This window comes from Salipaludibacillus keqinensis (genome assembly GCF_003226325.1).
Lineage (GTDB): Bacteria > Bacillota > Bacilli > Bacillales > Salisediminibacteriaceae > Salipaludibacillus > Salipaludibacillus keqinensis.
This window is the reverse complement of record NZ_PDOD01000003.1, coordinates 57,672-519,044: the sequence shown is the minus strand read 5'-3', so window position 1 is coordinate 519,044 and position 461,373 is coordinate 57,672. Positions and strand designations below refer to the sequence as shown.

At 40.6% G+C, this 461,373-nt stretch carries 370 protein-coding genes, 4 pseudogenes and 3 riboswitches (2 of these 377 running past the window's edge); of the genes and pseudogenes, 98 read left to right on the top strand and 276 right to left on the bottom strand.

Annotation, left to right across the window (positions count from 1 at the left end):
• Positions 1–492, bottom strand: partial view of a UDP-glucose dehydrogenase family protein gene (locus tag CR194_RS14545; RefSeq protein WP_110610401.1) — the beginning only. The gene continues 798 nt to the left of window position 1, outside the view; only the first 492 of its 1,290 coding nucleotides appear in the window; it begins with the start codon at positions 490–492; its stop codon lies off the left edge, out of view.
• Positions 493–885: 393 nt separating this feature from the next.
• On the bottom strand, positions 886–1,944 hold the full coding sequence (locus tag CR194_RS14540) for a tetratricopeptide repeat protein (protein WP_158282284.1): 1,059 nt from the start codon (positions 1,942–1,944) through the stop codon (positions 886–888).
• 229 nt (positions 1,945–2,173) lie between these two features.
• Between CR194_RS14540 and CR194_RS14535 the strand changes: the two genes are divergently transcribed.
• Together CR194_RS14535 and CR194_RS14530 are read left to right on the top strand one after the other, a co-directional pair.
• Positions 2,174–2,731 carry a methyltransferase family protein gene (locus tag CR194_RS14535; RefSeq protein ID WP_158282283.1) on the top strand — a complete coding sequence of 186 codons (558 nt, stop codon included), beginning with the start codon at positions 2,174–2,176 and terminating at the stop codon, positions 2,729–2,731.
• 85 nt (positions 2,732–2,816) lie between these two features.
• Positions 2,817–4,334, top strand: a complete 1,518-nt coding sequence (locus tag CR194_RS14530) for a phytoene desaturase family protein (protein WP_110610398.1) — start codon at positions 2,817–2,819, stop codon at positions 4,332–4,334.
• A gap of 213 nt (positions 4,335–4,547) precedes the next feature.
• On the opposite strand, the gene hisIE is transcribed toward CR194_RS14530, so the two are convergent.
• From hisIE to secA, 29 genes are all read right to left on the bottom strand, one after another.
• Entirely contained in the window at positions 4,548–5,198 is a 651-nt protein-coding gene (gene hisIE, locus CR194_RS14525; RefSeq protein ID WP_110610397.1) for a bifunctional phosphoribosyl-AMP cyclohydrolase/phosphoribosyl-ATP diphosphatase HisIE, read from the bottom strand.
• Positions 5,195–5,953 (bottom strand): imidazole glycerol phosphate synthase subunit HisF, encoded by a 759-nt coding sequence (hisF, locus tag CR194_RS14520; protein ID WP_110610396.1) that lies wholly within the window; start codon positions 5,951–5,953, stop codon positions 5,195–5,197. The genes hisIE and hisF overlap by 4 nt, the downstream gene beginning before the upstream one ends.
• A complete protein-coding gene (hisA, locus tag CR194_RS14515) occupies positions 5,953–6,690 on the bottom strand; it encodes a 1-(5-phosphoribosyl)-5-[(5-phosphoribosylamino)methylideneamino]imidazole-4-carboxamide isomerase (protein WP_110610395.1) in 738 nt (245 codons plus the stop codon). The genes hisF and hisA overlap by 1 nt, the downstream gene beginning before the upstream one ends.
• The gene (gene hisH / locus CR194_RS14510) at positions 6,683–7,309 is read right to left on the bottom strand and encodes an imidazole glycerol phosphate synthase subunit HisH (RefSeq protein WP_110610394.1); all 627 of its coding nucleotides are present in this window, start codon (positions 7,307–7,309) and stop codon (positions 6,683–6,685) included. Before hisH ends, hisA begins: the two co-directional genes overlap by 8 nt.
• Positions 7,306–7,899: an imidazoleglycerol-phosphate dehydratase HisB gene (gene hisB, locus CR194_RS14505; protein ID WP_110610393.1), complete on the bottom strand. Its 594-nt coding sequence runs from the start codon at positions 7,897–7,899 to the stop codon at positions 7,306–7,308. Before hisB ends, hisH begins: the two co-directional genes overlap by 4 nt.
• Positions 7,892–9,169, bottom strand: a complete 1,278-nt coding sequence (gene hisD / locus CR194_RS14500; RefSeq protein ID WP_110610392.1) for a histidinol dehydrogenase — start codon at positions 9,167–9,169, stop codon at positions 7,892–7,894. The genes hisB and hisD overlap by 8 nt, the downstream gene beginning before the upstream one ends.
• Positions 9,166–9,816: an ATP phosphoribosyltransferase gene (gene hisG / locus CR194_RS14495; RefSeq protein WP_110610391.1), complete on the bottom strand. Its 651-nt coding sequence runs from the start codon at positions 9,814–9,816 to the stop codon at positions 9,166–9,168. Before hisG ends, hisD begins: the two co-directional genes overlap by 4 nt.
• Complete coding sequence (locus CR194_RS14490; RefSeq protein WP_199228180.1) at positions 9,813–11,003, bottom strand: ATP phosphoribosyltransferase regulatory subunit; 1,191 nt, start codon at positions 11,001–11,003, stop codon at positions 9,813–9,815. The genes hisG and CR194_RS14490 overlap by 4 nt, the downstream gene beginning before the upstream one ends.
• 361 nt (positions 11,004–11,364) lie before the next feature.
• The gene (locus CR194_RS14485; protein WP_110610390.1) at positions 11,365–11,877 is read right to left on the bottom strand and encodes an acyltransferase; all 513 of its coding nucleotides are present in this window, start codon (positions 11,875–11,877) and stop codon (positions 11,365–11,367) included.
• A 15-nt stretch (positions 11,878–11,892) separates the two neighbouring features.
• Positions 11,893–12,567 (bottom strand): pyrophosphatase PpaX, encoded by a 675-nt coding sequence (ppaX, locus tag CR194_RS14480; RefSeq protein ID WP_110610389.1) that lies wholly within the window; start codon positions 12,565–12,567, stop codon positions 11,893–11,895.
• A gap of 35 nt (positions 12,568–12,602) precedes the next feature.
• Positions 12,603–13,577, bottom strand: coding sequence for a nucleoside recognition domain-containing protein (locus CR194_RS14475; RefSeq protein WP_110610388.1), 975 nt, complete (start codon positions 13,575–13,577; stop codon positions 12,603–12,605).
• 19 nt (positions 13,578–13,596) lie between these two features.
• The gene (gene lgt, locus CR194_RS14470) at positions 13,597–14,469 is read right to left on the bottom strand and encodes a prolipoprotein diacylglyceryl transferase (RefSeq protein ID WP_146035962.1); all 873 of its coding nucleotides are present in this window, start codon (positions 14,467–14,469) and stop codon (positions 13,597–13,599) included.
• 185 nt (positions 14,470–14,654) lie between these two features.
• Positions 14,655–15,593, bottom strand: a complete 939-nt coding sequence (gene hprK, locus CR194_RS14465; protein ID WP_110610387.1) for an HPr(Ser) kinase/phosphatase — start codon at positions 15,591–15,593, stop codon at positions 14,655–14,657.
• Positions 15,594–15,799: 206 nt separating this feature from the next.
• Positions 15,800–16,156 (bottom strand): phage holin family protein, encoded by a 357-nt coding sequence (locus CR194_RS14460; protein ID WP_110610386.1) that lies wholly within the window; start codon positions 16,154–16,156, stop codon positions 15,800–15,802.
• Complete coding sequence (locus CR194_RS14455; protein ID WP_110610385.1) at positions 16,156–16,353, bottom strand: PspC domain-containing protein; 198 nt, start codon at positions 16,351–16,353, stop codon at positions 16,156–16,158. Before CR194_RS14455 ends, CR194_RS14460 begins: the two co-directional genes overlap by 1 nt.
• A gap of 23 nt (positions 16,354–16,376) precedes the next feature.
• Positions 16,377–17,543 carry a DUF4097 family beta strand repeat-containing protein gene (locus CR194_RS14450; protein ID WP_110610384.1) on the bottom strand — a complete coding sequence of 389 codons (1,167 nt, stop codon included), beginning with the start codon at positions 17,541–17,543 and terminating at the stop codon, positions 16,377–16,379.
• A 208-nt stretch (positions 17,544–17,751) separates the two neighbouring features.
• Positions 17,752–18,747 carry a nuclease-related domain-containing protein gene (locus CR194_RS14445; protein ID WP_110610383.1) on the bottom strand — a complete coding sequence of 332 codons (996 nt, stop codon included), beginning with the start codon at positions 18,745–18,747 and terminating at the stop codon, positions 17,752–17,754.
• A 43-nt stretch (positions 18,748–18,790) separates the two neighbouring features.
• Entirely contained in the window at positions 18,791–18,925 is a 135-nt protein-coding gene (locus CR194_RS20745) for a hypothetical protein (RefSeq protein WP_269845722.1), read from the bottom strand.
• 91 nt (positions 18,926–19,016) lie between these two features.
• The gene (uvrA, locus tag CR194_RS14440) at positions 19,017–21,896 is read right to left on the bottom strand and encodes an excinuclease ABC subunit UvrA (protein ID WP_110610382.1); all 2,880 of its coding nucleotides are present in this window, start codon (positions 21,894–21,896) and stop codon (positions 19,017–19,019) included.
• Positions 21,897–21,904: 8 nt separating this feature from the next.
• On the bottom strand, positions 21,905–23,896 hold the full coding sequence (uvrB, locus tag CR194_RS14435) for an excinuclease ABC subunit UvrB (RefSeq protein WP_110610520.1): 1,992 nt from the start codon (positions 23,894–23,896) through the stop codon (positions 21,905–21,907).
• Positions 23,897–24,280: 384 nt separating this feature from the next.
• Complete coding sequence (locus CR194_RS14430) at positions 24,281–25,867, bottom strand: PDZ domain-containing protein (protein WP_110610381.1); 1,587 nt, start codon at positions 25,865–25,867, stop codon at positions 24,281–24,283.
• Positions 25,868–26,037: 170 nt separating this feature from the next.
• Positions 26,038–27,531, bottom strand: coding sequence for a S41 family peptidase (locus tag CR194_RS14425; RefSeq protein WP_110610519.1), 1,494 nt, complete (start codon positions 27,529–27,531; stop codon positions 26,038–26,040).
• Between the two features lie 488 nt (positions 27,532–28,019).
• Positions 28,020–29,537, bottom strand: a complete 1,518-nt coding sequence (locus CR194_RS14420; protein ID WP_110610380.1) for a murein hydrolase activator EnvC family protein — start codon at positions 29,535–29,537, stop codon at positions 28,020–28,022.
• 77 nt (positions 29,538–29,614) lie between these two features.
• Positions 29,615–30,508, bottom strand: a complete 894-nt coding sequence (gene ftsX, locus CR194_RS14415) for a permease-like cell division protein FtsX (RefSeq protein ID WP_110610379.1) — start codon at positions 30,506–30,508, stop codon at positions 29,615–29,617.
• Positions 30,498–31,184 (bottom strand): cell division ATP-binding protein FtsE, encoded by a 687-nt coding sequence (ftsE, locus tag CR194_RS14410; protein ID WP_110610378.1) that lies wholly within the window; start codon positions 31,182–31,184, stop codon positions 30,498–30,500. The genes ftsX and ftsE overlap by 11 nt, the downstream gene beginning before the upstream one ends.
• A 301-nt stretch (positions 31,185–31,485) precedes the next feature.
• Positions 31,486–31,839 (bottom strand): c-type cytochrome, encoded by a 354-nt coding sequence (locus tag CR194_RS14405; protein WP_110610377.1) that lies wholly within the window; start codon positions 31,837–31,839, stop codon positions 31,486–31,488.
• A gap of 70 nt (positions 31,840–31,909) precedes the next feature.
• Complete coding sequence (locus CR194_RS14400; RefSeq protein ID WP_110610376.1) at positions 31,910–32,806, bottom strand: YitT family protein; 897 nt, start codon at positions 32,804–32,806, stop codon at positions 31,910–31,912.
• Positions 32,807–33,053: 247 nt separating this feature from the next.
• Positions 33,054–34,155 (bottom strand): peptide chain release factor 2 gene (gene prfB, locus CR194_RS14395; RefSeq protein WP_110610375.1). Its coding sequence is split into 2 segments (ribosomal slippage): positions 33,054–34,082 and positions 34,084–34,155, totalling 1,101 coding nucleotides; the frame shifts between segments, so codons are not numbered across the junction.
• A 184-nt stretch (positions 34,156–34,339) separates the two neighbouring features.
• A complete protein-coding gene (gene secA / locus CR194_RS14390) occupies positions 34,340–36,862 on the bottom strand; it encodes a preprotein translocase subunit SecA (protein WP_110610374.1) in 2,523 nt (840 codons plus the stop codon).
• Positions 36,863–37,237: 375 nt separating this feature from the next.
• Here secA and glcT point away from each other — a divergent pair, with 375 nt between their 5' ends.
• The gene (gene glcT / locus CR194_RS14385; RefSeq protein ID WP_110610518.1) at positions 37,238–38,077 is read left to right on the top strand and encodes a glucose PTS transporter transcription antiterminator GlcT; all 840 of its coding nucleotides are present in this window, start codon (positions 37,238–37,240) and stop codon (positions 38,075–38,077) included.
• A 219-nt stretch (positions 38,078–38,296) separates the two neighbouring features.
• Entirely contained in the window at positions 38,297–40,327 is a 2,031-nt protein-coding gene (gene ptsG / locus CR194_RS14380; RefSeq protein WP_110610373.1) for a glucose-specific PTS transporter subunit IIBC, read from the top strand.
• Positions 40,328–40,642: 315 nt separating this feature from the next.
• On the opposite strand, the gene hpf is transcribed toward ptsG, so the two are convergent.
• The gene (gene hpf / locus CR194_RS14375; RefSeq protein WP_110610372.1) at positions 40,643–41,194 is read right to left on the bottom strand and encodes a ribosome hibernation-promoting factor, HPF/YfiA family; all 552 of its coding nucleotides are present in this window, start codon (positions 41,192–41,194) and stop codon (positions 40,643–40,645) included.
• Between the two features lie 432 nt (positions 41,195–41,626).
• Complete coding sequence (cspD, locus tag CR194_RS14370) at positions 41,627–41,824, bottom strand: cold-shock protein CspD (RefSeq protein WP_146035965.1); 198 nt, start codon at positions 41,822–41,824, stop codon at positions 41,627–41,629.
• Positions 41,825–42,521: 697 nt separating this feature from the next.
• Between cspD and CR194_RS14365 the strand changes: the two genes are divergently transcribed.
• Both CR194_RS14365 and CR194_RS14360 read left to right on the top strand, forming a co-directional pair.
• Positions 42,522–43,037, top strand: a complete 516-nt coding sequence (locus CR194_RS14365) for a single-stranded DNA-binding protein (RefSeq protein WP_110610370.1) — start codon at positions 42,522–42,524, stop codon at positions 43,035–43,037.
• A gap of 78 nt (positions 43,038–43,115) precedes the next feature.
• A complete protein-coding gene (locus CR194_RS14360) occupies positions 43,116–43,364 on the top strand; it encodes a hypothetical protein (protein WP_110610369.1) in 249 nt (82 codons plus the stop codon).
• 120 nt (positions 43,365–43,484) lie between these two features.
• Here the strand turns inward: CR194_RS14360 and manA are convergent, their stop codons facing one another.
• Complete coding sequence (manA, locus tag CR194_RS14355) at positions 43,485–44,489, bottom strand: mannose-6-phosphate isomerase, class I (RefSeq protein WP_233254377.1); 1,005 nt, start codon at positions 44,487–44,489, stop codon at positions 43,485–43,487.
• A gap of 231 nt (positions 44,490–44,720) precedes the next feature.
• Between manA and CR194_RS14350 the strand changes: the two genes are divergently transcribed.
• A complete protein-coding gene (locus CR194_RS14350; protein WP_110610367.1) occupies positions 44,721–46,493 on the top strand; it encodes an alpha-glycosidase in 1,773 nt (590 codons plus the stop codon).
• Positions 46,494–46,631: 138 nt separating this feature from the next.
• On the opposite strand, the gene CR194_RS14345 is transcribed toward CR194_RS14350, so the two are convergent.
• The 7 genes and pseudogenes from CR194_RS14345 to CR194_RS14315 form a co-directional block, all read right to left on the bottom strand.
• Positions 46,632–47,600 carry an alpha/beta fold hydrolase gene (locus tag CR194_RS14345; protein ID WP_110610366.1) on the bottom strand — a complete coding sequence of 323 codons (969 nt, stop codon included), beginning with the start codon at positions 47,598–47,600 and terminating at the stop codon, positions 46,632–46,634.
• Positions 47,601–47,618: 18 nt separating this feature from the next.
• On the bottom strand, positions 47,619–47,963 hold the full coding sequence (locus tag CR194_RS14340; protein ID WP_110610365.1) for a hypothetical protein: 345 nt from the start codon (positions 47,961–47,963) through the stop codon (positions 47,619–47,621).
• 586 nt (positions 47,964–48,549) lie between these two features.
• Positions 48,550–48,939: pseudogene (fliS, locus tag CR194_RS20600) on the bottom strand (flagellar export chaperone FliS); the annotation flags it as partial.
• Between the two features lie 156 nt (positions 48,940–49,095).
• Positions 49,096–49,485 (bottom strand): flagellar protein FlaG, encoded by a 390-nt coding sequence (locus CR194_RS14330; RefSeq protein WP_110610363.1) that lies wholly within the window; start codon positions 49,483–49,485, stop codon positions 49,096–49,098.
• Between the two features lie 124 nt (positions 49,486–49,609).
• A complete protein-coding gene (locus CR194_RS14325) occupies positions 49,610–49,963 on the bottom strand; it encodes a flagellar protein (RefSeq protein WP_110610362.1) in 354 nt (117 codons plus the stop codon).
• A 62-nt stretch (positions 49,964–50,025) separates the two neighbouring features.
• Entirely contained in the window at positions 50,026–51,819 is a 1,794-nt protein-coding gene (fliD, locus tag CR194_RS14320) for a flagellar filament capping protein FliD (protein ID WP_110610361.1), read from the bottom strand.
• Positions 51,820–52,094: 275 nt separating this feature from the next.
• A complete protein-coding gene (locus CR194_RS14315; RefSeq protein ID WP_110610360.1) occupies positions 52,095–53,666 on the bottom strand; it encodes a flagellar hook-associated protein 2 in 1,572 nt (523 codons plus the stop codon).
• A 580-nt stretch (positions 53,667–54,246) separates the two neighbouring features.
• On the opposite strand from CR194_RS14315, the gene yyaC reads away from it, so the two are divergent.
• Positions 54,247–54,897: a spore protease YyaC gene (gene yyaC, locus CR194_RS14310; RefSeq protein WP_199228179.1), complete on the top strand. Its 651-nt coding sequence runs from the start codon at positions 54,247–54,249 to the stop codon at positions 54,895–54,897.
• A gap of 48 nt (positions 54,898–54,945) precedes the next feature.
• On the opposite strand, the gene CR194_RS14305 is transcribed toward yyaC, so the two are convergent.
• The 12 genes from CR194_RS14305 to CR194_RS20315 all read right to left on the bottom strand — a co-directional run bounded on the left by CR194_RS14305 (position 54,946) and on the right by CR194_RS20315 (position 69,812).
• A complete protein-coding gene (locus CR194_RS14305; RefSeq protein ID WP_233254384.1) occupies positions 54,946–55,518 on the bottom strand; it encodes a YusW family protein in 573 nt (190 codons plus the stop codon).
• Between the two features lie 596 nt (positions 55,519–56,114).
• Positions 56,115–58,217 (bottom strand): beta-N-acetylhexosaminidase, encoded by a 2,103-nt coding sequence (nagZ, locus tag CR194_RS14295; RefSeq protein WP_110610356.1) that lies wholly within the window; start codon positions 58,215–58,217, stop codon positions 56,115–56,117.
• Between the two features lie 38 nt (positions 58,218–58,255).
• On the bottom strand, positions 58,256–59,614 hold the full coding sequence (locus tag CR194_RS14290; protein WP_110610355.1) for a serine hydrolase domain-containing protein: 1,359 nt from the start codon (positions 59,612–59,614) through the stop codon (positions 58,256–58,258).
• A 117-nt stretch (positions 59,615–59,731) separates the two neighbouring features.
• On the bottom strand, positions 59,732–61,051 hold the full coding sequence (locus tag CR194_RS14285) for an exo-beta-N-acetylmuramidase NamZ family protein (RefSeq protein ID WP_110610517.1): 1,320 nt from the start codon (positions 61,049–61,051) through the stop codon (positions 59,732–59,734).
• A 322-nt stretch (positions 61,052–61,373) separates the two neighbouring features.
• Positions 61,374–62,210, bottom strand: a complete 837-nt coding sequence (locus CR194_RS14280; RefSeq protein WP_110610354.1) for a MurR/RpiR family transcriptional regulator — start codon at positions 62,208–62,210, stop codon at positions 61,374–61,376.
• Positions 62,211–62,276: 66 nt separating this feature from the next.
• Complete coding sequence (locus CR194_RS14275) at positions 62,277–63,122, bottom strand: carbohydrate ABC transporter permease (RefSeq protein ID WP_233254376.1); 846 nt, start codon at positions 63,120–63,122, stop codon at positions 62,277–62,279.
• Positions 63,123–63,178: 56 nt separating this feature from the next.
• Entirely contained in the window at positions 63,179–64,072 is an 894-nt protein-coding gene (locus CR194_RS14270; RefSeq protein ID WP_110610353.1) for a carbohydrate ABC transporter permease, read from the bottom strand.
• Positions 64,073–64,270: 198 nt separating this feature from the next.
• Positions 64,271–65,674 carry an ABC transporter substrate-binding protein gene (locus tag CR194_RS14265; RefSeq protein ID WP_233254375.1) on the bottom strand — a complete coding sequence of 468 codons (1,404 nt, stop codon included), beginning with the start codon at positions 65,672–65,674 and terminating at the stop codon, positions 64,271–64,273.
• Between the two features lie 73 nt (positions 65,675–65,747).
• Entirely contained in the window at positions 65,748–66,662 is a 915-nt protein-coding gene (gene murQ, locus CR194_RS14260) for an N-acetylmuramic acid 6-phosphate etherase (RefSeq protein ID WP_199228178.1), read from the bottom strand.
• Between the two features lie 10 nt (positions 66,663–66,672).
• Positions 66,673–67,647, bottom strand: a complete 975-nt coding sequence (locus tag CR194_RS14255) for an N-acetylglucosamine kinase (RefSeq protein ID WP_110610352.1) — start codon at positions 67,645–67,647, stop codon at positions 66,673–66,675.
• A gap of 547 nt (positions 67,648–68,194) precedes the next feature.
• Entirely contained in the window at positions 68,195–69,412 is a 1,218-nt protein-coding gene (locus tag CR194_RS14250; RefSeq protein ID WP_110610351.1) for an NRAMP family divalent metal transporter, read from the bottom strand.
• Between the two features lie 259 nt (positions 69,413–69,671).
• Entirely contained in the window at positions 69,672–69,812 is a 141-nt protein-coding gene (locus CR194_RS20315; protein ID WP_158282282.1) for a hypothetical protein, read from the bottom strand.
• Positions 69,813–69,928: 116 nt separating this feature from the next.
• Here CR194_RS20315 and CR194_RS14245 point away from each other — a divergent pair, with 116 nt between their 5' ends.
• Positions 69,929–71,299 (top strand): YjiH family protein, encoded by a 1,371-nt coding sequence (locus CR194_RS14245; RefSeq protein WP_110610350.1) that lies wholly within the window; start codon positions 69,929–69,931, stop codon positions 71,297–71,299.
• A gap of 120 nt (positions 71,300–71,419) precedes the next feature.
• Here the strand turns inward: CR194_RS14245 and CR194_RS14240 are convergent, their stop codons facing one another.
• The 4 genes from CR194_RS14240 to CR194_RS14225 form a co-directional block, all read right to left on the bottom strand.
• The gene (locus tag CR194_RS14240; protein WP_110610349.1) at positions 71,420–71,620 is read right to left on the bottom strand and encodes a YjfB family protein; all 201 of its coding nucleotides are present in this window, start codon (positions 71,618–71,620) and stop codon (positions 71,420–71,422) included.
• A 164-nt stretch (positions 71,621–71,784) separates the two neighbouring features.
• On the bottom strand, positions 71,785–72,492 hold the full coding sequence (locus CR194_RS14235) for a hypothetical protein (protein ID WP_110610348.1): 708 nt from the start codon (positions 72,490–72,492) through the stop codon (positions 71,785–71,787).
• Between the two features lie 983 nt (positions 72,493–73,475).
• The gene (locus CR194_RS14230) at positions 73,476–76,856 is read right to left on the bottom strand and encodes a peptidoglycan-binding protein (RefSeq protein ID WP_233254374.1); all 3,381 of its coding nucleotides are present in this window, start codon (positions 76,854–76,856) and stop codon (positions 73,476–73,478) included.
• 469 nt (positions 76,857–77,325) lie between these two features.
• On the bottom strand, positions 77,326–78,339 hold the full coding sequence (locus CR194_RS14225; RefSeq protein WP_110610346.1) for a LacI family DNA-binding transcriptional regulator: 1,014 nt from the start codon (positions 78,337–78,339) through the stop codon (positions 77,326–77,328).
• A 599-nt stretch (positions 78,340–78,938) separates the two neighbouring features.
• On the opposite strand from CR194_RS14225, the gene CR194_RS20595 reads away from it, so the two are divergent.
• Entirely contained in the window at positions 78,939–79,079 is a 141-nt protein-coding gene (locus CR194_RS20595) for a hypothetical protein (RefSeq protein ID WP_233254373.1), read from the top strand.
• 711 nt (positions 79,080–79,790) lie between these two features.
• On the opposite strand, the gene CR194_RS14220 is transcribed toward CR194_RS20595, so the two are convergent.
• Positions 79,791–81,809, bottom strand: a complete 2,019-nt coding sequence (locus CR194_RS14220) for an alpha/beta fold hydrolase (RefSeq protein WP_110610345.1) — start codon at positions 81,807–81,809, stop codon at positions 79,791–79,793.
• Positions 81,810–82,456: 647 nt separating this feature from the next.
• Here CR194_RS14220 and CR194_RS14215 point away from each other — a divergent pair.
• Entirely contained in the window at positions 82,457–82,741 is a 285-nt protein-coding gene (locus CR194_RS14215) for a hypothetical protein (RefSeq protein ID WP_110610344.1), read from the top strand.
• Between the two features lie 200 nt (positions 82,742–82,941).
• Here the strand turns inward: CR194_RS14215 and tenA are convergent, their stop codons facing one another.
• Positions 82,942–83,640, bottom strand: a complete 699-nt coding sequence (gene tenA / locus CR194_RS14210; protein WP_110610343.1) for a thiaminase II — start codon at positions 83,638–83,640, stop codon at positions 82,942–82,944.
• A 104-nt stretch (positions 83,641–83,744) separates the two neighbouring features.
• A riboswitch (TPP riboswitch) is annotated at positions 83,745–83,847 on the bottom strand.
• Between the two features lie 238 nt (positions 83,848–84,085).
• On the opposite strand from tenA, the gene CR194_RS14205 reads away from it, so the two are divergent.
• On the top strand, positions 84,086–85,015 hold the full coding sequence (locus CR194_RS14205) for a bile acid:sodium symporter family protein (protein WP_110610342.1): 930 nt from the start codon (positions 84,086–84,088) through the stop codon (positions 85,013–85,015).
• A gap of 488 nt (positions 85,016–85,503) precedes the next feature.
• The gene (locus CR194_RS14200) at positions 85,504–87,624 is read left to right on the top strand and encodes an SNF2-related protein (RefSeq protein WP_110610341.1); all 2,121 of its coding nucleotides are present in this window, start codon (positions 85,504–85,506) and stop codon (positions 87,622–87,624) included.
• A 966-nt stretch (positions 87,625–88,590) separates the two neighbouring features.
• On the opposite strand, the gene CR194_RS14195 is transcribed toward CR194_RS14200, so the two are convergent.
• The 18 genes from CR194_RS14195 to CR194_RS14115 all read right to left on the bottom strand — a co-directional run bounded on the left by CR194_RS14195 (position 88,591) and on the right by CR194_RS14115 (position 103,947).
• Positions 88,591–88,794 carry a hypothetical protein gene (locus tag CR194_RS14195; RefSeq protein WP_110610340.1) on the bottom strand — a complete coding sequence of 68 codons (204 nt, stop codon included), beginning with the start codon at positions 88,792–88,794 and terminating at the stop codon, positions 88,591–88,593.
• A 121-nt stretch (positions 88,795–88,915) separates the two neighbouring features.
• Positions 88,916–89,068, bottom strand: coding sequence for a hypothetical protein (locus CR194_RS20310; protein WP_158282280.1), 153 nt, complete (start codon positions 89,066–89,068; stop codon positions 88,916–88,918).
• A 449-nt stretch (positions 89,069–89,517) separates the two neighbouring features.
• Positions 89,518–90,336 carry a flagellin N-terminal helical domain-containing protein gene (locus CR194_RS14190; protein WP_110610339.1) on the bottom strand — a complete coding sequence of 273 codons (819 nt, stop codon included), beginning with the start codon at positions 90,334–90,336 and terminating at the stop codon, positions 89,518–89,520.
• 309 nt (positions 90,337–90,645) lie between these two features.
• On the bottom strand, positions 90,646–91,326 hold the full coding sequence (locus CR194_RS14185; protein ID WP_110610338.1) for a LuxR C-terminal-related transcriptional regulator: 681 nt from the start codon (positions 91,324–91,326) through the stop codon (positions 90,646–90,648).
• A gap of 314 nt (positions 91,327–91,640) precedes the next feature.
• On the bottom strand, positions 91,641–92,345 hold the full coding sequence (locus CR194_RS14180; protein ID WP_110610337.1) for a helix-turn-helix transcriptional regulator: 705 nt from the start codon (positions 92,343–92,345) through the stop codon (positions 91,641–91,643).
• Positions 92,346–92,565: 220 nt separating this feature from the next.
• Positions 92,566–92,796, bottom strand: coding sequence for a carbon storage regulator CsrA (csrA, locus tag CR194_RS14175; RefSeq protein ID WP_110610336.1), 231 nt, complete (start codon positions 92,794–92,796; stop codon positions 92,566–92,568).
• A 3-nt stretch (positions 92,797–92,799) separates the two neighbouring features.
• Positions 92,800–93,252: a flagellar assembly protein FliW gene (gene fliW, locus CR194_RS14170; RefSeq protein WP_110610335.1), complete on the bottom strand. Its 453-nt coding sequence runs from the start codon at positions 93,250–93,252 to the stop codon at positions 92,800–92,802.
• A gap of 119 nt (positions 93,253–93,371) precedes the next feature.
• Entirely contained in the window at positions 93,372–93,950 is a 579-nt protein-coding gene (locus CR194_RS14165) for a DUF6470 family protein (protein WP_110610334.1), read from the bottom strand.
• Between the two features lie 28 nt (positions 93,951–93,978).
• Complete coding sequence (gene flgL / locus CR194_RS14160) at positions 93,979–94,857, bottom strand: flagellar hook-associated protein FlgL (RefSeq protein ID WP_110610333.1); 879 nt, start codon at positions 94,855–94,857, stop codon at positions 93,979–93,981.
• A 46-nt stretch (positions 94,858–94,903) separates the two neighbouring features.
• The gene (gene flgK, locus CR194_RS14155; RefSeq protein WP_110610332.1) at positions 94,904–96,496 is read right to left on the bottom strand and encodes a flagellar hook-associated protein FlgK; all 1,593 of its coding nucleotides are present in this window, start codon (positions 96,494–96,496) and stop codon (positions 94,904–94,906) included.
• 80 nt (positions 96,497–96,576) lie between these two features.
• On the bottom strand, positions 96,577–97,074 hold the full coding sequence (locus CR194_RS14150; protein WP_110610331.1) for a flagellar protein FlgN: 498 nt from the start codon (positions 97,072–97,074) through the stop codon (positions 96,577–96,579).
• A gap of 19 nt (positions 97,075–97,093) precedes the next feature.
• Positions 97,094–97,351, bottom strand: a complete 258-nt coding sequence (gene flgM / locus CR194_RS14145) for a flagellar biosynthesis anti-sigma factor FlgM (protein WP_110610330.1) — start codon at positions 97,349–97,351, stop codon at positions 97,094–97,096.
• A gap of 557 nt (positions 97,352–97,908) precedes the next feature.
• Positions 97,909–98,340: a TIGR03826 family flagellar region protein gene (locus CR194_RS14140; RefSeq protein WP_110610329.1), complete on the bottom strand. Its 432-nt coding sequence runs from the start codon at positions 98,338–98,340 to the stop codon at positions 97,909–97,911.
• A gap of 66 nt (positions 98,341–98,406) precedes the next feature.
• A complete protein-coding gene (locus CR194_RS14135; protein WP_110610328.1) occupies positions 98,407–99,210 on the bottom strand; it encodes a ComF family protein in 804 nt (267 codons plus the stop codon).
• Positions 99,207–100,757, bottom strand: a complete 1,551-nt coding sequence (locus CR194_RS14130; RefSeq protein WP_110610327.1) for a DEAD/DEAH box helicase — start codon at positions 100,755–100,757, stop codon at positions 99,207–99,209. Before CR194_RS14130 ends, CR194_RS14135 begins: the two co-directional genes overlap by 4 nt.
• Before the next feature lie 141 nt (positions 100,758–100,898).
• On the bottom strand, positions 100,899–101,753 hold the full coding sequence (locus CR194_RS14125) for a DegV family protein (RefSeq protein WP_110610326.1): 855 nt from the start codon (positions 101,751–101,753) through the stop codon (positions 100,899–100,901).
• Between the two features lie 206 nt (positions 101,754–101,959).
• Positions 101,960–102,652: a response regulator gene (locus tag CR194_RS14120; protein ID WP_110610325.1), complete on the bottom strand. Its 693-nt coding sequence runs from the start codon at positions 102,650–102,652 to the stop codon at positions 101,960–101,962.
• A 152-nt stretch (positions 102,653–102,804) separates the two neighbouring features.
• A complete protein-coding gene (locus CR194_RS14115; protein WP_110610324.1) occupies positions 102,805–103,947 on the bottom strand; it encodes a sensor histidine kinase in 1,143 nt (380 codons plus the stop codon).
• 623 nt (positions 103,948–104,570) lie between these two features.
• Here CR194_RS14115 and CR194_RS14110 point away from each other — a divergent pair.
• Entirely contained in the window at positions 104,571–105,218 is a 648-nt protein-coding gene (locus CR194_RS14110) for a YigZ family protein (protein ID WP_110610323.1), read from the top strand.
• A 46-nt stretch (positions 105,219–105,264) separates the two neighbouring features.
• On the opposite strand, the gene CR194_RS14105 is transcribed toward CR194_RS14110, so the two are convergent.
• The 17 genes from CR194_RS14105 to CR194_RS14025 form a co-directional block, all read right to left on the bottom strand.
• Positions 105,265–105,690: a ComEA family DNA-binding protein gene (locus CR194_RS14105; protein ID WP_158282279.1), complete on the bottom strand. Its 426-nt coding sequence runs from the start codon at positions 105,688–105,690 to the stop codon at positions 105,265–105,267.
• 78 nt (positions 105,691–105,768) lie between these two features.
• Positions 105,769–107,157 carry a diguanylate cyclase gene (locus tag CR194_RS14100; RefSeq protein WP_110610321.1) on the bottom strand — a complete coding sequence of 463 codons (1,389 nt, stop codon included), beginning with the start codon at positions 107,155–107,157 and terminating at the stop codon, positions 105,769–105,771.
• A gap of 127 nt (positions 107,158–107,284) precedes the next feature.
• On the bottom strand, positions 107,285–108,181 hold the full coding sequence (locus CR194_RS14095; RefSeq protein ID WP_110610320.1) for an AEC family transporter: 897 nt from the start codon (positions 108,179–108,181) through the stop codon (positions 107,285–107,287).
• A gap of 352 nt (positions 108,182–108,533) precedes the next feature.
• Positions 108,534–110,108, bottom strand: coding sequence for a flotillin family protein (locus CR194_RS14090; protein ID WP_110610319.1), 1,575 nt, complete (start codon positions 110,106–110,108; stop codon positions 108,534–108,536).
• 92 nt (positions 110,109–110,200) lie between these two features.
• The gene (locus tag CR194_RS14085; protein WP_146035960.1) at positions 110,201–110,743 is read right to left on the bottom strand and encodes a hypothetical protein; all 543 of its coding nucleotides are present in this window, start codon (positions 110,741–110,743) and stop codon (positions 110,201–110,203) included.
• Positions 110,744–111,343: a PspA/IM30 family protein gene (locus tag CR194_RS14080; RefSeq protein WP_110610317.1), complete on the bottom strand. Its 600-nt coding sequence runs from the start codon at positions 111,341–111,343 to the stop codon at positions 110,744–110,746. It abuts the gene before it with no gap.
• A 157-nt stretch (positions 111,344–111,500) separates the two neighbouring features.
• Positions 111,501–112,634, bottom strand: a complete 1,134-nt coding sequence (locus tag CR194_RS14075) for a bifunctional cystathionine gamma-lyase/homocysteine desulfhydrase (RefSeq protein ID WP_110610316.1) — start codon at positions 112,632–112,634, stop codon at positions 111,501–111,503.
• Positions 112,635–113,561 carry a PLP-dependent cysteine synthase family protein gene (locus tag CR194_RS14070; RefSeq protein WP_110610315.1) on the bottom strand — a complete coding sequence of 309 codons (927 nt, stop codon included), beginning with the start codon at positions 113,559–113,561 and terminating at the stop codon, positions 112,635–112,637.
• 140 nt (positions 113,562–113,701) lie between these two features.
• Complete coding sequence (locus CR194_RS14065) at positions 113,702–114,340, bottom strand: class I SAM-dependent DNA methyltransferase (protein WP_110610314.1); 639 nt, start codon at positions 114,338–114,340, stop codon at positions 113,702–113,704.
• Between the two features lie 183 nt (positions 114,341–114,523).
• Positions 114,524–115,852 (bottom strand): hydroxysqualene dehydroxylase, encoded by a 1,329-nt coding sequence (locus CR194_RS14060; RefSeq protein WP_158282278.1) that lies wholly within the window; start codon positions 115,850–115,852, stop codon positions 114,524–114,526.
• A 280-nt stretch (positions 115,853–116,132) separates the two neighbouring features.
• Positions 116,133–118,142 carry a beta-galactosidase gene (locus CR194_RS14055; RefSeq protein WP_110610312.1) on the bottom strand — a complete coding sequence of 670 codons (2,010 nt, stop codon included), beginning with the start codon at positions 118,140–118,142 and terminating at the stop codon, positions 116,133–116,135.
• Between the two features lie 208 nt (positions 118,143–118,350).
• Positions 118,351–119,178 (bottom strand): histidinol-phosphatase HisJ family protein, encoded by an 828-nt coding sequence (locus CR194_RS14050; protein ID WP_110610311.1) that lies wholly within the window; start codon positions 119,176–119,178, stop codon positions 118,351–118,353.
• Positions 119,179–119,190: 12 nt separating this feature from the next.
• A complete protein-coding gene (locus tag CR194_RS14045) occupies positions 119,191–119,691 on the bottom strand; it encodes an MgtC/SapB family protein (protein WP_110610310.1) in 501 nt (166 codons plus the stop codon).
• 27 nt (positions 119,692–119,718) lie between these two features.
• A complete protein-coding gene (gene phnE / locus CR194_RS14040) occupies positions 119,719–120,528 on the bottom strand; it encodes a phosphonate ABC transporter, permease protein PhnE (RefSeq protein ID WP_110610309.1) in 810 nt (269 codons plus the stop codon).
• Entirely contained in the window at positions 120,525–121,379 is an 855-nt protein-coding gene (gene phnE, locus CR194_RS14035) for a phosphonate ABC transporter, permease protein PhnE (RefSeq protein WP_110610308.1), read from the bottom strand. Before phnE (CR194_RS14035) ends, phnE (CR194_RS14040) begins: the two co-directional genes overlap by 4 nt.
• A complete protein-coding gene (phnC, locus tag CR194_RS14030; RefSeq protein ID WP_110610307.1) occupies positions 121,376–122,143 on the bottom strand; it encodes a phosphonate ABC transporter ATP-binding protein in 768 nt (255 codons plus the stop codon). Before phnC ends, phnE (CR194_RS14035) begins: the two co-directional genes overlap by 4 nt.
• A gap of 27 nt (positions 122,144–122,170) precedes the next feature.
• Positions 122,171–123,169, bottom strand: a complete 999-nt coding sequence (locus CR194_RS14025) for a phosphate/phosphite/phosphonate ABC transporter substrate-binding protein (RefSeq protein ID WP_110610306.1) — start codon at positions 123,167–123,169, stop codon at positions 122,171–122,173.
• A gap of 200 nt (positions 123,170–123,369) precedes the next feature.
• Here CR194_RS14025 and CR194_RS14020 point away from each other — a divergent pair, with 200 nt between their 5' ends.
• Both CR194_RS14020 and CR194_RS14015 read left to right on the top strand, forming a co-directional pair.
• The gene (locus CR194_RS14020; protein WP_158282277.1) at positions 123,370–124,137 is read left to right on the top strand and encodes a GntR family transcriptional regulator; all 768 of its coding nucleotides are present in this window, start codon (positions 123,370–123,372) and stop codon (positions 124,135–124,137) included.
• Positions 124,138–124,291: 154 nt separating this feature from the next.
• Positions 124,292–125,302 (top strand): LacI family DNA-binding transcriptional regulator, encoded by a 1,011-nt coding sequence (locus CR194_RS14015; protein ID WP_110610304.1) that lies wholly within the window; start codon positions 124,292–124,294, stop codon positions 125,300–125,302.
• Between the two features lie 201 nt (positions 125,303–125,503).
• Here the strand turns inward: CR194_RS14015 and CR194_RS14010 are convergent, their stop codons facing one another.
• From CR194_RS14010 to CR194_RS13990, 5 genes are all read right to left on the bottom strand, one after another.
• Entirely contained in the window at positions 125,504–125,758 is a 255-nt protein-coding gene (locus CR194_RS14010) for a SemiSWEET transporter (RefSeq protein WP_110610303.1), read from the bottom strand.
• A 61-nt stretch (positions 125,759–125,819) separates the two neighbouring features.
• Positions 125,820–128,051: an alpha-galactosidase gene (locus CR194_RS14005; RefSeq protein ID WP_110610302.1), complete on the bottom strand. Its 2,232-nt coding sequence runs from the start codon at positions 128,049–128,051 to the stop codon at positions 125,820–125,822.
• Between the two features lie 45 nt (positions 128,052–128,096).
• The gene (locus CR194_RS14000) at positions 128,097–128,918 is read right to left on the bottom strand and encodes a carbohydrate ABC transporter permease (RefSeq protein ID WP_110610301.1); all 822 of its coding nucleotides are present in this window, start codon (positions 128,916–128,918) and stop codon (positions 128,097–128,099) included.
• A complete protein-coding gene (locus tag CR194_RS13995) occupies positions 128,918–129,847 on the bottom strand; it encodes a carbohydrate ABC transporter permease (protein ID WP_110610300.1) in 930 nt (309 codons plus the stop codon). Before CR194_RS13995 ends, CR194_RS14000 begins: the two co-directional genes overlap by 1 nt.
• 89 nt (positions 129,848–129,936) lie before the next feature.
• Positions 129,937–131,235: an ABC transporter substrate-binding protein gene (locus tag CR194_RS13990; RefSeq protein WP_110610299.1), complete on the bottom strand. Its 1,299-nt coding sequence runs from the start codon at positions 131,233–131,235 to the stop codon at positions 129,937–129,939.
• Between the two features lie 346 nt (positions 131,236–131,581).
• Between CR194_RS13990 and CR194_RS13985 the strand changes: the two genes are divergently transcribed.
• A complete protein-coding gene (locus CR194_RS13985) occupies positions 131,582–132,652 on the top strand; it encodes a LacI family DNA-binding transcriptional regulator (RefSeq protein ID WP_110610298.1) in 1,071 nt (356 codons plus the stop codon).
• 100 nt (positions 132,653–132,752) lie between these two features.
• Complete coding sequence (gene melA / locus CR194_RS13980; RefSeq protein WP_110610513.1) at positions 132,753–134,054, top strand: alpha-glucosidase/alpha-galactosidase; 1,302 nt, start codon at positions 132,753–132,755, stop codon at positions 134,052–134,054.
• Between the two features lie 223 nt (positions 134,055–134,277).
• On the opposite strand, the gene CR194_RS13975 is transcribed toward melA, so the two are convergent.
• The 12 genes from CR194_RS13975 to CR194_RS13920 form a co-directional block, all read right to left on the bottom strand.
• Positions 134,278–134,502 (bottom strand): methyl-accepting chemotaxis protein, encoded by a 225-nt coding sequence (locus tag CR194_RS13975; protein WP_146035959.1) that lies wholly within the window; start codon positions 134,500–134,502, stop codon positions 134,278–134,280.
• 91 nt (positions 134,503–134,593) lie between these two features.
• Entirely contained in the window at positions 134,594–135,490 is an 897-nt protein-coding gene (locus CR194_RS13970; protein WP_233254382.1) for an ROK family protein, read from the bottom strand.
• A gap of 9 nt (positions 135,491–135,499) precedes the next feature.
• The gene (locus tag CR194_RS13965) at positions 135,500–137,014 is read right to left on the bottom strand and encodes a DUF4127 family protein (protein WP_110610295.1); all 1,515 of its coding nucleotides are present in this window, start codon (positions 137,012–137,014) and stop codon (positions 135,500–135,502) included.
• Positions 137,015–137,105: 91 nt separating this feature from the next.
• Positions 137,106–139,721 (bottom strand): glycoside hydrolase family 38 N-terminal domain-containing protein, encoded by a 2,616-nt coding sequence (locus CR194_RS13960; RefSeq protein ID WP_110610294.1) that lies wholly within the window; start codon positions 139,719–139,721, stop codon positions 137,106–137,108.
• Positions 139,718–141,088, bottom strand: a complete 1,371-nt coding sequence (locus tag CR194_RS13955; RefSeq protein ID WP_110610293.1) for an FAD-dependent oxidoreductase — start codon at positions 141,086–141,088, stop codon at positions 139,718–139,720. Before CR194_RS13955 ends, CR194_RS13960 begins: the two co-directional genes overlap by 4 nt.
• Complete coding sequence (locus CR194_RS13950; protein WP_233254372.1) at positions 141,085–142,017, bottom strand: carbohydrate ABC transporter permease; 933 nt, start codon at positions 142,015–142,017, stop codon at positions 141,085–141,087. Before CR194_RS13950 ends, CR194_RS13955 begins: the two co-directional genes overlap by 4 nt.
• Positions 142,018–142,035: 18 nt before the next feature.
• Entirely contained in the window at positions 142,036–142,899 is an 864-nt protein-coding gene (locus tag CR194_RS13945) for a carbohydrate ABC transporter permease (protein WP_110610292.1), read from the bottom strand.
• 3 nt (positions 142,900–142,902) lie between these two features.
• Entirely contained in the window at positions 142,903–143,811 is a 909-nt protein-coding gene (locus CR194_RS13940; RefSeq protein ID WP_110610291.1) for an ROK family protein, read from the bottom strand.
• A gap of 15 nt (positions 143,812–143,826) precedes the next feature.
• On the bottom strand, positions 143,827–144,678 hold the full coding sequence (locus CR194_RS13935) for a MurR/RpiR family transcriptional regulator (protein ID WP_110610290.1): 852 nt from the start codon (positions 144,676–144,678) through the stop codon (positions 143,827–143,829).
• On the bottom strand, positions 144,675–145,382 hold the full coding sequence (locus CR194_RS13930) for an N-acetylmannosamine-6-phosphate 2-epimerase (protein WP_110610289.1): 708 nt from the start codon (positions 145,380–145,382) through the stop codon (positions 144,675–144,677). Before CR194_RS13930 ends, CR194_RS13935 begins: the two co-directional genes overlap by 4 nt.
• A gap of 69 nt (positions 145,383–145,451) precedes the next feature.
• Positions 145,452–146,804 carry an ABC transporter substrate-binding protein gene (locus CR194_RS13925; protein ID WP_158282276.1) on the bottom strand — a complete coding sequence of 451 codons (1,353 nt, stop codon included), beginning with the start codon at positions 146,802–146,804 and terminating at the stop codon, positions 145,452–145,454.
• A gap of 340 nt (positions 146,805–147,144) precedes the next feature.
• On the bottom strand, positions 147,145–149,472 hold the full coding sequence (locus CR194_RS13920) for a glycoside hydrolase family 10 protein (RefSeq protein ID WP_158282275.1): 2,328 nt from the start codon (positions 149,470–149,472) through the stop codon (positions 147,145–147,147).
• Between the two features lie 435 nt (positions 149,473–149,907).
• On the opposite strand from CR194_RS13920, the gene rpsN reads away from it, so the two are divergent.
• A complete protein-coding gene (rpsN, locus tag CR194_RS13915; protein ID WP_110610286.1) occupies positions 149,908–150,177 on the top strand; it encodes a 30S ribosomal protein S14 in 270 nt (89 codons plus the stop codon).
• A 143-nt stretch (positions 150,178–150,320) separates the two neighbouring features.
• On the opposite strand, the gene dcd is transcribed toward rpsN, so the two are convergent.
• From dcd to CR194_RS13900, 3 genes are all read right to left on the bottom strand, one after another.
• On the bottom strand, positions 150,321–150,875 hold the full coding sequence (gene dcd, locus CR194_RS13910) for a dCTP deaminase (RefSeq protein WP_110610285.1): 555 nt from the start codon (positions 150,873–150,875) through the stop codon (positions 150,321–150,323).
• A gap of 323 nt (positions 150,876–151,198) precedes the next feature.
• Positions 151,199–151,453, bottom strand: coding sequence for a hypothetical protein (locus CR194_RS13905; RefSeq protein ID WP_110610284.1), 255 nt, complete (start codon positions 151,451–151,453; stop codon positions 151,199–151,201).
• Between the two features lie 269 nt (positions 151,454–151,722).
• A complete protein-coding gene (locus CR194_RS13900) occupies positions 151,723–152,859 on the bottom strand; it encodes a M20 family metallopeptidase (protein WP_110610283.1) in 1,137 nt (378 codons plus the stop codon).
• 356 nt (positions 152,860–153,215) lie between these two features.
• On the opposite strand from CR194_RS13900, the gene CR194_RS13895 reads away from it, so the two are divergent.
• From CR194_RS13895 to CR194_RS13870, 6 genes are all read left to right on the top strand, one after another.
• Positions 153,216–154,874 carry an ABC transporter substrate-binding protein gene (locus CR194_RS13895; protein ID WP_110610282.1) on the top strand — a complete coding sequence of 553 codons (1,659 nt, stop codon included), beginning with the start codon at positions 153,216–153,218 and terminating at the stop codon, positions 154,872–154,874.
• 229 nt (positions 154,875–155,103) lie between these two features.
• Positions 155,104–156,018 (top strand): ABC transporter permease, encoded by a 915-nt coding sequence (locus CR194_RS13890; protein ID WP_110610281.1) that lies wholly within the window; start codon positions 155,104–155,106, stop codon positions 156,016–156,018.
• A gap of 79 nt (positions 156,019–156,097) precedes the next feature.
• Positions 156,098–156,976 carry an ABC transporter permease gene (locus tag CR194_RS13885; protein WP_110610511.1) on the top strand — a complete coding sequence of 293 codons (879 nt, stop codon included), beginning with the start codon at positions 156,098–156,100 and terminating at the stop codon, positions 156,974–156,976.
• 12 nt (positions 156,977–156,988) lie between these two features.
• Entirely contained in the window at positions 156,989–158,011 is a 1,023-nt protein-coding gene (locus CR194_RS13880) for an ABC transporter ATP-binding protein (protein ID WP_110610280.1), read from the top strand.
• Positions 157,974–159,026, top strand: coding sequence for an ABC transporter ATP-binding protein (locus tag CR194_RS13875; RefSeq protein ID WP_110610279.1), 1,053 nt, complete (start codon positions 157,974–157,976; stop codon positions 159,024–159,026). Before CR194_RS13880 ends, CR194_RS13875 begins: the two co-directional genes overlap by 38 nt.
• A 28-nt stretch (positions 159,027–159,054) precedes the next feature.
• Positions 159,055–159,603 (top strand): cupin domain-containing protein, encoded by a 549-nt coding sequence (locus CR194_RS13870; RefSeq protein WP_110610278.1) that lies wholly within the window; start codon positions 159,055–159,057, stop codon positions 159,601–159,603.
• 328 nt (positions 159,604–159,931) lie between these two features.
• Here CR194_RS13870 and CR194_RS13865 read toward each other — a convergent pair whose 3' ends face one another.
• The gene (locus CR194_RS13865) at positions 159,932–161,974 is read right to left on the bottom strand and encodes a penicillin-binding transpeptidase domain-containing protein (RefSeq protein WP_110610277.1); all 2,043 of its coding nucleotides are present in this window, start codon (positions 161,972–161,974) and stop codon (positions 159,932–159,934) included.
• A gap of 165 nt (positions 161,975–162,139) precedes the next feature.
• Here CR194_RS13865 and CR194_RS13860 point away from each other — a divergent pair, with 165 nt between their 5' ends.
• The gene (locus CR194_RS13860; RefSeq protein ID WP_110610276.1) at positions 162,140–162,415 is read left to right on the top strand and encodes a hypothetical protein; all 276 of its coding nucleotides are present in this window, start codon (positions 162,140–162,142) and stop codon (positions 162,413–162,415) included.
• A gap of 137 nt (positions 162,416–162,552) precedes the next feature.
• Here the strand turns inward: CR194_RS13860 and CR194_RS13855 are convergent, their stop codons facing one another.
• Both CR194_RS13855 and CR194_RS13850 read right to left on the bottom strand, forming a co-directional pair.
• Positions 162,553–163,422 carry an SGNH/GDSL hydrolase family protein gene (locus tag CR194_RS13855; protein ID WP_110610275.1) on the bottom strand — a complete coding sequence of 290 codons (870 nt, stop codon included), beginning with the start codon at positions 163,420–163,422 and terminating at the stop codon, positions 162,553–162,555.
• A gap of 182 nt (positions 163,423–163,604) precedes the next feature.
• Positions 163,605–164,342 (bottom strand): sulfite exporter TauE/SafE family protein, encoded by a 738-nt coding sequence (locus tag CR194_RS13850; RefSeq protein WP_110610274.1) that lies wholly within the window; start codon positions 164,340–164,342, stop codon positions 163,605–163,607.
• A 563-nt stretch (positions 164,343–164,905) separates the two neighbouring features.
• Between CR194_RS13850 and CR194_RS13845 the strand changes: the two genes are divergently transcribed.
• Positions 164,906–166,831 carry a bifunctional metallophosphatase/5'-nucleotidase gene (locus CR194_RS13845; RefSeq protein WP_110610273.1) on the top strand — a complete coding sequence of 642 codons (1,926 nt, stop codon included), beginning with the start codon at positions 164,906–164,908 and terminating at the stop codon, positions 166,829–166,831.
• A gap of 66 nt (positions 166,832–166,897) precedes the next feature.
• On the opposite strand, the gene CR194_RS20115 is transcribed toward CR194_RS13845, so the two are convergent.
• From CR194_RS20115 to ppc, 8 genes are all read right to left on the bottom strand, one after another.
• Positions 166,898–167,080 carry a hypothetical protein gene (locus CR194_RS20115; RefSeq protein ID WP_146035956.1) on the bottom strand — a complete coding sequence of 61 codons (183 nt, stop codon included), beginning with the start codon at positions 167,078–167,080 and terminating at the stop codon, positions 166,898–166,900.
• Positions 167,081–167,222: 142 nt separating this feature from the next.
• Complete coding sequence (locus tag CR194_RS13840; RefSeq protein ID WP_110610272.1) at positions 167,223–172,352, bottom strand: 5'-nucleotidase C-terminal domain-containing protein; 5,130 nt, start codon at positions 172,350–172,352, stop codon at positions 167,223–167,225.
• A gap of 1,315 nt (positions 172,353–173,667) precedes the next feature.
• Entirely contained in the window at positions 173,668–175,479 is a 1,812-nt protein-coding gene (locus CR194_RS13835) for a sensor histidine kinase (RefSeq protein WP_233254371.1), read from the bottom strand.
• Between the two features lie 26 nt (positions 175,480–175,505).
• Positions 175,506–176,507 carry a BMP family ABC transporter substrate-binding protein gene (locus CR194_RS13830; RefSeq protein ID WP_158282274.1) on the bottom strand — a complete coding sequence of 334 codons (1,002 nt, stop codon included), beginning with the start codon at positions 176,505–176,507 and terminating at the stop codon, positions 175,506–175,508.
• Between the two features lie 475 nt (positions 176,508–176,982).
• Positions 176,983–178,467: a sodium/proline symporter PutP gene (gene putP / locus CR194_RS13825; protein ID WP_110610270.1), complete on the bottom strand. Its 1,485-nt coding sequence runs from the start codon at positions 178,465–178,467 to the stop codon at positions 176,983–176,985.
• Between the two features lie 367 nt (positions 178,468–178,834).
• Entirely contained in the window at positions 178,835–179,716 is an 882-nt protein-coding gene (locus tag CR194_RS13820) for a helix-turn-helix domain-containing protein (RefSeq protein ID WP_110610269.1), read from the bottom strand.
• Between the two features lie 311 nt (positions 179,717–180,027).
• Positions 180,028–180,489 carry a hypothetical protein gene (locus tag CR194_RS13815; RefSeq protein ID WP_110610268.1) on the bottom strand — a complete coding sequence of 154 codons (462 nt, stop codon included), beginning with the start codon at positions 180,487–180,489 and terminating at the stop codon, positions 180,028–180,030.
• Positions 180,490–180,758: 269 nt separating this feature from the next.
• The gene (ppc, locus tag CR194_RS13810; RefSeq protein ID WP_110610267.1) at positions 180,759–183,515 is read right to left on the bottom strand and encodes a phosphoenolpyruvate carboxylase; all 2,757 of its coding nucleotides are present in this window, start codon (positions 183,513–183,515) and stop codon (positions 180,759–180,761) included.
• 754 nt (positions 183,516–184,269) lie between these two features.
• On the opposite strand from ppc, the gene CR194_RS13805 reads away from it, so the two are divergent.
• The 3 genes and pseudogenes from CR194_RS13805 to CR194_RS13795 all read left to right on the top strand — a co-directional run bounded on the left by CR194_RS13805 (position 184,270) and on the right by CR194_RS13795 (position 186,585).
• The gene (locus CR194_RS13805) at positions 184,270–184,755 is read left to right on the top strand and encodes a hypothetical protein (RefSeq protein ID WP_110610266.1); all 486 of its coding nucleotides are present in this window, start codon (positions 184,270–184,272) and stop codon (positions 184,753–184,755) included.
• A gap of 52 nt (positions 184,756–184,807) precedes the next feature.
• Positions 184,808–184,966: pseudogene (locus tag CR194_RS20740) on the top strand (EAL domain-containing protein); the annotation flags it as partial.
• Positions 184,967–185,127: 161 nt separating this feature from the next.
• Positions 185,128–186,585 (top strand): aldehyde dehydrogenase family protein, encoded by a 1,458-nt coding sequence (locus CR194_RS13795; RefSeq protein ID WP_110610264.1) that lies wholly within the window; start codon positions 185,128–185,130, stop codon positions 186,583–186,585.
• A gap of 133 nt (positions 186,586–186,718) precedes the next feature.
• On the opposite strand, the gene CR194_RS13790 is transcribed toward CR194_RS13795, so the two are convergent.
• The gene (locus CR194_RS13790) at positions 186,719–187,765 is read right to left on the bottom strand and encodes a M42 family metallopeptidase (RefSeq protein ID WP_110610263.1); all 1,047 of its coding nucleotides are present in this window, start codon (positions 187,763–187,765) and stop codon (positions 186,719–186,721) included.
• A 204-nt stretch (positions 187,766–187,969) separates the two neighbouring features.
• Between CR194_RS13790 and CR194_RS13785 the strand changes: the two genes are divergently transcribed.
• Complete coding sequence (locus tag CR194_RS13785; RefSeq protein ID WP_110610262.1) at positions 187,970–189,340, top strand: C40 family peptidase; 1,371 nt, start codon at positions 187,970–187,972, stop codon at positions 189,338–189,340.
• 61 nt (positions 189,341–189,401) lie between these two features.
• Here the strand turns inward: CR194_RS13785 and CR194_RS13780 are convergent, their stop codons facing one another.
• On the bottom strand, positions 189,402–190,016 hold the full coding sequence (locus CR194_RS13780; protein WP_110610261.1) for a PH domain-containing protein: 615 nt from the start codon (positions 190,014–190,016) through the stop codon (positions 189,402–189,404).
• A gap of 240 nt (positions 190,017–190,256) precedes the next feature.
• Here CR194_RS13780 and CR194_RS13775 point away from each other — a divergent pair, with 240 nt between their 5' ends.
• The 5 genes from CR194_RS13775 (at position 190,257) to CR194_RS13760 (ending at position 194,769) form a co-directional block, all read left to right on the top strand.
• Complete coding sequence (locus tag CR194_RS13775) at positions 190,257–191,186, top strand: HD domain-containing phosphohydrolase (RefSeq protein ID WP_233254370.1); 930 nt, start codon at positions 190,257–190,259, stop codon at positions 191,184–191,186.
• Positions 191,187–191,205: 19 nt separating this feature from the next.
• Entirely contained in the window at positions 191,206–191,361 is a 156-nt protein-coding gene (locus tag CR194_RS20305; RefSeq protein WP_158282273.1) for a hypothetical protein, read from the top strand.
• Between the two features lie 145 nt (positions 191,362–191,506).
• Positions 191,507–191,992 carry a large conductance mechanosensitive channel protein MscL gene (mscL, locus tag CR194_RS13770; protein ID WP_110610260.1) on the top strand — a complete coding sequence of 162 codons (486 nt, stop codon included), beginning with the start codon at positions 191,507–191,509 and terminating at the stop codon, positions 191,990–191,992.
• Between the two features lie 222 nt (positions 191,993–192,214).
• Positions 192,215–194,098 (top strand): molecular chaperone HtpG, encoded by a 1,884-nt coding sequence (htpG, locus tag CR194_RS13765; RefSeq protein WP_110610259.1) that lies wholly within the window; start codon positions 192,215–192,217, stop codon positions 194,096–194,098.
• A gap of 233 nt (positions 194,099–194,331) precedes the next feature.
• On the top strand, positions 194,332–194,769 hold the full coding sequence (locus CR194_RS13760; RefSeq protein ID WP_269845721.1) for an EAL domain-containing protein: 438 nt from the start codon (positions 194,332–194,334) through the stop codon (positions 194,767–194,769).
• 64 nt (positions 194,770–194,833) lie between these two features.
• Here CR194_RS13760 and CR194_RS13755 read toward each other — a convergent pair whose 3' ends face one another.
• The 4 genes from CR194_RS13755 to CR194_RS13740 all read right to left on the bottom strand — a co-directional run bounded on the left by CR194_RS13755 (position 194,834) and on the right by CR194_RS13740 (position 197,792).
• Positions 194,834–195,379, bottom strand: coding sequence for a hypothetical protein (locus CR194_RS13755; RefSeq protein ID WP_110610257.1), 546 nt, complete (start codon positions 195,377–195,379; stop codon positions 194,834–194,836).
• Positions 195,379–195,744, bottom strand: coding sequence for a hypothetical protein (locus tag CR194_RS13750; protein WP_110610256.1), 366 nt, complete (start codon positions 195,742–195,744; stop codon positions 195,379–195,381). Before CR194_RS13750 ends, CR194_RS13755 begins: the two co-directional genes overlap by 1 nt.
• 352 nt (positions 195,745–196,096) lie before the next feature.
• Positions 196,097–196,954: a trypsin-like peptidase domain-containing protein gene (locus tag CR194_RS13745; protein ID WP_110610255.1), complete on the bottom strand. Its 858-nt coding sequence runs from the start codon at positions 196,952–196,954 to the stop codon at positions 196,097–196,099.
• A 163-nt stretch (positions 196,955–197,117) separates the two neighbouring features.
• Positions 197,118–197,792 (bottom strand): GGDEF domain-containing protein, encoded by a 675-nt coding sequence (locus CR194_RS13740; RefSeq protein WP_110610254.1) that lies wholly within the window; start codon positions 197,790–197,792, stop codon positions 197,118–197,120.
• A 404-nt stretch (positions 197,793–198,196) separates the two neighbouring features.
• On the opposite strand from CR194_RS13740, the gene CR194_RS13735 reads away from it, so the two are divergent.
• Entirely contained in the window at positions 198,197–198,706 is a 510-nt protein-coding gene (locus CR194_RS13735; RefSeq protein ID WP_110610253.1) for a flagellar basal body-associated FliL family protein, read from the top strand.
• Between the two features lie 57 nt (positions 198,707–198,763).
• On the opposite strand, the gene CR194_RS13730 is transcribed toward CR194_RS13735, so the two are convergent.
• Both CR194_RS13730 and CR194_RS20735 read right to left on the bottom strand, forming a co-directional pair.
• Positions 198,764–199,795, bottom strand: a complete 1,032-nt coding sequence (locus CR194_RS13730; protein ID WP_110610252.1) for an LLM class flavin-dependent oxidoreductase — start codon at positions 199,793–199,795, stop codon at positions 198,764–198,766.
• A 237-nt stretch (positions 199,796–200,032) separates the two neighbouring features.
• A pseudogene (locus tag CR194_RS20735) lies at positions 200,033–200,113 on the bottom strand (SEC-C metal-binding domain-containing protein); the annotation flags it as partial.
• Between the two features lie 2,725 nt (positions 200,114–202,838).
• Here CR194_RS20735 and CR194_RS13720 point away from each other — a divergent pair.
• Positions 202,839–204,044: a M20 metallopeptidase family protein gene (locus CR194_RS13720; RefSeq protein WP_110610251.1), complete on the top strand. Its 1,206-nt coding sequence runs from the start codon at positions 202,839–202,841 to the stop codon at positions 204,042–204,044.
• Between the two features lie 130 nt (positions 204,045–204,174).
• Here the strand turns inward: CR194_RS13720 and CR194_RS13715 are convergent, their stop codons facing one another.
• Positions 204,175–205,047: a S1C family serine protease gene (locus CR194_RS13715; protein ID WP_158282272.1), complete on the bottom strand. Its 873-nt coding sequence runs from the start codon at positions 205,045–205,047 to the stop codon at positions 204,175–204,177.
• A gap of 267 nt (positions 205,048–205,314) precedes the next feature.
• Between CR194_RS13715 and CR194_RS13710 the strand changes: the two genes are divergently transcribed.
• Complete coding sequence (locus CR194_RS13710; protein ID WP_110610249.1) at positions 205,315–205,644, top strand: DUF2628 domain-containing protein; 330 nt, start codon at positions 205,315–205,317, stop codon at positions 205,642–205,644.
• 42 nt (positions 205,645–205,686) lie between these two features.
• Here the strand turns inward: CR194_RS13710 and CR194_RS13705 are convergent, their stop codons facing one another.
• From CR194_RS13705 to bglX, 14 genes are all read right to left on the bottom strand, one after another.
• The gene (locus CR194_RS13705) at positions 205,687–207,354 is read right to left on the bottom strand and encodes a CocE/NonD family hydrolase (protein ID WP_233254368.1); all 1,668 of its coding nucleotides are present in this window, start codon (positions 207,352–207,354) and stop codon (positions 205,687–205,689) included.
• Positions 207,355–207,611: 257 nt separating this feature from the next.
• Positions 207,612–208,637 carry an AbrB family transcriptional regulator gene (locus CR194_RS13700; RefSeq protein WP_158282271.1) on the bottom strand — a complete coding sequence of 342 codons (1,026 nt, stop codon included), beginning with the start codon at positions 208,635–208,637 and terminating at the stop codon, positions 207,612–207,614.
• Between the two features lie 67 nt (positions 208,638–208,704).
• On the bottom strand, positions 208,705–210,198 hold the full coding sequence (locus CR194_RS13695; RefSeq protein ID WP_110610247.1) for a tripartite tricarboxylate transporter permease: 1,494 nt from the start codon (positions 210,196–210,198) through the stop codon (positions 208,705–208,707).
• A 17-nt stretch (positions 210,199–210,215) separates the two neighbouring features.
• Positions 210,216–210,743 carry a tripartite tricarboxylate transporter TctB family protein gene (locus CR194_RS13690; protein ID WP_158282270.1) on the bottom strand — a complete coding sequence of 176 codons (528 nt, stop codon included), beginning with the start codon at positions 210,741–210,743 and terminating at the stop codon, positions 210,216–210,218.
• Between the two features lie 85 nt (positions 210,744–210,828).
• Entirely contained in the window at positions 210,829–211,917 is a 1,089-nt protein-coding gene (locus CR194_RS13685) for a tripartite tricarboxylate transporter substrate binding protein (RefSeq protein ID WP_110610245.1), read from the bottom strand.
• 184 nt (positions 211,918–212,101) lie between these two features.
• Positions 212,102–212,809 (bottom strand): response regulator, encoded by a 708-nt coding sequence (locus tag CR194_RS13680; RefSeq protein ID WP_110610244.1) that lies wholly within the window; start codon positions 212,807–212,809, stop codon positions 212,102–212,104.
• Positions 212,809–214,479 carry an ATP-binding protein gene (locus tag CR194_RS13675; protein WP_233254367.1) on the bottom strand — a complete coding sequence of 557 codons (1,671 nt, stop codon included), beginning with the start codon at positions 214,477–214,479 and terminating at the stop codon, positions 212,809–212,811. Before CR194_RS13675 ends, CR194_RS13680 begins: the two co-directional genes overlap by 1 nt.
• Before the next feature lie 207 nt (positions 214,480–214,686).
• Positions 214,687–215,514: a carbohydrate ABC transporter permease gene (locus CR194_RS13670; protein ID WP_110610242.1), complete on the bottom strand. Its 828-nt coding sequence runs from the start codon at positions 215,512–215,514 to the stop codon at positions 214,687–214,689.
• A 42-nt stretch (positions 215,515–215,556) separates the two neighbouring features.
• The gene (locus CR194_RS13665) at positions 215,557–216,456 is read right to left on the bottom strand and encodes a carbohydrate ABC transporter permease (RefSeq protein WP_233254366.1); all 900 of its coding nucleotides are present in this window, start codon (positions 216,454–216,456) and stop codon (positions 215,557–215,559) included.
• Positions 216,457–216,565: 109 nt separating this feature from the next.
• Positions 216,566–217,798, bottom strand: a complete 1,233-nt coding sequence (locus CR194_RS13660) for a sugar ABC transporter substrate-binding protein (protein WP_110610241.1) — start codon at positions 217,796–217,798, stop codon at positions 216,566–216,568.
• A gap of 441 nt (positions 217,799–218,239) precedes the next feature.
• Positions 218,240–219,235 carry a LacI family DNA-binding transcriptional regulator gene (locus CR194_RS13655; RefSeq protein WP_110610240.1) on the bottom strand — a complete coding sequence of 332 codons (996 nt, stop codon included), beginning with the start codon at positions 219,233–219,235 and terminating at the stop codon, positions 218,240–218,242.
• Positions 219,236–219,383: 148 nt separating this feature from the next.
• Positions 219,384–222,731, bottom strand: a complete 3,348-nt coding sequence (locus tag CR194_RS13650; RefSeq protein ID WP_110610239.1) for a GH36-type glycosyl hydrolase domain-containing protein — start codon at positions 222,729–222,731, stop codon at positions 219,384–219,386.
• Between the two features lie 90 nt (positions 222,732–222,821).
• Positions 222,822–224,189, bottom strand: coding sequence for a glucoamylase family protein (locus CR194_RS13645; protein ID WP_233254365.1), 1,368 nt, complete (start codon positions 224,187–224,189; stop codon positions 222,822–222,824).
• A gap of 95 nt (positions 224,190–224,284) precedes the next feature.
• A complete protein-coding gene (gene bglX / locus CR194_RS13640; RefSeq protein WP_110610238.1) occupies positions 224,285–226,453 on the bottom strand; it encodes a beta-glucosidase BglX in 2,169 nt (722 codons plus the stop codon).
• 465 nt (positions 226,454–226,918) lie between these two features.
• Here bglX and CR194_RS13635 point away from each other — a divergent pair, with 465 nt between their 5' ends.
• Complete coding sequence (locus CR194_RS13635; protein ID WP_110610237.1) at positions 226,919–227,428, top strand: VanZ family protein; 510 nt, start codon at positions 226,919–226,921, stop codon at positions 227,426–227,428.
• A gap of 48 nt (positions 227,429–227,476) precedes the next feature.
• Here the strand turns inward: CR194_RS13635 and CR194_RS13630 are convergent, their stop codons facing one another.
• Positions 227,477–228,088, bottom strand: a complete 612-nt coding sequence (locus CR194_RS13630) for an STAS domain-containing protein (RefSeq protein ID WP_110610236.1) — start codon at positions 228,086–228,088, stop codon at positions 227,477–227,479.
• Positions 228,089–228,118: 30 nt separating this feature from the next.
• Positions 228,119–228,322, bottom strand: coding sequence for a hypothetical protein (locus CR194_RS13625; RefSeq protein ID WP_110610235.1), 204 nt, complete (start codon positions 228,320–228,322; stop codon positions 228,119–228,121).
• Positions 228,323–228,518: 196 nt separating this feature from the next.
• Between CR194_RS13625 and CR194_RS13620 the strand changes: the two genes are divergently transcribed.
• The 3 genes from CR194_RS13620 to CR194_RS13610 all read left to right on the top strand — a co-directional run bounded on the left by CR194_RS13620 (position 228,519) and on the right by CR194_RS13610 (position 230,390).
• Positions 228,519–228,836 (top strand): rhodanese-like domain-containing protein, encoded by a 318-nt coding sequence (locus CR194_RS13620; protein ID WP_110610505.1) that lies wholly within the window; start codon positions 228,519–228,521, stop codon positions 228,834–228,836.
• A gap of 206 nt (positions 228,837–229,042) precedes the next feature.
• The gene (locus CR194_RS13615) at positions 229,043–229,897 is read left to right on the top strand and encodes a dimethylarginine dimethylaminohydrolase family protein (protein ID WP_199228177.1); all 855 of its coding nucleotides are present in this window, start codon (positions 229,043–229,045) and stop codon (positions 229,895–229,897) included.
• A 298-nt stretch (positions 229,898–230,195) separates the two neighbouring features.
• Complete coding sequence (locus CR194_RS13610; RefSeq protein ID WP_110610234.1) at positions 230,196–230,390, top strand: hypothetical protein; 195 nt, start codon at positions 230,196–230,198, stop codon at positions 230,388–230,390.
• Positions 230,391–230,629: 239 nt separating this feature from the next.
• Here the strand turns inward: CR194_RS13610 and CR194_RS13605 are convergent, their stop codons facing one another.
• The 4 genes from CR194_RS13605 to CR194_RS13590 all read right to left on the bottom strand — a co-directional run bounded on the left by CR194_RS13605 (position 230,630) and on the right by CR194_RS13590 (position 235,800).
• Positions 230,630–232,837 (bottom strand): TRAP transporter permease, encoded by a 2,208-nt coding sequence (locus tag CR194_RS13605; protein ID WP_110610233.1) that lies wholly within the window; start codon positions 232,835–232,837, stop codon positions 230,630–230,632.
• 35 nt (positions 232,838–232,872) lie between these two features.
• Entirely contained in the window at positions 232,873–233,379 is a 507-nt protein-coding gene (locus CR194_RS13600) for a DUF1850 domain-containing protein (protein ID WP_110610232.1), read from the bottom strand.
• 89 nt (positions 233,380–233,468) lie between these two features.
• A complete protein-coding gene (locus CR194_RS13595) occupies positions 233,469–234,503 on the bottom strand; it encodes a TAXI family TRAP transporter solute-binding subunit (protein ID WP_110610231.1) in 1,035 nt (344 codons plus the stop codon).
• Between the two features lie 241 nt (positions 234,504–234,744).
• On the bottom strand, positions 234,745–235,800 hold the full coding sequence (locus CR194_RS13590) for an NAD(P)H-dependent amine dehydrogenase family protein (protein ID WP_110610230.1): 1,056 nt from the start codon (positions 235,798–235,800) through the stop codon (positions 234,745–234,747).
• A 244-nt stretch (positions 235,801–236,044) separates the two neighbouring features.
• Between CR194_RS13590 and CR194_RS13585 the strand changes: the two genes are divergently transcribed.
• The gene (locus CR194_RS13585; RefSeq protein WP_110610229.1) at positions 236,045–236,983 is read left to right on the top strand and encodes a LysR family transcriptional regulator; all 939 of its coding nucleotides are present in this window, start codon (positions 236,045–236,047) and stop codon (positions 236,981–236,983) included.
• 187 nt (positions 236,984–237,170) lie between these two features.
• Here CR194_RS13585 and ggt read toward each other — a convergent pair whose 3' ends face one another.
• The 3 genes from ggt to CR194_RS20900 all read right to left on the bottom strand — a co-directional run bounded on the left by ggt (position 237,171) and on the right by CR194_RS20900 (position 239,857).
• A complete protein-coding gene (gene ggt / locus CR194_RS13580; RefSeq protein ID WP_110610228.1) occupies positions 237,171–238,964 on the bottom strand; it encodes a gamma-glutamyltransferase in 1,794 nt (597 codons plus the stop codon).
• A gap of 454 nt (positions 238,965–239,418) precedes the next feature.
• Entirely contained in the window at positions 239,419–239,601 is a 183-nt protein-coding gene (locus CR194_RS13575) for a helix-turn-helix domain-containing protein (RefSeq protein WP_110610227.1), read from the bottom strand.
• A gap of 37 nt (positions 239,602–239,638) precedes the next feature.
• Positions 239,639–239,857, bottom strand: coding sequence for a pentapeptide repeat-containing protein (locus CR194_RS20900; protein ID WP_110610503.1), 219 nt, complete (start codon positions 239,855–239,857; stop codon positions 239,639–239,641).
• Between the two features lie 80 nt (positions 239,858–239,937).
• Between CR194_RS20900 and CR194_RS13565 the strand changes: the two genes are divergently transcribed.
• Positions 239,938–240,498: a transposase gene (locus tag CR194_RS13565; protein WP_158282269.1), complete on the top strand. Its 561-nt coding sequence runs from the start codon at positions 239,938–239,940 to the stop codon at positions 240,496–240,498.
• A 173-nt stretch (positions 240,499–240,671) separates the two neighbouring features.
• Here CR194_RS13565 and CR194_RS20585 read toward each other — a convergent pair whose 3' ends face one another.
• The gene (locus CR194_RS20585) at positions 240,672–245,888 is read right to left on the bottom strand and encodes a peptidoglycan-binding protein (protein ID WP_233254364.1); all 5,217 of its coding nucleotides are present in this window, start codon (positions 245,886–245,888) and stop codon (positions 240,672–240,674) included.
• 233 nt (positions 245,889–246,121) lie between these two features.
• The gene (locus tag CR194_RS13535; protein ID WP_110610225.1) at positions 246,122–247,123 is read right to left on the bottom strand and encodes a LacI family DNA-binding transcriptional regulator; all 1,002 of its coding nucleotides are present in this window, start codon (positions 247,121–247,123) and stop codon (positions 246,122–246,124) included.
• A 624-nt stretch (positions 247,124–247,747) separates the two neighbouring features.
• On the opposite strand from CR194_RS13535, the gene CR194_RS13530 reads away from it, so the two are divergent.
• Positions 247,748–249,319, top strand: a complete 1,572-nt coding sequence (locus CR194_RS13530) for an esterase/lipase family protein (RefSeq protein WP_110610224.1) — start codon at positions 247,748–247,750, stop codon at positions 249,317–249,319.
• 682 nt (positions 249,320–250,001) lie between these two features.
• Here CR194_RS13530 and CR194_RS20300 read toward each other — a convergent pair.
• The 4 genes from CR194_RS20300 to CR194_RS13515 all read right to left on the bottom strand — a co-directional run bounded on the left by CR194_RS20300 (position 250,002) and on the right by CR194_RS13515 (position 253,265).
• Positions 250,002–250,145, bottom strand: coding sequence for a hypothetical protein (locus CR194_RS20300; protein ID WP_158282268.1), 144 nt, complete (start codon positions 250,143–250,145; stop codon positions 250,002–250,004).
• Between the two features lie 247 nt (positions 250,146–250,392).
• Entirely contained in the window at positions 250,393–251,625 is a 1,233-nt protein-coding gene (locus CR194_RS13525; protein WP_110610223.1) for an ATP-binding protein, read from the bottom strand.
• A 29-nt stretch (positions 251,626–251,654) separates the two neighbouring features.
• Positions 251,655–252,203 carry a VanZ family protein gene (locus tag CR194_RS13520; RefSeq protein WP_233254363.1) on the bottom strand — a complete coding sequence of 183 codons (549 nt, stop codon included), beginning with the start codon at positions 252,201–252,203 and terminating at the stop codon, positions 251,655–251,657.
• Positions 252,204–252,431: 228 nt separating this feature from the next.
• Positions 252,432–253,265, bottom strand: coding sequence for an N-formylglutamate amidohydrolase (locus CR194_RS13515; protein ID WP_233254362.1), 834 nt, complete (start codon positions 253,263–253,265; stop codon positions 252,432–252,434).
• 419 nt (positions 253,266–253,684) lie between these two features.
• Here CR194_RS13515 and CR194_RS13510 point away from each other — a divergent pair, with 419 nt between their 5' ends.
• From CR194_RS13510 to CR194_RS13500, 3 genes are all read left to right on the top strand, one after another.
• Complete coding sequence (locus CR194_RS13510; RefSeq protein WP_110610220.1) at positions 253,685–255,517, top strand: TcaA 3rd/4th domain-containing protein; 1,833 nt, start codon at positions 253,685–253,687, stop codon at positions 255,515–255,517.
• Positions 255,518–255,538: 21 nt separating this feature from the next.
• A complete protein-coding gene (locus tag CR194_RS13505) occupies positions 255,539–256,321 on the top strand; it encodes a zinc ribbon domain-containing protein (RefSeq protein WP_158282267.1) in 783 nt (260 codons plus the stop codon).
• 339 nt (positions 256,322–256,660) lie between these two features.
• Positions 256,661–257,449 (top strand): PAS domain S-box protein, encoded by a 789-nt coding sequence (locus CR194_RS13500; protein WP_110610218.1) that lies wholly within the window; start codon positions 256,661–256,663, stop codon positions 257,447–257,449.
• Between the two features lie 912 nt (positions 257,450–258,361).
• Here the strand turns inward: CR194_RS13500 and CR194_RS13495 are convergent.
• Entirely contained in the window at positions 258,362–258,994 is a 633-nt protein-coding gene (locus CR194_RS13495; protein WP_110610217.1) for a hypothetical protein, read from the bottom strand.
• 384 nt (positions 258,995–259,378) lie between these two features.
• Between CR194_RS13495 and CR194_RS13490 the strand changes: the two genes are divergently transcribed.
• Positions 259,379–259,870: a hypothetical protein gene (locus CR194_RS13490; protein ID WP_110610216.1), complete on the top strand. Its 492-nt coding sequence runs from the start codon at positions 259,379–259,381 to the stop codon at positions 259,868–259,870.
• A gap of 196 nt (positions 259,871–260,066) precedes the next feature.
• Here the strand turns inward: CR194_RS13490 and CR194_RS13485 are convergent, their stop codons facing one another.
• The 6 genes from CR194_RS13485 to CR194_RS13460 form a co-directional block, all read right to left on the bottom strand.
• Positions 260,067–262,757, bottom strand: a complete 2,691-nt coding sequence (locus tag CR194_RS13485; RefSeq protein WP_158282266.1) for a glycoside hydrolase family 2 protein — start codon at positions 262,755–262,757, stop codon at positions 260,067–260,069.
• A gap of 17 nt (positions 262,758–262,774) precedes the next feature.
• Positions 262,775–263,599, bottom strand: coding sequence for a carbohydrate ABC transporter permease (locus CR194_RS13480; RefSeq protein WP_110610214.1), 825 nt, complete (start codon positions 263,597–263,599; stop codon positions 262,775–262,777).
• A gap of 13 nt (positions 263,600–263,612) precedes the next feature.
• Positions 263,613–264,545, bottom strand: a complete 933-nt coding sequence (locus CR194_RS13475) for a carbohydrate ABC transporter permease (RefSeq protein ID WP_233254361.1) — start codon at positions 264,543–264,545, stop codon at positions 263,613–263,615.
• Between the two features lie 63 nt (positions 264,546–264,608).
• The gene (locus CR194_RS13470; protein ID WP_110610213.1) at positions 264,609–265,886 is read right to left on the bottom strand and encodes an ABC transporter substrate-binding protein; all 1,278 of its coding nucleotides are present in this window, start codon (positions 265,884–265,886) and stop codon (positions 264,609–264,611) included.
• Positions 265,887–266,028: 142 nt separating this feature from the next.
• Complete coding sequence (locus tag CR194_RS13465; RefSeq protein ID WP_110610212.1) at positions 266,029–266,958, bottom strand: ArsR/SmtB family transcription factor; 930 nt, start codon at positions 266,956–266,958, stop codon at positions 266,029–266,031.
• A 278-nt stretch (positions 266,959–267,236) separates the two neighbouring features.
• The gene (locus tag CR194_RS13460; protein WP_110610211.1) at positions 267,237–267,977 is read right to left on the bottom strand and encodes an HI0074 family nucleotidyltransferase substrate-binding subunit; all 741 of its coding nucleotides are present in this window, start codon (positions 267,975–267,977) and stop codon (positions 267,237–267,239) included.
• Between the two features lie 339 nt (positions 267,978–268,316).
• Here CR194_RS13460 and CR194_RS13455 point away from each other — a divergent pair, with 339 nt between their 5' ends.
• The gene (locus CR194_RS13455) at positions 268,317–268,871 is read left to right on the top strand and encodes a phosphatase PAP2 family protein (RefSeq protein WP_110610210.1); all 555 of its coding nucleotides are present in this window, start codon (positions 268,317–268,319) and stop codon (positions 268,869–268,871) included.
• A gap of 460 nt (positions 268,872–269,331) precedes the next feature.
• Here CR194_RS13455 and CR194_RS13450 read toward each other — a convergent pair whose 3' ends face one another.
• A complete protein-coding gene (locus CR194_RS13450) occupies positions 269,332–270,051 on the bottom strand; it encodes an HAD family hydrolase (protein WP_269845720.1) in 720 nt (239 codons plus the stop codon).
• A 638-nt stretch (positions 270,052–270,689) separates the two neighbouring features.
• Between CR194_RS13450 and CR194_RS13445 the strand changes: the two genes are divergently transcribed.
• From CR194_RS13445 to CR194_RS13415, 7 genes are all read left to right on the top strand, one after another.
• Complete coding sequence (locus tag CR194_RS13445; protein WP_110610209.1) at positions 270,690–272,603, top strand: BglG family transcription antiterminator; 1,914 nt, start codon at positions 270,690–270,692, stop codon at positions 272,601–272,603.
• Complete coding sequence (locus CR194_RS13440) at positions 272,591–273,037, top strand: PTS sugar transporter subunit IIA (protein ID WP_110610208.1); 447 nt, start codon at positions 272,591–272,593, stop codon at positions 273,035–273,037. The genes CR194_RS13445 and CR194_RS13440 overlap by 13 nt, the downstream gene beginning before the upstream one ends.
• A gap of 40 nt (positions 273,038–273,077) precedes the next feature.
• Positions 273,078–273,356 (top strand): PTS sugar transporter subunit IIB, encoded by a 279-nt coding sequence (locus CR194_RS13435; protein WP_110610207.1) that lies wholly within the window; start codon positions 273,078–273,080, stop codon positions 273,354–273,356.
• Between the two features lie 18 nt (positions 273,357–273,374).
• Positions 273,375–274,640, top strand: a complete 1,266-nt coding sequence (locus CR194_RS13430) for a PTS ascorbate transporter subunit IIC (protein ID WP_110610206.1) — start codon at positions 273,375–273,377, stop codon at positions 274,638–274,640.
• 65 nt (positions 274,641–274,705) lie between these two features.
• The gene (locus CR194_RS13425; protein WP_110610205.1) at positions 274,706–275,539 is read left to right on the top strand and encodes a transketolase; all 834 of its coding nucleotides are present in this window, start codon (positions 274,706–274,708) and stop codon (positions 275,537–275,539) included.
• Positions 275,536–276,483: a transketolase family protein gene (locus CR194_RS13420; protein ID WP_110610204.1), complete on the top strand. Its 948-nt coding sequence runs from the start codon at positions 275,536–275,538 to the stop codon at positions 276,481–276,483. Before CR194_RS13425 ends, CR194_RS13420 begins: the two co-directional genes overlap by 4 nt.
• A 2-nt stretch (positions 276,484–276,485) precedes the next feature.
• Positions 276,486–277,325: a Cof-type HAD-IIB family hydrolase gene (locus CR194_RS13415; protein ID WP_158282265.1), complete on the top strand. Its 840-nt coding sequence runs from the start codon at positions 276,486–276,488 to the stop codon at positions 277,323–277,325.
• 155 nt (positions 277,326–277,480) lie between these two features.
• Here the strand turns inward: CR194_RS13415 and CR194_RS13410 are convergent, their stop codons facing one another.
• On the bottom strand, positions 277,481–277,855 hold the full coding sequence (locus CR194_RS13410) for a hypothetical protein (protein WP_110610202.1): 375 nt from the start codon (positions 277,853–277,855) through the stop codon (positions 277,481–277,483).
• 215 nt (positions 277,856–278,070) lie between these two features.
• Here CR194_RS13410 and CR194_RS13405 point away from each other — a divergent pair, with 215 nt between their 5' ends.
• The 6 genes from CR194_RS13405 (at position 278,071) to CR194_RS13380 (ending at position 286,102) form a co-directional block, all read left to right on the top strand.
• On the top strand, positions 278,071–280,140 hold the full coding sequence (locus CR194_RS13405) for a transporter substrate-binding domain-containing protein (protein ID WP_233254360.1): 2,070 nt from the start codon (positions 278,071–278,073) through the stop codon (positions 280,138–280,140).
• A gap of 22 nt (positions 280,141–280,162) precedes the next feature.
• Complete coding sequence (locus tag CR194_RS13400) at positions 280,163–281,524, top strand: sigma-54-dependent transcriptional regulator (RefSeq protein ID WP_110610200.1); 1,362 nt, start codon at positions 280,163–280,165, stop codon at positions 281,522–281,524.
• Positions 281,525–281,686: 162 nt separating this feature from the next.
• Positions 281,687–282,727, top strand: coding sequence for a TAXI family TRAP transporter solute-binding subunit (locus tag CR194_RS13395; protein ID WP_110610199.1), 1,041 nt, complete (start codon positions 281,687–281,689; stop codon positions 282,725–282,727).
• 46 nt (positions 282,728–282,773) lie between these two features.
• Positions 282,774–283,238 carry a DUF1850 domain-containing protein gene (locus CR194_RS13390; protein WP_110610198.1) on the top strand — a complete coding sequence of 155 codons (465 nt, stop codon included), beginning with the start codon at positions 282,774–282,776 and terminating at the stop codon, positions 283,236–283,238.
• A 5-nt stretch (positions 283,239–283,243) separates the two neighbouring features.
• Positions 283,244–285,199 (top strand): TRAP transporter permease, encoded by a 1,956-nt coding sequence (locus CR194_RS13385; protein ID WP_110610197.1) that lies wholly within the window; start codon positions 283,244–283,246, stop codon positions 285,197–285,199.
• Between the two features lie 117 nt (positions 285,200–285,316).
• Positions 285,317–286,102 (top strand): SDR family oxidoreductase, encoded by a 786-nt coding sequence (locus tag CR194_RS13380; RefSeq protein WP_110610196.1) that lies wholly within the window; start codon positions 285,317–285,319, stop codon positions 286,100–286,102.
• A 197-nt stretch (positions 286,103–286,299) separates the two neighbouring features.
• Here the strand turns inward: CR194_RS13380 and CR194_RS13375 are convergent, their stop codons facing one another.
• The gene (locus CR194_RS13375) at positions 286,300–288,147 is read right to left on the bottom strand and encodes a bifunctional metallophosphatase/5'-nucleotidase (RefSeq protein ID WP_158282264.1); all 1,848 of its coding nucleotides are present in this window, start codon (positions 288,145–288,147) and stop codon (positions 286,300–286,302) included.
• Between the two features lie 626 nt (positions 288,148–288,773).
• On the opposite strand from CR194_RS13375, the gene CR194_RS13370 reads away from it, so the two are divergent.
• Positions 288,774–290,009, top strand: a complete 1,236-nt coding sequence (locus CR194_RS13370; protein ID WP_158282263.1) for a M14 family zinc carboxypeptidase — start codon at positions 288,774–288,776, stop codon at positions 290,007–290,009.
• A 169-nt stretch (positions 290,010–290,178) separates the two neighbouring features.
• Here CR194_RS13370 and CR194_RS20730 read toward each other — a convergent pair whose 3' ends face one another.
• Positions 290,179–290,307, bottom strand: a complete 129-nt coding sequence (locus tag CR194_RS20730) for a hypothetical protein (RefSeq protein WP_269845719.1) — start codon at positions 290,305–290,307, stop codon at positions 290,179–290,181.
• Between the two features lie 299 nt (positions 290,308–290,606).
• Between CR194_RS20730 and CR194_RS13365 the strand changes: the two genes are divergently transcribed.
• Complete coding sequence (locus tag CR194_RS13365; RefSeq protein ID WP_110610193.1) at positions 290,607–292,022, top strand: sodium/glutamate symporter; 1,416 nt, start codon at positions 290,607–290,609, stop codon at positions 292,020–292,022.
• A gap of 211 nt (positions 292,023–292,233) precedes the next feature.
• Positions 292,234–292,941 (top strand): YqjF family protein, encoded by a 708-nt coding sequence (locus tag CR194_RS13360; protein WP_110610192.1) that lies wholly within the window; start codon positions 292,234–292,236, stop codon positions 292,939–292,941.
• Positions 292,942–293,035: 94 nt separating this feature from the next.
• Here CR194_RS13360 and CR194_RS13355 read toward each other — a convergent pair whose 3' ends face one another.
• Positions 293,036–293,965 (bottom strand): Nmad3 family putative nucleotide modification protein, encoded by a 930-nt coding sequence (locus tag CR194_RS13355; protein ID WP_110610191.1) that lies wholly within the window; start codon positions 293,963–293,965, stop codon positions 293,036–293,038.
• 333 nt (positions 293,966–294,298) lie between these two features.
• On the opposite strand from CR194_RS13355, the gene CR194_RS13350 reads away from it, so the two are divergent.
• Together CR194_RS13350 and CR194_RS20895 are read left to right on the top strand one after the other, a co-directional pair.
• On the top strand, positions 294,299–294,865 hold the full coding sequence (locus tag CR194_RS13350; RefSeq protein WP_110610190.1) for an alpha/beta fold hydrolase: 567 nt from the start codon (positions 294,299–294,301) through the stop codon (positions 294,863–294,865).
• A complete protein-coding gene (locus tag CR194_RS20895; RefSeq protein WP_408640760.1) occupies positions 294,832–294,984 on the top strand; it encodes a hypothetical protein in 153 nt (50 codons plus the stop codon). Before CR194_RS13350 ends, CR194_RS20895 begins: the two co-directional genes overlap by 34 nt.
• On the opposite strand, the gene CR194_RS13340 is transcribed toward CR194_RS20895, so the two are convergent.
• A complete protein-coding gene (locus CR194_RS13340; RefSeq protein WP_110610188.1) occupies positions 294,933–295,895 on the bottom strand; it encodes an ornithine cyclodeaminase family protein in 963 nt (320 codons plus the stop codon). The genes CR194_RS20895 and CR194_RS13340 overlap by 52 nt on opposite strands.
• A 400-nt stretch (positions 295,896–296,295) precedes the next feature.
• Here CR194_RS13340 and CR194_RS13335 point away from each other — a divergent pair, with 400 nt between their 5' ends.
• From CR194_RS13335 to CR194_RS13325, 3 genes are all read left to right on the top strand, one after another.
• Positions 296,296–297,819 (top strand): sodium/proline symporter, encoded by a 1,524-nt coding sequence (locus CR194_RS13335; RefSeq protein ID WP_110610187.1) that lies wholly within the window; start codon positions 296,296–296,298, stop codon positions 297,817–297,819.
• A gap of 503 nt (positions 297,820–298,322) precedes the next feature.
• The gene (locus CR194_RS13330) at positions 298,323–299,585 is read left to right on the top strand and encodes a cytochrome P450 (RefSeq protein ID WP_233254359.1); all 1,263 of its coding nucleotides are present in this window, start codon (positions 298,323–298,325) and stop codon (positions 299,583–299,585) included.
• A gap of 495 nt (positions 299,586–300,080) precedes the next feature.
• The gene (locus tag CR194_RS13325; protein ID WP_110610186.1) at positions 300,081–301,148 is read left to right on the top strand and encodes an alpha/beta hydrolase; all 1,068 of its coding nucleotides are present in this window, start codon (positions 300,081–300,083) and stop codon (positions 301,146–301,148) included.
• A gap of 218 nt (positions 301,149–301,366) precedes the next feature.
• Here CR194_RS13325 and CR194_RS13320 read toward each other — a convergent pair whose 3' ends face one another.
• From CR194_RS13320 to CR194_RS13295, 6 genes are all read right to left on the bottom strand, one after another.
• Positions 301,367–301,552 carry a hypothetical protein gene (locus CR194_RS13320; protein ID WP_332888671.1) on the bottom strand — a complete coding sequence of 62 codons (186 nt, stop codon included), beginning with the start codon at positions 301,550–301,552 and terminating at the stop codon, positions 301,367–301,369.
• 226 nt (positions 301,553–301,778) lie between these two features.
• Positions 301,779–302,129: a KGG domain-containing protein gene (locus CR194_RS13315; RefSeq protein WP_110610185.1), complete on the bottom strand. Its 351-nt coding sequence runs from the start codon at positions 302,127–302,129 to the stop codon at positions 301,779–301,781.
• Positions 302,130–302,798: 669 nt separating this feature from the next.
• Positions 302,799–303,512, bottom strand: coding sequence for a YqjF family protein (locus CR194_RS13310; RefSeq protein ID WP_110610184.1), 714 nt, complete (start codon positions 303,510–303,512; stop codon positions 302,799–302,801).
• A gap of 409 nt (positions 303,513–303,921) precedes the next feature.
• Positions 303,922–305,010, bottom strand: coding sequence for a class III poly(R)-hydroxyalkanoic acid synthase subunit PhaC (gene phaC / locus CR194_RS13305; protein WP_110610183.1), 1,089 nt, complete (start codon positions 305,008–305,010; stop codon positions 303,922–303,924).
• Between the two features lie 36 nt (positions 305,011–305,046).
• The gene (gene fabG / locus CR194_RS13300; protein ID WP_110610498.1) at positions 305,047–305,796 is read right to left on the bottom strand and encodes a 3-oxoacyl-[acyl-carrier-protein] reductase; all 750 of its coding nucleotides are present in this window, start codon (positions 305,794–305,796) and stop codon (positions 305,047–305,049) included.
• 102 nt (positions 305,797–305,898) lie between these two features.
• A complete protein-coding gene (locus CR194_RS13295) occupies positions 305,899–306,390 on the bottom strand; it encodes a poly(R)-hydroxyalkanoic acid synthase subunit PhaE (protein WP_158282262.1) in 492 nt (163 codons plus the stop codon).
• Positions 306,391–306,639: 249 nt separating this feature from the next.
• Here CR194_RS13295 and phaQ point away from each other — a divergent pair, with 249 nt between their 5' ends.
• The 3 genes from phaQ to fabG (CR194_RS13280) all read left to right on the top strand — a co-directional run bounded on the left by phaQ (position 306,640) and on the right by fabG (CR194_RS13280) (position 308,844).
• On the top strand, positions 306,640–307,053 hold the full coding sequence (gene phaQ, locus CR194_RS13290; protein WP_110610181.1) for a poly-beta-hydroxybutyrate-responsive repressor: 414 nt from the start codon (positions 306,640–306,642) through the stop codon (positions 307,051–307,053).
• A gap of 116 nt (positions 307,054–307,169) precedes the next feature.
• Positions 307,170–307,688: a hypothetical protein gene (locus tag CR194_RS13285; protein ID WP_110610180.1), complete on the top strand. Its 519-nt coding sequence runs from the start codon at positions 307,170–307,172 to the stop codon at positions 307,686–307,688.
• A 415-nt stretch (positions 307,689–308,103) separates the two neighbouring features.
• Positions 308,104–308,844 (top strand): 3-oxoacyl-[acyl-carrier-protein] reductase, encoded by a 741-nt coding sequence (gene fabG, locus CR194_RS13280; protein WP_110610179.1) that lies wholly within the window; start codon positions 308,104–308,106, stop codon positions 308,842–308,844.
• A gap of 106 nt (positions 308,845–308,950) precedes the next feature.
• Here the strand turns inward: fabG (CR194_RS13280) and CR194_RS13275 are convergent, their stop codons facing one another.
• Both CR194_RS13275 and CR194_RS13270 read right to left on the bottom strand, forming a co-directional pair.
• Positions 308,951–309,637 (bottom strand): DUF4956 domain-containing protein, encoded by a 687-nt coding sequence (locus tag CR194_RS13275; RefSeq protein ID WP_110610178.1) that lies wholly within the window; start codon positions 309,635–309,637, stop codon positions 308,951–308,953.
• Between the two features lie 28 nt (positions 309,638–309,665).
• Positions 309,666–310,403 (bottom strand): polyphosphate polymerase domain-containing protein, encoded by a 738-nt coding sequence (locus tag CR194_RS13270; protein ID WP_110610497.1) that lies wholly within the window; start codon positions 310,401–310,403, stop codon positions 309,666–309,668.
• A 231-nt stretch (positions 310,404–310,634) separates the two neighbouring features.
• Here CR194_RS13270 and CR194_RS13265 point away from each other — a divergent pair, with 231 nt between their 5' ends.
• From CR194_RS13265 to CR194_RS13250, 4 genes are all read left to right on the top strand, one after another.
• Positions 310,635–313,097, top strand: a complete 2,463-nt coding sequence (locus CR194_RS13265) for a CotH kinase family protein (protein WP_110610177.1) — start codon at positions 310,635–310,637, stop codon at positions 313,095–313,097.
• A 491-nt stretch (positions 313,098–313,588) separates the two neighbouring features.
• A complete protein-coding gene (locus CR194_RS13260; protein WP_110610176.1) occupies positions 313,589–314,857 on the top strand; it encodes an ABC transporter substrate-binding protein in 1,269 nt (422 codons plus the stop codon).
• Between the two features lie 121 nt (positions 314,858–314,978).
• Positions 314,979–315,854, top strand: coding sequence for a carbohydrate ABC transporter permease (locus CR194_RS13255; protein ID WP_110610175.1), 876 nt, complete (start codon positions 314,979–314,981; stop codon positions 315,852–315,854).
• A gap of 12 nt (positions 315,855–315,866) precedes the next feature.
• Positions 315,867–316,676 (top strand): carbohydrate ABC transporter permease, encoded by an 810-nt coding sequence (locus CR194_RS13250; RefSeq protein ID WP_110610174.1) that lies wholly within the window; start codon positions 315,867–315,869, stop codon positions 316,674–316,676.
• Positions 316,677–317,020: 344 nt separating this feature from the next.
• Here CR194_RS13250 and CR194_RS13245 read toward each other — a convergent pair whose 3' ends face one another.
• The 16 genes from CR194_RS13245 to CR194_RS13170 all read right to left on the bottom strand — a co-directional run bounded on the left by CR194_RS13245 (position 317,021) and on the right by CR194_RS13170 (position 335,250).
• Positions 317,021–317,935, bottom strand: coding sequence for an AEC family transporter (locus CR194_RS13245; RefSeq protein ID WP_110610173.1), 915 nt, complete (start codon positions 317,933–317,935; stop codon positions 317,021–317,023).
• 94 nt (positions 317,936–318,029) lie between these two features.
• Complete coding sequence (locus CR194_RS13240; protein WP_332888670.1) at positions 318,030–319,457, bottom strand: aldehyde dehydrogenase family protein; 1,428 nt, start codon at positions 319,455–319,457, stop codon at positions 318,030–318,032.
• Positions 319,458–319,496: 39 nt separating this feature from the next.
• On the bottom strand, positions 319,497–320,360 hold the full coding sequence (locus CR194_RS13235) for a class II fructose-bisphosphate aldolase (protein WP_110610172.1): 864 nt from the start codon (positions 320,358–320,360) through the stop codon (positions 319,497–319,499).
• A 14-nt stretch (positions 320,361–320,374) separates the two neighbouring features.
• Entirely contained in the window at positions 320,375–321,112 is a 738-nt protein-coding gene (locus tag CR194_RS13230) for a GntR family transcriptional regulator (protein ID WP_110610171.1), read from the bottom strand.
• A complete protein-coding gene (locus tag CR194_RS13225) occupies positions 321,078–322,259 on the bottom strand; it encodes a diphosphate--fructose-6-phosphate 1-phosphotransferase (protein WP_110610170.1) in 1,182 nt (393 codons plus the stop codon). The genes CR194_RS13230 and CR194_RS13225 overlap by 35 nt, the downstream gene beginning before the upstream one ends.
• A gap of 13 nt (positions 322,260–322,272) precedes the next feature.
• A complete protein-coding gene (gene sftI / locus CR194_RS13220) occupies positions 322,273–323,610 on the bottom strand; it encodes a sulfoquinovose isomerase (RefSeq protein WP_110610169.1) in 1,338 nt (445 codons plus the stop codon).
• Between the two features lie 23 nt (positions 323,611–323,633).
• Positions 323,634–325,664, bottom strand: coding sequence for an alpha-glucosidase (locus CR194_RS13215; RefSeq protein WP_110610168.1), 2,031 nt, complete (start codon positions 325,662–325,664; stop codon positions 323,634–323,636).
• Positions 325,665–325,684: 20 nt separating this feature from the next.
• The gene (locus tag CR194_RS13210; protein ID WP_110610167.1) at positions 325,685–326,359 is read right to left on the bottom strand and encodes a DUF4867 family protein; all 675 of its coding nucleotides are present in this window, start codon (positions 326,357–326,359) and stop codon (positions 325,685–325,687) included.
• Between the two features lie 43 nt (positions 326,360–326,402).
• On the bottom strand, positions 326,403–326,663 hold the full coding sequence (locus CR194_RS13205; RefSeq protein ID WP_110610166.1) for a hypothetical protein: 261 nt from the start codon (positions 326,661–326,663) through the stop codon (positions 326,403–326,405).
• A gap of 45 nt (positions 326,664–326,708) precedes the next feature.
• Positions 326,709–327,848, bottom strand: coding sequence for a hypothetical protein (locus tag CR194_RS13200; protein WP_146035954.1), 1,140 nt, complete (start codon positions 327,846–327,848; stop codon positions 326,709–326,711).
• A gap of 84 nt (positions 327,849–327,932) precedes the next feature.
• Positions 327,933–328,520 (bottom strand): glycerol-3-phosphate responsive antiterminator, encoded by a 588-nt coding sequence (locus tag CR194_RS13195; RefSeq protein ID WP_110610164.1) that lies wholly within the window; start codon positions 328,518–328,520, stop codon positions 327,933–327,935.
• 28 nt (positions 328,521–328,548) lie between these two features.
• Entirely contained in the window at positions 328,549–329,337 is a 789-nt protein-coding gene (locus tag CR194_RS13190; RefSeq protein ID WP_110610163.1) for an HAD-IIA family hydrolase, read from the bottom strand.
• Positions 329,337–331,079, bottom strand: a complete 1,743-nt coding sequence (locus CR194_RS13185) for an ABC transporter permease (RefSeq protein ID WP_110610162.1) — start codon at positions 331,077–331,079, stop codon at positions 329,337–329,339. The genes CR194_RS13190 and CR194_RS13185 overlap by 1 nt, the downstream gene beginning before the upstream one ends.
• Complete coding sequence (locus CR194_RS13180; protein WP_110610161.1) at positions 331,076–332,206, bottom strand: ABC transporter ATP-binding protein; 1,131 nt, start codon at positions 332,204–332,206, stop codon at positions 331,076–331,078. Before CR194_RS13180 ends, CR194_RS13185 begins: the two co-directional genes overlap by 4 nt.
• 32 nt (positions 332,207–332,238) lie before the next feature.
• Complete coding sequence (locus CR194_RS13175) at positions 332,239–333,261, bottom strand: extracellular solute-binding protein (protein WP_110610160.1); 1,023 nt, start codon at positions 333,259–333,261, stop codon at positions 332,239–332,241.
• A gap of 1,173 nt (positions 333,262–334,434) precedes the next feature.
• Positions 334,435–335,250: an N-formylglutamate amidohydrolase gene (locus CR194_RS13170; RefSeq protein WP_110610159.1), complete on the bottom strand. Its 816-nt coding sequence runs from the start codon at positions 335,248–335,250 to the stop codon at positions 334,435–334,437.
• 545 nt (positions 335,251–335,795) lie between these two features.
• Between CR194_RS13170 and CR194_RS13165 the strand changes: the two genes are divergently transcribed.
• Genes CR194_RS13165 through rbsB form a run of 6 tightly spaced genes read left to right on the top strand, consistent with a single transcriptional unit; the run spans position 335,796 to position 341,457 of the window.
• A complete protein-coding gene (locus CR194_RS13165) occupies positions 335,796–336,779 on the top strand; it encodes a LacI family DNA-binding transcriptional regulator (protein ID WP_110610158.1) in 984 nt (327 codons plus the stop codon).
• Positions 336,776–337,672 carry a ribokinase gene (rbsK, locus tag CR194_RS13160; RefSeq protein ID WP_110610157.1) on the top strand — a complete coding sequence of 299 codons (897 nt, stop codon included), beginning with the start codon at positions 336,776–336,778 and terminating at the stop codon, positions 337,670–337,672. Before CR194_RS13165 ends, rbsK begins: the two co-directional genes overlap by 4 nt.
• Positions 337,650–338,039 (top strand): D-ribose pyranase, encoded by a 390-nt coding sequence (gene rbsD / locus CR194_RS13155; RefSeq protein ID WP_110610156.1) that lies wholly within the window; start codon positions 337,650–337,652, stop codon positions 338,037–338,039. The genes rbsK and rbsD overlap by 23 nt, the downstream gene beginning before the upstream one ends.
• A gap of 14 nt (positions 338,040–338,053) precedes the next feature.
• Positions 338,054–339,550, top strand: coding sequence for a sugar ABC transporter ATP-binding protein (locus CR194_RS13150; protein ID WP_110610155.1), 1,497 nt, complete (start codon positions 338,054–338,056; stop codon positions 339,548–339,550).
• Complete coding sequence (locus CR194_RS13145) at positions 339,537–340,481, top strand: ABC transporter permease subunit (RefSeq protein ID WP_110610154.1); 945 nt, start codon at positions 339,537–339,539, stop codon at positions 340,479–340,481. Before CR194_RS13150 ends, CR194_RS13145 begins: the two co-directional genes overlap by 14 nt.
• Positions 340,482–340,494: 13 nt before the next feature.
• Positions 340,495–341,457, top strand: a complete 963-nt coding sequence (gene rbsB, locus CR194_RS13140; protein WP_110610153.1) for a ribose ABC transporter substrate-binding protein RbsB — start codon at positions 340,495–340,497, stop codon at positions 341,455–341,457.
• A gap of 229 nt (positions 341,458–341,686) precedes the next feature.
• On the opposite strand, the gene CR194_RS13135 is transcribed toward rbsB, so the two are convergent.
• Positions 341,687–342,280 carry a hypothetical protein gene (locus CR194_RS13135; RefSeq protein WP_110610152.1) on the bottom strand — a complete coding sequence of 198 codons (594 nt, stop codon included), beginning with the start codon at positions 342,278–342,280 and terminating at the stop codon, positions 341,687–341,689.
• A gap of 547 nt (positions 342,281–342,827) precedes the next feature.
• On the opposite strand from CR194_RS13135, the gene CR194_RS20890 reads away from it, so the two are divergent.
• A complete protein-coding gene (locus CR194_RS20890; protein ID WP_408640762.1) occupies positions 342,828–342,947 on the top strand; it encodes a hypothetical protein in 120 nt (39 codons plus the stop codon).
• Between the two features lie 322 nt (positions 342,948–343,269).
• Positions 343,270–344,949, top strand: a complete 1,680-nt coding sequence (locus CR194_RS13125; protein WP_110610150.1) for an alginate lyase family protein — start codon at positions 343,270–343,272, stop codon at positions 344,947–344,949.
• A 349-nt stretch (positions 344,950–345,298) separates the two neighbouring features.
• Here CR194_RS13125 and wecB read toward each other — a convergent pair whose 3' ends face one another.
• The 10 genes from wecB to CR194_RS13070 form a co-directional block, all read right to left on the bottom strand.
• Entirely contained in the window at positions 345,299–346,441 is a 1,143-nt protein-coding gene (gene wecB, locus CR194_RS13120) for a non-hydrolyzing UDP-N-acetylglucosamine 2-epimerase (protein ID WP_110610149.1), read from the bottom strand.
• 299 nt (positions 346,442–346,740) lie between these two features.
• Positions 346,741–348,366 carry an ATP-binding cassette domain-containing protein gene (locus CR194_RS13115; protein ID WP_110610148.1) on the bottom strand — a complete coding sequence of 542 codons (1,626 nt, stop codon included), beginning with the start codon at positions 348,364–348,366 and terminating at the stop codon, positions 346,741–346,743.
• 15 nt (positions 348,367–348,381) lie between these two features.
• A complete protein-coding gene (locus tag CR194_RS13110; RefSeq protein ID WP_110610147.1) occupies positions 348,382–349,185 on the bottom strand; it encodes an ABC transporter permease in 804 nt (267 codons plus the stop codon).
• Positions 349,182–350,459, bottom strand: coding sequence for a nucleotide sugar dehydrogenase (locus CR194_RS13105; RefSeq protein ID WP_110610146.1), 1,278 nt, complete (start codon positions 350,457–350,459; stop codon positions 349,182–349,184). The genes CR194_RS13110 and CR194_RS13105 overlap by 4 nt, the downstream gene beginning before the upstream one ends.
• A gap of 99 nt (positions 350,460–350,558) precedes the next feature.
• On the bottom strand, positions 350,559–353,669 hold the full coding sequence (locus CR194_RS13100; protein ID WP_110610145.1) for a CgeB family protein: 3,111 nt from the start codon (positions 353,667–353,669) through the stop codon (positions 350,559–350,561).
• Positions 353,670–355,607: a methyltransferase domain-containing protein gene (locus tag CR194_RS13095; protein ID WP_158282261.1), complete on the bottom strand. Its 1,938-nt coding sequence runs from the start codon at positions 355,605–355,607 to the stop codon at positions 353,670–353,672. It lies immediately after the preceding gene.
• A 12-nt stretch (positions 355,608–355,619) separates the two neighbouring features.
• Positions 355,620–356,942, bottom strand: coding sequence for a glycosyltransferase (locus CR194_RS13090; protein WP_110610143.1), 1,323 nt, complete (start codon positions 356,940–356,942; stop codon positions 355,620–355,622).
• Positions 356,939–358,201 carry a glycosyltransferase family 4 protein gene (locus CR194_RS13085; protein ID WP_110610142.1) on the bottom strand — a complete coding sequence of 421 codons (1,263 nt, stop codon included), beginning with the start codon at positions 358,199–358,201 and terminating at the stop codon, positions 356,939–356,941. The genes CR194_RS13090 and CR194_RS13085 overlap by 4 nt, the downstream gene beginning before the upstream one ends.
• An 806-nt stretch (positions 358,202–359,007) precedes the next feature.
• Positions 359,008–359,568, bottom strand: coding sequence for a sugar transferase (locus CR194_RS13080; protein WP_110610141.1), 561 nt, complete (start codon positions 359,566–359,568; stop codon positions 359,008–359,010).
• Between the two features lie 723 nt (positions 359,569–360,291).
• A riboswitch (cyclic di-GMP riboswitch) is annotated at positions 360,292–360,376 on the bottom strand.
• 389 nt (positions 360,377–360,765) lie between these two features.
• On the bottom strand, positions 360,766–361,044 hold the full coding sequence (locus tag CR194_RS13070) for a hypothetical protein (protein ID WP_110610139.1): 279 nt from the start codon (positions 361,042–361,044) through the stop codon (positions 360,766–360,768).
• A 767-nt stretch (positions 361,045–361,811) separates the two neighbouring features.
• Between CR194_RS13070 and CR194_RS13065 the strand changes: the two genes are divergently transcribed.
• Both CR194_RS13065 and CR194_RS20885 read left to right on the top strand, forming a co-directional pair.
• Complete coding sequence (locus CR194_RS13065; RefSeq protein WP_110610138.1) at positions 361,812–362,264, top strand: hypothetical protein; 453 nt, start codon at positions 361,812–361,814, stop codon at positions 362,262–362,264.
• Positions 362,265–363,043: 779 nt separating this feature from the next.
• Positions 363,044–363,106 (top strand): annotated as a pseudogene (locus CR194_RS20885) (competence protein ComK); the annotation flags it as partial.
• 104 nt (positions 363,107–363,210) lie between these two features.
• On the opposite strand, the gene CR194_RS13055 reads toward CR194_RS20885, so the two are convergent.
• The 16 genes from CR194_RS13055 to CR194_RS12980 form a co-directional block, all read right to left on the bottom strand.
• Entirely contained in the window at positions 363,211–363,420 is a 210-nt protein-coding gene (locus tag CR194_RS13055) for a GDP-mannose 4,6-dehydratase (protein ID WP_233254358.1), read from the bottom strand.
• Positions 363,421–363,580: 160 nt separating this feature from the next.
• On the bottom strand, positions 363,581–365,356 hold the full coding sequence (locus CR194_RS13050) for an asparagine synthetase B family protein (protein WP_110610136.1): 1,776 nt from the start codon (positions 365,354–365,356) through the stop codon (positions 363,581–363,583).
• The gene (locus CR194_RS13045; RefSeq protein WP_110610135.1) at positions 365,349–366,491 is read right to left on the bottom strand and encodes a CapA family protein; all 1,143 of its coding nucleotides are present in this window, start codon (positions 366,489–366,491) and stop codon (positions 365,349–365,351) included. Before CR194_RS13045 ends, CR194_RS13050 begins: the two co-directional genes overlap by 8 nt.
• A 5-nt stretch (positions 366,492–366,496) precedes the next feature.
• On the bottom strand, positions 366,497–367,789 hold the full coding sequence (locus CR194_RS13040) for a lipopolysaccharide biosynthesis protein (RefSeq protein ID WP_110610134.1): 1,293 nt from the start codon (positions 367,787–367,789) through the stop codon (positions 366,497–366,499).
• An 869-nt stretch (positions 367,790–368,658) separates the two neighbouring features.
• Entirely contained in the window at positions 368,659–369,819 is a 1,161-nt protein-coding gene (locus tag CR194_RS13035; RefSeq protein WP_110610133.1) for a hypothetical protein, read from the bottom strand.
• Between the two features lie 15 nt (positions 369,820–369,834).
• On the bottom strand, positions 369,835–370,707 hold the full coding sequence (locus CR194_RS13030; protein ID WP_110610132.1) for a glycosyltransferase family 2 protein: 873 nt from the start codon (positions 370,705–370,707) through the stop codon (positions 369,835–369,837).
• A 16-nt stretch (positions 370,708–370,723) separates the two neighbouring features.
• Positions 370,724–371,746: an SDR family oxidoreductase gene (locus CR194_RS13025; RefSeq protein ID WP_110610131.1), complete on the bottom strand. Its 1,023-nt coding sequence runs from the start codon at positions 371,744–371,746 to the stop codon at positions 370,724–370,726.
• 1 nt (position 371,747) lies between these two features.
• The gene (locus tag CR194_RS13020; protein WP_110610130.1) at positions 371,748–373,127 is read right to left on the bottom strand and encodes a nucleotide sugar dehydrogenase; all 1,380 of its coding nucleotides are present in this window, start codon (positions 373,125–373,127) and stop codon (positions 371,748–371,750) included.
• 110 nt (positions 373,128–373,237) lie between these two features.
• Positions 373,238–374,386, bottom strand: coding sequence for a glycosyltransferase family 4 protein (locus CR194_RS13015; protein ID WP_110610129.1), 1,149 nt, complete (start codon positions 374,384–374,386; stop codon positions 373,238–373,240).
• Positions 374,364–375,005 carry an acetyltransferase gene (locus CR194_RS13010; RefSeq protein WP_110610128.1) on the bottom strand — a complete coding sequence of 214 codons (642 nt, stop codon included), beginning with the start codon at positions 375,003–375,005 and terminating at the stop codon, positions 374,364–374,366. Before CR194_RS13010 ends, CR194_RS13015 begins: the two co-directional genes overlap by 23 nt.
• A 15-nt stretch (positions 375,006–375,020) precedes the next feature.
• Entirely contained in the window at positions 375,021–375,644 is a 624-nt protein-coding gene (locus CR194_RS13005) for a sugar transferase (protein WP_110610127.1), read from the bottom strand.
• Positions 375,645–375,648: 4 nt separating this feature from the next.
• On the bottom strand, positions 375,649–376,758 hold the full coding sequence (locus tag CR194_RS13000) for a DegT/DnrJ/EryC1/StrS family aminotransferase (RefSeq protein ID WP_110610126.1): 1,110 nt from the start codon (positions 376,756–376,758) through the stop codon (positions 375,649–375,651).
• Positions 376,759–376,948: 190 nt separating this feature from the next.
• Entirely contained in the window at positions 376,949–378,769 is a 1,821-nt protein-coding gene (locus tag CR194_RS12995; protein ID WP_110610125.1) for a nucleoside-diphosphate sugar epimerase/dehydratase, read from the bottom strand.
• 799 nt (positions 378,770–379,568) lie between these two features.
• Positions 379,569–380,333, bottom strand: a complete 765-nt coding sequence (locus CR194_RS12990) for a tyrosine-protein phosphatase (RefSeq protein WP_110610124.1) — start codon at positions 380,331–380,333, stop codon at positions 379,569–379,571.
• 41 nt (positions 380,334–380,374) lie between these two features.
• A complete protein-coding gene (locus CR194_RS12985; RefSeq protein WP_110610123.1) occupies positions 380,375–381,079 on the bottom strand; it encodes a CpsD/CapB family tyrosine-protein kinase in 705 nt (234 codons plus the stop codon).
• Positions 381,069–381,815, bottom strand: a complete 747-nt coding sequence (locus CR194_RS12980; RefSeq protein ID WP_110610122.1) for a YveK family protein — start codon at positions 381,813–381,815, stop codon at positions 381,069–381,071. The genes CR194_RS12985 and CR194_RS12980 overlap by 11 nt, the downstream gene beginning before the upstream one ends.
• 361 nt (positions 381,816–382,176) lie before the next feature.
• Between CR194_RS12980 and CR194_RS12975 the strand changes: the two genes are divergently transcribed.
• Positions 382,177–383,130, top strand: a complete 954-nt coding sequence (locus CR194_RS12975) for an LCP family glycopolymer transferase (protein WP_110610121.1) — start codon at positions 382,177–382,179, stop codon at positions 383,128–383,130.
• Between the two features lie 265 nt (positions 383,131–383,395).
• Here the strand turns inward: CR194_RS12975 and CR194_RS12970 are convergent, their stop codons facing one another.
• Positions 383,396–383,938, bottom strand: a complete 543-nt coding sequence (locus CR194_RS12970; RefSeq protein ID WP_110610120.1) for a ribonuclease H-like YkuK family protein — start codon at positions 383,936–383,938, stop codon at positions 383,396–383,398.
• Between the two features lie 307 nt (positions 383,939–384,245).
• Positions 384,246–385,406, bottom strand: a complete 1,161-nt coding sequence (locus tag CR194_RS12965) for an LCP family glycopolymer transferase (RefSeq protein ID WP_110610119.1) — start codon at positions 385,404–385,406, stop codon at positions 384,246–384,248.
• A 419-nt stretch (positions 385,407–385,825) separates the two neighbouring features.
• Between CR194_RS12965 and galU the strand changes: the two genes are divergently transcribed.
• The 3 genes from galU (at position 385,826) to CR194_RS12950 (ending at position 388,689) form a co-directional block, all read left to right on the top strand.
• Positions 385,826–386,722 (top strand): UTP--glucose-1-phosphate uridylyltransferase GalU, encoded by an 897-nt coding sequence (galU, locus tag CR194_RS12960; RefSeq protein WP_110610118.1) that lies wholly within the window; start codon positions 385,826–385,828, stop codon positions 386,720–386,722.
• Between the two features lie 10 nt (positions 386,723–386,732).
• Entirely contained in the window at positions 386,733–388,064 is a 1,332-nt protein-coding gene (locus CR194_RS12955; RefSeq protein WP_110610117.1) for a UDP-glucose dehydrogenase family protein, read from the top strand.
• 229 nt (positions 388,065–388,293) lie between these two features.
• Positions 388,294–388,689 (top strand): hypothetical protein, encoded by a 396-nt coding sequence (locus tag CR194_RS12950; RefSeq protein ID WP_110610116.1) that lies wholly within the window; start codon positions 388,294–388,296, stop codon positions 388,687–388,689.
• 74 nt (positions 388,690–388,763) lie between these two features.
• Here CR194_RS12950 and CR194_RS20295 read toward each other — a convergent pair whose 3' ends face one another.
• The 3 genes from CR194_RS20295 to CR194_RS12940 form a co-directional block, all read right to left on the bottom strand.
• Positions 388,764–388,934 (bottom strand): hypothetical protein, encoded by a 171-nt coding sequence (locus tag CR194_RS20295; RefSeq protein ID WP_158282260.1) that lies wholly within the window; start codon positions 388,932–388,934, stop codon positions 388,764–388,766.
• Between the two features lie 325 nt (positions 388,935–389,259).
• Positions 389,260–390,594 (bottom strand): TrkH family potassium uptake protein, encoded by a 1,335-nt coding sequence (locus CR194_RS12945; protein ID WP_110610115.1) that lies wholly within the window; start codon positions 390,592–390,594, stop codon positions 389,260–389,262.
• Between the two features lies 1 nt (position 390,595).
• The gene (locus CR194_RS12940; RefSeq protein WP_110610114.1) at positions 390,596–391,267 is read right to left on the bottom strand and encodes a potassium channel family protein; all 672 of its coding nucleotides are present in this window, start codon (positions 391,265–391,267) and stop codon (positions 390,596–390,598) included.
• A gap of 55 nt (positions 391,268–391,322) precedes the next feature.
• A riboswitch (cyclic di-AMP (ydaO/yuaA leader) is annotated at positions 391,323–391,476 on the bottom strand.
• Positions 391,477–391,831: 355 nt separating this feature from the next.
• Here CR194_RS12940 and CR194_RS12935 point away from each other — a divergent pair.
• On the top strand, positions 391,832–392,809 hold the full coding sequence (locus tag CR194_RS12935) for a zinc-binding dehydrogenase (protein WP_110610113.1): 978 nt from the start codon (positions 391,832–391,834) through the stop codon (positions 392,807–392,809).
• Positions 392,810–393,157: 348 nt separating this feature from the next.
• On the opposite strand, the gene CR194_RS12930 is transcribed toward CR194_RS12935, so the two are convergent.
• From CR194_RS12930 to CR194_RS12910, 4 genes are all read right to left on the bottom strand, one after another.
• Positions 393,158–396,331, bottom strand: coding sequence for a bifunctional cytochrome P450/NADPH--P450 reductase (locus CR194_RS12930; RefSeq protein WP_110610112.1), 3,174 nt, complete (start codon positions 396,329–396,331; stop codon positions 393,158–393,160).
• 48 nt (positions 396,332–396,379) lie between these two features.
• Positions 396,380–396,946 carry a TetR/AcrR family transcriptional regulator gene (locus tag CR194_RS12925; protein WP_110610111.1) on the bottom strand — a complete coding sequence of 189 codons (567 nt, stop codon included), beginning with the start codon at positions 396,944–396,946 and terminating at the stop codon, positions 396,380–396,382.
• A 401-nt stretch (positions 396,947–397,347) separates the two neighbouring features.
• Positions 397,348–397,599 carry a hypothetical protein gene (locus CR194_RS12915; protein ID WP_110610109.1) on the bottom strand — a complete coding sequence of 84 codons (252 nt, stop codon included), beginning with the start codon at positions 397,597–397,599 and terminating at the stop codon, positions 397,348–397,350.
• A gap of 454 nt (positions 397,600–398,053) precedes the next feature.
• A complete protein-coding gene (locus tag CR194_RS12910) occupies positions 398,054–399,814 on the bottom strand; it encodes an N-acetylmuramoyl-L-alanine amidase (protein ID WP_110610108.1) in 1,761 nt (586 codons plus the stop codon).
• 497 nt (positions 399,815–400,311) lie between these two features.
• On the opposite strand from CR194_RS12910, the gene CR194_RS12905 reads away from it, so the two are divergent.
• On the top strand, positions 400,312–401,304 hold the full coding sequence (locus tag CR194_RS12905) for an LCP family glycopolymer transferase (protein ID WP_233254357.1): 993 nt from the start codon (positions 400,312–400,314) through the stop codon (positions 401,302–401,304).
• Positions 401,305–401,514: 210 nt separating this feature from the next.
• Here the strand turns inward: CR194_RS12905 and CR194_RS12895 are convergent, their stop codons facing one another.
• The 5 genes from CR194_RS12895 to CR194_RS12875 all read right to left on the bottom strand — a co-directional run bounded on the left by CR194_RS12895 (position 401,515) and on the right by CR194_RS12875 (position 416,450).
• Positions 401,515–402,459 carry an NAD-dependent epimerase/dehydratase family protein gene (locus CR194_RS12895; protein WP_110610105.1) on the bottom strand — a complete coding sequence of 315 codons (945 nt, stop codon included), beginning with the start codon at positions 402,457–402,459 and terminating at the stop codon, positions 401,515–401,517.
• Between the two features lie 61 nt (positions 402,460–402,520).
• Positions 402,521–403,942, bottom strand: coding sequence for a sugar transferase (locus CR194_RS12890; protein WP_110610104.1), 1,422 nt, complete (start codon positions 403,940–403,942; stop codon positions 402,521–402,523).
• Between the two features lie 340 nt (positions 403,943–404,282).
• Positions 404,283–407,939, bottom strand: coding sequence for a peptidoglycan-binding protein (locus CR194_RS12885; RefSeq protein ID WP_110610103.1), 3,657 nt, complete (start codon positions 407,937–407,939; stop codon positions 404,283–404,285).
• A 700-nt stretch (positions 407,940–408,639) separates the two neighbouring features.
• On the bottom strand, positions 408,640–412,290 hold the full coding sequence (locus CR194_RS12880; RefSeq protein WP_158282259.1) for a peptidoglycan-binding protein: 3,651 nt from the start codon (positions 412,288–412,290) through the stop codon (positions 408,640–408,642).
• 134 nt (positions 412,291–412,424) lie between these two features.
• Positions 412,425–416,450 (bottom strand): peptidoglycan-binding protein, encoded by a 4,026-nt coding sequence (locus CR194_RS12875; RefSeq protein WP_158282258.1) that lies wholly within the window; start codon positions 416,448–416,450, stop codon positions 412,425–412,427.
• A gap of 237 nt (positions 416,451–416,687) precedes the next feature.
• Between CR194_RS12875 and CR194_RS12870 the strand changes: the two genes are divergently transcribed.
• Entirely contained in the window at positions 416,688–418,379 is a 1,692-nt protein-coding gene (locus CR194_RS12870) for a glycoside hydrolase family protein (RefSeq protein ID WP_233254356.1), read from the top strand.
• Between the two features lie 75 nt (positions 418,380–418,454).
• On the opposite strand, the gene CR194_RS12865 is transcribed toward CR194_RS12870, so the two are convergent.
• From CR194_RS12865 to CR194_RS12820, 10 genes are all read right to left on the bottom strand, one after another.
• Positions 418,455–420,653 (bottom strand): CapA family protein, encoded by a 2,199-nt coding sequence (locus CR194_RS12865; RefSeq protein WP_110610099.1) that lies wholly within the window; start codon positions 420,651–420,653, stop codon positions 418,455–418,457.
• A gap of 502 nt (positions 420,654–421,155) precedes the next feature.
• Positions 421,156–422,739 carry an acylphosphatase gene (locus tag CR194_RS12860; protein WP_110610098.1) on the bottom strand — a complete coding sequence of 528 codons (1,584 nt, stop codon included), beginning with the start codon at positions 422,737–422,739 and terminating at the stop codon, positions 421,156–421,158.
• A gap of 101 nt (positions 422,740–422,840) precedes the next feature.
• Entirely contained in the window at positions 422,841–424,439 is a 1,599-nt protein-coding gene (locus CR194_RS12855) for an ATP-grasp domain-containing protein (RefSeq protein ID WP_110610097.1), read from the bottom strand.
• Positions 424,440–424,472: 33 nt separating this feature from the next.
• Positions 424,473–426,089, bottom strand: coding sequence for an ATP-grasp domain-containing protein (locus tag CR194_RS12850; protein ID WP_110610096.1), 1,617 nt, complete (start codon positions 426,087–426,089; stop codon positions 424,473–424,475).
• 27 nt (positions 426,090–426,116) lie between these two features.
• Positions 426,117–427,532, bottom strand: a complete 1,416-nt coding sequence (locus CR194_RS12845) for an ATP-grasp fold amidoligase family protein (RefSeq protein WP_110610095.1) — start codon at positions 427,530–427,532, stop codon at positions 426,117–426,119.
• A 19-nt stretch (positions 427,533–427,551) separates the two neighbouring features.
• Entirely contained in the window at positions 427,552–429,465 is a 1,914-nt protein-coding gene (locus CR194_RS12840; protein WP_110610094.1) for a glycosyltransferase family 2 protein, read from the bottom strand.
• Between the two features lie 62 nt (positions 429,466–429,527).
• Entirely contained in the window at positions 429,528–431,096 is a 1,569-nt protein-coding gene (locus tag CR194_RS12835; protein WP_110610093.1) for an ABC transporter ATP-binding protein, read from the bottom strand.
• Positions 431,097–431,111: 15 nt separating this feature from the next.
• On the bottom strand, positions 431,112–431,888 hold the full coding sequence (locus CR194_RS12830) for an ABC transporter permease (protein WP_110610494.1): 777 nt from the start codon (positions 431,886–431,888) through the stop codon (positions 431,112–431,114).
• 145 nt (positions 431,889–432,033) lie between these two features.
• On the bottom strand, positions 432,034–432,807 hold the full coding sequence (locus CR194_RS12825; protein ID WP_110610092.1) for a glycosyltransferase family 2 protein: 774 nt from the start codon (positions 432,805–432,807) through the stop codon (positions 432,034–432,036).
• 35 nt (positions 432,808–432,842) lie between these two features.
• Positions 432,843–433,967 (bottom strand): glycosyltransferase family protein, encoded by a 1,125-nt coding sequence (locus CR194_RS12820; protein ID WP_110610091.1) that lies wholly within the window; start codon positions 433,965–433,967, stop codon positions 432,843–432,845.
• Positions 433,968–434,347: 380 nt separating this feature from the next.
• Between CR194_RS12820 and CR194_RS12815 the strand changes: the two genes are divergently transcribed.
• On the top strand, positions 434,348–438,511 hold the full coding sequence (locus tag CR194_RS12815) for a peptidoglycan-binding protein (protein ID WP_158282257.1): 4,164 nt from the start codon (positions 434,348–434,350) through the stop codon (positions 438,509–438,511).
• A 329-nt stretch (positions 438,512–438,840) separates the two neighbouring features.
• A complete protein-coding gene (locus tag CR194_RS12810) occupies positions 438,841–439,812 on the top strand; it encodes a C40 family peptidase (RefSeq protein WP_110610089.1) in 972 nt (323 codons plus the stop codon).
• 247 nt (positions 439,813–440,059) lie between these two features.
• Here the strand turns inward: CR194_RS12810 and CR194_RS12805 are convergent, their stop codons facing one another.
• The 25 genes from CR194_RS12805 to murA all read right to left on the bottom strand — a co-directional run.
• Positions 440,060–440,449 (bottom strand): (2Fe-2S) ferredoxin domain-containing protein, encoded by a 390-nt coding sequence (locus CR194_RS12805; protein ID WP_110610088.1) that lies wholly within the window; start codon positions 440,447–440,449, stop codon positions 440,060–440,062.
• Between the two features lie 184 nt (positions 440,450–440,633).
• Positions 440,634–441,053 carry a Fe-S cluster assembly sulfur transfer protein SufU gene (sufU, locus tag CR194_RS12800; RefSeq protein WP_110610087.1) on the bottom strand — a complete coding sequence of 140 codons (420 nt, stop codon included), beginning with the start codon at positions 441,051–441,053 and terminating at the stop codon, positions 440,634–440,636.
• Positions 441,054–441,324: 271 nt separating this feature from the next.
• Complete coding sequence (locus tag CR194_RS12795; protein WP_110610086.1) at positions 441,325–442,974, bottom strand: C40 family peptidase; 1,650 nt, start codon at positions 442,972–442,974, stop codon at positions 441,325–441,327.
• Positions 442,975–443,435: 461 nt separating this feature from the next.
• The gene (locus CR194_RS12790) at positions 443,436–444,455 is read right to left on the bottom strand and encodes a hypothetical protein (protein ID WP_110610085.1); all 1,020 of its coding nucleotides are present in this window, start codon (positions 444,453–444,455) and stop codon (positions 443,436–443,438) included.
• Positions 444,452–446,644, bottom strand: a complete 2,193-nt coding sequence (locus CR194_RS20575) for a gamma-glutamyltransferase (RefSeq protein WP_110610084.1) — start codon at positions 446,642–446,644, stop codon at positions 444,452–444,454. The genes CR194_RS12790 and CR194_RS20575 overlap by 4 nt, the downstream gene beginning before the upstream one ends.
• Positions 446,645–446,650: 6 nt before the next feature.
• Positions 446,651–447,802, bottom strand: a complete 1,152-nt coding sequence (locus tag CR194_RS12780) for a CapA family protein (RefSeq protein ID WP_110610083.1) — start codon at positions 447,800–447,802, stop codon at positions 446,651–446,653.
• Between the two features lie 61 nt (positions 447,803–447,863).
• Complete coding sequence (gene pgsC, locus CR194_RS12775; RefSeq protein WP_110610082.1) at positions 447,864–448,316, bottom strand: poly-gamma-glutamate biosynthesis protein PgsC; 453 nt, start codon at positions 448,314–448,316, stop codon at positions 447,864–447,866.
• 45 nt (positions 448,317–448,361) lie between these two features.
• Complete coding sequence (gene pgsB, locus CR194_RS12770; RefSeq protein WP_110610081.1) at positions 448,362–449,543, bottom strand: poly-gamma-glutamate synthase PgsB; 1,182 nt, start codon at positions 449,541–449,543, stop codon at positions 448,362–448,364.
• Positions 449,544–449,793: 250 nt separating this feature from the next.
• On the bottom strand, positions 449,794–450,126 hold the full coding sequence (locus CR194_RS12765; RefSeq protein WP_110610080.1) for a hypothetical protein: 333 nt from the start codon (positions 450,124–450,126) through the stop codon (positions 449,794–449,796).
• A 390-nt stretch (positions 450,127–450,516) separates the two neighbouring features.
• Complete coding sequence (locus CR194_RS12755; RefSeq protein ID WP_146035951.1) at positions 450,517–450,699, bottom strand: hypothetical protein; 183 nt, start codon at positions 450,697–450,699, stop codon at positions 450,517–450,519.
• Between the two features lie 61 nt (positions 450,700–450,760).
• The gene (locus CR194_RS12750) at positions 450,761–451,564 is read right to left on the bottom strand and encodes a sugar-transfer associated ATP-grasp domain-containing protein (RefSeq protein ID WP_269845723.1); all 804 of its coding nucleotides are present in this window, start codon (positions 451,562–451,564) and stop codon (positions 450,761–450,763) included.
• Between the two features lie 11 nt (positions 451,565–451,575).
• Complete coding sequence (locus CR194_RS12745; RefSeq protein WP_110610076.1) at positions 451,576–451,821, bottom strand: hypothetical protein; 246 nt, start codon at positions 451,819–451,821, stop codon at positions 451,576–451,578.
• Between the two features lie 201 nt (positions 451,822–452,022).
• Positions 452,023–452,178, bottom strand: coding sequence for a hypothetical protein (locus CR194_RS20420; protein ID WP_199228174.1), 156 nt, complete (start codon positions 452,176–452,178; stop codon positions 452,023–452,025).
• 73 nt (positions 452,179–452,251) lie between these two features.
• Entirely contained in the window at positions 452,252–452,455 is a 204-nt protein-coding gene (locus CR194_RS12740) for a hypothetical protein (protein WP_110610075.1), read from the bottom strand.
• Positions 452,456–452,510: 55 nt separating this feature from the next.
• Positions 452,511–452,771 (bottom strand): DNA primase, encoded by a 261-nt coding sequence (locus CR194_RS12735; RefSeq protein WP_110610074.1) that lies wholly within the window; start codon positions 452,769–452,771, stop codon positions 452,511–452,513.
• Positions 452,772–452,864: 93 nt separating this feature from the next.
• Positions 452,865–453,266 (bottom strand): hypothetical protein, encoded by a 402-nt coding sequence (locus CR194_RS12730; protein WP_110610073.1) that lies wholly within the window; start codon positions 453,264–453,266, stop codon positions 452,865–452,867.
• A gap of 466 nt (positions 453,267–453,732) precedes the next feature.
• Positions 453,733–454,167: a 3-hydroxyacyl-ACP dehydratase FabZ gene (gene fabZ / locus CR194_RS12725; protein ID WP_110610072.1), complete on the bottom strand. Its 435-nt coding sequence runs from the start codon at positions 454,165–454,167 to the stop codon at positions 453,733–453,735.
• 136 nt (positions 454,168–454,303) lie between these two features.
• Entirely contained in the window at positions 454,304–454,882 is a 579-nt protein-coding gene (locus CR194_RS20570; protein ID WP_233254355.1) for a DNA-directed RNA polymerase subunit beta, read from the bottom strand.
• 108 nt (positions 454,883–454,990) lie between these two features.
• Positions 454,991–455,821, bottom strand: coding sequence for a flagellar hook-basal body protein (locus tag CR194_RS12715; protein WP_110610071.1), 831 nt, complete (start codon positions 455,819–455,821; stop codon positions 454,991–454,993).
• Between the two features lie 39 nt (positions 455,822–455,860).
• Complete coding sequence (locus CR194_RS12710; protein ID WP_110610070.1) at positions 455,861–456,688, bottom strand: flagellar hook-basal body protein; 828 nt, start codon at positions 456,686–456,688, stop codon at positions 455,861–455,863.
• A 113-nt stretch (positions 456,689–456,801) separates the two neighbouring features.
• Complete coding sequence (gene mreB / locus CR194_RS12705; RefSeq protein ID WP_110610069.1) at positions 456,802–457,806, bottom strand: rod shape-determining protein; 1,005 nt, start codon at positions 457,804–457,806, stop codon at positions 456,802–456,804.
• 327 nt (positions 457,807–458,133) lie between these two features.
• Complete coding sequence (gene spoIIID / locus CR194_RS12700; protein WP_110610068.1) at positions 458,134–458,415, bottom strand: sporulation transcriptional regulator SpoIIID; 282 nt, start codon at positions 458,413–458,415, stop codon at positions 458,134–458,136.
• A 401-nt stretch (positions 458,416–458,816) separates the two neighbouring features.
• Positions 458,817–459,668: a M23 family metallopeptidase gene (locus CR194_RS12695; protein ID WP_110610067.1), complete on the bottom strand. Its 852-nt coding sequence runs from the start codon at positions 459,666–459,668 to the stop codon at positions 458,817–458,819.
• Between the two features lie 124 nt (positions 459,669–459,792).
• A complete protein-coding gene (gene spoIID / locus CR194_RS12690; protein ID WP_110610066.1) occupies positions 459,793–460,863 on the bottom strand; it encodes a stage II sporulation protein D in 1,071 nt (356 codons plus the stop codon).
• Positions 460,864–461,133: 270 nt separating this feature from the next.
• Positions 461,134–461,373, bottom strand: the 3' portion of a protein-coding gene (gene murA, locus CR194_RS12685; protein WP_110610492.1) for a UDP-N-acetylglucosamine 1-carboxyvinyltransferase. The gene runs 1,092 nt beyond the window's last position; the window shows 240 of its 1,332 coding nt (coding positions 1,093–1,332); its start codon lies beyond the right edge, outside the window; it ends in the stop codon at positions 461,134–461,136.

Here is a 461,373-nt window from a genome sequence, read left to right as displayed (position 1 = left end):
GGGGTTGAGAGCATCGTCTAACGCACTGCCTTCCCTTAAAAACTCTGGATTCATCACAGTTTTAACTAATGGTTTTTTATCCCCATTCTGATTGATCCATTCATGAACCTTTTCTGTCGTACCGATTGGAACAGTACTTTTCACAATAACAACCTTCTCAGAATTCCTATATTTTCTAATTAACTTTGCAGCCTCTTTTACATAAATCAGGTCCGCACTACCGTCATCAAGGGAAGGGGTACCAACAGTAATAAAAATAAGATCGTTCTCCTCTACCGCTTCCTTTGCATTCGTTGTGAAAAAGATCCTTTTATTGAGTTCAGTCGCCAACATTTCTTGCAAACCAGGTTCATAAAAATACACTTCGCCCTTGTTTAATGTATCGATCTTTTCTTTGTTTATATCCAATCCGGTAACGGTATGTCCTTTATTTGCTAATACAAGGCCCATCGTAGTTCCTACATAACCCATACCTATAAATAAAACATTCATTAAAATGATCACCCCACCTTCAATCAATCTGCTTATACTATATGACTCTATTAATGATTGGAAACGGCGGATAACTGTGTTGTTCTAGTTAATATTCATTAGAATGAAGAGTGAATTGAGAAATATTGATTTATATCGATTTATTTGTCCCCTATTAAAAAAGGCGTGTTCCTCCTCAAGAATAGGGGGAACACGCCTTTTTTATTTTCAAGTCATAAGCAAGGGGATATACATAAGAAAAAAGGACCTAACTCGAGAAGATTCGCTCAAGTCAGATCTCTTTAATTTCTACTAGATAAAAGGATAATCCATACAGATAAAAAGTTTTCCACATCGCACCACTCATCGGGCGGGGACAAACATTTTCTAAATCAACACTCTTTACTCATAAATCTATCGATAAAGAAACTGTTTCATGTCTGCTGAAGGGCGAGAGTCTTCCTCTAGTTCTTTCAGGCAATCACTCGCTAATTCTTTTTTATCAGGATCCTCTCTTTTAACCTTTTTCCAGCATTCTTTAGCTACTCCGCTATGTCCGCAGTGCCAAGCAAGGACTGCTTTCTGATGATAAAGTTGTGGCAATTTCGGGAAAGAAGGCCGTTTTAACAGTTTATCGTACCAAGCGAAAGCTGTACGGTATTCTCCTAGAAAGGACAAGCTCCGTGCTAGAAAATAACTGTTCCAATCATTCATTGGTCTTACATCCACTAAATTCTCAATCCATACAGAGGCTTGAGGATCCTTCGTATGATGAAGGAGAACTGTCATTTGACATTGAGCCAAAAAGTTAGGCTCATCTTTTAATAGCAGGTCTCGCAAAATAGCGCCCGCTTCATCAGATTGACCCTGATACATCAAAGCTTCCGCTAAATAAACATACACATTCCAACGTTCAGGATCTTCTGCAATGAGTTTCCTAGCTTCCTGTTCAGCTTCTGGGTAATCCCCGCTGTTCAACAAACTAATGATATGAAAATTGATTTTCTTATCAGTTGTTGCACTATTTAACTCGTCTTCAAAAGAGGCTTCTTGGTCCACCTGATTACTTACCATAGATAGAAGAGACTCTGCATCCTCGGCAAATTCTCCTTCTTCATCCATCTCTAAATATTGTTCTATATATCTTTTAGCTGCTTCTAATTCACCAAGATGAGCCATGTTATTAGCCATAAAGAAATAACATTCACTCATAGATGGGTCCACTTCATCTTTTATTTTATTGAGCCACTCATTCGACGCTTCATAGTTTCCTTCTTCAGACAGCACAATCGCCAACTGACACATAAATACAGGTTCGTCAGGTTCAAGTCGAATGGCTCTTTCGAAGTATGACGTGGCACGATCCACTTGCTTATCTTGATATGCTTCGATTCCTTTTTTATAGAAATAGCCGCCATCCTGCATAAATGGAATGACTTGGCCTTTTTTTTCTGATGTTCTTAAATTTGGCATCAATATATGCCTCCATTTCATTCACTTGATAACAAATAATTGATCTTAGCAGGTCAAAACAGTTTACACATAGAAGCAGTATAACACGCTTGGATTTCGTGAACAATGGATCGTCTAAACAAACAGGGGGTAATTCTCCTAATCATTCCACTTTTAACGGTTATCCATCCTATTTATAGGGTATAGGGAATATACCGAATTATGAATTCTGATGGACGGAGGTCAGAGAGTGGCTATTATCGATATTCTATTTATCATCATCACCATTGTTTGGCTGGGAGAATTCGTGTTTTTCAAAAACCGTCGCGTTAAAGACAAAAAATCCACGGATACATCAACATTTCCTGGAATCTTGCTTTCTGTTCTGGCCGTCATCACAGCGTCCGTCTTTTCAAGGGAACTAGCCTTTCTTACTTTCAATTCCCAATTGCTTTTATGGACAGGCATCATCTTCTACGCTGTCGGTGTCATTCTTCGTTATTGGGGAATGCTGAAATTAGGAAAGCAATTTACTAGAGACGTAAATGTGACGGGAGACGACGAAATTATCGGAACTGGTCCTTTTCGAGTGCTGAGGCATCCCCTTTACACAGGTTTATTAAGTGCCCTAGTAGGAATTAGTTTTTATACAGGAAGCATGATTGGGCTATTTCTTACATTTTTCCTTTTTATGCCTTTCCTACTAAAACGAATACGTCTTGAAGAAGAAATGCTTGTAGCTTCTTTTGGAAAAGATTATGAAAAGTGGGCAGAAACTCGTAATAAGCTCATTCCATTTATTTATTAATCATTCCCCTTATTTTAAATCATTACGTTTGGGGCAGTGATTGTCACAATAAAAGTTTTATAAATGCAAAGTGGAGGTGCAGTGTATGTTAGAGAAAAAGAAAGCTGTTGTCATTGGAGCCGGTTTAGGGGGTCTGTCTGCTGCTATTCGTTTGGCTGGAGACGGCTATGATGTGACTGTGTTGGAAAAGAACGAAAGAATCGGTGGGAAGTTAAATATCAGGTCTGGAAAAGGATATTCTTTTGATACAGGGCCATCCATCTTAACGATGCCTTGGGTCCTTGAACAGTTATTCGAAAGTGTTCATCGAAAATTAGATGACTACGTTCAAATAGAACGGATCGAACCACAATGGCGAACTTTTTTTGAAGATGGCACTTCGATGGATGTCTTGTCTGATATTCCGGATATGCTAGCTGAAATGAAAAAAGTTAAACCTAATCCCGATGCGTCGTTGATGAAGTTTCTCTCCTATTCGCAAGAAATGTATGAAGTATGTATGAAAAGCTTTTATAAATCGAGCATTTCAGGATTAAAAGAATTACGAACTCAGCATAACTTAAAAGAACTTCTGTCGATGGATCCTTTCCATACCGTAGCTGAAGGTACTAAAAAACACTTTAACAACAAGCATTTAGAACAATTATTTAACTTTTTTGTCATGTATGTAGGATCCAACCCCTACCAAGCCCCAGCCATTTTAAATCAGTTAGTTTATGTTCAACTTGGACTTGGTATTTTCTATGTTAAAGGCGGTATGTATAACATCGCTAAAGGGATGCAAGAAGTTCTCGATGAATTGAGAGCGGAGGTCTTAACAGATACCCCAGTCTCCCATGTAGTCATTGAAGAGGGCAAAGCAAAAGGTGTCGTCACTGAAAATGGTGATGTGTATGAGGCGGATGTGGTTGTCTCTAACTTAGAAGCGATCCCAGCTTATAAAGCGCTAGTTCCACAAAACTCAAAAACCAAAAAAGAAGTAAAGCAGTTATCTAAAACGTATGAGCCAACCGTGTCAGGACTTGTTCTTTTGCTTGGTGTAAATAAACAATTCAAGGACTTGAAACATCACAACTTCTTTTTCTCAGAAGATCCTGAACGCGAATTCAAACAAATTTATGATAAAGGAATTCCAGCAGACGATCCGACTGTATATATCGGGGTCTCTTCTAAATCAGATCCAGGCCAGGCTCCCGAAGGAAAAGAAAATTTATTCGTTCTCACTCATGTCCCACCTAAAACTGCCATGAAAAAAGATGGAGATTGGGATGCTTACCGAGACGTCGTGTTGAATAAATTAGAACGTATGGGCATGGAGGGATTGCGTGATTCGATCGAATTCGAATATGTGTTCACACCAGACACAATCGAAGATCTATACGGATCGAACGGTGGTTCTATTTACGGGATTGCAGCTAATAAAAGCACGAACGGTGGCTTTAAAATTCCTGCCCAAAGCTCATTGTATGAGAATCTCTATTTCACAGGAGGCTCTACTCACCCAGGCGGAGGTGTTCCGATGGTTACTTTATCCGGCCAGTTAACCGCGGATTTAATTAAAAAGCATGATGAAGAAGCAGAGTTGCAAGCGAAGAATGGATAAAATAAGGTGAAATTAAGAGGTTGTCCCAAAAGCAATATTTTTGGTGACAATCTCTTTTTATTATATTTGCTTATGAGTCATTTTTTCCTCATGATTCCTCTCGTTTTCGTCCTGATCTGTTGGGTCACGCTGCTTATATTTAAAAGACTTCACAAAAAGAGCTGCCTTTAGGTCGATTGTTTATCGACTTATTAGACAGCCCCTAATAAAGATTTACCCTTTTTTCCCTGCATGGCGATCGGCTAACCGATTTAGCACGTCATCCAATGACAGACTTTGTTCACGTAACAGCACGAGCCAGTGGTAAAGTAAATCTGCACTTTCCCACGTTAATTCTTCTTTGTCACGGTTTTTAGCAGCGATAATCACTTCAGACGCTTCTTCGCCTACTTTTTTCAAGATCTTATCGACCCCTTCTTCAAATAAGTAAGTCGTATAAGCTCCTTCAGGTCGCTCCGCTTCCCGAGTCGCAATAACTTGTTCCAGTTCTTCAATGATCGCGAATCGATTGTCGTTTCTCGCTCCATCAGAAGAAGCACCTTGTTTTGCCCATAATGTATCAGAAAAACAGCTGTAATCCCCTTTATGACAAGCGGGACCTTGTGGATCCACCAATACGACGAGAGCATCCTGATCACAGTCAAAACGGATCTCCGTTACTTTCTGGGTATTGCCTGAGGTAGCTCCTTTATGCCAAAGTTCTTGGCGGGAACGACTGTAGAACCAAGTTTCTTCCGATTCGATCGTTTTCGTTAATGATTCTTCATTCATGTAAGCAAGGGTTAATACTTGCTTTGATTGTTGATCCTGCACGATTGCTGGAATTAATCCTCGCTCGTCGAAGGATAGTTGATTGATATTCATCTGATTTCCAGCCCCTTTTCTTTTAAATACGTTTTCACTTCTGCAACGGAAGTTTCACGATAGTGAAAGATCGATGCAGCGAGGGCAGCATCGGCTTTTCCTTCCGTAAACACCTCATGAAAATGCTCTTGATTACCAGCACCTCCTGAAGCAATCACAGGTACAGAGACCGCTTCACTAATTGTTTTGGTTAAAGATATAGCAAAACCTGCTTTTTCTCCGTCTTCATCCATGCTAGTAAGAAGGATTTCACCTGCTCCTTGTTTGACGATTTCCTTCGCCCATGCCACCACTTCCCAATCCGTTGCCTTTCTTCCACCATGAGTATAAACACGCCAAGAATCAAGGGTATCATCCCATTTCGCGTCAATGGCTACAACAATGCATTGAGATCCGAAGAAATCCGCTCCTTCGCGGATGAGTTGTGGGCGGTTGACAGCTGCCGTGTTTAAAGACACTTTGTCTGCACCGGCGCGCAGGATTCGTTTCATGTCTTCTAACGTATTAATTCCTCCACCAACAGTAAAGGGAATCGCTAACGTCCCCGCCACTTCTTCAACCACATCGACCATGGTTTCCCGACCTTCATGAGAAGCCGAAATATCCAGAAACACTAATTCATCGGCACCTTGTTGATCATAAAACGTTGATAATTCTACTGGATCACCGGCATCACGTAAATTCACAAATTGAACGCCTTTCACAACGCGCCCTTCCTTTACATCGAGACAAGGAACGATCCGTTTAGTCAGCATCAGCTCTGCACCTCCCGTATCGCTTCTTCTAGTCGAATCTTCTCTGTATAAATGGCTTTGCCTATGATCGCTCCTGAAATTCCTGAATCTCTGCGCGTTTCAAGTTCCAACACATCATCCATAGAACTGACCCCACCTGATGCAATCACTTTCTTACCTGTCGCTTCAGCTAAGCTGGCAATTGCCTGGACATTCGGTCCCTGCATCATGCCATCGCGGGAAATATCAGTCATGATAAACGTTTCAGCTCCGTGCTCTGCAAGCTCTTTTCCTAGTTCTTCTGATTTTACTTTGGATGTATTTAACCAGCCATGTGTAGCCACATATCCGTCTCGAGCATCGATGCCAATTGCCACTCGTTCGCCACCATATTGCTTAAGCATATCTTTCACGAATTCAGGATCTGATATCGCGGAACTGCCTAAGATAACTCGATCAACGCCTCCGTCTAAATACGTTTTTACATCTTGGCGTGTTCGGATCCCCCCGCCAATTTGTACGTGAGCTTTTAACTCTTTAGCAGCTCTTAATACTACTTCATGATTGACTGGTTCACCTTTTTTTGCTCCATCTAAATCCACCATGTGGATCCATTTAGCACCTTTTTTTTCAAAGCTCGAAGCCATTTCAAAGGGTGAGTCTCCGTATACCGTCTCCTGGTTATAATCTCCTTGCAAAAGACGAACACATTTCCCTCCGCGAATATCTATAGCTGGGTATATGGTAAATTCACTCATGGTTCGACTCCCCTTCTTGATTTAAATAATTTTTTAAAATACTCATCCCTACAGTGCTGCTCTTCTCCGGATGAAATTGCGTGGCCCATACGGATCCTTGTGCGACAACAGCCGGGACTCGTTCTCCTCCGTAATCAGCGGTTGCTACGAGCACTTCTGGTGTTTTTTCCTTTACAAAATAAGAATGAACAAAGTAAACATGGCCTTCTGGCACATCGTTCAAAACAGGATGAGTCGGTTTCTCAAACACCAGTCGGTTCCACCCCATATGTGGGACTTTATAGTCGCCTTTCTTAAAGCGGCACACCTTACCTGGAAGTAACTCTAAACCCTTTGTTTGTCCATTCTCTTCGCTTTCATCAAATAAAAGTTGCATACCTAGGCAAATTCCTAACAACGGTTTGCCATCTTCTGCCCACTGTTTAATAAATGTATCAAGCCCACGAGAGGCCAATTCTTCCATTCCATCTTTGAATGAGCCCACTCCTGGAAGGATCAGCATCGACGCTTCAGACAGTTCTTCTGGTTTTTCCGATAAAAAGGGCGTATGTCCTAAACGCTCCAGCGCTTTTGTTACGCTATGAAGGTTACCCATTCCGTAGTCAATAATGCCTATCATGACAAGCTTCCTTTCGTAGAAGGAATTCCATCTACTCGAGGATCTACTTGCGTCGCTTCATCAAGGGCCCGACCTAATGCTTTGAAGATCGCTTCTATAATGTGGTGAGCATTCGTTCCGTAATGAACAATCACGTGTAAATTCATACGCGCTTCAAGGGCAAGCTTCCACAGAAATTCTTCTACTAATTCTGTATCGAACGTGCCTACTTTCCCTTGCGGAATCTCTCCCTTTAACTCAAAGTGAGGACGATTGCTTAAGTCGATCACCACTTGAGCCAACGCATCATCCATTGGCACGAGTGCACTTCCGTAGCGGCGAATCCCTCTCTTATCGCCGAGGGCCTCTTTCAGTGCTTCACCTAACACGATTCCCATATCCTCTGTCGTATGGTGATCATCAATCTCCGTATCGCCTTTTCCTGTTAACGTTAAGTCGAATAATCCGTGACGAGTAAATAAATCCAGCATATGCGTCATGAACGGGACGTCCGTTGTTAAATCCGCTTTTCCCTGTCCATCAATATTAAATAGTAAGTCGATATTCGTTTCATTTGTTTTCCTCGTTTTTGCCGCTTGTCGCTTATCCATTGTCAGCCTCCAATCGTTTTTCCACAGCTCGTGCATGAGCTTCTAAATCTTCAAGTCGTGCAAAGGCAGCAATTTTCTTGCCGTTTGCCTCGAGAGCTTGCTTACTGTATGAGATAATGCTGGATTTTTTCGTGAAATCTTCTACATTTAATGGACTGGAAAAACGAGCCGTTCCATTCGTTGGCAACACATGATTCGGGCCTGCGAAATAGTCACCTACCGGTTCTGAACTGTATTCACCTAAAAATATAGCCCCGGCATGGCGGATTTTCGGGAGCACGTCCCAAGGGTGAGCCGCATGAATCTCCAAATGCTCGGCAGCCAATTCGTTTATAGCATCGATTGCTTCTTCAAAGGATTCGGCCAAGTAAATTGCTCCGAAATCGTTTATCGATGCTTCCGCAATCTCTTTTTTTGGTAGAGTTTGCAGCTGCTCTGTCACTTCACGAGAAACAGCCTCCGCTAATGTCCGGTCGTCTGTAACGAGAACGGCCGACGACATAGGGTCGTGTTCCGCTTGAGAAAGCATATCGGCAGCGATATAGCTTGGATTACCCGTTTCATCCGCGAGGACCGCTACTTCACTTGGTCCGGCAATCATATCAATATCCACTGTACCGAAAACGAGTTGCTTCGCTAATGCAACAAAAATATTCCCAGGTCCTACAATCTTATCTACTGGTTTCATCGTCTCGGTTCCATAGGCAAGAGCTCCAATCGCTTGTGCTCCTCCAATCTTGTGAATTTCTTCCACCCCAAGTTCGTGAGCGGTTACGAGGACGATGTCTGACAGCTTCCCATCTTGTTGTGGAGGTGAAGTCATGACAATTCGTTTCACCCCTGCCACTTGTGCAGGGATGACGTTCATGAGAATCGATGAAGGATATGCTGCCCGACCTCCCGGAACATAGACACCGGCCGCATCAAGAGTAGTCACTTTTTGACCGAGAATTGTTCCATCTTCCTTTGTGGTCATCCATGTTTGTTGCACTTGCCGCTGGTGAAAATCTTGTATGTTCTCGATCGCTTCGCGAATAATCGCTAGCATATCCTCTGTTACGCTGGCATAGGCAGCTTCCAGTTCTGCCTCTGTGACGAGCGTATCTTGAAGATCGACGTGATCGAACTGCTTCGTATATTGGCGAACAGCTTCGTCTCCATTTGACCTAACTGACTGTAAAATTTCTGAAACTGCTTGACGTTGATCTGCCGTGCCTTGATCGATTGTTCGCTTTAATGAGAGATCCTTCGTTACAGGTATGATGTTCATTGGTTATTCTCTCCTTTAGCAATCACTTCAGCTAACCGATCCACCATGTCATCAATTTGAGCAGATTTCGTTCGATAGCTTACGGGATTGACGATAAATCTAGAAGTGATCGGCATCATGGTCTCTAATTCTACCAGCCCGTTTTCTCTAAGAGTCTGCCCTGTAGAAACAATATCTACAATTCGATCAGCAAGCCCTATAATTGGTGCTAACTCAATCGATCCGTTCAGTTTAATGATCTCCACTTGCTCCCCTTGCTGACGGAAATATTCACTCGTTAAGTTTGGATACTTCGAGGCAATTTTCGGCGCCACTTCTGATTTTGGGTTATATGACGGCAGTGAAGCTACAGCCATATAGCACGCACTAATTTTCAAATCAAGGACTTCATAAATGTCACGTTTTTCTTCGATCATTACATCTTTTCCTGCAACCCCAACGTCTGCCACACCATGCTCAACATAAGTGGGAACATCCATTGGTTTCGCCAAGATAAATCTCATACCTGCTTCAGGTACTTCAATAATCAGCTTTCTTGACTCTTCAAATTCAGGTGGAAGAGGATAGTCTGCTTTTTTTAATAATTCAACCGCTTCTTCAAAAATTCGGCCTTTAGGCATGGCAACAGTAATTAAATCTTTACTCATTGAGATGCACCTCCATTTCCGTTGGTGCCAACATAATAAATGACATCCTGAAACTGTGCAGAATAAGCATCAACATTTTGTACTCCTGTTAACTCTTGCATGACCACAGACTGGCCCGTACCGCGAAGTTCTTTTGCTTTTTCCATGGCTTCTTTCCGACGGTCATGACTGAAGATCAAGCACGTATCTTTTAACAAGGCATCTTTTTCTTTGCCTATCGCTTCTGTTAATCGGTCTAACCTCAGACCAAATCCGGTAGCCGGTTCATGATGGTCAAATTGATCCAACAGTTGGTCATATCGTCCGCCGCTACCAACGGGATAGCCTAATCCTTCGCTATATGCTTCAAAGACTGTCCCAGTGTAATAACTCATGTGCATCACTAAATTTAAATCAATCATCATTTGATCGGCCAGTTCATAGGTGTCTAATACGGAAATCAACTGTTCTAGCTGATCTAACGCGGCTTGTCCTTCTTTACTTTCCACAAGCTGACGGGCTTTTTCAATGACTTCTGGACCACCTTTTAATCGAAGCAGATCGTAAAGTCGTCTCTTATCAATGGACGATAGAGGGAGTTGTTCTACTTCTTTTCGGAATCCAACATAGTTTTTCTCGTATAAGTAACGACGAAAATGATCGGTTCGAGCATCATTTCCAAGCACTTCTTTAAGTAGAGCATTTACAAAGCCAATGTGACCAATGGCAATTTGATAGGATTGAACTCCTGATCTTTCAAGAGAAGCCATCATTAAAGAGATCACTTCAGCATCAGCACTATTCGACTGATCTCCAATCAATTCTACCCCCACTTGTTCAAATTCAGCCGGCCTTCCTCCTTCACGCTGTTGTGCTCTGAACACAGGCGCATCATATGTTAACCTCAAAGGTCGGTCTTCTTTATTTAACGTAGAGGCAGCAATTCTTGCAATAGGTGCCGTCATGTCCGGTCTAAGTACGAGCGTATTGCCTTGCTGGTCTAACAATTTAAATAACTGCTGGTCAAGAATAGCCGAGGCTGTACCTACCGTTTCATAAAATTCTAACGTCGGTGTTTCAATCGGTTCATAGCCCCATTGAGATACTTCTGTTGAGATCGCTTGTTTCACTTGTCTTTTCAATTGATATAACTCTGGCAATGTGTCTCTCATACCGAGCGGTTTTTCAAACATAAATAATTTTGTCATGACATGAACCCCTTTCCTTTTCTCTCTATTTCTTTCCCTGATCCTTATAAGATCAGTCAGTTTCTTCTTAATTTTAGCTACTGCTTGGTAAAGGTCGTCGTTCTACGTCCTTAGATGAGAACGATGGCCACAGTTTAATTGAGTCATTTTATATTGCGCCGTTAAGGCTACTATCGCCTTTGCTTTAGTCCGCTAATATGATAGAGCAATAAAGATCTTAAGTAGTAGTCTACAAGGGAATGTATAGAGAGTCAACTATAAATATCTATAAAGACAGCTCTTTCAATGGATATGAATAAAACGCTAGCCATGGCTAACGTTTTATTAGAAATCTTGTCATCATTTGATTTTCTGACACTTCTCAAGTCTTATTTTCTTGATCCATTTGCTCTTTTGTGCGAATGAGTTGCATCGGATTTCCTCCAACGAACGAACCTTCAGGAACATCTTTATGTACTAGCGTTCCAGCCGATACAATTGCCCCATTTCCGATGGTTACGCCAGGAAGGATCGTCGTATTTGCGCCGACCATCACCTCGTCACCGATGTGAACCTCCCCGAGGCGATATTCTTTGATCAAATATTCATGAGCTAAAATCGTTGTGTTATATCCAATGACGGAGTTTTTACCGATGGATATTTTTTCAGGAAACATGACATCCATCATGACCATTAGTGCGACCGCCGCTTCATCGCCTACTTTCATTCGTAAAAAAGTCCGGTATAACCAATTTTTCATCCCTAAAAAAGGGGTGTAGCGAGCAAGCTGAATGACGACAAAATTCTTCACCACTTTGAAAAAAGGGACCGTCTTATATACTTGCCACAAGGAATTCGCTTCTTCAACCGGGTAACGATCTGTGTTTCGCCCCATTCGACGCACCTGCCTCTAGCTGAAAGATTTGTGATCTATGTTGTGCTTTACACCTAAATAATCCAATAAATCTGTCATATTCTCCAACATCACATCCGGCTCATAAGAAGCAAGGTGCTCTCTGCCTTTAATGCTCCAAGAAACTCCAGCCGTTTTCGTCCCAGCGTTTTTCCCGCCAAGAATATCGTGCTCACTATCACCGACCATGACGGCTCGATCTGCTGACGACCCAAGTTTTTCTAATGCCTTATCAAGTGGCTGAGGGTCAGGCTTGTACTTGGTCACTTCATCCAAGGAAATCACAACAGTGAAGAAATGATCTAGTCCCATCAATTCCAAACCTTTCACAGCTGTTTCTCTTCTCTTTGTCGTCACTATCGCCATGTGATAACCTTCTTCGGCCAATATTTCCAACGTTTCTCTCACACCATCGTATTTTGTAACCAACTCATCATGTTGTGCATGATTAAATGTCCGATACGTTGTCGTCATGTCTTCTACTTTTGCAGGATCAAGTTTTTCAAATGTTTCTGACAACGGCGGTCCAATAAAAGAGACCACATCTTCCTTTTTATATTCCCCAGGATAATACGTTTCCATCGTGTGTAAAAACGACGCCACTATCAAATCAATCGTGTTAATTAACGTTCCATCTAAATCAAACAAAATTGTATCTATTTTTTTCGTCATGTATTTAAACCTCCGTTAGTGCTTTTCTTATGAAATTAAGATCGTTGGGAATAAGAAGCTTCGTGCGTTTCCTCTGCTTCGTAATCTTGGTTCTGTTTTTTCTCTAGCCGGTTCCAAACAATGGCCACGGCAATCGTCAGTAAAATCGCTACTCCTAATCGAACAAGCAACAAGGGCCACAAAGGAATGCCTAATGGGGCAAATATGAGCGTATCTTCGACGACAGCATGACACGCTACTAGGAAAATGAATACTAAATAAAGGTCTTTCTTACTAACCCCATCTTCTTTAACTGCTTGAATCATTACGCCCGCTCCATATGCCAGACCAAAGGTTAACCCTGCCGCCAGAGTCGTTGATGTGTTAGGGTGTATCCCTAACATTCTCGTGAATGGAGTCATCCATCGGGAGAAAATGGGCAGCCACTTTAAATCTTTCATGACCTGAATAAAGATCATAATCGGAATCACAATCGCCGCTAACTGGAGAATACCAATTACAGCGCTCTCCACTCCATAGAGAGCGATGGCACCATACCCTTCAATATTCTCCGTTCCCCCTGAAGGAACAAAGCCATAGCTAGCTTTCTCGGTACCACCTTGCCAGACCAAATTTATGACCCAAGCAGAAATAAGAGCCAAACCGATCCTTACGAGAAGGACGATCGAGATACTTAATCCTACTTGTTTAGCTACTGCTGACTCTACAAATAAATTATGGGAAAAAGAAAGCATAACAGCTAGAATGAATACCTCTTTAACCGTTAAATCCATGGTCAGCATGGCCCCGATCGCCGCGTATAAGTTTAATACATTGCCCAAGACTAGCGGGATAGCAGATTCTCCGCTTAATCCGATGAACCCCATTAAAGGTGATAACACTCTCGTCAGCCACTCCATGACCACGGTCTGGCTAAGCATCGTGACAATCAATGTTATCGGGAAAATAATTCTTCCTAGTTTCCACGTTGTTAGGAGACCGGTTTTCAAACCTTGTTTTAACGTATTCATTGTCCAGTCTCCTTCCTAGCTATTTTTTCTTTTTATTTCCATGTGATTTCTTTTTTCCTGATTTTTTCGGTGGTGTATCGTCGTCAAGGTACCGCTTGTTCGCTAATCCTTTTTTCCGTCGGTATACAATCAAGATAATCCCGCCAATAACGGTGATAATCGAAACTACTTGTGCTGTTTTTAGCACGCCAAAAATTAATAAGTAATCTGTTCGAATTCCTTCTATAAAGAACCTGCCTACAGAATACCAAATCGCGTACGTAATAAACAATTCGCCGCGACGAAGGTTGACACGTCGCAAGTATAATAGTAATGCGACTCCAAGAAGATTCCAAATCGATTCGTAGAGAAAAGTTGGCTGATGATACGCCCCGTTAATATACATTTGATCAATAATAAAATTGGGTAACATCATGTTTTCCAAAAAGCTCCGTGATACCTCGCCACCGTAAACTTCCTGATTCATGAAGTTCCCCCAGCGGCCAATCGCCTGACCTAATAAAATACTAGGTGCGGCTACGTCAGCAATCTTCCAAAAAGAAAAGCCTTTAATTTTCGCAAAAATAAGCCCCGTTACCACTGCACCAATCAGTCCGCCATGAATTGCTAAACCACCTTCCCAAATGGCAAAGATACGTGACGGATCACCAGCAAAGTCCTCCCAACGGAAGATTACATAGTATAACCTTGCTCCGATAATTGCTGCCGGTAAAGCAAACATGAGTAGATCAGCTAGCATATCTTCAGGGAATCCTCGTTTTTTCGCTTCGTGATTCGCAAGCAAGTAGCCTAAGAAAGCCCCTAACCCAATTAAAATTCCATACCAGTAAACCGATATGGGACCAATCTCAAACGCAATGGGGTTCAATGGTTCAATCGTTCCTATAATCATATGTACACCTCGTTTTGTCTTTAGTTGCGCTGCTCTAAAGCATTACTCCTTCATCACTTAGAACCTCACACCTTTAATTTTTCAAAATTTGTTGAATAAATAGAAGGGACAGCAAGTAGCTATCCCTTCATAATGTATCATAATTATGAAGATTTAATGAAAAGTTTGCCTACTTTCACAAGATGTTAAAAGTCGTCTCTGTCTCCATCTTCAATCACAGTATTTAATCGTTCTGAGAATTGTTCAGCAGCATTGATTCCCATTCGCTTTAGCCGGAAGTTCATTGCTGCCACTTCTATAATTACTGCTAAGTTACGTCCTGGACGAACCGGCAAGGTGATTTTAGGTAAATCTGTATCAAAAATTTTGATCGTCTCTTCATCTAAGCCAAGACGGTCGTACTGCTTTTTTTGGTCCCAAGTCTCTAAGTCAATTGAAAGGCCGATCCGTTTGTAGTTACGAACAGCCCCTGCTCCAAATAAGGTCATCACATTAATAATCCCTAATCCGCGGATTTCAAGTAGATGTTTAATTAATTCAGGTGCTCTCCCCACAAGAATGCCGTCGTGTTCTTGACGGATCTCAACCGAATCATCTGCAACTAACCGGTGACCACGTCGAACAAGGTCAAGGGCCGTTTCACTTTTACCGACGCCGCTTGAACCAGTAATCATGACACCGATTCCGTAAATGTCGATAAGCACACCGTGAATCGCTGTCATTGGAGCAAGACGGCTTTCTAAAAAGGTCGTCAACTGACTACTCAGTCTTGTCGTTGTCATTTGAGCGGAAAGAATCGGTACGCCAGTTTTGTTAGCCGCTTCAATCAAATTTTCAGGTGCTTCCATTCCTCTTGAAAGAATGATCGCTGGGGTATCGTATGTACATAGTCTTACCATCCGGTCATGTTTTTCATCTTCTGTTAGTTCTTCGTAGAAAGACATTTCTGTTTTCCCCAACAATTGAATTCTTTTTGCTGGATAATAAGTAAAGTACCCTGCCATTTCCATTCCTGGGCGGGAAATATCACTTGTGGGAATCGGTCGAAACGTTACAGATTCTTCATCATTTATGAGTTGAAGACTAAACTCCTCCATTAAATCTTTCGCTGTTACTTCTGACATTAATTTTGACCTCCTTTGGATGTCTTTGCATCCTAATCGTACCTATAAACCATTAGCTTTATTTTAGCATATTCCATCAGTATTCGTTATTTTTTTGTGAAAATACGGTGTCTAGGCAAACGAAAAAACTCTGAAAACCATCCTCGGACAGTTTTCAGAGTCAGCAAATTCTTGTCGCTTATTAAACATAGGTGTTGAACCGTCTCCTATCGCTTTGTAATAGGGTCAACGATGAACGAGTGGATCAGTGCACTTAAGATAGCAAAGATAATCGCAGCGAGAATCGCTAAACCAAACCCGTCGATGACGAAACTACTTCCCATAATCGCTGCAGTGAGAAGTAATGTGACGGCATTAATGACGAACATAAACAATCCTAATGTAATCACAGTCACCGGAAGAGTAAGTACGACGAGAATCGGCTTTACAATCAAGTTCACAATTGACAAAATAAAGCTGGCCAATAAAGCCGTTCCAAATCCCGCGATTTCAAACCCTTGAAAGAAGCTTGCAATGATCAGCAGTACGACTGCATGAACAATTAGTTGTATGAGCCAGCCCATTATCTTTGCACTTCCGCTTCACTAGGAATCACAAATATTCCAATAATATATGCGAGGATAATTGCTGCGTTAAATGGGATAATCAGAATCAGCATCACGATTCTAACTATTGTGGGGTCAATGTTGAAATACCTGCCTAATCCCCCACATACACCTGCTAATTTTCTGTCACCTGTTGTTCGATATAATTTGTTCATCCTATCCACTCTCCTTTACAACATCATGTGCTAGTTTTTACTGCGATTGTTCCTGTTGTCGCTTCTGCTTCTAAATAAAAATGAGCTTCTTCTTGTTTGTTCGCTAAAAATGACATTTTCTTGCTTGCGAAATCTTTTTTCTCATCGATGATCGTCAATTTTGGTAAATCGCACTGAATTCCTCCAACCGTTGTTTTCAATTCACCTTCCGTTTTCACGTTATCTGGAACACGCACATTTACGCTGCCTGTAGTGGTTTTCATATAGGCGCGAGCATTCGCTTGCTTTACTAATGTGTAGTGAATCGTTCCATTTAACGTTTCCACATCTAAATCACCTTTAGATGATTGAACAGATACGGTCCCGTTCACTGTCTTCACATCTGTCTGAGTAGACGCGAGATGCGAAACGGAAATCGTGCCATTGACCGTTTCAAGCTGAACATGATCTGCACTGATAGTTTGGAAATCAACGCGACCATTGACGGTTTTTGCTTCCATCGTCTTTACGGTCACATTTTCCCCAGTTACTTTCCCGTTAAACGCGTACAACTTAATTTTCTCTAAATATTGTTTCGGTACGTAAACGACAGTATTTACTTTCATAGACTTTTTCTTGGCTTCCATCCGTACTTTTTCGTTAGAACAAGAGAAGTGTACGTCATCTAAAAATACCCGTCTAGCTTCATCTGTATCTCGAACTTTGTAAACCTTCACCTGGCATTTAATCCGAATATCGTCTTCGTCCCACGGAAGAAACGTGACGCTGCCATTTTCCACGTGAATATCCACATCTTTCACAACGGCGCCTTTATGTTGGAAAATGTGCTCCACTTCCACGGAAGAACCGAAATTGAAATCCAAATCAAACTCTTTAATTTTATGGACAGCCTCTTCGACAAACTCAGAAAATCTTGAAGCGAATGTGGTCATTTTCTCTTCCGCTCGCCGGTACCCTCCGCCATCCCAATTGACGTTCCGAGAAAGATAGTGATCTGTTTCTTTACGCTTGGTCTGCTCCTGATCGTCGAATGATTCATTCCCATGAGGTCCTCTTTTCTCTTGATTCGGTTTCTTGTTCGAGGGTTCGTCTTTGTCATCTCTCAACGCATTCAAAAGTTGCAAGCCCTCTTCTGCTGAAATTTTTCCATCCTCGATCATCTTCAGAATCATTTTTCTCTCTTCATGCATCTTGCATTCCTCCTTTTAATTACTATAGGTTACGATTAAACAGCCCGGTTGGTTGCATCACATTGCTTCGAATAAGTGCAGTTCGTTCGTATAGCTCGGCAGTTACTTCGTATAAATCTTCAGTTCGTTCGTATAGATCGGGAGTTACTGCGTATAACAAATTTCGACAGTGACTTTTGCTTTGTATATATCAATTATAATCTATTTTTCACTTCATCACTTCCTTTTTCAAGACTTCACTTGAATATAAATCAAAGACTGTAGCATTCGTGCGTCCTGACTTTGATACCTTTAGCTCCCTCAGGATTCTCCACACGATTGAAGACTTATTTATGTTTAAGAACTTTTGCAATTCGATGCTAGTAGCATACCTCCCAAACATAAGGATAAAAGCTGCTAAAGATTTCACGTGGGCATCCCTGTCTTGTTTCCCGCACTTGGTACACTTCCAAGTTCGTTTGATTCTACTCATGGGAGCATAATTACACGCCGTACAAAATACACCTGAAGAGATTTCCTCACTTGTTAGACCTAGTTTATGAATAGACGGATAGAAAAACTCTTCTTCGATATGACTATTTTTTAATAATAATGCTGTATTTTCGAGTTGATTTAAGGAGAAGCGGTCTGTTGAGGTGGGATGGAGTTCGTTCCATAATCGCACATTTTCCAAGAGTTGATTACTTCTAATCGCTTTAGGGGAGAGGAGGTGTGCGTTGTCGATCTGTAATTTGGAATAAGAGAAGACGACTACATGCTGGGTGGGAGGTAAGGTTAGTTTGCGTATTCTAGCCCATTCACCTAACTGCCAAGTCTGGTGCTTCACTTGTTGAATCGGGTCATCGAAAACAACGTTTGACTCGCCATTTATTTTCAAGAGTTCTCCTCGAATTTGAACTTCGATGATTCCGGTCCAATGTTTTACTTCTACAATCAACGTATACGCTTGAAAAATAATCAGGGTGTCGATTGAAAAATGATTTCCAGTGCCATTTTCAAGCTTCAATCCGTGTAAAATAAAGCATTCATCGTGGGGCAAAAAGCTTAAATAATATTCAAGGGATTGTTCTCCTACATATCCCCAGCACCGTCTCTTATATTCTTGAGTCAACTGGTTCCATTTAGGGTGGTCGGGAGAAATTATAGGTAAAACAGCGGATAAAACGAGGTTTTTTACAGGAGTCGTTCGTGGCTTGATCAACATTACGGGAGACCACTTCCTTTTTTATTTAATCTCCTTTTCTATTCTACAAAAATTCTAAAATACCTCTTTTTATTTCGTGGTCAGCTAGTGCGTATAGAATCTTCATTGCGTTATATAGAATGCCAGTTAGGTCGTATAAGTCGGCGATTGCATCATAATAAATGACAACTTGCGACACATAACAATTTACGACAACGTCCTCTGCACCAGACCTTCAACGCATGATAAAAAGAGCGACAAGTAGAACTTGTCGCTCTTTACAAATTATTCTATGAAACTGAGCCAGCGCCTTCTTTTTGTTTCATCCGTTCATTCATTCTTTCCCGTTCTCGTTCCAATACTGGTTTTAGGTATTGGCCTGTGTAGGAACCGTTGACTTTGGCCACCTGTTCTGGTGTTCCTTTGGCCACTAGACGTCCACCTTTGTCACCGCCTTCAGGTCCCAAATCAATCACATAATCCATCGTTTTGATGACATCAAGATTGTGTTCAATGACCAGAACGGTGTCACCGTTCTCCACAAGACGCTGCAACACCTTCAGTAGTCGGTCAATGTCATGAACGTGCAGTCCTGTTGTCGGTTCGTCAAGAATATACATTGTTTTTCCTGTGGACCGTCTGTGTAATTGAGAGGCAAGCTTCACTCGTTGAGCTTCTCCACCGGACAGGGTAGTGGCTGGTTGTCCCAATTTCATGTAGCCCAGTCCCACATCGTGCAATGTTTGAACTTTCCGTTTGATCCTAGGGATATTTTCGAAAAATGACACCCCTTCTTCCACGGTCATGGCCAACACATCAGAGATGTTTTTCCCTTTATATTTCACTTCTAATGTTTCTCTGTTATATCTTTTCCCGTCACACTCTTCACATGGCACGTAGACGTCTGGAAGGAAGTGCATCTCAATTTTAATGATGCCGTCTCCTCGACAAGCTTCACAGCGGCCACCTTTCACGTTGAAACTGAATCGACCCTTCTTATATCCACGAACTTTTGCTTCATTCGTCATGGCAAACACATCTCGAATATCATCAAATACGCCAGTGTAAGTAGCCGGATTGGATCGAGGCGTTCGGCCAATAGGCGATTGGTCAATATCCACTACTTTTTCCAGCTGTTCGATCCCTTCAACTTTTTTCACTTTCCCTGGTTTCGCTTTAGAAGTCGTTAACTTTTGAGCTAAGGACTTATAAAGAATGTCGTTAATCAGTGTGCTTTTCCCTGAGCCTGAGACACCTGTCACAGCCAGCAGCAAACCTAATGGAATATCTACATTGGTCTTTTGCAAGTTGTTTTCTTCGGCCCCACGAATGGTCAGCTTTCGGCCGTCTGGTTTCCGTCGTTCAGCAGGAAGAGGAATGAATTTAGCTCCAGATAAATATTGCCCTGTAAGGGAATTGGGATCATTCTTTACTTCTTCCGGTGTCCCGGTAGAACAAATCTCGCCTCCGTGAACTCCCGCACCTGGACCAACGTCAATTAAATGATCGGCAGCAAGCATCGTATCTTCATCATGTTCCACAACAATGAGAGTGTTTCCTAAATCTCTCATTCGCTCTAGCGTTCGGATAAGTCGATGATTATCTCGTTGATGCAAGCCTATGGACGGCTCATCCAAAATATAGAGCACCCCCATCAACGAGGAACCGATTTGGGTGGCAAGACGAATTCGTTGAGCCTCTCCTCCAGATAACGTTCCAGCTGAACGGGACAATGTTAAATATTCTAAGCCTACATTAATTAGAAAGCCTAGACGCTCGTTGATTTCCCGTAAAATCATCCGCGCAATGGTCATCTCTTTATCTGTCAGCGTCAATTCTTCAAAGAAGACTTTTGCTTCTTTTATGGAAAGGTCGGTGATTTCTCCTATATGGCGTTCTGAAATTTTAACGGCTAATGCTTCTTGAGTGAGCCGGTTTCCTTTACATGTAGGACAAGGTTTTTGAGCCATATATCCTTCCATTTGCTCGCGAATATAGTCTGAGCCTGTCTCATGGTATCTCCTGGAAATATTTTTCATCACGCCTTCAAAGTAAATCTCTTTTTCGCGAACACGCCCGAATTCATTTTCGTATCTGAAATAAATTCTTTCATTTCCGCTACCATACAATATTTTATCTAGTTGATGCTTTGGCAGTTTTTCCACGGGCACATCCATATCAATCCCAAAATGATCACACACGCTTTCTAATAAGGAAGGATAATATTGAGAGCTCGTCGGTTTCCATGGAGCGATGGCATGATCTCGCAATGAGAGGGACTCATCTGGAATCACAAGTTCAAGATCCACTTCAAGCTTATGACCCAAACCATCACAAGATGAGCAGGCACCAAAGGGACTATTAAAGGAAAACATCCGAGGTTCTAATTCACCAATAGAAAAACCACAGTAAGGACAAGCATGCTTTTGACTAAACAGCAAGTCTTCTTCACCAATGACATCCACCATCACACGGCCATCAGCGAGGTTTAACGCGGTTTCCATAGAATCAGCCAAGCGAGATTCTATATCGTTTTTAATAATGATCCGATCAATCACTACTTCAATGCTGTGTTTTTTGTTTTTCTCTAGATGAATGTCTTCAGATGCTTCAAGCATTTCACCATCAACTCTTACACGAACGTATCCTTGTTTCTTGATATCTTCAAGCACTTTTGCATGAGTGCCTTTCCGACCAGATACAAGGGGGGCAAGAATTTGCATTTTTGTTCGTTCGGGATATTCCATCATTCGATCGACCATTTGCTGAACCGTCTGCGAGCTAATCTCAATCCCGTGATTCGGACAGATCGGCCGACCGACACGAGCATATAGGAGACGAAGATAATCGTATATTTCAGTCACCGTTCCAACCGTCGAACGGGGGTTTTTACTAGTTGTTTTCTGATCGATGGAAATAGCCGGAGATAAGCCTTCAATGGCATCCACATCCGGCTTATCCATTTGGCCTAAAAATTGTCTAGCGTATGCAGACAATGATTCTACATAGCGCCGCTGTCCTTCAGCGTAAATGGTGTCAAAGGCAATGGATGATTTACCAGAACCGGAAAGCCCCGTCATGACGACAAGTTTATTTCTTGGAATCGTGACGTCAATATCTTTTAAGTTATGGGAACGCGCTCCCTTTACAACGATGTTATCTAAAGCCATTCGTTCGTTCACCCTTCCGATTTCAATTCTAAAACGATATCCCGTAGTTCAGCGGCACGTTCGAAATCAAGTTCTTTCGCTGCTTCTTTCATTTCTTTTTCCATACGTTCAATCACTTGCTCTCGGTCTTTCTTGCTTAATTTCTGAGAAGGAGCTTTCGTAAATGCTTCATATGCTTCTTCTTCCTCAGCTGCATAAGTCGCTTGAATCAACTCTGGTATCGCTTTTTGGATCGTTTGCGGCGTAATGCCGTGTTTATCATTGTATTCTTTTTGGATTGTTCGCCGACGTTTCGTTTCTTCTATCGCAACTGACATGGAATTGGTCATGCGATCGGCATACATAATGACGTGGCCATTTGCATTTCGCGCTGCCCGTCCCATTGTTTGAATAAGAGGGCGCTCAGCTCGAAGGAAGCCTTCTTTATCGGCATCTAGGATGGTCACAAGAGACACTTCAGGGATATCCAATCCTTCTCTCAACAAGTTAATTCCAACTAAAACGTCAAATTGACCTTGACGAAGTTCTCGAAGAATTTGGATCCGCTCTAACGTTTTTATATCAGAGTGAAGATATTTAACTTGGATGCCCACTTCTTTCAAGTAATCAGTTAAATCCTCGGACATTTTCTTCGTTAACGTTGTCACTAGCACTCGTTCATTTCGCTCTTTGCGAATGCGAATTTCCTCGATCATATCATCAATCTGACCCTCGATCGGTCGAATATCAATCGATGGATCGAGTAGACCTGTAGGGCGAATAATTTGCTCGACCATTTCCGGGCAGTGTTCAAGTTCATAAGGTCCTGGTGTTGCTGAAACGAAAATCGTTTGCTTGATATGTTTTTCAAATTCGTCGAATGTCAATGGACGGTTATCTTTTGCAGAAGGAAGACGGAATCCGTGATCAACGAGAACGCCTTTTCGTGCTTGGTCTCCGTTATACATCCCTCGAACTTGTGGCAATGTGACGTGGGATTCGTCGACGACAATAAGAAAGTCATCCGGAAAGAAATCTAGTAACGTATAGGGAGTGGCTCCTGGCTCACGAAAGGTTAAGTGACGAGAGTAGTTCTCAATCCCTGAACAATATCCCATTTCCTGCATCATCTCAATATCATACCTAGTCCGTTGCTCTAAGCGTTGGGCCTCCAGCAACTTTCCTTTATCATTCATTTCTTTTAAAGTCTCTTCTAATTCTTTTTCAATGTTTACGATCGCTTTCTTTAATTTCTCTTCACGAGTAACGAAGTGAGAAGCTGGGAAAATAGCAACGTGATCTCTTTCACCGAGCACTTCACCCGTTAAAGCATCCACTTCCGTGATCCGATCAATTTCATCTCCAAAAAACTCGACACGAAGACAGTGTTCGTCTTTTGAAGCGGGGAAAATTTCAACAACATCGCCTCTTACACGAAACGTCCCCCGGGTAAAATTAATGTCATTACGCTCGTACTGAACATCTACTAACTGACGAAGAAGTCCATTTCGTTCTCGTTCCATCCCTTTTCTTAAGGAGATAACAAGATCGCGATAATCCTCAGGAGAACCGAGACCGTAGATACAAGAGACACTTGCAACAATAATGACGTCTTCTCTCTCAAATAAAGCACTCGTAGCCGAATGACGCAACTTATCAATCTCATCATTAATACTGGCATCTTTTTCAATATACGTGTCTGATTGGGGGATATAGGCCTCTGGCTGATAGTAGTCATAATAACTAACAAAATACTCCACACGATTATTCGGGAAGAATTCCTTAAACTCACTGTAAAGCTGCCCTGCTAACGTTTTATTGTGGGCTATAACCAATGTCGGTTTTTTCACTTCTGTAATGACATTAGAAACTGTAAAGGTTTTCCCTGTCCCAGTGGCACCTAATAAAGTTTGATACTTTTCACCATTATTCACACCTTCAATTAGTTTCTCAATTGCTTTTGGTTGATCTCCTGCCGGTTGATACTTTGAATGTAAATCAAATATGTGCGTTTCTTCCATTGCCACATTTATTCCTCCTCTGAAAACCATCCACTATCTTTCATTTATTGTTTTACACACTTATTGGTTAATGAATAGATTACTCTTGAGCAGTATAGACGTTCATTGCTGTCTCTAATCTTCGTACTCAACTCATTAGATTGCAAGGAAATAGCTCTAATAACTATACCTATACCCATTCTTCACATTTGTTTATCATTATACCATAAAACAAGCAAAAAACGAACATACATTCTCGTATCCTGACAAACCTGAGATTGTTCCTTATCATTCTATCCTAGATCATTTCCTGCAGTTTGTGAGTTCTCGTTCTCTCTAAAAAATCTCCATTTATAGCTTTTATAAATTCAAAAACACACCTGCGGCTGCAGGTGTGAACTTTGTTCATTCGTTTTCTTTTTTTCCTTGTGAATTTTCTTCTGAGTTTGGAGTCCATCTATTTCTGTCTATTTTCGTCTGACGAAACTCGTCATAGAAACTTGCCAATCCGGCGGCTTGTCCGTATGGTGATCCTGACTGATGCGCTTCTTTTTCCTGTTGGGCGTCCTCTACCCTGTCTGTTTCAAGTGTCGTTTCTTTGAATTCATCAGTTGATGAATCCTCTGTAGCAGCCAATTCTTTTTCAGGCTCCATGTCTTCATCGTAGCTGTCAGATTCTTCAGCACCATCGTCTAAAGAAGTCGTTTCTTCATGGAGCACTACGATCTCTCCGTCATCATGTTCTGGCGCTCCCTCATCCAACTCTGCCCGGTCTTGATGAATGACGACAGAGGAGCGGAGAGCACGGTAGGAAAGATTTCCAACTTCATCGTCCGGAACGAATAAACAGCCAATCTGATAGTGGTCCCCTTGAAAAATAGTCGATTGGGTAAAACGAAGCTCTCCGTCAAGATCAGTCACTTCCAGTTTACAGTATGCTGAGTTTTGCTGTAAGGCATTATAAAACTCTCGTTGAGAATTGACTTCACGGCCATTCGCCTTTACGATAATTTCTCCCACTTCAAGTTCCATCTTATTAGCAGTCGAATGCGGGAGGATGCCAAGGATTTTCAATCCTTTCTCCCTACCAGTGAAAAGACTGGTTCTACGTTGATCTGCAGACGTGAACAAGAAGTAAACTAATTCTCTCCCTAAAAGAATGACTGCCGCTACGAAGAAAGCAACAATTGGATAAAAATATGCTATAACCGCTAGTGTGATCACAGCAATATTTACTAGCAATAACCTTTTCCCGATTTTCTTCACACCATCCATCGGATACTCGCTATGAATTCTTGCTTGAAAACCGAGTAAGAATGGAAAAAGGGCCAATCCGAAAGTTTCACCACTGGATAGTTCAAACAATGGCCACCATTGATTTCCCGACCACTCTCCCATTGGAAATAGGAGAAAGACAGGGAGAAACCATAAACGAGACGCCTTATGTTCCCCAACCATCTTTCCTCGTTTACTCTTCACAATTGCAGGAGAAGATTGTTTCCATCCATCTGCTAAAACTAACAAGGATTCCGCAATAAATAATATTGTTAATAGCCAAGCTAGGTTAACCAAGTTCATTTGCTGCAGGTCACTTAGCCACCCGTTCAACCAAGAAAATTCTGTTCCACCTGCCGGTAAGAAAGGAGCAACAATCAGAGCGATAGAACCTGCTACGGTTATACTTAACCATCTAGCATGACGCAAGGGCAATAACAAAAGCCAAACAGCTGTGAGTAAAGCCATCATTCCTACTGGTAATTCTATTCCTAAAAGAACCGTTCCAATGGAAATTGACAAACCTACGATAATTGCGATGGATAAAGGCGATGTTACTTGTTGAATCACATCGTATACCCGCGTATGAAAATCTTTACGTTCTCTTTGCACTCTCTGAAAACCGAGCCAAAAAATTGCCAAAATGAATATATATGTAAGAGGGTGTAAAAAGAACCTACCTAATGCTCTAAAAATCTCAAATCCAATGACATCCAAACCTATTCCTCCTTAACCCGTGACTCATTAAAAATCGTTTCTCTTCCTTTCATTGTAAATGAAATATGAGAAAAGAAAAGCGATTTTTTTACAAATTAGTCAATTTACGATAGTGAACGAAAAAACTGATGTGCAATCGACTCCAGTTGCACATCAGTTTCTTCACTCATTTATTCACCTGTCAATAACTCAATGGCCTTTTTGAATTGGTTATCTGAGTCACGGTCCTGTACGGATTCAATGACTCGTTGTTGCAGAAGATCGGCCGTTTCTTCATTTATTTCTCCAGTTACTTCTAAATCCTCACGCTCTTGAAAAGCTGTTACTGCTTCTTCAGTTTGACGGTCAAAGTAACCGTCTGTTCGTCCTGGATCTTCTCCAATCCCTTTAAGCATGATCTGTGCATTTTTTACATGGTCACTGGACATATCAAACGATAACGGATCTTCTATATTCAAAGGTGATGCATAAAAATAATCAGGTTGATCCACTTCGATAGTCGGCTCAACACCTTCTTTATTAATATCATTTCCTGCGGAAGTTAACCATCTAAATAAAGTTAATTTAATTTGGCTTCCATCTTCCATTGGTATTGTTTGCTGAACGGTCCCTTTACCAAAGGTACTTTTCCCAACAACGTCATGACCTCCAGCTTCTTTCAAGGCTGCTGCTAAAATCTCCGAAGCTGAAGCACTACCTTCATCAATTAGCGTGATGATTGGGTACTCTTTTTCATCTTCTAAATTTGAGATATGCCGAGTTCTTTCGCCGTCTCGACCTTCGATTTGAACAATCGGTTCTCCACCAGGAATGATTAAATTCCCTATATCTTCAACACTCTGCAAAAATCCACCTGGATTTCCTCGGACATCAATAACTAATCCATCGATTCCTTCACTTTCCAACTTCATTAACTCTTCTTCAAAAAGTTCTGCAGTGTTTTCGGAAAATGAGCGAAGTTCGATCACCCCAATTGACTTTCCATCTTCTTCTACGATATCACTATAAACGGTTATTAAAGGAATTTCGTCTCTAACTACATCTATTTCTATTGGATCATTCACGCCCGGTCGTTCGATCGTTAGAGTAACAGTTGTCCCTTTCTCCCCACGGATTTGCAGAACAGCTTCATTTAATGACAAGCCTTCAATATCTTCACCGTCAATTTCAATGATTTGATCATTCGGTCTTAATCCAGCTTCTTCAGCGGGAGAATCTCTAAAAGGTGCAACAATGGTGACCTTGCCATTTGTCATGCTGACTTCAGCACCGATTCCTTCAAAAGATGAATCTAAAGATTCCATGAATTCTTCTGCCGTACTTGCGTCCATATAGACAGAATAAGGATCATCAAGTGTTTCTAGCATTCCTGAAATTGCCCCTTCAAGCAGCTCAGATTCGTCTACTTCATTCACATAACGGTCTGAAATCACTTGAAAAGCTTGCTCTATTTTTTCCATGCGGTCTTCATCTGTTTCAATACTACCCGAAACTTCTTCGACCTCGTTTTCATTACTTTCTATCATTTCTTTTACTTGCGATTCTTCTAATACCACCGATGAATTATCCCCATCGACAGCTGCCATCACGGCATACATTCCTCCAGCCCCTAACAGAAGGGATAAAACGATCACTAAAGGAAACAGTATTCTCATATTCTTCATCTTTCCACCCCATTCTGTTCCTTTATCTGCATTCCGAAGCATGCAATAATAAATTAGCGGTTCTCATGATATTTATCCCTATCATAACAGAGATAAGGAATGATTTAAAAGTATTCACATTAGAATTTAGCGGGAGGCGACTCGTCAAAGTTTCCTGACACCAATCAAAGGAAAGAGAATACTCGAAATTTCATTTGAATGCGCTGTTTAACTTATATTATATATAATCTTGACCAAATTATAACTAGCATACAGGAAATCTTGTTTCAATTTTTGGGATCAATTTTGATGAAACATTATAAAGGTAATCCTTGAGGAAACTGCCAAATAAATTCCCCCTTTTAGTCCTATTCCTTCGGGAGCGATGACCTTTCTTCTCATATGATGTAAAAACAAGCTAACCTACTGTTCTATTTTCAGACAGATAAAAAAAGAGGTCCAGCTTAGGATTTAACTGGACACTCTTCTTTATTCATGTATGACAACTATTAAGGTAAATAAGGTGAAGGATTTACAGCTGAAGATCGACCTGCATATCCGCCAGGGTGAACTTCAAAATGAAGATGAACTCCGGTTGATACACCCGTGGTACCCATCGTGGCAATCGTTTCACCTCTACTTACTCTATCTCCCGCCGAGACATCCATAGATGCTAAATGAGCATAGAGTGTAGAATATGTTTTTCCGTCTACTACATGAGTAATCAATATCGTATTTCCAAAGCCGTTCATCCATCCAGCCGAAGCAACTGTTCCTGACTCAGCAGCATAAATCCCTAGGCCGTTGCCACTCCCAAAATCGATTCCCACGTGGGGGCGAGTTGTTCCATAGACAGGATGAACTCGATTCCTATCGAAACCTGAAGTGACTCTTCCGTCAGATGGTCGATGGAATGTCGCTGATCCACCACCACTTGAGGCCTGACTAGAACTAGCATTTGATGAGGAACTTGATTCATTTGAGGATGAACTGTTCCCTGAAGAGGAAGAATTGTTTGATGAGTTGGATTGATTTGCTTCTTCTTCAGCTTCCTCAGCTTCTGCTTCCTGCTGTGCTTGACGCTCTGCTTCTTCCTCAGCTTCTTGCTGCGCTTGCCGTTCAGCCTCTTCTTCAGCCTCTTGCTCCGCTTGACGTTCAGCTTCTTCTTGTGCCTTCCGCTCAGCTTCACGCTGACGACGCTCTTCTTCTTCACGTTTTTTTCTTTCTTCTTCTAACCTTCGTTGTTCCTCTTCCCACGCAGCTAACTCTTGTTTTGCTGCTTCTTCTTGTGCTTGCAATAAGGACTGCTCTTCATCGATAGACATGAGGTTTTCCTCAAGAACATATCCTCTTCCTTGAAGTTCTTCCACTAACTCATCTTTTTGATCAAGTTGTTCTGCTAATTTTGCTTGAAGAGTCTCTAACTCTTGCAGTTGATCTTCTAAACTTGCTAACTCATTTTCAAGAGATTGCGTCGCATTTTCTAAAGCTTCCATATCTTCAATGTGATCTTCAAGAATGCTTCGGTCTTGATCTGCAATCGAATGCAATGCTGAAACTCTCTCAAGTAAATCACCAAAGCTCTGGGCACCCAAAATAACATCGATGTAATTAACAGATCCACCGCTTTGATACATAGATTTGACCCGCTCTTTTAATAGCTCGTCCCGTTCAGCAATTCGTTCTTCTAGCTCTTCTATATCTTCGCGTAATTGTTCAATACGGCTTGTCGTCTCTTCGATTTCAGTTTCTTTTTCATTAACTTGTTGGTTAGTGTCAGCCATATCTTCGTCTAACTGACGAATCTCAGCTTCAACCTCACTGATTTCACGTTCAATTTCTTCTAATTCTTCTTCCGTTTTATCAGCTTCTTCTTCTTTTTTCTGCTGCTCTTCCTGATAAGAATCTATTTGTTCTTCTAATTCTTCGCCTTCATTGGCAGAGACATGAGAAGTGTTAAAAAATTCTATGAAAGTGGTAGAAATCAAAAGTAAAGCTAAAAACATGAAGGTTACTCTTTGAGCCATCTAGACCCTCCTCTTTTCGACAAATACTATGATATTCCCTGGGAAATAGCTAATGAGAAATGAAAAGGAAAAGCTACTTAGACTTTCAAGAATTTCCTGACACTCATCACGCTTCCCCAAACTCCGACAATTGCTCCGATTCCTAGTAGTAATATGGCTGTTTGAATGATTAAAGGATAGGTAGGTAAAAACTCAAAGAAATCCAATCCAGTGTTTTCGCCAATCGTCTCATAAAAACGGTGATACCCATATGCCAGCACACTGACTGGAATAATAGCTCCGAATGTTCCTAGTAACAGCCCTTCAATGAAAAATGGCCAGCGAATAAAGGAGTTTGTCGCTCCTACTAGCTTCATAATTTGAATTTCTGTTCTTCTAGCATGTATTGTCAACTTAATTGTATTAGCAATTAGAAAGATCGCTGTGAACAATAATCCGGCAATAAGAACAATCCCTACAATTCTCACAAAATCAGTGGCTGAGAAAAGTTGGTCGAAAATATCTCTTCCGTATTCGACTCCTTCGACATGATCCAGTTCTTCAATTTCCACAGCAATCAGCTCTGTTTCCTGTGGATCATCTGCACGAACGACAAATGTGTCATTCAATGGATTCTCATCTCGAAGACTCTCGAAATAATCTCCTTGTTCTCCTAAACTATCAATAAATGCTTCAAGTCCCTCGTCTTTCGGTATGTAATCAACAGATTGAATATCCGGAAGATCTTGTAGGTCATTTCTTAAATCATCCTGCTCTTCTTCTGAAGCGGTTAGATCAACGAACACTCTAATCTCAACATCATCTTCAAGGGAATTTGCAAAATGGTTTAAGTTCATAATCAATAAGAGGAATGCGCCAACAACTAACAAAGTAACGGTGACAGCACTAACAGAAGCAAACGTCATCCATCCATTTCGGACAATGTTCTTGCTTCCTTCTTTCATGTGTCGCCCCATCGTTCTAGCTTTCATAACTGTATGTCCCCCTTATTTCATCTCGGGAGATTCGTCCGCCTTCAATGGCAATAAGGCGCTTTCTCATACTGTCTACAATGTCACGGTTATGAGTGGCCATGACAATCGTTGTTCCACGATCATTGATTTCCTCGAGAATATGCATAATTTCCCAAGAAGTTTCTGGATCAAGATTTCCTGTAGGTTCATCAGCAATCAAAACAGCTGGATTGTTAACAATCGCTCTGGCAATAGCCACACGTTGTTGTTCTCCTCCGGATAGTTCATGAGGCAGGAATCTTGCTTTGTTCTTCAAACGTACAATATCCAATACATTCATGACTCTCTTCCGAATGTTTGCTTTACTTTCTTCAATGACTTCCATAGCAAATGCGACATTCTCGAAAACAGATAAACTAGGTAAAAGTTTGAAATCTTGGAAGACAACACCGATCTTCCTTCGTAAAAACGGAATATGTTTTTCTTTTGTGGACGATAAACTTTTTCCATCAATTGAAATCTCACCACGGGTAGGTTTTTCTTCACGATACATCATCTTTATGAACGTGGACTTCCCAGCTCCACTTGGACCTACCACATAAACGAATTCTCCCTTTTTAATGTAAATGGAAATGCCGTTAACAGCCATGACACCATTTGGATAAGTCTTCCAGACATCCTGCATTTGAATCAACCCTATCACTTCCTCACTTATAGTCTATCTAGGTGTTTTGACATGATTATAGGCCACAAATCATTTAAATGTAGCCTCAAAATAAATAACAAATATATAAAAGCGTATGATTTTTTCCATTTTATTCAAAAAAACCACAACTAAGTTTAGTAACCAGAACACCCTTCCCCACTTAAACATTATATCATCAATAATCGACAAGAAAAGTTAAAGTTTTTTACAGTTTGATTTCAATTGATTGCAGTGACATAACAAAAAAAGAGCCTCTAAGCAGTGCTTAGAAACTCTTGATTATTTCCAATTATTGTTCTGTAATCCAAGCTGCAACGTCCTCTGCATCTTGACCAGTCGCTAGATCTGCCGGCATTCCTCCAGGACCTTCCTCAATAGCCGCAAGAATTTCATCATGCGAGTATCCTTCTAGAGCTGGTCCTGATGCTCCCTCAAGATCTCCACCGTGACAGGATGCACAATTACCAACGTAAATATCTTCGCCGTTTGCGAGATCATATGTATCATCGCCCGCAGCATTGTTTGTCTCTTCTGCATTGTTCCCGTTGTTTTCCGGAGCTGGCTCTTCATTGTTGCCATCATTCCCTCCGCATGCACCGAGAACTAATACAGCCCCCAACATTAAACCTAGAAATTTCTTCATTTTTTCCCCTCCTCAAACTGAAATTGTTTGGTAAGATTTTCATATCTCCCTGTATTACATTATAACCTATTTATTTCTTTTTGAAACCCTCACCTAAAACTTCAGACGCGTTGCTCACTATGACAAAAGCCGACGGGTCAATTGTTTGAACAATTCGCTTCAGTCTCGTCACTTCATTCCTACCGACGACACACATGAGCACAGGTCTTTCGTGGTTCGTGTAGCCCCCGTACCCTGATAATTTCGTTACGCCTCGATCCACTTTCGTTAAAAGTCCTTGCTTTACTTCTTCATCATATTGGGAAATAATAATCACCATTTTTGAGTAACCAAAACCTACTTGGACCAAATCGATGGTTTTACCTGTTGTAAATAAACCAATTAAAGCGTATAAAGCATATTCAAAACCGAAAACAGCCGCAGAGGAAGCCACGACTAATCCATCCATAATAAATACACAGACACCTAAAGATAACCCTGTGTACTTATTAATAATTTGTGCTGCTAAATCTGTCCCACCAGTTGAGGAATAAGATCTGAAAACGATCCCTAATCCAAGCCCTACACCAATCCCCCCAAATATTGCAGCAAGGAGAGGATCAAACGTAGCTGGTTCCAAGTCTCTCGTTAGAAAGACTATAAATGGAAGAAACAACGTTCCTGCTAACGTTTTCGATCCGTAAAGAACACTTCCTGATATACTTCCTCCTAACAACAGGACGCCAGCTACAAATAGCGGTATATTTAATGCCCACTGAGTGTAGGCTGGTTCCATGGCCGAAATACTGTAAACAATGGTTGAGATCCCAGCGACTCCTCCCGATGCAATTTGATTGGGCAGAAGGAAAATATTAAACGAGATCGCAACGAGTGCTGACCCAAAAAATACATGGGCGAATTCAAATAAGGTTCGCTGTACTGGAGTTAGTGGTTCTAGGTCTCTTTTGCGTTGAATTTTTTTCATCATCATCATTATCACCTGAATTTCTGCTAAGTATGTAAGAAGTATTTGTGTCTGATCTTCCTTATAAATCCTTTCGTAGTATATCACCGCTCATTCCCACTGTAAACGCACTCAGAGTAACGCTTTACTATGGTTTTGATGCACTACATTAACGTGATGTATTATTAAAATGAATAAGGAAAAAGGAGCAGTCACCAGACCGCTCCCTTCACCCTCTATATTGATTTACTGTCCCGAATTTTAACGATCATTAATCAATTTGAGATCGTAAATAAGCATCAATGAATGGAGCTAATTCTCCATCCATGACCGCCTGAGTATTTCCTGTTTCCATGTCTGTGCGATGATCCTTTACCATGTTGTAGGGATGGAACACATAAGACCTAATCTGACTTCCCCAGCCAATTTCCGCTTGTTCGCCACGGACTTCTAAAGCTTCTTGACGCTGTCGATCCATTTCTTGTTGGAACAACTTCGCTTTCAACATTTTCATGGCTTTTTCTCGGTTCTTGATTTGGGAACGTTCTGATTGACAACTTACAACGGTATTCGTTGGCAAATGCGTCATCCGAACGGCTGAATCCGTCGTGTTGACATGCTGTCCTCCTGCTCCACTCGAACGAAAAGTATCAATTCGGAGTTCATCTGGTGAAACCGTAATCTCTACTGCATCATCCAACTCAGGCATAACATCACACGAAGCGAAGGAAGTATGACGGCGACCAGACGAGTCAAACGGTGAAATGCGTACAAGACGGTGAACGCCTTTTTCTGCTTTTAAATATCCATAAGCATTATGTCCTTGGATAAACAAGGTAACACTTTTCACTCCAGCTTCGTCTCCCGGCAAATAATCCGTCGTTTCAACCTTGAAATTCTTAGATTCTGCCCAACGAGTATACATTCTTAGTAACATGGCCGCCCAGTCTTGTGACTCTGTTCCTCCCGCTCCCGGATGCAATTCCAAGATGGCATTGTTTTGATCATAAGGCTCACTTAATAACAGCTGCAATTCAAAGTCATTTAGCTTGTTTACAAGGTCTTTTATTCCAGAGTTTAATTCTTTCACTAAGTCAGCATCGTTTTCTTCTTTGACTAATTCATAAGAAACTTCCAAGTCTTCTAGCGAAGCTTCTAACTGTCGATACGTATCAGCCATAGCTTTTAAACCATTGTTTTCGGAGATGACTTTTTGTGCTTGTTCTTGATTTTCCCAAAAGGATGGATCAGACATTTCATCTTCTAATTCAGCAATCCGAGTCTCTTTTTCTTCTAAGTCAAAGAGACCCCCTGAAGTCCGCTAATTTTTTAGCCATATTTGTAAGTTCATGATTCATTTCTGACATTTCCATGACAATTCACCTCTTCGTTGATTTGGGCTACCTTAAAATAAAACGTTGAATATTTCGTTATGACATCTACTAGTTATGGGGGAGATGCCTTCTTTTTCTCTGCATATGAAAGACTTCGTTTTCCCTTCAGCTATAAAAAGGGGAAAGGTGCTTCTATTAAAAGCACCTTCCTTAAGCATTCCTTTTATTCTACGCCATGACACTGCTTATATTTCTTACCCGATCCGCAAGGACATGGATCGTTTCTACCGATCGTTTCACCTTTACGGAACGGTGTTTTCACCTTTTTTTCTTGGCTTGTGTCGTTTGCACTTCGGTGCACAGCTTTGCCTTCAGCCACTTGTTTCCGTTCTAAATTAGACTGAATCTGCGCTTTCATGATGTAACGTGACACTTCCTCTTCAATACTAGCAATCATCTCTTCAAACATTTCAAAGCCTTCAAATTTGTATTCACGTAATGGATCGTTTTGACCATACGCTCTCAAGTGGATTCCTTGTCTTAACTGATCCATCTGATCGATATGACTTGTCCATTTCGTGTCTACTGTCCGAAGCAAGATGACTCGTTCGAATTCCCTCATCGTTTCTGAAGTGAAGTTTTCTTCGCGCTGATTATACTCAGCTTCCACTTTCTCAGTAATTAACTCGGTCATTTCTTCAGGTTCAAGTCCGTTAAGTTCACTTAACGTTAATTCTTGCTCATTAAGCACCGTTGCGTTCACGTAATCAACGATCCCTTGAAGATTCCAGTCTTCAGGCACGTCCTCCGCTGGTGTATATAACGCGACGTTTCTTTCCACAGTTGATTCAAGCATCTTCTCTACAACAGGACGAAGATTTTCGGATTCAAGGACTTCCATTCGCTGTTCATAGATGACGTCACGTTGTTCTCTCATCACATCGTCATATTGGAGAAGTTGTTTACGAGCATCAAAGTTATTTCCTTCGACTCGCTTTTGTGCTTGTTCGACTGCACGAGAAACTAACTTACTTTCAATTGGCTGGTCTTCTTCCATACCCATTCTCTCCATCATTTTACTCATGTTTTCTGAGCCAAAACGACGCATCAGCGTATCTTCTAATGATAAATAAAACCGGGATCGGCCTGGGTCCCCTTGACGACCTGAACGACCTCTTAGCTGGTTATCAATCCGGCGACTTTCATGTCGTTCCGTTCCGAGTACAAACAAACCGCCTAAATCTTGTACTCCTTGTCCTAATTTAATATCTGTACCGCGACCTGCCATGTTTGTGGCAATTGTGACAGCTTTAGGTTGGCCGGCGTTCTCAATGATTTCAGCCTCACGTTCGTGGTTTTTAGCATTTAACACGTTGTGAGGAATTTTTTTCCGCTTTAACTTCGTGGCAATCAGTTCAGAAGTATCCACACTAACAGTTCCTACTAGAACAGGTTGCCCTTTTTTATAAAGTTCTTCGATCTCTTCCACGATGGCTTTATACTTTCCGTCCATCGTTTTATAAACTAGATCAGCTTTGTCATCACGGACAATCGGCTCGTTTGTCGGGACGGAGTAAACATTCATATTATAAATGTTTCGGAATTCTTCTTCCTCCGTTTTCGCTGTCCCGGTCATTCCTGCAAGCTTTTCATACATACGGAAGTAGTTCTGGAATGTAATAGAAGCAAGAGTCATGCTTTCTCGCTTGATTTCCAAGCCTTCTTTCGCTTCAATGGCTTGATGAAGACCGTCACTGTAGCGTCTACCTTTCATGAGTCGTCCCGTAAACTGATCGACAATGGCTACTTCTCCATCATCTACAACGTAATCCTCGTCACGAATCATGACTTTATGAGCTTTTAAAGCCTGGTTAATATTATGGTTAAGTTGTACGTGTTCAGAATCAAATAAGTTATCTATATTAAATGTGCGCTCTGCTTTACTTACTCCATCATCTGTTAATTGGACATTCTTAGCTTTTTCGTCATACGTGTAATCTTCCTCATCGTTTAACATACGTACAAAAGAATTGGCGGCAGAGTATAGATCCGTTGTCCTTTGAGCAGAACCAGAAATAATTAACGGCGTTCTTGCTTCATCAATTAGGATAGAGTCTACCTCATCGACAATGGCATAATGCAATGGTCGTTGAACCATTTGATCTTTATACGTCACCATGTTGTCACGCAAATAATCAAAGCCTAATTCATTATTCGTACAATATGTCACATCTGCTAAATAGGCTTCGCGCTTGGATTCTTTTGACATTCCGCTTAAATTCAACCCTACAGTCAAGCCTAAAAATGTATAGAGTTTCCCCATTTCTTCCGCGTCACGCTTAGCAAGGTATTCGTTGACCGTTACGACATGAACACCTTTTCCAGTCAAGGCGTTTAAATAAACTGCAAGGGTGGCTACTAATGTTTTACCTTCCCCCGTTTTCATTTCAGAAATATCTCCGCGGTGGAGAACAACCCCACCAAGTAGCTGAACTCGGTAATGAGTCATTCCAAGTGAACGGGTTGCCCCTTCACGCACAACAGCAAAAGCTTCCGGTAAAAGGTCTTCAAGTTTCTCTCCGTCCTGATAACGCTGTTTGAACTCTTCTGTCTTTTGTCGGAGACCATCATCACTAAGTTTTTTTATCTCTTCTCCTTGTGCTTCAATTTCATCAATCGTTTTCGTTAATTTTTTTAGGTGCCTTGCATCCGTATCTCCAATGACTTTTCTTAATAAACCTAACATCGGACATTGCTCCCTTATCGTTTTTTCTATTAACACTTGAACGTTCACATGCGTTTATCGTATCGCCCAGTGCTAGCACCAGCGATCATTCATTCGGATCTTTAATTCGAAGTGTGTGGATAGTTAGAAAGAGATCGAAGACATATCCTTCTGATTTTTCAGCACACTAACTTCACGCTACCCTTCATTTTATCAGTTTGCAAGTCGGCTTACAAGCAGAGGCGGGACAGACATTCCTCTCTGGCAGTAACACTGTCAAGATTTGACGTTTTCATGTTCTTGTTGAACTACTTTTTTTACTTGATATAATAGTTTTACTAAAGGCAGTCTGATATGATTGATGCAACAGTGACTAAGGAGTTCGGAGTGGATGCTATGCTTTCCGTAACAAAAATATTAAATAATAATGTGATTATCGCGGCCCACCCTGACTATGGAGAGGTTGTGCTCATTGGAAAAGGACTTGGCTTCGGGAAGCAGCCCGGACAAGAAGTCGCCGGCGAGCGTGCGGAGAAGTTTTTTGTTTTAAAAGATTCTCAGGAACAAGCACAATATATGAGTTTATTGGAATATGTAGATGAAGAATTTATTGGTGTTATGAATGAGTTTATCGAAAAACTCGAGACACGGTTTGGTACCAAACTTAACGAACATATCCATGTTGGTTTAACAGACCACCTCTATTTCGCTGTGAAACGAATCCGACAAGGGCATGGTATTGTTAATCCATTTCTTCAAGAGACAGAACTAGCCTATCCACAAGAATACGCTGCCGCTACGGAACTCTCTGAATGGTTAAACGAGAAACTCAGCATTAGAATCCCAGAAGGGGAAATCGGATTTATTACATTACATATTCACAGTGCTATCACAAACCGAAATTTAGCTGAAATCAACAGACATACTCAGCTCGTCAGTGAGCTCGTGGGAATTATTGAAAATTATTTAAAGACGAAAATTAATCGGCAAGATATGAACTATTTGCGTCTCGTTCGCCACCTTCACCATGCCATTGAACGAATCCAAACGGAATCTTACACGGAGAATCAAGACAGTCTAAAAAAAGTATTGCAGGCTGAATATCCGTTATGCTATACTTTGTCGTGGAAGCTGATGAAAATTATGCAACAGCGATTAAAAAAGACAGTACCTGATGCAGAAGCCGTTTATTTGACATTGCATTTACAGAGACTGGACAACTTGAAAAATAAATAGAACTTGGAAATTCGTCTTACGACTCTTTTTCCGTGTTACTGGTTATGCAGGCATGAGTGAAAAAGGAACGTAGTGAAAACCTAAGGTAAAGTATACCTTTATCTTGGTTTAACTGCATTCTTTTTCATTCATGCCTTTTTTGTTGTCATTTTTTCGTTGTTAGCTTCGTTTTCATCTACGCAATTATTATCTTATTAAAAAATGTAGGAGGAATGAAACATGTTTAACAATGCTTTTGGAACACTGCAAAAAGTCGGTCGTTCTCTCATGTTGCCCGTCGCACTGTTACCTGCTGCCGGGATCTTGTTAGCCTTCGGGGATGCTATGCAAAACCCGGATATGATTGAAAGAATGCCGTTTTTAGATTCAGCATTTTTTGCATTAACAGCGGAAATGATGCAATCTGCTGGTGATGTCGTTTTCGGTAACCTGGCGCTATTATTCGCCGTTGGTGTAGCGATCGGTTTAGCAAAAGGTGACGGCGTCGCCGGACTTGCTGCGATTATTGGTTACTTAATTATGAATATGACAATGAGTGTCATCAGTGGTGTCCAACCTGAAATGGTTGCAGACAACCCGGAGTTTGCCAATGTTCTTGGAATTCCAACCTTACAAACAGGCGTTTTCGGAGGGATTATCGCAGGTCTGCTCGGGGCCTATATGTATAATAAATATTACAATATAGAATTGCCGTCTTATTTAGGTTTCTTTGCCGGAAAACGTTTCGTGCCGATTATAACAGCAGCCTCTGCTATCCTTATCGGTGTCATTATGAACTTCTTATGGCCGTTTGCACAAGACGGTTTAAATACGTTTTCTTACTTCATGACTGAATCAAATCGTACATTAGCCACATTTATTTTTGGTGTCATTGAACGTGCTTTAATCCCATTCGGTTTACATCACATTTTCTATTCTCCGTTCTGGTTTGAATTCGGAACTTACACGAACGCTGCCGGTGATGTGATTCGCGGGGATCAGCAAATATTCTTTAACCAAATTCGTGATGGTGCAGAAGTGACAGCAGGCGCATTCATGACAGGGAAATTCCCATTCATGATGTTCGGTTTACCAGCTGCAGCTCTTGCTATTTACCACTGTGCACGTCCTGACCAGAAGAAAATCGTTGCTGGTATCATGGGTTCTGCAGCATTAACTTCTTTCTTAACAGGGATCACAGAACCTATTGAGTTCAGTTTCTTGTTTGTTGCGCCATTGTTGTTCGCAGTCCACACGATTTTTGCCGGATTGTCATTCATGACGATGCACTTGTTAGACGTTCAAATCGGGATGACCTTCTCCGGTGGTGTCATTGACTTCTTCTTATACGGTATCTTACCTGGACGAACAGAATGGTGGCTCGTCATTCCAGTCGGTCTCGTCTTTGCTGTGATTTATTACTTCGGTTTCCGTTTTGCGATTAAGAAGTTCAACCTTATGACTCCAGGTCGAGAAGAACCAAATGCCGATGATGAAAAACAAGGAACGAAAACAACTGGAAACACTGAATTACCATTTGAAGTTTTAAAAGCATTTGGCGGAAAAGAAAACTTAACGTATTTAGACGCTTGTATTACGCGTCTACGTATCAGTGTTGAAGATGTTTCTAAAGTAGATAAAGATCGTTTAAAGAAGCTTGGTGCGTCCGGTGTCATGCAAATTGACAAAAATGTTCAAGCAATTTTTGGACCACGTTCTGAAACGATCAAGGGACAAATGGAAGATATCATCAAAGGCAACACGCCAATTCCTGAAGAAGAAGGAGCTAGTGAAGCACCTGCGAAAGTGAAGAGTAATGTGGCAGTTTCCATGCCTCTAAAAGGTGAAATCAAGCCTCTTTCTGAAGTTCCAGATAACATGTTTGCTGAAAAAATGATGGGTGACGGGTTCGCTATCGAGCCTTCTGATGGAAAAGTAGTTTCCCCTGTGGACGGAAAAATTGTCAATTTATTTGCAACGAAACACGCGATTGGCATTGAAGCCGCAGATGGAACAGAAATCTTAATTCACGTGGGGATTGATACAGTGAACTTGAAAGGCGAAGGATTCGAAGCACACGTAGAACAAGGTGATGATGTAACGATTGGCCAGCCACTCTTAACATTCGATCTTGAAGGAATTCGTAAAAAAGCTCCTTCAGTCATAACACCTATTATTTTCACTAACTTAAGTGAAGGTCAATCTGTGAAGATTGAAAAAGATGGAAAGACTGATATCGGCGAAACTGATCGTATTCGCATTGTTGGATAATTAGAATTTAGTAGGGCCTCTCATCTATAGAGAAACAAGCCGGACATTGAGTCCGGCTTGTTTTTTTTCGGGCTACAACTTCTCTCAAACAGGATATAAGATCATTCAAACAGAACACAGCAGGTCTCAAGCTGGATACAGATCGGTCTACGGACTACAGAACCTCTACATTACTCTGCATTTTTTATCAACTTGTAGATATCCATTTTTTTTACTGTCTAGTCATCTACGACTCAAAATCTACAGTATCGCTAAACAAAAAATAGGTGGCCCCAATGTAATCATTGAGACCACCCGTTTTTATATTTACTCGGCTTATTCCGGTTCGATTAAGCCGTATCGTCCATCTTTACGTTTATAAACAACATTTGTAAATCCACTTACGGAGTTTGAGAATACGAAGAAGTTATGTCCTAGCATATCCATTTGAAGGACCGCTTCTTCGGCGTCCATCGGCTTCAAATCGAAGCGCTTTGTTCGAACGATATCAATCTCGTCATCCTCTGGAATTTCTTCTTGTGACACAGGTTCTAATTCATTTTTAAACATATACTTTAAGCTGTCATCTCCGCGGAATTTGCGGTTTACTTTTGTTTTATGCTTTCGAATTTGTCTTTCGAGTTTCTCAATTACAAGATCAATCGCCGCATACATGTCAGTATGTTTTTCCTCTGCACGTAATAAAAGCTTTGGCATCGGAATCGTTATCTCTACTTTTTGATCGGTGTTTAAGACACTCATCTTCACATGTACATCTGAAGATGGGATGGTGTCAAAATACTTTTCAAGTTTACCTACCTTTTTTTCTACATAATCTCTTAATGATGGAGTAATTTCTAGGTTTTCGCCACGAATATTAAAATTCATAAGCAAATTCCTCCTTTCGGTTATGTATGTAATATTCCACATACCCCTTTTATATTCCTGCTTAAACGTAAATAAACTTTGTAAATTTTTATCGAAATGAGTCGCCTGTCCATAAATCGTTCATAATCTTTACAAAAAATCCCCCTCACTCTGGGACAACAATTAAAATTTGCAAAGACGAGTAGAAGTTGGGTGAAGAATAAAACCTTTCACTTTTTTTAAAAAACATTGGTCTATGAGGATAGAACGAACATTTTTAAAGAAAAGCTCTCAACTCTTCACATGACAGGAAAATCCCGCTTTCCAAATGGAAAACGGGATGGCTATTCGCTTATTGTTCCCTAAATGCTATAAGTGACTATCCGTTTTCATGACCTTGATTCGTCAGCCATGAAACTGGTTTTTAAAATAATTGAAACTCAGGGATGCGAATTATACTTTTACGACGTTAGACGCTTGAGGTCCACGCGCACCTTCTACGATTTCAAATTCAACTTCTTGACCTTCGTCAAGTGACTTGAAACCTTCTTGTTCGATCGCTGAGAAGTGAACAAACACATCATCTCCATCTTCTCGCTCAATAAAACCAAAACCTTTTTCTGCATTAAACCATTTTACTTTTCCTTGCATATTCATAACACGATCCCTTCGTTGAAAATGTGTAGGTATATCCTACATTTTTAATATAACAAGGGAGAAACCATCCGTCAAATCATTTTTAACTGATTATTTCGACAAATTATGATATGTTGTTACGATGCTATTGATAGCGCTTTATTGAATTTCACCTTTAAACAACCGTTGTTCACATACTTGTAACAACTCTTCATCTCTTTTAGGTATATAGAACTATTGTTGCTTGTGACATTATTCATTAAAATACGACTATAGATTACAAAAAAAGTAAACTATAGAACGAGAAAAGTTCTCCATGGAGAACTCTATTCCCCAATTATTATCTAGTACGCTGGTCAAATTTCCATGCTACTCGATTTAATAATATACAACTGACCACATTCAACTTTCATTGGACTACGGTCAAAGCGTTTAACGTTTCTCTTGTCTACCAAGAGTAATCATCGAACTTATCTTCCAGAATACATCAACTACCCTTCAACATCAGCTGTGGATAAGAACTGCCAAAACGTTGAACAAAACAATCAATTTAAAGAGGGAGAACCTTAAAAATGATTTTTTACCTCGCAAGATTCCCTCTCTCCAATCAAGTGACTATATCGCAAAGGAGGAAAGACACGTAGACTTGTACCTTCCACTTTATTCAAGCCTCTAATCATACCACTAATTTTCTAAGGGAGAGAACCTCATTATGCTTAATCAATTTACCTTAATTGGCCGAATGGCTAAAAGTCCTTTGTTACAAACAACTCGTGAGGGAGTCTCATATACTCGCTTCACGTTAGCTGTGCGGAGACCATTTAAAAATCCATCGGGAACCTATGATACCGACTTCATTCAATTAGTCTCCTGGAACAAGCTTGCTGAAACTGTAGCTGATTATTGTACAAAAGGGTCATTAATTTCAGTCAGCGGGCGGCTTCAAATGAGATCTATTGAATTTGATAATCAAAAACGACTGACCATTCCAGATGTCATTGCCGAAAATGTCACCTTTCTAGCCATGAAAAAAATGAGTGAACAAGAACAACAAGTTCACATTCCGCCTAAGCCAAAAGAAGAACACCCCCCTTCGCAATCAGTTCAAACTCACGGAGACTCTCATCCTACTGAAAACTTACAGCAAAAAGTGCCATCAGCATCCTCCTCATCTTCCAATATCCAACCGCAGTCACCAGTTCTAGCTGAAACCATTCCCTCTCCATAAGTACTTCATAAAAAAAGAACAAGAGGAGATTACCTTTCGAAGAGCGCATATATTCATCAGAAAGGAGGTTATTATTAATTGAAAGAACTTGATTTGTTGAAGATTATGATGCATAAACTAGCTACCATTGAATCAAAAATGATCAAACACGATGACCTAGAAGAAATGAATGAGCAATTATACGAACAAGAGGAATCGCTCAAAAACATCCAGAACAACTTGAAGGATTTAAAACTTAACATGGAAATTAAACACATCGAAAACATGAATTCAGATGATGTGCTATTAAGATCCATATTAGATAAGTATTCGTTGCAATATAAATGAACCGGATTTGAAAAGAACGCACGCTATCCGCATAGTTTTTTTCTAAAACTACGCGATCAAAGTTTCAATTTAAAAAGGAGATTGCCCTCATAGGCAACCTCCTTTCTTTTAAAATCGCTACTATTGGTGATGTTTCGTCGTTTCTGAGACGACAAACGTGACATCTCCACTTACTTGGTAGTTTTTAAGCGTAGCAGGGACAATAAAGTGATCTCCTTTCTTTACTAAATGCATAGCGTCCTCCGTTTGAACCTGTCCTTCTCCATCAATGACACTTATAAGTTGATAAGAATTATTCGTACGGAGTAACGTACCCGCTGCTTTGTGGATCACCCATTTATAAACGGTGAAATAATCTTCTTTGATTAGACGTTCTACTTTCAATCCTTCTTCTTCCCACGTTTCACGGTTTAGAGGAGAATCTTGATGAGGGACCATTGAACACGCGATGGAGTCTTCTATATGAAGTTCTCGTAATTGACCATCTTGACCTGGACGATCGTAATCATAGAACCGATAAGTAATATCCGAACTTTGTTGAATTTCAAGAATTAACACGCCCCCGCCAATGGCATGAACCGTGCCACTTGGAACATAAACAAAATCGCCAGGCTCTACGGGAACATTTTTGAATAAACCGTCCCACTCTTGATCATTGACTAACTGTTTTAGTTCCTCTCTTGAATTCGCATGATGCCCAAGAACAAGTTCAGCACCTGGCTCACGATCAAGAATATACCAGCATTCTGTTTTTCCAAAAGCATACCCTTCGTGCTCTTTCGCATAGTGATCGTCCGGATGAACTTGAACAGATAGGTCGTCCTTTGCATCTATAATCTTAATTAGCAAAGGAAATTCCTCTCCTGATTCATGATCAAATAGTTCGCGATGCTGCTCCCAAAGTTGTCGAACCGTCTTCCCTCGCAAAGCCCCATTGGTGACTTGATTTGTGCCGTTTTCGTGCCCTGAAATACCCCAACATTCTCCCGTTTGTTCACTAGGAATCGAATAACCAAATTGGGATTTTAATTTATTTCCACCCCATACTTTCTCTTTTAATACGGGCTCTAGTAAAAGAATATCGTTCATCATGCTTGTCCCCTTCATCGTGGTAATTTTAATCATTTAATTCACGCATGTCGAATGGACACGCTTTCACGTAAATGGTATACTAATGACTAGCATTAACCTATTTTTTTATATCGTTAGCGCAAACGTTTGCACTTATTTTCCCTTATCATTTAGACTAGTCAACTATGCACTCTATTCTAGCGGTGTTTCCAGACAGATTCAATACTGTTTCACAAGCTTGACATCATAAATAACTGGGATGTCCATCCCCAAGGAGGAAGAGTCATGTTATTAGAAGCGATTTACCATCAACCAAAATCACAGTACGCCTATGCTTATGATAATGAAACCTTGCATATCCGCGTGCGTACGAAACGGAATGATATGGACCAAGTGTCCGTTGTTTGGGGAGATAAGTACGATTTCGTTCCCGAAAAAATTACCACGACGAAAATGGAAGTCTTTGCTAAGGACACGATGTTTGACTATTACCAGGTCGCAATTAAACCACCTTTCCGACGATTTGCGTATGCTTTTAAGTTTGAAAAAGATGATCGCACCGTGTTTTGGAACGAGGTTGGTTTCAATGAAGACAATTTGAGTTCGTCCGGCGTTGGCATGCTTTGGTCTCCTTCTGGAATGTTTGAATATCCATTCCTCAACAACGTTGACGTAAACTCTCCTCCTGAATGGGTCAAAAATGCGGTGTTTTATCAGATCTTCCCTGAGCGTTTTGCTAATGGAGATCCATCACTAAATCCTAAGAATGTCCAAGCTTGGACACACGATGCTGTGCCAACTCGCGACAACTTCTTTGGTGGTGACTTACAGGGAGTAATCGATAACCTTGATTATTTGAAAGAACTTGGAATTACGTGTATTTATTTCACTCCTTTTTTCGAAGCATTCTCAAACCATAAGTATGACACGATTGATTATTTGAAAGTAGATCCTCAATTTGGAGATAACGATACAGCGAAGAAATTAGTGAAAGAAGCGCACAAAAAAGGAATAAGAATCATGCTCGATGCAGTGTTCAACCACTCTGGTTACTTCTTCCCACCGTTCCAAGATGTGTTGAAAAACGGAGAGAAGTCCCGATTCAAAGACTGGTTCCACATTAAAGATTTCCCAGTTATAACCGATCCACTGAATTATGATACATTCGCATTCGTGCCTGAAATGCCAAAACTTGACACTGAACACCCTGAAGTGAAGGCCTATTTACTTGAAGTCGCTCGTTATTGGGTAGAAGATGTTGGTGTCGACGGCTGGCGTTTAGATGTAGCTAACGAAGTTGACCATCAATTCTGGCGTGATTTCAGAGCTACAGTGAAAAAAGCGAATCCAGATGCTTATATCCTAGGAGAAATTTGGCATAATTCCATGGCTTGGCTCGGTGGCGATCAATTTGACGCAGTCATGAATTATCCAGTGACAAACAGCATTATTGATTTCTTCGTTAAAGATGAGATCGATGCTGAATCCTTTATGGGACGCCTCGATGCGATAGAAATTTCCTATCCGAAGCAAGCGAACGAAGTGGCATTCAACTTGTTGGATTCCCATGATACTCCTCGGTTATTAACGATTGCTGATGGAAACAAACAACGGATGAAACTAGCGGCACTGTTCCAATTGACTTATACTGGAGCGCCTTGTATCTATTACGGAGATGAGATCGGCATGGACGGTGGCGGTGATCCAGGCTGCAGAAAACCGATGATCTGGGAAGAGGAGCACCAAGATCAAGAAATGTTCCATTTCTACAAAACATTGATCCAGCTTCGAAAAGATCACTCAGCTCTTCAAGATGGGACATTCCGCTTCTTGTCAGCTGAAAAGGACAACAAATACGTTGCCTTTGAGCGAACCGGTGATCATGAACGCTTTATCATCATCATGAATAGCAGTGAGTCCAAACTAAAAGTTGAGTTGGCTGATATTTCTCAAGGAACATTCCGAGATGTCCTTAACAATGGTCGATACGAAGTGAAAAATCGTAAAATTTCAGCAGAACTAGAGCCTTTGAGTTCAGTGATTTTAAAAGAAATGTAGACGTCTGTGAACGTATACTTTTTTCACCGTTAAGCCATACTGGAAACACAACAACTAGAATCCGCTAAATTTAACCAGTGGTCCCCTACCTGCCTTTCCCCTTTGTGCAGGTAGGGGATTTTTTTCAGCGTCAACTGTTCAATCTTTGTCTTCTAAGAAATACTGCAAAATGATGTCGTGTAATCCTGGTAAGTTTTCGTGGCCGAAATCAGGATAAAGTTCCAACTTTTTCAGAGAGTGGATCTTGTTGAACGCCGCAAACTGCGTGGAAGGTGGGCAAATTTCATCCATTAAGCCTGTGGCCATCAATGTTTCTGCCTGAATTCGGTCAGATAAATGCTGAATATCGATGTAACCTAGTTTTTCAAACACGGCTTCGTGACGTTTGTGCTGCGGATCAAACCGTCTGAAGTACCGCCTGATATCTTGATAAGCGTCTATAGCTAAGTCCATTTGCCAAACACGCTGATAGTCTGACAGAAATGGATAAACGGCCGCAATTTTTTTCATACGAGGCTCTAGGGCGGCGCAAGCAAGAGTAAGACCTCCACCTTGCGACCATCCTGTGGCAACGACCTCATTCTCGTCTATGTCTGGGAGTTCCATAACAATGCCAGCAAGCTGAGCCGTATCGAGGAACACGTTCCGATAAAACAATTCGTGCTTATCATCAGCTAATCCTCGAGTAATATGACCTTGCAACGTGTTCCCTTTCACTCCCCCTACATCTTCAGAATCCCCGCCTTGGCCGCGAACATCCATGGCAAATACGGCGTAGCCAAGAGCTGCATAGTGAAGCTTGCTGCTCCAGTCTCCTGAGTCCATGCTGTACCCGTGAAATTGCAAAATAGCAGGCAGTTTTACGTTCGCTTCTGTTTTAGGCTTCACATATTTAACGTGAATCCTCGCACCCTTTACTCCAGTAAAATACATATCGAAGCATTCGGCAAAGGGAACTTGAAAATCACTCTTAGCTAGCTCCACTTCAGCATGTGTTGCTTTCATTTCAACGAGTGCCTGCTCCCAATATTCATCAAAATCAGCAGGTTTCGGGTTCGTTCCTTGATATTTTTTTAATTCGGATAATGGTTTATCAATGGCCGGCATGTCCCAGTCGCTCCTTCTCTAATGGGTGATTAGGTACTTGTCTATAATTGCTTTCCACTTTTGCTTTCGCGGCAAAAGCGTTTCGTGAATAAAGCGCATCCTCTGCTGTTCATCTGGAAAAACCTCGTCGACATTCACTGCCCAACGAACAGCCTCTTGAAATTTTGTTAAATGATTCATTGCATCACGATCATGATGCATAATCGATTGGATCGTTAAGTTCTCCTCATTATAGGGAATCAACCCTAACATGACACTTTTCAGCAGTCTATCACCAATATCGTGATCGTCTTTAATATAACACTCGCTAACATATTGGATCGCACTTTCCACTTCTGTCAGTAAATCCTGATAGTTTTTCAAAAACGTTTGTTGTGCTTCTGTTAATTCAGTTGAAATAACACTCCACCTCCAAAGGATTAATTGATGTTTTCTATTTTAACAGAATGTAGACTGGGACGGGAGTTTCACTCATATAGCGGGTCTTAGTTCGTCATTTAGTAGTGGAGTGGCTTCCTATAGCGCGTGTCTCGTGCTATAGCGCGTGGATCCTTTCTTATAGCGCAGGCGTCGCCTCGCATAGCGCGCAAGTTCCTTCCTATAGCGCCCGAATGCACTCACATAGCGCACCCCCTGCATTTAACAAATTCTTGACAAAATCCGCACACTCTCCCCTCCATAAAAAAAGCGATCAGCGACTTTTTTCAGTCACTGATCGCTCTTATTATTTTCTAAACGTCGTATGGGCAACGCCCGCCGCTGCGGCAGCTTGCTTCGCTTTCGCATACGGGTTGTTCCCCACTGGTGCTTTCGCATATGGATTAGCAGATTTAGATGCCGCGCTCACAATAGTCGGTCGCTCTGATTCAGTAGAAGCAGGCTTTTCCACTGCTTTTTTCTCAGGCGTGATTCGTCCCACGGCTTGCCCATGAGTTGAGCCGACACTCTTTCCTGACCCATGACGCTGTTGACGGTCTAATTTGATGACTTCTTTCCAAGTGTCACGGAATTCAACAACGAAACGCTCCGCCTCTTTCAGTGCTTCTAGATCGCTTCCTGTATTTGCGTCTACCAATTTAGACATGATGAAATCATACATCTGCATCATGTTTTGACTCACAGCCACATCGGTGTTTAGGGTCACCATCAGCTCACGAATAATGTTCTGCGCTTTAATTAAATTTGTATTTTTTTCTTCTATGTTATTGTCTGTGATTGCCTTTTCGGCTCGCTTGATAAACTTCAAGCAACCATCATAAAGCATTAGCGTCAGCTCACCCGCCGACTTCGTTTCAACCGAAGACTGTTTATACGTCGCATACGGATTATTTACTGCCATGCCATCGACACCCCTTCATTTCTATACTACTCTCTACATTAAGTCAGACAGACCTAGTCGTTTTGTCATGGTCATCTATATTTATTATCGGTCAGGCGCCACCCATTTTTAACAGAAAATAAAAAAAGACTCGAGAAATTTCGAGTCTTCCTTGCCTTACACCTTCTCGTCAATAATAATCCCAGCAAACTCAAGCATCGACGAAATCATATCGAGAAATTCCTTCGGGGGAATCTCTTTCACAACCTCTTCCGTCTGCTGATCAATTACCTTGATCATCGTCCGGTTCAATACCTCATGCTGCTCGAACTGAAGAGACGTGGAACGAAACGGACTCAAATCATTCATCGCTTCCATCGCTGAATCCAAGTCCGCCTGTGACCATTCTTTCCCCTGTATCCGGGACTCATGTTCCGCCAGCCTTGACGACGTGTCCACACTTCCCTGTGCCTCACTACTTTGACGACCTTGCGTCGGGCCTCGCTCCGACTTCACTTGCTGATGCAAATCATTTACTGAAATCGAGCCCATTGATCTCACTTCCATGTGTATCAACTCCTACTCTTGGCCTATCTCTTTCGTTATATCGGCAAGCTTTATGAGTTTTTATAGCTTTTATTGAAAAATCACGGATAATGAATCGAAATGAAAGATCTCTTCCTCACACTGCCTATTTTTTCGAATCAAAAAACACTCCATCGGCGGTCGGTCCATCATAGGGATTCTCGTACTTCTTCCCTGTTGATTTTCGTTTCTTTAATTGGTTAATATCCATACGGATCTCACCTTGAACTGCCTGCATTCGCTCATTCACCCGCTCATTCATCTCAATCAGTTCGTTGGCTAACTTCGTCTCTTCTTCTCCTTCAGGCCTTTTCAATTGATTCAGTAAAGCTTGACGCTTACCTAAATAAGAATCAATCGTTTCAATATAAGCTTCTCTTCCCTCGTCTTTTGGCAACGGCTCGGCTAAATGGTCGTGCAGTTGTTTCGTTAGCTGGTGCAAGTCGTGTAATACCGACATGGTTTGCCTCCAATCTTATGTAAAAAGCAAAGCTAATGGCTTTGCTTTCAAGTTCTGTTTATTTACATGCCGCCATACATTTGGGCAAACAGTGATTCTGCTTGAGCGTTTGCTTGAGCGACAGCCTTTTCCATGGCGTTAAATTGAGACCAGTAACGTTGTTCTACTTGTTGCATCCGGCGCTCAAAATTGGAAATTCGATCTTCTAAGTTGTTCATTTGTCTACCTAATGTAAATTGGTGATTCAAATTCCTGCCGCGAAGACCACCTGCTGTTTGAGAAATTTGATTAATGAGTCCGTCAGCACTTGCTCGCACTCGTCGCGCCAAACCTTTATCAGCATTCGTCGGACCATCGGCAGCAAACAATTGGAATACTGCTTCGGCATCCGTCTCAATCGCTTTTCGCAATTTATCCTCATTGATCTCAAGCTTCCCACCATCACGGAAATTATTCGTTGTGGTGATACCAATTTGCGCGATTTGATTAAATGCAGACTCCAAGCCTGTATTTACTGGGGTATACATATCCGATCGGAACGTATTAAATCCACCTTGAAGAGTCCGGTCATTTCGAAGCAAACCGCTCATCGCTTTTTCTTCCCACCGCTCAATCTCCCGGTCCGTCATGGCATCCTTTTGATCGTCGGTTAATGGGCGATAATCGCGGTAAAATTCCTGACTCGTCTTCTCATTGGTCATCTCAACAAGTTCATTATACTCATCCACAAAACTCTTGATCGTATCCATGATTTTATCTACGTCCGTCGAGGCACCAATCGTTACCGAATTCGCCCCCTTTTCGAAGGTTTGCTGCAATGTCATGGAGACACCGTTCATTGTGAACGTATTTGATTGACGATGTGTCTCAAGACCGTTCACAGTGAAAACTGCGTTTGTTCCTGCTTTTTCCTCATTATTATCTAATTTCAAACCTTTAGAGAAGAAATCTCCAGAAAAAGTGATTTCATTCCCGCCAACTTCTGGGTTGAAGTTTCCTGTTTGTGTTCTGCTAATCGCCACCTTGTCAGAAAACTCATCGTAAAACACATTGATGCCAGAGGCTGATTTGTTCATTTCAGTCATGACCTGAGCGAGTGTCTGGTCCCCTGTAAATGTAAAGGATTCCGTCACTGCTTCACCCTTTGCATTATAGGTTGTGATTTCCGAAGAGGTAAATAAATCGTCTCCTTCGCCTTCTGTAAACGCCGTCACTTCTACCTTGGCTTTTGCTGCTATTTCTTTCCCAAAGATGAGTTGATTGTTAGAACGATCAACCATGACTTGCGTAGCGGTAAGCTCCCCGTCGAATCCTTCTTCCACGATTTGGTAGGACACGCCATTCACTTTGACCACGACCGTGTTCGGATTTCCAAGCTCTGTGTTCAAATCGATGTTTGTATGTTTCTGGTCTACCGTGATGACTTGTCGATTAACGATCCCTTGTTGCCAAAAGCTATCTGCAAAAGGTTGATCCTTCATTTTTTTCGTCGGATCGATTTTATCTCCGTCAGAAATCGCTTCTGAACTAGCATTCGTTGCCGCCGTAGCCAATGACTTTACTTCACTGACCGTAAATGTACCAGTTCCCGCGCTAGCTGTGGCCGTCGCTTTCACCAACTGTTCGTTTGAGCTTGAAGCTGATTTAGCCGTCATATTCGATCGCCGCAAAATCGTATCAAAAATATTCGTTCGAAACTGATCCAGCTTCAAATTGATCTCCCGATACTGATCCATTTTCCATTCCATTTGCTGCTGATCTTGTTTCATACGGTCCATTGGCATCCGCTCAGCTCGCATTAAATCCGTCACCATCTGATTAATATCCATACCTGTGGCAAAGCCTGAAAGACGCATCTCAACCACTCCTCATCTATTATTCTGTTGTCTATTCAGTTTTATTTATGTGCTTGACTTAAGATAGTTTTCATCTAATAGATATATCGGTCAATGGAGAAGGATTGTTTATGGTTATTTGTAATCATCTGAAAGTAGTACATCTATTGCTTATCCCTTTTTAATAGTGGTTTGTACTCCATCGACATGGATGCAGCAATTGTTTTTCTGAATTGGATAAAAAAAAGAACTAACCAAAGCTAACACTTTGATCAGTTCCTTCATAAATTAATACTTTACATTTGTTGCCCCATGCCACCCATTTGAGACATCATTTGTTCTGCTTGGGCATTGGCTTGAGCCATGGCTTGTTCCATCGCTGTGAATTGAGCCCAATGACGTTCTTCCACTTGTTGCATTCGGCGCTCGAAGTTAGAAATACGATCTTCTGCTTGGTCAATTTCGCGACCAATCGTAAATTGTTGATTCGATGCCATTTCAGATCGTCCCGCACGGTTTGAAATAAGATCAATACTTCCGCTTAAAGAATCTCGAATCCGTCTTGCGATCCCTTTATCTTCCGTTTCTTCACCATCTGAGGCGAACATTTGATACACCGCTTCGGGATCTTGTTCAATGGCTGAACGTAACTGAGCTTCATCTACTTCTAGCCGTCCACGATCTTGATAATTGCTCGTCGTTGTTATACCGATTTCAGTTACTTGAGAGAAGCTTTGATTGGGGTCATCTGGATTCACCGGTGTGTAGAAATCTTGACGCATTTGATTCAAGGCTCCCGTCAGCATGCGATCGTTACGAACCAAGCCACTATGAGCTCGTTCCTCCCACATTTCCACTTCGCTCTCTGACATTTCTCGACGCTGCTCATCGGTCAACGGCGCATAGTCACGATAATATTCTTGAGAAACTTTCCCATCGACCATCTCGATTAATTCATTATATTCATCTACAAAATCCATCACTGTATCGAAAATCTCATCAGTATTGTTTGCTACATTTAACGTGACCGGATCAGTGAATTCGTTATTGAGTGAAATGTTTACACCATTGATTTCAAAGTCATTACTCTGACGTTCCATATCTAAACCGTTGAATTGAAATGTTGCATTCTGAGCACCTGCTTCAGAACCTTGGTTTAACTGGAGAGTACCCGTTAAGAATCCACTGCCAACTAATTCTCCGTCTTCATTTGCCGTACCAAATACGATTTCTTGACCGTCTTCGTTAGGGTTAAAAACACCGGTTTCAGTTCTGGAAATAGACACTTGCTGACTGTTATTATCATAGAATGTTTGCACACCTAATTCAGAAGTGTTGATTGCACCTAGAATATCATTTAAACTATCCGATTGATCAAATGAAAATTCCACCTCAACTGGGTCACCGCTTTCATCAAATGTTGTCATTCCAAATTCAATTTCACCTTCTTCATTTAACGTAAAGTCACCCTCTAACCCATTCCGTTGCTCGTATAAACTTTGACTGGGATCAAACTCATCGTCGGTCGATATCCTATCATCACTGAAATTATACGCCGACTGAGCCCGCTCCACATTTGAGATGGTATAAGTACCATTGGCCGCTCCTGCACCAGCGGTTCCACTGACGGCTGCTTCATTTGAACTAGTTACCTGCTTTGAATCCATGCTGGAACGACGCATGACACCATCGAAGGTGTTATTACGAAATTGCATGAATTCGCGATTCACTTCGCGGTAATCAGCCATTTTTAAAATTAATTCTTGTTGATCTTGCTGCATTTTTTGAAGTGGCTGCCGTTCGGCTTTCATTAAGTCCCCAACCATTTGATTAATATCCATTCCGGAAGCAAAGCCTGAAAGTCTCATCGAATCACCCTTTTTTAGGTGGTGTCAGGCACCACCTGGTTATTGTAAAAATATAAAAAAAACAGAAAAAAACGTGAGAATCTCTCACTCTTTTTTCTGTTTTCAGTCACTCCGATTCATTCTTATTAGTCATATCGGATTGTTGAAAGGATTGTTTAGTTTTTTCGATGAATTTCTTCATAAAGTCTATTGAATCGTTTTCTTTAATGAATAGTGAAGATCATTCACTTCCATTTTTAACTGATTCATCTTCAGTTGTATCTGCGTTCGTTGGTATGTTAGATTCTCATCCGTTGCTTACTCCGCGATAAATTTCATATATCTCAGCCTATCTTCTATTTGTTGATGAAGGTCCTTTTCATACTTAATCCTCTCAAGTTCAGTTTTCAAAAACGTTCGACGTTCATCAGACATAGGCACAGCTCCTTCGTGTAATCTTAAGAATTCTTTCTTCTACCATATTATATTCTCTCTTCATCATGACTAGAGATCTGAATCAATGAAAAAATTCTTTTCAACCACCCTTATATGCGTTATAATGAACAAAATACGTTCTATTTAACGAATGGAGGTATCGGTAATGGACTTAAAAGGCCCCTCGTCAGATCAAGTGCAAGCTCGATTTTCACTCAGTTCTCCTTTTGTAGCGAATAAAATGGTGAACGAACTCATGCGTCTGTTACCTGATCCTCGCGTGCCAATTGTAGTCGTTTGTATTGGAACCGATCGCTCTACAGGCGACTCCCTCGGACCTTTGACAGGAACTTTACTGAAAGAAAGAAGACCGGGTCATTTACATGTGTACGGAACGCTTGAAGAACCGGTTCATGGGAAAAACCTTGAACAATATTTAGCTCTCATTCACGTTAATCATCCCGATGCCTTTATCGTTGCTGTTGATGCCTGTCTCGGTCGTGCCACATCTATCGGCAATATTGTGATCGGCGAAGGACCTTTGAAGCCCGGGGCAGCCATGAACAAAGACCTCCCAGCTACAGGGAACATCCACATTGCCGGCATTGTGAATGTGGGCGGGATGATGGAATTTTTAGTTTTGCAAAATACACGCTTGCATCTCGTGTTTAGCATGGCTCGAAAGCTTAGCGAGACGCTGAAAAGAGTGGATCGAGAAGTCATGAGAAGGAAAGAAGAAGCACCAGTTTACTCGGACACCGTAATTTTCCCGAAGGCATTTAACGAAAAAAAAAGCAGAGAAAATATAAGAAACTAAAAAAAGATCAGAGGAGCGTGGTGCTTCTCTGATCTTGACTTGATTATATTATTCATCTTCCGCTTCTAATTCACCATCATCAAAAAATTCAAGTTCTACTTCTAGTTCATCGTAGTCTTCTTCTAAATCAAACGCATCAATCACAGCAGAAAATACTTCTTCTTCGCTGCTATCAGCCGTTAAATCAAGTTGCGTGAGCTTGCCTTCCAGCTCATCCAACGCTTCTTGACCTTCCATTTCTGTGTCGGCACCGGCACGGGAATCTTCAATCTCCGCTTCAGGGTTACCATCGTTATATTCATATTCCACTTCATATTCACCATCAGCATATTCAACGTCTAGTTCAAACTCATGAAAGTTTAAATCTTCATACCACGCAGAAGCGTCATTATCTTCAGCGTTAGTTTCTTCGTTTGTGTTCATGTTATTTTCGTTGTTATTTCCTTCATTAGTGTTCATGTTGTTGTCGTTTGAATTGTTATCTGTGTTAGTAATATTCTCTGCAGCGTTATCCGCCTCGCCGATCGTATCGTTTGGAGCCTCATTGTTATCGTCCGTACCACAAGCAGCTAGGCCAATAGCTAACACCGCTGTACCTATAGATAATCCGTATTTTTTCATGTTCAATCCATTCCTTCCTCTGTTAAATCAGTTTGCTCGGTGACTCTACCCACGGGGGAGTTCTTATTAAACATGAAATTTCCATATGTTTTTATATTCATTCTGCCATTGTTCAAATCGTTTACAACGCATCGACATAATCTTTAAGCTAAAAGTTATCAACTCCTTTTTCCTAGCGTTACTCTCTTTTCTACCGATAAAACCCTTTATCGACCTCTTTTCACTCTCAATCCTTTCACTTCTACCGATAAACCAACTTATCGGCTCCTTTTTCCTTATGCTGCTCTCTTTGCTACCGATAAAACCTTTTATCAACCTCTTTTCAACTGCAACCCTCCCACTTCTACCGATAAATCAACTTATCGACTCCTTCCCCCCACTACTCAAAAGAAAAAGAGCAACCTGCAGAGGCTGCTCTTAAACTTCAATCTATTAAATTCTCTATTTATTCACTGCTGCTGTTTTTTCTAATCCGCTTTCTAGTCGTTCAGACAAGAAATCGACTAAATGCACGGCCCTTACGCTGTCTTCCAATCCTTCTCGCTTAATTCAAAACAGCCAAGATTTGTAGTGACGATCGTATGAGCTCTCATTCCTTATTCATAACTTTTCCCAGTACCGTACGGATATAAGACCCCTTCATCATAGTTAGGAATCGTCACTGGTAGTTGTCCTGTAGGGTTATTTTCGCCAAAAATTGTATCTGCCGTAGCTTTGAAACTAGAATCTCTAAACCCGTACTGTGCTATATAGGCATCGACATCTTGGTAACCAATAATGTCGTATGGGTTTCGGATTCCTACTCCAACCACATTCTCTTTCATCCCGAGAATCTGATTAAAGACTTGCATATTTGCATTTCCTGGTGAGCTGCCTGCTACATTGAATGTATAGGAGCCGATAATAACCTGATCAGCATTTTCTATTAGAGTTTGTTGCTCAGACGTCAATTGACTTTGACCGCTTAGAGAGAGGGTCGTAACATGATCATGATGCTGCTCGATGGCACTTGCTAATCCTCCTAAGAAGGAAGTACCCACCACAACTATTTCATCACTATCATCTAATTCAAGAGGTAATACATCTTCGTTTTTCACAAGCGTAATGGATTTCTCAGCTACTTCTTTTTCAACAGCTCGATGAGCATCAGATCCGATTGTTTCAAGAGCTTCTTGTACCTGCTCTTCGCGATCTGTTGGTTCGTATGTCTTGAAGATCCCTCTTTCTACTTTCAACGTGAGAATTCGCTTCACCGATTGATCGATTTCCTCTTGGGCTATTTCGCCTGTCTCCACGGCATCAAGCACACCTGAGACGACTTGTTCTAGACCCACTGGCATAAGAATAATATCTGCCCCTGCATTAATTGCTCGAATCGCTGCATCTACAGAGCCAAAGTGATCCGTGATCGCATTCATATTCATCGCATCTGTCATTACAACGCCATCATAGCCCATTTCATCCCTCATTAAGTCTGTTAATACTTTACGGGATAATGTAGCCGGGATGGAAATTTCAGTTCCATCTTTTTGTGAAATCGCCTTGCTTCCATCAATTTGTGGGAAGGTTACGTGGGCTGTCATAATCGCGTCAATCCCGTGATCCATCGCTTGTTGAAAAGGGTATAATTCTACTTCTAGTAATCTCTCTTTGTCATGAGGCACTTCTGGTAATCCTAAGTGAGAATCCACGGCCGTATCCCCGTGTCCAGGAAAGTGTTTCGCCGTTGCCGCTACACCGTTCTGCTGTAACCCCTCAATATAACTGACACCCATGTCTGCTACTAATTCAGGATCTTCCCCAAATGAACGTACACCAATCACCGGGTTGTCAAAGTTATTATTGACGTCCACAACTGGAGCCAAGTTGGTGTTTATGCCTAGTGCGGATAATTCTGCACCAATCACATCCCCTACTTGAGTCGCCAATTCTTGCGAGCGTGTGGCACCTAAGGCCATGTTCCCAGGCATATGAGTTCCAGTCTGGAGTCTTGTTACGATTCCTCCTTCTTGGTCAATCGTTAACAATAACCCAAACTTTTCTGCTGCTTCTTGATAATCACTTACTAAATGGCTGGTCTGTTCCGTTCCCACAACATTTTCTGCAAATAAAATGACCCCACCTAGATGATATTCTTCCACTAACTGCTCAATTTCAGGAAGCATTTCTGTTACGTTTTGCCCATTGAAGTTTCGGAAGTCAGGCATCATCATTTGCCCTACTTTTTCTTCAATCGTTAATGATTCCATGGCACGATCAATAATCTGATAGCGATCGCCTGTTTCTTTCAAGACTTCGAAACTATTTGGCGGGCTTCCTTGTCCACTTTTTTGGGAAGAATCTGGTTTCACGTGTAGACCAATTCGATCACTGAAACTACCGTCTGATAGAGTGATAAAGGTTCTTCCTCTTTGACCTGTGAATTCCACATGTCCATCCTCATCGACAGTAGCTACATTGCGGTTCGATGATTCCCAACTTAAATCTTCGGTCACTTCTGTGTAATGGCCCTCAGGTTGTAAGTAAAGTGCCTGCAAATCCAATGTTTGATCTGACACTTCAGGATCTACCTCAGGTACGTTCTGGTAGATAATCAAATCCTCAGGGTCACTTTCACTTGCCGCCCCCGTTGGCTGTACTCCTACTGCCACTTGAGAAATCATTAATACAGCTACAAGCAAGATCATTTTAAATTTCATCACATTCCATCCCCTCTCTTAAAACTCCATTGAATTACTTAGCGCAAACCATTTTTGCTCGGATGTTGGTCGATTGCATCCACCACTTGTTGAACGACCTGCTCTCGCCATGGATTAATTGAACCGGCTTCTCTCGTTGGATGCACCCTGTTTGTCAAAAAGATCACGATCGTTTCCCGGTCTGGATCAATCACAAACGACGTACCTGTGAAGCCTGTATGACCAGCAGTAAATGGAGACGACATCGCTCCCATAAACCAACTTCGATCCAGGTGCCAGCCAAGCCCTTGAGCAAGGTGGGATTCATCGGTAATTTGGTTCGTTAACATTTCAGTAACCGTCTCGTCTTTTAAAATTTGAGCTTGTCCATACGTACCACCGTTTAAGATCGCTTGTGAAAATATAGCCATATCTTCCGCTGTACTAAAAATACCAGCATGACCGGCTACCCCATTTAGCGAGAAGGCATTCTCGTCATGAACAGATCCCCATACCATGCCTCTATCTAAATATGGTTGTGGTTCTGTAGCGGCAATACGGGTTTGCAAGCTCGCATCGGGATTGAACATCGTATCCTTCATGCCCAGCGGCTGGGTGATCTGTTCAGCAATATAGTTATCTAGTGTTGTGTCAGCGACCTTTTCTATCACCTTTCCTAAAAGGATCATGTTAAGATCACTATAAACATAGACAGTTCCTGGCTCATTTACCGGATCCGTTTCGTAAATGGCTTGTAGTCGTTCTTCTAATGTCGGATAAGTATAAATGGGAATCCACGCTGGCAATCCAGATGTATGAGTCAACAACTGGCGAATCGTCATTTCGTTACTCTCATCTACTTCCGATAAGTAACTAGCCACTTGTTCATCTAAATCTATCAATCCTTTTTCTACTAACTGCAAACTAGCAACAGACGTGAAAATCTTTGTGATCGAGGCCATATCGTAAATCGTATCGGTCTCGGTGGCAATTTGCTCTTGTTCAGAGAGCAATGCGCTATCTTCGTCGTATTTCAACGCATGCCCATACGCCTCATGTTTAACGATCGTCCCATCTTTGACTACTAGGGCCACCGCACCGGGGTATTTCTCTTCCTCTATTCCTGATTCAATGACATCATCCATTTGATCGATATAAGAGGGTAACATTTGCACCGATTGAGGATTCCCTTCTCTTAATAGGCTGTTTGGTTTGCCAGCTCTTTCCCAAGCTTTCGCCCACTGGGGAGGATTAGCTTGTGTAGGGAGAAACCCTGGGGCTCTTTCTTCCATCAGTTCTTCCTCAATAGAAGGTTGAACGGTCTCATTTGCAAAAGTGAGATGAGGAGAGAATGAGAGGGAAACGAGAAGCATCACACATATAGACAACCAAGAAATTCTTCTTATTTGTAAATACATAAATTCCTCCTTTTTGAATGAAAAGGTACCTCCATCGTGGTTTTAAAAGTATGATCTTTTTCAAAAACATGGAGGCACCCGTAAGTACGAGATGTCTATTCGATTTGTCGTTGTTGCTTAATTATTTCCGGGAGGATTATTCCCTCTTCCCGGATGGTCTTTACTACCAGGAGATCTGCCTTTATTGTGCTCATCATATAAGAGATAGTCCTCTCTTAACTCTTTGAATTCATCTAGCTCAGCTTGCCATCCTTGTACGATCTCTTCTACTGGCGTACCCGCTAGAACCTGCTGACGAATGTCACCATCTCCGATCAAGTTATCAAAGAAAGCAGTCATAACAAAGTCATCTGGATATAACTCTTGTAAAGTCGATACGAGATGCAAGCCTGTTTCTACAGGTTGAAATGCATCGTAGTCATCAATGTGAATTTGCACACCATTACTAAGCCGGCCCGCATGTTTAGAAAATGCTGGAGTGAAGGAGTTCGCACGGAACGTGACGCCAGGCAAATCTAGATCATTTAATGTGGCGGCCAACTCCGTTGAATCAATAAATGGAGCACCAATCATCTCAAATGGTTTCGTCGTTCCTCTTCCCTCTGATACATTGGTTCCTTCGATCAAGGCTGCACCAGGATAAACGAATGCGGTATCTAATGTTGGCATGTTTGGAGATTGAAGAACCCAATGAAGTGGCGTATCATCATAATTCATCCAACGCTCCCAGCCGTCCATCTCCACCACTGTCAACTCTGCGTCAATGTCATATTCTTCATTGAAAAAGTAGGCCAGTTCTCCTACCGTCATCCCGTGTCGTAATGGAATCGGGTACAAGCCGACAAACGAAGAGAAGTCCGGATCTAGGACGGGTCCTTCTACTTTATCTCCTCCGATAGGATTCGGACGGTCAAGGACGACCACGGGAATATCATTTTCTTCGGCAGCTTCCATGACATAAGCCATCGTGTAAATATATGTGTAGAATCGGGTTCCTACATCTTGAATATCAAACAAGAGAACTTCTACGTCTTCCAACATGTCGGGTGTCGGTTTTCTTGTTTGTCCATACAAACTATATACGGGAAGTTCTGTGCGGTCATCGATATAAAACTCAACATATTGTCCAGCCTGAGCATCCCCGCGAACACCGTGTTCAGGGCCATACAAAGCTGTCAACTCTACTTCCGGATGATCAAAAAGGAGATCAACGATACTATTTAATTCCTGATCTACCCCTGTTGGATTTGTCACAAGACCTACATTCTTTCCACTTACTAAATCTAGTTGATCGTCTAATAATCTATCAATCCCAAGTGAAAAATCGTCACCTTGATTACCCTTTCCATTGTTTCCACCGGACTGACCGGCAAAAGCCGTTGAAAAGACAGACATTATTAAAACCAACGCAAGGATCACGGAAAACTTTTTCTTCATATTCATGTATACCTCCTTTGAATTTTCAGCGCATCATTCACAATAAAACCACCACGAATAAGCAACCTATCGACGACTTGCTAACACCACCCCGTTTCAATTATTTTTAAAATTATTAAAATTTTATTTCAGTTACAACATACCATCAGAATAACTAGTTGTATAGTCCAATAACGATAAATAGTCTGAACATACTAAAAAATGAAAAATTTACCGTTTCTCTGGACGGATAAAATGGGAATAAAAGGGATTTGATGGAGGGTCTACACTCCAGCGATCATGGTTGGTGAATAGCTCATTAAAAAAAGAAAAGACCCGGTTTTCACCGAGTCTTGAGAAATTCCATCGCTTTTGTTATTTCTTTTAGGTAATCAGAGGCTGTGTCGTATTGATCCGTTACAACACTGACGAACAAGATATCAATCATATATAACTGGGCCAGTCTCGAAGAAGTTGCTCCGCTACGAAAGGGGGCTGGCACTTCACGTGAGGCAGAAATGTACAATTTTATATCGGCATTCACAGCGACAGAAGTATTTCCATAACGAGTTAAACTAATGGTTGTGGCCCCCTTCTGTTTAGCAAGCTCCATCATTTTAATCGTTTCATACGTTTCTCCTGAGAAGGAAATTCCAAATACGACATCATTCTTATCGACATTTGCAATGCACATGGTCGCGTTATGTATATCCGTAAATGATGACACGGCCTTGTTCATACGCAAGAATTTTTGGTGCGCATCTTTAGCGATAATTCCAGAGGCTCCCACACCGAAGAAATGAATTTTATCCGCCTTTTGCAAAGCTTCTACCGCTGCAGCCAAGGAATCAAAATTAACCAGTTCTTCAGTTTCTTTGATTGCCTGTAAACTGTTATTGGTTACTTTCTCCACAATCGACTGTTGAGACTCTCCTGGTTCAATATTACTATACTGAATATTCGTCGATTTTTGTAAATCACCTGAAATCCTCAGTTTTAAATCTTGAAACCCTTTCATGCCAAGGGATTTGCACAAACGGATCACCGCTGCACTACTTGTTGAGCTTAATTCCCCCAATTTTGACGCTGTGCAATGAATCGCTTCATGAGGTTGAGCTAAAATATATTCGGCAATTTTTTTCTCAGAAGGAGGCAACTTATTCTTTATTTCATTTAGCATAATAAGTCCCCCTGAGAGAGAATTATTTGATCCTCTCAATGAACTCACCCTCTCGCTCACAATTTTTTAGCCTTTAATAGCACCTTCTGTCATGCCTTTTGAGATACGACGCTGGAAAATCGCATACAGGATAATAACAGGGATGATCGCTATAGTCAAACTTGCAAATAACGTGCCCCACGCATTCGTATACTCCGCTTCTCTACTTATAAAATCAACCGCTAAACCTAGCGTATAATTTTCTCTTGATTGTAGAAAAATCAAGGCCATGAAATACTCGTTCCAAAACTGGATCGCATTCATGATCGTTACAGTTATTATACCTGACATCGCAAGGGGAGTGATAATTTTCAGCAGGATGCCATAGGGAGACATGCCATCTATGGCTGCCGACTCCTCTAGTTCTTTCGGTATAGAGCTCAAAAACGTCGTCAAAACAAAAATACTAAACGGCAATTGAGAGACGGCATAAACAATCGTCAATCCAAAAATATTGTCGAGAAGGTTAAATCTCATCAATAGAAAAAATAAGGGAATCCAACCTAAAACCATTGGGATCATCATAGCCGATATATATAAGTTAAAAATGAGAGTACTTCCGCGAAATTTCAGCCTTTCTAACGCATAAGAAGTAGGGATCGCAAGGACTAATGTTAATAATGCCCCTAAGACTGTGACGATTAAACTATTAAATACACCGACATCAATATTATAATTCTGCCATGAATCGATAAAATTTTGGAAACTAAATGAGGCAGGCAAGCCCCAAGGATTTGAATAAATTTCAGCATTCGATTTAAATGAGCCTAAGATCATCCATGTGATCGGGTACAATACAGCAAGCGACCATAAGATGAGCGGCAACCTTATCAAGATACGCGATGTAATATGACTCTTATTTCGTTGTTCCACTGTATCCCTCCTTTTTAAAAAAAATCCCTTACTTCAGTAAAAATTGTTTATCAAAACTAATATTGTACTTTTTCTCTTCGTAAGAGTAATTGCAGCAAGAAGACGGTAAGGAGTGATAGGACTAAAATCATAACCCCAATCGTTGCCCCGTAGCCGAAGTTATATTGCACAAAGGCTTGCTGATACAAATAGGAGCCCATGACATGAGTCGAGTTGTTCGGCCCGCCTCCTGTCATGATCTGAACAATAATGAAAGACCCATTCAAAGTCGTAATAACGATATAGAGGATGGAAACTTTTATTTGTGGCCAGATCAACGGCAAAGTCACCTTCCAAAATTGCTGCCATTCGTTCGCTCCATCAAGTTCAGCTGCTTCGTAATAGCTTTTAGAAATGGTACCGATTCCCCCCATTAGCATGAGCATAAATAGCCCAATCCCAGCCCACACCGACGGTAGAACTAGCGACGGTAACGCCCACGTTTCACTACCGAGCCAAGGACGAGTCCAGCTTTCTAACCCTATAAATTCCAACGCAGAGTTTACGAGACCTAAACTAGGATTGTAAATAAACGTCCATAGAATCCCAATAACGACTACGGACATAATGTTCGGGAAGAAAAAGATGATTCGATAAAAAGGCGCTTCTTTAATCTTTAATTGCATAATGGCTACCGCAAAGAACGTGGCTAACACCATGATCCCAACGACTTTCGTCGCTACTAAAAAATAGTCATGCATGATCGTTCTCGGAATAATAGAATCATTAAATAATCTGACATAGTTTCCAAACCCGATAAATTCCATGTTGGCAGCGGAACCAGACCATCTGAAAAACGAATAATACAACCCGCTAAACATCGGATAGAGCGTGAAAATCGCAAATAAAATAAAGGTTGGAACTAAGCAAAAGGCTAAAAATAAGTATTTTTGTTTCTTCGTTTGTACCAAGTTCAATCACTCCTTTCTTATGTATCTCGTCTTGTTGTCTTCTATTCTATTTAACAATTTAAAGTAATATAGTATAAGGCCGTGAAAAAGTATGTAGAAATAAACTCTCATATGAAACAAGGTAGAAAAAATGGAATGCAAAGACGTTACTTTGCCTTTACATTCCATCTAATTTTTATCCTATGATCCTTAGCTTACTTACTCACCACGATAATCCGCTGTGGCTGCTTCAGCATCTTCAATGAACTCTTCTACCGTCTTATCCCCTAACATTAATGAGATAAGTGAATTTCCAAGGGGTGTTTCTAAATCGGCGCTCATTGGGTGTGGTCTGTGATAAATTTGTACTTGGTCAGGGTCGTTGATCATTTCATTCGCTTCTATCAAGTATGGTGGCACGTTCTCATTTTCTGATAAATCTACACCTTGCAAGTTCATAATCGCCCCTGTGTGTTCAGAGAAAGCTGTTGCATATTCTTGCGTAAAGACGAATTCTACAAAAGCCTTCGCTGCGTCTGGATTACTTGCATTCTCAGCAATAGCTAGAGGACGTAAATCTGGAACAATGGCAAACGGCTCACCAGCATCTTGCATTGGAGAAGGAGTAAACCCAAACTCAAATCCGTCAGGAACATCATTGGCCATTTCATTTGGTAACCAGAAACCTACTGGGATAAACGCATTGTCGCCAAGTAAGAAATTCATTTGGGATTGCGTATGGTTGTATGCACCGAAACCATCATCAATGTAGCCCGCTTCTTGCATCTCGGCTACTTTTTCCATCGTCGCAACAACTTCATCTCTTTCCCAAACGCCTTCTTCGCCTGTCACGATATCATGCAGTAGCTCATCTCCTCCAGCTGCTCCAAAGGCTGGTGTTAGGACACCTCTTAGGAAGTAATAAGGATGTTGTCCCGTTGTCACGAAAGGAGAAATGCCTTCGTTGTCTTGAATTTCGCCCATCGTACTCATGTAACTATCGAAATCAGTTGGAACCTCATACCCTTCTTCTTCAAAAGACGCTTTGTCATACCACGTACCCCAAGTGTCAAACACGAGTGGAATACTGTAGATTTCGCCACCGTAACTAGCTGGTTCAACAATAAGATTGTCTAGAAGAGGCGATCCATCTTCTGTTTCCACATCACTGATCCAGTCAGTTAAATTCATCAGTTGGCCGTCGTCTACCATCTGCGTTTCACTTGAACCTGCACCATCAATGTACACAACATCAGGTGGATCATCTGAAACCCAACGAGATCTCATTTCATCATTAATATTTGGACCAGCGTGTTCAATAATGGTCACGTCCGGATATTGCTCCTGGAAGTCACCAATGACTTCTTTCCACCATGAATCACCATATCCGCCAACGAAATATTGAATTTCAAGCTCCCCTGAAATGTCGCCTTCGCCATTCTCATTTGCGGCATTATCATTCGCATTATTGTTCGAATTGTTATTGTTATCAACACTGTTTTGATTGTTTCCATTGGCGTCTCCGTTAGTCCCATTAACTTCTTCGTTATCTCCTTGACAAGCGGTCATCAAACCGACGATAAGTAGAGCACTCAAACCTGATCCCTTAATTAAATTCTTCAAGAAATAATCCCCCTTTGTGTAGTGTTTTATATGAAACGCAACGAAGGCTTTCCTTCATGCGGTTTCACTAAAGTCAGTTTGGCATCTTAGCCAGTTGGATCGCTTTTCCAACGTACCCATCACTGTTCAATATCGCTTCTTTCGCTATTTGCAACGGCACCTTTGCTTCAATCATCACAATCGCTGGCTTCACTTCTTTGCCTGCTAACATCAACGCTTTTTCAGCCTCTTCGTATGTTACGTTCGTAATTTCCATGATGATGCTTTTCGCCCGCTCCATTAATTTATGGTTACTAGCATGAACATCTACCATTAAATTCTCATGAACCTTCCCCAGTTTGACCATAACCGTCGTGCTGATCATATTAAGAACCATCTTGTGAGCTGTGGCTGCTTTCATCCTTGTTGATCCCGTTAAAACTTCCGGATCGACAATTACTTCAATATTGCACTGAGCATATTCACTAATTTCTGATCGCTCGTTACAAGATAACGAAACCGTGTACGCACCAACCTCTGCAGCATGTTTCACTGCACCAATGGGATAGGGCGTTCGTCCACTGGCAGTAATCCCGACGACTACATCGTTTTTTGTTAGCTCTTTCGCTTTTAAATCTATAGCCCCCTGGATTTCGTTATCCTCAGCTCCTTCCGCAGAATTGGTGTAAGCGCCATTCCCACCAGCCATAACCGTCTGCACCATGTCAGGAGGGGTCATGAACGTCGGCGGGCATTCGGAAGCATCAATCACCCCTAATCTCCCACTCGTTCCTGCCCCAACATAGAATAATCGTCCACCTTTTTGAATCGCGTCATAGACTTGGTCAATTGCCTGCTCAATATTTGGCAGCACCTTTTCTACAGCATAGGCCACTTTTTTGTCTTCATTATTAATCGTTTGCAAAATTTCCTTCGTCGTCATTTGGCTTAAATTCATGCTGTTTACATTTCTACTCTCTGTCGTTAACTTCGATAGTTCTTTTTCCATAATCAACACCTTACTTTTTTAGACGTTTTGTCACACTTTCCTTTGCAATCATTGCAGCCCCGTAAACGGGAGAACGATTTGCCATTTGAACAATGCCAAGTTTTTTTTCATGGATCATTCTTGTAAAATGTTCCTCTACCTTTTTCGAGTAAGTAAAGATAGAACCTGTCGTCATGACCGGCGTATGTTCATTAAATCGTTTGGACTTCTTATGTAAACTTTCTACGTGTTCCAATAAATCCTCAGCGGCTTCTTGTAAAATTTCAGCAGCAACAACATCACCTTGACTAGCTGCTTTGATCACCTGCTTCGCTAATCTAGCAATCTCACTTTTCTCTGGTTGTCTGCCATACATGTAGCTAATCAATTCTTTCGGATGTTCCAAAGCTAATTCATCTAAAATCAGCTTACTCAAGATCGTATCCTGCCCTCTCAAATCGAATGATTTCGTTATTTGGTTGAGTGCTTTCAGACCGATTTGATATCCGCTTCCTTCGTCACCTAAAATATGTCCCCAGCCGCCACTTCTATAAATGTCTTCTCCATTGGCAAGGCCTATGGCATTGGAACCCGTCCCTGAAATAACTAATATTCCGTCTGTAGCATCTGGCGGAATCGCTCCCCGTAGCGCGATGTAAGAATCAGAGTGGATCGTAAATAAAGAATCTTCTGAAAAATCAAGCTTTAAAAAAATTCGCTGCAACACTTTTTCAACTTGTTGTTCTTCTTCCGGACGCCCAACTCCAGCTAAACCGCAACTGACTCCTATGATCTCACTCGGTTTGATCGCGAACGTCTCCATCCCATGGACAATGAGTTGTTGAAGCCTCGTTTTCATCACATCAAATCCAACAACATGAGGATTTGACGCCTCTCCAATGACAATCAAAGCCTCTGATTCGTTGTTTGGTAAACCCTCAATCAAAGGAGAAAATAGACAAGCCGTTTTCGTTCCCCCACCGTCAATGCCAATTACATATTCCATTTGCTACCTCCATTGGAGTTAATATGGGTTTATTATAAAACTGGTGAATTATTTTGTCAATATAAATTATTATTTTTGTAATAATATTTCAGGGAGGGTGTAGGGGGGTGGAAAGCACTCTTCATTAAAGCATTGATAAGCAAGAAAAAGGCAGCCATTTCGGCTGCCTTTTTAGTGTATATTTTGTTTACTAAAGTTGTGCTGCGCAGGTGTTACTGTAGCACCTACCTAGCATCACCCGTCATGATCCTCTCATTTATCGACCTCTTTTCATTTTCCACGCTCTCTCTTCTACCGATAAATCAACTTATCGGCTCTTTTTACCGTGAGCTACTTCCTTTTTTACCAATAAAACCTTCTAGCGACCTCTTTTCAGATACTAATCAACTGCTAGCTACCTTAAAGAAAAAAAGCAACCTATACAGGCTGCTCTCTAAACTTAATTGGACTTCTTTTTGGGCTATTTCGCCTGTCTTTACGACATCAAGACCACCTAAGACCACTTCTGGCCTCGAACCACAAGAACCGTCCCCGCGGTTACCCGCGGTTAAAACAACTGTGGAATGGAGATGAATAATGTTCGGACGCCTAACACGGCTGTGAGGATGACGACGATGCCACCGAATGCCGTTAGCCATACCGGGTGCTTGTAATTGCCGATAATTTTTTTGTTATGAGCTGCGAGCAAGACGGAACCTAATGTTAGTGGCAAGATTAATCCGTTAAACGCTCCAGCTAAGACTAACAATGCTACGGGCTGACCTACAATCGCAAACACCATGGTAGAGAAAACGATGAAGCCCACGACCCAGTAGTTTTGATTGTTTTTAATGGACTTGTGAAACGACGTAAGGAATGTCACTGAGGTATAAGCGGCACCAATGACGGAAGTAATTCCCGCTGCCCATAAAACAAGGCCGAACATCCGAAAGCCTACTTCTCCAGCGGCGATCTGGAAAACAGATGCTGTTGGGTTGTCTGGATCCAGAGCGAAACCTGCTGCTACAACACCGAGAATGGCTAAGAATAAAATACATCGCATAATTGAAGCGACAACAATGCCTGAAATGGCCGTATTCGTTACGTATCTTAAATTTTCCTGACCTTTAATGCCTGCATCAAGTAACCTGTGTCCACCTGCGAACGTTATGTATCCTCCGACGGTTCCACCAACAATTGTAATGATAGCTAGAATGTCTAATTCAAGCGGTGCCACTGTTCTAAGAGCCGCTTCCGCATAAGGCGGACTGCTGACAAACATAACATAAGCCGTTAAGAGAATCATCATGGCACCTAAATAACGAACGACTTTATCCATCGCCACATTTGCTTGCTTAGATAAGAAAATTCCTATACAAATAACCCCTGTCATAATCGCTCCGACCGTTGGACTGAAGCCTAACAGAGCATTCACTCCAAGACCGCCCCCAGCTACGTTTCCTATATTAAAAGCAAGTCCACCAAGAACGACGAAAAATGAAACGACATAGCCTAAACCGGGAACCACCGCGTTGGCAATATCTTGACCTTTCTTTTCAGAGACGGCGATGATACGCCATATATTTACTTGTGCACCCACATCTAAAATGATCGACGCTAAAATAACGAAGGCAAAACTAGCCAATAATTGTTCCGTAAAAACAGCCGTCTGTGTTAAGAAGCCTGGTCCTACAGCAGATGTTGCCATAAGGAAAGCTGCACCAAGTAATGCATTCAACCGCTCTTTTGGTGTCATAGCTGCTTTATTCAATGAATTCTTTTCCATCCTTCTCACCCTTTCAAAATTTAGTTTTCAGTCTTGTGCAATGTCTTCATATAATTGAGTACTTCCAAGTGATGCCAGCAAAAAACAAAGCCTTCACTTCTGAGCCGAAAATTAGAACGAGTCGGCAGCTGTTACAGAATAATGTCGAAATATGTAGAAGGCCGTTCTTTATTTTATCATACTCGATAAGATCAATTCATTTGTTTCATCCATTTAACATAATGTTTATTGAAATAAAATTTCACATAGTTTCTCCAGATTAGCTATTTTCTTTTTTGAACGTTTTAGTGAAAGTAATCTCTTCTATAAAAACACTTCCAGATATAGTAATGAAATTGGGCGGCGATTGAATATTTCTATTTAATAAGGCCGCCACAACAGCTGCCTTATTCATCTTCATTAAACCAAGCGACTGCGAACCGTAAGAACCCTCCTCTATGGTGTTGATTTTTATGCATTAGTTTGGTATATTTATAAACATTGTTCTTATCATTATTTATTTGGAGGTTCTTTTTCATGACTAACCAGACTCAATCACATAAAACATCAGAGACTCATTCTTCATCTATCATGAGATTTATACTGCCATCTTTATTTGGAATTCTATTGTTTCTTGTTCCTGTTCCATTCAATGGTAGTGTGACGATTGGGGTCGGGATTTTAGCAGAAACGATTCAAACAACGTTCGATGATTCAATTCCTGCATTTATGACTGGAATGATCCTTTTATCAGCCGTCGGAGCATTCATTGCGCGCACGCTCAAGCCTACGTGGATTACAAACTACGAGTCAATGAGAAACCTTTTCGATATATCCATCGGATGGTTGATCGTGCGAGTCATTGGTTCCGTTTTCGCCATTATGGTCCTGTTCGAAATCGGACCAGAAATGATTGTGGCCCCGTTTACTGGAGGTACAGTGTTATTTGAATTGATTCCCGTATTAATGGCGTGGTTCTTGTTCGCTGCTTTATTGATGCCGTTCTTGCTTTCGTTCGGATTAATGGATTTCATTGGTACACTTTTGCGTAAGTTTATGCAGCCGGTATTCAAGTTGCCGGGGCGTTCAGCCATTGATGCAACGGCGTCTTGGATGGGAGCGGGACCTGTTGGGGTGTTAATCACCACTCAGCAGTTCGAACAAGGCTATTATACGAAGCGTGAATCATCGATCATTGCAACGAACTTTTCGATTGCTTCGATTGCTTTTAGTCTCGTTATCATTGGTTTCATTGGCCTTGAAGCGTATTTCGTACCCTTTTATCTAACTGTAACGCTTGCTGTCTTTGTGGCAGCGGTAATCATGCCACGTATTCCGCCGCTGTCACGTAAGAAAGACGAATATCATGAACCAGTAGGAAAACAGATCGTGGAAGCAGCTCCGAAAAATGAATCGACGCTATCCTTTGGCTTGAAAGTGGCTGTTGAAAAAGCGAATAGTGTCAAAAGTATCGGAAGTGTCTGTCAAAAAGGAGTCATCAATGTGTTTGACATGTGGCTCGGTCTAATTCCGATCGTTATGACGCTAGGAACAATTGCGTTAATCTTGGCAGAATTCACTCAAATCTTTGTGTGGCTATCCATGCCCATAGTGCCAGTCTTGCAACTACTTCAACTCCCAGAGGCTGAGGCGGCAGCTCCCGCTATGATCGTCGGCTTCGCTGATATGTTCTTACCAGCTGTGATCGGCAGTGGGATTGAAAGTGAACTGACGCGATTTGTCATCGCCGGAGTCTCTATCAGCCAGCTCGTATACATGTCTGAAATTGGTGTATTAATTTTGCGCTCTAAGATTCCGCTCAGTTTCGGGGAGTTAGCAGTCATCTTCATTCAGCGCACAATTATCACACTCCCAATTATTGCTGGGGTTGCTCATCTCATTTTTTAATTTGATCCTTGTTTAACTGATATTATTTCGAAAATCAGGTAGTCTCTATTCAAGTTTGAAACTGAATACAACGCAAAAGCAAAAAAAAGACAGCCGCAGTGGCTGTCTTTTCTTTGTGTTCTACACACTCACGTCTACACTCCCACCGAGATGGGGCTGTAACGCATGCTCTGTTCTTTTCAATTCTGCAGAGTCCATCAACTTTTCTAACGCTTGCCCTTGATGACTAGCTTGATCCATTGATTTCTGCATCATCGCAATGGACGCCTGCTGATTCACTCCTGCTTGACTGATCGCCATCGAAAGTGAAGGAATTTCCATCGTATCAACTCCTTTTAAGTCTGACGTAAGAACATAAGCACCCACCATCCCACGCTTCACAAAGCGTAAAACGATGTATCAATCATATCGGCATAACTTAGATTAAATTTAGTAGAGCTTTTTTGCCCTGTGCCATCCATCTTACCCAAGCATAAAAACATAGCTTATTTACGAAATAAAGAGATTAACCTCTCCAATGAAAATTTAGGCTTTTTTATCGTTGCTTCCAGCTGTCTGTTAAATTGATTTTGTGCACGCCATTCTTTCTGCTGCTCTTCTCGCATATTTTGAAGTTCCTGTTGTAATAATTCGCTTTTTTGTTTTTCTTGCTGAATCAAGTTTTCATAATGATTCCTTTGTTCTTCAGCTATTTTTTCAATTTTCGTATGAGTTCTTTGCGCAGAATTTCCAATGGTCGAACTTATCACATGATGATCCTGTTGGAGTCGTCCAACCGTCGTTTTAAGCTGAGTCATATTCTCCGTCAATTGAGCATTCATTTCACGTGTTGCGGCAAGCTCTCTCGTTAGAAACATTAAGATCTCTTTTACTTGATTGGGATCTTGTGGCAGATTGTCATATGTATCGGGTATCGCTACGTCTGTGTTTTGGGGCTGTGCTAGTCTTTCTGTTTGTTCTGCTACCCTATCTTTCGCCGTATCGTCTAAAGACTTATTCGTATCGCGTAACGATATAAGCGCTTCAATGTCAGATTGAACAAAGATCCGCCGGTCGCCATCTTTAAAAAACTCATAACCATTCCGTTCTAAAATTTGTCCGTATTTCCGAACCGTAGGCGTTGCAATCCCCGCTTGTTCAGCCACTTCTTTCGTCGAAAAAGATCGTTCACTTTGTTGTATATCGTGTCGCATGTCCGGCCTCTTTTCTCTATTTAATGTGATTTCTATTCATATCGCCGGGCGATACGAACCATTTATTTTCCTTAATTATTAGTCTATCATATGTGTCGCATATCGCAATCTCTGTTTCACTATAATTTACGAGTTTCATTGTTCCAAACCATTATATCGTCCGGCGATACGTCGTAAGATTAGTTCGTATCGCCGGACGATATGAAAGTTTACGTAGCGATTTGGTTATGATAGAACGTTCATCAATCTAATAATTCTATCCTTTAATTTGGATAGGAAATCAATCGCCACTCTTAGAATCTAAAAAAACTATTTACTATAATTAATTAATCACCTGTATCGCTTCTCTCTAATCATTTAGATAAGAGATAATACTTTAGTTTTCTCGGCGGTTCAGTGACTCAGTAGCGAAGCAATGATGATTATAAATATTTCCTCGGAAATAAGTGAAACAAGTCATATTATATCGCCTAGCGATTTAGTGTGGAAGATCGTGCGATATAAGTGTTTTCCAGGCGCGCGAACACTACGACGTATCACTAAACATCTATAATTATCTCTTCTATTATTTTAATTTTTCCCTTCCTAAACTAGAAAGTAACTATTTCCCTTTGACCATTGAACAAGTAATAATAAGAAACGGTTAATTAAATTTATAAGCAGGTAAAAATCTTCAAATGATTCCACTACCAAATGTCATCTGTATCGCCTAGCGCTACGCGATATGCTTTTATCTGAAATTCGCTTACCTCTGTCTCCTATTCATGTGTTTTTCATATATGATTTGAATCACTTATTACTCATCATCAACTTCTATTTGAGTTGAGATAGATATAAGGCGCACGTTAGCATATCGCATCCATATCGTAATACTCCACTCTTCTTTGACCGTAGGAACCGTCCCAGCGGTCAGTCATCCCCTCGTCAAAAGAAGGAAAACCCCAAGTGAATTAAGCACTTGGGGTTCATCATTTTGTTATTTTTTAAGACAACTCTTCAATTTTTGCTAATGTAACAGGATCTGCAATTCCATTAACTGCAAGGTCATGAGCTTCTTGGAATTGTTTTACTACTCCAGATGTTACTGGACCATAGTTTTCTGATGGATTGGATGGGAAGTTCCCAAAGCCAAGTTCCGTTAGGTGCAGCTTCAACTCTCTGATTTCAGGAGCTGAGTTTCCATCTGTATAGACAGATGTGAATAGCTCATTCATGAAATCTAACGTTTGTTGATCTGCAACGGCTGTGTGATCAAGACCGTAGTATTCTTGGAAGCTTAAGACTACCGCTGATGTGACAGATCCGAACAGTTCAGATGGGTCTGCAGGGAAGTTTCCAAAACCAAGCAGACTCAAATGTTGCTTCATCAATTTCACTGCTTTGCCTGTGTCCCCATTTTCATAAGGGATTTCCATAGCTAGTTCAGCGATTTTTGCAAGCGTGACAGGGTCTGCGATGCCATTAACAGCTAAGTCGTGTGCACTTTGGAAGTCTGAGACGACTCTCATTGTGACAGGACCGTAATTCTGAGACGGGTTAACAGGGAAGTTTCCGAAACCAAGAGAAGTCAAATCAACTTTTAACTGTCTGATCTCTGGAGCTGTGTTACCGTCAGTGTAAACGGATGTTAAGATGTCTCTGATTAAGTTAAGTGTTTGTTGGTTTGCCTCACCAGTGACTTCAAGACCATAATACCTTTGGAATTGAGACACGACACTTGCAGTGATAAGACCATAGTTTTCTGATGGTTCCGCAGGGAAGTTTCCAAAACCAAGTTTTGTTAAATCTTGCTTCAACCACTTGATTTCCTCACCAGAATCACCATCTTTGAACGAAAGTTCTCCCACAAGTTCACTAATTTTTGCTAGTGTAACAGGATCTGCAATCCCATTTACTACTAGGTTATTAGCCTCTTGGAAGTCAGCTACAACGCCCATTGTTACTGAACCGTAGTTCTCTGATGGATTCGTTGGGAAGTTTCCGAAACCAAGTAAAGTTAAGTCTAATTTAAGCTGTTTGATTTCTGGAGCAGATTGACCATCTGTGAAAACAGAGTTCAAAATGCTATCCAGTAAATCTAGTGTTTCTTGATCTGCTTCGCCTGTTACTTCAAGGCCATAGTAATCTTGGAAGTCAGACACCACACCACTTGTCACTGAATCGTAGTTCTCTGACGGATTCGTTGGGAAGTTTCCGAAACCAAGTGCAGTTAATTTCTGCTTCATTTCACGAATTTCTTCACCAGTGTCTCCATCTTTATAAGGGACTTCTAAGTCTTCTTCAGGTGTTTCTTCGTCACCATCACCTGGCTCTTCTCCACCATCGCCGTCTCCTGGATCTTCGCCATCGCCTGGATCTGTCGGCTCTCCTGGCTCTTCGTGATCGGCATTTTCATCTTTATAGACACGAACGTAATCAACCTGCATTGACACTGGTAAATCTTCTACGTCCGGTTCTCTTCCGCCATCGAACCATCCACCTAACGCAAGGTTCATGATCACATAAAAGTCTTGATCAAAAGGAGCGTAAGGATTTTCTCTGTCCGCTGCTGAGAACCATTCTTCCTTTGATACTTTGAAGAAGAACTCTCCATTCACATACCAGCTGAGCATATCTTCTTCCCAAATTAAAGTGTAATCATGGTAATCCGTATCAATGCCTACTCCCTCTTCAAAGGTTTGTTCAGCCGCAAGATACGTATTTCCAGGCCATTCACCGCCAAAGTGAATGGCACCACTTGTCTCGTTAGGAACTCGCCCTCGTGCTTCCATGACATCAATTTCACCTGAAGATGCCCATCCTCCATACACGTCATCATTTGGCATCATCCAAAGTGCAGGCCATGCAGCAGTAACTGCAGGAAGCTTCGCACTGAAATCGATTCGTCCATATTTAAATGTGAATTTATCTTGTGTTGTGATTTTCCCTGAAGAATATGGCGCTACACGATCTGGATCCTGTGGAAAGGACGCCGGTTCTTCAAATGCTACTATATTTAATTTGCCGTCTTCTACAAAAACATTCTCTTCACTATCTGTATAGTGTTGAAGTTCGTTATTTCCCCAACCCCATGTACCTGGGTCGTCATCTAAGTAATAACCAGTGTCATAGTTCCACTTGCTTTCATCTAATTCCGTTCCTTCAAATTCATCATTCCAGACTAAGTCCCATCCTTCAATTGTTGCATCTTCAGATGTACCAATCTGGATATCATCTAACGCCACTTCGTCTGGACGATAAGCATCTGGGTTACCTGTAAATTGATACTCTACATAATTGTCTCCAATGTCCCCGTCTTTTTCACCATCTAATGGGTATCCGATACGGAGCTCCATATCTTCTTGAATAGGTTGGAACCAAAGTCCAAAGATGTAGTCAGTCCAATATCCCCACTGGTTCGCAGACGACATTCTATTGTATCCATTAGCCGCATAACTGAATCCTGTCGCAGAGGAATCTAAAATATTGACCCACTCACCATCGACCTTCACTTCATAAACGAAGTTATCAACTTCACTTAATGTAGCGTAACTACCATCAATCCGAGGGATAGGAATACCAATTGCACCGTTGTCATCCGCTTCAAACGTTGATCTGCCATCAAAGTTTGTAATCGTATGAGAATTTCTTACTGGTAGAGTAACGGTTAACGTATAGTCCACAAAAACGTCAGGATTTGTCTTTGAAGCGACTCTAACTTGCGTCGTTTCTTCTACCGGATCAAACCAATATCCACCTGGACCTTCCCACCAGTTTCCAAAGTTATTATCGTAGATCCATCCGCTATCCGCATTATTATCAATAGAGACCCACTCATCATCTTGGTTCACGAAAAGTGCAACGTCATCTTGTACGTCTCTAAAAGTAGCACCGTTATTAAAGCGTGGAAATTCAAATCCAGTACCACCAGAGGGCGATACATCAAATGAAGTTGGACCAGCAGGAGCCATTGACGTAATGACTTGAGTGTCTGCCGGAATGACGTTAAACGTATACTCCACAAAAACGTCAGGATTTGTTTTTGATGCGATTCTTAGCTGCATTGTTTCTTCTACAGGATTAAACCAGTATCCACCTGGACCTTCCCACCAGTTTCCAAAGTTGTCATCGTAGACCCATCCACTGGCAGCATTGTTAACAATGGAAATCCACTCACCATCTTGTTGCACCAAAAGATCAATGTCATGCTCTACGTCCTCGAACGAAGCACCATTATTAAAATTTGGAAATTCAAAGCCGAGTCCTCCGTCAAGCCCAGCATCAATCGTAGTAGCTCCTACCGGCTGGATTGAAGTGATCGTTTGTGAGTCAGCAGCCTCAACTTGTTTACTGAAATCCACTGCACTAAATATTACCAGATTCATCATTAAAACTAGACACAGCATGGTTATTTTATTTACTTTTAATTTGGACAATATGAACTCATCTCCTGACTGTATTTTTCTAAGGTTAAACCTTCAGGAAGATTTAATCTTAGAATTCTGAAAAAACTTCCCATTAAAAGACCTTTCTCCCCCTCCTTTTGAAAAAATCACTTTCCAATCCAAGTACTAATCCTGTTTCGAAGGTGGAGATTCCACCTCATTTCCCCCCCAGATATGTAATCAAATGACTACTAACACATATCTTTTCTTACCATTTCGTGTTTGCGCTTTCATTAAAGGGTAGAACGTATTACTAAAATTTCAAATGTCTCTCCTAATGATTTTGTCCTACGTGGGACATTTATATATACAACTATAAAAGCATTCATTACAAAAAACAACATGTTTCTACAATAATGAATGCTTTCTATGATATTCAATGAAGTTCAGGTGGCGATTTTTACCTCCATCAAGGCGCTGCACAGGAATGACGTTCAATAAGCGATGCTTTAAAAAATTGTTCCTTTGCCGGTACTCCGTGATCAACCTGACTAACTAATTGCTCCACTAAATAATCAGCCATTTCCACTCTTGGAAGATGCATCGTAGTTAGGGAGGGGTTCGTGTATTCAGTCAGCCTAATATTATCGAAACCGATTAACGAAACTTGCTTCGGAACGGAAATACCATGTTCAGCTAATGCCTTTAGAGCACCGATGGCAATCAGATCATTTGAACAAACAACCGCTGTCGGGAGGGTTCCGTTTCCAATCCAATTTAAAATAGCTTCATAGCCTGACTTCTCGACAAAGCTTCCTTTATAAACAGGTCCTTCCTCAAGTTTTGCCTGTTGAAGAGCCTCTCTGTAACCGTGGAGTCGTTCAACTGCAGCTCGGTTTGTGTCTTCGCCAGTAATGATACCGATTCGCTGATGGCCCAACTGTATCAAATACTCTGTCGCGTCAAGGGCAGACTCTTTATTTAACAGCATTGGGACAGGGAGGTCCTGCTGGTTTGGAGAAAGGTTATTCTGATCAAAAACACCAACTAAAAAGTCAGCTTCTCTAATTTCATCCACAATTTTTTGTACATTTGACCAGCTGATAATCATCCCTGCATCAATGCTTTTCTCCCTGTACAGCTTTAAAATAGATGAATTGTCATCAACGGTTGAAGTTGTTACAAGCATATTATAGCCCCGATCCCTAGATGAGCTGATCATCTGACTGATCACCGTACTGTAAAAGAGATCATCTGCATAAATATTTTCTTTTTCAGGATCTTGAATAATAAATAAACCAAGTGTCTGCGTTTTTCTTTTTGTTAAGCGCCTTGCAGAGACATTAGGGTGATAGTTATACTCAGTCATAATACTATGGATGCGTTCACGTGTTTCTTTTTTTACCTGGGGAGAATCATTTAATACCCGCTGAACCGTTTTCCTCGAAACACCTGCGAGTTTTGCAATATCATAAGTGTCCATCTTTTCCTCCTGAATCATGCTTATACAGTTTATTATAGCTGATCAAAAAAAACCTGAAATCAGCAGATAGGTCTTCATTACTACAATATAGCTCCTATCTGGAGATAAGATGGAAGGTTTAAAGCCTAGTCATCACGACCTTAATAAACTAGAAGAACCGTTTCCAAATATCTCACACCACAAAAAATGTAACATTTTACCTTTTCAAGTATACATTATGTAACGTTTGCTTGCTAGAGGGTAGACAAAGTAAAAAATAACATTCCCTGCTACTTCAATACTCGCAACAGAACAACAGCTAAATATCCAAACGGAATGGCTGGAACAAGTACCAAATAAGTATGTATAATATACCCACTGTTCTCCTAAAAAAGCGGCTGGCCAAGGGATTCAAACCTTTATATTTAGAAGAAGCCGCCTAGTCCGCTGGAAATACCTCATCAGGTGCTGCTAAAATGACCAATCCTAATTCACCAGCACGCATATAATTACCTCCACATATCCCATTTCACATCTGTAAAGATATCTATACCTTTTAGTAGAGGTTTTATAACTTAGTTTTTGACGCGTATTGGAATGACCGTGAAAAGGAGGGTCTCTTGGACTGTGTCATAGGAATGATCTTCAAGGGATGTTACTACTCTCTTGAAGTGATACATTTGATCGATGATGTCGTTGGTGGATTTGCATCGATCGAGAATTCAGTAGGTCCTGTTTCTGCGGTCTCGATTGATAAGTAGTTAGTAGAAGCGCACAGCGGCAAGATTCGGGAAAGTTTAGAAATTGATTTCATTTAGATGCTTCTGAACATGTGTTAATCCTTCTAATACAGTCTCTCACAGCTGTAAACTCTGCTTTATGACATTAAGATGCTTCTCCATTTGATCACTATTTTCTATGTATCTTGCTTTATATATTATGTAATCACTTTAATACTCCACCGCACCAAGGGTCAGGAACTTTCATTCAATCTCCCCCAACCTTCATTGTTCACTTAATACTTACTAAAAGCTCCTTTTCACACAGTCACCTGTCCTTTTCGTATCTCGTATCCCTCGCTCTGGTTCTTCAATAGTTTGTGCTGATTATGCAAAATGCTCCTTTCGAAGCGATTGGAATGAAGGTGCATTACCAGAGATTACTACAGAAATTACTTTAGAGAATACATACAGATAATTTAAGAACTCCGCCTCTTCTTTTCCTTCAAGAAAATTCTCCAAATGATTTTTCGAAAATCTCTCCCCCTTTTTTTCCTATCAGGTGTACTTATTCATCGAGAAAAGAAAATGAATAGAAAGTGTGAATAAGAATGGAATAATTATTACACTCAAGCACAGCGTCGAAATCAATTGTTTTTCGACCGTAAGAACCGTCCCTCCGGTCACATCAAAATTAAAAGACCCCAGCCTTAGCTGGAGCCTAGTAACTCACCTTTTTAAATGGATCTCACATTATAAAATTGAGTATAGTGCTGTGTTAGCTAACATGATCATCGTCATTAAAATGGAATTTAAGAACGCTGCTAAAAATACATTTCCCGTTAGCTTAAAGAAATATCTGTTGAATATCGCTGCAATGAATAATACTGGTACCAATCCAATCATCACGATCGATGATAAAGATTCTCCTGGGTAACCTGCCACCCCTGTCACAAACAACAAACCATAGTGATATGCAAGATAGAAAAACAAACCACCAATAAACATAAATATCGCCATCAAGTAACCCTTGATCCCATCAAATCTCTCGGAAGCTGTATTCATATTCACCGATAGACCTACCACGAAATAATAAACAAAGAAAAGTGGCGAGTATTTCAATAATGCTATTAGGTGATGAATTTCAAAAGTTTTAACAGCAAAAGTCCAAAGACGGAAATCAGTTTTGAATATTATATCGATTAAATACAACACCGCATATCCAATAGATATTGCCATGACAGCGATTACAAATGCTGCTAATATCGATTTAACATTAACTTTTATACCGTAGTTATTGATTGAACCGCCCTTTGGCAATTTAGATACAAAATGATTTACGACCATGACCATTAATGTAATTAGCGCAACATTTATTGCCCAATATACTATCGGATTGCCTGTTGGTGCCCCTAATAATTCATTAACATCTATTAATGGACTCTGATTTTGGAGAACGAAGAATTGAATGAAACTTAATATAAACAAGAACAACGATGCATTCCTTAAATTTTTATTCATACTTCTTAACACTGAATAAATTAGTGAAATGAGAGTCACTGCCATAAGGATGATATTTACTTGTGTGATTATTCTCATCCCGGTTTCATCTGCGCTATAAAAAGATGTGAATAGCAATGCAGGGAAAAAGGCCCCAAAGAGAACTAAAATAAGATTTGCAACTTTTTCACCATCTGTTTTTGGAGTGGGTAATGCTTTTGGTTGCTCCACTATGACATTGGACAAAAATGGCACCCTCGTTAGGAGTTTTATTACAGGGACAAACAACATAAAGAAACCGATTAACGCAACAAAGGAAAACCATTCTTTATACATCCATGATTGTCCAGATTCTCCTATGGTAACTAAGTCACCGTATTCCGAAAATGCTTCATCGTAAAAGTCTATTACATGTTCAGTCGTTGCCATTGAAAAGTGATTCCAAGGGTGAATTTCTTCTGGTTGATAAATGGTTCTACTCCCACCATCAACTTCATAAAATTCTCCAGCCGTTGGGCTTTCAGGATTCCCGAGAAAAACTTGGGCCTCTTCAGTTGATATATAATCTTTTTTAACTACCGACTGACCTGCTGCAGCTGCTTCAGGATTGAAGAAAAATTCATCATAAATTCCCGCTATCTTTCCTGCTGTTCTAGGTCCATATGAATTTGCGATATCATCTAATTCATATTCCAATGCATAGATCCATTGGTAATCAGACCCCATCGTTAGATAACTATCAATCTTTCTAAATCCACTTTCTTCATAAAACATTTCATCCATGATGACTGCATGTGTAGAGGAGAATCCTCCCATTGAATGACCGGATACAGCTATCAAACCATTACCCTCTTCATCTTTTAAAACATAATCCTGTTCATACATGAAATTAACAGCATCATAAATTGAGTTGGGCCAAAAAGAAAAGAATGGTATTGGTTTCTCCATCGTTCCAATGGAATGACCATGATCGTATTGATCTAAAGCTAAAACTACATACCCTCTTTTAGACATTTCAATGGCTTGCGGCGCCTGCATTTCACCCGAGTTTAAATATCCATGTGTGGTTACAATGGTTGGTCTTGGATTATCATCTGAACCATCCGGTTTATACAGTAATCCCGATAATGTACCCCTTTCCGTCTCAAAATCTACTCTTGAGACATCTACATCCCCACCTGAACTGTTCGATTGATAAGCAATAAAGCTCCCTACAAATATCAGAAACAATGAAACAACTAGTAAAATGACTGTTTTATTTTGTTTTATCACAGCTCTTCCCCCTTATTCACTTTTTTTTATCTATAAAAAAACGCACACTAGTATATTTGATAGATATTCCACTCAATAGCGGATATACCTCTCAAACAACCAGTGCGCGTCTCCGAATCTCAGCACCCATCAAATATTAACTTAAAATTAACAGTAGCATTTTATGGAAACGCTGTCAATTTTAAATTATAAAGGATAAATTTTCTTAATTATTCCAATATCATTTTCATTAGCCTTTTTATGCTCAATTCACAACTACTCTTAATCAACTTTGCAAACATTCTCCGGTTCTTTTCGAACACCGAGTCCGTCCCTCTGGTCTATCACCTGTTTGTTCCCACTATTCAAAATGTCCCCTTGGATCCGTTTGGAATGAAGGAGCAATACCAGAGATTACTACAGAAATTACTTCAGAGAATACATACAGAGAATTTAAGAAACCCGCCTCTTATTTTCCTCCAAGGAAATTCACTAATTGACTTTTCAAAACACCTCCCCCTTATTTACCTTTCAAGTGTACTTATTCTTCGAGAGGTGAAAATGAAAAGAGCTTGGAGAGAGTAAGTGTATAAAAACGGATAGATACACACCTAAATTAAGACCTTCCAGCATATTCTTAGTACATGATTATTTATGGAGGGGACGCTATGGCTGTAGACAGAATTAGAAGAGTATTTTCTGAACGAGAAATGGAAAGTGTCACAGATGATTATGTCACAATGGGTTACGAAGTTCTTGCTCGAGGCGAAACATCGATTAAATTGAGGGAAAATGCAGGATTTGGCTCAGCAGGTGGGCACATCCTCATCTTCCTCTTGTCAATTTGGTGGACATTTGGTTTGGGCAACTTGCTCTATGCTTTATACAAACGATACAGTGGGGAAAAAATAGTTATCAAACTGCAAAATGAAATGGAGGCTAATCAAAAGTAAGATAGAATGTAATAAATATATTTTTATCGCCCATCTGCTCCTGCAAGTGAGCGTTTATGTATTCAATGAAGACTTTACAAGTTATCCTGATTAAAATTGAGGAAGGGACAAAGCGCAGCAACAAAGTCCATAGTAGTTTTCTTACTCACATTTAGAGCTGTCTCAATTAGCTTTATGAGACAGCTCCACTATATATTATTTTATTTAATAACCAACGAAGAATGTTGTGTGTCTACATACCATTTTTCCTGTTCATATGCCATGGTCCAGAACTGATGCTCCAACTGGGAGCTGATTAGAAAGTATTCCATCATGTTTTCTCGTTCTTGTTTTCCCGCATTCTCTGCGCATGCGTCGATCTTATCCATGAAATTCCTTGTAATTTCCGATACTTCGTCATTTGCGTAAAAAGTAATCCAGTCATAAAAAGGATGATCTGGCCCCGGAGAGAATTCCTGCATTAACCGCCGACCAATTTCCCAGTATGACCATGGACACGGAGCAAGTGCAGTCAAAGTTTCTCCAAGCGTTCCGTTTGCTGCTACCTCTAGCATATGTCGCGTGTAATGATGGGCCGATGGGGCAAGAGGTGCCTTCTGAAGGTCGTTATATTTCACTCCTGCTACTTCACAGAAATTATTGTGTGGGTGCACTTCCTCATTCAGAACAAAACCAATCTGCTGCTGAAAAAACGTCATATCCTCCCGCGACTGGCACTTTGAAATCGCCATTCCATAAATCCGGCAGAACGTGGTTAAGTATTCATAGTCTTGTTTCACATAATGAATCAGCGCTTCTTTCGGTACATTTCCTTCCCCAATTCCTCTGACAAATGAGTGATTAAAAATCGCCTCATAAATCGGATCTGCTTCCTGCCGCAATTTTTCTGAAAATCTCATCATATCTTCCTCCTTCAATAGAATAGGAAGAACATCCACTCACTGAAACAGAAAAAAGCTTCTCTGTCTCAGGAGAAAGAGAAGCTTACGTCCACGTATCATAAAGGACATAGCCGCCACTTTCCTACGCTGGTACTGACCAGATCAGGTTCAAAGGGTCCAAGCATCACGCTTCGTCTCAGCCATCCGGCTCCCCTAGTGGATATTCTATGATTCTACCTTACAGCAACCACTTGTAAATTTCAACCAAAAATGAATCTTCTTTCCTACCCCCCCGATATAACCTTTTACGAACCCTCCCAATTGCTAATTAATTCCGTAGAAATTCTATTTGACAAATTTTCTGACATTTTTATTGCTTTTCTATTGAAAAGCGTTAAAGCACAAGTTACAATGGCGAAATACATTTAATAATCAGAAAAGTTGCAAAGGAGTATGTTTAAAAATGCAGTTGTTGGGAAAAGTCAGTCAGTTATTTAGTAAGTATTTTGCACTTATTGTCATTATCGTATCGGTTATCGCGTTTCTTACACCAAATACGTTCGCATGGATCGGTGCCTACATTACCATATTATTGGGAGTGGTCATGTTTGGTATGGGAACGACCATGAAATTGTCAGATTTTAAAGTGGTGGCCCAAAAACCTGCACCTGTGTTGATTGGGCTACTTGCACAATTTCTTATCATGCCTTTAGTCGCTTTTGTTATAGCCTATGCGTTAAACTTGCCACCGGAGCTGGCTGCGGGTCTTGTTCTCGTTGGTGCATGCCCGGGAGGAACAGCGTCAAACGTCATGGTTTACTTATCTCGAGGCGACGTGCCGGTGTCAGTAGCTATGACCTCTGTGTCTACAATGCTGGCCCCGCTTTTGACTCCACTTATTGTGCTGCTCCTCGCAGGTCAGTGGCTTCCTGTAGGAGTCGGTGATATGTTTATGTCTATTTTAGAAATGATTATTATTCCGATCGCTTTAGGGATTTTAGTTCGGAAACTATTACCGGGCACTGTAGAAAAAAGTCAAGTTGCCCTCCCGCTCGTTTCAGTCATAGCGATCATGCTCATCGTGACAGCAGTTGTCGCAGCTAATACTGAAAATATCGTCACATCAGGTGTCGCAGTATTTGCAGCAGTTGTTTTGCACAACGGAATGGGGCTCGCGCTAGGGTACTTAGCAGCAAAATGGGCGCAACTGGATGAAACAAAACGTCGAGCGATCTCAATTGAAGTAGGTATGCAGAATTCCGGACTCGGTGCCGCATTGGCAACTGCTCACTTTAGCCCACTCGCAGCGCTTCCCAGTGCCTTATTTTCAGTATGGCATAATATTTCAGGGCCGTTACTTGTGTCATTTTGGAACCGGAAGTCGAAGTCATAAAAATTATGCTGAAGTTAGAAAGATATGTTATCGGAGGATGAACAAGGCTTCATCCTCCTTTTAAAAGTATAGATACCTGTTTAGCAAAGGACAATTCTTTCAAAACAAAAGCAACCACTTGGCTACTCTATCTCGTGCTATTCCACATTCACTTCATCTACTCTTATCCCCGCAACCAAACACGATACTTTAGTGAATTGAATATCTTTTCAATTCCTCTAAAGAAAGAGACTCTAGCATATTTACTAGACTCTCTACGTTGTTCATAAATATTAACCAAGCAATTGTAGTACTGATTATAGTTGTTGATTGGCTTACACTAGCTCAATGTCTTTTGAATCATTGTTTAGACTATTTGTTCACCATATTCTTTCATAGGGGCTAGGCACTTCAATTAGCGTTTATAAAATTATATGCGAGTAAAAGTTTACGCTTACATGTAATTCTGAGATAATTGAATTTACATATATTAACTGAGGTGGAGTAGAGTGATCAAGAACAAAAAAGATATTAATCATCTAGATAAGGAAATACAAACAATAAATAGCAGATTCAATGGTTTTTCAGAAGAGTTTTATGATACCTTCGTTGAGTTATCATGGAAAGAATTAAAACATGAGTATGTAAATGAGAAGCTGCAAAAACTCCCTATAGACACAATAACTTCTCTTGCTAATAAGCTAAATTTATATGGGCTATACAATCAAGATATGAAAACTCTTGCTGATGTTAGCCATTTATCTATAGATGATTTATTAAGAATTCCTGGTATCGGTGAGAAAAGTGCTGAGGCGATTTATTATTCCACAAAGCAAATTGAAGAGTCTATTTACAAAAATTCATACCCTAAAATCAACCTAGAGAATTTATCAGATGAAGAACTACGCTTACTAAAAAGTATTTATATAAAGCAATATGTCTTAGATCATGTTGACGAGGCCAAGAAAGACTTCCTCGCATTTCAAAAATTAATAGATAAAGATCTTCAAATTGCAAAAATGAAACTTCCTTACATCTTTTCAATTTTTCAATCTAAAGAAAAAAGAGAAAAGATCAGTTTTGCCATAAATCAAATAAATGTGAAGTTCGATAGAGATAAACTCAATGAATTTAAAGAGACGATTAATTATCTAGATTCATACACCCCCAAAGATGAAGAAGTGATTAATGACTTTTTAGTTAATAATGCTACCTACTATGCTCTATTAGAAAAAATTGATGGTCCATTTAATCAGAATGATGTTTACGGATTAACGGCTGAAATTGTAGAAAAAGTGAATTCTTTTGAACTGAACACAGACGGATTAAACGTAACATTAAGAAATTATCAAGAGTTCGGAGCAAAATATGGATTAACCTATAAACGAACTTTATTAGGAGATGAGATGGGATTAGGTAAAACCATTCAAGCGATTGCCATCATAAATCATCTTCATCACGAGGAGAAAAAATATGCCATAGTTGTATGCCCATTAAGTGTCTTAGCAAACTGGAAACGGGAAATCCAAAAATTTTCGAACTTGAAAATCTTTATTTTTCACGGAAAGCAACGTGAGGATTTTTACAATCTATGGATGAAAAATGGTGGTATTATGATTACCACGTATGAACATACAAAATTTTTACAGGCTCTAGTGAGTGAAAAGCTAGATATTCTTATAGTTGATGAAGCCCATTATATTAAAAATCCCGACGCTAGACGTTCCAAAAATGTTTATCGGTTAGCAGAAATTGCTTCATACGACTTATTTATGTCGGGGACACCTCTTGAAAATAGACTAGGCGAACTGAGTCAACTAATTGAGGTGTTACAACCTGAAATCACGAACGAGATTTTTGAAAATATGCAACTACTTGAGCCTCAGCGTTTTAAAGAGGTGATTGGGCCCGTATATTTGAGACGAAATCGTTCAGATGTTCTTAAAGAGTTACCGGAGCTGAATATCATTCCCGTCTGGACTGAATTTGGTGAAAGTGAATTAACTAACTATATTGAAGCGGTAAAGTCCGAGGCCATTCACGATATGCGTAGGGCCGGATGGTCTGGTAAATCACCTAAAGATTCACCGAAATTGAAAATGCTAATGGATCTATGTGATCAAGCGAAAGAGAGCGGTCACAAAATTTTAATTTTTTCATTCTACAAATCCATTTTACAGAAAGTATATTCCCATCTAAAAGATCGAGCATTTGAACCAATTACCGGTAGTCTTTCTAATAACAGGCGTCAAGAGATTATTGACGAATTCACTAAAGCAACAGAAGGTAGTGTGTTAATTAATCAAATTGAAGCTGGCGGTGTCGGGCTTAATATTCAAGCGGCAAGCATTATCATTATTTGTGAACCTCAGTGGAAACCTTCAACAGAAGAACAAGCGATTAGTCGCGCTTATCGAATGGGGCAGGCTAAAAACGTAACCGTTTATCGATTGTTAACAGAGGATAGTATCGATGGGCGTATTTTAGAATTACTTAATCAAAAATCTGATCTATTTAATTTATATGCCAGAGACTCTGGAGTCGGAGATTTATCACAAAATATCCATGAGTCAAAATTAGCAGCTCAAGCAATCCAAAAGGAACAGGAACGATTACAAATCACAAGTTAAACAAATCTCATGTTATAGTCTTTAATGGTTGTTTCACGAAAAGTCTCATTTCAGGAAATTTTAATTGTAGATCTTTAGACAATGCTTTAGCTTTATTAGCTTAAAGCGCTTCTCCCCTATACTCATTTATTTTTGCGTAAATATCGACCTTATATTTATTTCATTTTATTTAACTTCGCACATATTCAACGATGGAGGTACACACTAAATTTCTATCATTACTTGTCCCGAGCAATACACAAGAAACATTGGAATTATTTAAGTCCAATTTATGAATATGAGCTTATATCAGCGTATGTATTAATATTGCTGTTTAATTAGAAGAATAGTGATAGGTTTCTTGAATAAAGAAGATAAATTCTTCCTTAAATCTAATCAGAATTAAATTAATTGTATTTCACTTGAGTTTAGAACTTAGATATAATTAATACAAAGAAAAGGGGGAACAAGGATGACTAAACTTATGGAAGTTCACGTAACTAAAAGAATCTAATATCTATGTATTAGAATTGTTTCACTTAAAATATTCATTAAACTACCCAATACTTTGTGACGAATTTTTAACTTTAGAAGAAATTATAAATAGGATAAATGGATATTTTAATGGAATAAGTAATTAAAATTGAAGTTGAAGATATTTGAGGATTGAAGTCAATACTATCCCGAGCTTCTATTTACTCCTTGCAAGCCCTCTAACTTTTTCCATCATTGAAACAAAAGCCTGTTTTATAATTCTGCTTGACTAATCGGCATCAACAGTGATGCAATATCCATCTCTTAACTCCTATCAATTAAAGGTGTTAAGAGATGAGATATAGTCCGACAACCTTTCCATTTCAAATCTCATTTTATTTACGTTTGAAATGAGTGTAAACTGAAGGATCTCTTGGAAAGTGCCGTAGGAATGACTTTTAAGGGATGTTATCAATCTCTCTAAACTTTCACGTACATTATTAGTATATACTTTTACTGATTCTGTAGCGTCCATGTCCTCAAAAACAGGACCGACTGAATTCTCAATCGATGCCACCCCCCTTCTACATAAGGCATCAACTGCATTGCATCAGGGTACTTTGTTTCATTAAGTTGCTTCTGTACATGTGTTAATACTTCTAATACCGTCACTGACAGTTTCAAACTCTGCTTCATGACATCAAGATGCTTCTTCATATGATTACTGCATTCTATGTATGCATCAAAACTGTGTACTTGAATGCTTTCGATATAATATTACAAAAATTAGGTAGTGATCACCAGGCACCTCAACTCTAAATAAAAATTTAAATTAGAATTACTCATCTCTGAATAATTTCTGAAATGGCTTAATGAAATAATCACAAGCTTTATTTGTACATTTGTATAATCCAGCAATAATTGCTGTTTGCTTTACTAGTTCCGCTTTTTGACCACACTTGATACATTTAGTAAACCCAGGTATCCCCATCAACTCACCCCCTTTTTCTATTATGAAAAGAAAGAGACTCTAGCATAATAACTAGAGCCTCTAAGTTGTTCGTAAATATTAACCAAGTAGTTGTAGAACTGCTTGTGGTTGTTGGTTGGCTTGCACTGCCTCAATGTCTTTCGAATCATTGGTTAGACTATATCTTCACCCTATTCATTCATAGGGGCTGGGCACTTCGAACAGCGTTTGCTGTCCTACGGATTTCATCACCATAGCTTTTGCTTTAGGTGGTCTATCCTAGTCGTTGAACCTTCTCCACTCTTTCGAGAAAGGAGCTTGGCTGCTGATTATCCATGTATCCTTGTCATTTTCAAACCATGACGTTTGTCGTTTCCAACTCCGCTGTGGTTGACAAAGCTTTAGGAAGTTCCAGCAATTCACCCAGTGGTCCTCTTACTCGTTACCAAGTAAGACGCCCTGTTAAATCATTATCCTAGTAGTTGTAAAACTGACTGAGGAGCCTGATTTGCCTGAGCTAGCATAGACTGAGAAGCTTGAGAAAGGATGTTTGCACGAGTCATTTCCATCATTTCCGAAGCCATATCAACGTCACGGATACGAGATTCCGCAGCAGAAAGATTCTCAGAAGCGTTATCTAAGTTAGAGATTGTGTGCTCAAGACGATTTTGCCAAGCACCCATTTCAGACCTTTCAGCAGAGACAGCTTTAATAGCATCATCAAGTGAAGCTATCGCCGTATCAGCACCTTCTTGATCACTGATATCTAAATCGGCAATATTTAATCCCTCTGCTCCTGTTGACATGTCATTAAAAGCTATAGTTAATGTTTGTCCATCATTTGCACCAATATGAATTTCTTTATCTTCAAAAGTTCCATCTAATAGAGATTGAGTATTAAACTCAGTATTAGCGGAAATACGATCAATTTCAGAAACAAGTTGAGCTACTTCTTTCTGAAGTTCTTCACGGTCATCATTAGTGTTAGTATCATTTGCAGACTGCACTGAAAGTTCACGCATACGTTGAAGGATACTATGAGTTTCGTCCAATGCACCCTCTGCAGTTTGAATTAAAGAAATACCATCTTGTGCGTTACGGCTAGCTTGGTCTAAACCGTTGATCTGTGCACGCATTTTTTCGGAGATTGCTAAACCAGCTGCATCGTCTCCAGCACGGTTAATACGCATACCTGAAGATAGCTTTTCCATTGAAGACTGCATTGCATTTTGGTTGATTCCCATTTGACGGTGTGTGTTCATTGCTGGAATATTGTTGTTGATAATCATAATAAAATTCCTCCTTGAGTTTGCTTCCTGTTCACATCCTTGTGAGTGGAAGTTCTTGTTTTGGTGGCTAAGAAAAGCGTCGGCCGCCGCTTCCTTTATCACCGTACAATTCTATTATCGGTCAATGTCGTAAATTGTTTAACACTTTTTTTAAAAAAGTTTCGCTAGTACCTGCATCACTCATCCAAGTACTAGCTTGTCTTCACAGTTTAAAGATTAATACAACAATATGAAAACGATAATTTATGATACAACCTCGACAACAAAGACAGCAGCACCTACGAGAAGGGTTCTGCTGTCTTTGTTATTCTACCTAACTGCCTCAACCCAGCCTCTACGAATAGCCGTAACGGTAGCATCAGTTCGGTCTCGAACTTGCAACTTCTTCAATAGATGACTAATAGTTGTACTTACTGAGGAAGTTGAAAAATACAATTCATCTGCTATCTTTTGATTGTTGTAGCCATCTAATAGGAGTTGGAGGACGTTTTGTTCACTTTCTTTTAAAATTTCTTCGACTTTATCCTTTTCCAGTACTAATTTTTTTATTGGGCGTTTATTCGTTTTCTTTCTCTCAATCTCAAGAATTAAGCTTCGATGAAGCATAGGATCTAAAACAATCTTATTGGAACGAATCGTATCTATCACAAAAGGTAGATTTTTTCTAAGAAAAGATAGTGATATTAACCCATCTATCGGCAAATGTAAAAATGACAGAAAGGATGGAGAAATGTCTTCGTTATTTACGAGGAGTACTTTGCAGTCTTTCTTTTCTTTGATTTTAATAATGTCATCTATAGAATGGATGTTTTCATCAACTGCAACAAAAAATAATATATCACTGTCATCTACTGTCCCAAATATATATTCCTGCTTTGTGACATGAACGATATTTTCATCTTTAGAAAACTGATGTAGGAAGTCATTTTCAATGACTTTCCCATTATCATAAACCACAATCCTACCAACTGATACTTTATTACCGAGCATTAAAACACCGCCTGATTTTCCATGTTAAATAATAGTAATATAGTGAAATTTAACATAGACTTAGTTATATGACAATGTTCACAGGAACCATTCAATATTTGTATATTATTGTCGAATTATAGGTTTATTTATCGATTAATAGGATGGTACTTGTTCTTATTTGGGTTTTGTAGGTGACGGAAATAGACTTTTGATCTAGAAATATTTTTAACTTTAAATTTTATAGATCAGGAAAGAAATTAACGTAGACAAAACAAAACACCCACGCTAAAAACGTAGGTGCTGCAATTGTTCTATACAGGGATCAAATATCCCTACCTCACCGCATCAACCCAACCCCGTCGTATAATTTGCACCATAGCGTCGGTGCGGTCGTTGGCGCCGAGTTTTTTTAGGAGGTGGCTGATGACGGTGCTGATGGTGGAGGGGGCCAGGAACATGATTTCGGCGATTTTTCGGTTGTTGTGGCCGTCCAAGATGTTTTGCAGAACTTTCTTTTCGTTTTCCGTGAGTATGTATTGTACGTCTTCTGTTCTTAGGACTAGACGTTTGATTGGCCGGTCTTTTAATTTTTTGCGATGGAGCTCGGTGACCAGGTCGCAGTGGAGCGACTGTTCGAGAAAGACGCCGTATTCGTCTAGCGTTTCCAAGACGCGGTCGCTTTGCTGAAGGAAATAGTCTAGGGAAACGATTCCACTTAATTCCTGAGCAAAGAATTGAAACAATGATCGCGTAGGTGCCGCCTTTGTCATGATCATTCTGTATGTATTTCGGTCCTTTACTTCCGCTAGCATGGATTCGAGCCAGTTGAACGAATCGATGTGGAAGTCGTCGATCAAAAAGAAGACGTATCGGATCTTATCCAGGTCTGTTGGGAAACTCTTTTCGATGATGACTTCCTTGTCACTGGAAATGGATGTAAGTGTTTCGACGTTTTCATCCGACAGGCATTGATCATAATCGATAAAGAGGACCTTTTCGGTAATCGCTGTATCTTGTGGAGAGTACATTGAGTGCATGATGGATCCCCTTTCATTAATCTCTACCCTTAAGAATAACTAGTATTATATAAAACGACAAGATTCGATTGTCGTAATATCTATGAGACTATTGTTGTTCAATATGGCCAAACGAGAGAATCTTTTCCTGTATAAGGAATTCAACACAAGAATGGAACTATATGAGTATAATTCATACAGTTGAAAAGCCTCATAAAGATGGAAACTTCATGCTGGGGACTTATGATTTTTTTATCGATTTTGTGAACTGCTTCAGCACATCAATGGACGTTCCCGCCGCTTCCGAGTTCTCTTCTTGAATGGCTAGGTAGATTTCTTTTCGGTGGATATCGATGTTTCGGGGCGCATCGATCCCTAACTTCACTTGGTCGCCTTCTACGCCAATGACGGTAATTTCAATATCATCGCCAATTTTAATCGATTCATTAAGCTTTCGAGTTAGTACGAGCATCGGCTAGTCCTCCTTCTTTCCAGAAGCTGTGACAGGTTCAAGGGAATGCTTTGTATGGTAACTAGATTCATTTAAAACGATCTGCTTGCCTTTTTTCTTCGCCCTGTTCATGACGATCGGCCCGCGGAGGTTCGCTGTGGATTCCTCTAGCGCATCTTTCAACGTCAAGACGACAAATAACGCCACCTCTTGCTCATCTTCAATGTCCAGCGCTTCCACCGTTTGGTCAGATAGTTTCGCTTGATAGTCCGGGAAAAAGGTGAACGGGGTCATCACCACCAAGGCAAGTCCCGGTGTATTCGTTGATTGAAGGATGAAGAAGGGGCTAGGTTCTTCGCTGAAGGGAAGAAGGACAAAGGACGTTTCTTCTTCAAAACTAGGAAGGCCCTGTTCAAACTGAATGATATTGCTTTCGTTGATATCTGTTTCACCACTGTATTTCGTTTCGATGTTCAAACTGATCACTCCATTTTTTTCTGTTTGTTTTATTGTAACGAATATATTCTTTCAAATGTTGGCCACAGCCAGATTAATATAAAAAAGCATAATGAAAACATCCGGCTAAACGACGGATGTTACAGTTGGCGGTTGATCGACCCTCCACTTACGGAGAAGTCGATATGATTTTTCTGTTGCAAGTACACGTTAGACTCCCACCGGGGAATATGGATCTGCGGGTCGTTCTTATGAACACGAATGGTAGGCTCGCTGCGATCAGCTTGAATGGAAATGTCCGACGGGCGATAGTCAATCGACACTTTCCCCATATGTTCAGGGACGGTGCCATAATTGATCTGTTTCGTGGGACGTTCTCCGTTTTGTTTCGCAATCGAGGCGATCGCATTCGTGCCGTGTTCAATTTTTTTCATTTGGTCGCCTTGCTGGGTCGTCTTGGCGATATACTGCATCACATTTTGCATCGAACGGGCAGCGAATTCGTCACTTCGACGCAACGGCCCCTTAAGATCAGCGTCAGCAAAGGCTTCCGTCTGGTCAATAAACAGTTGTGACGCAGTTGTGCTAATCCGTATACTGCCAAATTCCTGATCAATATGCATGTCGGCCTGTGGTTGGTGAATACTCATGGGAGGCCGCTGACTTTGGATCCCGGTTTGAGCTTGGGTGGTCGAGATGTTTATTCGAGCTAAATCCATCACATGGCCTCCTTATAGTGCTAATTGTTTATCTTAAGAAATCCATCAAGGTCGGTTGAATGATCCGCGAGCTCGATGAAAGTGCTGCCCGGTGAACGTTTTCTTGAGACATAAGAGCCGTAATTACTTTCTCCATGTCCGCATCTTCATTGTCAGACATGATTCGCTTCGAAATCACTTCTTGTTCCTGAATGCGATCATCGATCATTTCCACGCGGTTCATACGCGCCCCAAGTTCAGCCCGCTCGTCGACGGAGTTGTTAATATGAACATCTAATGTATCGAGCATGCCTGACAATTCTTGAGCGGTTGTGTTCGGGTCTTTCAACATGTCTTCAAGGGCTTGAACATCAGCGAATAACCCTTCAGAAAAAACGTTATTAGGCGTGATGTTCACCGGAACTTTCACGCCTTTTAACAATTCAATTTCCACGTTTTGTCCGTTCGTGGAAAACTGTCCCGCTTCCAAATCAATCGGTTTGTTCGTTGTATTCGTTCCATTAAAGATGTATTTATTGTTTGCCTGAGTATTCCCTAAAGATTCCAAATGCTCTTTCAGCTGCTGGACTTCTTTTGCGATGTTGGCCCGTTGTGTTGATTCATAAGTATCATTGGACGCTTGCACAGTCAGTTCACGAAGTCGATGCAACGTGCTCGTTGTCTTATCTAGCGCTGAGTCAGCTGTGTCCATCCAGTTGTACACTTCCGAAATGTTTCGTTTGAACTGAGACGTTTCCGCCACTTGTGTCCGGTAGCGCATTCCGTTCATGGCAATAACCGGGTCTTGAGAAGCGCGGGAAATTTTCTTTCCAGTAGAAAGCTGATCTTGATAGTTTTTGAGCTGACCATAGCTGTTACTTAAATGTTGCAAGGAGCTGTTAGCGATCATTGATTGCGTCACTCTCATGTAAATCCACCTACTTTGTTTTTATGTTAAGGTCATCCGTAAAAAATTACCGTCCTACGAGTCCCATATTATTAATGATGCGATCGAGCATTTCGTCTACCGCCGTTAAGTTACGGGCGGCAGCATTGTAGGCGTGCTGGAACTGAATCATGTTGCTCATTTCTTCGTCCAATGACACACTGCTGACAGACTGACGGTTTTGATCGACGGAGTCTCTTAACGATCCGGTGTTCCGCTCCATCCGCGCTGCTTCATTCGTATCGACGGCCATTTGTCCAATGACCCCTTGGTAAAAACTTTGCACGTTCGTCGTGTCCCCGTCAAAATCTAATCGATTGTCCTTCACGTCGGCCAGCGCCAACGCATTGGAACCGTCACCGGCAAAAGCTTCTCCTAAAGGTCCGTTTAAAGCACCGCCTGTTCGTCCAGGATCACCAGACGCAGCGATGTTATCAAGGCTGTCCATGATCGTTTGCGACACTCGGAGTTGTTTTGCTGCTCCTTTTCCATCGTCATCTAGATCTTGGCGATAGCTGAAGAAAGCAATTTCGCTATGAGCTTCATTTTCTATTTCTGATAAACTCCAACCCGCTTCGTGCACAGCGTTGAATTCACTAGCAAATGTGTTAGCCATCACGTCTAAGTTTCTCATCATATCGGGGTAGAGACCTCGTTCTTCTCCACCTTCCATATATCCGTAAGCTTCAATGGCGCCTCGAAGGGAACCAGGTGATTGAAAGTCTTCAAACCCAACCGTATTGCCGCCAAAGGAAATACCGGTAACTAAACCGTCCAAGCGGTCATTTTCACTTTTCGGTTCAACGGACATTTGGTTAATCGTCAAGTTCTCCCCGTTGACTAACTGCACATCGTTCAACCGTTGGCCGTTGTTATCGAGCAAATAGATCGAATATTTGCCTTCAGCCATATCCTTTGATTGACCGCCGCTGTTGACCCGCTCCACTTCAATATTCACAAACTGGGATAGCTCATCTACGAGCATATCGCGCTGATCGTAAAGGTCGTTGGGCAGCATGCCATGTGGCTCGACGGAACTAATTTGCGAGTTTAATTTGTTAATCTGATTAAGTAGCGAATTCACTTGGTTTTCTTGAACACCAATTTGTTGTTGGTAATCCCGCTGAATTGCTTCTAACGAGTTATACGTATAGTTAAACGTCTCTGCTACAGCAATTCCTCGCTGTCTTACGACGGAACGAGCCCCTGAATCTTCAGGGTTGACGGAAAGATCTTGCAACGATTCCCAGAAGCGATCCAAGGTGTTTGCTAATCCGTCCTCCGTAGGTTCGTTCATGATGTCTTCCATTTTCTCTAAAGACGTATGGCGAGAATCCCAATAGCCGTTCTTGTTGTTCTCCGCACGATATTGCATATCAAGAAAGGCTTCCCGAACGCGCTGGATTTCTCCTGCTTTCACCCCTGTACCTAGTTGCCCTGGAATACCAGGCTTGTTGAATCCCGGGTTTGGAAAGGCTTCCGTTTGCGTGAAGTTGACCCGCTGACGGGAATACCCTTTTGTATTGGCGTTGGCGATATTATGTCCCGTTGTATGTAAAGCAGCCTGCTGCGTGCTCAACGCACGTCGGCTCGTTTCTAATCCATGAAAAGTTGAAAGCATCGTTGTCTCCCCTTTGGTTGTCTATCTAAATTTCACGCCGGAAAATTGTTTTTTTTCAAAAAAAAATGATCCGTTCCTCATCACACCTTTGAATCAAACAGCGAACGACCGCCCGGGTCAAACCCGTCGTCATCGTCCTTCTCCCCACCACCAGAATAACTACTAAACTGGTTCTGCGGAGACATGGCATCAAGGGACAAGTTCACAAATCGCAACGAGTCTTGTAACATTTGCTCATTGAGACGGTTCTGCTCTTTCAACTGATGAATTTCCGTCATGAGCCTCTGTTGCCAATACTGCAACTCTTCCCGCTCTTCTTCCGGAAATAATGGCGTCAACTGAGCCATCGTTACGTTCTCTTTCACTAGCCCCTTTTCATCCATCCACTGCTGAACGAGGTGGTGGCGCGTATTTTCCAGCTTTCGGAGCTGCTGAATCAATGGAGACTCGTCCTTCATTACTTGCTCCAGACCTTCCATGTCCCCTTTTTTAATCACTTCTTCTTTTCGGACTGCCTGCTCATTAAATCGCTCATGAACCACAGTCATCGCTTGAAAAATTTGAATCAGCTCCTGCACCACGCACCACACCTCGCTTTTATTGATTCCAGAAATCGTAAAACTTCTTGGCCACTTCCTGGTGATTGACCTTGTACGTGCCCTGTTCAATCTGTTCCTTCACCTCATTGACACGCTCTTGCCTCTCAGGTGAAACCCCCTGCGACTTAGCCATTTCCTTCGCCTCAGACGAAATCTCTACTTGATCAGACTTCTTTATCTGCTCTTGATTTTGCTTTTGTTGCGCCTCTTGCAGCTTTCGGTACGCCTGCACCGACTGCATCGGATTAATCTTCATACCTTCCACCTCCTGGAATAATTCCTTCCATCTATATGAGTGATCGACCTGAATTCTGTATCATCTATTAACTATATCGGACGTTTCACGCCAAACTTTAGTTCTCTTAGGAAAAATCCTGCTGAATTACCGTTATTCTTCCCTTTTCTCTATTTAGATTAACATCCTTGCACGTGGTTAGGAGCTCTGCTTCGAATTGTGGGCGCTATAATCTTAGATTGCGCGCTATAATATCGGGTGGGCGCGCTATACTTTGGATGGCGCGCTTTAACCTTGATTTATCGCGCTATAATTATGCGTCGTTGCGCTATAAATTTGATTTACGCGCTATATTCTTGAGTTGGCGCGCTATAATATCAGGTTGTTGCGCTATAAACTTGGATTGTGCGCTATAATCGTGAGTTCATGCGCTTTAATCACTATTTGTTGCGTTCACTCCAAGATTTGTGGCGTTCCTCTCAAGATATGTTGCGCTACACTCATTATTTGTTGCGCTCCATACAAGATTTGTTGCACTCCATCCAAAATTTATGGCGCTCCACTCATCTTCAAAGCTACTACTTTCTCTTCACCCGTTCATCCAACGTAGAATAAGTCTTATATCGGGCACTTTCTCGCTCTTTCTTTCGTCCTTCAAATGCTTGCTGGCGATCGCCCGCCTGGAGATCCGATTGTATCTCCCCTCGGCATCCCGCACAAATGCGGCCTTCTCGGATCTGGTTTCCGCACTTCTCACATGGATACGTTAAATTTGGAAACTGTGAAAGATGCAACCGGCCCTCACGAATAAACCGAATGATCAAATCCTTCTCTACACCCGTACCTTCATGAACTTCATCCATCGTCGCCTGCCGATTCCCTCGTTTTCGAATAAAGGTGTAGACTTGCTGATACTTCTCTTCCACCTCACGAGCACATCCATCACACACAGAACGCAACGCCTTCACAAACAACTTGTCGCAATTCGGACAGTTTGCTAAATCAGCCATGATCCCCACTCCTTCAATTGAATCTCTATATAAACTATATCGACCACATTCAACAAACCTTAACCTTTACTTTTTCAACTTGCCCGTAGCCCTCGCAACGGTCACCGCCAGCACTTCAACCGCCCCCGCTTCATACATCACCGATGCTGCTGACCGCAACGTGGAACCCGTCGTGTAAATGTCGTCTACTATCAACACACGTTTTCCGCTCAACTCCAATCGCTCCCCCTCTTCAGACATACGAAATGCCCCTTCAAGTGCTGCCATCCGTCCGCGTCGGTCCCTTTTACTCTGCTTCTCAGTCGAAACCGTTCGCACTAATAAATGCCGAACCCGAAACGCCCCGGCCAGTAATTCCGCCTGATTAAAGCCCCGCTCCCACAACCGATCATCAGCTAGCGGAATCACCGTCACCACATCTATTCGCCCCGCTGATTTCGCCAATTTCTTTAATTTCCCGGAAAATAATGTCGCAATTTCTGCATCACCTCGGTACTTAAACGTCGCCATCACTTCTTGAAGAAAGTCATTATAGCTATACAGTGCCCGGTGCTTTAAAGAATGATTTTTCCAACGATCTTCCTCTCCCCACCGGGAACAATCACGGCACAGAAACTGGGGCTTTGAAACAAATGAGGCTGACCGTTTTACCGTTGAATCGACAAACTCGTGTCCTTCTTGTTCCACTGGCCGGCCACACATGTCACAACCAGTTTCCTTAATTTCTTCTAATTTCCCTTCACAAGCGGGGCAAAGAAGCTTTTCCTCTGATAATCCCAAGGCCCACGTCCAGTTGACCTCTCCAGAAAACACTTCATGACAATACAAACAGCGATTCGTCTCGGACAAATGGTCTCTCCAACTTGTCATCGAATCCCCTCCTTATTCATCAATTTAATATGTCGCACTGCTTTGATCATTTCTTTTGTTTTCCCGTGATGAAAGAAGATCACGTCTCCGTCAGGTTGATCAGGACTTCTGCCTACTCTGCCAGCAATTTGCACGAGAGCAGATTCCGTAAATATTCGGTCTTCCGCTCCAAATACGGCCACTTGCACGCCTTTGACCGTAACTCCTCGTTCTAAAATGGTCGTCGTCACTAAAACTCTCGTTGCCCCTTCTCTGAATTTGCTCACCTTTTCCCGCCGATCCGGGTCGTTGGCATGAACAGCTTCGACAGTGACTTGTTGGCATGAAGCCTTGATCCCATTGACTACTTTCGGCATTAACTGAATATGAGGAACGAATAGAAAGACTTGATTGCTCTTTTCGATCTGTTCACGAAACCAAAAGATAAGGGCGAATGGTAACCGATCTTTCTCTAGCCTCTTTTTCCAATTTCCTGCCCACGTTAGTTTTGGTACGGGAAGATCATGGCCGTGGTATCTTCTTGGCACTCTCACATGGGGAAGCTTTCCTATCTTCGCCTGGCGAATTAATAAATTTGGTGGTGTGGCGGTGACATAGACGGTTAAACTGGCGCGAGTGCGAGCGTTCTTGACAGCATATTGAAGTTTGGCATCATACGTATAAGGAAAGGCATCGACTTCATCGATAATTACGAGAGAGAAATGATGATAGAAACGGAGGAGCTGGTGGGTCGTGGCAATAACAAGTTCGGCTTCGCTGTAACGTTCAGAGGGTTCCAGTCCGCCATAATAAGCACGAACCTTGGTGTTCGGAAAAGCGGCCGTCATTCTTGGCAACAATTCTAGTACTACATCGGTCCGAGGCGTGGCAACAAGGACCGGATCGCCTTGATTTAGGGCTTTGTGAATAGCTGGATAAAGCATTTCTGTTTTTCCTGATCCGCACACCGCCCAGACTAGGAATTCCTGATGGCCTTCATAAAGATCAGATACTTGCTCTTTCAAGGCTTCGGCAGCTTTGTTCTGCGCTGGGGACAACGTTCCTTCCCAGCCAAGGATGTGCTCTTTTTTAGATGGTCGACGATCTCCATGCCACGTCAATAGTGGACTGCACTGGGACACTCTTCCCATCATGAGACAAGCTCGGCAATATCGACACGATTGCCTGCAGCGGGCACACTGGATTTTTCCAAACAAAAAAGGGTCCTGATTGCCACAACGTTTGCACGTGAGTTTCGGTTGAGTCATCATGGCAGACTCATATTGAATAAAGCCTTGATTGACGTGTTCTTGAATAAGCTGTAGTGGAATTAGCGCGGTGATTTCGTCTAACAAAAGGCGACGGCCTGTCATCATTTTTCTTAATTCATCTGTTTCTTGAAACGTGCCATTCACTTGCGGAAAGGTGTTTTGATTGTGAGGGAGGTCTGTTAGTCGTACGAGAAGATTCATGGCATGGGGATGGTCTATTGGAACAAATGGTTCCGGGATTAGCCTGGCCATTTTACTATTTGGCCTTTCTTCCTTGGGGATAGAATAAAAACGCATAAGGATGCGCCTCCTTTATTAGTCATGTGGGTAGAAAGAGGGGGAGTTGAGAGGGTGGTTCAAATCGATCGGAACGGATGCAACGGGATCCATTAGACACAGGTCCAACGGCCGTCGCAAAGATTCCTTCTATAATGATATCTAACTAAACGTAGAATCAACCCAACCGATGCCAAGACTACCTTCACCGAGGTGCGTCCCGATCACTGGCCCGAAGTAACTAATATAAACCGTCGCGTTTGGATATTTCGTGCGAAGCTTTTCGGCGATTTCTTCTGCCTTCTCAGGTCTGTTGGCATGAATGACAGCAATGTCCAGCGGGGCACCGTCTTTCGCATCTTGATCTAATAAGGAACAAATTTTCGCTAAGGCCTTTTTTTCTGTCCGGACCTTTTCATATGGAACAATCACTTTGTTGTCGAAATGAAGCACGGGTTTGATTTGCAAGAGACTTCCAACGAATAGCTGAGCGCCATTTAATCGGCCGCCACGGTGGAGGTGGTTTAAGTCATCTGCCATGAAATAAGCACGGATGTGATTTTTCATCTCGTATAGGTGATCAAGGATGGCTCTCGCTTTGTAGCCTTGTTTGGCCATTTTTGCCGCAGAGAGGACGTAGAATCCTTGAATCATGCAGCTCACTTCTGAATCAAAGACGTGAACTTCCACATCTCCGGTCATGTTTCCAGCCGCAAGCGCCGTTTGATGCGTGCCACTAATTCCGCTTGATAAGGTGATCACGATAATTTGATCATGGTCATCCGCCAGTTTCTGAAACGTCTCCTCGAACAGGCCAATCGCAGGTTGAGAAGTGGTTGGCAGTTGTTCTGTTTCTTTCATTTTCGCGTAGAACGCTTCTGTCGTAATTTCCTTTTCTTCCTGAAAGGCTTCATCTCCAAAAATGACGTTCAGAGGAACCATCGTGATGTTATGTTGTTTTCTTAAATCTTTCGGTATGTAAGCCGTACTGTCAGTCACTATGGCGATTTTACTCATGACGATTTCTCACTTCTTTCATTTTTGTTTTCATTTCTTGCCGGAGACCTAAGTTTGTTTAAACAATACCCTAATAGTACCAATTGATTGAACCGGCTGTCTACACAAAGATGCACCTGCTTGTCGAAAGCAGGTGCTTAGCTTGTCCTATCCTTCCCTTCGTCATTCCTTTACAGAACAAAGTGATTCGACAGAACGAAGCTCACTTAATTTACTTTAACCCAGCCGTTTTTAATGCCATCTACAACTGCTTGTGTGCGGTCGTTCATGCCCATTTTTTGTAAAATATTACTGACGTGGTTTTTCACCGTTTTCTCACTAATATAGAGGGCTTCTCCAATGGCACGGTTACTCTTACCATCAGTCATCAATTGCAATACTTCACACTCACGTCGAGTAAGAAGATGAAGAGGACGTCGGTATTCCACTTCACGGAAGCCGATTTCCGTTTCCGGTCCGTTATCGTTAGCTAATCGACGGTATTCATTTACTAAATTGTGTGTGACTTTCGGATGAATGTACGCTCCGCCATCTCCAACCACTTTCACCGCTTCAATTAAAGCTTCTGTATCCATTTCTTTTAATAAATAACCTGAAGCGCCTGTTTTCAAGACATGAGTGACATACGTTTCATCATCATGAATCGATAGAATCAATACTTTCACTTTCGGGAAAGTTTCGACCAAGTTCTTCGTTGCTTCCATTCCATTCACGTTCGGCATATTAATGTCCATAAGGACCACGTCGGGCTGGTTTTGACGAACAAGGTCGATCACATCTTCCCCATCGCTGCCTTCTGCAACCACTTCAAAATGATCTTCCATCGACAGAATACGTTTTACACCTTCACGAAACAGTTGGTGGTCATCAATGAGTACAATCTTTAAGTTATTTTCCATGGTATTCTCCTCCTAATTATTTAAGTAGTTCTCCTAGTATGTTCATGTGAAATGTCGTCTTCATTAAGCATCGTGCACTATAAATCGTTTGTATATCGGTCAATGAACGGAACTTCTTAGTTCTTTTGTATTGTTTTATTTTTACTAGTTAATTATTCGGACTCTCCGTGGGGACTCACCGGAATTTGGACCATAATTAATGTTCCTTTGCCTGGCTTAGAGTCGATACTTAACTTGCCATCCAGCATGTTGATCCGTTCTTTCATCCCTACAAGACCAAAACTGCCTTCTTTTTTCAGCAATGGGTCGAATCCTTTTCCGTTGTCTTTAATAATTGCGGTGACTCGTTTATCCGTCAATTCCATCTTCACTTGAATCTCTGAAGGGGCGGCATGCTTGCACGCATTTTGGATCGCCTCTTGGACAAACCGGAAAATAGCTACTTCCATATTTGCTGGAAAACGTCGTTCTCTCCCGATATTCTTAAAGGAAATAGAAATACCGGTATGCTCTTCGGCGTTTCGTATATACTTAGCAAGCGTAGGTACCAAACCTAGATCATCCAACGTCATCGGCCGTAAATCATAAATAATACGTCGGACCTCGCCTAATGAATCCTTAACCATCTTTCGTAAATCACGAATTTCGATCCGGGCTTTCTCTACACCTTGCTGATCAAGGATTTTCTCCACTAATTCTGATCGCAACATGACATTCGCCATCGTCTGTGCCGGTCCATCATGGATTTCCCGGGAAAGTTTTTTCCGCTCTTCTTCTTGGGCATGAATGATTTTCAAGCCGAATTGCTGCATTTGTTCCGCATCCGCTACCATATCTGAGACGAGTTGCAAGTCTCCTGTTAAATAATTTATGACAACATTGATTTGGTTAATGAGATGATCTGCTCGCTCCATCGTTTCGCCTAATTTCATCAATCTTCGTTCAATATGATTGCGGCGATCGCGAAGCTGCTTTTCTTCTTGGTGCAACAGCGCCAGTTTCACTTGATAATCGTTCGCTTGTTCATACGCCTCACGAACTTCTGTATCGCTGTAATGGGAAAAATGCTTGCTCACTTCAGCCAATCGGTTTCGGGCAAAACGAGAATGAAGTTCTGTTCGTTCCGATTGTTCAATCATTTTAATGACTTTCTTCTGAATATCTGACAACTCTCTTTTCAAGTTGTCGTATTCATTTCTTGACTCTTCGCCAATTTCGAAAATTTCTTCCTTACTTTTTCCGACCATATCCATCATTTTGTCTAATATAAATTCAATTGATTGAACGGAGCCCATCAAACCCCTCTCTTTCTGCTTCGAAAAATAGTAGTGTAATTGAAAGAGTAAATGATCTCAAATTTGTCCCTTTATTAAAGACTCTGATCTAGTCATGAAAAGTAGCTGGTGATTGAATGGGCAGCCTGCGACTGCGTTCGCACAGTGTTGATCCAGTGTCTATATGATGAACAGAGTGATTTTAATACTTACTCTTCGGAACAGATGTTGCATCCAAATAAGAGATTCTAATCTCGTTGTCAAATCGGAACAACTCTTGTTCTAAAAATCGTAACCAACTTTAGATTTATGGGGGTCATCAGTCATTCGATTCATTTTTATACAGTTTTAACAATTTTTCTTTCATTTACATGTTCATTTTCTATCATATTAGCAATCAATATTCTTGTCGAAAATGATTCGTGTGGTAATATTATCCTAACTATAATTTCCGTAATATTCCATTCACGTCGGCGGATAGTCAAGGTTTTATTCTTCGATGTCTTCTCAATAGCAGTAGACTTGACACGCCCTATTATCCATCATACCCTAATTTTATAAACATTCATCACAATATGTGTACTTTTCTATATTTTTTTACAATTACTTGCCATAGACGAACGATACGTTAGGAGAGGTTATTTATGCTTCCATCTTATTATACCGTGAAAGAGTCCGGAGAACACGAAATAACCATCCAAAAGTCACGGTTTATTGCTCATGTGAAACGTGTGACTTCAGAGGAAGACGCTCAAGAATTCATTCAGTCCATAAAAAAACAGCATTGGAATGCGTCACACAATTGTTCTTGTTATATGATCGGGGAAAACGATCTAATCCAAAAAGCCAACGATGACGGAGAACCATCTGGAACCGCTGGCGTGCCTATGCTAGAAGTATTAAAAAAGCGACAGTTGAAAGATACCGTGGTCGTCGTCACACGCTACTTTGGCGGAATCAAACTAGGTGCAGGGGGATTAATTCGCGCGTACGGGAGTGCTGTAAGTGAAGGCTTGAATGGTACGGGAGTTGTGGAGAGGAAATTAATGAACATCTACGCTGCTATCTTTGACTACACGTTGTTAGGCAAAGTGGAAAACGAGATTCGTTCATCTTCCTACATATTAAAAGAAATACACTACTTAGAAAAGGTGAAACTGGAAGCGTACGTGTCCCATGGAGAGGAAGCATCTTTTGAAGAATGGATCGCCAATCTAACGAGTGGCCAAGCACTGGTGGAACACACCGGGCAAGCCTACTTAGAGCAGGACGTTCAAGCTCCTGGGAAATAAAGAACAAAGACCGTCAAGGCAATCCTTGGCGGTCTTGTCGTTCGTGTCATATGTCTTCCTTGACTTCTATGTAACTTTGTAAGCTTTGAAGTTTCTTCTCTCCAATGCCGGTAACACGAAGAAGATCGGCTTCGCTTTTGAAAAGGCCGTTTTCTTCTCTTTCAGCAATGATTTTACTTGCTAAATCATCTCCAACACCAGTAATACTCTTTAATTCTTCTAAGTTCGCTTTGTTTACATCTACTAGACTTTCGGCATGATCAGAATCTGATTGCTCATTCTCATCTAATTCTTCGTCGTCGCTACCAGTTTCCTCTTCAAGGTCTAGCTCGTTTTCAAACTGGGGAGAGACTTGTTCGTTACCAGCGACCTCAACCTCGTGTTCAACGACAATTTTTTTACTTAAAAAAGGGAAAACAACTTTCCATAGAACCAATATAGAACCTAGGAGTGCTAATCCTTTTTTTATCATCTCATCCGCCTCCATTATGCTACGTTAACTGTATTATATCAGTAGAACTGGCGGTTGTCGCTATCCTATTTCACCTATCTACGAATAGTGATACAGTTTGATGCCGTTTTTACCCTCGTTTTTTATATTATACATGGCGGCATCGGCTTGAGAAATCAATGTATCCAGGTCTTCGTCAACCGAGGTGAATTTGCTAATCCCGATACTCGGTGTGATGGATATAGATTCCCCATCCACTATAAAGGGGGAGCATAACGCTCCTTGCAGTCGTTCTGCAACTTGAATAGCTTCGTCGATCGTTAATCCGTTAATAAACGCCACGAACTCGTCCCCACCAATTCGTGAGACCATGTCCTTTTTCTTCAATGACCTGGTCAACCGTTCTGCTGCAAGCGACAAGAGTTGATCCCCTGTTTGGTGACCGTACGTATCATTGATTTGTTTGAATGAATCTAAATCCAGAAAAATGATGAACGCTTTTTCATAGTCGAACGTTCGATTCCGTTGCTGGTCGTGAACATATTGATACAGTTGCGAGCGGTTCGGTAGCTTCGTTAACGGATCGTGATAGGCTAGAAATTCAATTTTCTCTTCTGCCTTTTTTCGATCGGTAATATCTACTAACGCCCCTTCAATTCTCTCAAGCATTGGCTCCTGCTCAGACATGACCGGGAAAAATTTAGCCGCCACCCACATAATATTCGTCTTGGAAAACTGAATTCTGTACTCTACTGCCATCGTTTTTCCTTGATAAATTTCCTGCTCAACCTTACTAATAAAGGGCAAGTCGTCAGGGTGAATCAATGATTTCCACAGGACTGGACTAGACGATTTCTCTGTTTTCGAAAAGTTCTCAAGTGCTTTCATCCCTGACGAAACCGTGTGTATCCCACTAATAGGATTGTAAGAATACGTAATGATGTTAGCACTCTCTAATATGTATTTCAGTTTTTCCTGACTTTCGTTCAAGCCATGCCACACTTGTTCCGTGAAATTGCTTTGAAAAATCAGGAAGACGGAAACAAAAAGGGTAAATAGCAAAATATAGGCAATATCAGCTGGTTGATTATTTGAGAAAAATTGATCTTGATACGTAGTAAAGGTAATGAACGTTAATAAAAGAGTGTATGCTGCAGCCATCAAGATCACTTTGGTCCTATTATACAAAGAACTAATCACTAAGCCTAACCAAACAAATATGTAAGATGAAAACCCAGGGGAATCCATAATGACATAAAATAAATAGACAAAATACACGGAAAGGATTAAATACATCGTCCTTTTAGCAGCCACTTGTTTCCAAACGATATAACAGAGCCCGGCAATTAAGATCAAGCCTATCCATGGATAACTACTTATATTTCCTTGAAGGATGTACCCAAGCAAAAGGCTAAGAAAATAAAAGCAAATAAGCAACTGCAAAACCAACCGATTCCGTTTATGGATAAAATTCCGCTCATGTTTCAATGATTTTCTTAACCTCCTCTAACAATAGTTAGTCTAATTAATAGGGAAAAGTCATGAGTCTATTATACTCGGTTTCAGAGTGTTTGTCTCCTATTTTTTTCCAACTTATTCCTCTAACCGAAAGGAACTAGCCTAGAATCATTAAAATGAGCGTAATCGTAAATATACTTAGCAACGTCGTGATCAGCGTTATGCTGGAGACCAACTTCGGTTTCGCATCAAACTCTACGGCGTACATGACAATCGTCGCGGCAGACGGCATGGCAGCGGCCACAATAAGCACCTTCGCCAGTAACGGATCTAACGGCATTAGAAGGGTAATTCCCCAAGCAATCATAGGTGATACGACGAGACGAACCACTACAGCGAATGAAACTTTACTCCACTCAAAACGAGCCCACTTAATTTGAGCTAACTGCATACCAAGAATTAACATCACTGTCGGGATCGCCGCTTGTGAAATCAGTTCCACTGGTTGCATGAAATTATCAGGTATTTGTATTTGAAACGATTTTAATAGGATCGCTAACAAGACGGCATAAGTTACCGGCATTAATAAAAGGACTCTCAATGCTGTTTTCACACCGGAAACTCCCCGTGCCGCATAATACACGCCGAAAAAATTCATGATAACAGCCTGCAACACCATAAACGAGACGGCATACGCAAATCCTTCTTGTCCATAGGCAAACAAAATGATCGGAGCCCCGTAATTCCCTGAATTCATAAATGCAGTGGACAGGATGAGTCCACTTTCCATGCTGGACGAGTACTTTCGTTGCCAAGCATAAACTTTGTTAATGATGATTAACGCGAATAACAACGCAAGGGCAAAGACAATCATGTAAGCGTACTGGATGTTCATCTCTGCCTGGTAAAAAGTCTCGAACACTAGAGCTGGAGTCAAAATATAAATAGCTAGTGTGGAAATGGGCTTGATATCTACCTTGCGCCACTTCTGCACAACATAACCTATCAAGAACACAAACATCACTGGCAAAACAACGGATATAAAAATAGTCATAAACAGATCGCTTCCTCACTGAACATTTGCACAAGGCGTTCGGATTCTAAGTAAGATTTTAACACTTTATTTCGGTGCCTGTACAAAGTTTTTTAAGTCGAGAGATTTATAGTTAAACCTTATCTATTTTTATTTACACAGATCTAGTTAATATGTGGGTTTGAATGATTTTGCCTTCCCCCTTTCAAAGCGACTACAGGACGACCTTCGGGCTACAGAATCCCTCAAACCAGCTACAGAACCTTTCAAACTGGATACAACGGGTCCCGAAACGACTACAAAACATTTGCTGCCCAATACATAGAAAAAAAGCCGCACCTCTCTAACTACGAGAAGTGCGACTCTGCTGTTTTTATGCTCTTGTGTTCTCGTCACTCTGCGAAGAATCTTCTTGTTCGTTCTGATCGGAATTTTTCGAGGATAATTCTTCCGTAAGATCATCCACGCTGCGTTTCACGTTTCCTTTTCCTGAGAAGTTTTCTAACAGCTCGTTCACATCTAAACCAGAAGCTGCCTTCAAGTTTTCTGGAAGAGTAGCCATTAAGTCTGTCACGTAACCGGACATCTTTCCTGCTCCGCCAGAGTTTCCATCTTTGCCGCTACCGCCAGTGTCGACGACAGTCACTTTGTCTATGGCGCTAAGTGGTGCGGCGATTTCTTTCGCATAAGCTGGAAGCATTTCGAGGATCATGCTGAGTTTTGCAGCTTCACCGTAGTGATCGTATGCTTCAGCCAATTTCTTCTTCGCTTCTGCTTCTGCTTCACCCTTTTTAAGGATAACTTTTGCTTCCGCTTCACCTTTTTTAAATGTAACAGTTGCTTCTGCTTCCCCGCGGAAACGTTCTGCGTCTGCGTTCGCTTTTGCTTCAGCTTCAATTTGGTATTGAGACGCTTCTGCTGCGCGCATTTGTTGAACTTTCGATGCTTCTGCTCGCTGTTCTTGTTCATAACGGTCGGCGTCCGCTTTCTTACGTACTTCGGCGTCGTATTGCTTTTCACGACGAACAATTTCACGCTCTTCCAGTTCAATTTGTTTGTCTCGCTCAATGATCTGGATTTGCATTTGTTCTTGAGTCACTTGTTGCTTCGATTTCGCCGTCTGTAGGTCGTATGCCTGATCGGCTTCCGCACGAGCCTGATCTTGCTCACGGTTGTATTGGGCAATTTTCAGTTGCTTTTCTTTTTCGGAGTTGGCGATTTCTGTATCGCGAACCAGTTCTTGCGCCTTTGCTTCTTGTTCAGCACGGGCGTTTTCAATCCGTGCTTCTTTCTTACGCTCAGCTTCGGCGACCGCTGCGTTTCGCTTCACTTCGGCGATACGGGGCTTACCGAGGGAATCGAGGTATCCTTGAGCATCTGTGACTTCTTGAAGAGTAAACGATTTGATCTCAAGTCCCATCTTGTTAAAATCACGAGAGGCAACCGATTGGACTTCTTGGTTGAATCTCTCACGGTTATTGTTAATGTCCTCAACGCTCATAGACCCTAAGATCGAACGTAAGTGACCTCGAAGAACATCTTGCACTTCTTCTTCAAATTCGGCTGTTGCTTTTCCTAAGTATTGTTCTGCGGCTGTAGCGATCTCTTCCATCGTTGATCCAACCTTGATAATCGCCACACCATCGACGGATACAGGTACACCTTGCTCTGTGTAAGCTCCGCTCGTCCGTACATCCAGACTATAGTTAGATAAGCTAAATTTCGCGTACTGTTGGAACACCGGTACAACAAATGCCCCGCCCCCGCGGATAATCTTCATCTTTTTCCCATCTGAGTCCTCTGAGATGTTCTTCCCTTTTCCTAAATAACTACCTGTAACGATCAACGCTTCGTTCGGCCCTGATGTTTGGTAGCGAGTGAAGTAAACGCCTAGTAAAACAAGAAATACAAAGGCCACCACAATTGGTACAATAAAAATCGTTTCCATCCTGCCAACTCCTCTTTTCATTTCTAGTGGAAAACACCTGTCCCCACACTTTTATAACAAAAAAATCTTGAAACTCCTCTGAACGACTGAAATCACTCGTAATGCTTTGACACGAGGAAGACTCCTTCATCATCGATGTCGATGACGAGAATCTTCGTCCCTTCAGGTAATACTTCATGATCAAAACTCTTAGCCGCTTTGCTGACCGTGCCGTGCGTCCGTGAAATAATAATTTCGCCGAAGCCATTTTCAGGAATGGTTGTGAACACTTCCCCGACAGCTCCTTTTAATTCATTAATAGAATAGGACGTATTTTTCTCGGATCGCTTTACCGGAAGAATAATGAAGTAGTTCACTAAAACGATCACAATCGCTGAGACGACAAGGTTGATCAAAAGAATGATCCCACTTCCTATGAAAAATGCCATCGTTTCTAAGACGTATCCCAGTCCGCCAAGTAAGGTGATATAACCAATCACCGTTATCGGATTTAAGATGGCGTCTCCACCTATGTCCATTAACCCTTCAATCAATTCCCCTACAAATATGTACAAAACCGTCAAGACCACACCTGCAATGAGTAAGAACAAGTAAATGGATTCAATATCATACCCGAACAGCTCCATGTCGCTCACCTACTTTCTTTTCTTTAGTGATTGCTTCAGTTCAGCCAACTTCTCATCTACCGTTGATTTCAGCGACTGGCCTTTATCAAAACGGACTTCTTCAAGATCGTTCTGAGGAAGAACATGATCCTTTGCTATCTCCATTTCATGTACGGAGGAAGAAGGGTGCAGGTTTCGTTTTGATTGTAATTCGCTTTTTTTCTTTTGTAGTCTTTTGTAATCAAGCCTATGTTCATCAATGTGACGAAGTAATTCTTGCTTGTGTACTTGAGCCGACTCATATAATGAAACCATTTCCTCTATCCCTCTGTCAGCTTCTTCTTTTTTCAGCAGAGCCCGTCTCGCCGATTGATCATCATTCATTTCGAGAAACTGAATGGCATCCTGTTCGCGCTGGAGAGAATCTTTTTGCATCAACTCGATCCTTCTCTTTAAACGCTTCTCTGAGGCGATTTGCTTGTTCAGTGAGCCTTGCATATCCGCCAACTCACTATCCATGTCCCGTAGTAATTCATCAACCATCTCAACAAGATCACCAGAAGACTCGCTTTCTCCCTTCGACTCATCATCCGTAAAAAATCGTTTGAGCCTGCGAAACCATAAGATCATCCTTCTTCCTCCTTTCCTATCATGAAATAAGTACTCCTCTAAGTATACAGAAAACGGTGTACGAAATGGAAGAATGATGTAAAATCATTTAAAATATTCTTTGAAGGTAACATTACATTTAAAAACCTAACCCGCAGGCTAGGTTTCCCCAAAAAATTTATGAATCTAACGCTTGCTTTAAATCGCTGATTAAATCTTCTGCGTCTTCTATGCCAACCGAAATTCGTACGAGTCCATCGGTAATTCCTAGCTCAAGCCTGCGCTCACGAGGGATAGACGCGTGAGTCATTTCAGGCGGGAGACTAATTAAGCTTTCCACCGCTCCAAGACTTTCTGCGAGAGTGAAGTATTTCGTTTTCTGGAGTACGGCTTTCGCTCGTTCACCGCTTCCTACATCAAACGAGATCATCCCGCCAAATCCGCCAGCTTGGCTGCGATGCGTTTCGTGTCCTGGATGTTCTGTATCTCCGGGATAGTAGACCGTCAAAACATCTTTTCGCTCTTTTAAGAATTCAAAGATCGCTTGAGTCGTTTTTTCCGTTTGTTCCATCCGTAAGCCGAGTGTTTTCATTCCTCGAATCAATAACCAAGAGTCTTGTGGTCCAAGAATGCCACCGGTAGAGTTTTGAACGAAGTGAACTTCTTCCGCTAGTTTCTGATCGTTGACCACGACCAATCCCGCCACGACGTCACTATGACCTCCGAGATACTTCGTCGCGCTATGAATGACGATGTCGGCACCTAGTTCGATAGGATTTTGCCAATATGGTGTGCTAAATGTATTATCGACTATCAGCATGAGCTCGTTCGCCTCTGCCCATTGAGCCACTTGTTTAATATCCGTCACTTTAAGCAGTGGATTCGTTGGGGTTTCTACAAAAATAGCGACTGTATTTTCGAGAATTTCTTGTTCGATCTTTGTTTTATCACTCGTATCTACAAACGTCACGTCAATATTAAAGCGATTGAGTACTTTCGTGGCCAACCTGTAAGAACCGCCATAGACGTCATCGGTAAAAATAATGTGGTCTCCGCTTTTAAATAAACTGAATATCGCGGTCATAGCAGCCATGCCAGAACCGAATGCAAATCCTGCCTCGCCTCCTTCTAAATCACGTATAAGAGCTTCAAGTGCTTCGCGAGTAGGATTGCCTGTGCGGGAGTATTCATATTTGAAGTTGCCTACACCTTCTTGTTTATACGTACTTACTTGATAGATAGGTGTGGAAACCGCTCCTGTGTAAGGATCTCCAACCACGCCACCATGAATCAACTGTGTTTTTTTCTTCATCTATTGTTCCACTCCCTCATAAATTCCTTTACTTAAATAACGCTCACTACTGTCAGGAAAAACGGTGACGATATGAGCGCCTTTCCTGGCTGTCTCTGCTTCTCTCATCGCCGCAGCAAAGGCCGCTCCCGATGAACTTCCAACGAGTAGTCCTTCTTGTTTCGTTAATTGATCTACATAAGAAAAGGCCTCACCATCTGAAATGGTGTGAATCTCATCGAAATAGGCTGGGTCCATGTAAGAAGGTAAGAATTCCATCCCAATTCCCTCTGTGCGATGAGGACCTGGGTCGCCTCCATTTAATATGGACCCTTCTGGCTCGCAAATGACCGTTTTCACATCAGGAAGCTTCTCTTTCAAATAACGAGCGGCCCCCATGAATGTGCCTCCTGTGCCTGCACCAGCTACGAAGATGTCGATCCTTCCTTGTAAATCTCGTTCGATTTCAGGCCCTAACGTATGATAATACGTATCTGGATTGGCTTGATTTGCAAATTGACCTGGAGACCAACAATCTGACTTCCGATTCATGAGCTCTTTCATTTTCGCAATCGCACCCGTCATCCCGTCTTCCGTAGGAGTATTAACCACTTCGGCCCCGAGCGCTCGCATTAAGATTTGTTTCTCTTGGCTGAATTTCTTTGGAACGACGCATATGACATGAATGTCCGTCCCTACAGCTGCAAGAGCGAGCCCGATCCCAGTGTTTCCAGCTGTGGCCTCGATCACAGTTCCAGAAGAACTGATTTTTCCGTCACGAATCGCTTCACGAATAAGCGATTGCCCTAAGCGGTCTTTCACACTGCCGCCAGGATTGAAATATTCAAGTTTAGCAAAAATCCTCACCTTGTTCGGAATAGGTATATGCGTCAATTCAACTAATGGGGTATTTCCAATCAATGAATGAATTCCTTTATAGATCGTCATGGATCGTCTCCGTTTAACATTATTTAGCGAACATTTCTGTCCACTCAGTTTTTCTTCGCTAACATTCCTTTTTTCCTCGCATATTGAATGTGAAGCTGCTTTCTAAGTTCATCGTTTTAACCATTCTTATTACTCCATTACTATAGTTTAATGGCTTCAAGTATCCAAACGTATTGATTCAAGGACGAAAAGTTCACTTCAAACCCTTCATTTTCAAACATTCTTTTAAGCTTCGGAATGGTGGTGTAATATTCCGTTTGTAAATCTTCAGCTAAATGGACATAATGATTTTCTTCCGCTTTTCGAATCATTTGTTGATGGTGATGCTCGTCAACAAACATCGTGTCGGCAAAAACGACTTTTCCATCTTTTTCTAACAAACTGGCATATAACTGAACAGCTTTTCTTTTCTCATCATCTGTTAAATGATGAAAAGCGTAACTAGATACGAAGGCATCAATCGATTCACGATCGTCAGGGAATTGAAAAAAATCACCTGCTACGATCTTTGCTTCGGGCCATTTCTTTGCGGCTTGCCTTCTCATTTCTCTTGAAGGTTCTACTCCCGTCACGTCAGTCGTTCTTGCTAGGAGTAACGCCGTCAGATTTCCCGTCCCACTACCAAATTCAATGACTTTCCCGCTAACTTTATCAGCAACGCTCTTGAGAATGTCTGAATAGTTACGAAAAACTTCCCTATACTCGTCATTTTGCCCTTCAACAGTCGCGTCGTAAGAGTCAGCCCACTGGTCAAATAAATCTATAAATTCCGTTCCCAATTTCTTCACCTCTATGATTCATATAAAACACATTAGAATACTCGGTTTTATAATCGTTTAATCTCAGCATATTCACATCAGTGAGGGAATGGCACATTTTTTTTATTTCATTGGAGGAGTTTAAAAAATCGAATAGGGATAGTCATTACTGACTACCCCTCTCCTAGAACCACACAGGCGAGACTACGCTTGGGACTCCTTAAGTATCACTTCAGCCGCTTTTTTACCTGAGATAACCGCCCCTTCAGTTGTGGTGTGGTAAGGCTGCTTAGTATATTCTCCAGCTAGTGTTAACCCTTTGACAGGTGTTTTTTGTTCTGGCCTCATCCATTGGTGACCGGCACCGATATGGTAGCGTTCGTTTTCGTGTCTAAGGACTCTGTAGTCAGTCACAATCGGGTTCAAGTTCATTCCTAGTTTTTTTGCGTCCGCGATAACAGAATTATAAATCTCCTCATCATTCAGCCTTAACATTTTTTCAGCTTGATCCAGCACAACGGAAAGACGTCCGGGTAGGTGTTTAAAAGCGGTTCTTGACTGTTCAGCGAAAACAGGAAGAGTCGTCTGTGGACCAAACTTTATAAAATCGTCGGATAAAGCCGGTTTGGTTAACTCCAGCTGGACAGATACCGCTGATGAGGCGGGCATCTTTAGCATAGAAGAAAACCATTCATGGTCGCCTAAATGTTTTTTTAACAGACACTGAGCAGGGGTTATAGAAGTTGCAAGAATAATGTTGGAGGCTGTCAGTGTTCCCCCGCCCTTTACTCTGACGCCTTTCATTACCCCGTCTTCATAAATTAAGTTGTCCACACTTGTAGAAAGCCTGATCTCCCCGCCCCTTAATTTAACACCGTCTGCCAGTGGGTTGGCGATAATTTCCCCCATTGGAGCAGTATAAAATCCAACTTTTTTTGTCAGCGCGGGCATAATAATATCCAAGTATACTTTCATAGAATACTCTTCAGGAGACATGTAGAAAACGCCGGTAGTTGACGGAACAATTAAATAAGCATAAGCCCTGTCGGTCACTTTCAATTTCCTTGCGTAACTATGAACACTTATACGATCCAGTTCCTGCTTGTTAAAGAAATAATCTTTCATCGCTGAAAAAATAAAGGAAATAATAGAACGTTTATCTTTGCTGGTTAACTGATTCTTGTTACCTGCAACGCCTTTAAGAAAAATATGAGGAGCCTGCAAAGGTGCTGTTCCGAAAAGGGCTGTGCCTTTATTGTCAGGCAGGAGAACCTCCATATCCTTCTGCCACATAAAATGGTCCTCTATATTGACTCCGACCCGGCTTAAGATGTCTTTCATGTTTGTGAAAAAGCTGAAATGCTTATGCAAACCTGATTCCACTGTCATGCCATTCTCGTCCCATGAGGAACACCGTCCGCCTATATGATCTCTTTTTTCAATAACTAACGTCCGTTTACCTTTTTCGGATAGTTCAAGAGCAGCTGTCAAACCTGCTAACCCACCACCGATGACGATAACATCATAATCCACGGGAGTCCCTCCTTTCTGTGAAGAATAAAACAATCTATCTTTAGACTGCCACAGAATGAGTCGCTTCATGTGAAGATTGTTATGAAAATTAAAATCAAAAGGTGCAGAAGCATTAATTATGGGAACCTTACTTTTAGTATAGATAAGATGGATGCTTGTTTTCCCCTTTTCAGTAAGGTAAATTTGACTTACTTTTGAATGTTCCCCCCCTTCATCTTATCCCTTCCTTCTCACCCTTTATAAGAAAAAAAAAAAGAGAGGCTGAGCCTCTCTGATTCATTTACTTCTGTTTCACCAACACCATACTTCCTAAACGAGGAATCATTAGCTCACCTGAATAGGAATTACCAGTCGAATTTTCTGACCATTCTCCTTCTGGCAAAGAAATTTTATGGCTTTCTTCCACATCATGATTGAGCACGGCCAAATAGGTCTGATCTGACGATTCTCTCCATACAAGTTCGACTTTTTCAGGCGTCTCGCTAGAACGAACACCTGCCTCTTGAAAAATCGAAGTATAAAGCTTTCGAATCATAGCAGATTCTACGCCCGAGCCAATATAATAAACGGTGCCTTGTCCATAGTTGTTTTTGGTGATGGCAGCTTTATCTTGGAACCATGAATCTTCATAGGTAGCCAAGACGTCAGCCGTAGTTGTTTCAATATAATCGGACCATACTTCTCCATCTGAAGAGAGTCCTTCAAGTACACCCGCTTGACCGTTAACGTGGCTTGATTTATCCGCTCGTAACGATTCGTATTCAGGCACTTCGATCCCGCACATTTCAGCTAAATCCCCAGGTAGTGTTTCCTCCGTCACAACATTATCCTCATCTTTCACGCCTGTGCGATAGCTAAAAACAACCGTTCCCCCGTTTTTAACATAGTCTTTCAATTGATCATTGAATCGCTTTTTTGTTAAAAAGTAAATGGGAACGACGACGACTTTATACCGACTTAGATCCTCATCATCGCGAATGATGTTTGCTTGCGTATTGAGTGAATGAGCTGGCTCATAGAAGCGCAAGTACTCCTTCACATATTCAAATTGATCCGAGTGAGGCTGAATTTGCCACGCCCATTCGTTCTCAGGATCATGATAAAAAGCCACATCTGCTTTGTAGTCAGACGCAATCCACTCATCGGCAAACCCTGATAACGAGTCAATGACCTCTTTTACTTCGTCGTACTTCCTGCGAGGCTTTCCGTCATGATCGAGAATACCGTGGCAGAATTGCTCTGTACCATAGCGGGCTGCTCGCCAACGGAAGTAAACAATCGCTTCTGCTCCGCGAGAAATCGCTTGGTAAGTCCATAATTTTAAATGGCCCGGTCTTGGATTGTAGCCAATTTGACTCCACCCTTGAGCGCCTGACAGTTCTTCCATCACCCAGTATCCTTTTCCGTTCTTCGTACCGCGGCAAAGGTCATGCTGCCGGGCAATCGCTGCGGGAGAAATAGGGTCGGCCAATCCTCCCCAGACGGGATAATTATCAAATGAAATAAAATCCAGGTCTTTAGCCATTTCCTTTTGATCTTGCGCGAGACCTGTATAAACGAAATTATGCGTAATAAACTGACGCTCAGGAATGAATGTCCTCAACACTTCTACTTGCATTCGGTTATACCGATTATACATTTCGGCGCAAAAACGGTCGAAATCAAGTAAAAGACTGGGATTGTGCTCTTGATAAACCTTTCGTGGGACTGGAATTTGACTCCAACGCGTATACGTTTGGCTCCAAAAGACCGTTCCCCATCGCTCGTTTAGAGCATCAAGGCTATCGTATTTTTCTTTGAGCCAGCTTTGAAAGGCCGTTTGATCTATGTCACCATAGCTCCGGTCCGATTTTTCATGACCATACTCGTTATCTACTTGCCATCCGATCACAGCAGGGTGCTGGCCATACCGTTTCGCCATTTCCGTCACAATCCGTTTGGAAAGCAGTTGGTAGACTTCACTATTCACCGTGTAATGTCGGCGAGCTCCGAAACTAATGACATGGCCATGGTCGTCGACAGGCAGAACTTCTGGGTATTTTTCAATGAGCCATGCTGGTGGTGTTGCCGTTGGCGTGCCTAATACGACGTCGAATCCGTATGAATGCATTCGCTTAATGGCTTCGTCGTAAAGAGTGAAATCAAATGTCCCTTCTTCTGGTTCCATGAGACTCCACCCGAATTCAGCGATTCGTATGACATTTATTCCTAATTCCTTCATCATTTGAAGGTCCGTTTCCCATCTCTCCCGAGGCCATTGCTCCGGGTAATAATCTACTCCAATATACATAGACGATCGCTCCTTTTTAATGTGCTGAAATTATTGACTGATCATTGTACCCCATATTTATCGGTAATCTTTCTTCATTAAGTATACTTGTTATTACAGCACTTTGTAAAATTAATTTATTAAGTTTTTGCAAATAGAAAAGTGAGTCAATCATTGGGGGAATGATTGACCCACTTACTACTAATTTATCGGAATGAGTCATGGTTAATTAACTTTTCTGCTCTACCAATAATTCATTGATCGTAACCATTTTCCTTTTTCGATTTTCAAAGGTTGCAAGCTCCGTGACACCTACTTGTTTTAATTCATGCAGAGCCTCATGCCATCCGAAACAAAGTTCGTCTGGCGTGTGAGCATCTGATCCGAACGTAAAGGGTACCCCTCTAACATGAAGCATCTTAATAAATTCTGGAGAAGGAAAAATGACGCCACATTTTCTGATCCCTGATGTATTTAATTCCACCGCTATGTCATTCTTTGCAATGACGTCTGCTGTTTCTTCCATGAGTTTTGTCATGTTAGATGAAGGGGTGTGTCCTAATCCTTTTACGGCATCAATATGACCTAACACATCAAACATTCGGCTATTTGCTGCTTTTTGAACTAATTTGAAGTACTCACGGAAAATTTCTTCCGCTTTGGCTTGGGGCGATCTCCATCGTTCAGGGTTAAAGACATGGTATCCTCCGAAATAATGGACAGAACCTATGATGTAGTCGAATGAATATTGATCATATAATTCCTTGTAAAAGGTCTCCCATCCTTCGAAGTAATCTGATTCAACGCCTAAACGGATATCAATGATTCCTTCATATTCTTTTTTTAGATCAAACATTTCCTTGAAATAATGAGGAAACTCTGATTTCGCCATCGTCATTCCTGGATTAAAATGATCTTCTTCATACGTATACAAAGGGCTATGATCTGAGATTCCTAACTGATCGATATTTTTTTCAATCGCTTTCTCAATCACATCTCTGATGGAACCGGTTGCATGACCACATCTATCATGGTGGGTGTGATAATCAATTATCATAAAATCATCCTTTTAACTTGCTTTTGAATTTTTTGTTTCTTCTTTAGAAGCTGCCAACTCTTCAATTACATTACCGAGTCTCGCCATACCAATAGCAATCAAGACTGTGGCAATCACTACGGTATAAAATCCTGCGGCAATCCCAATTCCTACTCCGCCTACGAACAGGACCATTGCAGCTGAAGTTAATCCTTTCACATTTAACCCGTCTTTTAAAATCACACCTGCTCCAAGAAAGCCTAATCCGCTTACAAGCTGAGCAGCTAGTCGCATAGGATCCATCATCACATTGTTAGATCCTGTGGAATAGACCTCTACACTGTAAATCGATATCAACGTAATAAGGCAACAAGAAATACAAACATACATGTGCGTTTTAATTCCTGCTGGCTTGCTTTTTGAAGAGCGATCCCACCCAATCATAAATCCTAGGAACGCACTGAGTCCTACCTTGAATATCATCATGATAAAGGGAGCGATATGATAGAGATAAAGTGATTCTAATGCCTCCATATCAAACTCCCTCCTTTTTACACACTGTTAATTTAACGCTTGAGCTGAAGCGGCATTCGCTCGTTTTTTCATATATTCTGAAAGAACTTCTGCACTCATTACCATCCCGAAGATGACAATTGTAACCATGAGTGCTTCATCGTATCGACTCATTTGAGCGGCTTTCATTAGTTCCCAACCGATTCCACCGGCCCCAACGACTCCTAAGATGGCCGAGTAACGGATATTCACATCTAATCTGAATAAAGACCAAGCCGTAAATGCCTTCATAACTGATGGGAAGACACCTTGGAGAATCACCTGCACTTTGGAAGCTCCAGCAGATTCAAGGGCTTCAACAATTCCCATATCAATTTCCTCTAACGCTTCACCGTAAACTTTCACCAGCATTCCGATACTATTAATTGCTAAGGCTAAGATCCCCGGTGTTGGCCCTAATCCAACGGCTACGATAAAGAGAAGTGCCCAGATCAGTGCAGGTACTGCTCTGACAAATCCAGCAAACCCTTTAATGGCATAACCTAAATAGGGAGAAATAGTTAAGTTTTTCGCTGCAAGAACAGCTAAAAATAATGAAATAATGACTCCTAAAATGGTACCTAAGATCGCTACTTGAATCGACTCAATCGCCGCCGTAAACAAACTCACAGGTTCATTCGTTACAGGAGGAAACATGTTCCCGAAAATGTAGCCCAGCCTTTCAATGCTTCGGACAATCCTTTCAGGGACAATATTTAGTTGAAGCATGCTGAAGATAAAGAAAGCGAATGCCAAAAATGTAAAAATCGAATTTTGGACTTTCTTTTGCTGCCGATAAGTTTCTTTGTTCTTAATCATATAATTCGCTCCCTTATCTTAGCCGTCATATATTCTACCATTAAAATTAGGGCGAAAATCATTAATATTGCCGTAGCTGCTTCCTTATATTGAAATAAATTGATGGACCCTTGTAAGTAATACCCAAGTCCACCTGCACCTACCAGCCCTAAAATAGCCGCTTCACGAATATTCATATCAAGTTTATATAATGACCAGGAAACAAACCCTGCTTTGAATTGAGGCCAGACGGCTTGCCCGATGACTTGAAACCAGTTCGCTCCAGTTGCACGCACTCCTTCTAATTGAGCACCATCAATACTTTCTAACACTTCAGCGTAGGCTTTCCCTAAAATCCCAATTCCAGATAGACCGATGGCGATTGTCCCTGTTAATGGACCAAGACCAATACCTGAAACTAAAATAATCGCCCAAACGACCGCAGGAACTGAACGAAGAAATGCTGTGACCGCCCTGCTAACTCTGGCAATCGTCCAGTGAGGAGTTAAATTATCTGCAGCTAACACGCCTAAAACCAACGATACAACCACAGATATCACCATTCCAACGTAACTCATATATAACGTATCAAGAGCTGGGCCAATCAATTGACCAATCACGGTTAAGTCCGGCGGGAACATATCTGTAAAGATGAAAACGAGAATTTCATATGTGCCGAAAAAGAGACTTAACAAATTAAATCCTGTACCCCAAATGGACCATATAGCTAAAAGTAATATAATGGCAGTGATAAATCCTTGGCTTTTTAGCATAATTTTACGTCTTCGTTTGTACTCACTGTACTTTGAAGGTTTCGTAGCCGAAAGTCCTTTTTCTCCTTGGTTCGAGATATTTAGTGCTTCTTGCTTCATACTGGCATCGCCTCTTTGCCTTTGGCGTAAATTGATTGAATGACGTCATCACTCAGTTCTTTTACCGGCCCGTCAAAATAGATTTCTCCGTTTTTAATTCCAACGATCCGATCGGCATATTCTTTTGCGAAATCTACTTGGTGAAGGTTGACGATCGTCGTAAATCCTTCTTCTTGGCAAGCTTTTTGCAAATAATCCATGACGACACGTGAGGAGTTAGGATCAAGACTGGCGATAGGTTCATCAGCTAAAATAATACTTGGAGATTGATTGATCGCCCTAGCAATCGCTACTCGTTGCTGTTGTCCTCCACTTAATTCATCAGCCCGCTTAAACGCCTGATCTTCAAGTCCTACTCTTTCGAGGATGGATAACGCTTCTTCTACTTCTTCTTGATTAAAAAGTCCGAGCGCGCCTTTCCAAGTCGACATATATCCTAGCTTTCCATGAAGAACATTTCGAACTGTGGGAAGTCGTTTCACTAAATTAAACCCTTGAAAAATCATCCCGATGTTTCGGCGCATTTTTCTCAATTTTGCCCGGTTCGCTTTGACGATGTCCTCTCCGTGGAAAATAATCTCTCCACTCGTCGGTTCACTCAGGCGGTTGATAGAGCGGAGGAAAGTACTTTTCCCCGCTCCACTAGGCCCAATTATGACAATAAACTCTCCTCGTTTAATAGAAAGGTTAATATTCTTCAATGCTTCTGTTCCGTCTGGATAGGTCTTCTTCAATTGTCTAATCTCAAGAATCGTTTCCATCATAGTCAAGCCTTCCTTTCGCCCTGCTGATTAATTTAGTAGTTCTTCAGGTGACATGCCTAGTGCTTCAGCTGTTTCTCTCATAATGTCAAAATCACTGTCATCGACTTCAATCCAGCCAGCTTGGAAGTTTGCTGCCTCTAAAAATTCTTGTAACTCTTCCTGTTCCGCCATATCAGCAAAAGCCTGTTGCAATTCTTCTTTCAAGCTTTCCGGCAAATCCGCAAGGTAAGCATCTGGTCCCCTTGGAATATCTCCCGTAGTTGAAACAATCTTAATGTTGTCATACTCGGGATGGTCTCCATGCGTGTCTTCAAGGTTACCAATAATAAAGTCTGCTACTCCCGCTGCATCGACGTCGCCGTTTAATACAGAGATGAAAGCTGAGTCATGCCCACCTGCAAATACAACGTTCCCAAACATTTCATCAACTTCATCATTTGTAATTCCTAATTCATTGATTAAGTGAGCTTTAGGAAAAAGATGTCCTGATGCGGATGTCGGATCCACCCATGCAAAATCTTTTCCTTCTAGATCTTCTAAAGTTTCAATTCCCGAGTCTTCTAACGTAATAATAATGGAATTATAAGCGGCATCTTCCAAGTCATTAATCCCCATAGCGAAAGCTTCTGCCCCTGCCCTTTCATGAGCTAGCGTGTATGCAAACGGACCAAAGTGAGCTTGATGAACGTGTCCTCCTCGCATAGCTTCAATCATGGCCGTGTAGTCTGTTCCATGGAAGAATTCAACCGGAATGCCAAGTCGTTCTTCTAGAAATTCTCTCATTGGATCCCATCTGCTTTCTAAAACGGATGGGTCTTCACCAGGCACCAAACCGTAAACAAATTCATCTGGCCAATCCTCTCTATCATCTGTGGCTTCTTCTTCCTCTTCTGACGCCCCATTATTATTATTCCCATCGTCTGCATTTGCTGTGTCACTTTCATCATTTTCCCCACAAGCTGCTAGTACCACTGTAAGTGCAACTGCCGTTGTAACCCCTGTCAATAACTTCTTTAATCTCTTCATGATAAGCCTCCTTTAATTTTAAAAACAAATCATTGTAACCCCTTACATTTACTTGGAAAAAATTTTGAATAGTGCGATTTCTTAACAACATCATAATACAGTTTTGTAATTATGTCTAGACAATATTTAAATTTCTTTGGAATTTTTATGCGTTTACATTTATAATGGAATTAAGACTAAAGAAGGATCGGGTGAACTGTATGATAAATAAATCCTCTTCCATACCTTTGTACGTGCAAGTGAAAAGTATACTTAAAAAAGAAATTATCGGCGGCCTATATGAGCCTGGAGATAAATTACCTACAGAGAAAGAATTAACTTCCCGCTTTGATATCAGCCGCATGACTTTAAGGCAAGCAACCAACGCCCTTGTGGACGAAGGCTACCTCAAACGTTTAAAAGGCGTAGGTACCATTGTCCAAGAAAGAAAACTTGAGCAAAGTTTAACAACGTTAAAAAGTTTCACCGAAGATATTATTGAGCGCGGAATGATCCCCTCTTCGAAAGTTCTCTCTTTCCAAAAACAAAAAGGGACCCTCCAGTCTATAGAAAAAATGGGGATCCAAATGAAGGACGATATGTGGGTGACAAAAAGAATCCGATTTGCAGATGAACATCCAATCGCTTTGGAAACAAACATCGTTTCGGCTGATTTATTGCCGGACTTAAACGAAACAGTCATGAATGAATCCTTGCATGATTTTATTAAAAAGAATGGATACACAATGAGCAGGGCAACCACATCCATAGAAGCTTCCATGCCTTCTGAACTTGAAAAAGAGTATTTAGATATCCAAGACATTTCTCCAGTGTTAACCGTTGAACGAGTCACATACTTAGAAGACGGGAAACCAATAGAGTGGTCTATTTCTGTCAATCGATCAGACAGATACCGGTTTTCTGCAGAACTACTAGCTCAACCAAGAACTTCAGCAACGATGGCTATGATCCAAAGGGAGAAAGAATAATTCTCTAAATGGAAATTAGCCTAACTTTATTTTTGTGGCAGAGTCGCACTCTCAGCTTTTTTCATTTATGATATAAAAAGAATATAAATCATACGACATTTTCATTATTATCGCTTATTCACCTACTTGCTATTGTTCTAAAAGGAGAGTTACCATGGCCACTATTCGCGACATCGCTAAAAAAACGGGGTTTTCTATCGCAACGGTCTCACGAGTATTGAACCACGATGAAAACCTATCCGTAGCTGATTCAACTAAAGAGCAGATCTTTAAAGCGTCAGAAGAATTGAACTATCGCACATTAAAACAACGAGCGGCTAAAAGTAAAAAAACGAAATATCGGCTTGGAATTGTCCTTTTCAATACTGAACAGGAAGAAATCAATGACCCCTATTTTTTAGCGATACGCCTTGGGATTGAAAAAGCATGTACAACCAAAAAAATTGATTTGATCAAAATATATCGGCAAAATAAAAACTTAGATCTTTCCCATGTTGATCAAGTAGATGGAATAATTATCGTTGGTAGGCTTTCTCCAGAAGAAATCGATGAGGTTAAAAAAATTACCAACTATATTACTTTTGTCGATTTCTCCCCTCTAGAAGCAACTCATGACTCTGTCGTTATCGACTTTCAAAAATCAATGATAAACGTATTGGACCACTTACTATCATTAAATCATCGCAACATCGGTTTCATTGGTGGCAAACAACTTATTCGCCCTGAAATAACGGTCATGGATTATCGAGAAAAAGCGTTTAGAGATTACTTGTCCTCTATCAACCTTTTTGATGAAAAATTTGTCTTTACAGGACTCTTTTCAACGGAAGAAGGATACGAATTAATGAAACTTGCTCTTCAACAGCCAAAACTTCCAACTGCTTTTTTTATAGCTAGTGATTCCATGGCAATTGGCGCACTTAGGGCGCTTCACGAAAATAACATCCATGTCCCTCAACAAGTATCGATTATCGGTTTCAATGACATCTCAGCATCCAGCTATTTGCAACCATCCCTTTCTACAGTGAAAGTGTATACCGAATTCATGGGAGAGACGGCGGTTGATTTGATGATCGAACGGTTAGCAACAAAACGAAAAATCCCGAAAAAGGTTGTTATCCCGACGGAATTAATGATTAGAGAAAGCACAGCGCCACAAAACTAAAGGAAAGAAGTGGCTACATCAAAAGCTATTTTAAATTAAGAAAAACTACTCAGGATGTTGAGAAAGCGCAACATCCTTTTTCTTTGTAATAATAAAGAGAGTTCAAAACACAGTTTCGGTTTAATCTTCCACTCTCGCTCGTCGTTAAAGATAACCATTTTCATTCATCATGGTGCGAAACATTCGTATGGGAGCCTAAGCCTATTTATATTTCAACTTCATTCCCAATATAAAACTAGCGAGGGCAAAGGTAACCAAATTTGCTGCAATAATAGGAACATCCTTGATCATAAGTCCGTACACAAGCCATAAAAAAACTCCTGTCGTAAACAAAGTGTACATCCCCAGTGAGATGCTTTCGGTGTTTTTTTCTTTGATTGTTTTTATCGCTTGTGGTAAAAAAGAAACCGTTGTTAACACTGCTGCCAGTAATCCGATGATGGCTATTATTCTCACATCCTTTCGTATTTCAAGAAAAAGCCCCTACCCTATTTTAACGGATAGAGGCTATTATCAATTAATTGACAGCCGTCAGCTTGTATAGAGAAGACTTGAAATCTCCAATGTTGTCGTCTTGAGGAGGAACAGAACCTGAATATTCATTTTCGATCATCAAACCTGGTCCCATTAATTCATCACCATAAAAGCTTCCGGCTTTCCCTTCAATCCTATACTCTTTTTTCTCGTCCAATCCTTTTAGGATCATTCGTTTAAACCCTGGGTTTGGCTCAGCAAGTATTTTGTAATAACCAGCTAATGCTACTTGTTTGTCTTTAGAAACAACCATCCAACCTACTCGATTTCCACCATCCTCAAATGGACTGATTAACCGGTAGAATGTTCCGTTTTGAATAAGTTGTCGATGCTCTTTGTAAAATTCGACCTGTTTTTTGACAGCCTCTTTTTCGTCTTGGGACATATTTGTGATGTCCAATTCGTAACCGAACATTCCGAAGAAAGACACGTCTCCTCTCATTTTCAAGCTCGTATGTCTGTGTACTTGATGATTCGGCACATCTGATACGTGAGCACCAAGAGAGCTTAACGGATAGGCCATCGTTGTTCCATATTGAATTTTCAATCGTTCAACTGCATCAGTATCATCACTCGTCCACGTTTGCGGAGCATAATAAAGCATCCCTGGATCAAAGCGACAACCACCACTAGCACATGATTCAAACAATACGTCTGGAAATGCTCTTGTTAGACGCTCATATAATTCATACACACCTAAAATATAACGATGGGCAATCTCACTTTGACGTTCAGGTGGCAGTTTCGCAGAACCAATTTCTGTCATGTATCGATTCATATCCCACTTCACATACGTGATAGGTGCTTTCTTCAACACTTCAGCCATTTGATCAAATAAATGACTGACGACTTCTTGTCGAGAAAAGTCCAACACGAATTGATGCCTTCCGTGAGAAGCTCTTCTTCCTTCAACTTGAATAATCCATTCGGGATGTTTTTTATACAATTCACTTTCTTTGTTCACCATTTCTGGTTCAAACCAAAGACCAAATGCCATCCCGAGATCGGTAATTTTTTCAGCGATTCCTTCGACTCCATTTGGAAGTTTCGCTTCGTCTGTGAACCAGTCTCCTAATGACGTTGTATCATCATCTCGTTTACCAAACCAACCATCATCCAACACAAACAGCTCGATACCAAGATCTTTTGATTCTTTTGCAATCGACAATAACTTTTCTTCATTGAAATCAAAGTACGTGGCTTCCCAATTGTTAACTAAAACAGGACGCTCCTTATTTTTCCAAGGACCACGCACGAGACGCTCACGGTAAAGGTCATGATATGTCTGACTCATACCATTCAACCCTGTGTCAGAATAAACCATGACTACTTCTGGTGCTTGAAACATTTCGCCCGGCTCTAGTAACCAATGAAAATCAAACGGGTTAATCCCCATCGTCACGCGGGCAACGTCGTAATGATCTACTTCTACTTGAGCAAGGAAATTTCCACTATAAACAAAGTTGAATCCATAGGCTTCCCCCTGATGTTCATTCGTGTCTGGGCGTTTCAATGCAAGGAATGGATTTTGCTGCGAACTACTCGTTCCACGAGTGCTAGAAATACTTTGGATCCCTGATTGAAGTTCTCTCGTTTTCACGTGACGCTCCCTAGACCAAGAACCTGAAAGTTGAACCATCTCATAATCCGCATCAAACATATCAACACTCGTGCTAAGCGCTCGATTTAAGACGAGTTTCTGATCCCCTTTATTGATAAACTTCGCACTTCTTGTGATAACATTTCTCTTTTCATAGATGGTATAGGACAACTCGATTTTTGCATCAATCAAAGAATCTACTAATGTAATAATAAGCGTTGTTGCTTCTTCTTCTTGTTCGGTGTATGTGGCTGGCAATCCTTCTAATAACGGTTTGCCAGAAAAAATACTGTGAGAATCGTATTCAAACATTGTCGTACGGCTTCCATTCTCTTGAAGAATCTGATATGCAGGTTCCCGGTAATCTGTAGAACCATAAGCAGGATATTCTTGTCTTAGAATGTCTAATGAAAATGATAAATCTCCTTCAAACACACAGGACATTCCTGCTCGAGGTTGTTCTCGGTAAAGATGTTGGAAAGACTCTCGGTTGCGAATTCTCTTCCCATAATATAGGTGACCTAACTGATTGTTTTTCATGATCGTAAAAATATAGCTTAATCCATTGTTTTGTAAATGAAATTCTTTCGTTTTTTCATTGAAATATATCGGCATGTCTTTTCCTCCATTACAACAATTTCGCCTTTCAAGTCACCTTTATTATCCTTTTACTGCACCTGATGAAAGACCAGCAATAAAGTATTTTTGCAAGAATAGGAACAAGATCGCCATTGGAATCATTGCCATAAACGCTGCAGCAGCCACGAGTCCAAGATTATTCTGATTTGCTCCAACGAAGCTATCCATCGCGACAGTCAACGTGTGTACGTCGCTACTTTGCAAGAAGAAGATTGCAAATTGGTAGTCGTTCCAAATAAATACACAAGCAATAATTAATACGGAAGCCGTCACTGGTTTCAACAGTGGGAAAACAATTTTAAAGAAAATCCCAAATGTGCTACATCCATCAATTTTCGCTGCTTCTTCTAATTCCTTTGGAATCGTGGAGCGAATGAAACCGGAATATAAGAAAATCGTCAATGGCATAAATGCGGCTACATTGTTTAAAATCGCTACCGTTCTTGTGTTTAACATACCAATTTCGACTACCATTTGATACAAAGGTACAAGTGCCGTTAATGGTGGCACAACCATAATTGCAACAAAAAGAACGAGTATTGCTTTGTTTAGTTTTGTCGCTCGTCTTGCAAGAGGGTAAGCTGCCATAGAACCGAAGAAAATTAATAAGATAGCTGCCCCAATTGTGATGATAAAGGAATTCATAAACGCATTTCCTAGGTTGGCACTTTGCCAAGCTGTCGTAAAGTTTTCTAACGTAAAGTAATCTGGAAACGTCCACCTAGAGCTGAAATCACCTCTTACTTTTAAGGACGTCGTAATCAAAATATAAAAGGGAATGATATGGAAAACAGTAATGAAAAACGCAACTAAAGTTAAAATCATTTTTTTTGTCGTACTCATTAGGCTTCAATCTCCTTCCGTTTGAAATACCACAGTGCTAGAAGGCTGATAATCAAAATCATAAACGCAACCAATATCCCTTGAGTTGCAGCATAACCAGCATCTTGTCTGCTGAAATACAAAGAATACATAAATGTTGAACTGGATTGCGAAGCATTCCCTGGTCCACCACCTGTTAAGGCAATGATCACATCGAACAACTTCAAACCACCGATGATATTCAACACAACATTGATTGTTATGGAAGGGGCTAATAGTGGCAAAGTAATCGATTTAAACTGCTGAAACGCAGAAGCTCCATCAATATCTGCCGCTTCATAATAATCTTTCGAAATGCTTTGCAGTCCAGCCAAATAAATAATCATCGCAATACCAACAAATTGATACGTATTAACAAGTACAATAATTAATGGATTAACGCTTGGATTCCCTAACGCATTGATTGGATTAAATCCAAAGAATGTAATCGCATCGTTTAATGCACCGTTTTGGAATGCAAAAATAAGGTAGAAAATGTACCCCATAATTAATGGGCTTATAATAACTGGAAGATAAACGACCGTTCTCGTCAGCGTTCTCATTTTGATTTTGCTATTTAACAGAAGAGCGTAACCAAGTCCGATAACGTTTTGCAAAATAGTACTACCAATACCGTAAAGTAATGTGTTTCGCACTACCGTCCAAGTTGTTGGATCAGAAAACATTCTTCTATATTGATCTAAGCCGATGAAATTACTTTCTTGTGAAAATCCATTCCAGTCCGTAAATGAAATACGAAACCCGTTGATGAAAGGATAAACGATAAATGTGGTAACAAAAAGAAGTGCTGGAAGATACATCCACCATAGAGACGAATGTTTCTCAACCTTGTAGTTTTTAGGTTTTTTTGGGTTCACAGTGTTACTAACTTTCCCTGCAAGTTCACTCATGTCGTTCCATCTCCTTACTCTTTTGCCTTAAGGGTCCATCGAAATGAAAAGGAGCAGAACACGCCTGCCCCTTTTAATCCAATTGCTGTTTATTGATCTCTTAAGCGATGGTACTCTGATTCCATTTCATTGGCAGCTTGCTCTGGCGTGCCACCTGCTAACAATTCAGCAGTTGTATTTGCCATCACATCCCACATTCCACTTGGTAAATAAACACGGTCGAAGTAAGGCTCGATTTCTAAATCAGAATACCTATCATAGTACTCTGCATAGTACGTATCCGCTTCAACATTCACTAATGCAGAAGATAGGTTTGTTGCCTCTGCCATTTTTTGCGCATTTTCTTCTTGAGCTAAGAATTCAATGAATTGTTTTGCTTCGTCTTTTACTTCTGAATTTTCAGCAACAGAGAATGTAAATCTTTCTCCACCAATCCAAGATGGGTCATCCCCTTCATGGACAGCTGGCGTTGGTAATAAACCAACTTGTGTATCTGGGTTCATTTCCGTTGCATCAGGTCCGATCGAACCTACGATGAACATAAACGCGGCTTGGTTATTGGCCATGATTTCCGTTGCTTGAGCAAACTGAGCTGTTAATACATCTTGATTTAGCAAATCATTTTCTTTTAAAGCGAGAATTTCTTCAGCTAACCACTCATAGTTGCTCCAATCAAACGATCCATCTAATAGTTCTTCACTATAATCATTGTTGTCATCTGTAATAAATGCAGGTGTAAGCATTTGGTCAACCATTTGCGCAAGTGTCCAGTTATCTCCTCCACCTATCCAAAGTGGTGTAACCGTTCCGTCACCTTCGTCTCTAATTGTTTCTAATGCTGCGACAAAATCATCCCACGTTGTTGGCGGCTCAATACCGTGTTCCTCCAGAATGGCTACATTATAAGTAATACCATCTTGCGCTTGATTCAATGGGTAAGTATAAACCTTCCCTTCATCATCCATGATAATTTGTTCCATCGCAGGATCAAGATTTTCAACCCAGTCCATGTCCGCTAAGTCTTCTGTATAATCACCATATCGAAGCTGTGACCAACCATGTGTATCAAATAAATCAGGTAAATCATCAGCGGCCATCATCACTCGAAGTTGATCTTCATAACTTCCACCTGGGAAATTTGCCTCTATTGTAATGCCCGGATTTTCACTTTCGAAATCAGCAACGATTTCTTCAAACGCACCTCTTTCACCATCTGATTGCATTGTAGAATATAAAACAACGTTTGCGTCTCCATCCCCAGAAGATGTTTCTCCATTATTATTGTTTCCGTTATTTACATCATTTCCGTTATCATTATTTCCTCCACACGCCGCCAACATAGCCACCGCACCAAAACCAACAGTCAACTTTGCTAATACTTTTTTCATTGTGTACCCCCTTGTTTAATTAGGCTTAACGCCTTTTAAATCTAAAAGAATAAAAACCACCTTACCTAAAATAGATAAATAGTAAAAATCGTTCACCTAGCGTTTGTTTTTTACTAAAATTTTATCTTTCTGTAATTAGAATATAACAGATTCAGTAACCGCTTTCAAGTAAAAAATTAAAATTTCTAATAATTTATTTAACAACTGTATAACAGGTAATAACCGTTATATACAAGTATTAATTTCCTTTTTTAGTCATCAGACTTTTTTGCATATTGAACTAAAATTAAAACTATGATAAATTGTTGTTAAGTAAAATTTTACTTGAATTGATTGGAGGTGTATCATGTCAAATTTAAAAGACGTCGCTCGAGATGCGAATGTTTCAATTGCTACGGTATCCCGTGTGTTGAACCGGGATCCTAATTTGTCTGTTGCTGATACAACTAGAGAACGAGTATTCCAGTCAGCAAAAAAGTTAAACTATCTTCCTTCATCTAAAAGAAAGCAAACGATGTCAGAAGCTTCCCCTAAATTATCTATCGGGTTAATCATCTTTTGTTCGAAAGATCATGAATATGAAGACGAGTACTTTATGAGTATCCGTAGGGGAATAGAATCAGCAAGTGTGAAATTAGGTTTTACTATTTCTTCCGTTATAAGGCTTGGACAAGATTCAATAGAAGAAACGAACTTCACTGATTTGGAAGGACTCATCGTTGTTGGGAATATTTCAGGTAGTATTGTTGAACAAATCTATGCGCAACATGACAGAGTCGTATTCGTAGACGAATCACCAAGAACAGACTTATTTGATAGTGTCACATCAGATTTTTTCGGTGCTGCAACTCAATTAATGGAGTATATGTTCTCTATGGGCCATAAAAATATTGGCTATTTAGGTGGAAATGAAATTACTCACACCCCCTCCCATGAGTCAGATTTAGGAATCATTGAAAATATTGAAAAAATGAGGTTCATTCCATATAAAAGAGTAATGGAAAAACGGGGCCTTTATAATCCTCAGCACGTTTATATTGGAGATTGGTCTACGGATGCTGGCTACCAACTGATGAAACAAGCGATAAAAAAAGGCAACTTTCCTTCTGCTTTTCTGATTGCAAGTGATCCGATTGCCATTGGAGCGATTCGCGCTCTGCATGAAGAAGGACTAAATGTACCTAATGACGTGTCTATTACTAGCTTTAATGACATTGAAATTGCTAAATACGTCAATCCTCCGTTGACCACTGCAAAGATTTACTCAGAGCAAATGGGGAAATCAGCAGTAAAACTATTAAGTGAACGGATCGAGGGTAGAGAGGTTCCAGCAAAAATCATCCATCCCTGTCGAATTGAATATCGGGAGTCATGCGTTCCAATTAAAGAACATAGAGGTGATTCGGTCGAAGTTTAATTCTATGTTTGTTTAGTGTTTTTTTAAAGCGCTTTCAGTATCACTATCTTCATAACCGAATGCCAATATGAAAAATAATAGAAGGAGTGGAATAAGTATGATCAAAAAAATTACATTCATCGGGGCAGGTAGCACGATTTTCGCGAAAAATATTCTCGGAGACTGTATGTTTGTCCCTGTACTAAATGGATTTGAATTCGCACTGCATGACATTGATGAAAAAAGATTGCAAGAGTCTGAACAAATGCTGAAAAACCTATCTCAAAAGTACAACCAGTCAATTAAGATCGTTTCTTATTTAGATAGAAAAGAAGCTTTGAAAGGCGCCAAATATGTGATTAACGCCATTCAAGTAGGTGGCTATGAACCTAGTACCGTGATTGATTTTGAGATTCCGAAAAAATACGGTTTGAAGCAAACCATCGGAGATACCATTGGAATCGGCGGCCTGTTCCGCACGTTACGAACCATTCCCGTCATGTTAGACATCGCCAAGGATATGGAAGAAGTTTGTCCTGACGCACTGTTATTAAACTATACGAACCCAATGGCCTCATTAACTGGTTTTATGCTTCGCTACACGAATGTGAAAACAATCGGCCTCTGTCACAGCGTACAAGTTTGTACAAAAGAGCTCTTTGAGACACTAGACATGGATGTTGAGGGGGTCGAAGAACGAATCGCAGGAATTAATCATATGGCTTGGTTGTTAGAAGTGAAGAAAGACGGAAAAGACTTGTATCCTGAAATTAAAAAAAGGGCGAAAGAAAAACAAAAAGAAAAGCATGGGGACATGGTTCGCTTTGAATTGATGGATAAGTTCGGCTACTACATTACGGAATCATCCGAGCACAATGCTGAATATCACCCTTATTTTATCAAGAGCCAATATCCTGAACTCATCGATCGGTTCAATATTCCGCTAGATGAATACCCGCGCCGCTGTGTGAATCAAATCAAGGAATGGGAAGATATGCGAGAGGAAATTGTTCATAATGCTCAGTTATCTCACGAACGTTCGAAAGAATACGGTTCACATATCATTGAAGCGATGGAAACAAACGTACCGTTCAAATTCGGGGGAAATGTCATGAACACAGGTGGACTTATTTCAAACCTTCCTGAAAACGCTTGTGTTGAAGTCCCTTGTGTCGTCGATCGCAATGGCATATTACCTACTTACATCGGACATCTTCCCGAACAACTTGCCGCTTTGAATCGAACAAACATCAATACACAATTATTAACGATCGAAGCCATTGTAACAGGTAAAAAAGAGCACATTTATCAAGCTGCCATGCTCGATCCCCATACAAGTGCCGAGCTTTCTATGGACGACATCGTTGCTATGTGCGATGAATTAATTGAGGCACACGGCGACTGGCTTCCAAACTTTAAGTAACTTTATACCCTTCGGACAAAAAGCTGACCACTGTGGTCAGCTTTTTGTTAGCCATTCCAAGCCCGGAAGGTAATCGTTACACTCTGACTATGAGAACAGGGTTGAGCGTGACGCAAAAGTTCTTGACTGAAGTCAGAAGATCAAAGAATCTTCCCCCGCTATCTTTGAGTTTTACTACTACAATCAAAACCGCAACTTCAATGTATGGAAGTTGCGGTTTTTCTTAATATTTAAACTTACTCAAATTCAGTTGCATTTCCTCCGCTAATTTCGCTAATGTCTCGCTGGAACTTGCGATCTCTTCCATTGAGGCTGTCTGCTCTTCAATGGCGACGGACATTTCCTCTGTGCTAGCCGCATTTTCATCTGAAATAGCAGAGAGATTTTCGATGACTCGAATAATTCCTTCTTTCTTATGAGTCATCACTTGTCCAATGTACGGTTTCATGAAGGTTGCATAGTGAGGTTGATGAAATTATTTGTATTGAATGTTGCCATATGATCTAAGCTGGATTTTCAGGGTATCACTTATGATATTTCTAAAGTCTTTTAACATGCGGTAAATAAGATGCACCTACGACACCAGCTTTTGTGCTCAACAGGGCCGGGCGAATATCAATGGAGTCTGCTAAGCTTGCGTACACTCTCTCTTTGACCGCCGGGACTAATGCAGGAAGAATCACATCTTTTCCTTGCATCACTCCTCCCCCTAGTACAATGACAGCAGGGTTGACAACATGAATCAGGTTAGCGATTCCAGCAGCTAAATATCCGATCCATTCTTGAAAAAGTTCGATAGCCTCTATTTCTCCCTTATTCACACGCATGAGCAATTCTTGCGCGCCCCCATCAGAATGGTATAGTTCCTGAATTCGCTTCTTGATGGCTGTTCCAGAAGCTAACGACTCCCACGAGCCTGTATTTAATCCTTCTTGTGTAGGGCCTTCACCTGAAATAATCATATTCCCTACTTCCCCAGCACTGAATTGTGCTCCCGTTAGTAGCTGCCCATTCAGTACAATTCCAGCACCAATACCTGTACTGATCGTAATATAAGCCATGCTTTGAGCGTCTTTCCCAGCTCCCGCAAAGTACTCCCCCACGGCGGCTGCGTTCGCATCATTTTCAAATAAGCATGCCTTTCCGATCTTTTTTTCAAACTGGTCAACGAAACAGTATCCATGCCACCCTTTTAAATTAGGCGGGTCTAAGAATGTGCCATGAGCCAAATCCATTGGTCCAGGGGCCGCCACACCAATAGTAGTTTCACTATTAGATAGCCATTCGCCGATTAACCCTTTAATTTGATCCATTCCTTGATGAGGGTTTAACGGAGTAGCCGTTTCTCTATGGGCAAGCATATGACCATTAGGAGCTATAACCCCCGCTTTGATCGACGTTCCTCCAATATCAATGCCAATTCTGTTTTTTTCCATAGTCACGCATCATTCATCCTTTCTTTGCTGAACAAGAAAGCCGATCTCAAACGTTCGTTTCCAAGGTAAATGCACATCAGAAATAAGAAATTGGTTCATATCATTCGTCATAAGCCATTCTTGCGATCTTTCTAAAAATATCCTTGATACTCTACCTTCGAGGTCAACGGATTTTTCTCCTTCTGGTGCAGTTTCTCTTACAATTTTTCTTATTACCGTCTGATATAAATAATCTTCGAGCATGCGAAGGACGAGAACTTCTTCATTTTTCTTTTGAAAGTTCTTTTTCTCTTTTTTCGCTAAATAGACTAATGCACTTTGAGCGACTACCGTTCCGATTGTATTTCCAGCTGTATTCCAGCCAGCGTATGATAATAATTCTTTCCAGTTAATTTTATTTAATAAGCGGGGGATAACCGCTGGATCAGCTCCATTTGCATAAGCCACATCCGCTACCGCTACTTCTTTTCCTTTATTAATATAACGATCCATCCTATGTAACCATTCTCCTAAGTTACGATCAGCCGTATGAACCCCATTCAAATCAAGTTGCAAAGCTAGGTCTCCCTGTTTTTTACCTGGTACGTTAACGGCTAATACGATATCCGCCTCTTTAATCTCATCTTCACAGGAAGCTCCTAAAGCATGCACTTGACCTTTTACTGATTCGGCTATCGGTCTGTCTTCATACATGGCATTAAGGAGAGAACCTTTCTCTCCGCTGTATATCGGATAAAATGAGGGGAGTGGCTCATGAGCTAGTTCAAATACCATTCGTGTTGCCATAACACTTGCCACTTCATCTGCACCAGGATATATAAGAACTTGGTCGAATAACTTTTTTTCATCCGCAAGCTGAGACAACTGTTGCTGTTCTGATATATTGAAACCATACTCTGAAGTATCGTCTTGAGGAAATACTAGTAAATCAATCACTTCATTTTCCACTTCGTCTAATAAATATTGATTCAAAAGGAAATTGCGTTTTCTCGTTTCTGTATAGTCTTTTATAATATGTGAAGGAATTGCTCGAGTTACCTCTTCTATCACTCTCTGTGAATCTGGCTCTCCTGTTTGCTCTAGTCGATGAGAATGAAAAGACAGTTTCCAAAGCTCTTTTCCAAATTCGCTCCAGTAGTCCTTCTCCTCTTCATTCACATAAGAGTTCGACAATCTCATCGTTGTGCTATAGGCAAAAATTAAACAATCAGGGTTTTCCAATTTCAATTCTTTAAGTAGATTCAATCTTTTTTTTGCTTCTGAGAGATCAATAGGACTTACTCTCGAAGGAACGAGCCCACCATAAATCAACATATCAATAGAAAGAACAAAACCTTTAACTTGATGTACTTGCTGGCGTAACCACTCATGCAGAGCGGCGACATCTCCGGGTTCCTTTAAAAAACCAAGTATCTCTTTATCAGGAAGACGAACGGACCTACCTGCTACATTTATTAATTGAGCTGGAAGTAATCTTGTCACCGGGCGTGCATCCACTGGCAATAATGCAATATCAGACGTCATCTTTATAACCTCCTCATAAATCTAACGAACCTTCCTAGTCATGAAAGGATCTATGTAAAAAAGGGAGGCAACATGATCTCCCCCGTAAAGTTTATAAATCAGGATGTTGTCTCTTCAATAGATATGTCACTATTTCATGAGAAGCAACTGTGTCTTCCCATACCCCATTTCGTATGTCAATCTCCTTTAACTTCTCTCCGTTTAAAGACCACTTTTCTACGTTTCGAGCGGTCGATTCGGCAAAGAACACGATCTCTTTGTTTGTAGGGTTCCACAACCTGCATTCAATCCCTTGATCAACTGGACGAACGGCGCTCCATTGCAAATCTGGATCGTCAATTGTCAACAAGCCCTTTCCTTCTTGTGATTCAGCATGGCCGGAGAGGACAAGGGGAGGAACACGAAACTCTTTGACGGTTCTCAACCATTGGGATTCAGATTTCGTCTCATTAAACGGTGCAACAATGAGATCAAATGAATAATCTCCTATACACTGAGCTTCCGGAGTCTCTAAGCGAGGCCCTGCTCCTCCTCCTCTTGTACGGAGGTCATCTCGAGATAACCATCCAACACTTCGAAGTAAAGTTAAATGAATTTCATCCTCTTGCTCTTTCTCGATCACTTGATATTCTTGCAGACCGCGCTGACCGAGTGCAATGCCTTGAGAACGTTGATCGTTATAACCAATAATGGCGGAGTGCGACGGTTCTACAACGACAGGAACTTCTGTCCCTTTTCTTGCATCTACTAATTCTTCCTTTTTAGCAGGGCGTGTGACCCATTCGAAACTAGAATCGCTTTTAGATTCAAGGATACTAGTTCCAATAGGAAAAATCGCTCGTAAACGTTGATCACTAGCATGATTACTTATATGAATATTCACGTTCATATGCGTGGCTTCTGTTAATTGGAGAGAGATCGTTACAACTGATTGAATTGTTTCATTGGAAGGACCTGTTCGATCATTATTTAACTGTTTCGGTAGATTCAATAAAAGGCGGTACTTCATGGTAGAGTAGCCCTCACCTTCAAAAACTACTGGATCCTCTGCTAGCTCAGCGAACGTCACTGGATCATTGGTTGGTGGTGAATAATTATATTCGTCCCCCGCATCCATGGATGAATATATGTTCATAAGTCCAGATATTTTATTACCTGATTTTTTATCTAGCATTGTGAGCGTTCCCTCTTTTTCAAGTTCTATGGACAACGAAGCATTCTCCATCTTCCAGCGATCTTTTTGTTTAAGCTGATCATGTTCACCATATTTGACTTCAAAGGGTGTCATCGACAGTCCCTTTAAATCGGCGCAATGAAACCCAAACGTATATTTTGTCATTGTCTTGAAATCAGGGGCCGCATCTCTTGGTGAAGCGAAAAACTCTCCTCTCTCTGATTTGATCACAATGGGAGAGATCCTCTCACCTTTGCTGTTATTGAGATAAAACCCTTTTGCGAATTCTTCTTCTTCATTTAGCCATAGCTCCCCTTTAATGAAACCCGTGTAGTTCCAAGGGTGAGGATTAAAAACTGAAAAATACAAATCATCGTCAAATGGAGATCGAGAAGCCTGACCACTAACGAGCCCTGTTCTCATCCCGAGAATTTCTTGCGCCTCTGTTATAGAAACGTCCAACCGCTGCTCCAACTTCATTGTCCTCGTTTCCATCTCTCTATGTACGTTATCCACACTGCACCCACAAATGCTGTCGTGAGGGTGATTTTCTAATAGCAGCTTCCACGAATTTTCTAAGTAGGTTTTTCTGAAACAATGGTTGTTCATAAAAGAAGCGTAAGCAATCAAAGGCTCCACATGTCCTGTAAGTTTGTCTTCCATCCGCTGATTTTGTTCTTTTAAATACGTTCTTGTAGACAAGACATTCGGCAAAATATAAAAGTGATTATTAGACCTCATTTCTCCTTGATGTTCTGGCAGAGCGTCAGTACCTACTAAACTTTTTCTTACATCTCGAAGATAGTCTTCCAATGTGCTTTGTTTCCAATGAACACTGCCAACGCTTTGAATGGAATCAATGACTTCCTTCATTCCTTGTAATGAAGGCATAAGATGATCTCCGCCGTTCGGTAACAGGAGTTGATCTGAATCTGTCCATGGCTGCACTTTTTCAATGAAAGACTGGACAGCTTTTTCAGGATTTATCTCATTAAGCAGTGGTTGATAGTACCCATCAGGCAAGAAAATCGCTAACACCGATGATCCATCTGGTGCTTTCCAAACAAATTCAGACTTCTCGGGTAAAACTCCCCTCCATAAAAATGAATTATTAATCTGAAATTGGTTCAGTAATTGTGGCATTTGACCGATATGACCGAACGTATCAGGCAAATAACCAACTTTTTGAACGCCACCCAGTTGCTCTGCTTTCTTCATGCCGATCTCTAAATTACGAATCAATGCTTCACCTGTAACTAAAAATTCGTCTGCTAATACGTACCAAGGGCCAATGACTAAACGCCCTTTTTCAATATAATCAATGACTTTATTATTTAATTCATCGTCGTTCTCGATTAAATAATCTTCAAGGGCAGCTACTTGACCATCTAAGACGAATGTGTCAATCTCCTTTGAATCAATCCCATCTAGAATCCGATCCATCACTTGCATAAACCGATGCCGGAATGTTTCAAATGGTAAATACCACTCTCTATCCCAGTGGGTATGAAACACAATATGTCCTGTTTTCATGTCACTTCCACCCTTTCTACATAATCCGGTTTAACGATATGACCATGTTCGTGTAAGTATTTTTGCAAACTGGATAAATCAACTTCTCTCACAGATATCTTCTGCTCTGAAGCGATGCCTGCTGCGGTACCTACTGCTTCACCCATAGCTGCACACGTTGCTTGGATTCTCGCAGAGGAATGAGCTGAATGCGTCGCAGACAAACATCTCCCCGCCACCAGAACGTTATCAAAATCTACGGGAACAAGAGAACGGTATGGAATATCATAGTACTCGTTTTCTTTAATATCTGTTAACTCTCCGCCCTCCCCCTTAGGATTATGAATATCAATAGGGTACGCTCCATGAGTGATCGCATCATGAAATTTCCTCGCATATAAAACGTCATCTCTCGTTAACACATAATCGCCAACAATTCGCCGAGTTTCCCGGATGCCGATGTGTGAACCCGTTGTTGAAATATACGCTCTTTCCATTCCTGGCACTTCGTTCTTTAGGACATTCATGACTGCGTGCGCTTGGTTTAAACTTTCTAATTCAGCTGCTGTAATATCTGATCCTGAAATACCGCTCTTTAGGACCACTCTCGTTGTGTTTACTAAGACTTCATCTCGACGATTCGTCGATACAAAGAATATATAATCTTGAGGTAAAGGGAACTCACCTTTATTTTTGTATTCTTTTACTAAATCTTTAAATCCAGCAATGGAGACGAGCTCCTCGTCTTCTATAAACATGAAATGTTCGCTGTTCGATTGACAATACTGAATAACTTCATCCATATTGACATTAGCAATTTTAAACATTTTTGTCATCGCCTGTGTTAATCCGTCTTCTTTACGACCAACGACGTATTGTCCTCCTGCTAAATGAACCAAATCTGCATCACCTGACGTATCGATAAAATAGTCGGCCGTTACGAGTTGTAACCCACTCTTATTATGAATTAGTGCTCCTTTAACCGTTCGTCCTTCTTTCACCACATCGATCAAGGCTGTATGAAGAAGGAGTTCAACATCATACTTTTCCACCGTTTCATTTAAAACTTGTTTTAAAATCTCGACATCAAATCCGCGGCTTTCTCCAGAGGCGCCTTCCCGCAGAACCACATCATCACGAATATCTTGAAAGATCCCCTTCACTAATGGCTTGTCTTTGACCGAAAAAGGCATGAATGGGCCAACCAGTGCTTGTGTAGCATTTCCGCCTAGGCAATTACTTTTTTCTATAAGCAGTGTTTTAGCACCTTTCCTGGCAGAAGCACAGGCAGCTGTCACACCGGCCCATCCTCCACCGATCACTATCGTCTCATAATGAGCTGTGACAGGAATAGTCGTTTCATATTGAAAATCAGATTCAATTGTCATCCTTTCACAGCTCCTTTCATTACGCCGCCAATAAAGTATTTTTGCATAAAGATAAAGAATATGATAATTGGTAAAATTGAGATGATCGAACCAGCTGCAATTAGTCTCCAATCTGAAGAGAAACTACCCGCTAAAGCATTTACACCAAGAGGTAAGGTATACATACTAGTATCGTCCAAAATAATTAACGGCCATAAAAAATCTCCCCAAGACATCATAAATGTGAAAATAGCTAGTGTGACTAATGACGGTTTCACAAGTGGCATAAGAATTTTCAACCAAATTTGAAAACTGTTACATCCATCTATTCGCGCCGATTCTTCTAATTCGTACGGGATCGTCATGAACGCCTGTCGAATTAAAAAGATACCGAAAGCTGTGGTCGCATGTGGGAGAATCACTCCTGCGTAAGTGTTATTCAACCCAAGATCCAAAGCTAATAAATAAATAGGAATCATCAATAATTGGAATGGAATCATCATCGTACTTAATATTAAGATAAAAATGATATTCTTGCCTTTAAACTTCATTCGAGCTAATGGATAAGCTGCCAACGAGCATAAGACGAGATTTAATATAACCGTTACGAATGAAACAAGCGAACTATTAAATAAATATCGCCAGAAGGGGAATGCATCCATTACTCTAGCAAAATTTGATAAAGTAGGTTGTTCAGGAATGAATTTAGGAGGATAAGCAAAGATGTTTTCTGCTCCAGATTTTAAAGCCGTAGACAATAACCATAAAAATGGTCCTATCGTTACAATAGTCATCAAAATTAACAGTGAGTAAATAAACACGTTATAAAGAAATTTTGTGAATGGCGTTTTCTTTTTTATTTTCTTCGGCTTTTCTTCTTTCTGAGAATGTTGAGTAACCGATTGATTTTTCATTTCTTCTTCCTCGTTTTTAAGTACACGGAGTCCCATGTTTCTTCCTCCTTTCTATTAAGCTACTTTTTCTTTTTTACTCATAACTTTCAAGTTTATAATGGAAATAATCAAAGTAATTCCGAATAATACAACACCGATTGCACTAGCATATCCCATGTTTAAACGACTAAACGCTTGTTCGTAAATAAGAAATACAATCGTCTTCGAACTATTAAGTGGTCCCCCACCTGTCATAACATAAATCTCCTCAAACACTTTCATAGCTGAAATCGAAGACATAATGCTTACAATTAGGATAGAAGGAGCCAATAATGGAATTGTGACATGAATGATTTGCTTGAATTTACTTGCTCCATCAATCTCCGCTGCTTCATATAGGTCAGATGGAATTGATTGCAATCCAGCTAAATAAATAAGCATGTAATAGCCTAACCCCTTCCAGATGGTTACAGCCATGACCGCAAAAATCGCCGTAGATGTGGACGTCAGCCAGTTAACGGAACTTAGTCCCATCAGATCTAATATGTAATTAAGTACTCCTTGTTCTGCATACACCCATTTCCATGTAATCCCAACAACAACCATTGAAGTTACAACCGGCACGAAATAAGCTGATCTAAAAAAGCCAATCCCTTTTACTTTCTGGTTCACTAATATCGCTAGGAAAATAGGTAAAATTACCAAAGCAGGAACAACTACAATTAAATATAAAAACGTTTGACCGAGCGCTTTCCAAAACAAGTCGCTCTCAATCATCGTTTGATAATTCTCCATCCCAACAAAATTAGGATCTTGTATAATATTATAATCTGTAAAACTTAACCAAACTGCTTGAACGAGTGGATAAAAGATAATTAATCCTAAAACAAGACAGCCTGGAAGGAGAAACAAATACGGGGCAATCTTACTTTGTTTCATTTATTAAAACTCCTTTCCTTCAACTTTCTTTATGATTGTAGAAGCCGCTCCATAGATGCCAGCACGGTTTCCAAGACTAGCCGAACGAACCAATGGAGAAGGTTGAGGATTCTGTTTCAAACATTTTTGGAAGTCTTCCCACCAAATTTCTTTCGCATGAATGACTCCGCCCCCAATTAAAAACATTTCGGGATTCAATCCTTCAGCTAGAGAATCTATAAATAAAGCTAATTCTTGTATATACGATTGAACGACAGGAACAACATCAGCAACACGATGTTGATAATCATTAAAAACATCTGCACCATGCCGATAGCATCTTCCAGTTTGTTCACATGCTCTCTCTACAAAAGCTGTTCCTGATAAATAAGCTTCTACACACCCTTTTCGTCCGCAATTACACAACCTACCGCCTGGAACGAAATTCGAATGACCCCAGTTTCCACCTTTAAATGAAGCTCCTCTAGATAACTTCCCATCAAACATATTCGCTCCACCTACACCGGTTCCTAACGTAACCATTACAACGGATTGGGTATGTGGATGGCTACCACACCACATTTCTCCTAGTAACGCCATGTTCGCATCGTTATCTACAACTACTGGAAGTTTATAAGTTTCCTCTATAACGGATTGCAAGCATACCCCTGACCAGCCAGGTAAATTTTCTGAAGCGAAGTCTACTATTCCATTTAAATGATCAATGTTTCCTGCAGAGCCAATTCCAATTCCAACGATATTGAATTTTTTATTGAGTAATTCTGAAATCACTCTCATTAATCCAGATAAGATCTCATTTTTCCCATTCTTTGCTCTTGTAGGAACGTTTATTTCCTCCCACCAATCACCGTTGCTTGAAATAATCGCTCCTTTAATCGCTGTTCCTCCAATATCTACACCAATGACTTCCATTATATTCACATCCGCTTAGTACAATTTTCCTGTCACAGACTTTGCTGTTTTTTCTTTCATTCGTATAGAAGAGTCAAAATCTTCTAGAGCGAGACCCGTACATAATAAATCAATAACTACAAGCTGGCCTATTTTTGCTGTCATCGAGCCACCCTCAAGAGGTGATTCTTTCCCACCGCTTAGCAAGACTATGTCAGCGAGCTTGGTTATAGGTGACCTAGCATGATGTGTAATAGCAATAACTTTAGCGCCATTTTTCTTAGCAATTTGCAATGAGTCGATCGTATCTTTCGTGGAACCTGATACAGAAAGACCTATAACCACATCTTCCGACCGAACCGTTGCAGCTGTCATCGCTTGAAAATGTGAGTCCGTTATTGCTTCAACACTATGGCCCGTTCGTAAAAAACGACTTTTTGCATCTAATGCCGTTATACCTGAAGTCCCGACACCAAATATGTGAATAGATCTCGCTTTTAGAAGCATGGAAAGGCCTTCATTTAGAGAATTTTCGTCCACCATTGCTTTTGTTTCCTGAACAGCTTGGATGATGTGAGAGGTGATACTGTCTATAAAACTTTCTTCCTTCGTTTCATTTTTTGTTTCATGAGATTGAGCAGAAATATCCTTCGCTAAAGAAAATTTAAATTCCTGGTATCCTTTAAAACCTATTTTTCTACAGAAACGAAGAACCGTAGTTTCTCCCACCTCAGCTTTGTCAGCCAAATCCGTTACTGATAAGTACATCACCTCATCCAAATGGTTCAGCACAAAGTCTGCAACTTTCTGCTCTGACTTGGTTAAAGCTTTTAAATGACTATCAATTCTAATTGCTACCGGTGTATTTTTATCTAAAGGATGAATCAATGTACTTCCCCCTTTACTTTTAGATTTAATTTCATCTCCTCGGCGAAATCTTTCGTAATAATTTGCGGCCGCGTAATCGCTGAACCGACGACCACTGCATACGCGCCTAAACTTAGAGCTTGCTTCGCATGATCTGGTGTCTTGATTCTTCCCTCAGCTATTACAGGAACAGAGCAACAATTCACCAAGTTTTCGATAAGCTTGAAATCTGGTCCAGAATGACTTGGAGAATACTCTGTGTAACCTGAAAGAGTAGAAGAAATGCAATCCACACCTAACTTTTCAGCCGCGATTCCTTCCTCAACCGTTGAGACATCAGCCATGATAGGGATGCCTAAAGGTTTAATATACTTGATCAATGATTGTAGCGTCTCTTGATTCGGGCGAGATCTATTTGTCGCATCAACCGCTATCATAGACACCCCTGCCTCTATCAACTCATCTACCTCTTCTTTTGTAGCTGTAATATACACTGGGCTACCAGGATAATCTTTTTTAACTAATCCTATAATAGGAAGCTCAACTTCTTTCTTTATAGCAAGAATATCTTCTTTACCGTTTGCTCGTATTGCCACTGCCCCACCTTGCTTAGCAGCTTTTGCCATTAATGCCATGATTTCAGATCCATGTAACGGTTCATCATCCAGAGCTTGACAGGAAACAATTAGCGAGCCTTTTATTTTTTCAATAACATGTTTAGTCATAGACGTCATCACCAGCTTTTTCAAAATATAAAGATGGAAAGAGGGAGATCGCCTCCCCCTCTTTCATTATTATTGGGCTAAAATTTGATTCCATTGTTCTTCCGCTTGATCGAGCGCTTCTTGTGGACTTTGTTGTTCAAACATAGCAGATTCCAATGCTTCTACCATTGCAACTCTCAAGTCTTCATAATTTTCCATAGGTGGGATCAGTACTTCACTGTCGGGAAGTTGAGAGGCTGATACTACTCTCGCTTCTTCCTCAGGTGTAGGATTTTCCTCCATCTCTTGGAAAAACGGTTCATCTAATGCTGTTTCAATAGATGGCAAGATCGCTGTTTCTTTTGAAAAATCCGTCTGGTTTTCTGCATTTGTCATAAATACTGCGAAATCAAGTGCCTCATCCGTATACTCCGTCCCTTCAGGAATGACAAGATTCATTGCGGCTATGTTCATCAGTCCTGTTTCGCCCGTAATTTGTGGTGCGGGACGTGTAACTTCAAAAATATCAGGAGCATTCGTTTCAATCTGGCTTAAGAACTGAGGTCCTGATGCCATGATCGCCAACTGTCCTCCTTGGTACATATCAATCATCGCAGCATGTCCTTCTGTTAATACCTCACGTGGAATTAATTCATTTTGATATAAGTTTGTAAAGTATTCAAACGCCTCTAGACCTTCTGGAGTATTAAACGCAGCTTCGGTTATTTCTTCGTTTGTTAAATCAACGCCCATCATAACGAGTGCTTCTAACACATGACTTCCATCAAATGGAGGGAAATATCCATATTTTCCTGTTTCTTCTTTGATTTGTTCAGCGACATCATATAGTTCTTCAAATGTAGACGGAGGGTCTTCAGGGTCTAATCCAGCTTGTTCAAAAATATCCGCATTGTACATGGTTACTTGGCTAGATAAGTACCATGGAACACCAAATGTTTTTCCGTCAAAAGAGTTTGAAATCCATGCACCTTCAAAGTATTGATCTTTCACTTCAGGATCAATCAATTCCTCCACATTAACCAAACCGTCTAGCTCTGCTAATTGAGCGGCGAATTGAGGATTTAAATTGGCAACGTCAGGGGCGGTTCCCCCTGCAACGGCTGATAAGATACGAGTCTCCATGTCACCCCATGGCACATCCACCCAGTTTACAGTAACATTCTCATGCTCATCTTCAAACTTCTCAATGACTCCGTTAATATAATCATCAAAATCAGGTGATAATTGCATCGTCCAAAATTCTATTTCGACCGCCTCTCCTGAGTCAGCTGCATTGCTGTTACCATCATTATTATTACTGTCATTATTATTAGACTCTTCAGCGGTCGCTTCTTCGTTCCCTGATGCCGCGTCATTATTGTTTCCACCACAAGCAGCTAAAACGAGAACAAGAAACATACACATAAAGAAAAACCATTTCATAGAATTACTCTTCAAAGTCATACACCCCTTTTAATCTTTTAATTATTCTTCCTCAACTTAAGTAAGCGTTTTCTTGTTAATTAAAAAATTTAGCTTAAATTACCTGCTAATCAATGAAACTGGTACTCTTGCAAATTAACGAAGCATCACCTTTGTTCTCTGTTGACGATCCCCCTTCTGCTGTTTTCAGAAAACTTTATAAATTGACTATAGCATATAAAAATATAAAAGTGAATATTTTCTCCAGAATTATTTAAATTCGTGAATAAATCCTCCAAAAAAAAGATCGCCTGTAATGAATAGGATGACCATCCTTGTTTCATTACAGACGAGAGCGTGCCTATTCTTTGAACTTAGCGAACTGAATCAACTGGTTGATTTGCTGCATATCTCTTTGCAAGTAGTCTTTCACAGTTTCTTCTATATGATGACTTCTATTCTCTAGAAATATCGAGACTTTTGCGACCCGTTTTTCAGCTTGGACTAGATCACCTTTGTCTAAGCTTTTATGAATTTGTTGGATATGATTTGTTAAAGGGTTAGTAAGCGAGTGCCTTATGCCATCGCTATAAATTTCGTCCATTCTTCGAAGAGCATCTTCTACAACTATTTCAGCTGCATAAACGGGATCACGATGTGGAAGAACGGCTTCTTTTCGCTGAGGTCCTTCCTTAAGAGCTTTAAAATGCTCGTCATTCAAGGAATGCAAAGCAAATTGCACTTGTCCTAAAGCTTGCGTTTCGTTCATCGCATCTACTTGACTTACTAGAAGTTCATCAGAAAAGCCAATAAATGGGGCTAATCCGATGTAGGCTAACACAGGCTGTTCAAATTTATCCATGAATTCTTCTGTTGTTCGCTGAACATAATTGGTATCTACAGAATAAATCATGGGCGTAATGAAATCCATGTAGCCTTTGCTAACCCATTCAATCCAGTTTTGAAACTTTTGGTCTACTGCATCTGACACTTCTGGAAATACAGCAGTAGAGATATCAATTGTCTCATCAATTTCTTTTATTTCTTGGTGAATTCTTTCCACAAACGTCGTAATTTGTTTTTGCCGCCATTCATTCCATTGTGTCCATAGTTCTTCATCAACAGGAGTGATCTCCAATGGATCAGTACCATACTCCTTTTTAAATTGAGCTCGGCTGTATTCGTCATAACTGTAGCCTACTTCAATCGGTAAACTTACAGGATAGCGAATATAATCCAGGTGTAACCCGTCAAGATCTTCGTACTTAGTCATCATCTCTTCAAAAACTGTGGATAAAAAGTCGCGCACGTCAGGAAGAGCTGGATTTAAGTAATAGTAACCTTCTTCTCTAACAGAAGGAATTCGTCCTTCACGATCTACCGCTGCCCACTCTGGATTCTCAGATAAAATAGGGCCCGGAGGATTTAACGATTCATGTCCTACGAAAAAGGTGTGTACCCAAGAGTGAACTTCAATTCCTCTCTTTTTCCCTTCTTCAATGAAAACTTCTAAAGGATCCCATCCTTCAAAGTTTGGATTTTGTTCGACATGATCACCAGGATAGATCGTATATCCGTGAAAAAAGGTCTCTAAAAATAATATATTAAAGTTAGCATCTGCAAGCTTATCTAACGTTCGAATTACTTCTTCCTTATTGTTCTCCGTAGGTCGATGCCAAACGCCTCTAGCATCGACCACACGTGATTCGACAGTTTGGAAGGTGGCTTGGTTAGCATATCCTTCTGCTACCTCTGAATAGTCGATCGTCTCCATCCAATTCTCTTCTTCAAAAGCTTTGTTCGCTTTTTGTAAATAAATTTGTGCGTTCGATACTGACTCAATAGCTTCTTCTATCGGGACATCCTTGAAGTTTTTTTCTGCTAGTGTAATGTTATTTTCTGCTTCAATTAGCTTCAATTCCGCAGCCCTAATATAAGCCTTCGCATCTATAGTAGATTTAACAGTCATTTGGTCTGCATCAAATGATAATTCTGCCCCAACTTGAGTATTCTGTAAAATCCATTGCTGAGCGGTTCCGTGGCCAGATAAAACAAATCCATTTTCTGGAATAGACGAATTACTTCCTGACATTTCAACAACGATTCCATCTTCAATAATTACTTCAGCTCCATATTGATTAGTACCAGTTGTTTCATATTCATAATTTGAATCATAGTATATAAGTTCATTTGTACCACGTCCACCCGGAAATTCATGCGGTAGTTCCGGATTTACTTTGTTCACATTGTACATTGACGTTCTCACAGGATCTTCAATAACATCATAAAGAATGTCAACGCTTTCATTTTCATGTAAGTGTTCCAGTATCCACTCTCTAGCGGAACCATGTCCAGAAATAACGTACCCATTCTCAGGAATTGGAGCTCTTTCGGTTGCATCCACAGGGCCATCTCTAACTTCCAAGATTACATCATTCTCGACTACTACTTCTGCTCCCCAACGATTATTTGGAGTGTTACTACCGTAATCAGGCGTATAAACTACAATTTGATCCTGTCCACGCAGCACATTAAAATTGGCAATTACGTGGGTTTCTCCTTCTGCTGACTGAATGTAATCTTGCGCTAAAGCAGCCTGTACAGTTTCTTTAGCTTGAAAAGGGGTGATCAACAGAGCTAAAGAAAGTATACTTACTATCGCTATTTTGAATAATTTTGAAATAATCATGCATCTCCCTCCTAGTTTTAATCTTCTGAATATAAAAAACATGCTACTCGTCTTAGACCCCCTTTTACATTACCTTAATGCTAGTTAATCCATGGTGAATAGAAGAGTTCATTAAGTATGAATCTCGTCATCGTCTTAAACCATCGTAGCATAAGCTTAGTTAAAGGTGGATATTTTCTTTTTAATTTTTATAAAAAAAGGATAAATGCACCATTTAATGTTTTTTGGCTTTAGGAGTTTTCTATTTAGCTTCCGTTCATTTATAGTCCCTTTGTTATTCATTGACACTCACTCGTCCTATAACAATCCTGCTATAAAATTACATCATTTCTAAAGAAAATTGTGCTCTTATTACTTGCTTATTGAATGAACTTATGTTTAAATCGTAATAGTTACGTTTTGTAATATTTACAGTATTGAAGGAGGCATTCACAGATGGCAAAGAAATCAAAAGTAGCAAAAGAGAGAAAACGACAAAAACTTGTCGCTCAATATGCTGAACTTCGGAAAGAATTAAAAGAAAAAGGTGACTACGAGGCATTGAGGAAGCTTCCCCGTGACTCTTCCCCTACCAGGTTGACCAATCGTTGTGAATTAACAGGGAGACCTAGAGGAGTATTACGTAAGTTTAAACTTTCAAGAATTGCTTTCCGTGAACTTGCTCATAAAGGCCAAGTTCCTGGAGTGAAAAAAGCCAGCTGGTAATCTAGAGATCGTTTGTAAGACCCAGCGAATTCACGTGTCACTTAATAACACTTCTAATCTCAAACGATTAGAAGTGTTATTTTTTTAGGCCCCTTAGCATGAAAAAGAACGTGGAGAGATTTTATTCTCTCCACGTTCTTTTATCATTCCAGACGGTTGCGGTTTTCGTAGTCTAGCTGCACGCGGCTGGCTGTGGCATCTTTCTGATCAAGGTACTTTCCTTCATAAGGATGAGCTTCTTGATCTACTTCGGCAAGAACAAGCTGACAGATTCTTCTGTTCACATCAAGTTCAATCGGTAAACGGTTGGCGTTAAAAAGTTCTAATGTAATGTGTCCTCGAAAGCCAGGATCTACCCACCCAGCGTTTTGAATAAATAACCCTAGCCGACCGATCGAACTTCTTCCTTCAACAAAGGCTGTCAACGAAGGGGGGATTTCAATATATTCTTTCGTCGTCGCAAGTAAAAATGATTGAGGAGGAATGACGATAGAGCCGCGAGCACCTACATCTATTTCTCTATAGGCCGCTTCGGATTTCAAAGAAAGCTTCGTACTCAGGTGGTCATCGATCACAAGAAAGTGATGGCCTAGTCGAAGGTCTACCGATGCTGGTTGAATTTGTTCTGAAGTCATTGGTTTAATCACAATTTGTTCGTTTGATATTTTTTCTGATATAGTTTTACCGCTTAAAATCATCCCATTCACTCTCCTTGAATTTGATATGACTATGACATTCATTATACCGTTATTTTATCACGAATCCTAAAAGGGACAATAAGTATTATTCATTGGATGAACGATCGCGCGTCATCTTCTTATTTCCGCGCATAAAGACCCTCGCATAGCGCAGATTCGAGCTATATAGCGCGTGACTTCGTTCATATAGCGCGTGCGTTGCTTCGCATAGCGCGTAGATTGCTTATTATAGCGCGCAACTCTCGATATATAGCGCACACCAAACAGTCTATGTTCAAATAAAAAAGCCCGCTCCGTGTCACGAGCAGGCTGTCATCATTATATTAGTGTAATTTAATGCAATCCCCGTTCTCACAAAAATCAAGAGTCATTCCCTCAAACATCCATAAATCATCTTCTTTAATGAAGAATCTCACGCCATCGACGACGGCCGTCCAATCATCTGATTCAGACCGATCCTTTTCTACGCCTAAAAAGAATCCTTCAGCGCCTCGAACGAATAAACGAATTTCGTCCTCTCCTGTAAGCTCCATCTCATTCTTGTAAATTCCTGCTGCACGATCGGTAATTTGTAACATATCAAATTCCTCCTTGGTTTTTAATGTGAAATTATTCACATTTGTCTTCAAAAAATATATTTAGTGTTTTTTCACGGGTTAACAACATCGACATAGTGTTATGTGAATCATTTCACTAACTTGATAGTTATAATATAAATTAATCTCACTTGAATTACAAGACAGTTCACAAAAGCGTCAATAAACAATTTTTCTCAAACTTTTTCCTAAGACGTTAATATATGAAAGAGACTTGTCCCCCCATCAGATGGTTGGCAAGTCTCTTTCAATTAGGCTTTCGCGATATTTTTCAATAAGTGTGCAATAAGTGCTGTTCGTTTAGGGAGATCTTCCAAGACGATGTGTTCGTGTTTGGCGTGAGCTCCGTCTCCGTAGCAACCTAATCCATCAATCGTCGGGATGCCGAGACCAGCGGTGAAGTTGCCGTCACTTCCTCCACCAATATGCGCTTCTTCTAAGTCAAAGCCTATTTCTTTGGCTGCCTCTTTAGCATAGCCAAACAGTTTCGCCGTTGCTTCTGTTCGTTCCATCGGCGGGCGGTTCAAACTTCCGCGTATTTCTATTTCCGCCCCTTCAGTTAACGGTTCAAGACTCTCGACCACTTTCACCATTCGCTCGCCTTCTTCTTTTGTTTTGACACGGAAATCAATCGTTGCTCGAGCACGATCGGGGACCACATTTAACCTTGTTCCCCCTTCAACGATGCCAATATTCACCGTTGTACCCAGCTCGTAATCCGTCATTCCTTCAAGCTTTATGATTTGATGAGCCATCTCTTTAATCGCACTGACCCCATCACCATGATGACTGCCTGCATGAGAACTTACTCCTTTCGTAATGATCTCGTAAATGCCTACGCCGTTCCGAGAAGTTTTCAACGCCCCGTTTCCATGAACAGGTGCCTCTGTAACAAGAACTGCGTCTGCTTTTTTCGCTTCTGTCTCAATCAGTTCTCTTGAGCTGACACTGCCAATTTCTTCATCAGAAGTACATAAGAAAACAATTTCCAGACCCTCAAGTCCACCCTCTACTTCTGTTAAACCCTTCACCGCCCAAAGGGCCTGAATAATTCCACTCTTCATATCAAACACACCGGGGCCATGTAGCTTGCCATCTTTCTCAACGATCGGAATTCTCCCTACATCCCATACCGTATCGAAATGAACGAGAATTAATACCCGTTTCTCACCGTTACCGATTTTAAATTTCAAGTGGTCCCCTTGGATATCCTGCTTGAATACTTCTGGCTCCACACCGAAGTAGTTCTGAAACAACTTGCTTAACTCCATCCCGCATGCATCAACCAACCTTTTATCCTGCGTTGGTGACTCCGCCCTTGTTAATGTTAGTAAATCTTCTTTGATTGCCTCTTTATTCTTGTAAAAATGCTCCCTAAGTTTTGTCACGAATGGTCTCCTCCTATATTTAGGCTTTGGATGCCTTGAACAATTAAATACTTTCTATATTACAGTAAAACTGCAATTCCTAATGTGACCATATACTACTTCGGTTTTAGATAATTTGCAACAATCTATTTTTTCATGAAAAAATATGTCGAATTTCCTTACATCTCTATACCCTTTGTAGGACACGGGATCCGGTGCCTTTATCAGTTTAAGACAACCGTTTTCATAAAATTCGATTATTATAAATAGTCTTGCAATTCTAAATAATCATGGTAAGCTTGGTCATATCAAATTAAAGTCCTACTTCACTTTTTCACGGAAAGTGAACCAAGACTGTAAAATGGAGGGAATTTAGGATGAAAATGACTTTAAAAAGAAGCGTTGGGGGTTTTTCTGCTTTAAGTTTGGCTTTTCTCGTCGCCTGTGGGGGCAATGAAGAGAACAACAATACTACAAATGTCGCTGATCCAGAAGACACGAACGACAATGCTGCTGAAGAGACAAACAATAATGCGGCAGGTAACGAAGATAACACTGAAGCAGAGGCTGAAGAGTTGCTAGAAGACAGTACTTTGGTTCTTGCCATGGGTACAGATATGGTGTCATGGGATATTCATGATCACGGTAACACATCGACAGAAGCTGTTCACGTTAACGTGTTCGACTATTTGTTTAAAAGAGATTCTGAAACAATGGAAGTTGAGCCTCATCTTGTAGCAGATTATGAGAATATTGAAGATGATGTATGGGAATTCACGCTTCATGATGATATTTATTTCCATAATGGAGATCAAATGACTGCAGAAGATGTGAAATTTACATTTGACCGTGTCATTGAAGATGACACATTATCAGAGCATTCTAGATTTGTCCAATTAGGAGAAATTGAAGTGGTGGACGACTTGACAGTCAGAATGAATACGGACGGACCACAGCCTTCCCTATTAAACAGACTAGCTGGAACGGGAGCGAGCATCCTGCCGAAAGAGTATATTGAAGAAAACGGGATGGATCATTTCTTAAGCGAACCAATCGGATCAGGCCCTTATGAATTTGATGAGTGGGCTCGTGATGACAGAGTCGTCCTTACGAAATTCGATGATTACTTCCTTGGTGATGATTTCACGGAGTGGGAAGAAGTTGTATTCCGTGCAATCCCTGAAACGTCTACTCGCGTAGGAGAATTGTTAACAGGAAATGCCCATGTCGTCACAGACATTCCACCTAATGAATGGTCTCGTATCGATGATAATGATGGAACTAGACATATTAACGCGGATTCAAACCGTGAGATGTTAATTATCACAAGACAAACAGAAGGTGTAGCCACATCAGATCCCCGTGTTGTTGAAGCGATCGATTTAGCGATCGACAATGAAGCCATTACAGAACAAGTGATGCAAGGGTCTGGAACACCTACTCGTACACGTGTAACACCAGGTAACGTCGGTGCGAATGAAGATTTATACGACACATTCGTTTATGACCAAGATCGTGCGAGAGAATTATTAGCTGAAGCAGGTTATGAAGACGGTCTTGAAATTACGATGCAATCGCCACAAGGACGTTATTTAATGGACTCTGATATTGCAGAAGTCATTGTCGGCATGCTTAGTGAAGTTGGTATTACCGTTGACCTTCAGTTCTTGGAGTGGAGTCAATTTATTGAACATTACCAAAACAATACGAACGAAGAATTAATGCTTCTTGGTCTTGCTAGTTCGTTATTCGACGCAGCGCAAAACCTGGATCACTATACAACGACCTCTCCTTTAAATGAAGGAAGAATGGATTACTCAAATGAAGAAGTTGATGAATTGTTTGAAGCAGCGCTAGTCAACATGGATCCAGACGAGCGTGAGCAGCAGTATCAACGCATTCAAGAAATTCTTGCTGAGGAACGACCGCACATTTACTTGCACTCTATTAACATGAACTACGGTGTCAGTGATCTAGTAGATTACGAACCACGTCAAGATGAACTATACTATGCAAATGAAATCACTAGAAGATAATGAAATGTTCAGCAGTACCTGTATTCAATCGGGTACTGCTGACCCATTATTACCTATCCTATCTATTCCCTGCCCCCTCTCTATATATTGAGAGGTTTCGCAGGTCTAGTGATTACAGTATTACTTCAATTATGAACCAATAAAATAAACTCCTTAGAGAAGTTGATTGATTCATTTGCAAAAGGATTTTCAATCTCTATACATATCCCACCTTTGGAGGTGAACAAACGTGAAACGATTTTTAATTCAACGGTTTTTACAGCTCATTCCTGTTTTAATTATCATGACATTTATCGTTTTCAGTCTAGTGTATGTTGCTGGGGACCCGGTAGCTTTAATGTTGCCTGAAGAAGCGACAGCTGAAGATGTAGCCAGAGTGCAGGAATCATTAGGTCTGAACGAACCTTTTCATGTCCAATACGGGATTTTCCTTATGAATGCCGTTCAAGGCGATTTCGGTCAATCGTATCGGTATAACCAAGATGCCATGTCCATAGTTTTGGAACGACTCCCTGCCACCTTTGAGTTAGCTGCGGCGTCCATGATCTTTGCCACTCTTATTGCTATACCAATGGGAATCTGGTCAGCCACACGCCGTAATACGTTTATTGATCTATTTATCACTGGATCCTCTGTGTTAGGAAAAGCGATGCCGAACTTTTGGCTTGGGATCATGTTTATTTTAATCTTAGCCGTCAATACGCAGCTCTTCCCCGTTTCTGGTCGAGGAACGTTCATGCATGTCGTGTTACCGGCGATTACGCTAGGTACAGCCGTTGCTGCAGAAATGACACGATTAACTCGCTCCAATATGATAGAAATTCTTCAACAAGATTTCGTCCGTACCGCTAAAGCTAAAGGAGTAAGCAACGGAATCGTAACGTACAAGCACTCGTTTAGAAATGCCCTTATTCCTGTCGTGACGATCATGGCGTTACAAACGTCTACTCTAGTTGGAGGTGCAATTGTTACTGAGCAAGTTTTCGCTTGGCCAGGAATTGGTCAGTTACTTGTTCAGGCCGTTAATGCAAGAGACATGGCTATCGTTCAAGCCGCCGTGTTTTTAATTGCGATCTTAGTTATTGTCATCAACTTATTCGCTGATATCTTATACAGACTTCTTGATCCAAGGATTAAATACTAGAAAGGAGGTCTTGAGCGTGAGTCAACAAGTTACTCCAGAACCGGTACCGGAGCCACAAGGTCCAGCTGCTCCCGATTCCATGAAAAAACACCAAAAAAAGTCATCGTTTGTTCGTTGGATGAAACTACTTTTAAAAAGTAAAACAGGAACTGTTGGATTTTTAATCGTGATGGTTGTGTTTATCGTCGGGATATTCTCTGATCAAATTGCTCCTTTTGGCGTAAACGAACAGAATTATGCCAACATGCTCGTTCCTCCTGCTTGGCAAGAAGGAGGATCATCGGAACACTTTCTCGGCACAGATAATCTCGGTCGCGATATATTAAGCAGAATCATCTACGGGACGACCATCTCATTACTTGTAGGAATCTTTTCAGTAGTTGTAGCCGGGATTCTCGGCATGGCTGCAGGACTATTTGCTGGTTATTATGGCGGTTGGATTGATACCGTCACGATGAGAATGGTCGATGCTTTCTTATCTATTCCAAATATCTTGTTTATTCTTGTTATTCTTACCGTTCTTAATCCGGGAATTATGACATTGATTTTTGCTATTGGTGTCACAAACTGGGTGATTTATGCCCGTCTGATTCGTGGAGAAGTGTTATCCGTGAAAGAACGAGAATATGTGAAAGCAGCCAGATCAATCGGTACGAAGAACTTAACGATTATTCGAAGACACGTGTTACCAAATGTCTTCTCAACATTTATAGTTATTTCCACTTTGAGTGTAGCCACGACGATTATTTTAGAAGCATCGTTAAGTTTCTTAGGAATGGGTGTCCAACCTCCCGATGTATCTTGGGGGTATATGCTCGCTGATGGACGGGATTATTTAGCAACAAACTGGTGGTTAGCCACTTTCCCAGGGTTAGCTATTACGATTACAGTACTGGGAATTATCTTCCTTGGAGACTGGTTACGTGATGTTCTCGATCCACGTTCACAAGGGCGTTAAAGGAGGGGTACCATGTCGAATGGAAAAGAATTATTGAACGTTAATCAACTACAGACACACTTCTTCACAGAAAATGGAGCCATCCCTTCTGTGAATGGGGTGTCCTTTCAAGTCAATAAAGGAGAACTCGTCGCCATTGTGGGAGAATCGGGTTCCGGAAAGAGTGTCACTTCTCTGTCCATCATGGGACTTGTGGAGGAGCCAGGTAAAATCGTTGGTGGAGAAATCATGTTCGAGGATAAAGATTTAGCAAAATACACGAACAAGCAAATGCGCAAGATTCGTGGTAACGACATTGCCATGATCTTCCAAGAGCCTTTAACGTCTTTGAATCCAGTATTTACGATTGGAAATCAACTCCGAGAAGCGATTTTACAGCACCAGAATGTCGATAAAGCTACAGCCAAAAAAATGAGCATTGATATGCTTACACAGGTAGGGATTCCTCGTGCTGATAAAGTTTACAGCTCCTTTCCTCACTCGCTAAGTGGTGGGATGAGACAGCGTGTTATGATCGCGATGGCGTTATCTTGCAATCCTAAGCTATTAATCGCTGATGAACCGACGACCGCCTTGGATGTGACCATTCAAGCACAAATTCTTGAGTTGATGAAAGATCTCGTCAAAAAAATGGACACAGCCATCATCCTCATTACTCACGATCTTGGCGTTGTCGCTGAACTCGTTGACCGTGTCATTGTTATGTACGCTGGTCAAGTCGTCGAACAATCTGATGTGTTCTCATTGTTTAAAGACCCTAAACATCCATATACGAAGGGGTTATTAGATAGCACCCCGAAAATTCAAGATTTAAATGAAGAATTGATTTCTATTAAAGGGACCGTGCCTACTCCAGCAAACATGCCGGATGGATGTAAGTTTCATCCAAGATGCCCACATGCGATGGATCATTGCATATCGAATGAACCGAAATTAGACACGCTTGAAAATGGCCGGGAAGTACGCTGCTGGTTATATGACGAGGAGGTGATGGCAGATGAACAAAGTAAAAACGGAAACGAACAATCCCCGTAAAGCAGAAGTAGAACAACCCCTTTTGGAAATCAGAGGATTAAAAAAACACTTTGATGTCACAGGTGGTTGGTTCAAAAAGAACAAGGAATACTTAAGAGCAGTCGATGGCATTGACCTGAAGGTGAAACGTGGAGAAACGTTAGGTATCGTCGGTGAGTCTGGTTGTGGAAAATCCACGACTGGAAACTTAATAGTCCGTTTACTTGAGCCTACAGAAGGGGAAATCATATTCGAAGGAGAAAATTTAGCCGAACTAACTGGCGAAGAGCTCAGGCAGAAACGAAAAGATATTCAAATGATTTTCCAAGATCCTTTCTCTTCCCTTAATCCACGAATGCGGGTATTCGAGCTAATTGCAGAACCTTTACGCACGCATCAGACCCATAAGGGAGATGAACTAAAGAAGCGTGTGTTTGAACTAATGGATGTTGTCGGTTTGAGCCCGGAATTTGCTCAACGTTTTCCTCACGAGTTCAGTGGTGGTCAAAGACAGCGTATCGGAATTGCTCGTGCATTAGCATTAAATCCTAAACTTCTAGTATGTGATGAGCCTGTGTCCGCCTTGGACGTGTCAATTCAGTCCCAAATTTTAAACTTGCTGAAACGCCTTCAGGAACAGTTCAATCTTACCCTTGTGTTTATTGCCCATGGATTGCCGGCAGTAAAGCATATCAGCGACCGAATTGCCGTCATGTATTTAGGAAAGGTGGTCGAACTTACCACCCGGGAGAAACTCTTCGCCCATCCTATGCACCCTTACACAGAAGGGCTGCTTACTGCCGTTCCTGTCCCTGATCCTGAAGTTCGTGACACGAGAGAGCGAGTTGTATTAAAAGGAGATATTCCAAGCCCTGTGAATCCTCCCTCCGGATGCAGTTTTCATACCCGTTGTCCTTTTGCAGATGAGAAATGTAAACAGGACACCCCTGAATTCAAAGAGTTGAAACCGGATCATTTTGTCGCATGCCATTATCCGTTAGAAGGCGGGAAAGGAACGATCCAAAACCCTTCATGATCTCGGTAAAAGGAAGTGAATCGTACTTATGTCAGAATCAGAACTAGCCAAACAAATCAGACTTACAAGAAATCATCAAGGGTTGACGTTGAAAGAGTTAAGCTGTCGAACAGGACTGTCAGTCAGCTTCTTATCGCAAGTAGAGCGAGGATCCTCATCACCTGCGATCAGTTCATTGAAGAAGATTGCTGACGGACTTGAAGTTCCTATTACGAGCTTTTTCTCTCCTGAACAAAACACGAATTATAAGACGTTGAAAAACGAGCGAAGATCTTTCCGAATTGAAGGATCCCCTGCCAAGTATGTTCGTTTAAGCGGCAATTTTTCTACCCGCTCCATGGAGCCTTTACTTGTTACATTGGATCCTGGGGCGACAGACAAAATTTTTCAACATACTGGTGAAGAAGTGCACTATATATTAGAAGGCGAAGTGGAATATATGATTGATAACGAAGAGCACCGCCTCTCTGTCGGGGACTCCATTCATTTTCCATCAGACCGCCCTCATACATGGCGAAACCCTCTGAAAGATCAATGCTCTACGATTATGTGCGTGGTGACGCCGAAAATATTTTAACCCATGCCTACCCTGAAAATTTAATAGGGTAGGCATACGTGTTTTTTAAGACTGTTAGCTACTTTCAGCGGTAGCGCTCTCTCTGTTCGTTGCCAATCTCTCTTGTTAACGACGTTCATTCGACGCTCTCTCTTCTATTCGTCGCCAATTTCTCATGTTGACGACGTTCACTCGACGGAAACCTTTTGTTCGTCGCCAATCCTTAAAACTATGTGAGCGGACAACCTTCTCAAGACTTGCTTTGCTATTTTTCAACAAAGTTATTAAAAAAGAACTGCCTCTAAATCGATCATTCATCGATTTAGAAACAGTCCAGCTTCATAAAATATTATTCATCAACCTTCTGCCAAAATTCATTAGCAAGATCCACAACATAACCGCTGCCACCTCGGTCTTCTGCATTCTGAACCATGATAGTCGTCAACAAATCTGCGTTATCATAATCGTAACTGACGTACCAGCCCACTTGTTCTCCATCTTCCTCTGTCTGGTCTTGTTTCAATTCGGCCGTGCCTGTTTTTCCTGCCAATAAACGGGTGTGACCAGGATCAGAACGATAAGCTGTGCCATCTGAATCTTCAACTACCGCAATGAGAGTTTCTTCTACTAATGCAGCTGTTTCGGAAGAGGTGACTTCACGTTCCTCTCTCTCACTGTCGTTTCCAACAATCAACGTTGGCCCGACCATTTGCCCCTCATTCAAGAAGGTGGAATACAATGCGTTCATATGAACAGGCGTGACTTGAACCTCTCCTTGACCGTATCCCGTATCTGCTAGTAAAATCTCACTCTTAAGCCCGTCATTTGCAATAGAAGAGGTACCTAACGGAATTTCATATGGGATCGATTCACCAAAGCCCATCTTAGACATCCACTCTTCCATGCTGTCTTCACCTAATTCCAGTGCTTGCTGAGCAAAATAAATATTATCAGACAGCTTCATCGCTGTTTCTAGATCAATCTCTGTTTCACTATCATTTACTCTCGTGACCAGGTAGCCTCCCCAGCTATCGTCTGGTTGCCACTGTTCTCCTTCGATCACTATTATTTCCTCAGGATCTAAGGTTCCTTCTTCTATCCCAGCGATTGCAGTAAAAGGTTTGAAGATTGATCCAGGGGAATATGCTCTTCGAAAACGTTGCTCAAATAAAACTTCTACCGTATCTAATTCTTCTGCCCGCGGATCAGACAATTGTAAATATCTCAAATTAGAATCAAACGCCGGTTCACTTACTAACGCTAACGTTTCACCTGATAATGGATCTGTCACGACCCCTGAACCGGAATCTTCTTGCAAAACATCTGCCAATTTTTGTTGCATCGAAATATCAATAGTAAGGGGAATATTTTCACCATCTTCAGGTTCTGTGTGCGTGATGACGTCGCGAACTTCCCCATCTTCCGTTTTTATCGATACTGTTAGCCCTTCTGTTCCCCGAAGCTCTTCTTCATAAAAATATTCAATACCATACTTGCCGATTTCTGATTGAGCAGTGTACCCACGATCTTCCAGTCCCTCTAACTCCTCACCGGTGATGTCTCCGATATGACCGACAAGGTGTCCGGTAATATCACCGTAAGGATATTCTCGACCAGGTATTGTGTCTAATAACACCCCTTCAATTTCCAACAGCTCATCCTTTCGTTCATCAATTAATGAGATATTTTGAATCTGCGCTGCCCAGCTTGGTTCATCTGGAAAGGCATTGGCAAGGTCCCCCACACGTTCCTCGTCCAACCCTGTAACCTCAGCGAATTGAGAAACCGTGTCTTCTAAATCTTCTGTTCTTTCTGGCACAATACTAACTTGATAGATTTCGCCATTTTTCGCTAAAGCTTCCCCGTTACGGTCGAAAATTTCACCTCGATTGGGCTGTTCCCTCTCAATGGCAATCTCATCATGAGGATCTTGCATAGCCATCATTAAATGAGTCGGATCCCATTCCACGGACCATTCTTCTCTTTCTTCGTTATCTTCATCTGTAACGACTTGTTTCACTAAGTTTACCTCTGTCTCATAGTTGATCGCTCCAACGACTGAGTCCATCTGAACGGATATAGGATAAGAAATTTCTTCCAATTCGTCCAAATCTACTTCTTCTTCTTCAAAATCACGAGAGTCATAAAAAATGTGGATATCTTCAATAGCTAATCTTCCATACTCTTGCTCATACCTTTCTTCAAAATCCCATTCGAAATTACCGATCTCACTTTGAGACTCCTCTGAAGTTTGCTCAAGCATAGATGAAATAGACTGACTGCTCCAAGAATCAACATACGCTTCCAACGTATCCTCCGGATTAGCCGGTTCTTCATTTGAACATGCTGCTAAACTAACTGAAATGAGTAAAACGATATAGAAATGCTTCACCGTAAAATTCCCCCTCTTTATAAATTACTAGACGATAAAGGATGTAAAGTCCTATATAAAAAGATAATAAACTAGTCTTTTATATAAAATATGTTTAAAGCCTTTCCATTTTTCGACGAATTCTTCTATAGTATACGTAATGACTTTTTTGTTGGTGGTGATTGATTGTTTTGGAAGACGGCAAGACAAAAAAGAATTTTAGAATCTTCTTATGTAGAATGTCCTAGTTGTGAATCTGTTGGACGAGTATCAAAATGGAATCAATTGGCCCGTGAGACTTATGGAAATCATTCTCCTGACATTAGGAAATCCGCTATTAATAAAGCGAACACCTTTCCTTATCAGTGCCCTCAGTGTTTCAAAGGCTACTCAGCTACTAATTTGACTTATTTAGCTGAAAAAGATCCAACGGCTTCTCTGAAAACACCTGAGACAACATAAGATCAACTACAGGCGGCACCAATTGGTGTCGTCTGTTTACCATTATGGTTTTAACAGTTGTCCTATTTCAGTTTCTTATAATTGCGCCTAAAACAAAGAACCCAAGTTATCTGATCACGGCAACCTGGGTTCTTTTTTTAGTTTACAAACTTTGATAATACACTGTCACTCCATAGCTCGTGTCCACTTTGCAGTGGCATTCTATGATCATCTTCATCTACATAATCTGTCAGTTCCTCATCTGTAATTTCTGGCCATTCATTCCAATGATCAATATACAAATAGTCATTGTCGTTTGCGAAATTCCGAAGGCCTTCAATTTGAATCGGATAATTAATCGTGTTGTAAGCGGGTTGCGAAGGGTTCAAAATAACGACAGCTTCCGGGTTAGCGGCGGTTATAGCATCAATAAGCATCGAAATATGATCCGTCGAATGATCCATGCTAACCTGTCCATTATCATTCCATAAAAGAGGTTCTAGAATATAAATATCTGCGTCCATTTCTGCTACTTCTTGATGAACGTCTTGTCTAATCATTTCTAAAGACGTCATTTCCCCCACAGACATAGTTTCCACTTCAAATGCATCGGTCTCATAAGCTTCGTTCAATTTATCTTCTAATAATTTAGGCCACGGATTCAAGCCTTCATCTTGTGAATCTGTTAGCGAACGAGAACCAAAGGCTAAAATGGAAATACTCTCACCCTCTGTCAAACTAGAGGAAATTTTATTAGCTATCGTAGGATCAACGTTCTCCATTAACTCGTCCATCTCATCTTCTAGTTCAGTCTCTTCGTTGTTTGCTCCACTCTCTATTTCACTGTTCTCTTCGTCAACTTCTTGATTTCCCTCTACTGATTCCTCATTAGAACCTTCATTGGTTTCTGAAAGTAGCTGCTGAGCAGATGTTGAAATATTCGACAGCTTTTGATCATATTGATATCTTCCAATCACTATCACTAGAATGGATAGGACCACTACAATAGATACTACGTATTTATTCATTCGTTATCTCCTTTATTTAGGTATTAAGTTATAAAAAGTAAGGATGTACATGGAAAAGTATACAGGAAAAAAACGACACTTTCACTATAATTATACGATTTTTTGTCAATAATCACCGTTTAAAGTCAGAAGTGATACTCAATTAGTTCGGTAGATCACTAGATGGATCAAACGTTCACCTGTTATCCGAACAGGATCAGGTTCACAGCAGCAACGGCTACGACAACACCGGCTAATTTTTTGATATTTTGCTGAGAAATATAAGCAAAACAAAGAATACCAATTCTCGAACCAATAAGGACACTCACTACTCCAATTAGAAAATAGATTAGAAAGTCTCCACTGAAATCACCATTTATGCCGTGAAGAAACACGGTGATGAAGTTGGTAAACACAAAAGTAATTTGCAGATTTGCGCTGTAGGCGTATTTATTATCGCTGAAGATTAACATGAGGTAAAAAACGAAAAATGGACCTCCGACGGCAAATATCCCACCAACGAATCCGCCCAAGAACCCCATGACTACGGGAAGCCACGTTCGATTCGTTTGGTGGTTGACACTTGGCGTTTTACTATTAAATAAGTAGATTACGACACCGATCAAAAATACCCCTAATAACACCTTCATGATGTCCAATTCTCCGTAGATATCCAAAATAAAAAAAGCTCCTATGCGCCCAACAAAAGCCGCTCCTAACAAAACAATCAGTGATCTCCACCTGATGTGACGAAACAATTGTATTGCTATGCTTATGGACAATACCAGTGCTAATGAGACAACGAGAAGAGTGCTTTCTTTAATAGTAAATAAGAGCGGAATAAAGCTCATAGCAATGAGTCCAAACCCAAATCCGCTAACTCCCTGAATAAAACTTCCAATAAGTAAAATGAGAAAAATAATAGCTATTTCAATAAACATAACGATACCTTGCTTTCTTTCGTTTATTTTTGGTTTTGTATGCTGATCTATTAACCATGAACAAACCCGGTTACCAGTTCAATGAGACTCAATCTATTATTTTACACCTAATCTATCTAAAATGTTCTTTATGCCATCATTATTCATTAAAATTTTCTTTAGCTTTGTTGAGAGACCTTGTTAAATTGATGGGCGTGGATCACGCAGGAAACCTATTCTGATTTCTTTAATTACGACTTTTTTTTGAACTTTCTTATAGCGATATTTAGCTAAAGTTAATCCGTATTATGATTATCGGTTTTTATTTTAAGTGACTTAGCAACCACAAATGAATGATTTTTTTTACAATTAAAGGGATTAATTGTCCATAGACAGTCTTCCAGTTATTTCTTATAGTGTATGTACGTCATAACTGAGAAGTCAGACCTATTCCCCTCACTCTATTCTCTTATGCTTTGACAGTTCATCTAAAAGTCGGGCGTCAGATGACTCATTAAAAAAGAGCCTATTTTTCGTATAATGTAATCGCTTGCATATTTTACTATTCGAAAGGGGTTGTTTTTTTGAAGAAAGGATTATTATCCGTCATGTCAACAGTACTGTTTGCGTCTCTCGTTATGGTACAACCAGTGGATGCAGGAAATTCCAAACACGTGACCAAAGGAGACTTTCTGAAAGAGCTTTTAGACAATATGAACGTGGATGTTGCTCCTTATGAGGGAACAGACGAAGTTCTAGGTGTGTCCGAGGATTTAGCTCCATACATAGAGGCGGGTGTGCGACTGGATTTAGTTGATGCTCAAGAAGAGAATAGCGACTCATTTAATAAAAATATTAAGCGAGAAGAAGCTTACGCAATGTTAGCTCAATCATTGAACTTGCTCGATGATTATGATGAAGAAGGCCTTCATCAATTTAGAGATTATCGAGCAGTCAGTGATGAATTTGTGGATGAGTTATCCGCCGCTGCTGCATTAGACTTAGTCGAAGGATTTGGTCAAACGCTCCGACCGAAAGCACCATTAACTGCTGATTACTTAGAAGGAATGTTTGAGCGATATGATAACAACATCGATCGCATTTCCGTTACGGCAGCAAACGATTTCCACGGCCGTATTCTTCATAATGCCGACAACGGTGAGCTTGGCATGGCTAAAGTTGCTACCATTGCCAATCAACTGCGTGAAGAAAACGAGTACTCCTTCCTTTTCGATATAGGGGATACGTTCCACGGAACAAATTACGTGAACTTTAGTGAAGGTGAAGCGGCAGTCGATCTCATGAACGAAATGGAATTTGATGCGATGGTCCTTGGAAACCATGATTTTAACTTTGGTCAAGAGCGCTTGCACGAACTTATGGACATGGCTGATTTTCCAGTCATGAGTGGAAATGTCCGCTATGAGGACACCGATGAATTATTAACTGAAGATGGCTATCAAATTGTCGAAGCGATGGGCAAAGAAATCGCCCTTCTTTCTATTACTGCCTATGACACGTATGAAAAAACAGCTCCTGCTAATCTCGAAGGTTTATATATTGAAAGAGAAGTAGAAGCTCTTCAAGGGTTGGTAGATGAAGTGAAAGATGATGTGGATCATATTTTTGTCTTATCTCATTCAGGCTATAATATAGAAGTAGAAATGGCTGAACAAGTGGACGGTGTGGACTTTATTATGGGTGGCCATAGTCATGATACACTCGAGTATCCAGAGATTCACAACAATACGTACATTACACAAGCGTGGGAATTTGGTAAAGCGCTTAGTGTGAATAACGTTCTGTTTCATGACGGAGAGTTCATTGGTATAAACGGTCATCTTGCTCGAGATCATGATGGATTAGAGCCAGAACCGAATGTCCAAGCCATGCTTGATGATATTGAAGCAGAAGTTGGCGAAACATTAAATGAAGTGATTGCCACGATCGATGTTGATTTAGATGGTGCTCGTGCAAATGTACGAACAAAAGAAACGAACTTAGGAAATTTGATCACAGATGCAATGAGAGATTTAACCGGATCTGATATTGCCTTTACAAACGGCGGTGGCATTCGAGAAAGCATTTCTGCTGGCGACGTGACAAAAGGAGATGTTATTACAGCCTTCCCATTCTTGAATTTCGTTATTGAAATTGAAGTAACAGGTGAAGATCTCCTTCGCAGTGCTGAACATGGCGTCCGACTCGCTCCTGAAGAGAACGGTGGTTTCTTCCATGTATCAGGAATGAGTTATACGTATGATCCCTCTCAATCTGCTGGCGAGAGAATCGTTGATATGTATGTAGGCGGTGAAGAAGTCGATCCTGAGGCTACTTATACAGTTGCAACGAACGATTTCATGGCTGGCGGCGGTGATGGATATACGTGGTTAGGCGATGCTGAAATGATCACCGACACAGGCGAACTTCTGAATGAAGTTCTTATTGATTACCTTCAAGCAGGAAAAGAGATTCCTCAAGTTGAAGGTCGAATTCAAAGAGTAGATTAATAGAAGATGATTGTTGAAGTCGTTTCGTGGCATTTGCGGGATCGTTAATGTCTCGAGACGGCTTTTTTATCGTTGTGGGAAGTTTCGGGGGTGGCGGATTGTGTCGAAACTTGTTATGTGATGGAACTGCTCTGCTATACGCACTAACTCATCCGCTATACGACCGAACTCCTCTTTTATCCGATCCAACTCACTTCTTATACGCATGAACTTCTCTTCTATACGACCGAACTTGCCCGCTATATGCATTAACTTCCTTGCTACTCACCCAAACTTACTCCCACTGTAAACGCTCAATCAAACTATCTTCTCTGACTTCGATGTCCAGTTTTCAAAAACGAAAAAAGACCGGAACCTACACTATAGGTTCCGGTCCTCCATCATTTACGTATTAATCTGCTACATTCACTTCTACACCATCAATAAATAAGTTGTCTTCTGAGGTGTTTCGAACAGAGAAGATGATTTCCGCTTCTCCGTTTCCTGGTGCTTCATATTCCCACGTGACTTGCTGCCACTCTTCTCCTCTTACCTCTGTATACGGAGAATAATTACTGTAGTTGTTGCCGTGGTATCCCGGTGCGTACATGGCGTTTCGAATATCGCCATTTCCTTTCACCCAGAAACTCACTTCATACGTCACGCCTTCTTCAATTGCGTAGGAATCAGTAGTAAAACGATTATGAGTCGTTCCTGTATTGATCAATTGTGCAGAGGAGTCTCCTTCATATGCATCATCAGATTGCACAACTCTCGACATAGCGATGTTGGAAGACTCACCGAACCAGTTTTCAGGAAGCTCATTACTCCAGTTTTCGAATGAGCCGTTCAATAGTTCGTCCAAAGGCTCCATTGGAGATTGAACGATCACGTTTAAAACTTTTACCGCTGTGTTGCCAGCTTCATCTGTTACGGTATAACGAACTTCATACGTACCTGAAATAGAAGTATCAACATTATTAGTCACTTCAACTTCATCGGTTACATCACCGTCCACGTTGTCTTCAGCTGTTACTGATGGAACCTCAAATTCATCTCCTACATTCAAGTATATCGTAGGCTCTTCATTTAATTCTTCATCCACAAACGTAATAACTGGCGCTAAAACGTCACCCATATCATAATCGGGATCAATATTAGGAATTTCTAGTTGAACCATCATTGGGTCGTGGTCACTTGCTCGACCATGCTCCCACATAAACTCAGAGTTGATGCCCATTGCGTCTACTTCGAGACCGTCTTTCAAGTGTTCAGAAACTAAGATAGAGTCAAGGGACTGAGTACTACCATTGTAGCTGTACGTATACTGTTCACTTCTATCTAATTCGAATAATGAATTATATAAGTTGCCTGTCTCTGTAAGTGCCGTTACTGGAGGAGACCACGGATAGTCATTGAAGTCACCAAGAACGACGACGTTTGGATCACCTTCAGTTTTTTCATTAAGTTCTGCAATAAAATCTCCTATGATAGATGCAATTTCCATTCGTTGTTCTCTACTACCTTGCATTGCAGGTTGAACCATTCCGAATGGTGCTTCGTCACCTAATTTGGAATTCCAATGGTTTCCAATCACATAGACGGGCTCCCCTTTGAAAATGAATTCTGTAAGAAGAGGCTTACGTGATCTTTCAAACGCTTCATTTGTTGGATCAATCAAACCCGTTCCATAGCTTAGATTGCCTTCTTCATCAATCGTGATACCTTCGTCATTTGGTCCCACAGTATCATTTGCAAGTTCGACTCGGTCAACCCGGTAGATATGACCAACACGGATGTTTCCACCTGGTATTCCTCCGTCGTTCCCTTGGATAGGAGCTACTTCTGTAAAGGCATACTGTACACCTGTTTTTTCTTTAATCGCATCAATTAATGTTTGATAACTTGCACTTGCGTCCGTGTCTGGCCCTACACTCTCACCGTAATTATCCATTACCTCAACGAGAGTGAGAATATCAGGAGAATTTAGCTCATTCGCCATGGAGTCAGCCAGCCTACGGGTTCTTTCGGAATTTGCATTAGGATGAAAGTTTTCTACGTTGTAGGTAGCGACTGTAAGCTTATCTTCCTCAAACTCAATCGTCGTCTCATCTCTACGTTCCAATTCGCCGTCTTGCAGTTCTGGAAGTCCACCCTCAATAGGTTCAATTTTAAAGTTACTAAAATTGTATCCAACGACACCGACGATAGATTCTTCAAAGTAATCACCTGTTTTAGCAATCGTTCCTCTCGGAGCATTTACGAACATCACTTCGGTATTTAATTCAGCGTAATTTTCATCGTGCTCATTTTCTTGAAGATAGACAGAGCCTGATTCCGTGCGATTTTCAAGGCCCCACTCTTCTGAAATAACCGTAAGCTCATCATATTTTTGGGGACCCGTAATGGTGACTTGACCTGGGATCTCAACGAGCATTCCTTCTAAGCTTTCATAAAAATCCAGGGCATTCACTTCTGCATCAAATTGTGCTGGATCATAGATATCATAGTTTTCGGGATCAGCCAGAAGATCTCCTGGAATTTCACGGTCAATGCCTATCACAACAGGTGCAGGCAAATCATTACCGGAAGATTGAACGTCTAACTGACTTGCTTCAATTTGTGTTGTTCTTAGGTCATCGTTGTCGTTTGAACTAAAATCATGGAAGCCTGATTCCTCATACTCCACCACTTTCCCATCAACAAGAACCTCGTCACCTACATCGACCCCATGGTTCCGTTTATAAACATAGATCCCTTCCGAAGTATTTACATCACCATCTGATTCTGCCGTTTGGAAGTAGAATCCATTGTTTTCTGTGTGCGTTACAATACCTTGGACTTCGCGAACCACTTGTCCTTCATATGGTGAGATGTGCGATGCTCCTTGGATATCATAAATTTCTAGTTCACCAGCTTCAGCAAGTAATGTGTAGTTGAATTCTCGAACAACACTATTTTCTAGGCCATCTTTGACAGCAACAGCCTTCACGGTCGTTTCTTCCGTGATCGTGATTGGGCTGTCATAGAGTGTATCACTGTCTGTAGGATCTTCCCCATTTAATGTGTAATATATTTCAGCATCTTCTGTACTCGTCGAAAGAACAATTTCAGTTCCTGAGGCTACAGCACCTGAAGCTTGATTAGCTCTGGGTGGCTGAACTACGGAGGCGTCTTCAACGAGATCATCGTCGTTCCGAGGCATTAATTTGTTTTCATAAAAATGATAATTAACGACTCCTGTGATCGAATCATACTGTGTATCCTCTTCTACATCAGCATACGCACCATAAATCATGAAGTCCCCTGCAGAGTCTTCTGCGTTAAAATCGTCAAACTCTGGATTATCATTCACATGGACATCTTTAATTTCAATTAGCTGTGCTTGGAGGTCATGAACATTGTTTTCAAAAAAGGTAGAGTCAACAACTTGTGGGGTGATTTCCCCGTGATTTCTTTCAACTAATTCAGAATCAGACACCATTAGTTGAACCATATCTCGAAACTCATCACTTTCACCTGTGAATTGCACCTTATCTCCAGTGTTGTACTGGCTTCCTAATCCTGAGCCGCGAACTAATACGGCCGCAGTTTCATCCTGGATGTACATATTTGTTTGTCCACCCGATTCAAAATAAGCAGTGACTACTCCCCGAATAGTATGCGATGTCCCAAGCTCTGCTTCTCGCATTTCCATAATTGAAGAGCCTTCGAATTCATCTTCTCCATTTTCTTCCTCTTCAACGATTTGAATTCGCCCTTCACCGTCTTCATAATCGACTGCTCCTTCTGATTCCATTAATTCTTCCATCAGTTGGAACATACCAGTTGTCACATATCCAGCAGCTTCTTGGATCACAGTTGCGGAGGAGAAATCATAACCGTCGCCACCTTCAGCCATGAAATTATTTGTCACCAGGGTGTATGTTGCATTGTCATCAATAGGCTCACCGTCAACAAATAAATCAGCATCTACAAATTGATCATTCTCATCCACATAAATCGTGAACGTCAGTCCCGAAGTTTGCAAGTCATTTTGAGTACGATAAGAGTAGGAATATTCAATAACCTCTCTCAAGTCTTCACCTGTAATTTCAAGTTCACTAAGTTCATTGCCGAAAGGTTCAACTGTATAGATATCTCCCGCTGTAATATCGCCTTCTTCAATGTTGGCACGGATGCCGCCATTATTTGTGATGGCCATATCCGCATTCAGAGCCTCTTTCATTGAATCGGTCCAGAAATTACCTAGAGACGTGTCTCTTGCCCATCGAGCATCTCGGCTTAATCCTGTATTTGTAAAACCTACTACTTCCTTAAGAAGTTCTTCTGCCTCAGCGTTGTATGCATCAACCATATCTTGCACGTCTTGATTAACCTCAGTAAGTTCGTCCACATCTTGCAAGTAGTAGTCATTAAACGTCACATCTGTTCCGTCAAATTCAAGATTGAAGTGACCTACAAATAAAGCATCGCTTCCTGCTTGGACCACAGGCGTTCCATTAACTACGTCTGCTTCAAAAATTCTACTGTGGGAGTGTCCTCCGATAATAACATCGAAGAAATCGATATTCTCAGCTAGGTTTTTATCCGCGCTATTCCCAATATGTGTCAACGCAATAAGAATATCTGTTTCATCTTGTAAGTATGCGTAATGTTCAGCTGTTTCAACATAATCATGAAAGTCAATTCCAGCAATTCCAGATAACCGTGTAGCTGGAGGGTTCTGTGTTAATGAGAAAATGCCAACGTTTACTCCATCAATTTCATAAATTTCATAAGGTTCAGGTTGTTTAATTGGTATTTCAGGGTCAACGACTTCCATGTTCGCGCTAAGCCAGTCAAAATTAGCTTGCTCTTCTCTTGCTGCGAAGGCTTCTTGACCATAGTCGAATTCATGGTTCCCAATGGCCATGGCATCCAAGCCCATTTCATTTAATAGTTCTACAATCGGCTCACCTTCTTGCAAGTCCACCACTGCATTTCCACTGAATATATCTCCAGCATCTAAGTAGAGATGGTTTGAAGCCTCTTCACCCTGTTCATTGATAAAAGCAGAGATCTTTCCGAAATGATCTATTTTTGAATGGATATCATTAGTATGGAAGATGTCTAATGAAAAGTATCTTTCAGCTTCATCTCTATAATCAAACTCGACTTCAAAGTCATTAATAGATAATTTACCCGCTAATCCATCAAGGTCATCGTTAACGTGTTCAACTGTTACTTGGGAACGGTCTTCAGAAGAAACCTTGTAATCGGTCAACTCCGGTTCTATAATTGTATCGTCATCCAAGTCTACTTTTACATCTATCATTCTATTAATATCTATTCCTTTTGGATAAGTCTTATCAAAATCGATAATAAAACTAGTAGAATCAATTAATTCAATCGCTTCAATTGATCTCTTCGGTCCAGCATTTTCACTGTTCCCCCCTTGGTTTGCGCTGGCTGGAACAGCCGGAGCCATAGTAGCTACGATAAGAATAACAGCCATGATTGTCGCAAAAAATTTCCGATACTTCCTAGAACGATACTCCATAATGATGTCCTCCTTTAAAATATGTACCTGATCTCTTACAATTTTACATCTCCGTAAGTGATGCTCTATATAGTCTGACTATTAAAGTATAGGGTTAACTGGTAAAGGATGTAAACCTTTTCAGATTAAACAGCTGACGAATACTAGCACAACCTCACAGGACCTAAGAACTGAATAGACATGTAAATCTATCAAGAATACCGTTCTAATCATTCCTTATTTTTTAGTTCTATTAAATATTCTGTTGGGTGATCACCATGTTTTTAGATCCCTATGTGAAATCCTTTCGTTCTGAAGGAGTGGGACAAAATCCCTTACATATCTTCTGAGACACAGTCGAAAAGCACCACTATCGCTAATAACAGTGAGGTTACCCTGTTCGCCTTAGGAGAGGAAGATAAACATTATAAAATGAATCCTTATAGACAAGAGCCTTCATATCAACCACACGTTCCACTAAACTATTTACTAATTAAATATTAATTTCAATCCTCACTCTATAGATCAAGACTATATTTAAAAAATCAAATCTAGTATAAAGACGTTATTTTATGGGAAATTAAGGTACACTATCTTATCCCGTTCGATTCGTTAACATGAATAATAAAACAAGGTCTTATTCCCTTTTCTGTAAGGCTTCCCGCACTCCTTCTCCTGTTGATTAATCAATGAAAATCAGTTCATTCACACACCATTTGTTTCTTTTCTTTGTAGATAAGTACATTATGAAAAAAAAAATGATGAGAATAGACTTATTATTTGCCTTTTTAAAGGGAGAAATTGAATAGTCACATAATTTTACCTAGTTTATGTAATAAGTGAAAATAACTGAAAGAGAGTACCCAACGATTTTGCATTGAGAGATAAATCTTATACATCTACTTTTTAACTATTCTTCTCTATCATTTCACCTGTCACTTAAATTGTTAAAACCGTTAGTACTATTAAATAATACAGTTGAATTTCCCAGCACATTCCCCCATTGTTTTAAATGTAGTTAGTATTGTGAAGGTGCAGGCTGAGGAGAGTGAAGCAGATGTCGCACTTGTGCCTTTAGTGAAATTGAGCAGTGAGCTTCCTCCTATCAAGATGTCATAACAAACAATCAAATTTTATTTCCAGGGTAAACAATCAATAAAATAAATATAAATAAGCATGAGTTCAGTCTCATGCTTATTTATATTTGATTGAAGAAAACAGTAGAAAGTGTGGAAATCTGTTCTATGTAGCAACTATCTCACTATATGCACGAATTTTAGCTCTATACGCTCTAATTCTCCTGGTATATTATAGACAAACTTCCCCCTCACCTCGTTCATTGTCCCTCAGAGAAGGGGAGCTCAAGGAGAAAGCACGTACCACTTTCAGAAGATGAAAGCAACTCCAGTTTACCCTCATGATTGTTGAGGATTCGTTGGGCAATCGTTAACCCTAAGCCGGTACCACTATCTTTTGATGTTAAGAATGGATCGAATATCTCTCTTTTTATATTCTCGGGAATTCCAGGTCCGGTATCTTGAAGAAAGATTTGATACTTGTTGTCAAGGATTTCAGAAGTAATTGAAATTTCCCCGCTTCCGTCCATAGCTTCTACGCTATTTCGAACTAAGTTGTGCAGCACTTGTTTCATTTGAGCTGGGTCTATATAGAGAGGGGAGGGTTGCAATTGAATATGAAACTGGATCTCTTCGTTCCCCGCCGACTGTTTTATTAAAGGTAAGATGTCCTGAAGAATATCTTCTAGGTAGACTTTCTTCATATTTGGTGCACTCGGTTTTGTCAGCATCAACATTTCCTCTATAATTGAATTGATTCGCTCCAGTTCCTTTAACAGAAGAGGGACACGGTATTGTTCTCGTTCCCCGGATGATAATGATTGATTCATCAAGGAAAGAAATCCGTCAATGACCGCTAAAGGATTACGTATTTCATGAGCTGCTCCAGCAGATAATTCGCCCACATAGGCCAACTTCTCATTTTGTTGCATTTTCTTTTCTAGTTCTTCTGTTTCAGTTATATCTATGTAGTAAAAGACTTTTCCGATGATTTCTCTGTTTCGATTAACTAATTGAGATTGAGAGACGAGCAAAAACCTTTGTCCTTCTGATGATTGATACGACAGTTTCACATTTTGAAAGATCTCTTTTGATGAGAAAGCCAACCAAAAATCTTTATTGATTGGATAATTCTTTCTTCCCACGAGCGACCATATATGTTCTGGCTGACTCCCTAACAATTGCTTCGCTGCATCATTTAAGACGAGATCTCCTGTTTTCTCATCAGAGGTGACAATGCCTATAGGTAAGGAATTTAATATTTGTTCGCGGTACACTTTATCATCCATAATCGTCTCGAACGACTCTTTCAATCTTACAGACATGGCGTTAATCGACTTCGTTAACGACTTTAATTCTACTTGATTTGCCTCCTCTAGGGTCAGCCCATATTGACCTTTAGCAATTTTCCCTAACTTCCTCTCGATTTTTTCCACGGGGCGAGTTAAGTCTTTGCTAATGATGTAGGCAGCAAGAATGGATAGGATAATCGCTAAAGAGGTTAACAGTAACAAGAGCCATAACGAATCTTCAATAATGTAAGAAAAGCGGTCTGAGTGACCTTTTAACGACGTTAAGACGGCGTCCTTCTCCGCATGTACATCCTGATGTAATTCGCTCATCTGGGTAAGATATTGTTCTTGTATGACACTCGCAGCTGCGTCTTCACTGCCAAATGAAATCAATCCGCTTACTTCATTGATGATGAGAAAATCCAGTAAATCCATCTCCCGTTTAAGGTGCTCCAATGCTCGGGGAACCTGTCCATACTCTTCGATTAACTCTTCATCTGCATCTCTTTGATAGACCTCATACCTATCAATAAAATCACAACAAAACTCAGATATGAGCGCTGTTTCCACCATGTGTTCCTTCACATGTAACGTCTCCTCCCAATGAGACAGCCAGACGAACTCCGGTATATTTCTGTTCGTTAAATCATCACTCACTTGGTTCATTTCATTCATCGATTGGATGAATACAAATGAAAAACTGCTAAGAAGCGCAGTCGTTAATAGGAGGACAGATAAAATTTTGCTTCTAAAAGTCATATTTCTTAACATTTTTTTCATCTGCCTCCTCCTTTCTCTCGTTGTAGTTAAAATGACAGCTCTCCGAGACGATACTTTTCCATTTCAGATTCAATAAATTCTTTCTCTTCTTCTGTAAACATGGGACCTAAAGGAGCAAGAAGATATACTTCGTCACTCTCCGTCAACACATGTTTTCCAGAGCTGATGCCATCCTCACTAAAATAGTCTTTTAAAATCATGACGTATAGTTGAGGAATATCATTAACGACACTTGTGAGCACATGTTCAGACGCCATATACGATTGATCATCCATAAAGCCGATCACATAGATATCTTCTTTTTTGGCATGTTCAATAACGTTCTGATTATAAGCATTGCCTTTAGTGTAAATGACGTCTACACCTTGCTCAATCATTTCTTTCGCCATATGAGCAGCTTCAGACCCATCATCTCGACTTTGTGCAGTTTTTCGATAGATCGTAGCTTGCGAGTTATAATAGTTTATTCCTTTAAAGAATTCCGCATAGCCATCGTCGCTTATTGGCTCTATCACACCAATTTTTTCAGTATCAGACTTTAATGATGCAGCGAGAGCCGCAAAGAATTCCATCGCACTATGATCAAACGTATACACGGCCTGATTTTCGTGAGTCGATTCACCGTGGATTGTGACAAACATCACAGATGAATATTCTTCTGCCAGGTTCGTAAACGAGTCGGAAAACTCCCGTCCATGGCCTATGAGTAACTCAGCACCTTCGTCTATAACATCGATGGCCGTTTCTGTGATTGAGGCTTCGGAAGTTAATTCACTATGCAACGAAGTATGCACGGGGTAATGCTCCTCGATTTTCATTTGACCTCTGTATGCAAAGCTTCCCCAACTTTGATCGGATATTTTATCAGAAGTAAGAATAGAGACATAGGTCTCCGACTCTTCATTTATTGAAGTTTCTACCCCTAATATCATATGACGGGATTGATATAACAGAGTAAGGATTAACAGAATCGCTATAAGTAGCGCAAATATTAATATCTCTCTCGGTTGCCGTTCTGAATACTCCATACATGGATCCTCCAGTAAATAAGTCATTCTCTGTTGTTATATCTAATATAAGAAAATATGATAGCAAATGTAAGAATATCACAAATGTGCTTATAGATTGTTGATCACCTACATTTAAGAGACGAATGAAGGCGGTGAAGCTCTAAACAGCTATCAGTAACCAAGTTTAAGAGAGTTATGATTAGACATCTGTTTCTTCATACAGGTGAGGAGATGCACAAATTCTATCAAACCACCGCTCAATCCCCCTTCAAATAAAGGTAAATCATGGGTTTATTGCTATTATTATCTTACAGAAAAAAAGGCTTCAGGTCTATACAACTATGTATTTCTCTTTGTCATTCCACATTCCCCTCGCATAAAAGGCTATGTTTCTGAACTCTAATAAACACATTCAACTACAATGGAAAGAGACCCTACCCACGAAAGGCACGGCCTCTTGATTCAACTAATCACATTCTATTTGTGAGATACCTTATACTTCCCCTCGGTCCATCGCACGTGCTTTGTCAAAGTCAGCTTCCATTTCTTTCGTTGGAGGTGCACCAAGATAACTGAATAGGACAATCATGATCGACGATACGATGAAACCTACAACTAGTTCATATAAGGAAAAGAATCCTGTATCTGTTTTTATGAAAATCCATAGGATGACCGTCAACCCCCCCGAGAGCATCCCAGCAAGGGCACCGTTTCTCGTCATCCGTTTCCAGAACAAGGAGAATAGAACGAGTGGACCAAATGTCGCGCCTAAACCAGCCCAGGCATAACTAACAAGTTCAAGTACGGTACTATCAGGGTTTTGCGCCAATAGTAAAGCAATCACTGCAATGAATAATACTCCAAAACGTCCAACCATGACTAACTCTTTCTGTTGAGCGTTTTTTCGAATCATTCCTTTGTAAAAGTCTTCCGCCAGAGCTGAAGAGGAAACGAGAAGTTGAGAATCAATGGTACTCATAATCGCAGCTAGTACAGCGGCCAATAATACACCCGCTACCACAGGATGAAACAACACTTGTGTAAAAGCTAAGAAAACCGTTTCTGGATTATCAAGAGGCTGGTCAGCAAAGTAAGCGATCCCGACTAAACCGGTCATGACAGCACCAAACATGGATAACACGACCCACGAAATCCCGATCGCCTTCGCTTTCGGTAACTCCTTCATAGACCGCACGGCCATAAATCGGACGATAATATGAGGTTGACCGAAATACCCGAGGCCCCAACCTAATAATGAGATGATTCCAATGAAGCCTACTCCACCCATAAGGTTGAGATTTCCAGGATCAATCGTTCGAATTTGATCAAACGCAGGCCCGATTCCTCCGAGATCCATAAGCGCTACCACTGGAATAATGACTAGAGCTAAAAACATCAGAATTCCTTGAACAAAATCCGTCCAGCTAACAGCTAGGAATCCGCCTAAAAATGTATAACCAATAATGACAATAGCTCCTACCCACAGAGCCGTTTGTTGGTCTAACCCAAACGTACTTTCAAATAAAACGGCTCCACCGACAAGTCCAGCCGATGTGTAAAAAGTGAAAAAACATAAAATTAAAAGTGCAGATACAACACGTAAAGACTTTGATTTGTCATGGAATCGATTTTCAAAGAAATCAGGTAACGTTATCGAATCATTAGCTATTTCTGTGTATGAACGCAACCGTCCTGCCACAAACTGCCAGTTAATGATGGCCCCGATGGCCAATCCGATTGCAATCCATGCTTCCACCAGTCCACTGGCATACAAGGCACCTGGTAAGCCCAACAACAACCAACTGCTCATATCAGACGCACCAGCTGATAACGCTGCAACCCCTGCCCCTAGTCTTCTGCCTCCTAAAACATAATCAGATAGATTCGTCGTCATTTTGTAGGCGATGACACCTAAAGCCATCATCCCGATTAAATAAACAACAAACGTAACAATGATCGGTGTTAAGTTTTCAACCATACGATTGCCCCCCTTTAATCTATTTTTATTTGTTACGGTTCTGTTAATCGTACACGTTGTATAAGGTATGCCTGTGACTGCGTCTTATTGGTCCATTCATAGATCCCACATCAACGTTTTACAGAGCACTCGTACCACCTCCTTGAGACGGTCCTCCTTTTCCGCAAACGTAGCTTCTTTCTCATTCTGTAACAAGGCTACGTTTAGCTGAACTGAAAAACTGAATCTTCTTAATACTATGATTATATTCCTTTATTAACTACTTTGAAAGCAAAAGATTTACAATTAAAACGGAAAAAATAGTGCTTACATCCCATTATATGGACATAAACACTAAATTCTCGTTATGAAAGAATCAAGCACCTCTTTATTCAGGAAATAATTCTCTTATATTGCCGCTAATGATCTCAACGTACTCTCTGTTTTCCATGACTTCAAAGATTAATAAAGACTTATTCAAATGAACCTTAGAGCGTTTGAAGTGTCTCAAGTAAAAACAATTCATCCCCGCTTGAAAATGTAGATCCCCTAGTAAGTAGAGCGTTTCTATTTTAATACACAGATCAATTCCTTTTCTAGCAAATACGAGTGATTGTCGGTGATTGTTTAGCCTTGACAAGGATTTAGAAAGGCCATAGTAAACTCTAATTTTCGTTAAATCCATATTCTTTTGAATTTTATGCATTTCTTCCAATGCAAGTTCATAATATTGAACAGACAGCTTGAACTCGCCTTCTTCATTATAAACAATACCTATACTATTCATAATCTCTATTTCTGTACAAGAGTATCGAGCTTTAGAGGTATCCCCTTGGTTCATGTGGAGAGCCTTCATTAATAAATCAATGGAATGCTGGAATCCTTGATTCAAGTAATAGCTGGCGATTCCTTCATGCCATATTAGGAATTGTTGATGCTCACGCGAGGAAAATATAGCATTCTTTTGTTCGCACTTTACCATGTCATAAACAGATTGATAGTCTTTATTTCGAATCGCTTTTCGAATTTCCGTTTTCACTGTGACAATATAATCAAATCTCTGATCATGAGCCATATTGAAGAATTCATCCATATCTATTTCTAGTTTTCTAGATATTTCGTACAATGTACTACTTAATGGAATCACTTCCCCTTTTTCAATTCGACTTATTTGAGCCTGGGTACAGATTCCCTCTGCTAACTCGGCTTGAGACATGTGGGCTTGTTCTCTTAACATCTTGATATTTTCACCAATTAGCCAATGTTTCATCTCTTCTCCCCCTCAAAAGTTCAAGATGGAAACGGCTGAATATAGATCGTTGCCTACGAACAAACAAAAGAATTTACATAAACAAAAAGGAGGTGTTAAAAATGAAGAAATACCTCATTGTACTTGGTATCGTAGCTGTTCTTATAGGTGGAGCAACCTCTGTCAGCGCAGAACAATTTGCCCTCAGAGACTTGCCAAATCAACATTAGAAGTTGACGAGCAAATTGATAGACCGACTGGCCCAAACTCTATTTATAGGGAGATTGGGCCAATCTATTTGTTAGTGTATATTTTACCATAGAATGGATATTTTATTTCGATTGATTCCTTGTGTGAACACTCCCCCAACTTGTATACATCATTCTTATAATTAAAAAGAGAATGATGACCCCAACAATACTTAGATCTTTTAATAGATAGATTAAAATTTGATCGAACCCAGGTAAAGACGGATCTGAATGATAGTTAGAATAAGGTTGAGCCTGCTGGCTAGAGGCTAATAACTTGGAAGGGGCAGGCCCTTTTCCATTCCCAAAAAAATAAGCATATTCATCGGAGTATCGGGTAATTGATTCTGTTGAGGATGACATCACGACTTTTTCTTCTCTCTCTATATTTGAAACCGACATGAATGCAGTGACTGAATTACCTGCCATAACACGTGAAGGATTACTCATTTCCTGCAGAGGATTGCCTTGGCTTTGAGCGACGGAACTGAACACGAAAAGTGACACAAGCAAGATTCCCATGAATACTGACAGCCTTTTGACCATAAGTCATACCCCCTTTTTGAATTGTCTTCATCATATAACAACTATAAAAAGATTGAATTTTCTGCCAATTAATGAGACAAGCGTTCGAAGAGGATGTCCGTTAATATCCTTAGATAACACTACTTTCATATACTTTTAGGCATATCGACTTAAAAATAGAAAAGTCCTATAACACTTTTATACATTTTTCAGTGTAACCTAACTAAAAGGCCCGCCTCTCCTAAATTAGAAGAAACGAGCCTTTCCGTTATTGTGCTGTATAATTTTTATCAACCTGTGTTAACAAGACCTGCCGCAACACCGCTGATTGTTAATAATACTTCTGTTAATAATTCTTCAGATTTTTTGTCATTGGATTGACGCATTTTCTGAATAAGATCTACTTGCAAGTAGTTGAGTGGATCTACGTAAGGATTGCGACGGTGAACGGATTCTTGAATATTCGGCGTATGCTCCAACAATTCATCACTTTTGGAAATTTGCAGCAACACTTTTTTCGTTCGCTCGTACTCTTCAGAAATATCACCAAAAATTCTTTCCCCGATTTCTTTATTCTTCACCAAATCCACATACTCTTTTGCTGTTTGAAGGTCAGCTTTCATTAATGCCATTTGCAGATTATTGATCGTTGACTCAAAGAAAGGCCACACTTCATACATTTCCTGCAAGACTTCTAGATGCTCTTCCCCTTTAGAGGCATATGCTGCAAGACCTGTTCCCGCTGCATACCACGCAGGAAGATTTTGCCGACATTGGGTCCAAGCAAACACCCAAGGAATCGCACGTAAGTCTTCAAATGCTTCACTGTTTTTACGACTCATCGGACGAGAGCCAATGTTCAATTCTCGAAGTTCATTTAGTGGTGTCGTCTCTTTAAAGTAAGTTAAGAAATCGTCATCACCAAATACGAGAGATTGATACTTTTTCAATGAATGCTCTGAAATTTCTTCCATTGCATCTTCCCATTTATCTTTAAGCCCGGTTACTTTTACCGACTTACTGTGGACTTTGGATGAAGCAGCGAGTAAGGCTGAAGCTGCTTGCTCCAAGTTACGGAAAGCAATATCACCTAATAAGTATCTTGAAGATAATACTTCTCCTTGCTCCGTGATTTTCACTCCATCACCTAATGTTTCAGCTGGCTGTGAGAGAATACTGCGATTCAACGGACCGCCACCGCGACCAAGGGAACCTCCACGGCCATGGAAGAATTTCAAACCGATATCAAACTCTCGAGCCATATCATGAATTTCCTGCTGTGCTTTAAATAGCTTCCAGTTCGCTGTTAATGTCCCGCCATCTTTACTGCCGTCAGAATATCCGAGCATAATTTCTTGATGGTTGCCTCGCTCACGAATATGGTGACGATAAATGTCCATGTCAAATAATGTTTTCATAATTTCAGGACCGGCGATTAAATCATCGACCGTCTCCAATAATGGAGCAACATGAAGACCGCTCTCCACTTTCCCGTCAGCGTGGAGACGATAAATTCCTGCTTCCTTTGCTAAAACGAGAACTTCAAGTAAATCACTGGAAGATTGCGTCATACTTACCAAGTAAACTTCAATAGATCGCGCGCCAAACTCATCATGAGCCTGTTTGATCATCTTAAATACATTGAAAATCTCTTGTGTTTCTTTGGAATAATCTTCATTTAACAACATTAACGGTCGTGGATCCTTTAATACCTGATTCAACACGTCTAGCTTTTCCTTTTCGGATAAAGAACTATAATCTTCTGCAATGTTCACAACCTTAAGAATCTCTGCTATAGCAGTCTCATGCTCACCACTATGGTTACGAACATCTAGGGTAGCTAAATGGAAACCAAACAATTCTACTTGGCGTATCATCTTGGCTAATTTTTTTAATTTCTGACCTTCTTGTTGGTGCTTTTCTGAGCTGCGTTTGATCATAAGTAAGTCATCTAACAATTCTTGTGAATCTTGGTAGCCCGTTTTAGATTTCCCAACTTGTCTTAAACGTTTAAGAATGACTGCAAACTTTCGTCGATAAGCTTCCGATTTAATCGGCCACATATCGGCTTTTTTCAAATATGCTTTTTCATCTTCCTCTACAGAGTTCACAAGTTCTTCATCAATATGAACTCGGTCGGTAGATTGACTGAATCGACGCATGAGGTCAACGAGAGATTCATCGTATTTCTTCAGGGCCAATTGGCGTTGTAATTTCAAGGTTTCCCATGTCACATCGGTCGTTACAAACGGGTTCCCATCACGGTCGCCCCCGATCCAAGAACCAAAAAAGAGAAAGTTCGGTACTTTCCACTGATGACCTGGATAATAGTCATCTAACTGTTCTTCTAACTCTTGGTGAATTGCTGGTAAGACGTCAAATAATGTTTGATCAAAGTAATAGAGACCATTTTTCACTTCGTCAATAACCGTTGGTTTTCGATGACGTAGCTCATTCGTCTGCCAAAGAGCGGTGACTTCATTCACTAAGCTCTCTTCCATATTTTTTCGTTCTTTTTTCGTTAAAACAGGGCTGTCTAAGTCTTGCAGGATTTGAGAGATCCGTTTTTGAATTTCAAGAACGGTTCGCTTCGTAGCTTCTGTCGGATGGGCAGTCATAATGAGTTCAATCGACAAATCGTCCAAAATCTGCTGAACGGTTTCATCAGAATGCTGATCCTCTTTCACAGATTTCACAGCACTTTCAATTGATATAGGCTGTATTTCTCCGTCATCTTTCAGACGGTATTGACGAGACCTGCGAATTCGGTGATTTTGTTCCGCAATATTTACTAGATGGAAGTAAGTCGAGAAGGCCCGGATCACGTCTTGTCGCTGGGGCGATTCTAACTGACTTATCTTTTCTTTTAATTCCTTGTAGGAGTCCTCTTGAAAATCAAAGCGTAATCCTTTCGTTTTCTCACGAATTTCTTCCACCTTGTTAAATAGATCCTCTCCACCGTGGTGAATTAGGACTTCCCCTAAAATATTTCCTAGTTTTTTTACATCGTTTCGTAATTGTGCATTTGGATCTTTTGTTTCAATCATTCCATCAACCTCCTAATTAAGAAACTTCTTGGCCTTGTCCACCTAAAGAATATGATGGAGATCATAAGTGGGACAACTTGTGTCCATGTCGACATAACCTGTCCCACTCATAATATACATAAGCCAATATTAACATTGTACTTTATCATACCAAAAAAGATCAGTGATAATCAATTTTTTCAAACTATTTTGTCAACGGTGAAGGATTTATAAGTTATTCCTCGTCCATTGTCGATATCGCTGGGTGACCTGGAAAAAAGGAGCGTTCATTGCTCAAAATGATTAAATGATCGGATCACCAAAGGTCCTCACTTTATCTTACCCTTCCTCCCTCACACGTGGTTTCATTCCCTTGAAATATGGAATGTCAAACCCGTTATAAAATAGACAGAATGTAGTGGAGTTAAGTGCCACTTATCATGTCCTTGGTACAATGCTGAGTCCCTCATGTCAGGATCGAGGGACAACAAATCTCGTGCTGAGTGCCACAAACCCGAGGGCAAGCGTAACAATTACAGTACTGTGCACAACTAATACAACGCTGAGACCACACGTCTGATTCCGAGCGTCAATAATCAAGGATTAAATACCTAAAAACAATTTCAATTAAATATAAAAGACCTAGATAATATATACTTAATTATTAGTAATTATCACCTTTTTAAAGTAGTATAGTAGGTGATACATCCAAAAATTTAACTTTGAAAGGTATTTAGACCTATTCTCTTGAATGAAACCTAAGGAGGCTATGATTATGAGCGGGCTCATGCGTCATTATTTGAAAAATATTGCTAAAGTTCCATCGTTCCACTACATATATCTTAGTTCTTACCCTGTGACGAAGGTAGATGAAATGAAAGAGATGAACATCCTTCCCTTAATTCAATCTCCTGTCATTTTTGTCATGAGAGGTCCCATTTGCTTAAAAGGACTAACAGAACTTCTATCTCAAGGGACTGGGGTCGTATTTGATTACGAAAAAACAAAGTATGAGGAAGCTATTCGATTAGCTGTCTTGCAGCAGAATTCTTATGTATCCCCAGGGGTCAAGAGGTTTATTCAACCTGAATTAGACTTGTATATTAAGAACGAACAAACTTTATTTTATAAAATGGATAAAAGCATCACCACTTCCCCTACTACCAAATCTACTAATAAAACAATTTTAAACTTAATAGTGGATAAGTATACTAAGAAGCAAAGATCATTTGGATGCATTGGACCCGTGAAACGGTGTTAAAAGAACTTTGTCGAACTCAGCAGTTAAATGATTATTCCCCACAGCGCAAGAGTTAGGCATATCGATTTTGGCAGAAGGCGTCGAGACAAAAGAGCAGCTAGAATTTTTAAAAGAAAAAGGTTGTCCACTTATTCAGGGATATTTATTTAGCAAACCTGTGTCAGCTAATGAGTTTATAAAATTGGTGAATGCAGGAATGATAAAAAGGTAGTTTATATTTAGATACCAAGACCTGAAAGGGACCCACCTATTGCATATTGGGCCCCTTTCTCATTCTTATCCCTCCGTAAGGTTTAATACGAGCCCTCACTAGGGAATCTTGTTGAATATGCAACTTAACTTGCTCACTAAACCTTAATGGAGGGAAACACAATGACAAAAGATTATGCTAAACAATATATTAATGGAAAATGGATCGAAGGCCATAGCGAAAAATCACTTACAAACAAGGATCCATTCAATGAAGATATTATTTTTGAAATGAAATCCGCTTCAGAGCAAGATTTAAATGAAGCTTATACATCAGCCCAGCAAGCTCAGAAGAAATGGTCCACCACGGCTCCTGGAGAAAAGCAACAGCTATTGGAGTCGGTAGCACAAGTCATGGTAAAGAGAAAAGATGAAATTATCGACTGGCTCGTGAAGGAAGCTGGTAGTACAATGACAAAGGCCAACTTGGAATTCTCTGTCGCTCACAGAATCGTCAAAGAATCGGCATCATTCCCTTACCGAGTTAAAGGAAAAATCATGGATTCAGATATCCCCGGCAAAGAGAATCGCGTGTACATGAACCCTAAAGGGGTCGTAGGCGTCATTGGACCTTGGAATTTCCCGTTTCATTTATCCATGCGTTCCGTCGCTCCAGCCATTGCTACGGGAAACACGGTCGTTTTAAAGCCGGCTTCTGAGACGATTGTCACGTCTGGCACACTGATCGCAGATATTTTTGCAGAAGCCGGTGCCCCTGATGGTGTATTAAATGTGATCGCTGGCAGAGGTTCGGAAATCGGTGATGCCTTCGTTCAACACTCTGTCGCCAAAGTCATTTCATTTACAGGTTCGACCGAAGTGGGCCGTCATATTGCTAAGCAAGCAGGAGAGCAGATCAAAGAAACAGCCTTAGAGCTTGGAGGAAACAATGTGCTGATTGTTCTAGAGGATGCAGATCTTGAGGCGGCAGCGGAATCAGCCGCTTTCGGGAAATTCATGCATCAAGGACAAATTTGTATGAGTATTAACAGAATTCTCGTCCATAATCAGATTCACGATGAATTCGTCGACCTTTTCAAAAAGAAAGTTGAGTCTCTTCAAACAGGAGACCCATCAGATGAGAAAACAGCGATTGGACCTCTTATTAACCGCTCCCAGGTGGATAGAATTCAAAAAGATTTGGATGACTCTGTCAATCAAGGCGCGGAAGAAGTGCTAGGAGGAAAAGTCGAAGGAAACTTGCTTCATCCTGTGATTTTAACTCACGTTACCAATGACATGCCCATTGCTAAAAACGAAATTTTTGGACCGGTAGCACCGATTATCTCTTTCGAAAGCGAAGAAGAGGCCATTAAATTAGCCAATCAACTCCCTTATGGCTTAAGTGGCGCCATCCACACGAAAGATCTGCATCACGGAGTGGAAACAGCTCAAAAGATTGAAACAGGCATGATTCATATCAATGACCAGCCGGTAAATGACGAAGCACATATGGCTTTCGGAGGCGAAAAAGATTCCGGTCTCGGTCGATTTGGCGGAGAATGGGTATTGAATAAATTCACGACTGAAAAATGGGTTTCTGTGCAAAAAGAAAGAAGAGCGTATCCGTTTTTTGAGTGATTTAGGAATAGACTAGGTACGGTAGCTAGAGAAGAGTGACTGCCCCTCTTCTTTTCTCCCGCTTATAGATTCTAGAAGCTTAAAAGAGTCTTCTCCATAAGCACAACTTATGGAGAAGACTCTTTTTATCTCGTTAAACTAAATCAGCTTGAATATAATACCACAGTAATTTCGTTGTTTCTTCGATCGAATCTTTGTGAGTCCGTTCATAAGCGTGAGATGAATCGATCCCAGGTCCAACGAGTCCATGAACAATATCGTTACCGGCACGTATAGCGGCCGAAGCATCTGAACCGTAATACGGATAAATATCTAATTTATAACCGATGTTATTCTCTTCTGCTAGTCTTACTAAATTTTTTCTGAGACCATAATGATAGGGGCCACTAGCATCCTTAACGCAAATTGAGGCTGTATATTCATCCGTCGTTTGCCCGTCTCCCATGGCGCCCATGTCGACAGCGAGATACTCGACCGTTTCAGGCGTAATGTTGGAGTTTCCCCCGTAACCGATTTCCTCGTTATTGGAGATAAGAAAGTGAGTGGTGTAAGGTAATGCCACTTGACCCTTTTTCACACTTCGGATTAATTGAAGTAAAATCCCTACGCTTGCTTTGTCATCCAAATGTCGGGACTTAATGAAACCATTGTCCAATACTTGGACACGTGGGTCTAAAGAAACGAAGTCCCCCACTTCAATGCCTAGTTCTCTCACTTGTTCTGGGGATGAGACTTTCTCATCAACCCTCACTTCCATATTTGCTTGGTTTCGCTCAGCTTTCCCTGCATCTTTATAAACATGAACGGACGTTTGATGCATAAGGATTGTTCCGCTAAATTTCTTACCGGAAGCAGTCTCGATCTCACAATACTCTCCTTCTATGGCATTGTATTTATAGCCACCAATCAAATCCAGTTTTAAGCGTCCGCTAGGTTTGATCTCTTTAACCATGGCTCCTAATGTGTCTACATGGGCGGTAAGCATGCGATGATTGGATTGATCTTCCCCTGGGAGTGTGGCAATCAGTCCCCCTTTGCGATTTCGCTTCGTTTCCACTTCTAAATCAGTTAAATATCCCTCAACAAAAGAAATCACTTCATTCGTATTTCCTGAAGGACTTGGAATCTCCACTAGCTTCTTGATTAGTTCAATCGTTTCGTCTACTTTAGGCAAACTCATCTGATCGTCTCCTTTGATGGTAAGTTTTTTAGCATTGAAGATATAAAACTGGCTGTTTTCGTGGCTTTTTATCCTAACCATACATTATGTACTTCGTTCAATTATAACAGAAGTCAAATCCCATTGAACTGAATCGTAACCATTTACTTCCTATAATTGCACCACTATACTATGCAGAAAGGACGATATAAGTAGGGGGACAATATGAGTATTCTTAAAAAAAGAAAAGGTCCATTCATCGTCATCATTCTAATGACAATCACGATCACTACTTTTCTTCTATGGTGGAACACGAACGGTACGCTGGATGAATCTAGCAGTACATCACAAACATCCAGTTCAGAGGAAGATATCGAGCCTAAGAGTCAAGGAATCTTGGAAACGAATCTGGACTTTACGGTCGAAGAGTTTGTTGAGGAAGCTGTGAGTTTGGAAGGGGCAGACTATCAACTTGGGGGCAAGGATCCTGAAGATGGCTTTAACTCGTCTGGATTTGTGCAATACGTCTATGAAGAGGCAACGGGAATTCGCATGCCGCGAATTGCCGGTCATCAGTACGAAATAGGGGAAGAGGTGGGGAAATCCTATCTCCAAGAAGGCGACGTCGTTTTTTTCGAAAGCGATACAATCATGTCAGGGATTTATATCGGCGATAGTCAGTTTATGACAGCTACGCAAAGTGGCGGAATCGAAACTCTTCACCTTGAAAACGACGACTTTTGGGCGAGCAACTATATTGGTGCCAAAAGATTAACTGAAGATGAAATGGAGTCGTTACATCCAAGTACTTATAAAGATCATGATCATCCAGTTGTGAGAGAATCGATGAATTACTTAGGGACACCATATGAATTTGGCGGTAACTCTCTAGAAGCTTTTGATTGCTCGTTTTTTATTCAAGAGGCTTTTAGAGAACATCAAGATGTTTATTTACCAAGAGTGACGACTGATCAATTTAATCTAGGTGAAGAAATTAATGAAGAAAATCTCCAGCCAGGGGACGTTCTTTATTTCTCCGATGTGGATGTTGAGGTGAGTGACAGAGAAGAAGGTGAGGTAACCCATGCCGGAATTTATGTCGGGAACAACTTCATGATCCACGCCAGTCGCACAGAAGAAATGACGCAAATCTCTTATTTAAATGATTATTGGAATGATGCTTTCACCGGTGCGAAGCGATTTGATGAGATGAGCTTGAACGGAGAGTATCCGATTGTGCAAGAGGCTGCAAAGCACTTAAATGTACCTTTTGAGTCAGGGGGATCTAATCCTGAGGAAGGATTTAATACGTCTGGATTTGTTACACATGTATTTGAACAAAATGAAGGCCTTCAGTTAACGGGCACAGCTAGAGAATTGTGGAACAAAGGAGAACCTGTAGACACCAGTTCCTTACTACCAGGAGACGTCCTCTTTTTCCAAGGATCTAATAGTTTACTACCCGCCTTATATATTGGTCACGACCAATTCATGATGGCTAGCGCCTCTTCCGGTGTGACGACCAGACACCTTGAATACAACCTTTTTGACTCGGAACCATACGAGGCAAGTTACGAAGGAGCACGGAGGTATTAGTCAAATAACAAGCCGTTCTTCCAAGGAAGAACGGCTTGTTTATACGTTGATACGTTGATGACTAAATAGAATGATGTTGATCTGTTGTTTCTCCATGGATCTTTCTTTTCAACGCTTCTTGAAACTGTTCCTCTTGCTCAGGCGAGAGAAGAATTGTTTCGAAGTTAGCATGGATGAGTGTACCTTCATCAATGGTTGTGGAATAAATGAGGATTGTCGGGTATTCGTTACACGTACCTGATCCCATTCCTGGCGTGACGAAATACTTTCTGCCAAATAACTGCACTTGTTTTAATTTCGTTAATGGCGTTTCCAATGATCCGACGCTTTTCATGTGGTCATAAGGAACGTGTCTTAACTGCTTTTTATGAAAGTAAATCGTTAATCCGTCCTCTTCCAACACATACCGCATCCTGCCATCCAATCGTTGGTTCCACCCTAAATGGAAGCTCCAGTTCCACGAAGCAGTAAATCCGATCAGCAGTATGATCCAACTAATCACCACAGGAAAATCAAGTAACGAGTAGTTTGGATGAATCACTAAAAATAAAAACGTAGGTACGATGAGTAATAGCATAACTATTTCAAGAATCCGGGCAGTTTTTTCAAGTTTGCGATAAGGTTTCGGTAAGGGCTTTCCCGTTACAGCAATAAACTCTTCATATCGATTGTTCACTGGAAAGCCTCCCTCTCTTCAAATTAAACAACAATTCCCATAATTATACCATATTTTGTTTTCACTTACCTATGTGTCTACCAGTAAACACAACTATAGTCTGATTATTATGAACAAGAATAGTACTATCTTTTTTCCTTCGCTGAATCTTTGTCTGTTTTTGTTCGACATAAACCACAATAGCCCCTTATAATTATACATAAAGGAAAATGAAATCTTTTCCAGTCAGGAGGCCCATCCGTGAGTTCTAAACAACCTACTAAACCTTCCTTGCTTATTCTTAAAAACGGTGAGTCTATAGAATCTGTTGCGACGAAAAAATCCACCACTTCTTTAATGAGTTCTTATGATGGTACTGAAATTATTCATCATGAATTAAAAACTGGCGCTAGATGGGGAATGAGTCCTGATGAAGATACAACCGATACTTTAGAAGCAGTCTACATTTTGTCCGGTAAATTAACCATGCATACGACCAAAGGAGATCATCAACTTGAGCCAGGTGACCATGTTGCTGCCCAACCCGTTAGTGAGCATCTTGTATTCACAGCACTAAGTGATTCAACTTTTTTGTATGTCTCATCTAAGCCTATCTTTCACCATTATTTTAACGAAACAAGAGAATTGGAATTACTTGCTGTTAATATTGAGAAAAAAGACGGTTACACCGCTGATCATTGCGAAAGAATTAAAGATCTTTCCATGCTTGTCGGAGAAAAAATGGGACTCAACTCAGAAGCATTACAAAAGCTTCACTTTGGGGCTCTTCTCCATGATATCGGTAAAACAAAAGTGCCTGAATCCATTTTACTTAAACCAGGAAAGCTCACCAGTGACGAATGGACGGTGATGAAAGATCACACTCGTTTCGGGGCTGACATATTAAAGAAAACGAACATCCCTCATTTAATTTTAGCTGCAGAAATCGTTGAACAACATCACGAGCGCTATGATGGCAGTGGATATCCAAAAGGCCTCGAGAAAGAACAAATGAGCCTCGAATCCGCCATTGTCGGGTTGGTTGATTCTTTCGATGCTATTACGAGTGATCGTGTTTACCAGAAAGGGCGCTCTAAGGAAAGCGCCCTAGCAGAAATTAAACAACTCCGCGGTATAAAATATCATCCAGACGTAGTCGATACTTTTTTATCTATCATAGAAAATGACTAACTAAGGGAGGTGAATTCGTATGAAAAAATTACTTACTGCTTTAGTCTTTGTAGCTATGTTAACTGCAGGAACAGGAGTCGTTGGAGCATCTGACACGACTCAAAAAGACACACAATTAACCGTACAAGATTCTTCATTCAGCACAATGAACAAAAAGCCAATCGTTATGGATTAATATTAAGATCAGCAGAGAAGGATCCGTTCTCTGCTGTTTTCATTTTCACCCCTTCACCTGCCCCCCTCATCCCTAAAAAGTCATATTTCCTCTGGACAACCTCATAGACTATGATGAGATTACAATTATGAGAGGGGCAAGACGTATGAGTTTCTTTCAAGGTTTCAAAGAATTTGCTATTAGAGGTACCGTCGTTGACTTAGGAATCGGACTGATTATCGGTGCTGCGTTCGGAAGCATTGTGACTTCTTTCGTTTCAGATGTCCTCATGCCTCCCCTCGGTCTTTTATTAGGCCACGTCGACTTTGCCAATCTATACATTAATCTATCAGGTGGCCATTACCAGACGCTGGCTGAAGCGGAAGCTGCCGGTGCCCTGACGATTAATTACGGGAGCTTTATTGAGACAATCATTCATTTTGTTATTATTGCTTTTGCTTCTTATTTGGTTATCATCCAGATGGTGAAGTTAAGAAAAGCCTCTATTGAATCGACGAAAATTAAAACGTGTCCTTTTTGTTTCTCCGATATTCCTTCGCGTGCAAAGCGTTGTCCGAAGTGCACGTCTTCTATTGAAAACATGAAGACCAGCGACGAACAGACGGTTGTACGGATCCGCGCTTCGAAATAGAGAACGGTTAGATTTCCGTTGGGCTCCATTTTTTCTCTTATCCATAGGTTTATACGGTACGTCATTCCATGATTTACTTCACACCCCCTCCCTTTTTGAAAAATTCCCCACCTTCCCCGTTGACATTGACCACAAAATAAGTAAAATAAAAATTGAATTAGCACTCTCCTGTACCGAGTGCTAAAAGGACAAATAAATCTTTACATAAAGGGGTAGTGAACGATGGCTAAAAAGGAATTTAAAGCAGAATCGAAGCGTCTCTTGGAAATGATGGTGAACTCCATCTATTCACAAAAGGAAATCTTTCTCCGCGAGTTGATTTCCAATGCTAGTGATGCGATTGACAAAATGTATTATAAAGCTCTGACGGATGATTCCGTGAATTTCGATCAAGACAACTTTTTCATTAAAGTTAGTACGGACAAAGAACAACGAACGCTAACCATTGAAGACACCGGGATCGGTATGACCCAGGATGAATTAGAGAAAAATTTAGGGACGATTGCTGAAAGTGGCTCACTCGCTTTCAAGAAAGAAAATGACGTCAAAGATGGTCACGATATTATCGGCCAATTCGGTGTAGGGTTTTATTCAGCATTCATGGTAGCTGATTCGGTTACTGTTTTCAGTAAAGCTTTCGGTTCTGACGAAGCATACAAGTGGGAGTCCAACGGAACAGATGGGTACACGATCGAGCCTGCAGAAAAAGACTCTACAGGAACGAAGATTATCATTCAGTTGAAAGAAAACTCTGAAGATGAAAATTACGATGACTTTTTACAAGAGTACGAGTTGAAATCAATTGTGAAGAAATACTCCGACTTCATCCGTTACCCAATCAAAATGGATGTCACAGTTCATAAGCCAAAAGAAGACGGCGAAGATAACGAAACGGAAGAAGTACTAGAAGAACAAACAGTCAACAGCATGGTCCCAATTTGGCGAAAAAATAAATCGGAATTGACGGACGAAGACTACGAGAACTTCTACAACGAGAAACGCTATGGCTTCGATAAGCCGTTAAAACATGTTCATATTAACGTTGACGGCACGATTCGTTATAACGCAATCTTGTTTATCCCGGAAACGATGCCATTTGATTACTATTCGAAGGAATTCGAAAAGGGTCTTGAGCTTTATTCCAGCGGCGTATTAATCATGGATAAGTGCGCTGACTTGCTCCCTGACTACTTTAGTTTTGTCAAAGGGATGGTTGATTCTGAGGACTTATCATTAAATATTTCAAGAGAAATTCTTCAACATGATCGTCAGCTGAAGATGATTGCTAAAAATATTAAGTCTAAGATTAAATCACAGCTTCAATCTCTATTAAAAGAAGATCGCGAAAAGTACGTGAAGTTCTATGAATCGTTCGGGCGACAGCTAAAGTACGGCGTCTACACAGACTTCGGCAGCAATAAGGACGACCTCCAAGACTTACTCATGTTCTACTCTTCTAAAGAGAAAAAGTTGGTTACGCTTGATGAATATGTATCGAGAATGCCAGAAGATCAAAAGTACGTCTACTATGCAACTGGAGAATCATATGATCGGATCGAAAAGCTCCCACAAACGGAGATGGTGTCAGATAAAGGCTATGAAATCCTCTACTTTACTGAAGATGTGGATGAATTCGCTATTAAGATGCTTCGTGAATACAAAGAAAAAGAATTCAAAAATGTTTCCAGCGGTGACCTGGGCTTGGATACAGATGATGACAAGAACGAAGAAGATGAGAAAGCGGCGGACGAAAACAAAGAACTATTTGAGGAAATGAAATCCATCCTCGGTGATAAAATCAAAGACGTTCGCATGTCTAAACGATTGAAATCTCACCCAGTTTGCTTAACCACTGAAGGTGAAGTGACGATTGAGATGGAGAAAATTCTTCAGTCCATGCCTGAAAACCAAGGCGTAAAAGCAGATAAAGTATTGGAAATCAACCAGAACCACGATGTTTTCCAATCATTAAAGCAAGCTTATGATGGCGACAAAGACAAGCTTCACTTATACACAAACTTATTGTATAATCAGGCGTTGTTAATTGAAGGTCTTCCGTTAGAAGATCCCGTTGAATTTACCAATAATGTGTGCAAAATTATGTAGTACGTGGAGGTAGAGAGCCCCAGTTGGATTAATTTCCAGCTGGGGTTTTTGTCTGTTTAATTTGGAGGTTGTGGCATTCTTTTTGTTGCCTATAGCGCATCAAATAGTCAATATTCGACAATAAAAAAAAGAATTTTCTGTAATGAAATCCATTTTTATAGTATAATCAGGGGAACTAATTACCTAGTTAGGTACTGAATATTTCGTAGGATGTTCACTAAAAAGAAAACAGAGTGCTTGTACCCTATAATTTTTCAGATTGGAGGAAACTGGTTTTAGAAATTACCGAATCGATGACGATTGATGTGGAGTACGCTCAAGAAATTATTCAACAGTTTCGTCAGATGAATGTAAATATAAGCATCGATGATTTCGGAACTGGATACAGCTCTCTTTATTATTTGAAAAAATTTGCCCTCACCCAGCTTAAAATTGATCAATCCTTTGTTAGAGATATCTTCATCGACAAAAGCACACAAGATATCGTTATCACAATCATTTCGATGGCTCACCATTTAGATATCGAGGTGATTGCAGAAGGTGTGGAAACAAAGGAGCAACTAGACTTTTTAAAAAGGCATGGCTGTGACGAAGCACAGGGGTATTACTTTTACAAACCCATGCCGGCAGAAGAACTGAATGAGATATTAAAAGCGCCCATCCATAAATAACATGAAGCCCAGAAGATGATCTCTTCTGGGCTAATACATGTCTATTGTCGAATCATCCAAGCAATTACGTGATTTCCTCTGCGATCTCCGATACACTCATGCTGCTGTCTAGCATGTATCTTCCTGCTTTAATAGCCATGACTAAATCGTTATCTTCAATATACTGGCGGAAATCAGCTCCATCCTCGATGATTTGTGCGTCTTCAAGAAGGATCGCAATCTCACCGCTGCTCATCCCCGAACCTATAACTAAATAAAGTTGGTAAATCCTGTCCTCTTCGGAACTCTCTTCTTCCTCCGAATCTTCACTCGGCTCCGATTCTTCAGCTTCCTCTGCTTCTTCTCTAAAAGCCATCAGCTCATCCTCATGTGCCTCAAGCCTGTTAAGGTTTCGCTGAAGTTCCTCATACTCTTCAGATTCTATCATCGTATATCCTCTTTCTTCTATAAAAGCATCCACTTCTTCGTCAGTCAGTTCACTTGATTCAGATGACTGTGGAGATTGACTTACCGCTTCACCATCCTCCTCAATAAAGAGAAGAATAGGGGCTAACGCGAATGTAGCAAGGAGAATTCCCGCTGCCATACTTCGTAAACTTGATTTCGTCATCAGGACAGAACCTCTCTTTCTGCCATTTCGAGGGTAATAATTGCTTCGATATCGTCTTCAGGTTCATTTGTTTCTCTAGCAATCTGATCATTACTATAGCCTTTTTCAAACAAATTCATGATTTTCTTCTTCTTTTCACGCTCTCTGAAAAGAGCTTCTGCAAAGGCTCTTTCTTTTTCATTTAAGAAGACTTCGCCCTCTAACATATCTACTTTCTTATTTATTTGATTCATTTCTGTCATTAATGTGATTGAAAAGTTCTCAATTTTCTTGTCTACTTCCTTGCTTTTATCTTTCTTGAAAAAAGATATGATAAGTAATAGAATGGCAAACGAGATTAAACTACCGATGACTACAGTTTCCATGATGTCCCTCCCGGAAAAATTAAATATTTCTCCTCTTTTTATACCATAATAATGGCCTTGGAAGAACACCTTCTGCAAAAATAAGCGGTTCCTCCCCCACCATTCGTCACAAGCATATGATTACTATTTATAAACTTTAACTCTTCTAAGATAGATTATTTCGGTAAGCCGCAGTAGAAATTCCATCAATAAGTTTGATAGATTCCATCTCTATTCTAGAAGGAATCATAGAGACATTACCATTGGAAAATGGACGATAAATGGACACTGCTATCTAGAATAGAACATTTTAAAAAAGAAACAGTTGCTTAACCTGTTTCTTGATTTGAATATCATTTTATGTCATTTCATTCTATACTTCCCCGGCAATCATGTCATCAATGAGAGATTTAACTTTATAAAGGGGAATACTATAACCAATGGAAGGATCATTTAAATTCCTCGCTGCATTAATTGCAATGAATTTTTCATGATTTTTTGCGAGGAGCGGTCCTCCGCTGTTTCCTTCACTAATTTTAGCTGAAATTTCATATAAATCTTCGTATTCGTAATGACCTATCCATAAATCCCGATTTGTATTTGTGATGTGTCCAATGGTAGCAGTGTTATGAACCCCACCGGGACTTCCAAGTGCCACCACTTCTTCACCTGTTCTGAAAGGTTCGTCTACTTCCATTGGAAAAGGCTCTCTTCCTTCGAATTCCTCCACATGCAAAACAGCAATATCTAAACGGTTGGACGATCCTTGTAAAGTTCCTTCGTATTCGTTCCCGTTCTTAGTAATAATTGTGGCAGTTTCGGCTCCTTGAACCACGTGTGCATTCGTTACGACCATTCCATGTTCATTATAAAGAAAACCAGATCCCTGCTCTCCCCAAGTGACGATCGTGTATACACAATGCTGTGCATCAGCAATCACTTCAGTCAAATCTCTAGGAGCCTCTCTCACTTCAATGAAATAGGGTGTTTGAAACAAAGTGGATCTTTTATACGTTTCTTTTAAATGAGTCACTTCCATGCCAACGACTGGCGTCTTTTCCGTTGCTGATTGATAAGTAGTTATGGAGGTTATACCTACCCCTATGCCTACAATTAACATCAGGAATACCGATACAACAAATTTTTTCCATGAAGGAGGTTGCTTTGATTGACACTGAGGACAAGTTTCATCCGTTTCTTTCATCTGAGTTCCGCAATGCTGACAAAACATCCTCTTCCCCCTACACGTAAATGGTTTCTTTCCTATAATTATACATGAATCACTATACTTAGAAATAGTTCCATTCTATCCGTATATGAGAGGGGCAAAGATTGCGTCGGACACAAAGCGGAATTTTCACCAGTCTCTTTGTACTTGTTGTCAAAGGGAGTGGTCATTTAAGTTTTGTAAGTGTCGAATCATTTAGTTTTTTATTCAAACTTTTCTGCTCATACATTTTTGCATCTGCCTGTTTAACGACCTCTTGAACATTGGATTCGTCAGACCATTGAACAGCTCCACCGATGGATATAGAGAAAGGTCCCTCCATCTTTGGAATCTTAATAAGTGAAAATTTTTTATTTAGTTTCTCCTTTAATTTATCTACCTCTTGCGCATCCTCACAAGAGCCGACCACTAGAAATTCGTCCCCTCCCCATCGGGCTGCAGCGAAAACATTCTCTTCTTTTTGTTGGAGTATTTTAGCTACCTCAATTAATATATTATCTCCCGCGGCATGTCCCCATCTGTCGTTAATTCTCTTGAACTTATCGCAATCTAACAAAAGGACAAATAATCTTTCCCCATTTCGTTTTGCCTTTTGGGAATAATTTTGAAACTGATGCTCTATGAAACGCCGATTATATAAGTGAGTCAAACTGTCTTTTTCCGAGAAAAATTTCGCTTTATCAAATTGATACCCTGTCCAATATCCAATGGGGAGTAAAAGTGGATAGCCAAGCCATCCCCCTAAACTGATATATCCATCTCTTTGAAAATAATAGAAAATATATGCACTCTGAATGATGAAGACTAATATGACTGAAAAAATTCTACCTTTTACATACATTAGCAAACTCCCCAAAGGTGACGTAATTAAATTCTTAATACTGATTAAAATTCAGTCCAACATGTGATGCAATCACGATCGATGATGATAGTGTTTCTCACTACTCCGAGATAGCTATTCGGTTTGATAAGTAATCTATCAGTTTAAGATGATATCATTAGTTAAATTATACCATAAAATGGTTTTTTAATTGATTGATATTTTTTGAAGAACAACATAAAAAAGAGAGCTAACTTTCACTTTCTCTTATTAACAATGTTTACTCCCTTTCTATAAAGTAGGACTATTTAACTTGATTCACTTTAAAAATAATGATACTTACAGATTAAACAAGCTCTTTGTATACAGGACTAAAGAATTATACTATACTTAACCATCATAAAGAATATTGATGGGAGTTGGTGATGAAGATGGATGCAGAAGAAGCCATAGAACGGGCAAAAGAAAATAGAAGTAAAAAATCTAGCAATAATAAGAAGAACAGCAAACGACGAGGAAAATCTCTCTTGATCGTTGGTAGCCTTTCAGTGTTTTTATTTTTTCTCATAGCCGTCGTTTTTTTAGTTATTCCAAACGACACTATCTTATCGGCCTATGAAGACTTGACAGGTGAGGAAGAATGGGAAAGGGTGTATCACCTTGAGGAAGATGGTTATATGCTCGATAATGGTCAATTTGTTCGACTTTCTATTTCTATTGTTGTGGAAGATGGGTCAAATGTAGAGACATTGTCTCGAGGTCAATCTTTTTTAAAACATACGATCACAAAAGTCATCTCAGGATCTGACCGCTCTGCCCTCAATGGACAAGAAGGCCTCCTCTGGTTTGAATCTCAAATAAAAAAAGACCTGAATGAATCGTATGCTGATTTAAAGATTGAACGGGTTTATGTACGAGGGATCGTCATTTCTTAAAGACATTAATGAAGCCTCACCATAGTGGCCATGGGCGACCTTGGTGAGGCTTATTTTCTATCGAATATTTCCAGTAACCTCAGCTACGAGCTCAAAGGAACGGAGGCGGGCTTCATGATCGTAAATTTGCGAATGAATCATCATTTCACTTGCACCCGTTTCTTCTAAAAATTGCTGGAGCTTTTCTCGTACAACTTCTTTCGTTCCAACGATGGAAGATCCGAATTGTTTTTTAAGGATCATCTTTTCATAATCACTGGACAACTCTCCAATATTTTTGACGGGTGGTTGCAGTTTCGATGGTGTATTGCGAATTAAGTTCAAGAATTGCTGTTCCATCGATGACGCCAAGTATTCCGCTTCCTCTTGTGTATCGGCCGCTACGACGTTCGCTACGACCATTGCGTAAGGCTCCTTCGTATCTTCGGACGGCTGGAATTGATCATAATAAAGTTCCAAAGCTGGGATCGTATTTTCCGGCGAAAAATGGCTGGCAAAAGCAAATGGCAGTCCTTCACGGGCAGCGAGACGAGCACTAAATCCACTTGAACCTAACAGCCAAATCGGAACGTTCAGTCCTTCTCCTGGCACGGCATGAACCGGTAAAACTCCTTTTGCTAAATCTGGATTGAAGTAGGTTCTCAATTCTTGAAGCTGATCTGGAAAATCATCGCCCGTGCTTCCATGCCCTCTTCGTAAAGCGGCAGCTGTTCGTTGATCCGTTCCGGGAGCACGTCCTAATCCGAGATCGATACGGTCCGGATACAAGGATTCCAACGTACCAAATTGCTCGGCAATGACTAATGGAGCGTGGTTTGGCAACATAATACCACCAGATCCAACTCGAATCGTCGACGTGGCTTGTGCCACATGACCGATCAAGACAGATGTTGCTGCACTGGCAATGCCCGGCATATTATGGTGTTCTGCAAGCCAATAACGATGATAACCCCACTTTTCGGAATGCTGAGCTAAGTGGACCGTGTTTTTGAATGCATCTTGAGCCGTCTTCCCCTCAATAACAGGTGATAAGTCTAGGACAGATACAGGTATGTCATCTATGTGTTTGTTGGGTTGTTTATCTAACATATTATTCACTCCTCTTTCTTGCTCAAACGTATAAAGACATTCTAACAATAACAGGGAGCAGTGTATAATTATTTGTTTCGACGGACGAAAAGAATTGGGGAGGTGGTGGGTGAGTCATGCTACAGGTGCTGCACTGGTAGCACCTACCTAGCACCATCCGGCCTGTCCCCCTCCCGCTCCACTAATCTAAAAATGCCTGCCAAGGGGTCTTTTCCTTGGCAGGCATAGGTATTCCATTTACATACAACATTTTTTATACTTTTTTCCGCTTCCGCAAGGACAAGGATCATTTCGTCCGACTTTCACTTGTTTTCTCCGCGTCTGGGATTGTTCCCCTGCTCTGTATAGTCTTTCAACAGCTGCCTTGATCTCTTCATAAGAAACGGGTGTCTGTTCAGGTTGAGTTGCAGGTTTCGGTTTCTTTTCATCAGACGGGGTGACCGTCTCCAAGGATGACGCCGTTTCCGACTGGTCTAACTCTCCATGTTCGGCGCTTTCCCACTCAGTAGTTAGCGGTGGAATTGAGTCGTCGGTTGAAATTGAGTCTTGCTTTTCCTCTTGCTCATCTCCCTTCTTTTCTACCCAAATCTGATCATTACTTGATTTACTTTCGATCTCTTCTTTCTTGTTTAAAGGGGCATCTTCAGCTACTGGATCCAAATTCTGTTGAGTAGCTTCTGATAGGGTGATTCCTTCATCTCTCAACTCTAATTCAGAATTTGAGTCCTCAGTTGATACCTCAGTTTCCGACTTTTCATCTTCTAGATCTTCGTCTTTTTCTTCCAATATCGGATCATTTTCTAACTGACTCTCCATCTCGTCTTCAGGATTGTCTCCCATTGTAGGTTCTTGGACTTCCTCCTGATGAGCAGTTTGTGTATGGATGACTTCTTCATCCTTCGTTTCTACTTCGTCGCTTTGGATTCCAGTTGATTCTTCATCTTCCATGTCATCAGGACGAACTTCACTTTCTAACTGGATGTCTAATGGTTCCTCTTCTTCAGCGGAAGAAGGTTCAATCTCTAACTCGACCTCTGATGGCTGCTCTTCTTCATCAGAAGATGCTTCAATCTCTAACTCAACCTCTTGTAGCTGTTCTTCTTCATCAGAAGATGCTTCACTCTCGAACTCAATCTCTTGTGGCTGTTCTTCTTCATCGGAAGAAGCTTCACTCTCTAAATCAACCTCTTGTGGCTGTTCTTCTTCATCAAAAGATGCTTCACTCCCGAACTCGACCTCTTCTGCCTGAGCTTCTTCCTCTGAAGCCAACTCTTTAACGAGTTCAGACTGGACGTCAGTGTCTGCTTGATCTTCTAAATCTTGAGGTTCAAGTTCTATTGAATATGATTCTTCTTGTACTTTTGGTTCTTCTTCAAAAGCAAGTCTAGATGTAGATTTAGACTCCGCTTCTAGAAGTAGCTCAAGGTATGATTTCTTCTTTTTCTCTGGTTTTTTCTGGTCAGGAGCTTCTTTGGTTTCAATCTTCTCTTCTTGTATATCGGACTGAGAAGGTTCGCTCGCTACCTCTATGGCCACATCTTCTTCGTTGCTAGGGAGGTCGACCGAGTCTAAGTCGGCTTCAGGTTCTGGTTCTGATGAATACCCTTCGTGACCGGCGATTTCTTTCCATTGCTGTAGCTTCGGATGATTGATTCCGTTAATCAAACAATTGCAATACAAAGGTCCCTCTAAGGTTAGCAGTCGTTTTTCGTACCCTTCTTCGATAAAGGACTCGATCATAGGTATCGCTTGGGCTGATAGTTGTTCACATAAACAGGCGGCGATCAGCGTTTTAGAATCCACTCTTGTTTCTCTGCTGAATTCTTCTAATAACACTCGTTGGGCATAATCCGTCTTGATTTTTCCGATGATATCGATAGCATGAAACCGGACTTCGTTGTCATCTAAAAGAGGTAGGACGGCGTCCACCACTCGGTTTGTGCCTATTTTCACCATGGCATCGGCGAATTCCTCCAAGAATTGTTCGTTTGATTTGTGAATAGGAACTAAAGCGACCATATCTGGAACGACCACTTCCGTCTCCATCTGCCCTGCTAAAACAAGGTAGTATAAGTCTTGGAAACTGAGAGTAGGTTTCTTCCGCATTTTCCTTATGCTGTTCAACAACTCATTTGGACCGTGAAAGCCTCGTCTTGCGATCATTTCCATGATTTGTTTCCCTAGTAAATAAACATCTTTTTTAAAGGATTTAGACGTTTCAAGGTTTTTAATCACGTATTGTAGTTTTTGCGAAATAACATCATTTGGGTCTGAACAAAGGTCGGTGTAGAACGACATATTCTTTACGTTCAACCCTTTTTCTTTTAAAACGGCCGAAAGATCCTCTTTCAATTTTTGAGCCAGACATGGATCCGCATGGTTTAATAACCTTATGTACCCGTCCGCCTGATCTGATGGAAGATTTTCCTGGCGTAAGGCTAGCAACAAGTGCCTCATTCCTTCTTCTGGCATGGGCAAGTGCTTAAGATACGTTAAATGTTCGCTGGAATCTCGATCCCTGCGATTCTTTTCATTGGCTTCAAGACCAAGCATAAATGTATTTTCCGTCCCGATAAAACTTGAGTCAAGAATATCCAGAACAAATTGTCTAACCATATAATCATCTGACACAAGATGTGTCTCTATTTTTCCTAAAAAGGATTGTCCAAACATTGGCCGATCACCTCTATTTCTCAGTTTATTAGATTCTAGTAGCACCCTCTATTATACAGGGTAAAGCTAAATCATTCTTGAAATCAAAAGATAAATGACCTATTTTTCACAGATTATCGGTTTAAGCAGCTATTTTTTTGATAAATGGTCGATGATTTGGGCGAAGACTGGACTAAAAGGTAACTGGACGGCACTGTGGTAAAATGTCACTAGAGGTGAACATGATGGTGAACTGCCTAAAGTCTAAGTACATACCTATTTTCTCATGCCCAGTGCCGCTTCCGCTTACCATCTTTGGATTAACGGGGTAGAGAATAGGAAAGAGGATAGCGATTCATTTTTTAGTAGTTTTGAAGAAGGTGTGAGGAATATGAATTTAGAAAATATAAAAGAAGAATTAAACAAAATCGAAGACCAACTGATTGACATTCGCAGAGAACTCCACGAAAACCCGGAACTCAGTCATGAAGAATTCGAAACGTCCAAACGAATCCAGAACCTGCTGTCAAAAGAACAGATTCCTTTTACGACGGGGTATGCAACCACTGGTGTGTTAGGCGTCATTAAAGGGAACCATCCTGGAAAGACGGTGGCCTTAAGAGCAGATATTGACGCCCTACCCATTCTCGAAAAAAATGATCATTCTTTCGTGTCCAAAACCGACAATAAAATGCACGCTTGTGGTCACGATGCGCATACAGCTATGCTCATTGGGACAGGAATCCTATTAAATAAATACAAACATGAACTTGAAGGAACTGTTTTACTAGTATTTCAACCAGCTGAGGAAGATGCGCCCAGGGGTGGATCGTCGAAAATGATGGAAGACGGCGTCTTTGATAAGTACAAACCAGACGCGATTTATGCCCAGCATGTTTGGCCTGATTTACCTGTGGGTCAAATCGGTGTACGTCCAGGCGCGATGATGGGGAACTCAGACCGATTTACGATTACCATTAAAGGGTCTTCCGGCCATGCCAGTATGCCCCATCAAACAAATGATGCCATCATAGCCGCTAACCAAGTTATTACAGGGCTACAAACGCTCGTCAGTCGTAATACCGATCCCCTAGAGTCAGCCGTCGTTACCATCGGCAAAATTCAGGGAGGCACCCGTTACAATGTGATCGCTGAGGAAGTGACTCTTGAAGGTACCGTTCGTACGTACAAAAATGACGTGAAAACAATGATTAAACAGAAAATGTCTGAAATCGCTGAAGGGATCGCCACCTCCATGGGGGCCACCGCTGAGGTCAAATATTTAGATGGCTATCCAGCCACGATGAATAGTGAACGGTGGGCTTCACTAGTGAAAAGCACAGCCCAACAAACACTAGGGGAAGAGGCCACTCCCGATATTCAGCCAAGTATGGGTGGAGAGGATTTCGGAAAGTTCTTATTGAAATACCCCGGTGCCTACTACTGGCTCGGAACAGCTATTCCATCTCGGACCGTCCAGCGACCTCTTCATGATCCTGAGTTTGATATCGATGAACGAGCCTTGAAAATAGGGGTAGAATGCATGACTCATGTGACCATTAATACCCTTCAATCGTTAAAAGAAAAGGGAGATTGAAGCTACGGTGCAGTGGATGGGGTTCCGGTGACGTTGGTTCCGGTGACGTTGGTTCCGGTGACGTTGGTTCCGGTGACGTTGGTTCCGTGAACTTCAGTTCCTGGAACCTCGGTTCGCGGAACCAACTACCTCATCCCTCTGTTTTCAGCTCATCAATTAAATCTTCAATTTTGTAAAGGGGAACACTGTAGCCAATGGTGGGATCATCTAAACTTTTCGCGGCATTTATGGCTATAAAACAGTGATGTTCTATGGAAAACAGTGGACCCCCGCTGTTCCCTTCAACGATACCTGCTGAAATTTCATATAAATCTTCGTACTCATACTCATCAATGGTTAAATTTAAACGAGTGTTTGTGATATTCCCCTCTGTGACAGTGTTTTGCACACCTTTAGGGCTTCCCAAGGCTGCAACCTCTTCACCAGAATCAAATTCTTGACTGGTATCTAATTCAAATGGCTCTGTTCCTTTGAATTCTTCTACCTCTAGAACAGCAATATCCATGTAATCGGAGGAGCCGAGCAACCTTCCTTCATAAATATCTCCTGATTGATCTACAACGGTGATCAGATCATGTCCCCTGACCACGTGGGCACTTGTGAGGACGATGCCATCTTCACTATAGAGAAAACCTGAACCCTGTTCATTTGGAGTAGCAATTGTATATACCGTTTCTTGCGCTTCCTCGATCGCCTCTTCTGTGCGAGCAGCAATCTCTTCTTCTCTCATTACTTCTCTCACTTCAATAAAAACAGGCACTTCAAATGATCCTATCTCTTTTTTTCCTTCTGACCGTTCAGCTAAAAAGGAAGCGGTCTGTTGGTCGGTAGTAGCTGTATTCCCAGGAATACTTTGATATAGGTAGGCTCCACTAAGAATGACCAGTAAAAATAAGGCGCTCGCAAGAATGATTCCTTTTCGAAATAATGATCGATCCGTACCACAATTCGAGCATTGTTCATCTGATTTATGTATATTGACTAAACATTTGCGACAAAACATATTCAGCCTCCCTCTTTGTATCTGATAATTATACATCGTATGAAGGAAGATTTAAACAGACATATACAACTGCGAATAGTAGCTTTCAAATACTATTGATCCTCTTTGATTTAGATATAAATCAAGTTTTTTCAGGATAAAAACTACCACCCTAAGAAACAATACTTAATACCTATATTTATATTATTTTTGGAAAATAATGTTCATTATTTATTTTTTATAGTATAATTATCATGAATTTCGATAGAATATAAGGAGTGGTCAAGCATGCACGTAAGACTAAAGAATGACGCTGGAGTTTTAAAAGAAATTAAGATAGGATTTAGTTGGACAACGCTATTTTTTGGCTTTTTTCCAGCCCTTTTTAGAGGAGACTTGAAATGGGCTGCCATTATGTTTATTACAGCAGTTGCTGTTTCAGTATTCACATTTGGGTTTGGAGCATGGGTTCCTGGAATCATATTTTCTTTCGTTTATAACAAAATTAATATCAAGGAACTATTAGACAAAGGTTACCGTCCCGCTGATGAGAGTTCAAAACAAATTCTACAAACTAGAGGCATTATATCATCTGATGCAACCGGCACTGTAGCCTAAAAAATGTCCCCTGCTATCGTATGCAGGGGACATTTTTTCATGTTAACGTTTAGGAATCACCGGTAGCACAATCGCCGATGGATGCTGTTCATTATGATAGATCGTCTGATTAGCCGTTTTCATTTCAGATGTGACACCTAGTTCGTCACCGGTATTTAGATTCCGGTCATACTTTGGGAAGGCACTTGATGCCACTTCTATTCTAATCTTATGACCCTTTTTAAAGACATGGGACGTGTTCCAGCAGTCTACATGAAACGGATAGATTTCTCCAGGTTCGAGAAGCTTCGGAGTCTCCATTCCCTCTCGAAAACGCCCCCTCACCATTCCATCAGTTAATCGCTGTGCATAGCCACTTGGCCAAACATCCAACAGTTTTACCATGAAATCTGTGTCCCGTCCATCGGTTGATGCATATATTTCCGCTGTGACAGGCCCTGTAACCTCCAAGTCCTCTGTCAGTTTTTCTGTGGTATAAACGAGAACATCATCACGCCGTTCGATGGCTGAATAATCGTCAGCCCCGCCAATTTGACTGGAAATCATCTCAGTAATAAATGGCACAGGGTTACTCGGATCATAACGGTAATGGTCCTCTTCCGGCTCTCCTATTTTTGGTTTCTCTGCTGACAGCGTCCCGTCACCAAATAAACTGTTGGCATTTCCGTCACTGTGCAAATAATATTTCGTCCAGGCCGTTCTAGCAAGCGGCCATTCTTGTTCCTGTCGCCATTTGTTTTCACCCATTACAAAAATCTGCACTGGGGCCTCTTCCATGAGCTGATTGTCAATCCCTTTTAGCCAGTAGTCAAACCACCGAAGCTGGTATTGATGCATATCAATGATTGACGTGGGACCAAATTCAAGCTCGCCAAACGTGGTTGATTTGTTCACTTGATGAGGCCACGGTCCCATGAGCAATCGTTGATGATGCTTAGATTTTTTAGATTCATCGGTATGAGTCATCCCAATGAAGTTCAGCGGTGTCCCGATTTGTTCATCATCGTACCACCCTGAAATATGTAAGACAGGCAAGTCGATTTGATCAAATTTGTCTTGGTAGCAAAGGTGCTTCCAATAGTCATCCAAATAAGAATGACGGACTTCTTCTTTCCATTGTTCTGATCGTCGTCCGGTTTTTTCATCCATCTCGATCATCGGTAAGTGGTCGTAAACCTCCGCCCAGTTCACTACGTTAAGGTTTTGCTGAACACGTCCACTGGTCCGGTAAACCCAGCAAATATGCTGTGGATTGGGCAGTCCCGTCGGCCATTCAACGAAAGGATCGGACGGGGTTACGAGCGGAATCATCGTTTTCAAGGAAGGTGGTTTGTGTAACGCAGTGAGCCACTGCACCCTGCCTAAATAAGAACCACCGAGAGTTCCCACTTTTCCCATGCACCATGGCTGTGCTGCGATCCACTCGATAGAGTCATAGCCATCAATGCCCTCGTTTCGATACGGAATGAATTCCCCATCAGAATCCTCTCGTCCTCTTACATCCATATACATGATGGCATATCCATTTTCAGCAAAAAAACAGCCGGTTTGATGAGACTGATCGGTCGTCTTTCCATATGGTGTTCGCACGACAATGGCCGGAAACTCCCCTTCAGCCTTCGGTTGATAAATGTCTGCAGACAACAGGACACCATCCCTCATCGGTACCTTTACGTCTCTCGTTATTTGAATGTCATGAGATGTTTGCACAGTTCGTTCACTCCTTAAATGTAAAATCTCCTATCACTACACCTTCGTCATGGGGGTAGGATTACCTTTAATTTTCTAGTTATACGCTATAGCACTGTACAGTAAAATCTTCTATACTATCTCTTTGAATGATTTGTTTATTGGAATTGGGATTTTCAAGTCTAGAAGGACAACTTGCGTGGTTTGAACTGGACAACTACATTTTTTGGGCCTCTCATACATTAATTTTTTCTAGTAGGAATTATCTTACAGTACTCTCATCGTAATTTATTTATTAACCAAATTAATAACGGTAGGGTTACAAAGATACTGATCACTCTGATGATCTGAAGACTGGCAACTAATGTAGGTTCAAGCTCCAGTGCGAAAGCTGTGGCTGACATTTCTGCTGCTCCAGCTGGAACCACACTTAATAAACCTACGATATATGTTACGTCACTTAATTTCCAAAAGACGTACCCGGAAATAAAACTGATTCCTAAATAGATACTTAAAATACTTATACTTACCGTTCCAATTCGCTTTAGCCGCACCAGGGTTTCTCTGTCAAACCTCACACCGACCATAACACCAATTAATCCTTGACCGATACCGCCGATATAGTTTGGAACTCTCTCGATTTGAAAGACAAATTCTCCAAAAATAAAGCCCATAGCGATCGCGTACAGCAAGGCCCCTGCAGGCACTTTAAATAAACGGTTCAAAACGGTAGCAAGGGTCATAACTACTATAAAAGTCAAGATAAGTTCATACGAAAGTGAATAAGAAGCCACTTCCGTTAGTTCATTTCCATTCGTATTGTTCCAAATTCCAGCTACAAACGGTATGCATAAAACAAACAGTGTAATTCTAGCAGTATGAAAAGCCGCAACTATTCTCTCATCAGCACCATATTCGCTGCTTACACTAATGATTTCGGAAGCACCGCCTGGAATACAACAGAAAAAAGCGGTTCGTTTATCTAATATTTTTGACCAATGAAATAGCAGCCAGCCTAGAAAAAAACCACTTATTAGTGTCAAGAGTAGGGTGATTAACAAGGGACCTAAGTATAATCCTATTATCCCGAACAACTCTTTATTCATGAGAAGACCAATATTCGCTCCAACGAGAGAAAGAGCCAATTTAAAGGGCCAGCCATCGTAGTTTACATTAGAGCGGGTAAGACCTACGAATAATCCCGTCAGCAATGCCCCAAGAAGCCACCCTGCCGGTACTTGAAGTAAATTGAATATCCAACCTACTGCAAGGGCAATAATTACAATGGTCCCCGCTCTAATCACAGCACTCAACTCCATTCCAGTCCAACAATAACGTTTGGTTCAGTAATAATTATTTATAACCTTACTATCACGCTTTCTTTCTGTTAATAAATTTAATAACACGGATGACTAATGGAATAAGAAGCGAAAGGGCAGCCATAATTAATAAAGTTAGCGAAATAGGCTTATCTACAAAAATCATCCAATCGCCTGACGAAATTTGTAAAGCTCTCCGCATATTTTCTTCCATAATCGCACCTAAAATCATCGCTAAAATCAACGGAGCTGCTGGGAAATTATACATTCGCATAGCAAATCCAATTAATCCGAAAATGAGAACAAGCATAAGATCAAACGGATTGAAGCTTAAACCATAGACACCAATCATACAAAACACGATGATTAAAGAAAGCAACATCGCCCGTGGAACATTCAAAATTTTAGAAATAAGAGGAATTAACGGTAAATTTAAAATTAATAGAAAAATGTTCCCGATATACATGCTTGCAATGACTCCCCAAAATACATCCGGCCGGTCTTCAAGCATTAACGGACCTGGAGTAATCCCCATAACGAGAAGAGCTCCAAGTAAGACTGCAGTCGTTCCTGATCCCGGGACACCTAAAGTTAATAATGGTACAAAAGATCCGCCACTAGCTGCGTTATTAGCTGCTTCCGGGGCAGCTACCCCTTTTATGTTTCCTTTTCCAAATGTATTCCCATCTTTTGCAATGTTTTTTTCCATTGTATATCCAAGAAAAGATCCAATAGTAGCACCTGCTCCAGGAAGAACTCCTGTAAAGAACCCTAGAATCGAACTTCTTCCGATCGGTGGAGCGATCTCCCGCACTTCTTGCTTTGTTAATTTCAAAGAACCTAAGGAATTTTGTTTCGCTGCTCCTGATCGCTTTTTCAACAAGACAAAAACTTCCCCTAATGCAAAAACACCTAGTGCGACAATTAGAAAATCGATCCCATCAAGCAAATTAATATTTCCAAATGTATACCGGGCTGTGCCTGTTTGAAGATCCATTCCCATCAGTGATACCATCACACCAAAAACAGCAGCAATTAATCCCTTTATTAACGATTTTTCAGACAAACTAACTACAGCTGTCAAACCAAACACCATTAAAGCGAAATACTCTGACGGACCGAAGCTTACTGCGACCCTTCCTAGCAATGGGGCGATAAACATAAGCCCAACAATACTGACTGTTCCACCAATAAATGAAGAGTAGGCTGCAATGGCCAATGCCTTTCCGGCCTTTCCTTGCTTTGCTAATGGATAGCCATCAAAGGAAGTAGCTACAGTACCAGCAACCCCAGGTGCGTTCAATAGAATGGAAGAGGTAGACCCGCCAAAAATAGCCCCATAATAAACTCCTGCCATCAATATTATTCCGATCGCTGGATCCATCCCATAAGTTATTGGGATCATTAAAGCGAGCGCACTTATCGGTCCCAATCCTGGAAGCATTCCGATGACTGTTCCTGCCACTACACCGATTAACACAAATAGTAATGCTTCAGGTTGAAGGGCAATTTCAAAACCATATAATAAATTCTCAAACGCATCCATCGCTTAAACACCTCTCTTTAAAACGGTAGTAACCCAGGGGGTAAATAAACACCTAGTCCTCTAGTTAATAAAAAATAAAATCCAAAACCAATGATCGAGGCAACAATGATATTTGCCAAATGGCCTTTATATCCGTAAAACCATGTCATGCCGTAAACAAATACCAATGTCGTTAAGACAAAACCGGCTCGTTCAAGCAAGAATATATAAGCCGCTATGGCAACCGCAGTGACCACAATCTGCGTCTCTGCCTTTTCCCAAAAAGTTTCTCGCCTCTTCTCTTCTTTCTCCTCTGTTTCGTGAGACAGATGATCTTCGGTTTCAGATTCAGATTCTTTATCAACGGGACGATCCCGTTCAAAAAACAGAGCAATAGAGAGAATTACCATAGAAAAACCTAGAACTTTAGGAAATAAATCAGCATCTACCGGCCGCGGTAAAGCATATCCAGGTATTTGATAGGCAAGGACGATATAAAATATGGAAAAGAGAAATAAGATAACGGATATGATTTGATTTGGTCTGAACCTCTTTAATGTATCCACAAATAAGGTCTCCTTTCTAACAAATGTGTTTCGTATATAAAAGAACAAGGAGGAAGCAGGGCCGCTATCCTCCTTAATTTATCTATTACTCGACTAATCCAATTTCTGTTAGGACATCTTCAAATAACTCAAATTGCTCATCAAGGAACTCACTGAACTCTTCACTGTTCTGGTAGTTATTAATCCAGCCAAGGTTTTCCACTTGTCCTTCCCAAGTCGATGTTTCCATCATATCTGCGTACATGTTTTCGTAATATTGCACAGCTTCCTGCGGCATATCAGGTGGGCCCATAATGCCTCTCCAAATATCGAAGGTATAATCGATTCCTTGCTCGATAAATGTTTCTGCTCCAGCGTCAGCTAACACTTCGATTGGCTCTTCAGAAGAATACGCAATAGGCCGGAGTTCACCTGATTCTACTTGTCCAGTCGATTCCCCTACTCCTGTAATGACCACATCCACGTGTCCACCGAGAAGATTTGTCATTGCTTCTCCTCCACCAGAAAACGGTACATAGTTCACATCTGCTGCATTCACACCAAATTCTGCAGCTGCCCCAGCCATAGAAATATGATCCATACTTCCCGCAGCTGAGCCTCCTCCAACAGAGACAGATTGTGGATCTTCTTCGATTGCTTCAAAAACATCAACAACTGATTCGAATTCTGAGTCAGGCTGAACGAGAACAATTGAATAATCTGTAATTAAATTGGCTACCGGCGTGAAATCCGTGTGATCATATTGCGAAGTTTCCGTTAATGGGACAAGGATAATAGGCGGACTCGCTGCGAATAAAGGTTGAGGTTCACCAGCATGTCCAGCTACTTCAGCCCATCCAATTGCACCACCACTCCCAGGAATATTCTGGGGAGCGAAATTGACAGGGGCTAAATCCTCTTCGTCAATCACCTGAGCAGTTGTTCGAATGAGTGTATCCCATCCTCCCCCAGCATCTGCAGGGGCAATATAATCTACGTCATTTTCAGGTTCCCAATCGGAAGCAACCTCATTTGTATCATTGGATTGATTTCCATCAGCATTACTCTCAGCTTCTGCCTCATTATTATTTTCTTCTGTAGGGTCATCCGGTGGTTCACCACATGCCGTTAAGAGTGCAAATGACATTCCGGAAACTCCTGCGGCATAAATAAAACGCTTACATAAATGTCTCAATAAAAAAACCTCCTGTAGTAATCAGATTTATGAAGAACTAGTTTCATAGTATCTGAATATACAGAAGATTAAATATTCTGATCATAAGTTGTATTTTGTTCATTTTGTTTACGAGTTGAAAACGGTAAAATACACAAATAAATTCGTTTGAACATATCCACGTTTTGTAAATGGGAATTCTATTTTAGATGAAATACCTTCTTTCCGGACGGCCAACATCACCGTAAATCATTTGCACGCGGACTTCGTTAACGGAAATTAAATACTCTAAGTAACGGCGCGAAGTAGATCGGCTCGTTCCAGTCGACTTAGCAGCTACACTCGCTGTCAGTCCTTGATCCCCTGATTCCTGTAATGCCTGACAAATGTTTTTTAACGTAAACGGGTCTATCCCTTTAGGTAAATCCTCATCATTTGTGATAACCGTCTCATATTGGACTTTCTTCCCAAACCTTAATTCGTCTAATTCCTCTTGAGACAAGGCTTCCTGATCTAAAAGTAATTGAGTTTCTTCTCTTAACCGCTGAAAAGTATTTTCTACACGTTCCTTTTTTACTGGCTTCATAATGTAATCAAATATCCCAGCCTGCAAAGCTTCTTGAATGGTGGCAGTTTCGTTTGCTGCTGTTATCATAATCACCTGAATTTCAGGATAGTTGCTGCGAATATACCAAAGGAGTTCCAAACCAGTTACATCAGGTATATAAATATCTAGCAAGATCACATCAGGCACACGTTGGTTAGACTGCAAGAAAGCCTTTGTTTCTGCCCCAGTTTTCACAACAGACATTACGGAAAAGTTTTCGATCACTTCTACGAAAGCTTGATTTATCTGAGCGACTCTGAAATCATCTTCTACAATTAAAACATGAAACGTGATTTTTGAAGACATCACATCACCCCCTTTTTGTAAACAGACTGTTTTGGCAAAGCAATCACAAAACACGTTCCGTTTGAATTACTTTCTTCAATGAAAATAGAACCATTAAGATCTTTTACTGCTGTAGCTGCTAAAGCTAAGCCAACTCCACGATGTTTCGAATTGGATTTTGTCGAAAAACCTCTTTGAAAGATTTGTTCTCGTTTTTCTGGAACGATTCCTGGTCCGTTATCCTCAATTTCGAATATAAATTCAGTGCCAATATCGGTGAAAGTAAGATGAACATGAGGTTGTTCTGATTTATTTAAACTTGCAGCTTCGACGGCATTTTCAATTACATTTCCTAGAATGGTTACGATGTTTTCCTTTTGTCTTTTTAACAGAGGCTCTAATAGGCTACTATGTTTATCAAATGTCATGTTCACACCGATTTCCATGGCTCGGTTCAATTTCCCTAACAAGACCCCGCTTACGATTTTGTCAGAGACATTTTCTACTAGAAAGCGCATCCATTCCTGCTGTACTCTAGACTCATTATCAATGAATTCAATGACTTCATCAATTCTTTTAAGTTGAAGCAATCCGGAAATTGTATACAGTTTATTTGAGAATTCATGGGTTTGCGCTCTTAATCCTTCAGCATATTCTTTCACGTGGGAAAGCTCTTGCGATAATTCACGAATTTCTGTCCGATTACGAAAGGTTGCTACAGCACCGGTAATTTCATTATCACTAAAAATTGGCACCCTATTAACAACAAAGTGTTCCTCTCCAATCCACATCTCACTATTAAAATCCGGGTTTCCTGTACTTACAACGTTTAATAAACCAGTATTCGGTAAAATATCGGTCAATGGGTCACCTATCAGTTTTGCATTGGTTGACTCTACTTGAAGATATTCTCTAGCTTTTTGATTAATCATAGATATGTTACCTTGTTCATCTATAGCAATCATCCCTTCATGAATCGATTGCATAATGGCCTCTTTTTCGTTAAATAACTTTCCTATTTCTTCAGGCTCCAAACCATGGATCGATTCTTTTACATGAAAAGAGATTAGAAATGACCCAATAAATCCGATTCCTAATACACCGGCAATAATTACCCAAGTATCGGATAAGAAATTACCAGCTGTTAATTCAATATCTTCCTGAAGAAAACCGACGGATACTACACCAATAATTTCCCCGTCATCATCATAAACTGGAGTTTTCCCGCGAATGGAAGGTCCTAATGAACCAACTGCTCGTGAAACATATGATTCACCCTCAAGCAACGCACGGTCGTTATCCTCACCAACCATTCGATGGCCAATTCTGTCTTCTAAAGGGTGCGAATACCTTATCTCTTGATCATTTCCGACTACAATAAACTCCGCTCCAGTTTCAACCCTAATATCTTCAGCAATAGGCTGAATCGTTTCTTCAGGATGTTCGTCTTCAAAAGCGTGACGAACAGCTGGGATCGACGCCACACTTAATGCGACACTTAACGCTCGTTCTCCCGACTGTTCCCATACCTGATCAGAATATTGTTGATTGTAATAAAACCCTAGAGCAAGAATCATCGTTGTGACCAATATACTCATCAAGCCAACCATTTTTGTTAATAAACTGACGCGGAGCAGTTTCCTAACTTTATTAATGATATTTGTTTTAGAAGAATTTACACGGTTAGGCAATCGGATCACCCTCTTTTTAATACTTGCTTCTTGTAACATTATGTCACAATATTCTGTATAAATGTAATTGGGAAAATTTGAAAATGTACAGTACATTTTAGTGGTTTGGCTGGATAAGCGCTTGGGGGAAGGTTGTCTTTCATTTTCTACACAGTCGCTATAACACCTAACAAAAAAACACTAATCAGATTAGTGTTTTTTTGCCATTTATTTAAGCCCTGACATGGTAAAACCTTCGATAATGTATTTTTGAAAAAAGGCGAAGATAATGACGATCGGAACGACCATAAATGCTGCCCCTGCCATTTGTAAAGCAAAATTACTGGAATGTTGCCCTTCTAAGAGCGCTAGTCCAACAGATAATGTATACAACCTTTGGTCACTTGCAATAATCAGCGGCCACAAGAAACTGTTCCATGCTGCGATAAATGTTAGGATGGCTTGAACAGCAAACACTGGTTTAGCTATTGGAATAATAAGCTTAAAGAATATATAGTATTCTCCAGCACCATCTAATCTTGCAGCTTCTATTAAATCATCGGGTATGGTTTGCATAAACTGCCTGAATAGAAAAATACTAAAGGCCACCGCCAAACCAGGTAGCACAATCCCTGTCATTGTATTCGTTAATCCCATTTGGTTGAGAATTAAGTACACGGGAATCATCGTCACTTGTCCTGGAATCATCATTGTAGCAAGAATGGTATAGAAAATGACTTTTCTTCCTTTAAATTGGTACTTTGCAAAGGCGTATCCCGCCATACCATTGAAAATCAGACCAATAAAAGAAAAGAAAACAATGATGAGTGTATTCCTTAAATAGATCCCGAAGTTCAGGTTTGTAAAGAGATTGATATAGTTTTCAAATGTCGGGTTTTGCGGTAAAAAAGTCGGCGGCATCTGTACGGCCTCGTTCAATGGTTTAAAAGAACTCAATATCATCCACATAAATGGAATAGATATGATGATCCCACCAACGACCAACAACACAATCATAAAATTCTTTTCCAATTTCTTTATTGTTGCTGATGACATTTGTTTTCACCTCCACATGATCTACGACCGTTTTTTTATTAATTAATACTCCACATCTGCTTTTCGGAATTTAAACTGAATTAATGTCACAATAATAATCATGAAGAACAGTACAAACGAACCTGCCGCTGCATAACCAAACTCGCTTAACTGAAATCCGCTTCTGTATATAAATAATGCCATAGACAGCGTGCCATCTAACGGTCCACCATTGGTCATGACATAAGGTTCTTCGAAAAATTGAAGCCAGCCAATTAGGGTCGTTACAGTGACAAAGAAAGTAGCAAATCCAAGTAGAGGGATAGTCACATGCCATAAAGTTTGTAAGCGATTAGCCCCATCAACTTTAGCTGCTTCATAGTATTCTTTTGGAATACCTTGTAAGGCAGCTAAGAAAATGATCATGTTAATTCCAAGACCTTTCCAAACTGCTAAGAGGATTAAGGAAATTTTTGCCAGTGTAGGCTGTTCAAGCCAAGGAACCCTGCCAATTTCAACTAAGGAAAGGAAATAGTTAAACAGACCATAATGGGTGTTATATAAGAATCCCCAAATCACAGCAACTGCTACGATATTCGTGATAGACGGCATATAGTAAACAGCGCGAAAGAAATGAAAAATCTTATCTTTCCCATAATTTAGGATTAAGGCAACGCTAAGCGAACAGATAATCACTAATGGTACCCCAATAACGACGTAAAACAATGTATTGAAAATGGATGTAATAAACACACTGTCATTAAACAACTTAATATAATTTTCTAATCCAATAAAACTAATTTGTGACCAGTCTGCTAATCCTCTAAGGTTTATGTCTGTGAAACTGATAAAGAAAGCAACAACAATAGGAATAAGACTAAACATCATTAACAATAAAAATGCTGGAGCTATGAATATGTATGGATGCCGGTCTCTATACAAAGTTTTTAATAGATTTCCCAAAGTTCTCCCCCCTCACTATTTTGGTTAGAATCATCTAATAAATTATGTAAGAGCTGACGATTAACAAGGTATTAACTTATTGCTAATCGACAGCCGTTCGATCAAGCTTTTAGTCAGCCAAAATATCTTCTTCCACTTTTTCTCTGAAATCTTCCATTTCTTCTTGCAAGTCGGCACCACCGACATTCACTCTTTCCATTGATCTAATCATTTCCTGAGCGATCGCTTCCCATTCTGGGAGTTGAGGGGATGCTCTTGTCTCCTCCAATTGTTCACCGAATACGGAAAGCATTTCATTACCATCTAATCTTGAATCATCCCACGCATCGACTCTAGAAGGTAAAGTATTGGAGATTTCAAACCATTCTAACTGTGTCTCTTCATCAACAAGGAAGTCGATAAACTGCAAAGACTCCTCTACGTGATCCGTGTTATTAAACACACTTAAATTTGATCCGCCAATATAAGAAGTATTCGTCTCTTTCTCAGGTAATGGCGCTACAGCCCAGTCTCCTTCAATGTCAGGAGCGTCATTATTCAAAATATTCACCATCCAAGGTCCGCTTTGGAACATTGGCTGTTGACCGTTGCTAAACGACTGAATAATGTCCAACTGTCCTGATGTTGGTGTGATTCCTTCTGCGAAGAAACTATGATAGAATTCCATCGCTTCCATGAATTCTGGGCTTTCAAAGTCCGTATTTCCTTCTTCATCAATAAAGTCGCTACCGTTTTGCCAAGCGAACATAAATGGCACAAACTGATCATTCTGATCGATATCATAACCGTAGTAGTCGTCACCGCGATCCGCTAACTGTGTGGACGCATCCTTTAACTCATCCCACGTAGCCGGAGCGTCGTCATATCCGACTTCTGCTAACAGATCCGTACGATAATACAAGACACGCGTATCAACATACCATGGAATCCCTACAATTTGATCTTCATATTCCATTGACTCGGCCGCTCCATCAAAATAATTCTCTTTGTTAAAAGCTGGGTAATCATCAAGATAAGGGGTTAAATCAAGCATCATATTCACATCTGCGAATTCCGGTACCCAAGATGTGCCCATTTGAAGGACGTCTGGACCTTCGCCTGATGCCACCGCTGTTAACAAGTTATCATGAGCAGTGTCCCATGGAATGGCTTGAACATTAATTGAAATCTCGGGATTTTCTTCTTCAAACTTTTCGGCTAATTCAGGTAATAATGTCCCTTCTTCCCCCATTGCCCAAACGCTGAGTTCTGTTTCATCTTCACTGCCTCCGCCACCGCATGCAGTGATCATCAAGGCACTACTAACCATTAACGCAATAGACAGATAAAACTTTTTAGTCATAAATTCCCTCTCCTTTAAATGATTAATTAAGAATGCCATTTCTCTTCCCTATCCCATGTGAAACGTTTCGTTTAAAATTAAAAAAATATAGGTATTATTTACAAAAATCTTGTTCTTACATACTAGACATATGTAATTAAAAAACTTTTTTCAGTGAGTAACTCTTAATATTCTCCTTTTACTCATCATTTTAGTAATTAAAAGTAGATAGCAAGTTTACTCCACTGAATCTATCGAAACGTTTCAATAAATTCATTGTAATCCATCTTGTATCCGTTTTCAATGAATTTTTTGATATTTTACCTAATAGACACAAATTGTTTTTATTAAATTGACTGTTTACATAAGAAAATCAGCCGAAATAGCAAGATTGGTTTCACTAAGTGACCAATGTAAAAGAACTACTTCGACTGAATTATGAATCTATTTGCTGTTCATTTGTTAAAAAGATCGTTGAACTGAGTCTCTTATAATCATTTCGGTTTCAAGAGAGTAAAAATTTTGAACGTCTTCCCCTTCTAAAACTTGAAATATTAAATGAGAAGATAGTTTTCCCATTTCATATTTAGGCTGTTTAACCGTTGTCAAAGGGGGTTGGATATAAGGGGCTAGCTGAATATCGTCAAAGCCGATCACGGACACTTGATTCGGTATATCAATATGATTTTCTTTCAAGGCTTCTATTCCGCCAATCGCCATTTCATCATTCGCATAAAACACGGCATCTGGCAATTGCCCTTGATGAATAAGCATTTTCGTTGCCTGATAGCCGCCGTCCTTCGTGAATTTACCGTTAATGTTCCATTTAGAATAATAGGGAAGGTTGTGCTCTTTTAGTGCTCGTTTGAATCCTTCCAACCTAAGCTGACTATCTATTGATTTTTTCGGTCCGCTAACGAAAGCAATATTTTTGCTCCCTTGATCAATGAGATATTTAGCAGCAATATAGCTTCCGTGTTCATTATTCACATTCACACTAATAATATCCTCGTAATCAGATAGATCACGATCTAATACAACGATTGGAAAACCTTTTCTCACCGAGTCTTGAATAAGTTGCGTTTCTATATTATGAGCAAATAAGATGACGCCATCTGCTCTTTTCTCTCGCAGAAACTTAGCAGCTGTCGAACTTTCATCACCATATGAACTACAGACAATCAAGTCATAACCGTGTTCCATGACTACCTCTTGAACCCCTTGAATCAGTTCAGAATAAAAGGGTCCGATAAGGTCACTTAAAATAAGCGCAATTATTTTGGTTTTATTCATTTTCAAATCCATGGCATAACCATTTTTTTGATAGTTCAACTCTTTTGCCGCTGTGATTACTTTCTGTTTGGTACTATCACTTATTTTCTTTGTGCCATTTAGGGCATAAGAAGCTGTAGAGACAGCTACTCCAGCCAATTTAGCAACATCTTTAATTGTAGCCATGTCTTTTCTCCTTCCAGCACTTCAAGAGTGAAACGTTTCAAATACTTCTTTTAGTTTATGTGAAAATCTATAGATTTGTCAATGGAGGTAGTCGTGGTGACTACCCCATTAATTGATATGCTCCACTCTTGATCCTGTCCAGAATAAACTACTTCAAAAACACTTCCATGATGTTCTCACTGTTTTTCTTGAAGTCTACCTCATTATTCACTTTGAATCCCCCATCACGATAACGGTTTTTAAGTGACTCAAACGGTATATTTTCCCCGTTTAAAACGAGCCTCTTTTCATTCTCTTCTAAGTGGAAAACAAACGTGATTTTATAGTCATGAAATCGGAATTTAAAGGAAACTCCGTTTAAAGAGTTCGGTAACATTGGGTCAATGATCAAGTCTCCGCCTTCTTCACGAATGCCCAGACATTGAGAAATAAGCTGGTTCATATAGATTCCTGGACCACTGGAATAAATTCTCCATCCACCTTTTACTGCTACTTTCCCTTCTTTTAACTTATGAAATTGATCAGCCGCTTCGTATCGGGTGTTGAATTTACCATCTGAACTACTAAAATACGCATTACTCTGACGGTGTTCAGCATTAGGAACTACATCTTGAATTCGGATAGGGTTAATCGTTTGTAAGCCGTGCCACACTTCATCTTCTTTCCCCAGTTTGGCCATAGCTTCTACATAACGAATATGAGCATGCACATACTGTAACCCAATTTCTCGTCCGAAATTCGCCGCTTGCTCCGCTCGTTTGAAATGTGTGCTTACCCCACCTGTATATTTCGCAGGTTGATTCATGAGCCGAACCCCATCAGGACAAGCTAATTGATCTTTAATAATGGTGTAGTGATGCTCCGCTTGTTCTGGTGATAATAATTCACTAATCATACTGCGAGTCATGGGTAGGAGCCGATAGTCTATCCCTGTTTTTGTATCTTCTGGATGCAACATTTTTTCAGGATTTTCTGGGTCTTCCATATAAAGAAAACCTGGGATCACATCAGTATCAAGCATATGAGTGGTGAAATCAGCTTGAATGCCCGTACTCATTTCTTTAAGAACGGCCGCTTCTGACGGATCCACTTCTTCCAAGACTTCACTTAACTGATTGATGACCTGATACGTTAACGAAACTGTCCAACTGCTGACCATGTATTGTTTTAAATCTTGGTTTGCCGGTTGTAACGTGTCATCCCAATCTCCATCCCCATAAGAAGAAAGGTACGTATCATGTAAGAAATGACTCTGTATATAGGATAATTGCTTTTTAATATGATCAAGAAGAGTTTCTTTCTTTTCTGTAAAAGCGAATGTCTCTGATGAAGTATAAGGAAGTTCTTCATCAAGAATTGCAAAATCTTTTGTAGACTTCAAATAGTCACTGATTACTTTCAACGGCCAAATGATAATATCCCCATGACTGTCAGTCTGCTGAATCTTGTAATAGTCATCAATCATAAACCACTGTGGCCAATTACCTTCCACATCATACTGGTGAGCATATACTTTCCTTATAATATCTTTGACTTGCTCGTACTTATGTGTAGCAAAGAAATATTCTACAGGACCTTGGCATACATCTCTCGTACCCCATGCTGCGCCTCCGTACTGCTCTAATCCATGAGGAACAGAGTAGTGGACGAGCATATTATGCGTGTACCACCACGTCAATGCATTCATCTTTTCAAGATCTTCAGAATACTCTTCTTTAAATGACAACTGGAAGTCATTCATCATTGTCTCGTAATATTCCCGATATCTTTTTACTTCTGTTGAGAAATCCCGGTCAATGATTTGTGGTTTTTCGCCATGAAGAGCCCCGTACATCGTTAGCGCCCATTCATCTGTTTCGTCAAGCTTAAACACAACCAGCGAGGCAGCTCCTTCTCCTACATTTTCCGTCAGCTCCGATTCATTTCCAACGTCCACTCCGTCTGCATCAAAGCTAAATGAATATTCCAGGTTCGGATAAACTCCCTTACTATCAGACGCTTCATCTGCTGAAAAAATAAATTCTCCATCTTTCTCCGACAAGTTAAAGGGCACCTCATACTCGTTATTATTCATACTGACTTGATTCGTCACCATAAACCGATACTTCTTTCCTTTGACAGAACGGACATGTAAATGAAGTTCTGGCGAATCAACGATCGTATAGTTCGTAATAATCAGCAAATCATCATTCGTTTTATAATACCAGCGATTATAATTAAAGCCGATTTCATAAACAGAAGGCATCGTGAGTAATTGGTAAGAGCCGTTTGCTTCGATATAGATACGTTGCCCCGATGTTTTCATCACATTCAAGTGATTTCTTGCGTTCGTTAGCATCTTATTAAACGAAGTATTCCCTACCACAAGCTGAGAGTTAAAGATCCCGTACATATACGATGTGGTGGTTAATACATCGGTTTCGAGTTTATGATTGTTTCCAGTCATAAGGATATGTCCATGGGGGCGCTCTACCAACATCTCTTTTTTCTTTAGTACGACGTGCTCGTATGTATCAGTAAAAAAGGCCAAGAGTTCCCCGTTGTCTTTCTCTTCAAGCTGACGCCTTGGAAAGTAGTGAGCGATCTCCTCTTCCGTCAACTCTTCTGTTTTCAGTGGTTGGCCAATTTTTGTTACCACTTTCTCCATTGGTTGTTTTTTCTCGAGGCTTCCTTCTTTTCCTCGTATTTCATTCGATGCCTCACGTAAGTCATTTTGAAACTCAAGTTCATCCACGCTTAAGGCATGATCGGACTTAAATAGACCATAAAAAGTCGCCACTGCATTTCCATTTACATTCATTACATTAGTAACAAGTCCTGTATAGGCAAACTCGTATTGATAGATTAGGTTAGGAAAATCTCTGTTTGCCAATATTTCAGGTGTATTCGATTCTTTGAATGATTGTCCGAAAAACTGAAATCCATCTGTACAATATCCCGTTGCTTTAGTGAGACAGCCTTGCTGCAAATAGGGAAAGTCCCCTTCTTGAGACTGGTTTTGCCGACTGCAAACAATATACCCTAAGTTTTCATCATTTAAGACCTTATGATCGATGTATTGAGAGGTATAAGCTTCGTTCGTTCTGACCATTGCTGCCTTGCCTAAACCTAGATCTTGACCATAAACAACATCACATGTTACATCTTTGCCATGTAACTGTATATCCCAGAACCAAACTCCCTTTTCTGTTAATGTGAACGTAACTTCGTAAGAAAGTTGATCGATTTCTCCATACCACAGCACTTCTGATTCACCAAAAGTGACTTGACTGTTCGATTTCACTCCAAGTAATGGTTTCACTTGATCGATAGAACCGTCCTTGTAAATCCGCAAATAAATGTTATTTAATGACCCGTCAATCGGGTTAGAGAACCATTGATTAATCATCGTATCCTGATGAAAGGCATGGTATAAATCTCCGCTATTTAAAAAAGTAAACGTGTATTCTCCAGCTTTTATTTCATGTTTTGATTGACTTGTTTTCACTTCTGTCATTGCTCTCCCTCACTCTTCATATGTAAATATATTTATGTATGAACCTGACTCTTCCTTGATTAGCAAGAGTCAGGTTCAATTTTTACTTTATTATTCTATAGAGAATTCTTCTCTTTCAATGAGATGTTCAGGAGTTTCGCCGATCTCATTTTGATGGAAATAGTCGCGAATCAAACCATCATGTAAATAGTTAGCAATGGATACCATAATCATCCCTTGATCCAGGGCTAAATAGGCTTCTGTGACCTCTTCAGTGTGGACATTTACAGTATCATAGAAACCATACGGTCCATAAGTATCTAAGTCTCTCAATCCACGAATATTCTCAAACACTTCCATCGGTGCATAATCCAACGCTAAGAAAGAAGCATGAGGAGTCACTGTACCGTCTTCAGGATACCCTTCAGTCCCTGCCTCTGGCACCCCAAATTCTGAATAATCTCCCGGAATAGCTGCCGGAGAGAATCCCCACACAGGGTAGTCTTGGTTTTCAGCATATTGAATTTGTACATCTACATGACGCTGATTATTCAGTCCAAGTCCTGAGGTTCCCAGTTCGATTTCATTTAAGACCAAGCCAGGCATGAGCGCTTCAAACATACTTCCTCCCCAGCTTGGCACATACTTAATATCTTCGTATTGATAGTGTCCTTGGAAAAATTCAACGCCATCGTACTCAACCTCATATCCTTGAGGAGTTTGTTGCTGCCAATCCCATTCAACTGGAAGTGTCCGGTACATATTCCACCAATGCTCCGACGGAACATCCCCTTTACCAATCGCTAAATAGCTAGTCACTCTCGGCTCCGTGTAAAACATACCATAATGGTGGTCTGTTAAACTTCCTTCTTCAACATCATATCCTCCATGGAATAAGTTCTCCTCGAAATCATAAAGAGTAGAATAATCCATGTCGTGAGCAATAGCCAGTGCATCTTCTGCTAGCTCGTCATACGCTTCAGCAGCGACAATCAGCCCTGCAGTTAACCAGCCATTATCGACTTGAGAAATAAATTCTCCCCAGTCAGACATTAAGCTTCCGTCTTCAGTGAAGTACCAATTGTAGTAGAGTCCGTTCCAAGTCTCCATGTCTTCTAAACTTGAAATGGTCGTTTTCACTCTTTCAACTGCCTCTTCTCGTGAGATAATTCCCATTTCCTCGGCACCAATAGTACTCATCATGTAGATTCCGATATTCGTAGGCGATGTATGCTTTCCTTCTCCATCTTCCTCATCAAATCGCATAATATCAGACGTGAGACCCGTTTCTGTATCAGTAAAATCTTCAAAATACTTGTACGTTTTCTTCGCTATGGATTCTAATTGTTTCTCCAACGCAACTTCATGTCCTGGAGGTGTACCCCCTTGCACTGGAGCGCCTCCCCCTTGTGCGAACGACAGTTGCGGAATTCCGACTAGCATGACAGTTAAAAGAATTAATAAAAAGTTTTTCTTCAAATTCTTTCATCCTTTCCGTATGTTTTTTGATAGATTTCACGCGATTTATTTATGAACGACAACTGTGATTTTCTTGTTTTCTATTAAAATCACATTTATCGGTTTTTGAGACTGAAAGAATAACCTTTCACATCACGACTATTCGGGCCTACGTAAGCGATAAACTCTCCTTCATCACTCCGATGAATCAAATCGCTATGATGATATCTTAAATCTTTTTCTTCAATGGAAAACTCAACTGTCCGTGCTTCTCCAGGTTCAAGGGCAATTTTTTCAAACCCTTTAAGCTCTTTTAAAGGCCGGACCACTTCTCCAGCAACGTCTCTAATATACATTTGCACTACTTCTTCACCAGTCACATCCCCGGTATTCTCCACTTTGACAGAGAGAGTGATAGAGCCCTCACTTGTTAACGACTGACTAGATAGAATCGCCTCATGATATTGGAAAGAGGTGTAGCTAAGGCCATATCCAAACGGATAAAGGGGTTCGTTCGGAATATCTAAGTATTGAGAGACGTATCTTTCTTGAGCATTTGGCGCACCTTTTGGCCTACCTGTATTGAATGAATTATAATAAACGGGTATTTGTCCGACCGAATAAGGGAAGGACATGGTAAGACGCCCGGATGGCCTTCTCTTACCAACTAATAATTCAGCAATCGCAGCCCCTCCTTCCGTCCCCGGATACCACGCTTCCAATATCGCATCTACTTCATCAATCATTCCGTCTAAATCGAGTGGTCTCCCGTTAAAGAGAACGACGACGATCTTTTTATTTACTTCTTTAATTCTCTTAACTAACTGACGCTGGACATCTGGCAACCGAATATCCGCTAAGGAGCCTGCTTCACCGCTCATATCAGAAGATTCTCCTAATGCAAGAACGACAATGTCACTTTCTTTCGCAACTGCGACCGCTTCGTTCATTTCTTCATCCGTGCCTGCTTCAATCCCACAACCTTCAGCTACGTTTAAGTTCTCTGTTGAAAAATAATTCTTCATGCCTTCTATAAGAGAAACGGCATTCTCAACTTTCCCTTTCCATGACCATGGACCGAGAATGTCTTTACTGTTCGCAAAAGGACCAATGACTGCCAGTTTTTCTGTCTTTTTTAGCGGAAGGATGTTTTCGTTTTTCAATAATACACATGATTTAGCCGCCTGTTCGCGAGCTAGTTCACGATGTCGTTCAGAGAAAACCGTTTCTGTCTCTCTTTCCTTCGTCGCACTTCGATATGGATCTTCAAATAATCCTAATTTATTCTTTAATGTTAAGATCCGTAAAACGGACTGATCGAGAATTTCTTCCGAAACATCGTCGTTTTCGATCAATTCTTTTAAATGATTGACGTAACATGACGTCATCATTTCTATATCTACGCCTGCTTCAATCGCTTTTAACGCAGCTTCTTTGTCATCAGCAGCTACACCATGAGGAATCATTTCTTTCACTGCCCCCCAATCGGAAATCAGCACGCCCTCAAAGTTCCACTCTTCTCTTAATAAAGAGCGCATGAGCTTTCGGTTTCCAGTAGCTGGAATCCCATCCACCGTGTTAAAGGCGGTCATGACCATCTCACAACCTTCGTTTAAAGCGGCTTTATAAGCGGGTAAATAATATTCTCTGAGCTGCCTTTCCGACATGTCCACGGTGTTATAGTCACGCCCACCTTCAGGCGCTCCATAAGCAGCGAAATGTTTTACACAAGCAGCGACGTGGTCATGGTTATTCGGATAATCTTCTCCTTGGAAGCCTTTGACAAAAGCCTTCGCAAATTCACTGTTAAGATAAGGATCTTCCCCCGTCGATTCCATGACCCGCCCCCATCTTGGGTCTCTAACTAAATCTACCATCGGTGCAAACGTGACATGGATACCTGACGCTGATGCTTCTTTTGCTGCTACTTCAGCACTTTTTTGGGCAAGAGGGATATCCCACGAACACCCAATCGCTAATGGAACAGGAAAAATCGTTTCATATCCATGAACCACATCAGCCATCACGAGCAAAGGAATGTTGAGGCGGCTTTTCTCAAGGTAAGCTTTTTGAATCGCTTGAACCTCCTCCGTTCCAGAAGCCCCTAATACGGAACCGGCATATTGAACATCTTTTCGATCAACACCCATTTGAGCAAGTGGTCCGGTAATTTCTCCCTCACTTTTTGCCCCTTCGAAAAATGGCGTCGCCAACTGAAGCAACTGGCCAATCTTTTCTTCCAACGTCATTTTATTTAAAAGTACGATGATCTCTTCTTTTTTCAAAATGGTTCCTCCTCAATTGCTATTGTTCTTTTATGTATACATGATTTTTTAAAATTAGAAGAAACGTTTCTATAAAGTGAAAATATAATATTAGATTCATTTGTTTAGGTCGTAATTTAATTTAGTGAAACGTTTCAATTACGTACAGTATAAATTAAATGGAAAGCGATTTCAATAAGTAAATCATTTGTTCGGTCCTTCGTCGTATTTAAAAGCGTGTTTTTAATAGAATGTTAGAGTGGAATTCCGAATTTTGGCTGGACAAGGCGCGGTTTGGCTGAACAAGAACAGGTTTCGGCTGAACACCAGCACCTTTTGGCTGAACAACAACAAGTTTTGGCCGAACACCCTATAAATTTTACTGTAACTGGTTTGACCAGTTAGACATACAGCACTTAAACATAAAAACTGATGTATAATTAACAGTTCCTGGTTAATACTAGATTACTAGAGGAGGGATTGTCGATGAGGTATATCTTACTGTTAGTCATTTTCATTTCAAGTACAACGATCGTTCTATCGATTTTGGCGCAAACGGGGGGCGCAGTGGATATGGCTTCTATTCGCGGCATATACAAAGAAGATGCATCGCCTCTATTTATGTTCGATCCGAACAGTTCGTTTTACTATTTTTACTCTTTTGCCGAGACACCGGATTTAATTTCGCGGAAGTTCGGGCACTTCATCGTGTTTGGTTTACTTGCATCATCCTTTTTCCTTATCGTTCCCTTGAGGCACCTTCCACTTAGAGGAGTTATTGCGATTATATGTGCAACTTCCATTGGCATCATTGATGAGTTTCACCAGTATTTTTTAGTGGCAAGGAGCGGTTTAGTTCTCGATATCGTCATCAATTTCATAGGAAGCACGGTGTTTGTGAGCACCCTTGTGATCTTTTTACAACCTGAGAAAATCGACAAAACTCCAACCTCCACATTTAACCTACATAAACAAAATAGCGAGAAGCTGCATTAAATTAAAGGTAAAAAAAACGACGGGTCCACGTAGAGGACCCATCGCTCGTTATGTTGATTTGATTAACTTGAACCCGATCCAGCTTAACGCTTGTTTTAAACTACTCTTCATTATTAATTGAGAAATTTCGGATCCCGTTTTATGGAAGTGCATCGCCTGGTCTGGTCTCATACCTGTTAAGATCGGTATGGCACCTAATAACTGCAGAGACTGGGTGAGTTTCAAAATATTATTACTCACAGATGAATCACTGATCACAAGCCCTGACACGTCGATGATAAAGTATTCGATGGACGCTTGATAACTCTTCGAAAGCACTTGTTCCAAAATCACTTCTGAGCGAACCTCATCCATTTCGCCCACCAATGGAAAAATGACGACGCCGTCAGCAATAGGAACAATCGGTGTCGATAACGACTGAATCCGACTTTTCGCTTCATCCAAGTCAATTACGTAGCCAAGCAAGTTTGCCATCGTTTGAAACAATTCAATTTCTTCTTCCTTGAACTTTCGGGCTTTATTATCGAGGCCACAGAGTGTTCCATAGTTTTGGCCATTGCCAAATGTAATGGGCACACCCAGTAATGTCCCCCCGCCTAACTCTTTCGTAACAGACATATTTTTCGTTAAGGGATGGCCACTTAAATCTTCAATAAGCAATGACTCACGGTCATTGTCGACGATAAACTGTCAGTAAGAGTCCCCATAGTCAATCTGAAATCCCTCTTCAATTAATATGTAATCTCTATTAAAAGAATGGCTGATTTCTACTTGCTTTTTATCATTTCGTGCTACGAACACGGTGTTTATATCTATGAACTGGCTTAACCTACGTAAAACTTCGATAGCTGTTTGTTCCAATTCTTTATAGTGACCTTTCGATAAATACTGCAAACTGTATCCTCCTTTAAAACCTTCGAAAATCTAATCTGAACTTATTGGAAATTATAACATAAACGTACATTAATAGATTCTTTGAAAAATAATGAAATATTTTCTAACCATTAAAATCGGTCCAAATTGTGCTCTTTACAATATACCCAATGGGGTATATAATAAATGAGAAATCAATGGAATGGGAGAGATGATCATGATTCAAAAAAGCGCGAATCAAATAGAAGAAAAGTTACTAGCAAACGAGGAACTAAATGTGATTGACGTCCGGGAAACAGAGGAAGTGGCTACAGGAAAAATACCTGGTGCCGTGAATATCCCTTTAAGCCTGATTGAATTTCGCATGCATGAATTAGACAAGTCAAAAGAGTACACGATGGTGTGCCGGTCAGGTTCTCGTAGCGGATTAGCGACTCAGTTTTTACAAAGCCACGGTTTTCAAGTCGTCAATATGACCGGGGGTATGATGGAATGGGATGGTGCCGTTGAACGAGCGAAGCAATCTCAGCGGTAAGAAAACAAGCATCTATACGATGCTTGTTTTTTTGTGACGTTTTTTCTTGTTGGAAGATCTTACAAGGATGTGGAGAGAAAAGAAAAACCGTGCCATAATGGCGCTAATAAGAATTCCAGAGGTTTTATCTAGAGAAAAATGGGAATTATACTACTAAATCCTTTCCCCACATTCTTTTAAAAACCGTCTAACTGGAGGACCCCTCAATGGAAATTTTGAAACCATCCGTCGAATCAAGTTGCACAAGCGAATTTAATAAGTTAAAACGGGTGATCTTATGCGAGCCGACATACATGAGCATTGAAGGAAAGATAAATGAAACCCAAAAAAAGTTCAAAGACGACGAGTTTCATTTAGATACCGCGATAAAGCAGCACGAAAACTTAGTGAATACCCTGCAGAAACAAGGAATCGAAGTGATTTCACTCCCCCCTGAAAAGAACTTTACCGAACAAGTTTTCACGAGGGACATTGGATTTACGTTAGGGGAGATGGTGTTTGTTGCGGAAATGGCTCAAGGTGCGCGCAAGGGAGAAGAAAACGTCCTTATTGACTGGTTAAAAAGAGAAGGAGTTCCTTACTACAACCTGACAGGGAATGTCATTGAAGGCGGAGACGTCATGATTCATGGCAAGAAAATCTTTGTCGGTTTGAGTTCTCGTACCAATCAGCAAGCGATTGATAATCTGCAGTCACGGTTACAAGAATATAAGGTATATACCGTTCCAATAGATGAAAAGTACCTTCATTTAGATTGCGTATTTAATATCATATCGGAGACGGAGGCGCTCTATTTTCCAAAAGCCTTCACCGAAAAAGAAATACAGTTGTTAGCCGAACACTTCACGTTGATCGAGGTGAATGAAAGAGAACAATTTACGATGGGCACAAATGTCCTCTCTCTAGGTGACAAAAAAGTCCTCAGTCTACCTGTCAACAAAGAACTAAACGACCAGCTTCGTAAACGGGACTTCGACGTCATCGAAGTCGATATTTCTGAAATCATTAAATCCGGCGGATCATTCCGCTGCTGTACGCTTCCTATTTTAAGGGAGAGTTGATAAGAACCGTCCTGTTCTGAACAGGACGGTTTTTGCTTGTACCGGTAATTAAAATGAATGATTAACAGGATTTCGATCTGTTCATTTTGTTTTTGAAGACGAAATGATTCGATTGGCTGGACAACAGCTGGTTTTGGCTGAACACCTCCTCAATTCGGCTGGACACATACCTTGTTTGGCCGAACAACTAAAGTTTTCCTCTGGACGGAGGATATTTATTTCCAATCACTGATTAATTAATAACAAATGTGACAAAGAATAGATTATAATAGACATATTAATGTTCAGGAGGAATGACATGTCAGAGTCTAACGAAACAAACCAGCCGACAAAAAAGGTTAGTTTACAAGAAGCGATAAAGCAGCAGCTTGCCAATAAGAAGAAGACCCAAAAGGATAATAACACTAAAAATAACCATTTAGACAACAGCAAGAAAATGAAGAGTCAGCAAGCGAAACAGACTTCCACCACTCGACGAAAAATGGGTGGATGATGAGCGCGAATGTAAAAGAGGACCTCGTAAACCGTTAGCTGGTTTGCGAGATCCTCTTTTCTTATTATATGAGTAACTCAGCTCTATTTCTGGCGACCATCTTGCTCATTTAGGGAGCTCCATATTACCTCAACCCTGTAGTGATCTGAGATAACTGGATGTCCGTACCGTAGAAAACGATACGAGATGTCTGAACCTCAGCGGGTCCTGCCGAGAATCACCCTCGGCAGGCACAAGTATTAAGCTTCCTTTGCTAGCTCTTCTTTATCTTTTAACTTTTTCCCTCGAATAAATTGGGTCGTAAATAGGATGGCGACGATGCCGATCCCGATTAAGTCACTAATCCAATGGTGATTAATTAGCACGAGTGCAGCAATTAATGCGGCGAGCCGTTCAAACCAATAATATTCTAAAACAAACCATTTTTGAATAACCGAAGCAAAAGCAATAATCCCAACCAGAGCCGTGAATATATTGACTCCTACAACCATCCATGAGGCATCGGTAAGAAGCAAGATCGTTGGATTCGTTGCAAAGGCAAATGGAAGAAGGAGCGCCCCTGAATCATACTTAAAACCTTGAACCCCGGTCCTAACCGGTTCGGCGTTAGCAATCCCGGCAGTGGCATAGGCTGGCAAATTAATCGGCGGTGTATCATCTGCTAACACCCCATAGTATAAAACGAATAAGTGAGCTGCTAACACGGGAATGCCTAGTTGCACGAGTGCTGGCGCGACCATGGCAGCCAAGATGACATAAGTGGCCGTCGTCGGTAGCCCTAAACCGAGAATTAAACAAGCAAAGACTGTTAAGATTAACGCAAAATACAGCTGTGTATTTTCAAACGTTAGAAACGCTGGCAACACGTCTGCTAGAGTGCTTGAAGAGGAGATAATCAAGTTCGACAGTTTTAAAGATAGGCCAGTTAAATTGACGACACCGATTAAGATCCCCGCAGTTGCCGTGGCCACAATGACAGACAATGAATTTCGTGCCGCAAGCTCTAATCCACGAATTAACTGAGCAAATCCGTATTTTACCGGAGCCGATTGGACCTTCAACCCTTTTTGAGCCACGGCAAACAGGGCCGCAATGACCAAACTGATGACAACTAAATACGGGATTTCAGCTCTCCACTGAATATCTCTAGCCGTAAATTGATTAACGAATGTGATGATATACTGCAAACTAAAGGCAAAGGCCATCAGTGCCCCTGCATAGAGCAGGCTTCGGGCCATTTTTTCCTTGAACCCATGAGCAAATACCGCCAGAATTAGAATGACCACGATAGCGAAGAACGCAGCATTTGGTACAGTGAATCGTTGGACAAGAAAATAAATGAGCACGAACACAGGCAGAATGAGATAGCCTTGTTGAAGCAATAATTTTCTCGCAGACACTAGTTCACTTTTTTTCAAGCCTTGAATGTTATGTCTAGAGGCTTCAAAATGTACCATGAGTAAAATGGCCACATAGCTTAGAATAGCTGGAATCATCGCACTTCTGATGATTTCCACATATGAGATTCCTGTATATTCGATCATCAAAAACGCAGCAGCGCCCATAACGGGAGGTAAAAACTGTCCACTGGACGAAGCGGCAACTTCAATTCCACCTGCGACATGAGGCCTGAACCCCACTCTTTTCATTAGGGGAATCGTGAATGTGCCTGTCGTTACAGCGTTCGCTGTTGAACTCCCAGAAATACTACCAAGCATTCCACTTGCCACAACAGCTGCCTTAGCAGGTCCCCCTTTGAAACGACCGAACGCTCGTAAAGCTAAATCAATAAACATTTTACCCGCGCCAGTTGATTCAAGAATCGCTCCGAAAAGGATAAAGATAAAGACGTACGTAGCAGATACGCTTAGAGGGGTTCCAAAAATCCCTGCTGTCGTATAACCCATTTCATAAAAAAACCGGTCGAAATCGGTTCGAGTATGTCTTAGGATTCCAGGCATGGATTCCCCTAAGAAATAATAAGCGATGAAACAAGCAGCAATGATCACCAGGGGTTTCCCGACGACCCTCCTTGTTGCTTCCAGAACTAATGCGATAAGGGTGACAGCGACCACTTTATCCATGAATTCTGGTCTCGCGCTTAATATGGAGGCAGACTGCTGATTTTGAGCAATATAGATTCCGACGGTGACTGCAATCGCGGCCAACACCAAATCATACCAAGGAACTTTCGTTTGACCCAATCCTTTCTTCAACGGGTAAAGGATGAACACCAAGGTGAGCCCCATCGTCAAGTGAATAATCAAGTGGGATCTTGTCCCAACTTGAAGGCCAAATCCAGCTGTATAGAAGTGATAAACTGACAATAATATACTTAGAACTAAAAATAAAAGCGCCCAATTCCCTCTAAGAATCCGGTCACTAGAATGTAGTTCTTGAGCTTTTACATTCTCTGATGTTTGTTTATCTGATGTATCCTTCTTCATCATGTTCGCTCCTTTCCTGAAAAGTAGATTGAACTTTACTGATCGGCTGTAAGTCTCTCAAACATAGTTAGAGGGCTTGTTTTAATCGTGATGAGATTTCTCCGAAAAGGCTCTTCTGATAAGATCACTTCCTCCTCTTGGAAATGAAAGGTATGTAATTGAAGATGGGACGGAAGCATCGTTAATTCATCTAAAGGGTCTTGAATATTTCTGATCACGTAGTAGCCGTCAACTCTCTCTACTTCGCCTTTATGTTCGAAGGGAAGACCCGCTCCAAAGGATCTAGTCCAACTCTCCATCGCCAACATCTGACCATCTGGACCAAGTTTGAATTTTTCAATCACTTTTGATTTTTCAACGGAATGTATGTACTCATGTCGAAACCACTCGTCTTCATTAATTGGCTTCTGCCAGAGAGTATTTCCTGAATTTCTTTCTTCAATAATAAGCATGTGTGAAGGACTGGATTGAACAAGAAAATACATCCAAAGCCCTGTGAAAAATAAAATTCCTATGCTTGTGGGCACAATAATTTTTTTCATAGTACATTCTCCATAACGATTTCACTCTCGTTTGATAGAAAAGGGCATTGCTTGCCAGCAATGCCCTTCTTGAAATGATTCAAGGCTATTTATTGTTCATCGAAATAACGCTCTGCGCCTGGATGCAAGTCGATCGGCATACCATCTTGTGCCGTGTCTAATGTAATATTGCTACCAGTAGCATGAGTTCCTTCAATGACATCAAGGTTCTCAAACATCGCTTTCGTCATTTCATATACTTGATCCTCAGAAAGGTCGTTGCTGGCAATCAACATCGCTTGCACAGCTACCGTCGTTGCGTCATTCTCTGTGCCATAGACATCACTAGTAATCTCGTATTCCGTATAGTACGGGTATTCGCCAGTTATGTCACCAATGACATCTTCGTTAATGCTGACAATGACCACGTCACGGTTCGCTTGCAATGACTCAATGGCACCTGTTGGCGTTCCTGCAGTGATAAAGGCTGCATCAATATTTCCATCTTGAATCCCTCCGGATGCATCCCCGAAGTCCATGTATTCAGGGTTGATATCATCGTAAGTGATCCCATGTGCTTCTAATATTTGGCTCGCGTTCGCTTCAGTACCAGAACCTTGGTCACCTACAGCCACACGCTGACCCTCTAAATCTTCAACGGTTTCGATCCCACTGTCTTCAGTAGCGACGATGTGCACGACTTCTGGATAAAGCGTAGCAATACCAGAGAAGTTGTCCAATGATTCTTCAAACATCACCGTTCCTTCTTGTGCATAGTAAGCAATGTCATTTTGTACGAGAGCAAACTCTCCCATTCCGTCTTGGATATCATTAATATTTACAACGGATGCTCCCGTTGATACCCCAGTAGCCTGGACGTCATCTACTTCGTCGTTAAAGATCTGTGCCATGGCACCGCCTAGAGGGAAATAAACCCCTTGCTCCCCACCGGTCAATACAGTCACATCAGACATCCATTCCCCTGAAGCTTCCTCATTACCCTCTTCATTATTTCCATTATTCTCTTCCGTTTCGTTTTCATTTGCCGGCTCATTATTTCCTGTGGTTTCTTCTGCATTGTCTCCACAGGCTGCTAGTATCAACATCATTGACGACATTCCTAACAACGTTTTGAACTTCTTCATGTTTACATGACCCCCTAATGAATTTTTTGTTCTCTTTAATATCAGGCTCTGTTATCGGTGTGGATATAAAACTCTCAAGGAGCTCTCTAATATCAACAACAGCCTTTAACCTAGCCTATTTAAGACCCGACTGAAAAAACTTACAGTTTTCTCTTTCTTTTAAATTATATCTATATTCTGAATTTTCAACAACCATTTATTTATAAAAATGGTCGAATAGTGAAATAAATGTTAAATTTAGCTAAGATATTGTCGCTGCCGATTCTGTTCTTGCGCCTGCAGGAGCAAATGGATTTCTAGGTAGAGGAATGTCTGCCATTGTCACTAATCCTTCAATATGATTTTTCCCAACTAATTTAGCCATATTGATCGCCATAGCGGCTGTGGCTGTATCACCGAAAATACCACCAGGGATCACCAACTCTAGCTTTTCTTCACCTTCAAGGATGATTCGGTCTTCTTGAGTGACCCCGGCTGACATGATTAATTCGAGCGTGATCGTTCTGCCGTCTGTGGCATGCCCTTTAACAATTTGATGCTGACCGCTCACATCACCTTTCTTGAAATCTCCTAAAGCTAAGTGTAAATCTTCAACAGCGATCGTTGGCTTGATGTTGTTCGTTACTTTATCCAACTCGATCTCCAATCCATAAGCAATCAGCCTAGCAGACTCTTCTAAGCCAACATGACCAATTTGGTTTTTACTAGCAAGCACTTCAAATTCCGCTGTTGTCATTCCTACACCCACTTTTTTCTGAAGGGGCACTCGTCTTTTAGATACATCTACGTTGCGCTGGACTTTGATGTCACTAACGGAATTTGTCACTGCGGTTAAACAGAGTGTCATCGTATCCATGATAAAACCTGGGTTCACCCCTGTACCTAACACAGCCAACCCTTTTTCCTTTGCATAGGCATCGATCTCTTTCGATAGTTCCGGGTACCGGTGCCATGGATAAGATAGCTCTTCACAAGTAGACACCACAGAGAATCCATGATCTAATAATTCTTTGATTTGTGGCCACATCTTTTCTAAATTAGAGCCAGTGCAGTGAATCGCCACCTTGTTTCCTTCCTCTTTGGCTGAAGTGGGAAGGTCATTTAAGCTAGAGACGACTTCTTCCCCCATGTTTCCAGATCCGATTAATTCACCAAGATCTTTTTCAACTTTATCAGGGTCAATATCAACACCCCCGATGACATTCAACTGATGAATCTCTTTCATTTTCTTCACAACTTCCAGCCCAATTGGCCCTAGACCGAATTGCAGCACGCGTACTTCATTGACAGATTTCATAGATTCAATCCCCTTTCACTATTGACAGCTTATAGGAAAACTTTAACATCGGCGCTCAATGAAAGAGAAATAGTTATTGGTTATATATTTATAACTTACTATTATAAATATATTTCCTGACTATCGCGCACGCTCTAGCATACTAGGATAAATATAAAATTGACCCAGGCACTCCACCACTTGTACGATGTATTTATAACTTTTTATAATAAACCATATTCATAAAGAAGGAGACTTGACCACTATGAATCTTCATGCCCTTCGCTACTTCCTTGAGGTGGCCGACAGTTTGAATTTCAGTAAAGCAGCCAAGAAATTACACATTTCTCAGCCAGGATTAAGTCAACAAATTGCAATGTTGGAAGATCATTTTAACTTTAAGCTCCTTGTTCGAACCACTAGAAACGTTCGACTGACAAAGGAAGGGAAATTTTTGTATGAACATTTACTCCCTTCTTTTGAAAATATCGAAAAAACGCTGCAAGAAATAGAGCACTCTGGCAACATTCCACAAACAAAAATAAACATTGCCGCAGTCCCATCAGCCGCCAGTAATTGGATTCCTCATCTCCTGAATCAGCTGAAACAGTCCTTTGGCGAGATGGAATTTTATATTCAAGAAACGTCCTCGGCCCATGTGATTGATCTTGTTAAAAACCGCGAATACGATATTGGCTTATTTCGCACACCTACCAGTATTCGCCAGACACAAGAAGACAACTTGAAAATTTTAGAATTCTCTAGGCACAAGGTTCAACTTGTGCTTTCATCTAACCACCCTCTAGCCAGCTGTGATTCAGTGAATTTATATGATTTAAAAGATGAAACGTTTCTTCACTATGACCCTGAAAAGTCTCCTTCTTTGCATTCAACGTTGGAGCATGCCTGTCTGACCGCTGGTTTTATTCCGAAAACGCTGGGCATCGGACCTGAATTATTAACCATCGCCAATTTAATCTCTCATGATATTGGCGTCACCTTGATGCCGACAGACATGATTGACCTTTTACCCTCTCACCAAATCCAAGGGGTAGATATAAAAAACCAAAACCTGCACAGCTCCATTTCCGTTGTGTGGAACAACAACAGTTACATCCCGCCTTTAACCTTGTTTGCTTTAGAAACTTTCAAGAAAATCGCTGACGAAGCAGGGATAAACAAGGAACAGCTGTTTGAAGAATAAGAGGAATAGTTTTGAGGTGAAGGATGATGAGTGTTGTGGCTGGTTTGAGGGGGTTTGTAGTCGGTTTGAGCTCTCTTGTATTCCGTTTGACCGACCTTGTAGTCCGCAACCGAATCTCCCGAGTAACCTTTCACAAAAAAACCAGAGCCGCATGAATGCATCCGGCTCTGGTTTTTCTCACTTATGATTACTTTCCTTGGCCTTTCCCTTTTCCTGAGCTATTCCCTGGTCTGTTAATACCAATGGCTGCCCCTTCTCTTCGTTCATCTGCAACCCCAACAAATTCTCCTGTTGCTTCATCTATCAATATGGTTTGCACATTCCCTACAAGATTCGGGTTGGCCTGAAGGCGGTGGCCTAAGTCGGTCATTTGTGCGCGAACATCCGCGGGCACTCCTTCTTCCCACCACGTTTCAGTTGTGTGAGTATTGTAGATCCGAGGCTCTTTCACTGCTTCTTCAAGATCCATATCGTATTCTGCAATATTCAGGAACACTTGAAGAACAGCTGTAATGATTCTAGGTCCTCCCGGTGAGCCAAGTGTCAGGACTGGCTTCCCGTCCTCAAGAACCATCGTTGGTGTCATGCTACTCAACGGTCGTTTATGAGGCTCAACTTGGTTCGCACCGCCTGGCGTAGCATCGAAATCCGTTAATTCGTTATTAAGCATGAAGCCATAGCCTGGTACCATGATTCCTGATCCGAAAACCTGTTCAATCGTACTCGTATAAGATACGACGTTACCTTCACGGTCAGCCACGGTGAAATGGGTGGTTTCCCCTGGTTTACTATCGGCGTCATGAACGGTCGCTTCCACTTCATAGTCGGCTGCTCCACCTTCATAACTCCACGGGTCGCCAGGTTCAATATCGGTCATGACAGAATCAAGTGAAATCAAAGCTCTTCTTTCATCAATATAATCAGGGTGAAGAAGTCCGTCTACCGGTACATCCACGAATTCCGGATCGCCGGCGTAAGCCGATCTGTCAGCGTATGCCAGTCTCATTGTTTCAGAGAGTAGATGATATTTTTCAAATGAGCGAACGTCATATTGTCCCAAATCAAAGTCTTCTAAAATCTTCAGCATTTGAATAAGAAACGTTCCACCTGAACTCGGCGGTGGCATACTAGCAATCGTGAAATCTTTGTAATCACCATAAACTGGCTCATCTATCGTTAAGTTATAGTTAGCCAAGTCTTCAGGGGTCATGCTTCCACCAAAATCCTGCACGGTAGCGGCAATAGCTTCGGCCACTTCTCCGTGATAGAAAGCATCCGCGCCATGAGAGCGAATGGATTTCAGCGTGTTGGCTAAATCAGATTGAACGAGCACATCTCCTTCGCTAACGGGCTCTCCTCCAGGCAAAAATACATCAGCTGCTGCTGATAACGATAGTTTTTCCTCATTACTTTGTATTGCTTGAGCAAGCTGATTATCTACCTCAAAACCTTTTTGAGCGAGCTGAATTGCAGGCGTTATTAATTGTTGGCGCGGTCTAGAACCCCAACGGTCAAGAGCTTCCTCTAAACCTTGTAATGTTCCCGGCACTCCTACCGCATTTCCGTGTCTCACTCTTTGTTGGAAAGGAATAATGCTTCCGTCTTCATTAAGGAACATATCTGGCGTCGCTCCTGCCGGGGCCCTTTCTCTACTGTTGACGATGGATACTTCATCTGTATCAGCATCGTACACCATCATAAATCCGCCGCCACCGATTCCTGACATCATCGGTTCCACGACGTTAAGCGCATACTGAATGGCCACCGCAGCATCGACGGCATTCCCTCCCTTATTCAATACATCTGCTCCTACTTGAGAGGCGATCGGATGTGACGTGGAAACCATCCCATCCGTTCCCATCGCTACAGATTCTGCAAAAAAATCATCATTTTTTGCACTAGCGTAGAACGGGTTCATCGTGAATAGTAAACAGAAAACAGTTAACAAAGAAATCACTTTTACTAAATTTTTATGTCTCATACATCCGCCTCCTTAATTAATAATATTTGCTTCACTTAACGAAAAATCGAGCCGCTCCCCTCCTAAAACTAAAATATATTAACTATTCATAATATTACCATTATTGGTAGAGGGTCATTGATAGCTATATCTTATAACTGCATAATTTAAGCTTATATTTTGAACATAAGTACTAAAAGATGTCATCACTCTTCTGGAAAAACGAACAAATGAGGATTTTTCACAAGAAAATGACTAGAAAACTAGACTCCTCCAACTCTATTAAGCTAAAAAATTGAGTATATAGATCTAATAATAGAGAGAGGGGCTAGCATTTGCAGTGGATATGTAGCTGGTTTGAGCTCAGCTTGGCTGGTTTGTTCCTGCTCGTAGTCGGTTTTAATTTCTATGAAGCCCTCAGCCCTTAGTGAGAACAACAATTAGTAGATCACTCCTCAAAAAAAGTAACCTCGAATTATTTTACGAGATTACTTTTTTTAAACTTTTCAATGGCATGGGTGAGTCTCACTCTTAATGAGTGGCTGAGAGGTCGTTTGTTATTTTCTACTCTATATATGTAATTCTTCGACATGCCCGCGTGTTCACCGAGCTGTTTCTGTGTCATTCCTGCTTCTTTTCTTGCTTTTTTCAAATCCATGTATGTTCTCCTCCAACAAATTCTCCTAAGCTAGTAGTTATATCGGATACTTTGAAGGTTTTTTCACGTGGTATTTGTTTTTTCTGAAGACGGTTCCGGTGACGTCGGTTCCGGTGACGTCGGTTCCGGTGACGTCGGTTCCGGTGACGTCGGTTCCGGTGACGTCGGTTCCGGTGACGTCGGTTCCGGTGACGTCGGTTCCAAGAACGAGTGTTCTTGGAACCGACTTCTCTCCTGCTTTTAGAAAAGTTACTATTTTTGTTGGAAATTACTCTTGTTTTTCTAAAACCATAAGTATTTAATAAAGGTAGATTACATTTAAAAGGAGTGATGAATTTGGGAAGACCGAAAAGAGAGTGGCATCCGAGCAAGTACTATCATGTCATAGGAAAAGCGACGAGGAAGGACGCTCTTTTCCGAAATGCTGAAGACAAGACATTCTTTCTACAATTAGTTAACGAAGCCCATCAAAAATCCCCGATAGAACTTCTTTCTTACTGCTTCATGAAGACCCACTACCACCTTCAACTTCGCACACAATACCAAAGCTTGACTAAACTTATGGGACCTATAAACCGCTCCTATGCTAAATATTACAATAAGAAATACGAATTAAGAGGCCCTCTGTTTGTCGATCGTTTCAAATCAATTGAGAACGGAGGAGTCGACGGTATTTTAAGAGTGAGTCGATACATACACGATAATCCCAGAAAATTTACTTCTAAGGTTGAAAACTACAAATGGAGCTCCATTCAATATTACCTTCCAAACCCCACTAATCACCATGTAAGTCCTCCCGATTTCATAGATATTCAGACCATTTTAAATCACTTCTCCGGAACTCTAAATGAGCAGAAAAAAGCTTATCTATTTTGGTGCCGATTCAAGGGATTATGACGTTGGTTTTAACCGGTGTGCTGGTTCCAGGGACGTTTGTTCCTGGAACCGTGGTTCCGGTGACCAGAGTTCCGGGAATAACGGTTCCAGGAACCCGGCATCGTCACCACCCTCACCAAAACAAAGAAAACCCCAAGTGAATTAATCACTTGGGGTTTTCTTTGTGTTTTTTTTTAAGACAACTCTTCAATTTTTGCTAATGTAACAGGATCTGCAATTCCATTAACTGCTAAGTCATAAGCTTCTTGGAATTGTTTTACTACTCCAGATGTTACTGGACCATAGTTTTCTGATGGATTGGATGGGAAGTTTCCAAAGCCAAGTTCCGTTAGGTGCAATTTCAACTCTCTGATTTCAGGAGCTGAGTTTCCATCTGTATAGACAGATGTGAATAGCTCATTCATGAAATCTAACGTTTGTTGATCTGCAACGGCTGTGTGATCAAGACCGTAGTATTCTTGGAAGCTTAAGACTACCGCTGATGTAACAGGTCCGAACAGTTCAGATGGCTCTGCAGGGAAGTTTCCAAAACCAAGCAGACTCAAATGTTGCTTCATCAATTTCACTGCTTTGCCTGTGTCCCCATTTTCATAAGGGATTTCCATAGCTAGTTCAGCGATTTTTGCAAGCGTGACAGGGTCTGCGATGCCATTAACAGCCAAGTCTTGTGCACTTTGGAAGTCTGAGACGACTCTCATTGTGACAGGACCGTAATTCTGTGACGGGTTAACAGGGAAGTTTCCGAAACCAAGAGAAGTCAAATTAACTTTTAACTGTCTGATTTCAGGAGCTGTGTTACCGTCAGTGTAAACAGATGTTAAGATGTCTCTGATTAAGTTAAGTGTCTGTTGGTTTGCCTCACCAGTGACTTCAAGTCCATAATATTCTTGGAATTGAGACACGACACTTTCTGTAATCGGACCATAGTTTTCTGATGGGTCAGCAGGGAAGTTTCCAAAACCAAGTTTAGTTAAATCCTGCTTCATCCACTTGATTTCCTCACTAGAATCGCCATCTTTAAACGATAGTTCTCCCACAAGTTCACTAATTTTTGCTAGTGTAACAGGATCTGCAATCCCATTTACTACTAGGTTATTAGCCTCTTGGAAGTCAGCTACAACGCCCATTGTCACTGGACCGTAATTTTCTGACGGATTCGTTGGGAAGTTTCCGAAACCAAGTAAGGTTAAATCTAATTTAAGCTGTTTGATTTCTGGAGCAGATTGACCATCTGTGTAAACAGAGTTCAAAATGCTATCCAGTAAATCTAACGTTTCCTGATCTGCTTCGCCTGTTACTTCAAGGCCATAGTACTCTTGGAATTGTGTCACAACTCTTTCTGTGACAGGACCGTAATTTTCTGATGGATTAGAAGGGAAGTTTCCGAAACCAAGTGAAGTTAATTTCAGTTTCATTTCACGGATTTCTTCACCAACGTCACCATCTTTGTATGGGACTTCTAAGCCTTCTCCAGGTGTTTCTTCTTCTTCAACAACTTCTACTAATCTCACATTGTCGATAAAGAGGTCATAAGGAACAGATAGTTCAGGATCATTTTCTCCTCTTCCTAATCCAAACATCAACCTATAATCTCCTTCAGATCCTACATTGATGTATGCCTCATATGTTTCCATTGAGCTTCCTACATCAAATTCCATAATGCCTGAATTAGAATCTACTAGCTCTACTCTCACTTTACGATCGAGCTCAGATCTCATGTCAAATTCAACTTTGTAAATGCCGCTTGGGACGGTCACATCTTGCATGAATTGCATGTGCCACCATGCCCAGCCTACTTGTTGAATCGTTGCTTTTAATTCTTCATCTACGATAGAGAAATCTGCTAGTCCAGCATTTGGATCGTAGTTACCCATATTGAAGACATTCCATACGATCGAATTGTTTTCATCACCAAATTCAGTTGTTTCTTCAAATTTGCCATCAATGATTAAGTTGTCTCCAACTTCTTGCCAATTTTTCGTTTCATCGACTGGTGGCGTTTCTTCGTCTCCGTCTCCTGGCTCGTCACCATCGCCTGGATCAATCCATTCTCCTGGTGGTGGATGTTCTGCATCGGCATCTTCATAGACACGTACATATTCCACTTCCATTTGACCTGGGAATTCTGTTGTTTCATCAGGTTCTCCACCATACCAGCCACCAACGGCTAGATTTAAAATCAAGAAGAATTCTTGATCAAACGGTGCAGGGTATTCTCCATACTTCGTGCCCCACTCTGTTTTCGTAGAATACAATTCATCGTTGACATACCAGCGAATTTCACCTGGCTCCCATTCAATGCTATACTCATTGAATTCAGTCGTAGATTGTCCTTCAGGGAAGTCATATTCTGCTGCAGAATAAGTGTTAAGAGGCCAAAGATCACCGTAATGGATCGCCGCTCCCACTTTATCTGTTTCAGATCCTCTGTTTTCCATGATGTCAATCTCACCAGATGCTGCCCAGCCTCCGTAAACGTCATCTTGAGGCATCATCCAGAATGCAGGCCAGTAGCCTTGTCCTTCAGGAAGTTTAATGCTTGCTTCAAATCTTCCATAAGCTTGACTGAATAGTTCATCCGTCAATATTTTTCCAGACGTGTAGTCGTATTCGCCATGCTCGTCACTTACTGTTTCTTCACGAGCTTCAAGAATAAGGCGTCCGTCTTCTACTCGAACGTTGTCTTCTTGATACGATTGGGACTCATTATTTCCCCATCCGTCTACCCATTCGTCGCCACTATAAAAACCATTTCCGATATCGATGCGCCATTTGGAAGTGTCGAGTTCATTGCCTTCAAATTCATCGCTCCAAGTCAATTCCCAATTAATATCGCTTGGGTCTGTTGGTTCTGACGGTTCACCGTCACCTTCGACAACTTCTACTAATCTTACATTGTCGATAAAGAGGTCGTAAGGAACGTCTAGTTCAGGATCGTCTTCTCCTCTTCCTAATCCGAACATCAACCTATACTCTCCGTCAGCGCCTACATTGATGTATCCTTCATAGGTTTCCATGGAGCTTCCTACATTGAATTCCATAATGCCTGACTCGGATCCTGCAAGCTCTACACTTACATTGCGGTCGCGTTCAGATCGCATATCGAATTCAACTTTGTACGTACCTGCTGGCACAGTCACATCTTGCATGAACTGAATATGCCACCATTCCCAACCAACTTGTTGGATCGTTGCTTTTAATTCTTCATCTACGATAGAGAATTCAGCTAAACCAGCCCAACCTTCATAGTCTCCTAGATTAAATACGTTCCATACGATTGAATTCTGCTCATCACCGAATTCAGTTGTTTCTTCAAATGTGCCATCAATGATTAAGTTGTCGCCAACTTCTTGCCAGTCTTTTGATTCATCAACTGGTGGCGTTTCTTCGTCACCGTCTCCTGGATCTTCGCCGTCACCATCACCTGGATCTGTCGGTTGTCCTGGCTCGGGATGATCTGCGTTCGCATCTTCATAGACACGTACGTAATCAACTTCCACTTGACCTGGGAACTCTGTTGTTTCATCAGGGTCGCCACCATACCAGCCGCCAACGGCTAGATTTAAAATCAAGAAGAATTCTTGATCAAATGGAGCTGGATATTCACCATTTGCTGTTCCCCACTCAGTTTTCGTAGAATACAATTCATCATTGACATACCAGCGAATTTCACCTGGCTCCCACTCAATGCTATATTCATTGAATTCAGTCGTAGATTGTCCTTCTGGGAAGGTGTAAGATTGTTCTGAATAAGTGTTACGTGGCCAAACATCACCGTAATGAATCGCCGCTCCCACTTTATTTGTTTCAGAACCTCTGTTTTCCATAATATCAATCTCACCAGAGGATGCCCATCCACCGTAAACGTCATCTTGTGGCATCATCCAGAACGCAGGCCAGTAGCCTTGTCCTTCAGGAAGTTTCATACTTGCTTCAAATCTTCCGTAAGTTTGACTGAATAGTTCATCTGTCAAAACCTTACCAGATGTGTAGTCATATTCGCCATGCTCATCACTTATTGTTTCTTCACGAGCTTCAAGAATAAGGCGTCCGTCTTCTACTCGAACGTTGTCTTCTTGGTAGGATTGTTTCTCATTATTTCCCCACCCGTCAATCCATTCGTCGCCATCGTAGAAACCATTTCCGATGTCAATTTTCCATTTTGAAGTGTCTAATTCAGTTCCTTCAAATTCATCACTCCATGTTAACTGCCAATCTGGTTCTGTTGGATCTGTTGGTTCGTCTCCATCACCTGGATACGATGGTTCAGAACCATCAAAAGACAAACTATATGGAAGTTCGATTCGTGAAGCTTCATTAGGTGCATTGACCTTAAGCTCACCGTCACTACCACCAATTGCTAGTGAAACTTCCACTCGAATACTCCCATTTGTAAACTCACTATAAGAATCTCCTGTTACATTTTGATTGAATTCACGCGTGAATTCTTCATATGCTCCTGACTGTGTATTTCCATCTGTTGCTATCCACGATGTTTCTTCTGTTCGATCCCAATTACCATCTCCATTAAAATCGTAGGAAGCTTTTGCTACAAAGTCTAATGCGATATCTAAACCGTTCAAGTATAAATTAGCCAATGTATTTCCGGATCCATTATATACTCCGGTCACATTATCAATCTCATAAACCATTGCTTCTCTAGATTGAGGCAATATATCTGCTTCTGCAGAAGTTCCAGGTTCAACAGATAATGCTCTTGATTCTCCTCCGCCAATAAGGAATAACGTGTTGTCATTCTCTCCTGGTTCACTCACATCTCCATTTGATGGAGGACCTGCTTGTCCAAAGAATTTTAATTCATCAAAGTAATACGTATCCCCTGTTCCATCATTTCCAAAATCGAAAAAGATTGAAATCATGTTAAACGTATAGTCATAAATTAAGTACTCTGTCCCTGGAGACTGATTTGAAAAATCAAATTCTAACGTTTCCCACTCGTTTGAAGTCGTTGTCACTGCTCCAGTTTCAACGGAACGTGTAGGGTCTCCCTGTTCTTCAGCTTTAAGTCTAACTTCAATTCCTTCTTTAGGTGAAAACACTTTTACTGACATTTTTGTATTGTCTTCAGTAAACGGTATTGCCTGAATTGTATTTCCTGGTGCTTCGCCAAAGGTCGTTCCAGCCCATGTGGCAGCACCTTCAGTTTTTACTACTTCAACTACTTCATTTGACGCATCTGTTGGATCTTCAGCGAAGCTAGATGCCGCACCACCAAAATCCTCAAGGACGTATTCAACACCACTTTCACCAAAGTTTACTAATACCGTTTCGTCCTCTCCATCGCTATGCTCATTCGCTTGAACAAGCATACTGAAATTCGGAAGCATTAGTAAAAAGATCATAAACCAGCTAAAAACTTTAACTTTCATAAACAAGCCCCTCTCATTTTTTCAAATAAAAAATTAAGTAAAAAATAGGTAACGGACAACAGGTCAGACGGTAGTCACCTCCTAGAATTAATAAAAATTACCGAAAACGCTTTCGATTTGTCAGATAATTTAAAGTAGACATGGCGTATATCTACTTTTTACTGAAATATCTTCTATTGTTTCATGAGCGAAAGCGCTTTCGAAATTATGAAAAAGGTTAAGCTACTAATAAATTATTTGATAGCTTTAGTAGTTTCCCTTTTAATCAACTCAACTGGAACAATGGATATGGTTGGATCTGTTTTATGATTGATTTGTTGTAATAACAATTCTGCCGCTTGTTCGCCAATCTTGTCCATGTCTTGTTTAATGGTTGTTAGCGACGGCGAGATTTGACCGGACAATTCAATATCATCAAACCCGATGATGCTGAAATCGTCTGGGACGTTCAACCCTGCATCTTTAATTGCTTTCATGGCACCTATCGCCAAATTATCTCCTGCTGCGAAAATAGCGGTTGGTCTGTTCTCAAGTTGGAGCAAAGTTTTCATGGCTTGATAACCACCATCTACAGAGAAAAGTCCACCCTCTGCTATAGACGAATTGTGAAGCTGATATTTTTCGACTGCACTCTTGAACCCTCTTAGTCTTTCTAAACCTACAAATGTTTTTGAGTGACCTGAAATGTGGGCGATGTTTCGGTGTCCTAATGAATAAAGGTAATCTACCGCCAGCTCACTGCCACGCATGTTATCACTATAAACGACATTTGACTTTGAAGTATGGGAATCAATAATGACATTTGGTAACGAGGATCCGATGATCTTCTCCACTTCCACATCATCATAGTTGGAACTAACGACGGCAATGCCATCTACGCCCCGGTGAAGAGCGTGATCAAGATAAGTCATTTTTTCACCACCGACATATCGGTTTAAGAAAATTAAATCGTACCCTTTTTGTTCAACACTCTTTTTAAAACCTTCGATCACCGAATTAAAGAATGGATGCTTCATCCCGATGCCAAGGTCTTCGACAAATATAATGCCAAGCGCCCAAGATTTTTTCGTTGACAATGTACGAGCCACTGAATTTGGATAATAATGCATATCCTCTACTGCTTCTAGGATAAGCTTTTTCGTTTTTGGACTTACATCCGTATAATTATTAAGTGCTCTGGAAACGGTTGTAATGGAGAAACCTGTTTTTTTGGCAATGTCATATATTGTTGTCATTTTATTCTCCCTCGCGATTTACGGAAGCGCTTTCGTTAAATATAAATATACTGTCTTTATTTGGTGAAGTCAAGATAATTTCTGAATAATAGAACAATATTTCCCACTATATTGGTGATTTTTCCCTTTATGGATCCTTTGTAGTTAAAAGGTGGTTTGAGGTCGTCTCAGGTTCCGTGAACGATGGTCCCTGGAACCCTTGTTCCCGGAACCGACGTTCCGGGAACCAACATCTATCTGTTTAAAAAGAAGTAGATTTTATTGATAGATAATCTATACGCTAAATAAGAACCGTCCTTGGTTGGCAATTTGAAATGCACGGTATGACGGATCATTCGAACCCAGACATGCTTCTCGGTCAAAAAAGTAACGGTTAGCCAATATTTTCCGCTGAACGTCTCCCTTTGTTGGCCAAACAACCTTGATTTTTCAACTCGACAAATATCGAGGATTGACAGTCATTACCCGTGAAATTTGTTGTAATATTTTTCAAACTATCCCGCTATTTTGAAAGGGTTTTCACAGACATGCTTTGAAATATATATAGAATACTTTTGAGATATTAAATGAAAGGAGGAACCATAGTGTTTTTTTATAATTTGAACTTAAAAGGAGAGAAAACATTTGAAAAAGAAAATTTCATTACTTACTCTGGCTTTAGCTCTACTTGTTACTTTCGCCATTCAAGAAATAGGTCTCGCTAATGGGAATTTTGAGGAAACAATTGGAACCCCCTTTGAGCCAGGAACGATTCATATTGGTATCCTGCCAGATGAACGGGATGCTGAAAAGCCAGTCATCGTGTTTGTCCAAGGATTAACAAATAACTCCAGCACATGGTACCAAGGTAATAATATGTACAGTTTAGCCCAACAAGAAGGGTATGAAACAGCTTTTGTTGAATTGTACGATTCTGGTGGTACCCCGAAAAGCTACTGGGATAATGGAGAATTGCTTGCCCATCAATTAGAAGAGATATCTGAGTATTTCGACGGAAAAAAGCTTGTCGTTGTAGGCTACAGCAAGGGTGGCGTCGATGCGCAAGTGGCTTTGATTCATGAAGGAAAACACCATTTAGTATCAGATGTGATCACAATCGGTTCCCCTCATAAGGGCAGTGAATTGGCTGATTTAGCCAACAGTTCTTCGCTGGGGTGGTTAGCGGCATTAATAGGTCAAAACAGTGAAGGAACTGCAAGCTTACAAACCGGCGTGATGAACCATTTCAGATCGATTACAGACAGCCGTTGGGAAACTCAGCAAAATCGCTACTACACGATTGCCGGGAATCGAAGCGGCCCTTTGTTCAGCAACTATTGGTTTGGCGGGGGCTTCATTCCTGGTCCAAGTGACGGCGTGGTGTCTGTAGAAAGTGCTTATCTTCCTTATGGCAACATGCTTGCGATTGGAAACTGGAATCATGGACAAGTCCACCAAGGATCGAACGCTCTGCCCGTGTTCAAAAACTATTTAACGACATCAAAACCTATGGAAGAAATCGCCTATGATCGCTTGATTAGTCAGTCAGATGGAGATTATTTAGATTATATCGTTCGAGGGGGCAAACAATCAGGCATAGCTGAAGAAATATTCGCTGTGGAAAAGGATGTGAAGAAGCTTACGATCAACTGGATGAGTGCCACTGAGCTTGATACTGTTGAACTCATCGCACCTGGAAGTAACGAGAAAAAGGTTTATGATGTTGAAAGTAAGCAAGATGAGACAGGTTACTTTGAGGGAGCTTGGCATCACTATCTTGAAATTGAAAACCCTAAAAAAGGCGATTGGACTATCCGGACCCATACTAATGAAAATTCAGCCTACGCTTTCTTTGTGAAATTCGATTCAAAGTTAAATAAGCAATTGAAACTTGTTGAAGATCGCAATAAGAAAAACTGGAAATTCGAAACGGAATTTACACCTGGAAACAACAGGGGGCAAGTACCCTTCGAGATGTTCTACGAAATAAACTTTGTCCCAGAAAAAGGAAAAGCAAATAAGAAAATCGGCCATAAGATCCGCGACTACAAGCAAAGCCAAAGACAAAATGAGAATAATCAAGTAACCATTCCAGACCGAGGGGAAGGAGCGTATAACGCGACAATTGATATTGAAGGTGTCACTCCTGAAGGTGATAAATTTCAGCGGACTGTCATTAAATCGATTTACATTGACGACAATGGAAATGCCTATTAATTTCAATGTTTAAGTCGTAGTTATTAAGTTAGCCAACCATAATTAAAAAATTTCTTTCTCTAATCTGAACGTTCTGCTGTATAAACATATAGTTTGGAAGGAGAGCAACTATACTTTTTGCGACATAAGATGATCCGTCAGATGAAGTTCATACTTCCCTGGCGGATCTTTTTAATATGCACATATTAACTTGCATCATCCTATAGGTCCTGTTCATTTTTAGGTTCATCCTGATGATTTTTTGTCGTGCTACGTAGCATGCCCCTACGGATCTGAACGAAAACATGAGTAACTTCGAGTAATCACAAGGTAAAATTCGAACTCTCGCCAAATAGAGGCTGCCCGCTTTAGGCAGCCTCTTAAATTACATGCTTTATATTCAAGCCTCATGAATAGATCAAAATCGTTTATTTTGCATAAAAATGAATAGTAGAGGTTATTTTCCGGTCACCACGACGATACTGTATTTACTTAGTGCAGAATGATGTGAAGTTTAGGAGGGAATTTGCATGAGAGAACATGACTTTGTCGTTGGGTTAGCTTGGGGTATTTTATTTAGTATTCCGTTGTGGGTTTCGATCTTTGGATGGGTGAAACTGGTCTCAAGGTTGATTTAATAGGTTAGTGCTCTTTTTTAAGCAAAAAAAATCTCAGTTCTTTGACTGAGTAAAAGATCCTAATTCTATTCTTCTCCGTCTTTCATCATCATGACTTCTCTTAAACGCGTTTCGATATACGACATCATTTCACCAGTTTCCTCGGAAGCCTGCTCAGTGCCTCGTCCTTTGATGTCTTCCATTAATTGTGTCAATTGATCAATTCTCACTCTACTAATCCCCCTTTTTATAGTAAATTCGTAGATATGCCTAGTACTTTATCACGAGAAAAATAAAAATGTTGTCGAAATTTGTAGATAACTCCATTTTTATACAAAAAACTTAAAACTACTGGTGGTTTTTAAAGAGACAGTTCTTTCATAAAAGACAAAAGCAGCCGCCCTAGTTTAAAGGTGTGGCTGCTTTTGTCAATCTAATCGTAAGAGATATCCACGTGTTTACACGTTAGTTCAGTCATTACAACGTAATACGAAAGGTCGTGCCCACACCTTTTTCACTGTCTACATCAATCTTGCCGCCCATTTTATCTATCGTACTAAACACCATAAGCATGCCGAGGCCTGTCCCCGCTTCTTTGGTAGAGTAGTAAGGATTCCCCATTCTTAACACTTCTTCTTTAGACATTCCGACGCCAGTGTCTTTGATCGTGATGACAATGTGCTTTCCGTCATCTGAAATACCCACAGTTAACGTACCGCCGTGTTCTTTCATGGCTTCGATGCCGTTTTTGTATAAGTTAATCAAGCACTGCTGGATTTGGTTTTGATCAAACTTTTTAGTTAACGTATTGGAAAAGTGAAAATCCAAACTGACTTGGTGTAAGTTTGAATAAGCAACCATGATGTTATTTACGTATTCTACTTCAGTTTTCAAATCGGAAGAGACCATGTTTTCCGCTTGCGGCTTGGCAAGGGATAGAAAGTCCGACACAATCCGTTCGGCCCGATTTAATTCTTGTAAAGAGAGATCAATATAGCCTTTTTCCTTCTCATCTATGTTCGTCGATCGATTTAAAAGCTGCAAAAACCCATTCGTTACCGTTAATGGATTTCGTATTTCATGAGACACGCTCGCTGACAATTCACTCATGACGTGAAGTCTTTCTGATAGGAACAGTCTTTCTCGAGTGGTCACATTGTCGATGATTTTCTCAATCACTATCATGATAATGACGCTGCTGACCACGTGGATGGTTAGTACATTCCCTGCGATGAGCCAAAACTCTCTTTCCGTAGGAGGATAAAAAGGAGCGATCGTAGCAAGATATAAAACCATCGTTATAAACGAGACAATCCCCGCGATGACAATACGCTTTCGAGATTTTTGCTGAATGAATGTTTTACTTAAAAGAGGGACGAGTAGAAAAATCACCGTTGAGAAATAAAACGAGAAAAGAACTCCTTCTCCTCCGAGAAAAAACCGGTAGATGTTCAACACCACATAGAGAGGCAAGGCGACGATATATCCGCCAAACAAGGACGCAACCGTAAATGGAACATACCGCAGATCAAAAATCGAGCCAATATCCAATTGAATCGGGAACGTCATACAAAGAACCATGGAAATGGCTGAGAGGAGAACCACATACGTCTTATGCTTGGTGAAAACGAATTTATTCTCAAAAAATATTAGATAAGTGACGACGGGAAAAAGTAAAAATAAAAAATTAATCAGTAATGTTTCGGTCAAAATGGAACGTCCTTTCTATAGCTGGAAAACTATTTTCGAACTGATGCCAACGGACTCTTTCTTTTTTTCAGACAAGTGAACAAGGCGCGGACAAAAAAATACAGACCTATCCCTGTACCGGCGCCGGCGCTATCAATAACAACATCCCTCACTTCACCACTTCTACCTGGGATAAATAATTGATGGACTTCATCTGAGATTGCATAGGCGACACAGATCACGAAGGTTGTCACCACACTTTTGGCACCATACACACCGCTTTGTCGTAACGCATGAATCGTCAATACGCCGAGGACGAGATAAGCTACAAAATGGGCACTCTTTCTGATGAAAAAGTTAAAACTGTTTATATCTATCGTTGCAAACGGAACGAGCGTTTCCACTGCCTGCAAAATCATTTGCGTAATGCCTGTACTCAACTCATTGGACTCTGTTGCCGGTTGGTGGGACAAGTAGAAGATCAGACCCATCCACAGAAGAACACTCGTCCATGAGAAAATTTTTGAAACTTTCATATCATTTATTTCCTTTTCTTCTAGCGTATGTTTCAAGTCTCGCTCCATCGTATCACGTTTCAAGTGTTCTTACATGATCTATTTTTGAAACTTTGCGAATGGAAATCAGCTCACTTCAGCGTTAAAAAAAGAGGAAGATCTCGCTCCTTTCTAGCGCATGAATGAGCCAATCAAGACCATGGCGGCCGTTGATTCAGTTCATTAGCAAAATGGGAGCTGAAATCTTCCTCGTTATTTAGATGAAATTGGAGCTCGTTAGGTTATTTTTCTCTTTCATTGAAATGCGCAATGTTAATCTACATTCTCAACGAACGTAATCAATGATTGAAGGAGCCGGTAAAAAGGTTCGTTGTTATGCCTTGCTTGGCGGTAATCCATGTTGATTTCCAGTTGCATGGCTTCTGTGTCATAATGGCTCCACGTGTGCTGGGTCACCGTTCCTTCATGAGTGGCTGGGAAACTATCATTCTCGTAAACACGAAGGATCTCGTGATGAGTAAGAATCGCCGTCAATTCTGCCACCCATTCATCCCTGACCGTCTCCCCGTAGTTCGTACCGATATCTACATCGAATGAACGGTTTCTAGAGGCTCCATGTAAATCGATCACTAATTCAATTTCGTGCTGATCAATGATGTCACCGATTTTTTCTTTATAAGGTCCGCCTAAGACGTGATTAGCGTCTTCCCCTTCATATGTATTATAGATAATATGAGCACCTGTATATTCTTGGATCAATAGAGCCATGGCCCCCGTATAAATCTCCGCCGGTCTCACTTCCTGTTCCCGAATGTGCGTCGTTGTGTGGGGAGTTGAGATTAACACGTTGACCTCGCCTGTCCCTTCCAAGAATTCATACGGGAAATCTGCTTCTAAATCTCCACTATTGCCGTTTTGAAAAAAGCGTTCCTCTAAGTGAATACTCTTCTCTCTTAACTCTCCCGCTTCAAATGTTTCCGTTAGTTGATCCGCACCTTCATTACTGAAGTTCTCTACGATAATGTCTTGTTCCGTTTCTTCGTTATGATCTTCCACTTCTTGCTCTTCCTCCTCCGTTTCTACTACTACTTCTTCCGTCTCTCCCGCGCACCCAGCGACTAGGATCATCGTCAAAAAGATGAACAATATATGTTTAATCTTGAATCACTCCTTTTAATTTAACAATTCTCATACCGACTTGCATCTCCTCTTAGCACAAATGGATATGATTTCTTCTCCTAAAAAAGCATTGCCTCTACTCTACCATTTTTATCAATTTTTATGATGTTTTTCTAACAATCATTCGTTTTTTCTCACGATACGAAATAAAACGTAAACATCTTTCGACAAAATTTTCAACTTCATCTTTATCATGACGCATGCTAAAAGGCTCAGTTATAACAGTCTTTCGCAAGTTATTTGTAAGTGTATGGAATTACAAATTTCGACACACCATAGATGAATCTTTAGTCATGATACTATTGTAATGATAGTGAAGATATAGAATAATAATAAAGGCCTAAAGACTTAATATTTTAACTAAATAAACCAAAGGAGAGATTTTAATGGTTTTTTGTACCAGTTGTGGAGAGAAATTAGATCCGCATTCTTCCTTCTGCCAAGCATGTGGGACGAAACACGAAAGTTCCCCTTCAAAAAATAACCAGGATTTATCCAGTGAATTATCAGCTTCTGAGCGTCCGACACCACCAAGTGCGCCTCCTTCGCAAGTTACCTTTACGAAGAAGCAAAAGAAAATAGCCGCAGGAGTTGCTAGCGTATTCATTTTAGGATTTGGCCTTTTTAAAGTTGGTGAATCTCTAACTGATGGTGAGAAAGTGGCCTCTGGTTTCCAGGATGCTGTGATAGAGCAAGATACCGAAGCTGTCTTAGACTATTTAACAGTAGAGAACTGGGATGGAGAATTGACCAAAGACCATGCGAATGAACTCATTAAGTACTTTCATACAGACACCTCCACCCTTGGCACATTTGAAAATTATATTGACGAGCAGATCTTCCGTCTGAATTCACATGATAATGCTGCATCCGCTGAATATGGATCTGGGTATTCCGGGTTGGAATCACTCTCTTTCCAACAAACAGGGAAATCCCTGTTTGTTTACGATAAGTACGAATTTACACTAGATACCTTTCCCCTCCTTGTTTATACGAACCACCAGGACACGGAATTTTTAGTAAATGGTGATGAGGTCGAGAAACGCGCTACGCAGGAAGGCTATTATTCTTTAGGGAAGTTTCCACCTGGCACATATGATATTTCAGGATTATTAGAAACAGAGTTTGTGGAGTTGGATACGGAAACATCTGTCTATCATTTTTACCAAGACAGTCCCATTGATGTCACATTTAATCTTCATGAAGTATACATAGATTCAAATGTGGAAGGTGCAACATTATTTGTCAATGATAGCGAAACCGATGTCATAACTTCTCCAGATGGTGAACTTTTTGGCCCTGTCGTACTAGATGGATCTCTACATGTTCATCTTGAAAAAGAGACACCATTCGGCTCTTTATCTACGGAAGCTGTTCCTCTTGAAGGTGATTATTACGAGTATTCCTTGGACTTCTCTTTCCCTTCATCCATTCTTGAGGAAGCTATCGAAGATCTTTCCAGTGAGTTAACAGATAGCTATGAGCTGTTAAAAACGGGGAACTCTGATGTAGAGGTTTTAGAGTCTATAAAGTTATATACCGACGGTCATTACCTGTTAAACCACCATGACACTTGGCGTTTGTTCATCGATTCAGAAGAACAATGGCAACGAGAAGTTTCCACATGGTTTAGTAATTCGACCACCATTCAAGAAGAAACTGATTATAAAAGTTACACGCTGATTTTTTCAGAAGAAGAAGGCACTTGGGGACTAGAGGAATATTTCAGTCTGAGCAATCTGTCTACTGAAGGTGAATCTTATTCAAAATTAACGATTAGTGATGATGAAATGGTTTCGGAAATGATGGAAGAGGATACTTTAGCCGCTTACCGTGAGGATATCGACGAAGAGTTGCATTCGTTATTTCATAACTTCTTAGATGAATATAGCAAAGCAACGAGAAGTGAAGACACGTATGAAGTTTTAACTTACATTGACGAAGATTCCTCTTCTTATGAGGAAAAGGTTCGTAATCAAATTCATGAATTCATAGAAGAAGATACCCAAAGGTCCTATTTAGATGTTAGTTTGATTGACTATTCTTCTGATGACGATCTCGTCTATGACGTTTCCATTCAAGAAACTTTTAATCTCAATGAAAACGACACGAAATTCTCTAAAGAAAAAGAGTACACTTTCGAAGTAAAACTAACGAATGAAGGTTTCAAGATCATCGACCTTCTTGAAAGCGAAATACTAAACAAAGAAGAAATTTAATTTATTAGGAGGCTATTTATGATGCATTGTCCAAGTTGCGGAAAAGAAAATACAAGTGAAGCTAAATTTTGTGGGGGATGTGGCTATTCTCTAAGTTCAGCTGCGCCTCAAAACGAACCACAAGTCCAGGCAGCTAGTGAAACAGCTGCTACAGTAAGTACCCAACCTTTATCAGAAAATCACTACGTGAAACAAGGAAAAGTAGTCGGTAAAATGTTCGGTGGGTTTTTTGTAGCATCGTTAAAAGCACCGTTTAAACACGCCAAAACCATTCAGGAAGCCACGATGACAAATGGTCTTATCGCTTTCTTTCTATTTTCTTTGTTATTTCCATTAATCTCGTACATTGAAGCTCGACGTATTGCGATTACCGGAAGTGTACCCTTTGGTTCAATCGTGGTTTCACCAACGATCGTGATGTTCCTTGCCCTTTTAACAATGGCAGGCGTGATCCTCATTTCTCTCAAATTAATGCAGGTGAACGCAAGTTATAAGGTTTTAGTGAATCGTCTCGGAAGCCTTCTTTCATTACCGATTGCCCTCTTAGGCGTTTCATTTTTGTTTAGTTTGATGTCGATGACGTTATTATCGATGTTGTTCATGATCCCAGTATTTATCATCGTACCTATTTCCATTTACGGAGTCATCTTCTCTTATGATAATACGTTATCGACAGGGCTCGATCCCTTTTACGGGGTCCTTACAACGATGATTGGATTCACTATCATTTCCGTTGTTGTTTTCATGGTCGCTATTGATTCCATGATCAATCGAGTTCTTGATTCTGTCCCATTCTTATTTTAATCAATACGCCTAACATTTTGTAATGAAACCGCACATGAATGGAGCTCTTATTTATTAGTTCTTTTAATAGATAACAGTCAATCATGAGCGGTATTTTATTTGTTTTTTTGCGGACTGAGTTTGCTTTAATCGATCTTAAAAGAGACGTCCCATTTCGCTAGGCGAAACTTTACATTTGATGGGAGGAATTATTTTAAAGAGGGGGTTGCCAAGGGGACGGTTCTTTCGGTCGAACCAGAAGAACCGTCCCCTCGGTCCACTTGTTTCCATTTTTTTGTTTCAATCAGTCTAGTAATTGGGTATTATAAGAGGAGATGACTTTTTATAGAGGAGTTTCATATGTTTAAAGAAATGATGGATTTATTTGAAGAGAGTATTATTATTACGAACAAAAATTTACACATTTTATATGCGAACCAATCTTACTTAACATTATTCGATATGACCTTTGAAGAATTAAAGGGGAAACATCTCCATGAAATTTTTCCTGACACTTCTGATGAGAGTCGTGTGACTTCTCAAGCGATGAAAGCAAAAGAAAACATGAATTTCAGGAAAGTGCATATGGAATGGAGAGGCCGGAAAATGGTGTTAAGAGTTCAGACAAAAATTCATTATGATGAGCAAAATGAAATTGAATTTGTCATGACTCAGATTGAAGACGTCACCGATGACGTGAAAAAACAAGAAGAACGAGAAGCAACGATCAAGGAGATGACCGTCAACATCATCCCAATGACAAAAGAAGTGGGAATCTTACCGCTTCAATCCATTAATACAGAAGACCAAAAAGATATTATCATTGATCATACATTAGAACAATGCCGTGATTTAAACATTCAATACCTAGCCATTGACTTGTCTTCGTTGCATGCCATTGACGAACAGCTCGCCTATATTATTGAACAGCTGTTAAGTACGTTAAAGTTACTTGGCGTCGAAGTATTTCTTTCAGGCATTCATCCGAAAATCGTCCCGTCCATTCATAGCAGATACACATATTTATCCAAGTATTCAACCCACCAGACACTTCACCAGGCGATCAACGAGTTGCTTCGGAACACAAACGTAGCAGTGGATCACACACCTGGTAGAACCAGAAACCTATTTCAGCCATCATATAAATAAATGAATGCTTTGATCATTCTTATATAGCCAGCTACATCCATCTCAATGAAGCCGAAACCTTATACCGGCCTTCGTTGAGATTTTTTTTGACCAAGGGTTAACCAAGGGGGACGGTTCTTTCGGTCAACGATCGTCTTTTCGGTTAAATTTCATCATATGTAAACCCCTATCCTTTTTAGTTTAAGTCAGAGATTGTCCACACCAATGAGTTTAATTTATTTACCACAAGAACCGTCCCCGCGGTTTGTCGAAACTTCTCGTACGATTAGCAAATTTCGATAAATTACCTATTATATAATCAAGATAACTATATTTTTAGTCCTTTAGAGGGGGGTCTATTAATTATGCCTTACTTGAATTTCAAACGAATGTGGACACCACTGGAGTTTTTTGGTGTGAAATTTTACAGAGAGCAAGAAAGTAAGAAGCTTTATCGAAAGACGAAGGATGGTCGATTCAAAAAATTCGGTAGGAACTAGATCGTTCCACTAACGAGAATTCAGAACTCTGTCTGAATTCTTTTTCTTTATTTTCTTCTTAACCTCTACAGCTTTTGCAAGATCCTTCTCGTCGAATAATGACGAAATTTCAGTAAAATTTAGCATTTTATCAATAAAATACCTATGGTACAATTATATATGTAAATTTTTTAGTCCATTGGGGGGAGGTCTATTACATATGCCTTACATGAATCTTAAACGAATCTGGACTCCAATGGAATTTATTGGGGTAAAGCTTTATAGGGATCAAGAAAGCAAGAAGTTCTATCGGAAGACGAAGAAAAGTCGATTCAAAAAAATGTGGTAGGATCTAGATCGATCCACTAAAGAGACTTCAGACTTCGCCTGAATTCTCTTTTCTGTCTTCCTCATATTTTTATGGAAACGATTGGACTTTCCATAAATATCATACTTAAAAACTGCCTAAGGCTTTTTCTATCAAAGCATTTTTTCTTTTGCTTTTATCTTCATCGAACTGCTCCTTTACAACGATGGCATGATCATGACTATACCCATGACTGCGTAATTCGGTCGTTAAAGACTGATAGAGTTGACCAAATGCTTGATCTACTTGTTCCTCTAACTCCTTAGCTTCTTGATAATATGTTGAGTAAAAATAGATGATCGATATCGTTTCTCCGTTGTCCCTTTTCTGTTGGTAGTCTTTATAGGCTTGGCTCACTAGTTCATCTAATTGATCATCTGCATCTTTTTTCAGCTGCAGAATGGATTCTTCATACTGTTCTAAGATTTCTGTTTCACTGGCCGATCGCCGGTCACTGTATTTTTCTCCTTTCGCAGAGACGACGCCCCATTCTCCATCCGCATCTCCAACTGGCATCATCCCTTCAAGCTCCTGCCTAAAAATATGATTATTTTCCTCTGTCACCTCGGTAACCTCTTTTAAATCAAGTAGGCCCTCGCCTTGGACAATTTCCTCTACAGTGTCATTTGCACGATGATCCTCAAACAAAGCATACACAGAAAAAGCACCACTTATAATAACTGCAAATAAACCAAACAATAGACCGTATCTCTTTTCCATCTGATCATCACCTATGTAATATTTGGCACTATTATGACCTTCTTACTCCGCTTGCATACTGATCCGTACTTAGATGGAAGGAGTTCCTTTCCCATACACCCTACTTTTAACACTCCACCGCACTGAGATCAGTCTCCTCTAATAAATTTCTTTCAACAATTCACTACAAAATTAGACGTCTCTATGAACCTTGTTCATCGACTAAACCGTTATGAATAGCGCAAATTTGATTTACTTTAACGGTTCCCTCTCACGTAAAACGTAGAAAAAGTCGACATATGTAAAACGATTTAAAAAGGGAGTTTGTTTCTTTTGTAGAAATGATATAGCAATAGGAAAATAAGCGAAGGAAAATCGCTACTATCAAAAAAGGGAGTGAGTGGGATGTTTAAGTGGGTTCCTCATAAAGAGCAATATTCTTGCGAAAGAAAGCTGATGAAGGTCATGAAACGGTTGAAGATCAAGGATTATATTTACAATTGGGACCGCACCAGTTGCTTTATTGAATTTGGCTACCTGGACAACTCTTACAGGTTAGAACACTCGCTGCAAAAAGCTAAGGAAAAAGGAATGGTCATGTTAAAAAACGGTTTGGACTGCATGAATCACTTAATCCAATCGTTAGAAGATTTGAGTAATATCATTGAAAGAGGGACGTACAAACTGGAAATGTGGCTATCGAGCATGAAGAAGACATCTTTGGAAGAAGAAACGGACGCGTTTTTAGAAGAAGTCCATATCAGATATTCATCTTCAGGGAAACAAAATCTTCCCAACTACTATCGAAATGAAGAATTTACACAAGCCTCTCAAGAGTCATCTTTAGATGATTACGATCCAGACCAGTTTATTTTGCGCGGGAAGCGTAAGGTTTAGGGGATTAACCGGGGGGGCGGTTCTTAAAAGGATCAGTCTGAAATTTTGTCACAAAAAAACGACCTAAACGTGATAATTAATCACGTTTAGGTCGTTTTTATCTTGCCCAAAATTCCGATTAATCCTTTCCCCTAGCCATTCTTAACCACGAGAACCGTCCCCTCGGTAACTGCAACCACGAGAACCGTCCCTCCGGTCACCCGCGAACGATCTGTTGGATGAGATGCTCGGTTAACGGATTGGTTTTCAACGTTTGTAAGAGTTTCCACGTTGTTACATAGACTGTACCGGTGCCTACTTTTTGGCGGATGAAGGTGCCGCCCATTTGACCGAGCCATCCTTCGAAATAAATTCCGAGGAGATCGCTATTTTCGGCGTATTGACTATTCCCGAACATGTAAACGGTTCGGCCGCCTGCCTTACTGTAGTTGGAAAATGGCACAACGTAATCAGGATAAATGCCTTCCATTTCCCAGCCCATTTCTTTTCTTAGTGGTAGATCGCCAAAAAAGGTTGTGTCTACTGATTGCATCGAGGAGGTTCGTTGCCAGCTTTCCGCTGGAGGAAGCTCCTTGAAAGAGAAAAATCCTTTTTCGTCGATGTCGTCGCCCGCTTCTGCAAAAAACAAAACGGTCTTCCCATCCCTAGCCCCTTGTTCCACTTCTGCTGACCACTCTGACGTAAACACGATGTCCGCTTCATCGATCGATTCAACAGCTGTGGCCCCACGTCGTTCAAGTGCATCAACAATTTCTATAGATAAAGATACTGGCCAGAATCGATAGTTGAACTGGCTAACCGCCGGGGCGAACATCAACTCCTCATACACACCCCATTTAGTCCCGTCACTTTCTGAGAACTGAATATGAATCTCTTTTAATTCAGGACGATCCATATGCGGAACGGTAAATTGAATCGGTTGCTCTATTCGAATCACCGGATCGCCATTCACATCTACTGGAAGAGTCCCTTGGAGAGAAGTGCCGGGAATTTCCCACGTTACGTCTCCCTTCAAAGGTCGATTACTGTGATTAGAAAGGATGAGGTCGACTGTAATGTTCTCTCCTGACCATGCATTTCTTTTAGATATGTCAGCGATCACAGCTACTTCCCCGTTAAAGGATTGCATCTCTTCGGCTAGAAATTTCGGTTGGCGCAAATAGTCTAACCAGCCGTTGGTTTCCCACTCTACATCTGTAAATTCCGTGACAACATACCCCGTTAACCCTTCACGTTTTCTCATTTCTTGAATTAATGATTTGACCCCTCGGAACATTCTTTTTCTCGAGGTTTCAGCGAGATCCTCGAAATCTTTGAAAATCTTGTTCAATCCAAATTTATCAAAATGGCTATCGGCTGTTTTCGGAGATTTATAATCTTCGCTATGGGTTTCATCCCCTTGGTTCAAAAACCACCACGGTTCTCCGCCATAATGTTCTTTCATTCTTTTGACGCTAGGGAGTCCCCACATCCCGAATTCCGACACGATGACCGGCTCGTTTCTTGATTGATACCCGGTGACGAAGTTTGCTTCATTGTGGCCGATAATAAACGAATCGAGATCGTGCTCCCATTCGTTTTTTTGCTCAGGTAATGTGAAATATCGATGATAGTCATTCACATCTGTTTTCACATGGATCCAGCCAGAATTATCACAAATTAAGCGAGAGGAATCGATTCGTTTTGTCCTTTCATACAAATCATAGACGTGCGTTTGTTTCTCATTGTCCTTTGAGAGCGTCCATTCCAGGCCCCACTCTTCGTTATATAAAGACCAAATAATAATCGAAGGATGATTGTAATCTCTTTCGATCATCGCTTCCAAATCTTGCTCGAATCTTTTCGTCGCTTGCTTCGTCCATTTAATATAGTTCGGTGGTTCAGCCCAAATCAACATGCCCATCCGATCTGCCCAATACAGATATCTAGGAATTTCAATTTTGATGTGTTTTCTAAGCATGTTTAGGCCCATGTTTTTTGCTTCATTGATTTCATTAATAATATACTCATCAGACGGGGCCGAATAGATCGTATCCGGATAGTAGGCCTGATCAAGTGCCCCGCGGATGTACAGTGGCTGGTGATTCAAATAAAGCGTCCCGTCTTGAAACGATACTTGGCGCATACCGAACACCGCGGAGTTCATATCTCCTCCTCGGATCTTCGCTACCAGTTGATAGAGCGCAGGATGGTCAGGGGACCACAAGTCCGCCCCTTTCATTGGGAAAACACACGTGGTTTGTTTATTGGATAAAGTTACTTGAATAGAAGAACCCATCGGTACATTATCCGGGTATGTTGCACACGTGATGTCAACCAACATTGGCTCTGATGGAATGTTTGACAACGTGACTGTTACTTCCGCTTCTTCCTTATCGATACTCGGCGTGACATGAATGTTTTCAATAAATAGCTCTGGTTTCTCCTCTAGCCAAACATCTTGCCAAATACCGCTAACTCTCGTGTACCAACTTCCTTGTTTACCGATAGGAATTTCTGCATTATCTTGAGGGTCGAATACTCTTAAGACCACCCGTTGCTCCCCTGTTTGATTCAGCTTATCCGTAATATCAAAGGAAAAAGGAGTGAATCCGCCTTCGTGTCGACCTACATAGCGTCCATTTATCCAGATGATCGCTTCGTAATCGACTGCTCCAAAATGAATAAATAGCTTTTTATCAGGATCTGGTTTATCTATCGAAATCACTTTTTCGTACCAAGCTGCGCCTGTGTAATGAACAAGTTCTCCACCTTCACGCTGCCAAATATGCGGCACGTTTACTTCTAATCCGGGTGGAAGTCCTTGATGCCAGGAGTCCATTTCCCCAGACTTCGTCGGATCCATTTTGAATGCCCATGTCCCATTAAGGTCAATTGTTTTTCTCATAAGTGTCCCCTCCGTCATTACTTGATGCCTGTCATGGCAATCCCTTTAATGATTTGTTTTTGGAAAATTAGAAAGAAGATTAAAGCTGGAATACTGGCTAGCACATTGGCTGCCATCGGCACGGTCAAATCAACTGTAAAGCTGCTTTGAAAAGTTGGAATGGCAACCGGTAACGTCATCATACTTTGGTCATTGGCGACGAGTAACGGCCAAAGGAAGTTGTTCCAAGATTGAACAAACACAAAGATTGCGAGTGCCGCCATCGAAGTTCTAGAAAGAGGTAAAAAGATACTCCACCAAATTCTCAAAAGATTGGCGCCATCGATTTTAGCCGCTTCCATAAGATCATTTGGAATCGCGTCATAGAATTGCTTTAATATTAATACGCCTAAAGGTAACGCAATACCTGGAAGAATGAGCGCAGGGTAACTGTTTACCCAGCCAAACCTGACAATCAGTTCATATAACGGAACGATGGTTGCTTCGACCGGTACCATCAATCCGGCTAATATAAGTAAAAAGATGAACGTTTTCCCCTTAAAAGCGATACGAGAAATGGCAAATGCCGCAAGAGAACTTAACAAAAGTGTACTGGCTGTTTGAACGATCCCGACAATGACACTGTTCAGCGTCCATCTCCAGATCATCGAAGATTCCTGCACCCTTATATAACTTTCCACTCCATAAGGTGGAGTAAGTAACTCACTAATCACAGTGACGACGGAATTAATCGGCTTAAATGAAACCCAAAACATCCATATGATTGGGATCAGCATGAAAGCTACCAGCCCGTAAGCGACGATGTAAACAGTTAAACGGCCTGCACTGAATCTATTTTTCATTCAGACTCCCCCCTTAATCTTCCTTCTTGATGAGTAGTTTATATTGGATAAATGCAAAGATCATCATGACTAAAAACAGGACGTAGGATACAGCCGACGCATAGCCAGGGTTCCAATTTCTGAAGCCCAGTTCGTAAATATACTGCACGAGTGGCCGTGTTGACGTACCTGGACCCCCGCCTGTCATCAGCCACGGTTGACCAAATAATTTAAATGATGCGACTGATTGCAAAATCACGACTAAAGTTAACACACCGCGTAAGGAGGGGAGGGTAATATGCCAAAATTTTTGCCAAGCGTTGGCCCCATCCATATCAGCTGCTTCATACCATTCTTCAGAAATATCTTGAAGACCAGCCAAGAATAACACCATGTTAAAACCAACGGTCCACCAAAGTGTCGCTACTAAAATGGATAACCAGGCAAGCCCCGTTTCTCCTAACCAAAAAATTTCTCCGTCGATCAATCCCACCGATCGTAAAATTTCATTTAATAGCCCTGTATACGGTTGGAAAATAAAGACGAAAATGCTTGTCATGACAGAGATGGAAAGCATGTATGGAACGAAGAAAGCCGCCCGTATAAAGGTCGTCCCCTTCAAACCTTGGTTGACTAGCAAGGCCATTAAAAGACCTAATACAACAATGGACGGGGTAGAAATCAGCACGAAAATGATCGTATTCCACAGAGCTTCCCAGAAGAAAGCATCCGATAGCATGGTCGTGTAATTACTTAATCCGATAAATTCTCTATCCATTCCGAATCCGCCACGGGTCAAGCTAATAATAAACCCTTCAATGATCGGATAAACCATAAATAAAAGATATAAAGACACAAATGGAAAGAGAAACAGCCAAGCAGTCAAGTTTGATTTCCACATCTCTCGCTTTTTCACTTTGGACATTGGCACTTTTTCCTTCGCTTCAACCTCTGCTAATTTAGACAACGTTTAGGCACCTCCTACTAATAAAGATGAGGGGAGCAAGTAGTTTTGCTTCCCCTCATTTAATTAATTTTGGTCAATCGCGTTTTGAGCGTTTGTTTCCGCTGCTTCCAATCCTTCTTCAGGAGTCATATCACTATTGAGCACTTGAGAAAACTGCTGAATCATCACATCATTGACCGCTCCTAAGGATGGATGGTTTGGCATATATTCCACATCGGCCAAAACTTCTGCGTAACCAGGTCGGTACTCTAGTTCTAGATATTCTTCAGATTCCAAGATGGACGGTTTCGATGGAACGTGTCCTGCCTGAGCCCAGTATGCTCCATGATCTGCCAACCAGTCTGCGAACATCAACGCTGCTTGTTTCTGTTCTTCATCGTCTTGCGACGGGAGAATCAACGTATGAGAGTCGCCCCAAGTCTTTGCGTCATCAAACAGCTGAGGAATGGGACTAGCTCCAAACTCCAGTCCTTCTTCTTGCTCGTAATTCCCTGTCGCCCATACACCTGCAAAGTTAAATGCGGCTCTTCCTGAACGGAACAAATCATAAGCGTTATTCACATTTTTAGGCCATAACTCCTCGTTGACCATGTCTTCCATCGCTGTTAGCGCTTCCAAACCTTCTTGACTATTCATCACGGCTTGATCGTCTTCGATATACGTACCACCTAGCTGACTATTCAATGTATACCAAATCCAGAACGGGTAAACTTCGTTTGTATTTGATACAAATGGGAATTCACCATCAGAAACGTTTTCGTTGATCGTTCTTAAATCTTCAATAAATTGATCCATGCCACCATCAAGCTCATACTCCCCGTCTTCATTTAGAAGCCCGGCTTCTTCAAGATATTCTTTGTTATAATACATAATCAATGCATGGGCATCTAAAGGAATGGCATAATGTTGATCATCAAAAATGGTTGCATTGACTTGATTTTCACTGAACTCTGACCAATCGACTTCAGCTGCCTCTACTAAATCATCGAGAGGTTCCACATTGCCACTAGGAATTAATTCGATTAGTCGCGACGCATGGGAAATCGCTACGTCTGGACCACTTTGTGAATTCATCGCTGTTCGGAGCTTCGTATAATACTCATCCCACTCAACGTTCAGCATACTAACATTCACATTTTCGTGTTCGTCGTTAAACTGTTGAACCATGCTCTCCATGAACTCACCGTCACCACCGCTGAAAGGTACCCAATAATCAAGTTCCACATTTGAAGCGCTTTCATTATTTGCCGCACTTAAATTCTCTTCCTCTTCTGCTCCTCCACACGCAACAAGACTGATAACCATGACCGACAAAAACATTGTCAAAAATAAGTTCTTCACTTTTGTTTCCCCCTTAAAGTAAATTGTCGAACTATTGTGAATTCATTGTAACACCTTTAATTGTTTTATTCAACTTTTTTCGGTAATAAAAATGAAAAAAATCTGCCTTTTTAGAAAAGACAGATAATTAAGCGACATATGGTTAGGATGGGTTATTCTGGCTGTACCGTAGGGTCATTAGCAAATCTTGGTCGTAATTCCCAAACTTGGAACCGAATAAATTAAGTCCACCTTTATTTAGTGCATCTTCTTTTATTCCAATTTTTACAGAAATAAAAGGAGTGTCTTGAATGTTCAAATCTTCAATAGTGGATGGCAAATCCAATTTCAACCCGTCTAAAAAACAACCATCTTGCGTGATTTTAAACTGTTTTAGCATGCCGTATTGTGTGTAATTTTTAAGCCACCAGTGCGGTGTCAAGAAACCTCGCTCGCCACCGAAGTCACTGGGCGAGGTCCAGGTGCCAATTTCAATGCCATTGACCCAAACGGTAATATCCGAAGGCCAGTCCATTTTATGGTAAGGTGCTTCAGAGCACAATTCTGCAATAAATTCGAGTTCTGTCGCGCTAGCACCATGAGGCAATCGGTTCGGGAAACGGTACTCCACAAACCCATCTCTGAAAAACAACAGTTGTGCCTGTTTTTTCTCTGGTTCATAAAAAGAACGGGGATCATCCTGCATGCCAATGTAATCATGCTCACCTACGATTCCACAATTCGGTTTAATCTGGCAATCAACAAACTCACCGATGGGCATTTCCATCACCGTCTCATTTTTTCTTTCTCCATTCTCTGTCTGATAGAACTCAATCATGATTCTGTCATAATTGATTGTATTGACTTTTTGCGTCCCTCGCCCCGGGACCAATTCTGTTGAAATTAACTTGACGTCCTCTAGTTTTTTCACATTTGCCGCGGTGGTAGAGAAAGGGAGATTTAATTTCTCCGCAAGCTCATTCACATTGTGAGGTTTTTCACTAAGTATTTTAAGAATTTTCATTCTATGCTGGTTCGCAATCGCTTTACTTATCTCCAACGCATTATCGAAATTCAAGGTCAATGTTTTCATATCTACTCATCCCTTTTTATAACAGCTTTTCTTATTATAATTATACAACGACGAGCATATTCTGACCAGTGGGGTGACCGCAGGGACGGTTCTTCTGGTCAGTCGGAAGTTTTGCTGCATAAAAACGACCTGAACGTGATGATTGATGACGTTCAGGTCGTTTTTCATATGGTGGATAAGCACGCAAGATTTGCGATCGTCGTGCTAGCGATTTGGGTCTTCATTGGTCTGAGAAATCATGGGTGAACCAAGAGAACCGTCCCCCCGGCCATCGCCGGCTATTCTTCCAGAAGACGCTTTTTTAGTTCAACTAACAAGTGGTCAAAGAGAACGATATACTCCTCTTTCACATGCTTATAAATCTCTAAAGCAATCTCTTCATCGTACGTATGAGAGGTGCGATTTCTGTCCTCTAACATTTTTAGCCACTTTTCGCCTTCCTGAATGATTCCGTCTTTAAACGCTTGCCTCATCACCTTTCTTGGGCTAGTCACTTCAAGATGACCATCATATTCTAGGTAGGCTTTCATCAGCTTCCAAGAGAGTTCATAAGTAAATTCAAAACGCTGAATTGTCGCATCAATCACTATATCATCCAGTTTAGGATCCCTCTCTAGACTTTCATGAAGTTTTTTATTAGCCTTTTCTAAATCTCCATATTTGGTTTTAAGTTTATTCATGTGATCAATCACCTTCCCTTCAGGACTAGTTGAAAAGATCGTTTCGCTTTCTGTATCAATGTCATGTTTTAACTTATCGTTACTTATTGCATTATAATCAAGCACATCTATGCAATAAATAATACGTTCTTGAGAGAGCCGATCCTGAATTTGATATAATTGTTCGCTATTTTTTCGAAAAACAATGGCTAAATCTATATCCGAAGTTCGTTTGTAATCTCCCCTTGCCCGGGAACCAAATATCATAACCTTTTCAACGATATCTGCAAAACTTTGAAAAACATCAATGATCTTATAAAAATCATTTCTACTTAAACCATACCAATTGTTAGTAGTCATCGACGTTTCTCACCACACTTCTCATCTGATTTAATTAAGTTACTTCTATTCTATACCTATATCCACTTAAGTTAAACCAAAACCGGGGAAACCAGGGGGACGGTTCTCCCGACCAGTTCAGTCAGTTAGTAATCGGGCTTACGAATCAACCGCTCCCCTTTGCTAATCTCTCTTGATTCAAAATGTGTAATAAGTACTGTTTAATCTTGCTTAATACGTTCTCCTTCATTAAACTGTTACCATATCTCGAATCTTATCTTTTTAAAGCAAAATCACTCGAGCCAATCGAATCTTTAACTTTCAAACCACAAGAACCGTCCCTCTGGAAGGAGTGTGCTTATGCTGGAAGCTATTATTGACGCGGATAAACGTCTTTTTGAGAGATTGAATCAGGAATATTACATAGATTGGTTGGATCCAATCGTCGTATTTCTAACAGCCATAAGTGATGTAGGGCTATTTTGGTGGGTGATCGCGGCAATTCTCTTTTTATTTCATAAGCGTGTGGGGGGCTTTGTTGCGGGGCGGACCCTTGCTCTTAGCGTTGGAATTGTGTTTATTTTACAATCAATCATCAACCAATTCGTTCCACGTCCAAGGCCACCTTTATCCGAAGAAGGTGTGCGACTGTTGATCGAACCACCTCTGTCCAGTTCTTTCCCTTCGGCGCATGCAGCGACTTCCTTTGCGGCGATGACGACACTTGTATACTTTTTTCCAAGCGCAAAGTTCTGGGCAGTCCCTTTAGGCATCGTCTTTGCCTATTCGCGACTTTATGTAGGAGTTCATTTCCCGATCGACACGGTGGCTGGTTCACTGCTTGGAATCTTGACTGCTGCCATCATAATTAAGATAAGTCAACCGAGGGGACGGTTCTCCCGGTCAGTCAGCTAACTCTCTATCTAAGTCGGTAATCGTCCAAGTGATACGAATGTTCGGCCATGAGAACCGTCGCTCCGGTAATGTTTATACCTTTAAAATGACGTGGCGACTCATACCTGTCAGCCTAGATATTTGTCTTATTGACAACCCTTTTCCTTTTAACTTTTTTAAAAAGTGGTCTCGGGTTTCTTTGTCTAGTTTTTGCATATCAGTGCAATGATCGATATGACAGGTGCATTTAATAACCGCGATGGCTTCACTGTCTTTCATTCGGTGGTTTTCATGTGACCGCGGGGACGGTTCTTCCGGTTAGTAAACGGTGAATTTAAGCCCCTCTACTGCTAAATCCCCATCAATAATGTTTATTGAATTGAGTTTTATTTCTTTAGTATAAATTATGAGGACGGTTCTCTTTTGGCCACAAGAACCGTCCCTCCGGTCACCTCCGGTCATACTCGATTTATTGATTCTGTTATAAAAGAGGATTTAAAGGGCTAAACACGTCCAATAACTCTTTCGGGTGAGAAACGATTTTATCAGGTTGAATAGATTCATCCGATTGGTGTCGATTGCGATGATTCATCCAAATGGCATGCCATCCTACTTGTTTTGCACCGATGATATCATTCTCAAACGAATCGCCGATATAGACCGTTTTTGATTTATCTAATGAAAGTTTCTCTTCTATAAACTGAAACACCTGTTTCTTTGGTTTCGCATGTCCAATACTTCCCGAAATAAAGAAACGGTCTTCAGGAATCCATTTTGCTAGATTTAATTGCTCGATTTTCATCCTTTGATGATCTTCTCCCCCATTCGTAAGGACAGCCATCTGTTTGTTTCTACTCAATAACAGTTCTAGTAGTTTCTCTACGTCATCAAATAACGTTATTTTTTGTTGCTCCTCCAAATAAACTTCTTGGAATTCTATCGCCTTTTGATCACTCAACGATAAATCTATTTCCTGACAAGCAGCCGTCATACGGTAAATATGCATGTCTAATAAGGGCAGCTCCCCTCTTTGGCTTTTCTCAAATAAGACATCGCTATATTTTCGACTAGCGATATAGACCTTTTCTATTTCTTCCTCGGTAAAAGGTCCCTCAATCACCTTTCGAAATGCTTTTTTGAAAGGAATTGTTTGATCGTATAACGTGTCATCCACGTCAAAAATAATCGTATCCACTTTCATCAACCCTCTCTATCAATTTCATTTACATCATATCATTTCTTGTTGGAAAACTGCTGAGCTAACGTATTTTCAATTCCATGCAAATCCTCTTTAAAAAAACGGATGTGGATGAGATCTCAATCATTCGTATACTACCTCTTCCCTTTAATTGGAAGTAGTTTTTCTTAACGTCGGCATTTCTGTCCCAGCACGAGAGGCATCCGCTCGATTCACAATCATTACCTAATTCATGCAACAATCATTTATTAATTCGTGTCTCAATCTACATAGACTGCCACTTCATTTTTCCTCATAAATATTCAATGGACAATTCAAATCCGACCACGAGAACCGTCCCTACGGTCCAACCCATGAATGAAATGTAGGTTGAATGCTAAATATATAGAAATAGGAACTGAGTTTGTGGATGGCAGAAAGTCCTTCCTTCTGTAAATCAACAGTTGAATTTATCGTCACTTTTCGACATATATGGTTTTTTTATGAAAAAAAGGGGTCAATTCCATTCCGGCCACAAGAACCGTCCCCCTGGCAACGTTCATTTAAGTTCAAACTATTCTGAATAGATCCGTAATGTAAGCGCATTCATTATTCGACAAGAATCGAGTATACTTTATTTAACGAGAAGGGAGGTGAGTGTAATGAACAGCAGAAGACGGCAATTAGTTCAAATAATTTTGGATGGTAGATCTCAAATAAATATTAAAGACTTTGAAGATATGTTTGATGTTGGTGAACGAACCATTAGATACGACGTGGAAAAAATTTCGGTTTGGTTGAAGGAATTTGATGTTTTATTAGAGCATCAATCGGGACGAGGCCAATGGCATTTGCAGGAGCATCCAGATCCTGAGAAATTGAAACAGATTTATGACTCTCTTAATTTCTTCGGCAGATCCATTTCAATCAAAGATCGTTTATTACTCATTGTTCATGAACTGATCATTAGTCAAAGTTGGCAGCCATTGAGGCAACTTGCAGAAGAGTTAGATGTGAGCAAGGGCACGGTGTTACAGCAAATGGAAGACGTGGAGAGTTGGCTAGAGCCTTTTCAGTTAACTCTAGAAAGAGGCAGAAAAGGTTTTAGAGTAAATGGAGAGGAACGAAAAAAGCGTTTTGCACTGTTAACTCTCATGGCAAAATTAGAGAACTCATGGGATACGATCAATCCTATTCCTCAATTAAATTGGTCTCATTTGTCGATGAAGGATATGGATCAGATTTTCAAAACAAGTTCTACGTTAATGGAATCGAAAGAGAGTGTTCCGGCTTTCTTTAGAGTGTGGGCTCTTCACTTAGAAAGATATCATTCAGGAGAATTTCTTAATACAACGAACCATAGTGAAGTAGAACCGGACACCTTGTTTTGCGAATTATGGAAAGAGTTAACGATCCAGTTTGATATTCCTATTTTAGAAGAAGAAATAGCGTTTGCCTATATGTATTTGAAGGCCATTGGAGGCATTTCTCATTATGAGAATGAGAACTATAACCAAGATTTAACTTTTAAAGGCTTTATCAAAGAAGTCGTTAATCGGATCGGACTAAAGGATTTGTACGCAAGTCAAATGAATGAGATGTACAGAGAATGGTGCCAGTTTCAATGGGCCTGCAAGCACAACATCGTTTATTTTCATCCATTAAAAGAAGATATGGAAAACAAATATCCATTTATTGTTAATCATATTTGGGAAACATTGGTGGACCATAAAATGAACAAAACAAATCAAAGAGACTTATTAATTGATGATGTGATCTCGATGTCGATCAGTATGGCATCGATTTATGAAGAGTCCTCTTTTGAGAATCAACGTTACCAAGTATGGGTTGTATGTCCGAGGGGCCTTGCAACGAGTCGATTATTAACCTCTACCTTAGTCAAGCATTTTCCAGAAATAGAGGTGAAGAAAACATTATCCATTTCTGAACTGAACCAACAGGATGATTGGGGAAAGCCAGACTTCATTATTTCTTCCGTTTTATTACATGATAGCCCTTATCCTTATGTCACCGTTAAACCAATCATCACAAAAGACGAATTAAAGAAAATCAAGTCTTTTATCACTCATTTAGAAGGTCAGCAAGGTTTTGAAGTGAAAAGCGGAATAGAACCTTCGATCCAAGCGTTAATCCCAAAAAACAGAATCACCAACTACGAAGAAGAACCCTTTAGGTTGGCAGGCGTGATTGATGTAGGGGTGGACATGTTGGAAAAGGAGGGTTTCGTGAGTAGTGGGTTCAACGAAGACATGAAAAAAACGGTGTTTTCTGATAAGTATCTCTATGAAGTGGTACCAGGACTATTATTTTTACACACAGACTCTGAGCATGTATTGAAACCGGGTTTTAGTTTAGTTCAATTAAAGAAACCTTATGTTGTCGAGGGGAAATTGCATTCTTTGGCGGTCCTGTTTATGGCGACACCTGATAAAGAGGCCCACCTTCCCCAATTACAATATTTGCATCAAGTCCTAATGAATGAAAACCCACTGAAAGACATTTTAAACGAAATTGAGAACGATTACATGAACGAGGTGAAAACATGGAAGAAATAAAACTAGACAAACAATTTATTCAATGGGAAAAACAAGCTGATAACTGGATGGATGCGATTAGAATAAGTGCTCGACCTCTTTTACAAGAAAAGAAAATAACGACGGATTATGTTGAAGCGATGATCACAAACATCAAAGAATTAGGTCCTTATATTTTGATTGCACCGCTCGTAGCGCTCCCCCATGCTCGTCCAGAACAAGGAGTCAACGAGATCGGTTTATCGGTCACAGTGTTTCAAGAACCGGTATTCTTTGATAAGCCTGAAACAGGAGATTCTTCGGAGGCAAACATCTTTATTTGTTTAGCGGCAAAAGACTCTGAATCACATCTGGATTTACTAAAGAAGATCTCCTCATTGATTGAAAATGAAGAGATGATCACGAAGATGAGAAATACCCAATCTGAAGAAGAATTACATCAAATTTTTGCATAACGTAAATACTAAAATGACTATATAAGAGGAGGAAATAAAAATGAAAATATTAGCAGTGTGTGGAATGGGATTTGGGTCTAGTTTAATGCTGAAAATGACAGCAGATCGAGTCATTCAGAAGAAAGGGATTCAAGCAGAAGTGGAAGCGACAGATATCGGAACAGCAGAAAGTGTTCAGGCAGATCTTATATTAACGAATAACGAATTTGCCTCTCAATTAGAAGGTGGAAGATCAGCTGTCAAAGCGATCATGAATATGGCCAGTGAAGACGAAGTAGCGAAAGCCATCGATGAATTTTTAGAAGAAACAAATAAATAATAAGGGGACTGAGTAATCATGGGATTTTTTGAATTTCTAATGAATGAGATTCTAAGTTTACCCGAAGTACTTGTCGGTTTAATCGTTATGATTGGGTTAATTTTACAAAGAGCAAAGTTTGCTAAGATTTTCTCTGGAACAGCGAAAAGTATTATCGGGTTTATCATTCTTGGCGCAGGTGCAGGCGTCATTATCGGCTCTCTCGATTCCTTAGGAGGAATTATCCAAGATCGATTTGAGATTCAAGGGGTTATTCCGAATAATGAAGCCATTGTTGCTTTAGCTCAACAAACCCTCGGAACAGAGACAGCCTTAATTATGGGTTTTGGTTTTATCGCTAATATATTAATTGCAAGGTTTACGCCATTGAAATATATCTTTTTAACTGGGCACCATACCTTTTTCATGGCTGCTTTACTATCAGCGGTTCTTGGATCGGCTGGTATAGTAGGGTTCCCATTAGTTATTATTGGTTCTCTTATTCTTGGTTTTGTCATGGTACTTATGCCGGCACTAGCTCAACCATTTATGAGAAAAGTAACAGGTGGAAATGATATTGCCATTGGGCACTTCGGAACAGTTGGCTACATTACAGCCGGCTTAGTCGGAAAAGCTGTCGGTAATGAAAAGAAAAGCGCAGAGGACATTAAAGTTCCTGAGCATTTGTCATTCCTCAGAGACTCTTTGCTTTCTACGGCTCTTACGATGGTGACAATGTTCTTAATTCTTGTATTAGTAGCTGGACCAGATGTGGTTTCCACTTATGCTGGTGATCAAAACTTCATCATGTTCGGGATCATGCAAGGGATCACTTTTGCTGCTGGTTTTAGTATCATTATGGCTGGTGTTCGAATGATCCTTACAGAAATTGTTCCTGCTTTTAGAGGGATCGCTGAGAAATTGGTTCCAGGTGCAAAACCTGCCCTTGATGTTCCAATTATTTTCCCTTATGCCCCTACCGCTGTTATTATTGGATTTTTGAGTAGTTTTGTTGGAGGATTAATCAGCATGTTTTTCTTAGGGATGTTCTCTTTAGCACTCATTATCCCTGGACTCGTCCCTCACTTTTTCACAGGAGCTGGAGCTGGAGTATTTGGTAATGCAACGGGAGGAAGGATAGGAGCAGCAGCAGGAGGATTTGCAAACGGTGTCCTCATCAGTTTTCTTCCAGCGTTATTACTCCCAGTATTAGGAGGTCTAGGATTCCAAAATACAACCTTTGGCGACTCCGACTTTGGAGTGGTCGGGATCTTGATCGGTCTGTTAGCTAACTTATTTAGTTAGTAACCGGAGGGACGGTTCTTGCGGTCGGCCAGGAGAACCGTCCCTCCGGCCAAGGAGGAGCATTCATGAAGGACCTTCAAACAAAGGCTACTGAAATTAGAAAAGGAATTATCAGCACTGTCTATAAGCAGAAACAGGGACATATCGGCGGGCCACTTTCGGCCGCCGATATGCTCGCTGTTCTCTATTTCCATACGATGAACGTGAAACCAGATCAACCCGACTGGGAAAATCGAGATCGATTTGTGTTATCAAAAGGTCATTCCGGTATCGCGCTTTATGTCGCCTTAGCCTTGAAAGGGTACTTCCCTTATGAGGAGTTATTAACCTTTGACAACCTGCATTCTCGTCTCCAAGCACATCCTGACATGACGAAGTTACCTGGAATCGATATGTCGACAGGATCTTTAGGCCAAGGGATCTCCGCTGGGGTCGGGATGGCATTGGCTGCGAAACTGCAAGAGAAAGATTATACTACCTATGTCATGATTGGGGATGGTGAATCCCAAGAAGGACAAGTCTGGGAAGCAGCCGCTGTTGCCGCTCGGTACAAATTAAATAACCTTGTGGTGATGATTGATAATAATCGGTTACAACAATACGGATGGAAAAAAGAGGACATGGCTGATCGACAAGCCCCGGAGCAATCCCATGCAGAAAAGTGGGAAGCTTTTGGCTGGAAAGTCGTGACAATAGACGGCCATAACTTGGAAGAAATAGCCACTGGGCTTAAACAAGTGAAAAACGCTGAAAATAAGCAGCCCATCGCGATCATTGCCAATACGATCAAAGGAAAAGGTGTTAGCTTTATGGAAGGAAACTTTCAATGGCATTCTAAAGTACCAACGGAATCAGAGTATCACCTTGCCATCAGCGAACTGGAGGAGGTTTTGTCATGACTGTTTCTACCAAAAGTATGCGCGATGTGTTTGGTGAAGAGCTCGCGAAACTGTCACTTGAAGACAAACGAGTTGTGGCTTTAGATGGAGATTTAGGTAATTCTACCAGACTTTCTTTTGTTGAAAAAGCGAACCCCTCATCTTTTTTACAAATGGGGATCGCAGAACAAAATCTTGTCGGTGTAGCTGCGGGATTAGCCACATGTGGGATGATTCCATGGGCATGTAGTTTTACGGCCTTTATTACAAGAAGAGCCTTCGATCAATTGGTGGTCAGTGTGGATCAACCTAAATTAAATGTTAAGCTTGTAGGATCCTATAGTGGACTACTCACAAGTAACACGGGGAAAACGCATCATTCATTTGAAGACATCGCACTCATGACTTCTCTACCTAATATGATCGTCCTCTCACCAGGGGATGCAAAAGAAGTTCAACGGATAATGAGAGCGATGAACAACTATCATGGCCCCGCGTACTTAAGGTTATCTAGAGATGAGGGCCTCGACTTTCTAGATGACACAGATGAAGAGTTCATAATCGGAAAAGCTAAATGGTTGAAAAGAGGAAAGAACGACGTTGCCTGTTTATCTACGGGGGCAATGAGTCCAAGAGTTAAAATAGCATTGGCGCGTTTGGAAGCAGAGGGGATTTCCATTACTCATGTGCACTTCCCGACGTTGAAACCATTAGATGAAAAAGCGATAATAGAATTAGCAAGTAGTTATAAGCATCTGATTACGGTAGAGGAACATTATGTAAGACATGGATTTGGAAGTTTAATTAACGAAGTGACGTCCTCCGTTCAGCCAGTTAAAACAACTCGAATAGGCATTCAAAATGAGTATAGCGAATGTGGAGGAAATGAAGAATTATTAGCTAAGCACGGTTTAAGTCCGGAAAAGTTAGAGATAAAAATTAGAGAGATTGTTGAAGGTGATTGATGATGGTAAAAGCAATTGCTCTAGATATGGACGGCACACTGTTAAATGCTAGTCATGAAATTAGTCATGAATTAGTAAAATTGTTAGCGGAATGTCGTCAGAAGGATATCCTTATTTTTTTAGCAACGGGGAGAACGTTGAAAGAGGTGAAAGATGTTCTTCCTGATGAAGTGAAAGTGGATGGCATTGTTGGCGGAAATGGTATGATCGTTGAAGCAGATGGGAACAACCTTGATGAAAATGAAGTAAATAAGGACCTGGTAGATGAAGTGATCAAGCGATCAAGAGATCATGGGCTTTATTATGAAATTCATCCTTTCGAAGGCAGTCGCTTTGTGTTTCAAGAAGACAAAGCTAGCTTAGTGAATGAAGTAACCTATACCGAAGGATTAACGGTTGAAGAACATGAGTGGAAATCCAGAACTGCCGCAGTAAAATCAGAAATCAATTGGATTCAGCAATACCCCAAGTCTAACATCACGAAAGTCTATTTTTTTAGTAAAGATCATGAAAGAATGAAAGATTGGATCAGTGAGCTTCATCATTTAAAAGAGAAATACCCATTCTCAACCTCTTCTTCATCGCATCATAATGTCGAGGTCATGGCTGAGGGTATTAATAAAGCTACTGGTGTTGAAAAACTATTAAACTATTATTCTCTAGACGCATCACAGTTATTGGCTGTCGGTGACGCAAATAACGATCTACCTCTGCTTAAACTTGCCGGCAAATCTGCGGTTATGAAAAATGGTAGCGATGAAGTGAAAAAGGAAATTCAAGAAGTGACGGAGTATACAAATGACGAAAATGGGCTTTATCACTATTTGAGAAAGCATGTTTAATTAGTGTTTCTGTGGGTGGTGAATTGAATATCCATAGTAATATAAGGACAGCAACTAACTAAGAAGCATTAGTTGCCGTCCTTTTTTCGCCCAAAATCAAGACGACAATTCTTTTCTACCACAAGAACCGTCCCTTTGGTCTGAAACGCTCATTCTTATTCTTGTAATTCTAGTAACCTATCCATCTCTTCCCTCGGCAATCGTTCGATTTGATCATCATAATTATTAACGAGTGCTTCCCCACTATCTTGAAGCCAAATGTCTGCTTTAGAACTCATACTGCTGTTTTCTTGATTTTGGATAGTGAGAGTATGAGTAGGATCTAGTTCGGGTGGATCTTCATCGATTTCTTCTAGCTGATCAAATATCATATTTACTTCCTCCATGATTTCCTCGTCCTCGGTTTCCAGAACCTTTTCATATTCTCCTTCTCCACCTTCATTAGATTTTTCGTAAAGGGTTAAAACATCAACTTCATTTTTACAGGCACTTAATAATCCGAGAAAAATAACAAAGAAAATAATCTTCATGCTATCCAGCTCCTTCCTATCCCAGGACGGCTTCTTCGGTCAGCTAACTATTGAGCATTCGAATCGTCCGCTTCCATGTCTTTCCCCTGTGATCCACTCCTCAAAACTGATAAAATAATTCTTGAAAAGGTTTACAATCATTATTTAGAACATTCTAAAATAAATACCCCTTAGCCCTAAATTTCCACAATACCCAACAAGGAGGTGATGGTCGGGTGAACTACCCACTAATGTTGAAATGGTTGAACAAGCCAGAAGAATCGTCCCTCTGGTCGTTCCTCTGCTTCGTGTTTTTATTTGTATTATTGGTGATACCAGTTCAAGCAGAGGATCATGGGGACGTTGTTTCATCTGTTCGAAATTCTCCAGAGCTTCGTGTGGCTTATGATCCTGACCTCGTTCCTCTACATCATTCAGAAGATGAGGAAGCTCCTGGTTTTGTGATTGAATTAATGAATCGCATTTCTGAAACGGCTAATATGGAAGTGATCTATCTGCCTATGACGAAATCTGAGGCCATCGAGAGGATCGACAACGAGGACATTGATATCATTTTAAGTATTCCCTTCTCTGAAAAGCATTCAAATATGATGGAATTTACTGATACCATTTTTTCCACATCGATTGGCATTCTGACACGGGCTGGCGATGAGGACATTGATGTCATGACTGACCTTTCTGAATCGCTTGTCGCCATCCAAAATGAAACCGTTGAGTACGAGTTTCTGAAAAATATTCGCCGGATTCAATATCAAGTAGCTAGTAGTCAAAAGCGTGCGTTGACTATTTTTCTAGAAGGTCGCGCAGACGCGTTCGTCGGAAATATTGTCACCGCCAATACATTGCTGCGAGAGTATGATTTAGAAGAAGACTATTCCTTTGCAGACTCCCATTTGCTTCATGTGGATTACTCCTTAGCAGTACAGGATGAGAATTATTCATTATTAAATCAACTGAACTCTGAAATTCGCCGTATGAAAGCTTCTGGAGAGTATAGTGAGCTTTACGATGCCTATTTCCAGAATGAGGTCGACCCCTTTCCCCGTTGGTTGATCATTTCTGCGCAAGTTGCCGCAGGCCTTTTCATTATTTTACTGCTCTTATTCTTTATTAGTATTCGATGGAATCGGCAGTTGCAAAAGAAAGTGGATAAGAAAACAGCCGATTTAAATCAATTGAATCAATCTTTGATCCAACAAGTAGAGATGAAACGTAACAACAACGAATTTCTAAATCAAATATTAGACAGCAGCCCCAGAGGGATCGTGACGCTCGATCAAGACGGCAAAATAACGAAGTTTAACCCGCAAGCGATGGAAATTTCCGGGATAACTGAACCCCCAGTGCGAAAACATTACGAATCAGTAGAGCTCATTCAGCAGTTTCTTAAAGAAAAAGCCGGTCTCGTCCTTAGTGGGCAAAAAATTCGTTTTTTAGGTGAGCACATGAAGTGGACAAGAAGCGATGGACATTTATTTCAATTCAGGTATTTCGTTTATCCTCTTTATAACTTTGACCAAGAGATCACCGGGCTGATCCTTACGTTCGAAGACGTGACGGAAGAGTTCACCTTACGAAAAAAGGTGTTTGAACAAGAGAAGAATCAAGCGTTGAGTCGAGTTGTTGCTGGCATCGCTCATGAAATAAGGAACCCTCTCAGTTCAATTAAAACATTTGTAGAACTTATTCCAACAAAAATGGGGAACGAAAAATTCCAAAAGGAAATCTCTACTTATGTTCCAAAAGAAATTGTTCGAGTAAGTGAGCTGATTGAAGGACTGATCAATTATGCTCGTCCACGACATCAAAGTTTTGAAATCATTGATGTAAAGAAATTGCTCCATGAATGTTTTATTCTATTTGAGCGAACGGCTATAAACAAAGGATTCTCCTTTCATTTTGATGTTCCAGAGAACTTATACATGACAGCTGATTCCCACCAGCTTAAACAAATTGTCATTAATTTGATCATTAATTCGCTCGATGCCCTTGAAGAAAAGCAGGAAGCCGAGGCCCCGACCAAACCGTTACATTTAACCCTTGCGGCCAGGCAAGATCATCACAAGATCTATATTGACGTGATTGACGAAGGTGTCGGGATGGATGCAGATGAACGAAAGAAAATACTAGAACCATTTTATACGACAAAAGCTAAAGGCACCGGGTTAGGTCTTGCGATTGCGGGACAAATGATTGAAGAAAATGAAGGTGAATTGAAAATAACCAGTCACAAAAATCAAGGAACAAAGATGACGCTCATCTTTAACGCTACTTCCATGTCATAAAAAGCGAAGGGAATGATCCAGTATGGTCCACATGTTAATTCTCGACGATGAACAATCCATCTGTTCCTCTTTAACGTTTGCTCTAGAAGACAATTATAAAGTGACAGCGACGACAGATCCACAAGAAGCAGTAGATCTTGTTGAACACAACACCTACCAGCTTTGTTTGCTTGATTTAAAAATAGGAAATGTTGATGGCGTCTCGGTGTTAAAGCAATTCAAACAGCTTCAACCATCGATGGAAGTGATTATGATTACCGCTTACGGAACGATTGAGTCTTCCGTAGCAGCATTGCAAAATGGGGCTTTTTCTTATATTACTAAACCCGTGAACATGGATGAACTTCATGCCAATATAAAAAAAGCATTGAAATACAAAGAGTTGAATCAGCAAGTTGAATACTTATCAAGACAGTTGGAAAAGAAATACCGGTACGAAGAAATGGTCGGACAAAGTGAAAAAATGCAGAAAGTTTTCCAACTGATTGATAAAGTCAAAGAAGTAGACACGAATATTTTGATTACTGGCGAGAGCGGGACAGGAAAAGAGCTCGTCGCAAGAGCAATCCATTATTCCGGTAAAAGAAACAAAGGCCCCTTGGAAATAGTCAATTGTGCCGCTATCCCTGAGCAGCTTTTAGAGAGCGAACTGTTCGGATATGAAAAAGGAGCGTTCACCGGCGCGGTTAGTTCGAAACCGGGTAAATTTGAATTAGCTAATAAAGGCACCATCTTTCTTGATGAAATTGGGGACATGCCCCAGCCGTTGCAAGCCAAACTGCTGAGAATATTGCAGACAAGAGAAGTGACTCGCTTAGGATCAAATGAAAAGAAACAGTTAGACGTCCGGGTGATCGCAGCAACTAACCTGGAATTGGAAAAGGAAATGAACGAGGGGACGTTTAGAGAAGATCTCTATTTCAGGCTTAATGTCATTGAAATTCATACCCCCCCTCTTCGGGAACGAAAAAGTGATTTGCCCTTCTTAATCAATTACTTCATTGACAAAAACCATCGGGAACTGGGTGTGCCGAAAAAAACATTTACGAAAGAAGCCCAATCAAGAATGCTCTCCTATGACTTCCCTGGTAATATTCGTGAACTTGCTAATATCATTGAAGCGTCCATGGTGTTTGCTGAAGGGGATGAAATAGGGGTGACAGATTTACCTGCCTCAATGAAACGTCCTGGAAAACAGAGAGTATCTACTAACCCGTCTGCTTCCCTCCAACCGTTTATTGGATTCACCGTTAAGGAACTGGAAAAGCAATTTATTTTAACTACGCTAGAACACCAAGATGGACACAAACAAAATACCGCACGAACATTAGGCATCAGTGAGCGGAGTCTTCGAGACAAACTAAAACTATATGAAGATAAATAATTAAGTAAACCGGCATTTCTTTCAACACCGGCATTTTTTGCCGGTGTTTTCCGACCTTAAAATGTATGCGTTTTCATAAAACCCCGTCATGACAATGTTTCTGAAAATTGGCATGATTATTGCAATTAATAATGTTAACAACATTCTAAGGAGGCATTTCATATGAAAAAATCATTATTAGTCTTATTCGGCGGGATCTTATCCTTTGGTCTAATCGCTTGCGGGGACGAAGACACTGAAAGTAATAACACTAACGGTAACGAGGAAGCAGCAGCCACTGAGAACAATAACGATGCTGGAGAAGAATCAGCTAACGTAGACGAGGACTTATTTGTAACCGTTGCCACAGGTGGAACATCAGGGGTTTATTATCCGATTGGTGGGGCGATCGCTAATATTTTAGAAGGTGATTTAGGCCTTGATACTTCTGTTCAATCTACTGGAGCATCCGTGGAAAACATTAATTTGCTTGACACGAACCGCGCCGAACTTGCGATCACAATGGCCGATGCAGTCGCCCAAGCATACGAAGGATCTGGTGCATTTGACGGCGATGAGCCGAAAGAAAATTTAACAGGATTAGCGTCCTTGTATCCAAACTTCGTGCAAGTTGTTACAACAGAAGATACTGGGATTGAAACGATTGAAGATTTAGCAGGTCGAAGTGTCGGTGTTGGGGCGCCTGGCTCGGGTGTAGAGCTAAATGCACGAATGATCTTGGAAGCTCACGACATGAGCTATGATGATATTGATGAAGATTTCCTGTCATACAGCGAAGCGATTGACCAAATCAAAAATGGCATGGTCGACGCTGCCTTTGTAACGAGTGGTGTTCCCAATGCTACAGTAATTGACTTAAGCACGACACACGATGCGAAAGTCATTCCAATTGAAGGAGAAGGCATGGACAATTTAATGGAAGAATTCCCATTTTTCTCAACTGGTGTCATTGAAGGCGGAACGTACGATCAAGAGGAGGATGTCAACACAGCTACGATTACAAATCTACTCCTTGTAAATAGTGAACTATCAGAAGACACAGTATATGAAATGACGAAATCTCTATTTGAAAATATAGACGATATCCATAGTTCTCATAATGCTGCACAAGATATCACACTAGAAACGATTCAAGAAGGAATGCCCGTTCCATTACATCCTGGTGCCGAACGGTACTTTGAAGAAGTTGACGCATTGGATTAAGTGAGGAGGAAAGCAGAGGAAGCTTTCGCTTCCTCTGCACATAACTATGAGCGGACGAACTTTATTAGCTACGATCATTGTGATTGCAGGAACGATAACCACCTCTTTTTTCCAGAGTAGTCAAGAAGTTTATCTAGTCGTTGCAGATGCCAGGACGGGTGAAACTCTGCTTGAGTCTCCTATGAAAACAGGTGAGGAGCTGACAATCTCATGGATTCACTCTGTGGAGAAAACGCCATGGAATGAAACGTATCAGATTCAAGAAGACAACCTCCTGTTAAAAAGCACAAGCTTTCAATCTTACGGTGCTGGCGTTCCCCATCAATCTGGCGATGCCAAAACTGAAAATGGCATGATTATCTATGAGAATATCGATGAACATTTTGATGAACTATCGTGGATTCATTCTCATGATGCGAAGCATGAAATAACTGTGAATGACGAGACCCTTGTGGCCGTCGAAGACCTTCCACATCATGAATCAATCAGACTTTTTGTTGAAAAGAGGTGACCCTTATGAGTACTGAAAACTCGCAAAGTGAAAAAGAAAAAGAAATTCTCGAAAAATATGATACCGAATCACGGGTTCGTGACTTTCACTTCAAACCCGTCGCTTTGATTGTTTCAGGTATGGCAATCGCTTTATCTTTGTACCATCTTTACACTTCTTATTTCGGTACACCTGTCACTTTACAACATCGTTCTATTCACGTAGCCGTTGTCCTTGCATTGATTTTCCTGATCTATCCGGCATTTAAGAAACTCGACCGGACAAAGCTTCACTGGTACGACATAGTATTCGCAATGCTTGCCCTGTCAACGACGGTGTATATTTATTTCGATTATGACGGGATTGTGATGCGGGGAGGTATTCCAAATGACATGGACCTTGTGTTCGGGGCCATCCTCGTTATCTTGACGCTGGAAGCAGCGCGAAGAGTCGCCGGCTGGGCCTTACCCTCATTAGCGGTGTTGTTCTTACTCTACGGACTATACGGTAATTCATTATCAGGAATCTTCCGGCACCGAGGGTATGAATGGGATGAAATTGTCAATTTTATGTACGTCACGACTGAAGGCGTTTATGGTACGGCCATCAGCGTATCTGCCACGTACATCTTCCTGTTTATCTTGTTTGGAGCATTCTTAGCTAAATCCGGCATGGGTCAATTTTTCAATGATCTGGCCATGGCCATCGCCGGCCAGACAAAAGGCGGACCTGCAAAAGTTTCCGTGATTGCCAGTGGATTTCTAGGAAGTATTAACGGGGCTGCTGTAGCTAACGTCGTTACAACAGGCTCATTTACGATCCCTTTGATGAAAAAAATTGGGTACAAACGAGACTTTGCCGGTGCTGTTGAAGCATCTGCAAGTGTAGGTGGCCAAATTCTGCCTCCCATTATGGGGGCCGCTGCGTTTATTATGGCTGAAATTCTAGGTATTCCGTATCGAGATATTGCTTTAGCTGCCTTGCTCCCTGCCCTGCTCTTTTACCTGGGAGTGATCGTGCAAATCCACTTACGGGCAACAAAAGAAGGACTAAAAGGCATTTCGAGGGACAATCTTCCTCGGGTTATGGATGTCATGAAAGAGCGCGGTCATCTCATGATCCCTTTACTATTCTTGATGTACATGCTGTTTTTCAGCGGACGAACGATTATTTATTCTGCATTTTTAACCATACTCATCACAGTTGCTATTGCAATGATCCGTAAAACAACGCGGATGAATTTCAAAGATATTATTGAAGCATTGGAAAACGGCGCCCGAACGGCACTAACCGTTGCGATTGCCTGTGCTTCCGTCGGCCTGATTGTAGGGATTGCTACACTGACCGGATTCGGTCTTAAACTAGCTAATAGTATCGTCATGTTAGGCGGCGAATCTCTTTTGCTCACGCTGATGTTTACGATGGTGGCCTGTATTGTCTTAGGCATGGGACTACCTAGTATTCCAACGTACATCATTACTGCGACGATGGCCGCTCCTGCCCTTGTACAATTAGGCATCGAGCCACTCGTTGCTCACTTGTTTGTATTTTATTTCGGCATTTTTGCCAACATTACCCCTCCCGTAGCTCTTGCCTCCTTTGCCGCAGCAGGGATATCAGGCGGAGGTCAGATGAGGACAGGGTTTATCTCGATGAAACTTGCCATCGCAGGCTTTATCGTTCCTTACATTTTCGTTTATAACAATAATTTATTATTGATTAATACGACGTTTTTAGAAGGAGTCCTTGTTGTTGTCACATCGATCACGGGAGTCGTGATGCTAGGGATCGCAGCAGAAGGCTACTTCTTAACGAAAGTGAATCCAATTGTGCGAATTCTCTTGTTTGGCGGAGCTTTATTATTCATGAGCCCAAACTGGCTGCAAGATATCATCGCAATTTCAATCATTTTCATTGTTATTTTTGTCCAATGGAAAAGAGCAAAGAAAGAAGGCGGAATCAACCTGCCGATCACAGCCTGACCGGGGGGACGGTTCTTGTGGTCGTACAGGGGTGTGGCCACGGGGACGGTTCTCGCGGCTCACCATCTTCCCTGTTTTCGATAGGAATGATCCAACAACAACTAAGGAGTGAGCAATTTGTCTTTACACTTACAAGGAAAAAATGTGCTCGTACTGGCTTCAAGTAAAGGACTTGGCAGAGCAACGGCAGAGGCGTATGCCAATGCAGGCGCAAATGTCATGATTACAAGCCGTTCTGAGGAAAATTTACAGAAAACAGCCGGGGAAATGTCAGCTACTGCTGACGGAGTCGTTGCTTATCACCGATGCGACGTCTCAAAAACAGAGGATTTAAAGCAGCTTATGGAGGCAACGATCGCGAAATTCGGATCGCTTGACGTCTTAGTTAACAACGCAGGTGGCCCGCCGCCTGGAGGGTTTGAAGATCTAACAGACGATGATTGGGAATACGCGTTTCAGCTCACGTTAATGAGCATCGTCCGAACAATTCGTTATGCTCTCCCTTATTTAAAGGAATCAAAGGGACGGATTGTGAACATTACCTCTTCTTCCATTAAAGAACCGATTGACGGGCTGATGCTCTCCAACGTGTACCGAATGGGAATCGTCGGATTAGCAAAAACGTTATCTAACGAGTTGGCATCTGAGGGTGTTCTGATCAATACCGTCGGACCCGGTCGAATTGATACGGAACGACTAAGAACACTGGAAGGGAAAAGAGCCGAAGCCCTTCAAACCACTCCTGAACAAGTTCGTAAAAATACAGAAGCAAACATTCCTCTTGGGCGATACGGCACCCCTGAAGAATTTGCAAATACGGTCCTTTTTCTCGGATCTGGTCTCAACACGTACGTCACAGGCCAAATGTTTGTCGCAGATGGCGGCATGACCAGTTCGTATTAAGAACGGCCATGGGGACGGTTCTTATGGCCAAGCAAAAGTTTCCTGTGCTTAATCTACAGATGAAAAAACGACCTAAACGTGATCAATCATCACGTTCAGGTCGTTTTTATGTGTCCCGCCATGAGCGCCCATGGGGACGGTTCTTGTGGTCGCCGCCGGTTCCTTTCCGGCCAAGAGAACCGTCCCTATAATCACGTTTATTCCACTTCTTCTATCGTGATTCTTCCTTCACCGTCTTCATAATCAACTGCTCCTTCGGTTTCCATCAAGTAATCCATAAACTGAAACATGGCGTTCGTAATGTAGCCACCTTCCATTTGAATAATCTCTGCAGATGAGAAGTCGTAGTCACTTCCGCCCTCAGCCATATAGTTGTTTGTTACAAGTGTATATGTTTCTGATTCGTCAATTGGTTCACCGTCTACATACAAATCAGCATCTACGTAATTGCCGTCTTCATCCACGTAAACTGTATACGTCATCCCGGACGTCTGAAGGCCGATGCCGTCGTTTCTTTCAAAAGAGTGTTCAATGATATCGTACAAATCTTCCCCGGCAATCTCCATCTCGCTCAGTTCGTTACCAAACGGCTCAACCGTATAAATATCTCCAGCTGTGATGTCACCTTCGTCGATACTTGCACGAATACCACCATTATTTGTTATCGCAATATCGGCATTCAGAGCATCTGCCATGGCGTCAGTAATAAAGTTCCCAAGAGAGGTATCTCTTTCATAACGGTTGTCACGGGATAAGCCGGTATTTGTGACACCTACTACTTCCTCAAGCAACTCTTCCGCTTCATCGTTGTAAGCATCCACCATATCTTGAACGTCCTGGTTCACCTCAGTCAGTTCGTCAACATCCTGCAAGTAATAATCGTTAAACGTTACCTCTTCACCGTCGAACTGAAGATTGAAGTGTCCCACATACAAGCCATCGCTTCCTGCCTGAACGACTGGCGTACCATTGACCATTTCCTCTTCATATAACCTATTATGTGTATGACCACCGATAATCACATCAAAAAACTCAACATTTTCCGCTAAATGACGGTCTGAGCCAAGTCCAATATGAGTCAATGCGATCAGCACATCCGTTTCGTCCTCTAAATACGCATACTGTTCGGCTGTCTCCACATAATCATGAAACTCTAGTCCCACAATTCCAGAAGGGCTTGTAGCCGGTGGTGCCTGTGTTAATGAGAAAACACCAACATCCAAACCATCAATCTCATAAGTCTCATACGGTTTAGGCTGCTCAATCGGAATCTCCGAATCTACCACTTCTGTATTGGCACTTAACCAATCGAAGTCTGCCTGCTCTTCTCTCGCAGCAAAGGCTTCCTGACCGTAATCAAACTCATGGTTCCCGATAGCCATTGCGTCTAGACCCATTTCATTAAGAAGGGCCACGATCGGCTCCCCGTCCTGAAGATCCACAACTGCATTTCCGCTAAAAATATCGCCGGCATCTAAGTAAAGGTGGTGATCTGCTTCCTCACCTTTTTCGTTAATGAACGCTGAAATCAATCCGAAATTATCAATTTTTGAATGAATATCATTTGTGTGGAAAATATCCAACTCAACAGGTTCATCCAATTCACCACTATAATCGAATTCAATCTCGTAGCCATTGACAGTTACTGTTCCTGCCAAGCCATCCAGACTATCATTCTCATGCTCTACCGTAACGTGTGAACGGTCATCAGACGACACCTCATAATCTGTCAGCTCCGGTTCCAAAACCGTCCCATCATCAAGCTCCACTTCCACATCAATCATTCTTTTAATATTCAGCCCTGCAGGATAAGTCTTATCAAAATCTATCACAAAGCTCTCAGAATCTACTAATTCCACGCCCTCTATATCCCTCTCAGGACCGTGTGGCGCTCCATTACCGTTGCCTTGTTGTGCGTTTGCTTGTCCATTCCCCTTATTTTGCGGACTATCAGCCATAGACACAGGCGCAAACGCACCAGTCGTCAACACACCAGCCAGTGCCACAGCCGATACTTTACGATTCATTCTCACACTACTTTTCATCATTTAACATCCTCTCTAAATGCAAGTGTTGGATCATGATACACCTAACACTCTAGAACGCTTATCCCTCAATGTAAAATCACTCACAACCCACTTAAGGCCATCTGCACAGGAGTTCAGAATGAGAAATCTCCCTCCATACACCAAATAATCTTCCAATCTTGCAAAACCTAAGTAAATTATCTGACAATTCATTTCTTTAAATCAATGAAGATTTACTAAACCTTTTCATTTTTCTGGAAAATCAAAGCGTGCCTTCGCATGTGAAGTCGTTTCTCTAGACCTTGAACCCAATCAACCTGGTTGCACTTATGAACATAGTCGTGTTTTAGCAATAAATAGTAGAAATTCAAATGCAAAGACCTAGTTTCAAAAGTGACCATGGGGAGGGTTCTTGTGGTCAGGGCCGGTCCCTTTTCGGCCACGAGCACCGTCCCTGCCGTCAAATTAAATTTTTACAAATTTACGCAATAGTACCATATTAACGTAGATATTTAGTAATCATAATAGCTACACCATTCGACACACTGTAGATAAATCGTTTCAATTTTCGGAATATTATGGAATAAAGTATTTCGTTATACTAAACTAAAATGGAATTCAAAATTAAAAAGGAGGTAGATTTTTTGAAGAAATTTGTTTTTTATTCTTTGATTATGACGTTATTCCTATCAACTGCATTGCCTGGGTTTGTAGGTGCAGAACCTCAGTCGAAACCAAACGGACCATGGATTCAGCCAGAGCAACAGACAATGTTGGAGCGTTTCATGGATCCTGAAGAATTACACGAAAAGCTGGAGCAAATCCATGATCGTGCACGTGATGGACGAATGGATCTAGAAGTTGTAGGACATTCTGCCAAGTATGACCACCCTATTTATGTGGCTAAGTTTGGGGATGCTGACACGGATAATCCTAAAGTATTTCTTCAAACTGCCATTCATGGAGATGAACAAGCTGGAACAGAAGCTTCGCTTAATCTGATTCAAAACCTTGCAATGAGCAATAATAAAGATGTTCGCGAAATATTAGATAACGTCACTGTTTGGATCGTGCCAATGCTAAACCCTGATGGAGCAGAAATTATTGAACTAGAAGAGGGACAAGCAAAACAACGAAGAAACTTCCAAGACTGGACTCCTGAAGAGTGGGGCCTTTCTGAAGACACGCCTGCACCTTGGTATCACGGTACTGACTGGGCAAGCCAAGAACTTGGTTATGATGTTAATCGTGACTTTCACCCGGATCTTTCATTTGAACTGAATGAAGATAAAGGACATCTCCTACCTGGTGTCGGTACAGAGCCTGGCTTCTATGTAACTCCTGAAGCAAGAGCGTCACGAGATGTATTCCAAGAGCTAGAGCCCGACCTCTTTATTGATCACCACCATCGTTACAGTAACACCGTTTCAGAAGATGATGACCGGCTAAATACGTTACAAATAATTGCTCAGGTGGTTGATGAAGATAATGTCGTCAGTCATGATGGAATAGACTACCAACTGAGTGAAGAGTCATTGAAGCTTTCCAAACAAGTTAATAGCCATGTTTATCAAGTTTTGCAAAAAGGTAACTCACCATACGGAGCAGTATCACGCTACCAAGAAGTGGACCTTCCTGGCACAGCACTAGGCAGTTATTCGCTTAACGATGCAGCGATTATGCTTTATGAGACGCGTGGCCAACAGCATCCAAATGGCCATACTGGTCAAAAGTCGAGTGGAATGCTTATAAAACAAAGTTATATAGGCCTTTTCGAAACCTTGTCAGGTTTAGCAACAGGTGAAATATTTGAAATTGATCCTGAATTTTATGACACAGAAATTCCAACATATAGCCCGCGTATCGGAAGACCGAATTAATAAGTAATACAAGCCCTCGTCATTCAATTTACGAGGGCTTCTCCTCTGTTTTGAAGAAGTCATAACGAGTCCATAAACAAACTCAAAACGATGATTCTTTTCGACTATTGAAATCGTTCCAATTGTCCATTAATCTTTTGGCCTATTAATACTTGTCCGATCTCTCCTTCTATAATGCTTCCCCATCTTTACAGTGCGTCTGATAAACCCTTAGATACTTCAGCCTGTCTCCCTCATCTTCCCCTTTGATCCACTCGTCCAGCTTGCCAATCTCTTCCGCCAAATTCACCAAATGCATGCGTCACTGCATCTCCCTATTAACCTTCACTGGCACATCATTTTCATTTTTAAAACTTTCTTCTACTTCAATCATTATGTAACCCTTCCTCATTTTCTACTTACACCTAATAAGTAAAGCTAAAGTGGAAAAAAGGAGAAATTTTAAACATTTAATAACCGTTCCTGTAGCTTGAGCATTCAATTCGACCACAAGAACCGTCCCCTTGGTTACCGTCCCCCTCGTTATATGTTTTACCTGACTCTTATAAGGTAATGGGAAAAATGAATATTTTAGAAAAGTAATTGGAGGAATGTAATATGGAATTAACTCCCGAAGTTGTCGGGTTCAGTTTGATTATATTAGGGGTACTACTTTTAATCGGGAAATGGCTCAGAGTGTTTACGCCTTTCTTTCAATCCTTTTTTATTCCGAGTTCTATGATTGCGGGCTTAATTGCACTATTTCTCGGACCGGAAGTTTTAGGACTCACAGGTGTTAACCTTTTTGATGAGGGTGGTCTTTTTCCCCAAGCGATGGTAGAAGTTTGGTCTACACTTCCAGGTCTATTAATAAACGTCATCTTTGCTTCGTTGTTTCTCGGAATGACCTTCCCCTCTGTTAAAAAAATGTGGGAAATATCAGGTCCGCAAATAACGTTTGCTCACTTTTTGTCATGGGGACTCTATGTTGTAGGACTTCTCTTAGCCATACTCGTTCTAACACCAGTATTTGATATGAGCCCGGCTGCAGGGGCCCTTTTGGAGATAAGCTTTGTGGGAGGACATGGAACAGCAGCTGGTTTAACAGGTACATTTGAAGGAGTAGGATTTGAAGAAGGTCGAGATATAGCGATTGGTCTAGCCACAGTAGGGGTTCTGAGTACTGTGTTTATTGGTATGACCCTTATCAATTGGGGAGCTCGCAAAGGAAAAACGGAAATTATGAAAGATCCAAGTGAGCTATCTGAAGAAAAGAAGAGAGGGATTATTTCCAAAGAAAATCAAGAGGATTTTCCAGCTGGGAAACAGACCACTCATTCTGAATTTATTGAAACATTAACAGTTCATTTAGGGTATATAGGTCTGGCCATAGGATTAGGTTGGTTGATGCTTGAAGGTTTAATCCTTGTAGAAGAGGCATTATGGGTGGAAGAGATTGAAATATTTACTCATTTACCCTTATTTCCATTAGCGATGATTGGTGCCGTTATCGTTCAATTACTTTTAGGGAAATTTGTAAAGTATAATATTGTGGATCGAGGTGTTATCAGTAGAATACAGGGACTTGCCCTTGACCTTTTAATCGTCTCAGCTATAGGGACATTATCATTGGCTGTAATTGGTGAGTACTTCCTTCCATTTATGATCATGTCTATTGCTGCGATAACGTGGAATCTATTAGCATTTTTATTTATAGCCCCAAGAATTATGCCAGATTACTGGTTTGAACGTGCTATTGGTGATTTTGGACAAGCCATGGGCATGAGCGCTGCAGGGTTGTTACTTATTAAATTAGCTGATCCTGAATCGAAATCTCCAGCCAAAGAAGGCTTTAGCTACAAACAGCTTCTTCTTGATATTTTTGTAGGCGGAGGTTTTGTCACAGCCGCTTCTGTCCCTCTCGTAGTCGCGTTTGGCCCAGTTATAACACTTATTACCGCAGCAGTTATTATGACAGGTTGGCTTCTTCTCGGACTCTTTTACTTCGGTAAGAAAGAGAGGCCTTCCGAATAAAAATATCGTCTGGTTAGAAAGAAATGGGAGATATTTTCCAGGCAACCAGTGGGACGGTTCTTCTGGTTAGCAACCACAAGAACCGTCCCTTCGGTCACCTTCTGTCACCCCATGCTTATTTTGTCCTCATCGTGGGTAAAGAATAAAAGCATACAAATCGGCTCGCTAAGCCTTGAGCCTTAAGAAGCTGTTCAGAGGAGGATGACATGTAATGAGTTCAAATAAAAACAAATGGGTTGCCTATCAGCAGTGGGAGGATATATTATTTCTGCACTGGCCGGTCGATGTAGAAACGCTGCGCCCACATGTTCCAGAGGAGTTGGAATTGGATACTCACGATGGAAACTCGTGGATTTCTATACTCGCCTATGTAAGCACTGATAATAAGGCCAAAAAATTCGGAAGGACCCTGACATCCAGTTCGATTCATCAGGTAAACGTGCGCACGTATGTAAAATACGGAGAGGAAAGCGGCGTCTATTTCTTTTCAATGGAAGCCGATCATAAAGCCGCAGTAAAAGCTTCCCGAAGCCTTGCCGGTCTTCCTTTTTATCAGGCCGACCTAAAACATTCCAAGAAAGATGAAGGATTCCGCATTCAAAGCACCCGCACACACAGCGGGGAAAAAGGGCTACAGTTTAAATGCTCTTATAAACCCTCTGGGGAAGCTCACAGTCCTGAACCCGGTTCGCTGGAGCACTGGCTCACAGAACGAAACCAGCTGCTCCGTGTAAAAGGAAAGAAAGTATCCAAGTCAACTATTGACTACAAGCCGTGGAAAATACGTCCGGCTGACGTGAAAATCACTAAAAACCAGCTGCTGGATTTTCTTCCGGTGGATCTCACTAACAAAGAGCCGATTGTTTATTATGGCAAAAAGAAAGGCGTTTATTTTTACGATTTCAATAAAATAGGGTAACACCGAGGCTGATCCTGAAATGAGGGGTCAGCTTTTTCATTTCTGGGTAAATGATCCGAGGACCTCTGCTTCGGCAGACAGCTTTTCTGTGTTCTTACTCTCTCCAGCCTTCAAAGAGAGACTTGAGCCAGTTCTCACTTTTGTTTTCCAGAGGCGCAATGTATTCCTGCCCCCTTCCTGGAGACTGGACGTAATACATTCCCGGATTTTCTGAACTCTTCAGCCATTTCTTTTTCTCCTTTTCCTTTTCCTCTAAATAAGTCGGCTGGTAGTGGGAATCATGAAAAAAAGCAGGCAGCTGCCATACACTCGGTTTGTTTTTATGAAGCGGTGAAGAAAGCAGAAGCCGGTCATTAAGACGCGGGAAATAGCCGCTACCCGGAATATCCCGGTCATGAAAAAGATGATCGGAAGCGAGATAAAGTGTATTGTTGTTATTCCTGATAAAGTTGTCCTCCGCTCCATGAGGATGCTGCTCCCTCATTTCTTTCGGAAGCTCCTCCCGGTTGTCATTCGTAATGATTTTCCCTACCTTCAGCCATCCATAAAGATAGTACACCCCGTCATTCCACCCTCCATTGGGATCCAGTGGATGCACCCGGTCTTTCACCGGTTTGAATCGGCTGAAGAACAAAAAAACGCTTCCTTCATTTACATCATTATTGTGCAGGTGACCGGCAGCACCCCCGGTTTGGCCGAAAGCACCAAAATCCGGGCCGTTTCTGAGCCAGGCAGGCTTTCTCAGAATAGGATCATAGTGTGCATAGGAATTTTTTATAATCTCCCGTGTTTTTTTACTGGATCCAAGCATTGGGTCTTCAATTAATTCCTGTAAATTTTCAGCCTGTATTCCTTCCAGATAGCCGGGGTGTAGTTTTAACTCTTCATATGTGTGTGGATTGTGGGCTTTTTTTCCTTCTGGAATCGGCAGAAGGATGTATTTTCCTGTCGCAGGATCATAGGGAGAATAACCAAATCCCGAAGAAGAATCAAAGCCTTTTCTGCTAAAAATAAGTTTTCTCATTTTTTCCTCCTTTTAAGATTGTAATAAGCTCAGCTTATAGACAAAATATTTGTTCCCGTGATTCCCTAGGATGCAGTTCCCTTTCACCAGTGGGGGGCAACTGTTAGTACAAAGCTGATTCTAGAATTGAATGTACGCGGTGCAGTCCTGTTACCGGTCTTCCCTACTCATATGCCCGCATGGAACACCAAAAAAACAAAGACCGACCAGAGGGACGGTTCTTCCGGTCAGTGACAGCAAGAACCGTCCCCTTGGGGTCACCCCTGGTCACGTTTTAGCCGAACTCATTCGGGAATAGGAAAGAAAGTTATTTTCGCCGGAAGGAGTCGTTTTATGCCATTTTTCCAGTCCGGAGAAGGCGCCCTTTATTATGAGGAAACAGGAACAGGTCCTTCTCTATTGTTTATTCCACCTCCAGCTCTTGGAACCGAATCTTTCCGCCAACAGAAGGAAGTGCTGAGTGAAAGGTTTCGCGTAGTTTCTTTTGATCCAATCGGAACCGGACGCAGTCCAGACCATGGCCGCCGGGAATATACCATTGAGGAATGGACGAATGACATTCTTTCCCTTGCCGATCATCTCGACTTGGAGAAGGTTCTGCTGTGCGGCTACTCTCTTGGGGGAAGCCCTTGCCAGGAATTCGCTCTTTCTTATCCTGAGAGAATAAAAGGAATCATTCTTCTCTGCTCGTTTCCTGAAGTAAGCACCGTTTTTCTTTCTGCCAAAATTCGGATCGGAGAGTGGTTAGCCCTTAAAGATTTCCGTACCGTGATGGGGGAAGGAATCGCCATTTCCCATACGAAAAGAAAGGACAAGCTTGGATCGGGATTGTTCCGTTCATTGGTACCCATAACGAAGCCCGCTGGATGGGTCGGATATTATCAATCCCCCCATTTCTAGAATTGAATGTACGCACCTATGTTAAGTATAAAGGGCAGCAGGGAGTCTTTTTTATTACAGAAGACGGCTACCGACCAGAAGAACCGTCACTCTGGTCTGATTTCAAAAGCTTTTCATAAATTAAAATGGCGGTCACGAGATCGTAGACGGCCATGCCTACAGACTTAAACACCGTTAACTCATTCTTTTTCGACTTAAACTGTTCATGGTTTAAGATTAAATCTTCAAGTGTCACCACATTCTCTTGCTTTAAACCTCGCTCTTGAGCGCGAATGAGATCTCCTGATTCTTTCAAAGCTGTCATCGTATCCACATACATCTCGTCTATGGATTCAAAAATATAATCCGATATTTCTTGCATGAAGGGACGAAAGGAACCGCACCCTACGATATGTTTTCCAGCTAAATCAGGGACTTCTGGTAAAACAGGTGTTTTCGAACTTGTTGCCGTTATGATAATATCAGCCCGTTCAATCACTTCTATAGGAGTTGCATAATTTATCTTCAACTCTGGAAAAATACGATTCACTTTTTCTATGTATCGCTTCACATTCTCTTCGCTCCGACTGTAGACATACACATGTTTAATCGGACGAACGGCACACGCCGCTTGCAAATGGCTGAATGCTTGGACACCTGTTCCAATAATCCCGACAATGGACGATTCTTCATTTGATAAGTACTTCATACTGATACCCCCAAGAGCACCTGTCCGAAGAGCGGTCAATTCTTGAGCTTCCATCATTGCTAACGGTTCCATCGTTTGGCGATTACTTAATAACATAAGCGCATGAATAGTCGATTTATGTAAGGATGGATTGCCTGGTGCTACACCTACAAGCTTCGTCCCATAGTAATCTTCAAAAAATGAAGGCATAAGCAATATTGTATTGTCTCCGTCTTCTTCATGCATCCGCTCCGGGACACTGACACTGGCTTGATCACCCTTCACATAAAAATCTTCAATAGTCTCGATCACATCACTTATGGAAATTAACTCGTTAATCTGATCGTTGTTTAAATACTGCATCGCTTTCCCTCCAAGCACTGGAACGGTTCTAGTGCTTTCTAATTAACAGAAACGCCCGTTTTTTTCTGAATTATAACATACTAGAAGAGAAGATATTCTATCCTTTATTCTAAAATTCTAAAAATGTTAAATTTTCTTTATTTTCAAAAGATATATTGACGACTCGACTTTCTATAACTATACTAAAATCTGAAACATTGATCATTAAATACATAGTTATCACTAATTACCCCGGTTCTTTATTTTGATTTAATTAAAAATAATTCAGGAGGTGAACCCATTGACGTTTCAAATCTTCTTCGCCTTAGTTCTCATTCCGTTATCTATCCTTGGACTAGGTTTAGTCTGTTATGCCATTACCGCAAAACAAGATCGAGAAACTTAAAGGAGGAATTTCAGAATGGACATTACGGCACATCCACTTACAGTCACTGTATTAATTTTATATCTTATTTTATTAGTTGTTATTGGGATAGATAGTTCCCGTAAAAGTTCAAAAGGATTAACAGAATTTTTCCTAGCAGGAAGAAGTTTAAACAAATGGACAGTCGCATTTTCCGCAGTTAGCTCTGGTCGAAGTTCATGGCTCGTATTAGGGGTTTCTGGAACCGCTTACTTAACTGGACTCAATGCTGTTTGGGCTGTTGCCGGTTACATAACAATTGAAGTTTTTATGTTCTTCTTCGTTGCTCGAAGGCTCCGCCGTTTTAGTGAATCAACAGGTAGTATCACCATTCCTGATATTTTAGAAAACCGTTTAGGGGATCCGAAGAAAATATTACGTCTCGTTAGTTCATTAATTATTCTTTTCTTCATGGTTGCTTATGTAGGCAGTCAACTAGTCGGAGGAGCTACAGCCTTTTCAGGAAGTTTAGGTATCACTTCCACACAAGGAATGCTTTTAACCGCGGCAATTATTTTAACTTATACTATGCTTGGAGGTTTTCACGCAGTTAGTAAAACCGACGTATTACAAATCATGTTCATGTTTTTCTCTCTAGTCCTCCTACCAACCATTGCCATATTTCAGCTAGGAGGATTTGAACCTATTCTTGCATCGATGCAAACTGAAGGCGGCGGATTTACAAGCCCGTTTGCATTTGCCTTTGGTGCCATTATCGGTTTATTGGGTATAGGGTTCGGTAGTCCTGGTAACCCACACATCATCGTACGCTATATGAGTTTGAAAAATGTAAAAGAAATGCGCCAAGCTGCGCTAATAGCTACTTTCTGGAATGTTATTATGGGTTGGGGCGCGATCATGGTCGGACTTATCGGGCGAGCTTACTTCCCTAACGTGGACATGTTACCAAATGAAAGTCATGAACAAATCTTCACTTCACTTGGTGCAGAAGTGATGAACCCGTTCTTTACAGGAATTCTTCTAGTAGCTGTACTCGCAGCTATTATGAGTAGTGCTGACAGCCAATTACTAGTTGGAGCTAGTGCCGTTGTTCGTGACATTTATGAGCGAATTTTTGCAAGAGACAAAGAACTATCACAGCGAAAACTGATTTTATACAGTCGTATCGTTATCGTCATTATCATGGGATTATCCATCTGGTTAGCATTCGCAGCCCAAGAATTCGTCTTTTGGATGGTACTGTTTGCATTCGGTGGCTTAGGGGCATGTTTTGGCCCACCATTAATTCTCTCTTTCTACTGGAAGGGACTATCGAGAGCCGGGGTTCTAACTGGGATGATCACAGGATTATTCACCGTCATCATGGTGAAGCAACAGCCTGAATGGACCTATCAATTTATAGATGTACATGAATTTCTTAACAATTACTTCTTCGGTATCACTTATGAAGCTGTTCCTGGTTTCATTGTCGCTACCTTTTTCACGGTAGTCGTTAGCTTATTTACTGAAAAGCCCGCTAATGCGAACCGAATGGTTGATGAAATTAAAAAAGTAGGGTAATCCTAAATTACTCTAATTACTATTAATATTATTTTATGTAAATAAAAAACCAACCGTCATGCTTTCTTCCGCATGGCGGTTGTCTGTTTATTACTATATTTATAACCGTTGAATAACTAAAATTTTCGGAAGTGACAGCACGTGTCATCGACGTCAAAAATAATCGTTTCCATTGTCACCCACCCCCCCTTTCTTTTCCACTCCTATCATATCAAGTTATTTACCTTTTATTAAAATGGTATTACAGAGTTGTTTTGGTGAAGATAAATACGAAGACGTTTCCAGAAAATTATGCAGAGAGATTTTCTACATAGCCAGTTCATGAACAATATCAAAACGACGATTCTTTTTGACCAAAAGAACCGTCCCCCTGGTTCTGTGCAAAACTTAAACTATTGTTATACAATTGATTTAACAAATATTGGGGGGATTAAATGATGACTCGGACGAAGACGATTAAGACGTCGCGTATCAAGAATTATTTTGATTTTAGGAGAGATCCGTTGTCGTTTTTTGTGAGGATGCTGGAAAAAGGGGATATGGTTTCTTTGAATACGGGGCTTGTTCCTTCTTATATCGTGAATTCTCCTTCTTTCGTTCAAGAGATATTAGTTACGAAGGATGCTTCTTTTCGGAAGGGGCGTACGACGAAAGTGTTGACGAGAACGATTGGGGATGGGTTACTTACAACAGAAAAAACGCATCACAAGAAGCAAAAAAAGTACTTCCAACCAGTTTTTTATAAAGAGCGTCTCATGCGCTACGCCGAGACGATGGTGTCGGATTCAAAAAGTTTGGTGGCAGAACTGGAGCAAAAGGATTCCTGCCTGTTAGATGAAGAGATGATGGAGCTGACGCTATCGATTATTTCGAAAGTCATGTTTGCTACAAATGTTGATGAAAAGAAAAAAGAATTGGCCGCTGCTGTCAGCGCAACGATTAAACAGACTGCAAATAGCTTGTTTTCTCCCTTTCTCTTACCTTTGGCTGTTCCTACAAAAGGAAATCGAAGACATCGAGACGCCATCAGTAAGCTGGAAAATGTGATCTATCCCATTATCGACGAGGCGAAGCAAAACCCAACAGCGTACGAAGATACGATGGTGGGATTGTTGTTGGATTCAGCCAAACAGCCTGACGCTCCTCCCATATTTGATAAGGAACTACGGGATCAAATGATGACGATGCTTCTCGCTGGCCATGAAACGTCGGCTAATTTGTTAACGTGGATATTCTATGCTTTGTCGAAAAATCCAGAGGCCGAAGCGAAATTCCATGAAGAAATTGACCAACTGGACTCGTTAACGGAAACCCCTTTTGAAACCTATCGAAAACTGACGTATACGAATCAGATTATCAAGGAAACGTTGCGATTATATCCGCCAGCTTGGCTTATTTACCGAGAAGCCGACGAAGACGTGGAGCTATTAGGTGAATCATTCAAAGCTGGTAGCACATTTATGATCGCTCCTTACTCAATTCATCGAAATCCGGACATCTTTCCAGATCCAGAACAATTTAAACCAGAACGTTTCGCGGAGGAGAATCAAGAATCGATCCCAACCTTTGCCTATTTCCCCTTTGGCGCTGGCTCAAGGAGTTGTATTGGCTATCGTTTTGCGATGATGGAAACAGCTCTCATCCTCGCCGTCATAGGCAGGAGTTTAAAATTCCAGCGAGTTGATGAGACACCCGTTGAACCTGAACCGTTAGTGTCCCTTCGAGTTAAAGATGGTCTGAACATGAAGGTGGTTTCGCGAGGATAACCAGAGGGACGGTTCCTGAGGTCAGTAACCGCGAGAACCGTCCCCGCGGTTCACACGTTTCCGCTTTCATCCACTCCTCCACCACGTCAACCTCTTTCGCCAGATACCGCCTGAACCACAAGAACCGTCCCTGTTGTCTTACCTGCAGTGATGACGATGAGAAGCATAAAATGGCTCTTATTCTCGTGAAACTAGCAAAAAAGAAGGCAATTATAATGAGAGGTCAATCTTTAAAACGAGGCTCGATGATAAAGAAACCTGCGCTATAGGGTACATTTTTCCGGTAAAAATAAAGATCAAGAGACCACTCATTATGCTTAAATGAACGTTTATTTTAAAAAAGAAACGTTTATATAATAGGAAAAGACACTTTTTTCCTGCCGCTGTTTTTCCCTGTACAGCTAGGTCATAAGAGAAAATTTATTCTAGGTATTTAACAAGGGGGTTATCATACAGTCTCATGCCCGGAGGTTTTGCAAAGGAGGATTATGCTTTATGGACTATACTCACGAGGAGCTTACTGCTAGATTAAAAGAAAATGTAACGTATTCAAAAAAAGGGAGAGTAATCATTACTAATAAGAAAATTCCTTTTCAAGAAGAAAGCCGCGGTCTAGATCCGAGAGTGAAAAGATTTCTTACACACGAGGCCGATCCTAATGTAAGACGTCCGCTCGAAATTGATGACCTTGAGACTACCCGAAACAGAGTAGAAGTTAATAATAAAGATTTAAGCAAAGGGATTCGTTCAGAAGAAAAGCAAATATTTTCTGAAGACCACGAGATTACGTTAGGCATTTATAACCAGACAAAAGAAAAAAAGCCGGTCCTAGTTTATCTTCATGGTGGTGGCTTTTTTGAGCGAGATATAGATGTCATGGAAAATTTGTGCAAGTTCTTAGCGCAAGAGGCCAATGCAGTAGTAGTGGGCGTTGAATATCGTCTTGCCCCGGAGTACCCTTATCAGGATGGGTTGAACGATTGTCTGGAAACCGTACAGTATATTTACAAAAATGCAAGAAAGTTTAATGTTGATGCTGATAAAATCGGTCTTGTTGGAGACAGTGTCGGGGGGAATCTTGCACTTGGGGTGCATCACTTAAGTAAAGAGAAACCATGGAATATATGCTATATAGGAATGCTCTGTCCATTGGTGGATTTATCTGACATATCAAGGGATAATTGGAACATAAAACACTACGACATGTCAAAGGATTCTGACTTAATTCGTCAGGAGCTTGTAACAATGAAAGACTCTCTTATTTTCATACAGACCTTATACCTTACAGATTTAGAAGATGTGCTTCTGCCACTTGTATCTCCTTTACTGCGCAGAGATAAAACCGACCTCCCACCTATCACGCTCACCACGGCAGAGTTCGATTTTCTACGAATTCAAGGAGAAGAGTTTTCCGCCCAGGCGATCGACGCAGGAATCCCGGTCCGTCATATTAAATATAAAGGAATGGATCATGCATTTGTCAGAAAGCTCGGCTACTACCCTCAAGCAGCTGATGCAATAAAAGAAGTTTCCAACCATTTTTTACAGGTGGTGCGAAAGTAAGTCTATTACTCCCCACAAACCAAAATTCTGGTCTTAATTAGATGGAGAGGATGGAAGGAGAAGAGAGAAAAATCAGTTCTTTAACCAACATTTCAGTTCTCATTCATGGGGGTAAATGGATGGCCAGGAAGGAATGACCCTTTTTTTCCTTCCTCTTCTTTTTAAAAAGAAGGTATATAAATTGTTTATAATAGTCCTCTTTTAATTGTTGATCCCGTTTATTCGTAATGTCTAACTTTATAACTTCCAGGTCCACGCCTGCTTTTTTCGCTTCTTCCCGTTAACTCGTCACTTGAGATAATCTCAACATATGCAATGACTTTATGACCTTTTTTGGCAAGGCCAATAGCTGTTCCTTTTCCAAAACCGCTTCTTGAACCCGTTATAAAAATAGTTTTACTCATGATTGATCGTTGTGGCTCCAAGACTATGGACCGAAGAGATCCATTCTATTCTATAGGTGTTTAAACACATTTATTTAGATGTTAAGTTAACTTTGAAAGTGGACTCTATAGATAACTTGATGCAAAATTAAATATCCAACCTGAGCTCGTCACAATATTGAACTCAGGTCGAATTTTCCCTGACTTCTCGAAGAAGGAGATCTGTTGGCCTCTCCTCTTCGCTCTATCAATTATTTTGATTGGTGCTGTTGCTTTGCTGGCCACCTTTTTGACCAATTTCTTCGTAGAATTTTTTATCTTGATTCTTGCTTGTTTGTTCTCCGCCTTTTCTACCAGCTTCCTCGTGACTCATATTCCCTTGGTTGTTACTGTTGTTTTGACTATTATTTTGATTGGTGCTGTTGCTTTGACTATTATTTTGATTGGTGCTGTTGCTTTGCTGGCCGCCTTTTTGACCAATTTCTTCGTAGAATTGTTTATCATGATTCTTGCTTGTCTGTTCTCCGCCTTTTCTGCCAGCTTCCTCGCGACTCATAGTCCCTTGATTGTTACTGTTGTTTTGGTTATTATTTGCCATCTTAAATTCCTCCTTTAGAAAGTATGTTGTATGTATTCCACATAGAGAGAACTTAAAACAGAAAAAGGATTAAAAGGTAATTTTGCCCTATTTTTAATGTTGATTTCCGAAAAAAATTGTTCTATTGTGAAAAAAGGTTGATAAAAACCACCATATTTAAATTATTATTTTTGGGCAGGATTACTGTCATTTTTATTCCTGAACCAATTTTTTAAAGCTATTTTGACTATTCACTTTCAGAATAAAGGAGCTAACTTTTCTAAATTGTGGCCTTTCCTAACAGCCTTCAGCTAGTATTAGACTTAGCTTATTACACAAGATTAGGAGAGCCGCCCTTTTGGACGGCTTTTTTTCATTTAATGCTAATTCCCTATGCTTTCCTTGTTCTCTACTCTTTTTTTAGCTTGCGACGGTTCGATTAGTTAAATTAGTCCATTTCATCCCGCTTTCACTTCCTTGAAACATCCTCTTACTAAAGCTAGGCGTCCATGTGAGTCAAAAGCTATGAATTTCTTTTTAATATTATGCTATGTTTATTTTTGACAAATGAGGGGAGTCCCGGAGATATCGCAGAGGACGTAAATCCGGCGATCGTCGGAAGGGCCCAGCAGGATATTATAAAAGGCGAGGCCACTAGTTAAAGGCAACGCCTAAAGCAGTCAGCCGACGTTAATCTGTCGACTGACTTTGCTGTACAGGTTCAAATGGGTGAAAAGCAGTCCGTTGGGATTTGGCGAGGTGAACGATCGGTTCGCTCGGCTCAAATCCAGAGATGAAGTCAAATAAAGAATTGTTAAAGATTTCAATCTCTGCATCCATCACCTCCCATCCCGCATGCTCAATTGGACCTCTATAAATATCGCCTTTAATCGTCGTAAACAGCGCATACCGTTCCATTAAAAATTCTGTTATTGGGTCTTGTACGGCAGGATAGGATTCACTTTGGCTTGAAGTGCTCCCGGTAAATACAGCACGATCTTTCTTTTTGCCCTTACGAATTGAAGTGAAGTCACACCCCTCTTTATGCGTACGGATGTTCATATAGGATTCATAATAGGGGAGTGAAGTCAGCCAGCGAGCACCTTTTATAGCGGTAAGGGAATTGGCATCCATCGTCAAAAAGATCATCCCCCTTTCTCCTTTGTACTTTACATACGTACGTACATCCAGTTCCAAAAAAGATGGCAGCACCGACAGTCCGCTTGCCAGACGAAGGACATTATCATTAGCTTCAAAGGCGACGATACTGATCCAGGCACTCCCGTCAAACTCTTCAATTGTTAGCTCGTCTGGAACGTGCAGATGGAGTAACTCTGTCGGAATCCTGTAATGAACAAAAAACGTGTGATCCCAGTCTTGTCGACCAATCCAAAATCGTTTCATATCTCGATCTCCTTTCTTGTATCATGTCATTTCTTCTATCTAAAGCAAGTGCTTTTTAGTTGGCATCGGCATTATAGCGATTGTCCCAAGCTTTTCCCACGCAGTCTGGAGAGGAAACGTACAATTTAAAATCTTTAGAATTTAAATACACCTTCTCTGACGAAAGCATTTGTTACAGAATATATTTCTGAGTATAATGATGTTAGCTTATTTTCAACTCTCAGTAGAAGGAACGCAAAAAGTATAAGAACCCCACAGTGGCAATTGTGGGGTTCTTATACTTTAAAAGGCATCAAAGGTACAATTCGGACTTTATCACTCGGCGGGATCTGGCACACACTAGTTTAGCTAATTCTGCCTCTATCTTTTGTACAGAAGTACTGGACCGCGAGAACCGTCCCCCGGGTCACTATTCAGAGTGCTCCCTCAACCATGTCTCGATCATCGGATAGGTATTCTTAGCGGCACCTTTTCCTACAGTCACAGATACATGGCCAGCCGATACTAGTTCAAATGTTTTATCTTCACTTGAAATCTTATCCATGAGTCGTTCTGTCTGTTCGGGAATGGCTATATGATCACGATCTGCGGCAATGTTTAAGACGTTTGCTTTAATATTGCTTAATTTCACTTGTTGTCCTCTAATATATAGCTCATTTTTTATTAGCTTGTTTTTTTGGTAAAATTCTCCGATCCATTGTCTGTATGCTTCACCAGGGAATGGGACGCCGTCAGCTACCCACTTCTGAAGAAGGGTCCAATTTTTAACAAATTCTTCGTTATCTGCTCGATCGGCGAGAGACACATAAGGGCCGATATAATTGGTGATTGGTTTTAATAATTTATTCCCGAAGTCAATCGTTTCTGGAGGAATGTTCCCATACGTATCGACCATGAGATCTAAATTAAAGTATTTTTCGTCGACCCATTTCGTAAATAACCCTGCATTAGAAAAGTCAAACGGACTCGTCAAAAAGACAAGGTTGCGGATCGGCAAGTGTGGATGTAGGGCCGAAAATATGGCTGTCAACGTCCCACCAATACAATAACCGAGTATGCTCAGTTCATCAGCTTCAGATTTTCGAAGGACTTTTTTCACTGCGCGAGGGATATAATCTAACACATAGTCATCGAATTTCATATGTCTATCTTCGTAACCAGGTGTACCCCAATCAAGTAAGTAAACATCGTGGCCTTTATCTGTTAAATACTCAATTAAACTGCTCCCAGGGGACAAATCTAAAATATATGGTTTATTAATCAAAGCATAAATGATTAATATGGGTACTTTGTTTGTCTTCACTTTCGCTGGTTGATATCGGTAAAGCTTTGCCTTGTTCTTTGTCCAGACAACTTCCTTTGGAGTTTGCCCGACTTGTGGTTCAGGTTCTTTAGTGAGAACATCCATGGCTCGTTTAAAGCGTTTATATTCCTTCTGATAGTCTTCAGGCAAAGAATCTACCATTGCGTCTAGTGATCTAGTTGTAGAGAAATCCATCAACCATCCTCCTCATTATTATCTTCCTATAGATCGTTACATGTATACTCCACCATTTATATTTAGGCATTGGCCTGTCATATAACTGTTATTTGCTAAAAATAGGACAGCATCGGCTATTTCAGAAGTTGTTCCTAACCGTTGCATAGGTATTGTAGCAATGATTTGCTCTTTAGCATCTTCAGGAATGGCTGCAACCATTTCAGTCTCAATATAGCCAGGACAAACGGCATTGACTGTGATTCCACGTCTTGCTGTTTCTAAAGCAAGCGACTTTGTAAATCCAATCATGCCAGCTTTGGCAGCAGAATAGTTTGTTTGGCCAAAACCACCTTTTTGACCGATAAATGAACTAATATTGATAATACGACCAAATTTTTGTTCAAGCATTGGATTGATGACTGCTGAGGTTGTGTGATAAACACTGTTTAAGTTCGTGTCTATGACCTCTTTCCATTCATTTTCACTCAATTTTTTGAAGGTACGATCTCTTGTTATTCCTGCATTATTAATAAGAATGTCTATTTTTCCAAATTGATCGATGGTCTGTTCCACCAAAGAACGAGATTGCTCATAATTAGAAACATCTGCTTGAAAGGAAACGGCTGTTCCACCAAATTGTTCAATTTCATTAATGACTTCATCGGCAGCCTCTTTGTTTGAATTATAGTTAATCACAACTTCTGCCCCACGTTTAGCTACTTCTTTTGCAATACTTGCACCAATTCCGCGAGACCCACCCGTGATAAGAGCTACTTTCCCTACTAAGCTTTGAGACTCAACCATAACTGATGCCACTTCATTTGAAATCATTCCCATTGAACATTCCTCCAAATATATTTTTTTATTAAAATAGTAGTCTAGGCATAGCTCTTTTAAAAAAATTGATTATTTTTTATCATTAGTCGGTGACGAAGTCGTTTTAGCAGGTGGCTCTTCTTTATTACTTGTCAATACCTCTAAAATTTGATTCATATTTTTATCTAGCTGATCACTTTTCTCTAAGACTTGATTCATTTTTTTATCTAGCTTAGAGACGCTTACTTTTAGTTTCGTTACTTCTAAGGAAACTTCCTTACTAGAGAGCTCGTCCTCAATTTTCTCGTCCATGCTCTCTATTTTTTCCTCTAAATTGACAATAAGGGAAGCAACGCTTGAAATTTCTTCATTTGTAGGGACATTGATTTGCTTTAAATACATATCAGTCGTACTCCGGATTAATTGTTGATATTGAAGGAAACTATTTTGGATCTGCCCTAACATCTCAGCATATTCATCTGTTTTTAATGTTTCATGAATGGCCTCGCTAAACTGTGACTCTGTTTGGTTATACATACTTTTCCATAGCGCCAATGGATCTAATGTGTTCTGCTTTGTCATCATATTAACCCCTAACCTTTAGATTTTAAAAACTGTCTTATAACAATTTTAAAGGATATTGGATAAAATTGGACAAAGGAATATCGTAAAATTAACTGAAATTTCAACAAAAACAGACCGTTTAAACGGGCATTTTAGAGAAGTATGTTGGTTTTTGGTGATTTATGTAAATCAAATGGTGTTGACATTTTTTACTCATAGGTGTAAATTACACATATAGATATTATTACTTGATTAGAAGGTGATAGGATGGATCCTAAAAACAGTAAAGATAAACCAAAAACAGAACCCATAGCGAAAGCACAAAAAAATTTCATCATTCCCGTACTCCTGTTGCTACTAAAAGATTGGAACGCACATGGATATGAATTAATGCAAAAACTGACCATGTTTGGCTTTGAATATGTTGATCAAGGAAACTTCTATAGAATTCTCCGTCAACTTGAAAAGGATGAATTAGTCGTGTCTGAGTGGGATACTTCCACATCAGGGCCAGCTAAACGAATTTATTCGATTACTTCAGCTGGAGAACAATATTTAGATCTATGGGCCAATTCCCTTGGACAATATCAGAAGATGCTTGACCAATTTTTCAATATGTATAGTAATTTTTTCGTCCCGCCTAGCTTCACATCGAAGAAAGACGATAACGTGGATGACTAGTTGAACACCGAAACACTTGAACACCATAAACAGCGGTTTGAACGATTGTTGTTTATGTTACTAATAAAAGGTCAGAATTTGACTTAAAAAAATATTAACCTTATGGAGGGATTTAGATGGTAGTTAAGAAAGAGATGAACAAGACAGAAAATGAGAATGTGATCGACTTTTTTGGAGTAGGTATGTGGAAGGATGTTATGGAAGAAATGGAGCAACAATCCATGCAAGCTCTAAAAACTCAAAAAGAATGGATCGACGGAACACGAGAACAAATTTCTCAGTTTGAAGAGAACTCCAAAAAATTAACGACTGCGTGGAAAACGAATGCTCAAACGGTCGTTGGAAATGTTAATCCGGAACTTGAGGGTGATCCAAAGTATCATGAAGTGTTAAATAAACTTGAAGAAATTGGACATAAGTCTCAAACAATTGCTACGCTTCCTGGAAAGGCGACTCTTGATATTATGGCTAGATCAAATGGTCATATCGCAGCGACTGTTGGGAATACCTTCGTCCAAAATAAAAAAATAGCTGAAAAAACAACGGATACACTGATAAATGCATTTGACCAAATGAGACAAACACAAATGCAAATGTTTAATATGATCCAATCGAATTCAGTCATGTCGAAATAACTTGCTACCAAAGGGAGCGAAGCCTATTCATACAAAAGAGGATTTGTCGTCTGGTGATCAACTATGACCTGAATAAATCCTACTTGTTCCTATGAATGGGCTATCGCTCCCTTTTCTTGTTTTATTAACAAGGATAAACTATGTTTTTTTAATGGTTTTTACGAATCATGCAAGTCCTGCTGCCCTAGCGTTTCATAGGCAGATAATCCGACTACCAATGCACCTCACATTAGCCATTAATCATTGCTTCCTCATTGAACCAATACCTCCTCCTTTCTCCGAAAATATTTTAACTGAAACGTTCACTCACTATACATTCGCCACTGATGTAAGCGCTTAACAAAAACACTGGATTTTTGTGTAAAAACAGGAAAGCTGAACACCCAGAAAGCACGAAAAGGAAGGGGAAATGACGATGAAATTAAAAGAGAAGGTGGCAATGATCACAGGGGCCTCTCGTGGCATAGGTGAAGCCACTGCAATGAAATTTGCATCAGAAGGGGCAAAACTTATTTTAGTGGACTTGAAAAAGAACGAGGTTGACGAGACTTCTGACGTGATAAAAAAACTAGGTGGCGAATGCCTCGGCTTAGAAGCTGATGTCACCGATCGTGACCAAGTAGAACAACTAATCAAGGCCTCGATGGCTTATTATGGGCGAATTGATATTGTCATTAATAATGCGGGGATTACACAGGATGCAACGTTAGTGAAAATGACCGAACAGCAGTGGGATCGTGTGATTGACGTGAATCTTAAAGGAGTCTTCAATGTCTCCCAGGCTGCTGCAAAAGTGATGATTGAACAAAAAAGTGGTGTGATTTTAAATGCGTCTTCTATTGTCGGCCTCTACGGAAATTACGGTCAAACGAATTACTCTGCATCTAAAGGTGGAGTCATTATGATGACGAAATCATGGGCCAAGGAATTGGGTAAGCACGGGATCCGCGTGAATGCGATTGCTCCAGGCTATATTTCTACTGCGATGGTAGATAAAGTACCTGAAAAAGTGAAAGAAATGATCAAGAGTAAATCCGTATTAAATCGACTGGGGGATCCAGAAGATATAGCCAATGGCTATGCCTTTCTCGCTTCTGATGAGGCGCAATACATTACAGGGACGGTATTAAATATCGATGGCGGGACGGTTATTTAAGTTGACCGGGGGGACGGTTCTTGCGGCCGGGGTGACCGGGGGGACGGTTCCTCCGGTTCGCGTGACCGCGAGAACCGTCCCTGCGGTTGCATTATCTTCATTACCTTTAGTAACTTCCTGTCGCGTAATTAATGGAAATATTTAAATTGGAGTTTCTTTCTCTGATGGCATCCATGACGTCTTTATCTTTGACGCCGCTTTTCATCACCACATCATACTCCAGTTGAATCATCGTACCTAGGTTCGTTGTTTGGACTCTTGTTAATGAGCGATGCTCCATGTACTCGTCAAAGATATCATCGAACACTCCTTCAAACTGTAAATTTTCAGGAATCGTAATTCTCATGGAGCGATTTTCACTTTCAGCTTTACCGTAATCAAATACGTATAAGAGGTAAACTAGTACACATAAGGACAAAGTAAAAATGATTGCCAATAAGTAAAAGCCAAGTCCACAGGCGATGCCTGATGCCATACCGAAGAAAATAAAAGCAATATCTTTCGGATCACTCATGGCACTTCGGAAACGGATAATTGAAAATGCCCCGACTAGACCAAAGGCCACGGCAATATTATTACCAATGACGATCATAATAATCGAAACGACCACCGACATCATTATTACAGTATGGACGAAAGACTGTGAATACCTGGCTCCTTTATACGTTCGTTTATACACTTGGGTGATGATTAAAGCTAAAACAAAACTTAGAAATACAGCTAAAAATCCATCTATTAATGTTACTCTTGTTGTAAGATCTTGATGTCTAACAACGTCTAAAATACTATCCATCATCTCGCTCCTTTATACCTAAAACCCATCACATGGCGAAGTAGTCTTTTTCTTGCTGTTCATCCAATAAATCTGCACTAGTGCAAAACTTTGAAACACTCTTTTTCTCACAGCCAAATTCACTTAGCATTCTCGCAAGCCATAATGGCACACTGTGGTCCACCTTCACTTCCATCACCACAAGATCCGGATCTACGAAATGTTTACCATATGGGCCATTTTCTATTCTCAGATCATTCTTTCTACACTTAAGATTGTAGTCAAAAGTAACCCTCAAGTCAGGGTCATCAACACCCACAAATGCCTGGCGGTCGTAACTGACAATATTCTCCGGTCTTAAATGATAGAGTTTTCGAAAATAGTCAATCTCACTGAAAATCTGCTCATTTGATACGTCTATTGTGTCACCCTTTTTCAATTGATTGTTAATATATTGATAGGCCCCACCTAAGTTGATGCTCGTTCTACGTTTATTCACTCTTTTTTTATACTTCTTTTTAACCTCAAAGAAAGCACTATCTTCCAATGTAGCACTGTTATAGATCCTCAATCGAAGTTTTTGGCGAAAAGGAGCTTTGTTCCTTGTTTCATAATAAATCTTCTTATCTGATGAATCAAAATAGAGACTAATAATATTATATTTTCCTTGGCTATCTCCATATTTATCAAGAGTCATACGTTTCTTTAATTCATAGGCGAACTCTTCATACATTTGAAAAGGAATGAGATATTTCACCTCATATCGACTAAATATTTCTCCTGCCATCATGACACCAGCTTTCTCTATTCAATTCTCAATGACTGATTTGTGGTATAGGAAAAAAATGAAAATCAGCACGATCGATCATGTTACAAATATGTAAATGATAATAACAAAATATGAAGATTATGTTACTATTGTAAAGGTTAAACATCAACGCTGTACATTATAAAGGATAAAATCAGAAAATGTAATGTCCTTTTATAAATATGAATATTCTTTTTTACGGAGGGACACATGCTCAAAAATAAACGACCGTTCATCATTTCTATCATTTTACTCTCTATCCTTATGATAGCCTGGGGGCTTTCATATGTTGTAGCCTCTGGACCTATTATTCAAGACGAGGCCTTTGAAGAAGCCATTCGGGCAGAGATTGATTACGAGATTGGCGAAATTCGGCCCGATCAACTGACACAAATCGAGCACCTTCAAATCCGTGATGCCAATATAACCAATATTGATGGGATTGAACATTTCACATCCCTCACATCTCTTGATTTAAGGGATAATCAGATTCAAGATATTTCTTCGTTATCCGAACTAGATTCGTTAACAGACTTAAACCTACGCGGGAACAGGTTGAACAACATAGAGGCGCTAGCCGCTCTCTCAAATTTAGAAGAATTAAACCTCCGGGAGAATGCCATTCAAGATATTTCTTCATTGGAGAATCTTACTGAACTTGCTGATGTGAACCTACGCTATAACAACATCACCAATCTTGAGCCGTTACAAGACCTGAACAATTTAAGGGATCGCCTTTATTTAGAAGGAAATCCAATCACAGATTTTTCTCCGGTCATCGATTATTATGGTGAGATTAATGAAACAGATATTGACCCTGAGGAGTACTCTGAAAATCAAGACCTTGCTCCTGTCTTTTCCCACCCCGGTGGTTTTTATGAGGAAAACGTTGAATTGGAGTTGACTTCGCCAGAAGAAGAAGGCACGATTTTTTACACGTTGGATGGGTCTGTTCCGGATCCAGTTGATAACGCTGATCAAACGTATGAATACTCGGGAAAAATATTCATTGATGAGAACAATGATGAAGAACCTACTCTTTCAATGATTCCTACGAACTTCATTGATGATCGTCGGGGTTGGAATAAACCGGGCACGCCACAAGATCAAGGGACTGTTGTAAGAGCCGTAATTGTAGACGAAAATGATAACGTGAGTAGTGTCACGACTCAAACGTATTTTGTGAATATCCAGTCATCTCTTCCTGTCTTTTCATTATCAACAGACGCTGAGAATTTTTTCGATGATGAGATGGGTATTTATGTTCCAGGAATCCATCATGAAGACTCGGATTGGACTGGAAATTATTATCAAAGAGGACGTGAGTGGGAACGTCCTATTCATGTGGAATACTACGAATCAAATGGAAATCTAGCTTTTTCTCAAGATGCTGGTGTGAGAATTCACGGAGGCTTTTCAAGAAGATTCGCTCAAAAGACTCTCCGTTTATATTCAAGAAGTGATTATGGTGAGAGTCGATTTTCTTATCAGTTTTTTGAAGACAAAGAAATGGATGACTTTAACCGCATTTTGCTAAGAAATTCAGGAAATGACTGGGGCATGACGATGTTCCGTGACGCTGCCATGCAGCGGTTAATTGGTCACCTTGACTTAGATCACCAATCGGCTCAACCTTCTCTTGTTTTCTTGAACGGGGAGTTCTGGGGAATTCACAATATCCGTGACCGCTTAGACAAGCACTTTCTTGAGACTCATCACGGTGCTGACAGAGATCATTTTACAATCCTAGATGGAGAGGGAACGATTTCTGACGGATTGGAGACAGGTGTTGAGGACTATGCTGAGTTGATTGATTATGTTCAAGATAACGATCTCTCGCACGAGGAACACTATGAGTACGTTCAGAACAACATGGACATCGAGAATTATACACAATACTATGCAACGCAAATTTATAACGCTAATTCTGATTGGCCTCATAACAATATTAGTTTTTGGCGATATGAAAATTTAAATAATGAGGCAGTTACCACTGATGAATTGGATGGCAGGTGGCGCTGGTTCCTTTATGACGTGGATCGTTCTCTAGGATATGAGGACTATGATCATAATACGATCGAGATGACGACCTCCTCTGTGAACCCAGGACGGGACGAGGAATGGCCGAATGTCTTACTCAGATCCTTGCTGGAGAATGAGGACTATAAACATAAGTTTATTAATGAAATGGCCGACCACTTAAATACTACATTTAATACTGATCGAGTCATTCAAACCATAGATGAAATGGAAGCTATGATTGAACCAGAAGTTGAACGACATATTCACCGATGGGGAATCCCAGAAAGCGTCGCAGATTGGGAAGAGGAAGTAGAAATAATGAGAGAATTCGCCGTAAACCGTCCGAATATTGTTCGTCAACACCTTTCTGAAAACTTTGAGGTAGATGGGACAGCGAACGTTGAAATAAATTTCGACTCTGACCAAGGAAGGATCCAGATCAATTCTATTGATTTACGTGAGGGTACCCCAGGCGTCACAGATCCAGAAAACTGGTCAGGGGAATATTTCACAGGAATACCAATAACTCTAACCGTCACGCCAAATGAAGGATACACCTTCACAGGTTGGGGTGATGAGATCGACTCTGACTCCGAGACGATTGAAATTACTTTAGAGGATGACATAACCCTTGAACCTCAATTTAATTAGGTTCACAAAAACTTCATTTCATATCAAAGCCCCAGATTATTAAAGATCTGGGGCTTTGGATACTTAAGGGAGAAGAAATATGAAAATACGTTATCACGCCCTTTTAAGCTAGCGAATGCCATAATAACTCCGTTCAATATTTTAGTAGAATCACAAGGCTATCCTACATACCTACTTCCTTTAAAATCGCGATTATTAATAAAATAATTATTCTAAACTTAAATGAAATATACTTGCGGTAAACAGAGACTACTTTCAGAGCAAATAACAGTGATTTTAAGAACTACGCATCGAACATTCTTCTAAAAAAATTTATCTCGGCCATACCATCCCTCTAGTCCTAATTTTCTAACAATTCTAAAAAAAGACTTGAAAGCGCTTTTATAACGTGTAATAATACTAAAAGAAGATAAAACTTGGCGGTTTATTTTTTTTGAACCTAAAGGTACCTATCTTTAAAAATTTATCATAATCTTTAAGGGGGAAAAATCATGAAGTTTAATGTAGGATCTAGCCTCGGTTTATTAACTGGTGTTGTGTTATTACTTACAGCTTGCGCAGGAAATCAAGAAAGTGGCGGTTCTTCTAGCAATGGCGATAACGAAGATCAGACTCAAATTAGTTTTATTCATTGGCGCGGTGAAGACGCTGAGGTATTCAATGAAATTATTGAAGAATTCGAAGAAGAAAACCCTAATATTACTGTAGAAATGAATATTTATCCATCGGAACAATACCAATCCAATGCTCAACAGATGTTAAGAGATGGCTCAGTTGGTGATGTCTTTACTTCTTTCCCCGGATCGCAGTTCGAAGTTATTCAAAATGCTGGTTTCTTTGAAGATTTAACGGGTGAATCGTTTGTTGATAACTTTAATGCAGAAGCCATTGAAATTGGTCAGAAGGATGGTCAACAGCTAGCTTTACCGTATCAAATGGTATTTAATATGCCCGTTTATAACGTAGGAATGTTTGAAGACCTAGGTTTAGAACCTCCCAATAGTTGGAGTGAGTTTAAAGAAATGGCTGACACTCTTCTAGAAAATGATATAACACCAATAGCTTTTCCTGGGGCAGATATTGGGCCAAACCAGTTCATGAACAGCATGATGATGAATAATGCCCCCGATGAAGATATATTTGAGAAATTGGAAAATGGTGAAGAGTCCCTAACCAATGAATGGTGGGTAAGCACATTAGAAAACTTTCATGAGCTCCTTGATCACGGCTATATTAGTGAAGATTCCTTAGGTACTCAGCAAGATGCAGCTATCTCTCAAGTAGCTCAAGGAGAAGCAGCAATGCTAGCAACTGGTTCCTACCATATGGCGTCACTACTAGAGCAAAATGAAGACTTAGAACTGGATTTCCTTGCTCCAATTACCGTTGAAGAAGATGAAGCTATCTATGAGGGAATCCACACCGCGACATTTATGCTAGGAGTCAATGCAAACTCTGAAAAACAAGAAGAGGCGAAACAATTCATTGAATTTCTAAGTCGTGATGACATAGCCTCCAAATACGCTAATGAAACTGGTCAGCACTTAACGATTGAGGATGTAGACTATACTTCAGATGCGTTACAAAATACTGCTTATTGGCTTACAGATAAAGAAACTCGTTTCCAACCTAGATTCTTTATAACAAACTCTTCAGTTGAGAATGCTGTATTAAGTTCAATTGAAAGGGTTTTGGGCGGTGATGACCCAATGGAAGCCGCTGAAACCTCACAACAAGTAGTAGAGGAAAATATTGACTAGTATGTTTACTCTTTAAATTTCTTTTTTGGAGAATGGGAGCTATCGAACGCTCCCCTCTCTAAATCCTTTTACATAACGAAAGAAAGTCTTAAGAAATTCAACATAAAGGGATGATCTAACAATGAAAACGTCCAAGAGTATTTACTTATTTGTTATTCCCGGGCTCATTCTCTATAGTATTTTTTTCCTGTACCCTACAATTAGCGCCTTCTTCTACTCTTTCACGAATTGGGATGGAATTTCAGCTGAATTTCAATTTATCGGAGTCGACAACTATATAAGAGCAGCAACTAACGATAGTATTTTCGCTCAATCGATAGGCAATAACCTTAAATTTATGCTATTCGTTGTTATATTCCAGACTCTTTTTTCTCTGATTTTTGCCATTTTCCTTGTAAAAAATACAAAGTTTAATGTTTTCTTAAGGGCCTTATTTTTCTTCCCTACTGTTCTATCATCCGTTTCAGTAGCATTTATCTGGTCTTTCATTTACGACCCATCTATGGGCTTATTTAACACATTACTAGGTCAGATCGGCTTAGACGGATTCAGGCAAAACTGGTTAGGTAATCAAAATATTGCTATTTACTCTTTAGCATTTGCTCAAGTCTGGTTTCATACAGGTCAAATGCTCATCATCTTTGTCGCTGGACTTCATGCCATTCCAAAGGACTTATATGAAGTGGCCAAAATCGAAGGAGCAACGAAATTTCAAATATTTAAAAAGGTTACGTGGCCTCTTCTTGCACCATCTGCGACAATCGTCGTTGCTTATACAACCATTCAATCGTTTAAAGCTTTCGATTTAGTCTTTGCCACCACAAGAGGTGGACCGAACCATTCTACTGAAATCATCGCTACCTATATTTATGAAGTGGCGTTCAGAAACTACAATTTCGGCTATGCATCAGCTATCTCGGTTATCTTTATGGTCGTCATTGCATTGATTACGTATTTGCAGTTTAAAGTATTACGCTCGAATAAAGTTTCCTATTAGGGAGGAATCAGAATGTTTACAAGAAGATTCTCAATACTCATATTCGCCCTGCTCATTATTGTTCCGTTAATTATGGTTGTTCTAACTTCAATGAAAACGATGAGGGAAACATTCGAGAATCCTTTGGGGTTACCATCGGAAGGGTTGAATATTGACAATTATATTAACATTTTTCAGACTCAAACAATGGCAGGGTACTTTGTTAACAGTGTGATTGTAACAATCTTTTCCGTTTCACTGACTTTACTGCTTTCATGCATGGTTGCCTTCGCTTTAACCAGATTGTCAAATTGGATTAGTGTTGTGCTGTTTGTTTTATTTACGTTAGGAATGATGGTGCCAGCTCAAGTTAACATGGTCCCCCTTTATAACCTTGTTCTTCAATTGGGACTTACCAATAGTTTATTGGGGTTAATCCTAGTTAATATTTCTGTAACAATGCCGGTCGCTGTATTTATTTTAACTGGGTTTATGAAGACACTACCGAAAGAACTATTTGAAGCCTCAACAATTGATGGTGCTGGAGAATGGAAAATATTCACGAAGGTTGTCATTCCTTTATCATTGCCTTCGATCTCAGCAACCGCTATCTTTTTATTCGTCATGCATTGGAATGACTTATTGTATCCACTACTTTTCATTACTGATAATGCATATAAAACTTTACCTTTAGCTCTTTTAGAGTTCCAAGGACAGTACTCAACGAATTACCCGATGTTATTTACAGGCGTAATGATTGCTTCTGCTCCAATGATTATTGCTTATGTCCTTCTGCAACGCTACTTTGTATCCGGGATGACTGCCGGTGCAGTAAAAGGATAATCTAATAGTTTATCTTCAAACTTTAAATACTGTTATTCAAGATGAAGTGACCTTGAATAACAGTATTTTTTTATATAACGAATTAATTTCATAATTCAAAAAACTTTTAGCTATGCGATTTGAATATAGGAATATAATTGATTAGAACTACAGTCGCATGCTCCGTGAGCCTCCCCCTCCGCTCCTGCGGGCGACTCACTTGGACACGCTCTTCCCGCCTGAGTCCTCGCTTTTCGTTTTAATCAATAGAAAGCCCTTGATTCGGATATTTTTCAGAAATAAGTACTTATGAAATGGGTTCAACTGACTTTAATTTTAACTAAAAATATCTGTACATAGCTTAACTATAGGAACATTATCCACATTACTACTGGAAGAGTTGCTAATGAAAGAACAGTAGTGATCAACGTTGCCGTTGAAACGAATTCTGGCTCCGTATCAAATTGTAAAGCATACAGAGTAATATTCGCCGAAGTTGGGGTTGCTGCCATCAATATCATGATTTCCTTCCAAGTTTCATCAATTGGCATTGCTTTCACGATTAGAAATGCTATGACAGGTGAGGCAACAAGTCTTATTAAAACTGTCATCACTGTAGGTTCAATCTTTACTGTTTTGATTTTTGTTTTGGCTAATTGCATGCCTAAGATGATCATAATTGTGGGAATAGCAGCGTCTGCGACAAAATCGACTGTCTGAAAGATCAATGAACTCAAAGAAATGTTCATTACTTGCAGGGCAAGACCTAATAAAGCAGCGTAAAGGATTGGCATACGGAACACACTTTTTAGGGCCATACTGCTCCCCGCTCCTACATCTTGATCTTTATTTCCACTTGCCGCTATAAATATTCCCACAGTACACATTAATAATTGTTGTAAAACCATTAAAATAATAGCAATGTCCAATCCCACAGCCCCAAATACAAACAAAGCCAGCGGCGCACCATAATTTCCATTATTCATAAATGAACTGGCAAGCATGACTCCTGATCGTTTTGCAGCATCCCATTTTTTCACTTTACCAACTACCCACGCTGTAAAAAGTAACGCCGTAGACAGTCCTAGAGTATATAAAATAAGGTATACATAATCGATCGAGATCGTGTTCACATAAAAGGTTCGAAAAACCAAAAAAGGTGACATGAGATATAGTGCCATCGTTGAAAGTTGTTTTGTATCAAATCCTATTCGTTTTTGACCTATATACCCAATTAAAAAGACTGAAAAAATCGGTAGTAATATTAAAAGAAACTCCATAATATCCCCTGCTTTCTAACACAAAAGGCCTAACCCTAGAAAGGTCAGACCTTTGATGTAAATAGCCTAATAATTAATGACTATCAAGAAACAATTACAAGTTCATCACTATAATTCGTTCATTGGTCATTTCTTCAATCGCATATTTTGGCCCTTCTTTTCCATTTCCACTACCTTTGACGCCTCCATAAGGCATGTGATCAACTCGGTAGCCTGAAGTGTCATTAATAATAAGACCGCCTACCTCTATTTTTTCTGCTGCTTTCATAGCGAACGATAAATCGTTTGTGAACAAACCTGCCTGAAGACCGTAGGCAGAATCATTTACTTCATTGATGACATCATCCTCACCTTCATAGGAAAGAATCGACACTACTGGACCAAAAATTTCATCTTTACATACTTTCATAAATCGCTTAACGTTGGTTAAAACCGTTGGCATGAACACCGTTCCTTGTTTTGTGTTTCCTGTGACTACTTCCGCCCCTTGCGAAACAGCTTCGTTTACCCATTCTTCTACTCGTTTCAATTGATCTGGATGAATCATCGGACCTACATGTGTTTTATCATCAGATGGATCCCCAACTTTTAATGCTTCTGTTTTAATTCTTAACTTATCAAGAAAAGACTCTTTCACAGATTCATGGACATATACCCTTTGGACGGATATACATACTTGACCAGCATTATTAAAGCTCTTTAACGCCACTTGCTCAGCAGCAGTATCTAAATCTGCATCGTGGTGAATGATGGTTGCAGAATTATTCCCTAATTCTAAGGCCACCTTTCTAGTTCCCGCTCTCTCTCTTAACCATCTTCCTACACGGGGACTGCCCGTAAAGCTAAACATAGATATATCTTCCTCGTCTATCAACCACTGTCCTATTTCAGGTCCATTCCCAGTTAATACATTTAATCTTCCAGATGGTAAACCAGCTTCGTTGAATAGTTCAGCTAACTTCAACGCACAGAGTGGCGTGACTTCAGCCGGCTTCAATACAACACTATTCCCTGCTGCAAGTGCTGGCCCCACTTTATGACACACAAGATTAAGTGGAACATTAAACGGAGTGATCGCAGCAACAACACCGACAGGCACTCGGATAGTAAAAGCCTTCCTCCTTTCTGAGCCTGGCGCTGCTTCTACCGGTACGGCATGGCCGGAAATACGTTTTGCTTCCTCAGCAGAAATTTCTAAAGTCATTGCTGCTCTTGCAACTTCACCTCGTGACTCTGTTATTGGTTTTCCAACTTCCTCACAAATGATTTGTGCCAATTCCTCTTGTTTCTCAATCATCAATTCTGCTGTCTGTTTTAATACCTTATACCTTTCATAAGGTGAAAATGGCTCAGACAAAACCTCACGTGATAACTTTACGGCCTGTTGTACATTTCCTCGTGTAGCTACTCCTATCGATGCGATTTTCTCAAGAGTGTATTTATTCATAACATCTAGTTGGCTGTCCGAGGGCTCCCATTTATTACCTATCCATTGTCCATACGAATTTTTTACACTTAACAAAAGATCACCTCTTTTTATTATTCATCACTACCTTTAATATTATAAAAGACTTGCTTTCCCTTGACTGTTGAAAAGACGGATTTTTTCCTGAACTTTTTCTTGCAGGTAGGACCGACCCTGTCCGAGCGAATGGGCGACATGATATTCTTTAGGATCTTTTTTAAAGCAATCCTGTACACCTTTTGTGAATGCAACCCGTAATTCGGTATCTACATTAATTTTCGCTATTCCTAACGAAATGGCTTTTCTCACTTGTTCGTCAGGGACATCTGATCCGCCGTGCATCACAATTGGTTTCTGTAATGCCGATGATATTTCGTCTATACGATCAAATGCAAGGTTAGGAGGTCTTTTATAAATTCCATGAGCAGTTCCAATAGAAACGGCAAGATAATCTACACCCGTTTGTTTGGCGAAAGCCAGCGCTTCCTCAACTGATGTAATCATAGCATCATCTTCATCGACGGTAATGTCATCTTCCGTCCCCCCAATTTTACCTATTTCTCCCTCACTGCCAATACCTAAATGGTCAGCCGCCTGAGCCACAAATTTTGTTTTTTCTACGTTTTCTTCAAATGGTAGTGCCGAGCCGTCAAACATGACTGACTGGAAACCTAGTTGAATCGCTTCCATTGTTTGTTGTACTTCTCTACTATGATCCAAGTGGATAGCTACCGGCACCGTAATCTCTTCCATATAGACATCTATCATTGCTTTCATCGCTTTTAAGCCGATGTTTTGAATGACCTTTTGCCCTACTTGAATCATGATCGGAGCCTGTTCTTTTTCTGCTGCCGTTAAAATACCCTGAATGGTTTCAGCATTATGAGCACTAAAAGCACCGACCCCATAACCATTTTCATATGCATGCGTTAATAATTCCTTGCCTGAAATATATGGCATAATAACTCCTCCTTTTATCGTTGGAGGTCAATATCATAATGATAATGATCACTCCGATACTTCGTTCTTGTATATTCTATCGGCTTATCATCAACACCAAAACTCAGCCTAACCATTTCCAATAACGCTTCGCCACCTCTAACCCCAAGATAATCGGCTTCTAGTAATGTAGCGTTTATCGCTTTAATTTGTTCTGATGCCTTTCTCAACCAAATATTTTGCTCTTCTAATATTTCATAATACTTTGCATGATCTAAATCATGTTTAACGAGTATTTTGCCTATATATTCGGGCCAGACTGTTCTTTCTAGAGCAATCGGTGTTTCATCAGCAAATCGTATTCTTTCTATTAAGAGGACGGTTGCTGACTCCTCTAGTTGCAGAACTGATTTTTCGCTGAACAAATCAGTTCGAAACTCGACCCTTAAAGTTTTAGATCTAGGCACTCTTCCACTATCTAATACTTCTTCTGCGAAACCTTTCAGTTTACCTAAACTCCCTTGTAGCTTTTGAGGCTTAACAACAGTTCCTCTGCCTTGCCTTTTCTCTAATAGACCATTCACTACGAGAATCTGAATAGCTTGGCGAATGGTCGTACGACTCACGCCAAATTCTTTCATGAGTTCTTGCTCTGTTGGAATGAGCGTATTAGCTGGCCAAATTTTCTGTTGAATTCTCTGAATGATGATATCCTTCACTTGCAGATAAAGGGCACCTTTATTGTCGGTTATGATATTTTCTTTTCTCTTCATATTTACTGCTTCTCAGCCAAGGTTCGGGATAGGTTTTCAAATCATCTCCTATTAATCCATCCAGCCATCTATAATATCGATCCGGATGGTCAATGAACTGGCTCGTCAGAAGCCTTTCACCTCCATTATAAACATCTAGTAAAGATACTGATGATATATCTACTTCATATTCTACAGTATCTTTGCGTAGGAGACGAACCATTTCGCCACTCACTCCTGATCGAACCAATTTCGCAGCATAAATCCCGACATCCTCTGCCTCAACACAATCAGAACGGGATACAGCACTTGTAAAACTCCGTTGGTTCATTCCCAGTAATTCACCTCTCGCCATGACACCTAAATTTTCTTGAAGAAACACCTCCAAACTTCTTGAAATACCACCTAATACAGTCCTCCCATTGGAAACTGAATGCTGGACTTGATGATCTTCGTCGAACTTCACTCCTTCACTGACAACTACAGTTGCATATCCATATTCCTTCCAAGTACGCTCAACATTTATTAACACATCATTTAAACAATAATTTCTTTCGGGTAAATATATATGATGGGGACCTTCTTCAGCTGTATTCTTCAAATAACCACTTGCAAGGGCCAACCACCCAGCATTCCTTCCCATCGTTTCCAGAATGCGAACTTGTTCAAAGTTTTTCATAGAAGACACGTCTCTATCTGAATCTCTCACACTCATAGCTACATAACGGGCTGCACTAGCAAAACCAGGGGCATGATCCGTGCCGCACAAATCGTTATCAACGGTCTTAGGAATTCCCACAACATTTAAATCCATCCCTTTCGCCTTTGCAAACTTGGAGATTCGGTAAAGAGCAGCCATTGTTCCATTTCCACCAATAAAAACAAGGGTATCAATGTCATGCTTCTTTAAATTATTTACCGCTCTTTCCATTCTTTCTTCATTAAAATGATATCTCCCTGATCCTAGCATCGCCCCTGGAACATGACTATGACTAATAATTCTTTCTTTATCTGCTTCTTTCATTACTATTAAATCATCTTCTGCAAGTCCGGAGTAACCGTTAAAAACGAGCATGATTTCACCAGGATTAAAGTTTGAAATAAATGCTGCTAGGCTGCGGTTAACCACAGCGGTAGGGCCACCGGCTTGACCAATTGCTACTTTCATTCACCTCCCTCCTTCAGCTATTTATTTCAACCACTGGGAGATTCAGCAAACGACCGAACTCCTTTATTTGTCCACGAACATCTGCATGAACAATGGCATAATGAGGTTCAAACCCTTCAAGCATTAATTCTTGCATCACTTCTTGCACATCTTTCTCTACAGCCACTTCAATTGTTGTGCCGTTAAAACGCTGTGGTACATCCAAGGCCTCTCCTGTAAATACAAGTAACCTGTAGCCCTCAGGTGTTGCACCAACTCTGAATATCGTAACCTTGCCAGGCTTCAATCCAAATTCCATGGTCAGGCCCATTTTTCGATTCGGGTGAACTCCTGCTTTCGCACCTGTTCTTTGACTCGCTAATGAATAAGCTCCTGCACCGCAGTGCCAAAAAACCATTGCGTTATTCTCCTGATTAATATGAACCATGTCTCCTAAATACGGAGCAGCTCCACCTGATAATTGATTCAATATATACATAGATAATGAACCGTGAATATCAGACTCACATGCAGACACCATACTCTCATCTGTTAAGTGAGATAATGTGGAACAGGCAGCGGCTCCCAATTCATTAAAGAAGTCAGGCCAACAACGAATTGCCAAAGCCGAAAGCTTTTCCTCTTCTATGTAATCTCGCATTTTAACTGTAAACTGTGCAAAGCGCATGACCGTTTCGTCGTTCCTATTCAGTCCTATAATTTTATTTTCTGCAGTATCCACTTCTTTTTTCCAACGTTCTTCAGGGACTTCTTTAGCTTCCTTAAAGGCATGAAGTAAGTCCACATCTTTCAACGTCACACCGAACGTATGTTGAAGCTTTTCTTTATTTGTACCGGAAAAATAAAAACCAGGTGGATGGTCACCGACAACTCCAATGCACAAACGACTCGTATTATATATCGTTTTCGTTACACTAAGATGCGAAGCAAGTGTGTCCTTCACTTGTGCTTCATCTGGATTCCCAAATACAAAACTGAATGAACGGTTATTAGACTGCAACACATGACACGTGCTATTGCCACCGGTTAAAGAGTTAAGCATTAAACGCTGACCGACTACAGGCTCACGAACGGACCACACAACAACCGGAACCTTAATTTTATTAATCGTAGCCTGTATAAATTCCCCATCTGCAAACGTTACGCTTTGATAAACAATAGTATCAACATCAACATCGACAGTCGCTAAAAAGTCTTCCAATTCATCAGGTGAAGTAATTAAATATTCAGGTTCTTTCACATAACGACACGTTTTAGAAAGTAAATCAGAACTTGCTTTCCATATTTTCTCGGCTTCCTCCATATTGAACGTTTTTCTCGCAATCGGTAAGTATAAAATTGAATTTGCCATGTCTATTTCTCCTCCCATGATGTTCAATCATTTAATTTGAACGATTCAAATAGTTCTCGATAAGATGAGTCACTTCTGTAAAACACTGGTGGATGACCAATCGGCGCTCTTACTTCATGGTGACCGCCTGAATAAGTGTCACCTGTCCATAAATGAACCCACTTATCTTCTGGAAGGTACACTTCCCATGAGGATTTCCCTTGCTCGTAAACAGGAGCCACTAAAAGATCCTTGCCTAATAAATATTGATATTTAATGTCATAACTAATTTGATCCTGTTCATAATGCATAAAGAGAGGTCGTTGAACTGGGATACCTTTCTCTGCATTTTCTTTTACACACTTTCGAATATATGGCGCCAGCTCCGTATATATTTTTGTCATTTTTGCAAACTGCTTAATCGTTTCCTCGTCACCATCAAATTGAAAACAATCATCGGGACGATTTCCTTCGTGTGTTCGCATAACCGGTGTAAAAGCGGCCATTTCAACCCATCTTAATAATAGTTCTTTGCTTCTTTTGTTCCCATGTAAGCTTGTGTACCCACCAATATCACTGTGGTGAAGTCCACATCCGGTCATACCTGAAGACAATGCAGCAGGTATCACTGAGGCTAATCCATCATCTTTCTCCCAAATAACACTTTGATCTCCTCCCCATAATAGTGGACATTCTTTTTGAATCCCCGTGTAGCCTGCACGCATGAAGTAAACGAGATCATCTTTTGTTTCTCTTTCTTCAATCGCTTTTCTGTTAATACTCCCCCAAAGTGTTGGCCATAAGTTATGCATTTTCATAGGGTCCGAACCATCATACAATTTCACATCAGTCGGTAAATATTCGCCAAAGTCAGCCATCCAACCGTCTAACCCAAAATCTATTAAGTTAGTTTGAATCACTTCTTTGAACCACTCCGATGCTTGAGGGTTTGTAAAGTCAACGACTCCACAATAAAATTCACCGAAATCTACGAGGTAATCGCTCCCGTCTTCTTTAGTTGCTAAATAACCTTTTTCTTTTGCCTCCTTATAAAGATGGCCCTCTTTAGCAACGTATGGGTTAATGTATCCTAAGAAACGAATGCCTTGTTCCTTCCATTCCCATATTTTCTGATCCAAATTAGGGTACATATCCTTATCCCAAATCCAATTCCACATTAAACGCTTTCCGAATGATGTTATTCGTTTTCCTTGCCAATCTTGACACCAAACCGCACCTACTTTGACATCATTTTGGAGCATTGTCTCTAGTTTTTGTTCAACAACCTCCGTGCCCCCTTGAATACCTAACCAAATGCCATTATAAGTCCATTCAGGTAGTTCAGGCTGGGTACCAAACACCTCGGACATTTTTTCTACTAACTCTAAATATGTGCTACCTGCGACAATTTGCAACGACTCAGGGACTTCCCAAGTGTGTAATTCATGAAAATCTTTGTGTGAAAAATCGAAGTCAGCATATGCTGTAGTTGATAAATGAAGAAAGTATTTATTCGTAGATACAAATGTAGGCTGAGGATAATTGGTCGTATAGTAATCACCGCCTGCTCGATCCTTTACATCTGCCTGCCATGTTGTATAGGTCTCTTTGTTTCTGCCTACACCTGGTTCAGATGTCCACAAAGGAAAGTTTTTCCCTCTTAAATTAAAATAAGAAAGTTGCTCCCCACAGCCGTAAATCTTCTCTTCTTCATCTGCAGCAACACGAATCCAACATCTTTCATTGTTAGATTCTTCCTTTTTATTAAAGGTAACGTCAATTCGGTCTATATCCTTTTTCAAGATTTCCATTTCAAGTTCTACCGGGGTGCCCTCAGTTTCTGAAAAACTTACTTTTATACCTTCAGCAAGGCTAGAAACTACTGCTTTTCGAAGAGGAATTCGTTCTTCAATATAGTCTGAAATATCAAAGTTACCTCGATACATTTGTACTGAACTTTTTCCCGTCCCTACATATAACATTGGAGAATTTATTTTATGCACCAGTGTCGGTTTTCCATTGACGAACACAGAAAATTCATTGGTTGTTGACTGAATTTCAATTACTTCCTTCATTTAATTCGCTCCCTTCTTGTTCACAGTTTAATTTGTATGTTTTCTCCTCTAATACCTGGAAATGCTCCCTTTTCTATTAACGTCTTTCGTTCCGGATGAGCAATTAACCATTTATTCTCCATGAAAAGCAGATCGCTTTCACTATCATCAAAAGTATGTTCATGCGTTTCAATAGGCTCATTTGTTCCTTTAGGTAAGATTACAATACATTTAAAGCCTTCCGGTTGAACCTTACACGGTGCGAAATGAAGGGTGTAAGGATAGATTTCGAGATTCACGCCTTTAGGGACATAGAAAGCTTCTACTTTTGAAGAATCAATTGTATTTTCTATTAAATCTTCTTTGTCTGCTAACAATAAGATGAAATCTGTAACTGCTACATTTATTTCACTCGTTTTGTGGTATTCCAACGCATTTAACTTGTGCGTGTTGCCATTACAGTAGCCAATTTGAACGGGACTACCTCCGAAAAAAACACGCTCGTAGTTTCCTCGATTACTGGTAAACTCCAATTCACTTACTGACGCTTTATACACATTTTCACGTTCAGGAATCGGGTACTCATCCATTTTATCTATAATGTGTGAAAAAGCCCCCTCCGTTAAAACTCTCCCGTACTTGCTGAACTGTCGATCCTCAATATGATAAATCTTTAAATCCGGATTATTCTCTTTAATATGCTGGAATGTTTCCAAGACACGACCTCCTAAAATCCGTTTTAAATATAGGTATGTTTAATTAAACATCGTTACCTTTAAAACCATTATAGAACACAAAGAAAGCGTTCTCAATACTTTTTTGAATATTACTAAAAAAAAGATAATTTCCAGAGGGACGGTTCCTACGGTCATCGGCACTCCAAATTGAAAACTCCACCACCAACGTGCTGTTTCGAACTTTCCACAAACGCTCATTCGAACCAACGCCAATGAAGGAGCAATACCAGAGATTACTTTCAGAGAATCCATACAGAGGTCTTAAGGACTCCGCTTCGAACATTAGAAAATACCCCTCGACCACAGGAACCGTCCCTCCGGTCCAGTCCTAAGTTCCGTACTTTAGATGAAAAGCAAATTTGTTTATATGATAATTAAGTAGGGTCAATCGATCATACATTTCTTCCATTTGTTTATAGCGAACAAGTGAAGCGCTTTCAGAAACATCCGCTTCTTTCTTCATCTGAGCTAGTGTAGATGCAATGTTGTTTATATAGCCATCAGATTCATCGCCTTCGACTTCTTCCGTGCCAATCAAGTGGTTGTATATTCCGGCATACTTTTCAATAAGTTGGTGTGAATAACCTAGTTCATCGTCTTCGACCGCAGACGATAATTCGATTGATTTTTTTACTTCAGTAGAAAACGAAATATTCTCAAAATCATAAAGAAGCGATCGTATCTCATACATAGTCGTATGAATTTTCCTGTTGGCATTTCCTTTATAATTCATTTTAGAAGACTTGCAGAGAACCTCATTCACTTCCTCGATTACAGAAGTAAGAGCGTTCTGCCATCGAGAGAACGCATTTAACAAACCTTTTTTACAGGGTTGGCTTGCATCTTTATTTTCATTTAGAGTCAGATCATCTGAAAAATCACAGAGAATGGCTTCAAAAGAATAGATAAGCATAATTAATTGATTACGTAAAGAATCCCCATAAGAAACAGTATTTTCGAAGAATGATTTAATCGTAGACTGACTTACAGCATGATAATCTTTCGTATCGATCAGTTTTTTTAGACAAGAAGTCAAATAATCAATCACATGTTGATCCACAGAATACATTCCGACCCCGTGATTTTTTCCACATTCTGAATTGTAATCTTTTAGAATTGTTTCGTTTAAATAAGCCGCCTCGTCTGTCACAATGATACCGCTGTTCGCAGAGGCATGAAAATAAAACTGAGCCATAGGAAACTGTGTAATAATTTCCATGAATCGATGTGTCTTAACTGAAGTAGTAGGGTGTAAAAACACTTTCATGGCAGGTCTGTTTTTTAACCGTATTAAAGACTCCATTAATTGATGATCGGCAAGTAACGTATTGCCATATCCAGCACAAATATAAATATAGTTTGCAGATTCGAAAGTTCCAGTTACTTCTTCTATAGGTCGAATAGAATCTGTAAAGCTCATATTTAATTTTCCAGTCTCCACTTCTAACAAATCTATCACTACTTTCATTCACCAAAATTGGCAGTTAGATTAATAATATTGTGCATATTTAATTAGACCTGCTGTGTTTATATACACAGCAGGCAGAAGTAGTTATAAGTCGATATCCCATAAACATGGTGAACCAATGGATGTCGCAAGAGCTCCAGCTTCTAAACTTTCCATCACTTCTTCTTTCGTTTCAAGAAGACCTCCAGTAATTATTGGCATATCCATTGTTCGCGAGATACGGTCTACTACCTTTGGAATAATTCCGGGAAGCATTTCAATAGCATCTGGCTTAGAGGATTCGACCATCTGCATTCCTTTTTCTAAAGCAGTGCTATCGATTAAAAACAAACGCTGGATGGTAATCAAACCTATACTCTTAGCATACTTAATGAGAAAAGGTTTCGTAGTTATGATTCCTTCAGGTTTAATCACTTCCCCAATAAATTGGACAGCTTTTTTGTCGCTTTTCAAACCTTCAATCAGATCCAAGTGAACAAATACGCTTAGTCCACCTTGTTGTAATCTATTGACATGAGTATGCATATTGCAAATGTCACCTGTTAGCAAGAACGCTACATTACACTGACTTTTGATCGCCTGATCAATTTGATTTGGACTACTAATTGCTGCAATAACCTGCGACTCTATCATATTTACTAACTGATCTGATTTCTTAGATTTCACTTTCATTACCAGCCTTTCATGATGAATAAACACCCTACTCAATGATAGTTAGTTCTGGTAAGGATTTCAATACATAATTCGGTTGAGCACCAGAATGATTTTTCAAATCTTCCAAGGACGTGACACCTGTAAGGACTAAAACACTTTTCATACCATTCTGCTGAGCTAAAAGGATATCCGTGTCTAGCCGATCTCCAACGACATAACAATCCTCTGGAGAGAGATTCAGATGGCGCAAAACTGTTTTTGCTGTGTTCGAAGAAGGTTTTCCGATAACTTCCACAAACGAATTCTCCCCCATTAGGCTTTCCAAAGCAGCGATCCAAGCTCCCGTATCAGGGACTTTCTCATTTTCTAGTGGGCAAGTAAGATCCGAGTTAGTCGCATACATTTTGGCCCCCTTAAGGTAAGCCTGATAAAGATTGTTTAAATGATTAAAAGTGAAAGAGGGTCCACCCCCAAGTACCGCCATAGTAGAAGTCAAGGGAGAAGAGGCCATTGCTAGACCAGCTTTTTGAAGCTCTCTTCTTAAAGCAGGCTCCCCCTCTACCCAGAGACGATCCTTCTCTTCCATGATCTGTTGAAAGAAGAGGGTCGTTATGTATGTTGCAGAAAGTACATCATTCAACGATACATGCAGACCCATATTTTTCAACTTTTGATAATAAAATTTGTTTTCTCTTGTAGGATTATTCGTTAAAAAACATATTTTATGTCCTTGTTCATAAAGCCGATTAATCGCCTCTATTGCCCCAGGAATAGGGGAATCCTGTAAATAGACAGTTCCGTCCAAATCGATAATAAATCCTTTAATACTACTCATTAGTAAAGAGAATTTTTCGTGATTTTATTAGCGAGTGTTTGTAAGATGATGACAAGAACAATAATAAGCATCGCCATAGCCGAAGCGGTATACACTTCACCGCGTAGCAAATTCTGAAATACCATTAAACTCATTGGTGCCCAATCTGCTGGAGCCATTAAGACGGTAATGCTTGTTTCTTTAATAACTGTAACGAATACAAGAATCGAGCCAGCAGCAATACCAGGAAGCATCAACGGCCCTACTACAGTAATAATGGCAACTAATTTAGAAGCTCCTAAATTGACGGCCGCCTCTTCAATATCTGACTTAATCGCCATCATCGTCCCCATTGTCGAACGTATCATGTAAGGCATTCTTCTAATTGCATAGGCCACAATAAGTAAGAAAGCTGTGCCTGTTAATTGCAAAGGTGCTGTATTGAACGTCTGAATATAAGCTATACCTAGTGCAATACCCGGAACAATAAGTGGTATAGAAGACATAAAATCTAATTTGGATGTTTTTTCACGAACGACAAAATATGATACAAGAGTCGCCACAATCATACTAATGAGCAGTGCCCCACCAGCTAGTAAAAGACTGTTCATAATATTATCACCGGAGCGAGTAAATACTGTTGCATAATGAGCAATCGTAAATCCACGAGGAAGGAAATCTGCGCCCCATGTCGTCGCAAATGATTGAACCAAAACAGATAACAGTACAAACATTGGTATTAGTAGAATAAGGCAAGTGTAAACTAAAAGGGAGCGAGTAACCCATTTGCTGTCGTTTAGTCTCATCCCTTTTGGTTTACCAGAGAGCGTACCGTAATCTTTATTTTTAGTAATATAACGCTGCAGCCAAAAGAAGATAGCTGCAACAGCAACCATGACTATGGTTAAAATAGAAGCTCCAGCCCAGTTAAAGAAACCAGATATTTCTCGGTATGCTTCAACAACAATTAAGTTCAAACCGTCTGGTGCAAGGATAATTGGCGTACCAAAGTCCGAGAAACTGACAGTGAAAATGAGTAGTGCCGCTGAAATAATACCAGGAATCGCCAGAGGAAATGTAACGAAAAACATCGTTGTCCAGTTTTTCGATCCCATGTTGTTCGAAGCCTCTTCTAAAGACATATCCGCAATTTTAAACGCGGCTACCATTGGCCATAAAGCAAATGGAAAGAAGAAAAACACTTGAATTAACACAATAGACGTCATCGAATAGGCATTAATTAACAATCCATCAAATCCTAGCGACTGATAAATCGTGTTTACCCAACCTGTTCGGCCAAACATGATAATGAATCCAGCCGCTGAAATGAATGTAGGTACAATAAGAGGAATGGTGCATAATGCCGCAAGCGTCTTTTTAAAAGGCATGGTCGTTCTTGCAAATGCATAGGCTAAAGGAAGACATAGTAATATAACTAGAATAGAAACACTAATTGCTAAACCTAAACTATTTCTTAGAGCATAGAAGTAGGTTCCTCCTCCTAACAAACTTTGATAATGCTCTAAAGAAGCATTGCTTAATCTTTCTATATTCGTAGCCATAATGTCGGGATTCACTAGAGAACCAAGAATGTTCACCGGCTGACCTGTAAAGCTTACAAGAAAGACCGAAAAGAGTGGTAAAACGAGAAATAAGAAGAAAAACAAGTAAACAGACCACTTCATTATTTTCAAACTATCAAAAGTTCTAAACCAATCTCCGAGCTTGGAGTTCTGCCCTTTTGGTTTATTTTCATTGCTCATATAAGTACCACCCTTTCCATAGGCAAATGAACACTGACCGTGTCTCCTTCTGCATACAGTGTTGTGTTAGGCTGGAACTCCTCTTCTACCATTACATCCATGCCCTCAAGTTCTAAATCATAACGAATCGTCGGACCTAGGTATGTACTAATTTTCACTTTTGCTTCTACTACATTTTCTGATTTCACCGTACTTCCCTTACGAAGAATCTCTATCCCCTCAGGACGGACTAATACTTTTACATCTTTTTTATCTGTACGAGTGTCAGATACTAGATGAATGTTGTCTGTAATTTTAACTATTGGGTTTCCTTGCGCATTAGTCTCCATCACTTGCCCCTCGTAAATATTAGAAGAGCCTACGAAATCAGCTACAAACGGATCTTTAGGTGAACTGTAAAGTTCTGTTGGCGTAGCCATCTGAACAATTTCACCGTCTCGCATGACTGCAACATGGTCAGCCATACTCATAGCTTCTTCCTGATCGTGTGTAACGAAGATCGTAGTAATTTTTAAATCCTGTTGAATTCTCCTAATCGTTGTTCTCATTGTATTTCTCAACTTTTTATCTAAGTTTGAGAGCGGCTCGTCCATCAAAAGGACAGACGGCTCCATGACCAATGCCCTTGCAAGAGCTACACGTTGTTGTTGACCACCAGAGAGTTCGTTCACTCCTCGTTCCGCTAGGTGACCAAGTTCAACATATTCTAATGCATCATGAACCTTTCGCTGTATTTCCTTTGTAGGCTTGCTTAACCGTCTGCTCATGAGTCGAGCAAATGTTTTAGCTCTTTGACCCATTGAACCACTGTAAAGATCTCGAATATTCAGACTATATGCAACATTCTCAAATACATTGTAATGAGGGAACAAGGCATAGCTTTGGAAAACCATTCCACAATTACGGCGGTTAGCGGGTACATTGTTTACTACCTTGTCCCCAATTAAGATTTCTCCTGAAGTAGGTTTTTCAAAGCCTGCTATACAACGCATCGTTGTTGTTTTCCCACAGCCTGAAGGACCAAGGAGGGCATAAAATTCGCCCTCTTTGATGTCCAAATCTACCCCTTTTAATGCTGTTGCTTTATCGTATTTTTTCACTAAGTTTTGAACTTTAACTGATCCCATATGAATATTCCTCCTAATAGTTTAAAAGAGCTTTATTGGTATCTTTCTCTCCACTGATTACGCACATCATCATAGTTATCTACGACCCAGTCGATGTCCAAGTCCATCGCATGCTCTTGCAGACTATCTATAGTTAGTGGCGATTGCGATTCTACGTTTGGATGCAACGGTATGTGGTTCCAGTTAGCTTTAATTTCCTGCCCTTCCTCAGACATCATAAAGTCGATAAACTTCTTCCCATTTTCTGGATTAGGACCATCCTTTACTAATGAAACAGGATTTACAAGAATTGGCGTATTTTCTGGTACGTGAAAGTCAACAGATTCTCCACGCTCCATCATTTGATAAGCCATAAAGTCAAAGCCAATACCAATTTGAGCTTCGCCTGTTCCTGCAGCCTGAGATGGTGCACCACCTGAGTCAGGCATTGCATTCATTTGCTGATACAACTGGTCAAAATACTCCCAGCCTGCCTCTTCGCCTTTTTCCATCAACTGACTAAGTACTAATAACGTTGCTGTTCCTGATGCTGCTGGATTTGGCATTTGAAGTTCATCTTCCCAACGTTCATCTAACAAGTCATCCCATGTCTGTGGTAGCTCACTTTCATCAACAAGATCTGTGTTATAAACCAAACCAAGAACAAATACCTCTACTCCTGTCCACATCCAATCTTCATGTCGAACCTTAATATCGTTCTCATATGCTTCCCAATCAGATACTGATTCCGGAGTATAGGCTTCAATAAAACCATGCTCAATTGCCGACTCAAAAGGAAGAAGCCCTCCACCTCCATACCATAAATCTGCTTGAGGATTGTCCATTTCTGCAATCATTTGGTTAACCAAATTGTTCGTCCCAGCATAGTTAACATTTACAGTAATTCCAGTCTCCTCTTCAAAAGCTTGAGCAAGTTCTTCTGTCATTTCTGGCGTTTCCGGTGAATAGATATTCACGCTTCCCCCTTCGCCATCTCCACCATTGCTATTTCCTCCACCACAAGCTACTAATGCACCAAGAGATAAAATTGATAAGCCAAATCCAAATTTCCTCATTTTAATTCCACCCTCTCCATTTTTATGAATGCGTTTACAAAAATGCGCAATAAAAAACAACCATTGCATGCAGACTTCAATCTTTGATAGAAAGAAAGAAGTTTGCACGAAAATGGTTGTCTCATATTCTCTAACCAGTCACGCACATATTTATGAACTACCCAGAGTATATTACAGGAAATTAGATAAATCAAGACAAATATGAACATTCTGTGAACTTTATTAACGATTTATTAACCATCCCTTTAATCACCTCACGACCGAAGGGAGGGTTCTTCCGGTCAGAAGAACCCTCCCTTCGGTCACCGTTTATACGATTGTTTATCTTCAAGATAACACTCCCACTCAATTCCTGTTGAAAGTTTATAAGCAATATTTACCTAAACTCCACTTCCGCACTTTAACGCTTTACACTTTAGCTTAGGGGGGCAGGCACAAAATGTCAGTGAGGAATTACCTCATAATTCCCCGGGAAATGTCGTTTTAGGGGACGTGGCAAACGAGGTAATCATTGGTGGTGGACCCTAGTCTCTTTCTACTCATTGGTCAAAAGTAAATGTCTGTTTCATATATTTTCTCATGAAAGGAGAGCTAAATGGCTCTTTTTTTGTGGGTCGTATCGCTAGGCGATATAAATTGAGAACTCGGCATAGAAAGACCGATATACAAAATGACTATAAATTGATATAAGATTACAATTGGCGTACCTTTACTCAATCCCACATTATAAAGCTAAGCGATATGGACAAGTCCCTGGATGGTATAATCTAGCATACGTGTGAAAAGAGAGATTAGAAGAATCTAATGAAAGAGAAATTGCGGTACATTGGAGCCCAGCCAACATATTGTTGTGTGTCATATCACTAGACAACATATCCCTTCCAAACACCTACATATCTAATAGAAAAGGAGATGCGACACGATTTTCCAACCGAATGAACAATCTTTTTCTACAAAGGAAGTCGCCGCTCAAGTGGGGATTGCAACAACCATGGTTCGAAGGTATGGTCAAATTTTAAGGGAAATTGGATATGAATTTTTATAAGATGCAGAGCGGCGTATCTTTGTTCCATCACACATAAAAGTACTTATAGCGTTAAGCAATATGGACAAGCTCCTTGACGATACAGCGAAGGAGTGGGGGCAGGCATCAGATTTCAAACACCCTTCCCCTCATTCAACATTCTCCACAAAAATCACCAGACTGCTGAGCATGTCATAGAAAGACTTAAGGTTGTTATCCGGGTCCCTAAAATCGGAGTTAATTTCCAGTTGCATGGCTTCGATGCCGTATTCATTCCAAGTATGGTGAGTGACTGTTACCGGATGGCTTGCTGAAAAGGTGTGATTTTCATAGACATGTTCAATACCGTGATGATGAAGAATGGTATACAACTGCCGCACCCATTCCTCCCTTACACTGTCTCCGTCGTCAGTGCCGATATCCACATCGAACGATCTGTCCTGACCATGCAAATCAATTACTAAACCGATCGTGTGTTCCTCAATAATCTCACCAATCTTCTCTTTATACTTTCCGCCTAGGACATCGTTTGCATCTTCACCTTTGTGTGTATTAAAGATAAGATGCGCCCCGGTATATTCCTGAATTAAATGTGCCATCGCACCAGTATTTATTTCCGCCGCCTTTAAGTCTTTGTCACGGACGTGACGGGTCGTGTGGGGAGCTGAAATCAGGACATTCACCTCTTCGCTGCCTGCAATAAATCCCACCTGATCGTCAACACCCATGGCCCCTTTATAATTGTTTTGAGAAAAACGCTTTTCGTATGCAAAAATCTTGCTTTCAAGCTCATTGTTTTTATACGTTTCTTCTAACTTCCCGGCTCCCATTTCACTAAAATTGTAGTCAACTAATTCCAGTTCTTTTATATGGTCCATGTTCTGTTGTATTGTTTCTCGTTCTCCTCCCCAACAGCCAGCGACGAGCACGGTTAAAATTAAGACTATGACATATCTAATTTCCATCCGCTCCTCCGAAACTCTCTCTCTCTAAATATCTCTCAATCTGAAAAATTCTTTTGTTTGATTTATCATAAAGTACTATCACAAGAGCAACGTGTGACAATCCCATCTAAAATAATTATATGAACTTATTAGAGGAATCAGTCATGGAGAAGCTGAGAAAAAATTTGACGATCGAAAAATTTAACTAAAAAGGAAGAGATGACTCGGCGGCGTCTCGTTAAGACTTCAGTTTGTTCTTAATGATATTTTCATAATATTGGGCTTTCGCTTCTCCTACCCACCACCCCTTTGGAAACGACACGCGAATTCATTCGAACCTCCATTTATGTAACTTCGAATCAACGACAATGCACGAGCATTACCAGAGATTACTACAGAGATTACTTACAGAGAATACATACAGAGGTCTTAAGGACTGCACTTCTTACATTCTTTAAAAAATCGATTCGACCACAAGAACCGTCCCTCTGGTCTTGACATGTAACCGGTTACATATTATACTTCTGTTAATGTATGAAACCGGTTACACAAAAGGAGCTAGGACGATGACTACGATGAAAGATGTTGCTAAACATGCCGGGGTTTCTAAAGCGACGGTATCACGAGTTCTAAATAAAAAAGGATATGTCAGCAAAGAAGCTGAAGCGTCTGTGCTGAAGTCCATCAAAGAATTAAATTATCAGCCGAATTCGGTCGCGAGGTCGCTGTATCACAAAACATCCGGTATGATCGCTCTCGTCTTACCTGACATCAGTAACCCTTTCTTCCCTGAGCTTGCGAGAGCTGTGGAAGATGTGGCACTGGCTTATGGTTACACCGTAGTCTTCTGTAACACTGACGAAGAAATTGAGAAAGAAAAGCGATACTTTGAAGCGTTGCAACAAAAATACGTAGATGGAATCATTCTCTCAACAAGTAGTCAAGCGCCAGATGAGTATCACAAGCTGGACCTTCCCCTCGTTGCACTGGATCGCTTTTTAGGAGAAAACATTCCTACGGTCGTTTCTGAAAACAAGCGAGGTGGCGAACTTGCTACACAGCATTTATTAGATAATGGATGCAAAAATCTAGCACATCTTCGTGGACCAGAAGGTGTTGGCCCCGCGGAAGATCGTTTGGAAGGATTCAGAAAAGTCGTTTCTAAAGAGAAATGTTCTTATACCGTGCGAACTGCTGGTTTTGATATGGAACGCGCCAAACAGGAAACATATAAGCTTTTTCAAGATAAGCCAGACATCGATGGCATTTTTGCTGGAAGTGATATTACAGCAGCCGGAGCTTTGCATGCTCTATCTACCTTAGGAAAGAAGGTTCCCGAAGAAGTTAAAGTCATTGGATTTGATGGGATTCCCCTTGGGCAGATGTTTGTGCCAGGAATTACTACGATGGAACAATCTATTTATGACATGGGTGCGCTTGCGGCAAGACTACTAATCAAACAAATTGAAAAAAAACCGATCGAAAACTATATTCATGAGTTTCCAGTGCATTTGGTCGTGCGCGGGACAACCGAGGAGGTCATGACATGAAGAGAAAAATTACAGTTGTAGGAAGCATCAACGTAGATATGGTCACCACGACGGCAAGAATTCCCTCCCAAGGTGAGACAATCTTAGGAGACTCCTTTCAAACGGTCCCCGGTGGCAAAGGGGCGAACCAAGCTGTAGCTGCTGCTCGACTCGGTGCGGAAGTGACGATGCTAGGAAAAGTTGGAGCCGACATGATCGGAAAAGAAATGATCGCTAATTTAGAAAAGAACAATATATTTACAGCAAATGTGGAACCGGTTACAGATGTCCCTACCGGAGTTGCAACCATTCTCTTAACAGAAGGCGACAACAGGATCATTGTCACACCTGGTGCGAACAGTCGCGTCACTCCAGATTATATAAGAAGCAAGGAAACAGTAATCAAAGAAAGTGATGCGATCCTAGTGCAACTTGAGATTCCACTGGAAGCAGTGATAGTTACCTTAGAGCTCGCTGAAAAACACGCCGTCCCCGTGATTATCAATCCAGCACCAGCGCAGGAATTACCCCAATCAGCCTGGGATAAGGCGACGTGGATTACACCAAATGAACAGGAAAAGAAACAGTTGTTTTCCAAAAAAGAACGCAACGAACAGCTGATTACGACGCTCGGACATAAAGGGGCTTCTTTTCAAAAAGACGGTAAAGAATATATCGTTCCCGGCTACGTAATGGATGCAATCGATACGACCGGTGCGGGAGATACCTTTAACGGAGCACTTACTACAGCCATCGCAGAAGAGAAAACAATAACCGAAGCAGTTCAATTTGCCAATGCGGCAGCAGCCCTTTCGGTAACCAAATTCGGTGCGCAGGGCGGTATGCCAACGAAACAAGAAGTGGAAGCGCTGTTGAAAGGGGAGAAACAACGTGCAGAAAAACGGAATACTTAACCGTGATATTGCAGGCGTCTTAGCGAAACTGGGACATACGGACCGCATCGTGATTGCCGATTGCGGCCTACCGATTCCTGATGAAGTACCATGCGTCGATTTGAGTGTTCGGCTTGGAGAACCTTCATTTCTAGATGTGTTGGAAGTACTGACATTTGAAATGGAAACAGAAAATTTTATTTTTGCTGAGGAGATCAAGGATCATAATCCAACACTCTGGAAGGAGCTGTCTGGTCGAGATCTGCCGAGCCGTCTCGTGAGTCATGAGCAATTTAAACAGGAACTTCTTCACGCAAAACTGATTATCCGTACCGGAGAAAACACACCTTATGCGAATGTTGTGCTCCAGGCTGGTGTGATCTTTTAAAGGAGGTGAAGGAAATGATTATTGAAATGAAGGGGATCGAGAAAGCATTCAGTGGCAACAAGGTGTTGAAAGGGGTCGACTTCTCTCTTGAGGCCGGAGAGATCCATGCTTTAATGGGAGAAAACGGCGCAGGAAAATCAACAATGATAAAGATTTTAACCGGGATTTATGAACGGGATGCAGGAGACATTCACGTGCACGGAGCAGCCGTTCATTATAAGCACCCGAAAGAAGCCGAAGATGCGGGAATTGCGGTCATTCACCAAGAGCTAAACATTCTTCCCGAGCTTACTATTGCCGAAAACCTCTTTTTAGGAAATGAACAGACATCACGGTTTGGTTGGCTCAAGACGAAAGAAATGAATGAAAGAGCGAAGACGGCACTGGAGAAGCTTGGGTTGAATATGCCTGTAACAAGAAAAGCAGGCACTTTATCTGTTGGGCAGCAGCAGATTATTGAAATTGCTAAAGCATTAGAAACGAAGGCGAAGGTCATTATTATGGATGAACCGACGGCTGCATTAACCGGAAGAGAAATCGATACATTGTTCGAAACCATTCGAGGTCTTCAAGAAGAGGGCGTTTCCTTCATTTATATCTCCCACCGGATGGAAGAAATCTTCGAACTCTGCCAGAGAATTACCGTCCTTCGTGACGGAACGTACATTGGGACAGAGCGAGTCAAGGATCTTACGTTCGATGATGTCGTAAAAATGATGGTCGGTCGCGAAATAGGAGAAAGGTTTCCTTCGAACAAGGCAGTCCCTGGAAAAGTAAAAATGGAAGTGAAAGGATTTAAAAAGGAAGGCGTCTTTGAAGACATCTCTTTTGATGTAAAAGAAGGAGAAATTTTAGGAATTGCCGGGCTGATGGGTGCAGGTCGTTCAGAAGTTGTAGAGGCCATTTTCGGTTACCGGAAAGAAGACTCAGGAACGCTGCTACTCGATGGCAAAGAAGTGAACATCTCTTCTCCAAAGGATGCCATTGATCAAGGTCTCGGGTTTATATCCGAAGATCGGAAGTCGAAAGGATTAGTCGTTGATTTTACGATTGCAGCGAATTTGGAATTGACAAATCTATCTTCTATTTCTTCTTATGGTTGGATTTCTGCGAAGAAGCAAACGGAACTGTACGAGACCCTTGTGGAAAAACTCGGCGTTCGAACTTCAGGTCCGAAGCAGTCCGCTAAGTCATTAAGCGGCGGAAATCAACAGAAAGTTGTTATTGCAAAATGGCTCACAATGGAGCCCCGTGTGCTGATTTTGGATGAACCGACGCGCGGTGTGGATGTTGGGGCGAAGAAAGAAATTTATAACATTATGGTGGAACTGGCTCAGTCCGGCGTGGCGATCGTGATGATCTCTTCGGAATTACCGGAAGTCATCGGTATGAGCTCTAGAGTCGCCGTGATGCACGAAGGAAGGCTGGCATCGATTTTAGACAAGAGCGAGCTCAGCGAAGAGAAGATCATGCACTTTGCAACTGGAGGAGATAAACATGTTTCAAAATAAGCAGCTGTCAGGTATTTTGCGGACGATCGGCCCTTTTATTGGTCTTTTGATTATTATGGCAATCATTACGATCTTGAACCCTGGATTTCTTTCTCCGACAAACCTATTAAACGTCCTTCGCCAAGTTTCTATTAACGCATTAATTGCCTTTGGGATGACGTTCGTTATTTTAACAGGCGGGATCGATTTATCGGTCGGTTCGATTCTTGCTTTGTCTTCCGCCGTGTCTGCCTCTCTTATGGCCTCAGGTATGGATCCTGTGCTTGCCGTTTTGATTGGCCTTCTAGCGGGTGCGGTACTGGGCGCGATTAACGGGGTATTTATTGCGAAAGGGAAAGTCGCCCCATTTATTGCAACCCTTGCTACGATGACCATCTACCGCGGTCTTACTTTAATGCTCACCGATGGTCGTCCTGTATCTGGTTTAGGCGACTCGGCAGCATTTGAAATGTTCGGACGGGGCTACTTTTTTGGCATTCCAATGCCAGCCATTACGATGATGATAGCCTTTGTTATTCTCTACTTGATTTTAAAGAAAACAACGTTTGGACGCAGAGTCTATGCAGTCGGTGGTAATGAAGAAGCTGCGATCCTCTCCGGTATCAAAGCAGATCGGATTAAGATCTATGTATATTCGTTAACTGGTTTTCTTGCCGCTCTCGCCGGAATGATTTTAACGTCCCGATTAAACTCCGCCCAACCCACGGCGGGAACGATGTACGAGCTAGATGCGATTGCAGCAGTTGTACTTGGAGGTACTAGTTTAACGGGCGGAAGAGGTTGGATTGTAGGTACATTAATTGGTGCCTTAATCATAGGGGTCCTTAACAACGGCCTCAACTTGTTAGGAGTTAGTTCATTTTTCCAGCAAGTCGTCAAAGGGTGTGTCATTTTGTTAGCGGTTCTACTTGACCGCAAAAAATCAGCTTAAGGAGGAAAAAGAAATGAAAAGAACGTTCACAGCAATCATGATGTTGATGGTGGTATTTCTTATTGCAGCATGCTCCACAGAGTCACCAGTTGAAGACAATGGAAACTCAGCTTCGGGGAACAACGATGGGGATAATAATATTGAAACAGCAGGAGACGAAGACGCAGAATATACGGTAGGATTCTCGATTTCAACTTTAAACAATCCGTTTTTCGTAACATTACAGGAAGGCACAGAATCACAAGCTGAGGAGCTCGGTATTGAATTAATCTCTGTCGATGCTCAAGATGACGATGCAAAACAGGTGAATGATATTGAGGACCTAGTACAGCGTGATATCGATGTCCTTCTTATTAACCCAACAGATTCCACTTCTGTTGTAAGTGCAGTGGAGATTGCAAACGAAGCCGGTATCCCAGTAATTACAGTCGATCGAGCTTCTGACGGTGGACAAATCGAAACACACATTGCTTCCGATAATGTCGCAGGTGGTGAAATGGCAGGAGACCTTCTCGTAGAACTTGTTGGAGAAGGCGCACAAGTAGCCGAATTAGAAGGTGTTCCCGGAGCATCGGCGGCTCGAGAACGTGGAGAAGGCTTCCATAATGTAGCCGAAGATAACCTAGACGTGGTAACTTCTCAGACGGCAAACTTTGACCGTTCCGAAGGTCTCACTGTAATGGAAAACATCTTGCAAGGGAATCCAGATATTGAAGGCGTTTTCGCCCACAACGATGAAATGGCTCTTGGTGCAGTAGAAGCAGCAGCTTCTGTTGGACGAGATGATCTTGTTATTGTTGGTTTTGACGCAACCGATGACGCAGTGTCTGCCGTTGAAAACGGCACACTTGCAGGGACTGTTGCCCAGCAGCCAACGCTAATCGGTGAACAGGCCATGGATGCAGCAATGGCCATCATTAACGGCGAAGAATTGGAAGAATTCGTCCCTGTAGAGTTGGAGTTAGTGAGAGAGTAGTTTCTAAAACCAGAGGGACGGTTCTTGCGGTCAGTATGTTACCACAAGAACCGCCCCTCTGGAAATAGCCACCTGGAAGTTGATTAGCCTCGACTTTTAGGTGTTTTTATTTGTGTTGTTTGGAAAAATCGAATGACTTTAACTATCTATTGGCGAATCTTCGTAGACTCATCTCGTTAGTTCTCTGTGGCTCGCCAAATTAGTATTCTTAGGCACGGATATAACTCCACTACAAAAAGTCTCTTTGAATCTTTGCCATACTTTTATTAGTAATCTCCTTTACATAAAAATGTAACTTCTCCTTATCACCATCTGATTTGTGTTTATTTAGAGTTTCAATAATTAATTTAAATCCTTCAAAATAGTCACTCTTATAATTAGCATCGTTGTAGTACATTAATAATTCTTCATAATCTAGGTTATCCATTGTACTTGAAATTCCTTGATGGATATTATTCCATTTATTCAATTCTTTTTTCAGAACTAGCGCTGGATTTACCTTGAATGCATTATCAATATCGTCTTTGATCGATTGAATAATATCCTCAACTTCCAACAAATGAAAAAACAATTCTTTCTTTTTCATATCCGGAAGCCTCTTTTGAATCTCTGATTTATATCTTAGTAATCTCTCTTTCCTGTATGAATACCCTCCTTCTTCCAATTTCTCTTTTTTTCGATTCTTTTGTATTTCTAAAGATTTAGCAACACCAGAGGCCATCAATGAAAAAACAGTAACTATAGTGCCTCCCATCTCCCTTACCTGTTTTGGGTTGTTCTTAGCATATTCTACTACTGTTCGAACAATTGGTTGAATTGGCATATGAATCCTCCTTAGAGAATTTATTTTAATTTAATTCTTGTTTTAAAAGTTGACTTGATTGATTTTAAACCTATCAATTCTATGCAGCCCAGTATCTATCTATCAAGTAATTCTTCACCTTACCTAAGGGAGATTTCTGAACGTAAGGAACTTGATTTATATTCACTACAAATCGTTGGTAATTGTATATAATGTACGGAGATTTTTCTTGAAAAAATTTCATATCATTTGGAGGAAGGTGCTCCCTTGCAAGGTTTGTCAGTTTATCACTGCTCAGATTTATTGAGAAGGACGATACTTTAATACTTTCAAACTTACTTTGGGCAGCATGAAAAAAATTACGCATTCATTAACCTCCTCATACTTGGAGTTGAAATAAATCAGAAAATTCAATACCTCTTTATTATGACATAAATCTACTAATAAAATTTTAATTAATTTCCATTTCAAAGAATTTTTTGTAAGGTTTTTTGATGTATATTGGTTTACTTAGATATTGGGTCTAGTTTAGCGTTTACACATGGCCTCTAATCATCTATATTAGGGCATCGTTCTAACGAACAACTACTTTACGAAGTCAGCTATAAAACAAGCTGAAAAAGCTGGCATTCCCCTCTGGGACAGAGATGTTCTTTCCGAGAAAATCTTTAGATATCTAAATAAGTAGGTAAAACTTTAAAGCACCCTTACACTCTCTTCTCTAGGCCCCCCCTGAAAAGGTGGGGCCTAGGATCTTTAACACAGTAATATTCAATCACCTGTCTTATGACAATCACACCACTCACTGCCTGCCTTCCCTATTGACCAAGACAACCGTCCCTCCGGTCACCATATCACTTTCCGATTTAGAGATATTAGAGGATAATTCTAATGTATTAATACGGAAACTTCGTTACTTTGGAAAGCTGAGGTGTAAATTTCTATCTATTTTTACTATTTTTCTGTTGTTTCTTATGTGATAAGATTGTTTATCAGAAAGGGTGAAAGAAATGTCGGGATCCACGGAAACAAAGGAAAAGGATTGGATTGAATTTGATATCAAAGAACCTCACAATCAAGAAGATGTTTTTAAAGGGGATGTTTCAAATATCTCAGAGGGAATGATTTATTATTTCCCTACTACCAACGAAATTGACGAAGAACATGTACAACAGTCCGACCTCATGTTATCCGGGAAATTGAAGTTATCTAATAGCCATCCAGAAGTAGAGACTATCTTGCCTCCGGATTGGGAGAATAACTTAACTGGAAGCCAAAACTGGCTCTTTATCCTTCATTCTTTAAGATGGTTAGAAATACCTTTAAATGCTTACCGGTATACTAAAAACGAGAAGTATCTAACATTTATCAATAGTGTTATTGAATCTTGGATAGAAGGGAATAATCCAAGAAAAGAAACTTCTGAGATGGCGTGGAGAGATCATCCTACTTCCTACCGATTAAGGTTTTTTGTTTATTACAGAAGTGTATATACTAAAATAGAAAATTTTGATGAGAGTTTTGATAGAAAACTCTTATTATCAATTTATCAACACATGCTTTATCATAATGACCAAGACAATTTCCATATGAAATCAAATCACTCTTTAGAAATGATTGGTGCAATTTTAAGCGCATCGCATCATTATAAAAATGTTTTCAAACGAGCAGATGAATTCTTTTCCTTATCTGTTAAACTACTAACTGAATATCTAAATTTAAACTTCAGTGAAAAAGGGTATCACTTTGAGCAAAGTCCTGGATACCATTGGTATGTGCTAAAAAGACTTATCTTAATTAACGACTACTTGGACCATTATAATATCTCTGTAGGAACGATTGTAGATTTAATACCTAAAATTCTTCGAGCAAACCGTATGTTAATGAAACCAGATTTCACTTTCCAAACCATAGGTGATACCCAAAAAATAGATATGAAAAATCAATTAAGGTTTGAACCAAAAGAGACATCTTTTATTCTCACCGACTTTGAAGTTTGCGAGGAATCTGGATATGCGATATTTAGAGATGACCAGAGTCTAACTGTATTTAGGTGTAATAATTTTATAGGTTCGCATGGCCACTCTGACTTCCTTAGTTTTACCCACTATTCTCATGAAACGGATTGGTTTATCGATTCAGGATACTATACTTATAATAAGGACGAGCATAGGGAATATTTTACTAGCTCCTTTGCACATAACACAGTAATTATTAACGGTAAATCAGGAAAACCGAATGATAAAAAAACAGAATTGGTTTTTAACAACCACAATGATTATGTTAAAGCAGGTCGTTACCTCGACTCTGGAACGCATGAAAGGTCATTTCAGAAGGTTGCTGAAAGTGACTATATTATCAATGATATTATTAGGTTAAATGAGAGAGGCAAGGTTGAGCAGCTGTTTCATATTCACCCTTCAATCAGTATTAAGAGTATATCAAAAAACGTAATCGAATTAGAAAATCAGGATGGGGTTACGTGCTATGTTACCCAATTAAATACAATAGGAACTTGGGAAGTTATAAAAGGTCAAGAAGAACCTTATATTCAAGGTTGGTATTCAGAAAAGTTTAATAAGAAGGTTCCCACATTTACGCTTAAATATGTCGCTAACGATAAGGAAAGTTACCTTCTAAAAACATTTATTCATTTTTCAAGTTGTCCATTAATGGACGAAACTGTATAGTAACGGAACAGCTTATCCTCGCAGTTACAATCTCTAACATATATAGACATAAGATTTTCAAACATAAGTTAACCTATAATGTTTATTGGTTTTAAACAAAACACCTGTGCATAAAAACAAGGTTACCGGAGAGTAATGTTAGGGATTCGATGAGCCACTATCTATAAAAGGTAGTGGCTTCTCTTTATCACATATGTGGACCATTTTATGTTGTAGTGTCCCCTTCCCCTCCGACCCAATATAATCTTTAAAACCCTCTCGACCAGAAGAACCGTCCCTGCGGTTCCCACTAAAGCAAAGCAGGCATCTTATTCAATAAGACACCTGCTCGGATAATTTATATTACTTACTACACATTAAAGTCATTAGGTCTTTCTTCTAGTAAGTTAAAATGATACAAAATAGCATCTACAATTCTTTTTGATGCATTACCATCACCATAAGGATTGGAAGCCTGTGACATTTTTTTATATGTCTCTTTATCATTTAGTAGCTCATCAGTAGCCTTGTAGACCTCTTCTTCATTTGTGCCAACTAGTTTTAATGTCCCTGCATCGACACCTTCTGGACGTTCTGTAGTATCTCTTAAGACGAGAACTGGTTTACCTAGAGATGGGGCTTCTTCTTGAATTCCACCTGAATCAGTTAGAATGATATGCGCTTTTGATGAGAAATTGTGAAAGTCCCTTACACCTAAAGGTTCAATTAGATGAACGCGTTGATCGTCGCCTAAAATACGATCCGCGATCTCTTTCACAACTGGATTTAAATGAACTGGATAAACTACTTGCATTCCTTGATTTTCTTCAATGATTCTTTTAACAGCTTTAAAGATATTCTCCATAGGTTCACCTAAATTTTCTCGTCGATGAGCAGTTAACAAAATCATTTTGTCATCACCTAAAGTATCTAAAACAGGATGAGAATAGTCTGATATAACAGTTGATTTTAATGCATCAATGGCCGTGTTTCCAGTAATAAAAATAGAATCTTCTTGTTTATTCTCTGCGGTTAAGTTCTGCTTCGCTTTCCTTGTAGGAGCAAAGTGCAAGTCAGCCATAACACCTGTTAATTGACGGTTCATTTCTTCTGGGAAGGGAGAGTGCTTGTCCCACGTTCTTAACCCAGCCTCAACATGACCAACTGCAACTTGGTTATAAAAAGCTGCTAAGCTACCAACAAAAGTTGTAGTTGTATCGCCATGGACTAGTACAATATCAGGCTTTACTTTTTTTATAACTTCTTCCAACCCTTGTAAGGCTCTTGCTGTCACTTCTGTTAATGTTTGTTTGGCCTTCATAATATTAAGATCATAGTCTGGCACAATATCGAAAATCTCAAGAACTTGATCAAGCATTTCGCGGTGCTGACCAGTAACAGTTACAATTGATTCGATGTTTTCGTTTTGCTGAAGCTCATTAACCAGTGGACACATCTTTATAGCCTCAGGACGCGTTCCAAAAATCGTCATTACTTTTATTTTACTCATTATACCAACATCCTCACTTATTAAAATTTGCTTTAATACAAATTACTCTAATCTTCCATCCAATGTTTCTATTATTAATAACGTTTAAATCATCTCAATTGAGTTACAAAAATAGGAGCCTCTCCCCTATAGAAAAATCAAAGAACTTAGAGGAGGACTCCTGAATCTATTAAATGATTAGAGACAAGATCATCCGCACTTCCTAAAATAGTACCCTGAAAGTTGGTTGGGGATCTTATCATAGCGCAGTTATTACCACGTATTGAGTGTCTATATATAAAATCTCTTATATCATAAATAAATCAGGATAATTCAGGTAGCTTAGAATTACTAATTTCCATTTCTCTTTCATCTATGTTTATTGTTATACCGTACTGTTCAGTTTCAAAGTAATACAAATTTTCTCCATCAGTAAATATCGCCTGTTCTTCTCGAAAGGCCTCAAATTGAGGTTCTTGAACATTTACGTCCGTAACCGTTAGTGTAGTTAAATCATCATCTTCGAACAAAAACCGGACATGATCATTAGAATACTCTAAATAAGATCCCTCGTCAGTTTGTCCTTGATCTGTGAGGCCTCGGTAATTCTCACGGATATCATCTTCCTCCAAGCTCATATGAGCAAGATGGTATTCCCAAGAGCTTAAAAAGATATCAGGAAATATTACTTCAAGTTCTTGAACTGAAATAATAGAGTCATTTATTTCACTTTCCAAAGAAACCTCGGTACTAGCAATAAACCCTTGGATATCATTAAATCTTATACTGTAGTCATCATCAAACTGTTCTTCCACATAAACAATGTCTCCAAAAGTCAAATTATCTATTTCGCGATCTTGATTTTCATCTTCATAGACAATAATCTCTTCAGCATTGATATATCCTTCTTGGTCTATTTCTATCGGTTCAAATTCTTCATCTTGTGTTTCTTCTGCTTCATTTTCTAAATCGTCTTCATTTATATTTACTATTTCTTCATCTTCATCTTCTTCCTCATAGTTCCATAATGCCGATACTGGATGATCTAATAACAATAACGCTGCAGCCATAACCGTAAATAATAGAATCATAATAGCTTGGAGGCTTGCTAAGATATCTCCCTTCCCAGTCTTGTTTTTTTCCTTCTTGAGACTAGGTGTTCGGTTTGATTGAGACTTAAGTTGCTTCGCTTTATAATTTTTTTGTTGATCATTATCCAATTCATTAAACCAATCAATAAAATTCTGATAATTTTTGATCACTTCATCAGCTGGACCAAAATCTTTTAATTCCCCAAAATGTAACCACATGACACGATCTGAAATTGACTGAATTTGATTGATAGAGTGACTAATAAAGAAAATTGTTTTGCCCTCTTTCTTGAATTCGTCAATCTTTTTAATACACCGTTCATAAAAGGTTTGGTCACCTACTGATAAAGCTTCATCAACAATTAAAATGTCTGGGTTAGTATGGACAGAAATTGCAAACCCAAGTCTGGACTTCATCCCACTTGAATAATTTTTTACTGGCTGGTCCATAAAATCACCGATGTCAGCAAACTCAATGATATTTGGAATAACATCTTCTACTTCACTATTATCCATCCCAAGCATTAGGCACTTAAGCTTGATATTTTCAATCCCTGACAAGTGAGCATTTAAACCTGCTGAGATGGCAATAAGTGAGGGTTCCCCATCGATCATAATCTCTCCGGAAGTTGGCGGGACAACCTGGGCCAGCAAGTTAGACAATGTGGATTTCCCAGACCCATTAATACCTACTACACCAACAGTTTCTCCCTCACTAACATCGAAAGTTAGATCGTATATGGCATTAAAATGTTTTTCTCTATAGCTAGGGAAGAATATGCCCATAAGTTTATCTGACTTTTTCTTATATAAATTATAGACTTTTGTGACATTTGAAAAAGATATTTTTGTACTCATACTTAAATCCCCTAACTAAAGAAAATCTATAAATTTCTTTCTGAACTTAAAATGCATAATAGCTCCAACTAATAAGATTAATAGGGTAAGCAACCAAAAATAAAGCATATATGTTAAATCTTCATAAAACCACCCTTGTCCTAAAAATGTATCTCTAAACCCAAAAATCAGATAATAAAAGGGGTTTAGTTTTAATATTTGATGATATATTTCAGGCATACGACTTGGCTCCCATAGTATAGGCGTTAAAAAGAACAACAGTCTCATCATTGATTGCAAAAATAACTGGAAATCTCGGATAATAATTGAAATTGTTGATGCCAAAATCGTAAAGGCAAAGAGAAATGCATATAAACACAACAAATAATACGGTAACTGCAACAAATAGATACCAGGATTTATCCCACTTAAATAGATTATTCCTGTTAAAATCACTAACATAATATAAAAGTTAGTTGATTTACTTATAATCGTTATAGTAGGCAAAATACTAACAGGAAACTTCATTTTAGACACTAAGTTTATTTTTGTATAAATACTATTAGACCCTTGTACTAATGAAGGTCCAATAAAAAACCATGGGATCAACCCACAAAGGAGCCAAACAAAGAAAGGGATCTCACCGACTGGTGCTCCACCTCGAATGCCTATTCCAAATACAAACCAGTACACAAATATTTGGACAGCAGGAGTCAAGAATTGCCATAGGGCTCCTAGATAATGCATTTGATATTGACTCTTTACATCGTAAGCAGACATTCGAAAAATGAGCCCTAAATTAGCATACTGCTCTTTTAAAAGGTGAAACACGTGGGTCATACCAAACTAGCTTCTTTCCTTAAACTGTCATGCAAATTACCAAAATTAATATAATTAAACTCTTCAGAGCGGTTTTGAACTACATTTTTCGTATCAAATATGATTTTATTTTTCATTTTATTTAAGCTATTAAAATCTAATTTTTTAAATTCGCTGTGGTCTGTTAACACTAAAATTAAATCTGAATTTGCTGTGGCTTCTTCAATATTACTCAAAGCGAAATCCTCTTTTACATGGGGATCATATGCGTTTATCTCATATTCGTCATTATTTTTTAAAGACTGGTAAATTTCCATTGCCGGACTTTCACGAACATCATCTACATCGCCTTTATAGGCTAAACCAAATACAGTGACTTTTTTCCCGTTAACACCCTTTAGCAGCTTGTCCACGTTTTCCACTACAAAGTCAGGCATAGATGTATTTATTGTTCTAGCCATGTTAATCATTTGTGCAGTCTCCGGGGCTTTTGCTACGATAAAATAAGGATCGACCGCAAGACAATGTCCTCCGACTCCTGGTCCTGGCGTATGAAGGTTCACACGTGGGTGCTTATTAGCCATTTGAATAACGTCTAATGAATTAATATCTAATTCAGTACATACCTTCGTTAACTCATTTGCTAACGCAATATTTACATCTCTAAATGTGTTTTCCATAAGCTTGGACATTTCTGCCGTTTTGGCATCCGTCTTCACAATTTCTCCTTGAACGAACGTTTCGTAAACTTTAGCGCCAGCTTCGGTACAGTTATTAGTAACACCACCAACAATACGATTGTTATAAATAAGTTCATGCATAATTTGCCCAGGAAGAACACGCTCAGGACAATGAACTAAGAATACATCTTCTCCAATCGTATAACCGGCATCCTCAATTAAAGGTTTCACATAGTCATCCATACTTCTAGGCGCAATAGTAGACTCTACAATGATAGTATTTCCCTTTTCCAGATAAGGAATAATGGTGCTAGTCGCACTTAATACGTATGTAAGGTCACACGATTTATGGGCATCATCTTTATTTGGTGTAGGAACAGATACAATAAACACATCCGAGACTTCCGGCTGTGATGCGGCTTTGAATTTACCTGTCCCTACTACTTCTGTTAACGCCTCTTGTAATCCAGGCTCTTCAATATGGATAAGTCCTTTATTTAAAGATTTAATAACGTCAGAGTTAATATCAACCCCCAGGACCTCCACACCATGCTTGGCAAACATAATTGACGTTGGTAATCCAATGTATCCTAAACCTACTGTACATAACTTCATATTAATTCTCTCCTTTTAGATTTATATAATTGACTTCACTAAACTTTTATTAATCTTATTTTCTAGCTGTTTCTTTCCATTCTTTAAATAGACTTTAATTTAGGAATAACTCTGAGCGGGATCACTTTCATTGCTTACCTCTCCCTCCTGCAACATAGGTGAAGGGTCTTCTACACTAGAGGGAATGCCTAAGATTCTCATCCCATTCCGGTGATGTATTTCCTCGTTATTTAATAATTCTTCGAGAGTTTTTCTAGTCGAATTAAAATCAAATAACGTCTTTTTTATAATAGCATGCTTGTAAGATACATGACCTATCTGCTTGAAATAGTCTTCACTTTTGTTCGTAATCCCTAATATTTCCCACGGTGCATATGAGGTCGCTAAAGACAAGTCCAATAAGTCATCCCTACCATAAGTGGTATATGGATCCATTAAAGCGATATATTCTGTCTCCACAGCGTCTAATATATTTGGAAACTTCTCCTCATAATCATCTAATGTAAATACAAATACTTCTTCCGGTACCTCTATACTCTCTAAAGTGAAATCTTTAGTAATTAAATGTAGCTCTTTATTTATTAAAGTTTGGTTTTGATAGCTATCTAATACTTTCATAGCTTCTTCTGTACTTCCAACTAAAGAAATAACTGTAATTCCAGAATAATCTTTAACGTAAGGTAAATTCAGTTTGTTGATGATTCTCTCTAATCTGTGGGTATAGGTATGAGTATTTAAAACCCTCCGTATACCCTTAAGCATGGTCGTTTCATATTGTTCTTTATTGTTGAATATATTCTCAAGAGCTTCTGCAATGTTAGCTTCATCTTCTGAAACAGATACAAGATCTCCAAACGTTTCTTCTACTCCAACTGAATAGGTACTAATAATCGGTGTTCCAGAAGCTAGCCCTTCATAAACTCTTCTTGCAAACATCGTAGGGGAGTCTTTAACAGTGCTAACATTAATCATCGCTTTGAAACCTTTATAGGCTTTATCTATCTCGTAATACTTTAAACTGCCTTTTATATATGGCTCTAAATAATCCGGAAACCTATTATTTGGCAGTAAACCTTGTTTGATTTTTTCATAGTTTCGATCATAAATAGATAACCCGTACGGGATGGCATGATCAAATATTCTCAACATATCTACTGAACGCATTTCATGCTTTTTATAATAAGATCCTGCGAAACTAATCCCATCTTGTCTTTCACCTATAGAAAGCGGGTTATGAATTTTAGGTTGAGCAGCGAACTGTAAAACGTCCACTCGATTATGCCCACATGCTATTTTGTAATCCTCGACGACATTTCTATCTGTTGTAAAAACATAATCAAACATTTTGGCTGTATCAATAAAATGTTCAAAGTGAACCGGGTCCTCTTTGTTCCAAAATACCGTAGGGATATTATTATCCCTACACCACTTTATTAAGAGACTTAACTCTTTTACTGAATCTTCATCTACGTACTGAACTTTTTTAGCCCAGGCACCATCATTTCCTCTCCAGGCCGACTCAACCATTAATAAATCAGGTTGTTCCTGGGTCAATATTTCTTTCCAATTATCGGGCCCAAACGAAATCAGGTCACATTCTGCTCCGTAACAAGCAGCTGTGAATTCGTCAAAAATGGCTGCCATTTTCAATGAATTTATTGGCTTGAGACCATTCAAATTAAAAAGCCCCGGCTCTTTTGAACTAATCCATTTCATGTCACCACTTGTCTTTTGTATCGGATAAGAATTTATGGTGAATTTATTAACTTCTGCATAGAGAGTACCATTAACTAACAATGAAACACGGCATTTAGTAACATTTTCTTTGAATTGTAGGACGTTAAGCTCGTTTGATTTTAGTGGATGAATTTGAATCTTCTCATGATCTGAATAGCTAATAATAATTGGCGTAAGCATTCCACTGCCACTTTCTTCAGTTTTTATAAATATTTCATAATAATAGTCAGGGGTGATAGGGAAGATAGAATTTGTAGGTACACGGCTAAAACTATTATTGGTTATATCGTAAGATAAATAATTCTTGGTTGTATGATCCTGATCTGCTGCAATGAAGAGATTATCATTTTCACTGACAGTACTGATATCAATTGGTTTTGGATTGAACCATTTCTCATCATCCATCTCAATGACTGTTTGTTCATGCGATTCTTTCTTAATTTCCGTTAATCCCATTTTCAAGTCTGAAGCCTTGCCTTTACCTCTTACTCTTAATAATGGTTTAATGAATTTCACTTCTTCATTAAACTTTATTAAGTGATTTTCGTTAAGAGGAATTGTTTTTAATTCTAAGGTCTTACCAATAGAGGAGAACCCAATAATAATGAGATCAATTAACAATTCATCTACTACTTTAGCTGAAAATCCAATTTGATAGTAACTAGATGAACAGTAGGGAAATGGAAAGGGATTCATCTCTAGTGGAGCATCTAATTTCGTATTTTCAAATAAAGTAACATATGAAAATCGGCTGCCATTTAGGTTAGAATATAAGCCATCTTCACTTGTAGAGAGCACTTTTTCGTCTAAATCTGAAATGAATAAGCTATCATTCTCCAAATTTATTTGACAGTCAAAATCACTCAAATGTAAAACTTGAGTTTCACTAGGATAGGCTGTATTATTTTGCAGAATAGAATTTGTCTTTTCAGTACTCACTGAACCGGCCTCAGAAAACCCATCACAGACTGTTTCATTAATTTGAATACTATTTAACTTCAACAGACCTTTCCCTTTAATTCTCAAAGCTATTCTATAATCTTCAATTCCTCCAACTTGAAACTTTGTTCTAACTAGTTCATTTAATTGTTTTATTTGAAGCATTTCTACCTTAACTCTATTTTTATAACCAATCACAAACAAAGTTACATCCAAACCTTCATCTACCTCACCATCAATTAGAACAGCAACATCTTTTGCATCTATGTCTATATAAGTTGACGGTGGCTTACTGAATTCAACATTCGGCTCTGAGTATGATAAGTACATATGCCCTTCTCCAGGAATAGAGAAGGTGAGTTCGTTACTATTAACTGACATAAACAAATCTGCTTGTTGATTATAATACCAAGGACTCTTTCCTAAGTGATTGACAATATTTCGCTTTGCAGGGCTATTTTTTATTTCAGAAAGTAGTTCTTGCTTTCTTTTTGTCACTTTAGTTAATTGACTTTCAAGTTGTTCAAGATTCATTTAATTACCTCGCTTTAAAACTTTATTTTTCCATCCCCAATAAGCAATCGTCATACGTCCCATTTTTGACTCTTTTAAATTGGAATACTTTTTCTTGAGATATTTAAATTCTCTAGTTAATTCTATAAGTTGGTTTACTAACGAACCTTTTTCTTCAAGCTCTATATAAAGCTCTTTTTTTAGGGCAGCTATTTCTTTAGCTTGTTTGTTAAACGTATTGTAGAAATCATTCTTCAATTCAAGGTTCTCATCAATGAGTCTATTCTTTTCTAATGTCAAGGAAGCAATATGATCCGCATCTTCTGAAGTAGCTTTAATTTGGTGAATCTCAGCCGAGAGCCCCTTTTCCTTATAAATGGTTAGAAGGTTTTCATGCTCTGATAATTGAGATGCCAGTTCTTCTTTCAGTTTCCTGTTTTCACTTGCTGTTTCTACTATTCTTTCGGCTTGGGTACTCTCTTTTTCTTTTAAATGTAAATAATTATCTTTTAGCTCTTCAACCTTTGCATTGAGTAGCACATTATTTTGCGTTAACTGATCTCTATCTTCATGAAGAGTTACATTAGTAGCATTTAGTTCTTCCAACTCTAATTGTAATTTCTTTCTCTCACCAGTAACTTGAGCCAACATCATCTGGTTTTCATTATTTGTCTCCAATAATCGACCAATTTGCGTTGATAATTCAGTTTTTTCTTGTTCAACGCGGTCTAGCTTCTTCTCCATTTCTTCATTAGCCTGAGTCGTTTCTTGCAGCTTCTTTGACATTTGAGCTTTTTCATCATTAACTTGAAGTAACGTTCTATCTATTTCTTTATTAACCTGAGTTAACTCTTCAAGTTGCCTTAATAAGATTCTTTTATTTTCTAAATTTTCGTTGTTCAATTGAGTAAAAGTTTCTCTCTGTTCAACTAATTCCCTTACTAAAGTATGATTTCGGTCTTCCCGTTGAATAAAATGGTCATAATGTTGCTTAGTATTGTTTTCTTGTATATTAATTAAATCTTTTAAAATTAGTAGTATATTTTCAGTCTTTTTATCCTCTTTCCTGAGATTATACAAGTCTTCTAAAAGGGTATTTAGCTCTTCGTTATCGTTTTGTTTGATCTGAGTAATTTGATGCTCAAAGTCTAAAGCTTGCTGCAGTTCTTTAATCTTTATATTTAAATCGCCCATTTTTTCTTTTTCTGCAATTAATCTCTCACTGACTTTTGCATATTCACTTTCAACCTCTGTATTTTTCTCTTTTAAATTTTCTAATTGTATTTTTAAACGTTCAATCTTGTCTATTAATTCTCTCTCAATAGTAAAGAAAGTTTCCTCTGATCTTTTTATTAAATCATTAGATATGACAGGAGGTTCGGAACTTACACTTGACCTTTTTGTCCCAACGAAACCTATCCATTTCCCAAAGAATTTAACTTGATCAATATGAACATACGGTGAGATCTCCTCTACAATTTCTCTCACATAAAGAGTACGTTTATGGTCAGGAAAGTCATTAATCCCAAAGGGTACAGTGATAACCAATTGCCCTCCACTTTTCATTAAATCGTATGCTTTCTCAACAATTGATTCCGAACTAATAAAGTGTTCCAGTACTTCCGTAATTATTAATGAATCATACGTTGCATCTTTAAATTCCATAGTGAGGAAGTCGTCCGCTACGAATTCTACATTTTCTTGTGTAGAGGGCATTTCTTGCTCCAAAGCATTATTTGCATAGTCTATGCTATCTTTAGAGATGTCCACTCCAGTTACTTTCTTACCTTCACGCCCCAACAGAATTGAAAGTAACCCTTGGCTACATCCTACGTCTAAAATGTTTTGTCCTGAAACATTTTTGGCAATCCAATGAATTCTATCTTTCGTTTTATCAGCCATTCTTTGGCCTAACTTACCGTAATAGGCCTCAGACACCCGGTCTAGAAATTGTTCCACATTCATTTCCCCCTAGTCCATCTCCATTGATGCAGTATTTTTGCTTGAAATCAGTTGTGAATTTTTGTATATCGTTAATAGCGTATTTTTTTCCGAATCCCAGTTATAGATCGCTTTTGCCTTAATGCAACGGGCGCTCATCTCCTTGACCAGTTCAGGATTGCTTAATAAATAATTAACCTTCTCTGCAATATCCTCATGGTTATGGGAATCAACACATACTCCCGTCCCCTCCCCTTCTACTACTTTCTTAATCTCGGGAAAATCACATGCCACCACTGGAACCTCAGCCATGATGTACTCAAATAATTTGTTCGATGAGGCTGAGTAATGATTAAAGCAAACATTATTTAACACCTGAAATCCTATATAGGCATTCTTTGTATAAGAGGGAAGTTCAGCTAAAGGTACTTTAGGTATAAACTTAATTCGATCCTCAAGGCCCATCTTTTTCACTTGGGTCTGTAAGTCGGTTTTAATTCTACCGTCTCCTATGAAGACAAGAGTGCCTTCCTTGATAAATGGCATAGCTTGAACCAGTTTATCTAATCCTCGTCCCGTTTGAATTCCACCTTGATAAAGTAAGATTTTTTCCGATTTCGGAAGACCAAGCTCTTTATGAAGAGGAGCCGATTCCACTTCCTCTTCAACCTGAAAAGGATAGTTATGCAGAACTTCCGGATAAAAACCATAAAACTCTTCGTTATATTTAGCTCTAGTATGATTTTCCACAATCATCGTGTTCACAAAAGGTAATAACAAGCCTTCCATCTTAGCGTATATCCCACTATCATATCCTGTTCGGCTCGTTTGAACTTCATGTGAATCATAGATGAGGTTCTTCTTTTTAAATCTAAACTTCGAACATAACACGCCTTGAGGTAAGGTGTTTAAGTCATTAGAATGATAGATGTCATATGGTCGACTCCGTCCCTTAAAGACCATCCTCATAAAAATACTACTTCTAATCCAAACAGTTCGGGATTTCGGTTGAAGGGTCATTAATGCCATTAAAATAAACAAACTAGTCATAAGGGGAAATGTATATAAAGCAAACCCAATAATTAATAGAGGAAGAAGTGCTAAAAGTTTACGCCTTGCGAAAAAACGAATGGTCCTTTGAAGAAACTGTAACAATGGAGGGTACCTTTTAACTCTGTGCACATGAAAACTTTCATTAAATTCTTCAAATAATGGAAGGTTTTGTTCATTAGGATCATGAATAGCGATTAAATCAACATGATACCCCGCTTCAGAAAGCGTTGTACATTCCCTCATTACTCTTGCATCATTTGTGAAATGGTTCCAAACAAACATACAGACATTTTTCTTCATTTCCTACCAACCTTATTTATTTTATTTGATTCATAACTACTTAAACCAATGTGACTTTGCTTTTTCACTCTAACAAGTTCCAAGATTTTTTTAATGTTTTTCTCCCACAGAAAATGATCCTTTACAAATGCTTTTCCATTTTCAGATACTTTCCGACGTAGATCGGGGTTGTTTTTCAATAGTAAGATATAGTTAACCATATCGCTCACGTTTCGATCTTCTGAAACAAAACCAACATTTGCTCTTTCTATTGTACGTTTGGAAAGCCCAGACACAGAGGCAACTATAGGAACACCGCAAATCATATAATCTATCACTTTTCCAGGTAAGACGGTTTGAAAGACATTACTGTTATTTAACGTCACTATACCTACTTGGTGTTCAGCCATGAGGTTTAAACAGTCCTTTCTAGAAACCGGCTTCTTAACTGTAATATTTGTCAACCTCTTTACCTTACACTCATTTACAAATTCTTTCTGGTTCACCCCATAGCCAATAACATTTAAATGAATATGGTGCTGTTCAAGCTCTTTAGCGACCTTGATAAGAATATCAACATCTTGAGCCATACCAATGTTACCGACGTAAATAACATTAAACTCTTCTTCTCTATGATGAATTGTGGATGCAAGTTCACTCTTATTTGCTGCGTTTGGTATGAAAGATATATCATCTCTGTTAATTTGAGCATTCTCCGTAATGTATTGAATAAATCCTTCACTGTTAACAATAATTTCGTCAGACCCCTTATAGAGCTTTTTCTCCAGCCATTTCAATACTTTAATCACAATTTTATAATCGAATACCCCAACGCCTACGAGCGAGTCTGGCCACAAGTCTCTCACATCTAAAATGAGTTTACTTCTGTAACGATATTTTGCGATCAAGCCCACAAATCCTATAAAGATTGGCGGTGAAGTGACTAAAACGACATCGTACTTTTGCTTATCTTTGATGATGAAAAAAAGCATTTTGAATGCAATCTTAAGATAATAGAATAATCTATTTAAAATTCTTCTAGAGTAAGTTTTATTGCTAACTTTGATACGATTAATGTTTTGATCTGTATTTAATTCCTCATCATCCCAGAAATGGTCATCAGTATAAATGTTTTTATTTGGATAAGTAGGTTCTGTCGTAAGGACATCAACATCATGATCGTTTTTTTTTAGTTGGAGATAAAGGTTCTTAATCCTATTACCTGCACTCCCTACTTCAGGGTAAAAATTTTGAGATATGATAAGAATTTTATTAGACATTTAAACCTCTCCAAACTAAAATTACGCTTATTTCTAAATAAAGCTCCAATGATTTTGATTTACATCTAAAGTGAGTAGTAGTCTTCAACAGAAAATGGACTACATATAACATTCACCTTTCATCAACCAAAACAATCCAACCTCTATTCAAATTAAAACGTCTGCAAAACTTCATGTAATACATTAAGACAAACCTACAGTATATAAAGCTGAACAGAATAGCATGATATTGGATATCGTTTGTCATAATATAGGTGATTGTTTGTTTTTTTAGGGTATTTAGTCGCCAGTGTATACATTACCATAAATTCATGCTAATAAATAGGGATTATTTACTGCAAACTATAGGGTTTTAATACAATTATATTGTTATAACATTCCAGAAAATGATACTATTCTAGAGTTTATCTATGTATATAGTCTCGTTACTTTATACTTATTGAACATCGTGTGATTGTTCTGAATTTATGTATATTATTAAATAATCTTGTTCTCCTTTAGAAGTTAAAATTTGCTTGAACTTTAAAAAAGTTAAAGAGGAAATTGTTGTTAAAAATGCAATCCTTGCAGAGAAAGAAGCAGTGGGTCCTGTTCTTCCTCTTCTTCTAAAATGATGGAAATAATAGCGCACTTTTCATTTTTTTCTTGCATCATGGAGAAAAAATTTCGTGTGGGTAATCAAACTGTAGATGGTTAACGAGGTTGGAATTGAATATGTTAGCTAATTGAATGACTCTCATACGAAAATAGTCCAAATTTGTAGATCGAACAGTTTCCATTATAAAGAAATATAATTTTTTCGGGGTTTAACCTTTAATATTTTTCGTATTAAAAATAGAAAGGAAGGTAAAAAAAAGAATTTTCAAATCAAATAGTATAGACATGTTTTCTATGTATTTTTTATCCCAACGGACTTTCTCTTTATCTGAAATAGTATCTCTTCCATTAATTTGAGCTAACCCTGTGAGTCCAGGTTTAACTGAATGAACACCCGCTTGGTCTCTTTGATGAATTAAATTGTATTCATTATAGAGAACAGGACGTGGACCGACTAAGCTCATTTCACCTTTGATAATATTTATTAATTGTGGAATTTCATCTAAACTTGTCTTTCTCAATACTGTACCAGAATTTGTCAAATTATCTTTGTGATCCATTAGATCCGTTGCTAATTCAGGAGGTGTATTCAGTTTCATTGTTCTGAATTTATAAATTTTAAACATTTCTTTTTTTAGTCCAACTCGCTTTTGAGTAAAAATAATAGGGCCTGAGGAGTCCGTTTTTATCCATAGGCTTAAAAGAAGAAGTAATGGGGTTAGGACTAATATTAAAATGGAGGCTAGAACTATATCAAATAAACGTTTCATTTTACCTTCCTCTCAATTATTACGGGTATATTCCATTCTGATGTTTGCTGTTCTTTCTATAATGAGACATTATACACCTTAGTTTCAATGCTATGGGCTCGTTCTATATTGTTTAGGTAAAAGTCCCCAAATAAAAAAAGCCCCATATGGACTTTTTTTATAAGTAAGGTTTATATAGGAAACGCTCTTCTTGTTTCCTCACTACCTTTTATTCGATCCACCTCAGCATATCCCTGATATTTCTTGTTAAGTTAGATATAAATAGTCGCGATCCCAAGGTACACCAGTTAAGTTATATGTACCCTTTATCTCTTGCTAATTATACATGAAGTGATTCGATATGAGCAACCATTTGGAAACGCATTAGCTTGGAGAAAGGTTTTTAAGTTGTTGTATGAAAGTTCAGAAGACCGTCTTTTAATAATAGATTTTTTTGTTGGTGCGTGTGTTTATACTACGCTATACGTAATAATAATGATCACTCTTATTCTATAATGGCTCTGTTTCTATTTTTAAAAGGCTTGGAGTTATGTTTTGCAAGTTTGATATTCAATAATTGACTTTGATGATAAGAGGCCCTCTTAATTAATTCGCCTCTTTTCTGTTGTTGTTGACTATTGCAACCATTATAGAAATGCATATAATAGTTAACCCAAAAATTGTGCCATATCATTTTCACCATTATAAACCCTCCAATTAGTATTTATCGTACAGAGGTAAATATTCGGAAGCTGGCTGGCATAGTTTTACAACGTTAGCCCCTCTAGCTTTGCGTCACCACTTTTCAGTGATTTTGCCCTTTCGTACGATTTATAATCTGAATTAAATTATATAACTACCTTTTCCCCGATTACAATGATTCAAACTTCACAAAAAGATTATATATGCTTGAAAAGTCTATAAAATCACTTGTCCTATGTAGTTTTATATCTAGCATCTCTTTTTCTCTCTCGCCTTTCTAATAAACCAGACCATCTTAAACTTCCCTAAGTTAAAATGATAAATTTGCGCTCATACACAATCTTTACACCACAATTCCTTTTCGAATGAACCGGTACGATTCCCTTTAATACTGAAACAGTGAGAGTTCTCCCTATTTTGCTAACTAAAATTTATAATTCTTTAGCGAGAAGATATTTATTTAATAAGAACGTTTGAACCCCCCCTGGTCTATTTATTTTGCCCCACCTGAACTAACTAACCGCAAGAACCGTCCCCCCAGCTCAACCCCTTAGCCAACAGAACGGCCATTAATTCTCGCCCAATTTCCGTCCATTGCATTTCCGCCAGTTTGCAGTTCTCTCGATACTCCCTTAGAAACTTCATCTTGCTCCCCTCAACCTTTTCCGCTTTCATCCACTCTTCCACCACGCCAATCTCTTTCGCTAAATACATCAACTGCTGCACGACTTCTTTCATCTGCATCGGCCCTGTACCGTCTTTTTCATTTCCTATATTTCCATTAAATTCAAACATAATGTAACCCTCCCTCATTTTCTGCTTTCACCTAATAAGTACACCTACAGTGGCAAAAAGGAGGGGACATTTCGCACATTTATTTTCCGTTATACTCAAACAACCACCAAAGCTACATCCTTCCAACAACCATAACCCTCTGTTTAGATCAATGTTTTTCGTTGGAAAAATAGAGAATTACACTACTACAAAGCATTTTCCCCAGGTCCCCACCTGAAAAGATGGGGACCTGGGATTCTCTCACATCGTATGATCCTCCCGCCTGTCGTACAAGGAGCCTCGAACAGTGTCTCTCATCACAACTTATCTATGATCTTTCAAAGCTCAATCATCTCGACAAGAGACCTGTTCGTACTTTGTGATTGCCTGCAATCAGTCATAACCTCATACAAATACCTGCTCCCTTCATCAGGCGAGGTGTTTCCTCGCCCCCGAATCACCATACACAGAAACCGCATTGACCACCATGGAACATCCACTAGCCATTTTGAAACACCTCGCATCATTTTCCAATCAACATTTTATTCTCTTGGAGCGTTTGGTTATGAACAAGCAATACCAGAGAGTACTTCAGAGATTACTAACAGAGATATATAGATCACAGCCCTCCGCATCTCTAAATTTTATAAAAAATTCTTCAGGACCAGAAGAACCGTCCCTCTGGTAAGTCGACCGAAAAAAAGTTTCCCTCGGTCTCCCCCTTTATTTGTGGTTTGGGTGTACTTATTTGTTGAGGAATGAAAAATAGAAAAGGGAGAGTGGAAAGAATGAGTGTATTAAAACGAGTGGTGATTAAAGAGGAATTGGTGAAGCTGACTGGAAATTACAAGGCAGCGCTGATCTTGAATCAGATGATCTATTGGTCTCAACATGTGAGAGACTTCGATCTGTTTATAGCCGAGGAAAAAAAGCGAGTGGAAGATCCTAAGCGGGAAGCGAAACACGGCTGGTTTTTCAAAACAGCTCAGGAGCTTGGAGAAGAAACGTTAACTTATTTTGCTTCCACATCGATACGCAGATATATGAGACGGCTCGTAGAAGCAGGATGGCTAGAAGAGCGATGCAATCCAAAACACAAGTGGGATCGCACCACACAGTACCGCGTCCATCTCATCAACATTCAAAAGGACTTGCACGAGTTAGGAGAGCAATTAGATAACTATAAAGTTGACCTCTCGTTTCTAACTACTGCCACATCAGATGAACAGATAGACTTATAGAATCAATGAACCTTCGGTTCTAACCCAGCACAATGCAGCCTAGTAAGATGAACCTCCATCCAGAATGCGTTCTAAAAATGATTAAAGGAAAGTCTTTCGATAGGGAGTTGATCCAGCCCCCTTCCTTTCATTTAGATCAAGAGATCTAAATGAACAGAAATGAGATCGTCAAACGATTATAAATATATTAAGAACCTACATTATTTCCATTTATATATACTATCGTTTATTCTTGATCTCCTACCTCAGATTCATACTGAGTTTAAAAAAGGAGGTGCTCCATTGAGTATGAAGCCATAATTGAATTGCATTTTGGATAACATATTAAAATACGAAGAATACATGCAGGGATGCCTCAACAACAACTGGTTGATACAGACCCTGCTGAGATTATAAACAAAAACGATAGATAACAGAAGCTCCCCAGATCCCCTCACTTTAAGTATAAGAGACGAAATCGTGATCAATAACCACCTATTCTTTCCTAATCTTTACGATGAAATCAACTACTGGAGGTAATTGTTCATGAATGAGCAAGTTCACTCGCACTACATTGATGAAAATACCGTTGCCCCCGTTCCATCCTATCGATCTGGTTCTTTTACGTTAGTCGTTAAAACGAACAACAAACGCTATGTAAACTAAAAGCATTGGACATTGTGAAAGCATCCTGTTAAACTGGATGCTCCAGTTATGATATCCGACGAGAAGCCGCTATGTATCGAACAGGCATAAAACATAAAGTCCCCATCGGGTATTATCCTTAACAAGGCTTCTTCACCTTTCCCATCATGTCTCCCACCCATTACGACTGCTATTGGCTCAGCTATCACCATGTTTAAGATATCCTAAAAGTAAAAGGACAGCCTCGACAATGTATCATCCGATTCATCTTAACGTTTGCACCGTATACAGAATGGGATGGTGCATAAATAAAATGGTTCACCTAATGACGGCATGCCTCAAATACTATCATAAAGCCTAGAATGTTGGAATCAATATAAGCATGAGGATTCTCAAGACTATAACGAACTCCTACTTGAGCTGCTAAATTAATGACAACGTCTATTTCTCCTTCATAAAAAGTAAAAGAATCGAATGGAAGAAGGATTTCCAAACGATCCCGTTTTAATTGTGTATCATAGTAATCATTCACATTTTCATATTCGGTAACTATATAACCTTCTTCTAGTAAACTGTTTTATAAACGCATCCCGGCGAAACCGGCTACACCAATAACTATCCGGGAAGTGACAGGCATCATGTCTTTAGACTTAGAATAAGATCATCCATATTCTTGTTATGATTACATCGCTTTAATCACTATTTTTATTCTCATTAAACAGATACATAATCTGTAAGAGATTCACTTTTTCAATTCTACTAAAATCATTTGAATGCATAACTTCATCCATGTTTTTCTCGTTAAAAATCTTTGATATATTTTCAAAACCTGTCGCATTCTTATTAATTTCATCCGTCCAATCTTCCATTTCCATAACAAGTGACCATTGTCCCCATGATTTTTGATTACCTTTTATAAAACCTATTCTCTTTGCTGATTTTCTGTATAAAATAACCAAAAATGATACAATCAAGTTAACCTTCCATGAAAAATAAGGAAGTCGTCCATCACTATGGACTTTCCATTTTGAACGCTTTAAATAAGGTTTAGCTACTTTATGGAATACTCTTCTATTCAATTTCCACTTTTGTGAGATCGATGCACTAGTTTTTACAACTTCCTTTGTCATAAACGGTTCATAACTTTTAAACAAACGCCTGTTTGTATGTAAGTTAGCAATATTCTTATTCATTGAACTTGGCCAAATTTCAAACCATTCATACGACGACTCCACCCTAAAAGTTTTTACATAATTTAAATGATTTTCATGACGTTCTTTTAAATCTTGAATTATTTCTACGTTAAACCAACTATTATTGTGAATTCTATCTATAGATGAGTTCCCAGGTAATTTTATTTGTGGGATAAAAGGGAAAGAACCAGTCCCTCTTACTTTATTAATATGAGAACCTTTCAACAAGGCATCGGATAGTAATCCCCCAAATACAGCATCATATTGATTTAGTTTACAACTTTTATGGAATCCAAAAGAGTGTGCATGATGATGTTCAGCACCACCTCCGATCAAGTCTACTGCTGGTGCTAGAATGTTTAAATAATGAAGTTTATCACGAGTTGATAATATGAAATTCGCACCATATATTTCCGCAATCTCCTTCGCTTTTTTCCCCTCAATGTTCATTTGGTCTAAAAATATATATGCATTTCTTGAGTTTCCTTGAAGTAAAGCAGCCAATAACCTTGAATCCTCACCCCCACTTATAAATTGGGCAATTTTATCACTATGACTAACTATCTTATTGGTATAGCTATTCAAACCATCTTTTATGTATTTTGTGGCTTGCTCTAGTGAATTAAACCTGTTTATTTCTTGAGGAGTCCAATAATATTGGGATTGAAAAATTATCGAACCATTCTCTCTAATACTATGTATAGATGAAGGATTGATCTGATAAATACTTTTATAAATTGTATAAGGAAAAGTCACTGTCCCTTGTAAAATGAAGTCAGTGACTGAAACTAAATCAACATTCGATTGTACCCTGTGAGTCTTTGCGAGCAAATCAACATGTGTTGATAAACTTATACTCGAAGAGTCTTCATATTTATATACAGGTATGAATGACATTAAATCTGTGAAACAAAGTACTTCGGATGTTCGTTTATTTATAATGAGCACTACAAATGGCCCACTAAGATCTTCATCCCATTGAATATTATTTTCTAGCCATCTATTAAAAATAGCCTGTGTACCTTCTTTAGATAATTTATTATTAATAAAAGTGTTATCTTGAAAATATAAAACAGGCCCACCAATTACAACAGAAAGATAATTTTGATTTTCATATGGTAAAAATCCATTATAAAGATTTTGATTAAGAATTAGACTCCCCCAATCTCCACTAAACTTATAGACATTTTCTAGTGGGTCAGGATATATAAAACGAAAAGAATTCTCTATAGAAAGCAAATTCAGACTTTGATTAGAGTAAATAAAATCACTCATAATTACCACGTCCATCTTTTTTATATATTAAATCAAGTGCATGTCTAGTTGCATAATAATACGCTTCATTTCTTAACATATGCAATAAAAGAATATCTTTATTAGTACTTTTTCCTCTAAGAAAATTTAATAACCGCTTAATGCTTGTTAAAAACTTTCCATCATAAGGAATGGGTGATAATGAAAAAGTGATTTGTCTTTTAATCAAACGATGATAAATTTCTAATGACATTCTGTTGTGAAGAGACTCATATTCTTCTTCTAATTTATAATTTAACTTTTCAACATTAATCTTTTCATTCTTTTCCGATAAGACTACAGTATCATTTTCTTTGTGGTGACATACTATTTCAAAATCAATACCCTTATCTCTATCTAACTTCAAAATAACTGAGTAGGAGTGATCCTTTTTATCAGTATATTTTTTTGAATCGAAATAAAAATTACCCAGACTATAAAAAATTAATGAACTTTTATATTTTTCATAACCTTGTGGTACATGTGGGTGAGACCCTATAACTGCATCCACCCCTATATCACATAAATACTGGTATCTTATTCGCCACTCTTTTTGCGGGATACTGTAATGTTCTAACCCTGCGTGTGATAATAATATGACAAAATCACACTCTTTTTTTAACGTTATTGTTGTGCGGTCTATTTCAGGATGGTTAATCCAAGCATAACCGGGTTCATCTAAACTCGAGTTCAGGTCTTTCACTCCAAAATGTGCTTCACACGCATTTATAAATCCAACTTTTATACCATTAATTTCTTTAATTAACGGTTTATAAGCATTTTCAAAGTTAAGTCCAGCCCCAATAAAATCCAATTTATTATTTATTACCTCATCAATAGTTGCGCTTAGTGCAGGAATTCCATAATCCATAATATGATTGTTAGCTAAACAAAGCATATCAAAACCTTGTTCTCCTAATCCTCTAATCGTTTCTTTCCTTTGATAATGATGAGGTCCTGATTTTTTTATTGGATTCCAATCCCCTTCAATGGGGGCTTCAAAATTACAAATGGCAAAGTCAGTAGTTCTTATTCTCTTTGAGAGGGAATCTTCACAAATATACCCATTACCATTTTTATAATTAACAATATCTCCACATACAAATATACTTGTCATATATATTACCCTTTCTTTTTCATATCAAATTTATTGCTGAAATTTATTGTTATAAAAATTAATAAAATATTTAATATTGCACCAGTTATTCCGTATAATGCAATAGCAACTAAATCGCTTTGGTAAAAATAAAAACCGGCAAAAAGTGCAATTATTCTTGTTAATAATGAAGCAATAGTAAATTTCAAATGAAACCCTTGGGCAGAAAGTACGGGTAGTGCTTTTACACATGGTTTATTAGCAAACATAAATAATAACCATATTGACAACCATCTAGCATATTCACCCGCAACGGTCCATTCAGTACCAAAAACTAAAGTGAATAACCATGGACCAAAAATCATTACTGTACCAAACGGAATTAAACCAATAATAAATAGTATCATAGTTGCTTTTTTTATTAATTTTGTTAAATTTTCATTATTATTTGCTGCTTCGCTAATTCTAGGGTAAAAAACATCACCTACTGCTTTCCCTATTATTTGAGAAGGTATACTTAACGCTGTTCTACCAATCGAAAAAAAACCAGCAGCAGCAGGACCAAAGAAAGTAGCGAGTATTAATACCGGTAAATTTTGAGATGTGGCATTAATTAACTCTTGAGGTGCTCGAAACATAGGAAAATCTCGATATTTCATAATAACTACTTTAAAATTAGTCTTTTGATTTTTGAGTTTATTGAATAACTTATCTTTATTCTTTATCATAACTAAATACATTAGAAACGCTGAAACTAAACTTTTTGCAGATAAAAATAATATTAAAACACTTGCTAAGGGCATTAAAAAACCAGCAATAACCATCCCCCCATAAATAATCAATGGTTGGTAAACCGAAATTTTGGATATAGTAATAAATTCTTTGTTTCTAATTAGCCATTGTCGGAATATTTGGTCTGCACCAGATACTAGTATGATCAAAGGTATCAAAAAAAGTAAGATATCAACACTTTCTATTTGTAATATATTTGCTATATCTTTATAGAATAAAAGCAAAATAATAAATGAACCAAGACTTATTATTATTGATATCTTTATAGAGGCCTTTATTATTTCTATAGCTTCTATCGATTTCTTCGGTAGTACAATTCCAATTGGTAAAGTTAATGCTGCTACAGGTATTACAACAGCTAGAATAGACATAAAAACGCCCATTAAACCATATGCATCAGGTCCGTATATTCTAGTAATAAGCGGCAATAATGAGAGAGTAATTAATTGCGCAATCACTGTTCCAAAAGCAACTACTATCACATTTTTTACGAACTTCTTTTTTAGAAAATTCAATATTTTTTTCATTTTAATCTCTTCTTTTCTGTTATTCTATTATTTATATGCTAACTAACTAAAAATGGTGGTTATATAGTTTAAGCTGACCCTACTAGGTTAAAAGAAGAGCCTAAAATGGTCGTGTGAATAAGAATGAGATGCTTTAAATCTGAATTTCAACTGTTTCAAAAAGCGCTGAATATTCAAGACCCTTGGTATATTTAATACTATTTTGGGGAGTATGAAGACCTATCTACACCAGCGATTATCATGTTCAAATTTTGGAATAGTTCAAACCTAAGTCTACGTTTCCAAGTCCAAACTGTTCTCAGTCAGCGTGGCGGGTGATACCCCACAGTTTGATCAAACTTGGAGGCAAAATGAAAGGTTAGCTAACCAAACACTACAATTAATTTAATAAAACCATGTTAGGTGTCTTTTTAGGACTGACGTATAGGGACCTACTGAAAAGATAACGTGTCGAAATGAATAACTCCAATTGATGATTGTAGATGTTTACTTATCTAGGAAATTGCTAGATTACCTATAACAGTTCCCAATAATTTTTAATCCTAGAACAATGCCACTTTGTTGTCCACACTCTTACGGGTGTTAACTGTAGAGAAGACTTCTCAATACTTCACTTCCACTTTAAAACAGCAAGCATTTGAATAATTATGATTATGACTGATCGAATGAAAGTTATAGGAAAAAATATTTAAGTGGAAATAAGAGAAAATTTATAGTTTTTTAGACTTTATCTCCTGCTTAGTTGGATTTTTTAATGATTGATAAAGAGAGCACTAAACAGTAAAGGTCTTATCAACTAATTAAAAGCTGTTTTATTAGACATCGCGGAAGAATGTGATAGCAGAACCATTAAAAATCATGCTTTTACTTTATCTATAACTACCATTAGTATTTAATACTCTACTACCACCAAAAACCTTCTTTAATTTGTATTTATTTGTAACATATATCAAAGCTATTAGTATCCAAAACATCGGTTGTCTCAAACCTTGATGTGTCAAACCATAAAAATGAACTGCAAACAAAATCAAAACTGTTAAAAATGTAATTTTGCCTAATAAATTATAAAAAAGTAGAACTACAAGTATGAGTCCTATAATACCATAAGTAAAAAAGAACGCTGGTATACTAGCATGAATTTCTCCACCTTCTGGAAACCTATCTAATCCTCCCTGACCGGCTCCTGTAAGCAAGTATTCGGGGTGCTCAAAAATTCTATTATATCTTCTTTCGCTAAAATTGGATTCTGTATCGTATGTTTTAGATTCTAATCTAGTTTGTACATCCTCTATTATATTAATTGAATAATCTGTCTCAGTAATATGAGCATGTAATTGAACCATAATTAATAATATTAAAATGGTTGATATTATACTTTTTTGTCTCGTGTTAAATTTCAAGATAAAGAAATTTAACATACCAAGTGTAAACAGAACTATTCCAGCAATGATTGCTGCACTAGATAAAGAGATAAGAACCAAATAAATTGAAATAAATGAAAAAACTAAAAAGGATTTAAATGAAATTCTATTGATAAAATAAAGAAGGTTAATAAAACACAATTGAAGTAAACTATAATAACCTAGTTGATTAGGGTTATTGAAATAGAGAACAGTTCTACCACTTGTAAATTCACCAGTAATAGCTATTAAAAATTGAATAACTAAACTAATAATTACTCCTAATTTTATATGTTTTAACAAGTTTTCTGTATCAATTCTATTTAGATTAATTATAATTAATAAAATAACAATATTGAATATAAAATAAATTGTGTTCACATTCATGTTAGGAGACGTAAGAATCATACTCCAGATAGCATTAATTACTGTAATAAGTGTTAATATTATTATTGACAGATAAAACCTAATATCTTTTTCAAAATTAAAATATATGATATAAACTATAATTACTACTGCAATAATATAATCTGCAATTTGAGGTAGCCCACTACTAAAAAAATAAAATGGTGCTAATATAAAATAAAGTGAAATTAATATTGAAATTATTTTTGATAAATTAATACTCATATTACCAACTCTTCATTATCTGTTATTTTGTTTTATTAGTAGGTAAAACAAAAAACCTATTGGCTTTGTCATAATTATGATAATTTTATCCTCTATTTTAGTAATTATAAATTTTTCTTTCCCCATCAAGTTTGTTGCGTTAAAATGCATAGCGTTGATAATTTTACGACGGAAACTTGGAATAAGATTCATGATCTGCAATCTATAATACGTGAAGTTATCAGGCGCTATATAGTATTTCTTAAATTTATTTTTTGATATTCCATCATCCATATATTCGACAAATTTTACAGGCTTATTTAATAATAGAAAATCATATTTTTTACTGATCATATAGTATTGATAACTTGGAGGCATATGCTTATTACCTCGAAATACCGGAAACTTATAGTTCTTAATTATTTTTGTATCAAAAAAATAGGCTTTGTCACCTTTCATACTATATTTAAAAATTAAATCAATCCAATTTGCTTGTCGAACTCCATCTGGAAGTGGACTACCAATTATGTTCCCGTCTTCATAAGTGTCTAGTGCAATGAAACCAGCGACTCGATCATTAGACTTTTCGTCCCATAACTTTTTTGCTGTATGAACTGTATCATTATAAAACCAATCATCTGAGTCTAAACAAGTAAACATATCACCTCTTGCTGCTTCCATTCCATTATTTAATGCAATATGCTTTCCATGATTAGATTGATAAATATAATTAATATCAAGCTTGCCCTCACTTATCCATTTATGAACAAGTTCTTTAGTTTCATCAATTGAACCATCATCTACAATTATCCATTCAAAATCATCATTCGTTTGATTTAGTAGACTTTCATAGAGTCTAGGAAGTGTGTATGCGCGATTGTAAGTTGGGGTACATATTGTAATAAACATAAAATCCTCCTCTATTTTATTTTATGCCTGGATACTTCACGACCCCCATGGTATTGTTAGTTTCGTTTACTAAAGACTTATACCAATCAATAGCTTCTTCAATCCCCTTTTCAAAACTCCACTCAGGATCATATCCTAGCATTTCTTTAGCTTTAGATATATCTGCATTACTATGCTTAATATCTCCAGCTCTCTCAGGCCCAAATATTGGTTTCACATCTTTCTCTAACGCTTTACATAACCCGTCATAAATATCGATCAGATACTCTCTGCCACCAAATGCAACATTATACGTCTGTCCAGCGGCCTCATGCGAAGATTGACAAGCCTTTAAATTTGCTTCAATTACATTTTCGATGTAAGTAAAATCTCTGCTTTGCTTTCCATCGCCATTAATTGTTGGCTGTTCATTAGCAAGTAACTGTTTAATAAACTTTGGAATAACTGCTGCATATGCTCCATGTGGATCTTGTCTTCTACCAAATACATTGAAGTAGCGAAGACCATACGTATCAAGGCCATATAATTTTGTATAAAGCCTTCCGTATTCTTCATCTACCTTCTTTGTCAATGCATAAGGAGATAGAACATTCCCTTCTCTTCCTTCTTGTTTAGGAAGCTTCGGTTCATCCCCATACACAGATGAACTAGAAGCATAAACAAACTTTTTAACATCATTTTGCCTAGCTGATTCCATCATATTTAATGTACCTTTTATGTTAACTTCTTCATAGAATAAAGGCATTTCAATACTTCTAGGTACGCTTCCCCAAGCTGCCTGGTGCAGAACATAATCTACACCTTCACATGCATTTATACATGTATCTAAATTAGTGATATCCCCTTCGATAAATGTGTAGTTTTGGTTACCAATGAATATTTCTACGTTCCCTTTTTTACCAGTAGAATAATTATCTATTCCTTTAACTTGATAACCTAATTTAAGTATTGCTTCTACTAAATTTGAACCAATGAAGCCTGCTGCTCCAGTTACTAAGAATGTTGCTCCCTCTGAAAATCTCACATTTTCATATCCCATTTTATAGCCTCCAATATAAGAAACTACGTTCTGCTTCTTGTCGATTAAACATGCCCTTTACGTCTATTAATACACAATCATTTTTTCCCATATCTAGATCAGTTTCCGATGTTGCAGCTACTTCTGCCATCATTGCTTCATGTGTGTCGACTGTTGACCTAAACATCTTCTTTATATCTTCTAATTGTATAGATTTAAACTCCTCATGAGGAACTGCAAAAACAACTGCGTCTACACCTTTAATTTCCTTATCATCATATGGTTCAATAAGGTATTCACGCCAAAGATCCTCTTTGTCTGCAACTGGATCAACAACTTTCACTACTACTCCATACTCTTCTAGCTCTCTTATAATATCAATTACTCTTGTATTTCTAACATCTGGTGTGTTTTCTTTAAATGTAAAACCAAAAATAGCGACTTTCGCTCCCTTTATTTGTTTGTTTGCTTTAATCATCTTTTTTACAGTATTTTCAGCTATATACTTTCCCATATCATCATTAATCTTTCTTCCTGAAAGAATAATCTGAGAATGGTACCCTAGTTGCTCTGCTTTATAAGTGAGATAATATGGATCAACTCCAATACAGTGACCACCTACAAGTCCAGGACTAAAGTTTAAAAAGTTCCACTTTGTACCTGCTGCTTTAAGTACTGCATTTGTATCAATACCCATTTTGTGGAAGATAATGGACAATTCATTCATAAAGGCAATATTAATATCTCGCTGAGCATTCTCAATAACTTTTGCAGCTTCTGCAACTTTTATAGATTCTGCTCTATGAACACCAACATCAACAACTAACTCATATACTTTTGATGCGATATCTAATGTCTCTTCATCCATTCCTGCTACAACTTTTACTATCGTTTCAAGCCTATGTAGTTTATCGCCCGGGTTAATTCTTTCTGGAGAATAGCCTACTTTAAAATCGATTCCACACTTCAAACCAGATTCTTCTTCAAGTATAGGAACGCAAATATCTTCTGTCACTCCTGGATAAACTGTCGATTCAAAAATTACAATCGAGCCCTTTACAAGATTTCTTCCTAAAGTACGACTTGCGGATTTAACGGGTGTCAAATCTGGCGTATGGTCCGAATTGACTGGTGTTGGTACTGCTACAATGTGAAACAAAGCTTCTTTTAACCTCACTTCATCAGAAGAGAAATCCACAGTTGTATTTTTTATAGTTTCGTCTCCAACTTCTTTGGTTGGATCTATCCCTTTTTTATAGAGATCGATTTTTTCTTGGTTAACATCAAAACCAATAATATCAGCCTTTTTTGCAAAAGCTACTGCAATTGGCATCCCAACATAACCTAGGCCAATTAAAGAAATTTTTTCTGTTTTATTAATAATTCTTTCATATAAATTCATATTTGCACTCCTCATTCTTATACAATGTATGTAGATAAGATTCATTATAATTTCAAAGTTTTTGGTAATCCAATTAGTTTAATTTAAAGATAACGTGAGATATATAATAATTAAATGGATTCATTTCCTTCAATATAAACAGTCTTTTTACTTATTTGCCTACTATTATCTATTTTTTGAATTCCATTGATTTCATCAACATAAGCATTGATAACTCTATTTCTATCAAATTCACGCTCTATTTTTTTCCGTCCAGCCACGCCCATTTCTTTTTTTTGTTGATAGGACATTAATATAAAACTCTCTATTGCATTTACTAAGCTGTCTAAATTAGCTTTTTGGAAGCTAATACCGCTAATTTTTTCATCGAATGTTTCAATACACCCAGCTATATTTGATGCGATTACAGGTCTTCCAGTTGAAGCTGACTCTAACAAAACATTCGCCATCCCTTCATGATAAGATGGTAATATTGTTGCATGAGAATTTTTTATAAAATAATGAATATCATTTTGTTTGTGATGGTACTTCACAATCCCTAAATTCTCCAATTTAGATATTTGATTGGCGTAGTCATCTTCCATTTCACCGATTAAATCAAATTGTATAAATGGATATTTGGATTTGAGTTTCTGAGCCGCTAAAAGCAACTCATCTATTCCTTTTGCCTTCATCAAACGACCAATGAATAAAAACTTCAACTTTTTATCAGCTTTTGGGTAATCTTCAAAAGTAAAGCGAGAAACATTTACCCCTGAGCCTGGAAGTAACCTGCTTTTATTATTAATAATTTCTTTATTTATGAACAAATCTTTATTGTCTTTGTTTTGAAAAAAGACACACTCTGATTTTTTTAATCCTATTTTATAAAGTGTCATACTTATTTTTTGTAAGACCCCATCATTTTCAATAGAAGTTCCTAATCCAGTAACATTAGATATATAGGGAATTTTTGCAATTCTACAAGCAATTCCTCCATATACGTTTGGTTTAATAGTGTAGGTTAAGACTAGATCAGGTTTAACTTCTTTGAAAACTTTCAGATACTTTAGTAATAGCTTCATATCAGAAATTGGATTTGTCCCCCGCCTATCTACATGCGATTCAATAAACTTGCACCCTAATTCCTCTAATTGATCTGTATATTCGTCTTTGGGCAATGAAATATAAACTTCTTCAGTCTCTATTAGTTTTTCTAATAATTCTTTTCTGAATTTGAATAATCCCATACCGTAATTAGCTAGAATGAGTATTTTCATTTGTCAGCCTCCTTGCCGGCACCCCTACATAAGTTCCAGGTTCAGTGAGATTTTTAACTACTGTAGCATTTGCTCCCAGGATACTCCTTTGAGTAATACTTACATTATTACTAACTACAGAACCTATACCTATCCACGTTAATCTTCCAATTTTCACAGATCCAGCAGTATTTACTCCAGGGGATATATGAACATAATCTTCAATATTATTATCATGATCTATAGTAGCTCCAGTATTAATAATGCATCCTTTCCCTAATGCAGTGCTACAATTTATCACAACTCCTGCCATCACTACTGTGCCTGATTTGATTTTAACTTCTTCACCAATTACAGCATTAGGATGAATTAATATAGGAAGACTTGCGCCCTCAAGTTCAAGTTTTTCTTGAAGTTTTTCTCTTATTGCATTATTACCAATACCTACGAAGATATCACAATCATTTAAGTGTTTTAATGCATCTTCAGTTTTCCCAATGACTTTAATACCTAATGAGGTTTTGACACTTTCGTCATCATCTAAGAAAGCGACACACTTCCATTTATTCATTTTTAATGCAATGTCAGCAACGACTTTACCATGACCACTAGCACCAATGATCAATAGTTTGTTTTTCATTGGTATTCAACCCTTTCAATTTCCTTTAAATGGCTCCATCGTAACTGATGTATCTGAATTAACATCTTCGCTAGAAATAACTTTTTTTATTGTTAAGAAAATAATTTTCCAATCCCCAACAAACGTGACGTTTCTGACATACCTAACATCATAATCGAACTTTTCTTCCCAACTGATTGCATTACGTCCACTCACCTGAGCAAGTCCCGATAACCCAGGTCTCACTTCATGACGTTTTTTCTGATGATTGTTATACAAAGACAAATATTGAACCAATAAAGGTCTTGGTCCTATAATAGACATATCGCCTTTAAAGATGTTAAAGAGTTCAGGTAACTCATCTAGTGAAGTCGCTCTTAATAACTTGCCAAACTTAGTCAATCGAATACTATCAGATAACAACTCGCCATTTTCATCTTTCTCATCCGTCATCGTTCTGAATTTATACATCATAAATATTTCTTCATTTAGTCCTGGTCGTTTTTGCTTAAACAATACCGGGCTACCTAGCTTCAGCCTTACCAGCAACGCAACCAATACAAGTACTGGACTAAGTGCTATAATAGCAAACAATGATAATGTGAAATCCATTGGTCTTTTTATAAATCTTCTATATATACCGCCTTTAGAAGGGTTCATTATATCACCACAAATTCTTTATAATCTTTACAACTTTCTCTAAATCCTGATCTGTCATTTTCGTGTCTGAAGGCAAACAAACTCCGTTTTCAAATAACTGCTCTGAAACATCTGTTCCTACAAAATTATATTTTTCAAAGTAAGGCTGTTTGTGCATCGGTTTCCATATGGGTCTTGCTTCAATATTCTCTTTCTCCAAAGCTTCCATAATTTCAATGGGTCTAACGTTACCTTTTAGTGTCATGGAACTTAGCCAATAATTTGGCTCATCCCACTCATTTGTCGGCATCATTTCAACACCATCTAAATGTTCAAGTTCTCTTTTATAAAATTGATAGATATATCTCTTCTTTTCAACTCTCTGATCTAATACTTTCAGCTGGCCTCTACCAATGCCTGCAACTACGTTGCTCATACGGTAATTAAATCCTAACTCGCTATGCTGATAGTGACGGGCTGAGTCTCTACTCTGCGTAGCCCAGAACCTCGTTTTAGCAATTCTTTCTTTATTATCAGAAACGAGCATTCCTCCACCAGAAGTAGTAATGATCTTGTTTCCATTAAATGAAAATACCCCATAGTCGCCAAAGGTTCCAGTCTGTACTCCTTTATAATAAGTACCTAAACTCTCGGCCGCATCTTCAATAACGGCCACACCATGTTTATTACATAAATTCATTATTTTATCCATATCTGCGGATAATCCATATAGGTGAACAACAATAACTGCCCTAACATTTGGATACTTTCCAAAAGCTTCTTCTAAGGCTTTTGAGCACATATTCCATGTTTCATGGTCACTATCTATAAATACGGGTGTCGCATTTTGATAAATAATCGGGTTCGCAGTAGCAGAGAATGTAAGAGTTGAACAGAACACAATATCTCCTTCATCCACGCCAGCAGCTCTTAAAGCTAAGTGAAGAGCTCCAGTCCCGGAAGAAAGTGCTGCAGCGGCTTTGGAACCAACTTTTTCTGCTAGCTCCTGTTCAAATCCGTTCACATTTTGGCCTAAAGGAGCAATCCAGTTGGTATCAAATGCCTCTTGGACATATTGCATTTCATAACCTTCATCACTCATATGTGGCGATGAGAGGAATATTCTGTCTGTCATTGTTGAGAACTTCCTTCCATTATTAAATATGCACGTTTTTAGTTTGTTACTACTTTATTGGGTGATTTATTCTTACTTAATCCAACAAACTACTAACCTACTAAATCGCAAATTTATTCTTTTGAATTTATACTTAGTTGGCCAATTAATGGCCAACTAATTGAGAGTTTAAATTACTAATCTATCAATTTCACTTCACTGCACTCAGATTCATTAAACTCTTCACCCTAAACCAAGCAATATCCAATACTCTTCCTCTCAGTTCTTCTGGAGTCATATACTGAAATTCATCAATCAACTGATATATTACATGGACATTCACTGGTGGAGTTTTACCACGGTAAATCATCGGATAGATTTGTTCTTTGTGCACTTCGTCTTCTCCTAGAAGTTCTTCAAACAACTTCTCTCCTGGGCGAATACCTGAATACTTGATGTCGATTTCTTCTGGTTTGAAGCCACTTAGTCGAATTAAGTTTTTCGCCAAGTCGACGATCTTTACTGGCTCACCCATATCGAGCACGAACGTTTCACCACCGTCGGCAATAGCTCCTGCTTGTAGAACTAATCTTGACGCTTCAGGAATCGTCATGAAATATCGTGTCATTTCAGGATCAGTCACCGTTACCGGTCCTCCTGCTTCAATTTGTTTTTTGAATAATGGAATGACACTACCACGGCTTCCTAGGACATTTCCAAATCTGACTGCCACGAACTTGGTTTTGCTGACCATGTTCATATCTTGCACGATCATTTCAGCAATTCGCTTCGTTGCCCCCATCACACTCGTTGGATTCACCGCTTTATCAGTCGATACCATGACGAATGCATAAACACCGGCTTCGTCTGCCGCTTCTGCGACATTTTTCGTGCCCATGACATTGTTTTTAATCGCTTCGTGTGGGTTTCGTTCCATTAACGGCACGTGTTTATGAGCTGCTGCGTGATAGATGACTCGTGGACGATGCTTGTCCATCACGGAGAACATCCGTTTTCGGTCTTGTACGTCAGCAATTTCTGTCTCTATCAATATATCAAGATGTTTCGGTTTTAATTCCATTTCAATATCGTAAATACTGTTCTCCCCGTGCCCTAGTAAAACTAGCTTTTTCGGTTTGAATTTGACGATTTGTCTACACACTTCTGAACCAATCGATCCACCGGCACCGGTGACGAGCACTGTTTCCCCCGTTAGTTTATCGCCGATCTTATCCGTTTCAAGTTCTACTGGTTCACGGCCTAACAAGTCTTCCACTTGAACATCACGCATCTCACTGACTGATACTTTTCCTGACATGATGTCTTCTACAGACGGCATGATTTGCGTCCGTACTTCCGTCTCTGCGCAGGCGGTAAACACTTCGTTTAAATCTTCTTTAGATAAAGACGGAATGGCGATAATAATATGTTCGATCTCTTTCTCTTGGACGACTTGTTGAATTTTATCAGATCGTCCTAAGACAGGAATGTTCATAATCTCTAAAAATTGCTTTGAAGGATCGTCATCAATAAACGCAACTGGGTACAATTCCGATTTTTCACTATTCACTAGCTGTCTAGCAACGAGTGTTCCACCGTTCCCAGCACCGATAATCAACGTCCGCTTTTGATCCAGCTTCGGTTTCAGCTTTTGATCGCGGTACACCCGCCAAGAGAAGCGCGAAGCCCCAATAAGTAGGATATGTAGCATCCACGTGACTAACAGCGTTCGCATGTAGATCGTTTGGAATCCGACCAACTGAATCACCGCTAATGTCGCAACAGACAACGTAACAGCTACGAAGATGGCACTCAATTCCTGTATGCTGGCATAGGACCATACTTTCTTATACAGTTTAAACACATGAGCAAATAAATGATGACTAAAGAATAATGCAATTGAACTAACAAGAATCGCCGTCGGGACCATTTGGGTTGTAGGGATTAACAACCAGTAACTGAAGTAAATTGATAACAAAACAATCAATGAATCTACTAAAACTAACAGTCCTAGTCTCTTTTTATAACTCAATGACGTTTCCCTCCTTCTATATATTTACGTGACAGAACGCTAAACGATCGCTCGCGCGTCGAATTGGAACGAACGATGGTTTAACGTTCTAAATATTGGGGTATTAACTAAAATAATGCACTTATTACATAATAAAACAGGCATTAAACCTGACCTCACACTTCACCAATGGCAACCCCTTGCGCCTAAGGTTGTTCTATTTATAAAACCAACCCACAGCAAAGCCGAGTTCCTCCATTGATAAGGGTATTGGAGAAATGACCCAACTACGTTTCCATCTTTATCATCATGGTATTTACATATTTTGATCAACCGTACAAAATAAAAAAATACTCCGTCTAAAATCAGCGCGAAAGTATTTTTCTTCTTCCATACCTTTAAGACCCATCTTCTTTCAATGGATTCATAATATAGAGAATCTATAGTGAGCGTTTTGCTGCGTTTTAATAGCGTGGTGAGAATCATGTTTTAAAATACAATCTTATTCTATTTTTTAGAGATTATCACACAATTTATTCCATCTGTGTAGAAACTCACCAATTGAGGAATCAATTAACGTCTTTAACGTTTTACATCTTACCATATTTTTACGACAATTTGTAGGTATTTTTTACATTTTAGGGTGTATTTTCAGATCAAAGGACATAGTTATTGCAATATACTTTAGATATATATAGGTATTTAGACGTGTTAAAAAGATTTTCCTGACAAATTTCGACAAAATTATTTAAATTCTTTCTAGTCCCTCGAACCATGTAAGCGTTTCATTTTTAAAAGCGTGGGTCATAGTGCTGATTTTTTAAAATAATCCAAACAACTTCTTCTTTTTTACTTGCTTCGGCTGCTCCAACATCACATGCTGATTTCCGATTAAATAATGAGCATTTTCCTGAAAGAAGTAGACGAGATCGTCGCCAAACTCTTCATGTATCACGTCATAAGCATCGGTCATATGAAACGTCCGGTTAGTCGTGTTATGAGCATCTGACGCAACGAAGTGGGTTAAATTCACTTCAATCAAATCGAGCGAAAAGCTTTTAATCTTCTTACCGAATTTCCCAGCAACACTTGCAGCGGTCACTTGCGTTAGCGCGCCGTTTTTCACGAATTCATATAGCATGTCTGGTTTCTTCATAAACACTTGGTTTCGTTCCGGGTGAACAATGACCGGGATCTTTCCCGCTAACTGAAGATCGTACAGTAGTTTATCACTGAATCTAGGTACTTGCGCCGATGGAAACTCCACGAACACATATTTAGAGTGGTTCAACGGTAAAATCTCCCCCCGCTCCAGATCCTCTAAAATTTCTCCATAAAGTCGACACTCTTGACCTGGTAGAACGGTTAAGCCTAGTCCCTTGTCATTAAGAAGGGCATTCGATATTTCTGTCGCTTTCTCAATCGTCCCTTTAGAGTTCATATAGCTGCCATTCTGGTGGTGAGGTGTCGCCACAATCGACGTTATGCCATCAGCGATAGCCGCTTTCGCCATGTTGAGAAAGTCTTCTTCCGTTTGAGCCCCATCATCAAGGCCAGGCAAGATATGACTATGGATATCAATCATTCAGATCATCCTTTCGTTTTGTTCAAACAAAAGAGAGGGGGTTATTTCCCCTCTCCGTAATAGTAATAGTATTGAGAATCCTCCATCTCACGGTCGTTTAACACCGCCCCTAAAAGGTTAGCCTCCACTTTTTTCAACTGCTCGACTGCTTTCTTTGCATGCTCTTCTTCCGTTTTACCGCTACGAACGACAAGGATGACGCCGTCGACGAGACGGGACAATACTTGCGGATCAGTCACGGCATTCACTGGCGGGGCATCGAACACGATATAATCGTATTTTTTCGTAATCGAAGTGACAAATTCTTTCATCGATCTTGAACCGAGAAGTTCACTCGGGTTCGGTGGTACTGGGCCTGATGGCAAGACGTCGAGACGTGGGATCGACGTTTCAAACACGGCATCGTCGAATTTTTCTTGTTGTGTCACCACGTTCGTTAAGCCTACTTGGTTCGGAATTTGGAACGTAAAATGGACCGTTGGTTTACGTAAGTCCGTATCGACTAGTAGGACACGGTTGTGTTGCTGAGCAAGAACGATACCTAAATTGGCAATCGTCGTTGATTTTCCTTCTCCAGGAGACGAAGACGTCACCATAATCGTCTTTAACTGACGATCAACTGCCGCAAATTGAATGTTCGTTCGTAGCGTCCGATACTGCTCGGCAATCGGTGACTTCTTATCAAACTCGGTAATCAGTGCTCGTTGTTTATCTGACAGTTCTTGGTTTTGTTTTTTACGCGCCATAAGTTTCACGTCCTGTTCGTGGTCGTCTTGTATGTGTGATGTCCTTTACGGTCACTTTCGATGCATCAATCGTTGCAATCGAGGCTAGAACAGGAATGCCTAATTTCTGTTCCACATCGTCTTCTGTCTTCACTGTGTTATCTAAGAATTCCAGTAAGAATGCTAAACCTACGCCGGCCATTAAGCCAACAACCATAGCAATCGCCATGTTTAATGTGGGATTCGGACTAACTGGTGATGGAGAATCTGAAAGCTCTGCTGCGGATAAGATTGAAACGTTATCTACATTCATGATGTCCACGATGTCTCGTTGAAACACTTCCCCAACCGCATTGGCAATTTGCACGGCCATCGCTGGATTGTCGTCCTCTACAGAGATCGTTACCACCTGAGAATCGCCTTCTGCTGAGACGTTGATCTGGTTACGCAACGCGCCCATTGAGCGTTCCAAGTTCAATTCTTCTAATGTTGGTTCCAATATTCTCGGAGACGTAATGATGACGTTGTAGGTATTAATGAGGTCTAAGTTTGTTCTTAATTCACCGGAAGTATAGGCTTGACCTTCTTCGGTAGATTGATTGACTAGTAGTTGAGTAGATGATGAGTAGCTTGGGGTTAACATAAAGTAGGAAACCACTGCGGCTAGGGCGACTGCGGCCACTGTAATCGCAATGATCATCTTAATTCTTTTCTTTAACGTTTCGACAATTTCCTTTAAACTAATCGTTTCTTCCATAATTTCCTCCTGTTACATATGTAAAATTTGCTATAAATTTCGACATCAGCTCTTTTATATGCTATACGAATTCCAACTTAAAGTAAATCTTTTGTGGCAAATTCTTTCAATTTTTTTAAAAATGAGATTGCTAACTTCTGTAAATCTGATTATACTAACTTTATAGTGAGACGTTTTAACGCCTGCGTCTAAGTCGTACATTTTTTGTGTCTGTTTCGTTGGAGTGGTGTGGTGACACAATCAGCTTCTATTTTACAGTGGCTAACGAATTCTTTGAGGAACTTGGTGGATCTTCCGAGGGGATATAGTCTATGACTGTGACAGAGCATGAAGATCAAAAAGGCGAAAGAGGGGACATGTTATGAGAAAAGCACTTATTATTATCGGATCAGTATTATTGTTATTTATTGTGGCTGTTGGTGGGTATGGTTTCTATTTATACAAATCGGTTCAATCAACGGTTAATTCAGATATGCACGCGGGACTAGAACGTGAGAAATCAGAAAAGCGCGAATTGGAAGTAGACATGGACGATCGCGAACCTGTGTCGTTCCTGTTGTTAGGGATCGACGCGGAGGATTCCACCTCAGGCCGAACGGACACGATGATGGTTATTACTGTTAATCCAGAAGACGAGTCCATGAGAATGGTTAGTCTTCCTCGTGATACACGCATGGAAATTGTCGGTCGCGGTGTAGAGGATAAAGTGAATCACGCCTACGCATTTGGTGGCGCGGATATGGCTGTCGCCACGGTAGAGAACTACTTTGATATTCCGATTGATTATTTCTTAACGGTTAACATGGAGGGCTTTAAAGACATGGTCGATGCTGTCGGCGGTGTAGCAGTGAACAACAGCTTCTCCTTTAACCAGAGCGGCTATGAATTCAACGAAGGGGAGCTCTTCTTAGACGGAGACGAAGCGTTAGCTTACGCTCGAATGAGACAAGAAGACTCCCGTGGAGACCTTGGTCGTAACGAGCGTCAGCGTCAAATCGTGAACGGGATGATTAGAGAAGGTGCTTCATTAAGCTCGATTACTCGTGCTGAGTCGATTTTGGACGCCATGGGTAGCAACATGTTAACGAACTTAACGTTCGATAAAATGATCAAACTTCAGCAAAATTACGCCGATGCTCGTCACTCTCAAGAAACAATGGAGATGACTGGTGACGGACAGCGTATTGATGGCATTTGGTACTTGATCGTCCCTGACGAAGAACGCAATCGCATCAGCAGTGAGCTTCGCGCTCATTTAGGAGTCGATGGTGGATCTGTTGCAGTGAATGATGAAGATGAGGAAACAGATGAATAAGGATTGATGAGTTGAGCAAGAAGCCTTTGGGGCTTCTTGCTTTTTGTTTTGGTTGGTGTTTCTCATGTAAGTTGGTATTGATGGGAATATTTTGTGTTTGTTTAGCCGAAATACGTGGCTGTCCAGCCCAATTGTCTGTTTGTTCGGCCGAACTAGGCATCTGTCCAGCCAATCCGTCTCTTTGTTCAGCCAAACTATATTGTTGTCCAGCTAAAAACACACTTCCTCTGAAATAGTCATCAAAGATTTCTTATATTCAAACGGATTATTTCGTATATCGATTGGCATAACTACTTGCGACATAAGAATCTGGTTTGATTTTTGGTTCAATGCCCATCGCTTCAATTCTAGCGACCATTTCTCGGACATAATGTCTCGTTTTGTTCCGTTCTCCGCTGCCAATATCGATGTGCCCCTCCATCGTGAAGGTTGCTCCCCTATAGACGTGAGGTAACACAATATTGATCAGCTCGTTTTTTCTATCTTCTGTAAACATCGAAACGATTTCTTCTGTGAGAGTGGTTTCGAAGGAAATTTTTTCGTGTAAATTGGTCATTTGTCTCGGAACAGTGACCTTACGAATACAAGCCCAAGCCCCTTTCCCTTCACGTTGGATGACGATCCCAGTGATAAAACGAGTCCCTTTCACTTTCGGATGAACTTGGCTATCGGTTCCTACCATTAATCGATAATTGCCTTTCGGGTCCTGTTTCATGAATTGGACGATTTTCTCAAAAACTTGACCAAAAGTCATCTGACTTTGTTGTGAATTTTGGAACGTATAGTTCATGACTTGTAAATTTTTCATCATGCTACACCTACATCTTTCCTATCTATACGAAAATGAATGTTGAAATGTTAACGATTCCCACTCTCCATGGCGCCGTTTCAATCCAGTTCGTCTTATTATATGATATTTCCGATATTTTACTACGCTAGTTGCACCTACTCAGCACCACCATTCGTCCTGATCCGCCGGGTCATGCTTGGTAGGTACTACCTCGCTCAACCGCAAGAACCGTCCCTCTGGTTACTATATTTATGACAGATCATAAAAAAGGTGTCCCCGATCAAGGCTGCTTATGTTAACAACCTTTTGGGACACCTTCGTCGTATTATTGAACTGGTTGATGGTCTTCTCCCTGTTCATTCGTTTCTACTTCATATGTTTCTTCTGTTTCATAAGTCTCTTCTTCGTCTGCCTCTTCTTCATGGTCATGTTCGCCTTCACCTTCACCGTGAGAGTGACTTTCGTCCGCGTCAGCGTTATCTTCGCCGTCCGTATCAGAAGCTGAGGCTGTGAAGCCGTGTGTCTCATCTTCCAATTCTAGATGGGCGCGGAGCCTTTGCGATGTTTCTGCAACGGACTCTTCGTCAGCGACATAATAGTAGACTCCGTTTTCGATTACATCTCTGCCGTTGTAGCTTAAAGACTCAATATTATCTAATTCACTAGCATAGGAATGCATCGAAACAATATTGCTGAAGCGCACATTTGTGTTTAAATTGCGGCCAATTGTATCCATTAATGAGTTGAAGTTGGTAATGGAACTGAACGTGGCCATTTCATTTATGACCGATTCGATCACTTCTTTTTGCCGCTCCCCACGTCCAAGGTCTCCCCTTGGATCGGACTTTCTCATCCGCACGTAAGCGAGCGCTTCTTCTCCGTTCAACACTTGTTCTCCTTCGTCAATCGTCAATGTCCCGTAGGTGGCGTTATCTGTTTCCGTAAAGGCCATCGGCGAGTCGACGGTGATGCCGTTTAATTCATCAATGATTTCCATAAAGGCATCGAAATTCAACGAAACAAAGTAGTCTACCGGAATGTCGAGAAACTCCTCAACCGTATCAAGCGTCATATCCACTCCGCCAAAGGCGTGAGCGTGATTGATTTTGTCTTGCTCATACCTGCCAGGGATCGTCACTTTTGAGTCCCGGGGAATGTTCAGCATCTTAATTGATCCTTCGTCAGGATTAAAAGTGACAAGCACCATGGCGTCCGTTCTTCCGTCTAAATCCCCATCTCTCGTATCCAGTCCTAAAAACAGCACGGAGATCGGATCAATGTCGGGATTCACTTCTTCTGCTCTGTATTCAGAGCGCTCTCCCCGATCCAGCTCTTGCTGGGCACTGGATGTGACATTGGCCATTTGGTAAACCATATACCCAACAGCCCCACCCCCTGCCAAAAGGATCAGCAAGAAGCTGACAAGGAGAATTTTAACTATTGAACGTTTTTTGTTTTTTTTATACTCAGTACGGGACGGCGCCATGAAGGACACTCCTTTGTTTTTCGTTAAGCTCTCACTAACAGTGGTGAGAGCTTGAAATCTTATTTTTTTAAATAGAATCAGCTAATTTTAGAATTCGTTCATAAGGTTGAGCAAATCGTAGCATTTACGTGAAGGAAACAGTCTTACGCTGTAAAGGGGAAAAGCCTCCGTAATATCCATCTATTGAACTATTATCTTTTTTGTCCGAAATAAAACCTCAACTGCTAATTTTACTTGATTATTTCTTATTGGTAAAGCCTATTCGCTAAATATTTGCAATTCACGATCAATTTTTACAACTTCTTTTTTTGTAAAGGATGTGAACGTTCGATCTTTTTTTGGATATAAACTCCTAATTCTCCTTGTTTACGCGTATAATTGGTTGTATTGTAAGAGTAGATTGAGAGGAGTGTTGAATCATGCCGAAAGTAAAAAAAGCGATCATCCCAGCCGCAGGCCTTGGAACCCGGTTCCTCCCTGCCACAAAGGCTCAGCCGAAAGAAATGCTTCCCATCGTCGACAAGCCGACGATTCAATACATCGTGGAAGAAGCGATCCATTCCGGAATTGAAGACATCATCATTATTAGTGGTCGCGGCAAGCGAGCGATTGAAGATCACTTTGATAAATCATATGAATTAGAAGAAACTTTATTAAAGAAAGAAAAATTTGCGTTGCTTGAAGAGATCCAGGACATCTCCAACATGGCGAACATCCATTACATCCGTCAAAAGGAACCAAAAGGATTAGGCCATGCCATTGGCTGCGCGAAACACTTCATCGGTGATGAGCCCTTTGCCGTGTTGTTAGGGGACGACATTGTCCAAACAGAAGACAAACCGTGCCTTCGCCAGTTAATTGACGTCTTCGAACGGTACAACTCTTCCGTCGTGGGTGTGCAACCTGTGCCCGATGCCGATGTATCCAAATACGGGATCGTCTCACCGAAATCTTCTGAGATTGAACCAGGCGTGATTCACGTGGCCGACTTAGTGGAGAAACCTTCCGTTGAAGAAGCACCTTCCAATCACGCGATCATGGGGCGTTACGTGCTACGCCCGGAGATTTTCACGATTTTAGACGAGTTAGCACCAGGAGCTGGGAACGAAATTCAATTAACCGACGCCATCAAAAAACTCAATGAAACGCAAGTCGTGTTAGCTTATGAGTTCTCAGGTCATCGATATGATGTAGGGGACAAACTTGGTTTTGTGAAAGCGACAGTCGATTTCGCCTTGCAGCGAGATGACTTGAAAGACGATATGTTCGAATACTTAGCTGAGATTTCTCAAAAGCATTTACAAAAGAAACAGTAGGAGGATCACCATGAAGAAGATAGCCGTTGTAGGAACAGGGTATGTAGGCTTAGTGACAGGGGTGGCTTTATCCGATGTGGGCCACCAAGTGACATGTATTGATATCGATCAAAAGAAAGTGGAACGGATGCAAAAAGGGGTCTCTCCCATTTATGAGCCCGGTCTTGATGAGGTGATGATGCGAAACATCGAAGCTGGACGTCTCCAGTTTACGACGGATCACCACGAAGGTTTTTCAGGAAAAGAAGTGATCTATATCGCCGTGGGAACTCCTGAGCGCGAAGACGGGACGGCGGACCTGCAGTATATTGATCAAGTGGCGAAAGATATTGCCACCCATGTGAAACAAGACGTGGTCGTGGTGACGAAGAGTACCGTGCCTGTTGGGACGAATGATCACATCTTATCGTTGATCCAGGAATACTTGGTTCACGATGTGCGCGTAGAGATTGTGTCTAACCCGGAATTTCTCCGGGAAGGAAGTGCCGTCTATGACGCCTTCAACGGAGACCGCATCGTCGTCGGATCGGACAGCCAGAGGGCTGGTGACGTGATTGAAGAGATCAACAAGCCGTTCGGGATTTATTGCTACCGCACCGACGTTCGCAGCGCGGAAATGATCAAATATGCGTCCAACGCGTTTCTCGCGACGAAGATTAGTTTCATTAATGAAATTGCCAACATTTGCGAAAAAGTCGGGGCAAACATTGAAGACGTGGCCACCGGGATGGGCATGGACGGTCGAATCGGCCACCAATTCTTACGGGCTGGGATTGGCTACGGCGGATCGTGCTTCCCGAAAGATACCAAGGCGTTGACGCAAATTGCTGCCAACATCGACCATAATTTCGAGTTGTTGAATGCAGTTATTCGAGTGAACAATCATCAACATCGCGCGTTAACGGAAAAAGCGAAAAGCGTTCTCGGATCGTTAGAAGGCAAGCGCGTCGCCATGTTAGGCCTCGCCTTCAAACCGAACACCGATGACATGCGAGAGTCCCCAGCAATGGCCATCAGTCAAGAATTGATCCTGGCCGGCGCCACCGTGGTCGCCTACGATCCCATTGCCATGGACAACGCCAAGAACGTCATGCCAGCGGGTGTGTCTTACGTGCAAAACGTGGAGGAAGCCTTGCAAGGTGCCGACGCTGCCTTTATCGTGACCGATTGGAAAGAATTCAAGGCGCTTGATTTAAGCGTGTATGTGGATCAGATGGCTGAAGCCAATGTGTTTGACGGCCGGAACTGCTATGATTTAGACAAAGTGGCGTTAACGAAGCTGAACTACTACTCCATCGGACGTCCTCCTGTTGTTAGAGGGTTGGTTGGGGTGAAGGGGTAACACGGGGCAAGTTCATATGTTACGTGAAACGACCACAAAATTGGTTATCAATTTTGTGGTCGTTTTTTTATATTTGGAGATTTTTTGCGCCCACCTAACGCGGTGATAGCCGGAGATGACCAATTGCTATTATCAAAGAGGGAACTTAACGATGTTCTGTTCCGTAAGCATTAGTAGACTACTTACAAAATACCCATGTATTAGTTCCAAAACAAGAAGGGATGATTCGGTGAAAAAAACAACAGTCGTACCAATTATATCTGGCATCATCATTTTAATCCTGATAGCACTCATTCTTCCCGAACAAAGAGAGATGCTTCATTTTGGCGATGTTACATGGATTTTAATTTATTCTATTTTATTAAGTCTTTTGTATTTCTTATTTGGTATGTTGATTGAGATCAAAAGGGCTATTCAAGTGTTTTCAAAGAAAGTAAAAGTTCATTGGTTACAGTTTAGTTTTGTCGTGGTGTTAATACTATTCGTTTTTGTTCCTCCTCAATACTTGTACACACTGTTCCCTTTCCAATTTTCACTTAATTTTGTTTTAAGAAATGAAATTCAAGTGATTTTGAACGTTCTCGCAGGAATTTTATTTGTACGATCCTTTTATCATGAGAATTGAGTTGGGGGTGGGGGCTATTAATGACCCTAACCATCGTAAAAGCACACTCTGTCATTCGTGACAAAAGTGTGCTTTTACTTTGAGATAAATAAGTTGTCAAAATCAACGTCTTTCATTTTCTCGTTTACGTATTTGGCTTTTGCTGGATCCATCTCTTTCTTGTTCAGAAGATTATTGGTGACTGTCACAAAGAATTTCTCCATTTCTTTTGATTCTTGATCGTGCCTATCAGTTCTTGCGGCCAAGCAAGACTAATGAGTCGGGAAAGTATTTCTTCCGCAATTCTTGGGCAAGACTTCTTACTTCTGAATGGGAGAGTTGGTTTTTTTAACGGGTTCCGTTAACTATCGCAAAACTGGAATTTACTCAGTCATTTACACTCTTAATCGCACCGTAAAATGCGGTGCAATTTGTATACAAGCAATGGTCCAGTTATATGAACTGGACCATTGTTTGTATTTATTTTCAATTGCTCCTTAAACTAACGCTCCCCGTTTAAGTGCACTTTTTCACAATACAAGTTTATTTCTTATATTATTTGGAAATTTAAAACATGCCTTCATAAATAAATTACCCTGTAAAAACATCTCCTTTAGGATATGAAACCAATGGTTTTGAGGATTTCGCCAAAGCAAATGCTAATGTTAGTGGACCAATTCGACCAATGAACATCAGTACTATGATAATTTGTTTTCCTAGTTCAGATAAGTCCCCGGTGAGACCCATTGACAATCCGACTGTACCAAAAGCAGAAAATGCTTCAAATACTATCAACATAAACGGGGCCGCGGGTTCAGAAATGCTTAAAGCTAAGATAGAAATAAATACTACTGTCACACTAATTACCACAATGGCCATGGCTCTATTAACAATTTCATTGCCGATTCTTCGGCTAAAAATAACAGGTTCTTGTTTTCCTTGCAAGTAAGTCATCACGGCTAAGATGATCACAAGAAAAGTCGTTAACTTAACTCCACTACCAGTTGAAGCGCTCCCTGCTCCAATAAACATAAGGAGTAGTGTAAACACAATTGATCCAGGATTCATATCTCCAATTTCAATTGTATTAAAACCTGCCGTTCTTGGAGTAACTGCTTGGAAGTAGGAAGCCCAAATCTGATCTCCTAACGATAATCCACCAAGTGTTAATGGGTTTGTAAACTCTAACAGAAAAATGATGATCACAGCAACAAGATTAACAATAAGTGTACCAACAAGCATTATTTTTGTGTGAAGGGCTAAAAAACGGAATTTCTTAGTCGTCATCACATCATATAAAACTGTAAAGCCAATTCCACCTGTAATAAATAAGAAAGTAATGAGAAGATTAATGACAGGATCTCCTACATATCCTGATAAACTATCTGACCATAAACTGAATCCCGCATTATTAAATGCAGAAATAGAATGAAAAATACTCGTATAGATGCCGAATCCCCAACCATACTCAGGAACCCAACGAAAAGACAGTAAAACGGCGGCAATGAGTTCCATAACCATAGAAAAGATAAATAATATTTTAATTAGTCTTACAACGCCTCCAATGGAATGCTGATTCAATGCTTCTTGTAGGAGAACTCTTTCTTTCAGTCCAATACGTTTTCCCAACACTAGAACGGTCATGATGGCAAAAGTCATCAGCCCTAACCCACCAATTTTAATCAATATCATAATCACTACTTGACCAAAAACGGTAAAATCAGAACCGGTATCTACAACCACTAATCCAGTAACGGTTGTTGCAGAGGTGGCTGTGAATAGGGCATTCATCCAGGTAATAGTCCCTGTTGTACTCCAAGGAAGCATTAGAATTAACGTTCCGAAAATAATGGCTAAACCGAAACCTATAGCTAAAAACTGCGGAGGAGAAAAGGTCCAATTTCTAAATAAATTCATCATCTTCATCTTACATCACCTGGTCTTCAAACCGCTTAATATCATCATTATGACCTATAACGATTAAGAGGTCCCCCCTTGCTATTTTGTATTCGGGCTCAGGAGAGACATTGATCTCTTCTCCATTTTTAATGGCTAGAATGGTAATCCCAAACCGGGCTCTGATATCCAATTCCACGAGTGATTTGCCTTCAAGCTTAGCTGATGCAAACAATTCTACAATACTAAACTCATCTGACAACTCAATGTAGTCAATAACATTTTCGTCTGACAGTTGCTGGGCAATTCTTTTTCCCATATCTGTTTCAGGATGCACAACTTTATCTGCTCCTATTTTTTCAAGAACCTTATGATGGTAGTTATTTTTAGCTTTCACACAGACATTTTCTACACCAATCTCTTTTAATAATAAAGTGGTTAAAATACTTGCTTGAATGTTATCACCAATAGCAACAATCACTTTTTCAAAATTTCTTATACCTAAAGAAGCGAGCACTTTTTCATCTGTTGCATCAGCTACGACAGCATGGGTAGCGATATTCGTGTATTTATTAACTTTTTGCTCATCTGAATCAATGGCAAGTACTTCATTTCCAAGCTTCACAAGTTCTTTGCAAACACTTCCTCCAAATCTTCCTAATCCAATAACTGCAAATTGTTGTTTCTTCGCCACAACCTTCATCTCCTTTTACGCATGAAAAAAAGACCGCCATTAAAGAAGGGTCTCAAACAATAGACCTTTCCCTCGAAAAACGCTTACGAAGTTAGCTGTCGGGTTAGGGAACGAGAGTATCCCTTCTTGTATAAGATTCACCCCTAGGCAATAGTTATGCAAACTTGCCAAAATTGGTTCCTCCGCTTTTGTATAAACAAATTCAGCGATTAAAAGGCATTTCTTTCTTCAATTTTTTGATTGATATTTCATAAAGATAATTTACTCCTGCTACTAAACTCTGTCAATAGTTATTTTATTTCTCTATGCTGGTTGATAGTGAAATAAAAAAACACTTGCTAATTACAGGAATGCTCCCCAATAGTTTAAAAGCAATAGGTAAGACTTTGAAGTTATCTCTATCTTTTATCCTGATCTGTTGGGTCATGCTACCTCTCATTTACTCTGGGTCTCCCGTGTTTTCGTCCCTCGGCATCGATTGTTCGCACAGGATTTTTCCAAGCTAGTTTGAGTCGTGTGTGATACAGGAATACGGATAAGGAATACGAAAGTTTATAGAGGGAGGAATAAGGAATGAAAGCATTAGCTCTTGAAAAAACAGGCGGTCATTTGAAAGTGATGGATGTACCTATTCCCGAACCAGAAGCAGACCAAGTTCTTGTAAAAATTCATTCGGTCGGATTAAACCCGGTCGATTATAAACTGGCAAATAGTCCGTTGCCAGAGTGGGAGTTCCCCCACATTTCAGGCCTTGATGTAGCAGGTGTGGTGGAAAAAACAGGTGAAAACGTGACTGATTGGCATCCCGGCGACAAGGTTTATTACCATGGCAGCCTTGCCCATCAAGGTGGATTCTCAGAATATTCCATCGCCCGTCAAGATGTGCTCGCTCCTCTACCGGAAGGACTGAGCTTTAATGAAGCAGCAGCTCTACCGACTCCTGCATTTACGGCTTACCAGTCACTAAACAGAAAAGTCCCTTCTCGCAAAGGACAGACCATTTTAATTCAGGCTGGCGCCGGTGGTGTTGGAGGATTTGCCATCCAGCTCGCCCTCCTAAAAGGGCTTGATATCATCACCACTTGTTCTCCTGAAAATACGGCCCATGTTAAGAAACTTGGCGCCAACAAAGTAATCGACTATAACACGGAGAACGTGGTTAAAGAAGTGCATAAATACACGGATGGCCGCGGTGTCGACATTGTCATGGACATGGTTGGCGGCCAGGCAGTATCAGATGCGATGGATATGCTCGCATTTAACGGACATCTGGTAAGTGTCGTAGACCTTCCTGATCTGAGCCAGTATGCACCCAAGTCACTCGCCCTCTCCATTCATGAAGTAGCCTTAGGATTTGTATACCGAACCGACGACGAACGGCAAATTGCCGACCTCGGACATATCGCCAAGGAAGTGGGAGAGTTAGCGGCAAATAAACAGCTTGATCCAATGTTAGAAGAGGTCGTCACACTGGAAGCCGTTCCAGAAACCCTTTCAAAAATTAACGAAGGCCACGTGCGCGGCAATATCGTGTGTCAAATAGTGGATTAAAGGTAATGAAAGAGAGTGTCGCTTTTTAGGACACTCTCTGGTTCGTTTATTTCATGATCGTTCGTGAATCATCCTCGTTTTGAGGCTAATTTGACTCTACTCGCATGCATTAGTCTCGTATATCCTCAATTCTCTTTGCTAATTCCTCTTGATTACCTTACTCACATTTTCTTTCTATATTGTCTAGTCTTTAACAACTTTTTTTGGACACCACGGGGATCGAACTAGGTCGCTTTGATCTGTTGGGTGGTGCTAGGCAGGAACTGGTGGGCATCTCAACCGCAAGAACCGTCCCCCTGGTTACCTCTGCTTCTCTTAAACTAAAGCACCGCCGTGTAGCGGTCTAAATTACCATACATCCTTTACAAAACGCCCTTCTTCCTGAAGACCGTCCAGCCATTCCTGAGCTTCTTCTTCATTTCTTTGTCTCATATTCATCAAACACTTTTTCAGCGTTTCCTCTACCTGCGGTGCCATCTTGCTCCCTTCACCGCAAATATAAATATGGCCGCCTTTCTCTTCAATCAGTTCCACAAGCTCTTCTTCCCGTTCTTTTATAATATCCTGCACATAAGTCTTCGGTTTATCTTCCATTCGAGAAAAGGCTTTGTGGACAGTAATGATGCCCTTTGCTTCATATTCTTTTAACTCTTCTTGATATAAGAAATCATGGTTCTCGTTCCGGCTGCCGAAATATAAATGGGCCTCTCCTAAATTCTGGCCTTCTTCGCTTATCGCTTTACGGGCTTGAATAAACCCTCTGAACGGGGCAATCCCCGTACCTGGACCGATCATGATCACCGGTGAAGCTGGGTCTTCAGGTAGCTTAAACGAGCGCTGAGTCCGGAAAAAAACAACGATATCGTCTTCAGGCTGAAGTTCCATCAGATAATTGGAAGTAATCCCTCGGTATTCCCCGCTCCCACTGAAAGCTTTTCCCCTCACGACACTCACTGTAATACTCACTTGATCTTCCTGCACTTTCGGTGAACTTGATATGGAATAATACCTCGGTTTTAAAGGTGGAAGCAAAGCGATAAAACGATCGAAATCCATTTCACACGCCTCATATTGCTCTAGAAAATCAAGCATGGACACCCTTTTATTAACCACGTTATCCTTATAGCTTCCTTCCTCCACAAGTTCCTCCAGCTCTATTTTATGAGGGGGACACGTGGTCGAAGCAGCAAGCTCTTCCAACTGCTCTCTTGAAGCAGGTTCCTGAAGTTCCACACTGTAGCTCAGTAAATCAGAAATGCTTACCGGCTGTCCTGAAGGCAGGTGCGCGGCGCTCCGTCCCTCGGCTTCAATGACTACTTTTTCTGTGCCTTTTAAATGAAACCTTTTTAAAACTCTCTCGATAAGCTGATCGTTATTTTTAGGAATCACCCCCAAGTGGTCCCCTTCGCTGTAAGAGAGCCCTTTAGGCACGGCTATTTCAAGATGCCGGGTGTAGCGGCCACTGTCTTCATGCTGCAATTCCCTGTTTTCCAGCACTTTCGTTTGTTTAGCTAAGTAATTTTGGGAGACGGCCTGTTCAGCAATCCCGCTTACATACGTTAACTTGATTTGGTTTTTCTGATTGAGAAGGTCTTCCGGTACGTCGATATCAAACTTTTCGGTTATGGCGGACCATAAGGCCTCCTGCCACTCTTCAAAAGCCATTTCAAAATCTCCGCTTGCGTCCCCTTCTCCTCGTTCATGAATACGTTCGGCGCCTCTTTTAGCAAGTTCTTTATCAATCAAAGCAGGAACTTTCTGGTAGGTACTTGCCCAGTTTGTGTCACCGCAACCAAACACGGAATAAACGACACCCTCTAGAGAATCTTCCGTTTCGTGAAGCCAGTCCGTAAACGCTTCTGCACTTTCAGGCGGCTTGCCATTATAAGAGGCCGATGCAATCAGAACAACACCTTCTTCCGGCAAGCTTCCTTTAAATTCATTCAATGTAGCCACATTACTTTCAAATCCTTGGAGACGCCCTTTATCAGCTAGTTCTCGAGCAACTCCTTCTGCTGTTCCCATTGCCGACCCGTAAAGAACAAGCAATGGGGTTCCATGGTAGTTTCTTTGCACCTTTTCTTTAAGCTGCTTGCTATTTTCTTCTTTAACTGGATTTTTAAAACCTGGAAGCATAATATCTTTCTTGTCCCGGACTTTTACTTTCATTTTAAAATCGTGAGGTTTAAGAGTCAGCGTTTCTTTGATTTCCAGGTCGTAATCATTATGATTCTCAAACTCGAATTCCCTTAAGATCATCCCAAGGACAAGCGTCGCTTCATGGAGGGCAAACTGCTGGCCAATACAAGCTCTCTGACCGTTCCCGAATGGTTTATAGGCATTTTCAGGAATCTTTGTGGGATCTTCAAATCGTTCCGGCACAAATTCTTCAACGTCTTCTCCCCACGCTTCTTTATCGCGATGAAGTTTAGGAAGAAGGACATTAATCGTATCCCCTTTCTTAATCTCGTATTCTCCCTGTAGAGTTGTATCTTCCTTAGCAAATAGCGAAAATGCCGGTGCCGTCGGCCATAGCCGCAATGTTTCGTCAAGTACCATACGCACATACTTCAATTGACGGACCTGCTGATAACTGGGGTATTCATCTGCCATCACTGTATCCACTTCTTGCCTGGCTTTCTTTAGCTTATCTGGATTTTTAAGCAGATAATAAATGGCAAAGGAAAGCATCCCACTCGTCGTTTCATGCCCTGCGATCAGAAAAGTGATCATCTGATACCGGATATTTTCATCGTCCAGGCCTTCGCCAGTTTGTGGGTCTTTTCCCTCAAGCATTCTCGACAGTAGATCCCCTTTATCCTGGTCCTCTGCGTTTCTACGGTCATCGATCAGCTTATCAACCAATTCATACATCTTGTCTACATTCTCATTAAATTGACTCTTTTTGCGAAGGCTCAGTTTGTTTTGAATGTCCAGACGCTGTAGCTGACTCATGGCCTCGTCTAGAGCGCTAACCATATTATTTATAAACGGATGGTTTTTTTCGCTGTAAAAACTGTTAAAGCGGTAATTAAAGCCGCATAACCCGATCGTATCCAAAGTCAGCCTCGTCATATCTTCAGGAACATTAATCTCCTCGTCATCATTAAGCCTCGACCATTTTTGAATAAGCTGCACTGCAATATCAGTCATTTTGTCATGATAACCTTGCATCGCTCTCTGGCTGAAACTAGGAAGCAAGATATTATGTGCTTTTTTCCAGTTCTCTTCTTCCGTCCAGCTTGTAAACAGTCCGTCGCCGGTAAATTCCCTCACGTTTTCAAGCGGCTTCCAGACGTTTTTATCAAATCGGGACTCATCACATACCTCTTCAACAAACTTATGCCCAGACACATATAACGTATCTCTGCCTGGAAGTTCCATTCTAAAAATCGGGCCGTATGTTTCAGCAAGTTCAACGAATGATTGAACGGGGGCGTCTGAATCAACTTGGCGAAGGTTCATTAAAGGACCGTATGTTTTCGGCTGAGGAATATCCTCTCTTGTTTTTTTCCCTGACATATTCAACACTCCTCTTTTTTATTGCGGAATGAATATTCATTCCGCTTACTATAAACTGATGGCATCCCAGCAGCACTCTTTGAAATGATCCATCAAGGTGTCTGTCTCCTTGATATCTCCACGCTGTATATATTTGCAGCAGCCTATAAATGCACCGAAGACCATGACAATTAGAGCATAGGAAGGAAGAGGCTTTATCAGCTCTTTCTTCTGGCCTTCCGCAATAAATTCATGGTAAATATCCAATAGAGAATAATACATGGCGGTGCTTTTTTCGTTTAGAGCATGGGATTGGCTGTGAGAATCAATAAAGTAGATCGCTTTAAGATTCTTATCAGCAAACTGAACCATTCCTTTAAATAAATGATCAAATTTAATGGGCACATCTTCTTCATCTTCCGGGTAATTTTGGATGATCGTTTCCTTTAGCCTGCCTATGTATTCCTGAAACAGTTCATTAAGCAGTGCCTCTTTATTTGTAAAATACCGGTAGACTGTCCCTGCTCCTACATCCGCAGCTTGAGCAATCATAGGAAGCGTCGTGGCGTCATACCCGCGCTCTGAAAATAATTCAAGTGAAGCCTCGAAAATTTGTTTCCTCTTATCCACCTTCATCTAAGATCTCCACCTTTAAATCCATATAAATTTTCATTGTGTGCAATATTCATCCTGGTAGCCTATCTCTCTATCTTCCAAACCTTTTCTTGTGAAAATAATCCCAAAGTCTTACAAATTCATAGATTTTTGGATAAGGATTTTTCGAGGTTGTTTGAGGCTTCCTTCGACCTCTTGTTTCCTCTTGATTCCTCCCGTTTTCGTCCTGATCCATTGGGTCGTGCTGCGCAGGTGCTACGATTTCCAACCGCAAGAACCTTCCCCCCCTGGTTAAATACAGATTCTTTCTTCTAAAGATGATGTACTAACATCTATTCGTTATTTGGCCTCCCTAAGTAACCACGAGAACCGTCCCCCAGGTTAAAAGGAGGGACAGTAAACTGTCCCTCCTCCTCTTTTCCTTATTCAAATTTTTTCTTCAGAACTTCCTGTGCTTTTTCTCTTAAAAACTCATCAAATTCCTGAGGATTCTCTACTTTTTGTCCAAGGAGTCCCTTCGCAGTGTTAGTATACCTATCGCCTCTTCGTTCAATGGTTACTGCAAAGGGAGTAACTTGGTTACTGGAGCATTCAAACACCACGGTCCCTATCTCGGGAGAAATCATATTACTGGTAGTTTCTTCAACCTTCACGTCTCCAAAATGATAAACCATACTATCCACTCCTTTAAACTTAATAGAAATTGTCTAATAAACCTCTCTTACTCCTAATTCCTTTTTCAAGGATAATAAAACCAGGGGGATGGTTCCTTCGGTCAGCTACCGGTAATTCCAATCCCCCACTTTACCCTTGCAAGCCTTTTAATCCAATACTAGTTACGAATTTGCTAATTTTTTTAATGTTATTTTTTCTTTGATCAATCGGTAAAGCAAGTGTATCCCTTTGGTAAATCCCATTACTAGAAAAAGAGAACCACAAACCGAATCAATCTTATTTCCTCTTGATTGCTCACGTTTTCGTCCTGATCCGTTGGGTCATGCTGCGCTGGTGCTGCGCCGGTAGCACCTACCTAGCATGACCCGTCCTGCGACCGTCCTGTCCACACAACCAGTTACATTTAAAAACCATTAAAAATCCACGAGCCCTAAGGCTCGTGGATTCAACTACTTATCTGTAATAATTTTTGATGCCGTTCACGATTTCTGCCGCTAACTGGTCTTGTTGATGAAGTAGTTTGTTTAAATCTGACGAGTTCGTCATGAAGCCTGGTTCAATAAGAACTGCTGGCATATTCGGACCGGTTAAGACTTGCACGTTCCGTCTGACGATTCCTCGATCTCTCATGTTCATCCCACTGGCTACCCTTGATTGAATTTCTTGCGCCAGTCGACGACTTTCCGCTGGATACTTTGTTTCACTATAGAGAACTTCCGAGCCGTTGACAGACGAATTTGGAAAAGCATTGGCATGCAAGCTGACAAACATGTCTGCGCCTGATTGATTGGCCATCGTCACTCTCGTTCCAAGAGCGACGAACGTATCACTCGATCGACTCATGACTACCTGTGCCCCTTCACGTTTCAACGCTTGCTCTACTTTTTGACTGATCTGCAAAGCGATCGTCTTCTCGTGGACGTTGCCGTTTACCGCACCTGGATCTCTCCCCCCGTGACCTGGATCAATAAAGATCGTCTTGCCACTCAAGCTGCCTGATCCGCTGCCACTTCCTGGACTGCTATCTGACGGAGACGTGCTGACAAAGGAGCTGTGGATGAATCCCCACCCGTTACCTACTTTGATCTTGTACCAGTCGCCTGTCTTTTCATGCAGGTCCACTTTCGTCCCATTTCGAAGACTACTAATGATAGATGAATTGGTTGAAGCTGACGCACGGACGTTTAAGTTCGTTGCGGTCACTTCGCCCGATTCAATAGATGGCGCTGTGCTTGATCCGCCTGATGAACCACTACTATTCGAAGTTTTTATGTAGCTTCCGTGGACATATCCCCATCGGTTTCCTACTTTGATTTTGTACCAATCTCCTGTTTTTTCGTGGAGCTCTACTGTCGTCCCGCGACGGAGACTACTAATGATAGATGAATTCGTTGACGCTGACGCGCGGACGTTCAAGTTCGCTGCCGTCACTTCGCCTGATTCTGTGGATGGCGCCGTGCTTGATCCGCCTGATGAACCACTACTATTCGAAGTTTTTATGTAGCTTCCGTGAACGTATCCCCATCGGCTACCGACTTTAATTTTGTACCAATCTCCTGTTTTTTCGTGAAGCTCAACTGTCGTCCCGCGGCGGAGACTGCTAATGATAGATGAGTTCGTTGACGCTGATGCGCGGACGTTTAAGTTCGCTGCGGTCACTTCGCCTGATTCTGTTGAAGGCGCTGTGCTTGATCCGCCTGATGAGCCTCCACTACTCGCAGTTTTTATGTAGCTCCCGTGGACGTATCCCCATCGGCTACCGACTTTGATTTTATACCAGTCGCCTGATTTTTCATGGAGATCTACTGTCGTTCCGCGACGGAGACTGCTAATGATGGATGAGTTCGTTGATGCTGACGCACGAACATTCAAGTTCGTTGCGGTGACTTCGCCGCTCCCGATGGTTGATGATGATCCACCGGACGTTTCGGTCACTTTCACGTGGCTTCCGTGTATGTATCCCCAGCGATTGTTGTAGCGGACTTTATACCACGATCCTGATTGCTCATGAAGTTCAACCGTCGTTCCCCTTATGTAGCCGCCTATAATGCTGCCGTTTGTCGAAGGCTGTGCTCGCACGAAGAGTGAGCTCGCCGTGATCTCTCCTTTATCGACCGATTGTGCATAGGCACTGTGTTGCGATCCTTCGTTCGTTTCCAACATCATACTCGTAACTAAAATGATAGCAAGAAATAATAACACACTCTTTTTCACCTGTAAGCCTCCTTGTACTGGTTCCCTTTCAACCGTAACTTAAAAAATACTTCCAAATCACATCTAGCAAACTCCCTAACCCAAATAAGAAGACTCCTAGACAGGCCATGCTGACGGGTGAGCCCCAACGCAAATTATTCATAAAAAATCCTCCATTGGTAAACATTACATTTACTTTATCCCATATCATTTCTGGTGTACATAGTCTTTTTTACTTTTTTTGCCGAAAACGGTCGTATAAAGTGGGAAACTTAGCATTTCCACAACGATGTGAAGGTGATTTTCTCGCCTATTAACCCCGATTCTTATGAGGAAAAAAAATCCCCACTAAAAAAATAATCGAAACATGTAACTTCCCCTTCGCTAATATCGTCAAACTATGGTCGAAGAAAAATGATATAATAACAATGTCCTCATAATTTTTATATTTTTTACGAATGGTTGAGTGCCGTCGATTTTTGTCGAACGGTCTCATCAAAAAAAAGGAGTGCTCGTTCTTGACTGATTTAAAACGAAAAGACCGTAAACCAAAGACACCTTTCAAAAAGTTTGTTAAATACACGTTGTTCACTTTGCTCGGCCTGCTCATTATTGTGGGCGGTGTTCTCGGCTACATGATTTACCAAGTGTCCAGTGTGGCAAATAACTCACAAGAGAACTTGGAACGTGGAGAAAAATCGGAATTCCGCGAAGAAGCCGTTGATCCGGTGAATGACCCCGTCTCCGTCATGTTCTTAGGTCTCGACAGTCGTGAAGATGACTTATCCGGACGAACAGACGCCATGATCGTGGCTACATTCAATCCTCATGAAAATTCGATTAAGATGGTCAACATCCCTCGTGACTCTTATGTGAACATTGTCGGTCGCGAGTCCGATGACAAAATCAACCACGCTCACGCCTTTGGCGGCGTGAACATGACGATCGATACGGTGGAACACTTGCTAGACATTCCGATTGACTATGTTGTCTCTCTAAACTTCACCGCCTTCATGGAGATTGTTGATACAATCGGCGGCGTCGAAGTGGACGTGCCAATGCCGATTAGCGACACCGACAACGCGACGTACGGAACGATTGAGATCGAGGAAGGCCTTCAAACGCTGAACGGCGAAGAAGCCCTTGCTTATGCACGAATGCGCAAGCAGGATCCTCGTGGCGATCTCGGCCGTGGTGATCGTCAAAAAGACATCATCGAAGCGATCATCAATCAATCAGCAAATTTCAGTACGATTACCCGTTTCAATTCACTGATGGACAGCTTAGAACGAAACTTGAGTACAAACTTAACCTTCGGAAACATGGTGAGCATGCACTCCTACGCTGGCGAACTAGACAACATTGAATCGCTCAGCTTCGAAGGCGAAGACATCACAACCGACGGCGTTTACTACTACCGCCTGTACGACGAATCAAAAGCAGAAATCTCCCGGATCTTCAAAGAACACTTGGAAATCTCACCGAACGAATCGGTCGATGTGGAAGAGTAAATCACGAAGCCAGACCTCGGTTTTGAACCGGGGTCTGGTTTTTTTGTGCGGTGGGTGGGCGGACGTCGGGTTCCTGGAACCGGTGTTACCGGAACCCACGTCTCCGGAACCAGCGTTCCTGGAACCGCGGTTCCAGGAACGCCACGCAAACCCCGCTCCAAACCAAAAAAACCATCTGTTTCCTGAAAATCAGGTCGCAGATGGTTTTGATTATGAACGGGATTGGTAGTACTCAACGGTTTTTTTCAAACCGTCACCCAACCTGGTTTTCGTCGTCCAGTCAAAGGTTCCGGAAAGTTTCCGATTGCTTAAGTAACTGTATTTGATGTCGCCGGCTCGTTCCTCTTCGTAACGAGGGTTGAAAGGCTCTCCCACTTCTTTACAAAGATTTCTAAGCAACGTTTCTACCGTTGTTTCTGTCTCGGAGCTCACATTGTAAACAGGCGAAACGTCCGCTCGTTGCCCAGTTTCCAGTGAGCGAATGACGGCGTCGGCCACGTCTTCCACGTAGACGAAGTCGCGGGTTTGTTTCCCGTCACCTTGGATCGTCGGTTGCCCCCCGGCCAGGAGCTGCTCGATGAAGATGGTGATCACTCCCGCTTCTGTGGCTGCGCTCTGCCGTGGTCCGTACACATTGGCGAAGCGAAGGGCGGTGACCGTAAAATTATAAAGCTTTCCGTAGGCTTTCACGTACTCTTCAGCCGACAGTTTTGACACGCCATAGGGCGACAAGGGTGCTGTCGGTGCCTCTTCTGTAACAGGGAGCGTTTCCACATGGCCATAAACGGCGGCCGACGAAGAATAGACGACGTCTGTCACGTCATGTTTCCGAGCTGCTTCGAGGACATTGACCGTCCCTTGAATGTTGATCGCCAAATCCATTTGCGGATCCGCCAGCGACGGACCGACTTTGCTTTGAGCTGCCAAATGAACGACGGAATCAATATCCGGGTGCTCAGTAAAGACGCCTTGAACGTCCTCAACGTTTCGCACATCTCCCTCGATCAAGGTGACGAGGTGGCTAGGATTGACGTTGTTCAAATCCCCTGACGATAGGTTATCAAGAATGACGACGTGCTTTTCAAGCGTAACCAGTTGATCGACCACGTGGGACCCGATGAACCCGGCTCCCCCGGTTACCAACGTTTTTTCCATATGTCTTACCTCCCTTTGCTCTTGCGAATCAAAAAAGAAAAACGTTTAAACAAATGTTTATTTAAACGTTAATTGTTTTCTTTTTGCTACTATTGTCTTTATCTTTTTCGACGGTGCTGGCCGTTTCCATGTCAGATTCCAACGATGGAGAATGCTCCTCTGCCCCTTCAGATTTCGTCTTATCGAAAACGACGAGACACGTTTTTAAAAGAATAATAATATCCAGCCATAAGCTGTAGTTACGGATATAGTATAAATCAAATCGCAACTTGTCTTCCACTTCCGTTGAATATTTCCCCATCACCTGAGCGTAGCCAGTGATTCCAGGCTGGACGCGGTTGCGGTAGCCGTAGTGATAGTATTTTTGCGCTAATTCTTTAATGAAAAACTCTCGTTCAGGGCGTGGTCCAACGAGGGACATATCCCCTTTCAGCACATTAAAGAGTTGTGGCAGCTCATCTAATCGCGTGGAGCGAATGAATTTCCCTACTTTGGTGATCCTATTGTCATCGGACGATGCTAGCACTGGCCCTGTTGCTTTCTCGGCACCAGTGATCATCGAGCGAAACTTATAAATCGTAAACGGCCGATCAAACTTCCCTAACCGTTCTTGGGAGTAAATGACTTTCCCTTTCGGATCTTCTAGCTTCACGATCGTTGCCACGAACGCCAACACTGGCGAAATGAGAACGAGCAGCACAAATGAAGCAACGAAATCAAACACTCTCTTCACGAAAACTTTGTCCCACGTCAGTCCAAAAGGCTTCACGCCCATGACGAGCGTGTCTTCTAACGGTGAGATTGTCGCCCGTTGAAGAAGCAGTTCGTAAAGAGTCGGGATGACGTAGACTACTTTGTTTCGTTCCATCGCGTGATAGATGACTTGTGACTTCTTTTCTTTTGAGATATCTGTACAGAGCACGACATAGTCCGATTCTTCCAACAGGAAGTCGATCTTCTCGATGGCTGTGTGTTCTTGAATGTGTCTCACTTCTGTTCCTTTTAACATCGGGTGTCGGACTTTATTGATTAGTTTTGCCGTATTGCTTTCGTTTCCGATTAGCAAAACTTTACCGACGGTGTTTCCTCTAGTAAGCTTTAAATATAGTACCTTGAAAGCGACCATTAAGATCACCATGAAAACGGTGGCGATCAGGACGACCGAACGAGGCATAGCAAACTCACGGAACAAGTATGAAGCAGCCATCGTTAAGAACGTCATTAAGGCCACAGCGACCATGATTTTTCGCACAATGTCACTGATCGTATGTTTCCGGTCGAGGGAATAGAGCTCGTATACGGAAATAAAGAACAAGCCGATCAGTAAAATCCATGGGAGGAGCGCGATAAACGCGTCCCAGTTTCGGCCAGGAAAATCTAGGTATCTAATATAAAAGGCACTCACATAGGCGATCAAAATACAAAGCAAATCCCCTAAGATGAGTATAAATTTATGATTTCTTGATTCATCCATGTTAGTCATGTGTAAAACCTTCTTTCTATTTGGCGGTAAAATCTCTTCACCAAAAGAGCTTGAAATAATCCATTCTCGACTTACATTATAATATGACTGAGACTGATAAGCTACCTTATTTATAAATTGGAAATAATATTACATTTTCATAGATTTGGTGGGGGGGATGGTGTTTTGGCTGAACGACCGCACCTTTCTACCGATAAACCGATTTATCGACCTCCTTTCATTCCTGCTCACGCCATTTCTACCGATAAACTAATTGAAGAAGTTCTGAAAGGATCATTTCTAAAAAAAACAAACCTGAGAAAGTCCCATTTTCATGAGGGCTTTTTCAGGTTTGCCGCCTTTATCGGCTGTTTCTGTTTTGGTACGCTTCGTCTGCTACGATGAGGCCGACGGAGTTGTTTTGGTTCCAGACGCGGGTCCAGTTACTTAGTGGAACGGGTCTTGGACCGACGAATGGTGAAATTTCCGGTGTTAGTCCGGGCTTGCCTTGGTTGAGAATAAACCAGTCTGTGAAGCCTCCGCCGCTTTGACTGTGAGTCAAATTCACGACGTTGTAGCCCGTTTTGTTTGAAACAATGTTCGCTACGTGACCGGGGTGCCTGGTGAAAAGCACCTCACCTGACGAATGATAAGACAGAGCTGTTTTGAAATCCTTGCTGCGGGCGAAGTCATAGACCGCCTTCGCTTCTGGCTCTGATAACGGGCTAGTCCCTTTGTAATTCATTGGGCTCGGTCTCCCTGGATTATGTTCAATCGTGTTCCAAAGGGCGGGATACTGTCTGTTTAAGTCGACACCCCGAGCGTTCGCCTTCCAAGAGGAGAAGTTGGTGCTTCCTCCATTGATTGAAATGGCTCTGCTGGCTAGTTGGCTGCTCAGGGCGCTCGGTCCCCGCTGGACCAATTCCACCCCATCTGGATTCACCATCGGGACAAACCAAATGCTCGTCCTGTTCAAAACAGTCCGAACGTTCCATCCGTCAAACCGATGATTTTTCGCATAGGCGTAGGCGTATTCATCGAGCATCTTCATGTTCACGTTCGTCGTCATATGTTCATAGGCGTGGTGCGAGCCATTGATAAATACTTCAGTGCTGCCTTTGCCTAAGCGGATCGCATGAATGTCTCTTCCATCAAGGGATTGGCCGATGACCTTCGTTTCGACTAAACCAGGGTACATCGCTTTTAGTCTTTGAATGTCCCGCTCCATTTGCGAAAAGGAATACGTCTCGTTTCCGTTAACAATTTTTCGCTGAGTGCTCAAAACCGATTGGATCGTTTGTCTCGTAATCTCATCAGCAATCCCGCTTACGGGCAAGTTTTGTGAGCGTTGAAATTCTTTTACTCTGCCTTCTGTCACACTCCCGTAAGCTGAAGAAGGGTTGTTGGGAAATTGAAATCCAAGGCTCGTTAATTGGTTTTTCAGCTCCACAACACCGGAATGATTTTGTCCCGTTCGGTAACTGGATCGCAGCAGTTCGTCTATTTTAGCAAGAGTCACTGGATCGGCGATACCGTTGACGCGAAGACCGTAATGTTGTTGGAAATCTTCCACTTTCCCTTTGGTCACAGAACCGTAATTTCTTGACGGGTTCGCTGGGAAGGTGAAACCTAGTTTTGTTAAATCTTCCTTCAGATTCACGACTTGATTGGAGCTCTGGCCGTCACGAAGAGGTGACGTAACGATTTGATCCAGCTTCTCTCTCGTTTTCAAGTCATAAATGCCCGTCACGTCTAATCCATAATACGCTTGAAAGTCTTTCACCACACCCGCTGTCACTGTTCCATAAGCGTCCGACGGACTGGCTGGGAAATTTCCGAACCCGAGCTTGGTCAGGTTCTGTTTGATGGTGATGACGGCACGATCCCGATCTCCAATGGCAAAAACACCGTCTAAAGCTTCGTCTAATTTAGCAAGCGTCAGTTCATTGGCAACGCCACTGACCGTTAAACCGTAATATTGCTGGAATTCTTTCACCACACCGGACGTGACCGAACCATAATTAGGTGACGGATTGGCAGGGAAGTTGCCAAATCCCAGTTTCGTTAAGTTTTCCTTAAGAGTAACGATGTGAGCACCACTCTCGCCATCTTGATAGTTTAAAGAGGACATGAGCTCATTGATTTTAGTTAAGGTGATGCCATTGACGATTCCAGTCACGGGTAATCCGTAATATGCCTGGAAGTCCTCCACCACTCCGGAGGTCACCGCGCCATAACGTGGAGAGGGATTGGATGGGAAGTTTCCGAATCCTAATACCGTTAACTGATTTTTTAACGTAACGATATGCTCCCCTTCGTCTCCATCACGATACTGGGAAGCCAGCAATTCTTCGATCTTAGCGAGCGTTTGTTCATCCGCTATCCCACTGACAGGCAAACCGACATAATCTTGAAACTCAGCTACCACCCCAGCTGTCACAGATCCATACCGGTTCGAAGGATTTTCTGGAAAACTCCCGAATCCGAGAGCGGATAAATCTTGTTTTAACGTAACGATGTGAGGACCTTCTTCCCCATCACGATACTCACTGGAAAGGAGCGTTGATATTTTGTTCAACGTCGCTTCATCAGCGTCCCCCGTTATCGGCAATCCGTAATGATCTTGGAATTCACTGACTACCCCTGAAGTCACAGATCCGTAGTTTGGCGATGGCTCTGTAGGGAAGTTCCCGAAGCCTAACATCGTTAGATCTTGTTTTAATTGTTTGATCAAAAGATGGCTGTCTCCGTCTTCATACGGAATAGCTAGCAAACCATCGATGAGTTGCAGAACCTCGTCCGTGACAATCCCACTTTCAATTAGACCGTAGTATTGTTGGAACTCCACTACGACAGCGGTCGTCACCGGGCCGTATCGGTTGGATGGGTTCGATGGGAAATTTCCAAATCCTAATAATGTTAACTGTTCTTTGAGGGTTTTGATCATGTCCCCTTCTTCCCCATCTCTGTATGGTAAGGAAAGAAGCTTGTCTATTTCCCCTAACGTCTGTTCATCAGCTTCGCCCGTGACGTCAAGCTGAACAACGCTTTGGAAGTTTGCCACTGCTTCTGTCAAGTCTTCATCGTAATGGGCCGTTGGCTGATCAGAAAAAGAGCCAAAGCCGAGTTCCTGCAGATTCAACTTGAGTTGGATAATTTGTTCGTCCGTAAGGGAATGCTCTGGCTCGTCTATCTCCTCAACCTCCACGCCTTCTTCTTGTTCAGCGATCGCTTGGGAGTCGATTTCTTCTTGGTGATCCGTCGCCTCTGTTTCACTCTTGACGATAAAGTCTAGTTGAAATGTTTCTTCTATTCTATTATTTGCATGGTCTACTGCCGAAATGACAACGGTATTGGTCCCTTCTTCCAGTTGGTCCTCTACTGTCACTTGTCCCGCTTCATCCAACGTGAGATGAGTTGACTCGTCGCCAGATTGATCTAATTTGTACGACAGGTCGATGTTTTCCTCTCCAACATCTTTTTTCACAAAAAGAGAGTCGATCTGAATCGTAAATTGGTTATCATTGACTTCGATCGTTTCGTTGGATTCGAGGCCATTCACGAAAACGCGTGGCGCATCGCTGTGAATCATGACCGTGTCTGACACTGCAGCGATTTGCTCTTCTTCCTCAACGGAAGACGTGGCGGCAAAGAAATAGTGTCCATCTGGTATTGGTTCTTCGTCTGTGGCGGCCGGATCCCAAATGTAGTCAATCGTGTCGGCGTCTACATCAGGTAAATCCAATGACTCGATGAAACGAACAACCTCGTCCGTTTCTCGATCTATTATGTATACATTCATTTGCTCTGCCGCGTCATCCCTCTCGAATGTCAGAGCCACTTCGTCTATGCTCGTATGAAAAAGATCGGGCGATACGTCGATATGTCCTACCTCTGAAGTATTCCCCTCATTTTGTTCGCTGTTTCCACCTTCAGCCGTAACGGTGATTGTTGATGTAAATAGTAGCAAAAAAACTAGTAAACTAGCTACGATCTGTTGGAACTGTCGTTGTTTCATCTTTTCCCATCCCCTATTTGGTTGTGTAGCCTATAAGACTCATACACTCTATTTATATTATCTATGAGATAGAAAAAATTAACAAGTTCCTTTTGGCAGCATTTCCAGGCTATTGATAAAAACTCATAGATTGGGGTTCGTTCCTCGTCTCCCTCCCGAGGTGGTGCTCTGTCAGGTTATACCGATAAAACCTTTTATCGACTTCTTTTCACTCGCACTCCCTCCGTTTCTACCGATAAAACCTTTTATCGACCTCTTTTCACTCGCACTCCCTCCGTTTCTACCGATAAAACCTTTTATCGACCTCTTTTCATTCGCACTCTCTCCATTTCTACCGATAAAACCTTTTATCGACCTCTTTTCATTCTTGCTCTCTCCGTTTCTACCGATAAAACCGTTTATCGACTTCTTTTCACTCTTGCTACCTCCATTTCTACCGATAAACTCATTTATCGACTTCTTTTCATTCTCACTCCCCCCGTTTTTACCGATAAACTCTTTTATCGACTTCTTTTCATTCCCACTCCCTCAACTTCTACCGATAAACTCATTTATCGACCTCTTTTCACTCGCACTCCCTCAACTTCTACCGATAAACTCATTTATCGACTGCCTGTCATGATTTGTGGCGCTCCCTCTGTTTTTGGTTGCACCAAAAAATCCCTGCGCCTCAGCGCAGGGATCTCATCTCAATCAAAAATTACTCATATAGTTTTTTCATCGTCCTGGAATCACCGATGCCATTTTCCATTAAGCCATGACTTCGTTGGAATTCTTTGACGACAGCGGCAGTCACGGGCCCGTAGTTTTCTGAAGGGTTCGCTGGGAAGTTGCCGAAGCCTAGTGACGTGAGCTGAATCTTTAACTCTCTAATTTTTGCATTGCTTTCATTGTTTTGAAAAGGTGTCTGCACATTTTTTTCTAATATGTTTAAGGTCTGGACGTTCACGACCCCTGTTACTCCAAGACCATAGTAGGCTTGGAAGTCTTCCACCACTCTTGCGGTCACAGGTCCGTAACGCGTGGAGGGCGTTTCAGGGAAATTGCCGAAACCGAGAAATGTCAGCTGTTGTTTCAGGGTTTGAATTCCGCCAGCGTCGTCTCGATTGTCATAAACGACGACAAGCAATTCATCCATTTTCGCCCTCGTCAACCGGTCGGCTGTTCCTGTTACGTCTAGTCCTTGATCAGCCTGAAATTCTTTAACGACGTTAGAGGTCACCGGTCCATAGCGAGGAGACGGATTGGCTGGGAAGTTCCCGTAACCAAGCATGGTCAACTTCTGTTTAAAGTCGGCGATCTCAGGTAAATCATCGCCATCTTCATAAACGTCGCTCATTAATTCGCTGATTTTAGTCAGCGTGATCGGATTCGCTGTGCCAGACACGTGAAGTCCGTAGTGTTCTTGAAAGTCACTAACGACGCCAGATGTAACTCGTCCGTAGCGAGGAGAAGGGTTCGTCGGAAAGTTTCCAAATCCTAGCGCTGAAAGGTTCTGTTTCAACTCAGTGACTTCCCCTTTATCGTCGCCGTCTTTCAAAGAGCGCTCCCATAAGTCGTCGATCACAGCAAGGGTTACCTCATCGACGATGCCATTCTCTCTCAAATCATAATAACTTTGAAATTCTTTCACTACATTGGCGGTTACCCGGCCGTACACATTCGACGGATTCTCAGGGAAATTCCCGAATCCTAGTCCAGTGATCCTCTGTTTCAATTCAACAATCCGGTCGTCTTCGTTTCGGTCTTTGAAAACAGTCGACAGGATCTCAGCCATTTTGTTTTTCGTTTCGTCGTCGGCAATGCCCGTTGCCGGGATGGAGTAATAGTTTTGCAGCTCCACTAACATCGCTTCCGTCTTCTCTCCGAAGAATTCATCTGGCTGTTCATCAGGGTCAAAGCCTAGCTCCGCCATTCTCTCTTTCAATCGTTTTACCCCTTGGCTTTCGTCGCCAAGCTGATAAGAGGAGTCAGTGAAGATGATCGTGAAATCAACGCTTGCCTGATTGCCTGCCTTATCTGTCGCTTCGATCGTCAAGGTCGATTCGCCTATCCGTAACTTGTCACGGAGGGAGAACTGCCCATCGTCAGAGAAGCGAAGGGATCCTGTTCGGTACGTCCCTGTTTCGTTTGCCAGTGAATAATTTCCTTGGATTCCTTCAGCTGCTTCTCCTATGTCGGCGAAATATGAAGCCACTTGTCCACTGATATCGTTACTCGCGACTTCTGTTTCATGGATACTGATCTCAGGTGTTTCACTGTAGACCATGAAGGCTGCCTGTTTGGAAAAAGATTGCGCAGGGCTTGTATAGACGGTGTATTGAATGACATAGTCGCCATCTGTTATTTTTTCCTGTTGTTCGTTCGCATCTGAAGTATACGTTAAGTCCCAAGAGAAGGAGCTCGCTTCAGGGCCACCTTGTTCTTCGTGGATCAGGCCGAGGGCCGCTCCCGTTTCTTTGTCTAATAACTCTAATTTGCTTGAGGTCGCTTGACCGTTTCCTTGAAAATGAACGATCGTTTCGTTTCGATCTTCATTAAAAATTGAAGGTTCAATGGACAACGTTTCAATCGGGTTGGACGCCACATCGACCTCCACGCCAAAAGGGATTCGTAGGGAAGGGTGCTGGTCTGATTCTAATAAGATAAACCCTTCATAATAGCCAGCTTCCGTCACATCCGTAGACACGAGACTGACAGGGATTTCTGTTACTTGGTTCCCTTCCACCGTGATCGATTCTGGCATATCAAGGGACACACTCTCCCCTGGACCATGAACATCCCAAGACATTTGATAGTCGACTGACGCTGCTGACGTGTTCGTCACCTGCATTGAACGAGTCTCTCGAAAGTCTCCTCCCATCGTCACCTGGCCGAAGTTCAGGCTTCCTGTTTCATGGTGGAGCTGGTTCACCTTGCCTTCGTTCAGATAATCGTTCACATCGGTAAAGGTGGCGAAGACAGGTGTCGTTGAGGCCTGTTCTCCTTGCACTCGCCCTGAACCTGTGTCGTTCACGCTATAACCTGGGACTTCCATGGCTGTGTTCATCAGCCTCGCTTTGATTTCTGCTGGCGTTCGTTCCCTGTTTTCTTCAAGCAAAAGAGCAGCCATCCCGGTTATGAATGGGGCGGACATGCTCGTTCCGCTGTAATAGTTATAGGCATGGTTGTAGTTTGCCGGGGATGTCTTCGCAAGAGAAGAGGTCGAATAAATACTCACTCCTGGCGCCACCAAGTCCGGTTTGATGTCGTATGTTTCGTGAACCGGGCCCCTTGAAGAAAAAGGAGCAATCGATTCTTGACCGTTCACGTTATGAGACGCGCCTACGGTGATAGCTAAAGCTGCCGTACCAGGATCACCGATAGACTTGGCACCACTTCTTCCTTCGTTGCCGCTTGAGACGACCACGACTGTCCCATTTTTCACGGCGTTGTTGATGCCTCTTGTGAGCGGTGTATCGGATTCGTTCTCATTTCTTCCTAACGATAAGTTCAAGATGTCCATGTCATCTTTCGTTGCTTGCTCTATTCCTTTAAGAATATGTCCCGTTTTGCCACGGTTGTCAATGTCAAGGGCACGGTATACATACAAGTCCGCATCGTAAGCCACTCCTTTGACACGGCCATTTCCAGCAATGATGCCACTGACATTCGTCCCATGGGTGGACGTTACGAAATCATATCCTTCCAATGGAGTCTGTCTGCCATCATTAACAAAATTGGCTCCGCCTTTATAGGCATCCTTGAGATCGGGGTGTTCATAGTCGATCCCAGTGTCAATCACACCAATTTTCACGCCGGCTCCTGTCAAACCTTGTTCCCATAGCTCGTCTACTCCTAGGCTTGCTGTATGCTCACTTGAAGCATTGGCATCGACGATCTCTTCAGTGGTAATTTCATAGATTTGATCTAAATAAATGCCTTTCGTTGATTCAAAGTGTTCTAGACTGGCCACGTCTTCTTCTGACAAGGTCAAACTGAAGCCGTTAAACACTTCTTCATATCGATGAATCTCTTCATAGTCCAGTTGTTGTTCGTCTAAAAAGCTGATAAATGCCTCCGCTTCTGTTTCTAGTTCCTGTTCCACCGAAGCCGATTGAAACATCACATTGTTTTCTTCAGCTTCTGATTTCTTTGCGGCGATGGGTTCTGCAGATAGTTCTACGATAATATCAACTTGGTCGGTGGATGCTGCTTGGATGTTCGGGTCTATGTATGGTTCCTCTGACTGGTCTTGCTGCTCGTTTGCCTTTACTTCTGTGAAACTGCCCGGTGCGATCATACTCGTTATGAGCATGAATACGAACATCCCTAGAATCACTTTCCTTGTTGCTGATGAAAGAACCTTCATCTGCCCCCACCTACTTCCTGAATTTTCACACAATAACGATAGAAAAAAGCAAGAGTTCATTATTTAGAACTCTTGCTTCCATTATACTTAATTTTTACATGAAAAACCAAAGTTTTTTAGATTTGACAAATGTTTTACTTTTCTAAATAACTCGGTATTTCAAACGGCAAGTATGGACTTTCGATTTGATCATATAGTTCTTTGATCATCCTCGTCTGTTTCCAAGCCCAGCCGATATCCGTTGCGTATTGAGAAGCCCATGATCTGCCGACGCTGATGTTGCTATTTAGGGCAGATTCATGAAAATCTGGATCCCATCGCATTTTATACAATGTGTCTTGCCCTCGGGCAAAGTAGTTGCTAGAAATGAACTGAGCCCCACCTCGGATCGATGCTTCTGGTGTGAACCAGCCTTCTCTAAAGGCACGGACAGATCCTCTCGTATAAGGATCACTGTCCACTGCTTCGATGCCGAACATATTGTATGTTTTCTTCATATCAATTTTGCTCGTGTCGAAGTCATCATTTCTTGTCCGGATCCAACTCCAACGATCAAGCCTGTCATTGTAGACGTTCTCTAAAATATACGTTCTGTTCCCACTAGACGTCGGTTGAACGGATACCCATTTGTTCGTGGAAATAAGACCTACCTCAATCGATCCATTTGACAAGATTGACGTGCCGTGACCTGTTTCCAACAAGGCGTGTGAGATTAAATAAATATCATTCACACTATTTTTCTCAGCCGTATCCTTAAAGACGGCACCTTGATTATGAAGAATGCCTTTGTTTCTTAAGATATTATTCAATTGGGAGGCTGAAACGCCTGACGTTTGAGATAACACTAAGAATTGGTACATGTCTCGGTGAGACGGGTCTAACGTGAAGTTTGTCGGGTCTAAATAAAACGCCACATCATCACGCTTCGCATTTTGCCATCCGCCACCGTAAAGGTCTGTTTGTGGCCCAAGCGTCATCTGTCGATCCAACATTTGCTGAAGGGTCATGCTGTAACTTCGGTCATAGTCTGTTTCACCAATTTTATTCAATTCAGAATTGATTTTCATCAGTGTCACAGAATCACCGATCCCATTCACAGCCAATCCGTGATGCTGTTGGAATTCTTTGACCACTCGTTCCGTCGTCTCTCCATATGAGTTCGTAGGAGAAGACGAGAAGTTGCCAAACCCTAGTTGTCTTAAATTCTTCTTCAGTTCAATGACTCCGGAATGTTTTTGTCCTAAACGATAAGACGAAGATAAGACTTCATCAATGTAATCCAATGTCCCTTGAGTGACCTTGCCTGTCGCTGATAATCCGTAATAGCTTTGGAAATCTTTGACGACTCCTTCTGTCACCGGACCGTATCGATTGGACGGTGAACTTGGGAAGTTTCCGAAACCTAACTTTGTTAAGTTCTTTTTCAAGTCAACGATCTCATCGCCCTCGTCACCATCTTCGTAAGGTAAGCTCAATCCGTCTGTTTCTACACGAATAAATGAACCGCTCACGTATGCTGGAGCCGACGTAATCGATGGATGGCTAATACGGAACCACATGCCACTTTCTTCTAGGAGTTCTACTTCCGTTCCTCTCGGTAATTGTCCGACAATCCCATAACTCATTCCAGGACCACTGCGAACGTTTAAGTTCGATGATGACGTGACTGTTCCTGTTCCAATGCTTTCTTCCACGGGGAGTAGCGTTTGAATCTTAGCTAAAGTGACCGAATCACCCAACCCGTTGACCACTAGCCCTTGAGATGCTTGGAACTCAGAGACGACTCCTGACGTGACAGCTCCATAACGGTTTGATGGATTCGTCGGGAAATTCCCGTATCCTAAAGTCGTTAAGTTCTCTTTCAGTTGAATAATCGCACTATTGGCTTGTCCATCTCGATAAGGCGTCTTCAATTCTTGTTGAAGTTGCTCCATAGTCAACTGATCGGTCACTCCCGTTTCTCTCAATCCAAAGTACTTCTGGAATTCTTTGACCACACCCATCGTCACGCTTCCATAACGATTTGACGGGTTGCTTGGGAAGTTGCCGAACCCTAATGTTGTTAAATCTTTCTTTAAATCGACGATCAAGTCTCCTGCATCCCCGTCTTCATAAGGAAGAGCGAGAGTGCTATTATAATATTCGTTCGTTCGTTGTTTCAGCTTGGCTATTGTGACTGAATCACCTATGCCATTGACAACAAGATCTTCATGTCTTTGAAACTCTGAAACTACACCTGCTGTCACGGAACCATAACGGTTAGACGGGTTACTCGGAAAGTTTCCATAGCCTACTCGCGTTAAATCTTCCTTCAATGTGACGATGTCACGGTGCGCTTGTCCGTCACGATAGATCGTTGATAATTCGGAAGATAGACGGTCAAGGGTTCGTTGATCAGTGTTTCCAGTGGCACTCAACCCATAATAGCGTTGAAATTGCTCGACGACACCCATTGTAACGGGACCATACCGATTGGATGGGTCCGTTGGAAAATTACCGAAACCAAGTCGGGTTAAATCTTCCTTCAGCGTCACAATGGCTGCTCCACTGTCTCCATCTTCATAAGGAACCGTTAGATTTTCCGCTTCAAATACTTCCTCTTCATAGGTTCTTTCTAATAAAGCGATCGTGACAGAATCACCCAGGCCGTTTACAACTAGTCCTTCGCTTGCTTGAAATTCAGAAACGACCCCTGATGTGACTGATCCATAACGATCTGACGGACTTTCAGGGAAGTTTCCATATCCTAGTTCTGTTAGCTGAATTTTCATCTCACGGATCTCTTCATGCGCTTGTCCGTCACGATAAATCGTGTTCAGCTCAGCTTCTAGCTGGTCTAACGTCTGCTGATCTGTGATCCCTGTGCCATTCAATCCGTAATAGTCTTGAAATGCTTCCACCACTCCCATAGTGACTGGACCATAACGATTGGATGGACCGCTAGGGAAGTTTCCAAATCCTAACGCAGTTAAATCTTGTTTTAGTGAAACGATCGCATCACCTGCATCCCCGTCTTCAAAAGGAAGCGTTAGTGATGGTTCTTCTTCAGTGGACATGATGGACATAGAGAAACTTTCTAAGCCAGCTTCATCTGTTTCTGCGCTGTCTATGGATTCCTCTTGTTGATCTTGATTTTCTTCTTGTTCTGCTTCTTCTGTCTCTACAGACTCTTCATTTGATTCTTGATCAATGTCTGCGTCTTTCACTTCGTCTTCTTTAGCTTCTTCTTTAGCTTCTTCTGTTGCTTCTTCGTCCGTAGATGATTCCGTGTGATTCGTCTCTGACTCTTCTTCAGCCGATTCTTCCTCCACGCCCTCTTCTACTTCTTGTCCATCGATCTCTGTTGATTCCTCTTCTTTGGCCTTTTCGGAATCCCCTTCTTCGACTTCGTTTGTTTCTTGTTGCTCTTCTGCTTCGCCTTCTTCTTCCCCTTCGTTCGTTTCTTCGCGGGAAGTCGTTTCTTCAGCAGCGTCTTCTTCTGTAGTTTCTGAATCGGACTGTTCTTCATCGTATGTAGATTCTTCAACAGCCTCTTCTTCTAGCGTTTGAGCGGCTTTGAATTCATCCACGAGAGCATCTAGCACCTCATTTGTTTCTTCCGTGACCGCTCCAGTCACCTCTAATTCTTGAATGTGTTGAAATTCTTCAACGACATTTTTAGTTACTTCTCCATAATAATTGGATGGGGCTTCTGGAAAATGACCATACTCCAACAAGGACAGTGTCTGCTTTAATTCGGCGATGTCTTCCTGCTCATCACCGATCTTGTACACCACGTTTTTCTCCGTTTGCAAATAATCGATCAGTACTTCTCTCGTTTCTTGATTATACTCACCTGTTACTTCCAACTCTTGAGCCGCTTGAAATTCACTGACTGCTTTCACAAGTTCTTCATCGAATGTTTCGTCGATAGAACCCTCAAACAACTCAGCTAAGACAAGTTTTTCTTTTAAAACGTTGACCTGTTGATCCTCATCCCCTTCCTCTAAAGGTAATCCCAAGATGAATGGTTCATCCTGGCCGGAATCTTCATCGTCTTCATAGCCTTCTTCATTCTCATTCGCCGATACTTGGCTCCCCGTTAAAGATCCAAATGAACCGAACGTCATAAGAAAACACATGAAAAGGATAAAAACCCGGGTAGTTTTTGTTTTAACCACCATTAATTCCCTCCTCTCCCATAAGTATTATATCGACAGTCTCTAGTAAATTTAAAGAGGACTTTTGCTTGAATTTGAAATTTTATGTAGAAATCTCTCAACATATCAAAAAATAGGAATGTAGTAATCACTTTTTCGTGTGAAATGACTTGCTATTATTGACTTTAAAAGGGAATATGGTATCTTTAAGGTTGACTAAAACTGTGAATAAAGGGGTTTATTATATTGCAAAAACTCATGGAAGAAATTTTTCAAGTTGTATTGAAAAAGAAGGATTCTTTGGCAAACACTAATACAAAATACACTAATGCCTATAAAACAAAAGACGGAGACGTTGTTGTGTTTCTCTCTTTCAGTAACAAATATATGAGAGCCTACGTGGCGACAGGAAAAGGAAAGGACGTTCAATCGGCTATTGAAGAGGCGATCTCTGTTTATAGAAAAAACAAGGCCGTTAATTTCAAGCCTGTTTCTGTGAAGTTAGACGTGGTGACGATGTTGCTTCCAGTGAAGAAAGATCAAAGCAGAATTAATATAAATAAAGACGAGGTTTTCTATCGCAGAGGTGAAGATGGACTCGCTCTTTCAGAAGACTTTTCGGCTGCTTTCTTACCTGAAGAAGTAGAAGCATACAGAATGATTAAAAATAGACACATTCAGAAGGATCGTGTATTTGATGCCTTCGAAAAACATTTCTTATTACCAGAGCAAAAGATCACAAAAAACTTTATAGGTAATGACTTTATGGATCTGTTTAAATTTAGAACAGACTCACATTATATTGATAAAGATGGCTACCTCCCTCTTCACCGTGGCCACCGAACATACGAAGATTTATCAAAAGAAGACCTTTGGAAGGCTATTGAGCTAACAAAAGATAATTACTATAAACAAGTCGTCAATTCAAAAGGGAAATATATTTATTCATACATGCCCCAAGAAGTCACCCAAGCAGATGACTATAATATTTTGCGGCATGCAGGCACAACCTACTCAATGTTGGAAACATACGAGCTTATGCCTGATGAGAATTTAATGAAAGCCATCGAACGAGCGATTAAATACTTGTTAACTAAAGTAAAAGATATCGAAATCAATGGGCACAAAGCTCAAGTCGTTGTTGAGAAAAACAAATGTAAGTTAGGCGGCAATGGTTTAAGCATTGTCACTTTAGCGAAGTACACTCAACTAACAGGCAACAAAGAGTATGTTCCACTCATGCAAGACATGGCAACTTGGATGGGTCAGCTTCAGGACGAAACTGGCAAGTTCGCCGTCCATAAGCAAGTCTTTTCAACAGGGGAAGACAGTGGATTTGTATCTCACTATTATCCAGGAGAAGCGATTCTATCACTAGTCCGTTTATACCAAGTGGATAAGAATGAAAAATGGCTGGATCTTGCAGAGAACGAAGCCAATTATTTAATTAATATTCGTGATAAAGAAGCTGATCTAGACAGCATCGCGCATGACCACTGGCTATTATATGCTCTGAATGACCTTTACCGAGAGCGTCCTAAAGACATGTACATGAAGCATGCGTTCTTCATTAGTGAAGCCATTGTTAAAGCTCAACGCCTTGATAAAAAAGAATATAACTCTGAATGGATTGGTTCATTCGAACAGCCAGGCACACCACGTTCCACTCCGGCAGCTTGTCGGTCTGAAGGTCTTTGCGCTGCATATCGGATGGCGATGGATCATGGCCATAAGAAAGAAGCTGACCAGTACAAAAAAACGATCATTGAAACAATCAAGTTTCAACTACAAATGCAACTAAAACCAGAATCAGTCATGTACTACACGAACAAAAAACTATGTTTAGGTGCTTTCCACGCTGGTCTGAAAAATTACGAATTAAGAAATGACTATACTCAACACAATATTTCAAGCTTAATTGCTTTCTACAACATCTTGAATAACTATTAATTAACGATGAAAACACCTCTAGTTCTGATGAACTGAGGTGTTTTTTTTGTGATCTTAGGCTGTCTTATTTAGTCATTAAGCTTCAAAGTGCTTGTTGAACGCTTCAAATTTCTTACCATTTAATAAATCTCTCGTTATTCTTGCTTCCGCTCTTCGGTAAGCTTCTCCTAATATACGGTCATACTCACTGTTAAATAAGTGAAATTTTCCTGGTCTAGGTGTTACTTCACCAAAAACCAATCCATCATGTCCTTTTAACATATCAAAACGCACAAACGGAGTTGGTATTTCAAGACTTGCTGATCTAACAATGTCTAAATCTTCTTTTGTAAATCCCGATCCTCCTAGTAAATTCTTATCGTCCCATCCTGTCTCAATTAAATTCATATCTGTATCAAAGAAGCTATATTGTTGATATTGAGATCGATTACTTTCAAAACCAAAGATGACTTCACCATAGAAACAAAAGAATTTTAGATCAGCAGGTGGTTCGGTTGTTTCAGGAGACCTTAATACTAATTCTTCGATCATCCATTCATCTTTTTTTAGTAAAGCGCTTTTACCCGATTTACTTGCATCTAACTTTTTCAATACATCTTCTTCTAATTCTGCCCAACTATTTAAATACGTCCCTTCTCTCGCTGACAAAATGGTGTTCTTATTGAAGATCAAGTATACACCCATCGATCCTGTTGATTGAATTGGTTTTATAACGATTGGACCGTCTGTTTGTTGAATTTCAGAAAATTTATAAACTGTAGGATCTGTTTGTGGTCGTCTAAGTCCTATTTCGTCAGCAAATTGATACGCTTTTGTTTTTCTATCTAATTTCCAAGAATACTCAGGATAACCTAACCGGCGAAGCGCTGATTTTTCTACTATAATTTCTTTAAACGACATTGCTTTATTTAAACTAATTCGCTTACGTTCAAATCTTTTCAAGAAAAAATGGCTTAAATATTCTCTTTTCACTACTTTGCTTAGTTTCCTTAACTTCTCTTTATCGTTACGAACATTCTTATTCTTAACAATATGTTCGTAAAAATCAAAGAATTTAGTATCAATTTCTTTATGAAGGTTTTCCAGTTCTGCAATATGTTTATCAAAAGTATTATCATCAGTTAAATCAATTTTAGACATCGACCCTTCACCAAAAATAATCTCTTTAAGGTCGACTTCTGAAGTCCCTTTATTGTTTTGTTTAGCTAAATTCGAGTCATTTGAAGCACTTAAATAATATCCATCTTTGCTTTCAAGTGATTGAACTACTGTTTCATTAGTAGTTTTACTATTGAGTAATTGAGCTAATTCTTTACATTCTTCTTCCTTTGCTAAACGGACCTTGAATTTAGTTTTTCTATTATCGGTTACGATCGGATAAAATTGTGGTTCTATTTTCCAATTGTCTTCATTTTCTTCTAAATTTAATTTTACTACCAAACTGTAGGGAGGAGCTTCCATCTTACTGTATCGACCAGGTGAATTAAAAACAAAGTTTCCAATAGAGTAGACGATCGTCCCTTTGTCTGTTTTTTCTATATGGTTGGCCATATGTGTCCCATGAGCAAACACAAAATCAGCGCCTGCTTCTAAAAATCTTCGACATCTATCCTCGAGTTTAGGTGTCACCCATTTATAATCAATACCTTGCCAGTGTGGACATACAATAATTACTGCTTCTGGGTCCCGTTCACGTAATTTCGTTATATTATTTGTCATTTTCGTCATATTTAATGAATTAACTCCAGGAGTTTCTTTGGACGCCAAAAAACCATAATCCTCTCGATAACGTCTTGATGCTCTCATACCTGTTAACACATAAACAGTCTTAGAACTTTTTTCACCATTTATTTTAACTTTTAGTGGTTTAGATGCTTCATTCAAATTTTCTCCGGCACCAAAAAAATCAATACCTGCACCTTTAAGTTTGTCTTTTGTCTCCAACATCACTTTCGAACCAAAATCCATTGTATGATTATTTGATAAGCTTACTGCGTTAACTCCGAGATCTTTTAACACACTTAGGGTGCTGTCGGGATTATCATAGTTTGGATATTGCTTTCCTTCCAGAAAACCTGAGGGGTTGTCAGATAATACTGTTTCTAAATTTAATATAAAATAATCATTAGGCTGAATGAGTGGTTTCACGCCTTCAACAAAAGAAAAGGGATCATTTTTTAATCGATCCAATTCAGCTTTTCTATTTGGTTTACTAAGGTACCAATCACCTAAACTCGTGTCTCCAGCAAATGTTATAGTATGTTTTATTGTCATTTATAATCATCCTTCCAAACTCTCTTATCATGTAGTTGAAATACCCATTACTACAAATTTAGAAACTCTTTTAGACCTTCTGTTTGAATCGTCTTCTCACGCATACAACTACTATCTTGAAAAGTCTCCATGATGTTAACCTACACACCACTACTATTCGACAGAAATTTTATTTTAAGGTGGTTAAAGGATACTCTCCTCAAAAATGACTACAAGGCACTTAATTTTCATACATATATATCCACCATGTGTTTCATATATGTTCTCTTCAAGTAATCAATTATACTTCTACTAGCCAACTTATTCGCCCTTATATGGCTCCATAAAAAAGTCCTTTACATGAATAGACAGGGCACTCCTGTCCATTAATATATAAAGGACTGTGGACGGCAAAAAATAATTAATGTCATTGTTCGTCGATTAATTTAGCCGTCTTATTGAAATAAAGCACTAAAACTGAAATTCAAAACAACAAGCAACCACTGCTTATTTGATGTAACTCTTATCTCTTTCTCAAGACCTTTTTAATCAAGTCTAAAGCTATTCTAACTGGTGCTGTCATTTTCCATGTCGTACTGTTGGTCATCTGATGATATTTCCGGGCGATCACTTTGTAATCATTTTTACTTAAGCGAGTGTAGTCACCTTGTTTTAGTTTCTTCGGTGCGGACATCATTCTGAATCCTAATCGAATTGGCTTCGTCCATTCTTGTTCAAGGATTTCTGTCACTTCTGCTGTTTCTGGGCCTTCCATACAGACTTTTTTGAATTTATTAACAGCCTTTTTGTCAGGACTAGCAATAACCACAGACACTGAGCCGTCCGCTTCATTTTTGGCAAGGCCATGAAGGTCCCGCTTTAATGCTTCCCGTTTAATCCACTTGCGGTAGCCGACATTTTGGACTTGTCCTTTAACATTATAACGTTTTCCGTAAAGTTCCCCTTGAGGAGGGAGTGGCAATTCAACCATCGCCGCGGACCTCGTTTTAATCGGTTCGATAATGCTGTTGAAATCGAAGTAAAGGTTTGACCTTACTTGATTTGCCGTTTCAGGAAAATAAAAATCGATAAATTCTTTTGCAAAGTCTCGAGGAGTCCCTTCCATAGGGAAAAGGTGTCCCCCTAAACCAGGACGTGAGTTCACTTCGATGACGACACCTGTGTTGTTTTCCTCATCGACAATAATATCTACGCCACTTTGGGCAAGACCTGGAATCGCTTTTGTGGCATCAATCGCAATTTTCTCTAATTCAGGTGATAGCTCATTGGTTACATCGACCGAGTCCCCACCGTTAGATAAGTTACTTTGAACCCGTAAGAAGATTCGTTTGTCCTTTTCTAAAACGGAATCAAGCTCGTATCCTGCCTGTTGAATCATATAAATGACTTCTTTATCGATCTTGATCATCCGGCTCGTTAAATGAGGATTCTGTTTTCTGAACGCATTTTTGCTGGAAATCAGCTGTCTGATCGTTTGTTGACCATTTCCTACGACGTTCGCTGGTATTCTATGCATTGCACCTAACACTTTGTCGTCTAGAACGATGACACGAAATTCCTTTTCTCCTGGAACATGTGTCTCAATGATCACTTCGGGATATTCCAGTTCTTTACGTACGTAAGGAATGGCATCTTTCAACACTTCTTCGTTTTGAACGTTCGCAAAGACTCCTTTTCCTCCATTGGCACTCACGGGTTTTAGAACAAGAGGATATCCTAAAGAATTGGCGTAGGCTAATACTTCTTCATCCGTCGCGTCTTCTGAGAACTTTGCTCCTTCTGGTGTGGGAACTCCTGCTTTACTTAAATATTTCTTTGTTAAATCTTTATCATCACAAATGTCAAAAGCTTCGTCGGTCACTTTATCCCCTTTAGACAAGGCAAAATGATGCTCCCGATCTTTGTATTTCAAAGAATAGCGGACCTTTAGTTTGTTCTCTTCATCAAACATGCTAAAAAATCTTAAGCGAATGCCGCGTCTCCAACCTTCTAATGCAACGGTGTAAGTACTGATTCGTTTTCCTTGTCCTGCTTTTGGAACTGCATCTTCTAAATGAGGCAGCCACTTATATTTCGTTTCTATCACGATAACGTCCTCCAATATCTTGTTTTGCTACATGTTTTCTTTGTCTACTCTTTATTTTAACGGATTTCCTCAAAAAAAATAGTTGTTTTTAGAGGAAAGTCTCATTTTTTGTCTAATAGAGTCCTTTTATTTTTGCGAAGAACCCATTTAAGATACCGGCTGTTTTTGATACTAGTTAATCTCTTTTTTGCTTTTTGTATTTCTTTTTCTACTTTTAGGCGTTCTGCGATTGTCTCTTCTATTTCGTGAAAAAGATCATCCTCTTTTTTCACATGGGGGTCGATGATGGCAAACTGGGCACTGACCGGGCCACTGAATGGTTCTATCGTCAGATCAACCCTTTTGCCTTTCTCTATAAAGTTTCTTAAGTTTTCTACTGCATCCTGCAGTTTGTTGGGATCTGGATTCCCCAGCACTATTTCAAACTCTCGATCGTTTTTCATATCGAGGAAGCCGATGTGATGTTCTGACAGCAAGCGATTTTTCAAGTCTGACTTCAGGTGTTTCAGTGATTCCGTTGACTTCACACTCAGTTTCTTGAAGACCACTGGTTCAGAAGGCGCTGGTGTGACAATGACTTCCTTTCCGTAATTCTTGCGCAACACATATTCAATCTCTTTTAACGGAAAATACACATCGGATCGACGTGCTTTCTCATGGTCCGATTCAGGAAAGTAGTCATCAATGAGCGCTTTAGGGATGTCTCGTGCCTTTCCTTCAATAGGAAACAAGTGAGAACCGATCCCTGGTCTCGTGTTTAATTCAATGACCACACCTTTGTTTCTGTTCCGGTCAATGATCATATCGACGCCACAGTGAGGCAAATCGGGAATGGCATTGGCAGCATTGATGGCGATTTGCTTCATTTCCTCAGTCATTGTATCAGTCACATCCACCGGATCGCCGCCGGTAGAAATATTGCTGATCCGCTTCAGCATAACTCGTTCATTTTTCAATGGAATCGTTAATAGCGTAATTCCCATCGCACCCGTCGTCGTATAAAACTGCTTGTCCAGTTTAATCGGACGGTTATACAAGTGAGGAACCTTTTTCCGCTCTTCGTTCTTCTGTTCAATCAGTTGTGAAATCCTGCTCTTTCCGTCACCGATCACATTCGCGGGAAGACGGTTCACTGCTGCAATAACTTCATTATTGAGGACATACACTCTGAATTCTTCCCCTGTGATGAACTGCTCAATGATCACTTCTTCGTAGTTCAGCTGCTTTCTGACATACTGCAAGCTCCGTGTTAATTCATCAACAGACGTAATATTGACAATGACACCCTTCCCACCGGAGCCGTTCGTCGGTTTCAAAACGATGGGAAAGCCAATCTCTTCCGCGTAGCGCACGAGCTCTTGATCTGTCTTCTCTTTTTCGAACTTTCTGCCTAGAGGAATAGGGACTCCTGCTTTTTTCAACGCTTCATTGGTCAAGTATTTATCGTCGCAAATGCGTTGCGCTTCATTTGAAATCTTATCCCCTTTAGATCCTTGAAAGTGATGCTCTCGCTCTTTGGAAGCTAGGGAATAGCGGAGCTGATGCTCGTGATTTCCATCTATTTCCGAATAGAATTTCAGCGTGAGACCCCTTCTCCAACCTTCAAGAGCAATCGTGTACAAACTGATTTTCTTTTGCGTTGCTTCATACGGAATGGCATTTTCCAAATGAGGAAGCCAATTAAACTGACTGGTTACCATAAGTAAACCTCCAAAAGTTGTCGACGACGGCGACTAATAGACTCGTTTCGTTTTTATGGAAGAGTAGGCTCGTTTCCCCCATTGTTTCGTGGAAGTATACGAGTGAACTAGACCTACGAGAAGTGATTGTTTCCGCTGCAGTTTTTTCATGTTACGTTTGAGCCGTTTCAAATCTTTCATCACTTGATTCTTGTCTTCCCTTATTTCGAAGCCTTGTTTGAAAAAGAGAAGGGAGTGATCCATCGGAAATAACTCCACATGCTGAACGCTCTGCTCACCTTGGATGTAGTCAACAAACTGACCTAACTTTTCCTCTGAATCACTTTGAATATAGAAGAAAGAAGTGTGCTTCGACTTCGCCTCCATAAATCCACTAACACTCATGCGAACGGCCGCTTTTTTTAGGCCCTGCTTGAATTCCAGCTCGTTCAGTTCACCGGCAACGATCAACGTCTTGTGGTACCTCTTGTCGGAAGTTGGTGGCGGGACATCCACTGAGATCGTCGCCCTCGTCTCTAGTGGCAGAAGAAGCTCCTTGAAATGAAAGGCCGTTCTTCGGTTCTTATTGGCCTGAGACTTTGATTCTGGAAAGTAATAGTCGATGATCGCCGAAGGAATGTTCCGTCCCTTTCCTTTCATCGGAAAAAGGAGTGAGCCGATCTGCGCCGTCGGGTTTACTTCCAGAACAACCGCATCACTACCGTAATCAGATGACGGTGTGATCACATCCACTCCACCGTGATGGAAGTCAGGAAAAGCTTGTAATGCTTCTATCGCGATCCTTTTCACCTCGTCAGATAATTCATCTAACCGATCCACCGGGTCCCCCCCTAAAGAGATGTTGCTCTTCTCTCTCAGAAAGACAACTTCATCCTTTCCTGGCACCGTTTCAAGGGACCGACCTTCTTTTTCAAGTTTTTGCATGAGCTCGTCATCTATTTCGATCGGACAGCTGACTAACCGTGGATTGTCTTTTCTCTGCCGATTTTTCGCTTCCATTAATTCACGGATAGTGGCTGTTCCGTCTCCTGTCACATTCGCCGGAACTCGTTCGATCGCTCCAACGACTTTGTCCCCTACCACATAGAGGCGGTATTCTTTGCCTGGTAGGTACTCTTCGACGATGACTTCTTTCTCGTTTAATTCGCCTCTGACGAGATACAGAGCTTTGGCAAGATCTTCATCATTTGAAATGTTACTGATAACTCCCCTGCCAAAACTCCCGTTCACAGGCTTCAATACAAGAGGATAGCCTAATTTTACTGCGAATTCTTTAATGGCTTCATCCGTTACATCTGAGGAAAAGGTGTCCCCCTTAGGAGTAGGAACTTGTGCGCTTAAGAGAATCTTCTTCGTTTCACCTTTATCGCCACCGGCTTCAACGGCTTCATTGGAAACGAGATCCCCTCTAGAACGGAAGAAATAATGAGTCTGGGTAGAAGAAGAAAGGGAGAAAAGTTTCCCGGGCTTATGGACATACCACGTTTTCATGGATTGAAAAGGAGCCGCTTGGTCTGTATACCATGTGAGTTGAAGACCACGCCTCCATCCTTCCAACGCGATCGTGTACCCGCACAATAAGTGACCCTTCGCTTCCTCCACGACTTGAGGAGAAAGGTGAGGGAGCCAATGTTGTTCGTTATTCTTCATAAGTTCCGCCTCCAATATCTTTTCTGCCTACCTAAACTCAAGAAATTTTTTGCCTTGTAACAGGTCTCTTTGTAGCCGGCCTTCCGCTTCGAGGAAATACTCGCCAAGAATCTGATCGGTGTTGTCGTCGAAATGATCGTAATTTCCTGGTTTCGGCGTCACTTCACCAAATACAAGCCCTTGGCTCGTCTTCAGAAAGTCAATACGACAAAACGGGGCCGGTATTTTCTTACTCAATGCTTCCACTTTCAAAAGGTCCTCATTGGAAAAGCCTTCACCGGCCATCAACTTGTTCTCATACTTTCCTGTATGAACACGCGAACCATCGGGGCTCCACCAGCAATACGTTGGTTCTGGAAATCGTTTCACTTCAAGAATGAGGGCGACTTTGCCGTAAAAACTATAAAATTTCAAATCTCTAGCTGGTTCCGTTTGTTCGTCATCTATGAAATAAAGCTGTTCTGTTCGCCATTCGTCTTGATGAACCCAGTTCAGCTTTAAATCTTCCCTCATGTTGGCCGTTAACTCGCCCCAACCTGACAAAACTTCAGACCTTTTCACGTCTAGGATTCTGTTTTCATTCACTAACAGATAAACGCCCCGGGCCCCGGCTCCATTATGAGGTTTAATGACAATGCCTGCTTGTTTAGGTACGCTGTCCAACGTGAAAACCTGCTCATTCACTTGTGGCACAGTAAACGAATGCTCCTTGGCAAAACGGTAGCCTGTCGATTTATCATCGAGCTGCCATTCAGGGAGATCTTCCCCTAGTTGGCGTCTTCTCAATCTTGTCGTTAGACATGATCTAAACGAAGAGACAGGAGCTAAAGATACGGTCTGTTGATCTTCCATTCCCCTCAGCAAAAATTCAGGTACTTCGTTCACATTTAAACCTGAGAGAATCTTCGTATAAACAAACCACTTGATTTCGTTCTCTTCTTTGGCGGCTTCTTTCATACTGTGGTACAACGCCTCGTTAAAATCGTGATTGTTTTTCTGCTTTAACTGAATGATTTCCTCAAGGCAGTCTATCACATCGCCGTTAGCATAGGCAGTAGAAACAAGCTTGATCCACTGATCTGGATCTGCCTGCTTCAACTTTCCTTCAAGCATCGTGATCGTTGCTTGTTGCTCGGTGATTTTTTTCTGGGCCTTGGCTAAGTCTTCTTCGGTGAGATTTCGCTTTCGTTCCGCTTTGTTGTAGTTTGATTTCAATTGGCGGTTATTCTTTCGGAGTTTCTGAAACTCGCGACCGAACAAGGCTGATTGAAGTTTATTTGAGACTCGCTTCACAACCTTCACAGGAGCAGTTTGCCTCCTGTTCCCTTTATGTTTGTAGTCATTCAATTCCTCGACAGCGGCATCTTTTTCCCTTTGGACCTTCCGGAATTCCGCTTTCTCTCTCATCATTTGCTTCAGCTTTTGTTGCTCATTCTGATCCAAAGGCAGCCCCTCCCTTTTGTTAGGAATTCTGATTCCGATCCATTAAAGATGTGTGAAAATCTCTCCATGTTGTTTTAGCCAACTCCATGGTCCCTTCAGAATACGCTTTTCTAGCTTTATCCGAAACTGGATACCCTGTTGCTTCTGCATGAACGTAGTGTTGGATTCGCTTAGCATACGGCGTCGATGGGTTCATCTTCTCATTCTCTTTCACAAGAAAGACCGCTTCTTTCGCTTTGAGTTCAGGCACGTATCGCTGAAACTCATTCAAGCACGCTAGACCAGAAATTACACAGCGATCACACTCCACCTTCTCACCATAAACAATCATTTCGGCGTGTCCGTCGTTCAGTAGCTCTCTGTAAATCGAATGGACATCGGCATACGGCGATGTGTCGTAACGATAGAGTTGAACGAAACCGATTCGCATCGATGGAGACTGGGTGACCAACTTGGCTCTGTCTTCTTTTGTAAGCGCCGATTCATTCCTGAAATCTGCCACGAAAATCAAATCAAATTTGCGATATCCATTTGTTTTCTGTTCTTTTTCTGGACGCATCGGTTCAGGAATAGCAAATGGACGAACCTGCTGTGGAAATGAATAGTTCAAGTTCTTAGAGTTCTTATGATAGTGATCGTGGGCCATTTCATATTCTCTTCTAGCCCCCATTTTATAATTAGGCAAACCAAATACTTCGTTGCCAGTTAAAGACGTATCCGTTTGTCGTTGGAAAGATAGTGGACCTGTCTGTAACTCTTCCACGGCGTATTCTCCGAAAACCTTTTTAACCCGGTAAATAAATTCAGAGTCGCCCGCAAATCGCACAGAATCCCAGTACCCTAACTTTTCAAGTACTTGCTGGCGTCGGAACATAAAGGAGGACATGTTATTGAAGAGGTATTCTCCTGGCCGTGCTCGTCGGAAAAATTCAAAATGATTCGTCATTCTAGCCTGTTCTGACATGTTCCCAACCAATTTATCGTTCTTAATTAAGTGGAGGACTTGTTTCTCAATTTTCTCCGGGTGGGACCAGTCATCGGCATCATTGATCGTGACAAATTCACCTGTCGCTTGGTTCAGAGCTAAGTTTCTCGCTACGTACGGCCCACCATTTTCCTCAGCTTTGATGAGCGTGATGCGATCATCCTTCGCTTGATATTTCTTTACGGCCTTCACTGTGGAGTCTGTAGAACAGTCATCGATGACGATAATCTCCAAGTTCGTCCACGTTTGTTGTTGCACCGACGATAAAGCAGAATGAATCACATCTTCTGAGTTATACATAGGCATGAGGACCGTCACTTTGTTTTCTTGTAACCGTTTATTAGCTACTAACGTCTTTTTCATTTCCATCTCAATGGCGTCGTATGGCTCCCGTTCAGTTAATAGCTGTTCATTTAATTTAATCTCCATTAGCCCGTAATGACGATAGACTTTGTTAATCCAAGCTATCCGGTTTTGCAAGCCTTCTTCAAGGTTTGCCCCTGCTAAATAAAGATCGGGGTGTTTGTTTTCTTTTATCACCTTGGTGAGCAATCGCTTCCCATTGGACTCAAACCCAAGTCGCTTCATCGCTTCAGCAGTTAAAATCGTTGCCCGTCTGACTTTTTCTTTGTTTTCCTCGTCTTGAAGAACGACTTCCAAATAATCGAGCGCTTTTTTAGCATCTGTTTTTGTGTACTGGTTTGTATGCCAAAGAGCAAGCTCCCAAGCGATATATTTTTTGAACTTTAAATTTTTTGCTTTATGAAATTGAGCTTCAAGATCCTTTAATCCCCGCTCCGTGAAGCCGAGGTTATTTAATTTGTGCTTTAAAAGTTGGATTTGTGTTGTGGGAAGCCCGATAAATGGAACCACTCGTTTGATTAATTCCTTTTGATCTTTTGTCAGTTTGCCTTTCAGTGAATGTTTCAGTTGGTCTACTTTTGTCATGGTCAAACAACACCTCACCTTGTTTTTTGATATATTTTGTTGAAGCTACTTTCACCAGACGATTACTCTGCTGATTTTTTCACTGGTCTCTTTCTGCGCTTTCTGACTTTCTTCTTCACGTTATATTTTTCCCTGTAAAGCTCTATCGCTTTTTTCGGATCGCCGTCATACAGCACTTTCCCTTTGTCCATCCAGATCGCCCGCGTACAGATTTTCTCTACAAAGCCCATGCTGTGGGAGACGATAATGACCGCTTTCGCCATTTCCATCATGTCTTGAATCTTCTCGCTGGCTTTCTGTTTAAAGGCAATATCTCCTGTTGAGAGGGCTTCATCTAGAATAAAAATATCCGGCTTCAATGTGGCCGCAATACTGAATCCTAACCTGGCCTGCATCCCGCTAGAATACTGTTTAATCGGTTTATCAATCGCATTCTTTAATTCAGAGAATTCGACGATTTTATCGTAATCGGCATCAATCTTTTTCTTTGAAATCCCGAGCAGCATCCCGTTCAAGTAAATGTTGTCTCGACCTGTGAGCTGACTGTTAAATCCCGTACCATAGCCTAACAAGGCCGTTGTTTCACCTTTTAGCGTGAGCGTTCCTTCATCAGGGGTTAAGATATTCGTCATCAATTTGCAGAGGGTGCTCTTCCCTGCTCCGTTGTGGCCGATAATGCCGACCACTTCCCCTTCTTTGATCTCAAAGGAGTTGCCTCGAATCGCCCAAAACTGTTCTTTATTCACTTCGTATGACACACCAATATTTTCTGCTTTCACAATGGTTCTGTCCTTGATGTCTGCAGTCGTCTTTTCGATATCCAGACGTTTTTTTCTTCTTGGTTGACGTTCTGGAACAGACGCTTTATACAGCTCTGTGACTTCTTTCGGGTCACCATTTGCCCTGATCTTCCCTTTATCGATCCAAATCAGTCGGTCACAATTTCGTCTGGCGTATTTCAAGCTGTGCGTAACTAAGATGACCATTTTTGCTTTCGCTACTAGTTCTTTCATTTTCTCAGCGGCCTTTTGTCCGAAGGCTGCATCGCCCGTGTTCAATGCCTCATCTAAAATAAGGATTTCCGGTTCTAAAAACGCGGCCACACTAAATCCGAGTCTTGCTTTCATCCCACTGGAATACGTTTTAATCGGTCGGTCCATGAACTTTTCAAGTCCTGAGAATTCATGAATCTCATCTATAAATTCATGAATTCTTGCTTTAGGAATCCCGATCATCATTCCATTTAAGTAAACATTTTCTCGGCCTGTTAGTTCTTTATCAAAACCCATCCCTAGGGAAAACAAGGCAGATACATTTCCATCGACGTAAAGGTTGCCCTCATCAGGCTCTAAGATTCCGGAAATCATTTTACAAATGGTTGTTTTTCCAGATCCATTCGAGCCGATAATTCCGAGAATTTCGCCTTTATAGCCTTTGAAATCAAGATTCCTTAAGGGCCAGATCACTTTTTTTTCTTTTTTATCTTTTTTGTTTGTAATGAGATCGAGTACATAGGACTTGTAATCATCAGCGCTGTTCCCGGTAGTGAAGGTCACTCCGAGATTTTTCGCTTCGATGACTACTTCACGTTCTTCATCCTTTTGTTGAAGTCCTTCTGGTTTCATTGACATACATAACCCTCTTTTTTATAGTGCCTTGATAATTTTGTATTCATTTTTACTATAATAGTACAAAAATAACGCAAGAAAAATGATCGACATCACGCCTATAGAGACTAACGCAACTAAATTAGGTGACGAATGATACATCAAAACATCTCGATAGGAATTGATAATTTGTGCGATCGGGTTAATATCTACAATCCATTGATATTGGTCTGGTAAACGCCCGCCTGCCCAAATGATTGGAGACGAATAGAACCATATTCTAATAATGTGAGAAAGTAAATTATCTACATCTCTTATAAAGACTGAAATATACGCTAGGAATAAACTTAGCGCTAATAAAAAGACAAGTTGAACGAAAATGATCAGTGGCATATAAATGATCTGCCAGCCAGGAATGATCCCATTCACAAGCAAGAAAATCGCTACAATCACAAGACCGAAAGAAAAGTTTACGAGCTGAGAGATAGTTTTTGTCATTGGAAAAATCGATTTAGGCAAATACACTTGATTAATGATCGATGAATATCGAATGATCGCCTTCGATGAACTATTTACCGCGGTGCTAGTCCAGCGCCATGCGACGAGACCAATCACAAGAAAGACGGCAAAATTCTCTCCTCCTCTTCCTAAAAGTACACTCATTAAGAAGTAATAAATAAGAACACCAATTAATGGATCTAATAACCACCAGAAATAACCTAAGTAACTGTTTCTATGTTCTGCTTTTAAGCCTGATTTGATGAGATAAATGATGAGGTCTTTCCTCTTCAGTATCTCTTGCATATACGTTCGCATAAATGTTGATGACACCGCCATTTCTAATCGCATCACCGCTGAGCGGGATAAATTTTTAACTATTCGTAAAAGGTGAATAGCTTCACTTAGTTGATCTTGTCAGGAGGAAGGGAAGCCTAGGGCTCATCCACCTCTCTATGCAGAGCTACTTCTTTCCATATTTCTTTAACTTATAGAAGATATAATGTAAGAAATACCAGCTGCTTTTCATGAGACTTAGTTGCTCTATTTGACGATAAACTTTCCAATTTTGCTTGGCCATGGCCATTTTGTTACTTGAAATCGATTGCTCTTGCCTACGATACAAGGCCAGTGGTTCTTTCATACTGTAAGCTATGTACCCTCTTTTACATAAATCGAGCCATAAGACGTAATCCTGCCTTGTACGAATATTTACCATTTCAATCTCACCAATTTTTTCTTTATCTAACATGACCGTTAGACAGCCAATCATATTTCTCTTTATGAGCTGATTGTACTTGATTCTCTCAGGAATTTCATCACCTAGTCCGATTCTGTTACCTGCTTCGTCAATCGTGACATATTGAGTGAAAGAAAAGGCGATCTCATTTGATTCCATGAAGTGGCGTTGTTTCTCCAGTTTCTCAGGCATCCATTGATCATCACTATCTAAAAACGCAAGGAAACGTCCTTGTGATGCTCTTATGGCTGTGTTTCTTGCCACGGCCGCCCCTTGATTTTTTTCCAGTTGGATCAGTTTAATTCTATTATCTTTTCTCTGAAAATCTTTGATGATTTGCACGGTCTGATCTTTAGAGCAATCATCTACAATGATCATTTCCCAATCAGGGTACGTTTGCGCTAGCACGGAGTTTATCGTTTCTGATATATACTGAGCACTGTTGTATGATGGTGTAATGACTGAAACAACGGGGTTATTTATCTCTACTGACTTCATTTGACCATCACCTGCACCTTTGTCACTTCTTTCATTTAAGTGTCCTTCTTTATCAATGAATCATACCATTTTAATAGCTTTTCTTCTTCTTTTTGCCAATTGAGATGATTGAGCACCGCTTCTCTCCCTCTTCTCCCCATAGCCTTCGCTTCTTCTGGATTCTCTCTTAAGTAGTTAAGCGCCTTTACGATTTCCTTATCGTTATAGGGATCTACGGAAAGTCCGCATTGATACGTATCAATGAATTCCTTCCATTTAGGGAAGTCAGAGCACAGGATGGGAATCCCTGCTGTCATATATTCGAAAAACTTGGTCAGTTCCTTCTTCATATAATGGTCTGTCGGCGGGAAAAGAGCGACTCCGGCAAGCCAAGGTCTGCTTGAATAAGCGGCATCAATTTCTCCTTTAGGCAAATAACGATTCACACCGTCAATGTGCATTCTCTCTTCTCCAACTCCTGCTTTTTGTTTCATTTGCTGTGCGAGATGCTCAGAACATCGTCCATAAAAGTGGACGGAGAGGTCCGGGTCAAGCGAAGGCAAGCGGGCGTGGAGTAACGCTCCCCTATCTGTCGTTAAATTACCGGTATATAACAACTGGTTCACTCTAGGGCTGGTCGTATCATGATTAATTAATGAGGTTTGCAGCAATGGATAGTTTAAAATGCATGTCCCTCGTGGATATTTCTCTTTATAGTATTTCTCCGCTAAACATAACTCCATGTTTTTCGTCAATCTATTTTCAATGATTTTATACACTTTCGCTAAGATCTTTCTCAGAGTGGGGGTTAAATAGTCTCTTTGGACAATGCCTGTTTCATAATCCTCATGAATATCGTAAATCACGACATTGTTCTTTTTTTTCAATAACCAAGCAACTGGAATTAGTTCCGGGTCGTGGAAATGATACACGTCTGCTTTCAACTTACGCGCTTTACGATAAGCGTTCATTGTCCCGAATATCATCCCTTTTAATCGGCTAGAGTGCTTTTTCAGCTTGGAAATTCGAACTTCTTCATCCTTTAGATCTGAAGAGTCCGGTGCGATTAACGTCACATCGTAGCCTGACCTATGAAGAGATGTACATTCTTTATAGTATATCCGCGGATCTAACGGGTGATGGACGGTGGTCATGTGAACCACTTTCTTCCTATTAAACATTACCATTTCCACCTCTTCTTCTATTCATGAACTCACTAAGGATAAGGAGCCTCCCCAATAGGTATGTTAGCTTCCTGTTACAAACTGTTTCCCTCTTCCAATTTGTAATTATATCATATCCATTTCTATAGAGATTATCTTTCCGTGTAAATTTCTGTCGACGACATAAAAAAGAATGTTACAAAACGATTAAATTCTTGCTTTTTTGACATTTGTGTAATAGTCTCATAGATTTTCCCCACACTTTGTAATAAAATGTATCCTGTGTTAGACCTTTCTGAAAGGAGGAGAGATTACATAGCAACTAATTTAGCTTAGCTTAATCCCACTATCTATCTAAAAACTTAATATAACTTTTCTAATCTAAGGAGATGAAGTGCGTGTCCAAAAGAACCATTCGACAGATCACTGTCGTACATTTGGCTCTGCTACTGTTTTTCTCTTCGGTTCTCCCTGCAGCTGCAGGAGATCTTGAAGGTCTTTTCACTGAAAAAGACGAAGAAACCAGTTTTCTAACAGTGCAACCAAAAGTGTTTAACCAGTCATCCGAGGAGTCCATCACCCTTTCTTATGAAGGTGTTGAGGAGAATCTTGTTCTTTATCTATTGAATAGTGAAGAAGAGAACCTTGGAAAAGTGACTGACGTAATGAATGAGGAAGAAGAGTCATTTTTATTCGAATGGGATTTCTCTATAAAGAACGATACTGAAGAGGAAGTCATCCATTTAGAAGATGACGTTTACCATTTGGCATTAATTGACGAATCTTCTGAAAATGAAGACAACGTTGTAGAAAAGACTGCTTTTGTTCATAATAGTGAACAACCTGCTATTGAGTGGAATGAAGTTTATTCTGAAGACAAAGTAACTTTAGAGGATAATATCCTTGAAGGGACTGTGCAATCTTCTTTAATAAGCATGGGCTTAGACACTTCCACATTAGACTTTTCATTTGAATTAGAAAAAGATGGAGATGTCTATGAAGAATCCCACCTTGATTTAGCTCAAGATGGAAGCTTTCTACTGGAGGATTCTTTCAAAATAGGCACGACTACAGCGACATTTTTTGTCCGTGACCTTGCAGGAAATGAATACAAAGAAGAACTCGTCTTCGAATTACGTGAAGAAGAAGAAGACGTTGAAGAAGATGGCAAGGAAGAAGAATCTACTGAGACATCAGATGAGCAAGTAGAATCTGAAGACGCTTCTAATGAAACGAATGAAGATTCTAATGAAGAAACAGCTTCTGAAGACAAAGAAAGCAACTCTTCTGAATCCACTTCGGATAAAGACGAAGAGAAAAATGAAGAAAACCAATCAGATGAAAACGTAGAAAACGAGGATGCTTCTAACGAAACAAATGAAGCTTCTAATGAAGAAACAGCTTCTGAAGACAAAGAAAGCGACTCTTCTGAATCCACTTCGGATAAAGACGAAGAGAAAAATGAAGAAAACCAATCAGATGAAAACGTAGAAAACGAGGATGCTTCTAACGAAACAAATGAAGCTTCTAATGAAGAAACAGCTTCTGAAGACAAAGAAAGCAACTCTTCTGAATCCACTTCGGATAAAGACGAAGAGAAGAATGAAGAAAACCAATCAGATGAAAAAGTAGAAAACGTAGACGCTTCTAACGAAACAAATGAAGCTTCTAATGAAGAAACACTTTCTGAAGACAAAGAAAGCGACTCTTCTGAATCCACTTCGGACAAAGACGAAGAGAAAAATGAACAACGTCAATCCGATGAAAAAGTAGAATCCGAAGAAGATTCTAATGAAACGAATGAAGCTTCTAATGAAGAAACAGCTTTTGAAGACAAAAAAAATGACTCTTCTGAATCGACTTCGGACAAAGACGAAGAGAAGAATGAACAACGTCAATCCGATGAAAAAGTAGAATCCGAAGAAGATTCTAATGAAACGAATGAAGCTTCTAATGAAGAAACAGCTTTTGAAGACAAAAAAAATGACTCTTCTGAATCGACTTCGGACAAAGACGAAGAGAAGAATCAAGAAGTTCAATCAGATGAGAGCTTTCAATCTTTCTCCATGACAACTGCTACTCCAACTTTAACGGATAGTGAAACAGTAGAACTCAAAGAGAACTTGACAGAACTTGGTTTTGGCTCATTTCCTAGTGATCCATCAACTACATACGGTCCTGTCACCATGGGAGTGGTGGAAGAATTTCAAGCTTCTCATAATTTACCTATTACCGGTTTGGCTGATACACAAACGTTAAATACGATTGATTCAGCATTAAATAATGATTTTTATGATGGGGCAAGTGGAGACTATATCAGAGACCTCAAACTTGACCTTACGAACCTTGGTTTCGGAAACTTCCCATCTAGTCCTTCTGACCGTTACGGTCCTGTAACGATGGGCGTTGTGGAAGATTTCCAACGGGCATACAGTTTACCAGTGACAGGGATTGCAGATTCTGAAACATTAGCTGCCATTGATGCGGCACTCGCTTCTGCCTTTTTCGACGGAGCTGCCGGAGATCATGTCACTGATTTAAAAATCGACTTAACCAACCTTGGCTTTGGGAACTTCCCGTCTAGCCCTTCTAACCGTTACGGTCCTGTAACGATGGGCGTTGTGGAAGATTTCCAACGGGCATACAGTTTACCAGTGACAGGGATTGCAGATTCTGAAACATTAGCTGCCATTGATGCGGCCCTTGCTTCTGCTTTCTTCAATGGAGCTGCCGGGGATCATGTCACTGATTTAAAGATTGACTTAACCAATCTTGGCTTTGGGAACTTCCCTTCTAGCCCTTCTAACCGTTACGGTCCTGTAACGATGGGCGTTGTGGAGGATTTTCAACGGGATTTCGGCTTAAATGTGACTGGTATTGCTAATTCTGAAACGTTAGCTGCCATTGATGCGGCCCTTGCTTCTGCCTTTTTCGATGGAGCTGCCGGAGATCATATTACCGACTTGAAAATTGACTTAACTAACCTTGGTTTTGGGAATTTCCCATCTAACCCTTCTAACCGTTTCGGTCCTGTGACCATGGGCGTTGTGGAAGACTTCCAGCGGGAGTATGGGTTAAATGTGACTGGTATTCCCGATTCAAACTCGCTAGCTACCATTGAACAGGCCCTGACTACTGCCTTTTTCGACGGAGCTTCTGGATCACATATCACACAATTAAAAATGGACTTAACACACCTTGGATTTGGAAGTTTTCCTACTAATCCTTCTAACCGTTACGGTCCTGTGACCATGGGTGTTGTGGAAGACTTCCAACAATATTATGGCTTAGACATATCAGGCATTGCAGATGAAGAAACTTTAAGTTTTATTGATAGTACATTAAACTCTCCTTATACGAATGGGGAGCGCGGCTCTCATATCGTTGAATTAAAAGAGAATTTAACAGCTCTAGGTTATGGCAACTTCCCAACGAATCCATCTAACAGTTATAGTTCAGTTACTGCTGGAGTGGTTAGTGAGTTTCAACGGAGCAACGAATTAGTAGATAATGGAATCGCTGACGGGCCCACTTTAGCTATGATCTCAAGCTTACTTGAAGAAACAGCTCAAACTGGGGTTATCACTGCCTCATCATTAAATGTTCGCAGCGGACCAAGCACGAGCTATGGCGTTGTTGGACAATTAACAAACGGCTCAGTCGTAAGTATCCTATCTGAATCTAGTAATGGATGGTATAGAATTTCATTTAACGGTGGAACAGCCTATGTATCTGGATCATTTGTAGACATTCCTTCTGAAGACTCTTCCGACGAAGACTTCGTTGGTTCGGCTGTGATCGGATATGTAAATGGGCCTTCATTAAATGTTCGCTCTGGCCCAGGTACTTCATACGGACAAGTTGATTCTCTATCTAGAGATGACAGAGTTGAAATTTTGTCTACTTACAGCCGATCTGGTCAGAACAGCTGGCACCAAATTAAGTACGATAATAATAAAACAGGCTATGTATCTGCTGGTTATATTCAATTAGCTTCAAAATCTTCAGCTAGTTCAGGTCCATTAGCCGGTAAAACGATTGTTCTTGATGCCGGTCACGGCGCTCAAGACTCAGGTGGTATTGGTGGCGGCATGCTGGAAAAAGATGTTGTCCTTGATATTAGTTTAAGAGCTGAAGAGCTCTTGAGACAAGCAGGGGCAGAAGTGATTATGATAAGAAGAACAGACTTCTTCCTATCTCTTAGTCAACGTTCATTTATCGGTAACCGATCGGGGGCAGATGCCTTTGTAAGTGTTCATACAAATGTGTTTAATGGTTCTGCAAATGGGACCGAGACATTCTGGCACGGTAAATACGAACGGGCTAACAGTATTAGGCTAGCTCATGCGTTGCAAGATGCAACCGTAGCAAAAATGGGGACACATTATCGACGTGTAGAAGAAGGAAACTATCATGTCATTCGTGAAACTCAAATTCCAAGTGCTCTATTAGAAGTTGCTTTCAAAGACTATCCTGCAGACGCAGCGAAACTTCGACAAGATTCTTATCGTCAACGATCTGCTGAAGCGATCCGCGACGCAATGATTAATTATTTCAGATAAGCTTTACCATAGTTTTATAGACTTTATACGATTTCTATCGTATAAAGTCTTTTTTTATTTCCTCCATGACACACTTATGTAACATAACAGTCAGACTTCATTAGTCAAATAGCCTGTTTTTGTTACAAAGACGCTACATCAAGTGTCAGAATATTAATTTATATTACAAATTTTACAGAGAGGTTAACGTTAGTTAACGTATGGGATAATCTATTGTTCTCTCATATTTTTTCATATACACTAAGTCTTGTGATCAGGAAAACCAAACGCAGCCAAATTAAACCAAACGAAATAAAATGAAATTACATAATAAGGGGAGAGTAAATTTTATGAAAAAAGTGGTAATGAGTGTTATTTTAGCAGGAAGCTTGTTCGCAATGCCGACAGCATTCGACGCAGCTTTAGGAGATCAAACATTAAGAGAAGGTACACGTCACGCTGACGTATCAGAATTACAAGATGCTTTGCGGGACACAGGGCATTTCTCAGTTAGTCATTCAAGTGGTTTTTTCGGAAATGTAACTAGACAAGCTGTTCGTGACTTCCAACGCAGTGCTGGGATCTCAGTTGACGGCATCGCTGGACCACAAACATTCCGTGCTTTAGGCGTTTCAGGAAGCAGCTCTAGCTCAAACACAGCTCAAGTTAGTTCTTCAAGCAACTCAACAATTTCGTTCAACACAGTATTGCGTCCTGGTGCTCGTGGAGACCAAGTTCGTCAATTGCAAATCGCGTTAAATGAGCGTGGATTTTCAGGCGGAACATCTGGTGTTTACGGACCTAAGACTCAACAATCTGTACGTGACTTCCAACGTAGTGCTGGAATCAGTGTTGACGGTATCGCTGGACCACAAACTTACGGAGCAATCAATGGTACATCTGCTTCTTCAAGCTCAAGCAACACTAGCTCAAGCTCAAACACAGCAACCACTGTAAGTAATTCTTCAGGGAACACTGAAGGAATCATTTCAACAGCTCGTAGCGTAATCGGATCATCTTATCAGTGGGGTGGAACTACACCATCTGGTTTCGACTGCAGTGGGTTCATTAACTATGCTTTCAACAACAATGGTAAGAGCATTCCACGTACTGTAGCTGGTATGTATAGCGCAGCTACAAAAGTATCTAACCCACAACGTGGAGACATCGTGTTCTTTGAAACTCGTACAGGTCCTTCACACGCAGGAATCTACTTAGGTAACGGGCAATTCATTCACTCTGGTGCATCTACTGGTGTAACAGTATCTGATATGAGTAATCCTTACTGGAGCAGCACTTACATGGGTGCGGGACGTCTATAATTATCTATTAAACAATCAATCTACTACTATATGACACATTCACTAAATTCTGCTTACAATATACTACCTTCCCCGTACTATATATTCTAAACATCATGATAAAACTTATTTCAAAAAAACTCTCGAGTCCCCGGGAGTTTTTTTATTTGCATTTATTGATAACATTTTAAAGATTTTTTGGATGTGAACGGTCGTCGAAGTACTTTTCATTGACACCTTAGAAAGGTCATTTTATTTTTCTGAAAGGCTACTTAGCAGAACGTTTCTTTCTTGCCGCCTCTTTCGACATTCCCGTTGCAATTGTTTCATCTACAGGTTGAAAGCCGTCCTCATTGAAATACAGGCACCTTTTCGTCTCATACACCTGTTGAGTATAAAGCGATTGAATAAACGGCTTAACGTCACTAATTGAAAGATCCTTATACCAACTTCCCTCAGGGTATACCGTTACTACACAGGCATCCTGACACCTTCCGTTGCAGCGAGTTTTCGTTGTATGAATCTCAGTATTTAATTCACGTCGACTGATCTCTTCTCTTAGAGAGTCTGTTAGTTCTTCTGCTCCTTGACGCGAACAAGATCCTCCATTACAAATCAAAATATGATTTTTCGTCCGAGATAAATCCCAAGTTGTCATGACAAATGTTCTCCTTTCTCGCATAAAAATATGGTTGTGGGTGATCACGAAAAGAAGGTTAATCCAGCTGCTAAATTAAACAAATATAAAAAGAGCAGAAAAGCGTTTCTCTACTCCAATGTAATCTTTTCTCCCAAGTATATGAACGATTTATCCTATTACGTTCAAGATTGCATTTATTTAACTACGTATCTAGAAATGCCCTATCCATCGCCTGCCAAGGCATAAGTGCACAATTATGACGTGCGCGAAGGCGGTGGACACCTGCTAGTGACAGGGCGTCATCAAGATCAAATTCATCGGGTTCCTCTTCATGACGAATAAGCCTCTCCATTCCCTCACGTAATGCTACAATTTCATGATAACTTTTGCCCTTAGCAAGTTCAGTCATCATCGAACACGAGGCCATAGAGATACTACACCCTTCTCCAATAAAACTGACATCCTCCAGCGTACCATTGTCATTCCACTTCCAAAACAACGTCATAACGTCCCCGCACGTAGGATTTTTATAATGAACAAAGTCGCCATCCTTCATCTCTCGATAATTCCGTTTTCGTCTTGTATGGTCCATGATCAACTGTCGGTAAAGATCGTCAAGCATGATTTCTCTCCTCTCTATTAAGTAATAGATGTGACTATCCTAAAAAGTTCATTTTTCAAAACTGGTCTATAAGACTGGTAATATCCCATCCAAAGACGTCGAACCTTTCGTCAGTCCTGTGTTAACCCATTCTATAGTTGGTAATTAAATCGTAACCATTACGATTTAATTTGTCAAATGGATTGGTCTTTCAAATTCACATGAGAGCGTGAGAACAAAAAAAAGAGATACACTCTGTTTATGGCAGGGCGTATCTCTTTTGAAATTGTAGTTAATTTGCTCTTCTGGCTCCTAAATACCTTTGAGACCAATAGCTATTACTCATACTTGTCACCGTGACTCCTGTTGAACTTCCAGAATGAATGAATTGATTATTTCCTATATAAATACCGTTATGAGAAGGTCCTGTTCGATACGTTTCGAAATAAACGATGTCCCCCACTCTCGGAGTAGAAACGGATTTTGTTGCGTTCCATTGCTGAGCCACTGTTCTTGGCAAATTCACGCCGTTGTTTTTAAAGACACTTTGAATAAATCCGCTACAGTCAAAGCCTGACGGTGTTGTTCCACCCCAGAGATAAGGAACACCTAGGTGGTCGGAAGCATCGGCAATTAAATTCATGGTGTTAAAGCTTTGCGATGAGCTTGTACTAGAGGTTGACTCACTCATATGAATAGCTGCCACTTCTTCCAACTTATCTAATGTTGCTTTTGTAGCAATCCCGTCAGAGATTAATCCCCATTGGTTTTGGAATTTTACAAGCGCTGCTTTCGTTACTGGTCCGAAGTTTCCTGTTGCGTTACCGCTAAAATGGCCCGTAGCCTTTAACATATTTTGCAATTCTGTCACTGAAGAACCTTTGCTTCCTTCTTTCAAAACTGAAGGAGAAGACGAGTTGCTCGACGACGATTGATTAGATGAACTACTTGTTTGATTGTTAGAAATGCCTTTTTCCAACTCTCTGTAAGTTTGTGGTCCGAATACACCATCTACGGAAATATTCGTCTGGCTTTGCAATTGACGAACCGCTTGAACTGTTAACGGCCCGAATGACCCGTCCACAGAAGAAGTATAATAACCTAAATCTTTCAAGCGTGTTTGTAATTCACGGACTTGACTTCCTCTCGCTCCTTGTCTTAGCACCACATTGGAGATGTCTGAAGATGAACTGGATGTAGTCGCGGACGAGTTGTTTGAACTTGATGAACTGCTTGATGAATTATTAGAACTGGTTGAACTATTTGATGATGAACTGCCGGAACTAGCTGATGAGCCTGACGATGGCGCCGATCCAGAAATTTCTCTGTTCACTATAGATAACGTTTGAGGTCCAGCTAGTCCGTCTACCGATAAGCCTCGTGCCTGCTGGAACTTTCGAACTGCTTGCTGTGTCATGTTGCCATAGACTCCGGTTATTTCAGGATGTTCATAGAACCCTGCTTTTTTCAAGTAAGACTGCAACCTAGATACATCTTGATTTCTTGTTCCACTACGCATCACTTGACTAGCATTTTGAATGGATGACGTTCCCGAATCATATGTACTCGATGATGAACTTCCTGATGAAGAACTATTCGAGTTGGAAGACTGGGTCCCGTTGCTACTAGAGCTCGTCCCGTTTAACGCCCTAAATGTTTGCGGTCCGACGATGCCATCTTGGGTAAGTCCGTGTTCTTTCTGAAATTTCTGGACGGCCTGGCGGGTAACATTACCAAAATAACCAGTCGCTGTGTGAAAGTTGAAGTACCCTTTGTCTTTTAATTTCTCTTGCAAAACTTTTACATTTTCTTCTTCCATTCCAACACGTAAGTTCTTTTCACCAAAAGATGCTTCCGCTAACCCCGGGGCAACCACCATTGCACCGACTGAAGCTGCAGAAACAAAGAGTGCTGATCGAACTTTTGATTCAAAAAAAGACATGAATCCACCTCTTTCTTTCATTATTTTAATAATAAACAAGCCTATAATCCCAAGAAAGCTAACAATAAAGGTAATTTTATCAATATAAATGCGAAATTAGTAGGTTCTTATGGACTATTTCCGGGAATTATCTGTTTATTTTATGATCTAAAGAGGAAATACTCACTTTTTGAATGACATGCGTAGGACAAATGACATCTCTTTAAGGCTTTTCATGACCTTCTCAAATCCACGTAGTCTACTATCGAAAAACTTTTTATCTTTTTTTCGAAAAAAATGTTTTAACTTATTCACACTGGGTATACTAATACTAGGAGTTGAAATCCACCACTTTCATCTCTCCCCCCCTATCATTAATAGATAGATTTGCTTGTAAAGGAATATTCCTTTATTCAGCGAAAGAAAAAAGCGATGCTCCTCTGTCCCAAGGAGACTTCGCTTTTTTCTTTTTTTTTACACGTCTATGCCCCGCTATAAAACAAAGGCAAGATATCTTCCTTCTCCCAATAAGGTTGCTCACTCTCTTCGTAAGAGGAGACAGGAATGAAATAGACGAACTCATTTTGCTCTGCCAGCAATTGAAGTTGATCTGTCAATTGGTCTGTTGGACCAAAGCCAAGATGGTCGTACATATCCTCGCTAAATAATAGATACGTCGTAAACCTGTCTTGTGGTCTGTAGAGTGTTTCAAGAAACTCGTATGTCTGATCGATTATATCTTCCACACCCACACTCCCTCCTTCAAAAATTCGAAATTCTTCCGTTTGAGTGTGCTCAACAATCGCTTCAAAATCAAGTAATAGAACATCAGGATGTTGAGTGCGAATCGCCGCTGCCACGTCTTGATAAACAGGGATAGTCTCTTCTTCCTCTATGAAAGATGGTCGCTTCCCTGATTCAATCATTGCCCTGCGCTCTTCTTCTTGGGCTGTTCGTCGATCCTCTTCCCCTTCCAATGTTTCATTCATGATTCTTAATGCTTCAGTAGGATGCAGTACCGTCAACTCCGCTAAGTCTTTTCTGTTATAAGCAGTATCCAACTCATGGGCCAACTCAATCATCCATGTTGGAAACCATCCGATAGAATATCGCTCATCAACCGTGGTTAAAAATTGAGGACGGTCGTTCGGAGCACCGGTAATCGATTCTACTCCAGTATGTTCAGCCATGTCATTAGATGGAAGATGTACAATGTGTAACGGAATCTCTTCCATGATCCGGTGAATCATCCGACTTTTCACGGGAGGAACCAGTCCCGCCGTCGCTTCAACAAGTTCTTCCGGAAGATGACCATGGACGGCCCATTCTTCCTCAAATGTCACTAACTCCATCGCTCTTCGTTCTGCGTTCGACAGTTCATCCTCGTGTTTGAATGCAACCATGAAGAGAAACACCGCAAAGAAGAACAGGATAGGCAACAGAGTTCGGAGAAGTTTAGCTCGTTTTTTTTGACGTTTTTGAGAGGAATCTTGTTTGTTCATGAGTGACCACCTTTTTGCTGCTGTCGGATTTGGATTTTGGTTCCGGTGACGTTGGTTCCGGTGACGTCGGTTCCTGGAACCCTGGTTCCGGTGACGTCGGTTCCTGGAACCCCGGTTCCGGTAACACCGGTTCCTGGAACCGCAGTGCCACGTTCACTCCCGCCGTCAGCACTCCCACCCCGGCGAGGATCCGCATACCCGTGCAGTTCTTGTCTAATCGCATCGTAGATTACCGCTTGAATGCCGCCAAAATACATCTGACCTTCTTCCACCGTTACACGGTATCCTCTCTTTGAAAGTTCTTCTCGGATATCATCATATCGATCCAGTTCGCGAAATTTAGGTTCTAACCGAATTTCGTATTCTTCCGTTTGTTCGTTAAAGTCATATTGGAAACGAGTCATGTACGTCATCGCTTCATCAAAGTCCATATCGTACATCGTGTAATAAATCAGCACTTGGGCCATCATCATCGGGATTCGACCACCTCCTGGGGACCCCAGGCCGATGATTTCATCAATGTCACCATCTATTTCTTTCATTAATATCGCGGGACTCATGAAACTGCGCGGGCGTCTGCCTGGATAAGGTTCATTGATCGACCCTTCCGTTTCACTGAAATTACTTAACTGATCATTTAAGAAGAACCCTTTGTAATACTTGCCAGATCCAAAGAAGTTACTTAATGTGTGCGTAGCTGAGACGACACGCCCATCAGAATCAATAATGACAAAGTGCGTCGTGTTGTTATATTGATTGATTTCAGAAGTCGCGTCGAAGAAAGATTCCCTTTTGTCGGACAACACCCCTGTCGTTGCGGATGCATATACACCGTGAATATTTGAAACCTCGTCATTTTTCACAAAGGTCTTGGGAAGGGATGATTCGGTCCCTTCTTCAAGAAAATCATCGTCACCACCATTTTCAAACCTCCGTTGACTCGCTTTTTCTTCAACATACTCATCCCAATTGCGAACGAGTTCAGCTGTCTTTTCCCACGACGTTAACGAAAGTTCCCGTTCAGCTGCTTGTGGTGAAGTTTGAGGATCACCGATGTTCGTCAGCCGGTTTCGATACGTTTCGTAATTCATACCGATGATTTTTTCCATGAAATCTACATAAGAGCCGACCTGTTTCAGCTGTTCTCTTCGTTCCCATTCTGAGACTTCGTTCTGATCATCCTGATGCTGTTTTTCCACATCAACAAAGTCTTTGTCACTGTCTACCTTCGCATCCGTGGCAAGTTTCATCGGTTGGTTGTCTTCGATGTTCATGAGTTCTGCCATCTGTAACGCCTGAATGAATACAGGGCCTCCTAATGGTGCGGGAGCAGCGTATACTTGATAATCCTGAAACTCCCCTGTTGCCGGAGAATGATCCACAAGCACGTCATATTGGCGGAAATCTTCTTCCGTGAGGATCGGAAAGGATTGAGCCATGTCTGGTGCGAATTTCTCCAAAAAATACGTTCCCATATCTTCAGATGCAGCAATTTCTGCTAACGTCGTAGACAATTCTTTTTGAATGAGCGTATTTCCTTGCTGAATAAAAGTATTTTCCGGGAAATAATGGGGAATGTCTGCTGGATTTAATCGATTTTGCGCATAGTAAAATCGTTCCGCTAAATACTTGTCCACTTTAAATCCTTCGTCAGCAAGAGTAATGGCAGGATTCAACAACTGTTGCAAACCCATCGTCCCAAATTGTTTGTAAAGATAATCCATCCCTTTCAAGAAACCAGGAACACCAAATTCCGTTAACTGGTCTACGTTTGTTGCTCCCCCTAAGGAAGCTGAGACTGAATCGGTCACGAGATTTAACGGTGCCGTTTCCCGGTAATCAATATAACGGACAGGTTCAGCATCGTTATCAGTAGGGTCGTATATCAACATCGATCCACCCCCGCCAATGCCTGAGCCGTATGGTTCAACGACACTAAGGGCAAAGGAAATGGCTATTGCTGCATCCACTGCATTTCCTCCCTGCTCTAGAATGTCCACTCCTGCTTTTACAGCTTCGGGGTTGGCGGCACTGACCACGAAGCCAGTGTCAGCTTCTATCCCTTGAAAGGACCGTCCACTTCCTTGCACTTCAGGTTCTTGTTCTGGCGACACTTCGAAATATGCCATAACGACAAAAAGGATAATGAGTGGAATGCCAATGAGATTCGTTGCTTTTCGAAGCCACATCGTGAATCAGCCTCCCTTTGCCTTTGTGACCCGCGTATGGTTCAAAGGGATAATCACATGCCCCTCTTCTTCATACCATTGACTCGGATCGAGGTTTTTGGTTAACATTCGTTTCCATGTTTTCTGGGAAATGGACGGAGTTTTCGTCGGCTTTGGCTGCCCTTCTGAAAGCATGAACGGGACTAGTTCCATCTTCGCTTCTCCACCTTCATAGAGGCGGTAATGAGCAAGGACGGATTGTTTCGTCCTAGACCATCCTTGGTCGAAAATGAAGTTCCCTAGACTGTAAAAAATGATCGTATCGTTGTAAACTTCTACAGGGGCTACGACATGAGGGTAGTGACCAATAATCACATCCGCCCCTGCCAAAGACATGGCATGGGCCAACTCCCTTTGACGTTGATTGATGTAACTGTCGAAAGATTCTCCCCAATGAACGTGAACAAGGACCATGTCAGCTTTCTCCGCTGCGGTTAAAATGGCTTTCATCACGATCTCCGGCTTCGTCAAAGGCATAATGCCTGGCCTGAACGTGGTGGCCGCTGAATTGGCTTCTAAGATGTCTGACACGCCCAGTGTGGCCACTGTTAGTCCTTCATGTTCATATATGACAGCACAATCGGTGTCGTCTAAGTCATTCATCACCCCGGCAGCGTCGATGTCGTCTCGCTGATCAAAAAAGTTCACCGTGCTTCTAAAACCGAGGTAACCATAATCATAGATGCGGTTGTTTGCGATCGACACCGATTTGAAATTTCGTTTCGTAAGTTCATCGATTGTTCTTGGAGAAGTGGAAAAGGTATCGACTTGATTTGTATTTGGCGGTTGCTCTTGGCCAGGGATTTGAATGGGATGCTTGAAATTCCCAGTCACAAAGTCCGACATTTGAAAATAAGGATCGGCGTACTGAAATAAAAAGTCATAGCCCTTTTTTTGAATTACTTCTTCTATGTGTCTACTGAACATTAAATCACCAACCATACTAGCTGTGAATATGGCTTCCTCGTCTTTTTTCACATCTGGAATGTCCTGCGCAGAGACCCAGAGGTGGGAGGATGAGAGAATCACACCTAAAATAACCGCCAGAATGGACGTATGAAAGGTTAGTTTCTTCTTATGTTTTTTTGACCAGCGCAAGAGTAGCTGTTGCTTATTCATCGAAAAAACCCCTTCATTCTCACGGCTCTTATTGAGCGGTCATTTAATCAGCCTCGGGTTATTACCAAAAATAATAATAGGAAGTAATAATGGCAAATGTGATTCCACTTAGCACCATCGTGCTCGTAATTGTGATCAGTACTCCTTGCTTTTGAAACGAGTTAGCAATCAAACCTGGCACAATGACACCGATTCCTCTCAGCTCATATATTTCAAAGGGCATCACGGGATACAAGAAGTCGAATGCCAGTTTTAACACGACTCCTGTTAACAGCATCGCTGCAAACTTCCGCCTGCCGTAAAGAATAGCGTACCTTGATAGAAAATGAACGACAAACAAGTAAATCAAACAGCTAATAAAAAAGATCGACATAATAAAAAATGGCTGGTCGAAAATGAGCGCCAAGTATCCTGGCACAATAATTCCACCAGGAAGAACGCCTGCCTTCTCTGCGTATAAGAGACTTAAGACCACCCCAATCACGAGGGTAATATATAAATCTGATCCAAACATGTCAGGCAGCTCCTTTTCTATCACCGATTTGGTCCTGCGTTTCCCTTATGAAGCTATTTCCTCTTCAGACCGCTTCTGTACTTCTTTAAGCAGCCCCTCAGCCGCCCCGTGAATATTACCAATACCAAACATCACGTCGCCGCTAACGTGCTCGTAAACTGCTCTAGTTACTTCTGCCGTGCTTTTACCTTCTAGGTTGATCAGTTGATTTGCTTCGATCTTGCCCTCGTTGAACGCTCGGACAATCGGTTCCGTCCCTTCACCGATAAGAATGAGGGTATAAATGTCAATCTTCGTTAACACATCCTCGGCAAATTGCTCCGTCCGGTCTAATCTGTCTGCCCGACAATTCATGATCACTATGGGACGCTCTTTTGAGTAGCCTAGTAGTTGAACTCGCTCCCAGATTGCCAAGGTTGAATGAGGATCGTTGGCAGCGAAGGCATTGACGAAAGGCGAGGTAGTTTCCTCATAAGTAATCTTCTCAATTCGTAACGCTCCTGGGTCAGGGGACGCGTTGAGCATGCCCACTTTGGCCGTTGTTTCATCAATATGAAGCGCCTGTGCCACTGCGAGGGCAAGAGCCGCGTTTTCCGGAAAAATAAGATAGGAGAATTTTCGCAAATAGTCTTCAGACACTCGATCAGGTTCTGCAATGATGACCTTCGTCTGTCTCTTTTTCGCTTCTTGAAGATAACGAGACGTATAAGCTGATTGATTGATAATTAACGTCCCCTTATATGGAATGGTAGCCACAAAGGAATCTGCCACATCATCTAATGTGGGACCGAGAACATCCATATGATCTTCTAACACATTGACAATCACGCCGATGTTCGCCTGTAAAAGAACCTCTTGAAAGGTGATTTGATAATCCGGCTGAACGGCCATACACTCACTAATTAAAACGTCTGCTCCTCGTTTTGACGCATCTTTTATAACTTTCTTCTGCTCTTTAATATTGGGCCCTTCCGGATCTCTGATCATTGGGATTTCTTCCTGTTGATCCCAGACAATCATTCTCGCTGATGTGCCTGTCGTTTTACCAACGGTTTTATATCCCGCTTCCGTGACTATGCCTGTAACCAATCTCGTCACTGTTGACTTACCACGAACGCCGTTAATATTGATCCTCACCGGTATGCTTTGCACATATTTCTGATGAAAGATGCGCTCAATGATTGCTGCTGTAAGCAATAAGGAAATGAAGAGTGGAATAAGGTACATAACTAATCGCCTTTCTAAAAGTGAGTTCTCATTAGTCTGTGTAACTTTTTCTTTTTTAAGCGGAAGAATAGCATGATTTTTGAAAAAGGTATGATAAAGGGGTGGAGGAAGTATTCAGGGGGTTGGGATACTCCTCATCGAGAGCCTGCGGAAGCTCGTGGATTATAGATGAATCTTACATTTTAGGCTCAAAAGAAAAAGAACAAAAAAAAGAGAGGTGAGCGAATCACCTCTCTTAACTGTGTAACTATTATTCGTTTGCTGCGTCGTTCTCTTCAATGTCATTTTCCATGTTATCTTCCATGTTTTCTTCCATGTCATTGTTCATTTCGTTGTTTTCAACGTCAACGTTAGCTTCTGTGTTGTTTTCTTCTAAGTTTTCTTCCATGTCATTTTCCATGTTATTTTCCATGTTTTCTTCCATGTCGTTGTTCATTTCATTGTTTTCAATGTCAACGTTAGTTTCTGTGTTGTTGTCTTCCATCATTGGGTCGTTATTATTTTCGCTGTTGTCTCCACAAGCTGCCAATACGCCAACTGCTAAAACACCTGATAAGATTGAAAGTGATAATTTCTTTTTCATTATAAATTCCTCCTGATTTTTCGTGCTATTTATGCGAGTCCATTAAGAGTTGAAATAACCCGGCTCACATCGTTGACCAGATTTCTTTTGATCAACTGAGGATAATCTTAACCTGCTTTCAAGCTTGTGACAATAGCATTTGCAGCTTTTAAGCAGTCTTTCACACTTTACCATTTTGTTGACGTAAACTGTGCAAAGAATTATCGAGAAAATGTGGGATAGCTAAGAATTAAAGCTTATTTACCTTTTATCAACTTTAATAAAATTCGAAACATATGGGTGTAACGCCAACTTTTGCTTTGTATTACACTCTCATATTTTTTAATGAAATTTTCAATTTCCGTCTCCTTCTTATGAAGCTTTTTCTCTTTGCTTTTTAATGCTTCATCTTTATTTATTTTTGGAGCGAAGCACATCATCTTTCATAAGTAGTTCTCTTTTTATTTTTTGGGTTTCACCTTTCAAGTCAACATAAAGCTTTGTTACTTCCTTTAATTCGTTATCAATTTTTTTCTGTTTTTCTAAATTTTCTTGCTCTGCCTTTCTAGCTAATTTATTTCTATCTTTTTTCATCAAAAGCGGTTCGCTTTCCGCGAGTTGATTCTTAACATAATGGAGCACTTCTTCTGTTAAATCACCAAAAAAAAGGTTTCTGTGAAGCCAGTTGGTAAAATGTCGGAGTGCCAGCAAAGTTCGGTTCTAAAAAAACCGGTTTAGTGTCAGCTCCCATAACAATATCCCATGAAATAATATCAAGATGTAGGATGTTTTTATGACAATCCTTTACAAATTGTATGTACTCATCATAATTAGGTATTGAATTTAATTCAGGAAAACAAAAACCAGTTGTAGGATGATGAGTGTAAGTTTTCCCATACTTACTTAAGGCAACGTCATAAAAATCACCTGAATCAGTAATACCCACCCGAATTCCATCAGCACCTTCATTAGCTCCCGCGTTATCCCTTATATCATTGTTGCTGCCAAATCGGGCAAAGGCTAATAAGTATCTAATTTCATTCTTGCATCTAAATGTAACCATTCTTAAAGTATTCACAGAAGCCGGATGGGGAGCTGCCATTGTAGGGTGTTGTTGAATAGCTTCCTGAACTAAAAAATTTTCTTTATAAATATCTTCTATATCCTGAAAGGTCACTGGTTTTTCTTTAAGATAAACCTTTCCGTTACGTACCGACAATTTAGCTACTCCATTTCCATTGTTAGATCTGCTTGGTTTAATGATCATATCCTTATCACTATCTAATAGTAATCTAGATGCTTCTAAGTAATTTATACCATTGTGGTCTCCATCGTAATAGTTACCGTTTATATTCTTTACTAAAGTCACAGCAGAACGAGGGGGATTAACGACTATATCGTATAAATTTTTATCTTTATAAAATACCGACATGTCATAATCATTAAATACAGGAAAAATCTCTTTTCTTATTATTTTTCCTGGATTAACCTATTATCTTTTCTGCCAGTTAGATTCGAAAAGGCTACGTGTAAAGTAGGATCAATCTTTCTATCATAATTTTCGATCCAATAATTATTTACTTGTGATAAAAAGTTCTCATCAATATTATTTAGCAACCCACCCTTTAACCACTTATCAAATTCACTGGAACTAGTTCTCAACCCCATTTTCCGATATTCTTGCAATTCTTTTTCTTCTATCTCTACAGACTGCAACAAAAAGACCCCCATATATTTTTGAATAAAACTATCACTGCAAATAATTTTATCTATAATTGGGTTAATTTCTTTAAAAATAAAAGATATATTTAAGAATGTAGAAGGTATTTCATGACCTAATTTTTAATATTAGCCCTATAATGAAAATAGTGCATAAAAAAAGGACGTGCCTCAGCACGCCCTCAAACTTTCAGTCTATTACATGTCTCCATCGTTGTTCATGTCATCATTCATACCGCCGTCATTCTCCATCGGATCATCGTTCAGCGGTTCATCGTTCACGTCACCGCAAGCTCCTAGAACACCTAACGCCAATACACTAGACAACGCTGTTAACATCAACTTTTTCTTCATGATTTGTTCCTCCTTCAAAATTTATATTTATAATAAAAATTGTTGAAGTACGTAATCATTAAGCTAACAAAACTTATTCGTTACCTTCGTTCATATCATTATCCATACCATCGTCATCCATGCCATCGTTGTCCATGCCGTCATCATTCATGCCGCCATTGTTCTCAACTGCTGGATCATTTTCTAAACCGTCGTTATTCTCTGCATCTCCACATGCTCCTAGAACACCTAGAGCTAATACACTTGATAAGGCTGTTAACATCACTTTTTTCTTCATGTTGTTTTCCTCCTAAAGGTAATTTTAATAAAATCATTTAACGATAACGAAATAATTAACCGTTAGTGTCGTTATTCATGTCATCGTTCATGTCATTATTCATACCATCGTTATTCATTCCATCATCATCCATGTCATTATCCATGCCGTCGTTGTTCATTCCATCGTTGTCCATGCCGTCATCATTCATGCCGCCATTGTTTTCAACTGCTGGATCATTTTCTAAACCGTCGTTATTCTCTGCATCTCCACATGCTCCTAGAACACCTAGAGCTAATACACTTGATAAGGCTGTTAACATTAACTTCTTCTTCATGATTTTTCCTCCTTCAATCTAATATCTATTATTGTGTTACTTTCGATACATAATTATTGATGATTTTTTAATTAAAATTGAATTTCCAACAAATTAATCTTCTGCGTTATCAGCATCTGCATCGGCATTACCGTCTGCATTACCATCAGCGTTTCCGTCAGCATCACCATCTGCGTCTGCATCAGAGTCAGCATCTACATCAACGTTAACGTCTCCGTCGTTGCCATCATTGTTGTTCATTCCATCATTGTTATTCATTCCGTCGTCATTGTTCATTCCATCATTGTTATTCATTCCATCGTTGTTCTCCATACCGTTGTCATTGTCCATGCCGTCATTGTTGTCAACACCGTCGTTTGTTTCTTCAACGCCACCGTTGTTTCCGTTGTTCTCATTGATTTCAATGTCAACGTTCTCGTCGTTATCTCCGCATGCTGCTAGGATCCCTAAAGATAAGATAGCTGAAGCTACCGTTAAGATTGTCTTTTTTCTCATGAATAATTCCTCCTAAAGTAGTTTAAAGTTTTTTTGCTTAAGATAATTGCAATAGCAATGTTTCTACTTCGGGCTATTTCACGTTTTCACCACTTCAAAACATGAAAAAAACATTTTTGATAATCTCCCATATTTTACACACGATCTCCCAAATTCAAAATAAGTTCACTCAATTGGTTACACACACTGATTTCAGAAGGTTTTTCCATCACAATTATCTACCTATCATGATTTATTAAATGAATAAAGTCTTGTTCAACTATTGTTTTTTTCACACACTTTCCCACAATCTATCTATGTCGATTCTATCCCTTTCATACCGAGGCGTGTCACAAAATAGTTAATCAAACGTTTGATTATGCACGCCTGCACTGTGGGCTCAAAGCCACTCCGTGTTAGGTATAGCTATGTGTCATGGAATCCAAACAAAAAACTCCTCTTCATTCTAGAGGAGTTCTTCGCTTACTTATTCTTGTTTATCACCTAAAGCAAACATGAGTTCAGCTTCTGCCACCGTTTTTCCTTCGACAGATGCGGTTGCTTTTCCTTTACCGATCGACCCTCGAAGACGAGTCATTTCTACTTCTAGACGAAGTTGGTCTCCAGGCTTCACTTGACCTTTGAAGCGACAGCCGTCAATCCCGGCGAAGAATGCAAGGCGACCGCGATTCTCTTCTTTCTTTAACATCGCTACTGCTCCGACTTGAGCTAATGCCTCAATAATTAACACACCGGGCATGACAGGGTAATCGGGAAAATGACCATTAAAGAACTCTTCGTTTGCAGTTACGTTCTTGATCCCTACAGCCCGTTGACCTTCTTCAACCTCTAAAATTCGATCCACCAACAAAAAAGGATAGCGATGGGGAATAATCTCTTTTATTTCTTGTACATCTAGCATAAGATTGTGACCTCCTCATATAATCAGACAATGATTTCTACTTATGTTTAGTTTACGTTTTTTTATTCAGAGACACAAGAGGAGCTGGACACGTTAACGGAATTTCTCCGTAAACACGTCCAGCCCCTCATCACCTTTACCGCTGTCGGTCTGTACCTTCAAAAATGATATCGTAAATATGATACCACGTCTGAGGATTAAACACGTCCATCGGATTGCCACCTTCTCCAACAATGCCGTAGCCAATCATCGCTCCTAGTGCAAGGCTCCCTATGATTGCAGCGATAATAAACACGAGTCGAACCCAGATAGGAATCATCCTAATACGCCCTGTTTTCTCTCGCTTTCGGTCTTTGCGCTTCTCTTCATCCTCTTCTTCAGCTACTTCTTCATCCTCTTCGGATGGCGCGTCCGTCCGCTGAGGAAGGGGAGCAGAAGCAACTTGCTGATCCTCTACATCCTCCTCAGAAAGAGGGGGATCATCAGGCTGCTCGATATCTTCTGACACAGGACCCGCGTTTTTCTCCCTCACTGGCTCAGAAGGATCGGCTGACTGTTTATTTTCCGGTTCAAGAAATGGTTTCATGAAATCATCATCGGCTGATTCTTCAGCTGGTACGTGATTTGGTTGTGATGGCTGATGCTCAGCATCCGTTGAAGGCGTATCGCTCTTATGATCTTCTGGCTGATTGTTGAAATCTTTCTCTTTACTCATGACTAGCTCCTCGTCTGTTGCAATAATGTCCAACTATCATAACACTGTTGTAAACTCATGTGAATCCAAAAAGTCACAAAGGTTCATCCAATTAAACAGAATCATGAATTAGCGAAGGTTCGTAACAAGTCCCATCATTTGATCCGTGATGCTGATGGCTTGAGAGTTAAATTGATAAAATCGTTGTGCTTCCATCATGTCGTTCATTTCTTTCCCTGTATCCACATTCGACATCTCCAAGGAGGATTGGCGGATCACTCCTGCGTTCACTCCCTCTTCAAGAACATCGGCTAATTCTAGATCCAGTTCGTTTAAGTCAGGAAAAACATAGTTGTTATCGCCAATACTATTTAACAGTTGCGGTTTGTTAATATTGACAAGCTGTAGTTGTCCGACATTTTCTTCTAGCCCGTCTTCAAAGGTCATCTGAATCGCCCCTGTATCGGTGATTTGAAAAGAGTCGTAATTGGCCGGTAAGGAGATCGGTTGACCCGCTGCTGAAAGCACATATTCTCCCTCTGAATTAACGAGGAGATTTTCCTCAGCAACATTCGGGTTCGGGCTCAAATAAAAGGCGCCATCTCTCGTAAACCGGCGCTCTCCCTCGTCTGTCGGGGAAACCTCGAAGAAATACCCAGGTTCCGTCATACTAACGTCCAAATCACGGCCTGTTTCTTGAATAGACCCTTGTTGGAAACGAACTGCCGTTTGCGCAACGGAAGCTCCTGAACCTACACGAATACCATGCGGTGTTTGGCGTCCCACTTCTTTTTCAGTAACAAACTGATTATTTACCTGTTGAAAAAGAAGGTCCGAAAAACTCGTATCACGACGTTTATAACCGGTCGTGTTCGCATTGGCTAAGTTGTTTCCTGTTGTGTCCAATTTATGTTGTATTTGCCCCATGGTTACGGCTGAATTAATCATTGATTGATTCATGAAGGTTCACCTGCTTTTTTTATAATGAGCTTAAGTTTATTATCCAATACGTCCAATATCGTTAACAGCCCGCTCCATGCTTTGATCATATGCTTGGAGGACTTTCTGGTTCGCCTCAAAAGCTCTTAAAGCAGTCATCATCTCAGTCACTGTCTGGGAGGCGTCGACGTTTGAACGTTCAATGAAGCCTTGCTGAAGCTGGTAGGTGACATCCTCGTTATCTACCGCTGTAAAAACATCATTTTCACCCTCGTATCGAAGAAACCCTTCCCCCTCTTTTACCAGTTGGGTCGGGTCTGTTACAACAGCGACATTGATCTGACCGAGGAGTTCTTCGTCCACAGTGGAAAAGATCTCTCCGTTACTATCAACACGAATCTGATCGTTTTGCACATTGATCGGCTCGCCATCAATGCCAAGAATATAGTGCCCTTGGGAACTGGTTAAGAACCCTTGTCCATCTACGGTGAAGTTGCCGTTTCGGGTATAGCGCAGGTCTCCATCATTATTCAATGTTTCATAAACAAGCATGGCGTCCTCTCCCGTTTCCTCATCTGTCGGGACTAGTCCTTGCAGAAGAGCCACGTCCGTCGTGTTGTCCGTTTCTTGCATATCTCCTTGCCGGAAATTCGGTGTCTGCTCTTGCATATACACACCCGTGGAAAGCTCGCCTACACGATTCGTTCCGTGAGAGCGGGGATGATCCGTTCCCATGGCTTGAATAAGCATATTCGGAAACGCTCGTAAAGAGCTTTGGTCTCCTTTATGGCCTGGAGTGTTAATATTCGATAAATTATTGGACAACATTTCTTGCCGACGCTGTTGGGCGATCATTCCTGATCCTGCCGCATATAACCCACGTAACATACCCTTCACCTCTTTAAATGGCTAATTCGTATAAGAGAATTCTCACGAGACGCAAGAATTCCTTTTAAAACATAGATGATGATCTAAAGGCAATTGTGCTTTATTAAATCTATTTATATTTTCACTCTGTTTTTGTTGATGCGGTCTAAGTTTTCTAATAACATGCCTGTCCCATTCGCCACACAGTCCATTGGTTCTTCAGCGATGAAGACGGGGACTTTCAATTCATCAGCTAGGAGATGGTCAATCCCGTGCAAATAGGCTCCGCCCCCGGTAATAATAATCCCACGATCGATAATATCCGCTGACAGTTCCGGTGGAGTTTGCTCAAGGACGGTCTTGGCAGCTTGAACAATATGAGATACGGCTTCTTCCATCGCCAAACGTATTTCTTCTGATCCTACAGAGATCGTTCTCGGCAAGCCACTGACCATGTCACGGCCTCGAATATCTATTTCTTCTTCACGAGAACCTGGAAAAACCGTTCCTACTTCTTTTTTGATCGTTTCTGCTGTCCGCTCGCCGATTAAAAGCTTGTACTTTTTCTTAATGTGGTTGAGAATATCGCTATCAAAGCGATCTCCGGCAATTTTTATTGACGAAGCTGTGACGATATCACCCATGGATAGGACCGCTACATCGGTCGTTCCTCCACCGATATCTACGACCATATTTCCGCTCGGTTGATAAATATCCATTCCTGCACCAATGGCTGCCACTTTTGGCTCTTCTTCTAAGTATACGTTCTTCCCGCCACTTTTTTCAGCCGCTTCTCTGATCGCTTTTTGCTCCACCGAGGTAATGTTTGTTGGGCAACAGATCAAAATGCGTGGCTTCGTGAACCAGCTTTTTACTCGAATTTTATCCATAAAATGTTTCAACATCGATTCCGTCGTTTCAAAGTCCGCAATGACTCCGTCTTTTAACGGGCGGATCGCAACGATATTGCCTGGGGTCCTTCCTACCATTCGAAAGGCTTCTTCTCCTACTGCCAACACCCGTTTCGTATGTGTATCAATCGCTACTACGGAAGGTTCGTTTAACACAATACCTCTCCCTTTCACGTGAATTAACACGTTAGCCGTACCTAAATCAATTCCTATATCCCTACCAAACATCTGTTATTTCCTCCCTGGTTCGTTTTGTGGCTGTTGTGAGTAAGCTTGTCTGTCTGTATCGTTACTATCTATGACCAGTTTAAAAAGTCCTGCTTTTCAAACGCATATGTATAGTCTCTGCATCCATTATATCATTTTATCACAAATTGTTTGAATGAAGGGGGCAGTTTTTGGAATTTTTAGATGGGAAATGAAACTGTAAGGAGGTTTATCGGCCCAGTTGCCTTATGGCCCGATCAAACTTTGATTTCTTCCTAGCCGATCCCGGAACAAGCAGGGAACACCCGCTCGGGCGGGTGCTGCCATTCTGTTCTCATCCCTCTCTAGCTATACTTTCGATTCAATGACGGTTTGTTTTCCGCTTGGCTGTTTGTATTTTACCTTGGTCGCTTCCCCCCCACGTAGATGTCGGATCGATTTGTGATACTCGAGAATCCCTTTCACTTCAGTAGCCAATTCCGGGTTGATTTCTGGCAGGCGCTCAGTCAAATCTTTATGAACGGTGCTTTTAGATACACCGAACTCTTTGGCAATAGTCCGGACTGTTTTTCTCGTCTCTACGATGTACCTACCTATCTTGATGGTCCTCTCTTTGATGTAATCGTGCACATCTCTCGCCTCCCTCATCATTCTGGAGTTCAAAAAGACGAAGAAAAGACAGTCTTTTCTTCTAGCGGTTCAACTGAACACCTAAAAGGAGGAGTCCTGAAATTCGCTCCTATACAGGTCCCCGCTCGTCTGTCACCCTCATTCTCTTTGAACGACCTTCTCATGTTGTATGGTTATGCTAAGGTTTGTTAAATTTTATTAGACGAAGGATGAAGATATGCCTAAAAAACAATAAAAGGAAAAAGCCACGGGGATGTCCCATGACTTTTTCCTTTTTAATTGAGGCTCTATTCACATAGAATGTTGATTCCTCTTGGTCTCTTTATCAGACCAAGAATGCTCCGAACGGTGGATCAATGACCCCGTTCGATTAACCTCTTGTTCAATAGAGCCGAATTGTTCTATGATTCTTGTCGTTCTTGGCCCGAATCCTCTTCAGGATCAGGAACTTCTTCTGGATCTTGCTGCTCTGATTGCTCATCATCTGAGAAATCTGGCAGTGAGGCCACAGGTTGTTCCATGTAATCTAATGGATTGACAGGAACATTTCCTTTACGGATTTCAAAGTGAGCATGAACACCTGCATCTTTATTATAAAGATTTCTGCCTGCTTGCCCGAGAACGTCTCCTTGTTTCACCGTTTGACCAGGTTCAACTTTTACCCCGTCAAGACTTTGATAGATCGTGAGAGTATCCTCAGCATGCTCAACATGGACAACTTGCCCAAATAATGCATCTTCCTCAGCTTTGACAACGGTGCCGCTCATAGCAGCAGTTACATCAAATGGTTCTCCATCATCTGTAGCTAAATCGATCCCTTTGTTTTGGTAGAAATAGTTGTTGTAGCGAATCAACGCTTGCGTTTGTTCTTCAACGGATGCTTCATAGTCATGAAAGGTACCTACAACTGCAACTTCATTTTCTTCTACGACAGGTAATTCAAATACCTCATCATGGGACACTGCTGGTACAGCGTCTTCTTCGGCTGCTTCTTCTGTTCCTGTGGAATTGTCGTCATCATTATTTCCTTGATTTGTACCGACACCATCTACGAGATCTTCTATATCAAACTCAGATTCTCGTTCTGGCTCAGTCAAGTCTTCTGTTGACGCCATCCACAAAAATGTTGTTAATACGACAGCGGACAATGTTAAATACAATGCTGGCATCGTCCAACGTTGTTTCATTAGACGTTTCATTTTCGCCTGCATTTGCTCCCTTTTGGAAGCTCGTTTTTCTTCATGATTACTCATGGAATCACCACCTCAGCAACCATTCTGATCAAATCGCCGAGAGTTTATACATTATTTTGAAAATTTTATTTTATTTAGGTAGCTTGTGCTTAGCGCGCGGGAAGTTCAGCTCTATTTTTTGCAATTAATCAGCGTAGCTCATTTGCCCTGTATGATGAAGGTTTGCTAGAAAGGTAGAAGCCTCTTGAATTTCAACTCCATGATAGTAGTGCCCAATAATGTCGCGGTAGTTCTTCCCGGACCTAGCCATGCCGTCCGCTCCAAATTGACTCATTCCCACGCCGTGTCCCCATCCTCTCGTTTCAACCATAATTTGATTGCCGCTCCGCTGCCAAGTGAAATCACTAGAATCGAGCTCTAAGGCGTCACGCACTTCTCGTCCCGAAAAGACTTGGCCACCTACATTCACTTCTGCCACTCGTCCTCCGGTCGTTCTGGAAATAATTTCTCCTACTTCTCCTTCTCCAAGTTGCACTTGCAGTCTTTCCTCAAATTCTTCCACCGATAATTCAAGTCCCCCTTTATATCGAGGTGAATCCATATCCCACGGACTTTCCACGCTCCTCAAATAAGGAATTTCATTTTCCCAATATTCTTCTGAATTCTCTGTGTAGCCGTTACTCGTGGAAAAAAAAGTCGCTGTGATCGGTTCTTGATCGTAGGTGATCACTTCCCCTTCCGTTTCGTAGACAGCTTGACGAACTCTTGACATTCTCCATTCATAATCGCCGTCCCATTCCATTTGCAGTTCTTCGTCACTTTTGTACACTTGGTGCATCACCGTGTCTGTGACATCCGCGCCATCAGGTAAATTTAAATCTTGGCCATCTAGAAGATGTCGAATTAAATACGTTCTCGCCGTGAGCGCTTGAGCTTTGAGCGCTTCCATCTCATAAGAAGCAGGCATTTCAGAGGCCACCACCCCCGCAATATATTCTTCCATTGGAACCTCTTCAATGACCTCACTGCTAGAGCGAAAAACAGAGACGGATTGCGCTTCTAAAGGCATATCCGTGTCGATTTCTCCTTGCGCTTCTTCTTGTTGTACCGTCATTTTTTCTCCTGATTCCTCTTGCATGATACCGCTCTGTTCATTCATCGGAGAATCATTTGAAAATCCTGTCACTAGTATTGCAGGAATGACGAGGATCCCTACCATAAAAATTAATAGAACTAGCATAAAGCCTTTTACCATATGACGTCCTCCTTTTAATAGTCAACGTTGTATTTCCTGACTTTGCATGTCTCACATCATATCTATGAACTCTATCGATTGAATAGAACGTTGAAGAAACAATTTGCTAGTTTTACGGTAAGGGAGGATGAAAGGGGGTCATGGATGTTCATGAAACCGTACAGTGCCAGTCGCACACCGCACCACACGACAAAAAAACCCCATGCAAGGGCTGTCCCTGCATGAGGTTTGAATATAAAGATAATCAAATAAGAAGATTGCGGTAAGAAATTAAGAAGCGAAATTTGGATCCAACTTCAATGGAGCTGGAGCTTCTAAATTTTCAATTTCGACTTTCTCTTCTTCGTTTACGCGTTCAATATCTGCGCCTAGTGCGCGCAGTTTGTCTGCGAAGTTAACGTAGCCGCGATCAATGTGCTTTAGTTCAGTCACACGAGTGTAACCATCTGCTACAAGACCAGTTAATACGAGAGCAGCCCCTGCGCGTAGATCAGTCGAAGCGACTTCGGC

Coding starts and splice junctions, on each gene's coding strand:
- CR194_RS14540 (WP_158282284.1), bottom strand. CDS start 1,944: ATGCCAAATTTAAGAACATCAGAAAAAAAAGGCCAAGTCATTCCATTT.
- CR194_RS14530 (WP_110610398.1), top strand. CDS start 2,817: ATGTTAGAGAAAAAGAAAGCTGTTGTCATTGGAGCCGGTTTAGGGGGT.
- hisIE (WP_110610397.1), bottom strand. CDS start 5,198: ATGAATATCAATCAACTATCCTTCGACGAGCGAGGATTAATTCCAGCA.
- hisF (WP_110610396.1), bottom strand. CDS start 5,953: ATGCTGACTAAACGGATCGTTCCTTGTCTCGATGTAAAGGAAGGGCGC.
- hisA (WP_110610395.1), bottom strand. CDS start 6,690: ATGAGTGAATTTACCATATACCCAGCTATAGATATTCGCGGAGGGAAA.
- hisH (WP_110610394.1), bottom strand. CDS start 7,309: ATGATAGGCATTATTGACTACGGAATGGGTAACCTTCATAGCGTAACA.
- hisB (WP_110610393.1), bottom strand. CDS start 7,899: ATGGATAAGCGACAAGCGGCAAAAACGAGGAAAACAAATGAAACGAAT.
- hisD (WP_110610392.1), bottom strand. CDS start 9,169: ATGAACATCATACCTGTAACGAAGGATCTCTCATTAAAGCGAACAATC.
- hisG (WP_110610391.1), bottom strand. CDS start 9,816: ATGAGTAAAGATTTAATTACTGTTGCCATGCCTAAAGGCCGAATTTTT.
- CR194_RS14490 (WP_199228180.1), bottom strand. CDS start 11,003: ATGACAAAATTATTTATGTTTGAAAAACCGCTCGGTATGAGAGACACA.
- CR194_RS14485 (WP_110610390.1), bottom strand. CDS start 11,877: ATGGGGCGAAACACAGATCGTTACCCGGTTGAAGAAGCGAATTCCTTG.
- ppaX (WP_110610389.1), bottom strand. CDS start 12,567: ATGACGAAAAAAATAGATACAATTTTGTTTGATTTAGATGGAACGTTA.
- CR194_RS14475 (WP_110610388.1), bottom strand. CDS start 13,577: ATGAATACGTTAAAACAAGGTTTGAAAACCGGTCTCCTAACAACGTGG.
- lgt (WP_146035962.1), bottom strand. CDS start 14,469: ATGATTATAGGAACGATTGAACCATTGAACCCCATTGCGTTTGAGATT.
- hprK (WP_110610387.1), bottom strand. CDS start 15,593: ATGTCAGAAGTAACAGCGAAAGATTTAATGGAGGAGTTTAGTCTTCAA.
- CR194_RS14460 (WP_110610386.1), bottom strand. CDS start 16,156: ATGGGCTGGCTCATACAACTAATTGTTCATGCAGTCGTACTGCTGATC.
- CR194_RS14455 (WP_110610385.1), bottom strand. CDS start 16,353: ATGAACAAATTATATCGAACAACAGGTGACAGAAAATTAGCAGGTGTA.
- CR194_RS14450 (WP_110610384.1), bottom strand. CDS start 17,543: ATGCATGAAGAGAGAAAAATGATTCTGAAGATGATCGAGGATGGAAAA.
- CR194_RS14445 (WP_110610383.1), bottom strand. CDS start 18,747: ATGTTGATCAAGCCACGAACGACTCCTGTAAAAAACCTCGTTTTATCC.
- uvrA (WP_110610382.1), bottom strand. CDS start 21,896: ATGGCTTTAGATAACATCGTTGTAAAGGGAGCGCGTTCCCATAACTTA.
- uvrB (WP_110610520.1), bottom strand. CDS start 23,896: ATGGAAGAAACGCACATATTTGATTTACATTCAAAGTATCAACCGGCA.
- CR194_RS14425 (WP_110610519.1), bottom strand. CDS start 27,531: ATGAAGAATATGAGAATACTGTTTCCTTTAGTGATCGTTTTATCCCTT.
- CR194_RS14420 (WP_110610380.1), bottom strand. CDS start 29,537: ATGGCTCAAAGAGTAACCTTCATGTTTTTAGCTTTACTTTTGATTTCT.
- ftsX (WP_110610379.1), bottom strand. CDS start 30,508: ATGAAAGCTAGAACGATGGGGCGACACATGAAAGAAGGAAGCAAGAAC.
- CR194_RS14405 (WP_110610377.1), bottom strand. CDS start 31,839: ATGAAGAAATTTCTAGGTTTAATGTTGGGGGCTGTATTAGTTCTCGGT.
- CR194_RS14400 (WP_110610376.1), bottom strand. CDS start 32,806: ATGATGAAAAAAATTCAACGCAAAAGAGACCTAGAACCACTAACTCCA.
- secA (WP_110610374.1), bottom strand. CDS start 36,862: ATGTTAGGTTTATTAAGAAAAGTCATTGGAGATACGGATGCAAGGCAC.
- glcT (WP_110610518.1), top strand. CDS start 37,238: ATGCTTTCCGTAACAAAAATATTAAATAATAATGTGATTATCGCGGCC.
- ptsG (WP_110610373.1), top strand. CDS start 38,297: ATGTTTAACAATGCTTTTGGAACACTGCAAAAAGTCGGTCGTTCTCTC.
- hpf (WP_110610372.1), bottom strand. CDS start 41,194: ATGAATTTTAATATTCGTGGCGAAAACCTAGAAATTACTCCATCATTA.
- cspD (WP_146035965.1), bottom strand. CDS start 41,824: ATGCAAGGAAAAGTAAAATGGTTTAATGCAGAAAAAGGTTTTGGTTTT.
- CR194_RS14365 (WP_110610370.1), top strand. CDS start 42,522: ATGCTTAATCAATTTACCTTAATTGGCCGAATGGCTAAAAGTCCTTTG.
- manA (WP_233254377.1), bottom strand. CDS start 44,489: ATGATTAAAATTACCACGATGAAGGGGACAAGCATGATGAACGATATT.
- CR194_RS14350 (WP_110610367.1), top strand. CDS start 44,721: ATGTTATTAGAAGCGATTTACCATCAACCAAAATCACAGTACGCCTAT.
- CR194_RS14345 (WP_110610366.1), bottom strand. CDS start 47,600: ATGCCGGCCATTGATAAACCATTATCCGAATTAAAAAAATATCAAGGA.
- CR194_RS14330 (WP_110610363.1), bottom strand. CDS start 49,485: ATGGAAGTGAGATCAATGGGCTCGATTTCAGTAAATGATTTGCATCAG.
- CR194_RS14325 (WP_110610362.1), bottom strand. CDS start 49,963: ATGTCGGTATTACACGACTTGCACCAGCTAACGAAACAACTGCACGAC.
- fliD (WP_110610361.1), bottom strand. CDS start 51,819: ATGCGTCTTTCAGGCTTTGCCACAGGTATGGATATTAATCAGATGGTG.
- CR194_RS14315 (WP_110610360.1), bottom strand. CDS start 53,666: ATGAGACTTTCAGGCTTTGCTTCCGGAATGGATATTAATCAAATGGTT.
- yyaC (WP_199228179.1), top strand. CDS start 54,247: ATGGACTTAAAAGGCCCCTCGTCAGATCAAGTGCAAGCTCGATTTTCA.
- CR194_RS14305 (WP_233254384.1), bottom strand. CDS start 55,518: ATGAAAAAATACGGATTATCTATAGGTACAGCGGTGTTAGCTATTGGC.
- nagZ (WP_110610356.1), bottom strand. CDS start 58,217: ATGAAATTTAAAATGATCTTGCTTGTAGCTGTATTAATGATTTCTCAA.
- CR194_RS14290 (WP_110610355.1), bottom strand. CDS start 59,614: ATGTATTTACAAATAAGAAGAATTTCTTGGTTGTCTATATGTGTGATG.
- CR194_RS14285 (WP_110610517.1), bottom strand. CDS start 61,051: ATGAAGAAAAAGTTTTCCGTGATCCTTGCGTTGGTTTTAATAATGTCT.
- CR194_RS14280 (WP_110610354.1), bottom strand. CDS start 62,210: ATGCTAAATGAAATAAAGAATAAGTTGCCTCCTTCTGAGAAAAAAATT.
- murQ (WP_199228178.1), bottom strand. CDS start 66,662: ATGGAAAAAGAACTATCGAAGTTAACGACAGAGAGTAGAAATGTAAAC.
- CR194_RS14255 (WP_110610352.1), bottom strand. CDS start 67,647: ATGGAATATGTAATTGGCATTGACGGTGGGGGAACGAAAACGGCTTGT.
- CR194_RS14250 (WP_110610351.1), bottom strand. CDS start 69,412: ATGGAAAAGAATTCATTGAATAAAGCAGCTATGACACCAAAAGAGCGG.
- CR194_RS20315 (WP_158282282.1), bottom strand. CDS start 69,812: ATGAAGATGAATAAGGCAGCTGTTGTGGCGGCCTTATTAAATAGAAAT.
- CR194_RS14245 (WP_110610350.1), top strand. CDS start 69,929: ATGACTAACCAGACTCAATCACATAAAACATCAGAGACTCATTCTTCA.
- CR194_RS14240 (WP_110610349.1), bottom strand. CDS start 71,620: ATGGAAATTCCTTCACTTTCGATGGCGATCAGTCAAGCAGGAGTGAAT.
- CR194_RS14235 (WP_110610348.1), bottom strand. CDS start 72,492: ATGCGACACGATATACAACAAAGTGAACGATCTTTTTCGACGAAAGAA.
- CR194_RS14230 (WP_233254374.1), bottom strand. CDS start 76,856: ATGAATCTGGTAATATTTAGTGCAGTGGATTTCAGTAAACAAGTTGAG.
- CR194_RS14225 (WP_110610346.1), bottom strand. CDS start 78,339: ATGGACACTTATGATATTGCAAAACTCGCAGGTGTTTCGAGGAAAACG.
- CR194_RS14215 (WP_110610344.1), top strand. CDS start 82,457: ATGGCTGTAGACAGAATTAGAAGAGTATTTTCTGAACGAGAAATGGAA.
- tenA (WP_110610343.1), bottom strand. CDS start 83,640: ATGAGATTTTCAGAAAAATTGCGGCAGGAAGCAGATCCGATTTATGAG.
- CR194_RS14205 (WP_110610342.1), top strand. CDS start 84,086: ATGCAGTTGTTGGGAAAAGTCAGTCAGTTATTTAGTAAGTATTTTGCA.
- CR194_RS14195 (WP_110610340.1), bottom strand. CDS start 88,794: ATGAAGAAGCATCTTGATGTCATGAAGCAGAGTTTGAAACTGTCAGTG.
- CR194_RS20310 (WP_158282280.1), bottom strand. CDS start 89,068: ATGGGGATACCTGGGTTTACTAAATGTATCAAGTGTGGTCAAAAAGCG.
- CR194_RS14190 (WP_110610339.1), bottom strand. CDS start 90,336: ATGATTATCAACAACAATATTCCAGCAATGAACACACACCGTCAAATG.
- CR194_RS14185 (WP_110610338.1), bottom strand. CDS start 91,326: ATGCTCGGTAATAAAGTATCAGTTGGTAGGATTGTGGTTTATGATAAT.
- CR194_RS14180 (WP_110610337.1), bottom strand. CDS start 92,345: ATGCACTCAATGTACTCTCCACAAGATACAGCGATTACCGAAAAGGTC.
- csrA (WP_110610336.1), bottom strand. CDS start 92,796: ATGCTCGTACTAACTCGAAAGCTTAATGAATCGATTAAAATTGGCGAT.
- CR194_RS14165 (WP_110610334.1), bottom strand. CDS start 93,950: ATGGATTTAGCTCGAATAAACATCTCGACCACCCAAGCTCAAACCGGG.
- flgL (WP_110610333.1), bottom strand. CDS start 94,857: ATGAGAGTGACGCAATCAATGATCGCTAACAGCTCCTTGCAACATTTA.
- flgK (WP_110610332.1), bottom strand. CDS start 96,496: ATGCTTTCAACTTTTCATGGATTAGAAACGAGCCGACGTGCGTTGAGC.
- flgM (WP_110610330.1), bottom strand. CDS start 97,351: ATGAAGATTAATCCGATGCAGTCGGTGCAGGCGTACCGAAAGCTGCAA.
- CR194_RS14140 (WP_110610329.1), bottom strand. CDS start 98,340: ATGGCTGATTTAGCAAACTGTCCGAATTGCGACAAGTTGTTTGTGAAG.
- CR194_RS14135 (WP_110610328.1), bottom strand. CDS start 99,210: ATGACAAGTTGGAGAGACCATTTGTCCGAGACGAATCGCTGTTTGTAT.
- CR194_RS14130 (WP_110610327.1), bottom strand. CDS start 100,757: ATGCGTTTTTATTCTATCCCCAAGGAAGAAAGGCCAAATAGTAAAATG.
- CR194_RS14125 (WP_110610326.1), bottom strand. CDS start 101,753: ATGAGTAAAATCGCCATAGTGACTGACAGTACGGCTTACATACCGAAA.
- CR194_RS14120 (WP_110610325.1), bottom strand. CDS start 102,652: ATGGAAAATAACTTAAAGATTGTACTCATTGATGACCACCAACTGTTT.
- CR194_RS14115 (WP_110610324.1), bottom strand. CDS start 103,947: ATGGGCTCCGTTCAATCAATTGAATTTATATTAGACAAAATGATGGAT.
- CR194_RS14110 (WP_110610323.1), top strand. CDS start 104,571: ATGCTTCCATCTTATTATACCGTGAAAGAGTCCGGAGAACACGAAATA.
- CR194_RS14105 (WP_158282279.1), bottom strand. CDS start 105,690: ATGATAAAAAAAGGATTAGCACTCCTAGGTTCTATATTGGTTCTATGG.
- CR194_RS14095 (WP_110610320.1), bottom strand. CDS start 108,181: ATGACTATTTTTATATCCGTTGTTTTGCCAGTGATGTTTGTGTTCTTG.
- CR194_RS14090 (WP_110610319.1), bottom strand. CDS start 110,108: ATGGAAACGATTTTTATTGTACCAATTGTGGTGGCCTTTGTATTTCTT.
- CR194_RS14080 (WP_110610317.1), bottom strand. CDS start 111,343: ATGATCTTATGGTTTCGCAGGCTCAAACGATTTTTTACGGATGATGAG.
- CR194_RS14075 (WP_110610316.1), bottom strand. CDS start 112,634: ATGAAGAAAAAAACACAGTTGATTCATGGTGGCGTGGTTGGAGATCCT.
- CR194_RS14070 (WP_110610315.1), bottom strand. CDS start 113,561: ATGACGATCTATAAAGGAATTCATTCATTGATTGGAAATACCCCATTA.
- CR194_RS14055 (WP_110610312.1), bottom strand. CDS start 118,142: ATGTATATTGGAGTAGATTATTACCCGGAGCAATGGCCTCGGGAGAGA.
- CR194_RS14050 (WP_110610311.1), bottom strand. CDS start 119,178: ATGATAATTGATTATCACACCCACCATGATAGATGTGGTCATGCAACC.
- CR194_RS14045 (WP_110610310.1), bottom strand. CDS start 119,691: ATGGAGGCATTAGAATCACTTTATCTCTATCATATCGCTCCCTTTATC.
- phnE (WP_110610309.1), bottom strand. CDS start 120,528: ATGATTAAGAACAAAGAAACTTATCGGCAGCAAAAGAAAGTCCAAAAT.
- phnE (WP_110610308.1), bottom strand. CDS start 121,379: ATGAAGCAAGAAGCACTAAATATCTCGAACCAAGGAGAAAAAGGACTT.
- phnC (WP_110610307.1), bottom strand. CDS start 122,143: ATGATGGAAACGATTCTTGAGATTAGACAATTGAAGAAGACCTATCCA.
- CR194_RS14025 (WP_110610306.1), bottom strand. CDS start 123,169: ATGAAGAGATTAAAGAAGTTATTGACAGGGGTTACAACGGCAGTTGCA.
- CR194_RS14020 (WP_158282277.1), top strand. CDS start 123,370: ATGATAAATAAATCCTCTTCCATACCTTTGTACGTGCAAGTGAAAAGT.
- CR194_RS14015 (WP_110610304.1), top strand. CDS start 124,292: ATGGCCACTATTCGCGACATCGCTAAAAAAACGGGGTTTTCTATCGCA.
- CR194_RS14005 (WP_110610302.1), bottom strand. CDS start 128,051: ATGCCGATATATTTCAATGAAAAAACGAAAGAATTTCATTTACAAAAC.
- CR194_RS14000 (WP_110610301.1), bottom strand. CDS start 128,918: ATGAGTACGACAAAAAAAATGATTTTAACTTTAGTTGCGTTTTTCATT.
- CR194_RS13995 (WP_110610300.1), bottom strand. CDS start 129,847: ATGAGTGAACTTGCAGGGAAAGTTAGTAACACTGTGAACCCAAAAAAA.
- CR194_RS13990 (WP_110610299.1), bottom strand. CDS start 131,235: ATGAAAAAAGTATTAGCAAAGTTGACTGTTGGTTTTGGTGCGGTGGCT.
- CR194_RS13985 (WP_110610298.1), top strand. CDS start 131,582: ATGTCAAATTTAAAAGACGTCGCTCGAGATGCGAATGTTTCAATTGCT.
- CR194_RS13975 (WP_146035959.1), bottom strand. CDS start 134,502: ATGAAACCGTACATTGGACAAGTGATGACTCATAAGAAAGAAGGAATT.
- CR194_RS13970 (WP_233254382.1), bottom strand. CDS start 135,490: ATGGAAAAAAACAGAATTGGCATTGATATTGGAGGAACGTCGATCAAA.
- CR194_RS13965 (WP_110610295.1), bottom strand. CDS start 137,014: ATGACGTCTGATATTGCATTATTGCCAGTGGATGCACGCCCGGTGACA.
- CR194_RS13960 (WP_110610294.1), bottom strand. CDS start 139,721: ATGAAAACAGGACATATTGTGTTTCATACCCACTGGGATAGAGAGTGG.
- CR194_RS13955 (WP_110610293.1), bottom strand. CDS start 141,088: ATGACAATTGAATCTGATTTTCAATATGAAACGACTATTCCTGTCACA.
- CR194_RS13950 (WP_233254372.1), bottom strand. CDS start 142,017: ATGGGACTCCGTGTACTTAAAAACGAGGAAGAAGAAATGAAAAATCAA.
- CR194_RS13945 (WP_110610292.1), bottom strand. CDS start 142,899: ATGAAACAAAGTAAGATTGCCCCGTATTTGTTTCTCCTTCCAGGCTGT.
- CR194_RS13940 (WP_110610291.1), bottom strand. CDS start 143,811: ATGGAAGTCATTGGTGTAGATATTGGAGGAACAGCGATTAAAGGAGCG.
- CR194_RS13930 (WP_110610289.1), bottom strand. CDS start 145,382: ATGACTAAACATGTTATTGAAAAAATAAAAGGCTCGCTAATTGTTTCC.
- CR194_RS13925 (WP_158282276.1), bottom strand. CDS start 146,804: ATGAAATGGTTTTTCTTTATGTGTATGTTTCTTGTTCTCGTTTTAGCT.
- CR194_RS13920 (WP_158282275.1), bottom strand. CDS start 149,472: ATGATTATTTCAAAATTATTCAAAATAGCGATAGTAAGTATACTTTCT.
- rpsN (WP_110610286.1), top strand. CDS start 149,908: ATGGCAAAGAAATCAAAAGTAGCAAAAGAGAGAAAACGACAAAAACTT.
- dcd (WP_110610285.1), bottom strand. CDS start 150,875: ATGATTTTAAGCGGTAAAACTATATCAGAAAAAATATCAAACGAACAA.
- CR194_RS13905 (WP_110610284.1), bottom strand. CDS start 151,453: ATGTTACAAATTACCGATCGTGCAGCAGGAATTTACAAGAATGAGATG.
- CR194_RS13895 (WP_110610282.1), top strand. CDS start 153,216: ATGAAAATGACTTTAAAAAGAAGCGTTGGGGGTTTTTCTGCTTTAAGT.
- CR194_RS13885 (WP_110610511.1), top strand. CDS start 156,098: ATGAAAAAACACCAAAAAAAGTCATCGTTTGTTCGTTGGATGAAACTA.
- CR194_RS13880 (WP_110610280.1), top strand. CDS start 156,989: ATGTCGAATGGAAAAGAATTATTGAACGTTAATCAACTACAGACACAC.
- CR194_RS13875 (WP_110610279.1), top strand. CDS start 157,974: ATGAACAAAGTAAAAACGGAAACGAACAATCCCCGTAAAGCAGAAGTA.
- CR194_RS13870 (WP_110610278.1), top strand. CDS start 159,055: ATGTCAGAATCAGAACTAGCCAAACAAATCAGACTTACAAGAAATCAT.
- CR194_RS13855 (WP_110610275.1), bottom strand. CDS start 163,422: ATGAATAAATACGTAGTATCTATTGTAGTGGTCCTATCCATTCTAGTG.
- CR194_RS13850 (WP_110610274.1), bottom strand. CDS start 164,342: ATGTTTATTGAAATAGCTATTATTTTTCTCATTTTACTTATTGGAAGT.
- CR194_RS20115 (WP_146035956.1), bottom strand. CDS start 167,080: ATGCATATAGCGGGCAAGTTCGGTCGTATAGAAGAGAAGTTCATGCGT.
- CR194_RS13840 (WP_110610272.1), bottom strand. CDS start 172,352: ATGGAGTATCGTTCTAGGAAGTATCGGAAATTTTTTGCGACAATCATG.
- CR194_RS13835 (WP_233254371.1), bottom strand. CDS start 175,479: ATGAAAAAAATGTTAAGAAATATGACTTTTAGAAGCAAAATTTTATCT.
- CR194_RS13830 (WP_158282274.1), bottom strand. CDS start 176,507: ATGGAGTATTCAGAACGGCAACCGAGAGAGATATTAATATTTGCGCTA.
- putP (WP_110610270.1), bottom strand. CDS start 178,467: ATGGTTGAAAACTTAACACCGATCATTGTTACGTTTGTTGTTTATTTA.
- CR194_RS13820 (WP_110610269.1), bottom strand. CDS start 179,716: ATGAAACATTGGCTAATTGGTGAAAATATCAAGATGTTAAGAGAACAA.
- CR194_RS13815 (WP_110610268.1), bottom strand. CDS start 180,489: ATGGTCAAAAGGCTGTCAGTATTCATGGGAATCTTGCTTGTGTCACTT.
- ppc (WP_110610267.1), bottom strand. CDS start 183,515: ATGATTGAAACAAAAGATCCAAATGCACAATTACGAAACGATGTAAAA.
- CR194_RS13805 (WP_110610266.1), top strand. CDS start 184,270: ATGAGCGGGCTCATGCGTCATTATTTGAAAAATATTGCTAAAGTTCCA.
- CR194_RS13795 (WP_110610264.1), top strand. CDS start 185,128: ATGACAAAAGATTATGCTAAACAATATATTAATGGAAAATGGATCGAA.
- CR194_RS13790 (WP_110610263.1), bottom strand. CDS start 187,765: ATGAGTTTGCCTAAAGTAGACGAAACGATTGAACTAATCAAGAAGCTA.
- CR194_RS13785 (WP_110610262.1), top strand. CDS start 187,970: ATGAGTATTCTTAAAAAAAGAAAAGGTCCATTCATCGTCATCATTCTA.
- CR194_RS20305 (WP_158282273.1), top strand. CDS start 191,206: ATGAAAAAATTACTTACTGCTTTAGTCTTTGTAGCTATGTTAACTGCA.
- mscL (WP_110610260.1), top strand. CDS start 191,507: ATGAGTTTCTTTCAAGGTTTCAAAGAATTTGCTATTAGAGGTACCGTC.
- htpG (WP_110610259.1), top strand. CDS start 192,215: ATGGCTAAAAAGGAATTTAAAGCAGAATCGAAGCGTCTCTTGGAAATG.
- CR194_RS13755 (WP_110610257.1), bottom strand. CDS start 195,379: ATGACGAAATCAAGTTTACGAAGTATGGCAGCGGGAATTCTCCTTGCT.
- CR194_RS13750 (WP_110610256.1), bottom strand. CDS start 195,744: ATGGAAACTGTAGTCATCGGTAGTTTAATCTCGTTTGCCATTCTATTA.
- CR194_RS13745 (WP_110610255.1), bottom strand. CDS start 196,954: ATGTTTTGTCAGCATTGCGGAACTCAGATGAAAGAAACGGATGAAACT.
- CR194_RS13740 (WP_110610254.1), bottom strand. CDS start 197,792: ATGTATGTAAAAGGTAGAATTTTTTCAGTCATATTAGTCTTCATCATT.
- CR194_RS13735 (WP_110610253.1), top strand. CDS start 198,197: ATGAAGATGGATGCAGAAGAAGCCATAGAACGGGCAAAAGAAAATAGA.
- CR194_RS13730 (WP_110610252.1), bottom strand. CDS start 199,795: ATGTTAGATAAACAACCCAACAAACACATAGATGACATACCTGTATCT.
- CR194_RS13720 (WP_110610251.1), top strand. CDS start 202,839: ATGAATTTAGAAAATATAAAAGAAGAATTAAACAAAATCGAAGACCAA.
- CR194_RS13715 (WP_158282272.1), bottom strand. CDS start 205,047: ATGTTTTGTCGCAAATGTTTAGTCAATATACATAAATCAGATGAACAA.
- CR194_RS13710 (WP_110610249.1), top strand. CDS start 205,315: ATGCACGTAAGACTAAAGAATGACGCTGGAGTTTTAAAAGAAATTAAG.
- CR194_RS13695 (WP_110610247.1), bottom strand. CDS start 210,198: ATGGATGCGTTTGAGAATTTATTATATGGTTTTGAAATTGCCCTTCAA.
- CR194_RS13680 (WP_110610244.1), bottom strand. CDS start 212,809: ATGTCTTCAAAAATCACGTTTCATGTTTTAATTGTAGAAGATGATTTC.
- CR194_RS13670 (WP_110610242.1), bottom strand. CDS start 215,514: ATGTCATCAGCAACAATAAAGAAATTGGAAAAGAATTTTATGATTGTG.
- CR194_RS13660 (WP_110610241.1), bottom strand. CDS start 217,798: ATGACTAAAAAGTTTTATCTGTCTATTGCGTTAATGGTTAGTAGTGCC.
- CR194_RS13655 (WP_110610240.1), bottom strand. CDS start 219,235: ATGGCTACAATTAAAGATGTTGCTAAATTGGCTGGAGTAGCTGTCTCT.
- CR194_RS13650 (WP_110610239.1), bottom strand. CDS start 222,731: ATGACAGAAGTGAAAACAAGTCAATCAAAACATGAAATAAAAGCTGGA.
- CR194_RS13635 (WP_110610237.1), top strand. CDS start 226,919: ATGAGGTATATCTTACTGTTAGTCATTTTCATTTCAAGTACAACGATC.
- CR194_RS13620 (WP_110610505.1), top strand. CDS start 228,519: ATGATTCAAAAAAGCGCGAATCAAATAGAAGAAAAGTTACTAGCAAAC.
- CR194_RS13615 (WP_199228177.1), top strand. CDS start 229,043: ATGGAAATTTTGAAACCATCCGTCGAATCAAGTTGCACAAGCGAATTT.
- CR194_RS13610 (WP_110610234.1), top strand. CDS start 230,196: ATGTCAGAGTCTAACGAAACAAACCAGCCGACAAAAAAGGTTAGTTTA.
- CR194_RS13605 (WP_110610233.1), bottom strand. CDS start 232,837: ATGAAGAAGGATACATCAGATAAACAAACATCAGAGAATGTAAAAGCT.
- CR194_RS13600 (WP_110610232.1), bottom strand. CDS start 233,379: ATGAAAAAAATTATTGTGCCCACAAGCATAGGAATTTTATTTTTCACA.
- CR194_RS13595 (WP_110610231.1), bottom strand. CDS start 234,503: ATGAAGAAGTTCAAAACGTTGTTAGGAATGTCGTCAATGATGTTGATA.
- CR194_RS13590 (WP_110610230.1), bottom strand. CDS start 235,800: ATGAAATCTGTCAATGAAGTACGCGTGCTGCAATTCGGTCTAGGGCCA.
- CR194_RS13585 (WP_110610229.1), top strand. CDS start 236,045: ATGAATCTTCATGCCCTTCGCTACTTCCTTGAGGTGGCCGACAGTTTG.
- ggt (WP_110610228.1), bottom strand. CDS start 238,964: ATGAGACATAAAAATTTAGTAAAAGTGATTTCTTTGTTAACTGTTTTC.
- CR194_RS13575 (WP_110610227.1), bottom strand. CDS start 239,601: ATGGATTTGAAAAAAGCAAGAAAAGAAGCAGGAATGACACAGAAACAG.
- CR194_RS20585 (WP_233254364.1), bottom strand. CDS start 245,888: ATGAAAGTTAAAGTTTTTAGCTGGTTTATGATCTTTTTACTAATGCTT.
- CR194_RS13535 (WP_110610225.1), bottom strand. CDS start 247,123: ATGACAACAATATATGACATTGCCAAAAAAACAGGTTTCTCCATTACA.
- CR194_RS13510 (WP_110610220.1), top strand. CDS start 253,685: ATGGTTTTTTGTACCAGTTGTGGAGAGAAATTAGATCCGCATTCTTCC.
- CR194_RS13505 (WP_158282267.1), top strand. CDS start 255,539: ATGCATTGTCCAAGTTGCGGAAAAGAAAATACAAGTGAAGCTAAATTT.
- CR194_RS13500 (WP_110610218.1), top strand. CDS start 256,661: ATGTTTAAAGAAATGATGGATTTATTTGAAGAGAGTATTATTATTACG.
- CR194_RS13495 (WP_110610217.1), bottom strand. CDS start 258,994: ATGGAAAAGAGATACGGTCTATTGTTTGGTTTATTTGCAGTTATTATA.
- CR194_RS13490 (WP_110610216.1), top strand. CDS start 259,379: ATGTTTAAGTGGGTTCCTCATAAAGAGCAATATTCTTGCGAAAGAAAG.
- CR194_RS13485 (WP_158282266.1), bottom strand. CDS start 262,757: ATGAGAAAAACAATTGACCTTAATGGGACATGGGCATTCAAAATGGAT.
- CR194_RS13480 (WP_110610214.1), bottom strand. CDS start 263,599: ATGAAAAATAGATTCAGTGCAGGCCGTTTAACTGTTTACATCGTCGCT.
- CR194_RS13465 (WP_110610212.1), bottom strand. CDS start 266,958: ATGAAAACATTGACCTTGAATTTCGATAATGCGTTGGAGATAAGTAAA.
- CR194_RS13460 (WP_110610211.1), bottom strand. CDS start 267,977: ATGACTACTAACAATTGGTATGGTTTAAGTAGAAATGATTTTTATAAG.
- CR194_RS13455 (WP_110610210.1), top strand. CDS start 268,317: ATGCTGGAAGCTATTATTGACGCGGATAAACGTCTTTTTGAGAGATTG.
- CR194_RS13450 (WP_269845720.1), bottom strand. CDS start 270,051: ATGAAAGTGGATACGATTATTTTTGACGTGGATGACACGTTATACGAT.
- CR194_RS13445 (WP_110610209.1), top strand. CDS start 270,690: ATGAACAGCAGAAGACGGCAATTAGTTCAAATAATTTTGGATGGTAGA.
- CR194_RS13440 (WP_110610208.1), top strand. CDS start 272,591: ATGGAAGAAATAAAACTAGACAAACAATTTATTCAATGGGAAAAACAA.
- CR194_RS13435 (WP_110610207.1), top strand. CDS start 273,078: ATGAAAATATTAGCAGTGTGTGGAATGGGATTTGGGTCTAGTTTAATG.
- CR194_RS13430 (WP_110610206.1), top strand. CDS start 273,375: ATGGGATTTTTTGAATTTCTAATGAATGAGATTCTAAGTTTACCCGAA.
- CR194_RS13425 (WP_110610205.1), top strand. CDS start 274,706: ATGAAGGACCTTCAAACAAAGGCTACTGAAATTAGAAAAGGAATTATC.
- CR194_RS13420 (WP_110610204.1), top strand. CDS start 275,536: ATGACTGTTTCTACCAAAAGTATGCGCGATGTGTTTGGTGAAGAGCTC.
- CR194_RS13415 (WP_158282265.1), top strand. CDS start 276,486: ATGGTAAAAGCAATTGCTCTAGATATGGACGGCACACTGTTAAATGCT.
- CR194_RS13410 (WP_110610202.1), bottom strand. CDS start 277,855: ATGAAGATTATTTTCTTTGTTATTTTTCTCGGATTATTAAGTGCCTGT.
- CR194_RS13400 (WP_110610200.1), top strand. CDS start 280,163: ATGGTCCACATGTTAATTCTCGACGATGAACAATCCATCTGTTCCTCT.
- CR194_RS13395 (WP_110610199.1), top strand. CDS start 281,687: ATGAAAAAATCATTATTAGTCTTATTCGGCGGGATCTTATCCTTTGGT.
- CR194_RS13390 (WP_110610198.1), top strand. CDS start 282,774: ATGAGCGGACGAACTTTATTAGCTACGATCATTGTGATTGCAGGAACG.
- CR194_RS13385 (WP_110610197.1), top strand. CDS start 283,244: ATGAGTACTGAAAACTCGCAAAGTGAAAAAGAAAAAGAAATTCTCGAA.
- CR194_RS13375 (WP_158282264.1), bottom strand. CDS start 288,147: ATGAAAAGTAGTGTGAGAATGAATCGTAAAGTATCGGCTGTGGCACTG.
- CR194_RS20730 (WP_269845719.1), bottom strand. CDS start 290,307: ATGCATTTGGTGAATTTGGCGGAAGAGATTGGCAAGCTGGACGAGTGG.
- CR194_RS13365 (WP_110610193.1), top strand. CDS start 290,607: ATGGAATTAACTCCCGAAGTTGTCGGGTTCAGTTTGATTATATTAGGG.
- CR194_RS13360 (WP_110610192.1), top strand. CDS start 292,234: ATGAGTTCAAATAAAAACAAATGGGTTGCCTATCAGCAGTGGGAGGAT.
- CR194_RS13355 (WP_110610191.1), bottom strand. CDS start 293,965: ATGAGAAAACTTATTTTTAGCAGAAAAGGCTTTGATTCTTCTTCGGGA.
- CR194_RS13350 (WP_110610190.1), top strand. CDS start 294,299: ATGCCATTTTTCCAGTCCGGAGAAGGCGCCCTTTATTATGAGGAAACA.
- CR194_RS20895 (WP_408640760.1), top strand. CDS start 294,832: ATGGGTCGGATATTATCAATCCCCCCATTTCTAGAATTGAATGTACGC.
- CR194_RS13340 (WP_110610188.1), bottom strand. CDS start 295,895: ATGCAGTATTTAAACAACGATCAGATTAACGAGTTAATTTCCATAAGT.
- CR194_RS13335 (WP_110610187.1), top strand. CDS start 296,296: ATGGACATTACGGCACATCCACTTACAGTCACTGTATTAATTTTATAT.
- CR194_RS13325 (WP_110610186.1), top strand. CDS start 300,081: ATGGACTATACTCACGAGGAGCTTACTGCTAGATTAAAAGAAAATGTA.
- CR194_RS13320 (WP_332888671.1), bottom strand. CDS start 301,552: ATGAGTAAAACTATTTTTATAACGGGTTCAAGAAGCGGTTTTGGAAAA.
- CR194_RS13315 (WP_110610185.1), bottom strand. CDS start 302,129: ATGGCAAATAATAACCAAAACAACAGTAACAATCAAGGGACTATGAGT.
- CR194_RS13310 (WP_110610184.1), bottom strand. CDS start 303,512: ATGAAACGATTTTGGATTGGTCGACAAGACTGGGATCACACGTTTTTT.
- phaC (WP_110610183.1), bottom strand. CDS start 305,010: ATGGATTTCTCTACAACTAGATCACTAGACGCAATGGTAGATTCTTTG.
- fabG (WP_110610498.1), bottom strand. CDS start 305,796: ATGGTTGAGTCTCAAAGCTTAGTAGGGAAAGTAGCTCTTATCACGGGT.
- CR194_RS13295 (WP_158282262.1), bottom strand. CDS start 306,390: ATGACAAAGCAGAACACATTAGATCCATTGGCGCTATGGAAAAGTATG.
- phaQ (WP_110610181.1), top strand. CDS start 306,640: ATGGATCCTAAAAACAGTAAAGATAAACCAAAAACAGAACCCATAGCG.
- CR194_RS13285 (WP_110610180.1), top strand. CDS start 307,170: ATGGTAGTTAAGAAAGAGATGAACAAGACAGAAAATGAGAATGTGATC.
- fabG (WP_110610179.1), top strand. CDS start 308,104: ATGAAATTAAAAGAGAAGGTGGCAATGATCACAGGGGCCTCTCGTGGC.
- CR194_RS13275 (WP_110610178.1), bottom strand. CDS start 309,637: ATGGATAGTATTTTAGACGTTGTTAGACATCAAGATCTTACAACAAGA.
- CR194_RS13270 (WP_110610497.1), bottom strand. CDS start 310,403: ATGGCAGGAGAAATATTTAGTCGATATGAGGTGAAATATCTCATTCCT.
- CR194_RS13265 (WP_110610177.1), top strand. CDS start 310,635: ATGCTCAAAAATAAACGACCGTTCATCATTTCTATCATTTTACTCTCT.
- CR194_RS13260 (WP_110610176.1), top strand. CDS start 313,589: ATGAAGTTTAATGTAGGATCTAGCCTCGGTTTATTAACTGGTGTTGTG.
- CR194_RS13255 (WP_110610175.1), top strand. CDS start 314,979: ATGAAAACGTCCAAGAGTATTTACTTATTTGTTATTCCCGGGCTCATT.
- CR194_RS13250 (WP_110610174.1), top strand. CDS start 315,867: ATGTTTACAAGAAGATTCTCAATACTCATATTCGCCCTGCTCATTATT.
- CR194_RS13245 (WP_110610173.1), bottom strand. CDS start 317,935: ATGGAGTTTCTTTTAATATTACTACCGATTTTTTCAGTCTTTTTAATT.
- CR194_RS13235 (WP_110610172.1), bottom strand. CDS start 320,360: ATGCCATATATTTCAGGCAAGGAATTATTAACGCATGCATATGAAAAT.
- CR194_RS13230 (WP_110610171.1), bottom strand. CDS start 321,112: ATGAAGAGAAAAGAAAATATCATAACCGACAATAAAGGTGCCCTTTAT.
- CR194_RS13225 (WP_110610170.1), bottom strand. CDS start 322,259: ATGAAAGTAGCAATTGGTCAAGCCGGTGGCCCTACCGCTGTGGTTAAC.
- sftI (WP_110610169.1), bottom strand. CDS start 323,610: ATGGCAAATTCAATTTTATACTTACCGATTGCGAGAAAAACGTTCAAT.
- CR194_RS13215 (WP_110610168.1), bottom strand. CDS start 325,664: ATGAAGGAAGTAATTGAAATTCAGTCAACAACCAATGAATTTTCTGTG.
- CR194_RS13205 (WP_110610166.1), bottom strand. CDS start 326,663: ATGTTCGAAGCGGAGTCCTTAAGACCTCTGTATGGATTCTCTGAAAGT.
- CR194_RS13200 (WP_146035954.1), bottom strand. CDS start 327,848: ATGAAAGTAGTGATAGATTTGTTAGAAGTGGAGACTGGAAAATTAAAT.
- CR194_RS13195 (WP_110610164.1), bottom strand. CDS start 328,520: ATGAAAGTGAAATCTAAGAAATCAGATCAGTTAGTAAATATGATAGAG.
- CR194_RS13190 (WP_110610163.1), bottom strand. CDS start 329,337: ATGAGTAGTATTAAAGGATTTATTATCGATTTGGACGGAACTGTCTAT.
- CR194_RS13185 (WP_110610162.1), bottom strand. CDS start 331,079: ATGAGCAATGAAAATAAACCAAAAGGGCAGAACTCCAAGCTCGGAGAT.
- CR194_RS13180 (WP_110610161.1), bottom strand. CDS start 332,206: ATGGGATCAGTTAAAGTTCAAAACTTAGTGAAAAAATACGATAAAGCA.
- CR194_RS13175 (WP_110610160.1), bottom strand. CDS start 333,261: ATGAGGAAATTTGGATTTGGCTTATCAATTTTATCTCTTGGTGCATTA.
- CR194_RS13170 (WP_110610159.1), bottom strand. CDS start 335,250: ATGGAAATTAGATATGTCATAGTCTTAATTTTAACCGTGCTCGTCGCT.
- CR194_RS13165 (WP_110610158.1), top strand. CDS start 335,796: ATGACTACGATGAAAGATGTTGCTAAACATGCCGGGGTTTCTAAAGCG.
- rbsK (WP_110610157.1), top strand. CDS start 336,776: ATGAAGAGAAAAATTACAGTTGTAGGAAGCATCAACGTAGATATGGTC.
- CR194_RS13150 (WP_110610155.1), top strand. CDS start 338,054: ATGATTATTGAAATGAAGGGGATCGAGAAAGCATTCAGTGGCAACAAG.
- CR194_RS13145 (WP_110610154.1), top strand. CDS start 339,537: ATGTTTCAAAATAAGCAGCTGTCAGGTATTTTGCGGACGATCGGCCCT.
- rbsB (WP_110610153.1), top strand. CDS start 340,495: ATGAAAAGAACGTTCACAGCAATCATGATGTTGATGGTGGTATTTCTT.
- CR194_RS13135 (WP_110610152.1), bottom strand. CDS start 342,280: ATGCCAATTCAACCAATTGTTCGAACAGTAGTAGAATATGCTAAGAAC.
- CR194_RS13125 (WP_110610150.1), top strand. CDS start 343,270: ATGTCGGGATCCACGGAAACAAAGGAAAAGGATTGGATTGAATTTGAT.
- CR194_RS13115 (WP_110610148.1), bottom strand. CDS start 348,366: ATGAGTACAAAAATATCTTTTTCAAATGTCACAAAAGTCTATAATTTA.
- CR194_RS13110 (WP_110610147.1), bottom strand. CDS start 349,185: ATGACCCACGTGTTTCACCTTTTAAAAGAGCAGTATGCTAATTTAGGG.
- CR194_RS13105 (WP_110610146.1), bottom strand. CDS start 350,459: ATGAAGTTATGTACAGTAGGTTTAGGATACATTGGATTACCAACGTCA.
- CR194_RS13100 (WP_110610145.1), bottom strand. CDS start 353,669: ATGAATCTTGAACAACTTGAAAGTCAATTAACTAAAGTGACAAAAAGA.
- CR194_RS13090 (WP_110610143.1), bottom strand. CDS start 356,942: ATGAAGAAAAATGTCTGTATGTTTGTTTGGAACCATTTCACAAATGAT.
- CR194_RS13085 (WP_110610142.1), bottom strand. CDS start 358,201: ATGTCTAATAAAATTCTTATCATATCTCAAAATTTTTACCCTGAAGTA.
- CR194_RS13080 (WP_110610141.1), bottom strand. CDS start 359,568: ATGAAACGTTTATTTGATATAGTTCTAGCCTCCATTTTAATATTAGTC.
- CR194_RS13070 (WP_110610139.1), bottom strand. CDS start 361,044: ATGTTTGAATTTAATGGAAATATAGGAAATGAAAAAGACGGTACAGGG.
- CR194_RS13065 (WP_110610138.1), top strand. CDS start 361,812: ATGAGTGTATTAAAACGAGTGGTGATTAAAGAGGAATTGGTGAAGCTG.
- CR194_RS13050 (WP_110610136.1), bottom strand. CDS start 365,356: ATGAGTGATTTTATTTACTCTAATCAAAGTCTGAATTTGCTTTCTATA.
- CR194_RS13045 (WP_110610135.1), bottom strand. CDS start 366,491: ATGACAAGTATATTTGTATGTGGAGATATTGTTAATTATAAAAATGGT.
- CR194_RS13040 (WP_110610134.1), bottom strand. CDS start 367,789: ATGAAAAAAATATTGAATTTTCTAAAAAAGAAGTTCGTAAAAAATGTG.
- CR194_RS13035 (WP_110610133.1), bottom strand. CDS start 369,819: ATGAGTATTAATTTATCAAAAATAATTTCAATATTAATTTCACTTTAT.
- CR194_RS13030 (WP_110610132.1), bottom strand. CDS start 370,707: ATGTTTATTACAATATGTACCCCAACTTACAATCGCGCATACACACTT.
- CR194_RS13025 (WP_110610131.1), bottom strand. CDS start 371,746: ATGGGATATGAAAATGTGAGATTTTCAGAGGGAGCAACATTCTTAGTA.
- CR194_RS13020 (WP_110610130.1), bottom strand. CDS start 373,127: ATGAATTTATATGAAAGAATTATTAATAAAACAGAAAAAATTTCTTTA.
- CR194_RS13015 (WP_110610129.1), bottom strand. CDS start 374,386: ATGAAAATACTCATTCTAGCTAATTACGGTATGGGATTATTCAAATTC.
- CR194_RS13010 (WP_110610128.1), bottom strand. CDS start 375,005: ATGAAAAACAAACTATTGATCATTGGTGCTAGTGGTCATGGTAAAGTC.
- CR194_RS13005 (WP_110610127.1), bottom strand. CDS start 375,644: ATGAACCCTTCTAAAGGCGGTATATATAGAAGATTTATAAAAAGACCA.
- CR194_RS13000 (WP_110610126.1), bottom strand. CDS start 376,758: ATGACAGACAGAATATTCCTCTCATCGCCACATATGAGTGATGAAGGT.
- CR194_RS12990 (WP_110610124.1), bottom strand. CDS start 380,333: ATGATTGATATCCATAGTCATATCTTGCCTGGCCTTGATGATGGGGCT.
- CR194_RS12985 (WP_110610123.1), bottom strand. CDS start 381,079: ATGGCGCGTAAAAAACAAAACCAAGAACTGTCAGATAAACAACGAGCA.
- CR194_RS12980 (WP_110610122.1), bottom strand. CDS start 381,815: ATGGAAGAAACGATTAGTTTAAAGGAAATTGTCGAAACGTTAAAGAAA.
- CR194_RS12975 (WP_110610121.1), top strand. CDS start 382,177: ATGAGAAAAGCACTTATTATTATCGGATCAGTATTATTGTTATTTATT.
- CR194_RS12970 (WP_110610120.1), bottom strand. CDS start 383,938: ATGAAAAATTTACAAGTCATGAACTATACGTTCCAAAATTCACAACAA.
- CR194_RS12965 (WP_110610119.1), bottom strand. CDS start 385,406: ATGGCGCCGTCCCGTACTGAGTATAAAAAAAACAAAAAACGTTCAATA.
- galU (WP_110610118.1), top strand. CDS start 385,826: ATGCCGAAAGTAAAAAAAGCGATCATCCCAGCCGCAGGCCTTGGAACC.
- CR194_RS12955 (WP_110610117.1), top strand. CDS start 386,733: ATGAAGAAGATAGCCGTTGTAGGAACAGGGTATGTAGGCTTAGTGACA.
- CR194_RS12945 (WP_110610115.1), bottom strand. CDS start 390,594: ATGAAGATGATGAATTTATTTAGAAATTGGACCTTTTCTCCTCCGCAG.
- CR194_RS12940 (WP_110610114.1), bottom strand. CDS start 391,267: ATGAAGGTTGTGGCGAAGAAACAACAATTTGCAGTTATTGGATTAGGA.
- CR194_RS12935 (WP_110610113.1), top strand. CDS start 391,832: ATGAAAGCATTAGCTCTTGAAAAAACAGGCGGTCATTTGAAAGTGATG.
- CR194_RS12930 (WP_110610112.1), bottom strand. CDS start 396,331: ATGTCAGGGAAAAAAACAAGAGAGGATATTCCTCAGCCGAAAACATAC.
- CR194_RS12925 (WP_110610111.1), bottom strand. CDS start 396,946: ATGAAGGTGGATAAGAGGAAACAAATTTTCGAGGCTTCACTTGAATTA.
- CR194_RS12915 (WP_110610109.1), bottom strand. CDS start 397,599: ATGGTTTATCATTTTGGAGACGTGAAGGTTGAAGAAACTACCAGTAAT.
- CR194_RS12895 (WP_110610105.1), bottom strand. CDS start 402,459: ATGGAAAAAACGTTGGTAACCGGGGGAGCCGGGTTCATCGGGTCCCAC.
- CR194_RS12890 (WP_110610104.1), bottom strand. CDS start 403,942: ATGACTAACATGGATGAATCAAGAAATCATAAATTTATACTCATCTTA.
- CR194_RS12885 (WP_110610103.1), bottom strand. CDS start 407,939: ATGAAACAACGACAGTTCCAACAGATCGTAGCTAGTTTACTAGTTTTT.
- CR194_RS12880 (WP_158282259.1), bottom strand. CDS start 412,290: ATGAAGGTTCTTTCATCAGCAACAAGGAAAGTGATTCTAGGGATGTTC.
- CR194_RS12870 (WP_233254356.1), top strand. CDS start 416,688: ATGGAAGAAATTTTTCAAGTTGTATTGAAAAAGAAGGATTCTTTGGCA.
- CR194_RS12865 (WP_110610099.1), bottom strand. CDS start 420,653: ATGACAATAAAACATACTATAACATTTGCTGGAGACACGAGTTTAGGT.
- CR194_RS12855 (WP_110610097.1), bottom strand. CDS start 424,439: ATGGTAACCAGTCAGTTTAATTGGCTTCCTCATTTGGAAAATGCCATT.
- CR194_RS12850 (WP_110610096.1), bottom strand. CDS start 426,089: ATGAAGAATAACGAACAACATTGGCTCCCTCACCTTTCTCCTCAAGTC.
- CR194_RS12840 (WP_110610094.1), bottom strand. CDS start 429,465: ATGACAAAAGTAGACCAACTGAAACATTCACTGAAAGGCAAACTGACA.
- CR194_RS12835 (WP_110610093.1), bottom strand. CDS start 431,096: ATGTCAATGAAACCAGAAGGACTTCAACAAAAGGATGAAGAACGTGAA.
- CR194_RS12830 (WP_110610494.1), bottom strand. CDS start 431,888: ATGCGAACGTATATGCAAGAGATACTGAAGAGGAAAGACCTCATCATT.
- CR194_RS12825 (WP_110610092.1), bottom strand. CDS start 432,807: ATGAAGTCAGTAGAGATAAATAACCCCGTTGTTTCAGTCATTACACCA.
- CR194_RS12820 (WP_110610091.1), bottom strand. CDS start 433,967: ATGTTTAATAGGAAGAAAGTGGTTCACATGACCACCGTCCATCACCCG.
- CR194_RS12810 (WP_110610089.1), top strand. CDS start 438,841: ATGAAAAAAGTGGTAATGAGTGTTATTTTAGCAGGAAGCTTGTTCGCA.
- CR194_RS12805 (WP_110610088.1), bottom strand. CDS start 440,449: ATGACAACTTGGGATTTATCTCGGACGAAAAATCATATTTTGATTTGT.
- sufU (WP_110610087.1), bottom strand. CDS start 441,053: ATGCTTGACGATCTTTACCGACAGTTGATCATGGACCATACAAGACGA.
- CR194_RS12795 (WP_110610086.1), bottom strand. CDS start 442,974: ATGTCTTTTTTTGAATCAAAAGTTCGATCAGCACTCTTTGTTTCTGCA.
- CR194_RS12790 (WP_110610085.1), bottom strand. CDS start 444,455: ATGAACAAACAAGATTCCTCTCAAAAACGTCAAAAAAAACGAGCTAAA.
- CR194_RS20575 (WP_110610084.1), bottom strand. CDS start 446,644: ATGTGGCTTCGAAAAGCAACGAATCTCATTGGCATTCCACTCATTATC.
- CR194_RS12780 (WP_110610083.1), bottom strand. CDS start 447,802: ATGAATAAGCAACAGCTACTCTTGCGCTGGTCAAAAAAACATAAGAAG.
- pgsC (WP_110610082.1), bottom strand. CDS start 448,316: ATGTTTGGATCAGATTTATATATTACCCTCGTGATTGGGGTGGTCTTA.
- pgsB (WP_110610081.1), bottom strand. CDS start 449,543: ATGTACCTTATTCCACTCTTCATTTCCTTATTGCTTACAGCAGCAATC.
- CR194_RS12765 (WP_110610080.1), bottom strand. CDS start 450,126: ATGAAAAAGAAATTATCACTTTCAATCTTATCAGGTGTTTTAGCAGTT.
- CR194_RS12755 (WP_146035951.1), bottom strand. CDS start 450,699: ATGAAAAAAGATAGAAATAAATTAGCTAGAAAGGCAGAGCAAGAAAAT.
- CR194_RS20420 (WP_199228174.1), bottom strand. CDS start 452,178: ATGAAGAAAAAGTTGATGTTAACAGCGTTGTCTAGTGTATTGGCGTTA.
- CR194_RS12740 (WP_110610075.1), bottom strand. CDS start 452,455: ATGAAGAAAAAAGTGATGTTAACAGCCTTATCAAGTGTATTAGCTCTA.
- CR194_RS12735 (WP_110610074.1), bottom strand. CDS start 452,771: ATGAAGAAGAAGTTAATGTTAACAGCCTTATCAAGTGTATTAGCTCTA.
- CR194_RS12730 (WP_110610073.1), bottom strand. CDS start 453,266: ATGAGAAAAAAGACAATCTTAACGGTAGCTTCAGCTATCTTATCTTTA.
- fabZ (WP_110610072.1), bottom strand. CDS start 454,167: ATGCTAGATGTACAAGAAATAAAAGAGATTATTCCCCATCGCTATCCT.
- CR194_RS20570 (WP_233254355.1), bottom strand. CDS start 454,882: ATGAGTAAAGAGAAAGATTTCAACAATCAGCCAGAAGATCATAAGAGC.
- CR194_RS12715 (WP_110610071.1), bottom strand. CDS start 455,821: ATGAATCAATCAATGATTAATTCAGCCGTAACCATGGGGCAAATACAA.
- CR194_RS12710 (WP_110610070.1), bottom strand. CDS start 456,688: ATGTTACGTGGGTTATATGCGGCAGGATCAGGAATGATCGCCCAACAG.
- mreB (WP_110610069.1), bottom strand. CDS start 457,806: ATGTTTGGTAGGGATATAGGAATTGATTTAGGTACGGCTAACGTGTTA.
- CR194_RS12695 (WP_110610067.1), bottom strand. CDS start 459,668: ATGAGTAATCATGAAGAAAAACGAGCTTCCAAAAGGGAGCAAATGCAG.
- spoIID (WP_110610066.1), bottom strand. CDS start 460,863: ATGGTAAAAGGCTTTATGCTAGTTCTATTAATTTTTATGGTAGGGATC.